This is a genomic window from Tenacibaculum halocynthiae, assembly GCF_964512825.1.
Classification (GTDB): Bacteria; Bacteroidota; Bacteroidia; order Flavobacteriales; family Flavobacteriaceae; genus Polaribacter; species Polaribacter halocynthiae.
In genome coordinates this window covers 115,344-535,988 of sequence record NZ_CAZELG010000028.1, presented here as the reverse complement: position 1 = coordinate 535,988, position 420,645 = coordinate 115,344, and the positions used below count along the sequence as shown (strand labels likewise).

The 420,645-nt window shown below is 27.9% G+C and carries 382 protein-coding genes, 2 tRNA genes and 2 other RNA genes (1 of these 386 cut by a window edge); 216 read left to right on the top strand and 170 right to left on the bottom strand.

The features are described from left to right. Positions 1-330 precede the first annotated feature (330 nt). Together ACKTTQ_RS11700 and ACKTTQ_RS11695 are read left to right on the top strand one after the other, a co-directional pair. Positions 331-651: a hypothetical protein gene (locus ACKTTQ_RS11700; RefSeq protein WP_093870966.1), complete on the top strand. Its 321-nt coding sequence runs from the start codon at positions 331-333 to the stop codon at positions 649-651. A 3-nt stretch (positions 652-654) separates the two neighbouring features. Then, positions 655-1,362, top strand: a complete 708-nt coding sequence (locus tag ACKTTQ_RS11695) for a LytR/AlgR family response regulator transcription factor (protein WP_093872030.1) — start codon at positions 655-657, stop codon at positions 1,360-1,362. 8 nt (positions 1,363-1,370) lie between these two features. Here ACKTTQ_RS11695 and ACKTTQ_RS11690 read toward each other — a convergent pair whose 3' ends face one another. Continuing rightward, positions 1,371-2,855 carry a tetratricopeptide repeat protein gene (locus ACKTTQ_RS11690; RefSeq protein WP_408049294.1) on the bottom strand — a complete coding sequence of 495 codons (1,485 nt, stop codon included), beginning with the start codon at positions 2,853-2,855 and terminating at the stop codon, positions 1,371-1,373. A 142-nt stretch (positions 2,856-2,997) separates the two neighbouring features. Between ACKTTQ_RS11690 and ACKTTQ_RS11685 the strand changes: the two genes are divergently transcribed. Together ACKTTQ_RS11685 and ACKTTQ_RS11680 are read left to right on the top strand one after the other, a co-directional pair. Beyond that, positions 2,998-3,288 carry an STAS domain-containing protein gene (locus tag ACKTTQ_RS11685; RefSeq protein ID WP_113786992.1) on the top strand — a complete coding sequence of 97 codons (291 nt, stop codon included), beginning with the start codon at positions 2,998-3,000 and terminating at the stop codon, positions 3,286-3,288. Between the two features lie 8 nt (positions 3,289-3,296). Then, positions 3,297-4,547, top strand: coding sequence for an oligosaccharide flippase family protein (locus tag ACKTTQ_RS11680; protein ID WP_408049293.1), 1,251 nt, complete (start codon positions 3,297-3,299; stop codon positions 4,545-4,547). On the opposite strand, the gene ACKTTQ_RS11675 is transcribed toward ACKTTQ_RS11680, so the two are convergent. Then, complete coding sequence (locus tag ACKTTQ_RS11675; RefSeq protein WP_113786993.1) at positions 4,534-4,947, bottom strand: VOC family protein; 414 nt, start codon at positions 4,945-4,947, stop codon at positions 4,534-4,536. The genes ACKTTQ_RS11680 and ACKTTQ_RS11675 overlap by 14 nt on opposite strands. 1 nt (position 4,948) lies before the next feature. Beyond that, positions 4,949-5,878, bottom strand: a complete 930-nt coding sequence (locus ACKTTQ_RS11670) for a 2-hydroxyacid dehydrogenase (RefSeq protein WP_408049292.1) — start codon at positions 5,876-5,878, stop codon at positions 4,949-4,951. Positions 5,879-5,994: 116 nt separating this feature from the next. On the opposite strand from ACKTTQ_RS11670, the gene ACKTTQ_RS11665 reads away from it, so the two are divergent. After that, complete coding sequence (locus ACKTTQ_RS11665) at positions 5,995-6,405, top strand: Lrp/AsnC family transcriptional regulator (protein WP_093870971.1); 411 nt, start codon at positions 5,995-5,997, stop codon at positions 6,403-6,405. A gap of 89 nt (positions 6,406-6,494) precedes the next feature. Here the strand turns inward: ACKTTQ_RS11665 and ACKTTQ_RS11660 are convergent, their stop codons facing one another. The 4 genes from ACKTTQ_RS11660 to ACKTTQ_RS11645 all read right to left on the bottom strand — a co-directional run bounded on the left by ACKTTQ_RS11660 (position 6,495) and on the right by ACKTTQ_RS11645 (position 13,330). Further along, positions 6,495-7,688, bottom strand: coding sequence for a glycosyltransferase (locus ACKTTQ_RS11660; RefSeq protein ID WP_408049291.1), 1,194 nt, complete (start codon positions 7,686-7,688; stop codon positions 6,495-6,497). Between the two features lie 107 nt (positions 7,689-7,795). Further along, on the bottom strand, positions 7,796-9,325 hold the full coding sequence (locus ACKTTQ_RS11655) for a glycosyl hydrolase (protein WP_408049290.1): 1,530 nt from the start codon (positions 9,323-9,325) through the stop codon (positions 7,796-7,798). 3 nt (positions 9,326-9,328) lie between these two features. After that, positions 9,329-10,282, bottom strand: coding sequence for a hypothetical protein (locus tag ACKTTQ_RS11650; RefSeq protein ID WP_299133513.1), 954 nt, complete (start codon positions 10,280-10,282; stop codon positions 9,329-9,331). After that, positions 10,283-13,330, bottom strand: coding sequence for a hypothetical protein (locus tag ACKTTQ_RS11645; protein ID WP_408049289.1), 3,048 nt, complete (start codon positions 13,328-13,330; stop codon positions 10,283-10,285). A gap of 165 nt (positions 13,331-13,495) precedes the next feature. Between ACKTTQ_RS11645 and ACKTTQ_RS11640 the strand changes: the two genes are divergently transcribed. Further along, positions 13,496-13,840, top strand: coding sequence for a glycosyltransferase (locus ACKTTQ_RS11640; RefSeq protein ID WP_093870976.1), 345 nt, complete (start codon positions 13,496-13,498; stop codon positions 13,838-13,840). A gap of 271 nt (positions 13,841-14,111) precedes the next feature. Here ACKTTQ_RS11640 and ACKTTQ_RS11635 read toward each other — a convergent pair whose 3' ends face one another. The 5 genes from ACKTTQ_RS11635 to gcvT form a co-directional block, all read right to left on the bottom strand. Beyond that, on the bottom strand, positions 14,112-15,842 hold the full coding sequence (locus ACKTTQ_RS11635) for an ATP-binding protein (protein ID WP_408049288.1): 1,731 nt from the start codon (positions 15,840-15,842) through the stop codon (positions 14,112-14,114). Then, the gene (locus tag ACKTTQ_RS11630) at positions 15,835-16,377 is read right to left on the bottom strand and encodes a heme NO-binding domain-containing protein (protein WP_093870978.1); all 543 of its coding nucleotides are present in this window, start codon (positions 16,375-16,377) and stop codon (positions 15,835-15,837) included. The genes ACKTTQ_RS11635 and ACKTTQ_RS11630 overlap by 8 nt, the downstream gene beginning before the upstream one ends. Positions 16,378-16,437: 60 nt before the next feature. After that, positions 16,438-16,839, bottom strand: coding sequence for a response regulator (locus tag ACKTTQ_RS11625; RefSeq protein ID WP_093870979.1), 402 nt, complete (start codon positions 16,837-16,839; stop codon positions 16,438-16,440). Between the two features lie 427 nt (positions 16,840-17,266). Further along, positions 17,267-19,861 carry a DUF6923 family protein gene (locus tag ACKTTQ_RS11620; protein ID WP_408049287.1) on the bottom strand — a complete coding sequence of 865 codons (2,595 nt, stop codon included), beginning with the start codon at positions 19,859-19,861 and terminating at the stop codon, positions 17,267-17,269. A 312-nt stretch (positions 19,862-20,173) separates the two neighbouring features. Continuing rightward, positions 20,174-21,256, bottom strand: coding sequence for a glycine cleavage system aminomethyltransferase GcvT (gcvT, locus tag ACKTTQ_RS11615; protein ID WP_408049286.1), 1,083 nt, complete (start codon positions 21,254-21,256; stop codon positions 20,174-20,176). A 155-nt stretch (positions 21,257-21,411) separates the two neighbouring features. Here gcvT and ACKTTQ_RS11610 point away from each other — a divergent pair, with 155 nt between their 5' ends. Continuing rightward, complete coding sequence (locus tag ACKTTQ_RS11610) at positions 21,412-21,957, top strand: TlpA family protein disulfide reductase (RefSeq protein WP_408049285.1); 546 nt, start codon at positions 21,412-21,414, stop codon at positions 21,955-21,957. 32 nt (positions 21,958-21,989) lie between these two features. After that, positions 21,990-22,208 carry a VF530 family protein gene (locus tag ACKTTQ_RS11605; protein ID WP_093870983.1) on the top strand — a complete coding sequence of 73 codons (219 nt, stop codon included), beginning with the start codon at positions 21,990-21,992 and terminating at the stop codon, positions 22,206-22,208. A 71-nt stretch (positions 22,209-22,279) separates the two neighbouring features. On the opposite strand, the gene ACKTTQ_RS11600 is transcribed toward ACKTTQ_RS11605, so the two are convergent. Together ACKTTQ_RS11600 and ACKTTQ_RS11595 are read right to left on the bottom strand one after the other, a co-directional pair. Beyond that, positions 22,280-22,624, bottom strand: a complete 345-nt coding sequence (locus tag ACKTTQ_RS11600) for a hypothetical protein (RefSeq protein WP_147239408.1) — start codon at positions 22,622-22,624, stop codon at positions 22,280-22,282. A gap of 154 nt (positions 22,625-22,778) precedes the next feature. Continuing rightward, a complete protein-coding gene (locus ACKTTQ_RS11595) occupies positions 22,779-23,630 on the bottom strand; it encodes an alpha/beta fold hydrolase (protein WP_408049284.1) in 852 nt (283 codons plus the stop codon). Between the two features lie 73 nt (positions 23,631-23,703). Here ACKTTQ_RS11595 and priA point away from each other — a divergent pair, with 73 nt between their 5' ends. Beyond that, positions 23,704-26,145 carry a replication restart helicase PriA gene (gene priA / locus ACKTTQ_RS11590; RefSeq protein WP_456243498.1) on the top strand — a complete coding sequence of 814 codons (2,442 nt, stop codon included), beginning with the start codon at positions 23,704-23,706 and terminating at the stop codon, positions 26,143-26,145. A 263-nt stretch (positions 26,146-26,408) separates the two neighbouring features. After that, positions 26,409-26,564: a hypothetical protein gene (locus tag ACKTTQ_RS11585; protein ID WP_158530841.1), complete on the top strand. Its 156-nt coding sequence runs from the start codon at positions 26,409-26,411 to the stop codon at positions 26,562-26,564. Positions 26,565-26,644: 80 nt separating this feature from the next. On the opposite strand, the gene ACKTTQ_RS11580 is transcribed toward ACKTTQ_RS11585, so the two are convergent. The 8 genes from ACKTTQ_RS11580 to ACKTTQ_RS11545 form a co-directional block, all read right to left on the bottom strand. Next, on the bottom strand, positions 26,645-27,211 hold the full coding sequence (locus ACKTTQ_RS11580; RefSeq protein ID WP_408049283.1) for a type 1 periplasmic binding fold superfamily protein: 567 nt from the start codon (positions 27,209-27,211) through the stop codon (positions 26,645-26,647). A 13-nt stretch (positions 27,212-27,224) separates the two neighbouring features. After that, entirely contained in the window at positions 27,225-29,630 is a 2,406-nt protein-coding gene (locus ACKTTQ_RS11575) for a TonB-dependent receptor (protein WP_408049282.1), read from the bottom strand. Positions 29,631-29,665: 35 nt separating this feature from the next. Continuing rightward, positions 29,666-29,980, bottom strand: a complete 315-nt coding sequence (locus ACKTTQ_RS11570) for a hypothetical protein (protein ID WP_408049281.1) — start codon at positions 29,978-29,980, stop codon at positions 29,666-29,668. Positions 29,981-30,043: 63 nt separating this feature from the next. Then, positions 30,044-30,823, bottom strand: a complete 780-nt coding sequence (locus ACKTTQ_RS11565; RefSeq protein ID WP_408049280.1) for a TerC family protein — start codon at positions 30,821-30,823, stop codon at positions 30,044-30,046. A 4-nt stretch (positions 30,824-30,827) separates the two neighbouring features. Beyond that, entirely contained in the window at positions 30,828-31,247 is a 420-nt protein-coding gene (locus ACKTTQ_RS11560; protein ID WP_093870991.1) for a hypothetical protein, read from the bottom strand. Between the two features lie 13 nt (positions 31,248-31,260). Next, the gene (purB, locus tag ACKTTQ_RS11555; RefSeq protein WP_093870992.1) at positions 31,261-32,604 is read right to left on the bottom strand and encodes an adenylosuccinate lyase; all 1,344 of its coding nucleotides are present in this window, start codon (positions 32,602-32,604) and stop codon (positions 31,261-31,263) included. A 101-nt stretch (positions 32,605-32,705) separates the two neighbouring features. Next, positions 32,706-34,883, bottom strand: coding sequence for a T9SS type A sorting domain-containing protein (locus ACKTTQ_RS11550; protein ID WP_408049279.1), 2,178 nt, complete (start codon positions 34,881-34,883; stop codon positions 32,706-32,708). Between the two features lie 83 nt (positions 34,884-34,966). Next, positions 34,967-35,563 carry a Crp/Fnr family transcriptional regulator gene (locus ACKTTQ_RS11545; protein ID WP_299133552.1) on the bottom strand — a complete coding sequence of 199 codons (597 nt, stop codon included), beginning with the start codon at positions 35,561-35,563 and terminating at the stop codon, positions 34,967-34,969. Between the two features lie 68 nt (positions 35,564-35,631). Between ACKTTQ_RS11545 and ACKTTQ_RS11540 the strand changes: the two genes are divergently transcribed. Then, on the top strand, positions 35,632-36,039 hold the full coding sequence (locus ACKTTQ_RS11540) for a group III truncated hemoglobin (RefSeq protein ID WP_093870995.1): 408 nt from the start codon (positions 35,632-35,634) through the stop codon (positions 36,037-36,039). Here the strand turns inward: ACKTTQ_RS11540 and ACKTTQ_RS11535 are convergent. Further along, a complete protein-coding gene (locus ACKTTQ_RS11535) occupies positions 36,020-36,367 on the bottom strand; it encodes a hypothetical protein (protein WP_093870996.1) in 348 nt (115 codons plus the stop codon). The genes ACKTTQ_RS11540 and ACKTTQ_RS11535 overlap by 20 nt on opposite strands. 143 nt (positions 36,368-36,510) lie before the next feature. Here ACKTTQ_RS11535 and ACKTTQ_RS11530 point away from each other — a divergent pair, with 143 nt between their 5' ends. Continuing rightward, positions 36,511-38,529: a vWA domain-containing protein gene (locus ACKTTQ_RS11530; protein WP_408049278.1), complete on the top strand. Its 2,019-nt coding sequence runs from the start codon at positions 36,511-36,513 to the stop codon at positions 38,527-38,529. Between the two features lie 96 nt (positions 38,530-38,625). On the opposite strand, the gene ACKTTQ_RS11525 is transcribed toward ACKTTQ_RS11530, so the two are convergent. The 6 genes from ACKTTQ_RS11525 to ACKTTQ_RS11500 are packed head-to-tail and all read right to left on the bottom strand — an operon-like array spanning position 38,626 to position 44,245. Next, entirely contained in the window at positions 38,626-38,964 is a 339-nt protein-coding gene (locus ACKTTQ_RS11525; protein ID WP_093870997.1) for a hypothetical protein, read from the bottom strand. A 40-nt stretch (positions 38,965-39,004) separates the two neighbouring features. Further along, positions 39,005-40,339, bottom strand: a complete 1,335-nt coding sequence (locus ACKTTQ_RS11520; protein WP_408049277.1) for a DUF58 domain-containing protein — start codon at positions 40,337-40,339, stop codon at positions 39,005-39,007. A gap of 2 nt (positions 40,340-40,341) precedes the next feature. After that, complete coding sequence (locus ACKTTQ_RS11515) at positions 40,342-41,346, bottom strand: AAA family ATPase (protein ID WP_093870999.1); 1,005 nt, start codon at positions 41,344-41,346, stop codon at positions 40,342-40,344. 2 nt (positions 41,347-41,348) lie between these two features. Continuing rightward, on the bottom strand, positions 41,349-42,554 hold the full coding sequence (locus tag ACKTTQ_RS11510) for a DUF4350 domain-containing protein (RefSeq protein ID WP_113787008.1): 1,206 nt from the start codon (positions 42,552-42,554) through the stop codon (positions 41,349-41,351). Next, on the bottom strand, positions 42,555-43,280 hold the full coding sequence (locus ACKTTQ_RS11505; RefSeq protein WP_093871001.1) for a hypothetical protein: 726 nt from the start codon (positions 43,278-43,280) through the stop codon (positions 42,555-42,557). Continuing rightward, on the bottom strand, positions 43,280-44,245 hold the full coding sequence (locus tag ACKTTQ_RS11500) for a stage II sporulation protein M (protein ID WP_093871002.1): 966 nt from the start codon (positions 44,243-44,245) through the stop codon (positions 43,280-43,282). Before ACKTTQ_RS11500 ends, ACKTTQ_RS11505 begins: the two co-directional genes overlap by 1 nt. Before the next feature lie 21 nt (positions 44,246-44,266). Between ACKTTQ_RS11500 and ACKTTQ_RS11495 the strand changes: the two genes are divergently transcribed. From ACKTTQ_RS11495 to ACKTTQ_RS11470, 6 genes are all read left to right on the top strand, one after another. Beyond that, a complete protein-coding gene (locus ACKTTQ_RS11495; protein ID WP_093871003.1) occupies positions 44,267-45,079 on the top strand; it encodes an RDD family protein in 813 nt (270 codons plus the stop codon). Between the two features lie 98 nt (positions 45,080-45,177). Further along, positions 45,178-45,513 carry a hypothetical protein gene (locus ACKTTQ_RS11490; protein ID WP_143032790.1) on the top strand — a complete coding sequence of 112 codons (336 nt, stop codon included), beginning with the start codon at positions 45,178-45,180 and terminating at the stop codon, positions 45,511-45,513. 113 nt (positions 45,514-45,626) lie between these two features. After that, on the top strand, positions 45,627-49,940 hold the full coding sequence (locus ACKTTQ_RS11485; RefSeq protein ID WP_408049276.1) for a CusA/CzcA family heavy metal efflux RND transporter: 4,314 nt from the start codon (positions 45,627-45,629) through the stop codon (positions 49,938-49,940). Between the two features lie 4 nt (positions 49,941-49,944). Next, positions 49,945-51,138 carry an efflux RND transporter periplasmic adaptor subunit gene (locus ACKTTQ_RS11480; protein ID WP_408049275.1) on the top strand — a complete coding sequence of 398 codons (1,194 nt, stop codon included), beginning with the start codon at positions 49,945-49,947 and terminating at the stop codon, positions 51,136-51,138. 97 nt (positions 51,139-51,235) lie between these two features. Next, positions 51,236-52,123, top strand: coding sequence for a cation diffusion facilitator family transporter (locus ACKTTQ_RS11475; RefSeq protein ID WP_408049274.1), 888 nt, complete (start codon positions 51,236-51,238; stop codon positions 52,121-52,123). An 80-nt stretch (positions 52,124-52,203) separates the two neighbouring features. Further along, positions 52,204-52,992, top strand: coding sequence for a prohibitin family protein (locus tag ACKTTQ_RS11470; protein WP_369813937.1), 789 nt, complete (start codon positions 52,204-52,206; stop codon positions 52,990-52,992). 41 nt (positions 52,993-53,033) lie between these two features. Here the strand turns inward: ACKTTQ_RS11470 and ACKTTQ_RS11465 are convergent, their stop codons facing one another. Next, complete coding sequence (locus ACKTTQ_RS11465; RefSeq protein WP_408049273.1) at positions 53,034-53,924, bottom strand: sterol desaturase family protein; 891 nt, start codon at positions 53,922-53,924, stop codon at positions 53,034-53,036. A 123-nt stretch (positions 53,925-54,047) separates the two neighbouring features. Between ACKTTQ_RS11465 and rpsF the strand changes: the two genes are divergently transcribed. From rpsF to rplI, 3 genes are read left to right on the top strand one after another with little or no spacing between them, the layout of a single operon-like run. Further along, positions 54,048-54,389, top strand: a complete 342-nt coding sequence (rpsF, locus tag ACKTTQ_RS11460) for a 30S ribosomal protein S6 (RefSeq protein WP_093871010.1) — start codon at positions 54,048-54,050, stop codon at positions 54,387-54,389. 3 nt (positions 54,390-54,392) lie between these two features. After that, the gene (rpsR, locus tag ACKTTQ_RS11455; protein ID WP_093871011.1) at positions 54,393-54,689 is read left to right on the top strand and encodes a 30S ribosomal protein S18; all 297 of its coding nucleotides are present in this window, start codon (positions 54,393-54,395) and stop codon (positions 54,687-54,689) included. A 15-nt stretch (positions 54,690-54,704) separates the two neighbouring features. Next, positions 54,705-55,154 (top strand): 50S ribosomal protein L9, encoded by a 450-nt coding sequence (gene rplI / locus ACKTTQ_RS11450; protein ID WP_093871012.1) that lies wholly within the window; start codon positions 54,705-54,707, stop codon positions 55,152-55,154. Positions 55,155-55,379: 225 nt separating this feature from the next. On the opposite strand, the gene lysA is transcribed toward rplI, so the two are convergent. After that, positions 55,380-56,600, bottom strand: coding sequence for a diaminopimelate decarboxylase (lysA, locus tag ACKTTQ_RS11445; protein ID WP_408049296.1), 1,221 nt, complete (start codon positions 56,598-56,600; stop codon positions 55,380-55,382). 323 nt (positions 56,601-56,923) lie between these two features. On the opposite strand from lysA, the gene ACKTTQ_RS11440 reads away from it, so the two are divergent. Further along, positions 56,924-57,328, top strand: coding sequence for a hypothetical protein (locus ACKTTQ_RS11440; RefSeq protein WP_093871014.1), 405 nt, complete (start codon positions 56,924-56,926; stop codon positions 57,326-57,328). A 99-nt stretch (positions 57,329-57,427) separates the two neighbouring features. Here the strand turns inward: ACKTTQ_RS11440 and ACKTTQ_RS11435 are convergent, their stop codons facing one another. From ACKTTQ_RS11435 to ACKTTQ_RS11420, 4 genes are all read right to left on the bottom strand, one after another. Further along, positions 57,428-58,156 carry a head GIN domain-containing protein gene (locus tag ACKTTQ_RS11435; RefSeq protein ID WP_158530843.1) on the bottom strand — a complete coding sequence of 243 codons (729 nt, stop codon included), beginning with the start codon at positions 58,154-58,156 and terminating at the stop codon, positions 57,428-57,430. A 22-nt stretch (positions 58,157-58,178) separates the two neighbouring features. Next, positions 58,179-59,276 (bottom strand): hypothetical protein, encoded by a 1,098-nt coding sequence (locus tag ACKTTQ_RS11430; protein ID WP_408049272.1) that lies wholly within the window; start codon positions 59,274-59,276, stop codon positions 58,179-58,181. After that, positions 59,260-59,793, bottom strand: a complete 534-nt coding sequence (locus ACKTTQ_RS11425; RefSeq protein WP_408049271.1) for a hypothetical protein — start codon at positions 59,791-59,793, stop codon at positions 59,260-59,262. Before ACKTTQ_RS11425 ends, ACKTTQ_RS11430 begins: the two co-directional genes overlap by 17 nt. Positions 59,794-59,942: 149 nt before the next feature. Next, positions 59,943-60,509: an RNA polymerase sigma factor gene (locus tag ACKTTQ_RS11420; protein ID WP_408049270.1), complete on the bottom strand. Its 567-nt coding sequence runs from the start codon at positions 60,507-60,509 to the stop codon at positions 59,943-59,945. 176 nt (positions 60,510-60,685) lie between these two features. Between ACKTTQ_RS11420 and ACKTTQ_RS11415 the strand changes: the two genes are divergently transcribed. From ACKTTQ_RS11415 to ACKTTQ_RS11405, 3 genes are read left to right on the top strand one after another with little or no spacing between them, the layout of a single operon-like run. Beyond that, a complete protein-coding gene (locus ACKTTQ_RS11415; RefSeq protein WP_093871019.1) occupies positions 60,686-61,543 on the top strand; it encodes a hydroxymethylglutaryl-CoA lyase in 858 nt (285 codons plus the stop codon). Between the two features lie 4 nt (positions 61,544-61,547). Continuing rightward, positions 61,548-62,351, top strand: a complete 804-nt coding sequence (locus ACKTTQ_RS11410) for a hypothetical protein (protein WP_093871020.1) — start codon at positions 61,548-61,550, stop codon at positions 62,349-62,351. A 33-nt stretch (positions 62,352-62,384) separates the two neighbouring features. Continuing rightward, positions 62,385-63,947, top strand: coding sequence for a bifunctional metallophosphatase/5'-nucleotidase (locus ACKTTQ_RS11405; RefSeq protein ID WP_408049269.1), 1,563 nt, complete (start codon positions 62,385-62,387; stop codon positions 63,945-63,947). A 36-nt stretch (positions 63,948-63,983) separates the two neighbouring features. Here ACKTTQ_RS11405 and mazG read toward each other — a convergent pair whose 3' ends face one another. From mazG to ruvX, 4 genes are read right to left on the bottom strand one after another with little or no spacing between them, the layout of a single operon-like run. Then, a complete protein-coding gene (mazG, locus tag ACKTTQ_RS11400; protein ID WP_299133598.1) occupies positions 63,984-64,763 on the bottom strand; it encodes a nucleoside triphosphate pyrophosphohydrolase in 780 nt (259 codons plus the stop codon). Between the two features lie 3 nt (positions 64,764-64,766). Beyond that, positions 64,767-65,189: a DUF5606 family protein gene (locus ACKTTQ_RS11395; protein WP_093871023.1), complete on the bottom strand. Its 423-nt coding sequence runs from the start codon at positions 65,187-65,189 to the stop codon at positions 64,767-64,769. Positions 65,190-65,216: 27 nt separating this feature from the next. After that, positions 65,217-65,804, bottom strand: coding sequence for a peptide deformylase (gene def, locus ACKTTQ_RS11390; protein WP_093871024.1), 588 nt, complete (start codon positions 65,802-65,804; stop codon positions 65,217-65,219). Positions 65,805-65,856: 52 nt separating this feature from the next. After that, on the bottom strand, positions 65,857-66,267 hold the full coding sequence (gene ruvX, locus ACKTTQ_RS11385; RefSeq protein ID WP_093871025.1) for a Holliday junction resolvase RuvX: 411 nt from the start codon (positions 66,265-66,267) through the stop codon (positions 65,857-65,859). 117 nt (positions 66,268-66,384) lie between these two features. Here ruvX and ACKTTQ_RS11380 point away from each other — a divergent pair, with 117 nt between their 5' ends. From ACKTTQ_RS11380 to ACKTTQ_RS11350, 7 genes are all read left to right on the top strand, one after another. After that, a complete protein-coding gene (locus tag ACKTTQ_RS11380; protein ID WP_093871026.1) occupies positions 66,385-67,200 on the top strand; it encodes a 2,3,4,5-tetrahydropyridine-2,6-dicarboxylate N-succinyltransferase in 816 nt (271 codons plus the stop codon). Between the two features lie 78 nt (positions 67,201-67,278). Then, positions 67,279-68,019 carry a glycosyltransferase family 2 protein gene (locus tag ACKTTQ_RS11375; protein ID WP_093871027.1) on the top strand — a complete coding sequence of 247 codons (741 nt, stop codon included), beginning with the start codon at positions 67,279-67,281 and terminating at the stop codon, positions 68,017-68,019. Beyond that, positions 68,020-69,129: a glycosyltransferase family 4 protein gene (locus ACKTTQ_RS11370; protein ID WP_408049268.1), complete on the top strand. Its 1,110-nt coding sequence runs from the start codon at positions 68,020-68,022 to the stop codon at positions 69,127-69,129. It begins immediately after the preceding gene. A 43-nt stretch (positions 69,130-69,172) separates the two neighbouring features. Further along, entirely contained in the window at positions 69,173-69,982 is an 810-nt protein-coding gene (locus tag ACKTTQ_RS11365; RefSeq protein ID WP_093871029.1) for a glycosyltransferase family 2 protein, read from the top strand. Between the two features lie 3 nt (positions 69,983-69,985). Next, complete coding sequence (locus ACKTTQ_RS11360) at positions 69,986-70,762, top strand: glycosyltransferase family 2 protein (RefSeq protein WP_093871030.1); 777 nt, start codon at positions 69,986-69,988, stop codon at positions 70,760-70,762. A gap of 8 nt (positions 70,763-70,770) precedes the next feature. Continuing rightward, positions 70,771-71,718 (top strand): hypothetical protein, encoded by a 948-nt coding sequence (locus tag ACKTTQ_RS11355; protein WP_408049267.1) that lies wholly within the window; start codon positions 70,771-70,773, stop codon positions 71,716-71,718. Next, positions 71,703-72,281: an L-threonylcarbamoyladenylate synthase gene (locus ACKTTQ_RS11350; RefSeq protein ID WP_233487157.1), complete on the top strand. Its 579-nt coding sequence runs from the start codon at positions 71,703-71,705 to the stop codon at positions 72,279-72,281. The genes ACKTTQ_RS11355 and ACKTTQ_RS11350 overlap by 16 nt, the downstream gene beginning before the upstream one ends. Here the strand turns inward: ACKTTQ_RS11350 and pseI are convergent. The 7 genes from pseI to pseB are packed head-to-tail and all read right to left on the bottom strand — an operon-like array spanning position 72,278 to position 79,902. Next, positions 72,278-73,303 carry a pseudaminic acid synthase gene (gene pseI / locus ACKTTQ_RS11345; RefSeq protein ID WP_408049266.1) on the bottom strand — a complete coding sequence of 342 codons (1,026 nt, stop codon included), beginning with the start codon at positions 73,301-73,303 and terminating at the stop codon, positions 72,278-72,280. The two genes, ACKTTQ_RS11350 and pseI, sit on opposite strands and share 4 nt — an antisense overlap. Then, entirely contained in the window at positions 73,287-74,765 is a 1,479-nt protein-coding gene (gene pseG, locus ACKTTQ_RS11340) for a UDP-2,4-diacetamido-2,4,6-trideoxy-beta-L-altropyranose hydrolase (RefSeq protein WP_408049265.1), read from the bottom strand. Before pseG ends, pseI begins: the two co-directional genes overlap by 17 nt. 2 nt (positions 74,766-74,767) lie before the next feature. Beyond that, on the bottom strand, positions 74,768-76,075 hold the full coding sequence (locus tag ACKTTQ_RS11335; protein WP_299133614.1) for an aminotransferase class III-fold pyridoxal phosphate-dependent enzyme: 1,308 nt from the start codon (positions 76,073-76,075) through the stop codon (positions 74,768-74,770). 1 nt (position 76,076) lies between these two features. Further along, on the bottom strand, positions 76,077-76,835 hold the full coding sequence (locus tag ACKTTQ_RS11330; protein WP_408049264.1) for a cytidylyltransferase domain-containing protein: 759 nt from the start codon (positions 76,833-76,835) through the stop codon (positions 76,077-76,079). Beyond that, a complete protein-coding gene (locus ACKTTQ_RS11325) occupies positions 76,832-77,710 on the bottom strand; it encodes an aldo/keto reductase (RefSeq protein WP_093871034.1) in 879 nt (292 codons plus the stop codon). The genes ACKTTQ_RS11330 and ACKTTQ_RS11325 overlap by 4 nt, the downstream gene beginning before the upstream one ends. A 12-nt stretch (positions 77,711-77,722) precedes the next feature. After that, entirely contained in the window at positions 77,723-78,868 is a 1,146-nt protein-coding gene (pseC, locus tag ACKTTQ_RS11320) for a UDP-4-amino-4,6-dideoxy-N-acetyl-beta-L-altrosamine transaminase (RefSeq protein WP_299133619.1), read from the bottom strand. A gap of 2 nt (positions 78,869-78,870) precedes the next feature. After that, positions 78,871-79,902 (bottom strand): UDP-N-acetylglucosamine 4,6-dehydratase (inverting), encoded by a 1,032-nt coding sequence (gene pseB, locus ACKTTQ_RS11315; protein WP_408049263.1) that lies wholly within the window; start codon positions 79,900-79,902, stop codon positions 78,871-78,873. Between the two features lie 174 nt (positions 79,903-80,076). On the opposite strand from pseB, the gene ACKTTQ_RS11310 reads away from it, so the two are divergent. Next, a complete protein-coding gene (locus ACKTTQ_RS11310; RefSeq protein WP_408049262.1) occupies positions 80,077-81,498 on the top strand; it encodes a CCA tRNA nucleotidyltransferase in 1,422 nt (473 codons plus the stop codon). 2 nt (positions 81,499-81,500) lie between these two features. On the opposite strand, the gene ACKTTQ_RS11305 is transcribed toward ACKTTQ_RS11310, so the two are convergent. From ACKTTQ_RS11305 to ACKTTQ_RS11280, 6 genes are all read right to left on the bottom strand, one after another. Then, positions 81,501-82,436 carry a glycosyl transferase family 90 gene (locus ACKTTQ_RS11305; RefSeq protein WP_113787031.1) on the bottom strand — a complete coding sequence of 312 codons (936 nt, stop codon included), beginning with the start codon at positions 82,434-82,436 and terminating at the stop codon, positions 81,501-81,503. A gap of 1 nt (position 82,437) precedes the next feature. After that, complete coding sequence (locus ACKTTQ_RS11300; RefSeq protein ID WP_093871038.1) at positions 82,438-84,273, bottom strand: ABC transporter ATP-binding protein; 1,836 nt, start codon at positions 84,271-84,273, stop codon at positions 82,438-82,440. Between the two features lie 14 nt (positions 84,274-84,287). After that, positions 84,288-85,277, bottom strand: a complete 990-nt coding sequence (locus tag ACKTTQ_RS11295) for a glycosyltransferase (RefSeq protein WP_093871039.1) — start codon at positions 85,275-85,277, stop codon at positions 84,288-84,290. Further along, a complete protein-coding gene (locus ACKTTQ_RS11290; RefSeq protein ID WP_408049261.1) occupies positions 85,278-86,987 on the bottom strand; it encodes a phospho-sugar mutase in 1,710 nt (569 codons plus the stop codon). It lies immediately after the preceding gene. Positions 86,988-87,020: 33 nt separating this feature from the next. Then, on the bottom strand, positions 87,021-87,977 hold the full coding sequence (locus tag ACKTTQ_RS11285; RefSeq protein WP_408049260.1) for a glycosyltransferase family 2 protein: 957 nt from the start codon (positions 87,975-87,977) through the stop codon (positions 87,021-87,023). A gap of 100 nt (positions 87,978-88,077) precedes the next feature. Then, on the bottom strand, positions 88,078-88,599 hold the full coding sequence (locus ACKTTQ_RS11280) for a DUF4199 domain-containing protein (protein ID WP_093871042.1): 522 nt from the start codon (positions 88,597-88,599) through the stop codon (positions 88,078-88,080). 176 nt (positions 88,600-88,775) lie between these two features. Here ACKTTQ_RS11280 and ffs point away from each other — a divergent pair. Continuing rightward, positions 88,776-88,873: signal recognition particle sRNA small type (gene ffs / locus ACKTTQ_RS11275), an RNA gene on the top strand. Positions 88,874-88,892: 19 nt separating this feature from the next. On the opposite strand, the gene xerA is transcribed toward ffs, so the two are convergent. Both xerA and ACKTTQ_RS11265 read right to left on the bottom strand, forming a co-directional pair. Continuing rightward, positions 88,893-89,807 (bottom strand): site-specific tyrosine recombinase/integron integrase, encoded by a 915-nt coding sequence (gene xerA / locus ACKTTQ_RS11270; protein ID WP_408049259.1) that lies wholly within the window; start codon positions 89,805-89,807, stop codon positions 88,893-88,895. 170 nt (positions 89,808-89,977) lie between these two features. Further along, complete coding sequence (locus ACKTTQ_RS11265) at positions 89,978-91,600, bottom strand: ABC-F family ATP-binding cassette domain-containing protein (protein ID WP_408049258.1); 1,623 nt, start codon at positions 91,598-91,600, stop codon at positions 89,978-89,980. 182 nt (positions 91,601-91,782) lie between these two features. Between ACKTTQ_RS11265 and ACKTTQ_RS11260 the strand changes: the two genes are divergently transcribed. Both ACKTTQ_RS11260 and ACKTTQ_RS11255 read left to right on the top strand, forming a co-directional pair. Then, positions 91,783-93,135: a hypothetical protein gene (locus tag ACKTTQ_RS11260; protein ID WP_408049257.1), complete on the top strand. Its 1,353-nt coding sequence runs from the start codon at positions 91,783-91,785 to the stop codon at positions 93,133-93,135. Positions 93,136-93,258: 123 nt separating this feature from the next. Further along, complete coding sequence (locus ACKTTQ_RS11255) at positions 93,259-95,064, top strand: DEAD/DEAH box helicase (RefSeq protein ID WP_408049256.1); 1,806 nt, start codon at positions 93,259-93,261, stop codon at positions 95,062-95,064. Positions 95,065-95,134: 70 nt separating this feature from the next. On the opposite strand, the gene ACKTTQ_RS11250 is transcribed toward ACKTTQ_RS11255, so the two are convergent. The 6 genes from ACKTTQ_RS11250 to ACKTTQ_RS11225 form a co-directional block, all read right to left on the bottom strand. Continuing rightward, entirely contained in the window at positions 95,135-97,432 is a 2,298-nt protein-coding gene (locus tag ACKTTQ_RS11250; protein WP_408049255.1) for an FdhF/YdeP family oxidoreductase, read from the bottom strand. A 124-nt stretch (positions 97,433-97,556) separates the two neighbouring features. Continuing rightward, a complete protein-coding gene (locus ACKTTQ_RS11245; protein WP_408049254.1) occupies positions 97,557-98,843 on the bottom strand; it encodes a hypothetical protein in 1,287 nt (428 codons plus the stop codon). Between the two features lie 54 nt (positions 98,844-98,897). Continuing rightward, a complete protein-coding gene (locus tag ACKTTQ_RS11240) occupies positions 98,898-99,557 on the bottom strand; it encodes a pyridoxamine 5'-phosphate oxidase family protein (RefSeq protein WP_299133644.1) in 660 nt (219 codons plus the stop codon). Between the two features lie 13 nt (positions 99,558-99,570). Beyond that, positions 99,571-100,095, bottom strand: coding sequence for a GNAT family N-acetyltransferase (locus ACKTTQ_RS11235; RefSeq protein ID WP_408049253.1), 525 nt, complete (start codon positions 100,093-100,095; stop codon positions 99,571-99,573). Positions 100,096-100,125: 30 nt separating this feature from the next. Next, a complete protein-coding gene (locus ACKTTQ_RS11230; protein WP_408049252.1) occupies positions 100,126-100,416 on the bottom strand; it encodes a DUF1272 domain-containing protein in 291 nt (96 codons plus the stop codon). Beyond that, the gene (locus ACKTTQ_RS11225) at positions 100,416-100,934 is read right to left on the bottom strand and encodes a DinB family protein (RefSeq protein WP_408049251.1); all 519 of its coding nucleotides are present in this window, start codon (positions 100,932-100,934) and stop codon (positions 100,416-100,418) included. Before ACKTTQ_RS11225 ends, ACKTTQ_RS11230 begins: the two co-directional genes overlap by 1 nt. Positions 100,935-101,047: 113 nt before the next feature. Between ACKTTQ_RS11225 and pdxR the strand changes: the two genes are divergently transcribed. Beyond that, complete coding sequence (pdxR, locus tag ACKTTQ_RS11220) at positions 101,048-102,538, top strand: MocR-like pyridoxine biosynthesis transcription factor PdxR (RefSeq protein WP_408049250.1); 1,491 nt, start codon at positions 101,048-101,050, stop codon at positions 102,536-102,538. Here pdxR and prmC read toward each other — a convergent pair. Then, a complete protein-coding gene (prmC, locus tag ACKTTQ_RS11215; protein ID WP_093871054.1) occupies positions 102,522-103,418 on the bottom strand; it encodes a peptide chain release factor N(5)-glutamine methyltransferase in 897 nt (298 codons plus the stop codon). The two genes, pdxR and prmC, sit on opposite strands and share 17 nt — an antisense overlap. Positions 103,419-103,436: 18 nt before the next feature. After that, on the bottom strand, positions 103,437-103,928 hold the full coding sequence (locus tag ACKTTQ_RS11210; RefSeq protein WP_299133656.1) for a GNAT family N-acetyltransferase: 492 nt from the start codon (positions 103,926-103,928) through the stop codon (positions 103,437-103,439). A 51-nt stretch (positions 103,929-103,979) separates the two neighbouring features. On the opposite strand from ACKTTQ_RS11210, the gene ACKTTQ_RS11205 reads away from it, so the two are divergent. The 19 genes from ACKTTQ_RS11205 (at position 103,980) to ACKTTQ_RS11115 (ending at position 121,172) form a co-directional block, all read left to right on the top strand. Then, entirely contained in the window at positions 103,980-104,441 is a 462-nt protein-coding gene (locus ACKTTQ_RS11205) for an LEA type 2 family protein (RefSeq protein WP_233487158.1), read from the top strand. A 24-nt stretch (positions 104,442-104,465) separates the two neighbouring features. Beyond that, the gene (gene ribD, locus ACKTTQ_RS11200; protein WP_408049249.1) at positions 104,466-105,506 is read left to right on the top strand and encodes a bifunctional diaminohydroxyphosphoribosylaminopyrimidine deaminase/5-amino-6-(5-phosphoribosylamino)uracil reductase RibD; all 1,041 of its coding nucleotides are present in this window, start codon (positions 104,466-104,468) and stop codon (positions 105,504-105,506) included. Beyond that, complete coding sequence (locus ACKTTQ_RS11195; RefSeq protein WP_408049248.1) at positions 105,499-106,107, top strand: HAD-IA family hydrolase; 609 nt, start codon at positions 105,499-105,501, stop codon at positions 106,105-106,107. The genes ribD and ACKTTQ_RS11195 overlap by 8 nt, the downstream gene beginning before the upstream one ends. A gap of 1 nt (position 106,108) precedes the next feature. Then, positions 106,109-106,969: an EamA family transporter gene (locus ACKTTQ_RS11190; protein WP_408049247.1), complete on the top strand. Its 861-nt coding sequence runs from the start codon at positions 106,109-106,111 to the stop codon at positions 106,967-106,969. Continuing rightward, complete coding sequence (locus tag ACKTTQ_RS11185; protein WP_113787048.1) at positions 106,969-107,580, top strand: IMPACT family protein; 612 nt, start codon at positions 106,969-106,971, stop codon at positions 107,578-107,580. The genes ACKTTQ_RS11190 and ACKTTQ_RS11185 overlap by 1 nt, the downstream gene beginning before the upstream one ends. A gap of 148 nt (positions 107,581-107,728) precedes the next feature. After that, the gene (locus ACKTTQ_RS11180) at positions 107,729-108,139 is read left to right on the top strand and encodes a hypothetical protein (protein WP_093871060.1); all 411 of its coding nucleotides are present in this window, start codon (positions 107,729-107,731) and stop codon (positions 108,137-108,139) included. A gap of 6 nt (positions 108,140-108,145) precedes the next feature. Then, positions 108,146-108,544, top strand: coding sequence for a pYEATS domain-containing protein (locus ACKTTQ_RS11175; protein WP_093871061.1), 399 nt, complete (start codon positions 108,146-108,148; stop codon positions 108,542-108,544). Between the two features lie 258 nt (positions 108,545-108,802). Further along, positions 108,803-109,036: a thioredoxin family protein gene (locus ACKTTQ_RS11170; protein WP_093871062.1), complete on the top strand. Its 234-nt coding sequence runs from the start codon at positions 108,803-108,805 to the stop codon at positions 109,034-109,036. 177 nt (positions 109,037-109,213) lie between these two features. After that, complete coding sequence (locus ACKTTQ_RS11165; protein ID WP_408049246.1) at positions 109,214-109,945, top strand: AAA family ATPase; 732 nt, start codon at positions 109,214-109,216, stop codon at positions 109,943-109,945. A gap of 1 nt (position 109,946) precedes the next feature. Beyond that, a complete protein-coding gene (locus ACKTTQ_RS11160; RefSeq protein ID WP_408049245.1) occupies positions 109,947-110,522 on the top strand; it encodes a MarR family transcriptional regulator in 576 nt (191 codons plus the stop codon). A 6-nt stretch (positions 110,523-110,528) separates the two neighbouring features. Continuing rightward, complete coding sequence (locus ACKTTQ_RS11155; protein WP_408049244.1) at positions 110,529-111,260, top strand: YggS family pyridoxal phosphate-dependent enzyme; 732 nt, start codon at positions 110,529-110,531, stop codon at positions 111,258-111,260. A gap of 220 nt (positions 111,261-111,480) precedes the next feature. Continuing rightward, entirely contained in the window at positions 111,481-113,253 is a 1,773-nt protein-coding gene (gene rpsA, locus ACKTTQ_RS11150; protein ID WP_093871066.1) for a 30S ribosomal protein S1, read from the top strand. Between the two features lie 344 nt (positions 113,254-113,597). After that, positions 113,598-115,013 (top strand): zinc metalloprotease, encoded by a 1,416-nt coding sequence (locus tag ACKTTQ_RS11145; protein ID WP_408049243.1) that lies wholly within the window; start codon positions 113,598-113,600, stop codon positions 115,011-115,013. A 144-nt stretch (positions 115,014-115,157) separates the two neighbouring features. Next, complete coding sequence (gene glmM / locus ACKTTQ_RS11140; RefSeq protein ID WP_299133680.1) at positions 115,158-116,549, top strand: phosphoglucosamine mutase; 1,392 nt, start codon at positions 115,158-115,160, stop codon at positions 116,547-116,549. A 3-nt stretch (positions 116,550-116,552) separates the two neighbouring features. Then, positions 116,553-117,383: a hypothetical protein gene (locus ACKTTQ_RS11135; protein WP_408049242.1), complete on the top strand. Its 831-nt coding sequence runs from the start codon at positions 116,553-116,555 to the stop codon at positions 117,381-117,383. A gap of 2 nt (positions 117,384-117,385) precedes the next feature. Beyond that, the gene (locus ACKTTQ_RS11130) at positions 117,386-118,852 is read left to right on the top strand and encodes an aminotransferase class V-fold PLP-dependent enzyme (RefSeq protein WP_408049241.1); all 1,467 of its coding nucleotides are present in this window, start codon (positions 117,386-117,388) and stop codon (positions 118,850-118,852) included. Positions 118,853-118,860: 8 nt separating this feature from the next. Continuing rightward, positions 118,861-119,913 (top strand): M14 family zinc carboxypeptidase, encoded by a 1,053-nt coding sequence (locus ACKTTQ_RS11125; protein WP_408049240.1) that lies wholly within the window; start codon positions 118,861-118,863, stop codon positions 119,911-119,913. Between the two features lie 81 nt (positions 119,914-119,994). After that, on the top strand, positions 119,995-120,474 hold the full coding sequence (locus ACKTTQ_RS11120; protein WP_093871072.1) for an Lrp/AsnC family transcriptional regulator: 480 nt from the start codon (positions 119,995-119,997) through the stop codon (positions 120,472-120,474). 155 nt (positions 120,475-120,629) lie between these two features. Then, positions 120,630-121,172, top strand: a complete 543-nt coding sequence (locus ACKTTQ_RS11115; RefSeq protein ID WP_408049239.1) for a PepSY-associated TM helix domain-containing protein — start codon at positions 120,630-120,632, stop codon at positions 121,170-121,172. On the opposite strand, the gene ACKTTQ_RS11110 is transcribed toward ACKTTQ_RS11115, so the two are convergent. Beyond that, positions 121,169-121,864 (bottom strand): pseudouridine synthase, encoded by a 696-nt coding sequence (locus ACKTTQ_RS11110; protein ID WP_408049238.1) that lies wholly within the window; start codon positions 121,862-121,864, stop codon positions 121,169-121,171. The genes ACKTTQ_RS11115 and ACKTTQ_RS11110 overlap by 4 nt on opposite strands. A 32-nt stretch (positions 121,865-121,896) precedes the next feature. Further along, the gene (locus tag ACKTTQ_RS11105; RefSeq protein WP_408049237.1) at positions 121,897-123,096 is read right to left on the bottom strand and encodes a multidrug effflux MFS transporter; all 1,200 of its coding nucleotides are present in this window, start codon (positions 123,094-123,096) and stop codon (positions 121,897-121,899) included. A 193-nt stretch (positions 123,097-123,289) separates the two neighbouring features. On the opposite strand from ACKTTQ_RS11105, the gene ACKTTQ_RS11100 reads away from it, so the two are divergent. From ACKTTQ_RS11100 to ACKTTQ_RS10905, 40 genes are all read left to right on the top strand, one after another. After that, positions 123,290-123,805 carry an RNA polymerase sigma factor gene (locus tag ACKTTQ_RS11100; protein ID WP_113787058.1) on the top strand — a complete coding sequence of 172 codons (516 nt, stop codon included), beginning with the start codon at positions 123,290-123,292 and terminating at the stop codon, positions 123,803-123,805. Between the two features lie 43 nt (positions 123,806-123,848). After that, positions 123,849-124,766 (top strand): FecR family protein, encoded by a 918-nt coding sequence (locus ACKTTQ_RS11095; RefSeq protein ID WP_408049236.1) that lies wholly within the window; start codon positions 123,849-123,851, stop codon positions 124,764-124,766. Further along, entirely contained in the window at positions 124,767-127,343 is a 2,577-nt protein-coding gene (locus tag ACKTTQ_RS11090; protein ID WP_408049235.1) for a TonB-dependent receptor, read from the top strand. It begins immediately after the preceding gene. Positions 127,344-127,396: 53 nt separating this feature from the next. Continuing rightward, positions 127,397-128,290, top strand: coding sequence for a MerR family transcriptional regulator (locus ACKTTQ_RS11085; protein ID WP_408049234.1), 894 nt, complete (start codon positions 127,397-127,399; stop codon positions 128,288-128,290). Positions 128,291-128,388: 98 nt separating this feature from the next. After that, entirely contained in the window at positions 128,389-129,864 is a 1,476-nt protein-coding gene (locus ACKTTQ_RS11080; protein ID WP_408049233.1) for a phytoene desaturase family protein, read from the top strand. Continuing rightward, complete coding sequence (locus ACKTTQ_RS11075; protein ID WP_299133701.1) at positions 129,864-130,706, top strand: phytoene/squalene synthase family protein; 843 nt, start codon at positions 129,864-129,866, stop codon at positions 130,704-130,706. The genes ACKTTQ_RS11080 and ACKTTQ_RS11075 overlap by 1 nt, the downstream gene beginning before the upstream one ends. Next, on the top strand, positions 130,707-131,144 hold the full coding sequence (locus ACKTTQ_RS11070) for a hypothetical protein (protein ID WP_299133704.1): 438 nt from the start codon (positions 130,707-130,709) through the stop codon (positions 131,142-131,144). Further along, entirely contained in the window at positions 131,141-131,590 is a 450-nt protein-coding gene (locus tag ACKTTQ_RS11065) for a sterol desaturase family protein (protein WP_176974406.1), read from the top strand. The genes ACKTTQ_RS11070 and ACKTTQ_RS11065 overlap by 4 nt, the downstream gene beginning before the upstream one ends. A gap of 2 nt (positions 131,591-131,592) precedes the next feature. After that, positions 131,593-132,291, top strand: coding sequence for a lycopene cyclase domain-containing protein (locus ACKTTQ_RS11060; RefSeq protein ID WP_113787063.1), 699 nt, complete (start codon positions 131,593-131,595; stop codon positions 132,289-132,291). After that, positions 132,281-132,754, top strand: a complete 474-nt coding sequence (locus ACKTTQ_RS11055) for a TspO/MBR family protein (RefSeq protein WP_408049232.1) — start codon at positions 132,281-132,283, stop codon at positions 132,752-132,754. The genes ACKTTQ_RS11060 and ACKTTQ_RS11055 overlap by 11 nt, the downstream gene beginning before the upstream one ends. An 11-nt stretch (positions 132,755-132,765) precedes the next feature. Next, positions 132,766-133,425 carry a TetR family transcriptional regulator C-terminal domain-containing protein gene (locus ACKTTQ_RS11050; protein ID WP_408049231.1) on the top strand — a complete coding sequence of 220 codons (660 nt, stop codon included), beginning with the start codon at positions 132,766-132,768 and terminating at the stop codon, positions 133,423-133,425. Beyond that, positions 133,422-134,732 (top strand): ABC1 kinase family protein, encoded by a 1,311-nt coding sequence (locus ACKTTQ_RS11045; RefSeq protein ID WP_408049230.1) that lies wholly within the window; start codon positions 133,422-133,424, stop codon positions 134,730-134,732. The genes ACKTTQ_RS11050 and ACKTTQ_RS11045 overlap by 4 nt, the downstream gene beginning before the upstream one ends. Beyond that, on the top strand, positions 134,733-135,347 hold the full coding sequence (locus ACKTTQ_RS11040) for a flavin reductase family protein (protein WP_408049229.1): 615 nt from the start codon (positions 134,733-134,735) through the stop codon (positions 135,345-135,347). A 32-nt stretch (positions 135,348-135,379) separates the two neighbouring features. Further along, on the top strand, positions 135,380-136,798 hold the full coding sequence (locus ACKTTQ_RS11035) for an SDR family oxidoreductase (protein ID WP_113787067.1): 1,419 nt from the start codon (positions 135,380-135,382) through the stop codon (positions 136,796-136,798). A 2-nt stretch (positions 136,799-136,800) separates the two neighbouring features. Further along, positions 136,801-136,950: a DUF2256 domain-containing protein gene (locus ACKTTQ_RS11030; RefSeq protein ID WP_113787068.1), complete on the top strand. Its 150-nt coding sequence runs from the start codon at positions 136,801-136,803 to the stop codon at positions 136,948-136,950. Beyond that, positions 136,920-138,221, top strand: a complete 1,302-nt coding sequence (locus tag ACKTTQ_RS11025) for a DASH family cryptochrome (RefSeq protein WP_408049228.1) — start codon at positions 136,920-136,922, stop codon at positions 138,219-138,221. The genes ACKTTQ_RS11030 and ACKTTQ_RS11025 overlap by 31 nt, the downstream gene beginning before the upstream one ends. A 10-nt stretch (positions 138,222-138,231) precedes the next feature. Then, positions 138,232-139,761: a cryptochrome/photolyase family protein gene (locus ACKTTQ_RS11020; RefSeq protein ID WP_408049227.1), complete on the top strand. Its 1,530-nt coding sequence runs from the start codon at positions 138,232-138,234 to the stop codon at positions 139,759-139,761. Positions 139,762-139,836: 75 nt separating this feature from the next. Beyond that, on the top strand, positions 139,837-141,303 hold the full coding sequence (locus ACKTTQ_RS11015) for a cryptochrome/deoxyribodipyrimidine photo-lyase family protein (RefSeq protein WP_408049226.1): 1,467 nt from the start codon (positions 139,837-139,839) through the stop codon (positions 141,301-141,303). 2 nt (positions 141,304-141,305) lie between these two features. Beyond that, the gene (locus tag ACKTTQ_RS11010) at positions 141,306-141,731 is read left to right on the top strand and encodes a hypothetical protein (RefSeq protein ID WP_093871088.1); all 426 of its coding nucleotides are present in this window, start codon (positions 141,306-141,308) and stop codon (positions 141,729-141,731) included. Further along, positions 141,718-141,993 carry a TIGR03643 family protein gene (locus tag ACKTTQ_RS11005; RefSeq protein ID WP_113787303.1) on the top strand — a complete coding sequence of 92 codons (276 nt, stop codon included), beginning with the start codon at positions 141,718-141,720 and terminating at the stop codon, positions 141,991-141,993. Before ACKTTQ_RS11010 ends, ACKTTQ_RS11005 begins: the two co-directional genes overlap by 14 nt. Further along, on the top strand, positions 141,994-142,407 hold the full coding sequence (locus tag ACKTTQ_RS11000) for a 6-pyruvoyl trahydropterin synthase family protein (protein ID WP_093871089.1): 414 nt from the start codon (positions 141,994-141,996) through the stop codon (positions 142,405-142,407). It begins immediately after the preceding gene. Then, positions 142,367-143,065 (top strand): GTP cyclohydrolase I FolE, encoded by a 699-nt coding sequence (gene folE / locus ACKTTQ_RS10995; RefSeq protein WP_113787073.1) that lies wholly within the window; start codon positions 142,367-142,369, stop codon positions 143,063-143,065. The genes ACKTTQ_RS11000 and folE overlap by 41 nt, the downstream gene beginning before the upstream one ends. Beyond that, complete coding sequence (locus tag ACKTTQ_RS10990) at positions 143,062-143,286, top strand: hypothetical protein (protein WP_093871091.1); 225 nt, start codon at positions 143,062-143,064, stop codon at positions 143,284-143,286. Before folE ends, ACKTTQ_RS10990 begins: the two co-directional genes overlap by 4 nt. 35 nt (positions 143,287-143,321) lie before the next feature. Then, positions 143,322-143,999 carry an SDR family NAD(P)-dependent oxidoreductase gene (locus ACKTTQ_RS10985; protein WP_408049225.1) on the top strand — a complete coding sequence of 226 codons (678 nt, stop codon included), beginning with the start codon at positions 143,322-143,324 and terminating at the stop codon, positions 143,997-143,999. 3 nt (positions 144,000-144,002) lie between these two features. Further along, positions 144,003-144,533: a CIA30 family protein gene (locus ACKTTQ_RS10980; RefSeq protein WP_408049224.1), complete on the top strand. Its 531-nt coding sequence runs from the start codon at positions 144,003-144,005 to the stop codon at positions 144,531-144,533. 58 nt (positions 144,534-144,591) lie between these two features. Further along, positions 144,592-145,110: a glutathione peroxidase gene (locus tag ACKTTQ_RS10975; protein ID WP_093872041.1), complete on the top strand. Its 519-nt coding sequence runs from the start codon at positions 144,592-144,594 to the stop codon at positions 145,108-145,110. Then, a complete protein-coding gene (locus ACKTTQ_RS10970; RefSeq protein WP_408049223.1) occupies positions 145,110-145,508 on the top strand; it encodes a DUF2452 domain-containing protein in 399 nt (132 codons plus the stop codon). Before ACKTTQ_RS10975 ends, ACKTTQ_RS10970 begins: the two co-directional genes overlap by 1 nt. A 3-nt stretch (positions 145,509-145,511) precedes the next feature. Then, entirely contained in the window at positions 145,512-145,997 is a 486-nt protein-coding gene (locus ACKTTQ_RS10965) for an SRPBCC family protein (protein WP_408049222.1), read from the top strand. Next, the gene (locus tag ACKTTQ_RS10960; protein ID WP_408049221.1) at positions 145,987-147,276 is read left to right on the top strand and encodes a cryptochrome/photolyase family protein; all 1,290 of its coding nucleotides are present in this window, start codon (positions 145,987-145,989) and stop codon (positions 147,274-147,276) included. Before ACKTTQ_RS10965 ends, ACKTTQ_RS10960 begins: the two co-directional genes overlap by 11 nt. 94 nt (positions 147,277-147,370) lie before the next feature. Then, positions 147,371-148,873: a pyridoxal phosphate-dependent decarboxylase family protein gene (locus ACKTTQ_RS10955; RefSeq protein WP_113787077.1), complete on the top strand. Its 1,503-nt coding sequence runs from the start codon at positions 147,371-147,373 to the stop codon at positions 148,871-148,873. A 1-nt stretch (position 148,874) separates the two neighbouring features. Then, positions 148,875-150,203, top strand: coding sequence for a lysine N(6)-hydroxylase/L-ornithine N(5)-oxygenase family protein (locus tag ACKTTQ_RS10950; protein WP_408049220.1), 1,329 nt, complete (start codon positions 148,875-148,877; stop codon positions 150,201-150,203). Further along, complete coding sequence (locus tag ACKTTQ_RS10945) at positions 150,200-151,372, top strand: MFS transporter (RefSeq protein WP_408049219.1); 1,173 nt, start codon at positions 150,200-150,202, stop codon at positions 151,370-151,372. Before ACKTTQ_RS10950 ends, ACKTTQ_RS10945 begins: the two co-directional genes overlap by 4 nt. A gap of 2 nt (positions 151,373-151,374) precedes the next feature. Next, entirely contained in the window at positions 151,375-153,798 is a 2,424-nt protein-coding gene (locus tag ACKTTQ_RS10940; protein ID WP_408049218.1) for a GNAT family N-acetyltransferase, read from the top strand. Further along, complete coding sequence (locus tag ACKTTQ_RS10935) at positions 153,798-154,385, top strand: GNAT family N-acetyltransferase (RefSeq protein WP_113787079.1); 588 nt, start codon at positions 153,798-153,800, stop codon at positions 154,383-154,385. The genes ACKTTQ_RS10940 and ACKTTQ_RS10935 overlap by 1 nt, the downstream gene beginning before the upstream one ends. Beyond that, on the top strand, positions 154,385-156,202 hold the full coding sequence (locus tag ACKTTQ_RS10930) for an IucA/IucC family protein (protein ID WP_299133749.1): 1,818 nt from the start codon (positions 154,385-154,387) through the stop codon (positions 156,200-156,202). Before ACKTTQ_RS10935 ends, ACKTTQ_RS10930 begins: the two co-directional genes overlap by 1 nt. 3 nt (positions 156,203-156,205) lie before the next feature. Continuing rightward, entirely contained in the window at positions 156,206-156,787 is a 582-nt protein-coding gene (locus tag ACKTTQ_RS10925) for a nitroreductase family protein (RefSeq protein ID WP_299133750.1), read from the top strand. Positions 156,788-156,789: 2 nt separating this feature from the next. Further along, entirely contained in the window at positions 156,790-157,905 is a 1,116-nt protein-coding gene (locus tag ACKTTQ_RS10920; protein WP_113787082.1) for a heparan-alpha-glucosaminide N-acetyltransferase domain-containing protein, read from the top strand. Positions 157,906-157,916: 11 nt separating this feature from the next. Continuing rightward, entirely contained in the window at positions 157,917-158,954 is a 1,038-nt protein-coding gene (locus ACKTTQ_RS10915; protein WP_299133753.1) for an alpha/beta hydrolase, read from the top strand. 2 nt (positions 158,955-158,956) lie between these two features. Then, positions 158,957-159,868 (top strand): sterol desaturase family protein, encoded by a 912-nt coding sequence (locus ACKTTQ_RS10910; protein WP_218131774.1) that lies wholly within the window; start codon positions 158,957-158,959, stop codon positions 159,866-159,868. Between the two features lie 12 nt (positions 159,869-159,880). Then, positions 159,881-160,711 (top strand): crotonase/enoyl-CoA hydratase family protein, encoded by an 831-nt coding sequence (locus ACKTTQ_RS10905; protein WP_093871105.1) that lies wholly within the window; start codon positions 159,881-159,883, stop codon positions 160,709-160,711. Between the two features lie 10 nt (positions 160,712-160,721). Here ACKTTQ_RS10905 and ACKTTQ_RS10900 read toward each other — a convergent pair whose 3' ends face one another. Next, on the bottom strand, positions 160,722-161,675 hold the full coding sequence (locus tag ACKTTQ_RS10900; RefSeq protein ID WP_093871106.1) for a helix-turn-helix domain-containing protein: 954 nt from the start codon (positions 161,673-161,675) through the stop codon (positions 160,722-160,724). Between the two features lie 105 nt (positions 161,676-161,780). Between ACKTTQ_RS10900 and ACKTTQ_RS10895 the strand changes: the two genes are divergently transcribed. The 8 genes from ACKTTQ_RS10895 to ACKTTQ_RS10860 all read left to right on the top strand — a co-directional run bounded on the left by ACKTTQ_RS10895 (position 161,781) and on the right by ACKTTQ_RS10860 (position 174,095). After that, on the top strand, positions 161,781-162,671 hold the full coding sequence (locus tag ACKTTQ_RS10895; protein ID WP_408049217.1) for an MBL fold metallo-hydrolase: 891 nt from the start codon (positions 161,781-161,783) through the stop codon (positions 162,669-162,671). Between the two features lie 265 nt (positions 162,672-162,936). Further along, positions 162,937-166,209: a SusC/RagA family TonB-linked outer membrane protein gene (locus ACKTTQ_RS10890; protein WP_408049216.1), complete on the top strand. Its 3,273-nt coding sequence runs from the start codon at positions 162,937-162,939 to the stop codon at positions 166,207-166,209. 18 nt (positions 166,210-166,227) lie between these two features. Next, positions 166,228-167,613 (top strand): SusD/RagB family nutrient-binding outer membrane lipoprotein, encoded by a 1,386-nt coding sequence (locus ACKTTQ_RS10885; RefSeq protein WP_408049215.1) that lies wholly within the window; start codon positions 166,228-166,230, stop codon positions 167,611-167,613. Between the two features lie 45 nt (positions 167,614-167,658). After that, positions 167,659-168,807 (top strand): phosphoglyceromutase, encoded by a 1,149-nt coding sequence (locus ACKTTQ_RS10880; RefSeq protein WP_408049214.1) that lies wholly within the window; start codon positions 167,659-167,661, stop codon positions 168,805-168,807. Positions 168,808-168,873: 66 nt separating this feature from the next. Then, positions 168,874-170,136: a DUF5690 family protein gene (locus ACKTTQ_RS10875; protein ID WP_408049213.1), complete on the top strand. Its 1,263-nt coding sequence runs from the start codon at positions 168,874-168,876 to the stop codon at positions 170,134-170,136. Continuing rightward, on the top strand, positions 170,126-171,280 hold the full coding sequence (locus ACKTTQ_RS10870) for a TIGR03364 family FAD-dependent oxidoreductase (protein WP_408049212.1): 1,155 nt from the start codon (positions 170,126-170,128) through the stop codon (positions 171,278-171,280). The genes ACKTTQ_RS10875 and ACKTTQ_RS10870 overlap by 11 nt, the downstream gene beginning before the upstream one ends. 1 nt (position 171,281) lies before the next feature. Next, positions 171,282-171,962: a phosphonatase-like hydrolase gene (locus ACKTTQ_RS10865; RefSeq protein ID WP_408049211.1), complete on the top strand. Its 681-nt coding sequence runs from the start codon at positions 171,282-171,284 to the stop codon at positions 171,960-171,962. Between the two features lie 312 nt (positions 171,963-172,274). Next, positions 172,275-174,095, top strand: coding sequence for an alkaline phosphatase family protein (locus ACKTTQ_RS10860; RefSeq protein WP_408049210.1), 1,821 nt, complete (start codon positions 172,275-172,277; stop codon positions 174,093-174,095). An 84-nt stretch (positions 174,096-174,179) separates the two neighbouring features. On the opposite strand, the gene ACKTTQ_RS10855 is transcribed toward ACKTTQ_RS10860, so the two are convergent. Together ACKTTQ_RS10855 and ACKTTQ_RS10850 are read right to left on the bottom strand one after the other, a co-directional pair. Then, on the bottom strand, positions 174,180-174,755 hold the full coding sequence (locus tag ACKTTQ_RS10855; protein WP_408049209.1) for a helix-turn-helix domain-containing protein: 576 nt from the start codon (positions 174,753-174,755) through the stop codon (positions 174,180-174,182). A 73-nt stretch (positions 174,756-174,828) separates the two neighbouring features. After that, a complete protein-coding gene (locus tag ACKTTQ_RS10850) occupies positions 174,829-175,608 on the bottom strand; it encodes a hypothetical protein (protein ID WP_408049208.1) in 780 nt (259 codons plus the stop codon). A 384-nt stretch (positions 175,609-175,992) separates the two neighbouring features. Between ACKTTQ_RS10850 and ACKTTQ_RS10845 the strand changes: the two genes are divergently transcribed. The 23 genes from ACKTTQ_RS10845 (at position 175,993) to ACKTTQ_RS10735 (ending at position 197,423) form a co-directional block, all read left to right on the top strand. Next, positions 175,993-176,193 (top strand): hypothetical protein, encoded by a 201-nt coding sequence (locus tag ACKTTQ_RS10845; RefSeq protein ID WP_408049207.1) that lies wholly within the window; start codon positions 175,993-175,995, stop codon positions 176,191-176,193. A gap of 112 nt (positions 176,194-176,305) precedes the next feature. After that, the gene (locus ACKTTQ_RS10840; RefSeq protein WP_408049206.1) at positions 176,306-178,117 is read left to right on the top strand and encodes an ATP-binding protein; all 1,812 of its coding nucleotides are present in this window, start codon (positions 176,306-176,308) and stop codon (positions 178,115-178,117) included. A 2-nt stretch (positions 178,118-178,119) separates the two neighbouring features. Beyond that, positions 178,120-178,785, top strand: a complete 666-nt coding sequence (locus ACKTTQ_RS10835) for a helix-turn-helix domain-containing protein (protein ID WP_299133791.1) — start codon at positions 178,120-178,122, stop codon at positions 178,783-178,785. Positions 178,786-178,889: 104 nt separating this feature from the next. Then, positions 178,890-179,039 carry a hypothetical protein gene (locus ACKTTQ_RS10830; RefSeq protein ID WP_299133794.1) on the top strand — a complete coding sequence of 50 codons (150 nt, stop codon included), beginning with the start codon at positions 178,890-178,892 and terminating at the stop codon, positions 179,037-179,039. Between the two features lie 8 nt (positions 179,040-179,047). Continuing rightward, on the top strand, positions 179,048-179,470 hold the full coding sequence (locus tag ACKTTQ_RS10825) for a GIY-YIG nuclease family protein (protein WP_299133796.1): 423 nt from the start codon (positions 179,048-179,050) through the stop codon (positions 179,468-179,470). Positions 179,471-179,473: 3 nt separating this feature from the next. Further along, a complete protein-coding gene (locus tag ACKTTQ_RS10820) occupies positions 179,474-179,704 on the top strand; it encodes a hypothetical protein (protein ID WP_176974408.1) in 231 nt (76 codons plus the stop codon). Further along, positions 179,704-179,985 (top strand): membrane protein insertion efficiency factor YidD, encoded by a 282-nt coding sequence (gene yidD, locus ACKTTQ_RS10815; protein ID WP_408049205.1) that lies wholly within the window; start codon positions 179,704-179,706, stop codon positions 179,983-179,985. The genes ACKTTQ_RS10820 and yidD overlap by 1 nt, the downstream gene beginning before the upstream one ends. Positions 179,986-180,067: 82 nt before the next feature. Beyond that, the gene (locus ACKTTQ_RS10810) at positions 180,068-180,646 is read left to right on the top strand and encodes an SH3 domain-containing protein (protein ID WP_408049204.1); all 579 of its coding nucleotides are present in this window, start codon (positions 180,068-180,070) and stop codon (positions 180,644-180,646) included. Positions 180,647-180,721: 75 nt separating this feature from the next. Then, on the top strand, positions 180,722-181,168 hold the full coding sequence (locus tag ACKTTQ_RS10805; protein ID WP_299133802.1) for a hypothetical protein: 447 nt from the start codon (positions 180,722-180,724) through the stop codon (positions 181,166-181,168). A 14-nt stretch (positions 181,169-181,182) separates the two neighbouring features. Further along, complete coding sequence (locus tag ACKTTQ_RS10800) at positions 181,183-182,016, top strand: SPFH domain-containing protein (RefSeq protein ID WP_299133804.1); 834 nt, start codon at positions 181,183-181,185, stop codon at positions 182,014-182,016. Between the two features lie 12 nt (positions 182,017-182,028). Further along, complete coding sequence (locus tag ACKTTQ_RS10795; RefSeq protein WP_408049203.1) at positions 182,029-183,099, top strand: type I restriction endonuclease; 1,071 nt, start codon at positions 182,029-182,031, stop codon at positions 183,097-183,099. Continuing rightward, positions 183,068-183,367: an HNH endonuclease gene (locus tag ACKTTQ_RS10790; RefSeq protein WP_408049202.1), complete on the top strand. Its 300-nt coding sequence runs from the start codon at positions 183,068-183,070 to the stop codon at positions 183,365-183,367. The genes ACKTTQ_RS10795 and ACKTTQ_RS10790 overlap by 32 nt, the downstream gene beginning before the upstream one ends. Before the next feature lie 5 nt (positions 183,368-183,372). Next, positions 183,373-183,927: a hypothetical protein gene (locus ACKTTQ_RS10785; RefSeq protein WP_408049201.1), complete on the top strand. Its 555-nt coding sequence runs from the start codon at positions 183,373-183,375 to the stop codon at positions 183,925-183,927. Then, positions 183,920-184,891 (top strand): DUF4407 domain-containing protein, encoded by a 972-nt coding sequence (locus tag ACKTTQ_RS10780; RefSeq protein ID WP_408049200.1) that lies wholly within the window; start codon positions 183,920-183,922, stop codon positions 184,889-184,891. The genes ACKTTQ_RS10785 and ACKTTQ_RS10780 overlap by 8 nt, the downstream gene beginning before the upstream one ends. A 2-nt stretch (positions 184,892-184,893) precedes the next feature. After that, the gene (locus ACKTTQ_RS10775) at positions 184,894-185,367 is read left to right on the top strand and encodes a thermonuclease family protein (protein ID WP_408049199.1); all 474 of its coding nucleotides are present in this window, start codon (positions 184,894-184,896) and stop codon (positions 185,365-185,367) included. A gap of 323 nt (positions 185,368-185,690) precedes the next feature. Continuing rightward, positions 185,691-187,547 carry a DNA topoisomerase IV subunit B gene (locus tag ACKTTQ_RS10770; protein WP_408049198.1) on the top strand — a complete coding sequence of 619 codons (1,857 nt, stop codon included), beginning with the start codon at positions 185,691-185,693 and terminating at the stop codon, positions 187,545-187,547. Positions 187,548-187,652: 105 nt separating this feature from the next. Beyond that, positions 187,653-190,364: a DNA gyrase/topoisomerase IV subunit A gene (locus ACKTTQ_RS10765; protein ID WP_408049197.1), complete on the top strand. Its 2,712-nt coding sequence runs from the start codon at positions 187,653-187,655 to the stop codon at positions 190,362-190,364. A gap of 59 nt (positions 190,365-190,423) precedes the next feature. Further along, positions 190,424-192,163: an RDD family protein gene (locus tag ACKTTQ_RS10760; RefSeq protein WP_299133819.1), complete on the top strand. Its 1,740-nt coding sequence runs from the start codon at positions 190,424-190,426 to the stop codon at positions 192,161-192,163. Positions 192,164-192,203: 40 nt separating this feature from the next. After that, complete coding sequence (locus ACKTTQ_RS10755) at positions 192,204-192,890, top strand: aspartate/glutamate racemase family protein (protein ID WP_093871134.1); 687 nt, start codon at positions 192,204-192,206, stop codon at positions 192,888-192,890. Continuing rightward, complete coding sequence (locus tag ACKTTQ_RS10750) at positions 192,890-193,744, top strand: mechanosensitive ion channel family protein (RefSeq protein ID WP_093871135.1); 855 nt, start codon at positions 192,890-192,892, stop codon at positions 193,742-193,744. Before ACKTTQ_RS10755 ends, ACKTTQ_RS10750 begins: the two co-directional genes overlap by 1 nt. Before the next feature lie 181 nt (positions 193,745-193,925). Continuing rightward, positions 193,926-195,260: a DEAD/DEAH box helicase gene (locus ACKTTQ_RS10745; protein WP_408049196.1), complete on the top strand. Its 1,335-nt coding sequence runs from the start codon at positions 193,926-193,928 to the stop codon at positions 195,258-195,260. A 55-nt stretch (positions 195,261-195,315) separates the two neighbouring features. Beyond that, a complete protein-coding gene (locus ACKTTQ_RS10740) occupies positions 195,316-196,443 on the top strand; it encodes a methionine aminotransferase (protein ID WP_299133828.1) in 1,128 nt (375 codons plus the stop codon). Between the two features lie 137 nt (positions 196,444-196,580). Then, a complete protein-coding gene (locus tag ACKTTQ_RS10735) occupies positions 196,581-197,423 on the top strand; it encodes a YitT family protein (RefSeq protein WP_093871138.1) in 843 nt (280 codons plus the stop codon). Positions 197,424-197,683: 260 nt separating this feature from the next. On the opposite strand, the gene ACKTTQ_RS10730 is transcribed toward ACKTTQ_RS10735, so the two are convergent. Next, positions 197,684-197,848 carry a hypothetical protein gene (locus tag ACKTTQ_RS10730; RefSeq protein ID WP_408049195.1) on the bottom strand — a complete coding sequence of 55 codons (165 nt, stop codon included), beginning with the start codon at positions 197,846-197,848 and terminating at the stop codon, positions 197,684-197,686. A 267-nt stretch (positions 197,849-198,115) separates the two neighbouring features. Between ACKTTQ_RS10730 and ACKTTQ_RS10725 the strand changes: the two genes are divergently transcribed. Then, the gene (locus tag ACKTTQ_RS10725; protein ID WP_113787100.1) at positions 198,116-200,953 is read left to right on the top strand and encodes a M16 family metallopeptidase; all 2,838 of its coding nucleotides are present in this window, start codon (positions 198,116-198,118) and stop codon (positions 200,951-200,953) included. 31 nt (positions 200,954-200,984) lie between these two features. On the opposite strand, the gene ACKTTQ_RS10720 is transcribed toward ACKTTQ_RS10725, so the two are convergent. Together ACKTTQ_RS10720 and ACKTTQ_RS10715 are read right to left on the bottom strand one after the other, a co-directional pair. Continuing rightward, on the bottom strand, positions 200,985-201,686 hold the full coding sequence (locus tag ACKTTQ_RS10720; RefSeq protein WP_408049194.1) for a LytR/AlgR family response regulator transcription factor: 702 nt from the start codon (positions 201,684-201,686) through the stop codon (positions 200,985-200,987). Next, positions 201,679-202,809 carry a sensor histidine kinase gene (locus ACKTTQ_RS10715; protein WP_408049193.1) on the bottom strand — a complete coding sequence of 377 codons (1,131 nt, stop codon included), beginning with the start codon at positions 202,807-202,809 and terminating at the stop codon, positions 201,679-201,681. Before ACKTTQ_RS10715 ends, ACKTTQ_RS10720 begins: the two co-directional genes overlap by 8 nt. 206 nt (positions 202,810-203,015) lie before the next feature. Between ACKTTQ_RS10715 and ACKTTQ_RS10710 the strand changes: the two genes are divergently transcribed. After that, entirely contained in the window at positions 203,016-203,903 is an 888-nt protein-coding gene (locus tag ACKTTQ_RS10710) for an ABC transporter ATP-binding protein (RefSeq protein WP_408049192.1), read from the top strand. A 3-nt stretch (positions 203,904-203,906) separates the two neighbouring features. Then, on the top strand, positions 203,907-207,464 hold the full coding sequence (locus tag ACKTTQ_RS10705; RefSeq protein WP_408049191.1) for an ABC transporter permease/M1 family aminopeptidase: 3,558 nt from the start codon (positions 203,907-203,909) through the stop codon (positions 207,462-207,464). 339 nt (positions 207,465-207,803) lie between these two features. On the opposite strand, the gene ACKTTQ_RS10700 is transcribed toward ACKTTQ_RS10705, so the two are convergent. From ACKTTQ_RS10700 to ACKTTQ_RS10675, 6 genes are all read right to left on the bottom strand, one after another. After that, the gene (locus tag ACKTTQ_RS10700; protein WP_408049190.1) at positions 207,804-209,858 is read right to left on the bottom strand and encodes a tetratricopeptide repeat protein; all 2,055 of its coding nucleotides are present in this window, start codon (positions 209,856-209,858) and stop codon (positions 207,804-207,806) included. Positions 209,859-209,916: 58 nt separating this feature from the next. Next, entirely contained in the window at positions 209,917-210,528 is a 612-nt protein-coding gene (locus ACKTTQ_RS10695; protein WP_408049189.1) for a class I SAM-dependent methyltransferase, read from the bottom strand. A gap of 35 nt (positions 210,529-210,563) precedes the next feature. Further along, complete coding sequence (locus tag ACKTTQ_RS10690; protein WP_408049188.1) at positions 210,564-211,748, bottom strand: glycosyltransferase family 2 protein; 1,185 nt, start codon at positions 211,746-211,748, stop codon at positions 210,564-210,566. Positions 211,749-212,129: 381 nt separating this feature from the next. Beyond that, positions 212,130-212,693: a hypothetical protein gene (locus ACKTTQ_RS10685; RefSeq protein ID WP_408049187.1), complete on the bottom strand. Its 564-nt coding sequence runs from the start codon at positions 212,691-212,693 to the stop codon at positions 212,130-212,132. A 417-nt stretch (positions 212,694-213,110) separates the two neighbouring features. Next, a complete protein-coding gene (locus tag ACKTTQ_RS10680) occupies positions 213,111-213,488 on the bottom strand; it encodes a DUF2200 domain-containing protein (RefSeq protein WP_113787108.1) in 378 nt (125 codons plus the stop codon). 112 nt (positions 213,489-213,600) lie between these two features. After that, positions 213,601-214,077, bottom strand: a complete 477-nt coding sequence (locus ACKTTQ_RS10675; protein WP_093871150.1) for a GNAT family N-acetyltransferase — start codon at positions 214,075-214,077, stop codon at positions 213,601-213,603. A 119-nt stretch (positions 214,078-214,196) separates the two neighbouring features. Here ACKTTQ_RS10675 and ACKTTQ_RS10670 point away from each other — a divergent pair, with 119 nt between their 5' ends. From ACKTTQ_RS10670 to ACKTTQ_RS10650, 5 genes are all read left to right on the top strand, one after another. Continuing rightward, positions 214,197-214,763, top strand: coding sequence for a hypothetical protein (locus ACKTTQ_RS10670; protein ID WP_408049186.1), 567 nt, complete (start codon positions 214,197-214,199; stop codon positions 214,761-214,763). Between the two features lie 48 nt (positions 214,764-214,811). Further along, positions 214,812-216,407, top strand: a complete 1,596-nt coding sequence (locus tag ACKTTQ_RS10665) for a hypothetical protein (protein ID WP_408049185.1) — start codon at positions 214,812-214,814, stop codon at positions 216,405-216,407. Between the two features lie 134 nt (positions 216,408-216,541). Beyond that, the gene (locus ACKTTQ_RS10660; RefSeq protein WP_093871151.1) at positions 216,542-218,014 is read left to right on the top strand and encodes a pyridoxal phosphate-dependent decarboxylase family protein; all 1,473 of its coding nucleotides are present in this window, start codon (positions 216,542-216,544) and stop codon (positions 218,012-218,014) included. Positions 218,015-218,170: 156 nt separating this feature from the next. Continuing rightward, positions 218,171-219,268: a trypsin-like serine peptidase gene (locus tag ACKTTQ_RS10655; RefSeq protein WP_408049184.1), complete on the top strand. Its 1,098-nt coding sequence runs from the start codon at positions 218,171-218,173 to the stop codon at positions 219,266-219,268. 82 nt (positions 219,269-219,350) lie between these two features. Beyond that, a complete protein-coding gene (locus tag ACKTTQ_RS10650) occupies positions 219,351-219,617 on the top strand; it encodes a carboxypeptidase-like regulatory domain-containing protein (RefSeq protein ID WP_093871154.1) in 267 nt (88 codons plus the stop codon). Between the two features lie 41 nt (positions 219,618-219,658). Here ACKTTQ_RS10650 and ACKTTQ_RS10645 read toward each other — a convergent pair whose 3' ends face one another. The 7 genes from ACKTTQ_RS10645 to ACKTTQ_RS10615 form a co-directional block, all read right to left on the bottom strand. Next, a complete protein-coding gene (locus tag ACKTTQ_RS10645; protein ID WP_093871155.1) occupies positions 219,659-219,973 on the bottom strand; it encodes an iron-sulfur cluster assembly protein in 315 nt (104 codons plus the stop codon). Positions 219,974-220,067: 94 nt separating this feature from the next. Continuing rightward, positions 220,068-222,293, bottom strand: a complete 2,226-nt coding sequence (locus ACKTTQ_RS10640) for a nitric-oxide reductase large subunit (RefSeq protein WP_408049183.1) — start codon at positions 222,291-222,293, stop codon at positions 220,068-220,070. An 8-nt stretch (positions 222,294-222,301) separates the two neighbouring features. Then, positions 222,302-223,024 carry an iron-sulfur cluster repair di-iron protein gene (ric, locus tag ACKTTQ_RS10635; RefSeq protein WP_408049182.1) on the bottom strand — a complete coding sequence of 241 codons (723 nt, stop codon included), beginning with the start codon at positions 223,022-223,024 and terminating at the stop codon, positions 222,302-222,304. Between the two features lie 176 nt (positions 223,025-223,200). Next, positions 223,201-223,638, bottom strand: a complete 438-nt coding sequence (locus ACKTTQ_RS10630; RefSeq protein WP_408049181.1) for a hypothetical protein — start codon at positions 223,636-223,638, stop codon at positions 223,201-223,203. Positions 223,639-223,681: 43 nt separating this feature from the next. After that, positions 223,682-224,116, bottom strand: coding sequence for an RrF2 family transcriptional regulator (locus tag ACKTTQ_RS10625; RefSeq protein WP_299133873.1), 435 nt, complete (start codon positions 224,114-224,116; stop codon positions 223,682-223,684). 82 nt (positions 224,117-224,198) lie between these two features. Then, a complete protein-coding gene (locus ACKTTQ_RS10620; RefSeq protein WP_408049180.1) occupies positions 224,199-224,762 on the bottom strand; it encodes a DUF4870 domain-containing protein in 564 nt (187 codons plus the stop codon). After that, a complete protein-coding gene (locus ACKTTQ_RS10615; RefSeq protein ID WP_408049179.1) occupies positions 224,763-226,142 on the bottom strand; it encodes a serine hydrolase domain-containing protein in 1,380 nt (459 codons plus the stop codon). 220 nt (positions 226,143-226,362) lie between these two features. Here ACKTTQ_RS10615 and ACKTTQ_RS10610 point away from each other — a divergent pair, with 220 nt between their 5' ends. After that, entirely contained in the window at positions 226,363-227,634 is a 1,272-nt protein-coding gene (locus tag ACKTTQ_RS10610; protein ID WP_408049178.1) for a DoxX family protein, read from the top strand. A gap of 93 nt (positions 227,635-227,727) precedes the next feature. On the opposite strand, the gene ACKTTQ_RS10605 is transcribed toward ACKTTQ_RS10610, so the two are convergent. From ACKTTQ_RS10605 to ACKTTQ_RS10595, 3 genes are all read right to left on the bottom strand, one after another. After that, positions 227,728-228,612 carry a peptidoglycan DD-metalloendopeptidase family protein gene (locus tag ACKTTQ_RS10605; protein WP_408049177.1) on the bottom strand — a complete coding sequence of 295 codons (885 nt, stop codon included), beginning with the start codon at positions 228,610-228,612 and terminating at the stop codon, positions 227,728-227,730. Between the two features lie 103 nt (positions 228,613-228,715). Further along, entirely contained in the window at positions 228,716-230,041 is a 1,326-nt protein-coding gene (locus ACKTTQ_RS10600) for a M23/M56 family metallopeptidase (protein ID WP_408049176.1), read from the bottom strand. Next, positions 230,034-230,417 (bottom strand): BlaI/MecI/CopY family transcriptional regulator, encoded by a 384-nt coding sequence (locus ACKTTQ_RS10595; protein ID WP_093871163.1) that lies wholly within the window; start codon positions 230,415-230,417, stop codon positions 230,034-230,036. Before ACKTTQ_RS10595 ends, ACKTTQ_RS10600 begins: the two co-directional genes overlap by 8 nt. A 146-nt stretch (positions 230,418-230,563) precedes the next feature. Here ACKTTQ_RS10595 and ACKTTQ_RS10590 point away from each other — a divergent pair, with 146 nt between their 5' ends. Then, entirely contained in the window at positions 230,564-231,010 is a 447-nt protein-coding gene (locus tag ACKTTQ_RS10590) for a histidine triad nucleotide-binding protein (protein ID WP_093871164.1), read from the top strand. Positions 231,011-231,031: 21 nt separating this feature from the next. Here ACKTTQ_RS10590 and ACKTTQ_RS10585 read toward each other — a convergent pair whose 3' ends face one another. After that, positions 231,032-231,589, bottom strand: coding sequence for a Crp/Fnr family transcriptional regulator (locus ACKTTQ_RS10585; protein ID WP_408049175.1), 558 nt, complete (start codon positions 231,587-231,589; stop codon positions 231,032-231,034). An 87-nt stretch (positions 231,590-231,676) separates the two neighbouring features. On the opposite strand from ACKTTQ_RS10585, the gene ACKTTQ_RS10580 reads away from it, so the two are divergent. From ACKTTQ_RS10580 to ACKTTQ_RS10560, 5 genes are all read left to right on the top strand, one after another. Beyond that, the gene (locus ACKTTQ_RS10580; RefSeq protein WP_093871166.1) at positions 231,677-232,255 is read left to right on the top strand and encodes an HD domain-containing protein; all 579 of its coding nucleotides are present in this window, start codon (positions 231,677-231,679) and stop codon (positions 232,253-232,255) included. Positions 232,256-232,310: 55 nt separating this feature from the next. After that, entirely contained in the window at positions 232,311-233,426 is a 1,116-nt protein-coding gene (locus tag ACKTTQ_RS10575; RefSeq protein ID WP_408049174.1) for an MFS transporter, read from the top strand. 100 nt (positions 233,427-233,526) lie between these two features. Beyond that, entirely contained in the window at positions 233,527-235,305 is a 1,779-nt protein-coding gene (locus ACKTTQ_RS10570; RefSeq protein WP_408049173.1) for an ABC transporter ATP-binding protein, read from the top strand. A gap of 100 nt (positions 235,306-235,405) precedes the next feature. Further along, positions 235,406-236,176, top strand: a complete 771-nt coding sequence (locus ACKTTQ_RS10565; protein WP_408049172.1) for an XRE family transcriptional regulator — start codon at positions 235,406-235,408, stop codon at positions 236,174-236,176. Then, entirely contained in the window at positions 236,176-237,555 is a 1,380-nt protein-coding gene (locus ACKTTQ_RS10560; protein WP_408049171.1) for an exonuclease domain-containing protein, read from the top strand. Before ACKTTQ_RS10565 ends, ACKTTQ_RS10560 begins: the two co-directional genes overlap by 1 nt. On the opposite strand, the gene ACKTTQ_RS10555 is transcribed toward ACKTTQ_RS10560, so the two are convergent. Beyond that, positions 237,540-239,117 carry an alkaline phosphatase family protein gene (locus tag ACKTTQ_RS10555; RefSeq protein WP_408049170.1) on the bottom strand — a complete coding sequence of 526 codons (1,578 nt, stop codon included), beginning with the start codon at positions 239,115-239,117 and terminating at the stop codon, positions 237,540-237,542. The two genes, ACKTTQ_RS10560 and ACKTTQ_RS10555, sit on opposite strands and share 16 nt — an antisense overlap. 103 nt (positions 239,118-239,220) lie before the next feature. Beyond that, on the bottom strand, positions 239,221-239,589 hold the full coding sequence (locus tag ACKTTQ_RS10550; RefSeq protein WP_113787127.1) for a winged helix-turn-helix transcriptional regulator: 369 nt from the start codon (positions 239,587-239,589) through the stop codon (positions 239,221-239,223). A gap of 223 nt (positions 239,590-239,812) precedes the next feature. Between ACKTTQ_RS10550 and ACKTTQ_RS10545 the strand changes: the two genes are divergently transcribed. From ACKTTQ_RS10545 to ACKTTQ_RS10535, 3 genes are all read left to right on the top strand, one after another. After that, positions 239,813-240,493, top strand: coding sequence for an NAD(P)H-dependent oxidoreductase (locus ACKTTQ_RS10545; RefSeq protein ID WP_113787128.1), 681 nt, complete (start codon positions 239,813-239,815; stop codon positions 240,491-240,493). Positions 240,494-240,735: 242 nt separating this feature from the next. Then, complete coding sequence (locus ACKTTQ_RS10540; RefSeq protein WP_408049169.1) at positions 240,736-241,362, top strand: TetR/AcrR family transcriptional regulator; 627 nt, start codon at positions 240,736-240,738, stop codon at positions 241,360-241,362. An 8-nt stretch (positions 241,363-241,370) separates the two neighbouring features. Next, positions 241,371-241,856 (top strand): Mpo1 family 2-hydroxy fatty acid dioxygenase, encoded by a 486-nt coding sequence (locus tag ACKTTQ_RS10535; RefSeq protein WP_113787129.1) that lies wholly within the window; start codon positions 241,371-241,373, stop codon positions 241,854-241,856. Positions 241,857-241,871: 15 nt separating this feature from the next. On the opposite strand, the gene ACKTTQ_RS10530 is transcribed toward ACKTTQ_RS10535, so the two are convergent. Continuing rightward, a complete protein-coding gene (locus ACKTTQ_RS10530; RefSeq protein WP_158530846.1) occupies positions 241,872-242,981 on the bottom strand; it encodes an acyltransferase family protein in 1,110 nt (369 codons plus the stop codon). Positions 242,982-243,088: 107 nt separating this feature from the next. Then, entirely contained in the window at positions 243,089-243,964 is an 876-nt protein-coding gene (locus tag ACKTTQ_RS10525; RefSeq protein WP_113787131.1) for a LytR/AlgR family response regulator transcription factor, read from the bottom strand. A gap of 387 nt (positions 243,965-244,351) precedes the next feature. Here ACKTTQ_RS10525 and ACKTTQ_RS10520 point away from each other — a divergent pair, with 387 nt between their 5' ends. The 7 genes from ACKTTQ_RS10520 (at position 244,352) to ACKTTQ_RS10490 (ending at position 249,751) form a co-directional block, all read left to right on the top strand. Next, a complete protein-coding gene (locus tag ACKTTQ_RS10520) occupies positions 244,352-244,633 on the top strand; it encodes a hypothetical protein (protein ID WP_299133914.1) in 282 nt (93 codons plus the stop codon). 245 nt (positions 244,634-244,878) lie between these two features. Beyond that, positions 244,879-245,691 carry an SDR family NAD(P)-dependent oxidoreductase gene (locus ACKTTQ_RS10515; protein WP_113787133.1) on the top strand — a complete coding sequence of 271 codons (813 nt, stop codon included), beginning with the start codon at positions 244,879-244,881 and terminating at the stop codon, positions 245,689-245,691. A 7-nt stretch (positions 245,692-245,698) separates the two neighbouring features. Beyond that, a complete protein-coding gene (locus ACKTTQ_RS10510) occupies positions 245,699-246,541 on the top strand; it encodes a DUF4437 domain-containing protein (RefSeq protein ID WP_113787134.1) in 843 nt (280 codons plus the stop codon). Next, a complete protein-coding gene (locus tag ACKTTQ_RS10505) occupies positions 246,541-247,395 on the top strand; it encodes an AraC family transcriptional regulator (RefSeq protein ID WP_408049168.1) in 855 nt (284 codons plus the stop codon). The genes ACKTTQ_RS10510 and ACKTTQ_RS10505 overlap by 1 nt, the downstream gene beginning before the upstream one ends. A 102-nt stretch (positions 247,396-247,497) precedes the next feature. Beyond that, complete coding sequence (locus ACKTTQ_RS10500) at positions 247,498-247,833, top strand: nuclear transport factor 2 family protein (protein WP_093871179.1); 336 nt, start codon at positions 247,498-247,500, stop codon at positions 247,831-247,833. Between the two features lie 18 nt (positions 247,834-247,851). Continuing rightward, on the top strand, positions 247,852-248,703 hold the full coding sequence (locus tag ACKTTQ_RS10495; RefSeq protein ID WP_093871180.1) for an enoyl-CoA hydratase/isomerase family protein: 852 nt from the start codon (positions 247,852-247,854) through the stop codon (positions 248,701-248,703). Positions 248,704-248,974: 271 nt separating this feature from the next. Beyond that, on the top strand, positions 248,975-249,751 hold the full coding sequence (locus ACKTTQ_RS10490; RefSeq protein ID WP_408049167.1) for a 2OG-Fe(II) oxygenase: 777 nt from the start codon (positions 248,975-248,977) through the stop codon (positions 249,749-249,751). Positions 249,752-250,094: 343 nt separating this feature from the next. On the opposite strand, the gene ACKTTQ_RS10485 is transcribed toward ACKTTQ_RS10490, so the two are convergent. Continuing rightward, positions 250,095-250,709 carry a DEAD/DEAH box helicase gene (locus ACKTTQ_RS10485; RefSeq protein WP_408049166.1) on the bottom strand — a complete coding sequence of 205 codons (615 nt, stop codon included), beginning with the start codon at positions 250,707-250,709 and terminating at the stop codon, positions 250,095-250,097. A 211-nt stretch (positions 250,710-250,920) separates the two neighbouring features. Between ACKTTQ_RS10485 and ACKTTQ_RS10480 the strand changes: the two genes are divergently transcribed. Then, on the top strand, positions 250,921-251,520 hold the full coding sequence (locus tag ACKTTQ_RS10480) for a DUF6642 family protein (protein ID WP_113787140.1): 600 nt from the start codon (positions 250,921-250,923) through the stop codon (positions 251,518-251,520). A gap of 80 nt (positions 251,521-251,600) precedes the next feature. Here ACKTTQ_RS10480 and ACKTTQ_RS10475 read toward each other — a convergent pair whose 3' ends face one another. Both ACKTTQ_RS10475 and ACKTTQ_RS10470 read right to left on the bottom strand, forming a co-directional pair. Beyond that, positions 251,601-252,296, bottom strand: coding sequence for a LytR/AlgR family response regulator transcription factor (locus tag ACKTTQ_RS10475; RefSeq protein WP_408049165.1), 696 nt, complete (start codon positions 252,294-252,296; stop codon positions 251,601-251,603). Beyond that, complete coding sequence (locus ACKTTQ_RS10470) at positions 252,296-253,087, bottom strand: sensor histidine kinase (RefSeq protein ID WP_408049164.1); 792 nt, start codon at positions 253,085-253,087, stop codon at positions 252,296-252,298. The genes ACKTTQ_RS10475 and ACKTTQ_RS10470 overlap by 1 nt, the downstream gene beginning before the upstream one ends. Before the next feature lie 208 nt (positions 253,088-253,295). Here ACKTTQ_RS10470 and ACKTTQ_RS10465 point away from each other — a divergent pair, with 208 nt between their 5' ends. From ACKTTQ_RS10465 to ACKTTQ_RS10400, 14 genes are all read left to right on the top strand, one after another. Further along, positions 253,296-254,183, top strand: coding sequence for an ABC transporter ATP-binding protein (locus tag ACKTTQ_RS10465; RefSeq protein ID WP_408049163.1), 888 nt, complete (start codon positions 253,296-253,298; stop codon positions 254,181-254,183). A 2-nt stretch (positions 254,184-254,185) separates the two neighbouring features. Beyond that, complete coding sequence (locus ACKTTQ_RS10460) at positions 254,186-257,476, top strand: ABC transporter permease/M1 family aminopeptidase (RefSeq protein WP_408049162.1); 3,291 nt, start codon at positions 254,186-254,188, stop codon at positions 257,474-257,476. A gap of 239 nt (positions 257,477-257,715) precedes the next feature. Continuing rightward, entirely contained in the window at positions 257,716-258,837 is a 1,122-nt protein-coding gene (locus ACKTTQ_RS10455) for a vWA domain-containing protein (RefSeq protein ID WP_408049161.1), read from the top strand. A gap of 66 nt (positions 258,838-258,903) precedes the next feature. Further along, positions 258,904-260,367: an AAA family ATPase gene (locus tag ACKTTQ_RS10450; RefSeq protein ID WP_408049160.1), complete on the top strand. Its 1,464-nt coding sequence runs from the start codon at positions 258,904-258,906 to the stop codon at positions 260,365-260,367. Positions 260,368-260,534: 167 nt separating this feature from the next. After that, the gene (locus ACKTTQ_RS10445) at positions 260,535-261,536 is read left to right on the top strand and encodes a metal-dependent hydrolase (RefSeq protein WP_408049159.1); all 1,002 of its coding nucleotides are present in this window, start codon (positions 260,535-260,537) and stop codon (positions 261,534-261,536) included. Between the two features lie 16 nt (positions 261,537-261,552). Beyond that, positions 261,553-261,717 (top strand): Lacal_2735 family protein, encoded by a 165-nt coding sequence (locus ACKTTQ_RS10440; protein WP_408049158.1) that lies wholly within the window; start codon positions 261,553-261,555, stop codon positions 261,715-261,717. Between the two features lie 375 nt (positions 261,718-262,092). Continuing rightward, on the top strand, positions 262,093-262,293 hold the full coding sequence (locus ACKTTQ_RS10435; RefSeq protein WP_408049157.1) for a helix-turn-helix transcriptional regulator: 201 nt from the start codon (positions 262,093-262,095) through the stop codon (positions 262,291-262,293). After that, the gene (locus tag ACKTTQ_RS10430; protein ID WP_408049156.1) at positions 262,290-264,503 is read left to right on the top strand and encodes a restriction endonuclease subunit M; all 2,214 of its coding nucleotides are present in this window, start codon (positions 262,290-262,292) and stop codon (positions 264,501-264,503) included. Before ACKTTQ_RS10435 ends, ACKTTQ_RS10430 begins: the two co-directional genes overlap by 4 nt. Beyond that, the gene (locus ACKTTQ_RS10425) at positions 264,490-265,905 is read left to right on the top strand and encodes a restriction endonuclease subunit S (RefSeq protein ID WP_408049155.1); all 1,416 of its coding nucleotides are present in this window, start codon (positions 264,490-264,492) and stop codon (positions 265,903-265,905) included. The genes ACKTTQ_RS10430 and ACKTTQ_RS10425 overlap by 14 nt, the downstream gene beginning before the upstream one ends. After that, a complete protein-coding gene (locus ACKTTQ_RS10420) occupies positions 265,902-267,491 on the top strand; it encodes a hypothetical protein (RefSeq protein WP_408049154.1) in 1,590 nt (529 codons plus the stop codon). Before ACKTTQ_RS10425 ends, ACKTTQ_RS10420 begins: the two co-directional genes overlap by 4 nt. A gap of 1 nt (position 267,492) precedes the next feature. Further along, on the top strand, positions 267,493-268,224 hold the full coding sequence (locus tag ACKTTQ_RS10415; protein WP_408049153.1) for a winged helix-turn-helix domain-containing protein: 732 nt from the start codon (positions 267,493-267,495) through the stop codon (positions 268,222-268,224). Between the two features lie 948 nt (positions 268,225-269,172). Then, complete coding sequence (locus ACKTTQ_RS10410; RefSeq protein ID WP_408049152.1) at positions 269,173-270,606, top strand: lipase family protein; 1,434 nt, start codon at positions 269,173-269,175, stop codon at positions 270,604-270,606. After that, a complete protein-coding gene (locus tag ACKTTQ_RS10405; protein ID WP_408049151.1) occupies positions 270,606-271,634 on the top strand; it encodes a caspase family protein in 1,029 nt (342 codons plus the stop codon). Before ACKTTQ_RS10410 ends, ACKTTQ_RS10405 begins: the two co-directional genes overlap by 1 nt. A gap of 2 nt (positions 271,635-271,636) precedes the next feature. Then, positions 271,637-273,268 carry a hypothetical protein gene (locus ACKTTQ_RS10400; protein WP_408049150.1) on the top strand — a complete coding sequence of 544 codons (1,632 nt, stop codon included), beginning with the start codon at positions 271,637-271,639 and terminating at the stop codon, positions 273,266-273,268. A gap of 841 nt (positions 273,269-274,109) precedes the next feature. On the opposite strand, the gene ACKTTQ_RS10395 is transcribed toward ACKTTQ_RS10400, so the two are convergent. The 12 genes from ACKTTQ_RS10395 to ACKTTQ_RS10340 form a co-directional block, all read right to left on the bottom strand. Then, entirely contained in the window at positions 274,110-274,412 is a 303-nt protein-coding gene (locus ACKTTQ_RS10395; RefSeq protein WP_093871197.1) for a hypothetical protein, read from the bottom strand. Positions 274,413-274,430: 18 nt separating this feature from the next. Further along, entirely contained in the window at positions 274,431-275,504 is a 1,074-nt protein-coding gene (gene cydB / locus ACKTTQ_RS10390) for a cytochrome d ubiquinol oxidase subunit II (protein WP_408049149.1), read from the bottom strand. Positions 275,505-275,507: 3 nt separating this feature from the next. Further along, positions 275,508-276,839 (bottom strand): cytochrome ubiquinol oxidase subunit I, encoded by a 1,332-nt coding sequence (locus ACKTTQ_RS10385; RefSeq protein WP_408049148.1) that lies wholly within the window; start codon positions 276,837-276,839, stop codon positions 275,508-275,510. 93 nt (positions 276,840-276,932) lie between these two features. Continuing rightward, complete coding sequence (locus ACKTTQ_RS10380; RefSeq protein WP_408049147.1) at positions 276,933-277,514, bottom strand: methyltransferase domain-containing protein; 582 nt, start codon at positions 277,512-277,514, stop codon at positions 276,933-276,935. 623 nt (positions 277,515-278,137) lie between these two features. Continuing rightward, on the bottom strand, positions 278,138-279,358 hold the full coding sequence (gene dsrP, locus ACKTTQ_RS10375; protein ID WP_113787156.1) for a sulfate reduction electron transfer complex DsrMKJOP subunit DsrP: 1,221 nt from the start codon (positions 279,356-279,358) through the stop codon (positions 278,138-278,140). 229 nt (positions 279,359-279,587) lie between these two features. After that, positions 279,588-280,721 (bottom strand): 4Fe-4S dicluster domain-containing protein, encoded by a 1,134-nt coding sequence (locus ACKTTQ_RS10370; RefSeq protein ID WP_093871202.1) that lies wholly within the window; start codon positions 280,719-280,721, stop codon positions 279,588-279,590. Between the two features lie 6 nt (positions 280,722-280,727). Next, positions 280,728-281,357 carry a cytochrome c3 family protein gene (locus ACKTTQ_RS10365; protein ID WP_299133954.1) on the bottom strand — a complete coding sequence of 210 codons (630 nt, stop codon included), beginning with the start codon at positions 281,355-281,357 and terminating at the stop codon, positions 280,728-280,730. Further along, positions 281,350-282,045, bottom strand: a complete 696-nt coding sequence (locus ACKTTQ_RS10360; RefSeq protein ID WP_408049146.1) for a multiheme c-type cytochrome — start codon at positions 282,043-282,045, stop codon at positions 281,350-281,352. The genes ACKTTQ_RS10365 and ACKTTQ_RS10360 overlap by 8 nt, the downstream gene beginning before the upstream one ends. Positions 282,046-282,048: 3 nt before the next feature. Next, complete coding sequence (locus ACKTTQ_RS10355; protein WP_408049145.1) at positions 282,049-284,373, bottom strand: molybdopterin-dependent oxidoreductase; 2,325 nt, start codon at positions 284,371-284,373, stop codon at positions 282,049-282,051. A 3-nt stretch (positions 284,374-284,376) separates the two neighbouring features. After that, positions 284,377-284,616 carry a hypothetical protein gene (locus ACKTTQ_RS10350; protein ID WP_113787161.1) on the bottom strand — a complete coding sequence of 80 codons (240 nt, stop codon included), beginning with the start codon at positions 284,614-284,616 and terminating at the stop codon, positions 284,377-284,379. Positions 284,617-284,941: 325 nt separating this feature from the next. Next, positions 284,942-285,670: an iron-sulfur cluster repair di-iron protein gene (ric, locus tag ACKTTQ_RS10345; protein ID WP_408049144.1), complete on the bottom strand. Its 729-nt coding sequence runs from the start codon at positions 285,668-285,670 to the stop codon at positions 284,942-284,944. 2 nt (positions 285,671-285,672) lie between these two features. Then, entirely contained in the window at positions 285,673-286,911 is a 1,239-nt protein-coding gene (locus ACKTTQ_RS10340) for an alginate export family protein (protein WP_408049143.1), read from the bottom strand. 188 nt (positions 286,912-287,099) lie between these two features. Here ACKTTQ_RS10340 and ACKTTQ_RS10335 point away from each other — a divergent pair, with 188 nt between their 5' ends. Both ACKTTQ_RS10335 and ACKTTQ_RS10330 read left to right on the top strand, forming a co-directional pair. Next, the gene (locus ACKTTQ_RS10335; protein ID WP_093871208.1) at positions 287,100-287,414 is read left to right on the top strand and encodes a DUF6787 family protein; all 315 of its coding nucleotides are present in this window, start codon (positions 287,100-287,102) and stop codon (positions 287,412-287,414) included. Positions 287,415-287,587: 173 nt separating this feature from the next. Next, complete coding sequence (locus ACKTTQ_RS10330; protein WP_113787164.1) at positions 287,588-287,845, top strand: hypothetical protein; 258 nt, start codon at positions 287,588-287,590, stop codon at positions 287,843-287,845. A 94-nt stretch (positions 287,846-287,939) separates the two neighbouring features. Here ACKTTQ_RS10330 and ACKTTQ_RS10325 read toward each other — a convergent pair whose 3' ends face one another. From ACKTTQ_RS10325 to ACKTTQ_RS10310, 4 genes are all read right to left on the bottom strand, one after another. Then, positions 287,940-289,637, bottom strand: coding sequence for a S41 family peptidase (locus tag ACKTTQ_RS10325; protein ID WP_408049142.1), 1,698 nt, complete (start codon positions 289,635-289,637; stop codon positions 287,940-287,942). A gap of 98 nt (positions 289,638-289,735) precedes the next feature. Continuing rightward, positions 289,736-290,776 (bottom strand): helix-turn-helix domain-containing protein, encoded by a 1,041-nt coding sequence (locus ACKTTQ_RS10320; protein ID WP_408049141.1) that lies wholly within the window; start codon positions 290,774-290,776, stop codon positions 289,736-289,738. Positions 290,777-290,918: 142 nt separating this feature from the next. Next, complete coding sequence (locus tag ACKTTQ_RS10315; RefSeq protein ID WP_093871212.1) at positions 290,919-291,377, bottom strand: cold-shock protein; 459 nt, start codon at positions 291,375-291,377, stop codon at positions 290,919-290,921. Between the two features lie 338 nt (positions 291,378-291,715). Further along, on the bottom strand, positions 291,716-292,627 hold the full coding sequence (locus ACKTTQ_RS10310) for an FKBP-type peptidyl-prolyl cis-trans isomerase (protein WP_408049140.1): 912 nt from the start codon (positions 292,625-292,627) through the stop codon (positions 291,716-291,718). Positions 292,628-292,707: 80 nt separating this feature from the next. Here ACKTTQ_RS10310 and ACKTTQ_RS10305 point away from each other — a divergent pair, with 80 nt between their 5' ends. Together ACKTTQ_RS10305 and ACKTTQ_RS10300 are read left to right on the top strand one after the other, a co-directional pair. Then, positions 292,708-293,079, top strand: a complete 372-nt coding sequence (locus ACKTTQ_RS10305) for an RNA-binding S4 domain-containing protein (protein ID WP_408049139.1) — start codon at positions 292,708-292,710, stop codon at positions 293,077-293,079. Between the two features lie 25 nt (positions 293,080-293,104). Further along, positions 293,105-293,608, top strand: coding sequence for a phosphoribosyltransferase domain-containing protein (locus ACKTTQ_RS10300; RefSeq protein ID WP_093871215.1), 504 nt, complete (start codon positions 293,105-293,107; stop codon positions 293,606-293,608). On the opposite strand, the gene ACKTTQ_RS10295 is transcribed toward ACKTTQ_RS10300, so the two are convergent. Then, a complete protein-coding gene (locus ACKTTQ_RS10295; protein ID WP_408049138.1) occupies positions 293,600-294,118 on the bottom strand; it encodes a shikimate kinase in 519 nt (172 codons plus the stop codon). The two genes, ACKTTQ_RS10300 and ACKTTQ_RS10295, sit on opposite strands and share 9 nt — an antisense overlap. Before the next feature lie 109 nt (positions 294,119-294,227). On the opposite strand from ACKTTQ_RS10295, the gene ACKTTQ_RS10290 reads away from it, so the two are divergent. The 5 genes from ACKTTQ_RS10290 (at position 294,228) to ACKTTQ_RS10270 (ending at position 301,120) form a co-directional block, all read left to right on the top strand. Further along, positions 294,228-294,300: transfer RNA gene (locus tag ACKTTQ_RS10290), tRNA-Lys, on the top strand. A gap of 39 nt (positions 294,301-294,339) precedes the next feature. Next, a tRNA-Leu gene (locus ACKTTQ_RS10285) sits at positions 294,340-294,423 on the top strand. Between the two features lie 201 nt (positions 294,424-294,624). Further along, the gene (locus tag ACKTTQ_RS10280) at positions 294,625-295,434 is read left to right on the top strand and encodes a carboxypeptidase-like regulatory domain-containing protein (RefSeq protein ID WP_408049137.1); all 810 of its coding nucleotides are present in this window, start codon (positions 294,625-294,627) and stop codon (positions 295,432-295,434) included. A gap of 86 nt (positions 295,435-295,520) precedes the next feature. Next, positions 295,521-299,198 (top strand): phosphoribosylformylglycinamidine synthase, encoded by a 3,678-nt coding sequence (purL, locus tag ACKTTQ_RS10275; RefSeq protein WP_408049136.1) that lies wholly within the window; start codon positions 295,521-295,523, stop codon positions 299,196-299,198. A 500-nt stretch (positions 299,199-299,698) separates the two neighbouring features. Then, on the top strand, positions 299,699-301,120 hold the full coding sequence (locus ACKTTQ_RS10270) for a cytochrome P450 (RefSeq protein ID WP_408049135.1): 1,422 nt from the start codon (positions 299,699-299,701) through the stop codon (positions 301,118-301,120). Between the two features lie 17 nt (positions 301,121-301,137). Here the strand turns inward: ACKTTQ_RS10270 and ACKTTQ_RS10265 are convergent, their stop codons facing one another. From ACKTTQ_RS10265 to ACKTTQ_RS10235, 7 genes are all read right to left on the bottom strand, one after another. After that, positions 301,138-302,325: a hypothetical protein gene (locus ACKTTQ_RS10265; RefSeq protein ID WP_093871220.1), complete on the bottom strand. Its 1,188-nt coding sequence runs from the start codon at positions 302,323-302,325 to the stop codon at positions 301,138-301,140. Between the two features lie 154 nt (positions 302,326-302,479). Continuing rightward, complete coding sequence (locus ACKTTQ_RS10260; protein WP_408049134.1) at positions 302,480-303,730, bottom strand: Hsp70 family protein; 1,251 nt, start codon at positions 303,728-303,730, stop codon at positions 302,480-302,482. 108 nt (positions 303,731-303,838) lie between these two features. After that, positions 303,839-304,603, bottom strand: a complete 765-nt coding sequence (locus tag ACKTTQ_RS10255; protein ID WP_093871222.1) for a GIN domain-containing protein — start codon at positions 304,601-304,603, stop codon at positions 303,839-303,841. Between the two features lies 1 nt (position 304,604). Beyond that, the gene (locus tag ACKTTQ_RS10250) at positions 304,605-307,025 is read right to left on the bottom strand and encodes an ABC transporter permease (RefSeq protein ID WP_113787174.1); all 2,421 of its coding nucleotides are present in this window, start codon (positions 307,023-307,025) and stop codon (positions 304,605-304,607) included. 4 nt (positions 307,026-307,029) lie between these two features. Then, positions 307,030-308,481 (bottom strand): serine hydrolase, encoded by a 1,452-nt coding sequence (locus tag ACKTTQ_RS10245; RefSeq protein WP_408049133.1) that lies wholly within the window; start codon positions 308,479-308,481, stop codon positions 307,030-307,032. 26 nt (positions 308,482-308,507) lie between these two features. Continuing rightward, positions 308,508-309,209 carry an ABC transporter ATP-binding protein gene (locus ACKTTQ_RS10240; protein WP_408049132.1) on the bottom strand — a complete coding sequence of 234 codons (702 nt, stop codon included), beginning with the start codon at positions 309,207-309,209 and terminating at the stop codon, positions 308,508-308,510. Between the two features lie 60 nt (positions 309,210-309,269). Further along, the gene (locus ACKTTQ_RS10235) at positions 309,270-310,514 is read right to left on the bottom strand and encodes an efflux RND transporter periplasmic adaptor subunit (RefSeq protein ID WP_093871226.1); all 1,245 of its coding nucleotides are present in this window, start codon (positions 310,512-310,514) and stop codon (positions 309,270-309,272) included. 159 nt (positions 310,515-310,673) lie between these two features. Here ACKTTQ_RS10235 and ACKTTQ_RS10230 point away from each other — a divergent pair, with 159 nt between their 5' ends. From ACKTTQ_RS10230 to ACKTTQ_RS10215, 4 genes are all read left to right on the top strand, one after another. Further along, positions 310,674-312,044 (top strand): sigma-54-dependent transcriptional regulator, encoded by a 1,371-nt coding sequence (locus tag ACKTTQ_RS10230; RefSeq protein WP_113787178.1) that lies wholly within the window; start codon positions 310,674-310,676, stop codon positions 312,042-312,044. 4 nt (positions 312,045-312,048) lie between these two features. Next, positions 312,049-313,371 carry a sensor histidine kinase gene (locus ACKTTQ_RS10225; protein ID WP_093871228.1) on the top strand — a complete coding sequence of 441 codons (1,323 nt, stop codon included), beginning with the start codon at positions 312,049-312,051 and terminating at the stop codon, positions 313,369-313,371. 805 nt (positions 313,372-314,176) lie between these two features. Next, positions 314,177-314,593 (top strand): helix-turn-helix transcriptional regulator, encoded by a 417-nt coding sequence (locus ACKTTQ_RS10220; RefSeq protein ID WP_408049131.1) that lies wholly within the window; start codon positions 314,177-314,179, stop codon positions 314,591-314,593. Positions 314,594-314,827: 234 nt separating this feature from the next. Further along, positions 314,828-316,012 (top strand): THUMP-like domain-containing protein, encoded by a 1,185-nt coding sequence (locus ACKTTQ_RS10215; RefSeq protein WP_408049130.1) that lies wholly within the window; start codon positions 314,828-314,830, stop codon positions 316,010-316,012. Positions 316,013-316,125: 113 nt separating this feature from the next. Here ACKTTQ_RS10215 and pepE read toward each other — a convergent pair whose 3' ends face one another. Next, complete coding sequence (gene pepE / locus ACKTTQ_RS10210) at positions 316,126-316,827, bottom strand: dipeptidase PepE (RefSeq protein WP_408049129.1); 702 nt, start codon at positions 316,825-316,827, stop codon at positions 316,126-316,128. 52 nt (positions 316,828-316,879) lie between these two features. Between pepE and ACKTTQ_RS10205 the strand changes: the two genes are divergently transcribed. The 8 genes from ACKTTQ_RS10205 to ACKTTQ_RS10170 all read left to right on the top strand — a co-directional run bounded on the left by ACKTTQ_RS10205 (position 316,880) and on the right by ACKTTQ_RS10170 (position 327,488). After that, positions 316,880-317,404, top strand: a complete 525-nt coding sequence (locus ACKTTQ_RS10205) for a hypothetical protein (protein WP_408049128.1) — start codon at positions 316,880-316,882, stop codon at positions 317,402-317,404. 141 nt (positions 317,405-317,545) lie between these two features. After that, complete coding sequence (locus ACKTTQ_RS10200; RefSeq protein ID WP_408049127.1) at positions 317,546-318,358, top strand: peptidase associated/transthyretin-like domain-containing protein; 813 nt, start codon at positions 317,546-317,548, stop codon at positions 318,356-318,358. 2 nt (positions 318,359-318,360) lie between these two features. Then, the gene (locus ACKTTQ_RS10195; RefSeq protein WP_113787184.1) at positions 318,361-319,143 is read left to right on the top strand and encodes a carboxypeptidase-like regulatory domain-containing protein; all 783 of its coding nucleotides are present in this window, start codon (positions 318,361-318,363) and stop codon (positions 319,141-319,143) included. Position 319,144: 1 nt separating this feature from the next. Further along, positions 319,145-319,945 (top strand): carboxypeptidase-like regulatory domain-containing protein, encoded by an 801-nt coding sequence (locus tag ACKTTQ_RS10190; protein ID WP_113787185.1) that lies wholly within the window; start codon positions 319,145-319,147, stop codon positions 319,943-319,945. A 30-nt stretch (positions 319,946-319,975) separates the two neighbouring features. Then, positions 319,976-320,473: a DUF6702 family protein gene (locus ACKTTQ_RS10185; protein WP_408049126.1), complete on the top strand. Its 498-nt coding sequence runs from the start codon at positions 319,976-319,978 to the stop codon at positions 320,471-320,473. Between the two features lie 66 nt (positions 320,474-320,539). After that, a complete protein-coding gene (locus tag ACKTTQ_RS10180) occupies positions 320,540-322,675 on the top strand; it encodes a M1 family metallopeptidase (RefSeq protein ID WP_408049125.1) in 2,136 nt (711 codons plus the stop codon). Positions 322,676-322,844: 169 nt separating this feature from the next. Further along, positions 322,845-325,076: a M1 family metallopeptidase gene (locus ACKTTQ_RS10175; RefSeq protein ID WP_093871237.1), complete on the top strand. Its 2,232-nt coding sequence runs from the start codon at positions 322,845-322,847 to the stop codon at positions 325,074-325,076. A 99-nt stretch (positions 325,077-325,175) separates the two neighbouring features. Further along, positions 325,176-327,488, top strand: a complete 2,313-nt coding sequence (locus ACKTTQ_RS10170; RefSeq protein WP_093871238.1) for a type IA DNA topoisomerase — start codon at positions 325,176-325,178, stop codon at positions 327,486-327,488. A gap of 39 nt (positions 327,489-327,527) precedes the next feature. Here the strand turns inward: ACKTTQ_RS10170 and ACKTTQ_RS10165 are convergent, their stop codons facing one another. Continuing rightward, positions 327,528-327,689 (bottom strand): hypothetical protein, encoded by a 162-nt coding sequence (locus ACKTTQ_RS10165; RefSeq protein ID WP_408049124.1) that lies wholly within the window; start codon positions 327,687-327,689, stop codon positions 327,528-327,530. Positions 327,690-327,706: 17 nt separating this feature from the next. Further along, on the bottom strand, positions 327,707-334,618 hold the full coding sequence (locus ACKTTQ_RS10160; RefSeq protein ID WP_408049123.1) for a T9SS type A sorting domain-containing protein: 6,912 nt from the start codon (positions 334,616-334,618) through the stop codon (positions 327,707-327,709). Between the two features lie 368 nt (positions 334,619-334,986). On the opposite strand from ACKTTQ_RS10160, the gene ACKTTQ_RS10155 reads away from it, so the two are divergent. Beyond that, positions 334,987-335,142, top strand: coding sequence for a hypothetical protein (locus tag ACKTTQ_RS10155; protein ID WP_299134032.1), 156 nt, complete (start codon positions 334,987-334,989; stop codon positions 335,140-335,142). Positions 335,143-335,191: 49 nt separating this feature from the next. On the opposite strand, the gene ACKTTQ_RS10150 is transcribed toward ACKTTQ_RS10155, so the two are convergent. Both ACKTTQ_RS10150 and ACKTTQ_RS10145 read right to left on the bottom strand, forming a co-directional pair. Then, on the bottom strand, positions 335,192-336,841 hold the full coding sequence (locus tag ACKTTQ_RS10150) for a tetratricopeptide repeat protein (RefSeq protein ID WP_408049122.1): 1,650 nt from the start codon (positions 336,839-336,841) through the stop codon (positions 335,192-335,194). A 54-nt stretch (positions 336,842-336,895) separates the two neighbouring features. Then, positions 336,896-337,321 (bottom strand): cupin domain-containing protein, encoded by a 426-nt coding sequence (locus ACKTTQ_RS10145; RefSeq protein ID WP_408049121.1) that lies wholly within the window; start codon positions 337,319-337,321, stop codon positions 336,896-336,898. A gap of 191 nt (positions 337,322-337,512) precedes the next feature. On the opposite strand from ACKTTQ_RS10145, the gene ACKTTQ_RS10140 reads away from it, so the two are divergent. After that, positions 337,513-340,170, top strand: a complete 2,658-nt coding sequence (locus tag ACKTTQ_RS10140; protein WP_408049120.1) for a T9SS type A sorting domain-containing protein — start codon at positions 337,513-337,515, stop codon at positions 340,168-340,170. Positions 340,171-340,218: 48 nt separating this feature from the next. Here the strand turns inward: ACKTTQ_RS10140 and ACKTTQ_RS10135 are convergent, their stop codons facing one another. After that, positions 340,219-340,896, bottom strand: a complete 678-nt coding sequence (locus ACKTTQ_RS10135) for a TrmH family RNA methyltransferase (protein WP_093871243.1) — start codon at positions 340,894-340,896, stop codon at positions 340,219-340,221. A gap of 47 nt (positions 340,897-340,943) precedes the next feature. On the opposite strand from ACKTTQ_RS10135, the gene ACKTTQ_RS10130 reads away from it, so the two are divergent. Both ACKTTQ_RS10130 and ACKTTQ_RS10125 read left to right on the top strand, forming a co-directional pair. Beyond that, positions 340,944-341,624, top strand: a complete 681-nt coding sequence (locus tag ACKTTQ_RS10130; protein ID WP_408049119.1) for an SIR2 family NAD-dependent protein deacylase — start codon at positions 340,944-340,946, stop codon at positions 341,622-341,624. Positions 341,625-341,645: 21 nt separating this feature from the next. Then, complete coding sequence (locus ACKTTQ_RS10125; RefSeq protein ID WP_408049118.1) at positions 341,646-343,397, top strand: amidohydrolase; 1,752 nt, start codon at positions 341,646-341,648, stop codon at positions 343,395-343,397. Between the two features lie 9 nt (positions 343,398-343,406). Here ACKTTQ_RS10125 and ACKTTQ_RS10120 read toward each other — a convergent pair whose 3' ends face one another. The 8 genes from ACKTTQ_RS10120 to ACKTTQ_RS10085 form a co-directional block, all read right to left on the bottom strand. After that, on the bottom strand, positions 343,407-343,880 hold the full coding sequence (locus tag ACKTTQ_RS10120) for a DUF6495 family protein (protein ID WP_093871246.1): 474 nt from the start codon (positions 343,878-343,880) through the stop codon (positions 343,407-343,409). 69 nt (positions 343,881-343,949) lie between these two features. Continuing rightward, on the bottom strand, positions 343,950-344,834 hold the full coding sequence (locus tag ACKTTQ_RS10115) for a hypothetical protein (RefSeq protein ID WP_408049117.1): 885 nt from the start codon (positions 344,832-344,834) through the stop codon (positions 343,950-343,952). Between the two features lie 73 nt (positions 344,835-344,907). Beyond that, complete coding sequence (locus tag ACKTTQ_RS10110) at positions 344,908-345,579, bottom strand: Crp/Fnr family transcriptional regulator (protein WP_113787311.1); 672 nt, start codon at positions 345,577-345,579, stop codon at positions 344,908-344,910. Positions 345,580-345,687: 108 nt separating this feature from the next. Then, on the bottom strand, positions 345,688-347,955 hold the full coding sequence (locus ACKTTQ_RS10105; protein ID WP_408049116.1) for an aconitate hydratase: 2,268 nt from the start codon (positions 347,953-347,955) through the stop codon (positions 345,688-345,690). 174 nt (positions 347,956-348,129) lie between these two features. Next, positions 348,130-350,907 (bottom strand): bifunctional aconitate hydratase 2/2-methylisocitrate dehydratase, encoded by a 2,778-nt coding sequence (locus ACKTTQ_RS10100; protein WP_408049115.1) that lies wholly within the window; start codon positions 350,905-350,907, stop codon positions 348,130-348,132. A gap of 320 nt (positions 350,908-351,227) precedes the next feature. After that, an RNA gene (gene rnpB, locus ACKTTQ_RS10095) (RNase P RNA component class A) lies at positions 351,228-351,534 on the bottom strand. 164 nt (positions 351,535-351,698) lie between these two features. Continuing rightward, positions 351,699-352,829 (bottom strand): molecular chaperone DnaJ, encoded by a 1,131-nt coding sequence (gene dnaJ, locus ACKTTQ_RS10090; RefSeq protein WP_093871249.1) that lies wholly within the window; start codon positions 352,827-352,829, stop codon positions 351,699-351,701. Positions 352,830-352,896: 67 nt separating this feature from the next. Then, positions 352,897-353,457: a nucleotide exchange factor GrpE gene (locus ACKTTQ_RS10085; protein ID WP_113787194.1), complete on the bottom strand. Its 561-nt coding sequence runs from the start codon at positions 353,455-353,457 to the stop codon at positions 352,897-352,899. Between the two features lie 217 nt (positions 353,458-353,674). Between ACKTTQ_RS10085 and ACKTTQ_RS10080 the strand changes: the two genes are divergently transcribed. Then, a complete protein-coding gene (locus tag ACKTTQ_RS10080) occupies positions 353,675-353,869 on the top strand; it encodes a hypothetical protein (RefSeq protein ID WP_093871251.1) in 195 nt (64 codons plus the stop codon). An 80-nt stretch (positions 353,870-353,949) separates the two neighbouring features. On the opposite strand, the gene murA is transcribed toward ACKTTQ_RS10080, so the two are convergent. From murA to ACKTTQ_RS10065, 3 genes are read right to left on the bottom strand one after another with little or no spacing between them, the layout of a single operon-like run. Further along, on the bottom strand, positions 353,950-355,263 hold the full coding sequence (murA, locus tag ACKTTQ_RS10075; protein ID WP_408049114.1) for a UDP-N-acetylglucosamine 1-carboxyvinyltransferase: 1,314 nt from the start codon (positions 355,261-355,263) through the stop codon (positions 353,950-353,952). Further along, entirely contained in the window at positions 355,264-355,908 is a 645-nt protein-coding gene (locus ACKTTQ_RS10070) for a DUF4290 domain-containing protein (protein WP_093871253.1), read from the bottom strand. A gap of 47 nt (positions 355,909-355,955) precedes the next feature. Continuing rightward, on the bottom strand, positions 355,956-358,286 hold the full coding sequence (locus ACKTTQ_RS10065) for an ATP-dependent helicase (RefSeq protein WP_093871254.1): 2,331 nt from the start codon (positions 358,284-358,286) through the stop codon (positions 355,956-355,958). A 196-nt stretch (positions 358,287-358,482) separates the two neighbouring features. Here ACKTTQ_RS10065 and ACKTTQ_RS10060 point away from each other — a divergent pair, with 196 nt between their 5' ends. Next, positions 358,483-358,995, top strand: coding sequence for a DUF7935 family protein (locus ACKTTQ_RS10060; RefSeq protein ID WP_093871255.1), 513 nt, complete (start codon positions 358,483-358,485; stop codon positions 358,993-358,995). A gap of 3 nt (positions 358,996-358,998) precedes the next feature. On the opposite strand, the gene ACKTTQ_RS10055 is transcribed toward ACKTTQ_RS10060, so the two are convergent. From ACKTTQ_RS10055 to ACKTTQ_RS10030, 6 genes are read right to left on the bottom strand one after another with little or no spacing between them, the layout of a single operon-like run. Then, positions 358,999-360,147: a flavohemoglobin expression-modulating QEGLA motif protein gene (locus ACKTTQ_RS10055; protein WP_093871256.1), complete on the bottom strand. Its 1,149-nt coding sequence runs from the start codon at positions 360,145-360,147 to the stop codon at positions 358,999-359,001. A gap of 41 nt (positions 360,148-360,188) precedes the next feature. Then, positions 360,189-361,016: an N-formylglutamate amidohydrolase gene (locus ACKTTQ_RS10050; protein ID WP_093871257.1), complete on the bottom strand. Its 828-nt coding sequence runs from the start codon at positions 361,014-361,016 to the stop codon at positions 360,189-360,191. Further along, positions 361,016-361,339, bottom strand: a complete 324-nt coding sequence (locus ACKTTQ_RS10045) for a hypothetical protein (protein WP_408049113.1) — start codon at positions 361,337-361,339, stop codon at positions 361,016-361,018. The genes ACKTTQ_RS10050 and ACKTTQ_RS10045 overlap by 1 nt, the downstream gene beginning before the upstream one ends. An 8-nt stretch (positions 361,340-361,347) precedes the next feature. Then, entirely contained in the window at positions 361,348-362,190 is an 843-nt protein-coding gene (locus ACKTTQ_RS10040) for a sulfurtransferase (RefSeq protein ID WP_408049112.1), read from the bottom strand. Further along, on the bottom strand, positions 362,180-363,211 hold the full coding sequence (gene gshB / locus ACKTTQ_RS10035) for a glutathione synthase (RefSeq protein ID WP_093871260.1): 1,032 nt from the start codon (positions 363,209-363,211) through the stop codon (positions 362,180-362,182). Before gshB ends, ACKTTQ_RS10040 begins: the two co-directional genes overlap by 11 nt. Positions 363,212-363,246: 35 nt before the next feature. After that, on the bottom strand, positions 363,247-364,572 hold the full coding sequence (locus ACKTTQ_RS10030) for a dicarboxylate/amino acid:cation symporter (protein ID WP_093871261.1): 1,326 nt from the start codon (positions 364,570-364,572) through the stop codon (positions 363,247-363,249). Positions 364,573-364,704: 132 nt separating this feature from the next. Here ACKTTQ_RS10030 and ACKTTQ_RS10025 point away from each other — a divergent pair, with 132 nt between their 5' ends. Continuing rightward, positions 364,705-365,358: a DUF937 domain-containing protein gene (locus tag ACKTTQ_RS10025; protein ID WP_093871262.1), complete on the top strand. Its 654-nt coding sequence runs from the start codon at positions 364,705-364,707 to the stop codon at positions 365,356-365,358. 83 nt (positions 365,359-365,441) lie between these two features. Here ACKTTQ_RS10025 and ACKTTQ_RS10020 read toward each other — a convergent pair whose 3' ends face one another. From ACKTTQ_RS10020 to ACKTTQ_RS10010, 3 genes are all read right to left on the bottom strand, one after another. Next, positions 365,442-366,068, bottom strand: a complete 627-nt coding sequence (locus ACKTTQ_RS10020; protein WP_408049111.1) for a hypothetical protein — start codon at positions 366,066-366,068, stop codon at positions 365,442-365,444. 9 nt (positions 366,069-366,077) lie between these two features. Beyond that, positions 366,078-366,767: a HupE/UreJ family protein gene (locus ACKTTQ_RS10015; protein ID WP_408049110.1), complete on the bottom strand. Its 690-nt coding sequence runs from the start codon at positions 366,765-366,767 to the stop codon at positions 366,078-366,080. A 300-nt stretch (positions 366,768-367,067) separates the two neighbouring features. Beyond that, entirely contained in the window at positions 367,068-369,455 is a 2,388-nt protein-coding gene (locus tag ACKTTQ_RS10010) for a TonB-dependent receptor domain-containing protein (protein ID WP_408049109.1), read from the bottom strand. 142 nt (positions 369,456-369,597) lie between these two features. Between ACKTTQ_RS10010 and ACKTTQ_RS10005 the strand changes: the two genes are divergently transcribed. Together ACKTTQ_RS10005 and ACKTTQ_RS10000 are read left to right on the top strand one after the other, a co-directional pair. Beyond that, the gene (locus tag ACKTTQ_RS10005) at positions 369,598-371,292 is read left to right on the top strand and encodes a histidine kinase (RefSeq protein ID WP_408049108.1); all 1,695 of its coding nucleotides are present in this window, start codon (positions 369,598-369,600) and stop codon (positions 371,290-371,292) included. After that, the gene (locus tag ACKTTQ_RS10000) at positions 371,289-371,987 is read left to right on the top strand and encodes a LytR/AlgR family response regulator transcription factor (RefSeq protein WP_408049107.1); all 699 of its coding nucleotides are present in this window, start codon (positions 371,289-371,291) and stop codon (positions 371,985-371,987) included. The genes ACKTTQ_RS10005 and ACKTTQ_RS10000 overlap by 4 nt, the downstream gene beginning before the upstream one ends. 74 nt (positions 371,988-372,061) lie before the next feature. On the opposite strand, the gene fabG is transcribed toward ACKTTQ_RS10000, so the two are convergent. From fabG to ACKTTQ_RS09955, 9 genes are all read right to left on the bottom strand, one after another. Next, positions 372,062-372,808: a 3-oxoacyl-[acyl-carrier-protein] reductase gene (fabG, locus tag ACKTTQ_RS09995; protein WP_408049106.1), complete on the bottom strand. Its 747-nt coding sequence runs from the start codon at positions 372,806-372,808 to the stop codon at positions 372,062-372,064. A 161-nt stretch (positions 372,809-372,969) separates the two neighbouring features. Continuing rightward, positions 372,970-375,936 carry a M16 family metallopeptidase gene (locus ACKTTQ_RS09990; RefSeq protein ID WP_456243497.1) on the bottom strand — a complete coding sequence of 989 codons (2,967 nt, stop codon included), beginning with the start codon at positions 375,934-375,936 and terminating at the stop codon, positions 372,970-372,972. A gap of 115 nt (positions 375,937-376,051) precedes the next feature. Beyond that, positions 376,052-376,927 carry a succinate--CoA ligase subunit alpha gene (gene sucD, locus ACKTTQ_RS09985; protein ID WP_093871270.1) on the bottom strand — a complete coding sequence of 292 codons (876 nt, stop codon included), beginning with the start codon at positions 376,925-376,927 and terminating at the stop codon, positions 376,052-376,054. 66 nt (positions 376,928-376,993) lie between these two features. Continuing rightward, positions 376,994-377,920: a UDP-3-O-(3-hydroxymyristoyl)glucosamine N-acyltransferase gene (locus ACKTTQ_RS09980; RefSeq protein WP_113787205.1), complete on the bottom strand. Its 927-nt coding sequence runs from the start codon at positions 377,918-377,920 to the stop codon at positions 376,994-376,996. 36 nt (positions 377,921-377,956) lie between these two features. Beyond that, complete coding sequence (gene efp, locus ACKTTQ_RS09975; protein WP_093871272.1) at positions 377,957-378,523, bottom strand: elongation factor P; 567 nt, start codon at positions 378,521-378,523, stop codon at positions 377,957-377,959. A 52-nt stretch (positions 378,524-378,575) separates the two neighbouring features. Continuing rightward, positions 378,576-379,361 carry an acyl-ACP--UDP-N-acetylglucosamine O-acyltransferase gene (gene lpxA, locus ACKTTQ_RS09970; RefSeq protein WP_093871273.1) on the bottom strand — a complete coding sequence of 262 codons (786 nt, stop codon included), beginning with the start codon at positions 379,359-379,361 and terminating at the stop codon, positions 378,576-378,578. A gap of 3 nt (positions 379,362-379,364) precedes the next feature. After that, positions 379,365-380,756, bottom strand: coding sequence for a bifunctional UDP-3-O-[3-hydroxymyristoyl] N-acetylglucosamine deacetylase/3-hydroxyacyl-ACP dehydratase (locus tag ACKTTQ_RS09965; RefSeq protein ID WP_093871274.1), 1,392 nt, complete (start codon positions 380,754-380,756; stop codon positions 379,365-379,367). Further along, positions 380,749-381,789 carry a UDP-3-O-(3-hydroxymyristoyl)glucosamine N-acyltransferase gene (gene lpxD, locus ACKTTQ_RS09960; RefSeq protein ID WP_113787206.1) on the bottom strand — a complete coding sequence of 347 codons (1,041 nt, stop codon included), beginning with the start codon at positions 381,787-381,789 and terminating at the stop codon, positions 380,749-380,751. Before lpxD ends, ACKTTQ_RS09965 begins: the two co-directional genes overlap by 8 nt. A gap of 54 nt (positions 381,790-381,843) precedes the next feature. After that, positions 381,844-383,100, bottom strand: coding sequence for an HD domain-containing protein (locus ACKTTQ_RS09955; protein WP_255405211.1), 1,257 nt, complete (start codon positions 383,098-383,100; stop codon positions 381,844-381,846). A gap of 133 nt (positions 383,101-383,233) precedes the next feature. Here ACKTTQ_RS09955 and porX point away from each other — a divergent pair, with 133 nt between their 5' ends. From porX to ACKTTQ_RS09935, 4 genes are read left to right on the top strand one after another with little or no spacing between them, the layout of a single operon-like run. Next, positions 383,234-384,781 carry a T9SS response regulator signal transducer PorX gene (gene porX / locus ACKTTQ_RS09950; RefSeq protein WP_093871277.1) on the top strand — a complete coding sequence of 516 codons (1,548 nt, stop codon included), beginning with the start codon at positions 383,234-383,236 and terminating at the stop codon, positions 384,779-384,781. Position 384,782: 1 nt separating this feature from the next. Continuing rightward, a complete protein-coding gene (locus ACKTTQ_RS09945) occupies positions 384,783-385,361 on the top strand; it encodes a DUF1287 domain-containing protein (protein ID WP_408049104.1) in 579 nt (192 codons plus the stop codon). Positions 385,362-385,399: 38 nt separating this feature from the next. Continuing rightward, positions 385,400-385,813, top strand: coding sequence for a tRNA (adenosine(37)-N6)-threonylcarbamoyltransferase complex ATPase subunit type 1 TsaE (gene tsaE, locus ACKTTQ_RS09940; RefSeq protein WP_093871279.1), 414 nt, complete (start codon positions 385,400-385,402; stop codon positions 385,811-385,813). Then, on the top strand, positions 385,813-387,012 hold the full coding sequence (locus tag ACKTTQ_RS09935) for an alanine dehydrogenase (RefSeq protein ID WP_093871280.1): 1,200 nt from the start codon (positions 385,813-385,815) through the stop codon (positions 387,010-387,012). The genes tsaE and ACKTTQ_RS09935 overlap by 1 nt, the downstream gene beginning before the upstream one ends. A 2-nt stretch (positions 387,013-387,014) precedes the next feature. Here the strand turns inward: ACKTTQ_RS09935 and ACKTTQ_RS09930 are convergent, their stop codons facing one another. Both ACKTTQ_RS09930 and ACKTTQ_RS09925 read right to left on the bottom strand, forming a co-directional pair. Continuing rightward, the gene (locus ACKTTQ_RS09930; RefSeq protein WP_093871281.1) at positions 387,015-388,511 is read right to left on the bottom strand and encodes a sensor histidine kinase; all 1,497 of its coding nucleotides are present in this window, start codon (positions 388,509-388,511) and stop codon (positions 387,015-387,017) included. Further along, positions 388,483-389,223 (bottom strand): response regulator transcription factor, encoded by a 741-nt coding sequence (locus tag ACKTTQ_RS09925; RefSeq protein WP_113787212.1) that lies wholly within the window; start codon positions 389,221-389,223, stop codon positions 388,483-388,485. The genes ACKTTQ_RS09930 and ACKTTQ_RS09925 overlap by 29 nt, the downstream gene beginning before the upstream one ends. Positions 389,224-389,396: 173 nt before the next feature. On the opposite strand from ACKTTQ_RS09925, the gene ACKTTQ_RS09920 reads away from it, so the two are divergent. The 5 genes from ACKTTQ_RS09920 (at position 389,397) to ACKTTQ_RS09900 (ending at position 394,390) form a co-directional block, all read left to right on the top strand. Next, positions 389,397-391,031 carry an AMP-binding protein gene (locus tag ACKTTQ_RS09920; RefSeq protein WP_093871283.1) on the top strand — a complete coding sequence of 545 codons (1,635 nt, stop codon included), beginning with the start codon at positions 389,397-389,399 and terminating at the stop codon, positions 391,029-391,031. 3 nt (positions 391,032-391,034) lie between these two features. Continuing rightward, positions 391,035-392,348 (top strand): ferredoxin reductase domain-containing protein, encoded by a 1,314-nt coding sequence (locus ACKTTQ_RS09915; RefSeq protein ID WP_299134103.1) that lies wholly within the window; start codon positions 391,035-391,037, stop codon positions 392,346-392,348. A 23-nt stretch (positions 392,349-392,371) separates the two neighbouring features. Continuing rightward, entirely contained in the window at positions 392,372-393,154 is a 783-nt protein-coding gene (locus ACKTTQ_RS09910) for an enoyl-CoA hydratase-related protein (RefSeq protein WP_408049103.1), read from the top strand. 7 nt (positions 393,155-393,161) lie between these two features. Beyond that, positions 393,162-393,872: a DUF6733 family protein gene (locus ACKTTQ_RS09905; protein ID WP_093871286.1), complete on the top strand. Its 711-nt coding sequence runs from the start codon at positions 393,162-393,164 to the stop codon at positions 393,870-393,872. Between the two features lie 146 nt (positions 393,873-394,018). Beyond that, a complete protein-coding gene (locus ACKTTQ_RS09900) occupies positions 394,019-394,390 on the top strand; it encodes a DUF4258 domain-containing protein (RefSeq protein ID WP_408049102.1) in 372 nt (123 codons plus the stop codon). On the opposite strand, the gene ACKTTQ_RS09895 is transcribed toward ACKTTQ_RS09900, so the two are convergent. The 3 genes from ACKTTQ_RS09895 to ACKTTQ_RS09885 are packed head-to-tail and all read right to left on the bottom strand — an operon-like array spanning position 394,387 to position 397,615. Continuing rightward, positions 394,387-394,974, bottom strand: a complete 588-nt coding sequence (locus tag ACKTTQ_RS09895) for a YdeI/OmpD-associated family protein (protein WP_408049101.1) — start codon at positions 394,972-394,974, stop codon at positions 394,387-394,389. The two genes, ACKTTQ_RS09900 and ACKTTQ_RS09895, sit on opposite strands and share 4 nt — an antisense overlap. 5 nt (positions 394,975-394,979) lie before the next feature. Beyond that, entirely contained in the window at positions 394,980-395,405 is a 426-nt protein-coding gene (locus ACKTTQ_RS09890; protein ID WP_299134118.1) for a VOC family protein, read from the bottom strand. Positions 395,406-395,416: 11 nt separating this feature from the next. Next, a complete protein-coding gene (locus ACKTTQ_RS09885) occupies positions 395,417-397,615 on the bottom strand; it encodes an ATP-dependent DNA helicase RecQ (protein ID WP_113787221.1) in 2,199 nt (732 codons plus the stop codon). A 143-nt stretch (positions 397,616-397,758) separates the two neighbouring features. Between ACKTTQ_RS09885 and ACKTTQ_RS09880 the strand changes: the two genes are divergently transcribed. From ACKTTQ_RS09880 to lptB, 4 genes are all read left to right on the top strand, one after another. After that, positions 397,759-398,730, top strand: a complete 972-nt coding sequence (locus ACKTTQ_RS09880; RefSeq protein ID WP_299134122.1) for a KpsF/GutQ family sugar-phosphate isomerase — start codon at positions 397,759-397,761, stop codon at positions 398,728-398,730. 2 nt (positions 398,731-398,732) lie between these two features. Then, complete coding sequence (gene tatC, locus ACKTTQ_RS09875) at positions 398,733-399,554, top strand: twin-arginine translocase subunit TatC (RefSeq protein ID WP_093871292.1); 822 nt, start codon at positions 398,733-398,735, stop codon at positions 399,552-399,554. Beyond that, a complete protein-coding gene (locus tag ACKTTQ_RS09870; RefSeq protein ID WP_093871293.1) occupies positions 399,529-399,873 on the top strand; it encodes a carboxymuconolactone decarboxylase family protein in 345 nt (114 codons plus the stop codon). Before tatC ends, ACKTTQ_RS09870 begins: the two co-directional genes overlap by 26 nt. Before the next feature lie 84 nt (positions 399,874-399,957). Next, on the top strand, positions 399,958-400,692 hold the full coding sequence (gene lptB / locus ACKTTQ_RS09865; RefSeq protein ID WP_093871294.1) for an LPS export ABC transporter ATP-binding protein: 735 nt from the start codon (positions 399,958-399,960) through the stop codon (positions 400,690-400,692). On the opposite strand, the gene ACKTTQ_RS09860 is transcribed toward lptB, so the two are convergent. From ACKTTQ_RS09860 to ACKTTQ_RS09850, 3 genes are read right to left on the bottom strand one after another with little or no spacing between them, the layout of a single operon-like run. Next, positions 400,689-401,138, bottom strand: coding sequence for a hypothetical protein (locus ACKTTQ_RS09860; protein WP_408049100.1), 450 nt, complete (start codon positions 401,136-401,138; stop codon positions 400,689-400,691). The two genes, lptB and ACKTTQ_RS09860, sit on opposite strands and share 4 nt — an antisense overlap. Then, positions 401,135-401,560: a GNAT family N-acetyltransferase gene (locus ACKTTQ_RS09855; RefSeq protein WP_113787223.1), complete on the bottom strand. Its 426-nt coding sequence runs from the start codon at positions 401,558-401,560 to the stop codon at positions 401,135-401,137. Before ACKTTQ_RS09855 ends, ACKTTQ_RS09860 begins: the two co-directional genes overlap by 4 nt. Positions 401,561-401,570: 10 nt before the next feature. Then, positions 401,571-402,296 (bottom strand): CDP-alcohol phosphatidyltransferase family protein, encoded by a 726-nt coding sequence (locus ACKTTQ_RS09850; protein ID WP_408049099.1) that lies wholly within the window; start codon positions 402,294-402,296, stop codon positions 401,571-401,573. A gap of 103 nt (positions 402,297-402,399) precedes the next feature. Here ACKTTQ_RS09850 and ACKTTQ_RS09845 point away from each other — a divergent pair, with 103 nt between their 5' ends. From ACKTTQ_RS09845 to ACKTTQ_RS09835, 3 genes are all read left to right on the top strand, one after another. Continuing rightward, complete coding sequence (locus ACKTTQ_RS09845; protein ID WP_093871297.1) at positions 402,400-403,374, top strand: YheT family hydrolase; 975 nt, start codon at positions 402,400-402,402, stop codon at positions 403,372-403,374. A gap of 98 nt (positions 403,375-403,472) precedes the next feature. Next, positions 403,473-404,540, top strand: a complete 1,068-nt coding sequence (locus ACKTTQ_RS09840) for a putative type IX sorting system protein PorV2 (protein ID WP_143032799.1) — start codon at positions 403,473-403,475, stop codon at positions 404,538-404,540. Positions 404,541-404,542: 2 nt separating this feature from the next. Continuing rightward, complete coding sequence (locus tag ACKTTQ_RS09835; RefSeq protein ID WP_408049098.1) at positions 404,543-405,727, top strand: lipoprotein N-acyltransferase Lnb domain-containing protein; 1,185 nt, start codon at positions 404,543-404,545, stop codon at positions 405,725-405,727. Here the strand turns inward: ACKTTQ_RS09835 and aroQ are convergent. Then, positions 405,708-406,124, bottom strand: a complete 417-nt coding sequence (gene aroQ / locus ACKTTQ_RS09830; RefSeq protein ID WP_408049097.1) for a type II 3-dehydroquinate dehydratase — start codon at positions 406,122-406,124, stop codon at positions 405,708-405,710. The two genes, ACKTTQ_RS09835 and aroQ, sit on opposite strands and share 20 nt — an antisense overlap. A gap of 119 nt (positions 406,125-406,243) precedes the next feature. After that, positions 406,244-407,719 (bottom strand): IMP dehydrogenase, encoded by a 1,476-nt coding sequence (gene guaB, locus ACKTTQ_RS09825; RefSeq protein ID WP_093871301.1) that lies wholly within the window; start codon positions 407,717-407,719, stop codon positions 406,244-406,246. A 203-nt stretch (positions 407,720-407,922) separates the two neighbouring features. Here guaB and ACKTTQ_RS09820 point away from each other — a divergent pair, with 203 nt between their 5' ends. The 3 genes from ACKTTQ_RS09820 to ACKTTQ_RS09810 all read left to right on the top strand — a co-directional run bounded on the left by ACKTTQ_RS09820 (position 407,923) and on the right by ACKTTQ_RS09810 (position 411,761). Beyond that, on the top strand, positions 407,923-409,146 hold the full coding sequence (locus tag ACKTTQ_RS09820) for an imelysin family protein (RefSeq protein WP_408049096.1): 1,224 nt from the start codon (positions 407,923-407,925) through the stop codon (positions 409,144-409,146). A gap of 97 nt (positions 409,147-409,243) precedes the next feature. Continuing rightward, on the top strand, positions 409,244-410,677 hold the full coding sequence (locus ACKTTQ_RS09815) for a di-heme oxidoreductase family protein (RefSeq protein ID WP_408049095.1): 1,434 nt from the start codon (positions 409,244-409,246) through the stop codon (positions 410,675-410,677). Between the two features lie 10 nt (positions 410,678-410,687). After that, entirely contained in the window at positions 410,688-411,761 is a 1,074-nt protein-coding gene (locus ACKTTQ_RS09810; RefSeq protein WP_408049094.1) for an imelysin family protein, read from the top strand. A 39-nt stretch (positions 411,762-411,800) separates the two neighbouring features. Here the strand turns inward: ACKTTQ_RS09810 and ACKTTQ_RS09805 are convergent, their stop codons facing one another. From ACKTTQ_RS09805 to ACKTTQ_RS09775, 7 genes are all read right to left on the bottom strand, one after another. Further along, the gene (locus ACKTTQ_RS09805) at positions 411,801-412,526 is read right to left on the bottom strand and encodes an ABC transporter ATP-binding protein (RefSeq protein ID WP_408049093.1); all 726 of its coding nucleotides are present in this window, start codon (positions 412,524-412,526) and stop codon (positions 411,801-411,803) included. Further along, entirely contained in the window at positions 412,526-414,142 is a 1,617-nt protein-coding gene (locus ACKTTQ_RS09800) for an ABC transporter permease (protein WP_408049092.1), read from the bottom strand. The genes ACKTTQ_RS09805 and ACKTTQ_RS09800 overlap by 1 nt, the downstream gene beginning before the upstream one ends. Before the next feature lie 34 nt (positions 414,143-414,176). Then, positions 414,177-415,211, bottom strand: coding sequence for a Fe(3+) ABC transporter substrate-binding protein (locus ACKTTQ_RS09795; protein ID WP_408049091.1), 1,035 nt, complete (start codon positions 415,209-415,211; stop codon positions 414,177-414,179). Positions 415,212-415,265: 54 nt separating this feature from the next. Further along, the gene (locus ACKTTQ_RS09790; protein WP_408049090.1) at positions 415,266-417,695 is read right to left on the bottom strand and encodes a TonB-dependent receptor family protein; all 2,430 of its coding nucleotides are present in this window, start codon (positions 417,693-417,695) and stop codon (positions 415,266-415,268) included. Further along, positions 417,670-419,037, bottom strand: coding sequence for an HTTM domain-containing protein (locus ACKTTQ_RS09785; RefSeq protein WP_408049089.1), 1,368 nt, complete (start codon positions 419,035-419,037; stop codon positions 417,670-417,672). Before ACKTTQ_RS09785 ends, ACKTTQ_RS09790 begins: the two co-directional genes overlap by 26 nt. A 68-nt stretch (positions 419,038-419,105) precedes the next feature. Continuing rightward, positions 419,106-420,209 carry an imelysin family protein gene (locus ACKTTQ_RS09780; protein WP_408049088.1) on the bottom strand — a complete coding sequence of 368 codons (1,104 nt, stop codon included), beginning with the start codon at positions 420,207-420,209 and terminating at the stop codon, positions 419,106-419,108. 96 nt (positions 420,210-420,305) lie between these two features. Continuing rightward, positions 420,306-420,645: the 3' end of a DUF4856 domain-containing protein gene (locus ACKTTQ_RS09775; RefSeq protein WP_113787234.1), read on the bottom strand. It continues 848 nt past the right edge of the window; the window shows 340 of its 1,188 coding nt (coding positions 849-1,188); its start codon lies beyond the right edge, outside the window; the stop codon is at positions 420,306-420,308.

Sequence of the window (420,645 nt, the reverse complement as noted above, 5' to 3'; positions counted from 1 at the left end):
CATTAGCGCCGATGGTACTGCCACAGGTGGGAGAGTAGGTCGTTGCCTTTCTTTTAAACCGTTCTTTAGTAAAATAAAGAACGGTTTTTTTTTGTGCCAAACTATACTTCTTTATTAAAACCTAAGTAAACATTAATTCAATACTGTGGGAGTAGATCGTTGGAGAGTTTAAACTCTTAATTATATATATTAATTAGTTTAATTTTTTAATTATTTTGATTAAAATTAAGTTGGTTTTAATTGCTAGTAGAATTTTTATTTAGAATTTTTCAAATTCTTTTTTGAAATATTATATTTTTTAAGTTATATTTATGTTGACTAACTATAATAATGAAAAAATTGCCTAATTTATTTAAGTTTGATGAAATATCTGATGGAGATAATGACTTCAAAGATTTAATGATAGGAATTTTTAAAAAAGAATTTCCTATTGAAAAAAAAGCTTTTTTTGACTCATTTGAATCTGAAAAATATAAAGAAAGTGCTGAAGTTGTTCATAAATTAAAGCATAAAATTAATCTGTTGAGTTTAGAAGAAGGTTACATATTAGCTTCAAATTTTGAAAGCCAATTGATTAATAATTCTTTTGAATTATTTGATGAATTTGTTATTATATTAGAAACAATTGAAAATTTCCTAAAAAAAATATAAATGATTAATTCAATAATAATAGATGATGATGAATTAGCTAGAGTTATTATTTCAAAATATTGCTCTAGATTAGATCATGTATCTGTATTAAAGTCTTTCGATAATGCTTTAGATGCTTTAGATTTTATTAATAAAAATAAAGTTGATTTAGTTTTTTTAGATATACATATGCCAGATTTAACTGGATTTGACTTTATTGATAGCTTAAATAATCCTCCAAATATTATTTTAACTACTTCTGATGTTAATTTTGCTCTAAATGCTTTTGAATATAAGTGTATAGTTGACTATCTAGTAAAGCCAATTAAATTACCAAGATTTATAAAAGCCGTTTCTAAAATTGAAGTAGAAAAAAACACATCGGATGCAGATAAAGAAGTAAAGAGTGAAGATAGTAATAATGAGTTGTATGTTAATATTGATAGAAGGTTAGTTAAAATTCTTATTTCTGATATTTATTTAATTGAAGCTAAAGGTGATTATATAAATATTAAGACTGAATCTAAAAATCATATTGTACATACTACAATGAAAAAGATTGAAGATAAACTTCCTGAAGATCTTTTTTTAAAAATCCATAGATCTTATATCATAAACCTTAAACAAATTATAGATATAGAGGATAATAGTGTTCTAATTAAAAAAGAAGTAATACCAGTTAGTAGGTCAAATAGACCAGAATTGATGAAAAGACTTAACCTTTTAAATTAGATTATAATTTAAAGGTTAATTTTTAATTCAATACCTATATCATTAAACTCGAAACCTGAAGCATTACGAACTGCTTGATTGCTATATTTTCCATATAGTTGAGCTGTTATTTTTTCTGATGGCTTATATCCAAAATATAATTCAGCTCTAAAGCTTTGTTGTTTAGGATCTTCATTAATTAACTGATAACCATAAGCAGCATTTCCTTTTGTAATCCATTTCTTTGAGCTAGGAAATAAACTAAAATCAATAAATGCTTCAAATACATAATATTTTTCAGGGCTAAAATATAAATTAGCTCTTTCTTTATCAAACCCCATAATAACGGAATTTAAACCTACTTTTATGGGAGTTTTTTTATTTATAAGATAATAAAGTGAAGTAAATAACAAATTTCTGCTGTTTTCATCTGATTGTTTAGTATAATAATATTGAGTAAATAATCCTATGTCATATTTTGTTAATATATGATAATTAGCAAAAAGATGATTTTGACTAATTTTTGAATTAATTAATTGTACATTAAAATTATGATACTCTTTTTGATAATAAATATTAAAATTCTGATTATAAGCTAATCTTGTTTTTAAACCAATTTTATAGGTTACATCATTATAATTAGCAGCTCCTTTTACTTTTAAACTACCTATTTCTCCTTCTAATTGTATCTTGTTAGTTAAATTATATGAGGTTTTTAAACCTATTGATGTTTGTTTTGAGGTATCATTGTTTAATAAAAAAGTAGATACTCTGTAGTTATAATACCCTCCAATACTAAGTTTAGTTGATAATGGATAAATAACTTCTGTATTGGAATTGATTGATTGATTATCACCACTATCAGATGTTATACTTACCTTTTGATGAATTTTAGATGTATACTTTTTTCGTATTGTTTTTTTTAAGTTTAATAATTGCGTGTTTGATTTATCTAAAAGTAATGCTTCATCTATGGTTTTTAAAGCTGCCTTATTTTGGTTATTGGCTAAATGTGTATAAGCAAGACCAATATATATACCAAGTATTTTAGGATCTAAATTTATACCTTTATTATAATGATAGATGGCTTTACTAAACTTTTTTAAATTACTATATGTATTTGCAAGACCTAATTGAATTATAGGATTGGATTGATATTTTTTTGATAGATTCAAATATTTTTTGAGAGCTATATCGTATTCTTTATTCCATAATAAACATTCTGCAGCGTTTATGTTAAATTCAAGATTTTCAGGTTCAATAGTTAATAATTCATTAAAAATTAACTTGGCTTTTACAGGGTTCCCATTCAAACCTATAGCTCTACCATAGCATAGTTTTGCTGTTTTATTTGTTGGGTATTCTTTCAAATAAGATTTAAAAAATATCTCTGCGTCTTTAAAGTTACCTTTTTCTAGGTAATTAAAGCCTCTATCCATTGAAGATTGGCCTATTCCTTTATTGTTTATTAAAAAGATAATAAGCAATAGTAATGATTTCAATAATCTTTTCATATCTTATATTTTTATTTATGCCAAGTTAAGACATAAATACCTTTTATTAATCTATAGTAAACTGCATTTTGTCGAAACTAATTGAAATATGGAAGTAAAAACAGGAACTTTGAACATGTTAAATTTTTAAAGTTGATTAAATATGTTACAAATAAACTATATTAAAGGAAAATATGAATTAGAAGGAAACTTAGTTTTAGAAAATTCAAGAAGTTTAAAATCGTATTTAGAAACGTTATTAGACTATAATTCTAAAGTTATTTTAAGTTTGAAAAATATTAAAGCTATCGATAATTCAAGTATAGAAGTTCTTTTTGATTTATGCAAAAAAGCATCACAAAATAATAAAGTACTAAAGGTTTTTGGAAAAGCGAATAAAAAAATAACGAAAACTTTAAATAATTCTAAATTAAAGGAGTTTATAAAAGATTAATAGTGTTAATGGGAATTTCAATACTAAAAAAAGAATTTAAAATTAGTGCGTCACAGTGGTTCATGATAAGTGTGATGATTGTTAACGCTGGTAATTATATATATAATTTAGTATTGGGTAGGTGGTTAGGGCCAAGTGTTTTTGCAGATGTAGCATTACTAATTACATTATTATTAGTATTATCATTTTTAGCAATGACCATTCAGCTGTTATGTGCCAAATTTATTATTGAACTACCTAAAGATAAATTATTAAATTTTAAAAGAGTTATATACAAATACACATTATTTGTAAGTGCTATTATAGGTTTATTATGTGTTTTTTCTTCTGAATTTTTACAAACTATATTTCAATTAAATAATAAATATGTTTTTTATCTATTTGGTTTTGGAGTACCTATTTATTTTTTGATGAGTGTTTCTAGAGGTTTAAATCAAGGGAATCAGGAGTTTGTAGCTTTGTCTAAATCATATTTGTTAGAAATGTTTGGTAGACTACTAGTAACATTCTTTTTAATAGGGTTTGATATTGTTGAACCTACATTAGCTGTTGCACTAGGTATTTTGATCTCATTTATTTTTGGATTGTATCCTAACCAATTTACTTTTTCTAGTTTAAAAGAAAAATCAATTCTATCAAAATTAGAAACAAAATCAATTTATAGTTTTTTATTAATAACAGCTTTATATGAAGGGACTCAAATTATTATTAATAACTCAGATATTTTAATTGTAAAACATTTTTTTAACCATAATGAAGCTGGATTGTACGCTTCATTAGCATTAATTGGTAGAGTAGTGTACTTTGTTATTTGGATGTTAATTATGGTACTTCTGCCAAAGGTTATTCAAGCAAAAAAAGAAGGAGAAAACCCACAGAAAATTTTAAATAGTTATTTAAAGTTTATATTAGTTTTAACAATATCGTTAGTTACAGGTTGTTATTTATTTCCTGAAATAATAATTAAACTTTTATTTGGAGAACAATATATAAGTTTGGGATTTTTATTGTATAAATATGCGTTAGCAACATCATTATTTGCTTTGGCTAATTTATTTGTATATTATTTTTTATCATTATCAGACTATAAACCTGTTATAATGGCAATGGTATTTGGGATAGCTCAAGTAACTTTATTAATTAACTTTCATGAATCATTAGCCCAAGTAGTACATATACAAATTATGTTGATGGCTGTTTTATTAATTTGTATTTTATTTTATAATTTAAAAAAAAGAATGAAGGTTAACTATAAATAGCATCATTGTTTTTAAAACTTTTAAATTCCAAAGGATTATTACTTAAATCTAAAACAAACATAGTTTGTTGCTCTTCATTTTTATTTTTGTAACGTACTTGAGGATCAATAATAAATTTCATATTATATTTTTTAAGTTTTAGTTTAATTTCTGAAAATTCTGAGTTAGATATAATACATCCGAAATGAGGTATTGGCACCTTTATTTTATCTACGATACCACAGTAATCTAATTCTATGATATTATTTGAAACATGGGCAGAAAGCTGATGTCCGAAAAAATCGAAGTCTACCCAGTTTTTAGTTTGCCTACCAATTTTGCATCCTAATATTTTATGATAGAAGTATATAGTACTTTCAATATCTTTTACTTTAAATGCTAAATGAAATTTTGAGTTCATATTAATAACCTTTATTTATTGATACAATGTTTAGTAATTCTCTATTGTTAAGAAAGTTCTTATAATTTTGTATAACTTGATTACTAGCAGTTTTAATATCAGTAAGACTAGCAATATGTGGTGTTATTTTAATTTTTGAATGGTTCCAAAAAGGATGATTAAGAGGTAAAGGTTCTTCTCTAAAAACATCTAAATAGGCTCCTTGTAATTGATTACTATCTAAAAATGATATTAAATCATTTTCAACTAAGTGTTCACCTCTACCTACATTAATTATGATTGCGTCTTTTGGTAGTTTTTCAAATAGATTTTTATTTAAAATGTTTTCTGTTTCTATTGTTAAAGGAAGAATATTTATTAAAAAAGATGTGTTTTTTAGTAATACATCTAAGTATTGTTTACCATAAAAACATTCTACATTTGTTATCTCTTTTTTAGAGGTACTCCAGCCTTTAACCTTAAAACCAATTTTCGAAAAATTTGAGGCAACAGTTTTTCCAATTTTCCCTAAACCTAAAATAGTTATTACAGTATCATTTATTGTTTGATAATTATGTTGTTCCCATTTCTTGTTATTTTTATTTTCTAAATAAGTATCTAAGTTTTTTATTTGATTTAATACAGTTGAAATTAAATATTCCCACATATCATTAGATAATTTAGAGTCAACTATTCTTGAGAGAATAATATTATTATTGATATCCTGTGATGATACTATATGATCAATTGAAGCACCAACTGATTGAATAACTTTTACATTAGGAAATTTTTTTAAGATGTTTTTTTCAGGTTTCCAGCAAATAATAAATTCTACATTAGCAGGGGCTTTAACATTAGGATAAGTTTCTATGGTAGTATTAGGCATTTCTTGCTTGAGTTTTTTAGCCCAAGGCTCTGGGTTTTTATTGTTGAAAATAATAAGAATACTCATTGTTATAATTTTAGTAAAGATAAAATGTGTAAGGCAATTTAAAAAATTGATTAATAGTTGTTATTGTATATTAGCCATTTAAATATGCTTTTTATTCAATAATTAAAGTTTAATCAATGGTAGATAAAATAGATTTAAAAATTATAAATATTTTAAAGGAGAATTCTAGAATATCTTTTGCTGACTTGGGACGTGAAATAAGTTTATCTCCTTCATCAATAAGAGAGCGAGTAAAAAATTTAGAAGACAATGAAGTTATTAAAAAATACAGTATTGATATAAATAATAAAAAACTTGGATATGATTTAGAAGCATTCATTTTATTAAAAGTATTTCCTGGAAAACTAAAGAATATGTTATCAATAATAAGTTCATTTGAAGAAGTAAAAGAAGTACATCGAATAACTGGTAATCAAAATATACATTTAAAAATTGTAGTAAAAGATCAACAGCATTTACAATCATTGTTAGATAATTTAATGGAATATGGAGATACTACAACTTTTTTAATACTATCTAAACTATAATTGTATTTTTTAAATACAAAACTACTTTGAAATTTTATCAAAGTAGTTTTGCTTCTATTTAGGGGAAAAAAGGGGAAAATTGTATTTTATTATGCTAGTACCTGATCTATTGTAGTATTATAACTTTTTTCAAAAAGATCTAAATACATTTCACATATTTTAGACATAGGAAAAGCTGTAGCTGCTTTATAATTAGTTTTTTCTAATTGTATTCTATATAATTGTTTTTCAAGAATTACTTGTATAGCATCTGACAGCGTATCTGAATCATTAGAATTAAAAAACTCACCTTGATATCCTTCGTCTTGTATTAATTCTTTTAAATCACCAATATTAGGTAATACAACAGCCTTACCATAACTTCCTGCTTGATGAAGTACTCCAGAACTTCCAGTTGTTGATGTATAAGGAAATACTACCAAAGTACTTTCGTTAAATATCGTTTCAATATTTTCTTCAGGTACATATCCGGTAAAAGTTAATTGAGCTATATCTTTATATTTATTTTGTACATTTTTTAAATAGCCTGGAGTGTTTGGGTTATCAGTACCAGCTATCACAATTTCTATATCTTCATTTGTACGTTTTCTAATCTTCTCAACAGCTTCAATAATAATTTCAACTTTTTTATAGGTTCCAAACTTACCGAAAGTCATTACTTTTTTTGTTCCTTTTATTAGTTGGTAACTTGGTTGTTTAGCAGTTTCAAAAGTTCCATGAGGTATTACAACAACGTTATCAGCGTTATATTTCTTTTCAAGAATACGTTTATATTTTGGAATAGTTACAGCAACATTATTGGCACTTAATATAAGTTTGGTTAAACAATAACCTATTGCTTTATACACGACTTTTAATAACGGATTTTTTGTAAAACCTGCACTTTCTAAATCTACAGTTTCTAAAATATTATGAATTAAAACTGTTGAATGGATACCTAACAAACGAGTGATTTTTGGTAACATTAAACCTAAAGCTGCAGCAATTTTTTTATGGCCAAATTTCATAAACTGAAAATTAAATAAAACTTGATTTGGTTTGTATTGCTTTATTGCTTTAGTAACGGTAAAAATAGAAGTGTAACTATTAAACTTCCAACATTCAACTATTGTAACTTTTTCTGAGTATGGAAAATCTAGTATTTTATCTTCTTCTGTTGTATCACAAAATAGAATGATTTCTTCTATTTTATCTAAAGAAACGAAGTTTTTAACTAAATGATAGGCATATTCATTTAAGGTTATTTTACTTGGAGGAAATGATGTAACAATACCTAATTTCATGTGATAGCATTTTAAGTTATATTATAAATTTAAAATGAATATCCATGTTTGTGTGTTCTATTTCGATAAAATAACAATTACTAAAGACGAATAGTTGTTGATAAAGATTATTTATAAGTAACAATATACTTAGCAGCTTTTTTTAAATTTCCTTTTTTATCAATAAAGCCAAAGTTTTTTTGTGGGCCTATTTTATGAGGCATTTTACCAAAAATTTTTACATCTATTTTAGGAAAGTCGTAAAGAGTCCAACTAACAAAGTGATTAATATTTAAATCATGAAAATTTTGTTGCATATTTTTATGATATTTAGCTTGTTTCTTTTCGCTATATCTATATAAATTCCATATGCTATTGTATGAGTGCCTTCCAAACTCTTGAACTACTATTGGTTTGTTTACTTTCTTTTTTAAATTTAAGTAAGCATTTTTAAAGTCAATAGTTTTTTTATAATAATGAAATGAAATGAAGTCCATTTTGTTTTTTAATAAATGTCCAACTTCAGGAGTACTCCAACCAATAGTTATTGGAGTTTTTTGATCGTATATACGAATCCTAGAACTAATAAAATCTAACCAATTTAAAACTTTCTCTTTTCCATAATTTTTAAAATCTAAATCAGGTTCATTTTTAATGTCATACTGTAAAATAGCTGGATGCTTTTTAATTTCATTTATAATAGTTTCTAAATGTCTATCACAAAGTGTATAATCTAATACTTGATAATTACTGTAAAAATCAAAAAAGGTAACAATAACCTTAAGGTTATTTTTTTTTGCTAGATCTAATGTGTTTTTTAAATGATTTAAATATATTTCTGAAACATTCTCTTTACCAAAAAGTTTATAGGGAATAAAAATTCTAACCGTATTTAATTTTAATTTCTTTATTATGTTAAAGTCTTTATTAACCGTAATACTATCGTATTTTTTCCAAAAGTCAAACCAAGATGTTTTTTGAGGATAATAATTAATACCTTTTATTTTAAAGTTCTTATTAGTAGTTTTAAAAGTTTCATTTTCTTTTAAGAGAATTTTATCACTAATAATGTGCCTAACCCTCCAAAAACCATCTTCAAGTAGTAGAATAGCTTTATAATTTTTTAAAGTTTTTTCTTGATGTATTAATTTTTTCTTTTTGTAATAGAAAGTTTGTTCTTCAACATTTTTATCATCTAAATAAACAACTTGACCATCTTCCGAAAAGAATTTTATAGTTACATTATGATTAACACTTGTTGATCGTATATTAATAGAGTTTTTACTATTGAATTGAATTATTTTTTTAATTTTTACTTGGGCTGAATCTGTATAAAAATCTTCAATAGCATTATAATCATTATTTTGCAAAGCATATTTTTTTACATACCAAGATTTGAGGTAGTCTTTTTTTATATTTTTTATAATTTCCTCATTAGGATCTCGACCTTCTACATTATCATAATTAACTTTTATTTTAGGTAAATAATATGTGTTGTTTTTTAAGTCAATATGTAATAATTTACTTCTATCCGCACCAGAATTAAACTCATAATAAATTTTAGAAAGTAAACTTATTAGTAATAAATTAACAAGAACAAAAGTTGTAATTATTACAACTTGCTTAAATGTTCTTTTATTTAAGGGTGTTTTTTTCATCAATCAATCTATTTTTTTAGTGTATTTTATATTCAAAGAATTGCTTGAAGCAAATCCTTCAACATAAGCTTTGATATTAAATGATTTAATTTTCTCAGGATGAACGAATTTAGTTACTGCAATTCCATTATTTGTTTTTCCGTAAGCCTTTAAATGCGTATCATCATTAGATATATAAAAACTAACAATAGTACCGTTTTCAATAATATTATTAAATTGATCTTTTATAACAGATGTTTTAAAAGTAGTTAACTCTTTACCATCAGCAAATGAATTATTTCTGTCGAAAGAAATAGAAAAATTTGTAGGATTATTTGAGAGTATAGATAATTCTAATAGTTTAGATTTTAAACTATCAATATAAGTTCTAACAAATATTTTACCTGTTTTAGTTTTGCTATATATGTTTTTATAACTTAATAGTTCGGTTGTATTTATATTAGTGTTTAAAGGTGCATTTCTATATAGCTCATAAGCAGTATAATTAGAACGATTTGGGTTGTCATAAATATCGTTTGGTATTACAACAAGCATGGAATAATCGGTTTTAGATGCTACTATATATGGAGGGCCACAGTAAGTTTCAAGTAAAGTTGTTTTTTTTTGGGGTTTAATAATTAGTTTATCAGTTAAAATCTTTTTCTTATTAATAACTATTGCGTAATTTAAAACACCAGAAACTGAAGAAAAGTGTTTAGGAATTATAAAAGTTAATTGATTATTTTTTACTTGCGGTTGCAAAATAGAACTACCATAATCATTATTGATAAATAATAGTATATCACTATTTATAGTATCAGTTTTAAAGGTGAAATGAATATTTTCACTGGCATATACTGATCTAGGTTTATTAATCCAACTAATTTTTGAGGTTTGATTATTAGGTACAAGTTTGATTTTCTTGTTGTTTTTACAAGAAATTAATAATAAAATAAATATGTATAATATGAACCTCATTTAATTACCAATAAAATTAGCGATTTGAAACTTTATTTGAAATTCATTTTTCTGAATCATAATGTTTTTATTTTTAGATTCATTATAGCCTTCTAATCTATCAAATGTTCCCTTTTCATTTTGAACACCATTAACATAACAATTTTCAGTAGTTTCTGATATTATTTCTATCATATCAGTTACTATTGGTGTATAATTAAAGTATCCTTTTCTATGAGGGCGTATGCTTTCTTTTAAAAATAGATGGTCAACCCATACAAGTTTATCATTTTTATAGTACGAAATTAATGTTTGGGCTATAGTAACTTCTTTATAACCTGTATTAAATAACATTCCTGATATTTTATCATTAGTATAATTAAGAGCATTAACTTGTACAGATTGGTACAAATTTTTAGTAGCTACTGTGGTACCAACATGCAATACAAACTTAACAGGTTTTTGATCAAACTTTTTTAAATGAAATTCATTAGGGTTGAAACTTTTATTTTTTTTATCAGAATCAATCCAAGCAATTTCTTCAAAATCTATTTTAAAAACTGTTTTTTCAAAAGGATTCAAATAGTGTTTGTTTTGAAGCTTGGAACTATAACTAGCTAACTCATTATTTTCAGCATCATATAACACAGCTTTTAAATTAATAGCAGAAGGAAAATAGTCTATATTTTGTAATTCACCAATAATATGATACTGATCATTATTTTGGACCAATTTAGCATTATTAATGTATGCAATAGGTTGTGGTAAAACATCTTCATGATGGGTTTGTTGAGTAGTTATTTTACGTCTACCTTGATTATAAAATATAGTTTCAGGAGAATTAAAAAACTGATTAGAGGGTTTGTAAGGATCAGGTTCTTCAGGTACTATAAACCATTTGTTATTTTTCGAAATAGTTTTTATAATTTCTTTTTTATTAATTATTTCTAAAGGAGTAACCCATTTAGTTTTTGCTTCTATTAATACAGTATCATTTCTTTTGTTAATTATTTTAGTTCCGATATTTTCTAATTTAGCATAAGAACTTAATAATCCATCACTAACTGATATTTCAAGCATGAATTGATCTAGTGTTTTTTTTGAATTTTTATCTAAATAAGAATGAGCTTTTGTAAATCTTTTAAAATCTAAAGCATCATAGTATGCTTTTACTACATTTACTGATGAATTTTGTGTTCCATTTTCGTCATATATAAAATATGCACCTATAATAGCGGCAAATAGTAACATTGTATTCCAAAGTAGTAATGTTTTGGAAAAAGAGAAAGATGCAGAAGGAGAATTCTCATTCTTTAAACTCACTATTTTATTTTTTGAAAATAAAAAGGTTCCTATAAACCAAAAAGTAGCTAATGATAATAATATGACAGGAACAAACGACCATATTATTTTTTGATACCTTGGAATATCAATTTTAGGTAATATGGATGCTAAAGGTTTAATATTTTTCTTTTCCCATACCATTATACCGTTTTCAAGATATGAGAGTTTTTCCCATCCTGTAAAATATAAAATAGGATCATAAAATTTATCGTTAGAAAAAATATATTTTAAATTAAATTTTTCTGAATTCGCTAAAAATTGTTGAAGAGATCCAATTCCTTCAATCCCACGATATTTTGAGTTTTCCAGGCGTTCAACAGCTCTAGTGGTTAATTCAGGAAGTCGCCTAGCAGAATGATAGTTACCATCAACTGACAAGGCTCTAGTTTGTGATGCTAACCATGCCATTTGATCACCAAAACCAAGTGTTAAATAACGCCATTTATAATGCATATCTTGGTTTATGAAGTTTACAATTGGTAACATCTTAATAGCTCTAGGTTGTGAAGGTCTAAATTTTCCTAAATTAATAGTGAAAATTGCAAAAAACAGAATAATGCTACCTATTAAACCAATGCAAAAGGTATAATATGTTTTACCAAATTTTTTACTTAAATATGTTTTATAATCAGATTTTGATAAGCGATAAAATAACTCCCCAGCAATTGGGAAACTCATTATAGAAGCCCAAAAGGTAAAACGATCTAATGTCAGTATAGAAAAGGCATTTTCACCTAAAATCATTCTAGGTAGTGGGGTAGTACCACCAGTACCTAATAAAACAAGCATAGAAAATGAAATACCAAAAAATAATAATCGTTTACTAAAAAATCGATAAAAAAGATATGGGAATAAGGTTAAAAGAATTCCATAAGGAATTAAAAAGAACACGAGACCAGATGATAAAACTTCAAGAAAGTTATCACGAGAACCATGTGGTATTGGTACTTGAGTTATTGGATTGTTTTTAGTATTAATCCAATAAGGTAAAATGCATACTATCATTATTACTAATGATAAAAAGCCAAATGTTAAAATTGGTTTCATTGACTTTAGCAAATGTTTTACAAAAAATAAAAAACGGATATTCTTATAACTACCAGTGAGGTCCTTAATGTTATCCATAATAGCTAAACCTATTAAAGGGAATATAAAAAAGACCATTCCGAATATTGGAGTTACATGATGAGAGCAAACCATTAATCCCATTAACAATAAAGAAGAAATCAAATATTTATATTCTTTTGTACGAATCCAATAGTAAATTTCAGGTATTGAATGCATTAGCAAGGATATTCCTGCTAATGTTGGTAATTGACCAAATACATGTAAAGTTTCGATAAAAACGGAAGAGAATACTGAAAAGATAGCAGCAAAGCCGGCATAGTCTTCGTTTTGAGTAAGTAATAAGCTAAATCGATAAACACCAGTAACAAATAGTATAATAATTATAAAAGAGTAACTAAATAAAGCAAATTTAAAACCGCCAATAAATGATAGTATCGCTAATGATTGATGAACAAGTGGCGGATACCCCATTATACTAAATCCAGTGTACCATTTATAAGACCATGGTTCTTGCCAATTATTAGCATAATGCTCTGCAAAAAATAAATGTATTAAAGCATCATAAGTTTGTTCAATAGTATAAAACACTGCACTACCATGAAATAGTAAGGCAAACCCTAGGGCTAATAATAAATATTTATTTATTGAGTTTTTCATTAATTTAATTATAACATTCTAATATAATAAAGTTAAGTAATATGTTAGGTAAACTAATCTATACATTTTTACGTTTCATCGACACTAAAAACCGTACTAAACGATTAAACTTCATAAACACTTAATCTAGAAGCTATTTTTAAGGAGTATTAAAAACAGATATATATGAAGATTGGCATTATCATTCCATGTTATAATGAAGAGAAGGGGGTAAAAATTAAAGCATTTAAAAAGTGCTTAAAAAAATATAGCGACGTTCACCTCTGTTTTGTAAACGATGGAAGTAAAGATAATACTTTAGATGTTTTATATAAATTAAAAGATGAATTTGAAAAAAAAGTTACTATTATAAATATGAAAAAAAACCAAGGAAAGAGTAGGGCTATAAAAGTTGGTGCTCGTTTTTTTTATAGCTTGTCATCTGTTGCACATGTTGGTTGTTTAGATGCTAACTTTACCATTGGCTATGAAAATTTTGGAAGCTTATTAAAGAATTTAAAGAAAATATGATTAAAAATAAAGTGCTAGTTTACTAGTTGTTTTCCCCAACCTTAAAAACCTCATTATAAATTAAATAATGAGGTTTTTTATAGTAGAAAATTAAGTTTTTTCATTCATCGATAGTTAAAAGCATTTCATCGACAGAAAAAAAAGAGTTGAACGATTTTTAGAAATCTTTACTCTATGAAGTGATTATATTTGAATAAGAAAACATAGAAAAAAATATTTAAATTAGTAGTTTGTTTGTATTCCCCAATTATCAAAACCTTATTAAGTAATATTAATGAGGTTTTTTTAATTCGAAAAAAAAGGAACACCCTTTACCTAATTCGCTTTCTAACCATATTTTACCATTATATAAGTCGATAATCTTTTTTACAATTGAAAGACCTATACCTGTAGAGTCATCATTAGGTTCTTCTAAGGTTTCAAATACTTCAAATATTTTTGAGTGGTATTTTTTATCAATACCAATACCATTATCTTTTATAATAAATAGAAATTTATTATCTAAATCTTCTACTTCAATAGTAATAATACCTTTCTCTTTATCATTATATTTAATAGCATTACTTATTAAATTCTGAAATAACTGTTGTAAACGAAATTTATCACCATAAATAATTGGTAGCGTGTTCTTAATTTGAATATTAATATGTTCAGGAACAAAAATTGTATCAATTATATCTGTAACGGTTTTCTGAAGATCAACTTTTTGGTCAGTTTTATCAATCTTATCAATACTTGAATATTTTAATATTCCATTAATAAGGTGATCCATTTTATCAATTTTTTTTAATAAAGAATTAAAATTAACGGTAGTCTCTTCATCAAAAGTACCTTCATTATCTTCTTGTATCCAAGAAATTAATGCGGACATGCTTCTTAATGGAGATTTTAAATCGTGAGAAACTACATGAGCAAAGTTTTTTAACTCTTCATTGTTTTTTCCTAATTGAACCAGTAAAACATCTTTTTCTTTTTGAGTTTTTTTCTCTTTAATTAGACTAATAGCACTATTAAATTGAGCAGAAGCTAAACTAGCTATGTTATGAAAAACCTCAATGTGGTCATTATTGAAATAATTTTTTTTGCTATGTTCAGAGTCAATAATACCAATTACTTTATTATCAGCTATAATAGGAACCGTTAATTCTGAAAAACGAAAAAAATCATCAACCTCGTACAAATCATTTTTTGAAGTGTCATTTACTAATGAATACACTCCTGTTTCAACTACTTTACCAATTACCCCTTTCCCTATAGGTATATGTAAAGGAGGTTTTTTGGTTATATCAATATCAGGGTTATTTGAATAAGCAGCTATTTCTTTTATGATATTAGATTCATAATCAATAGAAAAAACAAGACAATCTTCTAAATCTAAATGATTAGCAGTGTTTTTTGCTATTTCCCAGGCAATTTCATTTAAATCTCTTTTTCCTAATATAGATACAGAAAGACTGTTTAAAGCATTTAACATTCTTGTTTTTTTATCTATTTCAGAAACATCTTCTATTAAAGCAATATGGTACTTTACATTACCTTCATTATCTCTAACTGCACTTACGTTTGTATTACAAGAAACATAGTTACCATCTTTTTTTCTGTATCTTTTTTTTATTAAAAACTTATCAATTTTACTTTCTTCTAGTAGTTTTAGCTGTTTTTTGGCTTGTGGTAAATCATCAGGGTGTGAGAGTTCGTAAATATTGACATTTAATAATTCATCATCAGTATAGCCTAATAAATTTGCAAAAGCTTTATTAAATTTAATTAAGTTATTTTTTTGAGATAAAACAATACCTAAAGATGAGTTATCAACAATCAATTTTAATTGAGCAGTTTGATCATTTAATAAAGCTTCAGTTTTTTTATTGGAAGCAGTTAGTTTTTGGTTAGCCTCAAATAATTCTAATGATTTTTGTTCAAGAATTTCTTCTGCTTGTTTTCTAGCTTTTCTTTCTCTTTGTAAGGCTCTTTCAAATATTTTTACTTTTTCATCAGACATTTCTTACTAGTGTAAATAAAACTTTAGTTCCATCAGAATTCAGTAATTCTTTTTTTATTGTAACCTCTTCATTATAATGCTCTAATGTACGTTCCATAAGTCCTTGTGCAAAGGAAGACATAGCTCTTTCAGATTGGTATTCGATAATTAATTTGGTATCAGTTTCCTCGTGAGTAATGAAACTAGGAAGTTCAGCATCAGGATAAATTTTTCTTACATGAACATGTATATGCTTTTCTATACCCGAGATAAGGTTAAAACCGGTTTTGTAATGTTTAAAAATATTAGGGTATCCATTTTTTAAAGTGTCAAAAAAATATAACCCATAGGTATATATTAAGGTAGGAACGTCTATTTTAGTTTCCTCGCTAAGATTGGTTATTAAGCTTACCATTTCTCCAAAATCGTATGTACCTACTGAAGTGTATACACCCTCTGATTTTAAATTTGATTTTGTAATAATGGTGTCTGTAGTTTCTAATCCAAATTTTTGTTCAACCATTTCCAAAAATTCGGTAAATACAATTCCTTTCATCTAGTTTTATATTGGGGGATTAAAATTAATTAATACTAAAGATGAAATATACTGAAAAAATTATAAAGAGACTAATTCATTCATAGACCAATAGTCAATTATTTTATCAATTTGATTCACATAATCTTCATAACGCAATGGTTTTACAACATAACCAGCAATACCTATTTTGTATGCATTAATCATGTCATGATGATTATTTGAGGTTGTAAATACCACAGTAGGAACAAATTTTAAGTTTTCGTCAGATTTTAAAATAGATAAAAATTCAAACCCATTCATTTTAGGCATATTTAAATCTAATAGAATTAAATTAGGCAAACTTTCTTTACATTTTTGTAAAGCTTCTTCACCATTACTAGCCTTAGAAACTGAATGATTTAACTTTAACTTTTTTAAAGCTCGGTCAAACTTTAGTTTCTCTATTTCGTCATCTTCAACAAGTAATATATTTAAATTCATAATTATTTTTTGTACGTAGGTTTGTATATAACAAATATATTTTTTTTATAACAATTGTTTCTTTTTAAAAGATAGCAACAATTTATCTGTAGATGAATGGTATATATGTGTAGTTAAACGGTTTTTAAGTGTTATTATTTTTAATTACTAGTAGAGATATATAATTGGTATGCACTTACCATATTTAGCTAAAATTTTTATTTATTTTTAAGTAAAATAAATTCACTCTTTTAAGAGCTTTAAATTGTGTACTTAAAGCAATCATTAACTAGTTTTTAAAATAGCTTTAAAAGTCATAATTCATTGTTTTTTTTAATGAAATATTAGACGTTTAATCACAATGAAATTAATTTTTAAGTTATTATTAAAACAAATAAAGGAGGTAAGTACCTCCTTTATTATAATTTATATTTTAAAATTTGCCAATTTATTTGATAACTAACTTTTTGGTAATATAATTTAAGTTATCACTTTTAATTTTAAAGAAATAAACTCCAGTGGCTAATTTGTTTCTGTATATAGTAACTTCATTTTTACCACTATTTATCTTTAAATCACTTTTTTGAATTATTTGACCTAATTGATTGTAAAGGATTAAACTACCATTTTGATATTGTGAGCTATTAAACTGAACATTTGCTGATTCAATCATAGGGTTAGGTGTTACAGAAATTTGATTAGCTAAAGAATTAGCTTCATCATTAGTTGACAACGCACTAGAATTAACTAATTTTAATTCACTAATATTCATTTCTTTTACTTGTTTTTCACCATTTTTAGAAACCATAGTAAATACTAATGTAACTACATCACTGAAATCTGCTTTTGAGCTTTTGGTAGATGTAAAATCATCGAAAAGGATTGTGTATTCTTGATTAGTTGTACCTAAATTAACAGTAGCATTAAATTGATCTTCCCAAACATTAATACTTTCTTTTATAAAACGAACTTCAAGGGTACCTGTACCATTTCCTTTAAACTTTAAAGCATTGTATGAAGAAATATCAACAGATTTAAATCTAGGATTAAATGCTTTATATACGGAAACGTATTCTTTTGTTGAAGCTTTTAAATTTATATTTCTTTCTATAGACATTTCAGTATCATCAGTTTGATCTTCATTTGGTGTTACAGTGAAATCTGTAACATTAGTGCTAGTAGCTGCATCATCAACACCCCATGAACCATCAGACATGAATAAGTCATCTGGTGTATTGGTTCCATCACCAATTCTAAAGCCTATGTCAAATAGTTTACCAGTATCTAAAATTACATTTGAAATGTAATTTTTATCTAAAACTATTGTTGATGACATATTATCTAAATTACTAGTCTCTGTTTGTTTAAATCCGGCATCAAATTCAACAGTAGTACTTCCATTTACATTAACTATGTCTAAATTTAATACGCCATTTTTGTAGAATCCTTTTTTTACAAATACTGGAGGAGGAGGAGAAATGTTATAAGTATCAATTGTTTTCTTTACATCTAATAAACGAATCACTTCGGTACTAAGTAACATTAAATCGTCAATTGAATTAGACCATATTTGGAAATTAAAATATCCAGTTTCAGATTTATACTTATCTAAATTCCAGTGATTTTCAATTATGAAGTTTTGACCGTCACTTGATTCTCTAGCTGATAAACTTAAAACGAATTCAACACCACCATCTACATTTTTAATAATTGATTTAATAAAATTATGTTCTTCAATTTGGATTGTTGAAACAGATAATAATTCAGCACCTAATAAACGATCACATATATATTTAGTGTGCTCATATACTTTGTCTTCAGTTTTTAAAGCTAAGATAGAAGCTACAGTTTTATTTTTTCTTTGATAATCAACAGATACTATATCTGTAGCATTTGTGATTTTTATTAAATCAGTAGGTGATGATTCAATAGCTTCGTCTTCATTTATAACTTTTAGAGGAATAAAATCATTTAAAGTTAATGCTTTTTTAGCACCTCTTTGGGCGTATGTAGATTTTTTCACTATCCTTTTAGCTGTTTCTTTTCTAAAAGTATAATTAGTTTTTATTCTATTATAGTTACGTTTATTAATTTGTTGAGATAATCTATTGTTACTTTCTAAGCCTCCATTATTACCACTAGTTGTTGGTGCAACTATTGTTGGACAAGCAGATACTCCTGAACAAGAAGGATCATCACAATCTGCTAATCCATCACCATCATCATCAATTCCATTTGTACAGTCTTCCATAGGTACTGGCGCAGTTGGGCAACGTGCTCCATCATTACTAGAACTTGATGGTCCAAAAGCAAAAAGATTAGAGTTAATACTACTACCATTATTTATGTTGGTAACTTCATTTATAATATAAACAGTTCCTGTTTGATTTGCTGATACATAAAAATTCCCCATGTTATCAAAATAGACTGCACCATAAGTATAGTTTAACCCAGCTAATGCTGGTACTACACCTAGATTTTCAACATTACCAGTTGAAGCATTAATTCTATATAATTTATTAGTTCCTTTTTCAACAGTATATAGGTGGTTGTCTAAAGAGTTAAATGCCCAATCATGAACCAAAATACTTTGTGAAAGTGTACCTGTTCCTAATGAGGTTAAATGTGTTGGAGATTCAGGGTCTAAGTCTATAATGTAGTATGTGTCTCCACCAGATTTAGAATAATAAATTCCCTCATGACTGACATCACCTATATATCTGTTTGAGGTTGGTAACGCATCAATAGTGTAGGTTGTTGTGGAAAAATTTTTTCCAATTCTAACGATTGACTTTTGAGGGTATGTTAAAGATCCCCATATATAACCATCTTTAGGATTATATCCAGCTCCGTTAATATTTCCTGTTGTTATATCCGTTGCAACTTCATAAGCGGACCCAGATGCTAAATCTACAGCAAATACGTCATTTTTTTGAAAAAGATATGCATAATAATCACAATTGAAAGGAGTGTTTTGTGAAATTAAAGGTTGAATTGAAATAAAGGTTAAAAGAAGAAGGTTAATAAAGTATTTCTTATTCATGATGTTGATTTTGAGGGATTTGTTTAGTGAAAATACAGCTTTTATATATTTCAAAAAAAAATTATAGATGAATGGTAGCTAAGTATAGATGAATTGAAAAAAAAGTAATTATTAATTAAATAATAGTTTAACTTGCTTTAAAACAGATTATTATTTAACTAATAATTGTTCTTTTAATAGAATTAAAGAAAAGTGAAAGAGATGAAGCTTATATTTACTAAATAAAAGTAGAAGTAATAATTGTATTAACAGATAAAAAAAAGCGATTCATAAATGTATGAATCGCTTTTAATTTTATAATGTACAATTTAATTACCCTTTATAAAAAGGTAGTTTAACTACTTTGGCTGCTATTTGTTTTTTACGAACTTGAATAAACACTTCGCTATCAACTTTTGAATTTTCGATAGTTACATACCCTAAACCAATCCCTTTTCCTAAAGATGGGCTCATAGTACCTGAAGTAACATTACCAATTTTAGTACCTTCAGCATTTATAATATCATATCCTTGACGAGGAATTCCTTTTTCTATAATTTCGAAAGCAACTAACTTACGAGTTACTCCGTCAGTTTTTTGTTGTTTTAAAGCTTCAGCATTTACAAAGTCTTTAGTAAACTTTGTAATCCAACCTAAGCCAGCTTCTAAAGGAGAAGTAGTATCATCAATATCATTTCCATATAGGCAATATCCCATTTCTAAACGTAAAGTATCACGAGCTGCTAATCCTATAGGTTTAATACCCCAATCAGCTCCCGCTTCAAAAACTTTTTTCCAAACAGCTTCAACATCTTTATTTTTTACATAAATTTCAAAACCACCAGATCCTGTATAACCAGTAGCAGAAACTACTACATTTGGTAAACCTGCAAAATCAGTAATTTCAAAAGTGTAAAATTTAATAGCTGATAAATCTACAGACGTTAATGATTGCATAGCTTGGGCTGCTTTAGGACCTTGAATAGCTAATAAAGACCATTCATCAGAACGATCTTCCATTACAACACCTAAATCATTATGTTGTGAAATCCAGTTCCAGTCTTTTTCAATGTTTGAAGCGTTAACAACCAGCATGTACTCATTTTCTTCAATCATATATATGATTAAATCATCTACGATTCCACCATCAGCATTTGGCATACAACTATACTGAGCTTTTCCAGGGACTAATTTAGAGGCATCATTAGATGCTATTTTTTGAATTAAAGCCAAAGCATTTTCTCCTTTTAAAAAGAACTCTCCCATATGGCTAACATCAAATACACCAACACCGCTTCTTACAGTTTCGTGTTCAATGTTCACACCTTCATATTGCACAGGCATATTATACCCAGCAAAAGGAACTAATTTTGCTCCTAAACCTTCATGAATGTGAGTTAATGCAGTATTTTTCATTTTTTATGAATTGTTTGTTTATAATTATGCTAAAGTATGTAAAAAAAGGTAAACAAAAATGGAGAAATTGTTTAATATTTATAGCTATTTTAGGCTATTTAATGTTTTGTAACAGTAATAAATAGTTCTATTTTTGAGGTGTTAATATAGTACAGATGAAAATTACTAAAAAATCAATATACAATCTTCTTTTTTTAATAATTATAGGATTGTTGCTTTATCCGCCAACAAAAACCTATTTTATTCGTTTGATTTCTTTTTCGCCTTCCATTATTAAGAGTGAAAAAAGAGATGTTTTAAATGATTATAATTGGTCATTAAAAGGGTTAAATACAATTGATGTAGATTTTAATAACCTAAAAAACAAAGTTGTTTTTATAAACTTTTGGGCAACATGGTGCCCTCCTTGTGTAGCTGAAATTCCTAGCATCCAAGAATTATATAATGATTATAAAGATGAAGTAGTATTTATATTTGTTAGTAATGAAAAATGGGAAGTTATAAATGCTTTTTATAAAAAACATAATTACGATTTACCTACATATAATTTGGGAAATAGTTTACCAAAAATATTTCAAGTAAACTCGATACCTACTTCATTTGTAATCAATAAGAAAGGAGAAGTAGTTATAAATAAAAGTGGAGCTGCAGATTGGAACAGCTCTAAGTTTAGATCATTGTTAAATGAATTAATTAAATAGAAAATGTATTTTCTAAATCATTGTAAATAAGTATGAGTCAAGAGCAACCAAATAATCCATTACATGGAATAAAGTTAGCAACAATTTTAGAAGAATTATTTTTAGAATATGGATGGGAAGAGTTAGGAGAAATTTTAAACATAAATTGTTTTAAGAATAACCCAACTTATAAATCAAGTTTAAAATTTTTAAGAAAAACTCCTTGGGCAAGGGCAAAAGTAGAAAAGTTATATTTAGAAATGATAAATTAATATTATACTGATATATATCAAAAAAATCGTCTGAAATTAATTTCAGACGATTTTTTTTGTTTTAAAATAACTTATGCTTTATTAACCTTTATAGGTAGCGTATAAATTTCTTTTTGTTTTATTTTAGAAGAATTAATTTTCTTATTATTTAATTTTTCTTTTATAAATAAACTTAAATCTTCATTTTTTGAAGTAACATCTACAACAATAATTTCATTTTTATTATTAACAGTAAAGGAAACATCTACTTTTAAAGTTTCATAAGTGTTAAAAGGTACTTTATCTCCTATTAAAGCAATGATTTGATTGGTTAATGAGTTGTCTTTACCAAAGTCGTTTTTTGGAGTAGCAAAAGTTGACAAAGAAAGGAAAAGGCTAATGCTGAAAATAATTAAAGTTTTTACTAAAGTCTTCATAATATATTAATATTTATTGGGTTTATATTTGCTTATAAGACTACAGAAAAAAAATAATGTTTCAGTTAAACTGGACTTTAATATAAAGTTAACAGGTTTTAACTAAAATTATGAAATTAACACTGTAAATGAGTGTTTTAGTTTAGTTTTTGAATTAATTTAAGATTAAATTACTCCATTCTTTTGGAGACTCAAGCATAGGGAAATGTCCAGAGTTTTTTAACCAGAGTAAATTATTATTGGGAATTTCTTGATGAAGTTGATCAGCAATTGCTTTTACAGCAATAGGATCATGAGTTGGCCATACTATTTTTGTAAATATACTAGTATCTTTTAAGGCACCAATCCATCTATGCCAATAAAAGTAACGTTCGTTAATATAATTACTTAATAAATGAATAACCTTTCGCCCACCGTTGTATTCAAGTAAAAACCACATGTCGTTTAGTTCATTTTTAGAGATTTTAGAACTATCAAAATATATATTTTTAATATTCCTATTAAAAATTGTTTGAGTAGCAATTTTAGCTACCAATTTACCTGTGTATTTATTTTTTAACAACTTTTGAATAGTTCTTAGTTTAGCAAGTTCAATGTGCATACTTCCGTTACAAAGAATTAACTCTTTAATATTAAGAGAAAGTTGATTTTGATTATGGCGAGCAATAATCTCAGTAGCTATGCTTGTACCATAATCATGTGCAAGTACAGTTACTTGAGTTATTTTGAGAAATTTCCATAATTGAATAGCAATATCAGCTTGTTCAATTAAAGAATATGAGTAATTTAATGGCTTTTCAGAGTAACCAAAGCCTAAATGATCATGAATAATAACTCTATACTTTTCAGATAAATAGGGGAGTACTTTGTAATAATCAAATGATGAGGTAGGATATCCATGTAAAATGACTAAAACTTCTTTACTTCCTCTGGTATCAACAACAAAAATAGTTTTACCATTAATCGAGATAAATTCTCCTTTAGATTTCCATTCTTTAGCGTTCATAATTCCTTAAAAATTCTGTTTACAATGTAGTGAAATTTGTGTAGTTTTGATATAACATTAAAAGAGCTTTTCTATTTATTTTATAGACGTCATATTACCCATACCTCTAAAAAAAACTTTTACATACTCGGTAACTGAGGCTGAAGCAAGTTTTTTACAAAAAGGAATGCGTGTTGCAGTTTCTTTTGGGAAATCAAAAATTTATACTGCAATTGTATTTAAAATACATCAAATAGCTCCAGTTTTATATGAAGCTAAAGATATTCATCAAATACTAGATGAATATCCTGTTGTTAATGAACATCAATTAAATCATTGGGAATGGATATCATCATATTATTTGTGTTCATTAGGAGATGTATATAGGGCTGCTTTACCTTCTGCGTTTTTATTGGAGAGTGAGACTATAATTTATAAAAATGACTCTTTTACTGAAGATGTAACTTTAGGAGACGATTCTTTTTTAATTTTTGAAGCTTTACAGCACCATTCTCAGTTAACTATTCATCAAGTAAGTGATATTTTAGGTAAAAAAACAATTTTACCAATAATTAATGAATTACTGGAAAAAAATGCTGTTATTATAAAAGAGGAAATTTATGAAACATATAAACCTAAACTAGTTAAATATGTACGTTTATTACCTAAGTATACAACGAATGAAGGTCTTCAAAATTTATTAGAACAGCTTTCTAGAGCAAAAAAACAACGCGAAGCTGTTTTGCATTATTTTCAGTTATCTAGTTCCAAAAAACCTATAAAAGCTAAAGAATTAGAAGAGAAATCAAACGTATCAACTTCTATTTTAAAAGCATTAGTAGATAAAGAGATATTTGAATTTTATCATATTAAAACTGATAGGATTAGTTTTGATGGAACAACAAACGAAATAAAAGAATTAAATGAGTTTCAAGAACAGGCTTATAAAGAAATTAAAAAATCTTTTGAAAAGCATGAAGTTACTTTATTACATGGAGTTACTGGTTCAGGTAAAACAGAAATATATGTAAAACTCATAAAGGAAGTTTTAGCTTTAGGCAAACAAGTTTTATTCTTATTACCAGAAATAGCCTTAACAACTCAAATAATTGTTAGATTACAAAATTATTTTGGTTCTCAAATTTCTGTATTTCATTCTAAATATTCAATGAATGAACGAGTTGAGGTTTGGAATAATGTTTTAAACAATAAATCAAAAGCACAAATAATTTTAGGAGCTAGGTCGTCAATTTTCTTACCTTTTTCAAATTTAGGGTTAATTATTGTAGATGAAGAACATGAAAGTTCGTATAAACAATTTGAACCTTCACCAAGATATAATGCAAGGGATGCAGCAGTAGTTTTAGCATATCAGCATAAAGCAAAAATTGTATTAGGCTCAGCAACACCTTCTATTGAAAGTTATTTTAATGCAACCCAAAATAAATACGGATTGGTTGCTTTACATAGACGTTTTGGAAATATTCAATTACCCAAAATAGAATTAATTGATATTAAAGAAAAGTTCAAAAAGAAAGTAATGAAAGGGCATTTCTCAGATCGTTTATTAGAAATGATAGAGGAAGCATTAAATGAAAAAGAGCAGGTTATTTTATTTCAAAACAGGAGAGGGTTTTCTCCTGTTGTTGAGTGTACTACTTGTGGAAATTCACCCCAGTGTCCTAATTGCGATGTTAGTTTAACGTTTCATAAATACAGAAAAGAATTAAAGTGTCATTATTGTCATTATCAACGTTCTATGCCAAATAATTGTGGTGCTTGTGGAAGTACAACTCTTGATACAAAAGGTTTTGGTACTGAACAAATAGAGTTAGAGTTAAAAGAATTATTTCCAAACCATACCATTGGTAGAATGGATTTAGACACTACTCGTGGAAAGTATGGATATCAAAAAATTATAGGAGCATTTGAGGCTCAAGAAATAGATATATTAGTAGGAACTCAAATGCTCTCCAAAGGATTAGACTTTGAAAATGTATCACTTGTTGGAATTTTAAATGCAGATTCAATGTTGAATTTTCCAGATTTTAGAGCACATGAGAGAGCTTTTCAATTGATGGTTCAAGTATCGGGTAGGGCAGGGCGTTCAAAAAAACAAGGTAATGTGGCTATTCAAACGTATAATCCATATCATCAAATTTTACAACAAGTTTCTACTACAAATTATACAGAAATGTATAAAGAACAATTGCAAGATCGTTGGCAGTACAATTACCCACCTTATTATAGACTAATTAAAATTACATTAAAACATAAAGATTATACAAAAGTTGATACTGGGATACATTGGCTAGCTAGAGCTTTACAAAATATTTTTAAAGAAAATGTTTTAGGACCTACTGAGCCATCTGTATCGCGTGTTCGAAATCAATACATAAAAAATTTAGTTATTAAAATACCACCAAAACAATCATTAGGTAAAACTAAAGAACAATTACAAAAAATTAAAAACACATTTGAAGCAGTAAAAGATTTCAGACCAATTCGTTTTATTATTGATGTTGATGCGTATTAATATATTTAGATATTTTTTAGATATTTTTTGCTAGTTTTAAAAAAAGTGTTATATTGCACATGTCTTAGGAGACGTCCTTAGACTTTCTTTTTCATAGCAATTTTCCCACTCAATTTATTGAGTGGGTTTTTTTATACAACCATTTTACAGTTTGTCTATAGATATTGTTCATTGAAAGATAGTTGTTTAGGTTTGAACCGACCAAGAGTTATTTCATCAAATTTACTTACTAATTTGCAGTATATAACCGTAAAGATTAAGTCATGAAAACAGAAACAGTTAGAATAAAATTAGTTAATAAAGAAGGTAATCAGACAACAAATCAATTTGCTTTTATTGATATACCGGTTACTACATACGAAATATTGTTTAATCAAATATTTATAGTTGAAGATTTTGGGTGTATTTTTTTAAATTAAATAATATTTTACATAAAAAAACGAACTCTATAAAAAATAGAGCCCGTGTATATTTGTATTAGTAGCTTAATTTATAAGTATTATTGTATAGTTATAGGGAAAACTACTTCAATATCAGTTTCTCCACCTGCATTGGTAATATCACCACCTTTTACACCAGTAGCTGTTTTATTAGGTTCATGTCTTAAAATCACTGTATAATTTCCAGTTCCAGCAGCTCCAGTAGCAACCGTAAACTTAATACCTACAGGATTACCATTAGCATCATTTGTTCCTGCGTACGTAAATGTACTATTTACACCTCCAGAAGTGCTATAAAAAAATTGATGCTCATCAGCTTCTTCTGCAACCTCTTTAGTGATATCTTCTGCAGGACTTTCAGTTTCATTTAATAATGTAATATCAGCATTATATGTTGTATTTGCAGCAAGAGTTCCACCAGTGATAACAGGTGCGTTTGGTCCATCACCATCTAAATCTTTACTTTGAATAGTTACAGCATTTCCTCCTGCACTAGGTGTAAGTATTATAGTCATTGTTGTAATTACTTCTTCTTCATTAACTGGTGTAGGTACTTCATCGTCTGAACAAGATGTTATTGTAAATGCAGAGATAAATAATACAGCTAATAATTTAATATGTTTCATAATGTTTTGTTTTTTAATAATTAATTTTTAATTGAATTTTAAAATTCCTTCCTAAGTCATCAGCAAAATATCGTAACCTATTTAAATAGTTTCTATAAGATTTATTAAGTAAATTATCTACTGAAAAGTTTATGTTTACTTTTGTTTTAGACATTTTAAACTCAAAACCTGAAGAAAAATTTAAAAGATGATATGCAGAGGGAGGTGTACTAACATCAACTAATTCATAACGATTTAACGGAGCTATAAAAGCTTGAAAATTATTGTTAGGAAATTCGTTTTGTTTAGCATTAAACTCACTTTCAAGAGAAGCAAAAAAGTTTTTCCAATTTTCTTTCTTAAAAAGTAAGGTAGTAGTGGTTTTAAAAGGAGGAATATCAATCAAAGGTCTTTTGTTTGTTATATCACGTCCTTTTAAAAATGATAATTTACTTGTTAGTAAAAAATCTTCATTAACCTCATATTGTAAATTTGTATCAACACCAAATAAATGAGCTTTAGTTTGTTTGTATGACCAAACAGGAAAAGCACCTCTTAGTGTAGTTTCAACGCCCGAAGGCTCTATATAAATAAAATCTGAAATAAAATTATAAAATCCTTCAAATGTAATATTGAATTTATCATTATTAAACCTGTAAGAAGTTGATATTCTATTTGATGTTTCTGACTTTAAGCGTAAATCACCTAATTCAATTCTAGCAGCTGAATGGTGTAAGCCATCACTAAATAATTCTGATGCATTTGGAGCTCTATTTGACAGCCCGTAATTTACTATAAAAGAATTTTCCTCATCAATGGTATAGGTTAAACCTAGTGAAGCTGAAATATTATGATATGTAAATACTGGATTTGTTAATAATTGAGATCCTTTTACGTCATTATCAATAATGATATTACTAAAATCGTTTTGATAATTTAAAGATTGCCATCTTGATTTTTGATAAAACTTTTGAGCGTTAATGTGCTCTAGATCATATCTAACCCCTCCAGTTATAATCGCTTTTTCAGACTTAAAACTACTTATAGCATAGATACCTAAATTATATTTATCATAATCAGGAATAAGTCTTCTTACTTCTGTTATTGGATCAGGGAAATTATTTTGAAATCCTCCACTAACACCAAATTTGTGAGTATAACCAGCAGAAGCATCAAGATTTAAATCTGCTCTAACTGTATGCGTTTTTAATGCTAAGTCAACAGCTTGAAGCTCTTTTTTATCACCCCTTCTTTTATCAAATTCAAGTCTATTATTTACTTGATAATCATATTGAAGAGAAAGCTTACCAAATCCTTTGAATCGTTTATAAACTTTAGCTTTTAATAATTGATGCGTAACTTCTTGTTTAGGATTGTTAATATCATAACTAAAATCTTTAATAATCAAAGGAGTGTCACTATTTATAGCATTTACTAAATCAGTTACCCCACCATTATGAGAAGCACTTAAAATTGCAATTCTATTAGATAAACGACTATAAAATAATTCAAACCCTTTTTCAAACCTCTTATATCCAGTACCAATTGTAAAAGCTTTTGAATTTATACCTGTATTTGTTAGGTTATAATTTGAAGCTTCAAAATCACCAGCTCTTTTATAAGAAGCTTGCCCATTGATATACCAACCTGAAGAATAGTTTTTATGTAAACTACTTGTTACGGAAAATAACCTACCATTACTTTGTTGAGAAAATATACTTTTACCATATAAAGTATCTTTTCTACTATTTGTAGCAGGATTAACTATAACAACTCCACCAATAGCATCTCCTCCATATTGAAGAGCGTTAGCTCCTTTTATTACAGAAATTGATTGAGCAGCATTTACATCAATATTTGGAGCATGTTCAATACCCCATTCTTGATCTTGAAGTCTAACATTGTTATAAGAAATTAATATCCTACTACTGTGCAAACCATTAATAACGGGTTTAACAATGGTATTTCCTGTGTTTATTGATGATACACCAGAAACATTTTTTATAGCATCACCTAAACTAGCATCACTAAAATTTTCAAGAGTTTTAGTTTTAATTAAAGTTTCTTGAGCTGTTTTAGTTTTTAAACTTACGTTTCCTTTTATATTAACTTCATTTAATTCTTCAACATGGTGTTCTAAATCAATAACCTTATAAATATCTTTGGTTATATTTAGTTCTAAAATTAGTGGCTCACACGCAACGTGAGAAGTTTGAATAATTATTTTACCTGAACAAACATTTTTAATAGTAAATTTTCCTTCAATATCAGTAGTTGCATACTTGTTTTGGTTTTTTATAAAAACAGTAGCTCCAACTATAGGCGATTTATCATGAAAATCTTCTACCAAACCAGAAAATGTATGTTCGCAATTTTGACTATTTGCTAATGCCGAGCATAATAAAAGCAAAATAATCAAAAGAATACTTTTTGATTTCATTTAAGATTTATTTGTAATTTATATAGTATACTAAATTAAATTACAAAAGGAGGGCCTCTAGGAGTTTTTTTATTAGTGTTGTGTAGTGTTACAGTTAATGGTTGGTTAAACTGCGGATTATAGATTTCTTCTGATATTATTTGATAATCAAAAGGGTAATCATAAGTAGTAACACCAACTTGAAAATGTAATATAGAACAATCTATTTCTTGTTCATGAAAGTGATGTTCATCTATTGACGAACAAATAATATGCTCATGATTTTCGAAAGCATGAATACACTGTATTACTGATGGTAGTAGTAATACAAGTAAACTTAGAAATATAATATGCTTTTTAAATCTAAACATTTGAGCAAAGGTAGTAAAAATAAAAAAACTGATATTTTAATATCAGTTTTTTTAAGTATTATATTATTTAGAGGTTTTTTTCCTTCTCATTCGCATATTAAGCATTTCAACAACTAAAGAGAATGTAATTGCGAAGTATAAATATCCTTTAGGTACTATTCCCATTTCTTCACCAAATAGTTTAGCATGAGATAAATGTGCAGCCTCAGCAATTAACATAAAACCAATTAGTATTAAAAAAGATAAACCTAACATTTGAATTGTAGGGTGTTTGTTTACAAACTTACCAACTGGATTCGCAAACAACATCATAATAATCATAGATAGAATAACAGATACTACCATAATAATCATTGCTCCTTCAACACCATTTGTCATACCTACAGCTGTTAAAATAGAGTCAAATGAAAAAACAATATTAATTAATGTAATTTGAACTATTGCTTGGCTTATTGTGTATTTCTTTCTAGGTTTTTGATCAACACTATGTTCATCAAGCCCTTCAACTTTATGGTGAATTTCTTTAGTACTTTTGTATAATAAGAATAAACCACCAGCAAACAAAATCAAACTTTGTCCTGTTACACCTGCTTTAAACCAAGAAAGATCTACATTAAAAAGAGGAGAATTCATTGCTATTAATAATGAAATTCCGAATAAAAGAACTATACGAAGTACCATGGCTAAAAACAAACCTATATTGGTTGCTTTTTTTTGTTCATTTTCTGGAAGTTTGTTTGCTGCTATTGATATAAATATAATATTATCAATACCAAGTACAATTTCTAAAAAAGTTAAGGTAACTAATGCCCCCCAAGTATCTGCTTGTAAAAATATTTCCATAGTTTTAATTTACTTTATAAACGGTTCCTTTTTGTTTAAATTTTGAATACCCAATTCTAGCTGTAAAGTCATACGAATTATCGGTAACTTTAGTTATTTGTACAAATATAGGATCTTTATCTAAATCTGTTTTTGGGTTCTTCATTTGCAAAGTATATGCAAAATTATTTTTCCATTTAATGAACAACGTATCAGTATGTTTCTCTTCTTTTAGAGTAACTAAACTATCAGATGAAATACTTGTTTTTTTAGTATACTGTTCTATTTGTAAGCTATCTTTTCTAGTAATGATAGTTTTTCCATAAGATTCTCCTGCAGGAATTTCAAAAACTCCTTGTTTAAAACGAGTAGGGTCTCCTTTTTTTTCAGTAGAACATGAAAAAAATATTAAGAGTAAAGAAAATAGTGATAATGTTGTTTTCATTAATTTCATAAAATTATATTCCAGTATAATTTGAAGGTGTTATTACTTTTAATTCTTCTTTTATTTCAGAAGATACTTCTAATGTATCAATGAAATTAGCTATTGATTTTTGCGTAATTTTTTCATTGGTACGTGTTAATCCTTTTAAAGCTTCATAAGGATTTGGGTATGCTTCACGACGTAAAATAGTTTGAATAGCTTCAGCAACAACAGCCCAATTATTTTCTAAATCTTCAGCAAATTTATCAGCATTTAAAAGTAATTTGTTTAATCCTTTTAAAGTAGAAGCAAAACCAATTAAAGTGTGCCCAAATGGAACTCCTACATTACGTAAAACAGTACTATCAGTTAAGTCACGTTGTAAACGAGACACTGGTAATTTTGCTGCTAAGTGTTCGAAAATAGCATTAGCTATTCCTAAATTACCTTCAGAATTTTCAAAATCAATAGGGTTTACTTTATGTGGCATAGCAGAAGAACCTACTTCGCCTTTTTTAATTTTTTGTTTGAAATAATCATTAGAAACATAGGTCCAAATATCACGATCTAAATCAATTAAAATTGTGTTAACACGTTTTAAACCGTCATATAAAGCAGCCATATGATCATAATGCTCTATTTGTGTGGTAGGAAATGAATGGTGTAAGCCAAGAATTTCTTCTACAAAGTTAGTTCCAAAGTTTTTCCAATCTATATTAGGGTAGGCAACTTTGTGAGCATTAAAATTACCAGTTGCACCACCAAATTTAGCAGCATGTGGAGTGTGTTGTATATGTATAACTTGATTATTAACACGCTCAACAAAAACAAAAAACTCTTTTCCTAAACGAGTAGGAGAAGCTGGTTGACCATGCGTACGAGCTAACATAGGAACGTTTTCCCATTCTTCAGATAAATCAGCTAATTTACAAACTAAAGTGTCTAATGAAGGATAATATACTTCTTCCATAGCATCTTTTATAGATAATGGAATAGCAGTATTATTAATATCTTGAGACGTTAATCCAAAATGAATAAATTCTTTGAATTTTTGAAGATCTAAGTTGTCAAATTTTTCTTTAATAAAATACTCAACAGCTTTTACATCATGATTCGTAACACTTTCAATATCTTTTATCTTTTGAGCATCTTCACTAGAAAAATTAGTGTAAATTTCACGTAAATTAGGATACAAATCTTTATTAAAGTCAGCTAATTGAGGTAAAGGAATTTCACATAAAGCAATAAAATACTCAATTTCTACTTTAACTCTGTATTTTATTAAAGCTTCTTCTGAAAAATAATTTGCTAAATCAGCTACTTTGTTACGATATCTACCATCAATAGGAGATATAGCATTTAATTGTGTTAAGTTCATTTTTATCTGTTGTGTTGAAGCAACAAAAGTAAAAATTCTAAAATAGGTATAATAAAAAAAGGGTATCTAATTTAGATACCCTTGTCAAGTTTTTTATAAAATTACTGTTTAATGAATTTTTTTAAAGCAATTTTATTATCTGTGCTTTCAATTTTTATTAAATATAAGCCTTGATTTAATGAAGTTGTATTTATATTTAATTTTGATGTTTGAAGAACCTTTTTACCTAAAGTATTAAAAATACTAATATTTTTAATTATCTGATTGTTCTGAGTTGTAATTTTTAAGCTATTTATTACCGGGTTTGGGTAAATGTTTAATTGATTTGTAAATAGTTTATCAATGCTTGCTGTAGCACCACAATTTTCACTGTATTCAGCCGTTGAATCTTTTTTCCAAAAATTTAGAGTAGGTGCTACATTTTCATCATCAACTTGTATACAGGAAAGGTTTGGGTTTTTGTCTGAGAAGAAAAAAGTTATATTCTTATTATTTGTATTTTGAACATTCAAACTAACAAGCTTATTATTTCTACACGATATTTGTTCTATAGAATAATTTTTAGAAAAATCTAAACTTGTAATTTGATTATTTTCAGAAAAGAAACTAATTAAGTTTTTATTTTGAGATGTGTTTAAAGATTTAATATTATTGTCACCACAATAAACTGTTTTTAAACTTAGATTTTTGTTTAAATCTAAAACATCAATACTATTTTCGCTACAATTTAAATCTGTCAGTTCTGTGTTTTTCGATACGTTTAAAGATTTAAGAAGGTTTTTATTGCAATCTAAGTTTGTTAGTTTAATATTATTGCTAAGACTTAAAGAGGTTATTTTATTCTTTTCACAAGAAAGTTTAACTAAAGCATTAGAATTAGATACGTCTAAACTAGAAATAAGATTATTGTCACAGTCAATATAAGTTAATTTAGTATTATCACCCAAAGTTAAATTACTGATTTTATTGTTATAACATCTTAAATCTGTTAAGTTTATGTTTTTTGTAAGATCTAGATTGTTAATTTGATTTCCTTTACACCATATCCATAATAACTTAGAGTTATTACTGACATCTAATGTAGTAAGTTTGTTAGATTGACATGATAAATTTTCTAAATTTAAATTTTTACTTAAATCTATAGTACTAATTGAGTTTTCACTAAAATATAAACTTTTTAATTTTTCATTTTGAGTTAAATTTAACTCAGTAAGTAGGTTATTTGAACAAGTTAGTCCTTCTAATAGATTATTTTTACTTACATCTATATCAGTGATTTGATTGTAATGACAGCCTAAGTTTTCTAAACTTTTATTTAGAGAAGTATCTATATTTTTTAATTTATTGTTAAAACAGTTTAAACTTAGTAAAGCTAAATTATTAGTAATATCTATACTAGTAAGTTGATTGTATGCACAAGAAAAATATTTCAGATTGATGTTTTTTGAAATATCAATATTAGTAAGTAGGTTGTAATCACAGTAAAAAGATTCAAGTTTTGTGTTTTTACTTATATCAAAAGTTTTGATTAAATTATAATTACAGCTTAATCTAGTTAAGTTAATAAAGGCCTCTATTCCTGTTAAATCAGAAACTTTTTCATTGTCAGGTTTATTTTTCGCATAAAGGTTTATATAGCCTTTAAAGGATTCTGCTTCTGAAAGTTGAATTTCATTGTCCTTGTTGATGTTAATTTCATTATTTGAAATTAAATAGGATTTGAAGTTAATATCAGTAATGTTTACTATTTCAGTAGACTTTTTATCTAAAACAGAAACATTATCAATAAGTATTTTTGAACCTACATTTCCATAAGTTTTGATATATACTTGTATGTTTTCACTAGTTGTTGCAGTAAACTCAAATTCTCCTTTAGTCCATTTATCAGTAGGGAAATTTGTAAACTCTTTTGTAGATAAGTTTTCAGGGAAACTACCTGGTTTGTGCACCAAGTTAAAATTTACTTTATTAAAAGTACCTGAAACTAACTTATAATAAAAGGTACCTATGTACTTAGTATCCTTAACAAATGGAATATTTGGAGAAAAGATAAAATTTTGAGTTTGCCCAGTAGTAACTTCTAGCTCTAAACTAGCAGTTTTATTTTGAGCATCTGAGCTTTTTTTCCATTTCCCGTTACTAAACCTAAACCATTCTGTAGGGTTAGAATCAGAAGTATCCCAACTTTCCATGTTTCCATTGGGAACCAAATTAGTTTGACCTGAAATAGTTAGAAAGGAGAATACGCAAAGCAATAAAAAAAAGTAGTTTTTCTTCATTTTACAATTGTTTTTGAATTATTGAAGGTGCGAAAATACTTTTTTTTAAAACATTATTATTTTAAATTTTAAGTAATAATGTTTTATCGATATACTTTTCTGTTAATTATTTTTAAATATCCTTTTTTTTCCAAGTTTTTGATGGCTCTTATCGTTGTTTCAACTCTAAGCCCTAAAATATCTGCTATTTGTTGTCGTGTGTGAGGAATTTTAAAATTAAATTCACCATGTAACTTATAAACATCATTTTTAAGATAATCAAAAAATCGAAGTACTCTATGTCCTGGTTCTTGACTTGAAATTTCTGAAGCAATAATGGCTTTGTAGTATAATCGTTGTGCTAAACTTTGAGTTATTTTTAAATGAATTTCTGGATGTTTCTCTAATAAAAGTAAAAGTTTGCTTTTTGGAAGGACAATAATGTTTGATTCTGATAAAGTTACTGCATTAGCGGGATATTTTACATCAATAAATAAAGGGGGTTCTCCAAAACTTTGATTTTTGTAAAATATACCTTGAATAAATTCCTTTCCTTCATCATTAAAATTATTCATTTTTACAGCACCAATAACTATTTGATAATAATTACGTGCAATATCGTTTTCTGAAAAAATTAAGCTGTTTTTTTCAAAATGTTTTATTTGAGCTCCAAAATTTAATAAGGTTTCTTGTGGAATCATTATGATTTAAGTCATAAATTGCAAAAGCATAAAGATATACTTTTGATTTAGATTAATTTTATTTTTAAATGAGCAAGAGAGAAATAACTACAAGAGATGATGTTTTTTTATTAGTATCAACATTTTACGATAAGATTAAAAAAGACGATTTTATTGGTCCAATTTTTTTAAAAGTAATACCAGAAAAAATGTGGGATAGTCATTTGGAAAAGCTTACGGATTTCTGGGAAACTAATTTGTTTTTTGTTAGAAAATTTAAAGGTAATCCAATGAAAGTTCATAAAGATGTTGATAAAGAGTTTAGTTATGGTATTTCTCAAGAACATTTTGGTAGGTGGCTTCAATTATGGTTTTCAACAATAGATGATTTATTTATTGGTACTAAAGCAAATGAAGCTAAAGAAAGAGCACGAAACATAGCTTCTATGCTCTTTTTTAAAATGTTCGAAGTAAAACCTAAGCCATCAATTCAATAAGTTGATAGGCTATTAAAAGAATATTTCCTAAAATATTTATTATAAAGGCCCATATAATTGTTTTGAATGATCTTTGACTAATAACAATAGCATTTGCACCCATTGCTGAAATACAAGTAAAAATTAATGGAAACAAAGCTATTTCTTTATGTACAGCTAATGCAGCTGATATGGAAGCAATCATAGTTCCAAGAATTAATAAAATAATAGAAATCCCCATTGCATTCTTTTCTTCAGTAGCTATCCAATCGTTTAACTTAGTAATGCTATGAAAACTTAATTCTTTTTTGTATGTTTTAGTTTGAGTTATTGTGTTTGTAGTGTTCATAATATGAGTTGTTTATAGCAAAATTAATCAGTAATATATTATTAAATTATGACCTTAATCATAAAGAGTATTTTAAATTAAGAGTGTATATACAGTTCGTATTTTAGTAGATATTTTTATATTCACACTTTAAATATAATTTTGTGCAATCAACAACTCTAATTTATATAGTTATAACAGTTTTATGCAGTTTAGTAATTGCTTTTTTTCAATATTTTTTTAAAGAAAAGAAGCAACCAAAAATTGTTATAGCATTATTTATTTTAAAAGCTTTGAGTTTATTTTTAATTGGATTATTATTAATAAATCCTAAAATTGATATTGTTGCTACTCAAAATATCAAACCGAAGTTGTCAGTATTGATAGATAACTCTCTGTCAACTAGGTTTTTTAAAGAAGAAGAAAAAGTAAAAGAGATACTTAATATTATTGTTAATAATGAGGAACTAAATAAAAAATATCAAATATCTAATTTTTCTTTTGGAAACTCTATAAAAGTATTAGATAGCTTATCTTTTTCTGAAACTAGCACCAATATATCTGAAGCTATAAATTCGGTAGATGAATTAGTGAAAAACAATAAAAAAGCTACAATTTTAATTACTGATGGTAATCAAACTTCAGGAAATGATTATGAGTTTTTAATGCCAAAAGATAAAGTATTTCCTATTGTGTTAGGAGATACAACTCAATATCAGGATGTTCAAATAACACAACTTAATGTAAATAAATATAGTTACATAAAAAACAAGTTTCCTGTAGAAGCTTTTTTATTATATGAAGGTAAAGGTGCAGTTAGTTCTGTTTTTACATTATCTCATAATGGAAAAAAGATATATTCAGAAAGAATTAAACTTTCATCTGAAAACCCGTCAAAAACAATAACTGTTAATTTAACATCAAAAGAGAAAGGGCTTCAATATTACCAAGCCTCTATAACAAAACTTAAGAAAGAAAAAAACACTAAAAATAATTATAAAAGTTTTTCGGTAGAAGTTATAGATGAGCAAACTAAAGTATTACTCTTAAGTTCAATAATGCATCCAGATTTAGGAGCTATAAAAAAAGCAATTGAAAGCAATAAACAACGAAAAGTAACCATAGAAGTAATAGGAAACAAGCAGTTGAACTTAAAAGAGTATCAATTTTATGTTTTTTATCAACCAAATTTTTATTTCAGAAGAATTTTTGAAGAAGTGTCTTCTAATTTTTTAGTAATCACAGGAACAAAAACGGATTGGAATTTAATAAACTCATTAAACTTAGGGGTAAAAAAGAATGCAATAAATCAGTTTGAGAATTATGGAGCAATTTATAATGATAGTTTTTTAACTTTTATGCAAGATGATATTGGTTTTGAAGAATTTCCTCCTTTACGTGATAAATTCGGGAAATTAAGATTGTCAAATGAAACACAAATTTTATTATATCAAAAATTAAATGGTATAAATTTAACAGAACCTTTAATAACATCTTTAGAGAAAAATGATGTTAAATATGCTTTTATATTTGGAGAGGGGATTTGGAAATGGAGATCTGCTAGCTATTTAAAAGATAAAACATTTGAAAATTTCGATACTTTTATAAGTAATATAGCACAGTATTTGGCTTCAAATAAAAAAAGAAAACGATTAGAAGTAACCTCTAAAAGCATATATCCAGCTAATGCTATAATACAAATTTCTGCGTTTTATGTTGATCGTAATTATAAATTTGATAATAGAGCTTCTTTACAGTTAAAAATAACAAATTCAAAAACAAAAGAGGTTAAAGTATTACCATTTTCTTTAACTAATAATGCATATCAGGTATCTGTAGAAGGTTTGTTAGCTGGAGATTATATGTACCAAGTTTCTGTTGAAAATCAAAATATTAATAAGTATGGACGATTTAAAATATCAGCCTATCAAATAGAAGAGCAGTTTACAAATGCTAATAGTAATAAATTACAAAAATTAGCAAAAAATTCTAATGGAAAACTGGTTTATTCTAATCAAGTTGAATCATTGATTTCAAATTTACTTGCTGATAAAGATTATTTTACAGTTCAGAAATCAATTACAACCCAAAAGAGTTTAATTGATTGGAAATGGATTTTGGTTTTAATTGCTTCTTTATTATCTATTGAATGGTTTGTAAGAAAGTATTATGGAAAGACTTAATAATTGAATCTAATGTATATAAAAGCCTCAGTAGTTTAAAATTACTGAGGCTTTTTGTTTTAGATAGTTAATTGTTATTAGATTAGTTAATAAAAATTACTCTTCACCAATCATTGAAATATCTGTTCCTGTTTTCTCAAAATCTATAGGTAGCCCTCCAATTTTTTTCAAAACAAAATTAAGTAGCATTGTACCAATTAAACCAAAAATAAACCCAAAAATGAAGTATAGAACAGGAATAAAGATTAAAGCAAGTAATCCACCTCCCATAATTGTAGCAAAAGCTCCCATGTCTCCACTACCAGCACCTATTAATGTGCTAAATAAAGTTGTTATTCCAATAACGATAAAGCCCATTAATGCCATTAATATTCCTGTTATTAAAGCATATTTTACAGGATCAATTCTTTTTAATTTTAATTTTAATTTACTCATAGTTTGATTAAGTTTTTAATTTTTGTAAAAATATTTGAAATTAAAATAAGCCTCTAGATTTTAAATCTAAATACTTATTTATAGTATTTCCAGTTAAGTTTTCTGGTTTAGTTAGTACAGATTGTATTCCGTATTTTTTTAATTCGTTTGCAATTTGTTTTTTCTCATACATAAATTTTTCAGCAATAATTTTATCATATACATCTTCAACTGAACTTGATTTTTGTTCTACAATTGTATTTAATTCAGTGTTTTGAAAGAAAACAACTAATAATAAATGATTTTTAGCAATAGCACGAAGATAGGGGAGCTGCCTTTTAAGTGCATCTAAAGTTTCAAAATTAGTGTATAATATGAGTAAACTTCTACTGGTTATTTTTCGTTTTATAGTAGCATATAATAAACTGTAATCAGCTTCCAAAAAATTTGTTTTGACATTGTATAAAGCTTCAGAAATTAAATTCATTTGCGAATTACGTTGTTCAGCTACAATAATATTTTCTAACTTTTTAGAAAAAGTAAGCATTCCAGCTTTGTCTTGTTTTCGTAAAATAATGTTACTTACAGCCAAAGTTGCATTAATTGCATAATCAAGTAGAGAAAGGTTGTTAAAGTGCATTTGCATTGGTCTACCTTTATCAATTATTGAATATACTGGTTGTGATTTTTCTTCAACATATTGATTGACCATTAATTGGTTTCTTTTAGCTGTAGCTTTCCAATTTAAAGAACGAATATCATCTCCAGAAACATATTCCTTAATTTGTTCAAATTCTAATGAATGTCCAATTCTTCTAATTTTTTTATTACCATAGGTATTTAAGTCGTTAGATACAGCTTTTATATCAAATTCTTTTAGTTTTAAAAAAGAAGGATAGCATTTTAATTTTTTTTCTTCTCCTAAAATATATTTTCGAGTTGCAAGCCTTAAAGGAGAACTAATGTAAATGTTAATATGCCCAAAATCATAAACTCCTCTTTTTTTTGGAGTAAGATTATAATTAATTTTATTTTCTTTGTTTGGTTTTAAAATTTGTTTAAAAGAAAAATTTATTTTTTGAAACTGAAACGGTAATTCTTCAATAATAATAGAATGAATATTGAATTTATAATTACTTTTAAGTAAAATAGATATTTTATTATTATCACCATTTGATAATCGTTCTGGTAAAAAACGTTCAATATGAATTCCTTTTTTTAAGCTGTAGATTAATAATATATCTATAAAAGTTACTACCAGTAAAGAAAATAAAAGAACTTGTCCTAAAGAGAAAAAAAGAGGAATAAAAAAACCAGCAACAAATAATACAGCTATAAAAATTACTCCATAAAATAAGTTGTCGTTTAAAAATAAAGAATTATAAAGTTTCTTCATTATTATCTTGGAATTTCTACAGATTCAATTATTTGTTCAATAATTTGAGTACTAGTTAAACCTTCCATTTCTCTTTCAGGTGTAACTATAACTCTGTGTTGTAGTACAGGAATTGCTGCATTTTTAATATCTTCAGGAGTAATAAAGTCTCTTCCATTAATCCCAGCAAAGGCCTTTGAAGCTTTTAAAATAGCAATTGTAGCTCTTGGAGAAGCTCCTAAAAATAAAAAAGAATTATTTCTTGTGCTTACAACAATGTTAGAGATGTATTTAAGCAGGTGTTCTTCAACTTTTATTTGGGTAATTAACTTTTTATATTGCTCAATTTTTTCACCAGATATAACAGTTTCAATTTTATCAATCTTTGTATTGTTAATTAAAGCTTGCTCTCTTGTTACAATTTCTAATTCTTCTTCAGCAGTAGGGTAGTTTACATTTATTTTAAAAAGAAAACGATCTAATTGTGCTTCAGGCAATCTATATGTACCTTCTTGTTCAATAGGATTTTGTGTAGCTAATACTATAAAAGGAGATCCCATAGAATAGGTGGTTCCATCAATAGTAATTTGTTGTTCTTCCATAACTTCAAATAAAGCTGCTTGAGTTTTAGCTGGTGCTCTATTTATCTCATCAATTAATACCATATTTGAAAAAATAGGACCTTTTTTAAATTCAAATTCAGAATTTTTAACATTAAAAACTGAAGTTCCTAATATATCTGAAGGCATTAAATCAGGTGTAAATTGGATACGGCTAAAATCTATAGTTATAGTACGAGATAGTAATTTGGCAGTTATTGTTTTGGCTACTCCTGGAACACCTTCTATCAATGCATGACCATCAGAAAGTATTGCAACAAGTAATAAATCGATCATTCTTTTTTGACCAACAATAACTTTATTCAATTCTGTTTTTATCTTATAAATACTCTCTTGTAGTTCAGATAAGTTAATTCTGCTTTCGAATTCTAAACTTTCACTAGTAGTATTTGTAGTTGTGTTTTCCATAATTAATTGTTTTCAAAAAAGTTTTCAATTAGCGTATTTAAGCGCATTAATTCATCTTGCGTACAATTTGATTTTTTATTTACTGCTATAATAGTGTTTATCAAATATCGAGTTGTACTTAATTTATTTCCAGATTTAGATGCTAACTTTTCAATAAAAACACTATTTAAGTTATTTGTGTTGATTAAATATTTGGTTCTAACTTTTTCTAAAAAATAAGTTATTTTTTTTGTTACTAAATTTTTATGATTTTCTTCCTTTAAATATAAATTGGCAATAGTATGTGTAAAATCTGAAGTTGAGTTTTTTAATTTTTCAATAGTAGGAACAACTCGTTGTTTTCTTCGAGCATTGAAAAGAATAAAAAGTAATAGCCCCCAAAAAGCAATATATAACGACCATTTTAAAGATGTATGTTTGTTGAAAAATTTAAATACAGACTTTTTATTTTTGTCTGTTGAGTTTTTTCTGGATTTCACTTGTGGGTCCCATAAAATTGTTCTGTCTGGTAAATAAGAAAAGATATTTGAAGCATAAGTACCCTTTTTATTAAGTAAATAATAATTTGTAAAAACGATTGGCTGTGTATGCAAGTATATAGCTCCTTTACCATGGTATACTTTTATAAAGTTAGGTTGTTTTTCATGGTTTATTTTTTGAGTACCTAAAACAATGGTTGTTAAAGAATCGAATTTTGAGAAATAATGACGTCTTATATTACGTTCAAACTTAAAAACGCTATCTTTAAATTGATCATTTTTTAAGTATAAAGATCCTTTTAAATTCTTTAACTCTTGAAGGGCGTATGTGTTCTTATCTAAATTATCAGTACTGATATTTAAAGATTTTTTTAAATTTTCACTAAAATGATTTAAAGAAATAAAAGCATCATTACCAGCAAATACAAATTTAAGCAACTTATTTATTGATCTTTTATCTAGTTTGTTAGCAGATGATTTAATACAGATGTAATTTGCATAACCAGCATCATTATCATAGTATATTTCATTAAAGAAATCGGAGATGTTTTTCTTTAAATATACCTTTTCATTCCCATTATATAAGCTCGTTATTTCATTATGAATTATATAAGTTCCAAATGGAGCTTTTGATTGTTCTCTATAATTTTCTCTCCAATCTGTTTTTTTACATCCAGTAAAAATTAGTGAAATAAATAATAAAAATAATATGTAGTTTTTAGTATTCAATTATAATTTTTTAATGTAAGATTTATAGTTGTTTTCAATAGCATTGAATTTTAATTCATCAATAGGGAATTCTCCATACCAAACATAATCATACAGGTATATTAAGTATGAAAATTGCTTACGACTATTAATACTTTTTAGTTCGAACAAGTATTCTGAATTTGTTTTGTCTTTATCGTATTTGATTATGCCTTTTTGTGACATTATTTTAAGTAATAATAAATAATAGTACCTCGTAGCAAGTCTATAATCATTATTTAGAATTGCTCGTTCTAATAACTTACTATAGTCATTTTTATTAATATCTTCGTCTTCTTCTTCAAATATAAGTGCTTTCTTATGCTGTTTAGTAGATTTGTTAAATTTCCAAAAATCCATTTCAGTAAAAACAAAACTTTTCAATAAAATAAGAATAACAATTAAAGCTAGTAAATAAGGGAAAACAGTACCCAAGAAGCTAATTAAATCTTTAAAAAAGTCTAAAGTATTTTCATTAATTTTCTTTTTTGATTCTTTTTTAGTTTTTTTAGGAGGTGGAGTGCTTTCAGTGTAAATAAAATCTTTGCCTTTATATTTTGATTTCAAGTCATTTCCTAATTTTCTTTTTTTTACATAGTCTACATTTTTATCATACGATATACTATCGTTTTCTAATAACGTATTTATGTCTTGAGAATGCACACAAACACCCAAAAATAAAAAAAGTATTATTATAATATTTCTCATTATCGTAATTGGTGTTTTGAAGCAACTTTATATGGTAAAATCAAATAATAATAAGAAATAGATGCTAAACAAGACAAGATTATGAGTAAGCATATTACAGTAGGCATTTGATTATAATATCTTGTAATATAACCTTCTAAAAAGGCAGCTATAAATGTAAAAGGTATAGTGCTTAAAAAAATAAAGAAAGCTTCTCTTAGTCCTTTTTTAAAAGATTCAATTCTATCTAATGATCCAGGAAATAATATACTAGCTCCTATAATATATCCACAAGCAGCTTCTATAATCATAGCGAAAATTTCATAAGTTCCATGTATCCAGATACCTTTTACACTATCAAAAAAAGTATTATTTTGATAAAAGAAAGCTTGAAAAACAGCAACCATAATACCATTGTATATAATATAGTATCCTGTTCCCAATCCAATAAATAAACCAGATAAAAACATATTTAGTCCTACACGTAAATTATTGTCAAAAATACCGATAAAGCTTCCCCAGTTACTTCCGCCTTTATAAATAGCTAATGCATCACCACTTTCAATATTTTCGAGAGTAACATCAATATATTCATTTCCTAAAATTTCTCTGGCAAAACTATCGTCATTAAATGTAGATAGCAAACCAATAAAAAAACATAAAAAGAAAAAAATAAATGAGATATAAATATATTTACGATGCTTATAAGCAAGTAAAGGAATTTTTTCAAAGAAAAATTGTGCTAGGGTATTTTTATCTTGTTTTTTAGTATGGTAAATTTTCCCATAACTTTTCTTAGCAAGTTTGTTTAAGTATATAACAACCTTACTTTTAGGATAAAACGATTGTGCATACGACAAATCATTCATTATCTTAATGTGCAATTCAGCAATTTCGTCTGGGCTCTTTTTCGTATTATTTGAAATTACTTGTTCAAATTCAAGCCATTTTTCTTTATTTTGCTTAATAAAAGCTACCTCTCTCATTGAGACAAATGTAAATAATGTATGAAAAGACTGCAAGTAAATACCACACAAAATGTTATTATCAATTTTGAATTAGCTAATCTTGGTCAGCGTATACTCGCTTTTTTTATTGATAACATAATAAAATTTGCTTACATATATTTCATCATATACATGTTTAACTTCACTTTAATTAAAGCGGCTGTTGATGGAGATTCTTGGTCTATAAAGGCTATAGATATTTTATTATTTTTACCTATTACGTTTTATTCATTATATACTGAGATGTTGTTAAACGGACAAACTCTAGGTAAAAAAATGTTGAAGTTAAGAGTTATAAATATTGATGGATTTAAACCTTCATTTACAGATTATACGATGCGTTGGTTTTTGCGAGTAGTAGATTTTAATTTATTTATGTTGATTTTTGTATATGTATCTTCTTTAGGAGCAAATGAATATTTAGGTTTGCTATGGTTGATATTTTTAGGTGGTAAAATGGTAGGTTTATTTTCAATAATTATGACTAAAAATAATCAAAGGATAGGTGACATATCCGCTAATACAGTTGTGGTTAATTTAAAAGATGAAGCAAAATTTTCTCAAACTATTCTTGAGGATATTAGTGAAGAGTATGTGCCAACTTATCCAAGTGTTATAAAACTTTCAGATAATGATGCTCGTATTATAAAGGATACTTTTTCAGTTGCTAAAAAAAGTAAAGACTATAAAACTCTTATAAAATTAAGAACAAAAATAGAAGAAGTTACAGAAGTGAAATCAAAAGATAAAACTGACATTATATTTATAGATACTATATTAAAAGATTATAATTTTTATACTCAAAACATGTAAGTTTATTTATCAATTAATATTGGTTTAAAATTAAAAAAAGGTTAAATTTGTTAACCCAGATATAAAATGTTACTTTATTCTGTGTTTATTATAAAATTTTGAAGAACTCTATTGTATACATGTTAATACTATTATTGTTTGCACCTCCAATGCAAGCACATAATGATGTAGTTATATATGATACTATAGAAAACCATTTTGATATTGATGAAGCTCATGAAGATATTCATCATCAAGAAGATTCTAAAGATGAAGAAAATACCGAACATCATCATCATTGTAATGTAGTTTCATTATCATCCGAATTTGTACCAATTTTAGAATATAATTTTCAATTTCTTACTTTTATAACGATAAAGCAAGAAATCAACTTTTATCAAAATACTTACCTTAATTCATTCTTAGAGGAAATTTTCCAACCACCAAGAGTTTAATTTATTATATCATTTATTTAAAATCATGTACGCATCATAAATTTAATATGATGTGAAAAGTAGTTGTATATCAATATATACAATGAAAAAATAATAAATTAAAATCATTGATAATGTTAGATAACATCATAAAATTTTCAATTAAAAATAAATTGATTATTGGTGTATTAGTATTAGCGTTAATAGGTTGGGGTGTATACTCATTTAAACAACTACCTATTGATGCAGTACCAGATATAACAAATAATCAGGTGCAAATAATAACATCAGCACCATCACAATCAGCTCAAGATATTGAACGATTAGTTACATTTCCTATAGAAATGACCATGTCAAGTATTCCTAATATAGAAGAAGTTCGTTCCTTTTCTCGATTTGGACTTAGTGTTGTTACTGTAGTGTTTAAAGATAATATAGATATTTATTGGGCAAGACAGCAGATTAACGAACGTTTAGTTGAAGCTAAAAATCAAATTCCAAGTGGTGTTGGAAATCCAGAAATGGCGCCAGTAACTACAGGATTAGGAGAAATTTATCAATATACTTTAAAAGTAAATAAAAAAAACAAAAAGAAGTATTCAATTATGGAGCTCCGTACTATTCAAGACTGGATGGTTCGTCGCCAATTATTGGGTATTGAAGGTGTTGCGGATGTAAGTAGTTTTGGAGGTAATTTAAAGCAATACGAAGTAGCTTTACACCCTGAAAAATTACAAACGTTAGAAGTTAGCATACAGGAGGTATTTAAAGCATTAGAAAATAATAATCAAAATACGGGAGGAGCTTATATAGATAAAAACCCAAAAGCTTATTTTATAAGAAGTGAAGGATTAATTAAAACTCCAGATGATATTAGAAACATTGTTATCAAGAATACAAAAAATGGCACTCCAATATTAATTAAAAATATAGGAAATGTACAATTAGGTAGTGCAGTTAGATATGGAGCTATGACTAAAAATGGTGAAGGAGAAGTTGTAGGAGGGATAGTTATGATGCTTAAAGGAGCAAATTCATCAAAAGTTATAAAGACAGTTAAAAATCGTATTGCGCAAATAGAAAAAAGTTTACCCAAAGGGGTTGTAATTGAGCCATTTTTAGATAGAACTAAACTAGTTAATAAAGCAATTAATACTGTAACAACAAATTTAATAGAGGGAGCACTAATTGTTATATTTATTTTGGTGTTGTTACTGGGGAATTTAAGAGCTGGATTAATTGTAGCTTCTGTAATTCCAATAGCTATGTTATTTGCTATTAGTTTGATGAATGTATTTGGTGTTTCAGGTAACTTAATGAGCTTAGGTGCTATAGATTTTGGGATAATTGTTGATGGTTCAGTTATTATTGTTGAAGCTACTTTACATTATTTAGGGCTTAAAAAAGCGAATACAGTATTAACTCAAAAGCAAATGGATGAAGAAGTTTATAATTCGGCATCTAAAATTCGTACCAGTGCAGCATTTGGAGAAATAATTATTCTTATTGTTTATTTACCAATTTTAGCGCTGGTGGGTATAGAAGGAAAAATGTTTAGGCCAATGGCTATCACAGTTAGCTTTGCAATTTTAGGGGCATTTATATTATCATTAACCTATGTACCTATGATGAGTGCTTTGTTTTTAAAGAAAAAAATAAGTAATAAATCTACTGTTTCTGATAAAATAATAGAAGGAATACAAAAAGGCTATAATCCTTTGTTAAATTTTGCATTAAAAAATAAATTAAAAGTTGTTATAGGAGCTGTATTAACTTTTATAGCTAGTGTATTTATGTTTACTAAGATGGGAGCTGAGTTTATTCCTTCTTTAGATGAAGGAGATCTTGCTGTACAAGCAGTAGTATCAACAGGGAGTTCATTATCATATTCGGTTGATGCCTCTAATAAATCTTCAAAATTATTATTAAAAGAGTTCCCAAATGAAATAGAACAGATAGTAAGCAGAATAGGTTCTTCAGAAATACCAACAGATCCAATGCCTATTGAGGCTACGGATATAATTATCATTTTAAAAGATAAAAGTCATTGGACGAAAGCTTATACTAAGAATGAGTTGACGTATAAGATGCAAAAATTATTAGAAGATAATATGTTAGGTGTTTCTTTTGGGTTTCAACAGCCAATACAAATGCGTTTTAATGAGTTAATGACAGGGGCAAGGCAAGATGTAGTGTTGAAAATTTATGGAGAAGATTTAGATAAGTTAGTTAAATATGCTAACGAATTAAGCGTAATAATACCAAAAGTAGAAGGAGCTGAAGATTTATATGTTGAAAAAATAACAGGTTTAAAACAAATTGTAATTAACTATAAACGAAACCAATTAGCATATTATGGTTTAAATATATCTGATGTGAATACCGCGATAAATGCAGCTTTTGCAGGTCAAAAAGCAGGCTCTGTTTATGAAGGCGAAAAGTGTTTTGATTTAGTAGTACGATTAGCAAAAAATAAAAGAGAGAGTATAGAAGATATTCGTAAGCTATATATATCTACAGCCACTGGATTACAAATACCACTTGTAAATGTAGCTGATGTTAGTTTTAAAACTGGACCTAATCAAATTCAAAGAGATGATGCTAAGCGAAGAATTACAGTAGGTTTTAATGTAAGAGATCGTGATGTTGAAAGTATTGTTAAAGAATTAAAAAAGAAGGTAAATGAAAATATAAAATTTGATGCTGGATATTATATTACTTATGGAGGGACTTTTAAAAATCTTGAAGAAGCTAGAGAACGCTTATCTGTAGCTGTTCCAGTAGCCTTGTTGTTAATATTTATATTGCTGTATATTACATTTAATTCTATTAAACATAGTGTGTTAATTTTTACAGCAATTCCAATGTCAGCTATTGGAGGAATATTAGCATTATGGTTAAGGGGTATGCCTTTTTCTATTTCTGCCGGTGTTGGATTTATTGCATTGTTTGGCGTTGCAGTATTAAATGGAATTGTATTAATTGCAGAATTTAATAGACTAAAGAAACAGGGGATTACTGATTTATATGAAATAATAAAGAGAGGTACTTCTGTGCGTTTAAGACCTGTAATTATGACAGCAGCTGTTGCTTCTTTAGGTTTTTTACCAATGGCTTTATCATCATCTGCTGGAGCTGAAGTTCAAAAACCATTAGCCACTGTCGTTATTGGTGGTTTAATATCTGCTACATTTTTAACACTGTTGATTTTACCAGTGTTATATATGTTATTTGAAACTATTAAACTAAAAAAAGTTAAACCTTCTGTATTAGGGATTGTTTTACCAATACTATTTTATTGTTCTATATCTAATGCTCAGGAAAGAAATAGAAAAATATCAGAAAATGATGCTATTAAAATAGCATTGAAAAAATCGGTAATTCTTAAAAAATCACAACTTAATATCGAAAAAAGTAAGGCTGGTGTTTCTGGAGCAATAGTATTAAAGCCTATGAATGTAAGATATCAAGATGTTGGTGTTTCTACAGGTATTAATGAAAAAGAATGGTCAATTAACCAGAATTTTGGATCTGTATTGTCGCATTTAAAAAAAAGAGAATTAGCAAAAACAACTGTTGAGTTAATGAATATATCTAATGAGATTTCCGAAAAAGAGTTGATTAAAAAAGTTAAAAGCCTGTATCAAGAATGGAATTATTTATATGGACTTAATGTTTTAATGAATAAACAACAGCAAAATAGTAGTAAAATTAGCACTATAGCAAAAGAATTGCATAAGGCTGGTGAAATAGGTGGTTTAGAAAATGATTTAACAACATTACAGTTTTTGGGTATACAATCTCAAAAAAACAAGATGTATAAGAAGTTACTAGAAGTAGAGAATGAATTAAAAAAGATACTTCAGATAAGCTATGCTATTATTCCGACCAAAGATTTTCCTAAAAAGAAAATAGTATCAAAAAAAGATGGAGTTCTCTCTAGTAGATTTAAAAAGATTTTAAATAAACAGAATGAAAGAGCAAGTAAGCAAGTTTCTTTAGCAAAATCTGCTAATTTTCCTGAGCTTACAGGAGGTTTGTTAAGAAGGAAAACAGGAGTTAATACTAGTTATACTGGGTTTAATGTTGGTGTAAATATACCTATTTCATTTTGGTCTAATAATTCAAAAGTTAAACAACAGAAAATATTTAAAGAAGAGGTTGTATTTGAAAATGAATCAAAGTTTATCGCTATTAATAATAATTTCGAGAGTTTACAAAATCAGATAGTTTATTTAAATAAAGAGTTAAAAGGAATTAATAAAACTGTTCTTGTAGCTGAAAAATTTATAGAAAAGTTACAAATAGCATACAAAGCAGGAGAAATTGATGCGTTTCAATACAGTCAAAGTTTCACAGCATATTTTCAAGTAATGCAAAATTATTTATCACTTATAAATAATTACAATCAAACAGTAATAACGTATGAATTTTATAGTAAAGAATAACACGATGAAAAAATATATAATACCACTACTTTTTATAATAATTACAAGTTGTAATTCTAAAAAAGAAGATCACTCAGGGCATGACCATGCAAAAGAGGATCAAAAAAAACAATCAACAATATCTAAAGAAGAAAATCATGAAGAAAATAAACTTGATTTAACAAAGGAGCAAATACAAAATGCTGACTTAAAAATAGAAGTGCTTAGTAAAAAATTAATAAGAAATAGAATAGCTGTAACTGGAACTATTGAAGCTCCTCCACAAAATAAAGCTACAATTTATGCACCAATGGAAGCATTTGTTTATAGTACTGATGTATTGCCAGGGGATAAAGTAACTAAAGGGCAAACTGTAGCAGTTTTGGAACACCCTAATTTTATAAAACTTCAGTACTCGTACTTAGAGTCAATAAATAATTGTAATGTAGCTAAAGCTGATTATGATAGAAAAAAAATGCTATTAGAAAAAGATATAACTTCTAAAAAATCTTTTCAAGCATCTGAAGGAAGGTATAAGTCGTTGCAAAGTTTGGTAAGTAGTTATGCTTCTCAATTGAAAATGGCAGGTTTAAATCCTGTTACTATAAATAAAAAAGGAATTCAACAATATGTATATGTTAAGTCTCCTATAACAGGCTTTGTAGTTGAAAATAATATAAATAAAGGAAAATTTTTAATGGCTAATTCTGAAATGATTGAAGTGATTGATAATGATCATATTCATGCAGAATTAAATGTTTTTGGTTCTGATATAACTAGAATAAAAAAAGGAAGTGATTTTTCATTTAAACCATCCGGATTAAATCTACAATATGAAGGCTACATTAAGCTAATTAGTCAAAAGGTTGACGATAAAACTAAAACAGTAAATGTTCATGGTCATTTTGAAGACCCAGAAAGAAGGTTGAAGTCAGGTATGTTTATCAATGCTGAAGTTTTATTGGAAGGGAGCAAAGTATATGCTATTTCTGAAAATGCTGTTATAGAGAATGAAGGAAAGAATTTTATTTTCATTGCTATGAATGAAACTGAATTTATACCAGTAGAGGTTAGATTAGGAAATACAGATAAAGGTTTTGTAGAAATTAAAGAGATAGAAGAAGATAATTTTAATGTAAGTGTGGTAATAACTGGAGCGCATTTTTTAAAAGGTAAACTTATGCAAATGTCTGGTGGCATGGATGGACATGCTCATTAAAAAATATAATTATGTGGTTACAAAAATGTAACCACATTTTATTTATAAATCATGCATCTTTTTTGTAAATTAATTGTCTTGTAAATAAAGTAATAAAATGGGACACAATCATTCGCATAATAATTCTTCAGAAAATTTAGCGACAGCTTTCTTTTTAAATTTAACTTTTACTATAATTGAGTTCATAGGAGGGTTTTTTACTAATAGTTTAGCTATAATGTCAGATGCTTTACATGATTTAGGTGATAGCTTAAGTTTGGGATTGGCATGGTATTTTGAGAAAAAGTCAACTAAAAAACCAACTAAGAAGTATACATATGGATTTAAAAGATTGTCTCTTTTAGGAGCTATTATAAATTCAATAATATTAATTATTGGTTCAATTTTTATAATAAAAGAGGCGATACCAAGAACTATGAACCCAGAATATTCTGATGCAAAAGGAATGATGTGGTTGGCTCTTTTAGGGATACTTGTAAATGGAGCCGCTGTTTTTAAATTAAAAAAAGGAACAACCATTAATGAAAAAGTGGTTTATTTACATTTAATAGAAGATGTTCTGGGTTGGGTTGCTGTACTTATTGCAAGTATTATAATGCAGTTTTGGGATTTTCCAATTTTAGATCCAATTTTATCATTATTAATAGCATTATATGTTCTCTTTAATGTTTACAAGAATATGAAAGAAAGCTTAGCTGTAATTCTTCAAGGGATTCCTGAAAATTTATCGATAGAAGATATTAAAAATTATATATTAAAAAATCCTTCAGTTGAAGATGTTCATGATTTTCATCTTTGGACTATGGATGGAGAGTATACTATTCTTACTGTTCATGTTGTTTTAAAAAACAATAGTAATTTAAAAGAGATTACTGTTTTAAAAGGAACTTTGAAAAAAGAATTACATGATAAATACCATTTAGAACACATAACTATTGAATTTGAGTTAAAGACTGAAGAATGCGAATATCAAAATTGTAATTAGTGAATTTAATTGTACATTTGAAATAAAAAACAATGAACAATAACAGGCAATTAGATTTAAAGTTTCCTAAAGGAGGTTTTATGGTAGTTTTATTAGCTGTAATTACAATTATAGCTTTTTCAAAATCAACAGAAACTATAAAGTCAGGTCAAGCTGGAGTTTTGTATAAAACTTTTGGAGGTGGTGTAGTAACAGATGAACCATCATTAGGTGAAGGTTTTCATATTGTGGCTCCATGGAATAAGGTTTTCGTGTATGAAGTACGTCAACAAGAAATTTTTGAAAAAATGCAAGTTTTATCTTCAAATGGATTAGAAATTCAATTAGAAGCTTCTGCATGGTTTCAACCACAATCAGAAAATTTAGGGTTATTACATAAAGAAAAAGGAGAAAATTATATTTCAAGAGTTATTCAACCAGCCATTCGTTCTGCTGCTAGAAGTGTTGTAGGTCGTTATACACCAGAACAATTATACTCTAGTAAAAGAGATGTAATTCAAGAAGAGATATTTGTTGAAACGAAGAAAATATTAGACAAGCAACATATTCAATTAAATGAAGTATTAGTTAGAGATGTTACTTTACCAGCTACTATCAAATCAGCAATTGAACGAAAACTAAAGCAAGAACAAGAGTCATTAGAATATGAGTTTAGGTTAGTAACTGCACAAAAAGAAGCTGAAAAACAGATAATTGAAGCAAAAGGAAAAGCAGATGCAAACAAAATTTTAAGTGCTTCACTTACTGATAAAATTCTACGTGATAAAGGTATTGAAGCAACAATGAAATTATCTGAATCACCAAACAGTAAAGTTGTGATTATAGGTTCAGGTAATAGTGGAATGCCAATTATCCTTGGGAATCAGTAATTTAAAAAGTAAAAAATATAAAAAAGAGATAAATTATTAATTTATCTCTTTTTTTTTGCACTCCATTCTTTTCTTAAATCAGTAGATAATTTACCACTACCATCATGTTTCCATCCTGGTGGTTTAATCAAGTATTTAAGTTTATTTATAATAGATGTTTTAGAAAATAAAAAATCTGATAGCATATTGAACCACTCATGAAAAGCAACTTTAATAGGATTGTATGTGTTAATATTACTAACTAAACCATATATAGGTTTTTCTATTTCTGGTTCAAATGTGCCAAATAATTTATCCCATATAATAAAGATACCAGCATGATTTCTGTCTAAATATTGTGGATTTGTTGCATGATGAACTCTATGGTGACTAGGAGTGTTAAAAATTGCTTCAAACCAATTTGGTAGTTTGTAAATTAATTCAGTATGAATCCAGTATTGATATAAAAGGCTTATACTCATTTGCATTAAAATCATTACAGGATGAAACCCTATAAGGGCTAGGGGAGTCCAGAAAATAAAAGTATAAAAACTACCAGACCAAGTTTGTCGTAAAGCCGTTGATAAATTATATTTTTTTGAGGAATGATGTACCACATGACTAGCCCAAAATAACCTACTTTCATGTGCAATTCTATGATTCCAGTAATACACTAAATCTTCTGCAAACAATAAAATTAACCACGACCACCAAATAAAAGGAACTGTAAAAAAGCGGTATTCATATATAAATAAAAAGAAAGTGAATGTAATTCCTTTAGTAAATAATCCTATAAAAACATTACCTAAGCCCATCGTTATTGAAGTTAAGGAATCTATATATTCATAATTTTCCATTTTTACTTTTACAGTTAAAATTACTTCAATAAGTACTGTAATTATAAAAAAAGGAATAGCAAAATGAATAATATTAGGTAATTCAGGGATTAACATATTTTTGAAATTTTAGAAGGGTTACAAACTTACTCAAAAACAAATAAAAAAATATAGCGTGTAGTTGTTATATATATAGTCTATTTTTTATATATTTGCACCCTTAAAATAAAATTTTTAATTATGAACCATTACGAAACTGTTTTCATTTTGAATCCCGTTTTATCTGAAGGTCAGATAAAGGAAACAGTGCAGAAATTTGAAGATTATTTGACTTCAAAGGGTGCAGAGGTGATTTACAAAGAAAATTGGGGCTTAAAGAAATTAGCTTACCCAATTGAAAAAAAGAAAAGTGGATTTTACCACTTAATCGAGTTTAAAGCATCAGGAGATACTATTACTCCGTTTGAATTAGAATTTAGACGTGATGATAGCATTATGCGTTATTTAACTGTAAGGTTAGATAAACATGCTGCGGCTTGGGCTGAGAAGAGAAAAGAACGTGTTAAATCATCAAAAAAGTAACCTATGTCGTCTATAGATCAACAAGCAAAAGGAAACAAGCAAGGAGAAGTACGTTACTTAACTCCACTTGACATTGAAACTAAAAAAGAAGCAAAATACTGTCGTTTTAAGAAAAATGATATTAAATACATCGATTATAAAGATGCTAGTTTCTTAATGTATTTAGTAAACGAACAAGGTAAAATTTTACCAAGACGTTTAACAGGAACATCATTAAAATATCAACGTAAAGTTGCACAGGCTATTAAAAGAGCTCGTCACTTAGCTTTAATGCCATACGTTGGTGATATGTTAAAATAATAAAGAAGTAGAAACATGGAATTGATATTAAAACAAGACGTAGAAAACTTAGGTTTTAAAGACGATGTTGTAACCGTTAAGAATGGTTATGGACGTAACTGCCTAATACCTCAAGGATATGCAATTTTAGCTACTTCTTCAGCTAAAAAAGTATTAGCAGAAAACTTAAAGCAACGTGCTTTTAAGGAAGCTAAATTAATAGAAGATGCTACTAAATTAGCAGATACTATTAAAGGATATGAACTTAAAATAGCTTCTAAAGTTGGTACAGGAGACAAATTATTTGGATCTGTAAACAATGCTGATGTTGCTGTTGCATTATCAAAAGCAGGAACTGAGATAGATAGAAAATTTATCAAAGTTACTGGAGGTAATGTTAAAAGATTAGGTAAATATAATGCAGCTGTTCGTTTACACAGAGCAGTAGTAGCAGATATTGTATTTGAAGTTGTTGCTGAAAAGTAATAGTTTATTACATATAATATATTAAAAATCCGCTATAAGCGGATTTTTTTATAAATAAAAACAGGGTTTTTCCTGTAATAATTTTATTTTATTTATAGTATGTTTGCAAAACGGATAGATAAATAGGGGAATTTATCTGTAACTTCTAACCAATTCTAATATAATTCGATGAAAGGATTGTATTAAAAAACTCCAATATTTTTTAGAAAATATTGGAGTTTTATTTTAGTTAATAACTACTTGTTCTTGATTTCGTACTATGTCTTCAAAGGTTTCTCTTTTTCTAATTAAATAGTCTTTCCCTTTATAAAGCATAACTTCTGCAGGTCTATACCTTGAGTTGTAGTTTGAAGCCATAGAAAAACAATATGCACCCGCATTATGGAAACATAATATATCATCTTCAGCTATTTCTGAAATTCGTCTATTAGAACCAAAAGTATCGTTTTCACATATATACCCAACTATACTATAAAATCGTTCTCTACCTTTTGGGCTCGATATATTTTCAATATGATGGTATGAATTATAAAACATTGGTCTAATAAGGTGATTTAAACCACTATCAATACCAGCAAAAACAGTAGATGTTGTTTGTTTTATAACATTTACTTTAGCTAGAAAATAACCAGATTCACTTACTAAAAACTTTCCTGGTTCAAACATTAAGGTTACATCTTTACCGTAATTTTTACAGAAATCATTAAACCTTGTTGATAGTTTTTTACCTAATTCATCAATGTTTGTTGAAATATCATCTTTTTTGTAAGGAACTTTAAAACCGCTTCCAAAATCAATAAAATCTATATTTTTAAATTGTTTAGCTACATCAAATAAAATTTCTGTAGCTCTTAAAAAAGTATCAATATCTAAAATATCTGATCCAGTATGCATATGAATACCATTTATATGCATGCCTGTATTTTCAACAACTCTTTTTATATGTGGTACTTGGTGTATTGAAATACCAAACTTAGAATCAATATGACCAACAGATATTTTACTGTTTCCACCAGCCATAACGTGTGGGTTTATTCTTATACAAACAGGTATTTCAGGGTGTTTTTGACCAAAAAGTTCTAATATTGATAAGTTATCAATATTAATTTGCACACCTAATTTAGCTACTTTTTCTATTTCTTGTAAAGAAACTCCATTAGGGGTGTATATAATATCTTTTGGTTCAAAACCAGCCAATAGCCCTAGTTTTACTTCCTGTATTGATACCGTATCTAATCCACTTTTTAAAGAATTAAAAACTTTTAATATGTTAATATTAGATAGTGCTTTTGTTGCATAATTTATCTTTACATTTTTAACTTTAGAAAAAGCGTTTGTAATTTTTTTATATTGATTAATTATTACATCTGTATCATAAACATATAACGGACAACCGTATGTGTCTGCTAGCTTTAGTAATTCTTTTCTGTTCATTTTTAAAAGTATTTTACGGTTCAAATGTAGAAAAGATAGAAAGTCAAGCAAATTAATTTTAAGAAATAAACATATCTATGATTTTTTGTAAAAATTAGATATTAGGATATATTTAATTTTTACTTATTATAAAAAGAAGATTTTATATAAGAAACAAAAAATTACTAGTAAGTTGCTTTATAATTTTTGATAGTTCCATAATACGTTAAGTCAATGAGTAGTTAATTTAAATAATATACAGTTTAGCTTTTTTATTTAGGGTTGCTTTCTAGACGCAACCTTTTTTTTATTTTAAGACTATATAGAAAAGTATATTAATTAAATATAAAACTATTATGAAAAACATTAAATCAGTAATTCTTTTAGTAACAGTGTTATTCTTTTCGTGTAATGAAAATGATTCACCAACAATAAGTTTGAAAGATAATACGTTTGGGCTTTGTTTAGAAAATGAACCTAAATTAACTGACCTTAATTTTACAGGAACAGTTTGTTGTTTTCAAAGAAATTCAACATTGAATATTGGTACTCCAATAGTTTATGAATATGTTACAAATCTATCAGATCCAATTGTAAAATGGGAAATAATTTCAGGAGATATTGAATTTTTGTCAGGGATTGATAATAATAAAGTTACGATACAATTAGGGAATAATTTTAAAAATGGAAAAATTAAGGTGAGAGGTGTTTCATCTGGCGGTTTAACGTGTGATGAAGTTATTATTATTGAAGAAGATTAATTTTTAATTAATAGTATTTTTATAAACTAAAAAGTTATAATCCCATAAAAGGTAATTTTATGGGATTATAACTTTTTTAATATGAAAGAAGTATGAATATTAGTTTCGACTAATAACATTTCCAGAACCAACAGAGTTAGTGTCTACATGTTTTGGTTTTCCTTTATAATAAATATTCCCAGAGCCAACTACGTTAGCCTTTATTTTTTTAGATACAGATGTTTGTATATCTCCTGATCCTGCTATGCTAGCTTTTAAATAAGAAGTTTTTAATTCATATGCTTTAACATCTCCTGAACCAGCGATTGAGCATTTAAAATTATTCGTACTTCCTTTTAATTTAATATTTCCTGAGCCTCCAATAGAAGCTCTTATTGTTTTAGCATTAACCATAGCTTTTATGTTTCCAGACCCAGCTATACTGAAAGAAATATCTTCTTCTTTAATTTTTTTATTTACTACAACGTTTCCAGAGCCTTCTAAAGATACACCATCAATACTTTCAAAAGAAACAGTAACAACAAGTTTTTTAGTAGTTCTTATATTAATATTCTTTTTGAATTTAATTTTTAGTTTGTTGTTTTTTACAATTGTTTCAATGTAAGGAATAATATTTTCTTCACCTTCAATTGATATTTTACCTTCATTACCTTCTACAAGTCTAACATCAAAAGAGCCGCCAACGTTAACTCTATCAAAATCATTCACTTTTCTTGTTTCTGTAGTTACATTACCATTTCCTTTTACTTTTTTTGAACTCCACCAACTTTGAGCTTGTGATGTTAAGCTCATGCTTATTGCTATTAATATTATTATTGATTTTTTCATTTTTAAAGTTTTTATAATTGTTTTAGTCATTTGTTTTTAAAGAAACCCCTCCGTAACTTGACTTTATATTAATTACAGAATTACTATTTGAGTTCCCGAATACTCCTTCATAATATTTTTTTGAGGATTTTTTAATGCTTTTATACATCTCTACTTTATCTTTCGGATAATTGAAACTTGCATATCCTAAACTCATAGTGAATTTGAAATTATTTGTACTGCTTGTTCCTAGCTTTATGCCTGCATAACTACCATCGATACTTATTTTTTCAAAATTATTTGCTATGTTTTGTATTTTAACACTTCCGTAATCTGTATTTATTTCGAGGTTCTTTTTTAAAGTACCAATTTTTACACCTGCATAATCAGAATTACCATATATATTTTCAACATTATTAACAATAAGACTACCATAATCACTATTAAAGTTTATAGTATTAGAGTTTTGAATTTTTACTGCAGAGTAATCAGCATTAATTTTTAGTTTTTCAGAATTATTAATTCTTAATTTAGAATAATCTATAGAGATGTTACCAGATTTTATATAGTTAATTTCCGAAGCACCGCAATAATCTAAATTTATAGTATTGTTAATATTGTTTAGTTTATCTATATCAATATTTCCATAATCACAATTAATGTTTGATTTTCCTTCAAGTACATCAATTTCGATATTTCCATATGCATTATTAAAATCTGCATTATTTGTTACTGGCATTTTAATAAAATAATTAATTTTAAAATTAATATTATTACTTTTCCACCATGATGACCAACTAGATTTTGTTTTTTCTATTCTAGTTCTGGCTTCTACTAAATTTTTAGTAGCTTCAAAATCAACAGTAATAGCATCTAGTTTATTTTCTACTTTATCTAAACTATTTCCCTTTACAGTAATTTTCACATCAATTTGTATACGATTTTCATTCCATGTAGTTACATTAATGTTTCCATATTTGTTTTTAATATATAGTGTAGCATTACTATTTACTGAAAATTGTTTTTTAATGGTCTTACTTTTTTCATGCTTTTTACTACTATTATCATTAATTGTATTTGAGAATAATAGAGCAGGAGTTAAGCCAATAACTAATAAAAGTGTTTTATATAATTTCATCATATTTAATTTCAAATTTTGTTGGGTTTTTTTGATATTCTAATTGAGTAAGTAATTCTCCTAAAATATCTAATCTCTGTTGGTAATTATTTATCATTCTTTGTATGATGTACCTTTTGTTTTCATTTTTAAGTAGCTCTTTAGAGAATGTTTTAAATTTATCTTCAAGGTCTTCAAATTTATCAAGAGCATCTTCAATTAGGGTTTCAGTTTCAATATTTCTATGCTTTTCAACTTCTTTTAATTCTTGCTTAATTGTTGAAACAAAAAAAGTTTCAGCTTCGGCCATTTTAGGAGATATTCCAGCTAAACCATATTGTGTTTTTTTGTTTTGAATATTACCTAGATAAAATCCTAAAACTAATATAACAGAAGCTGCTATGCTCATCCATTTCCATGAAGTAAATGTTCTTTTTTTAGGAGTTTGTAACTTGCGTTGAAATCTAATAAGATGACCAGAATGAGGTTCATGAATATCGAAATCATTATCATGAAAAAAGTTATGTAATTTATCTGCCATAAAATTTCATTTTATAAATTCTTATTAATTTATTTAATACTACATCTTTTTAAAAAAGTAGTAACTTTAATTTTTGTCTAAATCGGTCAAAATGTCCAGAACGTGGTTCATGAATATCAAAGTCATTTTCATAAAAAAAGACAAGTAATTTATCTACCATATATTTTTGTTTTAACATCATTTCCAATTAAAATTTGCTTTAACTTTTTCTTTGCTCTAGAAATAGTTGTTCTAACATTTTCATTGGTGTAATTTAAAATTTGAGCTATTTCTTCGTAATCATACCCTTCAATAAGGTTTAGAGTAAGTGTTAAACGGTAATTATCTTTTAAACTTTGAATTACTTTTAATACTTCTTGTATATCTAAATCGTTGTAATTAATTGTATCACTCTCAACTTCATTATTAGGAATTACATCCATTTTTACTTCATCGTAGCGATTGTTTTTTTTTAATTGTGTTAAACTTTTGTTTATTACAATTCTTTTTAACCAAGCACCAAAAGCTACTTCACCTTTAAAAGTGTGTAATTTTGTAAATGCAGTAAGAAAAGCTTCTTGCATTAGATCTTCAGCTTCAAATTCGTCTTTTAATATGCGAAATGCGGTATTATACATTGCTTTATAATAGCTTTTATATACTTGCATTTGCGCATTATTATCCTTCTTCTTACAGCGTTCGATTAGTTGGTTGATATGTAAATTTTGCGATTCCAATAAATATATTCTAACCTAATGACAATCTAATTTTTAATGTGTGACACTTTTTTATAAAAAAGTTTTATGCTTATAAAAATAAAGAAAGAGATGAGAAATTACTTTTTTTATAAGTATTAAATTATTATATCAAAATTTAAAATAAAAAACTAATGAAAATATGTATATTTGGCGCGATGAATGATAGAGTTAAAATTATTGAATGCCCTAGAGATGCAATGCAAGGAATTAAGAGTCATTTTATTTCTACAGATTCTAAGGCAAAATATATAAACTCTTTACTTAAAGTAGGTTTTGATACTATTGATTTTGGTAGTTTTGTTTCACCTAAGGCAATACCACAAATGCGTGATACTGCTGATGTTTTATCAAAATTAAATCTAGCAGATACAGAAAGTAAATTGTTAGCTATTGTTGCTAATGTTAGAGGAGCTAATGATGCATCATGTTTTGACGAAATTGATTACTTAGGATACCCTTTTTCTATATCTGAAAATTTTCAAATGCGTAATACGCATAAAACAATTGAACAATCTATAGATACATTAAAAGAAGTTTTGTCAATTGCCACAAGAACCAATAAAGAAGTAGTTGCTTATTTATCAATGGGGTTTGGGAATCCTTATGGAGATCCTTGGGATGTTGATATTGTTGGAGAATGGACAGAAAAACTTTGTAATTTAGGAGTGAAAGTGTTATCTTTATCTGACACAATAGGTAGCTCAACCCCACAAGTAATTGAGTATCTGTTTACTAATTTAATTCCTCAATACCCTGAAATAGAATTTGGAGCACATTTACATACAACTCCTGACACTTGGTTTGAAAAAGTTGATAGTGCATACAGGTCTGGTTGTAAACGTTTTGATGGAGCTATAAAAGGTTATGGTGGTTGTCCTATGGCTAAAGATGATTTAACAGGTAATATGCCAACAGAGAAATTGTTGTCTTATTTTACCTCTAATAAAGTTAATACCAATATTAAACCAATGAGTTTTGAAAGTGCATATAACAAGGCACTAGAAGTTTTTTAGAATTATGAAGTTTATAGTTGTTACTTTTTTTATTACTTTTTCTTTTTTTCATTATTCTTCAGATGATGAAAACATAGGGACGTGGAATATAAGGAATGGTAGATTTATTAAAAACTATTCTAAAAATGACAAGTTAGCTGCCCTTCATTGGCAAACTTTTTATGAGATTTTCCCTAAATCAATCACAAAAAAATACATTAAAAAATTAGTGCTTATTTCTGATGGTTTAGATGAAAAAACTGGTGCATTGGGAGCTTTAAGTTCTAAAAATGATAAATGGCAATTAGTTATTGATACTTTAGATGTTAATTTTAAATCAAAAAACAAAAAAAGACTACAAGAATCAGTTTATACTTTAGTTCATGAGTTTGGGCATTTATTAACACTTAACAATACTCAGATAAAACCAACCAACAAAATACTTCAAGATGAGGGAGGTTTATATCTTACTTTAGAAGGTGAAGCGTACAAAAATAGTTATTTAAATAGGTTTGTGTCTTTGTTTTGGAAGGGTAGATTGTTAGAAAAGTGGGATGTTATAAAGGAAAGGCATTGTTTTACAGAAGAAAGTTGTGTAGAAAAATTAAATGGATTGTATTTTGATAATCTTGCAGATTTTGTTACAGATTATGCAGCAGAAAGTCCTGAAGAAGATATAGTTGAAAGTTGGACATATTTTGTTTTAAAGAAAAAAGTAAAAAATCCAAAAACAATCGCACAAAAGAAAATAAATTTCTTCTATCAATTTCCAGAATTAGTCGCTTACAGAAAATTAATACGATATAATACACGTTATTATGTTCATTAATATTGTAATTTTGGCTTTTTAAAATTAGCCTTAATGAAACTTAAAAAGCAATTATTTTTCTTTTTACCATTACTACTACTTTATTTTAGTTGTAGTACACAAAATAAAGCATCTAAAGCTTTACTAAAACAATCAAACTACTCATTTAAAAAAGCACCAAACAAAACTTATTTTTCAATAGTACAACTCAATGACGTATATGAAATAGCTCCAATTCAAAATGGAAAATTTGGAGGTATGGCAAGAGTTGAAACTATTCATCAAGAAGTGCTAAAAGAGAATAAAAATTCAATGTTAGTTCTAGCTGGTGATTTTTTAAATCCTTCTTTACTTGGTACATTAAAAATAAATGGAGAACGTGTCAGAGGTAAGCAAATGGTTGAAGTAATGAATGCTATGAATTTTGATTTAGTAGCTTTTGGTAACCATGAATTTGATTTAAGTTATACTAATTTACAAAAAAGGTTAAACGAAAGTAATTTTGATTGGATTTCTGCAAATGTTCTTCATAAAGAAGTTGAAAGTAAAAAGTATTTTTATAAAATTAAAAATCAAAAAAAACAAATACTTAAAGATTCTTATATAAAAGAATTTAAAAACTCAGATGGATCTATTTTAAGAGTTGGTTTTATTAGTGTTTGTATACCTTCTAACCCTAAAAACTATGTTTTTTATGGTGAGATGTTTGAAGAAATAAAGAGGGCTTATAATGAAATTAAACCCAAAGTTGATATTGTTTTAGGTTTAACACATGTAAAAGTTGAACAGGATAGAATAATTGCAAAATTACTACCTGATTTAGCATTAATAATGGGAGGGCATGAACATACTAATAGTTATGAGAATATAAATAATGTTATAATAGCGAAAGCTGATGCAAATGCGAAAACAGTTTATATTCATAGATTTGAATATGATAGATTAACAAAAAAAGTAAAAGTTAAATCTGAATTAAAAGAAGTCAATAAATCAATTATTCCAAATAAAAAAATAGAAAATATTGTTAGTAAGTGGGAAGGGATTTTAAACACTAAAATTAAAGAAGTAGTAGCAAGCCCTAATGAAGTTATTTATAATACAAAAGAACCTTTAGAAGCTCGTGATACACCTGTACGCAGTATTCAAACTAATATGGGTAATATGATAACTAAAGCTATGAGTTATGCTTATAATGATAAAGTAGACTGCGCTTTGGTTAATGGAGGTTCAATTAGAATTGATGATGTACTTGAAGGGAAAATTACTGCTGTAGATGTTTTTAGAGTGTTGCCATATGGTGGGGCAATATTGAAAGTTGAAATAAAAGGAAGTTTGCTTAAAAAAGTTTTAGATTTTGGATTATCAGCTTCCGGAACAGGTGCATTTTTACAACGTTATAATGTATCAAAGAAATCTGGTTATTGGTATGTAAAGGCTAAAAAAATTGATGAAAGTAAAGTATATAAAGTAGCTTTTTCTGATTACCTTTTAAAAGGGTTTGATATTCCTTTTTTATCAAATAAAAACCCTGAAGTTTTATCTATCTATAAGCCAAAATCCATAGAAAAAGCATTTGATATTAGAAAGGCTATTATTGATTATATGAAAAAACTATAATTTTTTTACTAAAAAAAGAAGATAAAGTAAATTTAGTTATTTAAAATAAGCTTTTGATTTTTCCCAGTAAACATCCATTTCACTTAAAGTCATGTCAGATAATTCTTTGCCTTCTTTTTTTACTGCCTCTTCTAAAAACTGGAATCTATTTATAAATTTTTTATTAGTTTTTTCAAGAGCATTTTCAGGGTTAACACCAATAAAACGAGCGTAATTTATCATTGAAAATAATACATCACCAAACTCTTTTTCAGTTTTTTCTTGGTTCTTATTTTTAATTTCTTCATTAAGTTCAGATATTTCTTCCTGTACCTTTTCCCAAACTTGATGTGGTTCTTCCCAGTCAAAACCAACTCCAGCAACTTTATCCTGAATTCTACTTGCTTTTATTAAGGCAGGTAAACTTTTAGGAACTCCTTCTAACACAGAGTTTTTACCTTCTTTAAGCTTAAGTTTTTCCCAATTTTGCTTTACTTCTTCTTCATTGTTAACCTTAATATCACCATAAATATGAGGATGTCTATTAATTAACTTGTCAGAAATAGAATTTGCTATATCAGCAATATCAAAAGCACCTTTTTCACTTCCTATTTTAGCATAAAAAACGATGTGCAAAAGCACATCGCCTAATTCTTTTTTTATCTCTTCTAAATCATTATCTAAAATAGCATCAGCTAACTCATAGGTTTCTTCAATAGTTAAATGACGTAAACTTTCTAAGGTTTGTTTTTTATCCCATGGACACTTCTCTCGAAGTTCATCCATAATATCTAACAAACGATTAAAAGCTTCTAATTGATTTTTTCGAGTATACATGTTTTATTCTTCTTCTTCAGAAACTACTTCTTTTTCAATTAAAGAACTAAAATCAAATCCAGCTTTAACTAAAGAATTATACCATTGAATTACTTTCTTAATGTTTGAAGCATACACACGTTCTTCATCAAAGTTTGGTAAAACTTCACTAAAATAAGCAACTAGTTTATTAGAACTTTCTTTGTGAGAAATTGTTTCTTTTCCGTCTTCTTTATCGGCTATGTTTTTTATAACTTTAGCTAATGGAACCTCTTCTTCATATGTATAAATAGCAATATTCTCTAATAAACTAACGTTATGAGTAGCTGTAATAGGAAAACGTTTACCGTCAGTAATTGACTTAACAATCACACCAGTTTTTGTTTGTGATAAGATTTCAAATAAACCAGGTTTTCCAGTTACAGATATAATTTTGTTAAACTCCATATATTTATATTATTAATGTCTTGTTTTTTATTTTCTCTTAGCATTAGGAAAACGCATTCTATAATCAGCGTTTACCTTTCCTTTTGAAATGTTTTCTAATTTTTTCTTAATTAATCGTTTTTTTAATGATGATAATTTATCAGTAAATAAAACTCCTTCAATATGATCATATTCATGTTGAAAAACTCTTGCAGCCAACCCACTTAGTACTTCAGTATGCTTTTTGAAGTTTTCATCTTGATATTCTATTGTAATTGTTTCTTGTCTCCACACATCTTCATTTACTGACGGAATACTTAAACAACCTTCATTAAAAGCCCATTCATCTCCTTCTTCTTTTATAATTTTAGCATTGATAAAAACACGATTAAAATTACCTAAAATTTCACGTTCCTCTTCATCAAGTTCTTCATTATCTTTAAAAGGAGATGCATCAATAAGAAACAAACGAATATCTTTTCCAATTTGTGGAGCAGCTAAACCTAAACCATTAGCGTTATACATAGTTTCCTTCATATTAGTAATTAATTTACTTAATTCAGGATAGTCAGCATCAATATCTTTTCCTACTTTACGTAATACAGGATCACCGTATGCAACAATTGGTAAAATCATTTATTTATTTTTTAGTGTCGGCAAAAATACAAAGAAAGGAGTTTGTATAAAATTATTTATTGTATAAATAAGATTGAAGAATGATTGTAGCACTAATTTCATCAACTAAAGCTTTATTTTGGCGTTGCTTCTTCTTAAGTCCGCTATCAATCATTGTTTGAAAAGCCATTTTTGAAGTAAATCGTTCATCAATACGTTTTATAGGAATATTAGGGATTGCTTTCGAAATTTTCTCTAGAAAAGGAGTAATTAAAACTTCACTTTCGCTATCAGTATTATTTAACTGTTTTGGTTTACCAACAAGAAACAAATCAACAGTTTCTTTAGTGATATAATCTTTTAAAAAAGAAATCAGATTATTAGTGTCAATAGTAGTTAAACCAGAAGCTATAATTTGCAGCTCATCTGTTACTGCAATACCAGTTCTTTTCTTTCCAAAATCAATAGCTAAAACACGGCCCATACTTTCTGTTTTAGGCAAAAGTAATGATTTTTAACAAGAGTAAATTATCTGTTTAAAAAATGTATCTTCGTGCTTAATTCATGAACACAAATTATATTTGTAGCAAATTAATTAAAGATGACAGAGTTACAATCTATTATAGAAAAAGCTTGGGATAACCGAGATTTATTAAAGGAAGAAGAAACAATAAGTGCTATTAGAAAAGTAGTTGATTTATTGGATGCAGGTGATTTAAGAGTAGCCGAACCGATAGAAAATGGTTGGCAAGTAAATGAATGGGTAAAAAAGGCTGTAGTATTATATTTCCCTATTCAAAAAATGGAAACATTAGAAGCAGGTATTTTTGAATATCATGATAAAATTCCATTAAAGAGAAATTATAAAGAAAGAGGAATTAGAGTTGTTCCTAATGCAGTAGCTCGTCATGGAGCATATATTTCTTCAGGAACAATCTTAATGCCAAGTTATGTAAATATTGGTGCTTATGTTGATGAAGGAACAATGGTAGATACATGGGCAACTGTTGGTTCATGTGCACAAATAGGTAAAAATGTTCATTTATCAGGAGGAGTTGGTATAGGTGGTGTTTTAGAGCCTTTACAAGCTGCACCAGTAATTATTGAAGATGGTGCTTTTATAGGATCTCGCTGTATTGTAGTTGAAGGTGTAAAAGTAGAAAAAGAAGCTGTTTTAGGAGCCAATGTTGTATTAACAATGAGCACAAAAATTATCGATGTTACAGGAAATGAGCCAATTGAAATGAAAGGTGTAGTTCCTGCTCGTTCTGTTGTAATTCCTGGAAGTTATACTAAAAAGTTTGCAGCTGGTGAATATCAAGTACCTTGTGCATTAATTATAGGTAAACGTAAAGAAAGTACTAATAAAAAAACATCATTAAATGATGCTTTACGTGAGTATGATGTTGCAGTTTAGAAATAAATTTCAGTATTTGGGAAATATATATGCTATATCTAAGTTTTTAAAATAATATATTTGACAAAAAATAGATAATTGACCAAATTAACAGTAATAATACCTACATTAAATGAAGAATCCAACATTCAAAGAGCGTTGGATTCTGTTTTTTTTGCAGATGAAATTATTGTAATTGATTCATATAGTTCAGATAAAACAGTTACCATTGTTAAAAAGAACAATGTAACTTTACTTCAAAGGAAGTTTGATGATTTTTCATCACAAAAAAATTATGCAATACAAAAAGCTTCAAACGATTGGGTTTTGATTGTTGATGCTGATGAGGAAGTTACAGATGAGTTGAGCAAAGAAATTAAAGAGATATTTTCTAAGGAGTTAAACTATGTAGGCTTTTATATAAGAAGAAACAGCTACGTTGAGAATAAAAGACTTCAGTTTGGAGGCTATTCTAGTAAAATAGTTCGTCTTTTTAACAAAAAATATTGTTTTTACGAAGGAATTGTACATGAAACAATAAAAACAACAGGGAAATTAGAAAATTTAGTAGGTAGATTAAATCATTATACGTACAAAGATTATACACACTTTAAGAAAAAAATGAATTATTATGCAAAACTTAGAGCACAGGAGTTATTTGCTAAAGAAAAAAAAGTAACAATATTCCATTTATATATAAAGCCTTTTATTAGATTTTTAATTCATTACATTTTTAAATTAGGCTTTTTAGATGGGAAAGAGGGAATTATATTTTCATACTTAATGGCGTATGGAGTTGCAAAAAGATATAAAGAATTAACACTATTAAATAATAAATAAATGAAGATAGGGTTTGATGCTAAACGTGTTTTTCATAATACTACTGGTTTAGGGAATTATAGCAGAGATTTGATAAGAATTTTAGCAAAATTTTATCCTAAGAGTACTTATTATTTATACAACCCAAAGCCAAAAAAAGTATATAGATTAGAACTAACTCAATCAATGCATGAGGTTTTACCAAATACAAAATTCTGGAAAAAGTATTCTTCTTTATGGCGTCAAACAGCTGTATTAAAACAAATTAAAAGTGATGGAGTAGATGTGTTTCATGGCTTATCTGGGGAAATACCAAGAGGATTAACAAAAAATAAAATTAAATCGGTAGTAACAATTCATGATTTAATATTTATGCGTTATCCTAAATTATATTCATTTTTTGATAGAAAAATTCATTTTAAAAAGTTTAAATATGCTGCGAAAAATGCCAATAAAGTAATTGCGATTAGCGAGCAAACTAAAAAAGATATTATTACTTTTTTTAAAATTGATCCGTCAAAAATTGAAGTTGTCTATCAAGGCTGTAACAACGTTTTTAAAGAGGAAAGAAGTGTTATAGAAAAAAAAGAGTTTCTTGATAAATATAAGATACCTGATACCTTTTTATTAAATGTAGGAACAATTGAAGAAAGAAAAAATGCGTTGAGTATTGTAAAAGCTGTAAAAGAAATTGATATTCCTTTAGTTATTGTAGGAAGAAAAACAAAATATTACACTCAAATTGAAAATTATATTCAGAAAAATAATTTAGAAAACAAAATCTATTTTCTAGAAGGATTAACGTTAAAAGAACTATCTACAGTATATCAATTAGCCGAAGTTTTTATTTATCCAAGTATTTTTGAAGGATTCGGTATTCCTATAATAGAGGCTTTATTTTCAAAAACGCCAGTTATAACATCAAAAGAGGGAGTGTTTCCAGAAGCAGGTGGACCAAACTCTTTATATGTTGATCCTTATAATATAAAGGAAATGATAGAAGCTATAGAATTATTATTAAAATCAAAAAATAAAAAGGAAGAGATGGTGAATAAAGGGTTTGATTTTGTACAACAATTTAATGACGAAATTATAGCAAAGAAAATTAAAGCAATATATAAAGAGCTATAATCTATATATAGTATATTTGTTGGTAATAAGGTTAAATTAATCTATGAAAACAAATTTTAAAACGTCTTTAATAATAGCTACTTATAATTGGCCAGAAGCGTTAACACTTACTTTAAATAGTGTATTATTACAAAAGGAGTTACCTGATGAAATATTAATAGCTGATGATGGTTCAAAAGAAGAAACTAGAGTTTTAATAGAAGAATATAAACGAAGAATTAAAGTCCCTTTTATTCATGTTTGGCATGAAGATAAAGGTTTTCGATTAGCTGAAATTAGAAATAAAGCAATAGCTAAAGCTACAGGAGATTATATAGTACAAATTGATGGAGATGTAATAATGCATCCTTACTTCATTAAAGATCATAATAGGTTTGCAAAAAGAAATACATTCGTAAGAGCAAGTAGAATTTATTTAGATACTGAACTTTCAAAAAAAAAGTTAGATACTAAAGATGCTTCAATAAATATTTTCGCCAAAGGAGTAAGTAATTTTTTTAGTTCATTTAGATTTCCATTGGTTTGGAAATATTTCGAAAAAAACTATAAAGTTAATGGGGATGAAAGATGGGAAATTCATGGATGTAATATGGCATTTTGGAGAGCAGATGCCATTAAAGTTAATGGGTATAATGAATCGTTTTATGGTTGGGGGCCTGAAGACAAGGAATTTGTTGCTCGCCTTTTGAATTCAGGAGTAGAGAAAAGGTTTTTAAAACTTGGTGGTGTTATTTTTCATATAGATCATCCAATTAACGAAAAAGAATTTTTAGGAGAGAATTTAGCAGTATTTGAAAGCACAAAAACTGATGGAGTTAAGTTTTGTGAAAAAGGAATTAATAAGTATTTATAGAAAATGGATATAGCGTTATTGATTTCAACATATAATTGGCCTAAAGCGCTTCATATGGTTTTAAGTACAGTACATAATCAAACAGTACTACCAAATGAAATATTAATAGCGGACGATGGATCTACTGAAGATACCAAAAAAGTAATAGAAGAATGGAAAGAAAAATTAACTATTCCAATTAAGCACCTATGGCATGAGGATAAAGGGTTTCGAAAGACTATAATAATGAACAAAGCTGTAGCTTCCTCTTCTTCTGATTATATTGTTCAAATAGATGGAGATATATTATTAGAAAAACACTTTATACAAGATCATATAAAAAATGCTAAAAAGGGATTCTTTATTAAAGGAAGTCGAGCTTTAATATTAAAAGACAGAACAGAAAACATATTAAATAACCAGATTTTTGTTTTAAAAGAAGAAGTAAAGTATGTAAAAAATACAATTAATGCTACTAGGATGCCACTTTTTGCTCCTATTTTTAGAAAGGATAAATTTAAATCGAATAACGTAAAAGGATGTAATTTTGCTTTTTGGAAAAAAGATTTTATAGCTGTGAATGGTTACGATAATGATATGGATGGGTGGGGACATGAAGATATTGAACTTGCAGCTAGACTAACAAATCTAGGGATAAAACAACGACAACTAAAAATGGTTGCTATTTGCTTTCATTTACACCATAAGTTTAATGACAGAGGTAATGAAAATATTAATTATAGTAAATATTTAGATGTTGTTAAAAATGGGGTTGTAAGATGTAAAAATGGATTTAATTAATAGTTTATATGAAACATGTTTTTTGGATACATAGTCACATAACTTTTTTAGTTTCTGAAATGGTAATAAGTCAATTAAAATTAAAAAAAGAAGACTTAGTTTTTTTGACTTATAGAAATTATAAATTACCTAGACCAATTGAGGGTGTAACTTTATATGAAATACCTACTTATGATCCAATTTTAAAAGAATCAGAAGATGGTATAAAAATAAAGTGGTCAGAAATTTTAAATTTTGATTTTGAATTTTATATTCCTCAATCAAGAGAAAAATTAATACACTTAATCCTTAGTATTGATAATTGTAAATCTTATAATTATATAGAAGAAGGATTGTTAGCGTATAATTATAAAGACAGTAAATTTAAAATAGCATCACATGTCCTTTTAAGAAGAACAGGGTTACGTAAAAGAATGAGAATGCTAGATTATACAAATAAGAAGTTTAAAAAAGCTTTTTGTATTAATGATAAAGCATTCAAAAACTGTAAAGAAAAAAAAGTTTTACAAGCCTCTTATACTAAACCAAATTATGAAGATAAAGACTTGTTTGGTACTTGTATAATATTAGTTTTTGATGCTATTGTTCCTTATAATATGGTTTCTCAAGAGGAAAGCATAAAATTATTAGAAATAATTATTAAACATTTAATAATTACTAATCAAACTAAGGTGTTTTTTAAATTTCATCCTGAGCAATTAAGAATTAAAAATCAAGCAGAAATTTTAGAAATAAAGAATGTATTTTTTAAAAATAGTGATATAGAATTTAAAGAGTTAGGTAGTAATGTAATTTTAGAAGAGTTGTTGTTTTTTAATAAAAACATTACGATATATAATTATGTTTCATCAACAGGTTTATATGCAAATTTACTTGGAAATGAAGTAGTTTCAGTTAGTGATAGAATAGATGTTAAAATAGCAAACTCAATAAAGAAAGATTGGAAACAAATATAGAGTACACATATATTAATAAAGTAAGTGAAATTCTTTTAGAAGGAAAAACTATTTTATATCCAACTGATACTGTTTGGGGGTTAGGTTGTGATGCAACAAATGACAAAGCAGTAAGTGAAATTTATAAAATAAAAAAAAGAAAAGAATCTAAGAGTTTAATAGTACTTGTCAATTCTTTAGAAATGTTAAAAGAGTATGTTTTTGTTCCTGAGGAAGTTATAAAAATTATAAAAAATTCTACAAAACCAACAACTATAATTTATCAGGATTCAAAAGGAATTTCAGAGAAGATAATTAACAAAGAAGATAACTCAGTAGCTATAAGGATTGTAAAAGATGAATTTTGCCATAAATTAATTAGTCAATTTGGTAAACCAATTGTATCTACTTCAGCTAATATTAGTGGAGAAAATACACCTAAAGTTTTCAAAGATATTTCTGAAGAGGTTAAACTAAAAACTGATTTTATAGTTAGCCATTTATATGAGAAACAAAAGGATACCAAACCATCTACTATTTTAAAAATAGGAAAAGATGGTTCGGTAATAACTTTAAGAGCTTAGTTTTTTTCTATATGGTTTAGATCTAAAGGAGTTCCCTTTTCAAGATCGAATAAAAGTTTTTTTCCTAAAATATCATTATAGTATTTTGGATGTAGTCCAAAACCAGGTCGAATAGACCTTACGTTTTCTTCAGAAATAAATTCTCCCTTTTTAACATCTTTACAAATATATAATGAACGAGAAAACTCTCTACCATTTTTCATTTTTTCTGTTAATTGGTAACTTATTCTTCCACTAGCTTTTTCAGCAGCTCTAACAGCACTTACCATTTGAGTAAACTCTGTTTCATCTAAAGAAAATGAAGCATCAGGACCTCCAATTTCTTTGTTTAAAATAAAATGTTTTTCAATAACCGTAGCACCTAAAGTTACAGCAACTACAGGAGTAACAATACCCATTGTATGATCAGAAAGCCCAGATTTTACATTAAAACGTTTTTTTAAATCTTTAATCATTACAAGATTAGCTTCTTCAATAGGAGCTGGATAAGATGATGTACATTTTAATAAGGTAATATCATTATTTCCAACATCTCTACATGTTTTAACAGCTAGTTCAATATCTTCATCTGTTGCTATTCCAGTTGAAATAATGATAGGCTTCATTGTTTTTGCACAATATTCAATTAATGGAATATCAGTAATTTCAAAAGAAGCAATTTTATAAATAGGATTATCTAAAGACTCTAATAAATCAACTGCTGTTTTATCAAAAGGAGACGAAAAGACTATCAAACCTTCTTCTCTAGCAACTTTGTATAGATCTTCAAACCATTCCCATGGAGTATAGGCTTGTTTATATAAATCATGTAAAAACATTCCATCCCAAATGGTTCCTTGTTTTAATTTGAAATCATCTTTCTTAGAATTTAAAGTAATTGTATCTGCAGTATAAGTTTGAAACTTAATAGCATCTGCACCAGTTCTTTTAGCTGCTCTAATAGTTTCTATAGCAATTTCTTTACTACCATTATGGTTTGCTGATAATTCAGCAATTATAAAACATTTATCTGATGTAATCATTTTTTTCTAATTTATATATAAAACTATTTATTCCGTTATATTGTTCTTCTTTATAAGATTTATAACCAGATTTTTCAAAAGATTTAACGGAAGCAATATTTTCTTTTTTTATGTGAGCAAGAATAGGTTTTTTTAATACTTTGAAGTACTCTTTAGCCGATTTTTTTAAAAATAAATGAGCTAGTTTTTTCCCTCTATATTTTTTTGCTATTGTAATTCCTACAACTGTGTATTCTTCTTTAACTTCATATCGAACCATACCAGCAGGAGAGGAGTTGTACTCTATAATATGGAAGATGTTATTCTTATCATTTATTTTAGATTCGAACCATTTTTCATGATTTTCTAAAGTTATGGGATTAGAATTATAAGAGTTTTTTCTTACTAATGGATCATTTGACCAATTATAAACATTTAACATATCATCTTTAGAAGCTTTTCTAGTTGATATTTGAACATAGTTTAATAATTCAAAAAAGCGGTTACTAATTTTACTGTCAAATAATTTTTGTTGAATTTTTAAGGAAGAATTATAATCATTAATTTTAAGAATTTTTTCAATAGCTTTAAAAAAGTTTTCTTCTTCATATTTTGAAAAATCTCCTCCAGGATATACCGCTTTTTTATTAGTAAATGAATTATAAATATTTAATTGATTATCTACAAAATAACCTGATAAAATTGGCATTTGAATAGCACATAATTCATATAAAGTTGTACTTGCTGGAGCAATAGCTAAATTACACTTCTCCATTATTAATATAATTTCTTTTTCTTGTAAGTTTTGGTAAATATGAATATTTGAATGCTTCTTTTGTAAATTAAATATTTGATTATGCTTATAGGCACCACCTAATAAAACATGTATTTCTTTTAATTTATTAAATTTTAATAACGCCTTTGTAGCTTTATAGCTTAAATCATACATATCAGCACCTCCAAAACATACAAAAACGGTATTTATGGTATTAATAATTCTTTTATTTTTTGTTGCTTCTAAAAAAGAAGGTCTTAATATAGCATATTTAGTACCTAAAGCTAATTCAGTATAGTTTTCAGTAATATATTTCTTAGATTCTATGCCTTCAGAGTGATTTATAACTACATCTGCATATTGATGATTTGTAATTAAATCATCAATATATATAATAATATATCCTAATGATTTTAATTTTCTTTGATATTCAGATGTAAATTGATACCCATCTATTATAACTATATATTCTTTAGGAGAGTATTTTGTTGACAAAATATATGGTTCTTCAATTAAATCAATAGTATTAGAAATAGTTTCAATTGAATAGTCTTTAGGAATTACTTTTAAAGTAGAACTCTCTTTAGTTATAAAGATAAAATCATTTTTCTCTTTATAAAGTTCAACTAAGGCAAAAAGTCGATATAAATGACCTAACCCAATTATTGAGTTACCATCAGCTCTAAAAAGAAGTTTTTTTTGATTCATTTTTAATTTAACCTTTTAAAACCACCATGACAAATTGGACTTTCTAATAAGTTGTCAATTTTTAAAGCTCCTTTCTCACATTTTTCAATGGTTTGAAAAACAGTATTTAATTCATCTAAGTATGCATTTATAATAGGTTTAGTATGCGCAGTACAACTGTACAAAACAGTTGAAGCTAAGTATCCTTTTTTTAATAATTCTTGCGTAATAAAAGTTTTATATTTTAAAGCATCTTTAGAAGTAAAAGAAAACCCAGCTAAGGCTGGTATACCAAAAGTATTTATTTCTAAATCATTGTTAGAAGCTATACTATTCCATTGCTCTTTTATATAGTTTCCCATTTCAGTAATATAGTCCCAAGGCTGTTCTTTTTCCATAATCTCTAATGTTTTTAAAGCAGCAGCAGGACCTATTCTTTCTGTCCAAAAAGTAGAACTGATAAACGTATTTTGTGCGGCTTCCATTACTTCTCTTTTACCCACTACAGCAGTTAATGCATATCCATTAGCTATTGTTTTACCAAAGACAGTCATATCAGGTTCAACTCCATATTTTTTGAAAATAGGACCATAAGTTTCTCTAAATCCTGAAGTGCATTCATCAAAAATTAGAACAATATTATGGTCGGTAGCTAGTTTCCGTACCTTTTGAAGGTAACCTTCTTTTGGTGCATGATTACGTTGTACTTCCATTTTAATAACTCCTATATCATGGTTTTTTACCAAGTTTTCAAGCTCTTCGTAGTTATTGTATAAAAAAGGTAAAGTACTTCCTTTTAAATGATTTGGAACACCGGCAGGATCTAATCCAGGTAATAAATGTTGATCTAAACCTTCATCATTTCCTAAATTTGTAGATAAATACCAATCATGCCATCCATGATAACCACATATAGCAACTTTGTCTTTACCACTAGCAGCACGAGCAATTCTAATTGCAATAGCATTAGCTTCTCCTCCAGAACGTGCAAAACGTACCATATCAGCCCAAGGGTTCATTTCAATAAGCTTTTCAGCTAAATAAACTTCTTCAGGACAATTAAAAGTAGACATGTTTCCAGTTTTAACTACATTAGAAACAACTTCATCTATTTCTTTATTACCATACCCTAAAATATTTGTTCCAATACCCATAATTGAAACATCAGTATATTTATTATTATCTAAATCCCATACATGACAACCTTTGGCTTTAGAATAATAAGAAGGCCATTTTTCCGGTAAGAACATTTCTGGCCTTTTAGAAAGTAACATAGTACCCCCAGGGATTAATTTCTTAGCTTTTTTGTATAAATTTTGACCTGTATTCATTTTAATCTTTTTTTAATGATTTTTTATACCCTTCATTTCTATTAATGGTACTGTTTAAATCAGATATGTTAGTATCATTTAAATATAATTCTGCATATTCTTTCCAACCTTTATCAATTCCTAAAGAGTTGATTAAGCTACTAACAACTTCATAGTCTTTAGGTTCATCTACAGTCATTCTAACATTTTTATATTTTAAATGGCTTGAGGAATAATTATAAGCAGTAAATAGTTCTTGATTAAAAAAAGAAGAGTTATTTCTTATATAAGGAGTAACATGTTCTCTTTCGGATATTAATTTAGCATTTTTCCATGCTAGTTCTAATGCTTTATAAGTGAAAACTTCAATATCCTGCCCATCAGGGAAAGTTTCTTCTTGAACATTAGAACAATAATCAACCTTCTTATCTATTGTAGTTTTTATAACTGTATCTATTAATTGAGGGTCGAGTAGAGGACAATCAGAAGTTACACGGACAATATAGTCTGGGTTCAATTTTTTTACAGCTTGATAAAAACGATCTAACACATCGTTTTCAGACCCTCTTGAACAAATTACATTCTTTTTTTTTGACTCTTCTTCAATTAAATTGTCTTCTATTTTATTGGTTGTTGCAACAATAATATGTGTAGCTAATTTACTTTGTAATATTCTTTCTAGATGAATTTCTAACAATGTTTTATTTGCTATTTTTTTTAAAACTTTGTTAGGTAGCCTTGTTGAACCAGTTCTAGCTTGCGTTATAATAACTATTTTCATAATTTCCAATTTGAAGGATTCAGCAATTCATTTTGTTCTACATTAATATTGTTTATTTCTTCAATTCTGTCGCTTGAGATTTCTTTTTTAATTGAAGATAAATTATCTAATAATTGATCAACTGTATCAACACCAATTAAAACTTTGTCAATTTTTTCTTGGCTATGTACATAGTTTAATGCTAAGTCATTCATCTTATAATTATCTGAACAAAGATTATGTAGTTTATCAAAATTTTTGTTTAATGGCTTTAAATTACCACTTAAATCAGTTGTTTTTTTAAAAAACAAACCTTGTAAAAAAACAGATCTTGTATGAATTTCTATTCCTTTTTTTACAGCTTTACTTAAAATTTCGCCTCTTTTTGTTGTGTTATCTAACAAATTAAAGGGTAATTGAATTAAATCTATATCATCAAATTCTAAAACTTTTTCAAACTCTTCATTTGTATATAATGAAACCCCTATTTTTTTTATAATTCCTTCTTTTTTTAGAGAAGATAAATCTTTTTGGAAAGGTTTAAAATAGGAGTCAAAATCTTTAAAAGAATGAAACATATAGCAGTATAAATTGTTTACTTGTAAAGTTGCTATATTTTTTTTAATGCGTTCCGTAATATTAAAAGGTAAGTTTTTAACAGTAGCACTAAACTTAGTGATTATTTCAAATTTATTAGAAGAATTTAGATGGTACTCTCCAATCTTCTCTTGAGAATCACCATAAGCCTCAGCAGTATCTAATAAATATATACCATTATTATAAGCAGTATCTAAAATATTTTTAATATTTTCTGATGATGGTTTTCCTTTGGTGTTGTTTACACCATAATTTAATCCAAATTGAACAGTACCTAATATTAGTTTTTTTTTAGTCAAAAAAAATAGTGTTTAATTTATAAATTCTAAAACCTTATCAATCACAAATTTTTGTTCCTCATTACTTAAGCTTGGATACATAGGTAAACTAATGCATTTTGAATAATAGTTTTCAGCATTTACTAAGTTAGCATTACTATATCCTATATTTTGATAGTATGGTAGTTTATGAACAGGGATATAGTGAATTTGAGCAAAAATATTATGACTTCTTAAAAAGTCGTATAAATCTTTTCTATTTTCTGTTTCTATTACAAATAAATGATGAGCATTATAAGTACCTTTAGGTAAACTTTGGAACTTAATTTTTCCTTGAAAAGCTTTTTTATAATTATTAGAAATTTCGTTTCTTCTTTGAACTCCTTTATTATTTTTTGCTAATTGAGTTATTCCTAATGCAGATTGAAAATCTGTTAATCTATAATTAAAACCTAATTCTTGCATTTCATAATACCATCCACCATGATTTTCAATCATATTTTCTTTTGTGATACCATGGGTTCTTAAGAGGGAAAGTTTTGTGTAAATTTCTTTAGAATTTGTTGTTAACATTCCACCTTCACCACAAGCAATATGCTTCACTGGGTGAAAAGAAAAAACTCCAATGTCAGCATAATTTCCATTTCCACAATTATTTATTGTGTTTTTAGAGTCTGTAAAGTATCCTCCTGGAGCATGGCATGCATCTTCAATAATCCATAAGTTATGCTCATCTGCTAATTCTCTGAAAGCTTCTAAGTTAATAGGTAAACCTGCAAAATCTACAGGAATTATACCTTTAAAAAAACCTTTAGGCTTACTCTCAATTAGTTTGCGAGTACTTTCAATAGATAACAAATATGTATCAGGATCAATATCAGCAAACCAAACTTCACCATTCGCAAAACGAATACAATTTGCAGAAGCAGCGAAAGTAATTGGAGTTGTAATAACCCTTTCACCTTCTTTTAACCCCATTGCTAAAACAGATAAATGTAAGCCAGATGTAGCATTATTTACGGCTAAAGCATAGTTAGCTCCTACATAAGCAGCAAACTTTTCTTCAAACTCTTTAACTTTTGGACCTTGAGTAAGGAAATCAGCTTGTAAAGTTTTTAGAACTGCGTTAATATCATCTTGTTCTATATTTTGACGTCCGTAAGGAATTTTAAAAGCCATAATTATATTTTGAAATTAGGATCTACATGTTTTTTTACTAGAGCTCTTAAGCTTTCAACAGTTTCCCATTCAGTATTATTATGTGAATCATAAGAAAAACCTTGTGGAACTGGAGTTCCACTAAAAGCATTTTGATATTCTTCTTTTGTATAGGTCGAGTATGGAGAATTTTGAGGTAAAATAGCATAGTATTTACCCAAATCTAAGGTGGTAAAAGAATCAGAAGCTGTTATCATTTCTTCGTGTAATTTTTCACCTGGACGAATACCCACTATTTTTTGTTCCAATTCAGGAGCAATAGCTGTGGCAACATCTACTATGTTATAAGATGGGATTTTTGGCACAAAAACTTCTCCTCCCCAAGCTTTTTCAATAGCATAAAATACCATTTCACATCCATCTTCTAAAGATATATTAAAGCGAGTCATATTTGCATCAGTAATAGGTAAAAATGCAGCGCCACTTTTTTTCTTATTCAAGAAAAAAGGCATCACAGAACCATTAGACCCCATTACATTTCCATATCTTACAACTGAAAATTTAATATTTCTTTTTCCTTTTATATTGTTAGCAGCAATAAATAACTTATCTGAAGCTAGCTTTGTAGCTCCATATAAATTAATTGGAGCTGCAGCTTTATCAGTAGATAATGCAACGACGTTTTTTACTCCACATTTTAAAGCAGCATCAATAACATTTTCTGCACCATTAATATTTGTTTTCACACATTCCATAGGATTGTACTCAGCCAAGTGAACATGTTTCATAGCTGCTGCGTGAATAACAATATCTATATCTTCAAAAGCACTTTCTAAACGTTTTACATCTCTTACATCTCCTATGAAATAGCGAATTTGAGGGAATTCTGTTTCAGAAAACTCCTGAGCCATTTGAAAATGTTTTTGTTCGTCTCTAGAAAAAATTACAAGACGTTTTACATTAGGAAATCTAGTTAAAATTAATTTAGTAAACATTTTACCAAATGAGCCTGTACCGCCTGTAATTAAAACAGATTGATTATTTAAGTTTAACATAAAATCTTTGATTCAAAATCTAAATATGATAGCTTGTAAAAATACATATTTTATAATTTTTATAGGTATACTATTTAAGAAATAGCAAAATCAATTTTTGTATAGTATATTTTATGGTAAATTTGCTAACATAAACTTGTTAAATACATCAAGTACAGATAGGAGAGAATGACTATGCAAAAACAATACTATAAAGAGGCAATTTCTGCCGAAATATTTCATTATATATCAAAAGCTGCTAAGGAGTTAGGATTAGAAAGTTATGTAATTGGTGGGTTTGTTCGTGACCATATTTTACAAAGAGGAACAGCTAAAGATATTGATATTGTAGCTATTGGTAGTGGTATTGAATTAGCAGAAAAAGTAGCATCTTTATTGCCTACTAAACCAAAAGTTCAGGTTTTTAAAACCTACGGAACTGCTATGTTACGATTTCAAGATGTAGAAATTGAGTTCGTAGGAGCAAGAAAAGAATCATACACTGAAGAAAGTAGGAATCCAACAATATCGAAAGGTACTTTAGTAGATGATCAAAATAGAAGAGATTTTACAATAAATGCCTTAGCATTAAGTTTAAATGAAGATAGTTTTGGATTGTTATTAGATCCTTTTAATGGGATAGATGATTTAAAAAATAAAGTAATAAAAACCCCCTTAAGCCCTGATATTACGTATTCAGATGATCCATTAAGAATGATGAGGGCGGTTAGGTTTGCAAGTCAATTAGGATTTAAAATAGAAGAAAAGTCGTTAGATGCGATTACAAATAACGCTGACAGAATAGATATTATTACTCGTGAAAGAATTATAGTGGAGTTAAATAAAATTCTAGAATCGTATAAACCATCTATTGGTTTTTTATTATTAGAAAAAACGAAATTACTTAAGCGTATTATTCCTGAATTAATTGATCTTAAAGGGGTTGAGGAAGTGGAAGGACAGAAGCATAAAGATAATTTTTATCACACATTAGAAGTGGTGGACAATATTTCATTAAAAACGAATGATGTTTGGTTGCGTTGGGCAGCTTTATTGCATGATATAGGAAAAGCTCCTACAAAAAAATATCATCCGAGAATAGGTTGGACATTTCATTCTCATGAATTTGTTGGTTCAAAGATGGTGTATAAATTATTTAAGCGCTTGAGAATGCCATTAAACAACAAAATGAAATTTGTGCAAAAAATGGTGTTATTAAGCTCAAGGCCTATAGTACTTGCTTCTGAAGTAACAGATTCAGCTGTTCGTCGTTTAGTTTTTGATTCAGGAGAAGATGTTGATAGTTTAATGACTCTTTGTGAGGCAGATATAACAACGAAAAACCCGAAAAAATTTAAACGTTATCATAAAAATTTTGAAATTGTTCGTAAAAAAATAAAAGAAGTTGAAGAACGAGATAGAGTTCGTAATTTTCAACCTCCAATAACAGGAGAAGAGATTATGAAAGCCTTTAATTTAAAACCGTGTAGAGAGATTGGTCAAATAAAAGAAGCTATAAAAGAAGCTATTTTAGAAGGTGAAATACCTAATGAATATGAAGCTTGTTATGAGTTTATGATCGAAAAAGGTAAAAAACTAGGGCTAGAATTAATCTAATTCTAGCTAGTTTGTTTAAAATAATTATTTAAAACTAATAAAGAAAGTTGTTTTTCTGAAGTAGGGTTTTCAAATTGTTTTACCCAATCATTTGCATTTTTTATAATATTTAAAGCTTCATTTACATTATTAAGATAATAATCTCTTTTTTCTAAGAGATCAGAATAATCATCTTTAATATGTACATAATGATGGTTAGGTATTAATTTACCTTCCATATACCAAGTTTCAAATATGGGAGTAGGCATGAAGCAAAGTGAATTAGAAGACATAATCCACTTTAAGTTTGTAGCAACATCAATACCTTCTATAGATAAAATGAATTTATAATCTAATTGCTGGTTTATACTTAAATACTCTTTTTTCCATGCTAAAGGATAATGTTCATTCTTACTAACTTCTCCAATATTACATAATGAATGATTATGGAATTTCTCAACTAATAACCGTCTGTTTTCTTTATGAATTTCACCTCTCCAAACAACCATATCATTTTTTTCATGAAACTGCTTATTATCAGTAATAAAATGAAAGTGTCTTAAAGAATCCAATTTCATTAAAACAGAATTACCATTATGATTTATAGGACGACTTTTAACAATTGTTGGTTGATCAAAATTCTCAGTAACATCTCCAAACTTGAATTTAATTTTATTTTTTACTGAAAAATACTTTGTAAACTTTACTAAGTCGAAAAAATATAAACTTCCTTTTTTAGGAAGTTTAAAATCTTTTAATGATGTCCATTCGTTTTTATTAGTAGAAGAAGTAACTGAGGGAGATATGTAATATTCTAAACGCTTTTTTAGTTCATCATTTTCAACTTTCAACCATTTATTTAATTGAAATCTAAAAATAAAATTTGGAGTTATGTATCTAAAAATATTTGTTATATAATAATAAAATTTTTGACGCTTAATATTTTTAAGAAATCCCATTTTACTGAAATGATTGCATGGTTATTAATTTAAAGTATTCACCTTTTTTAGCTAGCAATTCCTCATGATTTCCTTGCTCCATTATTTTACCTTTTTTCATCACCACTATTAAATCAGCGTTTTGAATAGTAGATAATCTGTGAGCAACAACAATAGAAGTTCTGTTTTTCATCATATTATCTAGATCATCTTGTACTAACTTTTCTGACTCTGTATCTAAAGCAGAAGTAGCTTCATCTAAAATCATTATTGGAGGGTTTTTCAAAACCGCCCTAGCTATTGATAAACGTTGCTTTTGACCACCAGATAAGTTACCACCTCCATCACCAATATTGGTGTTATATTGCTCGGGTAAATCTTTTATAAACTCGTGAGCGTTGGCAATTTTTGAAGCTTTTTGTATTTCTTCTGGAGTTGCATCTGGGCTACCTAAAGAGATGTTATTTGCAACGCTGTCATTGAATAATATTGAATCTTGAGTAACGATACCTATTAAACTACGTAAAGAATTTTTTGTGACATCTTTAATGTTTAAGCCATCTACAGTAATACTTCCTTTATCAATGTCATAAAAACGAGGAATAATATTTGTTAAAGTAGATTTTCCACTTCCTGATTGTCCAACTAAAGCTACAGTTTTTCCTTTAGGAATAGTTAAAGAAAAATCTTTTAAAACATAATCATTTTTATATTTAAAGGAAATATTGTCAATTTTAATTTCAGAATTGAAATCATCCTTAGTGATTGCATCTTTTTTATCAGTTATTGGATTTTTCTTATTTAATATTTCTAATATTCTATCTATTGAGGCTCCAGCTCTTTTAATGCTGTACATAGCATTTGATATGTTTTTTGCAGGAGTTAAAATATTATAAGCTAAAGCCATGAATCCAATAAAAGTTCCACCTGTCATTGACTTATCTATTAATACCATTTTACCTCCATACCATAAAACTACAACTATAACAGTAATACCCAATACTTCACTAAGTGGAGTCGCCAAATTTTGTCTAAACATTAATTTATTTGAATGTTTAAAAATTTTATCAGAAGTTTTAAAAAACCTATTTTTAAAAATAGATTCAGCAACAAATCCTTTTATTATTTTCAAACCAGATAATGTTTCTTCAACATGTGATAAAAACTGACCGTTTTCTCTTTGCACTTGATCAGAAGAAGCTCTTAGTTTTTTACCAATGAAGGCAATTATTAACCCTGATAAAGGAATGAAAATAAAAATAAATAATGTTAGTTGAGGACTTATCGCAAACATCATTGATAAAGTGAAAATAATAATTAAAGGTTGTTTAACAAGCATTTCTAAAACACTTAAAAATGACCATTGAACTTCTCCTACATCATTTGTTATTCTAGACATCACATCACCTTTTCTTTTTTCAGTAAAAAAAGAAATAGGTAAGCTAATTACTTTTAAATAAACTTCATTTCTCATGTCTTTAATTACACCATTTCTAATAATAGCCATGAAGTATAAAGAAGCATAGTTTGCAATATTTTTTAAAAGAAAAAGAAAAATTATTATTATACACACGTACCCTAAAACAACAATTTCACCATTATTACCATTTTCGATTTGTTGCGTAACAAAATAATTTAAACTGTTTTCTAAATATAATTTAAAATTATTTGTTAATCCTTCATATACAGGTTTAACATAGACTCTTTTATTACTTTTAAATAAAATATCCAACATGGGTATAAAAGCAACAAAACTTAATGTACTAAAAAGAGCATAAAAGACATTGCAGATAATATTTAATATTAGAAGTCTTTTATAAGGGAAAATAAATCGTATGACTTTTTTTAAATCATTCATATATAGTTAACTAATTATTCAAACCAATCTAAAAACTTTTTGGTTTGAATATTTTTTATTTTTGGTTTTTGAGTATGTAAAAGATTACCATTAGCTACTTTATGATATACTTCTATATATGATAAAGCCATTTTTTTGGCATTAAAATTCTCAATAGCATACTCATTACAACTCTTTTGAGAATAATTACCAATATTTTTAATAGCATGAGTTAGTTCTTTACGATTATTAGAAAGGTATCCTACATCCTTATTTATTAACTCATTTAAAGATCCGTAAGGAGTTGCAAAAACTGGGCAACCATAATATAAACTTTCAATAATAGCTAAACCAAAAGGTTCATGCCAAAGAACAGGGAATATTAATCCTTTAGATTTATTAAGTAGTTGATTTTTTTCTTTACCACCTACCATTCCATAAAATGAAGCTTTAGGAGTAAGAGTAAATCGCATTCCCATTTTAAAGTTGAAACGATCACCGCCCAAAACTTTTAAATGTTCATTCTTAGCTTTTTTTACAACGTTTATTGCTCCTTTTACATTTTTTATTCTCCAAGCTGCTTTAGCTAAAAAATGAAAATAATTTTCTTTAGAGAAAGTAGGATTTAGATAATCGTCCCAATCCAATCCATTATAAACATACGTACTTGCACTATATCTTTCAGCATGGTTTTTTGAAACAAAAACTGTATTATTATCAATAAAAGCATCTTTGTTTGCATTACCATGCATAGTAACAACATAAGGATGTTTTGCCCTTTCAATATCTCCTGGTTGATGTTGAAAATGAATAACATCAGTGTTTTCAGGAATTTGAGCCCAAATATTTACACTATGATCAATATTTTTTATTGTAGCAAAATTACATTGAGAACCTTTTTCTACTAAATAGGTTACATTATGCCCTAATAAGCTAAGTTCTTTACCTAGATACCAGATAACCCTTTCAGTACCTCCATAATGAGTTACAGGAATAATATTATAATGTACAATAGTTATATTCATCTATAACTTTAAATCTTTAATAATTCGTTTAATTTTCTCATCTAAAGTAGCTTCTGTGTTTTTCGCATCTTCAATTTTAGATAAACCTATTTTTACACTAATGTAAAATTTAATTTTTGGTTCAGTTCCACTTGGTCTAGCCGCAATTTTTGAACCATCTATGGTTTCATAGATTAAAACATTTGACTTAGGTATCTCAATTTTAGTTTCTTCACCAGTAATTATGTTTTTCTGTATTGAAGTATGATAGTCAAATAAATATTTTACTTGTACTCCATCTATTTCAGTTAATGGATTGTTACGTAAATCAACCATCATTTGTTTGATTTGTTGTGCACCATCCATTCCTTTTTTAACTAAAGAAATTAAATGTTCTTTATAAAAATGATGTTTAGTGTAAAGTTGAAGTAATTCATGGTAAAATGAGCTACCATTATTTTTTGCTTCACTGGCAATTTCACATGCAAGTAGGGCAGAGGTTACTGCATCTTTATCTCTAACAAAATCACCTACCATGTAACCAAAACTTTCTTCACCACCACCAATAAATTCTTGATTAGGGTGATCTTTAATCATTTTTGCAATCCATTTAAAACCAGTTAACCCAACTTTGGTTTCAACACCATAGCTATCAGCAATTTCATTAACTAAATTTGTTGATACAATTGTAGAACCTACAAATTGTTTTCCATTTAATTTGCCTTGTTTTTTCCAATCATTGATTAAAAAATCAGTCATTACACTCATGGTTTGATTACCATTTAGTAATTTCATGTTCCCTTCTAAATCACGAACAGCAATACCAATCCTATCAGAATCAGGATCAGTTCCTAAAACAATATCAGCATCTAAATTGTTTGCTAAATCTACAGCTAACTGTAAAGCTTCTGGCTCTTCTGGGTTAGGTGATTTAACAGTAGGAAAGCTTCCATCTGGTTCAGCTTGTTCTTCAACAATATGAACCTGTGTGTATCCAGCTCTTTTTAAAACTTCAGGGATTAATTTAATAGAAGTACCATGTAAAGAAGTAAAAACTATTTTTAAATCTTTTCTTCCTTTTACATTAAAAGTACCATTTTGTAATGAGGCTTGCCAAAAAGCTTCATCAACTTCTTTTCCTATTGTGGTTATTAAATTTTCTTTCGCATTAAAATTAATATCAGAATAATTTAATGAATTAACGTTGTCAATGATTCCGTGATCTTGAGGAGGCACTATTTGGCCACCATCGGTCCAATATACTTTATAACCATTGTATTCAGGTGGATTATGAGAAGCAGTAAGTACAATTCCTACATCACATCCTAAATGATTTACAGCAAAAGATAATTCTGGAGTAGGGCGTAAGTCTTCAAAAATGAAAACCTGTATATTATTAGCAGATAATACATCAGCAACAATTTTTGCTAACCATTTACTATCATGCCTACAGTCATACCCAATTGCTACCTTTAATTCTTTTTTAGAAGTAGTTTTATGTAAATAATTACTTAACCCTTGGGTAGCTTTACCTAAGGTATATTTATTAATTCTATTTGTGCCGGCACCAACAATTCCTCGCATTCCTCCAGTTCCAAACTCTAAGTTTTTATAAAAACGATCAGATAAATCTTCAGAGTTAGTAGTTATTAATTCTTGAATTTCTTGTCTTGTTTCTGCATCGAAAATCTCAGAAAGCCACATTTTGGCTTTATTTATTATATCTTCCATAGATAAATTTAAAAAGTTTACAAAGCTACAACTTTAAAGATTTAGCTGTTCTTTTATCGTATAATGTTTTTGATGTTCACCACTTTTTATAATAAGTTCACCAAGGAAACCTGCTAAAAATAATAAGGTACCTAAAACCATAGATGTTAAAGCAATATAAAACCAAGGATTACTTGTGACTAAAATTGTTTTTATACCAGCAGAAACTCTATATAATTTCATAGCTCCAATGAAAAAAGCAGATAAAAAACCAAATAAAAACATTAATGTACCCCATAGGCCAAAGAAATGCATAGGTCTTTTTCCAAATTTAGAAAGAAAAGAGATAGTAATCAAATCTAAAAAACCGTTAACAAAACGATCTATTCCAAATTTTGTAACTCCATATTTTCTTGCCTGATGTTGAACTACTTTTTCACCAATATTAGAAAAACCTTCATTTTTTGCTAAAACAGGAATGTATCGATGCATTTCACCACTAACTTTAACCGTTTTTACAACTTCATTTTTGTAAGCTTTTAGTCCACAATTAAAATCATGAAGTTTTAAGCCTGAGGTTTTACGAGCAGCCCAATTAAATAATTTTGAAGGAATGTTTTTGGTTATAACATTATCATAACGTTTCTTTTTCCAACCAGAAACTAAATCATATTTTTCATTGGTAATTAAGTTGTATAGGCCAGGGATCTCATCAGGACTATCTTGTAAGTCAGCGTCCATTGTAATTACAACTTCACCTTGCGCTATATTAAAACCAGCGTCTAATGCTTGTGATTTTCCGTAGTTTCGTTGAAAGCGAATTCCTTTAACAGATTTGTTTTTTAATGATAACTCTTCAATTACTTTCCAAGATGTATCAGTACTTCCATCATCAATAAAAATAATTTCATACAAAAATTGATTGGATTGCATGGTGTTTGCAATCCAATCATGTAATTCTTGTAAAGATTCTTCTTCGTTAAGAAGTGGTATTACTACCGATATATTCATGCTTTTTAAATACAAAGTTTATTAAGTTGTAAAGTTACAAAGTAAGTAGCAATTTATTACTCACAATAACTGTTAATTTGTATTTAAACTTTAACAAGTACTAATATTCGTTTTCTTCTGTTTTTTTCATAATAGCTCCTGCTATTGCAGAAATTATAAATCCAAGGACAGCTGAACCTATTATTCCCATAGCTGCACCAATTAAAGGAGAACTAAGTTTTTGACTCATTTCATTCGCAGCTTCAATTTGTTCCTCAGACATTCCTCCGTCTAACATTTTTTGATTTTGAACTTCCATCATTTGAGTCATAAAATCAGGTTCAATAAAAGAAACAAAAATATAGTTATAAATAACACTTACTAATGCTGCTAATACAGTTATACCAACACCGATCTTTACAGACTGTCCCCATGTAATTAGGTCGTTGTTGATAGCTCTATATTTTTTTATTCCTAAAACAATTAATGTAATGGTTATAAGCATAGAAACTATAGATAGTGACCAGTGTGGATTTAAATGTTTTCCTAAGGCATACATAGTTAAACTTAATAAAACACTAGATGCTCCTAGAATTAAACCATTGTTGATGATAATACTTTTACTGTTTGCTTGATTTTCCATTGTGTGAATTTAGTTAGTTATACAAATATATTATTTTCTTATACACTTTAATACTATGTGTTTTAAAAGTAAAAAAGTATAGTAACAATTCATTAGTATTCAAAACCTTAGAAATGTTACATAAATTTTATGCAAATTTTATTATTTTTTATAAAAAAAAGGATGTAGATTTGCCTCGGCAAGTCCTACACAACTAGCTCCCTTTGAATCCCCCAGGGCGGGAACGCAGCAAGGGTATTAGGTTGAGCAGTGTGATGTAGGTAGCTTGCCTTTTTTTATGCTCTTATTTTTCCTTACTCTTTAGTATTTAAATTACTTCTTGGATGATGTAAGGTAACCACTTCTTTTAGATATTCTCTATCGACATGTACATAAATTTCTGTAGTAGTAATACTTTCATGCCCCAATAGTTGTTGTATAACTCTTAAATCTGCTCCATTTTGTAGTAAATAAGTAGCAAATGAATGGCGTAAGGTGTGTGGGCCTATTTTCTTTTTAAGGTTTATTTTAGTAGCTAAATTTTTTAAAATTATAAATATCATTTGACGAGTTAATCGTTTTCCACGTCTGTTTAAAAAAATGATGTCCTCATCTTCTTTTTTAGGGAGAATGTTTGAGCGTATTTCATTGATGTAAAGTTCTATTCTTTTTATAGTAGTATTATGTATAGGTACAAAACGATATTTATTACCTTTTCCTAAAATTCTAATGTAATTTTCTTCAAAAAATAAATCCGACAATTGTAAATTAATAACTTCGCTAACACGAAGACCACAACTATAAATTGTTTCAATTATAGTTTTATTTCGTTCTCCTTGAGGATGACTTAAATCTATAGCAGAAATTAAAGAATCTACTTCATCTTTTGAAATAGTGTCAGGAAGCTTTCTCCCTATGTTGGGGCTTTCAATTAAATCAGTAGGATTGTCTTTTCTATAATCTTCAAAAACTAAATAATCAAAAAAGCCCCTAAGACTAGAAATTAACCGAGCCTGACTTCTAGCATTTATAGTTTTACTAACATCATAAATAAATTCTTTGATTATGTTAGAAGAAATGTAAATAGGGGAGTAGTGTTCTTTTAATAAGTCAATAAATAAAATAAGTTTTTTTATATCTCTTTGATAACTTTCAATGGAGTTTTTAGCTAAACCACGTTCAATTTTGAGATAATTTATATAGTCTGATAAAGCTTGTTGCCAATTCATTAACTTGTTTTAATTTTAGTGAAAAATAAATATATTACTTAAGTATTGAAAATAAGAAAAAATATTGTTCAGTATGTAATTAGTTTTAAGCTTATAATTAAAAACTCCCTAAAATTAAATTCTAGGGAGTTTTATTTGTATTTCTAAAGAATAAATGTACTTTAAATTTATTAAGAATACATTTTAGCTCTTAATTCTTTTACTTTTGGATCACTTAAATATTCATCAAAAGTAGCGTACTTATCAATTACACCTTTAGGTGTTATTTCTATAATTCTATTAGCTACTGTTTGTGCAAACTCATGATCATGTGTTGTAAACAATATTGTTCCTTTAAAGTTGATTAACGAGTTGTTTAATGATTGTATAGATTCTAAATCGAGGTGATTTGTTGGTTCGTCAACTAGTAAAATATTCGCTCTAGTCATCATCATTCTAGATAACATGCAACGTACTTTTTCACCTCCAGATAGAACATTGCTTTTCTTTAAGGCTTCTTCACCAGAGAAAATCATTTTCCCTAAAAAACCTCTTAAAAAAACTTCTTCTCTTTCTTCTTCAGTTTTTGCATATTGACGTAACCAGTCAACTAAGTTTAATTCACCATTTTGAAAAAATGCAGAGTTATCAGAAGGAAGATATGATTGTGTGGTAGTAACTCCCCAGCTACATTTACCATTATCAGCCTTATCATTATCTGTGATGGCTTGATAGAATGCAGTTGTTGCTTTAGAGTTTTTAGATATTATAGCTACTTTGTCACCTCTATTTAAGTTAATATCTATATTAGAAAATAATAATTCTCCTTCAGCATCAGTTTTAGAAAGTCCTTCTATATTTAAAATTTGATCACCAGCCTCTCTGTCTCTTTCAAAAATAATGGCAGGATATCGACGACTTGAAGGTTTAATATCTTCTACATTTAGTTTTTCAATCATCTTTTTACGAGAAGTAGCTTGCTTAGATTTAGCTACGTTTGCAGAAAAACGACGAATAAACTCCTCTAACTCTTTCTTTTTATCTTCAGCCTTTTTGTTTTGTTGTGCTCTTTGCTTAGCCGCTAATTGACTAGATTCATACCAGAAAGTATAATTACCAGAGAAATGATTAATTTTTGAAAAATCAATATCTGAAATGTGCGTACATACAGCATCTAAAAAGTGACGGTCATGCGACACAACAATAACTGTATTGTCATAATTCGCTAAGAAGTTTTCTAACCAAGAAATAGTTTCAAAATCTAAATCATTGGTAGGCTCATCCATTATCAATACATCAGGACTACCAAATAAAGCTTGTGCTAATAACACACGTACTTTTTGTTTACCATCTAAATCTTTCATTAAAGAATAATGGTATTCTTCTTTAATACCTAAGTTAGATAGCATTGAAGCTGCATCAGAATCTGCATTCCAACCATTCATTTCTTCAAATTTTACTTGAAGTTCACCTATTTTCTCAGCATTTTCATCAGTATAATCGGCATATAATGCATCAATTTCCTTTTTTATGGCAAATAAGTCTTTATTTCCCATAATAACAGCTTCTAAAACTGGTACTTCATCAAAGGCGTAATGGTTTTGAGAAAGAACAGACATTCTTTTTCCTGCTTCTAGATGAACTTGCCCTGAAGTAGGATCTAAATCTCCAGATAAAATCTTCAAAAAAGTAGATTTTCCTGCTCCATTTGCTCCAATAATACCATAACAATTACCTTGAGTAAATTTTGTATTTACCTCATCAAATAAAATTCTTTTACCAAACTGAACTGATAAATTAGAAACTGATAACATTTATAAAATTTTAAATTCCGGTGCAAAAGTATAAAATATAAAGAGTTTAAAAGAATTTGGATAGAAAATTTTAAGATTATAAATTTGGAAAATTTTAAATTCTTTTAACAACGAATTAACAAGGTTATTCTTAATTGATATTTATTTTTGGATGTTGCTTTAATGCATACACATAAAACAGTATGACAAAATATTTAATTCCCTTCTTACTTTTAACAACAATTATTGGTTGTAATACTCCAAATAAAACTAAGTACACTTATTTTGGAGGTAAAATTATAAATCCAAAAGGTTGTTATGTTATTTTATCTGATCACAAAAACTTTAGAGATACCATTATGCTTTCTAAAGACAATACTTTTATGGGTAAGTATGAAAATTTTAAAGAAGGATTATATATTTTTGATCATGGACCTGAATATCAATATGTGTATATTCAACCTTCTGATAGTTTACTTTTTAGATTGAATACATGGGATTTTGATGAGTCTTTAGTTTTTAGTGGTAAAAATGCTGAAAGAAATAATCTTTTAATAGAAACTTTTTTGAAACATGAAGAAGATAAAAGAAGGTTATTTGATAACAAAAAGCTTGAGAAATTCAAATTTATTTCAAAAATTGATTCCTTATTACTAAGTAAACAAAGTATTCTAAAAAAATATAAAAAAGAACATAGGGAAGAACCTTTAGAATTTTTAGATATATTAAATATATCATTAACATATCCTGTTTATTCAAATTTAGAAACATATTCAATAGATAATATTGAAAATGAAGAGCCATTAGATAGTAATTATTTTAGCTATAGAGATAAAATAGAATTAGGTAGAGATTCTTTAATGTTTTATGGCCCTTATTATAGGTATGTAATTAACAAAATTTATAATGAAGCTTATTTAAAAGGCTCAGATGAGAAATCTCAAATCTTTGTAAAAAGTCTATTAAATAATATTAATCAGGAACTAACTGATGAGAAAATAAAAGATAGATTTTTATATAGTACTGTAGTTTATCATTTTAACAAAAGAACTAAAAGTAATTCATATAAAGATGTTTTTCATAGATACTTTGAATTAAGTAGAGATATAGAAAATAAGAAAAAAATTCAACGTCTTATTAATGATATCAAACAGATAAAAATTGATAAAAGAATTCCTGATTTTAAATTAGAGGCTCCAACAGGTAACTGGGTAGATGTTTCAAAAATTATAAGAAATAAAAAAACGGTTATTTTCTTTAAAAGCCAAAAAGTTAATTCACGAGAAAGAATAGCGTCAAGGGTTAATTATTTTATTAAAAAATATCCAGAAATTAATTTTATACTAGTTAATTCTAGAGTTAAAGGTAAATTTACAAAGAATGTACCTATTAGGTATCAATATAAGATACCTGAAAATAGTAAAGCTTTTAATTTCTTAACTAGTGAGTTTTCTCGTTTAGTAATAGTAGATGAAAATGGAATTGTAAAGAATGATTACACAAGTACTTCTGCTTATGATATAGAGCAACAATTTAAAGAATTACAAAAAAAATAACTCTCTGCACCTTATATTAATAAATTAGCGTACTTTTGCGCCGTCCAAAATCTCACTACAGAGATAATTAAAAATAAAAAGAATTCATAGGTGGGCATCTGTGGGTTCGTTTAAATTCACAGTATGTCAACATTTTTAGAATTAGGCTTGAAAGAGCCTATAAGCAAAGCATTAATTGATTTAGGGTATGAAACGCCAACCGTAATTCAACAAAAAGCAATTCCACAAATAATAGGATCTGACCAAGATTTAAAAGCTTTTGCTCAAACAGGAACTGGTAAAACAGCAGCATTTAGCTTACCTATTATTGAGTTAATTAACGAGAAAGATAATAATACTCAAGCTATTATTTTATCTCCAACTAGAGAATTAGCTGTACAAATTGGTAAAAACATTGAAAGTTTTTCAAAATACATTCCGGAATTAAAGGTAGCAACAGTATATGGTGGTGCTAACATAGATCAACAAATAAAGCAACTTAAAAGAGGTGCCCAAATAGTTATTGGAACTCCTGGTAGAACGGTAGATTTAATAAAAAGAAGAGCATTAAAGTTAGGTAATGTTAAGTGGTTAGTTTTAGATGAAGCTGATGAAATGCTTAATATGGGCTTTAAAGATGAGTTAGATAAGGTATTAGAAGCTACCCCTGAAACAAAACAAACATTATTGTTTTCTGCAACTTTTCCAAGAGAAGTTGAAGCAATTGCTAGGAATTATATGAGCAATCCTGCTGAGATTACTTCTGGACAGAAAAATCAAGGGTCAGAAAATGTAAGCCATGAATATTATTTGGTAACGGAAAGAACACGTTATCCTGCACTTAAAAGAGTGGCAGATGTAAACCCTAATATTTATGCGATTGTATTTTGTAGAACACGTAGGGAAACTCAAGAAGTAGCTGACTTTTTAATTAGAGATGGTTATAGTGCTGATGCATTGCATGGTGATTTATCACAAGCACAACGTGATAGCGTTATGGAAAAATTTCGTAAGAAAAATATTCAAATGTTAGTAGCTACTGATGTTGCTGCACGTGGTTTAGATGTTGATAGTCTTACACATGTTATTAACCATAAGTTACCTGACCAAATTGAAAATTACAACCATAGAAGTGGTAGAACAGGTAGAGCAGGAAATAAAGGAATTTCTATTGCTTTAGTAACTAAGAAAGAACGTGGACGTTTAAATCCAATAGAAAGAATTTTAAAGAAAAAATTTGTTCATACACCTGTACCTACTGGGAAAGAGATATGTGAGAAACAATTATTTCATTTAATAGATAAAGTAGAGAATACTGAAGTAAAAGAAAATGAAATAGCAAGTTTTTTACCAAGTATTTATGAAAAATTAGAAAATTTAACTAGAGAAGAATTAATTCAAAAGTTTGTTTCTATAGAGTTTAATAGCTTTTTATCATACTATGAGAAGGCACCAGATTTAAACGATTTATCTTCAAGAGATAATTCTAGAGGAAGATCAGTAAATGAAGATATGACTCGTTTTTTCATTAATTTAGGGAGAAAAGATCGTTTAAATCCAGCAAAGTTAATAGGACTTATTAATGAGCAAAACATATCGGATAAAGTTGAGATAGGAGCTATCGATATTTTAGATACTTTTTCATTTTTTGAAATAGATAAAAACTTTGAAAGCGAAACTCTTGCTTCTTTTGAAAAGAATAGACCAGATTTTGAAGGACGTACTGTAAACATAGAAATCACTAAGAGTGATAGAGGTGGTGGAAGTAGAGGTAGAGGTCGTAGCCGTGGTAATAATAGCGGTGGTGGATTTAGAGGTAAGCGAAGAAGTAATAATGATTCAGGAAGCTCATCTAACAAGAGTTTTGGAAGAAGAAGAAGCAGTGGTGGTGGAGATTCATCTCCTAGAAAATCAAATTCTGGTTTTGGTAGAAAACGAAGAAGAGATTAAATAAAATCATTTACAATAAAAAAACACTATAGTTACTATAGTGTTTTTTTATTACCTAAATATTAAGTTTTTAGCTTACTTTTTGTAATGTTATAATTATCGTTTTTGAAGTAGGTGTGTGACTAATATCAGCTTTACTTTTTATTGGAACTAGAACGTTTGCTTCAGGAAAATAAGTAGCTGTACATTGATTAGGAATACTATATGGAATTACTAAAAAACCTTTCGCATGTCTTTCTTGTCCCTGAAAATGACTTGTTAAATCAACTTTGTCTAATTTTTGTACTCCAATCTTTTTCATGTCATTTGGATTCATGAAAATAACACGACGTTCATTTAATACACCTCTATATCTATCATCTAAACCATATATAGTAGTGTTATATTGATCATGAGTACGTATTGTCATCATAATAAATTGATCATCTTCTAGCTTAATTTCTGATGGTTTATTAGTGGTGAAATTTGCTTTTTTAGTTTTAGTGGGTTTAAAATCATTATCACGTGCATTATTAGGTAAATAAAAACCACCTTTAATACGAACACGTTCATTATAGTTATCAAAACCATTTATAGTAGCTTCAATTTTATCTCTTATGAAATCATAATTAGTAATTAATTCACTCCAGTTTACTTTGGAGTTTTTTAAAGTAGCATTTGCTAGTCCTGCAACAATTGCAGGTTCACTAAGCAGGTGTTTTGATAAAGGATTTAAATGTCCTTGTGATTGATGTACAACTCCCATAGAGTTTTCTACAGTTACAAATTGATCTCCTGATTCTTGATTATCTTTTTCTGAACGACCTAGACAAGGAAGGATAAGTGCTTGCCTTCCATGTATTAAGTGACTCCTATTTAGTTTTGTAGAAACATGAACTGTTAAATTACAATTTTGCAATGCTTTGGCAGTAAATTCAGTATCTGGAGTAGCAGAAATAAAATTACCCCCCATTCCTATAAAAACTTTAGCCTCTTTTTTGTGCATTGCTTCAATAGCAGCTACAACATCATAGCCATGTTTTCTAGGAGCATTAAAAGAAAATTCTTTCTCTAATTTATTTAAAAAATCTTCTTTAGGTTTTTCCCATATTCCCATTGTACGGTCTCCTTGAACATTTGAGTGACCTCTAACAGGGCAAGTACCTGCTCCTTTTTTTCCAATACTTCCTTTTAATAATAAAAGGTTTACAACTTCACGAATATTATCAACAGAGTTTTTATGTTGAGTTAACCCCATAGCCCAGCAAATAATTATTTTGTCATTGTTAATGATTAATTCACTAGCATCTTTAATTTGTTTTAAAGTAAGTCCTGTTTGTGGTAATAAACTCTCTATTGAGTAATTGTCTAAATCCTCTAAAAACTCATCAATACCTGATGTTTTTTCTTTTATAAATTTATGATTGAATACAGAATTAGGTTGCTCTAATTCTTTTTCTTTCATTATTTTTAATATTATTTTTAATAAAGCAACATCACCATTTATCTTAACCTGTAAAAATAAGTCAGTTAAATCCTGACCTTTACCAATCCACTTTAAAGGATTTTGTGGATCTTTATAGTTAAGTAACCCCACTTCTGGTAGTGGATTTACTGTAATTATTTTACCTCCATTTTTTTTAGTCTCGCTAAGTGCGGTTAACATCCTAGGATGATTTGTTCCAGGGTTTTGACCCATTACAATTACTAAATCAGCATGATTAAAATCATCTAAAGTAACTGACCCTTTACCAATACCAAGAGTTTCAGAAAGTGCAGCACCACTACTTTCATGACACATATTTGAGCAATCTGGTAAATTATTTGTTCCGAATTGGCGTACGAAAAGTTGATAAAGAAAAGCAGCTTCGTTACTAGTTCTACCTGAGGTATAAAAAATAGCTTCATCTGGAGATTCTAGGTTGTTCAATTCTTTCCCTACTAAACTAAAAGCATCGTTCCAAGATATTTCTTCATAATAATCAGACCCTTCTTTTAAAATCATAGGGTGAGTTATTCTACCACTTTTACCGATTTCATAATCGGATAACTTAGAAAGTTCTTGAATTGAGTGTGTAGAAAAAAACATTGGAGAAACTCTATTTTTAGTTGCTTCTTCAGCAATTGCTTTCGCACCATTTTCACAATATTCAGCTAAAAAGGCGCGTTTTTCATCCGGATCAGGCCAGGCACAACCCGGACAATCAAATCCATCTTTTTGATTTATTTTAGACAGTAACCCAATTCCTTTTATCAATCCAACTTCTTCATTAACATGGGTTAAAGCTGATGCAATTGCTTTAGCTCCTACCGCAGATGAAGGTATATTAGTTAATTTAATTCCAGTTAATTCTTCAGGAGGTTGAGCATGAATTTTTTTAGTACCCATAGGTTTAAGGTCTGCATTTTTTTTCTTAGTAAGTCAAAGATACTGAAAACATACTGGATATAATTAATTAAAAAATCTCATTAATTTAGTAGTGTAGTATTGAAAACAGTTTACAGGGTAGTGTTTAATTAGTTCCTTTTACGTCTCCCATACTTAAAATTCTATTCTTTCCGAAAGTATGACTTGTTGGGAGTAAAGTTCCACTATTAGTAGTTATCCAGTTGTCCCATGTTGCATCAACTCCGTTCATTTTCATGCTAGGAACATACATTTTATAGCTTTTAGGAACATAATTAGAATCTAAAAACCAAAGATAAGAGTCACCAGGTGTTGTTCCACCAGTTGTGTATTTTACTAATAAAGCATCTTTACTATTTATTTTTTTAATGGTTCTAATAATTCCATCTTCAAATAGTTTATGAGGGGCTATCAACCAAAAACTATCATTATTAAAAAGATCATTCGCTTTTTGAATGATTTTAAAATTAGGGTTTTTCTGTAAAACATCATTATAAGAAACGGTACTTTTATTTAATTTATTTGGATATAAATTTACTTGAATTGTATCCCAACTAACATAAACATTATGTTGTTCTTTATTCCATTTATAATGTCTTTTTCCTGCAAAACTCCACTCTAAAAATTTAGTTTTTTTATAAGCTTCATGTTTTATTGCTTTCAATACCTTCTTAGCTAATATGTTAGCATTGTTATTATAAGCTTTAACTTCTCCCATGTTTAATTCAACGCCAAATAAAGAAAGTTTGTGTTTGGTAGGTAGCTGTATACCAGCTTCAGTTTTTTTCCAATCAGACCAAGTTGCTGAAACACCGCCAATAGGAATAATACTTGTCCACATTTTATAAGATATAGGGTAGTAGTTATCATCTAGTATCCATAAATAAGAATCTCCTGGAGTCGATCCACCGGAAGTGTAAGTAATTAAAAGAGCATCTTTATTATTATGTTCAACGATACTTCTTTTTGTGCCTTTATCAAAAATTTTATAAGGAGCAACTAACCAAAAAGAATCATTATTAAAAAAACTATGTGCTTGTTGAAATATTTTTGAGTCTGGATTTTTTATTTTTACTTTTTCTTTATTAAACAGTATATTTTTTTGTGGTTGATTAGGAAATAAGTGTACGATATAATTATCCCATTCAATAATTACATATCCTTCTCTTTTCATCCACTTATAAAAGTGTTTTCCTCTAAAGCTCCATTCTATTACTTCAGTATTTTCAAAAGCCTCATGATGTAATGAATTAATTACTTTTATTGCTAAAGCATCAGCTTCTTTTCCTTCCTTTCCTTTAGGAAGTGGCTCATTATTTATAAAATAAAAAACACCAATAGCTAAAACAAAAAACAATAAAATAATTCCTATAAACTTAAAAAGCTTCTTCATTTTTATGATAGTTAAAAAATCAGAAGCTAAAATATTAATATTTAAAGAAAGAAGCTATTTGTTCGCTTCATAATAATCTATTATATGTTTAGGTATTTCCATGTTTTCAGGTTTACCTTTATCAGGAATCGGGTATTCAGCAATTTGTTTTATAGGAACAATTCCTGCCCATATAGGTAATTCGTAATCTTCAGGTTCATCTGCAACACCAACATCTCTTACTTTAGCTGAAGCTGTTTCAATAGTCATTTCTACAACTAATGTTCTGTCTAATTCTTTTTGATACATTGGCCTTAAAGAATCCCAATGGTTTGGTACCATTTGATTAACTATCCATTCTAGTATATCAGTTTTATCTGAGTCTTTTTCAATTTTTTTTAAGCTTCCAAAAAGAGTTACAGATCTGTAATTTACTGAATGATGAAGCCCTGAACGGGCTAATACCAAACCGTCTAAATGCACTACTGTTATTGATGTTTCTTCACTTTCTAAAATTGATAAAAGCATTCTGTTGGCTGTAGAACCATGGATGTAAACTTTATCTCCCTTTCTACAATATGCCATTGGGATAGTAATAGGTTTACCATCATATATGTAACCTACATAACATAAAAAACCTGCATCTAAAATAGTATTGATTTTTTCAACATCATAAATAGCTCTATTGGCACCTCTTTTTACCCTGTTTAGTTTTGATTTTGTATATTCATTCATCAGTTTAGTTGTTTTAAATACGCTCTATTTTTTTTGAAAAAACTGTATTTTCATATTCAGTTTCATCTACTTTAAATTGTAAACTTCCAATTTTTTTGAAATTGTTTTTTAGATAAAATTGTATGGCTCTATTGTTTTTTATGTAAACAGAAAGCCAAATACAGTCAAAATTTAAAGAGATAGCTTTGTTTATAAGAATATCATATAATTGCTGACCAATTTTTAATGGTAGAAACTCATTAAGAATATAAATTCGTTCCAGTCGACATGAATTTTCAGGTGTTTCATTATTAAAAGTAGCTCTTAAAACTAGTTTAGCATATCCAACGGGTAAATTGTTTACATAGACTAGGTAGAATAGATTATTAGTGTCACTTAAAGATTCTTTTATTTTTTTTAAGGAAAAAGCCTCATTGTTATAATTTAACAGGTGTTTTTTATTGTCAATGTATTCTCCATGAGATTCAGAATAAGTAATTCTACCTAATAGGGCAAGAATTTCAGCATCAGAGGTAGTTGCTATTCTAATGGTAATCATAATTTTTAAGTTTATTGTTTTAGTAAAAAATCACCTTTTTATCGGTATGATATTTTTGTAAGCTTCTGTATTTTGTTTTGTTAAGTTTTTATTTTTTGGGATAAAAACTCGTTCTTTTGATACGGGATATTTTTTTAAATGAAAAGAGGGTCTAATTGGACGTTGAATAAAATTACCACTACAACTAGGACATACATTCTCAAAAAGTTCTAAAGCACATTCTTTACAATAGGTACATTCAAATGAGCATATCATTGCTTCTTCAGAATTATAGGGTAAATCTTTATTGCAATGTTCACAATTAGGTCTAATCTCTAACATTATAAGTACCTTTCTTTGATTACTTCTATATGCCAAACACTATGGCCTAATAATATAAAAGTACAAGCTCTAGCTGATATAGTTGAATCACTAGCTGTACCTATGTTTTTTAAATTTTCATCAGAAATACTTTCAATTAAGTTTATAGAATAAGAACGAGTACTATTAAATTCATTAATTAACTCTTCTAAAGACTTGTTGTTAGCCATAGAGGGATCAATGTATATATCTTGATCAAAACCAGCTAAAGCCGTTTTGTCATTTCTACTGATTCGAAGAAAGCGGTAAATAAATATTCTTTCAGTATCAATAATATGTTGAAGTAATTCTTTGATTGTCCATTTTTCAGGCTGGTATCGATATTCAAGTTTGTTTTCAGGAACTGATGAGAAAAAGTCAACAACCATTTTTCTATCATCTTCAAAGCCTTTTATTAAGCTAGTGTCTTTTGATACTTTATTTATATATCTTGAATAATATTCATTATATTCTGTTTGTTGTAAATCTTGTACTGTCATATCTTCCTTTTAATGGCTTAGTTAATGTAATGATGTGTTTGTTTTGTATAATCAAAAGTATTACATTTATGGACTATAATATTAGTCCAGAATTAAAATAATTAATAGTCCAGATGTTTCCTTATAAAACTAGCTTTAAATTTGATAAAAGTTGTAACCAACCTATTTATTTACAATTAGCAAATCAATTAATTGCATTTATAAAAAGTGGAGTATTACCAGCAAATACTAAATTATTAGGAACAAGAACTTTAGCGGAATTGTTAAAAGTACATAGAAAGACTATTGTAGCGTGTTATGAAGAACTTGATTTGCAAGGTTGGGTAGAGTCAATTCCTAAAAAAGGAACATTTGTTAAGGCAGATTTACCATTATTACAACTTCGTGTATTTGATAAAACTACGAGTAACAATAAAAACACAGTTAGCGGGTTTTCGTTTTATAAAAATGAGTTGTTAAGTGTTAAAACAAATCAAAAAGAAAAAGAAAAAATATACCTAAATGATGGTGTTTCAGATAGCAGGCTTACACCAACAATTGAGCTAGCTAGAGTTTATAGAAAAATAGCAGGGAAGAAAGATGTTTTTGAACATTTATCGTATGGTTCTACGTATGGAAATGATAGATTAAGAGAAGTTTTAGTTACTTATTTGAATGAAACAAGAGGTTTACAAATAACAAAAAACAATATATTAATAACTAGAGGAAGTCAAATGGGAATATGGCTTAGTACACAGTTATTATTAAAAAAAGAGGATGTAATTGTTGTTGGTGCAACAAATTATTCATCGGCAGATACTACTTTTTTGCAACATGAAGCAACATTAGTTCGTATACGAGTTGATAATGATGGTTTATGTATTACTGAGTTAGAAGATATATGTAAAAAGAAAAAAATTAAGGCTGTGTATGTAACTTCTCATCATCATCATCCTACAACAGTAACTTTATCTGCTGAAAGAAGAATTCATTTATTGAATTTAGCAAAACAACATCAATTTGCAATCATTGAAGATGATTATGATTATGACTTTAATTATAATCATGCACCAATTTTACCATTGGCAAGTCATGACATTCATGGAAACGTAATATACATCGGATCTATTTGTAAAACAGTGGCGCCAGTTTTCAGGATAGGTTACTTGATAGCTTCTAAAGAGTTTGTAGATGAAGCATCTAGTTGTAGAAGGTATATAGATAGGCAAGGAGATGCTTTATTAGAGTTGACTTTTGCGGATTTTATAAAATCGGGAGATTTAGATAGACATATTAGAAAGGTTTTGAAAATATATAAACAGCGTAGAGATTTGTTTTGTAAATTATTAAAAGAAAAACTTTCAGAATTTTTAGAATTTGATATTCCAAAAGGAGGAATGGCTATTTGGGTTGTTTTAAATAAAAAGTACTCTTGGAAGGTAGTTGAAGAGAAGGCTTTGAAGTATAATTTAATAATTGGAGATTGGAAACGATATGATCTTGGAAATAACAATCATAATTCATTGCGAATAGGTTTTGCTAGTTATAACGAAGTAGAAATTTATGACTTAATAAGTTGTTTAGAGAAAGTAATGAAAGAAGTAAAAGCTATAAGTTTGCTTTAATCATTCTATTGTTTCCAAACAAATCTTTACGAAGTTCAATGTTTTTAAATCCTTTTTGATGAAGCATTCCAACAGTTTGGCTTCCTAAATATTGATTTATTTCAAAGAAAAGAAAACCGTCAGAAGAAAGATGTTTTTTTGCTAAATCGGCTATTTTAGTATAAAAAATTAAAGGATTGTCATCTTCAACAAATAAGGCTAAATGAGGTTCATTTTGTAAAACATTATTTTTAATTTCTATTTTTTCTAAGTTCCTTACATATGGGGGATTAGAAACAATAATGTTAAACTTAATGATTTCATCAGATGTTGTTTTTTTCGTAAAAACATTTAAAGAATCTGCTTTTAATATATCTAAATTTAAAAATTGGACAAGAGAATTATTTAAATCTGAATTATGCTTAGCTATTTTTAAAGCTTCTTCAGAAACATCAATAGCACAAATCGTAGAATTATCAATATTAACTTTTAAACTTATAGGGATGCATCCCGAACCTGTACCGATATCTAGGATAGATAAAGATTTTGTTTGATTATTTGTTCTGATTTCTTTTACTTCAGAAATAATCCACTCAACCAGCTCTTCTGTTTCTGGACGAGGAATTAATGTGTGTCTATTTACATGAAAAGGTAATCCATAAAACTCAGTTTTACCTAAAATATATTGTATGGGTTCTTCTTTTTTTAATCGTGCTAAAGCTTTATTTAAAAGAGTTTCATTTTCAGAAGAAATTTCAAAATTAGGCTGTAAAGTAATATCTATACGTTGTAAATTTAAATACTCTTCTATTAAATAAAAGAAAAAGGTATCTATTTCAGTTTGTGGATAAACTGGTGATAGTTGATAAATGAAATTATTTTTAAACTCTTTAATTGTCATTGTATAAAGTCTTCAGTTTTATAATTCTTTAATCATCCATACATTGCAGGAAAAATGCCCAGTATCTCCCATAGGTTTATCTAAGTTAACAAAACCATTTTTTTTATATAAAGCTCTAGCAGCATCCATATAGGGCATAGTTTCTAAATAGCAGTGTTCAAAGCCTTGTTTTTTGGCTTCTTTTAAAGAAAAATCAATAAGCTTACTTCCAAGTCCTTTTCCTCTAGCTATAGGTAAAAAATACATCTTTTGAAACTCACAAACATTACCTTCAAAATTGTCGAGTTTAGAAAAACCAGCACCTCCAACTATTTTATTTTTGTGTTCAATAATATAATAACCAGCATTCTCTTCTTGATAAGTTTCATACATTTCATCAGTAGCACTGTCTTCATAAGCAGTACCAACTTTAGGTACACCAAACTCAATTAAAACATTACGAATAACGGTAGCAATTTGTTTATTATCCTCAGGTTTAATTTCTCTTATAATAAAATCAGATGGTATCATAGGAATGTAGTATTTTTGTACGTACAAAATTACTTAAAATTAAATACAAAAATGATGAAAAGATTCACCTATTTTTCAATACTATTTTTATTTATAACAAGTTGTTCTGTTAAAAAGAAACCAATTTTTTTAAAATTAGATGATATTAAAATTGTGTCTTTTAAAATGGATACCATTCGTTTAAAAGCCATGGCATATTTTAAAAATGAAAATGATATTGGAGGTAAGATTTCTACAGACAAAGTAAAGGTAATTATTAACGGAAGTGAAGTAGCTGAAGTATTTTCTGAACAATTTAAAGTACCAGCAAATAAAGAGTTTTCTATTCCTTTAAAAGTTATAATTCCATCAAAAAAAGTATTTGAAAATAATAAAGGAGGTATTTTAGGTGGAATTCTAAATTCAGTATTAAATAAAAGCTTAGATGTTACTTTTAAAGGAAACATAAAGTATAAAGTACTAGGATTTTCTAGTACGTATCCAATTGATAAAACAGAGAAAATAAAATTTTAGATTATTTTGAATCACGAAAAGTATATGGGCCGCTGTTTACAATTAGCTAAAAAAGGAATTGGAACAGTTAGACCTAACCCTTCAGTAGGAGCAGTTATTGTATTAAATAATAAAATAATAGGAGAGGGGTTTACTTCTCCTTATGGTGGTAATCATGCTGAAGTAAATGCTATTCATTCAGTAAATAATAAAGAGCTATTAAAAAATGCGACAATATATGTAACCTTGGAGCCATGTTCACATTATGGAAAAACGCCACCATGTGCTGATTTAATAATAAAAATGAAAATTTCTAATGTTGTAATTGGTTGTTTAGATACAAATAGTTTAGTTGCGGGAAAAGGTATTGAACGTTTAAAAAAAGAAGGTTGTAGTGTTACGGTAGGGGTGTTAGAAAAAGAATGTTTTGAGCATCATAAACGTTTTTTTACTGTTCAAAATAAAAAACGTCCTTACATTATTTTAAAATGGGCTGAAACACTTGATGGTTTTATAGCACCTTTAACTAAGAGTGAACAAAAACCAATATGGATTTCAAATTCATATTCACAACAGTTAGTGCACAAATGGCGAAGTGAAGAGCATGCTATTTTAGTCGGCACAAATACTGTTATAGCTGATAATCCAAAGTTAAATGTAAGAAGTTGGTCAGGAAATAATCCTGTAAGAATTGTTATTGATAAAAACTTAAGAATTCCATTAGAAACTAATATTTTTGATGAATCTATTAAAACAATAATAATAATTGATTCAAGTACAAATAAAAATGGATCAGTAGATAAAATTAGTGGATTTAAATATCACATAGAGCAAATTGATTTTTCAATAGAAATAGCTCAACAAATTTGTGAAGTATTACATAAACATCAAATACAATCAATTATTGTTGAAGGAGGGAAACAAACTTTACAAACATTTATTGATGCAAATTTATGGGATGAAGCAAAAATCTTTATTGGTGATAATAAATTTCAAGAAGGAGTAAGAAATCCAAATTTTAAAGGAACATTGATTTCCGAAGAAAAATTAAGTAACGATATATTAAGAACCTATATAAATGATTAAAAATATCATTTTTGATTTTGGTGATGTATTCATCAATTTAGATAAGCAGGCAACATACAAGGAATTAGCAAAGTTAGGAGTAACAGAAGTTTCTGAAGAGATGATGCAAGTATATTACAGATATGAAATGGGGTTAATTACTACCAAAGAGTTTATTGATTTTTACCATAAAAAATTTAATATAGCTAAAAAGGATTTGATTAATGCTTGGAATGCCATTTTATTAAATTTTCCATTACACAGGTTAGAGTTTTTAAAAGAGCTTGAAAAATCAAGTAAGTATCGTTTATTTTTATTGAGTAATACTAATGAATTGCATATTTCTTGGATTCAAAATGATTGGGGAAATAACTTATACCAGGAGTTTAAAAATTGTTTTGAGCAATTTTATTTATCGCATGAAATTAATTTACGTAAGCCTAATGAGAATATTTATGAGTTTGTATTAGGAGAAAATAATTTATTAGCCTCAGAAACAATTTTTATTGATGATACAAAAGAAAATACAGATATAGCAAAAAATATGGGAATCCATGTATGGAATATAAATCCAGAAACTGAAGATGTAGTTAATTTATTAAATAGAAAAGAGTTTTTATAGGATGATATATTTAGTGTTAAGCGTTGTGTTTTCAACGTCTTTATTTGTAATATTTAAGTATTTTAATATTTATAAAGTAAATACTTTACAAGCTATTGTTGTAAATTATTTAGTAGCCTTTACTCTAGGTATGTTTTCAGCAAATGCTTTTAGTGAATTAGCAACAATAAATTTGCAACCTTGGTTTTATGGAGCAGTTTCATTAGGCTTGTTGTTTGTTTCAATTTTCTTTGTAATGGCTATGACAGCTCAATATAACGGTGTTTCAGTTGCTTCGATTGCTGGAAAAATGTCAGTAGTTGTGCCTATTGTTTTTGGTATTATTTTATATAATGAAAGCGTAACAGTTTTAAAGGTAATAGGTATATTAGTAGCTTTGATAGCTGTATATTTATCTTCAATTAAAGAAAAAAAATCAACAACAAAAGCAGGTTTGTTATTTCCAGTTTTATTGTTTTTAGGTTCTGGAGTTATAGATACAACTTTAAAATATGTAGAAACTAATTTTGTAACTATTGATGGTGTTGATTTTTTCTCGGGTAGTTTATTTGGTTTTGCTGCTTTTTTTGGAATAGTAATTTTGATAGTAAAGCAATTGATTTCAAGAGAAAAAATAGAAAAGAAAAGTATAATAGCTGGTGTTATATTAGGGATTCCTAATTATTATTCAATTGTTTTTTTAATTAAAGCTTTGCAAAATAAAAACTTTGAAAGCTCAACATTATTTACAGTAAATAATGTAGGAATTGTTATTGCATCTACTTTGGTTGGATTACTGTTATTTAAAGAGAATTTTAGTTTAAAAAATAAAATAGGAGTAGTTTTGGCTATTTTAGGAATTATTCTAGTAACTATAGCTTAATGAGTGAAATAAAAGATACATATAAAACAATAACAAAACCTTCAGAAGAAACCCTGTTTAAAGATAGGAATAGCAAGTTTTTTGGTTATGCATTTCCCGTTTTTAATGAAGATGATGTGAAAAAAGCTTTAGAAGGCTTGAAAAAACAACATCATTCCGCACGTCATTTTTGTTATGCTTGGCAGTTAGGAACCGAAAAAATAAGGTTTAGAGCTAATGATGATGGAGAGCCAAGTAATTCTGCAGGGCAACCTATTTATGGGCAAATTCAGGCTTTTGATGTAACCAATGTTTTAATAGTTTCCGTTCGTTATTTTGGAGGAACTAAATTAGGAGTAGGTGGTTTAATTAATGCGTATAGATCTTCTGCTCAATTAGCTTTAGAAGCTTCAGATATTATTGAGAAAACTATTGATATACATTATAAGTTAACTTTCGGTTACGATATGATGAACAAAGTGCAACGTATTGTAAAAGAACGTAGTATTGAAATTATTAATCAAAAATTAGAGTTAGCATGCGAGTATACAATTTCAGTTCGTAAAAAAGAAGCACAGGTTGTTTTTAATATATTCACTAACTTATTTAAAGTAGAAATTAAAGAATTGTAATTTGAATTTCAATTCATTTTAACTAAATTAGCTATGTGTAAGCTTAATTAATTAAACTAAAAATATAATGGAAAACTTCTTAACTTTTTTAACAGAACATTCCAGTGGCATTATAATACTTATTTTGCTTATGTTTTCTTGTTTAATAATGATAAACTGGCTTGCTAAAATTTTTAATTGGGGTAAGTACAAAAATCCTGAAGTTAATAGTAAAGACTATGGTAATTTAATTTATGTAACAACGCAATTTTTTGCTAATTTAATAAATGATTTTAAGCACTTTTTAGCTTTAGTTATCATAATAATTTTTGCTGGTTTAATAGTGTATTCTATGGCAGCTACTCCAGATTTTAATAATAAAATGAAAGCGTTACAACTTGTAATAGCTTCATTAGGAGGTATAGTTGGTACAGTCATAGGATATTATTTTGGAGAATCTGCTGCAAGAACGAATTCATCTAGAATAACAACAACAAATGAGGTTACTCAATTAGACACTATTGAAAATAATTCAATAGAAGAAGAAATTCAACAAGCTCCTGAAATTGAAGAAAATTAAGAGGTTATGAATAGTAGAGTAAAAACATATGATATAAAAGTACGTGACTCGATTTTTAGCCCGAATAAAAAAGGGGTAAATAAAGAGTTGATTGCTCATTATAAAAAAAATACATCTAGAAGTAGTAAAACACTATATAAAGTATATTTATTTATAGAGGGTAAAGATTTGCCTTTTATTAAAAAAGTTAAATATACACTACATAAAACCTTTAGAAACCCAGTTAAAACCATTGAAAGAAAATCTGATAATACAAATTGTTCATTAGTAATTTGGACATGGGGGCTTTTTAATATAAAAGTTGAATTAGAAGATATTAATGGTGAAATAATACATATGAATCATTACCTAAATTACGGTAGTGAAGTAAAAACTAAAGGAGTAAATTGGATTTCTACTACTTAATATTTTAATCTACAATTAACTTATTTCACTCAATAAATTGGGTTACAATCTTTAACTTAATAGATTTTAATATATCTATTATTAGAGTTTTTCATTTATATTATATTTCTTTAATGTGCTTAATTCTCTGTGTGTCAGTTTTTTTGTTTAAAAACTGGTATTTTATGTTTTGTTAAATTTCTTTAATAATTTTATTTAGTTAGGAATCCTTACTATATTTGTAATAGCAATATTGCTAAAAATTTTAAACACAGAAAAATGAGTAAATCAATTTTTTATCACGCAGGTTGTTCAGTATGTATAAGTGCTGAACATGAAATTGTTAAGTTAATAGGTAAGGACAATATTGAAATTGTAAATATTGGAGAAAACAGGTCTAGAATTGAAGAAGCAGAATTGGTAGGAGTAAAATCTGTACCAGCATTATTAACTCCAACTAATAATGTTTTGCATCTTAATTTTGGTGCTTCTATGGCAGATGTAAAAGGTTAAAATAGTAAAGTTAAGTAGTGAACAACTAATTGTTCACTACTTAACTAATAACAATCTAATCAATTTATTAAATAATTGAATTCAGTGTTAAAATAGGTTATAAGATATAACTAAGAATAAAAACTAGTGATTTTTAATTAGGATTACTAACTTTGTGCTATTAAACATAATAAACTAATGACTATACTACCTAACTTAATTTTAAAGTCAAGAGATACATCTTTAATTGAATTAAGCAATATTCACTTTAGTAAAAGCAATAAGGATATATTAAGTCAATTACTCAAAGAATTTAAGTATATAAATATTCTAGGTGAATATCAATTACCAGTAGATAATAAAATTCTTTTATATGGACACACTGGTTGTGGAAAAACCACTACAGCTAAGGCGATAGCTCATAAATTAGATAAGGAAATATTAATTTTGAATTTAGGAGAAATTATTTCTTCGAAGTTAGGTGAAACAGCTAAAAATATTACAAGTGTATTTAAGAAAGCTTCACGAGAAAATTCAGTTCTTTTTTTAGATGAATTTGATTATATAGGCAAAACTCGTGATTACGATACTAAAGATTCTGGAGAAATGAAGCGATTAGTGAATACTCTTATTCAACAAATTGATCAACTACCCAATACTACTTTATTAATAGCTGCAACAAATCATTCAAGTATTATTGATACAGCATTATTAAGACGTTTTCAATTAAGGTTAAAGTTTGAAAAACCAAATAAAAATGAATTAGATAGGTATTATGATTCATTATTATTAAAATTTCCTAAAGAATTTAGAAGCTTTGAGAGAAGTTATTCTATTTCTTATGCAGAAGCTAGAGATATTACTTTTAGAAATGTTAAAAATAAAATTATAGAGGTAGAAGAAGCTAAAGAATTAACAACTGTTTATTAGTATGGAAGCTGGAGTAGTAAATAGAAAAATAACCCAAGGTTTAGAACGTATTTCTAAAGCATTTAGAGTATTACTTTGGGAAGAAAGTAAGCTGTATAAAATTAGTCCCATTCAAATACAATTGCTGATTTTTTGTGATACACATAAAAAAGAAAACTTAAAGGTAGGTTTTTTGGCTACTGAATTTGATTTAACAAAAGCAACTGTTAGTGATTCAATTAAAGTTTTATTAAAAAAAGAGTTACTCGTTAAAAAGGTAAATCCGAAAGACTCTAGAAGTTTTTTAGTTGAATTAACAGCAAAAGGAAAAAAGATTGTTAAAAAAGCAAGTCTTTTTACAAGCGCTCTAAATGAGTCAATAGATTATTTATCTGAAATAGAAAAGGGAGTTTTCTTAAAGCAATTAATGCAATTAATTTATCAATTAAATCAAAAGAATATAATTTCTACTCAACGCATGTGTTTAACATGTTACCACTATAAAAAAGAAGGGAATAACCATTATTGTAATCTAATTCAAAAAGAATTAAAAAACACTGAATTGGAAATAGATTGTTTAGAGCATAAAGAACTCTAAATTAAAATGAATAATATTTTAAATAATTTAAATGTCATTCACAATAGAATGATAAAAGCATGTAAAAAAGCTAACAGAGCAAAAGAGGAAGTACGTTTATTATTAGCCACAAAAACAGTAGAACCAAACTGTATTAATTTTGCTTTAGAACAAGGAGAAACACTTATTGGAGAGAATAAAGTACAGGAGCTTAAGCAAAAATGTCATTCAGTAAAAGAAAAGAACCCAGAAGTTCATTTTATTGGGCATTTACAAAGTAATAAAATTAAGGAAGTGCTTAAATGGGTAACTTGTATTGAATCTATTGATAGATTATCTGTTGCTGAGAAACTACAAAATAAATTAGCACAAGAAAACAAACAAATAGATATATTCATTCAAGTAAATACTTCTTTTGAAAAAAGTAAGTTTGGGGTTGCCCCAAATGAAACAATTGAGCTAATAAAAAATATAGCTAAATTTAAAAACATTCATATTAAAGGATTAATGACTATAGGTTTGTTAAGTTCAAAATCGAATGAAATAAGAAAGTGTTTTCAACTTTTAAAGAAAATACAAAAGGAGGTTATAGCGCTTAATATACCGAATGTAGAAATGAGTGAATTATCAATGGGTATGAGTAAAGATTTAGAAATTGCAATAGAGGAAGGAGCTACAATTATCCGAGTAGGAACAGCAATTTTTGGAGACAGAATTTATCCCGATAGTTATTATTGGAATGAATCTGATAAAAGTTAATTTGCTTAAAAAAACACTAGAAAAAATGGTGTATGCTCTTTTTTAGGTACTTAAAGTAATATCTATTTAGGTTACTTAAAAAATAATCCGTAAATTTGCACGCCTTTTTACAAGAACAGGATTGAAAAGGTAAGAAAAATATATTTATAAGTTTAATATCTCTTTGCATTAATATTGATAATATCCTGATTAATAAAAAGATACAAAATTATTCTCAGACATGTCTGAAGAAACAAAAACAACAACTGCAGAAGCAGTTAACCCAGCAGAATTTTTAGCAACATTTAATTGGCATAAATACGAAGAAGGTATTGATGAAGTTGATGAGTCTAAATTAAAAGAATTTGAACAAGCTTTAGAAGGAACAGTAGGTTTCGTAAATGAACGTGATGTTATTGAAGGAAAAGTTGTTCGTATTACTGATCGTGATGCAATTATTGATATTAACTCTAAATCTGAAGGAGTTATTTCATTAAATGAATTTCGTTACAATCCTAGTTTAGCTGTTGGAGATACAGTAGAAGTATTAGTTGATAAAAGAGAAGATTCTTCTGGTCAATTAGTATTATCTCATAAAAAAGCACGTGTAATCAAAGCTTGGGATCGTGTTAATAATGCACATGAAACTGGAGAAATCGTTAACGGTTTTGTTAAGTGTAGAACTCGTGGAGGTATGATCGTTGATGTATTTGGTATTGAAGCTTTCTTACCAGGTTCTCAAATTGATGTTAAACCTATCCGTGATTACGATCAATATGTTGAAAAAACTATGGAATTCAAAGTTGTTAAAATCAACCACGAATTTAAGAATGTTGTAGTTTCTCATAAAGCGTTAATCGAAGCTGATTTAGAAGATCAAAAACGTGAAATCATCGGTCAATTAGAAAAAGGACAAGTATTAGAAGGTGTTGTTAAAAACGTTACTTCTTATGGTGTGTTTGTTGACTTAGGTGGTGTTGACGGATTAGTACATATTACTGATTTATCTTGGTCTCGTATCAACCATCCAAATGAGGTTGTTGAGTTAGATCAAAAATTAAACGTTGTAATTTTAGACTTTGATGATAACAAGTCAAGAATTCAATTAGGATTAAAACAATTATCTGCTCACCCATGGGAAGCACTTAACTCTGATTTAAAAGTTGGAGATACTGTAAAAGGTAAAGTAGTTGTTTTAGCTGATTATGGTGCGTTTGTTGAAGTAGAAGATGGTGTTGAAGGTTTAATTCACGTATCTGAAATGTCTTGGTCAACTCACTTACGTTCTGCACAAGATTTCGTAACTGTTGGTGATGAAGTAGAAGCTCAAATCTTAACATTAGACCGCGAAGAGCGTAAAATGTCTTTAGGTATGAAGCAATTACACCCAGATCCTTGGACTGATATTACTACTAAATATCCTGTAGGTTCTAAACATTCAGGTACTGTACGTAACTACACTAACTTTGGTGTGTTTGTAGAGTTAGAAGAAGGTATTGATGGATTAGTTTATATTTCTGATTTATCTTGGACTAAGAAAATTAAGCACCCATCAGATTTCGTAACTGTTGGTGATAAATTAGAAGTTCAAGTGTTAGAATTAGATGTAGAAAACCGTAAATTAAACTTAGGTCATAAACAAACTCAAGATAATCCTTGGGATGGTCATGAAGCTACGTATTCAATCGGATCTACTCATGAAGGAACTATCAAAGATAAAAACGATAAAGGAGCTACTGTAGCTTTTGCTGATGGAGTTGAAGCATTTGCACCTTCTCGTTATTTAGATAAAGAAGATGGTGGTAAATTAGCTAAAGGTGATACTGTTCAATTTCAAGTAATTGAATTCAGTAAAGAATACCGTAGAATAGTTGTTTCTCATACTTCTATCTTTAGAGCTGAAGAGCAAAAGAATGTTAAAGCAGCTGCTAAAAAAGCGCAAGAAACTGAAAAAACTACTTTAGGTGATATCGGTGGATTAGCTGAATTAAAGAAAAAAATGGAAGGAAAATAAATTTCCTAAAACCATAAATTTTTAAAAGCCGTTACATCATGTAACGGCTTTTTTTATTCCTTGTATTTAAAAGTTACTTTTCAAAAGTGTTGTTTTTTTTAAAAAAAAGTGTTAAATTTATAAGGTCCTGTGAATCAATTGATAATTCGATTCATCAATAATTATAGTGAATGTACTAGTGTACTATAATTATTTTTCAAGTAATTCTTATTTGGCATTTTAGCTCCAAACAACTACTACCAAATTACTACTACAAATATTTCTACTACTAGCATTGTCAGATATAGAAAGGTGTTTTTATACCCCCCTTAAAACGAACCTAATTCTAAAAAATGTTATTACTAATGAAAAAAACTAGAAATTTATGTATTGTATTATTATTGTTATTTAGTATTAAAAGTTCAGCACAAAAAGATATGTTGAACAAATTGTATAAAAAAAGTTTAAAATTAAGTGAAGTAGAAAATTATATGGAGCTTAATAATATTTCTCCAGCCCAATGTGTCGATTCTAAACAAGTATTAAATAATGATTTGGATGAAAGTGATAATATTAGGTATAGTAACCGACGACCTTCTTATGAAATAAAGGTTTTTAATGTGTTTTTTCATGTTGTTAATGAAAATAATGGAAACCGTGCTGTGCCAATAAGTGAAAATGATTTAATTGAGGCTGTAGCAATTTTGAATAAAACATTTAATCAGTTTAAAATTTTCTTTAAATATAAAGGGCATGATCAAATTAATAGCACATGGAGGTCTGTATTATATATTGGAGGAAACAGAACATTTAGTCAGTTAGTAGAATACTCAAAAAGTATAGGTAAATATCAAAATAACAGTTTTAATGTATATATCGTTTCTACGATACGTTATAGTCAATACGATTCTAGAAAAATAGCTGGTTTATCAAATAAACCAGGAATAAACAGTGTAATAGATGATGAGTATTTATTAACATCTACTTTACCTCATGAAATTGGTCATAATTTCTCATTAGAACATACATATAGAAACTGGAATAATTCGAATTGTAATTTGGTAGCTCAAAATGATTATATAGACGATACATTACCTTCAATGGCTTATGAGAATTCAGAAATTGACTCAGATTGTTCAACATATATAGGTGATAAAGATAAAAATAAATGCGGAATTGATTTTACTCAAGTTCCAGCAACTAATTTTATGAGTTCAAATGTTTTGCCCTGTAGGTCTTTAGAAAATGCAAGTTTTACTTCTGGTCAAGGCAAGCGAATGATGTTAACAATTCAGAATAAATGGAATACAATATATAAAAAAGTTGAAAATTCAATTGAAAGTTTATATGAGCCTTATCAGGGAAGTTATGTTCAAGGAATATATCAAGATCCAAATAATGTTACTGGAAAAGAGATGAAATTTCAAAAAGGTTTTGACTATCAATTTGTAGACTGTAAGAAAACTACTTTTGTTAAAAAAAGTTATTCTAAAAATGACGTTCCAAAGGAGCATCCATACTTTACAGCAATAAAGATTCTTCAGGTTTCAAGTTCTGAAGCTCGTAAATGCAATATCCCCAGACCATCAGTATATCAAGGAGGAACTGTAATTAGTTTTGGAAATATAATAGATAATAATTATGAGGTTAAAAAATTGGATAGTGAAGAAATTCAAAACCCTAAATTAGTAGAAACATTGCCTTTTGGATATAGTATTATAAATAAAGAATTGAAAAACGGAGATAAATATCAAAAAACTATATATAAAGCAAGAAACTAATTTTTCTTAATTGTTACCGTTAAGTATAGATTTAACGGATCTTTTATATCTGTATAGTGTAACAATTGTTACATTTAAAGATGCCTATATGTAAGCTTTAATTTCTGAAATACCGTTATATTTGTTATCAAATTAAATAACAATATGACTTTAATTAAATCTATTTCAGGTATTAGAGGTACTATAGGGGGAGCTATAGGTGATAATTTAACGCCTATTGATGCAGTAAAATTTGCTGCAGCTTACGGTACATTTATAAAGAAACAGAATCAAGAAAAAGAAAAAATAAAAATAGTAATAGGAAGAGATGCCCGTATTTCTGGTAAGATGATTACTAGTTTAGTTGCAAATACTTTAGTAGGCTTAGGAATAGATGTATTGGATTTAGGTTTATCTACCACGCCAACTGTTGAAATAGCAGTTCCTATTGAAAAAGCAGATGGAGGTATAATTTTAACAGCATCACATAATCCTAAACAATGGAATGCTTTAAAATTATTAAATGAAAAAGGTGAATTTATAGATGGAGCAGATGGAGCAGAAGTTTTAGCTTTAGCTGAAAGCAATAATTTGCAATTTGCTGAAGTAGATGATTTAGGTAACTATAAGAAGAAAAAGAACTATATAAAAAAACATATTAAGGAAGTTTTAAAACTTGACTTAGTTGATAAAAAAGCAATTAAAAAAGCTAAATTTAAAGCTGTAGTTGATGGAGTAAATTCAACAGGAGGTATAGCTATTCCAATGCTTTTAAAAGAACTAGGAGTTAAATGTATAGAACTATATTGTGAGCCTAATGGACATTTTCCTCACAACCCTGAGCCTTTAAAAGAAAACTTAACAGATATATCTAAATTAGTTGTAAAAAAGAAAGCAGATTTAGGAATTGTAGTTGATCCTGATGTTGATCGATTAGCATTAATATCTGAAGATGGTTCAATGTTTGGTGAAGAATATACTTTAGTGGCTTGTGCTGACTATGTATTAGGAAAAAACAAAGGGGGTAATACAGTTTCAAACCTGTCCTCTTCTAGAGCTTTAAGAGATGTCACTGAGAAACACGGAGGAACTTACACCGCTAGTGCAGTAGGTGAGGTAAATGTAGTAAAGAAAATGAAAGAAACTAATACTGTTATTGGTGGAGAAGGGAATGGTGGTATTATTTATCCAGATTCACATTATGGACGTGATTCTTTAGTTGGTGTAGCTTTATTTTTATCTCATTTAGCTAATAAAAAAGTATCGTGTAAAGAGCTAAGAGATAGCTATCCTAGTTATTTTATGAGTAAAAATAAAATACAGTTAACTCCAAAAATTAATGTAGATGATATTTTAACAAAAATGGCTTCTAAATATAAAGATGAAGAGGTTAACATAATAGATGGAGTTAAAATAGATTTTGCAGAGGAATGGGTACACTTAAGAAAATCTAATACAGAACCTATTATTCGTATTTATACAGAAGCTATATCTCAAGCGAAAGCTGATGCATTAGCTGAAAGATTTATTAAAGAAATAGAAGAAATAATAGCGTAAGTTTTGAATATTAAATATTTAGCAATAGCATTGTTCCTTTTTACCTTATCTATGAACGGACAAGATAATAAGGTTAAAAAGGTAACTAATAAAGGAAAGCTTTTTGTTTATTGGGGGTGGAATTGGGCAAGTTATTCTGATTCGGATATACATTTTAAAGGAAATAATTATGATTTTACCTTAAAAAATGTAAAAGCTACAGATAGACCTACAAAATTTTCTTTTAGAGATTATTTTAATCCGGGAAGGGTAACAATACCTCAAACTAATTTTAGAATAGGATATTTTTTTAAAGAAAACTATACTATTTCAATTGGAGTAGATCATATGAAATATGTAATGGTACCAAATCAAGATGTGAAAATTGATGGTACTATTAATGTTGGTAATCCAAAGTATGATGGAGTTTATAATAACTCTGATATAAATTTAGCCAGTGATTTCTTACGATTTGAGCATACAGATGGTTTAAATTACGTAAATGTTCAGTTATATAGATTCGATGATATAAGTAAGTGGTTTGGGTTAGAACTTGAAAATCTTCAAATTAATTTAACAGAAGGTGTTGGTGTTGGTGTTCTTGTTCCTAGAACAAATACAACATTATTAAATAATGAAAGGCATGATGATTTTCATTTTTCTGGATATGGAGCGTCAGTAGGAGGTGGGTTAAATATTACATTTTTAAAACACTTTTTTATACAAGCTGATATCAAAGGAGGATATATTTATATGCCAAATATAAGAACAACTGTAAATGCTTCTGATACAGCATCACAAGGATTTTACTTTTTTCAAAATAATATTTTAATAGGAGGTAAATTTAGAATTTAGTTATGAGTTTAGAACTGTACTTTGAAGAATTTAAGAATAACATAGTTGGTATAAACCAAACATTTAAAACACCTTATGGTGAAAAAAAACTTATTTATACTGATTGGACAGCGAGCGGAAGATTGTATAGGCCAATTGAAGAGAAATTATTAAATGAGTTTGGACCTTTTGTAGCTAATACACATACTGAAACATCTACTTCAGGTGCAGCTATGACCTTGGCTTACACCAAAGCTAGAAATATAATTAAAGATCATGTAAATGCTAATAAAGATGATGTTTTAATAACTGAAGGATCTGGAATGACTGGAGTTGTTAATAAATTTCAACGTATTCTTGGTTTAAAGGTTTCTGAGAATTTAAAAGAACATACTCAAATTCCTGATGAGAAACGTCCAATAGTTTTTGTGAGTCATATGGAACATCATTCTAATCAAACATCTTGGTATGAAACAATAGCGGATGTAGAAGTTGTACCTTGTGATGATGCTGGATTAGTATGTTTAGAAAAGTTTGAAGAAGTAGTAAAAAAATATAACGATAGACCTATAAAAATAGCATCAGTTATTGCTGGATCTAACGTAACAGGGATTAAAACTGATTATCATAAAATTGCAGCATTAATTCATAAATATAATGGATTGTGTTTTGTAGATTTTGCATGTTCTGCACCATATGTAGATATTAATATGCATCCAGATAATGAAAATGAACATTTAGATGCAATTTTCTTTTCCCCACATAAGTTTTTAGGAGGTCCAGGAAGTTCAGGTGTATTGTTGTTTAATAAAAAACTTTATAAAAATACGATTCCTGATAACCCAGGAGGAGGTACGGTAACATATACTAATCCTTGGGGAGAACACGATTATATTGATGATGTTGAAACGAGAGAAGATGGTGGTACACCTGCTTTTTTACAAACAATTCGTATTGCTTTATCAATACAATTAAAGAATAAAATGGGAACTGAGAGCATGAAAAAAAGAGAGGATGAAATAAATCCTGTTATTTTTGATTGCTTAGAAAGTATAGGTGGAGTAAGAATTTTAGCGCCACAACATAAAGATAGATTAAGTATTTTCTCTTTTTATTTTGAAAAATATCATTTTAATTTAGTCGTTAAATTATTAAATGATCATTTTGGAATTCAAACAAGAGGTGGGTGTTCATGTGCTGGTACTTATGGACATTTTTTATTAAATGTAGACCAAAATACTTCTCATAAAATTAAAGATAAAATTTTAGAAGGCTGTAGTACAGATAAACCAGGTTGGGTTCGATTATCAATACATCCAACAATTACTAATGAAGAAGTAAATTATATTTGTGATTCATTAAAGTTATTAGCTAAAAATATTGAGGAATGGTCAAAAGATTATCATTATAGTTTAGCTAAAAATGATTATGTACATAATTCAGTTGAATCAATAGAAAAACAATTAGTTTCTGAATGGTTTGCTATTTAATTTAAGAAATGGAAATATTAGACATTAATTCTTTAGAAAAAGAATATCTCATTATAAAAGAAGATAGACTTAAAGGTAGGTGGATCACTTTTAAAGATATTGAAAGTTTATATTCAAAATTACCTAATTATATTGAATCAAAAATTATAGGTACTTCAGAAAAAGGCACTCCTATTTATAAACTTAAATTAGGAAGAGGAAAGAAAAAAGTTTTCATGTGGAGTCAAATGCACGGAAATGAAAGTACTGGAACAAAAGCGGTTTTTGATTTTTTAAACTTTATAAATGAAAATTCTTCAAAAAGCATAATTAAAACTATTTTAAGTAATATTGAAATTCATATTATTCCAATGCTAAATCCTGATGGAGCTCATGCTTATACAAGAGTTAATGCAAATAATATTGATTTAAATAGAGATGCTGTTGATTTAATAGCTAAAGAAAGCAAGCTTTTAAGGTCTGTTTTAGAAGAAATTAATCCAGAATTCTGTTTTAATTTGCATGATCAAAGAACAATTTTTGGCGTTGAAGGTACTTCAAATCCAGCAACAATTTCGTTTTTAGCCCCTTCAGAAGAAGAATCTAGGCAAATTACTAAGGGTAGAGCAGAAACGATGAATGTGATTATAGCAATGAATAAGTTATTGCAGCAAATCATACCGAATCATGTTGGAAGATATACAGACGAGTTTTATCCAACAGCAACTGGAGATAACTTTCAAAAATTAGGACATAATACTATTTTGATTGAAGCTGGTCATTATCCTGATGATTATGACAGAGAAGAAGTAAGAAAGTTCAATTTTTATGCTTTAATTCAAGGTTTTTTTCATATTTCAACAAATACTGAGTTCAGTAATTATGAAGAATATTTTTCTATTCCTAACAATATCAAGAACTTCTATGATGTTATTTATAGATCAAAAAATAATGAAAAAGATATAGCATATCAGTACGCTGAGAAGATAGAAAGTAATAAATTTGTGCTTACTTTAATTAAGGAGAAAGAAGGAGATTTAAAATCATATTTGTCCCATCAAGAATTTAACATAAATGATTGATCTTTGTTTTTCTTCTAATGAAAGTATATAAAAATTGAAAAAAAATCATATTTTAGCAGTATTACTTGAAATAAAACAAAAATGAAGAAATTTGTATTAGATGAAATAGATCATCAAATCTTAGACATTTTAATAGAAAATGCTAGAACACCTTTTACTGATATAGCTAAGAAGTTATTAGTGTCTGCAGGAACTATTCATGTAAGAGTAAAGAAAATGGAAGATGAAGGTATAATAGAAGGATCTACATTGACATTGAATTATGAAAAAATGGGATATTCTTTTATAGCTCATGTAGGTGTTTTTTTAGAAAAAACATCAATGACACAACATGTTTTAGAAAGCTTAAGATTAATACCTAATGTAACTGTAGCTTACGTTACAGCAGGAAAATATAATATTTTTTGTAAAGTTAGAGCAAAGAGCACAAACGATGCGAAAGATATTATTTATAGAATTGATGACATTCATGGTGTAAATAGAACTGAAACTATGATATCATTAGAAGAAAGTATTAATGATAAAAAGCGTTTAATGCATGCTATTTTTAAAGAAATATAGTTCTTTCTAAAAAAAGTAATAAAAAAACTGCCTTTATTTAAAGGCAGTTTTTTTATTGACTTAATGTAAAGTAATTTCTAGATATAGAAAATATAAAGTATCATAATAGTTCGGGTTAATTCAATATATTTGAAAAATAAATATTATTTAATATAATGAAAATAACAAATAGAAGTTTACATCGTGACTTTGCTTATTTTTATGTAGGTTTAATTATTGCTTTTTCTTTTTCAGGAATTATTTTAAATCACAGAGAAGATTGGTATCCTATGAATTATACTTTCGAAAGTAAAGACGTTCAACTTAATTTGCCTGAAAACTTAGATTTGTTAACGAAAGAATATATTCAAGAAGAAGTAAGGAATATAGATGAAAAATATGATGGCCATAGAGTAAGAAATAATACACTTAGAGTATATTTTAAAGGAAATATAATATTAGATGTTGATACAGCTACAGGAAAAGGAATAATAGAGTACAAGAGAAAAGTACCATTACTAGGACATACCATGTATTTACACAAGTCTACTAATAGTTTTTGGATTTGGTATTCAGATATTTTTGGAGTAGCTATGTTATTAATAGCAATTACTGGAGTTTTAATTCCTGCTGGTAAAAATGGTTTTTCTAAAAGAGGTTGGAAATTAGCCGTTTTAGGGATGTTGTTTCCTATAGTATTCTTAGTACTATTTTCTTAAATTTCCCAATTGAATTTATCGAAGATAACTTTCCAATTCTCAGTGAAATTAGATGTTAATTTTATTTCTTTGTTTAAGAAAGGATGAATAAATTCAAGACTATATGCATGTAAAAATAAGTTGTCACAATCAAAATTTTCAATAAACATCATATTATGGTTTTTATCTCCATATTTTGGATCACCTATTAAGGGGTGACTTATTTTGTTTGTATGTATTCGTAATTGATGTAATCTTCCAGTTTTTGGAGTTAATTTCACTAAACTATATCTTGATGTATCATATGGTTTTACAGGTATATCTAAAATCTTCTGTTTTATAGTTTCAAGTTTAGTTTCTGCCTCTTTGTATACATTTGAATCTCTTCCTTTTACTGGACTATCAATAATGGTACTTTGTGGAGAATGACCTCTTACAATCCCATAATAAGTTTTTTGAATTAAACTTTCTGTAAAAAGGTTTTGAAATTTTGAAACAAACTTGGTTTCTTTAGCAAGTAAAATAATTCCTGAAGTTTTTCTATCTAGTCTATGAATAGGATAATATTTACCCTTAATTTGTTCATCAAGTAATTGTAATAATGATTTTTCGTCAGAAACATTTCTAGAATGATGTGCATGATGTACAACAACATTGTTAGGTTTTGTTACACAAACTATATACTCGTCTTGATAAATAACTTCTAGTTTCAAAATTAAAAATACTTTTAAATGAATGATTTGATTTATAATTGTACCTCTTTCTTAACGTATACTAGCATCGCTAATGAAAGTAATCCACAAGCCAAAAAGCCTATAAAAAGAGGAATAGATGTCGTTGTTATATAACTACCTATAAACATAGCAATAGGAACTGCCATTATTGTAGATATAAAACCATTAAATGCTGCGCCAATACCAGCAATATGACCTATAGGTTGCATTGCTAAAGCTCTTAAGTTTCCAAATAAAAAACCTATCGAAAAAAATTGAAGCGCAAAAAACAATAAAATAATTTCAATACTAGGGTTTTTAGAACCATAAAATAAAGCGATATAAATAATAGGAACTAGAATAAAAACATAAGTAAAAAAATAGACTAGTTTAAACATACCAAACTTCATGACTAAAGTTCCATTTAAAAATGTTGCAAAACCTACAGAAATAGCTAGCCCAGCAAAAATAAAAGGAAATTCTTCATGTAAGCTATATTGTTCTTGAAAAATATATTGTGAAGCACTTAAGTATACCATAAAAGAGCCTGTAATTAGCCCAGAAATTAAAGTAAAAACAAATGCTTGCTTCTGTTTTTTAAATTCTTTATATCCGTTAACAAAAAGCTTATATGAAAAAGTAGTTTTATGCTCTTTTTTTAAAGTTTCTGGCTGTCTTTTCCACAGCCATATCATAATTAATATTCCAAATATTAATTGACTATAAAATATAGATTTCCACCCATAATTATCAAGCATAATTTTACCTAATGAAGGAGCTACTACTGGTACTAAAATGAAAATTACAACTATAAAAGACATTATTTTAGCCATATAGTTACCACTAAAACTATCACGTACCATTGCTATACTAATGGTTCTTGGTGCTGAAAGACCAATTCCTTGTAAAATTCTACCAATTACCATCATTTCAATACTTGAAGCTGTAACACAAATAAAACTAGCTAAAACAAAAATAATAAAGCCAAAATATATTATTGGTTTTCTACCAAAACTATCAGAAATAGGACCTGCAATTAATTGACCAAAACCAAGACCTAAAAATATCATAGTAACAAGAAGTTGATTATCACTTGTGTCTTTTAGATTGATAGAGTATCCTATTTGATCCAAAGCAGGTAGTAAAGCATCAATAGATAAGGCAACTAATGACATTAAAGAAGCCATTAAAGTAATGAATTCTAATTTAGAATTATTTGAAGTTTTATGCATTTTACAAAATTACAACAACTAGTAAGTTAAATAGTGAAAAAAGGAAATTAAAAAGAAAATAAAAAATGGTGCCATTAGCTTTAAGAAGGGTTAAGGTTCACTAATAGCACCCAGTATATAATTAATTTGTTATAAAACAATTAAAAAATAAAATACCCTACCTTTTTTTTAAAAAAATGTTAAGTTTGTTGCAATGAAAACAAAAAAAACAATTTGTCAACCAAAAGTATTTGAAGATGTTTATGATAAACAATCAAAATCTTTACATAATTTTATGTATTACAAATGTGGTGATAAAGATTTAGCAGAAGATTTTGTTCAAGAATCTTTCATTAAGTTATGGGAGAATTGTTCAAAAGTACTTATAGAAAAAGCTAAATCATTTTTATTTACTGTTGCTAACAACATGTTTTTAAATCATGTTGCACATAAAAAAATTGTATTGAAGCATTCTTCTGAAAACAAGAAAGGTTACACAAATGAGACCCCCGAATTTATAATTGAAGAGAAAGAGTTTTTAAGTAAGCTTAAAAATGCTATAGCAGATTTACCTGAAAAACAGCGTGAAGTTTTTTTATTAAATAGAATTGATAAAAAAAAATATAGAGAAATTGCTGAAATGCTTGATATATCTGTTAAAGCAGTAGAAAAAAGAATGTCTTTGGCATTAAAAGCATTAAGAGATAAAATAGGGAGGAATTTAAAGTAGGGTAGCTTATACTTTACTTGTTATACAATAAGAAAGGCAGAAAATGAATAAAAAGATAGATGATGATTTTTTAGCTAAGTGGTTAAATAATCAGCTTACAAAAAATGAATTAGAAGATTTTAAAAAGACTTCTGATTATGCTTTGTATGAAAAAATAATGAATGTATCGTCAGAGTTTGAAGAACCTATATTTGAAAAAGAAAAGGTATTTGAAGGTATAAAAGAAAGTACAAGTGCTTTGTTAAGTACAGAAAAAAGAAAGTCTAAGGTTTATAAACTAAATTGGTTATCAGCAGCAGCGTCAGTTTTAATTATATTTAGTGCTTTATATTTTTTTAATAGTTCTAAAAGCCATGAAACTGGTTATGGTGAACAGTTAGCAATAATATTACCAGATAGTTCTGAAGTGCTTTTAAATTCAAAATCATCAATTAGTTTCAAAAAAAGAGATTGGGAGAGCTCTAGAGAACTATTTTTGAAAGGTGAAGCACATTTTAAAGTGAAAAAAGGAGAAACCTTTAAAGTAGTTACCGATTTAGGGGAGGTTAAAGTACTAGGTACTCAATTCAATGTTCAATCAAACAAGGAATATATTGAAGTTCATTGTTTTGAAGGTAAAGTAAGAGTAAACTCTGGAAAGACTAATAATATTTTAACAAAAGGTAAAGCAGTAAGGAATTTTAATAATGGTCTAGAAGAAAAATGGAATATAGATCAAGAAGAGCCTACATGGAAAAATGGAGAAACTTCATTTAAAAGTATAGCCTTGAAATTTATAGTTTTATCTATTGAAAATCAATATCATATTAAAATAAAAACTTCTGATATAGACCTAACTCAAAAGTTTACTGGAAGTTATACTCATGACAATTTAAAAGTTGCTTTAAAAACTGTTTTTGAACCTATGAAAATAGGAGTTATCTTTACAGATACAAAAATGGTTACATTAGTTAAAAAGTAAATGAATTTTAAATTTCATGTTTTATTAATATTACCTTTTTTTTGGGCAATAAATTCTTTACATGCTCAAAAAAATAAACAAAAGGACTCTATACAATTAAGAGACCTTTTTGTTGTTTTAGAAAAAAAACATGAAATAAAATTCTCCTACAATGATAAACTCATTAAAAATAAGTTTGTAGAAAACTCATTTATTAATCTACCTCTAAACAAAGTTCTTGATAAAATAGCTATTAATTTTAAATTAAGGTTTGAAAAAATAACAGAAAGATACATTACTGTTTCAAAATCAGGAAAATTATATCAAATTAGTGGAAATATTTTTGATAAAAAAGATAAAAAGCCAATTGAAGGAGCTAGTGTTGTTTCGTTACGTAGAAACAAAGGTGTGATATCTAATGAAAATGGCTTTTTTAAACTATCTAATCTTATTGAAGGTGATAAAGTTGAAGTGTCCTTTATAGGTTATGATACTAAAACATTAATAGTCAATGAAGAATTGACTTCTGAACAATTATCATTAATATTGAGTGAATCTACTACTTTATTAGAAGAAGTTTTAGTTTCCGACTACATGGTTGGAGGTATTGATAAAAAAACTGATGGATCTTTAGTAATTTCTCCTAAAAAGTTAGGTACAGTTTCTGGATTAACTGAACCCGATATATTACAAAGTGTACAATTATTACCAGGAATTAACAGCCCTGATGAAACTGCTTCAGGTTTGTTTATAAGAGGAGGTACTCCTGAACAGAATTTAATACTTTTTGATGGTATTAAAATGTATAACTCATCACATTTCTTTGGAATGATATCTGCATTTAATCCTTATATTGTTGATAAGGTTAAAGTTTTTAAAAGTGGAGCTAGTGCTGAATATGGTAATCATACTTCTGGTGTAATTGATATAGAAACAAATAAAGAAATACCTAAAAGTTTTAATGGAGGGTTTGGTGTAAATATGACACATTTTGATGCGTTTATGAATATACCTATTTCAAAAAAAATTGGAATTTCTTTATCAGGAAGAAGATCTTTTACTGACGTTTTCAAAACAAATACGTTTAATAGATTATCAAAAAAAGTTTTTCAAAACTCAATTATATCAAGAAACGAAAGTGTTGGGACAGAATTATATGATAGTAAAAATGATTTTTATTTTTTTGATGTTAATTCCAAACTTACTTATAAACCTTCTTCTAAAGATATTATTACATTTAATTATTTATTAGTTAGGAATAAATTAAACTATGTTTTTAATACTAAAAACTCTAATAGGTATATAACAGAAGATGATTTACAAATAAAGAATACTGGAATTAGAACTATGTGGGAACGTAAACTAGGAAATAATTCTATTTTAAGAACAAATTTTTATTCATCAACTTATGATTTGAATTATGAATACAATGGATCATTTGACTATGGTAGTCCATACACGCAAAAGGCGCTGAAAAGTAATATCATTAAAGATTTAGGATTTAAAAGTGTTTTTGAGAAAAAATTAAATGAAAAATCGTCTTTTCTAACAGGTTATGAATTTTCAAATAATAGTGTAAGTTACAGTATTGAAAGAGGAGTTAAATCTACAATTTCAAGTACAAAATATAAAATAGCTGACTCTGGAAATAATAATTCCCATGCTTGGTTTTTTAATTATGGATTTAATAATTATAAAAAAACAATTGTAAACGTAGGAGTTAGAACAAACTATTTTACACTTTCTGATAAAGTTTATTTTGCACCTAGAATCTATTTTCAACAACAATTATTACCTAATTTATCATTTAAAACTTCTTTTGAGTTCAAACAGCAAAATATAGGAAGGTTGTTAGAAGTTCATACTTCAGATTTTGGTTTAGAAAATGAAGTTTGGTTGCTGATTGATAATGAAGAGTTACCAATTTTAAGAAATAAACAGTATACTTTCGGTGCTATATATAAAGCTAATGGATTAACATTTGACATAGATTATTACAGAAAGTATAGTAAAGGAGTAACTTCAGCTACAAAGGCTACTGAAGGAAATATTAGAGGTTTTTATCAAGGTACAAGTAAGGTTGATGGAGTTGATGTATTGTTAAAAAAATCTATTAACAATTATAATACTTGGGTGAACTTTAGTTACAGTAAATCTAGGTATATTTTTGATGAAGTTAATAATGGGAAATTTTTCTCTACAAATTTTGATACAACCAATAGTTTTTTGTGGGCACATAATTTGAATTTAGGTAACTTTAGTTTTTCATTAGCATGGGTTTGGAAAACAGGAACACCTTATTCACCAGTTGAAAGAATTGAAAATAATGGAAATCTTGTCTTAGGAGATCTTAATTCAAAAAGACTGCCAGCTTACCATAAAATGGATTTATCATCCAGTTATTCTTTTAATTTTGATAAAAATAAAAAGTGGAAAGGAAAAATAGGGATTTCATTATTAAATTTATACGACAGAACAAACTACTTGAGGAGAAGTTATAGTAGTGTTTGGGATGGTACAAAATATAGTATTCAACAAAGTGAGCAGCTATCTTTAGGTATGACTCCAAACCTAGTTTTGAGAATTTTTATCAAATAAATTTTTATTTTAAAAAAACAAAGCTATCTTTGTTTAAAGAAAATAAAAATATATTGAACAATATAAAAACCATATTCACAATTAAAGATCTAGAAAATATTTCTGGGATCAAGGCACATACTATTAGGATATGGGAAAAAAGATATAATTTATTTCAGCCTAAAAGAACGGATACCAATATTCGTTATTATTCTTCAGAAAGCCTTTTAAAGTTATTAAATGTAGCCTTATTAAATAAGCATAAGTATAAGATATCAAAAATTGCAGAAATGTCTGATGAGCAAGTAAAAGTGACTGCTCGTGAATTATCTTTTAATTATGCTGTAGGAGATGAAGCTATAAATTCTTTTAAAATATCAATGTTTCAATTTGATAAAGTATTGTTTAATAATACATATAACAAACTTTTACATAAAAAAACATTTAGGCAAATATTTAAAGATGTATTTGTTCCTTTTCTTGAAAATATTGGTTTATTATGGCAAACAGATACTTTACTTCCAGCTCATGAGCATTTTATATCTAATTTAATAATTCAAAAAATACAACTTAATACTGAAAATTTAGAGTACATAACCACTAAAGAAGATATTACGTATGTTTTATTCCTTCCTGATGGTGAAATACATGAGATAGGGCTTTTGTACTTAAATTATGAACTGGTATTAAGGGGCTACAGAACTATCTATTTAGGACAAAGTTTACCATTGAATAATTTAAGTTACTTTTTTGATAGCGATACCAAAATGTGTTTTGTTTCTTCAATGACTGTAAAGCCTTACGAAGATAAAATAAAAGGTTATTTTAAAGAAATAGATGAAATACTGAGTACAACTAACCATAAATTCATAGGTATTGGTAATAAAGCCATGTTAGTTGAAAATGAACTATTCAATTCGAATATAAAGGTTTATCCTTCGGTTATAAAAGTATTAGAGAAAATATAGTTATTAAGTCTCTAATTTGTTAAGTTGTTATTGTTTTAACAAAAAAATGACACTTTAAATTCTATATATAAATTAATTTTGTTTAACTTTGTGTTAATATGATTAAACAAGAAAATAAAATATCAATAATAGGATCAGGTTTTTCATCATTGTCTGCAGCATGCTATTTAGCTAAGTATGGTTATGAAGTTGTAGTTTATGAGAAAAATAAAACTATTGGTGGTAGAGCAAGACAGTATTTAAATGATGGGTTTACATTTGATATCGGACCAACATGGTACTGGATGCCAGATGTATTTGAAAAGTTTTTTGCTGATTTTGGTAAGAAACCCTCTGATTATTACAAGTTAGAAAAATTATCGCCAGCTTACCAAGTTTATTTTGGTAAAAACGATAGTATTGTTATTCCCGACAATTTTCAAGAAATATGTGATGTTTTCGAAAAAGAAGAAAAAGGCAGTTCTAAACACTTAATTAAATTTATGAAATCTGCTGAAGATAATTATGATATAGCTGTGAAAGATATGGTATATAAGCCAGGGGTTTCACCATTAGAGTTGATTTCATTTAAAACAGCAGTCAGATTAAGCCAGTTTTTTTCTACGATACGAAAGCAAGTTAGAAAGAAAATAAAAAGTGAAAAATTAATTCAGATACTAGAGTTTCCTGTATTGTTTTTAGGTGCAAAACCTAGTAATACACCTGCATTTTATAATTTCATGAATTATGCTGATTTTTCTTTAGGTACATGGCATCCGGTCGGAGGAATGTATAAGGTAATTGAAGGAATGTCTAAATTGGCAAAAGATTTAGGAGTTCAGTTTAAAACTAATGTTACAATAAATTCTATTGAAGTAGATGAAAGTAATAAAGTTTCAGGAATGCAGGTAAATGGGGAAAGAGTTGAAACAAATTTAATTTTAAGTGGTGCTGACTATCACCATACTGAAACACTATTACCAACTAAGTTTAGGCAATATTCAGAAAAGTATTGGTCAAATAAAACATTTGCACCATCATCTTTATTGTTTTATATTGGGTTTGATAAAAAATTAAAAAATGTATGTCATCACACGTTGTTTTTTGATACAGACTTTGATGAACATGCAAAAACAATTTATGACAATCCTAGTTGGCCAGAAAAACCTCTATTTTATGCAAGTTTTCCATCAATAACTGATGATTCATTTGCTCCTGAAAATAAAGAAGCAGGAACAATTTTAATTCCTTTGGCGCCAGGTATAGAAGATACTCCTAAAATAAGGGAAAAGTATTTTAATATTGTTATAGAAAGGCTAGAAAAATTAACAGGTCAAAAAGTAAGAGATTCTATTTTATTTAAAGAAAGTTATTGTGTAAATGATTTTATAAAAGATTACAATTCTTATAAAGGAAACGCTTATGGATTAGCTAATATTCTAACACAAACTGCTTTTTTAAGACCTAAAATCAAAAGTAATAAGGTAAACAACCTATATTTTACAGGACAATTAACGGTTCCAGGACCGGGTGTACCACCGTCTTTAATTTCGGGTAAAGTAGCTTCAGAACTAATCTTAAAAACACGTAAATAATGAAACAATTATTTGATCAAGTATCCTACAATTGCAGTAAATTAGTAACTAAAAAATACAGTACTTCTTTTTCTTTAGCAACAAGAATGTTAGCCCCCGAAATTAGAGCTGCAGTATATAATATTTATGGATTTGTAAGATTTGCAGATGAAATAGTTGATACATTTCATGAATATGACAAAGAAGCATTGATGTATCAGTTTGAAAAAAATTATTATTTAGGCAAGCATCAGGGAATTAGTTTAAATCCTATTTTGAATTCTTTTATACAAACTGTAAATAAATATCATATAGAAGATGAATTAATTCAAGCATTTTTAAAAAGCATGAAAGCAGATTTATTTAAAACGGAATATACTACTCAAGAAGAATATAATGAATATATATATGGTTCTGCTGACGTAGTTGGTTTAATGTGTTTACGAGTTTTTGTTAAAGGTGATAATAAGAAATACGAAGAATTAAAAAAAGCTGCAATGAGATTAGGTTCAGCTTTTCAAAAAGTTAATTTTTTACGTGATTTAAAAGATGATATTGAATTATTGAATAGATCTTATTTCCCAAACATCGATTTAAAACAGTTAGATAAGGATTCAAAAGAACAAATTATAAAAGAAATTGAAGATGATTTTGAGTATGCTTATAAAAACGGAGTTTTAAAATTACCAGTTGAAGCTAAATTTGGAGTTTATATTGCTTATAGATATTATAGAAGATTATTAAAAAAATTAAAGTCCGTCCCTTCTTCTCAAATAATGGATACAAGAATTAGAATTTCAAATAGCTTGAAAATTAGCTTACTTATGAGAGGGTATGCTAGGTATAAATTAAATTTATTATAAATGAAGTGGTTGTTTACCTTTTTATTTTTTAATGTGTTAATTTTTGATAGCATTCCTGATTATGTTCAATCATATCATAAAGCAACAACTAAAAAGCAAGAAGTTGAGTTTATAAATAAATACAAAAACAGTTCTAAAATAAATATTATTGCTTATGTAGTTTCTTTAGAAATGAAGCAAGCTAAATATAAATTTTTCCCTTGGAAAAAATTATCAATTTTTAATAAGGGAAAAAAGAAATTAGAAGGATTAATTAGGGATAACCCTGATAATGTAGATTTAAGGTACATACGATTAGTTATTCAAGAGAATGTTCCTTCGTTACTAAATTATAAATCAAACATAACAGAAGATAAATTGTTCTTAAGTAATATTATGAAAATAAAAGACACTTCAGACTATTTAGATTTTTATATAAAAAAGAATACATCTTTATGATCACATTTGCAGTTGTAACAATAGGAACTTTTATAATTATGGAAGGTGTTACTTGGTGTACACATAAATATGTAATGCATGGATTTGGATGGTTTTTACATGAAGATCATCATCAACCAGGATATCCTCATGTTTTTGAAAAAAATGATGCTTTTTTTGTAGTTTTTGCTGTACCAAGTATTTTACTTTTTTATTTTGGGATTAGGCCTGAATTAAATTCTTTATTTTTTATTGGTTTAGGTATTTTGCTTTATGGCTTAGCTTACTTTTTAATTCATGATGTTCTTATTCATCGTAGATTTAATTGGTTTAAAAACACAAGTAATAGATATTTAAGAGGTTTAAGGAAAGCACATAAAATTCATCACAAACATTTAGGAAAACCAGATGGAGAATGTTTTGGAATGTTGTTTGTTCCTTTTAAATATTTCAAAAAAAGACAGTAGCAATGAACAATTACTTATATCTCATATTAAATTTAGGGAGTTTAAGTATTCCTTTAATGTATAGTTTTTTTGAAAAAGAATTTCACTTTATTCAATATTTTAAAGCAGTTGTATTAAGTATTGTTTTGGTAGCGATACCATTTTTAATATGGGATGGTATTTTTACTTACTATGGAGTTTGGGGATTTAATCCAGATTATCATTTATCAATTGATATTCTAGGAATGCCACTTGAAGAATGTATGTTTTTTTTCTGTATTCCTTATGCTTGCTTATTTACTCATGAAGTTTTAAAATTCTATTTACCAAACTTTAAGTTATCAAAAGGAACAACAATTATAGTTTCAACTTTGCTATTGGTATTAGTGTGTTTTTTATTAATTTTTAATTTTGGTAAATGGTATACTACTGTAAACTTTATATTTTTCATACTATTATTAATTTATAGTATTAAGAATCATTTACATGTTTTAGCTAATTATTTGCCAAGTTTTATAGTAATAATGATTCCATTTTTATTAATAAACGGAATTTTAACAGGAAGTTTTATTGATGAACCAGTAGTATGGTATGATAATACTGAAAATTTAAATTTTAGAATATTTACTATTCCATTTGAGGATGTGTTTTACGCTTTTAATTTACTGTTTTCAATACAATTATTGTTTAATTATTTAAAAAAAAGGGAGCATGAAAAATAAACCTCTTGTACGCTTTGTTGTTTTTTTAATTGTTAATTATTTAGCGTTATATATAGGTGTAATATTAATGGAAAATGGACCTAGAGCTGAATGGTACCTTTCGCTAAATAAAGCTCCGTGGACTCCGCCTGGATGGGTGTTTGGTGCAGCCTGGTCATCAATTATGTTCTTCTTTTCTTTCTACATGACTAAATTGAGCTTTAAGTTTAATTTTTTTAATAAAGAATTGATTGTATTGTATAGTGTTCAGTGGATATTGAATGTAAGTTGGAACTTAGCTTTCTTTAATAATCATCAAACTATATTAGGACTTGTAGTAATAATAATTTTATGGTTATTAATAGGTTATTTTACTTTTAAATACATAAAAACCTTAGGAGTTTATACCTTATTAATAGTACCTTATTTGGTTTGGATGACTATCGCAACTAGTTTAAATGCTTATATAGTTTTAAACAATTAAAATAAATAACAATGGCTCGAAAAAAAAATATAACAGCACATAAAATAATAGAATTATATATGGATGAAGTATTAATGGGAACAAATACTTCAAGTACAATATATGCTTTTTCAAAGAATAATAATTTTGAAGAAAGTGAATTCTATAGACACTTCAATAGTTTTGAAACTCTTGAGAAAAAAGTTTTTGCAATTTTTTGTAGTAAAACGGTTGAATTATTATTAAAAAATGATGATTACAAAATGTATGATTCTAAAAGTAAATTATTAAGTTTTTACTATACATTTTTTGAATTGTTATCAGCTAATAGGTCCTATGTAACTTTAAAGTTGAAACAAAACAAGAATAAATTAGAATCTTTAAAATTATTATCAAAATTAAGATTAGAGTTTCAAGAATATATTTCCGCAGAAATTCACACAGATAAAATTGATTTTAAAAATAAAACAGCAAATAAAATTCATGACAAAGGGTTTTTAGAAGCTTCATGGATGCATTTACTATTTACAATCCAATTTTGGCTAGATGATGAGTCAGAAAATTTTGAAAAAACAGATATTTTTATTGAAAAATCAGTGAAAGCAAGTTTTGATTTAAGAGATATAACACCTGTTCAAAGTGTGTTTGATTTTGCTAAATTTTTGTGGAAAGAAAAAATGCCTACAGTATGAAAAGTATAGATAACATTCCAACATCAAAAATTCAACGTGCTTCTAAATTAATTACTACTGGATTAAAAGTAGGCGTTAATTATGCTAAATACTATGGAGAGAAGATAGTAAAATCAGAAGAGGAGGCTAAGGAAAATTTAAATGAAGCTAATGCAACTGATATTTATGATGGATTAAAAACCTTAAAAGGATCAGCTTTAAAAGTAGCACAAATGTTAAGCATGGAAAAAAACATTTTACCAAGTGCTTATGTAGAAAAATTTTCATTATCGCAATTTTCTGTTCCGCCATTATCGCCTCCTTTAGTTGTGAAAACCTTTAAAAATTATTTTAAAAAATCACCTTTAGAAGTGTTTGATACGTTTACTGCTAAATCAGTGAATGCAGCTAGTATAGGGCAGGTTCATAAAGCAACTAAAGGAAGTAAGAATTTGGCAGTTAAAATTCAATATCCTGGAGTGGCTGAAAGTATTTCTTCTGATTTAGCAATGGTGAAGCCAATAGCTATTAAAATGTTTAACATAAAAGGGGAAGGTTCAGATGAGTATTTTAAAGAGGTTGAAAATAAATTAACCGAAGAGACTAATTATGTATTAGAACTTCAACAAAGCAAAGAAATTGCTGAACAGTGTAAGAATATACCAAATTTGAAATTTCCAAATTACTATTCTGAATATTCCTCAGAGAAAATTTTAACTATGGATTGGATGGAAGGAGTTCATTTATCGGAATTTACTTCAAAAAATAATTCTGTTGAAGTTTTAAATAAAATAGGACAAGCTTTGTGGGATTTTTATATGTATCAAATGCATGTATTAAAAAAAGTACATGCAGATCCACATCCAGGTAATTTTTTGGTTTCAGATAAAAATGAATTGATAGTAATTGATTTTGGGTGTATGAAAGAGGTTCCTGATAGTTTTTATGTACCCTATTTTGAATTAGCTCAAAAAGAGAATATAGAAAACCCTGAGTTTTTTGAAAGTAAGTTATATGAGCTTGAAATTTTAAGAGATGATGATACTGATGAAGAAAAGAAATTTTTTAAATCATTATTTTATGAAATGTTATCTCTTTTTACCCAACCTTTTCATGAAGAGGTATTTGATTTTTCAGATGACGTTTTTTTTAATAGAATAGCTGAGTTAGGTCAGAAATATGCTAAAAGCACTGAATTAAAAAAAATGAATGGTAATAGAGGTTCAAAGCATTTTATATATATAAACAGAACATTTTTTGGATTGTATAATTTAATGCATGATTTAAAAGCGAACCATATTCAAATTAATAACTTTAAAAGTTTATAAATGTATTTAACAAGGGCTTATATTGATAGTTTAGAGCATTTGTATAAAATTAACTTAATTAATAGTGTTTCTGGTTTTAAATCAGCGAATCTAATCGGTACTAAATCAACAAAAAATATAACTAATGTTGCAGTTTTTAGTTCAGTAGTTCATTACGGTTCAGCTCCACCAATACTAGGTTTCGTGGTTAGACCTAGTTCTGTTAGGCGAAATACATATGATAATATTAAAGAAACAGGTTATTTTACAATAAATCATATTCATCATGATATTATTGAAGATGCACATCATACTTCTGCTAAATATTCATCAGAAATATCTGAATTCGATAAAACTAATTTAAAAGAAGAGTATTTGAATGATTTTTATGCTCCTTTTGTTGAAGGCTGTCCAATTAAAATTGGATTAAAATATATAGATGAGTATTATATAAAAGCAAATGGTACAATACTAGTTTTAGGAGAAATTATCGATTTGCATATTAATGATTCGCTAATAAAAGAAGATGGTTTTATCGATTTATTAGAAGGTAATGTTACAGCAATTAATGGATTGGATGCTTATACAGTTCCAAAAATAAAAACAAGGCTAAGTTATCAAAGACCTAAAAACTAAGGTTTTTCTGTAATTGCCTAAAAATAATATATATGAAAATACTTATTACAGGCACTACAGGTTACATAGCAAAACGTTTAATTCCTAGTTTACTAGAAAATAATCACAGTTTAGTTTGTTGTGTTCGCGATTTAACTAGAATTCCAGAGGATTTAAAGAATAAAAAGCAAATAGAATTTCTTAAAATAGATTTTTTAAATGTAGAAGCTGTTAGCGTTCCTATGGATATTGATGTAGCATATTATTTAATACACTCTATGTCTACAAGTAGTGAGAAGTTTGAAGAGTTAGAATATACATGTGCTATAAATTTTAAATCTATAATAGAAAAAACTATTTGTAAGCAAGTAATTTATTTAAGCGGTATTGTTAATGATGAATCATTGTCAAAGCATTTACAGTCTCGTTTTAAGGTAGAACAAACTTTAAAATCTAATAACTATGGACTAACAACATTTAGAGCAGGAATTATTGTAGGTAGTGGTAGTGCTTCATTTGAAATAATACGTGATTTAGTAGAGAAGTTACCGGTTATGGTTGCTCCAAAATGGCTAAAAACTAAAACGCAACCAATTGCAATAAGAGATGTTTTAACATATTTAAATAAAGCTTTGTTAGAGGAGAAGTTATATAATGGTTCTTATGATATTTATGGACCTGAAGTACTCACTTATAAACAGATGCTACTACAGTTCGCTGAAGCTAGAAACTTTAAAAGGTTTATTTTAACCTTACCAGTTTTAACTCCTAAATTATCTTCTTATTGGTTGTATTTCGTTACGTCTACCTCATTTAAATTAGCTAGTTCTTTAGTAGATAGTATGAAAGTAGAGGTAATAGGAAAACCTTCTAATATTAATTCTATAATAAAAATTGAACCTATTTCTTATAAGGAAGCAGTTAATAAAGCCTTTGCTAAAGTAGCCCAAAATTCAGTTATATCTAGCTGGAAAGACGCAATGATAAGTGGGGTTTTTAATAAACAATTAGGGCAATATATTAATGTACCACAGTATGGCTGTTTTAAAGATGTAAGAAGTAAAGAAATAGTAAATGAAAAGCAAACTTTAGATAAAATATGGAGTATTGGAGGAGAAAATGGTTGGTATACATTCAACTTCTTATGGAAAATGAGAGGATATGTAGATAAGTTATTTGGAGGAGTTGGATTAAGAAGAGGTAGAAGACATAAAACAGATTTAGTTGCTGGTGATGCACTAGATTTTTGGAGGGTTCTTTTAGCTGATAAGGAAGAAAAAAGATTACTACTGTTTGCTGAAATGAAACTTCCTGGTGAAGCTTGGTTAGAATTCAAAATAGTAAAAGGAAAGTTGTATCAAAGAGCTGTTTTTAGGCCTCAAGGTATATTAGGAAGGTTGTATTGGTATAGTGTTTTGCCTTTTCATGCTTTTGTTTTTCAGGGTATGTTAAATCATTTAGTGAAAAAATAATAGTGAAAGGCGTAAAGAAACAGCATCTTCCTTTTAAAACATGTTTAGTGTGTAAATTACCTTTTTCATGGAGAAAGAAATGGGAAAAAAGTTGGGATACTGTTAAATACTGTAGTAAAAAATGCAGAAAAAACTCAAAAAATGTACTTTAGTATGGTTTAGAAATGATCTTAGACTTCATGATAATAAAGTTTTAGATGAAGCTATAAAAAAGAAACTTCCAATAATTGGCATATTTCTATTTAATAATGAAAGTTACTTAAACAAAGCATTCGGATATAGAAAGGTTGGCAAATTCCGTTTAAAATTCCTAGCAGAAACAGTATTATGTATTCAAAACAAGTTGAAAAAATATAATATACCATTGTTTATTTATAATAACTCTGTTAAAGAAGTTTTTTTTGAATTAAATAAACATTTTGAAATAGTAAATCTATTTTTTCAAAAAAATTGGACTCAGGAAGAATTAAATGGAGAAGAAAAAGTTATAGTTCATTTATCAAAAAAGACAATTGTTAAGCCAATTTTTAATCAATTTTTATTTGATGTAGATGATGTAATGAATTTGTTTTCTGAACTTCCTAGATCATTTAGTAGCTTTAGAAAGAAAATTGAAAAACATTGCGATGTTCCTAAACTATTGAATTATAAAATACCACTTCAAGATAAAATAGATGTAATGTTAGGGGAGACTTTAGAGTTTTTTCAAGCAACAAATTATGAGCCTAAATATAAAAAACAAACAGCATTCCCCTTTGAAGGTGGAGAGGATGAGGCTATTAAAAGAGTAAATGATTATTTCTTTAAAACTAAAAATTTAACAGTTTATAAAAAAACAAGAAATCAATTATTGGGTATTAATTATAGCTCTAAATTTTCTGCATGGCTGGCTAATGGCTCTCTTTCTCCAAGATTTATTTATTGGAAAATTAAAGAGTTTGAAAATAAAATTATAGCTAACGAATCTACGTATTGGTTGTTTTTTGAGCTTTTATGGAGAGAGTTTTTTAAGTACGTATCTATGAAGCATGGTAATTTAATTTTCAAAAAAGAAGGTATTCAAAATAAAAAAGTTAATACTAAAATAGATAATAAAGTAATAAAGAATTGGGTAGAAGGTAATACATCGGATGATTTTGTTAATTCAAATATGTTAGAATTAAAGCGAACAGGGTGGATGAGTAATAGGGGGAGACAAAATACAGCTTCATTTTTTGTTCATGACTTAAAACAAGATTGGCGAATAGGTGCAGCATATTTTGAAAGCCTACTACTAGATTATGATGTACATAGTAATTATGGGAACTGGATGTATATAGCTGGGGTTGGTAATAATTTAAGAAACAACCCTTTTGATGTAAAAAAACAGGCAATATTTTATGATCCAGAAGGAGAATACAGAAAAAAATGGTTAAAGAGTTAAAATAAGTATTTTGAAAACATTAAGACTAATATTAGGAGATCAACTGAACATAAAACATTCTTGGTTTAAAGAAGTAAATGATAATGTATTGTATTGCATGTTTGAAACAAAGCAAGAAGCTAGTTATGTTAAGCATCACATTCAAAAAATAGTTGGTTTTTTGGGGGCTATGAGAGATTTTTCTGTTAAGTTAAATGAAAAGAGACATAGCTTGATATACTTTAAAATAAATGATGAAAATAACTTTCATGATTTTAAAAATAATATACTACAATTAATAGAAAAGGAAGATATTAAACATTTCGAATACCAATATCCAGATGAGTATAGGTTAAATGAAGAATTAGAAACATTAGCTTCTAGCTTACCTATAAGTACATCTGTACTTTCTTCTGAACATTTTTATACAGAAAGAGAAGAGCTAACTGTTTTTTTTAAAGATAAAAAACAAACTGTTATGGAGTCTTTTTATCAATATATGCGAAAAAAACATCAAGTTTTAATTGAAAATGACAAACCTGTAGGAGGAAAATGGAATTTTGATAAAAGTAACAGAAAAAAGTGGAAAGAAGAAAGCCTTATTCCTATACCATATGATATAAAACACGATGTAACAAAAATTGTAGCAGAAGTTAAAAGAGCTGGAGTCAAAACATTTGGTACTATTAATGAAAGGTGTTTTGATTATCCGTTAAATAGAAATGAGGCCATTGGGCAGCTAAATTATTTTGTTAAAGAGTTGCTACCTTTATTTGGAGATTATCAAGATGCTATGAATGTTAATGAAGTGTATCTTTATCATTCAAAGTTGTCATTTGCTTTAAATATAAAATTAATAACTCCAAAGGAGGTTGTTAAAAAAGTTGAGACATCATATTATAATGATGAAGCTATAAGTATATCACAAGCGGAGGGTTTTATTCGTCAAATTTTAGGATGGAGAGAGTTTATGAGAGGTATGTATTGGAAGTTAATGCCTAATTTTAAAAAGACTAATTTTTTTGAACATAAAAATAAGTTACCTGATTTTTTTTGGACAGGGAATACTAAAATGAATTGTGTTAAAAATTGCTTGAAAAATTCATTAAACAATTCATATGCACATCATATTCAAAGATTAATGGTTTTAGGAAACTTGGCTTTATTATTAGAGGTAGATCCTGAAGAAGTAGATAAATGGTACTTAGGAGTATATATTGATGCTATAGAATGGGTACAATTACCAAACACAAGAGGGATGAGTCAATATGCTGATGGAGGAATCATAGCTACAAAACCTTACATTTCTAGTGCGAATTATATTGATAAAATGAGTAATTATTGTTTAGACTGTAGTTATAATAAAAAAGATAAAACTTCTGTTAACGCATGCCCTTTTAATAGCTTGTATTGGAACTTTTTAGCTTCAAAACAAGAAAAGTTGCAAAAAAATAGAAGAATGTTTATGATGTTTAATCTTTTAAACAAGATGGATTTAAAGCTTCTAGAATCAGTTAAATCAAGGGCTAAGAGTATAATTAATGAACCAGATAACTATTGATTGTTTATTTTGTTTAACTAAACATTGTTTTTGTTAAACAAAAATAGTATCTTTGATTAGGTTAGTATTATAACAATGATCAAAGAAGAAAAAATAGCAGTTGTTTGGTTTAAAAGAGACCTTAGATTACATGATAATGAAGCAGTTTTTAATGCAATTCAGTCAGGTAATAAAGTGTTGCTTTTATATGTATTTGAACCAATTCTTTTAAATGATCCTCATTATTCGGAAAGACACTGGAACTTTATTAAAGAATCTATTTATGATATAAATAAAGAATTAGAAAAGCTAAATACAAAAGTTTTAGTTGTACAATCAGAAATACTTCCAGTTTTTAGTTATTTATCATCACAAAAAAAAATAAAATCTGTTTTCTCTCATCAAGAAACAGGCATCCTAAAAACATATAATAGAGATAAAACTTTTAAGCGATTTTGTAGTAATAATTCAATTGATTGGATAGAGAATATTAATAATGGTGTATTTAGAGGAAGATCTGATAGAACTAAATGGAAAGAGGATTGGGAGTCTTATATGCAATCTAACCAGTTTCTATTTAATCCAAAGTCTCAAAATAATTTTGTTAATCAAGAAGAAATAGAATCTTTAGAAAAGAATTTAGATAAGTTATCATTAGAAACAAATAAAAACACTTCATTTCAATTTGGAGGAAGATCAACAGGGATTAAATATTTAAATTCTTTTTTTAATGAACGTTATGTTAATTATTCTAAACATATATCAAAACCTAATGAAGCAAGAAAAAGTTGTAGTAGACTTTCTCCATACATAGCTTGGGGAAACTTATCAGTTAGAGAAGTTTTTCAATATGCACAAGGGTATAGAATAAAAGCAAAAAATAAAATAGCTATTGATGCATTTACCTCACGACTAAGATGGCAAGCACATTTTATTCAAAAGTTTGAAATGGAATGTATTATGGAAAGTGAAAGTTTAAATAAAGGGTTTCATAAATTAAAAAAAGAAATTTCTGAAAAATACCAAAAAGCTTGGATAAATGGATTAACTGGAGTTCCTTTTATTGATGCATCAATGCGTTGTTTAATAGAAACGGGATATATAAATTTCAGAATGCGAGCAATGCTTGTATCCTTTTTCATTCATAATTTATGGCAACCATGGCAAGATGCTTCTAAATATCTTTCAAAAATATTTTTAGACTTTGAACCTGGAATTCATTTTCCTCAATTACAAATGCAAGCTGGTGAAACAGGAATCAATACTATTAGGATTTATAATCCTATAAAAAATGGTTTAGAACATGATTCAGATGCTAAATTTATTACAAAATGGGTTCCAGAACTTGAACAACTACCTGTAAGGTTTAGGCATGAACCTTATAAATTAACAACCTTAGAGCAAAAGTTATACAATTTTAACCTAGGTGTAAATTATCCTAAACCTATAGTAAATATATCATCTACTAGAAGGAAAGCATCAGATGTTATATGGAATATGAGAAAAGATAAAGATGTAATAGAAGAAAGTATTCGAATATTAAATAAACATATAGTTAAGTAATTATGCTAGTTTTTAATACCACATACACGGATAAAAGTGAAGAAAATGAAATAAACGCATTGGTTGGTTCACCATTTTCTTTAATTAAAAAAATAAAATTAAAAGGAATTGGTAGCAAGAGGATGATAATTTATTCTGTAAGTGAAAATTTTAAAAAGTTAATAAACAATGTTTCAGACATTAATTATGCAAATATTGAATTAAGACCGAAAGGTATTATAGTACATTTTACACAACAACTCAAACGATTTTCGTGGGTAATACCTTATTACAAACTTGTAATTTTTAATGGAGATTATTTTAGTATTCATTCCAATTCAAGTTATATACAGCTAACTAAAGGAAAACGTAAAAATGAAAATAAAAGTATTATTCAGAAAATACTTTTATTAAAAAGTAAAATAAGTGAAGAGTATCAATTTAGATAACGATTTAGATTTAAATAGAATTATAGAGATGGCTTGGGAAGATAGAACCACATTTGATGCTATTAAATTCCAATTCAATTTAAAAGAACAAGATGTAATAGTTTTAATGAGGAAAACCTTAAAGCCTTCAAGCTTTAAATTATGGAGAAAACGAGTACAAGGAAGGAAAACTAAACATGAAGCTAAGCGTACTTATGATTTAGGTCGGTTTAAGTGTTCAAGGCAACGCAGTATTAGTAATAATAAGATATCAAAAAGATAAATGAATAAAATAGCGATAACAAGGAAAGAACACTTTAATGCAGCGCATAGGTTACATAATAAACATTGGAGCAAAGAAAAAAATGAAGAAGTTTTTGGTAAGTGTAATAACCCCAATTATCATGGACATAATTATGATTTAGAAGTTACAGTTATAGGTCATATTAATGTAGATACTGGGTATGTTATTGACACCAAAATATTGTCAAGTATTATTAAGGAGAAAGTATTAGAGCCATTTGATCATAAAAATTTAAACCTAGATGTTCCTTTATTTAAAAATAAAAACCCAACAGTAGAAAATATTGCAGTAGTAATATATGATGAAATAATAAAAGAAATTTCCAATGATTTGGAATTAAAAATTAAACTTTATGAAACACCAAGAAACTTTGTTGAATACCCTTATAAATAAAAATTCATTAAATGATTTTTCAATAGAAGATATAGGAGACGATCATTTATATACAGGAATAGATACACCTTTAAAAAATGATGCATTTTCATTATCTGATAATGAGAAAAAGGAAAAAATAGCTAGTCTTTTTTCTCAAATAATGGATGTTATGGGGTTAGATTTAACTGATGACTCATTAAATGGAACACCTAAGCGAGTAGCTAAAATGTATATAGATGAAATTTTTTCTGGTTTAAACCCTAAAAATAAACCTAAAATAGCCTTGTTTGATAATAAATATAGGTACAATCAGATGTTAATTGAGAAAGACATTCAATTTTATTCTAATTGTGAGCATCATTTTGTACCAATAATAGGTAAAGCTCATGTTGCGTATGTTTCCTCAGGAAAAGTTATTGGGCTATCTAAGTTAAATAGAATAGTGCAATATTATGCAAAACGACCTCAAGTACAAGAACGTTTAACAAATCAAATAGCAACAGATTTGCAGGCTATTTTAAATACTAAAAATGTAGCTGTTATTATTGATGCGAAACATTTATGTGTATCATCTAGAGGTGTAAAAGATGATTCATCCTCAACAATTACCTGTTTTTATGGAGGAGTTTTTAATACAAAAGAAAAAATAGTTGAATTACAAAATTATATAAAATGAGTACACTAAATTTAATGGAAGAAGTTCTAAATTTTGAGAGTAATTATAAAAGTTTTAGAACTAGAAATGAAAAAATATTAGCTTCTAGAAAAGCGAAGGAATTGGTTTTGTCATTAAATAGTATCTATAAAAAAACAAAAGATAAAACCTTAATGGATACAATGAAGCGTATAACAGAAATTAAAAGAAAAATAGAGAAGAGGTTAAGGGGAAGAATGTAAAAAGAGTAATTATAATTTAAAATTATTATTTAAAGATGAAAACAGTTCTTGTAGTTGGAGGAAGTAAAGGTATTGGAAAAGCAATAGTTGATAAATTGAAGAATACTTGTAATATTATAATTATGAGTCGTTCTAAAGTTGATATTAGTGATAATGTGACTCAGTATTCATTAGATGTTTTAGCAGATGACTTACCAGATATTGAAAAAATAGATGGATTAGTATATTGCCCTGGTAGTATAAACTTGAAATCACTTACTCGCCTTAAAATAGAAGATTTTCAAAATGATTTTAATATTAATGTTTTAGGAGCTGTAAAAGTTATAAAAAAATACGAAAAATCATTAATTAATAATCAAGCAAGTGTTGTACTATTTAGTACTGTAGCAACGAAACTTGGAATGCCTTTTCATGCAAGTATTGCTGTTAGCAAGGCAGGAGTTGAAGGTTTGGCTAAATCTTTAGCTGCTGAATATGCTACAAAAATTAGATTTAATGTAATTGCTCCAACTGTTACAGATACACCTTTAGCAGCTCGTTTATTGAGAAATGATAAACAAAAAGAGACAATGAAAGAACGTCATCCTTTAAAGGATTATTTAGATCCTAAAGAAGTAGCTGCTTTGGCTAACTATTTATTGTCTGATGAATCTAAATCTATTTCAGGTCAAGTGTTTCCTATAGATGCTGGTATAATAAGTTTAAAGCTTTAAATTATGAAAAAATTAATTTTATTGTGTGCTTTTATGTTATTTAATAATGAAATTACAATTGTTGATTTTAAAAAATCAATTAAAGTAAATGATTGGTACCAAACTAATGATAGCGTAATGGGAGGGATATCTACTTCTAATATGATTATTAATGATAGTGGTGTAGGTGTTTTTAAGGGAAGTGTTTCTACTGAAAATAATGGAGGTTTTGCAATGACTCGATTATCAGTAGATGTAAATTTAAAGAAGTCTTCTAAAAATGTTATTTTAAGAGTAAAAGGAGATGGGAAAAAATATCAGTTTAGAATAAAATCAAGAAAATACCAAAGATATTGGTACGTTCAATCGTTTCAAACTTCAAACGAAATGGAAGAAATTGTGATTCCTTTAAAGAGCTTTTATGCGTCTTTTAGAGGATATAAATTGAACATTGATAATTTTTCTGAATCAACAATAAAAGAAATAGCTGTATTAATAGGAAATAAGAAAAATGAAGAATTTAAATTAACAATAGAAAAAATTAGTATAAATTAAACGCACTATGAGTAAGCTTCAAATAAAACAACAACTTTTTTTAAAATTATTTATAATTATGTCAATTTTTAGTTCATCAGTAAAAGCACAAACGTTAGAACCAAAAACTTCGGTTTATGATATTAAAATAAACGATATAAATAACAAGCCTATTGATTTAGGTATATACAAAGGAAAGAAAATATTATTTGTAAATGTAGCATCAAAATGTGGATTTACAAATCAATATAAAGGTCTACAAGAGCTATATAATACACATAAAGAGAATTTAATGATTATAGGAATACCTTGTAATCAATTTGGAGGTCAAGAACCTGGAAATTCTTCAGAAATTCAATCCTTTTGTGAACTTAATTATGGAGTAAGTTTTCTCATGACTGAAAAAATAAATGTAAAAGGAGAAAAGCAACATCCTTTATATACTTGGTTAACCAAGAAATCTTTTAATGGTAAATCTAATTCATCTGTAAAATGGAATTTTCAAAAATATTTAATAGATGAGAATGGAAGGTTTATTGATTATTTTTATTCAACAACAAGTCCTACAAGTTCAAAAATAAAAAAACACTTAATATAGTGAGTAAAAAGCCAGATAATATTGTATTCAATGAAGAAACAAATACGTACGATGCGTATTTAAAGCCTTATGCTACAAACCTATCTTCTCCAGTTATTAAAATTACTGATAGTATAAGTTGGAAAAAGCAAAACATTTATAAGGCAAACAATCAATTCAAAGCCGAATATGACGAATTAAAAAAAGCATATCAATCATTGATGAACAAATATCAATACAATGATATTGTATATAATGCAAAATTTAGTTTTGAACCTATTGTAGGAAAAGAGTATCATTTGTATAGAAGGAAAGGAGATGATCTTTTTTTATCAATATTAACTCCAAATGAATGTAATTTTAATTTTGTTGGTAGCTTTAGATTAACTCCAGACAAAATATGGCAAAAAACCACGTAAAAAATGTTAGAATTTAAAGAGCACTCCGGAATATATACATTAGAAACTGAACAAGTTTTAAATGTAAGTTTAAAAGAAGCATGGAATTTTTTTAGTTCTCCAGAAAACTTAGAAAAAATTACACCTTCACATATGGGGTTTCAAATTACTTCATCTGTAGATAAAAAAGCATATGCTGGTCAAATAATTACATATAAAGTAGGAATTTTACCAGGTATAAAACAAAATTGGGTAACTGAAATAACACAAGTAAAAGAACAAGATTTTTTTATTGATGAGCAGCGCTTCGGTCCTTATAAAATGTGGCATCATGAACATTGGTTTAAAGAATTACCTAATGGTAAAACAGTAATGAATGATAAAATATCGTATAAAATACCTTTTGGTTTTTTAGGAGTAATTGCTCAGGAAATATTTATTAAAAAACAATTAACTACTATTTTTGAACATCGTTTTAAAACATTAGAGACATTATTTAATGAACAATAAAATTTCTATTCATTGGTTTCGAAGAGATTTGAGACTCGATGATAATACCTCTTTATATCATGCTTTGAAAGCTGAAAAATTAGTATTGCCTATATTTATTTTTGATGATGAGATTTTAGATAAATTACCTAAAGATGATGCTAGAATAACTTTTATATATAATTCCTTAAAAGAAATTCAGCTAAAATTAAATGCTTTGGGAAGCTCTATTCAAATAAAGAAAGGTGATCCATTTTTAGTTTGGAAAGAATTAATAAAGGAATATGACATTGAAAGCGTTTTTTTTAATAAAGACTATGAACCTTATGCGCTTAAAAGAGATCAAAAAGTAACTGATTTATTAGAGCTAAACAATATTAAAGTTAATAAGTATAAAGATCAAGTTATCTTTGAAGAACATGAAGTTCTTAAAAAAGATAATACTCCTTATACTGTTTATACTCCTTATAAAAATCAATGGTTAAAAAAATTCGACACAAAAAATAATGCTAAATATTTTGATTGCAATGAATATTATAAAAATTATTTATCAATTAAAATTACTTTTCCAAGTATTGAAAGCTTGGGTTTTACTATAAGTAATATCAAAGTAAAACCATACTCTATAGATAACTTATCTAATTATGAAGAAGTAAGAGATTATCCTTTTATACAAGGAACTTCTAATTTATCACCTTATTTGAGATTTGGTCAGATTAGTATTCGTAAAATGGTTATTCATGCTTTAAAAACTAATAGTACTTTTTTAAGTGAATTAATTTGGCGAGAGTTTTTTATGCAAATCTTATATCATTTTCCTAAGGTAGTTACTCAAAATTTTAAATCGAAATATGATGCTATTCCATGGAGGAATAATAAAGAAGAATTTGAAAAATGGTGTAAAGGAGAAACTGGATATCCTATGGTAGATGCAGGTATGAGAGAATTGAATGCCACCGGTTATATGCATAATAGGGTTCGCATGATTACTGCAGGTTTTCTATGTAAGCATTTGTTAATTGATTGGAGATGGGGAGAGGCGTATTTTGCTTCAAAGTTATTAGACTATGAATTAGCATCAAATAATGGTAATTGGCAATGGGCTGCAGGTACTGGTTGCGATGCTGCACCTTATTTTAGAGTTTTCAATCCGGAAACACAATTAAAAAAGTTTGATAAAGAGTTAATTTATATTAATAAGTGGATTATTGATTTCAATGAATTAACGTATCCAAATACTATAGTAGAACATAAATTTGCTAGAGAAAGAGCTATAAGTACGTATAAGAACGCACTATAACTTTTCACGTCATTTTTTATCACACTTTCGTCATTTTTACTATTACTAACGTCATAATTTTGTCTTAACTATTATTAAGACTAAATAAAAATAAATGACACTAGACGAAACCCCCGTACTCGTTGATTCATCACTTTATGAAGGAATATTAAGTGATGAGTCATTTGGGAAAATAGAAGAGTACACTATATCAATAAACAATGTTTTAAAAGAATTTTATAAAAGAAAAACTTTTTACAAAGGGGATAATATAACAGCAATCAAGCAACATAAAATAGATGCTAAGATTGACGATAAAACATATACATTTAAAGAAGCATTAGAATCTCTTAACGAACTTTATATAGATAATGCAATATCATTTCATAGTCCCAATTATGTAGCTCATTTAAACTGCCCTGTAGTTATTCCTTCAATATTAGCAGAAACTATTGCATCAACTATAAATACAGCAGTTGAAACTTGGGACCAAAGTACCTCAGCAACATTTATAGAACAAGAAGTTATTCGTTGGATATGTAATGAGTTTTCAATGCCAATTAACTCTGATGGTATTTTTACCAGTGGAGGAACGCAATCAAATTTTATGGCTTTATTAATGGCAAGAGATAACTATGCTTTTGCAAATTATGGAGTTAACTTAAAACAGCAAGGTTGGTTTAATGAAGTAAGTAAGTTTAGGATTTTTTGCTCAGAAAAATCTCATTTTAGCATTAAAAAGAATGCAGCTTTATTGGGAATGGGATATGATTCAGTTATCGCAATAAAAACTGATAGTGAAATGAAAATGGATGCTAATGAATTAGTATTAGCAATTGAAAAAGTTAAACAAGAAGGTAATATTCCAATTGCTGTAGTTGCTACTTTAGGTACAACAGATTATGGAAGTTTTGACCCGTTAGAAACAATTTCAATTATAGCAGAAGAGCATAATATGTGGTTGCATGCTGATGGTGCTTATGGTGGGTGTTTTGTGTTAACTGATACTCATAAACATTATTTTGAAAATATGAAGTCAGTAGATTCTATAACTATTGATTTTCATAAAACTATGTTTCAACCTGTTTCTTGTAGTGCTTATCTTGTTAAAAACAAAGAACATTTTAAATATGTGTCATATTATGCTGATTATTTAAACCCACTAGAAGATAAAGACCCTGAACGACCAAACCTAATAGAGAAGTCTATTCAAACTACAAGAAGATTTGATGCTTTAAAAGTTTGGTTTACTTTAAAAACATTGGGAGCAAAAACAATAGCTTCATATTTAGAAAAAGTACATTTTTTAGCAGTTACTATTTATCATGAAATAAAGAAAGATATACTATTTGAAACTGTTCATGTACCTGAGTTAAGCACAATTGTATTTAGATATAAAGTATTAAATGAAACTGATAATAAAGTGCATGATGCTACAAACTTATACATCAAAAACACATTATTTAAATCAGGTAGTGCTTCAATAGCAAGTACAAAACTACAGGGGAATATTTATTTAAAGTTTACGCTATTAAACCCTATGAATTCAGTTAAAAATCTCCGTGAAATTTTAAATATGATCAAACAAAAAGGAGAAGAATATTCAATAAATAATTAAAATGAAAGAAATATTAGATTTTATAGCAGTTGGTGTTGGCCCATTTAATTTAGGTTTAGCTTGTTTAACTGATCCAATTGATGGAGTAGAAGGGATTTTTTTAGATAAGCAAGAGAGATTTGATTGGCATCCTGGTATGATGTTACAAAGTACCACGTTACAAATTCCTTTCATGGCAGATTTAGTAACATTAGCAGATCCAACAAGTCCATTTAGTTTTTTGAATTATAGTAAAGAACAAGGAAGAATATACTCATTTTACATTCGTGAAAACTTTTTGCTATTAAGAAATGAGTATAATAAGTATTGTCAATGGGCAATAAATAAATTACCTAATATTTATTTTAATACTGAGGTAAAGAATATTCATTTTAACGAAGAAGAAGAAGTTTATGTAGTTACAAGTCAATGTACTAAAACAGATGAAATTAAAACTTATAAAGCTAAGAAAATTGTTTTAGGAACTGGTACGCAACCATACATTCCTAACTGTGCTAAAAAATTAAAAGATAGAGCTACACATTCATCAAAATATTTGAATCATAAAGATGAATTACAAACTAAAAAATCAATTACAGTAGTAGGAGGTGGACAAAGTGCTGCAGAAATATTTTATGATTTATTACAGGATATAGATACTAAAGGATATGAATTGAACTGGATAACAAGATCTCCAAGATTTTTTCCATTAGAGTATTCTAAACTTACTTTAGAGATGACTTCTCCTGAATATGTTGATTATTTCTACAATTTACCATCAGAGAAAAGAGATGATTTGATTAAAAATCAAAAGCATTTATACAAAGGTATAAATCAAGATTTGATTAATGATATTCATGATTTATTATATACTAAAAGATCGTATTCTGAAAAACCTTTAAAGGTATCACTAAGAACTAATACCGAGCTTAAAAACACAATTGTAAAAGAAAATCAAACTCTTTTAGAGTTACATCAAGTAGAGCAGGATAAATATCTTAAAATTAACACAGAAGGTCTGGTTTTGTCAACAGGGTATTATTACAAGTTACCAGAGTTTATAGAAGGTATTTCAAATAGATTAGAATGGGATAATAAGGGGCGTTATGATGTACATAGAAATTATAGTATAGATAAAAACCATAATGAGATTTTTGTGCAAAATGTTGAGCTATATACACATGGTTTTGTTACTCCAGATTTAGGTATGGCTTGCTATAGAAATTCATATATAATAAAAGAGATAACAGGTAAAGAATATTACCCAGTTGAAACAAGTATCGCTTTTCAACAATTCGGTGTAAATGAAGAAGAAGAAATTGAAAAACCTTTAAATGTAGTAGTCGAATGAAGTTGAAATCATTTTTAATACTAATGACGTTTATAGCGGTAGTAAGTGATTATTTATTACACCCTTTTTATCCTCAGTTTTTTGCTATCCGCTTTGGAATGACCAATCCAGAAAATGTAGGTTTTTATTTTGCAGCAATTTGTTTTATGGTAATGATAGCGTTTCCGTTTTGGGCATATATATCAAAAAAAGTAGCTGAGCTTAAAATATTAATTTACACACAAGCTATAGCTGGTGTTTTAGCACTTTATTGTTATTGGACGAGTTCTTATATAAGTTTTTGGATAGTGTCATTAATAATGGTTTTGTTTAAAGGTAGCTATTTATTAGTATATCCATATATACTTAAAATAATTAAAAAGGAAGAGCATGTATCAACTATTGGTTTATTATCTGTAATTGTTCATTTGGGCGGAATCTTAGGAGCCGTAATTGGAGGTTTTACAGTTGATTATATTGATCCTAGTTCAATATTTTTAATTATGGCACTTGGTGATTTTATTCAAATGTTGATGAGCGCTTATTTATTAAAAAGTAAAAAGTTTAATACTACTGTTATAATTTCAGCTGAGAATAAAAAAGAAAAAAACTCACTATCAAATGGATTAATATTAAAAATTGGGTTGTTAACGTTAATTCTTTATTTCAGTGATTTTATAATTCGCCCATTTTTTTCAATGTACTGGGAAAGTTTTTCTAATTATGATTCAAAATTAATATCAGGTACAATTTATGCCATACCAGGGTTTGTTGCCCTAATAGCATTATGGATTAGTAATAAGCAAAAATCGAATGGATATGAAGGTATTATAATGGCTTTACTTATAGGTTTAGTCGGTTTGTTCTTACAGGGAATACCATTAGATAGTGTAGTTATTGTAGGAAGAATTATTTACGGATGGGCTATTTTTCAAGGAGTAGTAAAATTTGATGTTTTATTATTTGAAATGAGTACTCCCGAATCGTATGCATTAGATTATAGTAAGGTTCATTTTTTTCAAAATTTAGGAGTTTTAATAGCATCATTAAGTGTTGGTCTAGTCGTTGAAAATTTTGGATTACGCTTACCTTTTATAATTGCTTTGTCTGGTTTTATAGTAACAATTGTGTTATATATTTTCATTTTTAAATTAGTTTATGTACCCAAAAACATTGTTAAAGCTTCTTAAACATGAATAAAGAAACACTATTTTCAAAAAGTATTCCTGATTTAGGAATAATTACTATTCGTGCATTTGATATAAAAAAAGATAGCATCATACTTCATAACTGGGTAAATAAAGACTATGCTGTTTTTTGGGGAATGCAAAATACTTCATTAAAAGAAGTAGAAGAGGAGTATGTAAAGTTAATGGAACCTGAACATTATGATGTTTTCGTAGGAGAGTTTAATAATGAAATAGCTTTTGTTTTAGAACGATACAATCCACAAAAAGATAGTATAACGAATTATTATAGTTCTAAAAGTACAGACTGTGGGGTTCATATTATAATAGCTCCTCCAAAACTTCCTAAAATTGATCATTTTACATGGTACATGTTTCAATGTATTATGGATTTTATTTTTTCTAATAAGAATATAGAAAGAATACTGGTTGAACCAGATATACGTAATAAAAAAATGTTTGCCTTATGTCAAAGAATAGGTTTCACTTTAAATAAAATTGTTGAATTACCACATAAAACAGCACAGTTAGCTTTTTTAAATAGACAAACATATAGTAAACACATAAAGTTATTTACACCTTCAAAACGTAGTGCAATGAATACATTAGATAATGTGGTATCACCACAACAAGCTATACAACATATACAACCAAAAGTTTGGCAACAGTCAAATAAATTATTGGTTAAAAAAGCAATTTGTGAATTTTCTCATGAATTACTAATAACACCAACATTAGTTTCATCATTAAAGAATGGATGGAATCAATACCTAATTAAAACAGATAATGAAGCAATAGAGTATAGGTTTGAAGCAAAGCAATTGGCTTTAAATCATTTAATGATAAATGAAGAAACAATTCTTAAAACTGAAAGTGGTGTAGAACTAGAATTAGATGCTATTTTATTTATTAAAGAATTTAAATCTACTTTAGGAATAGATAATGAAAAGATGCCGGTGTATCTTGAAGAAATCATAAGTACATTATATGGAAGTGCTTTTAAAATAGTAAAAGGAAATCCAAGTGTTAAAGAACTTGCAGCAGCCGATTTTCAAACAATTGAGCAATCTATGACCGAAGGACATCCTGGATTTGTAGCTAACAATGGACGTATTGGTTTTGATAGTAGTGATTATAGATCATATGCTCCAGAAGCAGGAAATTCATTTTCACTTTTATGGTTAGCAGGCCATAAAGCAAAAGCAGTATATGCAGCTATTGAAAAACTGCCTTATAAGGAATTAATAGAGCAAGAGTTAGGGATTGATACTATTAATCATTTTAATGAGCTTATTACCGAAAAAGGATATAACTCTGATGATTACTTATTTATACCAATTCATCCTTGGCAGTGGTTTAATAAGTTGGCTACCATATTTGCCCCTGAAATAGCAAAAGGAGATTTATTATGTTTAGGGTATGGTCCTGATCAATATTTAGCACAACAATCAATAAGAACACTTTTTAATATAACTAATCCAAAAAAATTTTATACGAAATCCGCACTCTCCATTTTAAATATGGGCTTTATGAGAGGCTTACCTTTATATTATTTAGGAACGGCTCCTAAAATGGCTGTTTGGTTAGAAAACTTACTTTACAATGATTCATTTATTCAAGAAACAGGATTTAAAATGTTAAGTGAAATAGGTTCTGTAAGTTATGTAAACTCTTATTTTGAAGAATTCGGAGTTCATAACGATTATAATAAGATGTTAGCTTCATTGTGGAGAGAAAGCCCTTATATGGCTATTTCCGAAAACCAAAAGCCAATAACTATGGCTGCTTTACTACATATAGATCAATATGGAAAGGCTTTATTACCAGAAATTATAAAAAGCTCTGGGTTAACAATAGAAAATTGGTTAAAAGATTATTTCAAGGCTTATTTAAGTCCATTAGTGCATTGTTTTTATCAATACGATTTAGTTTTTATGCCTCATGGAGAGAATATAATTTTAGTTTTAGAAAACAATAAACCAGTAAAAATTCTATTAAAAGATATAACAGAAGAAGCAGTTATTTTAAATCCAAATGTTGAGTTACCTGAACACTTAAAGAGAATGTATGCTCCTGTTCCAGAAGATGTTAAATTACTTTCAATTTTCACAGATATTTTTGATGGTTTTTTTAGGTTTTTAACTCCAATACTTGAAGAGCATATTGGTTTTTCAGAGCAAAGTTTTTGGAAACTAGTTGCTGAGAATTTACAAGAATACCAAAATGCGAATCCTCAGTTTAACGACAAGTTTAAAAAATATGATTTATTTGCTGATACATTTAAGTTGTCTTGTTTAAATAGACTACAGTTAAATAATAATAAGCAAATGATAGATTTAGATGACCCCGTTGTATTACTTCAATTTGCTGGGAATTTAATAAATCCAATAGCAGTATTTAAAAAAGAAAATCAATTAGAAGAAGTATAATGACAACGCATATTGAACAGCAACTTTATAGTAGAGATATACTAGATGTAGGTGTTATTTCATTACGTCCAATACATCTTGATAAGGATATTGATACTATATATAAATGGATTACTAATCCTCATGCAAAATATTGGGGTATGTTAACATCTACAAAAGAGGAAGTATATGAGGCTTATTATGAAATAGAAAAGAACCCTCACCATCATACTTATATTGGAATGTTAGATAATGAGCCTATATTTCTAATGGAACGTTATAAAGCTTCAGAAGATATAATTGGAAAACACTACCATGCTCATTTAAATGATTATGGTATGCATATTCTGGTAGCGCCGGTAAAACAAAGAATACCAAAATTTACATGGTATGTATTTTCTACAATCATCAATTATTTTTTCAGCTTGCCTTATGTAGAAAGAGTAGTGGTAGAGCCAGATGTACATAATACCAAAATACATATACTTAATAAGAAAGCTGGTTTTGTATATCAACATGAAATAAAACTGGCAAGTAAAATAGCCGCTTTAGCTTTTTGCACTAGAGAAACTTATAAAAAAGCGTTAATAAAATTAACAGAGAAATAATGGATTCAACAATATCATATATAGAGCCTAAAACTTGGAGTATTGTAAATAAATTATTGGTAAAAAAAGCGATCAGTGAATTTTCTCACGAGCTTATTTTTATCCCTAAAAAACATACTAATAAAGAAATTTTCAATACGTATAGTATTACTTCAGATAATGGTAAACATACCTATTATTTTGATGCCAGAAAATTTGAGCTAGATCATTGGTATATAGAGGTGGAAAGTATTCAAAAGTATATAAATGAACAAGAAGAGACTGTAGATGCTATACGGTTTATTACTGAGTTTCAAAAGAAACTTCAAATACCTAATGGATTTCTAGCTACTTATTTAGAAGAAATTACAAGTACATTAATTAGTTCAGCATATAAATATAAAAAACAAAAATTTTCATCAAAAGAATTAGCCTATAAAAGTTTTCAAGAAATTGAACATGCTATGATTGAAGGACATCCTTGTTTTGTGGCGAATAATGGTAGAATAGGGTTTAATATAAATGATTACGAAAAATATGCACCAGAAACAGATAATCCTTTTAAAATTTACTGGATAGCAGGACATAAAAAATATGCTACTTATACAGCTACTGAAGAGTTTGGGTACAGTAAGTTATTAGGAAGTGAGTTGGGAGAGAATAAGCTTAAATCGTTTAATGAAAAATTAATAAGTCTAGATTTAGATATTGCAGATTATGTATTTATGCCTGTTCACCCATGGCAATGGAACAATAAGTTAATACATGTTTTTGCAGGTGATATTGCTAACCAAAATATAGTTTTCTTAGGTGAGAGTGATGACGAGTTTTCTGCTCAACAATCTATAAGAACTTTATTTAATAAAACTCATCCAAACAAGCTATATACAAAAACTGCTTTATCTATTTTAAACATGGGGTTTGTGAGAGGACTTTCGCCATATTATATGAAAAGTACACCTCATATAACGAAATGGATAAATAACCTGTTAAAAGATGATACGTATTTAACTACAAATGGTTTTACTATGTTAGGTGAGGTAGCTACGGTTGGGTATCATAATCATTACTATGAGGCATTGGGTAAAACAAACCCTCATAATAAAATGTTATCAGCTCTTTGGAGAGAAAGTCCGTACACTAAAATTACTTCAGATCAAGAAGTAGTAACAATGGCAGCATTATTACATGAAGATTATTCTAGGACTTCTTTATTGGTTGAATTTATAAAAGCATCAAAATTGAATGTAAATACATGGATAGAGAAGTACTTAAAAGCATACTTAAGCCCATTGTTACATTGTTTTTATAAATATGAAATGGTGTTTATGCCTCATGGTGAAAATTTAATACTAGTATTAGAAAATCAAGTACCTGTTTATGTATTAATGAAAGACATTACGGAAGAAGTAATTGTTTTCAATGAAGAAATACATTTACCAGAACATGCAGATAGGTTATTTACAAAAACAACAGATAAAATGAAAGTACTGTCCATTTTTACAGATGTATTTGACTGTATTTTCAGGTTTATGGCACAACAGTTAGAAACCTATGGAGGCTTTTTAGAAGATAATTTTTGGGAATTGGTAGCAGATTGTATTTATTACTATCAAAATGAACACCCAGAATTGACCACAAAATTTGAAAAGTACAACCTTTTTGTACCAGAGTTTGATAGATGTTGTTTGAATAGATTACAATTATCTAATACAAAACAAATGCTAAGCTTAGCTGATCCAATTCAAAGTTTAAAATTGGAAGGAGTTTTAAAGAACCCAATAGCTAAGTATGTAAATAAAGATATTAAAAAAGAAGTACTAATAGAGGCTAAGTAGACTATGTTATTTAAAGAGTTAACAAAGGTTATTCAAAAAAGAAGAAGTCATTATGCAACTGATTTTTTAGATAAGAAAATAGCAAAGAGTACCATTGAAGAAATTGTAAACAATGGTATTTGGGCACCAACACATAAACTAACACAACCTTGGAGGTTTGTAGTTTTAGAAGGAAAGCATCATAAGAGTTTAGGAAACTATATGGCAAATTATTACAGAGAGTTATATGATGATGAACAATTTTCTACAGAACGATTTGAAGAAACAAAAACATATCCTAAGAATGCCACATTATTGGTTTTGATATTTCAACCAAGTAGTAGATTTCAATTACCAGAGTGGGAGGAAGTAGCCGCTATTTCGTGTGCAGTACAAAATATGTGGTTAAGCTGTACAAGTCTTAATATTGGTAGTTATTGGGATACTGGAGAAGCAACTATAAATTATGTAAATAACTCAATAAAACTTGAAGAAAATGAAAAGTGCTTAGGAATTTTTTATATGGGATATCTAAAAGAAAATTTACCCAAAGTAAATAGAAAAAGAAAACCAATATCAAAAAAAATAAGCTGGCATAAACAATAATAATGGAAGCAAAAACAAAAAATAATAAAAGAGTAGAAGCAATTGATTTTGTACGTGGAGTAAGTGTATTATTAATGATACCTGTACATGTAATGATTGTGTATTCTACAATGGATACTTGGAATACTAGCATGCTAGGAAAAATAATTCAAGTTGCAGAAAAAGGAACTCCAATGTTTTTAGTAGTAATGGGGTTATCATTTGTTTTCTCAGGAAATCTAAGTATGAAAAAAATACTTATTAGAGGAATACGAATTTTAATGCTAGGATACCTGTTAAATCTTATGCGATTTATAATTCCTATGGTCGTATTTGGAGGTTTTCCAGAAGATTTTATAAAAGCTAATGGATTAACTCCAGGAGATCCTAAAAACTATATTTTTTATACGCTGTTAGGTGACATATTACAATTAGCAGGTATATCTTTAATAATTATGGGGATTATCATTAAAGTAATTAAAAATAAATATGCCGCTTTAATTTTAGCGTTAATCATAATGCTAACATCAAGAGCAGTTAGTGGATTCAGGTTTGATATTATAGGTATCGATTATATATGTGATTTATTATGGGCAAAAACCTATAATGTTTACTTTCCAGTGTTCCCATGGATGTCGTTTATTCTAATAGGTTTATTCTTTGGTATGTGGTACAAAGAACAAAACTATGACTTACGTTTTATGTTTGGTAAAATGTTACCATACGGATTAGGAATGCTCTTATTTGGAGGAGGATTATGCTATATAAACTATGAATATCACTTTGGAGATTACTACCATTTAGGACCTGGAGGAACCATTGTATTAATGGGAATAAATCTTCTATTAATTTGGTTTGGAAATATCATTGTAAAGCATATTAACCCTAAAGTATTTTCAGTTATAAAATATGCTAGCAAAAACGTTACTTCTTTCTATTTTATTCAATGGGTAGTAATTTACTGGGGAATCCTGTTTTTTGGATACTCTCAACAGTCTCATCAATTGAAAATACTAGCAATTATAGTAGTATTTACTTTAATAACATTTACTGTTTTGTGGTTTAAAAATATAATTCAAGAAGCGATTAAACAAAAAAGAGTAGAAGAGTTAAATGAGAAACAAATAGCAATTAAATAAAACTACAAAAAATGAAAATTAAGTTAATCGTTTTATTGCTTGTTTTAAAAAGTGTAAACTCTTTTAGTCAAGTGAATTTAGCTGGTAGTTATGGTTTAGATCCAGTAGTGCAAATTTTTTTAGAAACCATTCATGCATATCAAGGGCCACCTATTCAAGAACTTCCTTTAAATATAGCAAGGCAAGCTATGGAAGATTTACAAAAAGAGGTGTCTGTGAATCAATATGTGTTTATAGAACATAAATCAATTCCATTTTTAGATAGAGAATTAAACATTAAAATAATAAGGCCTAAAAAAAGAAAGCGAAAACGGTTACCGGTAGTTGTTTATTTTCACGGTGGTGGATGGATTTTAAATAGTTTTTCTACTCATAAAAGACTGTTAGCTGATATTGCTTTAAAAGCTGAGGTTGCCGTTGTCTTTGTTGAATATTCTAGAGCACCAGAGGTAAAATATCCAATAGCAAATGAAGAAGGGTACGCTACATTGTTATGGTTGGAAAAGGAAGGAAAAAAGAATAAGTTAGATTCAAGTAATATTATTGTATGCGGAGACAGTGTAGGAGGTAATATGGCTACGGTAGTTGCTATGATGGCAAAAAATAAAAAAAGTCCTAATTTATTAGCACAAATATTATTATACCCAGTTACGAATGCTAATTTTAATACACAATCTTATGAAAAGTTTTCAAAAGGGCATTATTTGTCTAGAGATGCAATGATTTGGTTTTGGAACTCTTATGCTCCTCAAATGGAGCTTAGAAATCTACCTACTGTTTCACCATTAAAAGCTACAAAAGAAGAATTGAAAGGACTTCCAAGAGCATTAATAATCACTGCTGAAAATGATGTACTAAGAGATGAAGGAGAATCGTATGCTAAAAAATTAAGAGAAGCAAATGTACCAGTAATATCTACTCGTTATGGGGGGACTATTCATGATTTTATTGTGTTAAATGCTTTAAAAGAAACTGAAGCTTCAAAAGCCGCTTTAAATCAAATATGTACGTTTTTAAAAAATACTTTTTCAAAAAAAAGAGATAAATAATTATGAATTTATTATCCATTGAAACCATGGTAGGCCAACTACAACATATGAGTTTAATAGTACTTATATTAATGCTAGTTGAATGGGGAATACTTATAATAACAAATTACGTTGAAAGTAAAAAAGAAGGAATTGTAAGTATAATATCATATTTAATTCAAAGTATACCTTATTTTTTACTTTCAAAAGTTATGATTGTTGGTACCATGTTCTGGCTATATGAACATCGTTTTTTTGATCTTAATTTTGAGTGGTATGTGTGGATTGTAGGGTATTTATTATATGATTTTACAGTGTTTTTTATTCATTTTTTAGGCCATAAAGTTCGAGTTTTATGGTGTATACATGGAGTTCATCATACTGCAGAAGATATGAATTTAACAGTGGTTGCTAGAGGCTCTATTTTCGACTTTGTTTTTACTCCTTTTAATTTCATATGGCTTCCTATTCTAGGTTTTCATCCACTAATGATTTTTATTATTGAGCCTATTGCACGTTTGTATGCTACATATTCACATTTAAGTGAAAAATTTATGGGCAAACATTATTGGTTAGAAAAAATATTTATAACCCCTTCTGTACATAGAGTACATCATGCAAAAAACCATATTTATTTAGATAGAAATTACGGAGAAACATTTAGTATTTGGGATCGAATTTTTAGAACATTTCAAACTGAATTAAAAGATGAGCAAATTTTATATGGAATAATGCATGATAAGTTAGATAGCGAAAACATATGGCATGTACAGTTTTTATTGTGGAAAGAATTATGGTCAGATGTAGTTAAAGCACCTAAGTTATTAGATAAAGTTAAATATGTTTTTATGCCTCCTGGTTGGAATCATCTTGATGGAGGTAAAAAAGCAAGAGAATATCGAGATGAAGCATGGTTAAGCAAACAAAAAGCATAAAAAGAATTGATAATGTTAAATGAATATAAAAATATAGAAGTAAATTATTTTCCTGAACATGAATTGGTGTTGTGGAAAATAAAAACAGAAGGAATACCTAATTTTTCATTAGCTATCTTAAAAGAATTTCAAAGATTTTCTAAAGATCTTCAAATAATGTTTTCTGATAAATCGTATCCCTTAAAATATATTGTATCATCATCTAGTCACCAAGAAGTATATAATTTAGGAGGAGATTTACCTTTCTTTTTTAAAAGTATTAAAAATAGAGAAAAGAAAAAATTAGAAGAGTATGCTTATTTGTGTATAGATGCCATTTATAATATTTATACATCATTTAATTTACCTGTTTTAAATATAACTCTTGTTGAAGGAAATGCATATGGTGGAGGATTTGAATGTGTTTTAGCACATGATATAATTTTAGCAAATACAAAAGCTAAGTTTTGTTTACCAGAAAACAAGTTTAACCTTTTTCCAGGAATGGGAGCTTATAGTTTTTTATGCAGGAAATTAAACATTAAAACAGCCACAGAAATATTATATAGTGGTAAAGTGTATACCGCTAAAGATATGGAAGAATATGCATTGCTAGATAGTATTGAAGAAGAGGAGGGAATGCAAACTATTGTGAAGTATATAAAAAAAAACAATAGCAGTTTTAATTTTAAATATTGTCATTATAAAAACATTAAGAAGGTATTTCCATTACAAAAGAAAGAATTATTAGATATAACTGATACTTGGGTTGATGCTTGTTTAAACATGCAACCGGAAGATTTAAGAAGAATGGAATTAATTATTAATGCACAAAAAAGAAAATTAAAACAAGTGGTTAAATAAAAACAATATGTTAAACCTCACAATAAGTGTTTCTGTATTGCTTAGGTGTTAAACTACTATTTTTTTTAAAAGCAGCAGAGAAATGAGTGGGGTTTTTATAACCAACGATATCTGATATTTCATAAATAGGTTTGGTAGTATGTAAAAGCAACTCTTTAGCCTTATTCATTCTCATGGAAGTTGAAAACTCTGAAATAGTACTATTAAAAATACGTTTAAATTCTTTTTTTAATACAGTATCATTTAATAAAACCTTTTTTGATAATTTTTTAATAGAAAATTGTTCATTTAAATTAGAAGAAATTATACTTTTAACTGTGTATAATTTTTTCACTAAGCTTTCAGTACCATTATTTTCCTTCTTTTGTTGTTCAACTTGTAATGATACTAGCTCTAATACTTTGGCTTCTAAAAATAAACGTTTCAAAATACCCACTCTATTATCAGTTAAAAGTTCAGTCAAAATATTTTGAGTTTTATCACAAATAGGAATAATAAAACTATTACAATTATTTTTATTAGTTGACTCTTGTACTGTAGAAAACAAACTGATTAATTGATGCTTCTTTATAAACTCATAAAAAAGTTTAATTTTTACTTCTCTTACTACTACATTTTTATAATATTTTACAAATCCGTTGAGATTTTCAGAAAAAGATAAGAATGTTTCCTGTTCTTCATGTACCAAATCTTCACCAGTATGTTTACAATTAATTATTTTTCCACCTTGAGTTAATATTGATACCTCTAACGTATTAACAAGAGGTTTAGACTCAAAAATATAATTTTCATTAAAATTTCCGTGAAAGTATTCAATAAAAAGTCCGTCAAAAGAATGACTAACTAATGTTCCTTTGCCATATTTTTGACTAATCGAGTAGTGTTTTGAATAAATTCCACAATTATTATATACTTTTTCTTCTTGAAGAATAGTATTAAAAGTAGTTTTAGTTTTTTTTATCATTTGAAGGGTAGTAAAAAACACAAAAATAATATTTATTTAGTCTAAATAACTAAAAAAAGAACTAGTTTTTTAACCATATATTGTAAAGCATAAACTATTAAGGAAATGATTAAAATTAAAAGAATACTTCTTCTACTAATACTACTTATAAGTATAAAGGGAATTTCACAAAAAAAAGAGATTCAAATAATACCCCATAAATTAACAGATAATATTTACATGTTAAAAGGTATGGGAGGAAATATAGGTATATTCATTTCTGATAAAGAAGTGTTTATGATTGATAGTCAGTTTAAACAAGTGTCAAGTAAAATAATAGCAGCAATAAAAAAAATAACTGATAAACCTATTAAGTTTTTGGTAAACACCCATTGGCATGGAGATCATACTGGTGGTAATAGTAGTTTTAAAGATAAAGGGGCATTAATATTTTCACATGAAAATGTACGTAAAAGAATGCAAAAAGTTCAGGTAGTTAGGGGGAGGACAGTACAGCCGTCTGCAGAAAAACAATTACCGATAGTGACATTTTCAAGAGATATGATGTTACACTTAAATGGTGAAGATATTCTTATTTCACATGTTCATAATGCACATACTGATGGTGATGCACATGTTTACTTTATGACCAGTAATATTATACATATGGGAGACACTTATTTTCAAGGAAAATTCCCGTTTATAGATTTAGATAATGGTGGAAGTATTGATGGTTATATAGCATCAGCTAACAAAGTGTTATTATTAGCAGATGATAAAACAAAAATTATTCCTGGACATAGAAGTATAGCTACTAAAAATGAATTAAAGACATATGTTAAAATGCTTACTACCGTAAGAGACAGAATAGCTAAAGCTATAGAAGAAGGAAAAACATTGGAAGATATTTCAAAAGATGAAGCTATAATTAATGACTACAAAAAAGAATATGGCGGTTGGTTTATTTCAGCAAAAGAAATGAGAGAAACAGTATATAAAAGTCTTATCAAACAATAAAAAAGTAAGTCACCAGTAATTTAGTTTTAAATAATGGCTATTCATATTTATATGAGTAGCCATTTTTAGTTTAATCATTTGCTATTAAATATTTAGCCTATTATTTAAGTATAGTCATACTATAAAACTTTACATAGTTAACTTAAAAATTACATAATAGTATCGATTCGTAAAAGTTTTCTTAACATAAAAAATATTTACAAATAATAAAAAAAATGTTGATTTGTGGTGTTATTTTTTAACTATTGTAAACAAAGAAAACAAGATGGCTAACAGAAAATTATTATTAACAATATTTACTTTTATAGTAAGTATAAGCTTTTATGCACAAAATGCCTCCATAAAAGGAGTTGTAAGTGATGGAACTTACCCATTACCAGGAGCAAGTGTTAAGGTTGTAAACACAGCAAAAGGTTCAAACACAGATTTTGATGGAAATTTCAAAATTGACAATGTAAAACCAGGAAATTTAGTTGTAAGTATTTCTTTTATAGGATATGAAACTAAGATAATAAATATTACTATTTCTCCAGGAGAAACTAAAAATATTGAAACAGTTATTTTAAAACAACTGTCTGAGCAGTTAAATGAAATTGTTATAACTGCACTAGGTATTAAGAAAGAAGAAAAATCTTTAGGATATTCGGTATCTACTCTAAAGCCAAAGGAATTAAATGAAGCAAAAGAAACGAATTTAGTAAATGCTTTAAACGGTAAGATTGCTGGTGTACAAATAACTAATGGATCATCAGGGGTTGGATCTTCATCAAGAGTTGTTATTCGTGGGGAAGTGTCTTTAAATTCGAGTAAAAATGGACCTCTATTTGTTGTAGATGGTATTCCTATTAATAATAGAACGTATTTAAGTACTATGCAGAACACAGGAGGGAGTGAAATGCAAGAAGTTGATTACGGAAATGGAGCAGCTGAGATTAATTCAGATGACATTGAAAGCATGAGTGTTTTAAAAGGTGCAAGTGCTACAGCATTATATGGATCTCGTGGTGCTAATGGAGTTATATTAATCAATACAAAATCTGTAAGAAGGAACAAAAAACTACAAGTTTCTGTAAACACAGGTTTAACAATGGAAAGTGTTTTACGTTTGCCTAAATACCAAAATAAATACGGTCAAGGTTGGGCAGGAGATTTTAAATATGTAGATGGTTTAAATAATTCATTAGGTTCTAATGATCAAGAGGATGTTTCATGGGGTCCACTTGCAAATGGACAACTAATAACACAATTTGATAGCCCAACAATTAATGGCTTAAGAGCTGGAGATATTTTTGCTAGAGGTTGGGTTAGAGATGCTGATGGACGAATAATTTCACCAAGTACAGCACCTAATGATATCATTGCAACACCATTTGAAGCAAAACCTAATAATGTTAAAGATTTTTTTAGAACAGGTTATACCTCTACTATAGGAGCATCAGTTGGTTTTGGAGGAGAAAAATCAGATATTCTATTTAGTTTAGGCTTACTAGATAACCAAGGTATAATTCCTAATACAGACTTAACTAGAAAATCATTTAGAGTTAATGGAAGCGTAGATGTAACTGATAAAATGAAACTTTCATTAAAAACTAATTATATTAATTCAAAAAGTAATAACCGTCCAAGCTCTGGGTACGGTTCTGAGTCTGCAATGTACATATTTACATGGTATGGAAGAACTGTAAATACAAATTCATTAAAAGAATACTGGCAAAGAGGTTATGAAGGCTTAGAGCAGTTTAATTATAATTATGCATGGCATGATAACCCATATTTCATGTTAAATGAAAATACAAATTCATTTGACAAGCATAGAATTTTAGGAAATATAAAGTTAGAATACCAATTTACTGATAATTTAAAATTACAAGCAAGAAGTGGTATGGATTATTATGCTGATAAGCGGGAATCAAAAAGAGCTTATAGTACTCAACGCTTTTTAAACGGAGCTTATAAAGATGAAAGAGTAGATTTTAAAGAAGTAAATACTGATGTGTTATTATCATATAAGAAAGACCTTAATGATTCTTTTGGATTGAGTGTTGATTTCGGAGGAAATATAATGCAACAAGAAGCTAATTTTTTATCTAATGTTGCTAATAAATTAGTAATTCCAGAAATTTATAATTTAAAAAATTCAGCACTGCCTTTAGTTACTGATCAATATAAATTAGAAAAAGAAATTAGAAGTATATATGGAGTTGTAGGATTGTCGTTTGATAACAAACTTTTTTTAGATATCACAGCTCGTAATGATTGGTCTTCAACATTGCCAGAAGATAATAACTCCTATTTTTATCCATCAGCATCATTAAGTGCAATTATGAGTGATATTTTTGAATTACCAGAGGCATTTAACTTTTTTAAATTAAGAGCGTCATGGGCAAAAGTAGGTAATGATACAGAACCTTATAATTTAAAAACACCATACCAATATCAACTTCCATATGCAGGGAATAGAACATTAAGTAGAGGAAATGTTTTATTAAATGAGAATTTGAAACCAGAACAAATTACTTCTTATGAAGTAGGAACAGATATACGAATGTTTGGGAATAGATTGAATTTAGATGTAACTTATTATAAATCAATATCAGAAGATCAAATTATTAGTGTTCCAATATCAAATACAGTAGGGTATCAACGACAAGTAATTAATGGAGGTAAAATTCAAAATCAAGGTATTGAAGCATTAGTTACTGTTAAGCCTATTAAAACTGATAACTTCCAGTGGGCATCAAGCATAAACTTCACAAAAAATGTTGGTAAAGTTTTAGAGTTACCTGAGGGTACTGGTGATGTATTAACCACAAATTTTGCTTCTGTGTATTCTGCTGAAGGATCAAAAGTTTTTATTCAAGCAAGAAAAGGGGAAAGGCTAGGTAATATGTATGGAAGAAGATTTAAACGTTATAACGGAAAAATAATATATAAAAATGGTACTCCTATAGTTGAAGATGAATTAAAGTTGCTAGGTAATTATAATCCTGATTTTTCAGTAGGTTTTAATAATTCATTCAATTATAAAGGTTTTTCTTTTTCTTTTTTAGTTGACTGGAAACAAGGTGGAACTTTAATATCAAGAACAAAACAAGTAGGTACTTACGCAGGTAACTTAGAAGGTTCACTTGATAGAAATGACTATAAAGACATTGTTCCTGATGGAGTAAAAGAAATGACAGATGGTTCTTATCAACCTTTAACTAGTGCTGATGCAATAGGGTGGTGGTCATACTATAAACCATTATACAATAGAAAAAGTAATCAAGAAACTGGAATTGTAGATGCAACTTATGTAAAATTAAGAGAAGTGAAATTCGGATATAATGTTCCTAATTCATTTGCTGAAAAATTAGGAATGGAAAGCTTAAGAATTTCATTAGTTGGAAGAAATTTAGCTTTATGGACTCCTTCTTCAAATCCACATTTTGATCCAGAGACATTAGCTTTACAAGGAAGTAATATTGTACCTGGTATAGAGGATGTATCGTACCCATCATCAAGAAGTTACGGAATTAACTTTTTATTTAAATTCTAATTCAAAAAAAATATTAAAATGAAAAAAAGTAATTTATTTAAAAGCATATTATTGGGGATAATTGTAGTTTTTTCCTCTTGTACTGATCTTACGGAATTGAATATCAATCCTAATGAACCAACTAAGCCTGAAGCAAGTTATTTGTTAACAAATGCATTATATACGATAGGAAATCAAACTGCAACTAACGGTTTTACATTTAGTAGTACATTAATGCAGTATCATGGTAAGTTTGATTTTAATGATGTAGATCAATACGAAATAGAAACCAATAGTGCTGTTTGGGTAACTAATTATAAGGTACTTGCTGACATGAATGATGTTATAAATGGAGATAAAACTAGCACATCTACTAAAGCAGTAGCTAAAATATTAAAAGCCGTAATAGGAGCAGAGTTAACAGATTTATATGGTCCTGTTCCATTTTTTGAAGCTGGAGATAAAAATAATTTAACTCCTAAATATGATCAACAAAAAGAAATTTATACAGCTACCAACGGAGTTTTAGATTTACTTTCTAAAGCAGTTTCAACACTTTCTACAGATAATTCAGCAATAGTTGGAGATATAATGTTCTCAGGAGAAAGAGAGCGTTGGATTAAATTAGCTAATGTTTTGCAATTACGTTATTTATTAAGAGTTAGTAGTAATTACCCTGCAGCTGCTACTAAAATTCAGCAAATTGTAGCTTCAGGAAATATTTTTTCATCAAATACAGATAATGCAATATTACCTTTTCAATCTGAACCGAATCATTGGTTTTTATCTAAAGTAAGAGATGGAGACTTTTCTTTATACAGTATAACTACAACAGTTCTAAAAATGTTGAAAGATAAAGATGATCCAAGATTAGCTTTTTACTTTAAACCCAATGATACAGGTAATTATGTAGGAATTGTACCAGGATCTAATGATAGAGCTGGTAACTATACAGGGTTAAGTAGTAATTTAAGAGCAGCAGATGTATTAGATATGGTATTTATAACTTACTATGAGCAAGAATTTATATTGGCAGAGGCTGCTTTAAAAGGATACATAACATCAAATGCTCAACAGCATTATGAAAATGCTATAAAAGCGAATTTTAACTATAAAAAAATAACTCTTCCTTCTGATTATTTATCAAACACTTCTAAAGGTTTATGGAAAGGAACTCTTGAGAACATTATAAATCAAAAATATTTAGCTAATATAATGTCAGGACATGAAGCATGGTTTGATTATAGAAGAACAGGTTTTCCTACGTTAAATCCAGCTTTAAATAATAGTAATAGCGATAAAATTCCTGTTAGATTTAAGTATCCAACAGAAGAAACTTTTACTAATAAAACAAATTACTCTCAAGCTTTAGGTTGGCTAAATAGTGGAAATGACTACAATTCTAAATCATGGTGGGATAAATAAAAAATTTAAACATTGCCCGTTATTTTTATAACGGGCATTTATATTATGAAACTAACAATAATTTATTTAGTTGTTTTTGTATCTATTCTAATAGGATGCAATACTCAAATTATAAAAGATAATAAGGAGATTAAAAAAGACGAAGATAAAAGTCAAAAAGTATTTTTAATTACTTTAGATGGAGTTCGTTGGCAAGAGCTTTTTACAGGAGCAGATTCATTATTAATTAATAATGCTAAATATACCAAAGACTCAGCTTATATAAAATCAAAATACTGGAAAACTTCACCAAATAAAAGAAAACAGTTATTATCACCTTTCTTTTGGAATAAAATAGCTAAAAATGGTCAGTTATATGGTAACAGAAAATATAGTAATAAAGTAAATTTAAAGAATACTCATTGGTTTTCTTATCCAGGATATAGTGAGATTTTATGTGGCTTTGCTGATGATTCAAGAATTAATAGTAACGATAAAGTAAATAATCCTAACAAAACAATTTTAGAATTAGTGAATAATTTACCAGATTATAAAGGTAAAGTAGGTGCTTTTGGAAGTTGGGATGTTTTTCCATATATAATTAATGAAGAAAGAAGTGGAATTTATGTTAATGCAGGATATAGAGAAGCTAAGGGAAAAGATTTAACAAAGAAGGAGAAGTATTTAAATGGGTTACAGAAACAGGCTATACAACCATGGAAAACAGTTAGACAAGATATGTTTACTCATAATTATGCACTCGAGTTTATAAAAAAGAGTAAACCTAAACTAGTATATATATCTTATGGCGAAACTGATGATTTTGCTCATGATGGAGATTACGCTCATTATTTATTAGCTATTGAAAATACAAATAACATGATTAAAGAATTATGGGAATATTGTCAATCTAATACATATTATAAAGGAAAAACCACATTTATAATAACAACAGACCATGGAAGGGGTACTGTACCATTAGAAAGTTGGAAAAGTCATGGTCAAAATTTAAAATATCATGGTCAAAATTTCACAGTAAAAGGTTCAGATGAGACTTGGTTAGCAGTTTCAGGGCCTAATATTGAAGCTAAAGGTGAAATGAAAAGTGAATTACAGTTATATAACAACCAAATAGCAAGTACTATTCAAAAATTGTTAAAAGTAAACGTTATTAGCGCTGAGGTTAATCAAGAAAATTTACCAATAATACAATAACAACACCATTTCTATTAACTTAAATAAGTTCAACGTTTATCGAGCTCGTTTGACTAAAAAAACACTATGAATATACGTTTTATACTACAAGCATCTTTAGCAGCATTTGGTACATATTTTTGTATGTATGCTTTCAGAAAACCTTTTACAGTAGCTACTTTTTCAAATGAAGTATTTTGGGGGATAGATTACAAAATACTATTAATTATTGCCCAAATAATAGGGTATACAATATCTAAATTTCTTGGAATAAAAGTGATTTCTGAAATGAAATCAAAAAAGAGAATACTATATTTAATTGGGTTTATTCTATTTGCTGAATTGGCTTTATTAGGTTTTGCTATTATTCCAGCACCTTATACAATCATATGTTTATTTTTAAATGGATTACCCTTAGGAATGATTTGGGGAATTGTTTTTTCTTATATAGAAGGACGTAAGGCATCTGAATTATTAGGGGTGATTTTATCATCTAGTTTTATAGTATCATCAGGGGTTGTGAAATCTATAGGGAAATGGACAATAGATGCTCTTAATGTTTCTGAAAACTGGATGCCTTTTGTAACTGGATTGTTATTTATAACACCTTTAGTTTTATTTGCTTTTTTATTAGAAAAATTACCACAACCAACAGAAGAGGATCAATTATTAAAAACAATTCGACAACCATTAAATAAGAATCAACGTAGAACTATATTTAAACAATATGCCACACCATTAACTCTTATTGTAATCTTTTTCATAACCTTAACTTCAATAAGAGATTTTAGAGACAATTTTGCACGTGAAATATGGGATGCATTAGGCTATAAAGACGCAACTATTTTTACAATATCTGAAATACCAATAGCCTTAACAGTTCTTTTTATATTAGGTTATATAGGTAGTATTACTACAAACTATAAAGCATTTATGTATTATCATTATGTATTAATTATAGGCTCAATATCAATACTAATTTCAACTTATTTATTTCAATTGGGAGTTATTTCACCTTTTATATGGATGATAATATCTGGGCTAGGTTTATATAGCTCATATGTACCGTTTAATGGAATATTTTTCGATAGAATGATTGCAACTTTTAAAATAAACGGAAATGTTGGTTTTTTAATATACATAGCAGATGCATTTGGATATTTAGGTAGTATTTTAATTTTAATATATAAAAACTTTGGAAAGGCTTCAATTTCCTGGTTATCATTTTTTATAGATTCATTATATATTTTAGGCTTTTTAGGTTTTCTAATAACGATATATAGCATCTACTTTTTTAAGAAAAAACAAAAAAAATCAATTACAATAAAGCAATTAGTTTATGAACAATAAATACGACTTATTAATCGTAGGAGGTGGTGTTTTAGGAACATTTCATGCATACCATGCACTAAAAAAAGGGCTACGAGTTGCAATTTTAGAAAAAAACAGTATCCCACAAGGTGCTACTGTTAGAAATTTTGGTCAAGTAGTGCCTTCTGGGATGAATCAGAAATGGCAAAACTATGGAAGAGAAAGTTTAAATATTTATAAAGAAATCCAAGATCAATTTGATATTTCAATTAGACAGAATGGTACCGTTTATTTAGCTTCTAATGATGATGAAGTACAATTAATAGAAGAATTACATCAAATTAATAAAAACAATAATTATAGTTCACAATTATTAACGAAACAACAATGTTTAGATAAGTATAGTGGACTTAAAAAAGAGTATTGTAAAGCAGGATTGTTTTTTCCAGATGAAGTAACAGTAGAGCCTAGGGTAATGATTAATCGTTTGCATATGTATATGCAAAAAGAGTTAAATGCTACCATTTTATTTAATACCTCAGTTGTTAATGTTGAAGAGTCAAATGGAGAAACAATTGTATATACAGCTGAAGGACAAACATACAAATCGGTTAAAACGATTATATGTAATGGTAATGATTTTAAAATGCTATTCCCTTCAATATACAATAAAAGTGATTTAGTAGTATCAAAATTGCAAATGATGCAAACTAAACCACAAATAAACTATCAATTAAAAGGTTCAATATTAACGGGATTAACAATTCGTAGGTATGAGGCTTTTGAAGAATGTTCGTCATGGAAAGATGTGAAAACGAAAGAAAGCCCGAATAGTTTTGAAAAAAAATATGGGATACATATATTATTTAAACAAGCTATGGATGGATCTGTTATTATTGGTGATTCTCATGAATATGCTTCAGCAAATAATATAGATAGTTTAGGGTTTGATTTAAAAGAAGAAATTGATGCTTTTATGATTAATGAAGCTAAAAAAATCATCGATTTACCTACTTATGAAATTCAACATAGATGGGCAGGTTTTTATAGTCAATGTAAAACAAAAGACCTATTTGAGCACACTATTGGAAGTAATATTCACATAGTAACAGGAATAGGCGGTAAAGGAATGACTGGTAGTGCTGGGTATTCAAAACAAAATATTATAGAATTATATAAATAGAATGATGTTAAAAGAGATTAAAATGGTTGTTTTTGATATGGCCGGAACAACAGTAAATGAGCAAAATGTAGTTTATAAAACATTACATAAAGCTATTATAGAGCATGGTGTAGAGATAAATTTAGGTTTAGTATTAAAAATAGGTGCAGGAAAAGAGAAGCATCAAGCTATAAAAGACATATTAAAGCATATAAAATCGAATAAAATAAATGAATCACTTGTAATATTCAATCGCTTTAAAATTTTATTAAATGAAGCTTATGAGAATTTAAATGTAATACCAATTGAAGGGGTAGAAGATGTATTATTAAAAATAAGAAATAAAAAGATAAAAGTTGTTCTAAATACTGGATACAGTAGAGAAATAGCTACTTTTTTACTTCAAAAACTTAAATGGGAAGAAAACAAACAATATGACTTATTATTAACAGCGACAGATGTTGAAAGAGGACGGCCACACCCAGATATGATATATAAAGCGATGAAAATTTTTAATATTGAAAATTCAAAACTTGTATTAAAAGCAGGAGATTCAGCAATTGATATAGAAGAAGGTAAAAATGCTAATTGTGGAATAACTGTAGGAGTATTATCTGGTGCACAAACGAAAGAACAATTAGAATCAATGAACCCTGATTTTATTGTAAACTCATTAGTTGATATAGATAATGTATCAATATAAATATGATTATTCAATTAAGTAAAAAATATAAAGAGTTATGGGGTATTTGTTTTCTTTTAAATCAATTTTTAAGTAGTTAGTAAGATACTCTTAAAATCACTAAAAAAGAATAAATGAAATTTTGAAAATACGTAAGATAGCTTAATTGAAATATGTCAATTCTTTAAATTAAATTATTGTAAAGTACTTGTTTTTAAATCATTGTTTAAATGTTACCTAAATTAAGTTTCTTTTAAGACTATAAAAAACCGTTGAATATTGTTTACTAATAGTATATTTTTGACGTATAAATTAACTAATGGTAAATAAATTATGAGAAAACCACCCTTCATTCAACAAGTTATTTTAATAACAATATTATTATTTATTGGATGTCAAAATGAGCACGAAATTCATCGTACAAAAGAAACAAAAAAAAGAGTAGTACTAGAAAAAACTTCTAAAAAAAAGAAAGTTTTATTAGTTGGAATTGATGGTTTGCAAATAGAAAAAATTAGTAATACAGCCACACCTAATCTCGATAAGTTATTAATAAAGAAAGGGTTTTCTGGAGGAATCACAGGAACAACTTCTGAACAAAAAACTAAAAGTGGACCAGGTTGGACAACTATTTTAACAGGAGTATGGTTAAATAAACATGGAGTACCAAACAATAGTAGCTCACATAAGTCTAAAGTTAAAAGCGTTTTTCAATTTATAAAAGAACATGATAATAATTTAGAAACAGCAAGTGTTGCTACTTGGTCACCTATTCATGATTTTTTAAGAGATCAATTACAGTTTATAAATTATAAACATCAGGGAGGTAGTGATGATAATGCGGTTAAAAATTCTGTCAATGAGCTTACAAATCACAATCCAGATTTTCTTTTTGTTCATTTAGATGAGGTAGATGGAGTTGGCCATTCAAGTGGATTTGGTTCAAGCTATAATAGTGCTATTTCAAGAGCAGACAAACGATTAGGTACAATAATGAATGCTGTAGAAAATAGAATAAATACAAAAAATGAAGACTGGCTTATTATTGTTACTACTGATCACGGAAGAGAAAATAGTGGGTATGGCCATGGAAATCAAACAACTTCTGAAAAAACAATTTTTGTAGGAATGAATAAACTAGGGAATGCAGAATTTAATAATTACATAGGAACTATACCTAATAAAGATTTTAATGGTATTTATGGAAATATTGCACAAACTTCAATTATTCCAACTGTATTAACACATTTAAATATTCCAATAAAAAAAGAATGGCAATTAACATCAACATCTTTAATAGGTGAGGTAGGAGCTCAAAAAGTAATGATGAAAAATTCGAATACTTTGTATTGGCATGCTTCTTCATCAGGCAACATAGAAATTTATAGAAACAATCAATTTTTAACAAGTGTAAATAGTTTACAAGGATACTATGTAGATACTGCACTTTCTAAAGGAGATACTAATTATACGTTGTTATTAAACGGACAAACTAGTTCCGTAACTATAAACAATACAAATATTATTGCTGGTTTAGACTGGAATGATTTTATAAATAATAAAGCTTACTTTTTTAGAGATGATATAAAGTATGTTCGTTATAATAAAACATTAGATAAAGCTGATAGTGGGTATCCAATACAAACTAATAATTCCTCTTGGCCAGGTCTTGGAAACTATAAAAATTTAATTAGTGCTGCCTTTAAATGGAGTAATCATAAGGGGTTTTTCTTTTTAAACGATGGACGATATATTAGATATGATATGAATACTGACACTGCAGATGCAGGGTATCCAATTACAGTAACAAATCAAAATTGGCCAGGTTTAGAAGCGTATGCTAAAAAAATTGTGGCTGCAATAAATTGGAATAACTCAAAAGCATATTTCTTTTTAAATGACGGAACGTACCTACGTTATAGTATTACAAATGATAAGGTAGATTCAGGATATCCAAAACTGATAAACAACTCTACATGGCCAGGGTTAGGTAATTATGGAGCTAAAATAACAGCAGCAGTAGATTGGAATTTAACCTATTGCTATTTCTTTTTAAATAACAATACTTATATTAAGTATAATAAAACACTAGATAAAGCAGTTTCAGGATACCCAAAACCGATAAACAACTCTACATGGCCAGGTTTAAAATAATAATAATTTAATATTCCCCTTTAATTAAAAAGCTCGTCGTTAGCAAAAGGTAAGATCTCAAACTAATGGCGATGCTTTTATTTTTTAGTTATTATCTGAAAAAAAATATAAAACAAGCATAATACAATCTTCATCACTAGTATTTACAGGAACATGTGGTAAACGACCATTAAAATAAAGAGAATCACCTTCAGAAACGATTACTTCAGTAGTATCTATTAAATAAGTACAAGTTCCTTTTATAATGTATTTAAATTCCCAAGCGTCAGTAATTACTTTTTCTCTTTTTGAATTTGGAGATACAGTTAACATTACAGCTTCAAAGCCAACTGCATGCATGCTTTTACCAAAAATTTGAAAATAAGTAAACCCTTTTGCTTCAACTTCTTTTTCTAAAAGTTGTTGTTCTTCTTTTTTAACATGAATATATTTAGCACCAGTTCTTTTTTCAATACCTTCAAAAAAGGTACTAGCATCAATATCTAAAGCAGAAATGAGCTCTAAAAATACAGGTAAAGAAGGGATGGTTCTTCCGTTTTCAATCCTTGAAATTAATCCATTACTAACACCAGCATTACTAGCTAAATTGCTAATGGTTATGTTTTGTTTTTTACGTATTTCTTTAATACGTTTTCCAATATCTATTAAAAAATCATCCATATACTAAAGTAGACTCTATTTTTTTACTAAAGTACTTAAAAAGGATTCTTTAAAACAAATGAAAAAGTTATTTTTAATAATTAATCAAACCTTCCTGTTCTAAAATATATTCAGTAATTTCATCTAATTCTCTTTTAGTTTCAGGATGAATACCCCTTGCTGTAAAAAACTCACGTTTTCCTTGATTATTGCTACCATACCAGTAATTAGGAACACCTTCAGTAAAAAACTCCATATTTTTAGTAAGAACTACTTTTTTAAAACGAGCAATATCTATATGATACAATGTATCACTAATAGCTCCTTCTGTAGTGCAAGTTGTTCTTTCATAATGATCTTTATTCCATACAATGCAATTGCTAGTTTCGTAATTATAATAAAAGAAGAAAGGAATAGCAAGTATAGGAATTAGGGTAATTATAAATGATTTTTTATACTTAGTAATACAAATAAGGCAAATTTTCTTTTTTTTAGTAGAGTTTAAAAAGTCTTCATAATTTTTATAACTTAAATAATGAGCAATTAAATCTTTCAATTCTACTTTAGGATTACCAGCACCATTATTAATATTTCTTACATATTTATCATAATAATTTGAGAGAGTTTTTTTAGTTACTTGGTATTTGGGGTTAGGAGCATCATTTCCAAGATATTCATTTACAAAGTAAATAAAGCATCTACTTTGGGTTTTATTCTCAACGTTTTTATCTTTTCTTAAAGCCTCTAATAATTCAGTAAACAATTCTTTTAAAGGATTGTTTTTGTCTTTTCTAGTAGAGAAGCATTTAAATATATGTTTAATGCAAAAAAGAAAATCAACTTCATTTAGTATAGTTTTTATATCATTTCCCATGGTAGTCTGTTAGTTTTTCCAAAGGTAAAACGGATGGAAAAAGTATGGAAAAGGAAACCCGTAAAATGGAAAATTCTTTTCTATTTCTTTTCCATTCATTTTCTACAAGAACTTTGAAATCGACTCTATGTTTGTACCAGAATTGATCGAGAAAACAAAAAACAAAAAATCGATTAGTTCTAGTTAACAGATGTATAATCAGTGAATTTACTTAGACAGGAAAGCTATTAAATACTACTGATTTTCATCTTCACTTTCCACAAAAGAGGCTCGAGACTCTTTTAAAATTTTAGGCTTTTCCAAGCACTATATCGAACTGAGCAATCAAGCTCGGAAAAGAAAACTAATGCTCAAAAATTTTAAAAGATTAAAAATTTTAATACGATGAGAAAAATAATTTTTATAGCAGTTTTAGTAATAAGTGGAGTGTTTACATCATGTACAGATTTAACTGAAGATACTATTCAAGAACAACAAGAATTAGAAATTCAAAATACTGGGGGGGAAAATGATCAGGATCCAGATGAAGAAGATGAAGACCCCACTCAAGAAGGTGGTAAATCATCTACAGAAAAAAATAATTAATGAATAAAACATTCAATTAAAAAAGAAGCCTTCTCTAGAAGGTTTCTTTTTTTTGTTTAAAAATAGTGGTTATTAGTTTTATTTTTTTACTAATAAAAATTACTTTAGTATTATGAAAGTAAAGAATAAGAAATTGTATGTAAAGTATTTCCTTGTTTTGGGGATATTTTTTTCTTCATGTTATACATTTAAAAAAAATAAAGAAAAAATTTATCATAAAGAATATCGGAAATTTGATTTATTGACAAAACAATTATCAAAAAAAAAATTATATGATAGTGCTTTATTTTATTCTGATAAACTTTTAAAAATAGCTTTTTTATATAAAGACTCTATTCTTCTTTCAAATGCTTATTACAAAAAAGGGTTATACAATAAAAAAAAACAATCGAATGATAGCGCATATTTTTGGTATATGAAATCTAAAAAAGTTTCAATGGCTATTAAAGACAGTTTTAACATATCAAGAAGGTTACTTGCTTTAGCAAAAATAGAATGCGAAAATGAGTTTTATTTAAAAAGTGATTCTTCAGCTATTGAATGTTTAAGATATACAAAAAATGATTCCAAATTTAATAAAATAAAATGTTCTGCTTATAATTGTTTAGGAATTAGTTCGATAAGTCAAGGTAATTATGATCAAGCTATTAAATATTATAATAAAGCTATAAATATAACAAGTGAAAGTTTTAAAAAAATAAGATATATAGCAAATAAGGCAGTTGTTTATAAGCATGATAAACAATATAATAAAGCTATAAATATATATAAGAGTATTATAAAAAATACTTTTTTTAAAAGTATAGATTTAGAGTTAAAGTTTAAAATTTTAGATAATTACACGTACACAAAATTTTTAGAAGGTAAAGAAATAGATGTTAATGACTTTTTTGAAATTCAACAATTAAAGGATAGTATAAATGATAATGAGGGAGTAATTACTAATTATTCATATTTGTCAGATTATTTCTACAGACAAGATAAAAGAAAATCACTATTATATGCTAATAAAATGTATGAATTAGCAAAAAAAATAAAAAAGCCTAATGATAGAATTGAAGCAATAGATAAGCTAATTAACTTAGATTTAGTTAAAGGAAATGTACTTAGAAAATATGCTAACGAAAGAAATTTTTTAAAAGATAGTATCGTAGATGCTAGAAAAAAATCTAGAAACAAATTAGTTAAAACTATATATAATTTTGATCTTTTAGAAAAGCAAAAATTAAAAGCTCAAATTGATGTTGAAGAACAAAAAACAAAAAAGCAAGGTTGGATATTTATTGGTTTAACTACTATGTTAGGTTTTATAATCTACATCTTTTACAAAAGAGCAAAAACCAAAAAAGAAAAAGTAATTGAAGTTTACAAGACAGAAACACGCTTAGCTAAAAAAATTCATGATGAATTGGCAAATGATACCTATTTAGCAATGAGTAAATTACAAAAGAATGATGTAAAAGATTCTTCCTTATTAAAAGACTTAGAAAAAATATATTTGCAAACGAGAAATATCTCACACGAAAATAGTCCTGTACTTACTGGAAATCAATTTGAAGGTTTTTTAAAACAATTATTTGCTGATTTTTCTGTCGATGGTTGTAAAGTTATGAGTAAAGGACTTTCAGAAATAGCAATTAACGAGCTTTCTAAAGAAAAACAAATAGTTGTTTATAGAGTGCTACAGGAATTACTAGTTAACATGAAAAAATACAGTAAAGCTAATTTGGTAATAGTTTCATTTTTACAAATAAAAGAAACATTACAGGTGAAATATAAAGACAATGGAATTGGAGTAGATACATTAGAAATAAAAAATGGGCTCCAAAATATGGAAACCCGTATAAAATCTATAGGAGGTTCTATTATTTTTGAATCAGAAATGCAAAAAGGATTTCAGGCAAAATATCAATTTAAAAAGTAGTTATGTTTCAAAAAGTATTAATAGCAGAAGATGTCGATTTTATGTCTAGTGGGATTAAAATGGCATTAGAAAGCTTACAAATTCCGGTAATAGAATATGCACAATATTGTGATGAAGCGTTTTTAAAATTAAAAAAAGCGTTTTTAGATAACGAACCATTCGATTTGTTAATTAGTGATTTATCATTTGTTGAAAATCCTAATCCGCAACGGTTAACATCAGGAGAAGATTTAATAAAAGAAGCTAAAAAATTACAAGCTACATTGCAAACTATTGTTTTTTCTGTTGAAGATAAACCCTATAGAGTACAACAATTATGTAATGAGTTAGTAGTGAATGGATATGTATGGAAATCGGTTAACGGACAAAGAGAACTTAAAAATGCAATAAAAAAAGTTTTTGATGGAGAGTTTTTTATATCGCATCAATTAGCACATACATTAAGAAGTAAAGAAACTTTTGAAATTACTGATTACGATGTGTTTTTATTAAAACACTTAGCCGAAGGAAAGGATCAAAAAGAGATTAGTATTGAACTTAAAGAAAGTAATATAAAACCAAATAGTATTAGTTCAGTAGAAAAACGGTTAAAAACTTTAAAAGAAAACTTTAATGCTAATAACCCTACACAGTTAATAGCAATTACTAAAGATTTCGGATTGATTTAAAAGAACTTTACATATTTTAATAGAGCCCTACGGAAACCCGTAGGGTTTTCTGTTTTTAGCGAAGTAATTTTGAGTTAGTATTAACTTAAAAAATATTAGAATTTATGGCAGTAAAACATTCACCTACAAACGAAATTCATAAAGGAAGTAAAGGAGGAACTACTGGTTGTGGTTTTGACACGACAGAGCATCCAGAGCATTGGAAAAGTACAAATGAAAGATTAACTTGTAATAAAAATGGGTGCAAAAACTAATAAAAATTATGGCAGAAAAAATATTCAATCAAGAGTTTAATGGTTATTGGTTAGAAAGTGGAATTTCGAATTTACCAAAAGTTTCAGGTGTTTATATTGTACAATCATGTTTATATAATAAAGAGATGAAAGAAGTAAATCTAAAGAGATTAATCTATATCGGAAAGGCAGATAACATATTAGAAAGAGTAAGTAGTCATGAGAAGTTAGAAGATTGGGAAAAAGAACTAAAAGAAGGGGAACAATTATGTTATAGTTATACTAAAATAAATGCTACTTATAATAACAGAGTTGAAGCAGCATTAATAAATATTAATCAACCTATAGTTAATATAGAATATAAAAAGGCTTTTCCTTTTGATACAACTATAGTAAATTCTAGGAAAACTTATTCACTTTTAAAAGAAAAAATTGAGGTTAAAAGACATTAAATTATGGAATATAAAGTAATACCATTCATTCCTTCTATTAATAGAAATAAAGAGAACTCAACACAGGTTGCTCAACAATTGGAGGATATTATAGCTAATTATACTAATCAAGGCTGGCAATACATTCGTTTAGAAAGCGTACAAACATATATAGTACCAGACCAAGGGTGTTTTGGTTTAGGCGCAAAACCAGGATTTACAGCGTATAGACAAATGCTTGTTTTTGGAAAATAATGAAATATATTTTATTAATAATAATAAAACTGTATTGGTTGTTTAAAGCTAAAAACAAACCTCCTTGTTGTATTTTTAAAAAAAACTGTTCAAGATATGTATATGAAGAAACAAAAAAGAAAGGTTTTTACGTGGGACTTTTAGCTTTAAAATATAGAATACAGAATTGTAAATATGGTTTTGAAATTTATACTAACCCCAATAGTGGTAAATTAGAAATGATATTACCAAAAGGAGATATACTTGAAACAGAAAAGATAGCAGAACGATTATTAAATTAGTTTTAAACCCTACGGATTTCCGTAGGGTTTTGTTTTTTGGGTATTCTAGTTTTGTTTTATTAATACTCATAATCCCCCGAAAATGAAAAATATCTTAAATGAAATCTATCAGTTACTAATCCCTGTTATTCTAATCAGTTTACTTCTAAGTAAAAGTCAGCAGCATACAAGTATTTTAAAAAAAAGAAGCAAAAATATACCCGTACTAGGGTGTTATATTGATATTGGTGGACGATGTACAGGTTCAGCTTATTGTAGGGCATGTAAAAATTGTAGTAGTTGTAAGTATTGTAATAATGGAGGCTCTTGTGGTGTATGCTCAGATGGGTATAAAGCCCCCAGAAGAAAAAAGAGAAAAAGGACTTACCCTAAAAAACAAAAATCAATAAAGAGAAATATATATGATGGTCGAAATAATAGTTTAACAACTACGCAGCAATTAAAAGAGGAGCCTCTGTATTTAAGAATTTTGTTAGTTAATAAAGAAAATCTAAGCCTTAGAAGTGGTCCAAGTATTACCAATTATGAAATTCAACAATTGCATAAAGGAGAAGAGTTAGTAGTATTGGCAATGCATGCTCAATGGATTAAAGTAAAAGTAATGAGAACCCAAACAATCGGTTTTGTGTATTATAAATATGTTGTTTTGGTTAATGATTAATTAATAAACTAATATAAAATTAGGGCTTACGGTTTTCCGTAAGCTTTTGTTTTTTAGTGTAGTTAGTTTTGGAGTATGGAAATATTAGTTACAAATTATTACGAAACATTAGGCCTAATAGCTTTATTATTAATTATCATAGATATCATTCTTTCTTTTGAGTATCCAACTCACATAGCTTATGTTTTGTTAACTCTTTTTTGCATACTAAAAATAAAAGCGCCTCTTATAACTTCAATATTACTATCTGTAATCATATGGTTTGCTTTTATCACATTCCATTATACAGTTTGGAGAAAACAACTTGAAAAACTCCATGATAAGATTATTTCTCCAAGAAAACATGTAGGAGGTATAGAAAGAATTATTGGTATGAATGGGGAGATTAAAAATATAGAAGGAGAATTATTTATAGAGATAGAAAAAGAATTATATCAATTTGAAAGTGTGATTTTAAAAGAGATTAAAGAAGGAGAGTCACACAAAATCATAAATGTAAAATCAAACAAACTAATAATATAAAAACTAAAAAAGAAATGGCAATTATTTACACTATCCCACAAAATCATGTTGTACTGGTTAAAAGGTTTGGAAAACATAGTAGAGTTCAAAAAGACGGACTTCGTTTTAAAATTCCTTTTATTGAAACAATAAAATATGTCAATAACTGGAACAATGTTGCAAATAAGAAGAACTACCAGATAGAGTTGTCCGAACAACAAACTGATACTCCACCAAGGCAATGTCAAACTTTAGATAATGTTACTATTGATGCTGATGCTTCTGTTTATTGGAAAATTATAGATCCTGCAAAAGCGGTTTATGATATAGATATTTTACCTAAATCAATAAAAGATGTGGCTCTAAATGCCTTAAGATCTAATATTGGAAAATTAAAATTAGATCAAGTTTTATCTGAAAGACAAAATTTAAATCAAAAGATCTCAGCTCAATTAATGGATATAGCAGATAAATGGGGTGTTGTATTTACAAGAGTTGAAATTCAGGAGATAAAATATTCAGATGATACAGCAGAAGCTATGATGCAAGAGATGACTGCTGAAAGAAAAAAAAGAGCATTAATAGCTGAAGCAGAAGGAAAAGCACAAGCTGAAGTAACAGAGGCAAAAGCACAAGCTGAAGCAACTTTTATTAAGGCACAAGCACAAGCAGATGTTTTAGGATTATTAGCTGAAGCTGATGCTAATTATTTGTCTACTCTTAAAGATGAATTAAGTTCTGATAAAGCAAGTGAAATAATTATGTTTCAAAAGTATATTGATGGAATGAAAACGATTACTAATAACCCTAGCAATAAAGTTTTTTTACCTACGAATTTTAAAACAGCATTAGAGCTAAATACTCATTAAATATAAATTATCATGGAACTAACCAACAAACTAAAAGAGCTATCAAAAAAAATTAATACGCTAAAAGATCAAATAGAAACAGAAGAAGCTACTAAAACAGCATTTATACTACCATTTATTAATCTTTTAGGTTATGATATTTTCAATCCAACTGAAGTAATTCCTGAATTTACGGCTGATATTGGTTTAAAAAAAGGAGAGAAAGTAGATTATGCCATTATGGAAAATAAAATACCTATTCTAATTATAGAGTGTAAACATTGGAAAGAAAACTTAAGTACACACAACTCACAATTATTTAGGTATTTTCATACTTCTAAATCAAAGTTTGCTCTTTTAACAAATGGTATAGAATACAAGTTTTTCACTGATTTAGATGCAACGAATAAAATGGACGAAAAACCATTTCTAGAGTTTGATATTACTAAGTTAAAAGAATCAATAATAACTGAAATATCAAAATTTCATAAAACAAAATTTGATATTAACCAAATAGTTAATAATGCAAGTTCTCTTAAATACTCAAAAGAGATAAAAAAAATATTTAATGCTCAACTAGTTGAGCCTGAAGTTGATTTTACACGTTTTTTTACATCGAGAATTTATTCGGGGAGACAAACAGAAAAAGTTATTGAACAATTTAAAGAATTGGTTTCAAAATCAATAAATCAATTTATTAGTGAGAAAGTAAATGACAGATTACAAAATGCATTAAATAAGGAAGAAGAAAAATTAGTATTAGAAAACCAGGAACCTGAAGAAGAAAGCAAAATAATAACAACAGAAGAAGAGCTAGAAGCATATAGAATAGTTGTAGCAATTTTAAGGAAGAAAATATCTGTTGATAGAATAGCATATAGAGATACACAATCTTATTTTGGAATTTTGTTAGATGATAATAATCGTAAACCATTATGTAGACTGCATTTTAATGGTAGAACAAAATATTTAGGAGTATTTGATGAGAATAGAAAAGAAATTAAAGAGAAAATTGAGCTAATTGAGGATATCTATAAATTTGATTCAGCGCTTTTAAAAACAGTAGACTGCTATGAAGAATATGAGACAGAAGCAGCTAATTAAAAAAGCGCATGGTAGTTATGGAGGTTTGTTATTTTCTTCTGAATGGAAGGAAAAAAGGAAAACAATAATAACTAGAGATCAAAATAAATGTAGAGTTTGTAAATCGTCAAAAGAATTACAAGTACATCACAGACAATATCGTTATTCACTTGTTTTAAGGAAATTTAAAAAGCCATGGGAATACCCAAATAGGTTATTAGTAACCTTATGTAAAAAATGTCATCAACAAGGGCATAATAAATACAAAGTACCAATAAAATATATTTAAGAAAAATGAGCTTATTCAATTTATTTAAAAGGAAAACATCTAATGATGTTGATGTTTTAGAAGAGAAAAAAGAAACAATTACAACAGAAGTTTCTAAAGAATTATTTATAGAAGAATCAGAACTGGAAAGTGAAGATGGATTTGAATCAAAAAAATACAATTTAGATAAAATATATGCTTTTGCATCAAAAGATTTTGAAGAAAAAGGATATGATGATGCATTGATAAATCCAGATTATTCCTATAGTAATGATAATATAAAATTATTAAAATATGATTTCCAAATATTAATTAAACGTGCCTATAAAACCTATGAAGATTATATAAAAGATATTGAATTTCATATACAATCAAGAAGTAATGCAGGATTAATTGACACGGTAAAATTATTAGAAACTACTTTAATAAAAACAAAAGATTCTATTGAAGAAGTAAAAGTAATAGAGGAAGATTTTTTTAAAGAGACTGGGCTTATAGAAAGAGTGTCTTTATCTTATAAAAGAGGGTTTATGAGAGGATTAGCTGCAATGTCTGACCAAATTTTAGATAAAAATGTTTAAAAAGAAAAATAGATGGCTTCGTTTTGGTTGTTTTCTAACAGGATACAATTATAAATTATTAATGTCTTGTAGCGAAGCCAGTAAAAAATCGGTTAAAAAATATACGGCAGCATTATTAATAATTATGATTATGTGGTTATTAATTGGCTTTTTATTTTCAATAGAATATTTAAGAATACCAATTATTGGTTCTACTATTTCTGGAATAATTTTAATGATAATTATTATTCAAATTGAAAGGCAAATAATATTAGGAACAAAAAATAAATGGACTACAGTATTTCGTATAACTTTAGGCTTAGTAATGGCACTTTTAGGGTCAGTAATAGTAGATCAAATTATATTTAAGGAAGATATTATCAAGGAAAAATTGATGAATATTGATAAAGAAGTTGGTGAAATATTACCTCAGAAGTTAAAGGAAATAAACCTTCAAATTAGAGATATTGATTCAATGACAGTTAGAAAACAAAATGAACGTGATTTATTAATTGATGAAGTAACACAAAAACCATCTATTCGATTACCTAAATACGAAAGTAAAAAAGTACCTGGTAAAACTGTTGAAGGAAGAGATACTATACGTATAACTAAAATTTACACGACAGTTTCAGTTCTTAACCCTAAAGCAAAACTAATAGAAGATACTGATAAACAAATAGCTAATTTCCGAAAAGAAAAATCATTGTTATCCCATCAAATTATTGACATACGAGAAAAAACAGAAAGTGAATTATTAAACAGAAAAGGTTTTTTGGATGAATTAAAAGTAATGTTTAAAATTTTATTGTCTTCACCTGTGTCATTAATTGTATGGGGATTATGGTTATTGTTTTTTCTAATTATTGAGCTTTTTGTGTTAATATCAAAGTTATCAGATTCAGAAAATGATTATGAAAGAATTATAAAACACCAAATGGATGTAAGAATAGATGCTATTAATAAATTAAATAGTTTTCAATAACCATGCATCTAAAAACAATACTCCTATTTCTTTTATTATTTATAGCTAAACAAAAAGTACCCAAAGAATTTTATGCAAAAGTAATAGGTGTAAAAGATGGAGACACTATTGAAGTTTTATATAAAAGGAAACCATTAATTATAAGATTAGCACATATAGACTGTCCAGAAAAGAAACAAGCATTTGGTAATAAAGCAAAACAGTTTGTAGCTACCAAAATATTTGGTAAAAATGTGCGGATAGTTAATAAAGGAAAGTGGCACTGGAATCGATTAATAGCAGAAGTATATTATAATAAAGTGGAAAATATAAATGAAACTTTAGTTGAAAAAGGATTGGCAATGCATTTTAAAAAATACTCAAAAAGTAAAAGATACCATAATTTAGAGCAAGTAGCTAAGAAACAAAAAATAGGAATATGGTCACAACCAAATAGTATCACACCATGGCAATACAGAAAATCAAACTACCCATGAAAAATATTTTATTAGTACTCATAATTTTTTCATTAACAGCATTTCAACAAATTAAAGAGAAGGAAGTATATGTTTGTAAAAGTGTTGCAAGCAAGCGATATCACTTAAAAAAAAATTGTAAAGGACTTTCTTCCTGTAAAACTGAAATAAAAAAAACTACGAAAAAAAAAGCAAAAAGATACGGGCGAACACTCTGTAAATGGGAGAGAAAACTATTTAAAAAAAAATAAATTATAACTCTGTTGAAAACTAATTCAACAGAGCTTTTTATTTTTTAATGTTTAATCTTATTTTAGCGAATACTTCAATATTACAAGATATTTATGGCACAAGAAACACAATATACCGAAGATAATATACGATCGCTCGACTGGAAAGAACACATTAGAATGCGTCCAGGTATGTATATCGGAAAATTAGGAGATGGTTCATCCCCTGATGATGGTATTTATATTCTTGTAAAAGAAGTTTTAGATAACTCTATTGACGAGTTTGTAATGGGAGGAGGAAAAACCATTGAGGTGTCTGTACAAGGAAACAAAGTAATTGTACGAGATTATGGACGTGGGATACCGTTAGGAAAAGTGGTAGATGTAGTATCTAAAATGAATACTGGTGGTAAATATGACTCTAAAGCATTTAAAAAATCAGTAGGGCTAAATGGAGTAGGTACTAAAGCAGTAAATGCATTATCTACGTTTTTTAGAGTAGAATCTACGCGTGACGGTAAATCTGCTACAGCTGAATTCGAAAGAGGTAACTTAACAAATCAAGAGTTATTAGAAGAAACATCACGTAGAAAAGGAACTAAGGTAACTTTTATTGCTGATGAAACTATTTTTAAGAATTATAAATATCGCCCTGAGTATATTATAAAGCTTCTTAAAAATTATGTGTACCTAAATCCAGGATTAACTATTGTTTTTAATGGAGAGAAGTTTTATTCTGAAAACGGGTTAAAAGATTTATTGGAAGATAATAACAATCAGGAAGATATGTTATATCCAATAATTCATTTGCGAGGTGATGATATTGAGGTAGCAATTACACATAGTAAAACTCAATATTCTGAAGAATACCACTCATTTGTAAACGGTCAACATACCACACAGGGAGGAACGCATCAAGCAGCCTTTAGAGAAGCTTTAGTGAAAACTATTCGTGAGTTTTTTGGTAAGAATTTTGAAGCATCTGACATTCGTAAATCAATTATCTCTGCTATTTCCATAAAAGTAATGGAACCAGTTTTTGAAAGTCAAACAAAAACTAAATTAGGATCTACTGAAATGGGAGGGAATCTTCCAACAGTAAGAACTTATATTAACGACTTTCTAAAAAAGAAATTAGATAATTATTTACATAAAAATACAGTCGTTGCTGAGCAACTTCAAAAGAAAATATTACAAGCAGAGAAAGAACGTAAAGAACTTTCAGGAATACGTAAATTAGCGCGTGATAGAGCTAAAAAAGCTAGTTTGCACAATAAAAAATTACGTGATTGTCGTATTCATTTTGGAGATACAAAAAAAGAAAGTTATTTAGATACTACATTGTTTATTACTGAGGGAGATTCGGCAAGTGGATCAATTACTAAATCAAGAAATGTAAATACTCAAGCAGTTTTTAGTTTAAAAGGAAAGCCTTTAAATTCATACGGACTAAGTAAAAAAATTGTGTATGAAAATGAAGAGTTTAACTTGTTACAGGCTGCATTAAATATTGAAGATGGCTTAGAAGGATTACGTTATAATAATGTTGTAATTGCAACGGATGCCGATGTTGATGGTATGCACATTCGATTATTATTGATTACATTTTTTCTACAATTTTTTCCTGAAGTAATAAAAGAAGGACATTTATATATTTTAGAAACTCCTTTATTTAGAGTTCGAAATAAAAAAGAAACTTTTTATTGTTATTCTGAAGAAGAAAAACAGGAAGCTATTAATAAACTAAGAGGTAAACCTGAGATAACTCGATTTAAAGGACTTGGGGAGATTTCACCAAACGAATTTGTTCATTTTATTGGAGATGATATTCGATTAGATCCTGTAATGTTAGATAAAGAAATGTCGATTGAACAAATGCTTGAATTCTACATGGGTAAGAATACACCAGATCGTCAGAAATTTATTATAAATAATCTAAAAGTAGAGTTAGATTTGTTAGAAGATAATTAAAAGTGAAAAAGAAAATAATTTTGATTAAAATGTATGTGAATAATACATTTAAATAGAATCAAAATTAAAAAAATAATAACCCCAAACGTATAAACGTTACTGTAAATGAGTGAAGACAATAACAATTACGAACACGACGAAGAATTAAATCAAGAACCTATTGAAAATGCAGAAACCATTACGAAAGTAACGGGGATGTATAAAGAATGGTTTTTAGATTATGCTTCATATGTAATTCTAGAACGTGCTGTACCTTCTATAGAAGATGGATTTAAGCCTGTGCAACGTCGTATTATGCATTCAATGAAAGACTTAGATGATGGGCGCTACAATAAGGTAGCAAACATCGTAGGTCATACAATGCAGTACCACCCGCACGGTGATGCTTCTATTGGAGATGCAATGGTACAACTAGGGCAAAAAGAGTTGTTAATTGATATGCAGGGTAACTGGGGTAATATATTAACTGGTGATCGTGCTGCTGCCTCTCGTTATATAGAAGCTCGTTTGTCTAAGTTTGCTTTAGATGTTGTTTTTAACCCAAAAACAACAGAATGGAAAATGTCGTATGATGGTAGAAGAAAAGAGCCTGTTGATTTACCAGTTAAGTTTCCGCTTTTATTAGCACAAGGAGCAGAAGGTATTGCTGTAGGTTTGTCTACAAAAATTTTACCACACAACTTTAATGAACTAATTGATGCTTCCATTAAGTATTTAAAAGGTAGAAGCTTCACAATTGTACCTGATTTTTTAACTGGTGGAATCGCTGATTTTACTAATTATAACGATGGTAAAAGAGGAGGAAAGGTTCGTGTAAGAGCAAAAATATCTCAGTTAGATAAAAAAACATTGGTAATTACTGAAATTCCATTCAGTACTACTACATCCTCTTTAATTGATAGTATTTTAAAGGCGAATGATAAGGGGAAAATTAAAATAAAAAAGATTGAAGATAATACAGCAGCAAATGTTGAAATAGTAGTGCATTTGCCACCAAATATTTCTCCAGATAAAACTATAGATGCACTGTATGCTTTTACAAATTGTGAAAACTCAATATCACCATTAGCGTGTACAATTCAAAATAACAAACCTGTTTTTGTGGGGGTTTCGGAAATGTTAAAGCATTCAACCGACTTAACAGTTAAATTATTAAAAAGAGAATTAGAGATTCAATTACATGAGCTAGAAGAACAATGGCATTTTGCTTCTTTAGAACGTATTTTTATTGAAAATAGAATTTATCGTGATATTGAGGAGGTAGAAACATGGGAAGGAGTTATTGAAGCTATTGATAAAGGATTACAACCACATATTAAGCACTTAAAAAGAGAAGTAACCGAAGAAGATATAGTTCGATTAACAGAAATTAGAATTAAGAAAATTTCTAAGTTTGATATTGATAAAGCAAAGCAATTTATTGAAAGTTTAGAAGAAAAAATAGCAGAAGTAAAACACCATTTAGATAATTTAATTGATTTTGCTATTGATTATTTTAAAGTATTAAAAACTAAATACGGAAAAGGAAAAGAACGTAAAACTGAAATTAGAATTTTTGATGATATTGTTGCTACTAAAGTAGTAATGCGTAATTCTAAACTTTATGTAAATAAAGAAGAAGGTTTCGTAGGTACGTCGTTAAAAAAAGATGAATATATTACTGACTGTGCCGACATTGATGATGTTATTATTTTTAGAGATAACGGAACAATGTTAGTTACTAAAGTTGCCTCTAAAACATTTGTAGGTAAAGGTATTATTCACATTGCAATCTTTAAGAAAAAAGATAAACGTACTGTGTATAATATGATTTATAAAGACGGAGCAAAGGGACCTAGTTATATGAAACGTTTCAATGTAACTAGTATCACAAGAGATAAAGAATACGACTTAACTAATGGTAGTAAAGGTTCTAAAATGCTATACTTTACTGCAAATCCGAATGGAGAAGCTGAAGTTATTACTATTTTACTAAGAGCAGTTGGAAGCATTAAAAAATTAAAATGGGATATTGATTTTGCAGATTTAGGTATAAAAAGTAGAAGTGCAAGAGGAAATCAAGTAACTAAATATGCAATTAAGAAAATAGAATTTAAATCTGCCGGAGCATCAACACTAAAACCAAGAAAAGTATGGTTTGATGATACTGTTCAACGTTTAAATGTTGACGGAAGAGGTGAATTACTAGGAGAATTTAAAGCAGAAGATAAAATTTTAATAGCTACTCAAAGTGGTAAAATAAAAGCAGTAACACCAGAGTTAACAATGCATTTTGAAAATGACATGATAGTTTTGGAAAAATGGAATTCTAAAAAACCACTATCTGTAATTTATTTTGATGGTGAAAAAGAACGTTATTATGTAAAAAGGTTCTTGGTAGAAACTGTAGATAAAGAAGAGCATTTTATTTCAGAACATGAAAAATCAAAGCTAGAAATTATAGCTACTGATTATCGACCAATGGCTGAAGTTATTTTTTCTAAACGTAGTTTAGATAAAATTGAAGTAAATTTCGAAGATTTTATTTCAATAAAAGGAATGAAAGCTTTGGGTAATCAATTAACTACAGATAAAATTCGCACCGTTAATTTATTAGAATCATTACCTTATGATGAACCTGAAGAAGAAAAAGTAGAAGAAATAGAGGTAAATGAAGAAGAAGAAATTTCAGAAGAAGTATTACCACTTGAGGTAGAAGAAGTAGTGAAGCCTAAAGAATTTGAAGAAAGTAAAGATTCTAAAGCAAAAAAAGCATTAGAAAGAGCACTTCAAAAAAAGAAAAAGGGCTCGGATGATGATCAAACAGCTTTGTTTTAAGTAAATAATGCATTTATTAATAAAGTTTAATAGTTTATGGCTAAATATATCCGAATAATATGAAAAATATATTGAAAATTGTACAAGAAAAACTAGCTCCATATATTGGTAAAGTTTCTTTTGTAATGGCATTATTAGCGTTATTAATCACTGTTATTACACTCTATACAAAAGGAAGTGAGACATTGTATTATGTTGTAAGTACATTTAGGTATGTAGATTTACAATTTTTAAAATTCGATTTTTTTGAAGTTTCTGGAGGTACTTTTTCAAACTCTAGTAGTTATAATAGACTTAATGGATTAAATATATCTTTTAATATAATTTTATTACTAGGTAGTATCTTTTATATTAAAACAAATAAAAAGGATCAAGGTTTATTACAATTTGCTCACGCTATTATATTATTTAGCTCTATAATCAGTGTTTTGTCTTTTGTAATACATCAGTTTAATAATTTCACTTTATTCAAACCAATTGTTTTCTTCTTTTTTGTTCTAAATATAGCTCAATTACTATTTAGTTATTTCGTATTAATGATAACTGAAGCTAAATATAGTAATGTAAAAAATATAAAGTTTAAAGAATTTAAAGATAATGAGTACCCTTTAGCTATAAAATATAAACGATTTTTACATTTATTGTTAGATAGTTTTTTATTCATGTCATTAACTTTTAACGCTTTTAAGCTATTACCAAGAGGTATTTTATATGATATGACAAAACTAATAGGTGATAGGTTTACTTTAACTATACTATTTGTTATTAGTGCTATTGTATATTATGGTTTTTTTGAAACATTTTTTAGAAGAACACCAGCTAAGTTTTTAACAAATACTTTTGTTTTAGGTACAGTAAAAGAAAAAGTTAAATTCGATAATATTTTGGTACGTTCTGTATCTAGAAAAATTCCATTTAATACTTTTTCATTTTTATGGGGTACAGGATGGCATGATTCTATTTCAGAAACTACGGTAGTTTCTTTAGATGATAATAGAATACCTAAAAAATATTGGTTAATAATACCGTTTTTAATCTTGTTTTTCTTTACAAATTATCAGTTCAATAAGTTTAGAGTTGATTATATAAGATATAAAACTGAAAATGGAAAAATTGAAAGTGAAGCTGAAGTTTTAGATAAGAAAATAAATAATTTACAATTGTATGATTTTATTACTTTAAAAAACACTCATAATAATTGGGGTAGATCATATTTTTATAAAGTAATAGAAGTAAAAGGAGATCAATTAACTTTAGCAGAGATTAAAAAAACATATAATGAAAGGAATATAGAAGAAATTGATTTTTTATATGAATCTAAGCCAGATGAGTTTAAAAAACATAATGTGGATAAAGACTATTTGCGTAATGGAGTTTGCAGAGAGTATAGTTTTTTTAGCGGTTTTAAAGGCCAAGGAGTAACTTATATTGAAGGAGAAGAGCCAATGCGTATTTATGCTATTAATAATACATTTGAACCAATTCTTTTTTTTAAGTCTTATTATAATAGAAGTGACAATGAAGTAGAAATCGAGCTTGAAAATTATGGAATGATTTGTAAGCTTGTTAATGCCCGTGTATTAGAAGGTGATATAAAAATAAGTAAAAGGAATAGTTTTCCTCAAAAGGTTAGCAAGTACAATAATGATTTTGAAGTTTATATTGAGTTTAATAAAGAACGAAGTCCATTCTCAATTGAGTTAACTTTTGAAGATAATATTGATATCTATGAAAAACACCGATATGTATTCAAATCTGATGGAGCATTTAAGCATAGTTTTACTAAAGTAGAAGAGTGATTTAAAAAGTTATATTATAGATATAAAATAATTGTTATAAATGAAAACAATAGGATTAATTGGAGGTATAACTCCACAGTCAACAATCATGTACTATCAAGTTTTAAATAACTTAGCTAGTAAAGAATATGGTGATAAACATTCGGCTAAAGTAATTATTAATTCTGTTGATTTTGGAGAAATATCTAAGCTCCAATCTGAGGGTAAATGGGATGTTTTAGATGGTATAATGGCCAATGCTGCTAAAAGTTTAGAAAATGCTGGAGCTACTAGTATATTAATTTGTGCAAACACCATGCATTTAACTATTGAAGCTATTAGGAAAGTGGTACAAATACCAGTAATTCATATTGCAAAAGCCACAGGTGAACAAATTTTAGAAAAAAAAATATCTAAAGTAGCTTTATTAGGTACAAAATACACCATGGAAAAAACATTTTATATTGATGTATTGAAGAGTATGGGAATAGAGGTTATTATTCCTGAAAAAACAGATAGAGAAATAGTTCATACAATTATTTATGATGAGTTATCTAAAGGAGTATTAAAAGCTACCTCAAAAGAAGCATATATTACAATCATTAATAAGCTAGAAAAAAAAGGAGCTGAAGGAGTTATTTTAGGATGTACTGAAATACCTTTATTAATTCAGCAAGAAGATGTGTCAATCCCTGTTTTTGATACGACAACAATTCATGCAACCAAAGCGTTTAACCTTTCAAAATAATGAAAGATTTATTTACATATCAATTTGATTTAGATTCTTTTATAGGAATCATAGCTTATATTATTCTTGTAGTTTTTATAGCTTGGTTAATATCTAGAGGAATTCGATATATTATTTTACAAATAATAAAATATAGAAAAAGAGATAGGTTTGGTGGAACAAGTATTCAGTTTTTAAGAAACTCAATTAAGTTTATTATTGGTGTTCTAGGGATCATGTATATTATTATGACGGTGCCTCTTTTTAGAAACAAAGCTTCTTTTATTTTTTCAGGGGCAGGAATACTTGCAGCTATTATTGGTTTTGCTGCACAAGCAGCTTTATCTAATTTAATAGCAGGAGCATTCATCGTTATTTTTCGTCCATTTAGAGTAGGAGATTATATTAAACTAGATGAGCAACGAATGGGAATAGTTGAAGATATAACGCTTAGACATACGGTAATTAATAATTTTGAAAATAAAAGATTGATTATTCCTAATTCGGTAATTAGTACCGATTCAGTATTAAACCATACGATTGAAGATTCTAATATTTTAAGTTTCAATAATTTTAAAATAGGATTAAAGGCTGATATTGATTTAGCAAGAAAAATTATTCAAGAAGAAGCTATAAAACAACCGAATGTAATTGATAATAGAACACCTGCACAAGTATTAACTTCTTCTAATCAAGTAGATGTCCGTGTAATTGATGTTCATCCTGATCATATTCATATGAGAGCCTATGTTTGGTTAAATGAACCTTTTTTAGAGTTTAAAACTAAATGTGCTTTAAAGGAATCAGTTCATAAACGTTTTCTTAGTGAAGGAGTTCACTTACCAATTCCGATTAATAAAATTCTTAAACTATAACTACTTAATAGTTTTTTGATGTAAATAGTTTAGATTATAAGAAAACTCAAGAAATTCTATAAAATATAGAACTACTCTCAAAGTAATATTGATTAAAAAGGAGTAGTTTCGCGGTCTAATAATAGTTTAACATTAATTTCTTTTAATTAGAGCACCAATTGTAAAGAATAAAAATAAAATTATGGCCACTACATTTAAAGAATTAGGAGTTAACCCTTTTTTAATAAAAGCATTAAATACTTTAGATATTAAAACTCCTACACTTGTTCAGGAAAAGGTAATCCCTGTAATTTTACATCAAAAAAGAGATGTAGTTGCTTTGTCTAAAACAGGTACAGGTAAAACAATTGCTTTTGGATTGCCATTATTACAATTAATAAAAGAAGAGAAAAGCCATATTCAAGCTGTTATTTTAGCACCAACTAGAGAGTTAAGTCAACAAATTTTCAACAATTTAGAAGCTATTGTTCCAGAGAGCTCTAATATCTCTATAGCTTCTATTAATGGAGGAGTTCCTGTAAAATCTCAAATAGAGCGTTTAAAAGAAGATACTCATATTGTAGTAGCTACTCCTGGTCGTTTAGCAGATTTAATAAAACGTGAAGCTATTAATGTCAAAAATATTTCTTATTTTATTTTAGATGAGGCTGATGAAATGGTAAGTGCTTTAAAAGAAGAGTTAGATAATGTTATAAAAGAAATTCCAAAATTAAGAAGAACATTATTGTTTACAGCAACGATGCCTGGAGCTATAAAACAATTGGTTCAAAATTACATGTCTAAACATGTGCTTCAAATTGAAGCAGATATGGCAACAGTTGGTAATAAAAGTATTGATCATCAATATGTAGTTGTTGAACCTATTGAAAAGTTAGATGTATTACTTCATTTTTTAAACTCGAGGGTTGGAGAACGAGGAATTATATTTTGTAAAACAAAAGCTGCTGTTAATAAATTGGCTAAAAAATTAGCTATAAATAAGTTTTCATCTGGTGCTATTCATGGTAGTTTAACACAAGGAATTCGTGATCGTATCATGGGGCAGTTTAGAGAAGGTTTTATTGATATATTAGTTGCTACGGATTTAGCAGCAAGAGGTATTGATGTAAAAGACGTTTCTTTTGTAGTTAATTACCATTTACCAGATACTTATGATGCCTATGTTCATAGAAGTGGGCGAACAGCTAGAGCTGGAGCAAATGGTTTATCATTAACTATTATTCAAGAAGAAGAAGTAGAAGATATAGCTGATTTTGAAGCTGAGTTAGACATTGTATTTAAGCCCTTTAAAAAGGTAGATGCTAAGAGTATTGAAGAAAACAACGGACTTATTTGGGCTAAGAAAATATTTAAAACTAAACCGAATAGAGAGGTTTCTCAAGATTTTAAAGCTAAAATAAAAACAATATTTCATCATTTAACAAAAGAAGAATTGATAGATAAGTTAGTGGCTAATTATTTAAATGAAACGAAAAGCTCACTAATAAAAGATGAAACTTTAAAAAAGAAAAAATAGTTAATTGGCATATAGTTATTCGAGTTTATTACTTTAGTAAAAAGATTAACTAGAAATGTCTAAACTACCAAATACTCCTACAAGTATATTCTCTATAATGTCGCAATTAGCGAACAAACATGGAGCCATAAATTTATCGCAAGGGTTTCCTAATTTCCCTGTTGATGAGCGTTTATTGAATATAACTAAAAATCTAATAGGCAAAAATGTTCATCAATATACCCCGATGAACGGTTTGCCTTCATTATTAGAGAATATAGCATCCTTAACATTTAAAAATTATAAGCGTAAAGTTAATATAGCTTCAGAAATGTTAATAACAGCAGGTGCTACACAAGGTATTTACACGGTTATTAATTCATTTGTTAAAAACAATGATGAAGTAATTATTTTAGACCCTAGTTACGATAGTTATGAGCCTTCAGTACTTGTAGCTGGGGGTAAACCTGTACGTATTTCTTTGAACGATGATTATTCTCCTAACTTTAATAGAATTGAAGACGCAATTACTAAGAATACAAAATTAATTATAATAAATAACCCTCATAATCCTACGGGTAAAATTTGGAAAGAAAGTGAATTTCAAGCACTAGAAAGTCTTTTAGAAAAGCATGACCGTGTTTTATTACTAAGTGATGAAGTGTATGAATATATTTCATTTTCACACCCTCATATTTCTATAAATACAAGACCCAAATTAAGAGATAAAGCAATTGTAGCATCTTCTTTTGGAAAATCATTACATGTTACTGGATGGAAAGTAGGCTATTTAATAGCTCCAGAAAAGTTAATGTTAGAAATAAAAAAAATACATCAATTTTTAGTTTTTAGCATTAGTAGCTTATCACAACATGCGATTTCTGAATACTTAGACATTGTTGATTTCAATGAAATTGAAAAAATGTATGTTAGTAAAAGAACTTTATTTCAAAATTTATTAAAAAATAGCAAGTTTGAATTACTACCCTGTGAAGGAACATATTTTCAAGTTGTAAATTATAAACAAATTAGTACAAAAGGAGATATGGATTTTGCTAAAGAGTTAATAGTAAAGCATGGAGTTGCAGCTATTCCTATTTCCGTATTTTATAAAGATTCAACTGATAAACAAATGTTGAGATTTTGTTTTGCAAAGACTGACGAAACGTTAATTGCAGCGGCTGAAAAATTAGTTAAAATTTAATTAGTTTTTGTTTCTGAAAACGAGTATTTGTTTAGTTGAATTATTAACAGAATAAGGTAAAATAGTATTATAATCAACCGTTTTATCCGTTGCCAACTAGTAGATTGTTTTAACTTTGCAGCTTATATATTTTTAGAATGAAAAAAGAGTTTTTTAATTATACTTTTATAATTGTAGGTTGTGCTTTAATGGCATTTGGAGTTGTTGGTTTCTTGAGTCCTAATAGTATTGCTATGGGAGGTACAGGAGGTTTAGCTATTATTTTCAATAGCCTTTTTAAAATATCTATTGGTATATTATTTGCAATTATAAATATTCCTTTGTTATTGGTAAGTATAAAGTATTTAGGAAAGTATTTTGCTATAAAAAGTACGATAGCTATTTTATTAATTAGTGCATTTATAGACACACTTTCTCACTTTGTTAGTTTAGAACCATTAAGTAATGAACCTTTATTAGCTACTTTATATGGTGGAGTATTTGTTGGAGCCGGAATTGGTTTTATATTTAAAGGAGGTGGTTCAGCAGGTGGAGGTACGATAATAGCAAGAATAATAACCTCTAAAACATCATTAAAAACAGGAACCGTAATTCTTATTTTAGATTCTATTGTTGTTGTAGCTACAGGATTTGTTTTCAATAATGTTGAATTAGCATTATGGAGTATGATTAGTATTTTTATTACTACAAAAATGGTAGACGTTATTTTAACAGGACGACCTAATGGCCGAATAGTTCATATTTCTTCACCAAACAATTTAGAAGCTATTGGTTTGTTAATAAATGAAAAAATTGGAGTGAATGGGACTTTAATTAAAGGTAATAATTTAAGTTTAACTCAGGAAAAACACATGATATTTGTAACAGTTCCAATAAATAGATTGAGTACTTTAAGGCAATTAATACGTACTGAAGATACTTCTGCTAAAATGATTGTAATGGATGCTTCAGAAATGTTAGGAACCAAGTTTTTAAATTAGGTATTTCAAGTATTTTATAAATATAGTTTTTTAAATTACCATATAAGTTAATGGCTAACGCAATTATTAGTATCCATAGAATGAAAAAAAAAATGGGAAATAACTGAAAAAGTCATAGGTGCATTTCAAATATTTTTTGGAATTTTAATCTTAGTACTAGAAATATGGAGTATTAAACTATCGTTTAATATAGGACTCAAACACTACAATTATTCTTGGGAAAATATATCTATATTTAAAATATTCAAAAATTACCATTATCAAATATTAATTCCATTATTAACCATATTTGCTGGTGTAACATTAATGTTAAAGAAGAGAATAGGTTGGTTATTTGGAGTTGTTACATCAGTTTTACATGTAATGTCAATGATTTTATTTTCAGTAACAAATGCAACTGTAGAAAATAAGTATTTAAATTTCATTTATGTTTTTATTTCAACTTTATTTATCCTAATAACTGTATTGTTAATGAATAAGCATATTCGAAGTAAATATAATCTTACAAAACAAACTTGGGTAATAATTGGTTTACTCCTTATTTTATTGTTCTTAGATAAATTATTCATAAAATAAATTTATTGTAATAAATAGTTTTTTCATATAATGCTTCTAATTTTTTAAAGTTACGTTTTATTTAAAAATACTATCTTTATTCATTCAATTATCTTTTTAACTAAAAACAGAAATGAATGAGACTTTCAACTATTGCAATTATATTATGTAGTTCTTTTTTTCTCTCTTGTAAAACCGAGGGAAATTCAAAATCAAATGCTTCCTCCAAAGCAGACAAAGAGTTTAAAATTGACTATGAAAAATTTACTTTAAGCAATGGCTTAGAGGTTATTTTACATGAAGATCATAGTGACCCTATAGTTGCAGTGGCTACTATGATGCATGTTGGATCTAATAGAGAGAAGCCTGGAAAAACTGGTTTTGCTCATTTCTTTGAGCATATGAGTTTTAATGATTCAGAGAATGTTCCTGTAGGAGCAAATAGAAAGATGATTCCTGAATGGGGAGGAAGTAGAAATGGTGGTACTTGGAGTGATGGAACTGTATATTATGAAGTAGTGCCAAAAGATGCTTTTGAAAAAATTCTTTGGATTGATAGTGATCGTTATGGGTATATGATTAATACGGTTACGAAAGCTGCTTTAGAAAGAGAAAAGCAAGTGGTAAAAAATGAAAAACGTCAGCGTGTTGATAATGCTCCTTATGGTTATACTGATGAAATTATAAGAAAAAATCTTTATCCAGAAGGGCACCCTTATAATTGGACTGTAATTGGTGCATTACCTGATTTACAAGCGGCAACTATTGACGATGTTAAAGAGTTTTATGCAAAATACTATGGAGCAAAAAATGGATCTTTAGTAATTGCAGGGGATATAAACATTGAAGAAACAAAAAAATTAGTAAAAAAATGGTTTGGTGAAATACCGAGTGGACCTGATGTAGAAGAACTGCAACCAATGCCTGTAACATTAACTCAAAATAAATCACTGTATTTTGAAGATAATTTCGCAAAACTTCCAGAGTTACGAATGGTAATTCCAACGATTGAAGAATACAATAAAGATGTATATCCACTTCAAGTTCTTAGCCAATTATTAAGTGGAAGTAAAAAAGCTCCATTATATCAAGTAGTGGTTGAAGAAAAAAAATTAGCCCCTAATATTAGTATTTATCAAAGAAGTAGTGAAATAGCAGGAGAATTTGTTATTAGAGCAAGAGCTAATGCAGGTACAGATTTAGATGATTTAAAATCTGCTATAGATGAAGGGTTGAAACGTTTTGAAAGTAATGGTGTTAGTGAACAAGATTTAAAACGTATCAAAGCAGAATTAGAAACAGGATTATATCAAAGTGTAAGTACTGTTTTAAACAAAGCATTTAAGTTAGTTCAAGATAATGAGTTTAACGGAGATCCTAGCTATATTACAAAAGCTGCTAAATTAATGAATTCAGTAACTGCAGCTGATGTTATGAGAGTTTATAACAATTACATTAAAAACAAAAACTATGTAATGACAAGTGTTGTTCCTAAAGGACAATTAGAATTAGCTATTGCTGATGCTAAAGAAGCCAAAGTTTGGATAGAAGAAGTAAAGCAAAATGTAGCTAATGAAGAGGTAGGGCAAGGTGAAGAAGCTAAATATGAAAAAACTCCAAGTACGTATGATAGGAGTGAACCAGCCTTTGGAGAATTACCTTTATTTAAATCTCCTGAGGTTTGGACTACATCTATAAATAATGGAATAAAAGTTTATGGAATAGAGAATAATGAAGTTCCTTTAGTTCAATTTGATTTGACAATTCCTGGTGGACATTTATTAGATTTTAAAGGTAAAGAAGGTGTAGGAAGTTTATTAAGTGATTTAATGATGGAAGGAACAGCATCTAAAACTCCTGCTGAACTTGAGGAAGCTATAGGTTTATTGGGTGCTAGCATAAGTGTATATAGTGCTAATGAAGATTTTCATATTGTAGGATCTTGTTTAACAAAGAACTTTAAAAGTACAATTGCTCTTGTAAAAGAAATATTGTTAGAACCTCGTTGGGATCAAAAAGAATTTGATAGATTAAAACAAGCATTAGAAACTAGTTTAAAAGGACGTGAAGCAAATCCAAATGTAATTGCTTCTACGATAATGAATAAGTTAATTTTTGGAGATAAACATATGTTTAGTATTCCAGGTTCAGGTACTTTAAATACAATTAAAACAATTACAGTAGATGATTTGAAGTCGTATTATAAAAAATTATCACCTAAAAAAGCGACTTTTCATGTTGCTGGTGCTATAACAGAAGATGAAGCTTCAAAAACAATAAGTACACTAAATGATTTTAACGGTATTGATATTATACTTCCAAAACAAGAGTTACCTAGTGAATCAAAAGCTGGTAATTTATATTTTGTAGATGTACCAGGGTCTAAACAATCTGTAATTATGATTGGTAAATTGGTTTTATCTGCTACTGATGAGAATGCTAATAATTTAGATTTTGCAAATGAAATTCTTGGAGGAGGTTCAAGTGGAAGATTGTTTCAAACTTTACGAATTGAAAAAGGATATACATATGGAGCTTATTCTAGCTTTAGAAATAGTAAAGAAATTTCTCCGTTTTTAGTAAGAACAAGCGTTAGGGCTAATGCTACATTAAAATCTTTAGAAATAATTAAAAACATGATAAGCAATTATTCGAAGGATTTTACTCAATCTGATGTAGAATTAACAAGAAACAAACTTTTAAAAGCTGATACAAGAGCATTTGAAAGTTTAGGGGCAAAACTAAGAATGGTTCGTAATATGAGTAAATATAATAGACCTTCTAATTATACAGAAATGAATCAGAAAGAATTAGTTTCAATGACTTTAGAAGATTATAAAAAAATTATAGATACCTATTTACAAGAAAAGGAAATGATTTATTTAATAGTTGGTGATAAAGCATCACAATTAAAAGAAGTTAAAAAATTAGGTAAGCCAGTAATTGAATTGGATATCTATGGTAATACTATTTAGCAGATTTTAAAAGAAATAACGTTAATAAACTTTATGAATAGAGTTTATTAACGTTATTTTTATAAGTTTGCCCAATAGGTACTTTATGCTCATTAATTAAAATACGATTTCCTTCAATAAATTTTATTTTATTTATTGCAACAATAAATGATTTATGTACTCTTAAGAAATCATTTGCATTTAATATATCTTCATAATATGAGATTTTTTCATGACTTACAATCATCTCATTTGTTAAAAATAATTTAGTGTAATTTCCATAAGCTTCAATATATAGAAGATCATTTAAATTAATTTGATGATGTTTTTTATTGCCTTTAACAAAAAAACGAGAATTTGTTTCAGAAGTAGTATCTACTTCTTTAATCACTGTTTTAATAGTATTTAAATCAGTTATTTTATTAACTGCTTTTACTAAGCGATCAAAACTAAAAGGTTTTAAAATATAATCTACAACATTTAATTCAAACCCTTCTAAAGCATATTCTTTATATGCTGTTGTAATAATAGTCTTTGGAGGTTTTGTTAGTGTTTTTAAAAAGTCAAGCCCTCTAAGTTTCGGCATATTAATATCTAAAAACATAAAATCTACAGTATGTTCATTTAAATATTGCATAGCTTCCATTGCATTATAACAGTTTTTTTTCAATGTTAAATGAGGTAATATGTTACAGAACTCTTCAATAATTTCATGAGCTAAAGGTTCGTCATCAATTATAATATAATTAAGCATTTTTATTTATTTTTAGAGTGGTTTTATAAATAGTATTTGATATATCTATAGTTAATTCGTGCTTATTATTGTACAATAAAGAAAGTCTTTTTTTAAGGTTTTCTAATCCAATACCTTTAGTTTTATTTATTTCATTAGGATCAAAATTATTTTCAATAACAAAAAATATAGCATCATTTGTATCGTATAAATTTATATTGATAAAAGCATTTTCAGAAAGAGTGTCAATACCATGCTTAAAAGAGTTTTCTAAAAGCATTATATATAGTAAAGGTGCTATGGTTAAATGAAGATTAACATCTTTATAATTGAAAGAAATTTCTACTGATTTTTTGTACCTAATTTTATGAAGGTCAATGTAATTATTTAAATATTCAATTTCATCTAAAAGTTTTACAGTTTCTTTTTCTCCTTCATATATAGTGTAACGCATCATATCTGATAGCTTTAAAATAACATCAGGAGCTTGTTTAGAGTTCTTTATAGTTAAAGCGTATAAGTTATTTAATGTATTGAAGAAAAAGTGTGGATTTATTTGTGTTCTAAGTAACGATAATTCAGTTTTTGCTTTTTCATTTTTTAAATTTTGTAACCATTTCCATTGTTCAAAAACCCATACTAAAAAGAATAAAGGAATTGGTATAAAGAAGATGTAAATTGGAAAATTTTCTTTAATCTTTAAATAAGCATCTAAATTTCCTGAAAGTAGCCTTAAATAGAAAAAGTATAAAAGTAATGGGGCGTAAATAAGTGTTATTAGTTTCCAATATTTTGTAAAGAATTTTGGAGCTATAATGTATGCAAAGCCTAACCAAAAGACTAATAAAAGGGTAAAAGTTATTGGGTTATCTGGTACCTTCATATAAGAATCTATTACTAATGCTACAAAGAAAATAGCGATTATAGCAAATACTTTTAACAGAACATTTTTTTTAGTTATTAGATACTTGTAATGATGAATAGGTAACGCAATTACTAACCACCAAAATAGAGTAATAATAAACACTTCAAAAGGTTGATCACGAGGTATGTTTAAATATTTGGTAGTATCTAAAAAGTAAAATATTGGAATAATAATTAAACCAATAAAGAAGGCTTTGTATTTTTTAAAAAACTCAATCATATATCAAAACTACTAATGTTCTTATGTTTTTACAACTATATTGATATACAGTATGAAAATTATGATGAACAAGATCATTTTTATGATGAACCTAGTTTTAATGTAAAAAATACTATATGTATGTAAATAAGTTAATTGTACGTCACTTTAAGTTTTAAAAAGAAGATAAAAAAAACACATTTGTAATGTAATTAAAAAGGATCATTATGAATACACTAAAAATAGAAAACTTAACTAAAACATATTCAAACGGAGTAAAAGCATTAAACGATATTAATATCGAAATTACTAACGGAATGTTTGGCTTATTAGGAGCTAATGGGGCTGGAAAATCATCTTTAATGAGAACTATTGCTTCTTTACAAGAACCTACTTCAGGAACTATTACATTTAATGACTCAAATATAGTAGAAACTCCAGAAAAGATTAGAAATTGCTTAGGGTATTTACCACAAGAATTTGGCGTATATCCAAAAATATCTGCAGAAAAATTATTAAATCATTTAGCCGTTTTAAAGGGGGTTATTAATAAAAAAGAGCGTAAAGAACAAGTAACAGCATTACTACAACAAGTTAATTTATATCAACATAGAAAAAAAGCAGTGCATACATTTTCAGGAGGTATGCGTCAGCGTTTTGGTATTGCCCAAGCATTATTAGGAAATCCTCAAATAATTATTGTAGATGAACCAACAGCTGGTTTGGATCCAGAGGAAAGCAATCGTTTTTTAAATTTATTAAGTGAAATAGGGGAGAACGTTATTGTAATTTTATCAACACATATCGTTGAAGATGTAAAAAATTTATGCCCAAAAATGGCTATTCTCTCAAATGGTCAAATTATATCAGAAGGAAATCCAAAAACATTGGTAGAGAGTATTAAAAACAAAATATGGAGTAAAATTATACGCAAAGAAGATATTGAATCGTATAAAAAAGCTTTTGATCTTATTTCAACAAAATTAGTTTCTGGTGATACACAAGTAAGGGTTTTATCAGAGACTAAACCGGAAATAGGTTTTGAGTTAATTACTCCAAATTTAGAGGATTTCTACTTCACAACACTTTTTAAGAATCAATTAAAAAACGCATAAATTATGTTTAAACAGCTATTAAATTTTGAGGTTTATTATCAATTAAAACAACGTGCATTTCCAATATTTGTTATTTTATTTTTAGCGCTAGGTTATTTTGTGGGTAAGCAAGGATTTGCTCCTAAGGGAGTTCATTTTAATTCAGTATATCAAGTTTATTTTCATACAAGTCTTTTTACATTAGGAAGTGTATTTATTATTATGTTTTTTGCTGTTAGCGCAATGCTTAGAGATAAACAACATAATATGGAGAATTTAATTTATAGTTCTTCAATTAAAAAATCACACTATTTTTGGAGTAGATTTTTAGGTACATTTATTTTTAGTACACTAGCTTTTTCACCTTTTATAGTAGGTTATATAGGTGGGAATTATTTTTCAAGTTTAGACCCAGAACGATTAGGTGATTTTAAACTATTAACATATTTACAGCCTTGGCTATATATTGTTGTTCCTAATATCTTTATTTGTACAACGATTGTTTTTTCTGTAAGTACACTTACAAAAAGTAGTATAGCAACTTATATTAGTGCTGTATTTTTATACATGCTATATTTCGTTTGTTCAATCTTTTTAAATTCTCCACTTCTTGCACAATCTGTTCCTGCATCACCAGAAAGTATGGCTATAGCTGCTGTTGCAGATTTGTTTGGGATTGCAGCATTTTTTGAACAAACACAATATTGGACTCCATTTCAAAAAAACACGCAATTATTATCATTTTCAGGTTACTTTTTTATGAATAGATTAACTTGGCTTCTTGTTTCCTTTGGAGTTTTATTAAGTACTTATAAATTATTTTCTTTTAGGAAAATAACAAAAAAAATAAAGAAAAAAAGGAGATTTAATACAGAAAATACAACTTTAATAGACTATAAACCATTAGAGCAAATACATAATTTTAAAACAAAAATAAAAACATTTATATCTTTAATAAAATTAGAATTAGTAAGTGTTTTTAAGAGTTTACCTTTTATTGCAGTTCTTATAATGTGGTTGTTTATTGTGTTTTCAGAATTATATGCAACAGTAATAGAAGGAGGTGAATATGGAGTTAGTTCGTATCCTTTTACGAATCAATTAATAGCTTTAATAGTTGACCCTCTAACTATTTTTAGTTTACTGTTAATCATATTCTATAGTGCAGAAATTGTATGGAGAGAACGTAGCTTAAATTTTAATTTAATTATAGATGCGGTTCCAACAAAAAATAGCACATTCTTTTTATCTAAATTTTTGGTAGTAGTACTATTACCAATTATTTTAATAACTACAGGTATTTTAATGTGTATTATTTTTCAAGTTAGTTTAAGTTATACAAACTTTGAGTTTAGTTTGTATGCTTCACTGTATTACCATTATGGTTTACAATTAATGATTTTCTCAATGATAGCAATTTTTGTGAATAGTATTGCTAAAAGTAAATATATTGGAATGGGAGTTTCTGGTTTAATTGTAATATTAAGTTTAAAATCTGATTTAATAGGATTAGAGCACCCGTTAACAAGTATTGGTTTTATGCCACGAGTTGCATGTTCAAATATGAATGGTTTTTATGGAGGCTCAAGTTTATTTAACCATTTAGCATTGTATTGGTTAGTTTTTGGTCTTTTTTTAATGACTTTATCATTTAAAATGTGGAATAGAGGAGTAGTATCAGATATTTTATTTAAACTAAAAAAACTACGCTATGAGTTGACTAAAATTCAAAAAGTATCAATCTTATTTTTAGCAGTACTATTTATTAGTTTTGGGTTAATAATATTTTATAATATGAATGTGATTGATACCTATGAAACTTTCAGTAATCAATTAGATTTTAGAGAAAGATATGAGAGAAAGTTTAAAAAGTATGAAAATTTAGAAAGACTTTTTCCAATATCTAGAAAAACAGAAGTAGCTATTTTTCCTTCAGAAAGACGCTATACTGTAAAAGCAAATTATATTTTGAAAAATGGTAGTTCAAAACCAATATCAGAAGTTTTTATAACAGAAAGAGTTCCGTTAAAGTCTATTTCTTTAGAAAAAGGAACACTTATCAAAAAAAATAATGAATTTGGTATATATATATTCAAATTAAACGAGGATATTCAACCAAATGATTCATTATTATTTAATTATGAATTGGCTTATAAAGTTAAAAAATACGAAAACAATAAAACGATTGTTAAAAATGGAACATATATAACGCACAGAACATTTGAACCTATGCTTGGGTATAGTAATAGTATAGAAATAACAAATAGAGTAGAACGAGAAAAAAGAGATTTACCAAAAAGAAAAGAAGTAGAAATATCAGATTCTCATATTGAATTAGATGATTTTAATAATGAAAAAATACATTTTGAAACTATTGTATCAACAAATAAAAATCAAAAAGCTTTAAGCTCGGGTAGTTTAATAAATGAATGGGTTGAAAATGATAGGAATTATTATCATTACAAGTCTAAAAATAAGATTATACCTATGATTGCTTATTTTTCTGGTATGTATAAGACTAAAAAAGTTAATCATAAAGGGGTTTTAATTGAGCAATACTATGATGAAAACCACTCTTTCAATATTGAAGAAATAGAAGAAAGTACAAAACAAACTTTAGATTATTGTCAAGCTAACTTTGGTAAGTATAATTTCGATCACCTAAGAATAGCTGAAATACCTTCACATTGGTCATTTGGAGGTTTTGCACACCCAGGAGTTATAAGTATGGTAGAAGACCGATTGTATTTATCAAATGTAAGTGATTCCTCAATATTCAATTTAGTAGCAAAAAGAACAATTCATGAAGTAGGACATCAATGGTGGGGACATACATTATCAGCAAAACCAGTAGCAGGTGGCTCTATTTTTGTTGAAGGCTTTGCAAAGTATACTGAAGCTGTAGTTATGGAAAAAATGTATGGAAAAAGAGCTTTATACGAATTAAGTGATAACACTAGAAGAAGATATTTTTATGGTAGAGCTTTTGCTGGTGAACAAGAGCCTCCAGTTTATAAAATATTAGGACAAGGATATATTTCTTATGGAAAAGCATTAACCGTTTTATTAGCTGTAAGAGATTTAATAGGTGAGAAAGAATTAAATATGGTATTAAAGAGTTTAACAAAGAAATATAGAAATAGTAAAACTTTAGAAGTAAATTCCATTGAGTTTTTAGAGGCTCTGTATGATGTAACTCCTTTAAAATATCATGAATTAATTGATGATTGGTTTAAAAGAGTAATTACGTATGATTTAGCAATAGATAGAGGAGAGTTTAAACAATTAAAAAATGGGAAGTTTAAAGTAACAGTTACATTAAAAGCAAAACGATTTAATACTTTGGATTCAGGAGAAATTAAAGAAACATCTATTAATGAGCCAATAAAAATAGGAGTATTTAATTCACACCCTTCTAAAGTAAAAAGTAATGATCAAATATTATATTATCAATCATTCATGATTAATAAAGAAACTTCAGAGGTTACAATAATAGTTAATGAAGAACCTAAATATATCAGTATTGACCCATTTGGTACAAGAAATGATGAAAATTTAATAGATAACATTATGAAACTATAGTGTTTTAATAAAAAAAATAACATTTAATTTCTATCAAAACTTATATTGATTTTAATGTTATCAAATATGGAACTGAATTAATTATTAATAAAATTAATTCAGTTTTTTTAATGGAACCATCTCACAGAAATTAAAACAGAAGTAGTAGGTTTGTTATGAAAATGTAGGGTACGCCTCTTTCAATTACAGTAAATGCACTTAATTATGATTTTGATAAACTTGAATAATCAGTAGAAAGTGAGGATAGCAAAAACAAATATGATTAAAAAAATATAATATAAGCAAAAAGCCATTGTTAATTCAATGGCTTTTTACTTATATTATACTTTATTATATTGGTTATGGATTTTTTACAAAAAGGTTGTTTTTAGCCCAATTAAGATTATTTTTTGCAAATTGAAATGTAGAATCAATTTGTAATGATTTGGTTAAAGCTATTATTGCTTCTTCACGATTTTTTAATGCTATATATGCACTACCTATATTATTGTAAGCAAATTTATTTTCAGGATCTAATTCTAATGCTCTCTCAGAAGCAATAATACATTTTTTATATAATTTTTGGTTATAATAAGCTAAACTTAAATTAATATAATTATCCGAAGTAGGTGAATTTTCAGCTAATTCTTCCGCTAATTTTAACTTTAAGTTTATTGTTTTTTTATTATTCAAATAAAAGTTAGATAAAGAATCTTTAGGTATAATTTTCAAAGTTTCTTTAGCCAAGATATCTAATTTTTTATAATTACTTGACTGATTGTATATTTTCATTAATAAATGTCTTGTTTCCATACTAACATTATTTAATGAAAGTGCTATTTTAGCATTAGACAGTGATTCTTGAAAACGGTTTTTCTTAAAAAGAAAATCAGCATAAAAATGATAGGATTCACTATTTTTTGGAGCATATTTAATAGCTTTTTTATAATAAGATTCAGCTTCAACAGGTTTATTCATTGCATTGTTTACTATAGCAATATTTATGTACAAAGTTGAATAATATGGAGAATATGCAAGGGCTTTTGTAAAATAATCTAAAGCTATATCGTATTTTCCAATTTTCATTTGAGTTAAACCATAATTCATAAGCCCTCTTCCGTTTTTAGGACTTTTTATAGTAACATCATACCATAGGCTTTCTTCAGAATGCCATACTTTATTACGCTCTCTTGTACCTGTTGTGTATGCTGAAAGAATGATAATTCCTAGTATAATTATACCATATCTATACAAAGGCTTTGAATTTATAATTGATTGGCGATTAATTATAAGAATACCTATTGACCAAGTAACACTAAGTGTCAATCCTACAAAAGGAAAAAACATACGGTGGTCATTTGTAACTTCAGCAAGAGAAACAAAACTAGATGTTGGCGCTAAAGAAATAAAAAACCAAAGAATACCAAAAGCTATAGGTCTTGTTTCTTCTTTTTTAGATGTTTTGAATGCAATTACAATCATAGTAATAACAAAAGCCAACCCTGCATAAATTCGTTCATCAAACACATTTGTAAATGCTGATAAATCAGTATCAGCAGATAAATTAGTTGGAATAAAAAATGTGAAAATATAATGGAATAATACCCAAGGTTGAGTCATCAAATAATTTAAGGTTGAAACTCCTCCAGGTTCAAAAGAAGGGCTTTGCATTTTTAAAACAAAAACGCCTAATAGGCCACAAACTATAAAAGCTGGTAAAGTTTGAAGGAACGTTTGTTTTATAATAGTTACTCCATTTTTACTAAATATTTCGAATAAAGAGCTGTTAACTTCAAACAACAATACATAGAAAAATAATATAGGAGCAAACATTGTGGCAGTTTCCTTAGTAAGAATACCAATTACTACTGGAATTAAATATAAATAAAATTTTCGTTTCTTAGGATAGGAAATGTATAAAAAAAGTCCAGCAACAACTGATAATGTAGATAAAGAATCACCTCTTTGATAAATGTAATTTATAGTTTCAGCATTTGCAGGATGAATTCCATAAAGTGCTACAGCAAAAAACACTATATAATCTGACCATTTATTTTGAGTTATTTTTGAAATTATTTTTCTTAATAGAAAAAACATAACTATCAATTGAATTAAAAACCAGATAAATGTACTCAAGTGAAAATAAAAAGGATTTAAACCATTCGCAACGTAATAATCAATGGTTAAAGATGTCATTGTTAGTGGCCTGTATGTTTGGTGGTTAGCCAAAGTAGAAGAGGTAGTGGCATCTTTAAAAAAAGAAGGAATGTTATTTATATTTCGCACATAAGAGTTATCCACTATTTGGTTATAGTCATCAAAAGCAAAAGTATTGTTAAAGTGATTAGAGTATGTTAGTGTTACTAAAATTAGTATAATTACCAACATTAATAACTTTTGTGTTTTTTTAGGCATAAAAATTATAAGGTTAAAAGGCTTGTTAACAAATGATAAAAACGTAACATTTTATATTTTATAGCTCTTTTTTTCTAAGCACGGTTATAAAATGTAAATCTCTTCCAAAAATTAAATTAAAAGGAAATGGATAAATAGGTACTTTACAATTAATATTTTCAATTTCCAATCCTAACTCAGAAAAAGTAGTTTTCCAAAAATCTAGATTTTTGAAATTATAAATAACTTTAACACCATGTGGAGCATTTCCAACCCAATCCATAAATTTTAATATACCAAAATCAAGAGCATTATTATAATGATGATCTTTAATGATAATATATTTTTTACTTACTCTTGCTGCTTCAGTAATCAATTCTTTAATATTTGTCGTATGATGTAAAACATCTACAAATAGAGTAGCGTCAAATTCATCATCAGTATGTGGAATAGTTTTACCATCAAACATTTTAAATGGTATGGCACAATTTTCACGAGCAAAAACATCTATGCCTTTTATTGTTATGTTTTTTTTGTTATCTAGAACCATTTTTGAGATGGTACCATCTCCGCAACCAATATCTAATAAATTAATATTATCAGGAATTTGTATAGCTATTTGATTTGAAAGTACATCTATTCTTCGCAAGAATACATATTTATGATGTAATTTTTTAAATAAATTGAGCATGTTTTTTATTAAAATTTATAAGTGGATTAAATTTTTTATTCATCTAAAAACTTAATATTTTGAATTGTTCCAATAATACTTGAAAGAAAACTTAAAAAAATAGTTTGAATACCTACAATTATCATAACTACAGATGGTATCAAAACTCTGAAGGAAACATTTAGGTCATTTATATTCCCGTACCCCTCTTGTCTCCAATCCATGAATAAATTTAAGCTTGATAAAAAACCTAAAATAAATATGAATATACCCGCTAGTAATCCTTTTTCAAGATTAAAAAAATTAAATATATTTAAGAACTTTTTTTCAACAGGAATTAGTCCTTGATTAATTGCATAAATTCGACTTAGAAAAGAAAAGCTTAATATTTGATAACTTAATATTATTCCAGCACCGCAATAGGTTAGAGTATGCAAATCAAAAGTTAGTTCTTTTGCATGAATAGGATTGATACTTATTAGTATAAAAAAAAGTGTTGATAGTAAAAAGAAGAACATTCCTGGATAAAAGAATAACCATTTAGGACTATACATTAATAAGAATTTTAAATGTCTCCATCCATCTCTCCATGTCCTTAAATGTGGAGGTCTACTTCTACCATCTTTTGATAATATTGTAGGTACTTCGGTTATTTTTAACTTAAAAATACTAGACTTAACAACCATTTCAGAAGCGAATTCCATCCCAGTAGTTCTGAGTTCAAGCTTTTTAATACTATCTTTTCTGAACCCTCTTAAACCACAATGAAAATCTCTTATTTTAATTTTGAAAAATAACCTACCAATAAATGAAAGTACAGGATTACCAAGGTATTTGTGTAAAAAAGGCATGGCTCCTTTTTTTATACCTCCTTTAAATCTATTTCCCATAACCAAATCATAACCTTCCCTTAATTTTAAAATGTAAGGCATTAAGTTTGAAAAATCATAACTGTCATCAGCATCTCCCATAATTATAAATTTACCTCTAGATGCTTCTATAGCTCCCATTAAAGCTGCTCCATATCCCTTTTTGTTAATATGTACCAAGCGTGCTCCATTTTTCTCGATTATTTCAATTGAACCATCTTTACTTCCATTATCACCAACTACAATTTCTCCAGATATATTATTCGTTAATAAGAATTTTTTTGCTTTTTTAATGCATATTTCTATCGTTTCCGCTTCATCTAAGCAAGGAATTACTATAGATAATTCTATATTATTTTTTTGATCAATCATAATTATTTTTTCTTAATAGTTAAATTGAATTAGAGGTTTCTTATAATTAAAGTTTTATAACTATAATTTTAGATCCGAATTCTTTTTAAAGCTAAGTATTTTAATTAAATGTGTATTATTAATTTTTTGGTAACATCTCGTCTAAAAAAGTGTTACCAGTGTTTGCGTAAATTTAATAAAAAAAGATGAATATTAGCTAAGTTAAGATATTTTCTCAATTAGAAAATGGAATGATTTTCCTGAAATTATTAACATAAAAACGTAAAAATTTGTTTTTTGATTTTTATCCTTTTTTTGTTAAAATAGAAAAGTAGGTATTATTTATAAAATTAATTTACTTCCTTTATGAGTAAATAAAAAACAGAAATTTTTTATCTAATTTTATAAATAAATAATTAGTGGTAGTTCAGGCCTTAAGTCAAATGACTTTTTTTGAATATTATTATCAAAATATAGCTCCATTAAATGTATATTACTTTTTTTAACTGACAATTTTTCAATTTCGTTTATAGCTTTGATTGTTTTTGTTTTTAAATCTAAATCTGTTGAAGTAATAATAATATTTGTTAATTTTTTTGCCCCATTCGGGTGCTTATAAAACTCCCTAGCAAATGCGTATTCATTTGGATTTTTTTTAAAATCAGACAATGTTTCAAATCTTTCTGATTCTATTTCAGGATATACAACAAAAATAGAAGGTTCTTTAAGGTTTCTTTTTGAATTCTTAGCTGAATAAATATACATGTTTTCCTTCATCCATTTTTGATGGTAGCTTATTTTTTCAAATGGAATTTCTTCTATATCATAATTTTTTATTTTCAAAGCTATACTAAAAGGTGAGGCTCCATTGTTTCTGAAATTTGCTCTTTCTATAAAATCAAGCTCTTTATTTTTTAAATTATTGTTCTCTAATTCTTTTTGATTATAGACAAAAATAAGTCCCAAATAACCATTTAAAAAATGGAAGTATTTTCCTGATGTACCTTGCCCTAAATGAATTAGAGATAGAGAATCGGGAACGGATGTAAACCCAATATCAGTTAATTTTTTTTTGCTTTTTTTGGATTTTCAACCCAAATATTGAAATGGTCGAACTGTAAATTAGATAGTACATTTTTTTTTACTTTTTTAGTATTAGATTCTCTCTCTTCATCCTTACAAGAAAATAAACTAATTAATAAAAATAAAATTATAAAGCTATTACAAAATAGTTCTTTTTGGTTCATTATTATTTTATGGACGTTATACTTAGTGTTTTTATTCTAGAATGATTAAAAAACATTTGTTTTAGCTTTTAGTATATACTTTTAGAATTACTGTTAAGATAGTAATCAAATGCATTGTATTTGTTAACATTGGTTCTTAATTTTTCTCTTTACGGAGTATTTTTTCCATTTTACGGCCTTTTGCTAACTCATCTATAAGTTTTTCCATACGCCTACATTGTTTATACACTTTAAATTTATCATCTATTTCTTCAATTCGATAACCACAAACTACTCCTTTAATCATGTATGCATTTGAATGTATTTCTGCTTTTTCAAAAAATGTTTTAAATGTTGCTTTCTCTTTAATAAGTGCCTGCAATTTATTTTCATCAAAACCAGTAAACCATTCTATTACTTGATGAAATTCTTTTTTTGTTCTACCATTCTTTTCTAATCTGTTCCAATAAAGAGGGTAAATAGAAGCAAAAATCATATTTGCAACTTTTTCATTTTTTTCAGTTGTAACCTTCATTTTTTAAGATTTTAAATTGGTTTTAATAATAAGTAAAAGCACAATGCAAGATAATAGAAAATTATCTGATTTTTGAGGTGGTACTTAACCAAAATCTTGTGTTATAAATAGTTTATAATTCATATTTAAATAAAACTCTATGTTCATTTATTCCATCATAATTTTCAAAATATGAAATCCCATCTATTTCTTTATTTCCTTTTTGAATTGAAAAACCTAAACTTTTATGAAAATTAATAGAGAGTTTGTTTTTAATGGAGGTTACACATTCTATTTCTTTTAATTTTAAACATTTAGCCTCTTTAAAAAAGTGAGCATATAGTTTTTTCCCTAAATTGAGTTTCCTAAATTCTGGATTTACCCCAATAAAATGTACATAACCTAATTTTGGATTATCTTGAGATATAAAACCAATAATGAATCCTAATATTTGATTTTGATCTTTTACAATGAAACTTGTATTAGTAAAATATTTAAAAAATAGCCGAGGCAACATATCTGTCATCTTTCGACCTCCCCACCAATTATTTAATTCATTTATTATAAAATTATAATCTTCAGGACTTATCTTAGATATTTTAGCATTCATAATTTTTTGTGATTTAAATTTTGTCCCTATATATGTTTTAAATATTATCGTATATATTTATTATTGAGCCTATCTTGACTAAATTTAAAATAGTGTACTTTTATCAACCTATAAAAAAGATGATAGTTTTAGTTATGAAAAATTTAAGAATATTTCTATTTATTCTAGTTCTTCCTTTAGTAATTATATCATGTAAAAATGTTTTGTTACCACAATATAAAGGTAATGTACTTATAATTGATACAAAGGGAAATGAATACAAATCAAAAGCGATTATTTCAAAAGATGTAAGAGATTTTGAACTAAAAGCATCTATTAAGTTTGAAAAAACATACCGAAATAACTCTTCTGCTTGGGCAGGTTTTTTTATTAAAGCTGATAATTTAAAAGGTAAACATGGAAAAGACTCTGGGTATTTATGTTTTGTTAGGGAAGATGGTGAAATAGGTATTCATTCAAGTCCTCCTCCAAATAGAGAAGTTATAAAACAAACATATAAGTTTCCTATAAAATTAAATAAAAAAAGAGACATAATAATTATTTGCCAAAATTCTAAAATTTCTTTTTTTGTTGATAATCAACTAATCTATCAAATTAATGACATTGGATTAAATGGTCCATTTATTTCTGCTAATTGTGGAGGTGGAGTTTCGGTTTTTAAGATTGATTATATTAAAAAAATGTAAATTATTATCAACCTAATAACCTTACATTTTAAAAAATTGTTTGTAGAAATGAAAAAAAAAATTTGTTTTATATTGTTTATAATAAGCTTATTAGTTGTTAATTCAGCTATTAGTCAAAATATTAATTTAGAAGTTCAAAAGTTAATAGATTTAAATTTACTAAATTTTTATCAGGGCCAAAAAATCAACAAAAAAATTTCTTTCATTGGTAAAGTTTCAAAAGGACAACTCCTTTATTTTGTATTTCAAGAAGAATTTGAGAAAGTAACAGGCTATAAATATTCTAGCGTTGATACAGTGTTTGACTTTGATGAAAAGTTAAAAAAGAATGAACAAAAAGAAATAAATAAGTTACTATTTAAATACTTAACAAAATTACAAAAAGGCTCATTAATTAATGATAAATTATATCAACTGAATATTAACAAAATAAAAAATAACGAGTACAACAATCTATTTAACCTTTTACTTAATTTAATCAATCAAATAAGTTTTGATGAGTGGATGAGCACCACAAGGCAAAATAATTTTAGAGTTAAACTATTTAAAAATGGAATTATTAGTAAAGAAAAAAATAATCAGTTACGTTTGGATATTAGTGAAAATAAATTAAAATCACCTCTAGAATTTATTAACTACTGTAAAAATGCAAAATTTTTCGATTTATCAAAATATTCAAACGAACCAATTGTTTATTTAAAGGAAATACATAAATTAACCTCTAAAATCTTACCTGAATTAAGTTTTACAAATTTTAAATTTGAAATTAAAATAGATTCATTAGAATCATCAATAGATTATACTTCACATAAGTTAGTAGTTTCAATAAAATCAAATAATAAAACATATAAACAAAAAAGTTTTTTTTTACATAATAATACTGATTTAAACGATAACTTTTTCATTAAAATAGATAAGGAAAAATATTATCAAGTTTTTAATAAAATATTAAATGATTTAAAATCAAATTATCAGTTACATTTAGTTAAATACAAATTTATTAATAAACAAAAATTTGAAAATCAGAATTTTGGTATTATAGCTTTGAGAGAAGATCAGTCAAAAATATTTAGAGATTTAAAGAGCTATTGGAATTTAAGCTATGAAAACTTTGATACCTCTATTACAACAACCAAAATAAATGATGTAATATCTCAGTTTCGAACACTTGGATTATTTAATCATTTAGATAAAAACGAAGTATTAAAAAGTATTGATATTATAAATGAGAAAAAAATAAATGATTTAAATGAAATTCTTTCTTCATTTTCTGAAGTTGTTTTATCTTTTGATACTGAGTTAAGTAATTTAAATAATCCTTATGAAGAATTACTGTATGAATATTCAAAAATTTCACATAAAGAATTTAATCCAATAAAAGTTAGTGATAACTTTAATTTGAATAATGAAAATGTAATTTTAAACTTTATTTTTAATAATAAAAAATATAAAAAAGAATTTAAAATTAATCGTGATTGGATAGATACTGAGTTTTTTAAGTATTTAAATGATATTGCTAAAAAGCATAACTTAAGTGGGAAATTTTACAGACTATTTGGTGATGGAGCTGTAGTAATTTATTTAACTTCTGAGCAATATAATTATATTAGAGAAAATAGACTTTTAATTTTTGCAGATCAATAGATTCGTCAGATAAATAAAAACTAATAATAAATCTTTTCTTGTAAACCATTAAATTAGTTTTCTATAAAAAATGATTTATCAATAACAGCAATTTTCAGATTGTTATAAATTTCACCTCTTATTAAATTAGCCATATGAAATCAAATAATAATTTAGAAGATATTAATGGGTTAGATCCTGAGAATTGGGAAGAAATGAGAGAACTTGGTCATCAAATGATTGATGATATGATTTCTTTTTTAAAGAATATTCATCTTGAACCAAGTTGGAAAGAAATTCCAAAAGATACTAAAGCATATTTTAAAGAAGATTTACCTGTGGAACCTCAGAATTCTAAAAAGGTGTATCAAGATTTTAAACGGTATATATTACCATATCATAAAGGAAATATTCACCCGAGATTCTTTGCTTGGGTTCAAGGTTCAGGAACCCTTATGGGGGCTTATAGTGAGATGTTAGCTGCTGTTATGAATCCAAATGTAACTATTGGTGAGCATGCAGCAATGTATGTTGATGAGCAGGTAGTAAAATGGTGTAAGCAAATGCTTAATTACCCTAATTCTAGTTCTGGAATATTATTAAGTGGAGGATCTATGGCAAACATTACTGGATTAACTGTTGCAAGGAATGCTCATTCAAATTTAATTCGTGAACACGGTATTCAAAAGAATAGCAAAAAATTAGTAGTGTATTGTTCTGAAGAAACACATAGCTGTATTACTAAAGCAGCAGAAATAATAGGAATAGGGAATAAATTTGTTAGGAAGATTAAAACAAATTCAGAGTATGAAATGGATTGCGATAAACTTTTAGAACAGTTACTTTTAGATATAAAAGAAGGGCTACAACCATTTTGTATTGTTGCAACTACAGGTACAGTGAATACGGGTGCAATTGACCCTTTAGAAGATATTTATAACATTTGCAAAAAATATAATTTATGGCTTCATATTGATGGAGCTTATGGAGCCTTAGCTAAATTAGACCCCAATATAGCACCAAAACTTAAATATATCGAATTAGCAGATAGTGTTGCTTTTGATTTACACAAATGGCTTCATGTTCCTTATGAATTAGGATGCTTATTGGTGAAGGATGCTGATACTCATAGAAGCACTTTTGCTATAACACCAAACTATTTATTACAAACTGGAAGAGGATTAGCTGGAGGTTTAGATGCCATTAATAACTATGGTTTCGAATTATCGAGAAGCTTTAAGGCATTAAAAGTTTGGATGAGTTTAAAGGAAACCGGAATTAAAAAACATGCCCAATTAATTTCAAAAAATAATGAACAGGCAAAATATCTTGAAAGCAAAATACTTAAAAGTAATGAATTAGAAATATTAGCTCCTGTAACAATGAGTATTGTTTGTTTCAGATATTTCAATAAAAAATTAAGCATGGAGAAAATCAATAAATTAAATGAAGAAATCATCATTCAATTGCAAGAAAAAGGAATAGCTTCTCCATCCTCTACAATACTTAATGATAAGTATTGTATTAGGGTTTGTATCGTAAATCATAAAACTAAAAAAGAAGATTTAGATTTTTTAATAAGTGGAGTTATTCAACTTGGTTCTGAAATTTTAAAAAATAATTTCTAAGATTATTTTTTGTATAAGTGATTTTCTTTAAAACAAAGGAGGTTTTAGTTGTTGATTATCAGTGTATAGCCTTGTTTTTTAAGTTTTGTTGTTTTATAATTTTGTTGTAACATTTTGCAATTTGTAATACAATTATTAAACTTAAATTATTTAAAAATGAAAACTTTAGAAAAGACAAAAGAAGGAATAATTAATGAAGGGTTATCTGAAGAATCTTTTGAAGGGGTAGAAGTAAATTCAGAAAATGAATTTACAGAATTTGATGAAAACAATAATGAAGAAGCTGCACTAGATGATTACCATGAAGTAAGTAATGAAAATGAAACTATACTTGGTGAGGATACCGATAGTGAAGAACCTTTTTTAGGAGGTAATTCAGAATTGAATGAAAATGTTATTGAAAATACTGAAGACGATACTTTAGAAAAAATAGAGGGCTATGATTATTCTGTTGTAGATTCTAAAGAAAATACACCTCAGAGCATAGAAGGGGAGGGATTAAATGCTTATTATGGTAGTTATGGTGATGCAGATTTAGCTGAGTTAATGAGAACTGAAAGTGGGCAAAAAATGGTTCAAGAAGTTGTTATTGGTAAAGATGATCGTAAAAAAATAAATGGAACTACAAAATACCCGTGGAGAGCTATTTGTTCTTTAAAAATTAAAGCTAAAGATGGAACTAGTTGGATAGGTACTGGTTTTTTAATAGGACCAAGAACTGTAATTACTGCTGGACATGTTGTTTATATGCATAAACATGGTGGATGGGCAAAAAGTATAGAAGTAATACCTGGACGTAATGGAGCAAGTAAACCCTTTGGGTCATGTAAAACAAGTCATTTCCACTCTGTAAAAGGATGGACAAAAAGCAAAAAAAGAAGTAATGACTATGGAGCTATTATTTTACCAAAAAACTGTAAGTTTGGAAACAAAGTTGGTTATTTTGGCTATGCAAATTATAACTTTTTCAGTTTACTTGGTTTAAAAGTAAACTTATCAGGATATCCTGGAGATAAACCAGCAGGAACACAATGGTGGCATTGTAGAAGAATTAAATTAGTTACACCTAGAACTTTAGTGTATAATATTGATTCTGCAGGTGGACAAAGTGGCTCTCCAGTATGGAAATATAAAAATGGTAAAAGATATGTAGTTGGAATTCATACGAATGGATCTTCACTAGGAAATTCGGCTACAAGAATAACTTCAGCTGTTTATAAGAATCTTAAAAATTGGAAAAATAAGTATAAATAAAATAGTATTAAACTAATAAGGAGGCTGTCTAAAAGGGTGTTAATCGAATATAAAAATCTTTTTAGATAGCCTTATTTTTATTATGAATAAAGTTACAGGAACAATTGTAGATAAAATATCAAATAGTCCTATATATGAAGCAGTAATTCTATTAAATAATGTGAAATTTCCATCAAATGATATTGCCCAATTAAGTAATAAAAAGGGAATATTTAAATTGGTAAATTTAGAAGTAGGGGAGTATACTATTCAAGTAATAGCAGAATCATATAAAAGTGAAATTTTAAATTTCAAGTGTGAAATAAACAGTGAAATAAATCTTGAAATACTATTAGAAAGCAAAAAATAATAAATTTATTAGATCTAAATGTTGACATAAGTATTTATATTTTAAAGAATTCCTAAAGTTAATTTAGCTTCTTCACTAATCATTGATCTATTCCAATTTGGTTGCCAAGTTAATTCAACTTCCACTTTATTAATCAATTTTAATTCTTCTATTTTTCTTTTTACTAGTTGTGGTAATGTTTCAGCAACAGGGCAAGATGGTGATGTTAATGTCATTGAAACATGTACACTATTATTTTCATGAATAATAACATCATATATTAATCCTAATTCATAAACATCTACAGGTATTTCAGGATCAAAAACTTCTTTAATTTTTTTTATTATTTCGTTTTGTAATTGTTTATTTATTTCCATATTCTATTATTTAATTTTTCTTTTCAATTTCTAGTTTAAAACCATTACTCAATGCTATTATTCTTAACAAAGAGTAATGGTATTACTTTAAAAATTAGTTTATCTTTTTCCTTTTATAATTATATATAGTTTCTGAGATGGTAAACCAACAGAAGTAATATATACCAATAGAGAAAATAATATCACCTATCATGCGTAACCATTTTAAAGTTTGAACAACAGGAGAGTATAATAATTCAGCATCTCTTGCAAATGAATAACCTTGAGTAATTGATGTATAAGCTTGAATTATACCAATAGGCAGTAAACTAAATAGAACCATAGCAATTAAGCCAATATTTAAAAACCAAAAAGCGCGTTTTAACTTTTTACTTTCCCAAATTCTATTTGAATAAAAACGTAAGCAAATAAGTATGAATCCCATTCCTAACATTCCATAAACACCAAATAAAGCAGTATGTGCATGAACAGCAGTTGTATTTAATCCTTGAATATAATACAATGCAATTGGAGGATTAATTAAAAATCCAAATACACCAGCTCCAATAAAATTCCAAAATGATACAGCAATAAAAAAGAAGATCGGCCATTTATATTTTTGCATCCATGGCTTACTTTTTAAAAGTGTCCAACTTTCTTTTATTTCAAAACCCATTAAAGTTAATGGAACAACTTCTAAAGCACTAAATGTTGCACCCAAAGCTATTGCTTGAACAGGTGTTCCTGAGTAATATAAATGATGTAAGGTTCCTATTATACCTCCGGCTAAAAATATGGTTGCAGAAGCAATAGAAACTCTTCCAGCTGTTCTTGCAGAAATTATTTCCATTTTTGAAAAAATAAAAGCAATAACAACTGTTGCAAAAACTTCGAAAAAACCTTCAACCCATAAATGAACTAGCCACCATCTCCAATAGTTAATAACAGGTAAACTACTATTTTCTCCATACATTAGTCCTGAGAAAAAGAACATCCCAATTGCAACTACTGATATTAATAAAATTGTAAGTAATTGTTTAGAAGCATCATTTTTACGAATAGCATAAACAATATGTCTTCCAACCATAAACACCCATAGTATTAAACCTATGCCTAAAAATAGTTGCCAAAATCTACCTAAGTCCATGTATTCATAACCTTGATGACCAAAGAAAAAATTAGTTGTTAAATCTAAAAATTGATGAACCCCTAACCATTCTCCTAACATAGATCCCAAAACAATAATTAATAGCGCAACAAATAAAAAGTTTATTCCAAAAACCTGATACTTAAATTCTTTGCCAGAAATCATGGGAGCTAAGAATAAACCTGTAGATAGCCAAGTTGCAGCTATCCAAAATACAGCTAATTGGGTATGCCAAGTTCTTGTAATTGAATATGGTAAAAAACTAGCCAAATCAATTCCAAAAAAGGCTTGGCCTTCAACTGTGTAATGAACGGTTATGATACCTAAAACAACTTGCAAGCCTATTAATAGTGAAATAACAATAAAATACTTTAAAATTGCTTTTTGAGAGCGCACTAATTTCATTCCTGTCAAAGGATCAGTATTCGGTTTAGTTATTACATCACCTTTTTCATGATTTCTTAAATAATAAAAAGTTAAGATTCCTATAAAAAGAAGTAACAATACAATTGATAACCCTGACCATATAACTGAATCTTTTGTAATGACATTGTCTATTAAAGGTTCGTGAGGCCAATTAGAGGTATATGTATAATCTTTATTAGGTCTATTAGTACTCGCCGCCCAAGAAGTCCAAAATAGAAAAGCATTTAATTGTTCTAGTTTAACAGAGTCAGTTAAGGCTCCTTTAGGTATAGCATATTCTTCTTTACCATCAGAAAAAATAGATGTATAATGTTTTACATTAGATTTAATTGCAGCAAATCGTTCTTTTGATATTGTAATTGTATTAGTACTAGCATTAAATGTATTGGTTTTAATATCATTGATTAAACGTGCTTTAATAGCTGCTTTTCTTTCTACATTCAAGCTGTCATAAAGTACTTGAAATTCTGTCTTTGACCAATGATTTAGTAAATATATAGCTTCTTTATGTATCCAATCTGCTGTCCAGTCAGGAGCTACATAACTACCATGTCCCCAGATAGAACCAACTTCCATTCCTCCAATAGATTCCCAAACATTTTGCCCTGTTTGAATGTCTTCTTTTGTGTAAATAATTTCTCCAGATTTTTTTATAACAACCTTTTCTGGAATAGGAGGTTGTGTTTGATATACTTCAGTTCCTACCCAAATTAACGCTATAAACGAAAGGGTTACAACACTTATAAATGCGATCCAAGTTTTTCTCATGGTTTCTATTAATTTTGTAGAGTTTCTTCTAATTCTACTCCTTTTTTAAATAATATGTTATTTTCTAAATGAATGTGTTTATGTAAATCTTCTTCAAATTCTTGTAATAATTGATAGGTTACTTTATATGTATTACAGGCATCTAAAGGAGGAGAGTAATCATTACTTAATTCAGCAATTTTTCTAAATCGATGCCCTTCATTATCATGCTCTTTATGCATCATTGCTATCGGACTTTTTATACTGTCAAACTGATTACTAGAAATAGTTGACTTGTTTTTACTAGCATCAACTAATTTTTTGAAATAAGGGAATAGAATTAATTCCTCTTTTTTCATATGCATTGTTAAATCGTTAGCACTTTCAGTAAACAATTTATATATTTCAAATAGTTCAGGATGACATATACCATGAACTTTACATAATTTATCTAGATACAATTTTAATTCTGGTATCGTTTTTTCTATGTATTTATGGTGTTTGTTGTAAATATAATCTGAAAGAAAATCTATATCCCAAGATTGGTAATTGTTGGTATCAACTTCTGTATTGAAACAATTATCTAATTTGTTTATTAGTACATTTTCATTAATATTTTTGGTATTGCAAACAGTTTCTATACTTCTATTACCATTGCAGCAAAAATCTATACCATATGATTTAAAAATAGTAGCTGATTTGTAATTTTCTGCAACAATAGTACTTATTAAAGTGTTTTTATTAATATTCATTACTTTATGTTTTAAATGTAATTAATGATTTTAATGAAGGATATTTTGTTGTAAGTCATTGTTTTTTTGATTTTAAAAAAAGGGTAAGAGTTCCCAATAAGCTCTTTTACTCGTGCTTTTATGATATTTAATAAGATGTGGGTTTATTGTTTATGAATTAAAAAAAGTATTTAATTTCATTCATTTTGTACAGTTAATTTCTTTAATAATTTAATTCCAAATATGAAAAGGCAAACTATTTTTATTACTTCTAATAAAATATATATTAAGTGAGTATTACTTTTACTTATAGAAATACCTTGAATGATTTTCTCCGCGCGTTCATTTAAAATAGGTAGTAACCAAGTTGTTTGTATCAAAATTATTGCAACTACTATTAGAAATGAATAGTGAATTAGTTTACTCTCTTTATTATATATTGATATAATATGTATTGATATACTTAATAGAAATATAATTTCCATAATATTTAAGGCCCTGAAAACTAATTGCCCAATACCTAAACCAAGTTCAGTAGTCATGTTTGGTGCTTGAAATTTTAACCAAGACTCCATAAAACTTATGGCGCCTACAAAACCAATCCATATAAATGTTATAACTATAATTTTTTTCATAAAATATATTCGGATCTTTTTATCCTTTTTGAAATTGTTTTTTTTATCTTTTTAAAAAAAATGTATCAATATTCATATCATTAACTAGCATTAATAATGTGGTATTGTTTAACATTGATTTAAGTTTATTTCTAACTTCAATGAATTGAAAATGTAAGGGGCATGGTGATTTATCATTACACTCTTTTAAACCTAAACCACAACTAGTAAAAATAGAATCTCCATCTAAAATCTTTACAACGTCACTCAACTTTATAGTATTCATTTTAAAATCTTCTATAACGAAACCTCCATATGGGCCTTTAATAGATTTTACTATATCATTTCTAGTAAGCTGCTGTAATACTTTGGCTGTAAATGCTTGTGGAGAATCTATAGCACTCGATATAGTAGATAAACTCACTTTGATATCTTGAGCACTTTGCTGAGCTATAAAAATTATAGCCCTTAATCCATATTCACATGATTTTGAAAACATCTATTTAAATATTATACGGCAAAGTTAGTATATAATTTTATAAGAGACAAATTTATCCTTTATAAAAACATTTAAAACTAGTTTAATTTAAAAATTTGATTTTTAATTTATAACTCGCTTTTTTTCCCTTCATTACTCTAGAAGAGTTAATAATTATTGATATGAAATTAAATAAATACATTATTCCAATAAACAAAGTTATTGGACCAGCCCCAAATAGTAAAAAATTTGTTTTAGAAGAAATAAACATTAATATTAAAATTAGAAAGAATACGATGTTCCATGTTATTTGAAAGTTAACTAAAGCCTTTCCAGTTGTGTTTAAATCTGTTATTTTATCTTTTTTAATAAACCATATTAAAGAAGGTACTAATATTCCTAGCAAAGGAAAGAAAAGAAAAGTTAAGGCAGATAAATTCAAACTTTTTAAATAACCGGGATTTTTAGTAATTTCCCAATCAATTAATTCATCTGGAGTTATGTTTAGTCCTGCTGCTAATTTCTTAATACTATCAGCAGTTGGAACAGATGTTTCTTTTTCAATTCTTTGAATAGTTCTTAAACTCAATCCTGAGTTTTCAGCCAACATTTCTTGTGAAAACCCATTCTTTGTTCTTAACTTTTTGATTTTATCAGCTAAATTCATCTACTTATTTATTTTATATTCAAATCCAATTAACGTTCTATTTCCTGATGACATTTTTACTTTTTTACTTCCATTTTTAGAGATATAAAAATGAAAATTTATCTTTTTGTTTTCAAAAATAAAATCATTTTTCGATGTTGAAATTAATTTGTGTTTTATATTTTTATTTTTTGGATTAAAACCATATAAATATCCATTATTTAGTTCTATTTTTATGTAAGTATTGTTACTTAACTTATAGTTTCCAACCCATTTGTTTAACTCATTTTCTAATAATTTAACTCTATTGATGATTACTTCCTTTTTATTTTTAGTGAATAAACTAGCTATTTTATAAGTGATTTTTTGAATGTTTTTTACTTTTTTGCAATAACAATTTGTTAATGCAATTATGTAAATATCTTTATGTTTTAAATAAATACTATTTGACATAAAACCAGGTGTAGCACCACCATGAACAAAGACTGTAGAATTATTAATTTTTCTATTATACCAACCGTACCCATAGGAAATTACTTGTTTATTATTTAAAACAGATTTACTTGTTGCTTTTTCAAAGCTAGATTTTTTTATTAAAATATTTGACACAAGTGCATTTTGCCATTTTAATAAATCACCCGCAGTTGATAATATTGAACCTCCCGCATATTGAGTTGATAAACTTATATAAGGTGCATTCATATAGTTTTTTCCATAAAATTGATAACCATTAGCTCTATTTTTAACAATTTCGTTATGATAACCATATCGAGTATTAGTCATTCCTAACTTTTTAAAAATATTATTTTCTATAAAATCTTCATAAGAATTCCCTGATACAATTTCAATAATTTTACCTAATAATATATAACCAGAATTACTATAGCTAAACTGCTCTCCAGGTAAAAACTTTAAAGGTTTATTTTTAAAATAATCTATTATTTGATCTACAGTCAAATCTAATCGCTTTAATTTATTACTGCTAATTGGAGTTTTTCCATTTATTCCTGAAGTGTGATTTAATAAATTATGAATAGTTATTTTATTTCCTTTATTAAGGTACTCAGGTATGTATTTAATAATTTCATCGTTTAATTTTAATTTCCCTTGTTCTTCAAGCATTAAAATTGCAATTGCTGTAAATTGCTTTGTTATAGAACCAATTTGAAAAACAGTTTTACTATTTATAGGTAAATTAAGCTCTATATTAGATTTTCCATAATTCTTTTGATAAATAGGGGTACCTTTTTTTGCAATTAAAATAGATATTCCAGGACCATCAGGAGTATAAGTTTTTGAAATTAGTTGATCAATTTTTGATTCAAATTCTTGGCTTTGTATAGCATTTGAAGGAAATACACTTATTAATAAGGATAACTTTATTAGTTTAAATATTCTCATGTTTTAATTTTTGAGTAAAATTAAAAAGTAATAGGTATTATTGATAGCGTCAACTGTATGACAAGTTTGCGACAAGCTTGTTTTTAATGGAATTGAATAGTTTTTATATTAAAAATATAAAAACATATAACTATAATATTTTTATGCTATCTCAGTATTTTAGCAAAAGAAACAAAATATACTATTTATTGTTATAATTTAAAAATTGCTATAATTCAATATGAAAACACTAGAAAATCAGAAATATAATTTTAAAAGAAAATTGTTTTGGAGGTTTATATTTTTATATATAATTCTTTATATTTTTCCTTATGGATTTGAATATATAAATGAGTTAAATCCTGAAAATATTTCCTTTTGGAAAGGAATTACTATTTGGTTTGGACAAACGTTTTTAGGTTGGGAATTTTATATTAATAATTTGCAAAATGGCTTTGATTCAAAATATGATTATTCAAGGTTTCTATTAATCGTATCCATTTCAACAATAGGCTCTGTAATTTGGTTTTTTATAGATTCAAAAATAAAATATTCTTACACACATAAACTAAAAGTTTTATTACAAACTATTCTTAGATATCATATAGGTTTAACTTTAATTCTTTATGGTTTAGCTAAAGTGTTTTTATTGCAATTTGGTTCTTTAGATATTAATGATTTAGAAACTAATCTTGGAAATCAAAGTGGAATGGGTCTTTTATGGAAGTTCATGAGTTATTCTGATTTCTATTCAATAAGTACAGGGTTGATAGAGGTTATAGGTGGTGTTTTAGTATTATTTAGAAGAACAACTTTTATTGGGGCTTTTATTTTATTTATAGCCATGGTAAATGTAGTACTTGTTGATATAGGATATGATGTTAGTGTTAAAATGTTTGCTATTCATTTATTATTAATGACTGTTCTTTTAATTTTTGATAATTTAAAACAGCTAATTAATTTTTTCATCACTAATAAACCAACAATACCATATAATTTTGCTCCCCTTTTTAATTCAAAAAAAATTAGATATGGTTTGAAAGGAATTATTTTAATATATTTTATAATATCATTTAGAAATAGTTTTAAAGAAAGAATAAGGACTGAGAAGAACTCGAATAATATAGAAATGACTGGAATATATGAAATTGATATTTTTATAAAAAATAGAGATACTATAAATAGTTCAAATGGTGATAGAGTAGGATGGAAAACTATGAGGCTAAATTGTAATAAATATTACCCTAAACATGTTGTAATAAAAAATAGTGATGGTCAAACACAATGGTTTAAATTTGAAGAAAATGTACTAGATAAAACAATAACTTTTAAACCTATTGAAAATACTTCAGGAAGTGATTATTTATTTAATTATAAAAAAACAGGTAAAAATAAATTTACTTTTTCTGGAATTTATAAAGGTGATACTTTATCGTTTTCAGCTAAATCAAAAACTTTAAAAGATTATTTACTTACTAAAAATGAAACACAATGGATTAGAGATTTAGAATAAAAATCTACTTAAATAGTATAAAAAACCACCAATAAAAGAGCTACATTTACTAAGATTTTATTGGTGTTTTTTGTTAGAAATTAAAAACTAAATTTATTGAATTAAAACAAGTTTCTGACCAATTTTCAAGGTGCTTGATTTTCTAATTGAATTTGTTTTACAAATTGAAGTTATAGATATTCGATGTTTACTTGAAATTTTTGAAAGAGTATCTCCTTTTTTTATAACATATACTTGTTTTGTCTTTTTACTCTTTTTAATAGCCTCTTCATAGGTGTTACAAATTAAAATAGAACTTTGCCTTTTTGAATTATGTATATATGGAGTTACCCAATTTTTAGTTACCCATATGTTTTGAGATCGTATGTTGTTTTTTTCATTAAAAGAAAATAAATATTCAGGATATATATAAGTTCCTTTAAAACTAACTTCAAGGTGAAGATGGCTACCTCTTGCATTTCCAGTTGTACCTCCTTTACCTATTATTTGCCCTTTAACAACTGTATCATTTACTTTTACTAATTGTTTAGATAAATGAGAATAAGATGTTTCTAATCCATTATAATGCCTTACAACTACAACTTTTCCATGTCCTGAATGGTAATTTACATAACGTACCTTTCCATCAAGCATCACCTTAACATCATCACCAGTTACTAAGTCGATATCAATTCCTTTATGAGCTCTTCTTCTTCGCCATCCATAACGAGAAGTTATAACTTTTTTTCTATCAATAGGAGAAGAATAAATGCTGTCCTTAAAAACTATATTAAAAGGATATTTTTTAATCTTAATTTTATAAGGGTTATAAGTAGATGTATCCCAATTCTCTTCCATAAATGAATTTGATATACTATCTTTTACTATGTTTTTAAAGTTTAATATTGAATCTATATTATATTCAAAAATTTGATGAATTTGTCCATAATTATTTGTGCTTAGAAACAGTATTAAAAAGAATGCAAATAATGATTTCATATATTTTTATTAACGTAGTTATAAGGTTCTATTTATGAATAGAACCAATGGTTTGATTAAAATTTTTATTTAAATACAGGTAATAATTATTTAAATAGAAAAATTATTTAATAAAATTTAATGGGTTTAAACGTTTACCATTTTGTTTTACTTCATAATGTAAGTGTGGACCTAATGAACGTCCTGTGTTTCCTACAAAACCTATAATATCTCCTTTTTTTACTTTTTGATTTTTAATAACATTAAAATCATTTAAGTGTGCATACCATGTTTCGTAACCATTGGCATGTGTAATTATAATTAAGTTCCCCCAAGCATTTTCAAGAGAGGCTTTATTAATAATACCGTCAGCAGTAGCTATAACAGGAGTTCCTATAGAAGCTTTAATATCAATGCCTCCATGAACAACTTTCTTTTTTATAATTGAGTTTTTTCTAAATTTTCCAAATAGACTTGTAATGTCTTTTTTTGAAGCATTTTTAACAGGAAATAGGGAAGGAGAGTTACTTACTAGATTTGATATATTTATTGTTTTTATAAATGAATCATTTGTACTTGATGGTTTGGTAAATGCTAAAGTTAGTATAGTGAATACAGGAAAAAGCACTATATATATAAGTTTAGATAGGTTTTTAGATTTAGGTTTTGTCATCATAGTAATTCTTTTTTTTAGTATTGGTTGATTAAAGTAGTTGTATAAATTATTTGGTTTTTGAATTTCAAGACTTTGTAATAATAACTCCATATATTGTGAAGTTTTAATTCCTTTTTGAAGAACTCCTTTGTCAGCTTGAAATTCATGAATAGATTTGAGTGATTTTCTATAAAAATAGAGTAACGGATTAAACCAAAAAAAGGAGATGTAAAATTCACTTAAAATAACATCCCAAGAATGTTTTAGTTTAATATGTATTTTTTCGTGTTCTACAATTTGTTGATTATATTTTTTAAATTCTTTTTTAGGAATAAATATCCATTTGAAATATGAAAATATTTCTGGAACATCAGCAAATACTAACTTATATCCATCTTCTCTTTGAATTATTGACTTATTTTTTATAATAAATATAGATCTTGTATTAATTAAAATTCTGATTAAATAAACAATAACAATCAAAAAATAAATAACTATCAATATTGAATTGAAATTTAAAAATGAAGAGGCTAATTCTTTTTGATTACTATCAAATACTTGGTGATTTTGAGAATTAACTATATACTCAAATAAGGGAACTTCTATAATTTTTGAAGATAAAACAGGAAACAAGTTACTTAAAATAGGTAGCAAGATAGAAACAGGAAGTAATAATATTAATATTCTTCGATTTATAATATGAAAAGTTAATCTGTTAAAAAACAGTATGTATATAAAGTATAATACAGAAAAAATACTAGTTACTTGTATTAGGTATACTAAAATATTACTCATTTTTTGCTTTTAATTTTTCAATTTTACTTTCTAGCATTCCTTTCATTTTCTCTAACTCTGTAAGATTTAAATCTTCATTATTAGTAAAAAATAATGCAAATTTACTAGCAGATCCGCTAAAAAAATTACCTATCACATCTTTCATGTGTTTTTTGAAATAAGTATCTTTTGATATTCTAGGATAATACTGCCTTACTTTACCAAATGTTTCAAATTTTAAAAATTCTTTTTTAACCAATACTCTTACTACCGTTGATATTGTAGTGTAGGCTGGTTTAGGTTCAGGGAATTCTGCTACTATATCTTTTAAAAATGCTTTTTCAAGTTTCCAAGCATATTTCATTACTTGTTCTTCAGCTTTTGTTAATTCATTCATAAGGCAAATATATAAATATTTTTAAATTACGACTACAAATATAGTTATATTACTATTTTTATAGTCATAAAGTTTTCTTAATAGGATAAATTATAGCGGTGTGTTTTTTAAAAATTATTATTTTTGATGAAAAGAGTTTAATAAATATGTTTCAGAAATATTTAGTAGCAACTATTTTAATAGTTAATGTGTTTTTTAGTTTTGGTCAAAGTAAAGATTACCAGGAAATAAAAGCTGAAAAAATAGAGAAAGGATCCGTTTTCACAAAAATAATTAATAAAGAATTACCTGCTAAAGTTATTTATGAAGATGACGATATAATAGCTTTTTTACCTTTAAGATTACAGGCTAGAGTACATGTTCTGATTATTCCTAAAAAAGAAATTCATACAGTAAATGATATTACAGAAAATGATGCTTTAGTTTTGGGAAAGTTATTTTTGGTAGCAAAAAAGATAGCTAAAGAGCAAGGCATTGCAAAAACAGGATATCGCTTAACAATGAATGTAAATGAAGATGCAGGGCAGTCTGTTTTTCATTTACACTTACATTTATTAGGAGGTGAGAACTTAGGTCCTATGATGAAAAAATAAATGTTTTTTGAACTACAATAATTATTTTAATCCATTTAATGTTCTGTTTAAGCTACGAATAGTAATACCTAAATAATTGGCAATATCATTTTTAGAAAATATTTTATCATAATCCGGATAATTGTGTTTTAGTTTTAAAATATTTTCTTCAATAGAGTAGGATTGTTGAAAAGAATGCCTTGGTGCTTTATAACCTATTTTTAAAGCCATTGACTTTATTACTAATCTATTAAATAAACGATCATTATCTAGCAAATAGTTGTAGTTTTTATATGATATTTTGTAAACAACGACTTTTGATATTGCTTCAATAGAACAATAACTTAAATTCCCACTAAAAACTTCTAATTCACCAAACTCCATTCCTTTACCTAAAAATTCTTGAATAAACTCTTTTCCATTTTCATCAGATAAATAGCACTTAGTTATACCATTTTTAATGATATATAATGATTGATATCTTTTTTGTTGCTTTAATATAACTTCTTTTGGGTTATAATTCTCTATTAAAAAAAAGTTAGGATATTTTTCATTTAATAATTCAATGTATGTTAAAAAATCAACGTTAGTTCTAATCATTTTTGAGTTGGGACAATTGTCCTTTTTTAAAATTTCTAATAGCAAGTAATTTGCATTGTAAAATTATATAATAAATTAGAAATACAAATAAGAATGAATACATTATTACAGCAAATTCAATTTATAAAAGAAATAGATAAATTAAAGTATATACAACGTAAAACAAAGTTGTTTAATAGTGATAAACATGAAAATGATGCAGAGCATAGTTGGCATTTAGCTATGATGGCTTTAATTTTAGTTGAACATAGTAATGAAGAAATTAATCTTTTTAAAGTACTGAAAATGGTATTGATTCATGATATTGTTGAAATTGATTCAGGTGATATTTTTATTTTTGATACAACTAAAAATCATAATAATACTGAGGAAGAATTAAAGGCAGCGAAAAGGATTTTTGGAATGTTACCAGAAATTCAAGCTAAAGAATTTATTGATATATGGTTAGAGTTTGAAAGAGGGGAAACAAATGAAGCAAAATTTGCAAAAGCCATGGATCGGTTTGAACCTATTTTACAAAATGTTTCTAATAAAGGAGGAACTTGGAAAGAATACAATGTGGCTAAAGAAAAAGTTATAGAGAAAACCAAGCCAGTCATTTTGGGATCTAAAGCTATTTGGGATTACTCATTAGAGGAAATAGAAATGTCGTTTGAAAAAATATAATGTTATGATGGTTTCTAGTCAAAAAATTTATACCCCTCAATTTATTTTTATTTGTTTGAGTTCGCTGTTTTTTTCTGCAAGTTATAACATGTTAATTCCAGAGTTACCAAGTTATTTAAGTAATTTGGGTGGTGTTGAATATAAAGGACTCATTATTTCTTTGTTTACATTAACAGCTGGTTTTTCAAGGCCATTTAGTGGGAAATTAACTGATACTATTGGTAGAAAATCAGTGTTGATTATAGGTGCTCTAGTTTGTGTAGTTTCAGGGTTGTTTTATCCAATATTAACCAGTGTTTCTGGTTTTCTTTTTTTACGATTAGTGCATGGATTTTCTACAGGGTTTAGCCCAACAGCAATTGCAGCATATGTATCAGATATTATTCCCAAAAAACGATTAGGTGAAGCAATGGGAATTCAGGGAATGTGTTTTAGTACAGGATTAGCTTTAGGACCTGCTTTAGGGAGTTATATTAAACTATACTCCAATTATAATGTATTGTTTTACAGTTCTTCAATGATGGCTTTATTATCTATTATTTTAATTTTAAGAGTAAAAGAAACATTGGTTAATAAACAGCAATTTACACTACAGACACTTAAAATATCAAAATCAGATATTATTGCAAAAGAAGCTTTACCAGCTGCATATGTCACTTTCAGTACTTACTTAAGTTTTGGAGTTATATTAACTTTAATTCCTGATTGGAGTGATCATTTAGGTATTATTAATAAAGGAACATTTTTTATTGCATTTACAATAGCATCCCTTTTTGTACGATTACTAGCGGGTAAAATTTCTGATGTTTATGGTCGTAAAATAATAATTACTATAGGATTAGTTATTTTAAGTATTGCACTATTGTTACTTGGTAAATTAGAAAGTATTAATGGAATGTTGATAGCTGCTACATTATATGGAATTGCAATGGGAATAATCTCTCCAACGGTAAATGCATGGACAATTGATTTGAGTAATCCATTAACAAAAGGTAAATCTATAGCAACTATGTATATTGCTTTAGAAGCAGGAATAGGACTAGGAGCATTGCTCTCAGGATGGTATTATACTAACATGATAGAAAAAATTCCTCAAATATTTTTTGTTTGTTCTATTATAGCATTTTTTGGATTGATTTATATACTAGTTGAAAATAATCAAAAGTCTTGATAGTGTTTTTGAAATAAGAAACATAAATTAATTGGCAATTTTTTTAAGTAATACATAGTCGTTTAAGCTATCTTTGATAAGATATTTCTAGATAGCAAACATGAAAGAATACCAACATACAACATCAAAAGAAAAAGAGGATAAAAAGAAGCCTAGAATAACTATAGGTAAAGCTTTTAAAACTATTATTTGGCCACGTCGTAAGTTAGTTCTTGTTGGATTGATTTTAATTGTAATCAGCCGTATGGCTAGTTTGGTGTTACCTTGGCAATCTAAAATTTTATTAGATGAAGTTATTCCTAATAAAGATATGACCAAGCTCTATGAAGTTTTATTGTTTGTAGGAATAGCATTATTATTACAAGCAATAACGTCATTTTTACTAACTAGAATATTAAGTGTTCAAGCACAATATGTAATATCAGAATTACGAGCTCAGGTTCAAAAAAAGGTATTATCATTACCAATTAGTTTTTTTGATAACACAAAATCTGGAAACTTAGTTTCTCGTATTATGAGTGATGTAGAAGGTGTACGTAATTTAATAGGAACAGGACTCGTTCAATTGGTTGGAGGTACTATAACAGCTGTAGTTTCTGTTGTATTATTGATTCGTATTAATGCTTGGATGACATTATTTGTATTTCTTCCTGTTGTTATTTTTGGTTTTGTAGCTTTGAAAGCATTTAAATACATTAGACCTATTTTTAGAAATAGAGGAAAAATTAATGCAGAAGTGAAAGGTCGGTTAACAGAAACTCTTGCTGGTGTACGTGTAATCAAAGGTTTTAATGCGGAACAGCAAGAGAATAGAATTTTTGAAAAAGGTGTAGATCTTTTATTTCAAAATGTAAAAAAGAGTTTAACAGCAACTGCAATTATGTCAAGTTCTTCTACTTTTTTACTAGGACTAGCTTCTTTAGGAATTATGGGAATAGGAGGTTATTTTATGATTCAAGGAAAGATGTCTACGGGTGATTTTTTATCTTTTACCTTGTACTTAGGATTAATGATAGCTCCAATTATACAAATGAGTAATATAGGAAGTCAATTTACTGAAGCTTTAGCAGGATTAGATAGAACTGAAGAACTAATGAATATGACTCCAGAAGAAGAGCTAGGAAACCGTACTATAGAACTAGATAATTTTAAAGGGAACTTAACATTTAAAAATGTGTCATTTGCATATGAAGAAGGAAAAAATGTTATACATGATGTAAGTTTTCAAGCAGAAGCTGGTTCAGTAATAGCTCTTGTTGGAAGTTCTGGTTCAGGTAAATCTACGATTGCAGGGTTGAGTGCAACATTTTTAAATCCACAATCTGGAACAATTACAATTGATGGAGAGGATTTAGCTAAACTTAAATTAAGTAGCTTTAGAAAACATTTAGGGGTAGTATTACAAGATGAGTTTTTATTTGAAGGTACCATACGAGATAATATTTTATTTCCAAGACCCGAAGCTAGTGAAGAAGAATTACTACAAGCTGTAAAAGCTGGATATGTAAATGAGTTTACTGATCGTTTTGAAAATGGTTTGGATACGTTAATAGGAGAGAGGGGGGTAAAACTTTCTGGAGGGCAACGACAACGTATTGCTATAGCTAGAGCAATTTTAGCTAATCCTAAAATTATTATTTTAGATGAAGCTACATCAAATCTAGATACAGAAAGTGAGGCACTTATTCAGAAATCACTTGCAACACTTGTAAAAGATAGAACAACCATTGTTATTGCACATCGTTTGAGTACTATTAAAAAAGCTGATCAAATTTTAGTAATAGAATCTGGACGAATTGCAGAACAAGGAACTCATGATGAACTTATTGCTAAAAATGGAAGATATTTTGACTTATATACCTATCAAGCTAAAATATAACAATCAGTATATTAGCGCCTTATAATAGTAAGCTAATTAATTCTATATTTTATTTAGATAAACTACAATATGTAGCAATCCTTGCTTATATTTGTAGCAAATGAAAAATATATCAAAAAACATACGTCATTTAAGGCATTTAAGAGAATTAACTCAAGAGCAATTTGCAGATGAGATACATATAACTCGATCAAGAGTATCTTCATATGAAGAAGGTCGCTCTGAACCTCCTATTGAAACATTAATAGTCATTTCAAATTATTTTAAATTACCAATAGATATTTTAGTAAAAAATGATTTAACTTATTCCAAAGAAACTTCTTTCATTGAAATAGGAAATCAAAGAATATTATTTCCAATAACAGTTGATAGTGAAGATGATAATTTAATAGAAATAATACCTACTGAAGCTTCGGCAGGTTATTTATTAGGGTATAATGATCCTGAGTACATAGAACAATTACAACGAATTAAATTACCTTTTTTACCTGTAGGAAAACATAGAGCTTTTCCAATCAAAGGTGACTCAATGCATCCAATGAAAGATGGCTCTTTTGTTGTAGCCAGTTTTGTTGAGAGTATTGACGATGTAAGAGATGGAGTTTCGTATATTTTAGTTACAAAAAATGATGGAATTACTTATAAGAGAGTCTATAATAAAATTGAAGAAAACAATACTTTGTTGTTAGTTCCAGATAATAAAAATTACGAAACATATAATGTTCCTATTTCTGAAGTAGTTGAATTATGGGAGTTCACTTGCAGTATTAATACTCAAGAATATGATGAAAGAGATTTGAAAATTAGTAGTATAGCAACTATGCTAACTCAATTAGGTGTTGAATTAAGATCTTTAGCCAAATTAGAATAATGAATTATGCTGTAGTTGACATAGAAACCAATGGTGGTACTAAAATTACTGAAATAAGTATTTTTATATATGATGGTGAAAAAATTATAGATGAATTTACTACACTTATAAATCCTTGTACAACAATACCTGTTTTCATTACAACACTTACTGGTATAGATAACTACATGGTAAGAGAGGCTCCAAAATTTGAAGAAGTTGCAAAAAAAATACACGAAATAACTGAAGATTGCATATTTGTAGCGCACAATGTTAATTTTGATTATAGAATAATTTCTAAAGAGTTTACTTCATTAGGTTTCACTTTTAAAAGAAAAAAACTTTGTACAATTAGATTATCTAGAAAACTTATCCCTAATAGAAACTCTTATAGTTTAGGGGAAATTTGTCGATCTCAAAATATTGAAATAAAAGATAGGCATAGAGCTAGAGGAGATGCTGAAGCTACTGTAATTTTATTGGGTATGTTATTAGAAATTGACGAAAAGAGTACTGTTATTAACAGCTTTTTAAAAGCGAATTCTAAAGAAGCTACATTACCGCCATTATTATCTAAAAAAGTTTTTGAAGAATTACCTCAAGTTCATGGGGTGTATTATTTTTGGAATAAAAAGAAGGAAATTATATATGTAGGTAAAGCTAATAATATTAAAAAACGTGTTTTAAGCCATTTTCATGATAAAAAGAAAAAGGAGATGGATATGTGCATGAATATATCTAATGTTACTTATGAAAAAACAGGGAATGAATTAATAGCATTATTATTAGAATCTTCAGAAATAAAAAAGCACTATCCTAAATTCAATAGAGCGCAGAAAAAAAAATCACCTAACTATAGTTTATTTAGTTATACCGATAGAAAAGGAATAGTTCATTTAGCATGGAATAATTCAAAAATGATACAGGATGCTATTTATAAATTTTATTCTTTAAGTGAGGCTAGAAGTTTTTTAGAAAAACTATGTGAAGACTATGAATTGTGTCCTAAATACTGTCATCTACAAACAAATACTCAAAGTTGTTTTCATTATAAAATAAAAGAATGTAGAGGCATTTGTGTAGAAGAAGAAGATGTTAATAATTATAATCAAAGGGTTTTAAAAGCTATTGAATCTTTAAAGTTTAAAAATAATGATTTTATCATCAAATTAGATGGTAGAAACATCAATGAAAAAGCCTTTGTACTAATAGCGAACAATCAATACAAAGGATTTGGATATTATAAAGAACAAGAAGCTAATAGTATTGAAACAGGAGTTTATCTTGATAATTTAATACCTCATAATAATACTAATGAAACTAAAAAAATACTTAATTCATATTTAAAGAATCATACTTCTATTCAAGTATTGGAATCACAGAATTACTCATTTGAATAAGTATAATACCTATTATGTAGTTCATTAATGTATGATGTTGCTTCTTTTTCTGATGCAAAACTTGGAGTTTTTTTATTTTCACCAGTCTCACGATTATGTTTATCTGTTAACGCTGCTGCGTGCATTTGTTGTATTTGAGAGGCGTGATCCTCGATTTTTATTGCTGAGTTTGCTTTAGGAGGAACAATACCTTTCATAGGGTTATCAGTTCTTGGAATTTTTAAGGTAGCTACATCTAAAATATGTGGTGCAGCTTTATCTCGTTCAGTTAATGGAGATAATTCAAACATCTCTTCTAAAGTTGCTAATATTGAGGTATGATCTAATGGAACATCACTTTTAGTTCTATATACAGTTCCTGCTTCAATTTTTGGGGAAATTAATACAGTAGGTACACGAACACCATAACGATCAAATTCAAATCCAAAAGCCTTAGAAACTGCTGGTGGAGAAGTGGCTGTATTTGGAGGAGTTACATGGTCATAACAACCACCGTGCTCATCATAAGTAACAACAAGTAAAGTATCTTCCCAATAAGGAGATGTTTTTAAGGCATTATAAATTTCTAATAAATATTGTTCACCATCGGCAACATTATAGTTAGGATGTTGACTATTTCCTTTATGTCCCCAAATTGGTTCAAGAAACGTATAATCTGGAAGTTCATTATTGGTTAAAGCATTTTCAAAATCTTCAAAAGCTCCAACTTTACAGCCTTTTGGTAATTGACCAATAACTTTTTTCCCTTCTTTATTTGTTGTACTTGGAATATCTTGGCAAAATGCTACAGTATAAGGTTTACCATTGTTGCCAAAAATTCCCCAAGTTTTATCATTATCCATTAAGTGCTTAAAAATACTTTTAGCACTATAAGAATGTATTTCATCATATAAGTATCCTTGAGAAGTTCCCATATGGGTAAAAGCTCTATTTGGTAATGTTTCAGTTGGGGCAGAGCAGTACCAATGATCACAAACAGCATAGTTTTTCGCTAAACTAGATAAAACAGGTAGTGTTTCAGGAGTAAACATTCCCATAATGTCTTTTCCTACAACACTTTTTAAATCTGGTACATGCTTAGAATGTTCTTTAGGTTTTGGAGTATTATACCATTTTTTATAAACATCACTTTTATAGTCGTATTTGCTTTTTACAGTTTTGGTAGATGTTATTTTATCCGTTTTAGGATTCTCCATTTTTTCTAGTGGAGCGTTATCAATGGGATTCTCAAAATCTAACACAAAACCTTGATTAGGAGCAATACCCTTTGGAAAGGGCTTTTTTTCAGCTCCAAATAATTGATAATTTGTATTAGCAAAACCTTCACCAGGATCTTTTTTAGGCATAAAATAGGCATAAGGATCAGTAGGGTCAATTTTAAAAACCTTTACAGCATCTCCATTTCTATCTGGGTTTGTTTCTTTTCCTGTTAAACCTTCAAAAGGTTGTTTTGTTAATGGTGAAATATTATTTTTATAAAGAAATCCCAACATGCTATCAAATGAACGGTTTTCGAACATCATAACTACTACATGTTTAAAAGGTGATTTTGAAAGTGCCATAAATCATATTTTAATGAAGTGAAAATATATGAAAATTATAAAATACTGACAACAAGTATTTTATAACGAGTAATTAGAGTGGGTAAAAGTAGTTAACTAAAATTTATTCAATAATTTCTCCCTTTTCATTAGCAACAATCTTACCCCAATTTGCTATCGAAGTTAATACTGGAGTTAAACTTTTGCCAAAGGATGTTAGGGCATATTCTACTTTTAAAGGTGGCTTCTTTGTATAAACTTTACGAGATATTAATCCATCTTTTTCTAGCTGTTTTAATTGCAAACTTAAAGTACGTTCAGTTATAGTTGAAATTAATTTATAAAGCTCATTATAACGTTTTTTACCATCAATTAAGTAAATTAAAATTACACTTTTCCATTTACCTCCAATTAATTCCATTGCAATACTTGTAGTACATGAAAATAACTTATCATTATACTTTATAAGACATTTTTTATGTTTTATTTCCATAAATTTTGCTTTTACAATTACAAATATATCAAACTATATTTAATATTTTAACTATACAAAGTATAGTAGATTATTTGTGTTTTAATTGATTGTTAATTAGTGTTTTGTGAGTTTTTGTGTATACTATCATTTTTGACCGTTATTGTATAGTTAATGAACTATCTATATTTTTGTCACTATACTTTTGATAGTAAGCTAATAATAATAATAAAATTAAATGATTATGAGTACAATAAAACCTAGTATAGCTAAAGATGACATTTTAAATGCATTTAAATATAGACATGCAACAAAAGAATTTGATAATATAAAAACTGTATCGAAAGAAGATATAGATTTTATTCTTAAAACAGCCAATTTATCACCTAGCTCATTTGGTTTTGAACCTTGGCATTTTGTAGTGGTACAAGATAAAGAGCTACGTGAATTATTGAAACCAGTTGCATGGGGAGCGCCATTAAAGTTGGATACAGCCAGTCATTTTATATTAGGATTAAGCATGAAAACGCCTATGGTAAAACATGATTCAGAGTATATTATGCACATGATGAAAGATATTAAACAGCTTCCTGAAGATGTTATTGAAATGTATTCGAAATTTTATAGAGAATTTCAGGAACGAGATTTTAATTTAGATACCGACAAGAAATTATTTGATTGGTCATCAAAGCAAACTTATATTGCCTTAGCTAATATGATGACTTCTGCAGCATTAGTAGGTATAGATAGTTGTCCTATAGAAGGATTTCACCAAGAAAAAGCAGAGCAACTTTTAAAAGAAAAGTTTGAAATAGATACTGATAAATATGGTTTATCATTTATGGTTGCTTTTGGTTATAGAAAAACTGCTCCAGCACATGATAAGTCTAGAAGAGATCTTAAAGATATTATCACCTGGAAATAAATATCATTAATTAGTGATAAATATGACTAATTAATCTAGAGTTTAAAGTATTATAAAGGTTATTAAATTTATTTTGATAGCCTTTTTTAATTGATCATATATACTAAATCTATATTACTCATTCGTTCCTGTTTCTTAGTGAAGCATAATAATTAAATTGTAAAATTAGTAAGTGTTTACTAATTTTTGTTTTTATTTAGTAAAATGTAGCTATATTTGAATGTGATTTCAATACTATGTTTTTGAAAAATAAAATCAAATTAACTGCTATTGAACTGTTTAACCAACAAGGTGTATCAACAGTTTCAATGAAACAAATAGCTGATTCAATAGGAATTAGTGCGGGGAATCTTAGATATCATTATAAAGATAAAGCGGCTTTACTAGAAGTTATTTATAATGAAATGTACAACGAAACCTTAAACTATATCCTTCCAAAAAATTGTTATATCACTCTTTTTCATTTTGAAGAAATGATGCTGAAATTTGATAATTTACAAGAACGTTACCTATTTTTTTTTAGTGATGTAGTACATATATTGAAAACATATACAACTATTTCAAAAGCATATCAAGTCTCAAATTTAGTGCGCTTTAAAGAGGGACGCAAATTAATCGATTACTATATTGAATCAGGTAGGCTGAAGCCTGAAAATGATAATATTGATTACGATAAAGTTATTTATTCTATATGGATGATCAGCACCTTTTGGCAATCACAAAAACAAGTAATAGCTTCCAAAAAATATAAAGTAAATAAAGGTCATTCGATGCAAATGTTATGGAATATTCTTATGCCTTACCTTACAAATAAGGGTATGAATGAATATTTAGAATTAAAAAAATTTGTACCTCAAAAAAATAATTAGACAAAACCATGAGAAAAATTGAATCATTATTAGAAGAATATGCTGTAAGCCATCAAACTACATTTAATAAGAAAATACATTACGTATGTGTGCCTCTAATTTTTTTTAGCATCATAGGATTACTAGCAAGTATACCAGTTCCTAATAGTATTACCAATTTATTTCCTAAACAGTTAATATCGTATATAAATTTTGGAACACTAATAGTTTTATTCGGACTAATGTATTATTTAAGGTTATCATTTATTCTCTTTTTAGGAATGTTATTCTTTTCAATACTTGTTCTTTTAGGGATTAACCTAATAGTAAAAGCTGATTTATTACCTCTATGGAGTATAATGCTAATTATCTTTGTACTTTCATGGATCGCTCAATTTATTGGGCACAATCACGAAGGTAAAAAACCTTCATTTTTGAAAGATATTCAATTTTTAATGATTGGTCCTGCTTGGACATTGAGTCACCTGTTTGATGCTTTTAAAATTAAATTTTAGTACTAAAATTTTAATCTAACTTTTACTTTTCATCCCAAATACGAATCTTGTTATTTTAAAAGGGTATATAAAAATTCTATAGATTAGTATAGTTAATGGAAAAGATGTAAGAATCAACAAGAATATTTTTGACAAAATACTAAAGTCAAGCGAAATAATATAGTATCCTACTATTATAATTATGGTTTGGTGTAAAATATAAAAAGGATATATAGCTTCATTACACTTATAAAGAAGGATACTTTTTTTGTTAAACAAAACTTGTCCATAACCAAGTAGTGTTGTTACAAAAGTCCAACTTAACATAGTACAAACTAAATACCATAAACTCCACCTGTTACTTATTGATAAATAGGGTGATATATATTCACTTGGCAATAAATAATACCCATAAAATAGTATAAAGCTAATAATAAAAGAGGTTAAATTGAATTTCCGATGTGCTATTAAGTAACTCCAACTTTTTTTTGAAGAAGTAAAAATCATTCCTGAAATAAAAAAATAACCATAATAAAAAGTAGAAGAAAGATTTGTAATATCTTTTGAATCGGATGGATATATTTTTTTTAGTAAAATTGTAATTATAAGTAAAGGTAATCCAGTTACTAAGATTCCATATTTATTAGCTGAAACTTTGTCAAATAAAGAAATTAATTTATCAGATCTAGTTGACTTCAAAAACAAAATCAAAGGAATTAGTATAATAGATAAAATAAATAAATTCTCAATAAACCATAAATGATTTGTTTCAAAATCTCCATTTTTATATACTTCAATATATGAACTATATTTATTTATATATTGAAAATATGTTTGTGGAGGAACAATAAAAAGAGTTCCAAAAATAAGAGGAATTATTAAACGTTTACTTCGTTCTTTAATAAATTCTAACCACGTTCTTTTTGAAAAAGCAAACATAGTTCCTGTACCAGAAATTAAAAACAATAGCGGTAATCTAAACTGTTCAAAAAGCACCATTATATCATCCAGTAATTTGCTAGATTCAGAATTCATAATATGAAAATCATCACCATTAAAAGGCATTCCAACATGATGAAAATATACAGCAAGTATAGCTATTACACGTAACCAATCTAAATCATATCGACGTTTTTTATCAATCAAAATAATAAGTTTTTTGTTTATTGAGCAAACATAAAAACAAATTGAAGGCCTTTAATTGAATTGTGATATATAACAAGCTAAAGTGACGAAATACAAGAGATATTATCTTAAACTTTAGAGTAAGCGGTATTAAATTTAGTAATATTAGAACGTGATACAGGTACTTTTAGAGAGCTGTTTTTTAAAACTAATTCATAACCTTGAGCATTTCCTGAAATTGAATTAATTTTATTTAAATTAACCAAATAAGAGCGATGCGTTTTAAAGATATTATGAGAAACTAATTTTAATTGTTCTTCAAGATCTTTTAGAGTTACACGAATTAATGTTTTATGAATTTTGTTAGTTGAAAATGTATAAACTTCTGTATAATTACTTTCTACTTTTGCAAAGAGAAAATCTTTAATTTTAAGTTCAAAACAGTCTTCAGACATACTGTTTTTTATAGAAATTATTAAATTATGAGAGGTAGAGTCAAAATTAATAGGTGTTATTTCTTTTAAACTTGCCTTATGTTTATTTATTAAACGCTCTAAATTAATTGGCAGTACAACTACTAATAAAAGAATACCTATTAAAAACGTGTTTCTAATTTCTTCCCAAAAATATTTAAAAGACCAATTATCTGGATTGGTATAAATTAAATCACGTATTAAAAAACTAGTAATACCAATAACCAATAGAATCATTGAAAGATGGAATATTTCTTTTCCTAATGTCCATATTTCAGTATCTTTTTTTGAGTTATTTAATAGAATGAAATATAAGTAAGCAATTGGAAAAGGCGTAAATGCATGGATAAGCAATATCCAAAAATAACTTATTTTATGTTCATTGACATTAACAACAAAAGGTTCAAAAAAATATGAAAATAGAAAACTTAAAATAGAAATAAATAACAATAATAAAAGTAACCTATCACTTTTTTCATAATAATAGGGGTAAGGTTCTTTGAGGTAATTTTTAATTTGAGCTAACTTCATTCATCGGCTAAATTAATTTTTTAATTGAATTTATTAGTTTCAAAGTTCATTATATTTTATAAAACTTTAGCAAAAGGTAATACATGTTTTCAAAATTAAAGATATTAACTACTAAATTGTTAAAAAAGATATTTGATATATAGCATTTGATAATTTGAATTAAAGAGACTTTTGAAGCTTTATAATTAGCGTGTTATTAGTATATTTAGTATTTACAAATTAAATATATAATGCAAACTAGAGATTATGATTGCTATATTTATATAGCATCTACAAATAGGTTTTAGGCAGCTAAACGATAATGGAGATACTATATTTATTGATAAAGAGACAGATGGGTATTGTAATATGTATGCTAATAATATAGTTGTAAGTTTTTTACATTCTATGAATAAAAAACAGATAAATGCAATTCACTATTTTGAAAATAATCATCCAAAAATTTTTGAAGTCCTAGTTAATCATCTATCTAATCAATTTAAATTACCGAAAGACGAATTAGGATTTAAATGTATTAATATACTTGATCTATTCATAGATGATTTCAGTATTGTTGAGTATATTTTTATAAAGGCGAATAAAGAAAAAATAAAGGTTAAAATGTTTAAAAGCATAATAGTTAATGAACAAGTAAAAAAAGGTTTTTTAAAGAATCAGTTATCAAATTAAAATCTTTTTTCTTAAAATAGAATAGTAAATATTCTGTATACAGAATATTTTAATCTTTGAATAAGTGTTATTACATTTTATAGTTTAACAAAGGGGGAAACATCTTATTATGATTAATTAAATCCTTGTTTTTTACTGAAACTACATTAATTTTTACTGGAAAATCCATGAGTCATCTAGGTATATTTGTACCTTATAAATAAAAACTAAGACATATTCACTTAAAGTGTTTAATAAGAAATATCATGAATAAAACCATTTTAATTACAGGGAGTACAGATGGAATAGGGAAACTTACTGCTATTCAATTTGCAAAAGATGGTCATACAATATATATTCATGGAAGGAATAAAGAAAAATTACAACGTACAATCCTAGAAATAAAAGAAGTTTCAGGAAATAAAAACATAGGTGGTTTTACTTCTGATTTTTCAAATTTAGATGATGTTAAACACATGGCGAAGCATATTAATAATGAAATTCCTAAATTAGATATCTTAATTAATAATGCGGGTATTTTTAAAACTACAGCAACTAGTAATTTCAAAAATTTTGATATTAGATTAGTTGTTAATTATTTTGCTCCTTATCTTTTAACCAATACTATTCTTCCAATTATAAAAAAATCTGAAGCGCCAAGAATTATTAATCTAAGTTCAGCAGCACAATCACATGTTACTGATGAAGCTTTAGCGGGTATGGACATTCAAAATAGTAGTGAGGCTTATTCTCAAAGTAAACTAGCATTAACTATGTGGAGTTTTTACTTTGCTAAAACAAATTCAAAAATAATGACAATCGCTGTTAATCCAGGTTCTTTATTAAATACTAAAATGGCAAATGAAGCTTATGGACAACATTGGTCCTCAGCAACAAAAGGATCAGATATAATTTATGATTTAGCAGTTTCTGAAGAATACAAAAATAGTACAGGTAAATATTTTGATAATGATAAAGGAAATCCAAAAGGTTTTTTTGCTCCTGCTCATCCAGATGCTTATGATGAAAATTTAATTTTAGCATTAATAACAAAAACTGAAGATATTATAAATAACTAATTGATTTATGAAAAAAACAGTAATATTATTCATGTTGGTATTTACATTAATCATGTGTAAATCAAGAGAAAAGAAAGAAGAACCAATAAGTATTATACCTACAAATAAAGTCCTTTTATCATCTGAAATAGAATGGGAAGTACTAAATCCAGCAAGAGGAGACCAAAGTCCACAAGCTGGTACCATTTGGGGAGATAGAAAAGGAGAAGTATCAACTGGTTTTTTAGCGAAATTTGTTGACGGTTTTTCTTCGCCACCTCATATTCATAATGTCACTTATCGAGCAGTGGTTATCAATGGGTTCATACATAATGATGATAAAAATGCTAAAAATATGTGGATGACACCTGGTAGCTTTTGGACACAACCAGAAGGCGAATCACATATTACTTCAGCCAAAGGAAAAGAAAACATCGCATTAGTAGAAATTGACCATGGTCCATATCTTGTAAAACCAACGAGCGAAGCCTTTGATAATGGCGAAAGACCTGTAAATATAGATACTTCTAACTTAGTTTGGCTGAATAGCGATAAAACAAATTGGGTTGCTTCAAATAGTAAAGCAGAAATTAGTTTTCTTTTAGGGAATAAAGATAATGGCTTAAAGAGTCTTTTTATAAAGCTTCCAAAAAGATATAATGGAACAATAGAAACAAATGGAACGGTTTTACATTCAGTTGTAATTAAAGGCCTGATAAATTATAAGATACCTCAAAGTCAAGAAATAAAAGTTTTGGATGCAGGAAGTTATTTTGGTTCAACAGACAAATCGATACATACAGTTTTGAATAGTACAGAAAGAGAGATTATTATCTATATACGCACCAATGGGGATTTAAAAATTAATTAATGTCAAGAACTATATTTGAAAATATCGTAATTCAAAAATTTGAACAGGCAACATCGTTGGACTTTTGTCAATACACACCTATACGTTTTTTTGAAATTTTACATATAGAAAAGGGTTCAGGAACAATTATAATCAATAATCATAGAGTAAAGTATAACGACAATGAACTATTCATTTTAATTCCTAATGATCAATATAATTTAGAAATTGAAACACGAACTACAGTTTCTGCTATAAAATTTCTAAATAATTTTTTTAGTACTTTTAGTTTAAATGAAAATGAAGTACAACGAAAAGATTGGTTCAGAAGAATAGAAACAATCCTACATAATTCTGACAGAACATCACATTTAAATATACAATTTAAAACAGATAAAAGTAGTTTGAATTTGTTGTTTACTGTGTTGTGTAACGAATACAATGATGAAAAATTGAAGAATGAAGTTGTATTAAAATCTACTTTACATACGATTTTACATATTATTTCTAGAAATGTAAATTTTATTTCTTCAAAAAAATCTAATTCTAAAATTCAAGATATTATTAATTATATAAATTATAATATTCACAACCCAGAAAAACTTACAAAAAAGGAATTAGCAAATCAATTTCATTTTTCAGAAAATTATATTAGTCAATATTTTAAAAGTAAAATGAATGTTGGTCTAAAAAAATACATTCTTAATTACAAATTAAAACTAGCTGAAACACGCTTAAAACATACCGATTTAACAATTACCGAAATTGCCCAAGAATTAGGTTTTACTGATAGTAGTCATCTTGATAAAACATTTATAACTTATAAAGGAATCACTGCTAAAACTTATAAAAAAAGCTTGAAAATTATCGATTAATTTTAGGTTCCTCTTTTTTTACTAAATCCTCATTTTTTCTTACTAAACCTTAACACTATACTCAAAGTAAATTTGCATTATAATTTTTAAACAATAGTTATAATGAAAAATTCACAAGAAGTTTTTGAAGCACATATGATGGCTGTAAATATGTTATATCCTTCAAAGGTAATGGAGGATTATTCGCATGATGCGATTTTTATTACGCCAGAAAATACCTATAAAGGAAAAGAAGAAATTTTCAGTTTTTATAAAGAATTCTTACCAAATTTTGAAGGTTTTCAATTTAATACTATCAAACAAGAAACCAATGATAATGTAGTTTATTTCGTTTGGAATGGAAAAAATCAACATTTAGATATACAACTAGCAACCGATACTTATATCATTGAAAAAGGTAAAATAAAACAACACACATTTGCAGCAATTAATAATTAATTTTTAACTATAAATACAATGGATTACAAAAATTTTCAAACATTTAATACAGAACAAAAAGGAGGAATATTAACTGTAGATATTAATTTTGGGCCTGTTAATGTGCAAGGTCAAGAAATGTTAGCAGACTTAAGCAGTTTATGTCTTCGATTAGAACGAGATAGAAGTGTTAAAGTAGTTGTATTTCAATCATCAAATCCTGGTTATTGGGTTTGTCATTATGATACCAACTTGTTAAGAGATATGTCAGAAGAAGCAGTGCCAAGAAATGAAGTTAAACTACTTGATTTACAATCTGTACTAGAACGATTAAGTAATGTACCACAAGCAACTATAGCAAAAATTGAAGGTTTTGCTCGTGGTGGTGGGCATGAAATGGCTTTAGCTTTAGATATGCGTTTTGCAGCTCGTGGTAAAGCAAAATTCATGCAAATGGAAGTAGGTATGGGTATTTTACCTTGTGGTGGTGGAGCATCACGTATGGCAAGACAAACTGGTTTAGGAAAAGCTCTCGAAATTATTTTAGGAGCAAGAGATTGGGATGCTGATGAGGCAGAAAAATTTGGTACTATTAACAAAGCATTAGATGCTAATGAAATTGGTGTATATGTAGATGCATTAGCAGAACGAATCTCTAAATTTCCAGCAGCATCTATCGAAGCTTGTAAACGTGCAGTTTATGCTTCTATCGATTTGCCAATTTCTGAAGCTTTAAAAGAAGAGGCCTATCAATTATTTCAAGCTACTAGTAAAACACCTGCAATCAAACGTTTTACAATCGCTGATGAAAATGGAGCACAATTTGATCACAATAATCAGAAAAACTGGGAAAACATGTTAATTGATTTACAAGAAATTCAAAGAGAATAACTATTGGCAACTAAGATTAATTAATAGTAAAAACGGATGTTTTTATAGTAAGTAAAAGCATTCGTTTTTAATAAAAACATTTAAATAAAGAAAAATGACACATAATAATGCACTCGCACAAGCTCGTGCGCTTACTTTACCTTCTCGTGAAGCTTCACTACAACGAAAGTCGTCTGTATCTTATTTTTGGAATAGTAATCGGAAGTTATTAGAAAATGCATGGGCAGAATGGGAAATCGAAAATAAAGAAAATTTACTAATTCCTGATGAAATGCTACTTGACTCAAACTTGCGACAAGTTATTAATGAAGCATGGAAAAACCCAGAAAAAGAAAATGCTGTAGCTGATTTATGGAAAGAAATTATTCCTGGGGTTTATTCTACACAGTTTTTTGACGTTGAACGCTTAACAGAATTCCGAAATTATTTAGAAGCTATAGTATCTTCGAAAATTCCTGTTCGACCACCATATGGTATTCAATTAAATCGTTATGGTATTATGCTTGACCCACGCTCGGATGGGTACTTAGCTGCACCTAATTTCCAAGTTTTTTATAATGATATAATGAACCGCTATATGCGTCCGATTGCTCGTTTACTACTTGGTACTTACGGTTATGATAACCAAACATTTGGTTTTTCAATTCAGTACAACCCTGAGAAAGATAAAGATTTGCATGCACACACTGACGCTTCAGCAGCTACTTTGAATATAAATATTAATTTACCTGATGAAAAATTTAAAGGCTCACAAGTTGATTTCTATGATAAGATTTCAAGAAAAACTGTACAAACTGTTTTTGAACCAGGTAAAGCAATAATTCATAGTGGTAACATCGCACACGCAACACATCCAATCATCAGTGGTCAGCGAAGTAACTTGGTCGTGTGGCTATATGGAAACCGTATGCAAATTCCCCGTGGAGGAGTAAGTAGCTACGGTAGTGTTGATAACTCAGTATTTACAGAAATTAAAAAAGAAAAAATTAGTTCTCACCAACGTTGGAGCTTACCAGACAGTCCTAAAGATACTTTTGCTCCATTTTAAAACTTGAAGTTTATAATCTAAATTTGTTTATGATGTTTTTTGAGAGTCTAATTAAGTTAGTAGTAAATGTAGAAGCGGTCCTTGTAAGTATAAAGTAAGGTATTATTTAGAAAAATCGTAAAATATTTATACAAAAAAGAATTACTAAATAAGTAGCATCCTGTATTTGAGAAGAAGTGGTATTCGATTACTTGTTTATACTAACTTCTATTGCCCCTATAATGTTTATATGAACTCTTTAAATTTAATTAGTTTAACTTACTACGATATATGAAAATTTACAACTTTATTTTGTGTTTACGTACTATTAAAAAAAGTATGTAATTTCTAAGCTTTATAATAATTACTTTACAGAAATATTTGCAGGGTAAAGCATAAAATAATTGTCTAAATTTTGTATCGTGGTATTCATTTTTTCTAAATAAATAACATATTGACATTTATGAATACTTTGAGTAATAGATAATACATCAGAAATTACAGACTTGTTAGCTAAATATTCAGCATCATCAAAACTAACTATTTTTAATTGTGTAGTATTTACTCCCTCTAATAACAATAGTTTGTTCATAGTTTTAGGAGTAGTAATTAAAATATCTACTCCTTCAAATATTTCTGATTTAAGTAAATCTATATGCTCTCTTTCATCACAAACATAAACACGTAATGAAGTACTTTTTGTAAACTTTAAAAAAGCATTGTATAATTCTAATGCTTTTTCATTATTCTCCACAAGGGTAACAGCTCTAGGTGCAACACCTACTTCTTTACATTTTAATTTTTGCATTGTTGTAAGAATCAACGCTGTTGTTTTACCACTATTTTTAGGAGCAACACAAAATAAATTTTTACCACTTTTTATTACTGGAATACTTTTAATTTGAAAAGGAGTAGGGGTATCAAAATCTAATTCTGATAATTTCTCTTTTATATTAACATCAAGTTTTTTAAAAGGCATAATTAGGTAAATAATGTATTTGATTATAAAAATGAGTATTATAAATACTACTCCAGTGTTTAAAGTAAACAGTTACAAATTTAAGTATAAATCTAATTAAAAGTACACATGATTTGTTAGAATGTTTCCTGAATTTTACACAAAATACTAAAAAAAATAAAAGAGTTATATTATTTTTGTGCTTTAAAATAGTTTGAATAAATCCTGAAATTTGTTAGAGAAAACACCACAATTATACCAAGAACAATTTACTAATACAGACTATTTTATATTCTGTTTAGAAGCGGTTGATGATATAGAAATGGAGACGTTTACCGAAACACAAAAAAAGTTAGAACAATTAACCATGCAATATGGAGTAGCAAGTATTTACAAAACTTGCGACACTATTGAAGGGCTAGAAGTTAGCTTAAATACATTGGTTTTGGATGATCATAATTTTAAAGACTATGAAATAATATACTTAGTTATAACAGGTGAAGCAAACAGTATTTGTTTAAATGACTACTATTATAGTTTACAGGAGATTGCAGAAATTTTTGAAGGTAGGTTAAATGGAAAGATTTTGCATTTTTCAAATGCCAAAGTATTAGATTTAGACGAAGAAGAAGCTCAGTATTTTTTAGATATCACTGGAGCTAAAGGAATTTCTGGCTACGGAAATGAATTTAATGGAATTACTAGCTCAGATCTTGATAAAGTATTCTTTAACTTGTTTAAAAAAGACGAGAATATGTTAGCTATTGTAGAAGAATTATATCAAAGACATTATAAACTTTGTAAGTTACTTGATTTTAGATTGTATTATTAAAAAACAACATTTAAAGAAGCTATTCTAATTTATCTGAAAATTAAGTTTTTTTTGATAAAAAAAGTATAATATTTAGATCTCTAATTTAAAATTTTAATAAGATTGACTTTGTATAATTTCCCAATAGGAATTGTATGTTCTCGAATGTGTATTCTATTCCCATCAATTTTATTAATATATTTTATAGCTATCGCAAATGATTTGTGCACTTGTAAAAAATTGTCTGAAGGTAATGTTTCTAAGACATCAGATATTTTTTCTCTTATGGTAATGATTTCATTTATTAAAACAATTTTAGTATAATTTCCTGAAGCTTCTATAAATAAAATAGTGTCTATTTCTATTTGTATATACGACTTATTCTGACGCAAAAAAATACGCTTTATTTCTGAGGTATTTTCATCAATACTAGTGCTTTTTGAAACAGTATTTGAGTCATTTATTTTGTTTACAGCTTTTAAAAAACGTTCAAAACTAAATGGTTTTAAAAGATAATCTATAACATTAAGTTCATAGCCTTCTATTGCAAACTCACTATAAGCTGTAGTAACTATAACCTTAGGTGGGGCTGTAAGCGTTTTTAAAAAATCAAATCCTTTTAACTTTGGCATATTTATATCTAAAAAAATTAAATCAACTTGATGAGTGTTTAAATATTTCAAAGCTTCTAAAGCACTATAACAGTTTTTTTGCAGCTTCATATGCGGTAACATTTCACAATATTCCATTATAATCTTATGGGCTATATGTTCATCATCAATAATTAAGTATCTCATTATTTTATCTTTAAAGATAGTGTAACTTTATAAGTATTAGTATTTTCACTTAAAACAAGTGTATGCTTTTTGGGATATATCAATTCTAATCTTCTTTGTAAATTTTTTAAACCAATTCCTTGATGATTAGGTTTCTGATGTAATTCAAAATTATTTTCAATGTCAAAACTTACTTTATTATTATTTTCGGTTAAATAAATATGGATATAAGCATCTTTTTCTAAATTTTCTAATCCATGCTTAAAAGCATTCTCTACTAAAATAATAAACAACAAAGGCATAATTTTAGCTTGAGGATTTCCAATTTCAGAATTAAATTGAATATCAGACTTTTTATGGTAACGAATTTCTTGAAGTTCAATATAGTTTTTTAAATAATCTATTTCTTGTTTGAGGGTTACCCAATCTTTTCCTCCCTCATAAATACTATATCGCATCATATCAGATAATTTGAGTACCATATCCCTTTCTTTAGAACCTTTTTTCATTAATCCATATAAATTATTGAGGGTATTAAAGAAAAAATGTGGATTAACCTGACTTTTTAAATGTAGTAATTCTGTTTTTTCTTTTTCATTCTTTAATTTAATAATGGATTTAATTTGTTTAAAAATCCAATGTGCAATTGTGATAAATAAAATAATGAAGTATAAAGCAATAAACTCTACAAATCCTTCAATTTTACCAAAAGTGTCATTAAAAATTACAAGGATAAAACCTACAATTACAAGTGTAATTTTATAAAATCGGTTTAGAATTTTCCTTTTTCTATCAGATATTTTCAACTTCATATGTCAATATTAAATAAATAAACCTCCTCCTACAAATTAGTTGATAAATAATGGTTAGAAAGGGGTAAATACTTATTTAGTAGTGATGAAATACGTTTATACTTTCCAAAAGTGTTTGCGTCACACTTAACAAGAGGTGTGTCCCATTTCCTTTTTCGTATTAGGAATAGCTTATAGGTTTGCGTTAAATAATTAATCAAAAAACAGTATGGAACTTATTATTGATAATTTATCAAAAACCTATTCTAATGGAATTAAAGCATTACAAAACATTTCATTAAACATACCTAAAGGCATGTTTGGCTTGTTAGGTCCAAATGGAGCTGGAAAATCTACTTTAATGAGAACTATTGCTGCATTACAAGAAGCAGATACTGGAACTATTACTCTTGGTGATATTGATGTATTAAAACAAAAAAATGAATTACGACAAGTGTTAGGCTATTTGCCACAACAATTTGGTTTATATCCTAAAATATCTGCAGAAGTATTGCTTAATCATTTTGCTGTATTAAAAGGAATTACAAATAAAAGTGAACGTAATGAACTAGTAAAAGCACTTTTGTATAAAACTAATCTATACGATGTAAGAAAACAAAACCTTAAAGGCTATTCTGGAGGTATGAAGCAACGTTTTGGTATTGCACAAGCGTTACTTAATAACCCGAAGTTACTCATTGTAGATGAACCTACAGCAGGATTAGATCCTTTAGAACGAAATCGATTTTACAATGTTTTGAGTGAGTTAGGTGAACATACTGTAGTTATCTTATCTACACATATAGTTGATGATGTTAAAGAGCTCTGTACAAACATGGCAATTATTAATCAAGGTAAAGTTTGTTTAAAGGGGCAGCCACTTGAAATACTAGAGAGTTTAAAAGATAAAGTTTATAAGAAAACAATTGAAAAAGAAGAATTAAAAATTTACAAAGAAAATTATAAGGTAATTAGTGAAAAGCTATTTCTAGGAAAGCCAACTATTCATATATTAAGCGATAAGAATCCGGGAGGTGGATTTTCTCTAACCAATGCAGAACTAGAAGATGTATACTTTTCTAAAATATTTAGTAATACTAACTCTAATTCTAACTAATTATGTGGTACAATATTTTTAAGTTCGAAATACAATATCGAATTAAACGTCCAGATACCTATGTGTTTTTCTTATTTCTATTTCTATTTTCAATTGTTGGTGTAGATTTTATTTTCCAAGGTTCAGAAATGGGATTAATGAAGAAAAACTCACCCATAGTTATAGCAAAAACTATGGGTGCTATTACTGGAATATTTATGATTCTTGCCTCAATGATTATGGGCGTATCTGTATTAAGAGATTTTGAGTATAATATAGAGTCTTTACTGTTTTCTACTCCTATCAATAAAAAAGATTATTTAGTAGGTCGATTTTTAGGATCTTTTACTGTTTTACTATTTGTGTTTTCAGGTGTTTTATTCGGAATGATAATAGGTGAATTTATGCCATGGCATAGCCCAGATAGCCTGTTAAAATTTAATGTAATTGTATATTTAAAGACATTTTTAATAATAACCTTGCCAACCTTATTTTTTGGAGCATCTTTATTTTTTGTTACTGGTGCTTTAAGTAGGAACTTAATTGTTGTTTACACACAAGGTATCATTTTGTTTGTAGTATTTATGCTAACCAAAGCAATTACTAATCCGTTTTGGCAAGCCATTTTAGATCCATTTTCATTAACTACTACCACTTTTATTACACAATCATGGTCTACTTTAGAAAAGAGTACACAATACCTTCCATTTTGGGGAGCACTTATGTATAATAAATTGTTTTGGCTATTTCTAGGCTTCATAGCGTTGACATATGGTTATAAAAAGTTTAATTTTCATGTAGTTAAAGAAAAGAAATCAAGAAAAAAACAAGTAAAAACATTAGCCGTTAAAGGAAGTAATGAAAATGTAGACATTGTAATACCTAATGCTAAAAAAGAATATGGTTTATTAGCAAAATGTATACAATTAAAACAATTTTCCTGGTTTTATTTTATAAGTATTTGCAAACAATCATCATTTTGGGGAATTGTTATTTGTGGTATGATTATAATTCTTATAAACTCAGTAAATCTTGGAACCGTATATGGAGTAGATAGTTATCCTGTAACTTATTTTATTGTTGATGAACTTAAAGAAACATCCATTTATTTCTTCATTATTCTTTTAGTATTTTATTCGGGAGAATTGATTTGGAAAGAAAGAAGTGCTAAACTACATATAATTTATGATGCCACACCAATGTCTAGCTTTATTAACTTATTGGGCAAGTATGTTGGATTAAATTTAGTTTACGTGGTATTAATGATAGCCTTAATAAGTTCAGGGATTATATTTCAAACAATAAGTGGATATTATAAGTACGAGTTTCAAGTTTATTTTTATGGTTTTTTTCTAGAAATTTTACCTTTTTTAGCGTTATACACATGTGTAGCATTTTTTATTCAATCGGTAATAAATAATAAATTTGTTGGTATTTTATTTGTAATTATATTCTTCATTTCCAATATTGCTTTTGGGTTATTTGGTTTTGATCACGATTTGTATTTCTTTGGAGGTAGTTCATTAAAAACATATTCAGCTATGAATGGATATGGTCATTTTTTAAAACCATACCTCATTATTAAATCTTATTGGTTGCTATTCGGACTACTACTACTAATCATTGCTTCTTCAGTACATGTTAGAGGTACAGAAACCAACTTTATAAAACGAATAAAAGCTAGTAAATACAGAGTAAGCAAACCATTTTTCAAATTCGCATGCTTAGTTTTTTTAGCATTTATAACTATTGGAAGCTTTGTATTTTACAATACAAATATTTTAAATAAACACTGGAGTGATTCTGAAACCACCGCATATAGAGTAGCTTATGAAAAAGAACTAAAGCAGTTTGAATATATACCACAGCCAAAAATTGTAGATGTAAACCTTCAATTAGAACTTTATCCTTCAATGCGAAATTACCTAGTAGAAGGCTCATATATATTGAAAAACACAAATACTGTAGATATTACATCAATTCACATTCAAAAACTCATAGAAGAAAACGTTACGTTGCATAGTATTTCTTTTGAAGGCGGATTCACTATTAATCATCAATACGAAAAATTTGACTATTTAATTTTCAACCTTACAAAAACATTAAAACCAGGTGATTCTGTAAAAATGTATTTCAAGCAACGTTTTACTACAAAAGGATTTGAATTAGGAAACTCTAATGTAAACATCAACAACAACGGAACATTTTTTAACAATTCTGATCTACCTACAATTGGATATAATAGAAAATATGAATTAAGAAATGCTGATGAACGTGAAGAAAATAAACTACCATTAAGAAATAATAAATCTGATAGAGATAATACTAATGAATTAGTAAATGCTAGGTCAGGTAGTGACTCTGATGGAATTAATTTTGAAATGATTATTGGTACTTCAAAAAATCAAACAGCATTAGTACCTGGGAATTTATTAAAAAAATGGACAAAAAATCATCGCAACTACTTTCATTATAAAATGGAAATTCCCATAATCAATTTTTTCTCCATTGTTTCGGCAGTATATGAAATTGAAAAAGACACATGGATTTCTAGTAAAGATTCTATGAATAATAAGCCAGTTGATCTTGAAATTTATTATCATAAAGAGCATAGCTATAACATTGAACGTATGATGACTTCAATGAAAGTTTCTTTAGAGTATTATACCAAAAATTTCAGTCCTTATCAATATAAGCAACTACGTATTATGGAGTTTCCAAATTATGCTCAATTTGCGCAATCATTTCCAGGAACCATTCCATTTTCAGAATCTATAGGCTTTGTTTTAAATATTGATGATAAAAAAGATGTGGATATGGCATTTTACGTAACAGCACATGAAATTGCCCACCAATGGTTTGGTATGCAGGTTGAAGCAGCAAATGTAAAAGGCAGAAACTTTATTTTAGAAACATTATCACAATATGCTGCTATGATGGTTTTAAAACAGAAGTATTCAGAAGAAAAACTACTTCAGTTTTTAGAAACTCAAAAAGAGATTTATAAAAAAGGAAAAGATAGAGAAGCAGTCGAAGAACCTTCATTGGCATTGGTAGAAAATCAAGAGTATGTATATTATGCTAAAGGAACAATCAATATGTATCAATTTCAAAAAATAGTAGGAGAGGAGCAAGTAAATAAAGCGCTGAAGAGCTTTTTGAATGATTGGAATACCATCAATGGTAAATTGAAAATAACTACAAAAAGATATGCAACTACTCATGATTTAATAGGATATTTTAGAAAGGTTACACCAGATTCTCTTCAACATATAGTGACTGATTTGTTTGAGAAAACAACGTTCAAAGAATAGTAATTTATTATTTTCTAAACATAAAATATTTAAAAGGAAGAGAACTTATGTAAATACGATAGCGGATTTAAAAAATAAATTCCAAATATTTCTATATGTAAAATAGGATTGTTTGGAATTTATTACTCCTTTTACTCTAAAATATATATCCATAGGTTATTTGTATTTATAAACGTTACAAATAACAGTAATCTATGATATAATTGGCATAAAAATACAAATATCCGTATTTTTATGGTATGGCTAAACAGTTTAACAAAGGGTTACGTTTTAAAAAATTCAAGGAAAAAGAAATCCCACTTTTCGATAAACTCTTTGATATTTTCAAAGAATTATTAACCTATACTTCAGGAGATTTTGATGAGGCTTTTGAATGGCTAAAACAATTGGATGTAGAATATAGTTTAACTACTCCTGAATATACACTTGATGACTTTTTAGAAGATCTAAAAAATAAAGGCTACATAAAAGAAGAATTGGAAGATGGTACTGGAAGTTCAAAAAATAAAATTACTTCTAAAACAGAACAAGCACTGCGTCAAAATGCCTTAAATCAAATTTTTGGAAAATTAAAAAAACGGGGTGCTGGAAATCATAAAACCAAAGCTATTGGTAGTGGAGATGAGCATACAGGTGAATTTCGAAATTTTCATTTTGGAGATTCTTTAGATCGAATTTCGATGACTGAAAGCATAAAAAATGCGCAGATTAACAATGGTATTGGTAATTTTTCCTTAACGGAACAGGATTTAATTGTACAAGAGACGAATTTTAACGCGCAAATGAGTACCGTTTTAATGATTGATATTAGCCATAGCATGATATTGTATGGAGAAGACAGAATTACTCCTGCTAAAAAGGTAGCAATGGCGTTAACAGAACTTATTAGAACCCGTTATCCTAAAGACACTATGGATATTTTGGTTTTTGGTAACGATGCTTGGATGATTTCCGTTAAGGACTTACCATACTTAAAAGTAGGGCCTTACCATACGAATACTGTTGCAGGGCTTCAACTTGCCTTGGATATTTTGCGAAGAAAACGAAATACTAATAAGCAAATTTTTATGATTACGGATGGTAAACCTAGCTGTTTACGTATGGCTGATGGTACGTATTATAAAAATAGTAATGGCTTAGACAAGCATATTGTAGAGAAATGCTACAATATGGCTGCACAAGCTAGAAAATTGCATATCCCAATAACTACCTTTATGATTGCAAGTGATCCCTACTTAATGCAATTTATCGAGCATTTTACAAAAGCAAATCAAGGAAAGGCCTTTTATACTGGTTTAAAAGGTTTAGGGGAAATGATTTTTGAAGATTATGAACAAAATAGAAAAAGAAGAATACGATAAATTTAATATTATACATTATTAACAAAGAAATATCCTTAAAAAGGATACTATACTAGAATATACAATATGAATCATCAAGATATAAATACATTAGGTGAATTAAAAGCTACAGGATATCAATCTATTTCCATAAAAAACGAGTTAAGAAACAATCTAATAAATAAATTAAAGCAGCAAGAAACAGTTTTTACAAACATATGGGGCTATGAAGATTCCGTAATCCCTGAATTAGAAACTGCTATTTTATCGAAACACAACATTAATCTTCTAGGATTACGAGGTCAAGCAAAAACAAGGTTAGCACGTTTAATGATAACTTTGCTAGATGAGTATATTCCTATTGTAAAAGGTTCTGAAGTAAATGATGATCCATTACGTCCTTTATCAAGATATGCCAAAGAACTAATAGCTGAACATAAAGACGATACACCAATATCTTGGATACACAGAGAGGAACGATTTTTTGAAAAATTAGCAACTCCCGATGTAACTGTAGCCGACTTAATTGGCGATGTAGATCCTATAAAAGCCATGAATTTAAAACTGAATTATGCAGATGATCGTGTAATTCACTTTGGGATGATTCCAAGAGCTAATCGTTGTATTTTTGTAATTAACGAAATTCCCGATTTGCAAGCCAGAATTCAAGTATCCTTATTCAATATACTACAAGAGGGCGATATCCAAATTAGAGGGTTTAAATTACGTTTACCTTTAGATGTTCAGTTTGTATTTACAGCAAATCCTGAAGATTACACTAATAGAGGGAGTATTGTAACGCCATTAAAAGATCGTATAGGTTCACAAATTTTAACGCACTACCCAAAATCTATAGAAATAGCTAAAAAAATTACTGCACAAGAAGCAACCTATCTTCAAGAGCAAAAAAACAAGATACATGTACCAGAACTTGCAAGAGATATAATTGAACAACTAGTTTTTGAAGCGAGAAAAAGTGAATATGTAGATTTAAAAAGTGGTGTAAGTGCCCGAATGAGTATCTCAATCTTTGAAAATCTTTTAAGTACTGCTGAAAGAAGATCTTTGTTAAACGAAGAAACGAATACCTCGGTTCGTGTATTAGATTTTTTAGGAACTATCTCTGCAATTACTGGAAAGATAGAGTTAGTTTATGAAGGAGAACAGGAGGGAGCAGATATGGTTGCACAAATACTACTCAATAATGCGATTAAAACTATTTTCAATACCTTATTTCCAGAAATAAAGAAATTGAAAAAGGAAGGAGAAGCATCACCATATGACGCTATATCATCATGGTTTTCTTCTAAATATGCTGTAGAATTATTAGATGATATGGATGAAAATTATTTTAGAGAACAGTTAGATTCGATAGCACCTTTAAATCTTTTAATTAAAAAATATCAACCTGAAGTTTCTGAAAAAGATATACCTTTTATGCAAGAATTTATACTTTGGGCATTGTCCGAATATAAGATTTTAAATAAGGAACGCTTTAACACTGGTTTTCAGTTTAATGATCCATTAGCCAATTACATTAAAAAAATTTAGTACTTCTTTAAATAGCTATGAGCATTCAAAATTCAAGGTGATAGGTTATATTTATCAGGATAAAAAGGGAAATTATAATATAGCTTTTCAAAAAATAGTTGATAATGTAAGGGAATTAGATTCTGTTGAATAGAAATGCTAACAAAAATTAAAACAAGTAGATACAATTGGATTCACTTACTCAGGTCGTATTAGGAGCAGCAGTCGGCGAGGCTGTTTTAGGCAAGAAAATAGGTAATAAAGCTTTACTTTATGGAGCAATTGGTGGAACTATTCCTGATCTTGATGTATTTCTAGGATTATTTACAGATACAATTACTGCGATAGAATTACATAGAGGATTTAGTCATTCTATCTTATTTTCTGTAATTATGGCACCTCTATTGGGGTGGTTAGTTAATAAAATAGAACGGAGTAAGAATCTTGGTTGGCAACCTTGGGCTAAGCTATTCTTTTGGAGTTTGATTACACATCCTATGTTGGATGCTTTCACTACATGGGGCACTCAATTGTTTTGGCCTTTTAATATAAAAATGGCTTTCAATTCTATTTTCGTTATTGACCCTTTATATACCTTACCTTTTCTTTTCTGTTGTATTACGGTTCTTTTTTGTAAACGTACTTCAAAACTCAGAAGGCGATTTAATACATTCGGGTTGATTATATCAACAAGCTATCTTTTTTGTACACTTATTTTAAAATCATTAGCGTATAAAAAAATTGAAAGTGAATTAAAAAATCAAGGCATAGAATATACTACCATTAGTACGCGTCCTTCACCTTTGAATACTATTTTATGGAATGCTAATATTGATACAAAAGAGAATTATCTGATTACTGATTATTCCTTTTTTGATACGCAACCCTTAAAATTTAAAAAGTACCCCAAACATCGTGAAAAATCAGAGGCATTAATTAAATATTTAAATGTACAACGACTTATCAATATTTCTGAAGGATGGTATATTATAGAACAAAAAGAGGATCAATGGTATTTTAACGATCTGCGATTTGGATTAATTCCAAGAGAAGATGGTAGTTCATTTTTTACTTTCTCCTATTACTTAAAAGAAAAGGAAGGGGGAATTCAGGCAACTGAAGTTCCTAAAACCAAGCGAGAAGCAAAGTTTTTGATGCAACGACTTTGGCATAGAATAAAAGGAAATTAATCTAAAAAATATAAATATGTTCGGAATATTCAAAAAGAAATCACAGAAAGAAAAATTACAAGCTAAGTATGAAAAACTCTTGAAAGAAGCTTATACGTTATCTACCACCAACAGAAAAATGAGTGACCAGAAAGCTTTTGAAGCAGAGGAAGTTATGAAACAACTAGAAAAGCTTAATTAATATTATCAATAAATAGATATAGTCTATTAATTATGAACTGAAGTTCTTATAAGCCTACATAAATAGAAAACAACGCTAAAGCAATTTTACATAATGACTGATTATGATTATATTTTAAATGTATCATAATGTTCTGCGTTATGTAACTTGAGCTTTGGCTAAAAGCGAAAGTTGTTACTACAGTTTCTTGAAAAAATTTATTCTCAAAAGTTTCTTCTACGATGTTAATGGAATACGCTTTGCCCGAAGCGACGATAGGAGCGAAGTGGGAATGTGTATGAAATGGCTATTCTATCTAACGATTTAATTTTATCTCAAAATATGATATATAATTAAATAATTATTCTATTTTTATTCTTCAAATCCCTAAGTATAATGAATCGCATTAAAGAGGTACTTGAAGAGAAAGGAATTAAACAGGTTTGGTTAGCTGAAAAGTTAAGCAAAAGCTACAATATGGTTAATTCCTATGTGCAAAATAGAAGGCAACCTAGTTTAGATGATCTCTATAAGATTGCAGATATTTTAGATACAGATATAAAAGAATTATTAGTCTCAAATAAACTTGAAGAATGAGTTTAATAGAAAAAGGAATAAAAGAAAAGTTAATTACTTTAACTAAAGATGGTAAGCAAATAAAATATTTGCATCAAAATAAGCCAAGAAATTACACTAACCCAGAAGAGCAAGTACAAGCAATAACATTTCTAAAACTTGTTTTAGAATATGGTTATAATCCTAAAAGGATAAAACAATTTGTAAGTGTAACTATGGGTTCTGAAAAGAAAGAGGCAGACATTGTTGTTTATAACGATGATGACTGCAAAGAACCACATATTCTTGTAGAATGTAAAAGGAGGGAAGTTAACGAACAAGAATTTCAACAAGCAATAGAACAAGCTTACAGTTATGCCTATGCTTTACCAAATGAAGTAAAATATGTTTGGGTTACATCAGGGATTAAAGACGAATATTTTAGTGTAGATAAGTCCAAAGATACAAGAGAGGAAGAACCAGATATACCACAATTTGGTGTAGAAAAACTTGCTCCTTATAAATATGTTTATGAAGCTGATGATATGCAGTTTAAAGTGGGAGAACAAAAGTTTTCTGACCTAAAAGTTATTAATCAAGAAAACCTTACTGAAGTTTTTAAACAAGCACATAAATCTCTTTGGGGTGGAGGACAGTTAAATCCTTCAGAAGCTTTTGATGAGCTCGATAAATTGATTTTTTGTAAAATTTGGGACGAACGAAAGGATCGAGAAATTGGAGACCCATATGATTTTCAAATCTTTAAAGAAAAAAATGAGGATAAAACTAATATAGAATTATCAAAACGAATTAAAGCACTTTATGAAGAGGGCAGAAAGTTTGACGAAGAAGTTTTTAAAGATGATATACGTCTTACTCCAGAAAAATTAAGAACTGTTGTTGGCTACTTAGAATCAATAAATTTATCCGATACTGATTTAGATAGTAAAGGAAGAGCTTTTGAAACATTTATGGGAAGCTTTTTCAGAGGTAATTTTGGACAATATTTTACACCAAGACCAATTGTAGATTTTGTTGTTAATGTTTTACCAATAACAAATAAATCTTACGTTTTAGATACTTCATGTGGTAGTGGTGGTTTTTTATTACATGCCTTAGATAAAGTTAGAAGACATGCAGATAAAATTTATCCAAAACATAAAACTGATGTTAAGCAGCATAGTAAACATCATAAGCATTGGCATGATTTCGCTGAGAATTATTTATTTGGTATAGAAATAAATGAACAAATAGCACGTACAGCTAAGATGAATATGATTATTCACGATGATGGTCATACAAATGTAGTTGCAACTGATGGTTTAACACCTCCAAGAATATTACCAGCAACTCCAGACGAAACTGAAGAACAAAAAAAACTAAGAGAAAGGCTTAATAAAACGTCTATTGAAGCAGTTACAAAAAATCAAGGTTTCAATTACGATCATTTTAATTTTATAATAACGAATCCTCCTTTTGGTTCTTTGATCAAACAAACTGAAAAAGCTTATATGCATCAATATAATTTAAGCTTTAAAGAAAAAGACTGGTTAGATTTAAAAGGAAAAAATAAAAGTAGAAGACCACAACAAAGTACAGAGATTCTATTTATAGAAAAGTGTCATAAATATTTAGCTGAAGATGGCTATTTAGCTGTTGTTATTCCTGATGGAATTTTAACAAATAGTAGTTTACAGTATGTTAGAGATAATATAGAAACATGGTTTAGGATTATTGCTGTAGTTTCTATGCCACAAACAGCTTTTAGTGCAACTGGTGCTGGTGTAAAAAGTTCTGTTTTAATACTTAAAAAATGGTCAAAAAAGGAAACTTTAAAATTAAAAGATAAGGTAGCTAGTTTACAATTAGAAGTTATTAATACTTATAATTATGAAGAAAAAGTAAATAAATGGAATAGTGAAAAGAGAAAGACACTTAAAGAGTATAAAGGTTACAAAGGCGTTACCGAAAATTTAACTAAAAAAGAAATTGAAAGCTCTGATGAATTTAAAGTTTGGAAAACTGAAATTAATGAGTTCTACAAGGAGAAAATTGAAAGTTTAAAAGATGAATTAAACGAAAAGTTAATATCTGAGAAACAAAATAAATTAATTGATTATCCAATTTTTATGGCAATAGCCGAAGATATTGGATATGATGCAACTGGAAATCCAACCAAGGTTAATGAACTTGAAGTTATTGGAAAAGAATTAACAAACTTCATAAATTCAGTAGAAGATGGCACAATTTAAATTTTCTGCTGAAATAGGAAAAACTAATTTGTTTTTAATTGATAAAAGTAAATTAGAAGGTAGATTAGATCCTATATTTTATGCATCTGACTTAACAAAGTTTAATTCTGGTAAATTTAAGAGTTTATCAATTGGTAAAGTTGCTTATTCTTTTAAGTCAGGATTTGGTGCAGGAAAGAAAGATCAAACAGGTATAGAAAATGGAATAATACATGTTAGACCAACTAATCTTGGTAAAGATGGTTTATTAAACTTTAATAAAAATGTGTTTGTTCCAATAAATGATAAAGCAGATTTACTTGAAATAGGAGATGTATTATTTAATAACACTAATAGTCAGGATCTTGTAGGTAAGACTTCTATAGTAAGAGATGAAAAAGAGCTCTATTATTCTAATCATATTACTCGAATTAGAGTAGATGTAAGTTTAATTTTACCAGAATACTTATGGATAATTTTGAATATTTATCAGGAACATAAAGTGTTTTATTCTATTTGTACAAATTGGAATAATCAGTCAGGAATAGGAATAGAATTATTAAAACAGTTAAAGATTCCTGTCCCAGACATAGGGCTTCAGCAAAAGATTGTTGATATACATACTAACGCTTTAACTAACAAAAAAAATAAAGAGAAGGAAGCAAAAAAAATAATAAATAGTATTGACTCATTCTTGTTAGAAAAGTTAGGTGTCGAACTTCCAGAAATATCAGATTCATTTAAAAACAGAATCTTTAATTCTTCATTTAGAAAAATATCAGGAGGTCGATTAGATCCAAATTTCATTAGAAAAATAAAACAGATTAATTCAATTTCAGGTAAATTTCCTAAACAAAAACTTAAAGATTTATTATTAGTAAACCCTCAATATGGAGCTAATGAAGCAGCTGTGAATCGTAGCGAAAAAAATCAGTATAGATATATTAGAATTACAGATATCGATGATAATGGAAGTTTAAGAAACAATAAGTGGAAAACTGCTAAAAATATAAATCAAATATATAAACTTGATTTAGGAGATATTCTTATCGCTAGAACTGGAGCAACTGTAGGTAAAACATACCTTCATTCTGATAATTCGCTAAAAGCAATTTTTGCTGGGTATTTGATTCGTTTTGTTTTTGACAAAGAAAAAATACTGCCTGAATATGTATTCTATTATTTGAATTCTTCTATTTTCAAATTATGGATATCTGCGTTTCAACGCCCTTCAGGACAGCCTAATATAAATTCTGAAGAATATAAATCATTTGAAATTTTTGTACCTCCAATTAGCAAACAAAGAGATATTTCAGAACATATATATGCTTTAAGAGAAAAGGCTAATAATCTAAAATTAGAGGCAACAAAAGAATTGATAAAAGCAAACATAAAAATCGAACAAATAATATTAGAAAAATGATTTTAAGAGGAATATTAGATAGATCATTAAGTAATCAATTATGCATTAGGGGTTTTGCTCCATTAGGAGAGTTGGCTAGATTATCAAAAGCCGATTATACTTATCAAAGAGATTTAATTTCTAAACAAGAAACTACTATAAAACAATTCTTAAAGCATAGTCCACATTTATTCTTTCCAGAAGTCATTTTAGGACATCATGTAGAGTACGATTATTCACTACCAAAAGCTCAAAAAGGGTTACAACCAATTAATATTATTGAAAGTGGTTCAAAGTTTGAATCTAATATCCAAAAGATTAAATTTTCTTCTAAAAAATTAAGCTACAAAGATAAGTATGATTCACGTAATAAAGCAGAAGTACAAGTTGTAGAGATCGAAATTGATGAAGACTATTTGTTGGAGTGTATTGAAAAGAAAGCTCAACCATTTAGTAGAATTGATGGGAATCATAGATTAAGTGCTGTAAGTGATAAAAAAGGCGATGAAGAAATTAAAAAGAGAGATACACCATTTTGTATAGTCCTTTTTCAATCTACTTTATCAGAAATAACAGATCGTGATGGAAACAAAAAAAAGGTTGTAGATAATAATGGAGAAAAATTCGAAAAAGTAGTCTTTCATAATATAAATACTAAAAGTGTTCCATTAACATCAGAAGAAAATTTAAGAGTAATCGTTGAAGACGAAAAAAACTTTAAAAATGAAGCTTTAAAAAAAGAATTTGGGTGGAAATATGTTGCAATAAGATCATTAAATAAATTACTTCCTTCAGAGCATTTGGAGGATATCTTTCCAAATCTACATAATGCTTTTCTTAGCTTCAAAGACAACACTCCTTATAAGCTGTCAGTAATATCTAAGATTATTGATTTTCTTTTAAAAGAAAATGGTCTTTCTCAAACAAACGAATCTATAAAGCAAATTAAGGCTTCGCTTAAAAAAGTAAATCAAGAGTTTGGTAATCATGATTTACTTAAAAAATCAAAAAATAGTTCATTTTTAATAGCTGCTTTAAGTATAGAATTAAATACTAAAAAACAATTAAAGCATTTCGTTCAATGGGTATCTAAACATGAACTAGCAGAATTAAATGAAGTATCTGCGAAATCGTTACTTGATATTTATTTGAAAATTTACACAAAAAGTATAGACGTATTTGTAGCCATGAAATATTATGGTGTTGATGAAGTTGCGAGCTATAATAGTATTTATAGTAGGGCAGTAGCACGTATTAAAAAAGAGAATCCAGATATCAATATCAAGCTTTTAAAAATTATGACACATAATGGAGCAACTAAGAATATAATTTCTAAAATGATAAAAGAAATTGAAAATTGCTCAATATTTATAGCTGATGTTACTGAAAGGAATCCAAATGTTGCATATGAATTAGGTTATGCTAGAAGTATGAATAAACCAACAATAATTGTGCAAAAACATGATGATCCTACTGAAATACCATTTGATTATGCACAAGATTTTAGGAAAACGTATAACATTGGAGCACCAGATTCTTTAGAGAATCTAGCATATGATGATATAAAGGCTATATTAGAAACTAACTATGGATTTAAATTGAATTAGAATGAATAAGTTTAAAAATGCCGCAATAAAAGTATTAACTGAATCTAAAAAACCTTTGCATTATAAAGAGATAACAAGATTAGCTATTGAAAAAGGCATTTTAGTTACCCAAGGTAAAACACCAGATGCATCAATGAATGCTCAGATCATAACAGATATTAATTCTAAAAAATCTAAGTCTACATTTTTAAAAACATCTCCTGCAACTTATGATCTTAATCCTAATAGAGTAGTGGAAGAACCTTTAAAATTAAATAAAGAAAAGGCATTAAAAAAAGAGAAAATCGGTAGTGGATTTATAGGAAAAGCTGGTGAACATTTTGTTACTTCTGAATTGTTATTTAGAGGATATAATGCTAGTATAATGAGTGTTGATGTTGGAATGGATATTATTGCCACTAAAAACAATAAATTATTCTCATTACAAGTCAAAACATCGAATTTACATAACACAAATTCTTATGTTTTTGATATGAGAAAAGTGTCATTAGAAAGGGATTATGCTGGAAATGTTTTTTATGTATTTGTAATGATTCATCCCAAAGGAGATAAGTCAGCATTAATTTTAACATCAAATAAAATTGATGAGTTAGTACATTCAAATGCTATTAAAGATATTAAAGTTAATGATAGGTTTAGAGTTGTTCTTAAGATTAGAAAAGATCAAATTTATATAGGAACATTAGATAATCCAATAGATTATTACTGGAATAACTGGAATATGATTAAATAACATTATGTAAAATAGAATCTCGATGTTTAACTCGGCCTCATAAAATTTTGGCTAAAACAATAGGAGAATTGAGCGTCCATATTTTAGGGGTTTAGTAATAAATTTTCTTAAGAGTTACATTTATACAAGGGATTTCAAAGCTATCTTGGTCAGTTACAATGTTTCCTAAAATATAGCGAATGAGCCGTTAATTGTTTCCAAAATTATATGCAGCCTTGAATTTTTGTTTCTTTTGTTTCAAGACAAAAGATAAAGAATGAAAAAAAGATTAATTGAAGTTCTACATATAACAAGTGCATAGAATTTTATTTTTCTTAAAATTTAAGCTCTTATGGCAAGTTGACGAGAATCGTGTAGAAAAAAATATGATGCACAATTATTCAAATACGCTAAAATTTCAATAATAGTAAAAAGGTTAGCTTTTATTTTGGCGTTGGCAAGCGATGGAATATTGTGTGTACAAGAAAATGCATTGAGCATTTTGTTTTACAAAACAATCTAGTGGTTGGCAGCGGCTATTTTACATAGCGTCTAATTTATAGATACAAATGTTTTATAAACGCTGCGAAGCAAACCGCTTATTAGTTTAATGACCCAAGTACTACAGTTTATTGTATGTACAAGACTTCCTGGGATATTTTACATAATATTACATTATAGCTATCAAATGGATAAACCACTCTTATTAACTAAACAATACATTTGTACTATAATGTTCTGTGTTATGTAACTTTGCTTTGGTAAAAAGCATTAGCAGAATATGTAATTTCTTAATTTTTTTCTTTCTAAAAACTTCTTTGCAACTATAATGGAATACGCTTTGCCCGAAATGACGATAGGAGTGGAGTGGGAATGTGTATGGAATGGGAGTTTACAATTATATATTAAATTATTTTTTGAGAACTTTTAATATTCTTATTTTTAAGAAATATAACCAAAAATTAAGTTATGAATAAACTCAATTACATAAACATTGGAGATAATGGAACATTTAAGGATAGTGGAGAAATTAGCTCTTCACCAAATGATGTAGATTTAATTTTCGAACACTTAAAAGAAAATAATATAGAAAATATTTCTATTCATATTCATGGAGGTTTAGTTAAAGAAGAAGCGGGTATGGCTGTAGCAAAAATGATGACTCCCGTATATAATGAAGTAAATAGTCATCCAGTAACTTTTGTATGGGAGACAGGTTTGTTTGAAACCATTGAAAGTAGAATTTTAACCATCCATAAAACCAAAATTTTTAAATGGATTCTAAAGAAAAGTGCTAAAATAGTAGCAAAAAAATATGGCTTTCCTATTGATGGAAAAGGAGGTAATGATATAAGAGATATCGACATAGAAAAAGAGCTTCAAAAAGAAGAACCTTTTGCTTTTTTAGATTCAATACAAGAAGATATAAGAGGTGGTTTAATTTATAAATCGGTTGAAGAGCTTAATGCTGATAAGCAGGTATTTCATAACGAAATCAGAAAAGAAGCACAAAATGATCCAGAATTTGAGGAATTAGTTTCTTCTGATTATGAAGGTATTTTATTATTTAAAGAAAGTATAAAACAAGACATAAAAGATGAAAATTCAAGAGGTTGGGGTACTTTCTTAAAAACCTTAGCAGAAGTAATTTGGAGAATAGTAAAACGATTTCTTCAAAAAAGAGACCATGGTGGTATGGCTACTATTTTTGAAGAAATTTTACGAGAACTTTATTTAGATGATTTAGGAGCATGGGTTTGGGATGGTATGAAAATTAAAGCCCAACAAATGTGGAATTCTAATATTGGTTTAAGTAATAATAATTTACATGCAGGGCGTTATTTTTTTGATCGGTTAGATGAATATATTAATGATAATCCTAACACAAAAGTAAATTTAATAGGTCATAGTGCTGGCTCAATAGTAATTTGTTATTTCTTAAAATTGGTAGTTTCAGAGAACTGTAATTGGTCATTTGAAACAATTACATTTTTAGCCCCTGCTTGTAAAATAGAATTGTTTAATACATGTATAGTTGATCATTCTTCCAAATTCAAAAAGTTTAGAATTTTTACCATGAGTGATGACTATGAAACTCAAGATCATTTATTAGGGAAAATATATCCACGCTCGTTATTATACTTAATATCAGGTTTTTTAGAAAATGGGTTTGATGAATATATACTCGGATTAGAAAGACATACTACAGCTATGAGCCCATACAATGTTCCTAAAATTGTAAAAGCACATGATTTTATTTATTCTTCATCAGAAAAACGTATTGTTTTTTCTGTTACAGATGATAATGCTCCACTAGGAGAAAGAAGTACAGCTAAGAAACATGGTGATTTTGATAATGACCATCATACTCAAAAAAGTTTACAAGAAATAATTCAAATATAATGGCTATTCAAAAAAATGATTATGCGTTTTTAATTGGTATTTGGGATTATCCTGATTTTAGATCCTTGAAAGGACCTAAAAAAGATATTAAAGATTTCAGCAATTGGTTAATTGACAAAGAAAAAGGTGGAGGTTTACCTGAAGCTAATATTGAAACTATTACTTCAACAGCTATTCCTGCAGCTCCTATTCATTCTCAAATAGATGTAGCTCTTCAAAATTTATATCGTAAAGTAAGTAGTTCCGATGAAGATGGAAGAAGACTCTATTTTTATTTTAGTGGACATGGTTTTGGTATTAAGGATATGGATGTGGCCTTAGCTTTAGCTAATTGGAAATTATTTGGTCTAAGAAATTCAGCATTAAAATCAAAAGCTTATTTAGATGAATTTGTTAATTGGGGGAAATTTAAAGAAGTTATTTTCTTTCTAGATTGTTGTCGTTCACCATTGCAAATATCTGCGTTGCCACCAACAGTAGGTTATGGCGTTAGTGAAGATGCACCTAATGTAGGTAAATTCATAGCTCATTCTACTAGGCATTATAACGCAGCTTATGAAGCTTTATTTTCTAGTGATAATATTGATATAGAAGAGGAGTATGAAGAAGAATATAATGGGATATTTACTAAAGTCCTTTTGGATGGTTTGTGGGGAGGGGCTTCAAGTGGTATTGGGGTTAAGGCTTCTGAGTTGAAAAATTATTTAGATAGACATGTAAAACTTGTTTCAAATAACAAACTAAAACCCCAAAAGGCGGAGGTATGGAATTTATTAAATGATGATATAGTATTTGGACTCAGTGAACAAGTCGCAAAAGTTAACATTACGTTTAATTCAGAACGAATAAATTTAATCCAATTATTATCTCCAGGTCTTGATGTTATTATAGAAGAACATGTGAATTCATATATGTGGAATGAATTAGAGCTTACCCGAGGAGCTTATACTTTAATTGATTTAGATACTCAAGAAGAAAAGACATACAGAATACGTCCTTCTAACACAATACAAACTATAAATTTCTAATTATGATATTCAACCTAAGAATAAATTGTTCTAATAATGAAGTTCATTACTCTTTGTATGATGGATATGATCAACTTAAATTAGAAAATAAAAATGAAAGTACTACTATTGATTTACACAAAGGAATTTATTTTCTTGAAGCTGAATTAAGTGGTATTGTCAAACAAGTCAAAATTCATTTAGATAGTCATCAATCAGTTGATGTTCCATTTCCTGTATATTCATCTACACCTTTTCATAATGCCTTAACTACGGATGAGGATAAACTTTCTAACGGTTTACAATACAGTAATAATTTCACTGATAGAGAATCAGAAAATGACAGTTTCCATAATGGTAATACAGGATTATTTATTTTCCTAAGAAGTAGTGATTTTAAAGAACAAAAGATAGAATATGGAACTTTTAAAGTTCTTATTTTAAATAAATCTTTAAAAGTTATTAAGATTTTAGATGAATCAAATTCTAAACTTGATGAAAAAGGTTATTGGATGGCATATTCAAATGAATTTGAAGTAGGACAATATTTCGTTCAAATAGAATCTGAGTACGGTGATATTATAAATCCTATAAATGAGGCTTGGGTTTTTCCTATTTATATTTATCCAAGAATAAAAGCCAATGTATTTTTAACAGTAAAGAAAGTACCCCTATACCGTTCGTTAAAAATATTTTACAACAATAGTTATGAGGATTTTAGAACAGAAAACAAATACCTAATATCAACAGATATCGCTTTAAATAGTCTAACTAATTATCAATTCGATAATTTACCAAATGAAACAATGAATGAACTTCTTTATGGTAAGTTTGATCAACCCATGTTTGGTTTCTTAGCCTTATATTTTCTTCTTTTAAGAAAGAAAAAAGATAATTTAGAATTAGTAAAAACGATAGTAAGGAATATGGAACATAGAATTTTAAATACGAGTCAATCACCTGAACTTGATGCTTTAAAGTTTATGGCCAATGCAAAATATGATTTAAATTTTGAAATAAATAAACAAGAAAATGTTAATGTTCCAATGTTTAATTTTGGTCTCGATATTATAGTGAATAATTGGAATAAAGATAAATCATTATTCGATAAAGATAGTCCAATCAATGATGCTACCGAAAAACTTTTATTGGGAACTCCATTTACAATTTGGAGGACTTTTCCAAAAAAAGAAAATATGAGTTTCAGTAAAACAACTGTCGGAGATTATAAAATACAACTGTTAACTAATAATAAATCATCACTATTTGGATACTTAGAAAATGAAAAATTAAATGATTCACATTTAATTAGGAATATAAAAAGTAATAACGAAAAAGAAATAGATAAGTTTTACAATAATGTAAGAGAAAATGTAAGTATAAGTAAAAATAATTTCTATTTATTAATGGAGTATCTTTATTTAGGAGGTAGAGACAATAACTTAAAGTTTGATTTAATTATTAAAAAAATTAGAATTTCACCACACAAATTAAATTTCATTTTTTACTTATTAAACCATTTAATTTCTTTACCAAAAGCTTTAGTTGAAAATTTCAATAACCAATTAGGGAAAATTAAAAGTAAGGAAGAAATTTTTAGAATAGAAGAGAATATTAAAAGCTTTATTGGTAGGGAAGGAGTTTTTTTAAATTAATTTATAAAAATTATTTATTCTAAAAAATGTTAATGAACTAAGTTACTTTATCACATTATGTTAAATAAAAATTAGAATTAAAAAGAAGGGACTCAGAATGTTTTCTAAAATATAGCGAATGAGCCGTGATTGTTTCCAAAAGTATCTGAAGCCTTGAATTTTTGTTTAGCTCATTAATTCTTATTGTTTTTTAAAGGAATTCGTGAATCTCCTAAAGTCGATTTCTTTTGTTTCAAGACAAAAGATAACGCAAGAATTAAAAAAGATTAATTGAAACTAAAATGTTGGCAAGTGTATAGAAATTATCTCGCAGAGTAATTTTATACTCTTGCGGAAACGCTTTACGAGAATGCCGTAGAAAAAAATATTACAGAATTATTATCGAATACGAGAATTTTGAATGAATCTAAAAGGTTAGCTTTTATTTTGGCGTTGGCAAGCGTTGGGTAATTGTGTTTAAAAAATTACTGCGACAGCATAATTATTTTTAAAAAGCAATCCGAGCGATTTTGGCAAGAGGCAATTTTACATAATGTCCAATTATAGCTACAAATGTATAGTTACAATGTTTCTTGAGAACCGCATATTTAAAAAAAGATGAACCATTGTACAGAATATCAAATTCTTACGATAGTTTAAAACGAATGCCAAATGACCCAAGTAATACAGTTTATATAGAAATGAGAATATTCTGGGATATTTTACATAATATTGAATTATAGCTATCTAATGGATGAAATACATTTGTACTATAATTAATATTATGTTAAATAGATTTTTTATAGAAAGTAAGGAACTCCTTGAAATACTTCCTTACTATAGAATATTTGGATACAATAGTTTACTCCTTTTTAGATAACACAGTTTTAAAAAAATTGATGGCAACTAATCCTAAGATACCTCCTAAAAAAGAAACAACACAATTAATACTAAATAGAAAAATGTTAATCGTTCCATGATTCATAATTGAATATGGATCAAAAACTAATCTACCAAAGGTTTTAATAAAAAAGATACTTCCAAAAACACCAGCAATTGTATTTCCTAGTATCCCAAATGAAATTTTTTTATAAATAGATCCCAAGAAAATAGCACCTATAATACCTAAAAAAATACTTACTAATGAAATTAATGTCCCTGTCATACAATAATCTAATACCAATTAATGACCATAATCCATTTTATCAATCTTACCTCCTAACAATCTTTTTTGTATAATCATGTATACAAAAAGTAATATAAAACCTATTATTCCCCATGTCATAGCTACTGACAACCCATATTCAGAGGTAGCTGTATTATAGATGGTTAAAGGTTCATTTATATCATTCACAGAGGGTAATATCACTGGGAATAATGATGCTAATGATGATGTAATTCCACCAAGTATTAATAACGTAGATAATAGAAAAGCATGACTATCTTTTTTAATTTTTTTAATAAAAAATAAACCTACTAACCCTGTAAGATAAATAATAGGAAATACTAGTAAATAAGGTTTATCAATAAAATTATTTAAAGATTTTGGATTCACTAGTTGCCATACAATTAAAGAAAATATAGTAAGTACTGCTAGTACAATGTTTAACTTAAAAATAATGCCTTTAAGCTTTGTGTTTATGGATGAATTAGTTTTTAAAATCACCCAATTGGCACCATGAATAGCTAAAGTAACAACTGAAATAAAACCAATAATAATGGTAAACCAATCAATAACTCCAGGAGTATCACTTAAAGGACTAAAACTACTATCCCAAAGTGGTAAGAAAAAATAATGTCCTTCGTATACCGATACGCCATTTTCAACGCTTCCTAAATTTACACCTCTAACAATATTACCTAAAGCAATACCAAAAAATAAGGCTAATAATAAACTAGAAATCCCAAAAGATTTGTCCCAAATATCTTTCCACATTTGAAACTGAAATTGCCCTCTAAATTCTAAACCAATAGCCCTAAAAATAATTAACCATAATACAAGAATTAAGGGTAAATAAAAGCCACTAAAAACAGATGCGTAAAAAGTTGGAAAAGCCATAAAGAGCATCCCTCCTGCTGCTACTAGCCATACTTCATTAGAATCCCAAAACAATCCTGCCGATTTAGCAATGACTTCTTTATCTTCTTCTTTTTTTGCAAAAAATAAATGAATTATTCCTGCTCCAAAATCATATCCATCTAAAATAAAAAATACAACTAAAACAATCGCTATTATTATATACCAAAATATTTCCATAATCTAATGTGTTTGAGGTTTTGGACCTTCATTTATTGTTTTTCCTACTAAAACTAAAAACAAGAGGCCTAGCAGCATGTATAAAGCAACAAAACCAAGTAAAGTAAATAATGTATTACCAGATGAAACTGTTGGTGAAATACCATCACTTGTTTTTAATAAACCATATACTAAATACGGTTGTCTACCTAATTCTGCTGTATACCAACCTGTGATGTTTGCTATATAAGGAAACGGAACTAAAAACATGATAGTCCATAATAAGCGTTTTGAGGTGTATAATTTTTTTCGCCATAAAAAGAAAAATGCTAATGCCATTATACCAATAAATAAAGTACCTAAACCAACCATTATATGATACGAATAATACAATGCAGGAATATTATCGGGTAATTCTTCTTCTTTAAATTGATCCATTCCAGGAATTTGTTTATCCCATTCTTGATAGGTTAGAAAACTTAGGATGTTCGGAACAGCTATTTTGTTGTCTAACTTCTTTTCAACCATATTTGGTTGACCAATCAATACAATCTCTGCTCCTGCTTCTTCAGTTTTAAAAATACCTTCCATTGCAGCAAAAGTTGCTGGTTGATATCTTGCTACATTTTTTGCGTTCCAATCTCCTGTAGGAAATGCCAAGAGAACACTAGAAATCAATCCAAAAACAACACCAGTTTTTAAAAACAATTTTCCGTATTCTAGTTGTTTTTTTCTTAATAGGTAAAAAGCACCTATACTTGCTACTACAAACGATGATGTTACTACAGAGGCTAATTGGTTATGCAAAAAAGCAGGTAACAACCAAGGGTTAGTAAATAACGCTGAGAAGTTTTCCAATACAAATTTTCCGTTTTCTAATACTTCATAGCCTACAGGATGTTGCATCCATGCGTTGGTTGATAAAATAAACCAACCACTTGCCCATGAGCCTAAAAAAACTAAAAAACCAGTTAAAAAGTGTAGTTTTTGGCCCATTAATTTTTCTCCAAAAATAAATAATGCTAAAAATGAGGATTCTAAAAAGAAAGAGAACATTCCTTCCATTGCTAATGTTTGTCCAATAATACCACCTGTTAGTTCAGAAAACTTAGCCCAGTTAGTACCAAATTGAAATTCCATCGGAATTCCGGTTACGACTCCCATGGTAAAATTTACAGCAAAAATTTTCATAAAAAACTTAGCAGCGTTGTTATATTTTTCAATGTTATTTCTTAAATATTTACCTTTAAAATAGACTATCAATAACGATAGTCCCATGGTTAATTGCGGAAAAATATAGTGGAAAGTGATAGTAAATGCAAACTGCAATCTATCATAAAAGAGCATGTCATCCATAATCTAATTTTTAGACTATAAAAATACGAATCGATTCGTGAATTCTAGACAACTTTGGCTATAAAAAAGCGGCAAAAACGAACTTTTAACAGCTTATTTTTTCTTGAATTTTATAAATAACTCCATCCCTTGTCTATTAGAATATGAATTGTAACATTTAGTAAAAGTTTCGAAAGAAAAAAACGGTTTAAAATAAGTTAAATACTCCTTTTTTGTTCCTCCAAATGGCGGATGATCATCATTTAGTTTTGCATCAAACAATAACCCTACTAACTTTCCTTCATCTTTTAAAATATCTTTCATTTTAATAGCATATTTAGCTCTCAATGTTGGATTAATAGCGCAAAAAAAAGTTTGTTCAATAATCAAGTCAAACTGCATTTCAAGGTCAAAAAAATCACCTAAAATTAATTGACCTTCAGGAAAATTTGGAATTCTGTTTTTTATGTTATCAATAGCTGTTTCCGACAAGTCAATTACATACACATTTTTAAAACCTTTATTAAAAAGGTATTCTGCTTCATAGGAGTTTCCACCTCCAGGAATTAAAATTTTTAGTTCTTTATTATCTAGTTGATCAAAATAGGCTTTTAAAGGAGGAGATATTTCACCTAAATCCCAACCAATTTTATTGTTTTTGTATTTATTATTCCAAAAATCTGCTGCTAAATCCATCTAACAAAATTATACAATTTAAGTTTATTTTTTTCATAGAAATACAACAAAATAAGCTGTCCAATTAACAGATTACTTCAGTCGTTACCTTCCTTTGTAATGACAAAAAAACGTCACTGCGAACAAAATGCAATGAAGTGAAGTAGTCTGTTTATTATGGATTGAAATTTTAATAGGCAACTAATATTAGAGAGATTACTTCAGTCGTTCCTCCTTCGTAATGACAAAAAAACGTCACTGCGAACAAAATGCAATGAAGTAAAGCAGTCTGTTTATGCTATGTTGAAAATTTAATTGGAAACTATCATTGGAGAGATTACTTCTTTCGTTCCTCTTTCGTAATGACCAAGAAAAACGTCACTGCGAACGTAATATAATGAAGTGAAGCAATCTATTTATGCTGAATAAAAACTCAATTGGAAACTATTATTGGAGAGATTGCTTCAGTCGTTACCTTCCTTCGTAATGACAAAAAAACGTCACTACGAACAAAATGCAATGAAGTGAAGCAGTCTGTTTATGCTGTGTTAAAAATTTAATTGACAGCTATTATTAGAGAGATTGCTTCTTTCGTTCCTCATTCGCAATGACATATCTTTAATTTATAAATATAATTATAGGTATTACTTCTTTTTATAACGCATTTTACCAATTTCTATGCTGATAGCTGTACGTGCTAACATGGTAAAAATAAGTGCTCCCATAGCCCAAATACCTAATGTAACACCAATTTCAATACCAGTTGGAGTATATTCTGCAATCTTACCATAAGGACCAGGTATAAAACCAGGAACAATTAAACCAAACCCTTTTTCAATCCAAATAGCTATAAATAATATACTACAAGCAAAGAATAATACTTTAAAATTGTTTCTAAGTTTATGAAACGTAAGTAATACCGTTGCTATAACATTTAGTGTAATAGCTGTCCATATCCACGGTAATAATGCCGTTTTACCATCTAAACCAAAAAATAAATAATAAGCACTTTCACTATGGTGAGTTGGTGCATAAAACTCTTTAAATAATTCAGAAATTAACATAATTAAGTTAATTTGTGCAGCAACTGTAACTACCAAAGCTAATTTTTTAATCGTTTTATCTTCTATTTTAAATTCGGTATACGTTCTAATAATAGCCAACACTAAAATAATTAGAGCCGGACCAGCAGCAAAAGCAGATGCTAAAAAACGAGGTCCTAATAAAGCTGTATTCCAAAAAGGTTTTGCCTGTAAACCTTGGTATAGAAAGGCAGTAACTAAGTGAATACCAACCGCCCAAAAAACTGAAATTATTGCACCTGGTAAATACACTTTCTTCTTAGATTCCTTTCCTTGATAATGCCTAAATAAGATATAAAAAGGAATACTTAAATTGATAAATAAATACCCGTTAAGTGCAATAACATCCCAGGTTAACATTGAATTAGGAAAGTTAAATACACCAACAACAGGAAGCATATGCCATAAAACTGATGGTCCTCCCATATCAGCTACCACAAATGCTAAACACATAATAAGTGCAGCTACAGCAAGCCCCTCTCCTATTAAAACTGCTTGTTTAAAATCTACATCCTTTAATACATACGTCGGCATTACTAACATAACAGCAGCTGCTGCTACTCCTACTAAAAATGTAAAATTTGAAATATATAAACCCCAACTTACTCTATCCGTCATACCAGTAACACTTAAACCGTGTTCTAATTGAATCGAATAACAGTACATTCCTATTAACATGATTAATGTTAAAAATGCCATCCATAAGTGGTATTTTTTAGAACCACTAGTAATAACATCTAGACTGTCTTTAACTAAACTTCCAAAAACTTTAAGTCTTCTCATTTTATTTTCTATTATAACTCTTAGTATATATATTATTTTGGGCGTTTCCCAAAAGGGCCGGGCTTTACGTTAAATCTTTTTAAAACCTTGTATTAACCAAGTAACTTTTTATTTGCTCGGGTACTCTTTTCTTTTAAAGAGATTACTTCGTCATACCTTCCTCGTAATGACGCTTTTTTTATGTATTATTTTAAAAAGGATACCACTTCAATCCCTAACGCAACAGAAATTAATCCATAAAATACCAGAACTTAGGTTCTGTACCTAAATCTTCTTTTAATCTGAATACTTTTTTATTTTCTAATACCCAACGAATGGTACTATTAGGGTCGAGTAAATTACCAAATACACGAGCTCCTGTAGGACATGCTTCTACACATGCTGGGTTTTTTCCTGCTCTAGAGCGTTGTACACAAAAAGTACATTTTTCCATCACTCCTTTTTTACGCATTCTATTTCCTAAATAGTGTTGGTTTTTGTTTACTTCCTCTTCTGGCACTTCAGGTTTACTCCAGTTAAAACGTCGTCCATCATAAGGGCAAGCTGCCATACAATACCTACAACCAACACACCAATCATAATCTACAACTACCAATCCGTCTTTTTCACGCCAAGTTGCTTGTACAGGACACACTTCTACACACGGAGGGTTATCACAATGAAAACACTGTGTACCCATGTAAAAATGGCCTTCCGCAGGAACTTCATGGTAATAATTATCATCAGCTTCATTAAAATTAAAGCCTTTTCCGTCTTTCATTTCATGAATACGGATGTATTCCATTTGTGAGTTTCTATCTTGATTATTTTCTTCAACACAAGCACTTACGCAATCCATATACCCCTGACATTTAGAGATATTAAAAGCGTAACCAAATAAAACATCATCTTCTGCATTTTTTGAAGACATACTAATTGTTTTTCCAGTACGTAATTGATACGAACGAACTAATCTATCAACAGTAGCCTTTTTTTCATCATCCTTCATCAATTTATAGTTTCCTTTAAATTGCTCTTCCCAGTCTATTTGTGCTTTTTCTTTAGATTCATCACTAGAAACTACACTTGTACAAGAAGATACTGCTCCTGCTCCAATTAATAAACTAGCGGTTAGTTTTTTAAAGGCACTACGGCGATCCATTTTAACATCAAAAACTTGCTCAAAACCATCTCTATGCTTTTCTTCTCCTATAGAAGCATTTATAGCAGCATCAAAAAACTCTACTTCATTTAATTCTTCTTTTGAAGTGTTAGAATTACACCCTCCAGAAGTTTTACCACAGCCACAAGAACTTGAGTTCGTTGTTTGTTTATGTTTACTATTTAGGTTTAGAGAAAACCATTTTTTATTGTTATTGCTCATGCCTAATTATTTACGTTCTTTTGTCTTTTCAGTATTAAATCTTGCTGGCCACTTAGTATCAAACCCAGGTGAATGTGGATTATGACAATTTACACAAGTCATAGAAACTCTTGGAGGTGCCCAACCACCAATACGCTTACCATGCGCGCCACCTGTCCAATCTTTATATTCTTTTTGGTGGCATTGGCTACATAATTTAAAACTCTTATTAAAATCAATAGTATGCCCTGTTAAACTTTTTAAATTGTTCATATCTTTTCCGTTATGGCAAGTGGTACAATTCATTGTTTCTTGATTGGCATGATTCAATTTTATATTCCAGTGTGCTTTTTTTATGTCAGCACTTTGCATCTCTTTTAATGGTTTGGTGTGACATTCGGTACATGCATATGATTTAATTTTTCCTTTTCTATCAGGAATCAAAAATTTAAGTCCATCTGCTGATATTTCAATTGTTTTTATATGATCCGTATATTTTTCTGACGTAATTGAGGTTCCTTTATAGTGTTTGCTTTTCGCTTTAATTTTATCAGTAATACTATGATATTCATCTTCTTTATGATGCTTACATGAAGAAATTAATAAAACAATTAATAAAGAAAAGCTTATTAAATATGTAGTTTGATACTTATTCATTTGTTTTAATATTTCTTATAAATGTTCCTATTTCTTCAGTTACTTTGTCATTTGGTACATGACATTGACGACAATTTACACGTTCAGGATGTGTAACTCTAATTTCTTTCGGAGCACTTGGTCCTGCATGACAAGCCAAACAATTTTCTCTTAATTGTATTTGATGTGGAATAGTTGGCGGACTTGTAAGTAATACATTGTTTACCCCTACTTTAGGCGCATTAACATTTGCATAATTTCCAGCTTTAAATAGAGTTTGCTTTTTTTGTTCTACATGACATTGTTTACAGTTCACCAATTCAGGATGTGGTGTTACAGGTGTATAGGCTTTAAATTTCTCAACAAAGCCTCCATTTTCATGACATTTTAAACAACTACCATCTCCTATATTCTGCTTTTCATCAATAGGATGAGGAATACTTGGTGGTGCGCCATGATACGCTCTATTATCATAATAGTTTTTTAAACTTCTTTGATGGGTCTCATCTACTGGCATGTTAACATAGTCTATAGCATGTTTAGACCGCTTAAAAACTCCTGCTTCTGAAGGAATTGTTACTATTTCTTTTTTATCCCTTACAGGAATGTATGCTTCTTCCTTACCAGTTTGATAACTATAATTCCATATAACAATAAATGATATAAATAGAATTATAAATAATGATATAATACCTAATCGCTTTCTCATACCTTATGCTTTTTCTACTTTAACAGCACATTTTTTATAATCTGGCTCTTTTGATATAGGGCAAAATGCATCTAAGGTTACATCATTGATTAACATGTTTTCATCAAAGAAAGGCACAAATACTTGTCCTTTTGTAGGTAAACCTCTCTCATTAATTGAAGCAGGTAAAATACATGAACCTCTTCGTGAGCTAACTTTTATTTTTTCACCTTTTCTTATGTTTAATCGTTTAGCATCGTCAGGATGAAACTCTACATAAGCATTTGGCATAGCTTTATGTAAAACAGGTATTCTTCTAGTCATAGAGCCTGTATGCCAATGCTCAATAACACGACCAGTGTTTAACCAAAACGGATATTCATTATCAGGAACTTCTGGTGCTGGTTCATATGGTCGTTGCCAAATAACCGCTTTTCCATCTGGTTTTCCATAAAAATGAAAATCTTCCCCATTAGAACAAGCTGGATCATACTTTGCATTAAAACGCCATTGTGTAGATTTTCCATCTACATAAGGCCAAATAGCTCCAGATTCTTTTTTTAACACTTCTAAAGGTGCCATATTGTGCTTTTTACCAGCATGAAACTGACGATATTCATTATAAATTTCTTCTACATGGTTTTCTTTAGAATATGGAAACAAATCTCCATAGCCCATACGCTTTGCAACTTCAATAAACATCCATGCATCAGGTGTTGTTTCACCAGGTCCTTCCACCATTTTGTTCCAGTGTTGGGTTCTTCTTTCAGAATTACCGTATAATCCAGATTTTTCTATATGCCAAGATGCTGGTAAAATGACATCAGCAACATCTGAGGTTGGTGTTGGAAATACATCAGAAACTACCACAAAGCACGATTCTTTTTCCATTCCTGGACGAAATCTACTTGTTCTTGGTAATGATACTAACGGATTTACAGCTTGAGTCCAAATAAACTTAATATCTCCCCTATCAACAGCTCTAAACATTTCAGTAGCATGATACGTTGGTTTCGAAGGAATTCTTTCAACTGGAACTTTCCAAATTTTAGCTGCTTTTGCCCTATGTTTAGGGTTCATTACAACCCCTTTAGGTAGTTTATGAGTAAATGTTCCTACCTCACGAGCTGTTCCACATGCAGAAGGCTGCCCTGTTAATGAGAAAGGACTATTACCAGGTTGTGAAATTTTTCCTGTTAATAAGTGAATGTTATAAATGATATTATTCATCCATGTACCTCTGGTATGTTGATTTACACCCATGCACCAAAGTGACATTACTTTTTTGTTTGGGTCACCATATATAGCTGCTAAATATTTAATGTCTTTAACAGAAACCTTTGTAAGTTTTGATACTTTTTCAGGGGAATAGTCTTCTAAAAAGGCTTTATACTCTTCAAAATTAATTTTTGTAGGCTTATCTTTAAATTTATATTTATCCTCTAAACCATAGCCCATTTTAGTAAGTCCTTTACTAAAACTACAGTACTTTTCAATAAATGAATTATTAACCCAACCATTATTAATTATTTCATAACAAATTGCATTACCAATGGCTAAGTCTGTTTGAGGTTCAAATAAAATAGATTTATTTGCTGCCATACTAGATCGAGTTGTTCTAGTGGCAAAATCTATAATTTTTGCTCCTCTTCTATTTTTTTCTTCTAACATTCTAGAAAATAAAACAGGATGCATTTCAGCCATATTATTTCCCCAAGTAATATAGTAATCGGCATGATCAAAATCTTCATAGCATCCCATTGGTTCATCAGCTCCAAATGTTGTTAAAAAACCTGCTACAGCACTAGCCATACACAAACGAGCATTGCAATCTAAATTATTAGTACCAATGGCACCCTTCATAAATTTAGAAGCTACATACCCTTCAGGAATCGTCGATTGCCCTGATGTATACATAGCTACCGCATCTTTTCCATGTTCTTTAATAGTCGCTTTCATTTTATTAGCTACTATGTCTAATGCTTCATTTATTGGTGTTTTTACGTACTTTCCATTCTTTTTAACCAAAGCATGTGTTAACCTATCTTTTGATTGTATACACATGGTTTGATGGTACCCTTTTACACAAAGTAATCCTTTATTTACTGAAGAATTTGGATCACCTTTAACTGCAATTGCTTTACCATTTTCAACTCCTACTAAAATACCACAGCCAACACCACAAAATCTACATGGTCCTTTTTTCCAATCAAAATTACCTTCAGGAATTCCAGCTTCTTGATCTTTTGCAAATAATATACCTGGAAACATAGTTGCTGCCGCTGTCATTGCAGATAGCATTGCCATTTTTTTAATAAAGCTTCTTCTGTTTGTTGTTGATGTATCCATATATTAATTCTTTATTGGTGTATTAAATCCAGAAACCATTGCTAACAATTTTAAACTAGCAATAGCATCCAATTTTTCTTTTAAAATTGTTTCTTGTATTTCATCTTCTGTTTCTGTAACCAAAACTAAAAGATCTTTATTTTCTGCTGGAAAAATTTCACATTCTGTTATTGATGAAATAGCTGTAATAAGCTCTTTCTTTTTTCCTGTATAAGGATGTACTAAATAGCTTTTAATTGGCATAAGAGACTAGTTTTAAATTAAACTGTACACAAATTTGTCTTTTTAATTGAAGTTTAAACATGATAAATATCATGTGATAAAAAAGCAAAAATCTAGAATCAATTAAATATGTAGTAAAACACTGATAAACAATACATTGGGTTTGTTTTTTTGTTGTCATACATGAGTAGTTTAGTTTTATTATAAATAACTTAAGAGTTGATTATCAATTAATTTAGCTCATTTTTAGATTGCTTAATGCAAAAACAACAAACCCTACCTTAAAAGATCATTTTGTTCTTTTAAGATAGGGTACTATTAAATTTTATAATAATTGTTTAAATAATTATACTTGTCTATTAATTTCTTGTTCTAGTTTGAGTGCTTTTGAATGCAAAATATTGTTTTCTAAGTGTATATGTTTATGCAAATCTTGTTCAAATTCGTCCAATTTAGCATATAAAGCCTTAAATGTATTACAAACTCCTTCTGGTGGCATGTAATTATTTGTAAGCTTTGCTATTTGTTTAAAAACATTTCCCGCATTTTCATGCTCATGCTCCATCATTTGTATTGGATTATTTACAGTTCCAAATGGTGGAGTAACTGTATTACTTCCTTCTTTTTTAGCAATAACTAATTGCTTTATAAACGGAAATAATATTTGTTCCTCTTTTTGTAAATGCCCTATTAATTCATTTGCTACTTCATGAAAAAGCATATTTACTTCTGTTACTTCTATGTAATGATGTCCATGAACTTTAGCTACCTTATTTGCATACTGTGATATCAATGGCAAATTTTCTTTTATATAAGTGTGATGTACATTTTCAATATAAATCATTAAAAAATCTAATTCCCATTTATCATAATCTTCTATAATATCTTTTACTATATCTACTTCAGAAAGTTCTTTTTTTAAAATTAATTGATTTACATTATTCTTCAAGCAGGCTTTTTCAACTGAAATATTTCCTCCACAACAAAAATCAATTCCATGTTTTTTAAAAATATGAGCCGTTTTTATATTTTCAGTAACATATTCAGCAACAGTTTTTTCTTTTAATGTTGCCATTTTTATTTTTTTGATGAAAATAATGTTGGTTTAATGGTTACCATAACCCAACCCCAATTATTAGTATTATTGTCATTATTTCCTTTTAATATTTCCATCCCTTTAGTAGGAAACATATGTGAATACCCTGCTTTGATACCTATCTCTTTAGTAAACTTATATCCATATACTATATCTAACTCTGTACCTAATTGCTTAGAAACTGTAGTATTAATATCTGCTGCAGCAGAAAAATTATGAATAAACGTTGTTAAACTAGATTTTGGGTTTAATTTATAGTTTACTTTCATATATACATCTAATAACCCTACATTGTTAGCATGATTACCAACATAGAAATAATCCATAAGTCCATTAAACTTATGATTAGTACCATAAAAAGGAGTGAATGCGTAGTTCTTACTACCAGGAGTATTATAATCATTACCACTTAATAATTCCATACCTAAACCTAGTTTGATCTTGTCTGTTGCTTTATAATTAGCTTCTAACCCTAATAAATAAGCGCTTAAGTCTCTATTCAATATATCATTACCAAATTGGTAATATAAATTAGAAACAATATCTAATCCATAAACTTTAGTTTTTATATGTGTTCCTATAGTTTGGCTATACTTAAGACCTGCAGATGATTGCAAACCATTGTTTAAAAATAAAAAGCTTCCTGAAAAATTGTTCCATTCTTTATGAAACCAAGCAAATTGCATTGCTTTATATGTTTTAGGAGTTGTTAAATTAGTACCTACTAAACCTTCTTTTGACTGATTAAAAGCTAAACCAACGTCTATTCTGAAATCATTTTTTTTATATTTTAACAATGCCATATCATGACTACGTGCTTGTTGAGCCCAATTTACATTACCAAATATTCTACTATCATCATAAACTACTTCTTGACGTCCTAACTTTAAAGAAAAATTTCGATCTAACAATATTTCTGCCCAAGCTTGTTGTAAACTTAAACCATTGGCATCTGCTATGTTTAATTGAGGAACGTCACCCCAAACTCTTACATCCTGAAAACTAATGTAAAAATTTAGTTTATCCATAGAAAAAGAGGTATTCAATCTTGTTCTTTGCGACACAAACATGGCTGCATTTGCATCATTAGGAAATAATGTTTTAAAGCCATGTCTGTATTCTGCACGAGGTCGTAACTCTGCATCTATTTTTAGTTGTGAGTATGATAGTGTTGTTATAAATAGTAATAATATGTTACTTAAATATTTATTTATTTTCATGATGTTCATTTTTACATTTCTTTAACAAATTTCAATATAAAAACTCCTGTAAAACATGATAAAAATCATACCTCTCTTTTTTTAATTAAAAACCTTCTTTTTAGTATAAATAGTTACTGATACAAAATATTAATAAGTTTAAAGATGAACATTTGTTTGCCTTTTGAGTTTTATATATTTTTGCCCTCATGGAAAAATTAAAACAACGCTGGGGTATTAGTAGTAATTGGGATGTAATTGCTATTTTTATTGTTTTCGCTATTAATGGTTCATTTGCTGCTTGGGTTGCTAAACCTATTACCGCTTATTTAGGTTTGTCACCTGAAACTATATCTCCTTGGATATATTGGCCTTTACGTATTTTACTAATTTTTCCGATATACCAAACTACTTTACCTATTGTTGGATGGTTGTTTGGACAATTCAAGTTTTTCTGGGAGTTTGAAAAGAAGTTTTTAGGACGTTTAGGGTTAGGGTTTCTTTTTAAAAGCGAAGAAAATTAGAAAAAATAACTTTGAGTTAATACTCTACCATTTACTGATACTTCTAAGGGATTACCCTATACTTTAAATAGGGATTCTAGGTATTTTTATTAAAAAAAACATCTAATACTTTTGTTATAAACCCATATATCAGGTGATTAACATTGTTTTTTAATATAATACCATGCAGTAGAATGACATTGAATAATATTTTTAAAATTAAAGAACTAGACAATATTGTAAATTCATTAGAAGTTAAAGTTCAAGATTATTTAGCAGAAAAAAATTACTATATAAAGGACAGGAAATTAAAAAGGTTAATTGAATGGAACCATACTGTAATTAATCAGAAAATAGTTAAGGTTGTTTACCCAAACGAAGATTGCCCAAATGATATAAAAAAAATAGTAAAAGAATTTATTGTCAATGAGTTTAATACTTCCTCATTATAAGAACATCCTAATACACTTTTAAATAACAATTTTGTTTTAATAAACCACCAGCAAATTATTTTGTTGGTGGTTTTTAATTTAAAAAGAACTAATATTATTTATCCTTCTTTTGTAGTAAGCTTAATGTATATCCCATTACAGTATCTATATCATTTACGTAATCATCTATAGATTGAGTAATTTCATGATCAGGCATAATACCTCTATCTATAGGAAAAGATGTAGCCGTAGTTATATAAGTATTTCTTGCAACACTATAAATAATCCCTGTATTAGGTAAACGCAGCCTCTTTTGACCACCAGTGCAAAACTGATTAGAGCCTAGCTCCTCTCCTATTAATGTAGCTAACTTAAGATGTTTTACTAATGACATAAAATGCCCAGTTGTAGACCCTCCGTTTCCATCCATAGTAATGTAAGTAGTGCCCTTAAAGTTATTACTAAAGGGTTGAATTTCATTTAAACTTTCAGAGAATTGGGAACTAGAGAAATATGTAAAAGGAGTTTGAGATAAATATTTTAATAAATAAATTCCTGCATCAGAAGGACCTCCTCCATTACCTCTTATATCAATTACTAAATTCTGAATATTCATTTTGGCCATGGAATCAAAGCTATTGTCTATAAATGCTTTAAACTTTTTAAACCGTTTTCCATAATAGGCAAAACTTCTAATTGTTATGAAGGCAGTTTTTTTATCTTTTGAATAGTTAAAACATAAAGTTTCTTGACATAAATAATTAGGCAGTTTTTGAAAATTATTTTGATATTTTTTTAAAGGAGATAGTTTTATTGAATTTGAAGCTCCTTTTAATAAAATGTTATAGGACTTAGGGAAACCTAATGCATAAGGTATTATTGATGTTGAATGTGCATTTAAAAAGTTTTTTTTATACGTTTCAATATTTCCTTGCGATGAAATATGCTTGAAAATTTCTAGCTTAATAACTTCAATCGACTTACCATTAATAGCAACAATTTCATCTTTTAAGTTTACTTTTTCTTTATTAATTAGTGAATTTGAAACATATAATTTATTATTAATCATTTTAACTTCAAGTGGAAATCGTAATTCAATAGGAATTAATTTTCTTTCTTGATTAAAGTATCCCATAGAAGTATGACTACAATTAATATTAGCTATTATTTCACTACAATACCAAAGAAAATCACTAAAAGTAGTACTTTCAGTTATCAGTTCTTTTTTCGATTCAATAGCACTCCAAAAATCTTTTTTACTGATGAATTTATAAACATTCGGATTAACTTCTGATAATCTGCGACCAAGTTCGTCTAAATCATCTTTATACTCTTTAATTTTATATTTTTTACCAAAACGAGTAGCATCGTATTTACTATATTTTAGTTTATTAATAATATCTTCAGCATTAATGTTTTTTGAATTTAACGCTAAAGATTTTTCATAATTTTTTATAGCTAATTCATTATTACCAGCAGTTTTGTATGCCTCACCTAAACTATCATAAGGATTAGAAGATTTAGGGAACTCACTAACTAATAATTTAAATATTTCGATAGCCTCACTTACTTTTCCATTACTTAAATATTGATAACCAAGTGTATTTAACTCATTTTCTTTTTCAAAATTATATTTAGTTGGATATTCTTCTTTGAGCTTATAATAATATGCTATTGTTTCTTTAATTGTAGCATTAGGTAAAACTGAAATTGCTTCTGCTATAGATTTCTTTTGTTCAGTTTTAGAATTACAACTAATTATAAAAACTGTTATTAATAACAATTTTGTAAGTACTCTAATAGGCTTTTTCATTTGTAATATTGTTTAAATTCAAAAACAAAAAAACATAAGTTTTGAAAATAATTAAATAAGAATACTCATCGTATTTGTTCAAAATTATAAATATGAACTTATAATTGTTCTCTATATTTTGATGGTGTAACTCCAACTACTCGTTTGAAATAAGTATAAAATGTTGATTTGGAATTGAATCCTGATTCTTTTCCTATTGCATCTAAAGTATACTTAGTATTAGAGCTAATTATTTGTTTTGCTTCTTCGACTCTGTATTCATTCACAAAATTTGAAAAACTTTTCCCTATACTATCATTCAAAAGCTGTGATAATTGATGTGTAGAAATAGAAAGTTCATTTGCGATATCAGAAGATTTTAAATTAGGATTTTTAAAAGGTTTTTTAGCATCCATGAATTCCTTAAGTTGAACTATCAATGGATTAGTTATTAAGCTATCCATTTTTTTATTCAAGTATTTCTTTTCAATGTAAAAAACCTGTTCCCTTTCTTTCTTTTTAAACAAAAAGAAAATAAAAAAAGAGTAAAAAATAGCTGAAAAAACAATTGAACCTACCACAAAATAGGTGAAACTAATCCAAAAATAAATACACCATAAAAGAAGTATTGAGGTTAATAATAAAGATAACCACCAATTTTTAACAGTGATTTTTTCTTTTTCAAATTCACTATTTTTTATAGTTAAATAAACTACTTTAATTGAGAGTAATAAATAAATTAACCATTGAATATTTATTCCCTTTAAAATATATTTTTTATAAAAAATTGGATCCGTTCTAAATGGATATACAATATGCATTATAATAGCAACAGCAACCCAAAATAAAATATGGTGCTTCCAAAATGAAAGTATCTTATTTTCTCTATTGGTAATTGATAGAACATATAAGAATAAAAAAGGACCAATAAAAAGAAAAGAAACGGGCCCAAATTTAGAATATGCATTTGGAGTTATATCACTAAAAAAATAAATTAATGAACGAAAAGCCCGTTCACTTAAGAAAAAAAGAAAAAATCCAAATAACTTATTAGATAATCTCTTTGATTTTTTATAGAAAATAAAATATAAGCTAACAAAAAAGCTGTTAAAAACACCTATAGCTCCAAAAAAGAATAAAAAAAGTGATGAAAAAGCCATTATTATAATTGTTAGTATCAAATATATAAACTTGATATTACTAATTTATCACTTATTTTTTTACATATTAACAATTATAAACAACAAAACTTTTACAAAAAATATTGTAAAAGTGTAATGTTGTTTTGTATAATTTTAGAGCTTATATTTTTTTAACGCGAACAGCATTCATTCCTTTCATACCTTTTTCTAATTCGAAAGAAACTTTATCATTTTCAGTTATTTCATCAATTAAACCACTAACGTGCGTAAAATATTTTTGCTGATCTAATGAATCTATAATAAATCCAAAACCTTTAGATGAATCAAAAAATGATACTTTTCCTTTTCTAACAGGATCAATATCTTCTTTATCAATATCTAATGTTTTAGGTATGCTAATTTGTATGCTTTCTGCATCAACTTGAACCCTTTGTGCAGGATCTGGTGGTGTATCTGTAAGATTACCATAAATATCTACATAGGCAAATTCAATTCCTTTTTTGTCACTCTCCTTAGCTTCAGCTTTTCGAGCTTCCATCTTCTTTCTCTTATCTTCTCGTTTTTTTAAACGTTTCTTTTCTTTTTCAGCTTTGTTAAATGTCTGTTGCGATTTTGCCATTTATTATTTTTAAATTAAATTTCTGTACTACTTATTTGTTTAAACAACATTAAAAACAGACTATAAGTAGTACTTTTTTAAAGTTATTTATTTTGTTTTGACAAGCTATAAATGCTTAGTTTAGAGTTCTTTTGTAGTTGATATTGATAAAAAGATATATTAACTTTTTAATACTAAAGAATGTTGTTTTCTTGGGTAAACTACGAATCTGCTTTTGCAAATATACGAATAAATGTACTTTTATGTTTATTTTTTCTGTATCACTACTTAATATACTTATTAAAATTATAAATTTTCATAAAAAAAAACTCATCTGAATCAGATGAGTTTTTTATTTTTTATTCTTTAGAGTATCGTATACTTCTATTTAAATAATCTGGTATTGTAGGATTATTTGGATCACTAAAATCATTTCTAGGATCACCATCCTTATTTTTATCTTCATATTTAGTTAAAATACCATCACCATCATCATCTACATCTAAATAATTAGCTATTCCATCCTTATCTGTATCATCATTTTTTGGATTTCCATCTCCATCTGGATCTTCAAAAATAGAAGCAACAGTGTCATTATCTTGATCAGTATTTTCTACAGTATCCCATAATTCAATATAAAATAATAAAACTGAATTTGCTGAAATTCCTGATCGACTAACATTCTTATATGCTAGTCCTGAAGGAATAAACAAGATACCTTTTCCTCCTCTACCATATTTAATAGGTCCATTGGTAACGGTTATATTTTCACCTCCTTTAAAATGAATAAAACTATGAGTCCATGCTGGTATTACTCCTGCTAAAGTAAACCACGATGATGCACTTTCAAAAGTAATCCCTAGGCTTTTACTATTTAAAATTCTTTTCCCTGTGTATCTAGAGTAAACTGAGTCCATGATTGTTGGAAACCCTTTTTTTCTAAGTAAATTTCCAGCACCGTTATAAACAGGAGTACCATCTCCAACAGTAATTACATAATAATATAATTTATAATTTATATCATTCTCTTTAATTTCTTTTGTAACTAACTTAGAATCATCAAAAAGTGCTGTTTCTCCAGATTTTAAAGGTTCTACAGCATCAGTAGTTACATTATAATAATTGTTTTTCAAAAACTTTACTATTGTGTCATTATCCATCTTCTCCTGTGCTGCATGATCAAAGACTTCAACACTAGAACCACTATCTCCACATGAATATAATACAATACTAGCTACAAGTATGTAAAAAAAATATTTAATTTTTATCATTTAATCTTAAGAATTTTGATGCGCAATTTACCATTTTTATACCTTTGTAAAAAATGAATTAATAATTTTTAACTTTTTATATGAGAATTGATAAATATTTGTGGTGTATTAGATTTTTTAAAACACGTAGTATAGCCACAGATGCTTGTAAAAAAGGGCATATAAAAATAGATGGCACTAATTTAAAACCATCTAAAGAAATATTTGGAAATGAAGAAATAGTGGTAAGAAAAAATCAAATTAACTATAAAATTAAGGTTTTAGACATTCCTCCAAGTAGAGTTGGTGCTAAATTAGTTGATTTATACCGTAAAGATTTAACTCCAAAAGAAGAATTTGAAAAAACTGAACTCTTGAAATACGCTAAAGATTATTATAGAAAAAAAGGCACTGGTCGACCAACAAAAAAAGATCGAAGAGATATTGACGATTATAACGATGGTAATGAATAATAGTAGTTTTTATAAAAAATAAAAAATGGAAACAAAAAATAATATTATACTTAATAATGTTCAAATTGAACAAAAAATAAAAAGAATTGCTTATCAAATATATGAGAGTAATAGTAATGAAAAAGAAATAGTTATTGCCGGAATTACACTAAACGGATTTCTTTTTGCTAAAAAACTAGCTACTGCCTTATCAAAAATTTCGTCTATTGAAGTCTTATTATGTGAAGTTTCTATTAATAAAAAGAAACCTATTAATTCAGTTACTACTTCTTTAACATCTAATGAATATAAAAATAAAGCATTAGTATTAGTTGATGATGTTTTAAACTCTGGTACTACTTTAATTTATGGTGTAAATCATTTTTTACAAGTTCCACTTAAAAGATTTAAAACTGCAGTTTTGGTTAATAGAAATCATAAAAAATACCCAGTTAAAGCAGATTTTAAAGGAATATCATTATCAACTTCAATAAAAGAACATGTTGTTGTTGAATTTAAGGACAATGAAACTATAGCTTATTTAAGTTAATAAGCTATAGATTTCGTTACATATTTCATCTATTTCTTTAGTATCAATAGCTATAGTGTGTTTTGCTTGGTTATAAAAATAACTACGTTCAAATAAATGTTTTGCTACAAACTCATTAAGATCATCATTTTTAAGGTTTGCAACTAAGGGTCTTTGCTCTTTCTCACTTTTCAGCCTGTTAATAATAGTACTTATACTAGCTCTTAAGTAAAAAGAAATAGTGTTTTTTGATTTTGTAATTAAGTCCATGTTATTTCCATAGCAAGGAGTGCCCCCACCTAATGACAACACAAAGTTATCTTCTGCTTCTACTAATTCTTTGAGGTATTCATTTTCTTTTTTTCTAAAATAAATTTCTCCCTTACTTTGAAATATTTCTGAAACCGTTTTATTTTCTTTTTTTTCTATGTAATCATCTAAGTCAATAAAGGGTAAATTGTACTTTTTTGCCACTATTTTACCTATGGTAGACTTTCCACTAGCCATATAGCCTAAAAAAAATATTCTCATGATTATTGAAAATTAATATGTTACAAATATCTGTAAAAAAAACTTAAAAAAAGGTTTTGCGATTTAAAAAACCATTGTATATTTGCAACCGCTTTCAGAAGCAAACAATGACCTGGTAGCTCAGTTGGTAGAGCATCTCCCTTTTAAGGAGAGGGTCCTGGGTTCGAGCCCCAGCCCGGTCACAAAAAAGTTAAGCAATTTGCTTAACTTTTTTAGTTTAAGCACGTATGGCGGAATTGGTAGACGCGCAGGCTTGAGGGGCTTGTGTTCGTAAGAACGTGCAAGTTCGACTCTTGTTACGTGCACAATAAAAAAGACATCAAAATTTATTTGGTGTCTTTTTATATTAAAATCAATGCTTTTTTAAATTTAATTTTCTTAAATTAAACAGTTACTTTTTAGATTTATTTTTGTCCCTTGACGTTTTTCAATTAAAAAAACAGCTACTCGTCTCAATTTCACAGATTATTAACGTTATAAACTCCATTTATTCTTATTTTCGCAATATGCAAAAAAGACATTTTATTACATTATTCTTATTGTTTTTATCCTTTATAGCAATAGCTCAAAATACTCCTAACGATAAACTAAAAGGGCAAATTATAGATAGTGAGTCGAAAAAATCATTAAGTGCCGCACATATTTTAAATCTTAATACAGTAATTGGTACAATTACAAATGAAAAAGGTTTATTTGAACTTACGGCTAAAGCAAATGACACTGTTTTAGTTTCATTTTTAGGGTACTCATCTATAAAGCTAAAAGTTACTAATGACTTATTAAAAGGGAATGAAGTGATTATTTCATTAACTGAAAAAGCTGAGGAAGTAAAAGAAATAGTTATAAAATCTACTAAACTAATTGGAGTTTTAGAAGTAGATGTTAAACAAGTTCCGAAAGATAAATTTACAAGAATACACATTAATGGAATATCACAAACCTATGAAGTTGGTCGTCCTAAAAAAATAAGCTCTCCGTTAGCAAAATTATTAAACCCAGTAGATCTAGTTTATAATTTATTTGGAAAAAAACCTAAACAATTAAAAAAGCTTCAAAAACTTAAAAAAGAAGATGGCTTACGTAAAATGTTAGCTGGGAAATTTGATAGAGAAGTAATGATGGAATACTTAGAGATGGATCGATCAGAGTTAAATAAATTACTTTCTGACTGTGATTATTCTGAGTATTTTATAAAAAAAGCAAGTGATTTACAATTAATTGAAGCTGTTTTAAATTGTTACGAAAATTATAAAGCCCTTAAAAAAGGTAAGATAGAAAGAAATAGAATACCTGAAAAAACAGATTTAAAGCAGTAAAATTTTACTGCTTTTTTTATGTGCTTAATTCAGTTAAAAAAAGTAAATTTACGCCCTTTAAACACACACACAAATACAACTAGATAATGATTCATTTCTTTGGAAACGTAAACGGTAAAATATTTGCTGTTCAAACAACAGAAGAATTAACTACAGAAACAACTTCAAAACTTACTTGGTTATTTGGCAACCAATCTAAAATAAACACGGCGTCTCTTGACGCCTTTTTTGTTGGTCCAAGAGCAGCTATGATTACTCCTTGGAGTACTAATGCTGTTGAAATCACTCAAAATATGGGGATAACTGGGATATTAAGAATAGAAGAATTTGAAGCTGTTTCTCCTGATTTTTCAGATTTTGACCCTATGATTTCTCAAAAGTTTAATGGTTTACATCAAGAAACCTTTACTATTGATATTCAACCAGAACCAATAATAGAAATCGAAGATATTAATGCCTATAATAAACAAGAAGGTTTAGCTTTAAGTTCTGAAGAAGTTGAGTACTTAGAAGGTGTTGCTGTTAAAATAGGAAGGAAATTAACTGATTCTGAGGTTTTCGGATTTTCGCAAGTAAATTCAGAACACTGTCGTCATAAAATATTCAATGGTACTTTTGTTATTGATGGAGAAGAGATGCCTACTTCTTTATTTAAGTTAATTAAAGAAACATCAAAGCAACATCCTAATGACATTGTTTCAGCATATAAAGATAATGTAGCATTTGTAAAAGGGCCTAAAGTTGAACAATTCGCTCCTAAAAGTGCTGACAAACCAGATTTTTATGAAACATCAGAATTCGATTCTGTAATTTCATTAAAAGCTGAAACTCATAACTTCCCTACTACTGTTGAGCCATTTAACGGCGCTGCAACCGGAGCTGGTGGTGAAATTAGAGATAGATTAGCCGGAGGAAAAGGATCTTTACCTTTAGCAGGAACTGCTGTTTATATGACTTCTTATTCTCGTTTAGAAGAAAATCGTCCATGGGAGCAAGCAATGGATGAGCGTAAATGGTTATATCAAACTCCAATGGATATTTTAATCAAAGCATCTAATGGTGCTTCTGACTTTGGAAATAAATTTGGACAACCATTAATTTGTGGTTCAGTATTAACTTTCGAACATGAAGAAGAAGCTCGAAAATTAGGGTTTGATAAAGTTATTATGCAAGCTGGAGGTATTGGATATGGAAAAAATGAGCAAGCATTAAAAGACACTCCTAAAGAAGGTGATAAAATAGTTATTCTTGGTGGTGAAAATTACCGTATAGGTATGGGAGGAGCAGCTGTTTCTTCTGCTGATACTGGTGAATTTGCTTCAGGAATAGAATTAAACGCCGTACAACGTTCTAATCCTGAAATGCAAAAACGTGCAGCAAATGCTGTTCGTGGAATGGTTGAGAGTGATGAGAACTTTATTGTATCAATTCACGATCATGGTGCTGGTGGGCATTTAAATTGTTTATCTGAATTAGTGGAAGATACTGGAGGTAAGATAGATTTAGATAAACTTCCTGTTGGTGACCCTACCTTATCAAATAAAGAAATTATTGGTAATGAGTCTCAAGAACGTATGGGATTAGTTATTTCTGAAAAACATATAGAGACATTAAATAAAATAGCCGATCGCGAACGTTCTCCAATGTATACAGTTGGTGATGTTACTGGTAATGATCGTTTTACTTTTGAATCTAAAACTAATGGTAATAAACCAATGGATTTAGCTTTAGAAGACATGTTTGGTAGTTCTCCTAAAACAATTATGAATGATAAAACCATTATTCGTAATTATGAAGAATTAAATTATTCAAAAGAAAATTTCCAATCTTATTTAACTCAAGTTTTACAATTAGAAGCTGTAGCCTGTAAAGATTGGTTAACTAACAAAGTAGACCGTTGTGTTGGTGGTAAAGTAGCTAAGCAACAATGTGTTGGTTCTTTGCAAATCCCTTTAAACAATGTTGGTGTAATGGCCTTAGATTATAAAGGTAAAGAAGGAGTAGCAACTTCTATAGGTCATTCTCCTATTTCTGGGCTAATAAATCCAGAAGCTGGAAGTAAAAATTCAATAGCTGAAGCTTTAACAAATATAGTTTGGGCTCCACTTAAAGACGGCTTACAATCTGTTTCATTATCTGCAAACTGGATGTGGCCTTGTAAAAATGAAGGTGAAGATGCTCGTTTATATAAAGCTGTAAAAGCAATTTCTGAATTTTCTATTGATTTAGGTATTAATGTTCCTACTGGGAAAGATTCTTTATCAATGAAACAGAAATACCCTAATGAAGAAGTAATTTCTCCAGGTACAGTTGTAATTTCTGCAGGTGCAAATTGTAATGATATTAGTAAAGTAGTTGAACCTGTTTTAAAACCAAACAAAGGAAATATTTACTATATTAACTTATCTCAAGACTCTTTTAAATTAGGGGGTAGTTCATTTGCTCAAGTTGTTAATAAAATAGGGAACTCCACTCCTACTATTACTAATAATGAATTCTTTAAATCTTCATTTAATGTTATTCAAAATTTAATTAAAGAAGGCAAAATTGTTGCAGGTCATGATGTAGCATCTGGTGGTTTAATAACTACATTGTTAGAATTGTGTTTTGCAAATGTTAATATTGGAGCTAATTTAGATGTATCATCTTTAAACGAAACTGATAGTATTAAACTTTTATTTTCTGAAAATTCAGGTATCGTATTTCAATCTATTGACTCTTCTGTAGAAAAAGTATTAGCTGAAAATAATATAGAGTTCTTTAATATTGGTTCAGTAACTGAGTCTGATAGATTAAATATTAAAAATGGAACTGATGTTTTTGCTCTATCTATTTCTGAATTAAGAGATACTTGGTATAAAACATCATATTTATTAGATAATAAGCAAACTGCTAATGGCTTAGCTAAAAACCGTTTTGACAACTATAAAAATCAACCATTACAATACACTTTCCCTAAACATTTTACAGGCAAACTTGAAGATGTTGTTGATTTAAAAAATAGTACAACAAGAAAACCTATAGCTGCTATTATACGTGAAAAAGGATCTAACTCTGAACGTGAAATGGCAAATGCTATGTATTTAGCAGGTTTTGATGTTAAAGATATTCATATGACCGATTTAATTTCTGGTCGTGAAAACCTTGAAGGTATTCAATTTATAGGTGCAGTTGGTGGTTTCTCAAATTCAGATGTTTTAGGTTCTGCTAAAGGATGGGCTGGAGCATTTTTATATAATGAAAAAGCAAATACAGCTTTAAAGAACTTCTTTAGTAGAAAAGATACTTTATCTGTTGGTATTTGTAATGGAGCTCAATTATGGATGGAGTTAGATTTAATTAACCCTGATCATAAAGTACATGGTAAATTGATTCATAATGATTCAAAAAAACACGAAAGTTCATTTACTTCTGTAAAAATTCAAGAAAATAATTCTGTGATGCTATCTTCTTTAGTAGGGTCAGAACTTGGTGTATGGATTTCTCATGGTGAAGGTAAATTCAATTTACCTGAAGCTGAAGAAAACTATCATATTGTAGCAAAATACGGATATGAAGGATATCCTAATAATCCTAATGGTTCCGACTATAATACAGCAATGATGTGTGATAAAACTGGACGACACTTGGTAACAATGCCTCATATTGAACGCTCTACATTCCAATGGAATTGGGCTAATTATCCTGATAATAGGCAAGATGAAGTATCTCCATGGCTAGAAGCATTTGTAAATGCTAGAAAATGGATTGAAAACCAAAAATAATATATCTCTAAAATAAAAGCCTTTTGAAATTTCAAAAGGCTTTTATTTTACTTACACTTTCCGCTCACTGTATTATACTATTCAATTAGTAAAAACAATTCTATTTTCTTAAATAAGAATATTTTAGTTTTTAAAAAAAAAAAGCAATTCGTTAAAGAAAACATAAATAATTGTTAATTATCGTACTTATGTAACAAATGTTACATAGTCTAAGACTAAATCGTAATACTTTTGTTTATTAATAGATATTAATCTTTTAGAAGGGTTAGATTAATGGTATTAAAAAGATTGAAAAGGGTACATTTATATGTGCCTTTTTTTAGTTTAAAAAAAATACTTTCTCATCTTTTCTTTTTAATCACTATCTACAGCTATTAAAATATAATACCTATTTACATTTTTAATTTCATAACGAATTTAATGATTTATTCTATTTAAATTTAAAAAATTGTATTCATCCTCTTCTTTATAGTATATTGTACTAGTTTTTAATATAAATTATGGCAACAACTAACAAGTCAATTACTACTTTGAATGATTTAAAAACGCCTAAAGGGAGTTTTTTATTAGGTAACTTAAAAGACTTTAAGAAAAAAAATAAGCACAGAATTTTAGAAAAATGGGCAAAAGATTTTGGTAATCTTTACACTATAAAATTAGGTCCCCTAAAAGTTCTTGTCTCTGCTGATTTAGAAGTTAATAATACCGTTTTAAAACAGAGACCTGAAAACTTCAGACGTCTTTCTAAAATTGATGAAGTTTTTGTTGAAATGGGGTTTCATACAGTTTTTAATGCTGAAGGTGAGCATTGGAAAAAACAACGTAAGCCAGTTACAGAAGCCTTAAATGTAAAAAAAGTTAAAGGCTACTACCCTATTATTCAAGAAAAAACACAGAATTTACTTTCTAAAATAAATACATACACAACATCAAATCAATCCATTGAAATTTTAAATGATTTCATAGCTTTTACTATTGATGTTACTACTGAAATAGCTTTTGGATATAAATTAAATACAATTAATAATAAGAAAGATAGTTTTCAAAATCATTTAGAACTTATTTTTCCAATGATAAATGATAGAATAACAGCTCCTTTTCCTATATGGCGATTTTTCCCTTCTAAAAAAGATAAACAACTTAAAAGTTCACTTAAATCAATTGAAAAAATTATTTACGACTTTATTAAGGATGCAAAGAATAGATTAAAAAACAATCAAGAATTACGTGATAATCCATCAAATTTTTTAGAAGCCTTATTAATTGAAAGTGAAAAAGAAGATACCGTTTTTGATGAAAAAACATTGTATGGTAATGTAATAGCATTGCTTTTAGCTGGAGAAGATACTACTTCTAATACCTTAGCATGGACTTTGTTCTATTTAGGTCAACACCCTGAATTTGTTCAAAAAATTAGAGATGAAGCTAATAGCGTATATAATTCTTCAACACCTGAAAATTATGATCAAATTGCTTCACTAAAATATACAAATGCAGTAATTCAAGAAGCTATAAGGTTAAAACCAACAACTCCTATATTATTTTTCCAAGCAAATAAAGATGTTATTATAAACAATTTGTCCATTGCTAAAGACACTAGCATCATTCTACAAAATAGTTTTACTTCAATGCAAGAAGAGAATTTTACTAATCCTGAAAGTTTTTCACCTAACAGATGGATTAAATCTGAATGTCCTTATCAAAATCATACACCAAAAACTGTTAAAGCTTTTGGTGGTGGTTCAAGACTTTGCCCTGGAATGCATTTATCTTTAATAGAAATGACTACTGCTATTTCTAGTATTTGTAAACAATTTGATATTAACTTAGAAGGAAAGCCTACTGATATACAAGAAAACTTTGCTTTTACAGTTCATCCTGAAAACTTAAAAGTAAAATTTAAAAGCGCAAATACTAATTAGTATTTGCGCTTTTAAATTTATTTCCTAAACTTATTTCTAGTAATTATATATTTTAGTTTCTCTTTTACGTCTCTTCCTACATCATAAACCATCTGTTCATTACTTGGAAAATTAACAGCTCTCAATGACAATAAATCTAAATAACTTCTACCTAAAGCTCTTTTATCTCCTCTGTATGTTGCATATCTATGTTCAAAAATAAATTCACTTTCTAAAGGAAAATTTTGAATTCGTTGTTTTGAATAATTATCAAAATATTGAACCATACCAACTACTTGTGCCGATTTTGACTGAGTAAACTGATAAAAGTGACAATTAGCTTTTATAAATTTATCTACTTTTATTTTATTCCCTAAACTATCTTTTACTTGGTTTCCACTCGAATCTAACAAGTATTTAAATCCGTCTTTAATTCTTTTTTCTTTAATTATTTCCTTTTCATGTACTTGCTCAGGAGATATCCTTATATCTCTAAAAACAAGTTTCAAAGTAAAATCATAATTAACTCTGTTACTTTCTTTACTATGGTAAATAGTCCAAAAATCATTTAAACCATAAGTGTCAAAATTTAGTAAATCTTCTTCTAGTCTTTTAGGAATAACTTTATCTGTTTTATTTTCTAATGATACCAAAACAAAATCAGTTCCAATATTATGAGCTTCTTCTTGAAGCTGTCTAACATCTTTATAGTTAGGGCTAATTTTATCTAAATACTCAAGATCTTCATATACTCTTCTATAATCTTGTTTGTTTTTTGATGAGAATACTGCTTTAGATTTACTATATAAATATTCCGAAAGATCGTTTTTTGCGTTTATTATATCATTATTATAATCATTAAGACTAAAAATAGCGTTTCTACCTTTTGATAAATTTTTTAAAGGCAATAAAGGCTTTATTCTTTCTTGTCTATTATTTAAAGAAAGATATAAATTATAAATTCTTTCTAAATTTTCAGGGTTTTCTTCTTTTCTTAAAAAATCTATTTTAGACAATTCTCTTTCAGAAACTTTTTTAAATGCTTCTTGTAGCATAAAAACATAAGGTTGATATTTTTCTTTGTTTTTATTACTTGTTAACTTTTTTAAAGATAAATTAATTGCTTTATCATAATTACCTTTATTTATTGCTTCTTGAGTAGATTTAACACTACTACATGCTATCATAATTGAGCAAAAAAGTAATAATAGTATCGTTTTTTTCATAAAAGTATAGTTTAGATGACTTCTATAAGCAATTAAAATGCCAAAGAAAACCTAAAACAAAATTATACTTTTTTAACCTAAGAATTTACTCAAAATTTAAAATACTTTACTAATTCTTTTTACAAAAAGTAATGTTAAAAGAATTACTAATAAATTAAATTATATCTAAGTCTTTTTTTGCTTTTTCTAACAAGCCCAAAGCAACTGAATCCATCGAATTTTTTTCTATTAATTGAGCATTAAAAAAAGTTTCTTTGAATAACTTTTTTATTAAAGGCATTTTACTAGTTCCTCCAGTTAAAATAAGATAATCAATGGCTACTTTTTTTACTCCAGCCTTAACACAACAATGATTAGATGTATTTAGAATTTTACTAACAATATTTTCAATTGAATTTTCTAATATATTTTTAGTTATGGTTAAATTCATCGAATTAGGCATGAATTTACTATTAAAAGCTATACTAGATTTTTCTGATAATTTTATTTTTGTAGCTTCTATCTGATCAAGTAACGAGTGTGCATTTTTATCATTTATTAATTTTTGAAGCTGAATTATTTTTTCTTTGTACTTAGCATTATTTACCATTTTTTTTACTAAAAGCTCCGTTTTTAATGTATATAATGATGTTGTTATTTTATTCCAATCAGATGCATACCTAAAAGGTGTATCTGGTAATATTAAACCTTTAAACTTATCAGGGCTTTTATAACCAAGTTCAGGAAAGAATGCTTTTAAAGCAAAATGACTATCAATATCTGTTCCACCTAAAGATACTCCTGATGTAGATAAAATATTTAAATCCTTTTTTTTGCCATTAACTTCAACCACCGTAAAATCACACGTTCCTCCTCCCAAATCTGCTACGATAGCTAGTGAATTATCTTTCAATCTTTTTTTATGATAATATGCAGCAGCTATTGGTTCTTCTAGAAAAGAATAATTTTTATAACCTACATGTTTTAAAATTGATTCTAATTGAGATATTCCTGAATTGGACTCATTATTTTCTTCAGATAAACGAACAGGTTTTCCTACAACTACATAATCAGTTTCTCTACCTGTAAATTCTTCTGTTTTATTTTTAATATACTTTAGATAGTCAACAATAATATCGTGAAAAAAAATATTAGTTCCAGGTTTTAAGTTTGTTCCTTTTTCAAAAAATGACGTACCTAATATTCTCTTAAAACTTTTCATATACCTACCATAACCATTATTCACATATGTATCGGTAGCTAAATTTCCATAAATAGGTTTTTCGATTTCTTCAAAAGGAAAAAACACACAGCTTGGTAAGGATTTATTAATTCCTTCAAAAGGAACCATAATAGTTCTATTATCTTTATAAACTGTACTAATAGTATTAGATGTACCAAAATCTAAACCGCATATATTTTTCATAGTTGTTAAATTAAAAAAGGCGTACAATTTACAACTTTTTTTAATTTTAATTTTAAAATAAAATAGAGGCTATTTTTAAATAGCCTCTATTGGTTAAATAATTATTTATTAATTTATATTTTCTATTGTTGATTCACCTATTATTATACCTTTTTTAAGCTTTGCTTTTCCTTTGTATGTTATAGTAGCTTCTCCATAAGAAGTCACTTTTATTTTTTCAGAAGCACTAAGTTGATAAGTACCATCTCCATAAGCAGTTATTTTTACTTCATTGGACTTAATTTCATTAGCAACAACTTTACTGGCTCCATAAGCAGTTATTTTTTGTTTTTTTACAATTCCTTTTTTAATATTTATAAAACTTTCTCCGTATATGGCCAATTTTAATCTTTCCAGTTCAACTGAATTAATAATAACCTCTGATTCTCCTTTTATGTTAAAATTACATTCTTTTTGAATTAAATCACTTTTAAAAATAAATCTCTGTTCTCCCCTAAAAGAAAAATCGGAAACTTTTTTGTAGGTTATAACAGCTTTTACAATTGTACCTTTATATATAGGTACTTTTTGAAAATATCCATTTACCTTCATTTTTTTTGTTGGTGAAGAAATTTTTGCGCCTTCTAAATATAAATGAAGTTTTTTGTTTTTAACTTTTATATTTAATATTCCTTTACGTTCTTTATTTTCTTGAATATATATTGATTCTTTCTTTCCTTCTTTAAAAGTAACTTGAATATGAGGACTAATAAGTACTTTATCAAATTCTTCTACTGTAATCACTTTATCTTGAGCATTAATTTTAGTGTTGTAACCTAATAATACCACTAACGTTAGTATAGTAAATATTGATTTTAAATACATTTTTTTCATTTTACTCGAATTTTAAATATTTTATTAAATCTACTTTTGTAGCGTTGTATGCTTTTAAACCTACAACTATAAAAACTAAAGTTACTAATATAATAGGTGTAATTAAATAAGGTAATAAAGGCATATCTATCTTGTAAGCAAAATTACCTAACCAATTTTGCATAAAATAATATGCAAAAGGAATAAGAAATAAAGAAGCTACAACTGTTATTTTAAGGAAGTTTTTTATTAGCTGAAACATAATTTCTTTTACTGATGCTCCTAAGGTTTTACGTATTGCTACTTCTTTTAAGCGTTGTTGTATTGTTAGTGTTGCTAAAGCAAAAAGACCTAATAGAGCTATAATTACTACGATAATTGATAATATTAAAAACATGGTTTGCTGTTTTTTATATTTTTCGTACGTTTTAGCAAATTTCTGATCTAAAAATTCATAATTAAACGGATACTTTGTATCAACGTTTGCTCGCCAAAACGACTCTATTTCTGCAATTGTTTTATCAATATTATCAGTTCTAACTTTAAACTGAATTGATGGTAACCAATTTCTGGTAAACTCAAAGGTTTGCCAAGAAACCATAAACATTGGTGATATTTCTGTGTCAAAACCATCAAAATGATAATCTTGTATCATACCAATTACCTCTAAATCTGCTCGATCATCATTCATCCAACCTATTCTTACTTTTTTACCTATTGGATCATTATAAACTCCCATTCTTTTTGCCACAGTTTCATTAATAACAATTCCTGTAATAGTATCTGAAGCAAATTTTTCAGAAAACCCTCTTCCTTTTAATACTTTAATTTTTGCAAAGTCTATATAATTTAAATCTACCAAATTAGAAGCACTATTAAAGCTAATATTTTTTTCTGTATATCTAAAATCTGTTCCGTTTACAAATCCTTCACCAGGAATAAACATACTAGTACTTATATCAATAATGTTTTCATTTTTAGAAAGTACATCTTTAGCTAATTTATATTTCTTGAACTGACCGTCACCTATATTATAAACATCTACGGATAAAGTAGATTCTTTAGAAAAACCTAAATCTTTATTTATCATAAACTGTATTTGGTAATTGATTACAAAAATACTGATGATAAAAAAACCAGAAATTAAAAACTGTATTCCTAACATTATATTACGTGCTAAATTTCCTCTTTTGGTTTTAGACACATTTCCTTTTAATACTTCTACAGCTTTAAAATTGGCAATGTAAATTGCTGGAATAATTCCAACTAACAAAGACACTAAAAACATAACTAAAAACAGCATACCTATAGTAGACATTTGAAGTATTGAAATATCTTTTCCAACAAACTCATTAAAGTATGGTAATACTAGTTCTACAAGAATTAATGATAAAATATATGATATTATACCTTGGAAAATAATTTCTAAAACATATTGAAGCATCAATTGTTTTTTTGAAGAACCTAATGTTTTCTTTACACCTATTTCTTTTGATCTTTGTGTTGCTGTTGCAATAGATAAGTTAATAAAATTCACACAAGAAATAATAATTAGTAAAATAGATAAGCCTAATAAAATTACCAATAATTGATAGTTTCCTGTTCCACTTGGACCAGCACGTTTAGCTGTATTGTGTAAATAAATAGTATCTAATTGATCTAATACAACCTCTCTAAAGCCAAAACGTTCTTCATAAACTTCTAAAGAAACACCTCCTTCTTCTGCTTCTTTTGTGTATGCTTTTTCTATTAAAATAGTATCCATTTTTTCTTTCAAGGCTACCAAATCCGTATTTTCCTTTATTTTACAAAAAACTTCATTGTTATGATTTCCCCAATTTACTTCATAAGGTTCTTCAAAAGGAACAATCATATCTGGTTCTACATGTGAATTACCTTGTACTTTAAAAATTGTAGTTATTGTATAATCAATCTCTCCAATTTTAACAATTTTTCCAATTGCACTACCTTCTTTAAAAAGACGTTTTGCAAAAGCTTCTGAAAGTGCTAAATGTCTTCTGCTTTCTTCAAATTTTTGTGTGCTTCCTTTCAATATATCAAAAGGAAAAAAACTAAAGAACTGAGGTTCTGTATATACAACCTTTTTTGTGAATTCATTTAAATTTTCGTGAATAACAACTCTACTTCTATAATCATTATCAATCATTAATGTTTCTTCTACTTCAGGAATATCACTTTTATACAAGTGATATTGTCCTGCAGTTGCAACATGCCAAGTTCCGTTTGCTCTATGCTTTACATTTACTCTGTAAATGTTGTTTTTATTTGGGTTCCATTGATTGTAACTATTTTCTTCATTTAAGTATAACAAAATAATTAATAACCCTGCTAAACCTAATGTTAGTCCAGATACATTTATTAAAATGTTTAACCAGTTTTTTTGTTGATTTCTAAAGAATATTTTAAACCACGTTTGTAACATAATTTTAGTTTTTAGCAGTTAATTTTTCTATTTTTTCTAACATCATTTTAGCATTTTCATTCTTTGGATCTAATACTAATGACTTCTTGTAATTTTCTTTAGATAGCTTGTACATTTCAGAAACAAAATACGCTTCTCCTAAACTATCAAATACATTTCCAGATGTTGGATATTCTTGGGTATTTAATTTAAAAACTGTAATTGCTTTTTCTAAACTATTGCTTCTTAAAAAAACATATCCAATACGATTTAAAGCACTTTCTAAATTTGTATTTGGATTTGCTGTTTTAATCTTTTTAAACTCAAGTATTGCCTTTTCTGTAGTTTCTTTTAAAAATGTATTAGATAGTTTTTCATTAATCAAAGAACCTTTATCCAATAAATTCTCATCTACCATTCCTGCTATATGATCAATTATAATATTATGAGTTGGATAATATTTAAATCCGTTAGATAAGAATATAATTGTCATATCATTTTTAATAAATTTTCTAAAACCAGTTTTAAGTCCACCTGTAAATCCATAAGAATCAGTATTATTTAAATTATAAAGTCCCCAACCATGTAAAAACTCATCTTCAGGATTATTATATTTAAAAGGCTGCCACATTTTTTCTTTTGTAGTAGGGGCTATGATAGAGTTCTTGTCAAAATTTTGATTCCATAAAATAAAATCATCTAAACTAATATTTAATCCGCCAGCTGCATCTCCCCTTTTTCCTTTAAACAAAACTTCATCAGCCTCTTGTTGATTCGTTTCATTATTATACATATACTCCAGTACACGATTGTTCACACGATTTTTAAAATCCATTGAAAAGAAAACAGGATTTTTTGCATTTTCAAATTGAGTGTTTAACACATAAGAATCAAAAGGAACACTGGTAACTTTATGTATTATTTTTGCTAAAAACCAATAATTCGTTTGAGTATATTTCCATTCATTTCCTTGAGTAAATAGTAATTCTTTTTGTTTTATCAATGAAAACATGTCGTTATCAGTAAGTTCTTTATTATTAGAAAAGAAATCAGGTAAACCAGAAGAATGAGTTAATAAGTTTGCTATAGTAACACTTTGCCATGTTAAAGGTAAATCGTCTATATACTGTCCTATAGTATCTTCTAAAGTCAATTTCCCTTCTTCTATTAATTTAAAAATGGTTGTTGCTGCAATTAACTTAGTAACAGAAAACACAGGGAAAATTGTTGATGCATCAACTTTTTTATTCGTTTCTATATTTTCAACTCCAAAGTATCCTTTGTAAATTGTTTTATTATTTTTTATAACTGCTAGTGCAAAACCAGGAATTTCATGGATTTTTTTTTGATCTTTTAAATAACTCTCTATTGCAGTATTTAAAAAATTTTGCTCAGTATTTTGAGTTGATTCTTGTTCTTTTTTACAAGAAGTAAAAAGAACAATTATTATTAATATAAGTATGTTTATTTTTTTCATTTTAAATTGATTTTCAAAAGGTTAAACTACTGTACTAAAACATCTACTTTATGCTCATTTACTTTTTGAGAAATAATCTCACCATCTTTCAAAGTGATTATTCTTGTTGAAAATTGTGCATCATAAGAAGAATGTGTTACCATAATTATAGTAGCTCCTGAAGCATGTAATTCAGTTAATAATTCCATTACATCATTTCCGCTTTTACTATCTAAATTACCCGTTGGTTCATCAGCTAAAATTAATTTTGGGTTTGTTACTAAAGCTCTAGCAACTGCTACTCTTTGTTGTTGCCCTCCTGATAGTTGTAATGGAAAGTGTTTTGTTCTATGGGCAATACCAATTCTTTCTAAAATTTCATTGACACGTTTTTTTCTTTCTGATGCTTTTACTTTATTATAAATCAATGGCAATTCTACATTTTCATATACTGTTAATTCATCTATTAAATTAAAATTCTGAAAAATGAAACCAATATTTGCTTTTCGTAACCCAGCTCTTTCTCTTTCATTAAAATTAGCTACCTCAGTAGTATCAAATACATAGCTCCCATCATCAGGTGCATCTAATAGTCCAATTATATTTAATAAAGTAGATTTTCCACAACCTGAAGCTCCCATTATAGAAACAAATTCTCCTTCTTTAACCTCTAAACTTAATTTATTTAAAGCAGTTGTTTCTACTTCTTCAGTTCTGTATACTTTTACTAAATCTGTTATTTTAATCATAATATATTTTTTAATTTTTTATTGTCTTTTTAACTAACTATCAATACCTAATAATAAGTACTACTGAATATTAACCTCTTCTACATCTTTAAAAGCATCATAACTAGATGTAATTATTCTATCTCCTTCTTTTAAACCTCCTAAAACTTCATAATAAAAAGGATTTTCTCTTCCTATTGTAATTTTTCTTTTTACAGCTTTATTATCTGAACTCAAAACAAAAGCCCATTTACCGTTTGTGTTTTGATAAAATTGACCTTTAGATATTAATAAAGCTTTACTATTATTTGAAAGGAATAATTTACTTTTTAAAGACATTCCTCTTTTTAAATCATTGGTTAACGAGTCTTTTTCAAATTTTAATTCAACAGTAAATCTTCCATTAACTACTTCAGAATAAATTTTTGCTAATTTAATAGCATACGTTACTTTATTAACACTAACATTTCCTTTAACTCCTTCATTAAGTTTTGATATATAATATTCATCTACTTTAGCTACTAATTTATAACCATTTAGTACATCTACCTTTCCAACAAACTGTCCTTGTGTATAACTCTCTCCTAAAATAGGGTTAAATGAAGATAAGAAGCCATCAACTGGAGCTTTAACAATAAAATTTTCTTTATTTTTTCTAAGTAAATTTAAACTTTTTTGCATGTTAGCAATTGAAGAATTGATTCTTGCCAATTGAATGCCTCTATTTTTTTTCTCTTCTCCTACACTCTTCTTTATTACTCCACTTCGTTCTTTTTGAAAAGTATATTCTTGAACCGACTTTTGGTATTCATTTTTTGCTACTACTCCTTTTTTATATAATGTGGTATCTAAACTATATTGTCGTTTCGCATTTTTAAAATCATTATTAATTCTCAATAATTGCTGATCTAAATTTAATTGCTGATTGGTTATATTAACTCTAATGTTTCTCAAATTATTAATTTGTTCAACGATTGCTGTCTCTTGGGTCAAATAGTTTAATTCAGCATTTGGATTATACACTTTTAAAAGAGGTGTTCCTTTTTTAATCATTTGTCCGCTTTCAACAAAAATTTCAGAAACTGAACCTCCTTGAATTACATTAATTAAAACAGACGTTTTAGGTTCAATTGTACTATTAAATAAAAGTACATCTTCAAAATCTCCTTTAGTAACTTTTCTTATACTTAATGAATCTCTTTTTAAGTTGACTTGATTTTTACGGGTTACATTCATAAATGTAATTCCTGCTAATAATACTAATGGTAATCCCCAAAGTAACATTTTTTTTGTTTTTTTATTTTTCGTTTGTATTTGCTTATCCATAATTTAAGTCGTTTGATATAGATTATGCCAGAAATATGCCAGTAGAAAACAACTTTATAATTAATTATAAATCAAGAACTTATATTTACATTTGAAAATAACATGTTCATAATCGAACATTTATTTGTTCATAATCATTCAAATACGTAATTATGTAACATGAGAAAAAAAGATGCAACTATACTAATTGTTGACGATGATGATGATATTTTATTTTCAGCAAGAATTAGTTTAAAAAAATATTTTTCTGAAATTATAAAAGAGAACAATCCTAAAAAAATAAGTAATCATTTAACGACTTCTACTGTGGATGTTGTTTTATTAGATATGAATTACAGAATAGGTTTTGAAGATGGTAAAGAAGGGCTGTATTGGTTGCAACACATTAAAGAGTTAAGTCCTGAAACAACAGTTATTTTAATGACAGCTTTTGGTAGTGTAAACTTAGCTGTGGATGCTATTAAAAAAGGTGCTACTGATTTTATTTTAAAACCTTGGAATACTGAAAAACTATATGGTGTTGTAAATGCAGGTGTTGAATTAGCTCGCTCAAAGAGGAAAACAACACAATTACAAACAGTTCAAAAACAAAACGATAAAGATTTTCATAAACAAACAGAACATATTATAGGAAATTCTCCTGCAATGCAATCTGCTATAAAGCTAGTTCAAAAAGTAGCTCCTACTGATGCCAATATTTTAATATTAGGAGAAAATGGAACAGGAAAATATGTGTTTGCTAAAGAAATACATCTTCAATCTACTCGTAAAAATCATCCTTTTATCCATGTAGATTTAGGATCTTTAAATGAAAACTTATTTGAAAGTGAGTTATTTGGTTATGTAAAGGGTGCATTTACTGATGCTAATAAAGACTCTATTGGTCGTTTTGAATTGGCAAAAGGAGGTACTATCTTTTTAGATGAGATTGGTAATTTACCAATGCATTTACAGTCAAAATTACTAACTGTTGTTCAAAACAGAAAAATAACTCGTTTAGGCGAAGGAAAAGAACGTGCTATTGATGTACGAATTATTTGCGCTACAAATGCTCCAGTACATGAAATGGTTGATAAACAAACTTTTAGACAAGACTTATTATTTAGAATAAATACAATAGAATTAAACTTACCGCCACTTAGGGATAGAAAAGAAGATGTAGAGTTATTAACCACTCACTTTTTACAAAAATTAAATCAAAAATATCGAAAGAAAATTCAAGGTTTTTCTAAAGAAGCACTAAATGCACTTAACCAATATCATTGGCCAGGTAATATTAGAGAGATTGAGCATATCATTGAAAGAGCTATTATTATTACTGATAACACTAAAATTCAGTTAGAAGATTTACATTTTTCAACAAAAAAGGCAACAAATTCTTTAACTGATAACTTAAATTTAGAAGAAACAGAAAAGCTCTTAATACAACAGGCCTTACAAAAACATCAAGGAAATATTTCAAGAGCAGCCAAAGAATTAGGACTAACAAGAGCTGCTTTATATAGGCGTTTAGAAAAACATCAATTATAAAACAATGGGAAGACCTCAATATTATCAAATTAGTATAAGGATTGCTTTATTAATTTTTAATGGCGTTATTATTTTTAGCAGTTATACAAAAGGATACATCATTAATACCATAGGTTTTACTTTGTTGCTATTTTTTCAGTTTTTTTTATTTCTTAATTATCTGAATAAAATATTTTCAGATGTTGAAAAATCTATAGATTGTTTATTATATGATGATTATTCAAATTCTATATCTAAAGAGAAAAGAAAAAATTCATTGTACAATAAAACTGCATTATTATTAGAAAAACATAGAAAACAGAATATTCAAAAAACTTCAGAGCAACTTATACTTACTAATATAATTGAAAGTTTAAATATTGGTATACTTATTTTAAGAAAAGATAAACATGATTCTATTGAAGTCTTTCAGTTAAATACTACCTTTAGTAAATTTCTAAGAATCCCCAAATTTTATAAATGGAGTTTATTAAAAAGTAAATTAGGAAAACTTCTAACTCATATTTCAGACTGGAAACAACATAGACATACAGTAGTTTTAACTATTAACGAAGAAAAAGAAACTTTTTTCTTAAAAACATCAGTTACTCAAACAAATGAATATGAATATTTAATTGTTTCTTTAGAAACTATTCAACAATTAATTGACAAAAAAGAAAAAGAAGCTTGGTATAAATTAATGAACGTAATGTCTCATGAAATTATTAATACGATTACTCCTATTAGTAGTTTAGCAGAAAATTTAGGATCTCTATTGCAAGAAGACTCTCCTGATGCAGATACTATTGATGAACTATCTCAAGGATTAGAAATTATAAATAGACGTTCAAAGCATTTAACATCTTTTGTTGATACTTACAGAAAATTAGCAGAATTACCTTTACCTCAAAAAGAAAAATTTAATTTAACTGAACTTGTTAAAAACACTATACAACTTTTTAATCAAGAGTTTATATTAAAGAATATTGAAGTTGAATTCTCAATTAAATCTGAGTTTATAATTAATGCAGATAAAAAACAAATAGAACAGGTTATTGTTAATTTACTATCAAACTGTTTATATGCTTTTGAGAATATTAAACTTCCTAAAATAACTATTTCAATTTTTGGTGATAATATGCGTACACATTTGTCAATAGTTGATAATGGTATTGGTATTTCTTCAGAAATTAAAGATAATATATTTGTTCCATATTTTACAACACGCAAAGATGGATCTGGTATTGGACTTACTTTAAGTAAAAGTATTATAGAGTCTCACAACGGAATTATTCAATTTTCATCAGCTGTGGGTAAAACAACTTTTACGTTAACCTTTATCAAGTAATTTACAATTGTAAATTGATTATTTGTTTATACAACGTAATAAACGAAGTCACTAAATAATAAAAGTAATTATATTGTGTAGAATAAGTAATGATATAGTGTTTATAGATAAAATATCAGTTTATAAACGGGTTTTCCACTAGGCTTAAGTCATAAACTTATTTTTGCATTCGTATTTAAGTAAGTTATTAAAAATAAGTAGTATTTTAATTAATTGTCATACTTTTTTACTTAATTACATTTGTAAACTACTGATAAGAATTAAATTTCTTGGCTATTTTAATTGGACATAATTCATCATATAAGATTAAATACTTGTTGATATATTACTAATTATTAAACTAGTCTTTTCTATAATTCCATTGATTACACGTATTATTGTCTTCTTTATTTATTTTACCTACCAAAATAGCGTTAAATACATAGCTTAAAGCTCTTAAATAAGATTAATTAGCCCTTGCACTCTATTGATAAGTATAATTACTTTGTTTTTTAGTATATACTAATTAAATATAATCTTTGTATGATACATCATACTCTGTATTAATTACAAATGTTAATTATAATTTCCTGCATCTTTCTTTTTTACAATTATAAACTTACCCATCCCTTAAAAGAAAACATTTTTTAAGTAAAAGTATAGTTTTTTTTTATGCCGAAAGATTAAATACTTGTTTTAGAGGTGTTTATGTGTATCTACCTGATTGTTTAGTTTAATTATTTTGTGGTTGTTATACTTTATTCTATTAATTGTGTATTAAAATACAATTGTTTACATTTGTATATATTATTAATAATTGACAATTGTGAATTCAGAAGCTTTTATAACTCGTTTAAAAATAATTTTAGAATACTATAATTTAACATCATCAACTTTTGCTGATACTATTGAGGTACAAAGATCAAGTATGTCACATTTAATGTCAGGAAGAAATAAACCTAGTCTCGACTTTGTTTTAAAAATCGTAGATAAGTTTCCAGATGTAGATTTATATTGGCTTTTGAATGGAGAAGGAAATTTCCCTAAAAAAAATGTTAACATTACTATTGAGCAAAAAAAAGAAGTCTTAGAAAAAACTAAAAACACGACTCCTTCTCTATTTACTCATAGCGAACCAATTTCTAAAGAGATTCCAAATACTCAATTCTCAGAGAGTGCCAAAAAATTAATAAAAGTTGTCTTATTATATAATGACGGAACATTTGAAGAGTTTAAGCAATAATTTTATGTAAAAACCTATTCTTATATATTTACATATACTGAATTAGTATATAATAATTTTAAAATACTCAATTCTCAGAGAGTCAAAAATTCAATAAAAACTTTCTTTTAATAATAGTACTCTTACTTTGCGTACTATTAGATTTATAATTTATTTACATCAATCAAACTCTTGATTCAAAATATCAGTATTTTTGTATTATTTACTTAACTCTATTTTATTTTTACCTTTTTAATGAATAAATATATTTTAAATAATGATGTTCAATCATTTATAAATAATAATTTAAAATCAAATATTGATAAATTACTTTTCAAAGGCAGTCCTTTTAAACAGGTTACTATTCAAGAATTAGCCAATCAAATTATAGCTAAACAAAAGTCAGAAAAAAAATTACCAACTTGGTTTAATACTAGTACAATATATTACCCTGCTAAATTAAGTATAGAACAAACATCATCTGAAATAACCGCCGAATATAAAAGTTCTATAGTTAAAGGTAAGACTATAATTGACATAACAGGAGGTTTTGGTGTTGATACCTATTATTTTTCTAAAATATTTGAAAATGTAATTCATTGTGAAATTAATGAAGAATTATCAAAAATTGTTAACTATAACTATCTCCAACTTGGAGTAGAAAATGTGCATACAATTCCTAAAAATGGTATTGAGTATTTAAAAGAAACATCAGAAAAAATTGATTGTATTTATATTGATCCTTCACGAAGAAATGATGCAAAAGGAAAAGTGTTTTTATTAAAAGATTGTCTACCTAATGTTCCAGATAACCTTGATTTTTTATTCTCTAAATCTGATATAATCATTATTAAAAACTCTCCTATATTAGATATTTCTGCTACAATTAATGAACTAAAATATGTTAAAGAAATCCATATTATCGCAGTAAAAAACGAAGTAAAAGAACTTCTCTTTTTATTAGAAAAAAACCACAACAAAAATACAGAAATAAAAACACATAACTTCCTGATAAGCAAAAAGAAACAAGTATTTAACTTTAGCTTTAATTCAATTAGTAAAGCTGTCTTTAATTTACCTTTAAATTTTCTATATGAGCCTAATTCAGCTGTCTTAAAATCTGGAGGATTTAATCAAATTTCAAGTTATTATAAATTAGATAAATTACATCAACATTCTCACCTTTATACTTCTGAATTTTTAAAAGAAAATTTTCCAGGACGAACATTCTTAATTGAGAAGTTTTTTAAATACAATAAAAAAAGAATTAGAAAAGAAATTTTAGACGAACAAGCAAATATTACTATTCGAAATTTCCCAAAAACAGTAGCTCAATTACGAAAAGAAACTAAGCTAAAAGACGGAGGTAATATTTATTTATTTTTCACTACAAATTTTAACAATGAGCCTATTGTTATTAAATGCAAAAAAATAAAATAATAATAACTTTTCCACGTTCTTATAATGATAAGTGTCTATATCGGACGTGTTTTTTTATTAGGGGAAAATAAAACATGTCAGAAAGCCTTGATTTTTTAATCAAGGCTTTTCTTTTATATAATTATTTCCTTATTAGTATCTAATTCTATTGGGTGTTTATCTTTTTGAAAAAATCGAGCAGTTAAACTTCCTTTTAAAGTAATCTCTTTTCCTTTTACCTCTAACCAACTACCTTCTCGTAATCCTAAAACACTAGTAGCATTAAACACATGATATTCTTTTATTCGTGTTTCTCTTGTTTCTCCCATATGCTTTGAGTTTGGATTTGGATCAAGATAATGTGCATTAATATTAAAAGGAATTAAGCCTAAAGTTTTAAAACTTGGTGGATATACAATAGGCATATCATTAGTATTCATCATTGTTTCTCCGCAAATATTACTTCCAGCACTTGTTCCTAAATACGGAGTTCCTTTATCTAAAACTTCTTTCAAAGTTTCTAACACATCGTTTTTATATAATTGATTTACTAATTCAAACGTATTTCCTCCTCCAGTAAAAATTCCAGTGGCATTAAGTATTGCTTGCTTCGGATTTTTAAATTCATGAATTCCTTTTACATCCCTACCTATTTTTTTAAAAGCTTTTCTAGCAATTTCAGTATAGTCATCATAACTTATTCCTCCAGGTCTAGCATATGGAATAAATAAAATAGTAGTTGCTTTTTCAAAATGAATTGAAAGTGCTGATAATATATACTCTAAATACCCACTACCATGAACTGTTGATGTACTTGCTACAATTAGTTTTTTCATAAAAAATATTTTTATAACTTTGGTAAAACTAATTATTTAAAAAAAATATACAATGAAAAAGTTACTTTTCTTGTTTTCTTTAATTCTTACTCTTGTTTCTTGCTCAAAAAATGATTCAAACATCCCAACAGTTACTAATAATGATGTTGTAGGCACATGGAATCTAACTGATTTTAAAATTGAAGGAACTACTAAAGGAACATACAAAGGGCAAAATTTTAGTGGTAATGTAAAATCACATGGTGAAAACTATAACTTTGCTTTTACTTTTAATCAAGATAATTCCCTTTCTTTAAAAGGTCTTTTTACTATAGTAACAACATCAACAATTTTAGGAGTTTCACAAACTAATAAAAGTAATGCAAAAGTTATTGATGGTTTTGATAATAATGCTAAATGGAATATTGAAAATAATATTCTAAAACTAACTACTAGCGGTGGGGAATCTTTTGAAATTCCAATTGATGATTTTCAAAAAGATAAAATAGTTTTAAAATATGTTGTTAATGAGAAAAAAACAATAAATGGTATTGATTTACAAATAAATGGTATACAGTACATAGTTTTAGAAAAATAGTATAAAATAGAATACACTGTTAAATATAAACGCCTTACTAGATAATAGTAAGGCGTTTATATTTAACAAAAATTTACAAAGACATTAAAACATTTTTAAGAAGGGGACTTTGTTTCTTTGTTTAGTACAAACAAAAATTATATGCAAAAACAATTACTCTTCTTAATTATAACTACCACTACTCTTTGTTTTTCTCAAAAAAAGAAAACTGTCTTAAAAGGAATTTTAAAAGACAAACTTGGAGTAATAAAAAATGCTAACATTTTAAATTTAAATACAAAAGAAGGTACATTCTCTAATGATTCCGGGAATTTCTCTATTACCATTTCAGTAGATGATGTACTACAAATTTCTACTATTCAACACCATACCAAAAAAATAACTATTTCAAAAAATATTTTTCAACAAAAAAACATAACAATAAAAATGCATACTAAAAGTCATGTTTTAAATGAAGTAGAAATAAAAAGACATAATTTATCTGGTAATTTATTAATTGACATAAAAAAAACTCCAAAGGATACTATATCTGAGCTTGTTTATAAAATGATGGATGGTATTAAAAGTATGAAATTAGATGAAATAATGAACATGCCTACTGGTAGTGATGAAATTCATTTGTCAAAATCAGCAGCACCAGGAATTCCAAATGTATTTACTGACGGTATAAAACTTTACAGTGGCAGCATTGGTGGTGGTTACGAAAAAAAAAGAAGAGAAGAAAGAAAAAGACTAGAACAAAAAGAACAATTTCCTGACAAACTACTTCGTGACTTTGGAAAACATTTTTTTTACAGTGAATTAAAAATACCTAAAGAAAAATATTATCATTTTATAGAGTACTGTAGTCATACTAATGTTGAAGTTCTTTTTCATAATAAGAAGTTATTTGAAGTTATTGAATTATTAAAAAAAGAAAGTATGAGTTATCTTCAAATAATTAATAAAAAATAGAAATGCATAAAATATTTTTATCCTTATTAGTTATTATTTCTTTAAACATCCATTCACAAAATGAACGAAAGTATATGCATGGTAAAATTTATAATAAACTAGGAAACCTAGCTAACGTTCATGTTATAAACTTAAACACTAAACATGGTACTTACACTAATGATAGTGGGAACTTTAAAATTCCTGTTAATTTAAACGATAGTTTAAGATTCTCTTTTGTAGGATATGAAACTAAACTTTTAAAAGTAACTGAAAAACACCTTGGAATTCAAAATAATAACTTCGTTTTAAAAAAAATTACTTACACCTTAGATGAAGTTAATTTAAAAAAAAATAATCTCTTAGGTTTCTTGTCGGCTGATTCAAAATTAATAAAAAAAGAAAAAGTAATAAATGCTGAAACTTTAAAGCTTCCATTTGCAGGATCAAGAATCCTTACACCTGCTGAAAGAAGGTTACAAACTGCTCAAGGAGGTAGTACACCATATATGTTAGGTTTATTAGGTGGTTCTGTATCTTTAGATTTAATAATAAACAGTATTTCTGGAAGAATAAAAAAGTTAAAAAAACTAAAAGTAATTGAAGAAAGAGAGAAAAAGATTAGTTTTATTAAAGATATTCATGAAAGGTACATTATTAATGATTTAGGAATTGGAAAAGATAATTTGTATCGCTTTATTTATTTTTGTGAAAATGATTCTAAATTTAATCGTATCTTAAACCAAGGCGAAATATCAATGATTATTTTTTTAAAACAAAAGTCTAAAGAATTTAAAAACCTATAGTATGAAAAACATCTCCCTTCTTATTCTTTTATTAATTTCCATAAATCTATGTTCTCAAAATGAACGTAGATATATTCATGGTAAAATTTTAGACAAAATAGGAATATTACCTAATGTTCATATTATAAATTTAAATACGAAACACGGCACATACACGAATAGTAATGGTGATTTCAAAATCCCTGCAAAAGTTAATGACAGTTTACGTTTTTCATATGTTGGTTATGAAACCAAAGTAATAAATGTTTTAGATAAATTTTTTGGAATGCATGATAATACTTTTTTCATAAAAAAAATTGCTTACACTTTAAATGAAGTGGAAATTAAAAAACACAATTTACAAGGAAGTATAACTTCAGATATTAGAAAAACACCTGAAGATAAAAGAGAAGAAGCATTAAGAAAAACGATGGATTTTTCAAAAGTAGATATGAGTGTTGTTGAGCCTAATGACCATATTGATGAAAGGGTTCGTCCACACATTGTAAATACTGATCCTACTGCCAATTTTGCAGGTGTGGGTGCTACTGCAATTATTCCGTTCGGATATTCTAAACGTTTATGGGCACTTAGAAAGGAACTAGCTTTAAAAAAAGGTATGCCAGCTAAATTATTAGCTGAATTAGGAGAAAAATACTTTTTTGAGGAATTACAGATACCGCCCGAAAGATATTATCACTTTTTAGAATATTGTAACCCTTTAGGAATAGAACAATTACATAAAGAAGGAGAAACGTTAAAAATTATTAAAATTCTAACAACTGAACATATTAAGTATTTAGAAATAATAAAAAAGCAGTAATTTGGCTTAATAATTGACAGTAATTTTAATATGAAAAAAATATTTTTTATAACAGTAGTCACTTTTAGTTTATTCTCATTTACTACTCTTCATAAATATTACCTTGCTTTAACTGAAATCGAATACAAAGAAAATTCTCAATCTGTACAGATGATTATGAATGTGTTTATAGATGATATTGAAGATGCTATAAACAAAGACTACAATACTGACTTGCAACTATCTACAAAAAAAGAAGATAAAAACACCGATAGTTTCATTAAAAAATATCTAAATAAACATTTTAAAGTTTCAATAAATAATAACGTAAAAACCTACAATTTTATAGGTAAAGAATACGATGGAGATATTGTATATTTTTACCTTGAAATTGAAAAAATTTCATCTATCACATCTATTGAAATTAAAAATGATGTTTTAATAGAGCATTTTCCTGAACAGAAAAATTTAATAAAAGCCACTATTAAAAAAGAACGTAAAAGTTTATTTCTTGATAAAAAAAATGATAAAGGTTTGTTAAATTTTTAACAAACTTTAACCATACCTCTTCCTTATTTATTACTTTTAGAACCTACTTAAACAACTAATTAGATAATGAAGAAAAATATTGTATTAATTTTTTCTGTTTTTTTTGTGGTTACTTCCGTTTTTTCTCAAACCAAGAGAGAAACACAAAAAGGGCATACAAATCAAAATAAATTTAAACAACTTAAAGATGAATTAGCAACACCAGATAGGCGGCATACTGCTTCTGGAGCTCCTGGTAAAAAATATACACAACAGAAAGTTGACTATTCAATGGATATTGTTTTGGATGACGATAAACAAAGAATTACAGGTAACGAAACTATTACGTATCATAATAATTCAGAAGATGAATTAACCTATTTATGGTTACAATTAGATCAAAATATGCGTGCATCTGATTCTAAGACACCAGATATTCAACCTACTAGTGCGCCTAAAAGAGGGGTTCCAAAAAGAGTATATGACAGGTATTTCCCTGAAAAACCATTTGATGGTGGTTTTAAAATTACTAGTGTAACTAATACTAATGGGAGTAATTTATCGCATACTATTAATCAAACTATGATGCGAATAAACTTACCTAAGCCTTTAGCTTCAGGAGAAACTTTTTCTTTTAAAATTTCATGGTGGTATAACATAAATAATCATAGAACTCAAGGTGGTAGATCTGGATTTGAACATTTCCCTGCTGATGGAAATAACAATTATGTAATTGCTCAGTTCTATCCAAGGTTATGTGTTTATGACAACGTTGAGGGATGGCAAAATGATCAATTTTGGGGAAGAAGTGAATTTGCTTTAGAATTTGGTGATTTTAATGTAAATATTACAACTCCTGCTGATCATATGCTAGGAGCAACTGGAGTTTTAATGAATGAAAGTGAAGTTTTAACTAAAAAGCAACAAAAAAAATTAGCTTTAGCTAAAAAGACTTTTGATAAGCCGGTATTAATAGTTTCTCAAAAAGAAGCTGAAGAAATTGAAAAAGGAAAATCGAAAAAAACTAAAACATGGAAATTTGTTGCTAAAAATGTACGTGATTATGCTTTTGCTTCTTCAAGGAAATTTATTTGGGACGGTATGGCTGTAGATATTAACGGTAAAACTGTAATGGCATATTCATATTATTCAAAAGAAGCTAACCCTTTATATGGAGATCATTCAACAAGAGCTGTAGCACAAACACTTAAAACGTATTCTAGATATACATTTGATTACCCATATCATAAAGCAATTTCTGTAGATGGTCAAATGGGAATGGAATATCCTCAAATTTGTTTTAATCCTGGTAGACCAAACCCTGATGGAACCTATTCTGATAGAGTAAAGTATAGAATGATTAAAGTAACTATCCATGAAGTTGGACATAACTTTTTTCCTATGATTGTAAACTCTGACGAACGTCAATGGACATGGATGGATGAAGGTTTAAATTCTTACATGGAAATGTTAGCTGAATTAGACTATGACCCTAATTTTCCTATAACAAGAGGATATCCTAAAAATATTGTAAAATATATGGGTGGAGATCAATCTAGTATTGCACCTATTATGACTAAAGGAGATAATGTATATCAATTTGGTAATAACGCATATGGAAAACCAGCAACTGCTTTATGGATTTTAAGAGAAACTATTATGGGTAAAGAATTATTTGACCATGCTTTTAAAACTTATGCAAAACGTTGGAAATTTAAACACCCTACCCCTGCTGATTTCTTTAGGTCTATGGAAGATGCATCAGCTATGGATTTAGATTGGTTTTGGAGAGGTTGGTTTTATACAACTGATGTTACTGATATTGGTGTTAAAGATGTTAAAAAATATTACACAACTGAAGGTCCTAATAATTCTGTAAATTTTGTTCAAGACAAAACAGAAGGTTTAAGCTTTGATTCAAAGAAAAACCCTAAATCAAAATATCATTATGAAATTACTTATAATAAGCCAGGTGGTTTAGTTATGCCTATAATTGCTGAGTTTACTTATAAAGACGGAACTAAAGAAAGAAAAACGTATCCTGCTCAAATTTGGAGACTTAATGACAATCAAGTAACTAAAATATTTTCTTCAGATAAAGAAATTACTAATATTACAATTGATCCAGATTTAGAAACAGCAGATGTAGATACTTCTAATAATAGTTGGCCTAAGAAAACTACTAATAAGTTTGATAAATTTAAAAAGAAAATTAAAAGTTAAAAACATAACATAGTAAAATAAAAAAGCGGTATAAAATATTTTATATCGCTTTTTTCATATCTGTTTTTTAACCAAATAGATAAAAATTTGTTAAAGTTTTAACATATACTCTTTTTGACTAAGATTAATTCACTAATTTTCCAATTATTTAAAAACCAATAAGCACAAAATGAGAAAATATACTACACTATTATTTTCAGCTCTTTTTGTATCAGCATCTTTATTTGCACAAGAAACAACTAAGAAAGAGCCCCAAAAAGGTCATATAGACCAAAATAAATTTCGTCAATTAAAAGATGTTTTAGCGACACCAAATGATCAACGTACAGCTTCTGGGGCTCCTGGACATGCATATACTCAGCAAAAAGTAGATTATGTTATGGATCTGCGTTTAGATGAAACTTCAAATAAATTATATGGAGATGAATCTATTACTTATCATAATAATTCTAAAGATCATTTAGAATATTTATGGGTGCAATTAGATCAAAACATGCGTGCTCCTGATTCGAAATCTCCTTTAGTTGAATCAAAAGGTGCTAGTGGTTTTCAAACTCCTAAGAAGTTTGTTGAAAATAACATGTCAAAACCTAAAGCTTTTGGTTACAATATCGAAGCTGTTAAAAAAGCAGATGGTAGAGATTTATCATACACTATAAATAGAACAATGATGCGAATAAATTTACCAAAGCCTTTAGCTCCTGGTAATACATTCTCTTTCAAAATTAAGTGGAATTACACAATAAACAATGTAGTAACTGATGGTGGACGTTCTGGAGTTGAAGAGTTCGCTGATGGTAATAAAGCTTTTATAATTGCTCAGTTTTTTCCTAGATTATGTGTTTATAATAACGTAGAAGGATGGCAAAACATGCAATTCTGGGGACGTAGTGAATTTGCGCTAGAGTTTGGAGATTATGATGTAAAACTTACTGTACCTGCAGATCATATTGTTGAAGCTACTGGAGAATTACAAAATGAAAAAGATGTTTTAACTAGAGAACAACGTAAACGTTGGGAAAAAGCTAGAAAATCATATAAAAACCCTGTTCTTATCGTTACTCAAGAAGAAGCTGAAGTAAACGAAAAGAAAAGATCTACAAAAACAAAAACATGGCATTTTAAAGCTAAAAATGTACGTGATTACGCTTTTGCTTCTTCAAGAAAGTATATTTGGGACGCTATGGCTGTTAACATTAATGGTAAGAATGTTATGGCAGTTTCTTTATATCCTAAAGAAGGAAACCCTTTATGGGAAGAGCATTCAACAAGAACTGTTGCTAATACTTTAGAAGAGTATTCTAAATTAACCTTTGACTACCCATATCCTAAAGCAATTTCTGTTAATGCCAATGATGGTATGGGAATGGAGTATCCTATGATTTGTTTCAATTTTGGACGCCCAAATCCTGACGGAACATATTCAGATCGTTTGAAAAAAGGAATGATTGGAGTAATTATTCACGAAGTAGGACATAACTTCTTTCCTATGATTGTGAATTCTGACGAAAGACAATGGACTTGGATGGATGAAGGTTTAAATTCATTTGTTCAAATACTAGCTGAATTTGATTACGATGCTAAATTATTCGCTCAAAATCCTACTAAAAATATTACGCGTTACATGAGTTTTGATCAAAAGCGTTTATCTCCTATTATGTCTCAAGGAGATTATGTATATAACTTTGGACCAAATGCATATACTAAACCAGCTGCTGGATTATACATGCTTCGTCAAACTATAATGGGGCCTGAATTATTTGATTACGCATTTAGAACTTATTCTAAACGTTGGATGTTTAAACACCCAACACCAGCTGATTTCTTTAGAACTATGGAAGATGCTTCCGGTATGGATTTAGATTGGTTTTGGAGAGGTTGGTTTTATACAACTGACTTTACTGACATAGGTATTAAAGAGGTTAAACCTTTATTTTTAACTGATAAGCCTAATGAAAGAACTAAAAAATTACAAGAGCAATATCCTACATATTTTGCTCGTTTAGGAAAATTAGTTTTCTTAACTACTAAAAAAGAAGAAGCTAACTCAAAAGAGGTAGAAGCGCATATTAATGGGTTACCAGCTGCTGAAAAGGCTAAACTTAAAGAAATGCCTAAATATATGTATCAAGTTGAATTTGAAAAGCCAGGTGGTTTAATGATGCCTATCATTGTTGAGTTAACTTATGCTGATGGTACTAAAAAGCGTGAAACTTTCCCTGCTCAAATTTGGAGAATGAATGAAAATAAAGTGTATCGTGTATTCTCTTCTAGCCAAGAGATTAAAAGCATTGTAGTAGATCCTGATTTTGAAACAGCTGATATTGATACATCAAATAATAGTTGGCCTAAGAAAACAACTAATAAGTTTGATAAATTCAAAAATAAAGTTAAGCAATAACTTACTTTTTATATTGTTAAAAAAACGTGGCGAATGCCACGTTTTTTGTTTGCATACATACTACAAAAAATAGTACTTTCGAGTTTTAAATAGGATAGAATGAAAGTTTGTATTGCAGAAAAACCAAGTGTTGCTCGTGAAATAGCTAATATTTTAGGAGCCAATACAAAACATGATGGATATTTTGAAGGTAATGGATATGCTGTAACCTATACTTTTGGGCATTTATGTACACTTTTAGAGCCTAAAGATTATAAACCCTATTGGAAAAGCTGGGATTTAAACAATTTACCTATGCTTCCAGAAAAATTTGGCACAAAAGTTACAGGAGACTCTGGAATACAAAAACAATTTCGAATAGTAAAATCATTATTTGATAAAGCTGATGTTATTATAAATTGCGGGGATGCTGGTCAAGAAGGAGAACTTATTCAGCGTTGGGTTATTAATCAAGCTGATTATAAAGGTGAAATACAACGGTTGTGGATTTCATCATTAACAGAGGAAGCCATAAAAGAAGGGTTTGAAAATTTAAAACCATCAGAAGGATACGACAACTTATATTATGCTGGATATTCTAGAGCCATTGGAGATTGGCTTTTAGGTTTAAACGCTACGCGTTTGTATACTGTTAAGTTTGGTGGTTATAAACAAGTTTTATCTATCGGTAGAGTGCAAACTCCTACCCTAGCTATGTTAGTTAATCGTTATAAAGAAATTTTAAATTTTAAACCAGTACCTTATTGGGAATTACAAACTTTATATAGAAATACATTATTTAGTTGTGAAGAAGGTCGTTTTTTAAAAAAGGAAGAAGGACAAACTTTTGCTAATAAAGTAAAAGAAAGTGATTTTGAAATTGTATCTGTAACCAAAAAGAAAGGTAAAGAATATGCTCCTAAACTATTCGATTTAACAGGATTACAAGTATATTGTAATAATAAGTTTGGTTTTTCTGCAGATGAAACCCTGAAAATAGTTCAAAAACTCTACGAAATGAAAGTAGTTACTTATCCTAGAGTAGATACTACGTTTTTACCTAATGATGTTTACCCCAAAGTGCCTTCTATACTTCAACGACTTACAAATTATAGTACGTTAACAAAACCTTTATCAGGAAAAAAAATAAGAAAATCTACTAAAGTATTTAACGATAAAAAAGTAACTGATCACCATGCTATTATTCCTACAGGAATTCAAGTTAACTTACAATACAATCAGCAACAAGTATATGATATTATAACTAAACGTTTTATTGCTGTTTTTTACCCTGATAGTGATATTTCAAACACCGCTGTTATTGGTAAAGCAGGAGATGTTTCTTTTAAAACTACTGGAAAAGAAATATTAACCAAAGGATGGCGCGTAGTATTTGAATATGGTAAAGAAGTTAAAAAAAGTGATGATTCAGGTATGCTTCCTACATTTACTAAAGGAGAAAAAGGTCCTCATGAACCTTCTTTTTTAGAAAAAGAAACAAAACCTCCACGTAATTATACTGAAGCTAGCTTATTACGTGCTATGGAGACTGCTGGAAAGCAAGTTGATGATGACGAAATGCGTGAGTTAATGAAAGAAAACGGTATTGGTCGTCCATCAACACGTGCAAGTATCATTGAAACGTTATTTAGAAGAAAATATATTGAGCGTCAGAAAAAATTAGTAGTTCCAACTCAAACAGGAATTGATTTAATTGATTTAATTGACAATGAATTATTGAAATCTGCTGAATTAACTGGGCTTTGGGAAAAACGTTTAAAAGAAATTGAACGAGGTGAATACCATGCTTCTACTTTTATTAAACAGATGAAAAAAATGGTAGATGACCTTGTTTACGAAGTGAGATCAAGTACCAAAACTAAAAGAATTTCATATGAAACCCAACAAGTTGAAACGACTTCTAAAAAAGTAAGTTCAAAAAAGAAAACAGTTGTAGGAAAAGAATGTCCAAAATGTAATAAAGGTCAACTCTTAAAAGGAAAATCTGCTTATGGTTGTTCAGCATTCAAAACTGGTTGTAAATTTACATTACCTTTTGAGTATATGAAAAAGAAAATATCTGAAAATCAATTTATTCGATTGTTAGATAAAGGTTGTACAACCAACTTAAAAGGATGGCAGTCTGAAAATGGTAAAATTGAAGGATTAATACGTTTTGATGAAAATTTTTCTCTTAAATTAGAAGTTAAACAATCTTCAAGTTCCTCAGCTACTAAAATTTCTGAGCCAACAAATACTTTAGCATGCCCTAAATGTAAAAAAGGACAACTTTTAAAAGGAAAAACTGCCTACGGATGTTCTGAATATAAAAATGGATGTGATTTTGTTTTTACTTTTGAGAACATTAAGAAAGAGGCTAAAGGTCAAAAACTAACTAAAGAATTAGTATTTAATATAATTTCAAAAAAATAGCTCTACAAAATTATTGTAGAGCATATTTTAATTTAAGGTTTAAAAACCTTCTCCGGGGGGAGGGGGACTTTGCGCTTGCGCCTTTTGTGGTGTTAACAACAAATAGGTTCCTATAGCAGTTAAGGCCGAATACTTTCCATAATTCCCTATTTTTTTTAAAGCCTCTTTTCTTGTAATCTCTTTATTATTTGCTTTTTTCATTTACTAGAGAATTATAATTAATCTATTATTATTTTTTTAGTTGTAATTTTTGTTTCATCGACTATTTTAACAATATATACACCTTTAGATAAATTAGTTAAGTCTATTTCATTTTCGTCTAAACCTTTATATTCATCTTTTAAAACACCTACTCCTAACGCATTAAAAATAGTTATTGTAAATTGTTCTCCTTGAATGCCTTTAATTATTAATTTATTTGGAATTGTATAAACATATACATCATTTTTTTCTATTTCTGTTGTACTTAATAAAGCTTCTTTAGTATGAATAAAGAAACGTCCTACTCCATTTACATTTTCTTCAAATACAACTTTATACTTTGTTTGTGTATCTTCAATTTTTGTATATTTATTTAACTTTTTATCTTCTATATACACTTCTATTCCTTTAGGTAAATTATTATACTTTAAAGTAATACTTACCTCTTCATCTGCTTTCGATTTAATTCCTAAAGGAATTACCATATTTTCGTATCCTGAATTAGGTAATGATTGAATTGTAAAGTCATTTCCTTTTGACTCTTCCAATAAATGAGTAAATACATCAAAACTTGAACTTCCAAAATTACCAATATCATATCCTGGATCTAGTCCTTTTGTTGCTGTCTGATAATATTTAATGTGGGTATTAACAGTAATTCCTTTACTCTCTGCAAATATCTGAATACTTGGCACTGATGATTTACTTCTTGAAAATATATCAACATCAGTACCTTCATGTTGCCTTTGATTTTCTTTAAAGTTTATCGTGTTAATCCCATTTCCTGTTTTTACAAAAAAGCCTTGCCCTAATGTTAACGAAGTTGACGAACTAACCAATGACTTTGCAACATATTTATTCTGCGAATTATCCCATACATAAACTCCAATATTTTCTGGATGAAATTTGCTTATATTCTCTTGAATAAAGTTTTCATTTGAATTATTATTAATTGGTAAAAATGCTGTATAAGGGTTTCCTATGGCATTCCATTTATCTTCATTTACTGAAATTGAGACATCAGTGGTAGTCAATGTTCCAGTAAATTTGACACTTCCATTAGTAGCTCTTGAAACTATATACCCCTTCCCTTTTTCAAAAGTTAAAGTATTAGTTTGAATATCATCTGCTGTATAATAAGTCCATTTATTTCCATCAGTTTTAGTATCATCATAATAAGCTACTGCATATCTATTTGGAGTAACAGTTGTATTTACACGAATATCATTCTCAGAAGATTCTATAAAATCTTTAATACTTTGACCAGAAACTGGAGCAGTAATTATACTCCATTTATTAGCTAATAATCCACTTCTTTCATAAGTTACATTACCATTTGCTGTTCCTCTTACAATTAGAGTTCCACTTGTATTAGCTGAGGAACCAATACTAATCGTTCCTGTATTATTTAAATTACCATTTATAATGGTAATACCATTATTTTCTATAGTAAATGATGATAATTCTTGAATTTCTAAATCATTAATTTCTGCTGTAACTCCTGACTCAATAATTGGAGATGTTACCAATACTGGAATAATTACGTTTTGTGTTGTTAAAGCAACTGCGTTTAAAATCCAGTTTCCATTATCTGTCCAATCTGTACCATTAATTCCTGTCCAAATTGAATTATTACAATCTTCTGTAAAATTAGCTGTTACATCTTTCTCCCAAGTTGATAAATAAGATGCAGATGCATAATCAACTTCAATACACGTTAGATAATCATTAAACTTAGCATTAAAATTAGTAATTAAATTATTGTTCCCGTTTCTAACATCGAGTGATACTAACAATGTTTGTGTAAGAGAAAGCTCCTCTAATTCCGGACAATTGGTTACATCTAAAGTTGTATATTGGTTTTTACTAGCTCTAAGTATCTTAAGTTTTGGATTGTCTAAAATTAAGCTGTTAATTTTGTTAGATCTTAATTCAACTTCCTCTAAACTTGGAATAACTGATAAATCTATTTCTGTTAAGTCATTCTCAGCAACATCTAAGATTCTTAGATTTGAATTACTCGATAAATCTAACGTAGTTAAATCATTATATTCTAAGTTTAATATTTCTAAAGCAGCAAAAGCTTCAATGCCAGTTAAGTTAGTAATATCTAAACGATTTAAATCTAAGTTTATAACAGTTTTAATCTTCTCAGTATACACTGCATTATCATTAGTGATTCCGTTTCCTAAACTTGTAGCATCTCCTAGAGCAACTACATTTCCATCAGCATCATGAGTTTCTAAATAATTTTCGAAATTAGTATCAGCAATATATGTTACATCACAGTATAATGCGAAACTTGCTGTTGCATCTTTTACCCAAATATCAGGAAATAACTGAACTACTTTATCGGCTTTAATACATGTTAAACCAGAATTTCCTTGTCCATCAAACCAAGTGAAATTATCATTATTTCCGTTAGCTACGTTTAATGAAGTTAATTGATTATTAGCTATACGTAATTGTACAATACTTGGATACATTGAAATATCTAATTCTGTAAAATTATTATCATTAAGATTTAATATTCTCATTAATGGATTGTTAGAAATATCTATAGAATTAATACCAGTATCAGAAACACTAAGTGTATTTAAATTACTCAACATGGAAATTTCAACATTACCTAAGTTAAAATTTCCATCTAAATATATTTTTTCCAGAATTAAGTTATTATTTAAATCTAAGCTTGCTAGGTTATTGTTCGCTAATGTAACGTTGGTAAGCTTTGTGTTTTTACTTAAATCAATACTCGTTAAATTAGCATTATTACGACATCCTAAAAACCACATATTTTTAAAATCTTCAATACCTGTCATATCTTCTACTAATCCATTATGTAAATTAAACCCTTCAGAAATTTCAACTAAAGCTGTATATACATAATCGTCTATAACTCCATTTCCATAACCGTTATTTTCTAAGAACGTTTCAAATGCATCATCTGGAACATAAGTCATTCTACAATACTCAGCATAGTTTGTTGTGTTATCTTTAAACCAAGAAACTAATTCTGAAGCAGTTGAATCATCAACTTCAACACAAGTTAAGCTTGCGTTACCAGTAATATCAACACTCGCAATACTAGTATTATTTCCATTTCTTAAGTTTAATAGTGTTAATTGGTTATTAGAAGCATTGAACGAATCTAATCTTGTAAGGTTAGCTAAGTTTAACTCAGTAATCGCATTATTATGTACTTTTAAAGTAAACATGTTTGCGTTATTACTTAAGTCTAGTTCAGTTATTGCTGTATCATTACAAACCAAATTACTAATATTAGTATTGTTACTTAAATTAAGCTCAGAAACATTGGTGTTGTTAATTAGTAAGTTTAATAATGCTGGCTGATTTGAAACATCAATACTATTCAATGGATTATCGAATATTTCAACAGTTTCAATTAATGCATTGTTTTGAATGTTTATGGTTGATATAGAATTTCCAGAACAACTTAATGTAACCAATTTTAAGTTTTGACTGAGAGCAAGAGTTGAAATATTATTATTATTAATAAGTAAAGTTCTTATCTCTGTATTATTAGTAATATCTAGAGTTGAAATATTGTTATTATCTAAATCAACATACTCAACATTACTATTGGTTGAAATATCAATATTATTAATGTCATTATCGTTTATATCTAACTGCAATAGATTAGTTAATCCTGATACATTAATACTTGTTAATCCCATGTTTGCACAATACACTTGGGTTAAATTCACATTCGCCGTTAGGTCTAAATCTCCGTTTACAGAGTTTCCGTAAGCTCTAAATCGTTCCAATCCTTTGAATTCCTGTAAACCTGTAAAATCAGATATATTCTCATTATCGATAAATAGAATTTGTAAATTCTCAATCTTTTCTGTAGGAACATAATTATCTAATACTCCATTTCCTAAACTATTATCATTTCCTAAGGTAGTTCCTCCTGTATTTTCTTTATGAGTTTCTAGATAGTTTTCAAAATTAGCGTCAGGAATATATGTTAATCTACAATATTTTGAATAGTTTGCTGTCCCATCTTTTACCCAATTAGATTGTGATAAGTAATCTGCCGTTGGATCATCCACTTCAATACAGGTTAAATTCGGGCAACCATATACTCTAAATTCAGTAAAACTACTATTGTTCCCGTTTCTTACATTTACCCCTTCTAATTCATTAATATTTCTTGCATTAAATTTTACTAAATTCATATTCTTACTAATATCAATAGATGTAATATTGGTTTCATCTAGATTTAACTCCTTCAAATTAGTTAAATGACTTACATCATAAGAAATTAATGGGTTTCCTAATAAATTTAAGGTTTCGAGTAACGTATTATTTTGGGTATTTAATGAGGTAAATTGATTTAAAGAAGCTACAATTCTTGTTAAATTTACATTTTTGCTTAGATCAATATTGCTTAATGTTGTTTCGTGAATTTGTAAATCTTCTAACAACAGATTGTTACTTACATCTAATTTTGTTAAATTGTTAGAAGAAATCATAAACTCTTTCAATGAAGTATTTGTAGATAAATCAACACTAGTAAGACTATTTCTAGAGATATCCATTCTTTCTAAAGCGGTTAATCCTGTAATATCAATACTAGTTAACCCCATATCACTAGCATCAATTCTTTTTAGATTTGTGTTACTCGTAAAGTCTAAACTTGTATTTATTACATTACCAAAACACACTACAAACTCTAAAGAAGCAAAAGCCTCAATTCCTGTAAAATCAGTAATTCCTTGAAAATTTAAAAATAGGTTAATTACATTTTCAATATTAGTTGTTTTTACATAATCATCATTTGCAATTCCATTCCCCATACTAGTTGGATCTCCAACAGAAACAAAACCTCCGTTAGCATCATGTGTTTCTAAATACACTTCAAAGTTATCATCTGGAATATATGTCCAATTACAATCATCACTAAAACTTACTGTTGCATCTTTCTCCCACCTGGACAAGTAACTGTCTGTAGGATTGTCAACTTGAATACAAAATAAGTTTGGATTTCCAGTAGCATATAACTCAATACTACTACTATTGTTATCGTTTTTAATATTCAACGATGTTAACTGTGAATTTTTACATTCTACATATTCTAAATCTGGACTAGCACTAAAATCAAGTTCAGTAATAACAGTGTTATTCGCGTATACTTCAATTAACTTCGTAAGACTACTTAAATCTAAAGCTGATAAACCTGTACCATTAACTCCAATATCTTCAAGATTTATATTACTCGAAACATCTAAAGAAGTTAGTGATGGCATATCTTCAAGAAATAAATCAGTTAGGTTATTTAATCCGTTTACATTAATGGTTCCTAATTGATTTTTTCCTGCGCTTATAGTTTCTAATAAAGTATTATTTGAAACATCTAGAATTGATAAAGAGTTTCCTCCTACATATAATCTTTTTAGGTTACTATTATTAGAAATATCTATTGAGTTTAATACAGCATTATCTCTAATTCTTAAATCTGATAATAAAATATTGCCGCTTATATTAATAGTTGTAAAATTATTTCCATCGACATTAAAATAATTTAAGTTTGAGTTCAAACTTATATCGATATTAGATAAATTATTGTTTCTTAATTCTACTCTTTCCAAAACAGATAATCCAGAAATATCGATAGTATTTAATCCCATATCAGAACAAACAATCTCTATTAGGTTTGTATTTGTTGTTAAATCTAAATTTCCTGATGTAATTGTATTGTCGAATGCTCTTAACTCTTCTAAACTTGTAAAATCTTCCAAACCTGCTAAATCCGTAATTCCTTGGTTAGAAATATTTAAATACGTGATATTTTGAATTCTTTCTGTTGCTACTTTATTATCGTTTGCAATTCCGTTCCCCATACTTGTTGGATCACCAACTGAAACAACTCCACCTGTTGCGTTATGCGTTTCTAAATAGGCTTCAAAATTATTATCAGGTACATTTGTTTCTGTACAGAACAATTTATACTCTGTTTGATTATCTTTTCGAGTAAATTGGGTTTCAGCATAAGTTACATTATCAACAGTTACACAAGTTAAATCTGGGTTATTACGAATATCAAAATCTCGAGGATCTAAACTTGAGTTGTTTCCATTTTTAATGTTTAAATACGTTAATTGATTATAAGCAATTGATAAATCTACTAAGTTGATATTTCTTGACACATCTAAACTTGTAATGTTATTACTTTCTGCATATAATTCGACTAACTTTAGGTTATTACTAACATCTAAATTTGTTAAGTTGTTTTCATATACTTGTAATTCCATTAGTTCCAAGTTTTTACTAACATCTAAAACTGTAAGTTGTGTATCTACACAATCTAAATCTTCTAGTAATAGATTTTGTGTTACATCTAAACTACCTAAGGGATTAGTATAGCAATACAAGTTCTTTAATGCTACATTATTGCTAATATCAAGACTACTAAGTTGATTATTACTACAACCTAAGGTTTCTAAAAGTATATTTTGAGAAATATTTATACTTACTATTTGGTTTTGACTACAACTTAATGAAGTTAATAGAGGGTTGCCCGAAAGATTTAAACTTGTTAAATTATTCTTACCTATATTTATAGTATGCAAAGCTAAGTTTTGAGAAAAATCTATACTAGATAAAGAATTTTCAAAACAGTTAAAGTTTTGTAAAGCTGTAAAGTCTTCTAGTCCAGCTGCATTGGCTATAGTTAACCTAGAAATATCTAAAGATGTAACTGCCGAAATATTTGAAGTGTAAACTTTATTATCATTTGCAATTCCGTTACCCATGCTTGTTGCATCTCCAACTGAAACAACACCTCCATTTGCATTATGTGTTTCTAAATAGTTTTCAAAATTATCATCGGGAATATTTGTTTCTTGGGCGAAAAGTAAATTACTTAAAAGTAAAAATAAAATTACTAAGAATTTTAATTTCATAAACTTATAGGGTTATCTGTTTAATGAGCAAAAGTATTTTTAAACTTTCATTGCGAATAATTTTAGAAGTGGCAAAAAGTGGCAATCTATAAAAAGAACTAAATATCAACTATTTAAAAAAATATTAATCAGCTATATAGATTCAATGTCTATAATATTAATTTGATGAAACTGTTTTATTTTTTCACATTTAATACTTCAAACGTATCAGATTATGTTAAAAAAGAGAAAAATAAAAAATTTACACTCATACTTTTTTATATCATTTCATCTTTATTTATATTTTTTATTTCAGATAATTGTTTACATTTTAACCATTAGTTTAATTTAGCATTACTATTTTAGTAACTAAATAATAACTAATAATTATGAGAAAAAAAGAAAAACTTAAAGCTGTGAATTTTAATGTTTTTGAAATAAACAGATTGAAAAAAAATCAATTACATAATGTATATGGTGGTACTACTATTCAAGGAGCCCGTGGATCTAATAATAGGTTAGATGATGGAACTTTTCCTAATTAATTAGAATAAAAAATAAGAGGCTAAAATTTTAACCTCTTATTTTTTACTCTTAAATTGCTTGAATATAACTTTCTAACTCTTGTTTAGAAGCTAACTTCAATTTTTTTCTTATTCTGTATCTAGTTGACTTTACAGCATCTAAGGATGAATTTCTTACTACCATTATTTCTTTAATTGATAAATTCAATCTTAATAAAGTACATATCTCTCTTTCAGTTTTTGTTAAACTTGGATATAGCTCAATAAGTTTTGCTTCAAAACCTTTATTTACTTCAATGATTCTATTTTGTAAATCAGAAAGTTTACCTTCAGTTTTAATTTGCATTTGTATTTCAGAAGTTAATGTATTTACTTTTTGTTTTATTTCTTCTGGTACAACAGGTAATATTTCTTTTTTTAAACGATTTAACAGCTCTTGTTTAAACTCCATTCTCATGGTATTATCAGCTATTAACCGTTTTGTTTCATCTTCATTAACTTTAATTTTTTGATCTAACAGTTCTTTTTGTATTTGCTCTTTTTCTAATTTAATCTGTAACCTGCGTTCTTTTCCTTTATAATTTCTAAAAAGTAATATCCCTATTATAAGAGTACTCACTATTGTAAGTATGAATAAAATAAAATATAACCATTTTTTTGATGCTTCTTCTTTGGCTAATAATTCTACTTCTCTTTTTTCTTGATTAAAACGATAGCTTAATTCTAATTCTTGAACTTTTTTTATGTTTTCTATATTAAATATAGAATCAGAATGACGATTAAAAATTCTATATTGATTATATGCTTCCTTATAATTTTCCATTTTGGATTGTAAAAAACTTTTACGTAAGTAAGCCTTTGCTGTTAGTTCTCTAAATCTTTCTTTCAAAGCTATTTGTAAAGATGAATCAATATAAATTAAAGCTTTACTATATTCTTTAGTTTTTTTGTATGTATTAGAGGCGTTTCTATAAGCTATACATAATGAATATTTCTTTTTATATTTTTTTGCATACTTTATATTTTCTTTAACCAACAATAAGGCTTTTTCATACTTTTTTTGACGTAAGTTTACAGCAACCATGTTATTATTTACTCGTTGAATATCATCTAAACTATTAATAGATCTAAACATTTTTTTTGCCTTTTGATAACAAATTATAGCAGAATCAATACGTTTCGTTTGCCTGTATGATACTCCCATCATATTATATCCTGCAGCAATACCATGAATATCTTTTAAGGAACCTTTAATCTTAATTGATTGTTTGTAATGTTGAATTGCTTTTTTATGTTTTTTTTGATACCTATACACCATTCCCATATTATGCAAAACATCAGATATGTGCTCTAAATCATTAAATTTTTCATAAATACTTTTTGCTTTTAAATAGTACCCTATAGCTATAGGATATTCTGCTTTCCTTCTGTAAACAACACCTTTTACTATATAAGCTTTTGCTAATTGTTGTAAACTAACGCTATCAGCCTTATTTCCTATTAGCTTTAGTGCTTCTTCTATAATTTCGTTTGAAGCACTAAAATTTCTATCATATTGAAATTCTGCTAAATCAAGTAAAGTTTTTATTTTTTCTTCTTCAGACTTAGCCTCTGTTACTTCCTTAAGTAAATCTTCTAATGATATTGAACTATCTGCTTCTTGAGCAATAACACTAAAAAAATTTATTAAAAAAAGAAAAAAAATAAGATGTTTTATCATAAAACAAATGTAATTAGAAATTAGTCTTCCTATATTTTAATATCTCTTTAATATTTAATCCTCCTCCTTTATTATTGTGATTGGAGTTCCTTTTATTCCTGCATAAAAAACAATGATCTCAGCAGGTATATCAGCTTCATTCTTTCCATAATGCCATAAATTTACAAGTTCAACAATTGGATCACCTGCCTTAAGGTATAAAGTATCCTTAGTCTCGCTAATCACTGTTAATTCTCCTTTATGTAAAACTCCTGCATTAATTTCTGGATGCATATGTTTTTTTAATTCTGTTTTTGGTGGAATCGTAATTTTTAATATTGTTACTTTAGGTGTTCCGTCAGGGTATTTTGGTAAAGATGCCCCATTCCAACTTTTACTTGTTTCAATTAATTTTATAACTTTTATTTTTTTGTTCTCTTTTGATTTACAAGAAATAATAAAAGCCAAAAACATATAAAACGCAATACTATATTTTTTCATTTATTTAGATTCTTAATTAAAAATAATTCAAGCCGAATTTAGGCTTATATCCATCTAGAAAAAACATTTTTAGATGTTTTTTTATTATAAAAAAACATTAAAAACAACATAAACACCTAACTATTAAACCTATAAGTTGATTAATTACAAAAAAAATAGTATATTTAGATAAACCTTATAGTCCCCCCGACATGAATAAACTAATTATCTATGCATTAGCAGTGGTAATCCTACTCTCTTGCGAAAAAGAAAAAAAAAATTCAGTAAACATTCCTAAAAAGCATAAGAAGGAAAAGAAAGAGGAAAACCCAGACAAGTATGCTATTTGGACAGAAAAACAAGCTGCTAGACATCAAAAAATACTTCAAAAGTTGTCATCGAAAGCTAAAAAAACCAATTATAAAAAAGGCCGTTCCTATTCTTATGATGAAAGTCATTTAAGAGGTACTTGGAAAAACAGAGGTCCTAAAAACATGCCCGGAGCATTTAAATTTACTGAAATGCTTGATGATACAGATGTTATATATGGAGTAAGCCATAATCATTATGCTAGTGAATTTAATTCAAAGGCTTTGATTTTTAAAGGAACCGTTTACAACCCAAAAACGGGTAAAGGTGGAGATGACTTTAAAGTACTTACTGCAAATTGGCCAAACAGATATCAAAATTTATTTGCTTTTAAAATCGACTCAATCACAAGGTTAGTTGCCCATATTGAAAATGGTCCACTATATTACTCTGATGATGATGGAACTACATGGTCTCAATCAAATGGATTACCAGATGCTAATACTAGTTCTATTATAAATAGGCAAGATGATCATACTATATATGTAACTAATGGTCAATTGGTATTTTTTTCTACTGATAAAGGAGCTAACTTCTTTTTACTTAAAGAATTTAATACTAAAGAAAATAGTTTTTTATATACTCCCAGATACGATCTACAAGCAAATTCAGAAGCTATCTATTTAGCTCATGGAGGTACCTTTTATAAATTAAATGATAAAAAAACTGATTTTTCAAAATTAGGAACCTATACCACTAACCACGGAAGTAGGTTATTTAGTATTGGTGGAGATAGTAGAGTTCTTTATATTACGGAAGATAAAAACTATTGGGTGTCTAACGATGAAGGAAAAACCTGGGTTAACAAACACCCTAAAGGAAATTATTATGGTAATAGAACAGTAAAAATGTCACCTGGTAAATTCTTTGCAGCACATCCAGAAAATCCTAGCATTTCAATTGCTGGATACTCACAACCTATAATTTCTTTAGATAAATTAAACACAAACCATTCAACAACTACAGGTTGGGGTAGATATCAAAATGGTACGAGTTTAAATACTGAAGACTATTATAATAGAATTCGATTTAATTACCATCCAGATTTTCAATCTTCTCAATTTTTTTATAATAGTACAGGAGATTTATTTTCTGTAAGGTGCAGTGACGGCGGGATTTTTATATCCTACAAAGAATGGGAAGATTTCCCTAATGAAGGAACTGCATTTAACAATACTGGATATAAGGATGCTCATTATATTAACTTAAATGTTATCAATACCATAAACCCATTAATATATAGAAATAATTTATTTACTGGATATAGTAACCCTAATCATATTTATTACAGTACTCAAGATCAAGGAAGTGGAAGTATTATAAATGATGATAGTAAAAGAGAAGATAATAAAGAGGTATTAGATTTTTATCAAAGTATTGGTGGTGATGGACCTCCAATTAACAGTCATGATGGAAAATATGCTTGGAAATGGCAAAGACAAGGTACGAAAGTATATGCTCCTGTTAAAATATATAGTAACACTGGAGCTTTTCAATCAATAAGTAAAATAAATCGTCAGTTTAAAGATGAATACTCAGTTAGCTTTACAAAAAAAACTGCAATGGCCTACGTTCAAACATATATAGATCGTACAGATTCAGATAAAAATATGTGGGTATTATCAAAAGATTTAAATAGAGTAACATGGGATGGTACTTCAATTACCTCTCATACCGTTGATAAAGGTACTAATCATGTAGCAGCTTTAGCTCAGGCAACACTTAATCCAGATAAATTGTATATGCTTCAAGATGGTAAAGTATTTATTTCAGAAGATAGAGGAACTACTTTTGACACAGAAATAACTACACCTTTTTCTAAAACTAATGAAGTTATTGGAAGAGGTGATATAGGTAGCGGAGTTGTATTACCTAATGATGACAATTGGATTTTATTTTGTGGACCTAGTACAAATAATGTAGGCTCAATTTTATCAAAAGATGGAGGACAAACTTGGATTGACATTACAGGAGATTTCCCTAGTGGAATTGATGCACAAACTAGTGGAATGGTTGTTACTTCTGGTGGTGAATTTGTATTTGCAGGAACTGATATTGGTCCTTATGTTTTTGATGTAGCTAAAGAAAAATGGTACTCAATTGCAGAAGGAATTGGTTTTTTTAATGCAACAGATGTAGACTATATTCCGTCAATAAACACAGTTCGCTTTGCTTCTTGGGGTTCAGGGATATTAGATTTCAAAATAGATACTCGCTCGTTATCTATTGATGATAACGATGTTGCATTTAAAACTAATTTTAACGTATACCCTACTCCTGCAAATGAATTTATAACTTTACAATTAAAAAATTCTATAAGCTCAAAACTTAATATCGATTTTTATAACATTTTAGGTAAAAAAGTACTGACAAAAAATGATGTTACACTTATAAATAATGAAGTTACAATTAATACTTCACAACTTACTCCTGGTATATATATAGCTAATATTTTGGGAGATAAAAATCAAAAAATGAGTAAAAAGATAATAATTCAATAGTTATTATTTTTACTTATTAAAAACGTATTATACTATTCAACTTGAAAATTATAATACGTTTTTCTTTTCATAATAATGATCAATAATCTTATCTGGGTTTTTAATAGTATTTTTTATCCAATTAAAATATAAAACTTGCTTTTCATCATCATTTAATTGCCAATCAATAGTAGTTTTACGAATACGAGATGTTATATCTTGTAAAGTAATTGCAGCGGCTACCGATATATTTAAACTTTCAGTGAAACCAACCATAGGTATTTTTAAAAAACCATCCGCTTCTTCTTTTATATAATCTGATATACCATCTTTCTCAGCTCCAAATACAAAAGCAGATTTTTTGGTAACATCAAAATCAGACAACACACAGGAGTCTGTATGTGGAGTCGTTCCAATTATTTGATATCCTTTGGTACGTAATTCCTCTAAGCATACTTTTGTATTATCTCCATCTTCTTTAAAACGGTTAATATTTAACCACTTCTGACTACCTTTAGCTACATGCCTTGATACTTTATTGGTAAATTTATTTTCTATAGCATACACATCTTGAATACCAAAAATATCACAACTCCTTACTACTGCACTTGCATTATGTGGTTGAAAAATATCTTCTAAAACTACTGTAAAATGGCGAGTTCTATTACTTAATACTTTATGAAAAGTATTTTTACGTTTTTCTGTAATATATCCTTCTAAATAAGCTAATAATCCTTCATCAATCATGTAGCAAACATACTAAATTTTCATATTTTAGAGGTTTAATTTTTGATATGAAAAATTTAGTTATTTTATCTGGTGCTGGTATTAGTGCTGAGAGTGGTATTAATACCTTTAGAGATGCAAATGGTTTATGGGAAGGTCATGATATTTATGAAGTTGCTTCTCCTCAAGGTTTTGCTGCAAATCCTAAACTTGTTTTAAATTTTTATAATGAACGTAGGAAACAACTTAGTACTGTAGCTCCTAATAAAGCGCATTATAATTTAACTGAATTAGAAAAATATTTTAATGTCAATATTATTACTCAAAATGTAGATGATTTACATGAAAGATCTGGTAGTTCTAATATATTACATTTACATGGTGAATTGCTAAAAGCTAGAAGTACTAAAAATGAACATGCAATTTATAACTGGAGTGATGACATAAATTTAGGTGATTTGTGTGAATATAATTCTCAATTACGCCCACACATTGTATGGTTTGGTGAAGATGTTCCTATGCTTGAAAAGGCTATTGAAATTACTAAAAAAGCTGATATTTTAGTTATTATTGGTACTTCTATGCAAGTTTATCCTGCAGCTAGTTTGATTAGTTACATTTCAATAAACACTCCTATTTATTTTATTGATCCGAAACCAGCTGTTAGTAAGAATGATTTTAACAACTTAACTATTATTAATGAAGTAGCTAGTACTGGTACTGAAAAGTTATTACGCTTTTTACTATAATAAAATCTAACAATTCAAACAATGAAAAAGATAAAACTACTCATTTCATTTTTTTTGATATCAATTATTGTTTTTATATTTTCAAAAAATGACTTTAAAAAAGCCCCACCTACTCTATATTTTAATGCTAATATAATTACTATTAATAATGAACAACCAAATGCTAATGCTATGTTGGTTGAAGATGGAATTATAAAAGAAATTGGAGATCTTAAGTTATTTAAAAACTCAACTGTAAAAAAAATAAATCTCAAAGGAGCAACGGTTATGCCTGGTTTTATAGATGTTCATACACATTTTACTTTATCCATGTTTTTTGAAAAAATGTATGATTTATCAGGTTTTAAGCATGAGAGTAATTCTGATGTTTGGAGTTATTTTGAAAGCTGTGTAAAAAATGTTACTAAAAATGAATGGTTAGTTTTTAAAGGGTTAGATCCTGTTTTAGTTCCCGATTTAAAAACTCCTACTTTAAAATATTTAGATCAAATTGCACCTAATAATCCAGTAGTTATTTTTAGCCAAAGTTTACATAGTTATTGGGTTAATACAAAAGCTTTTGAAAGTGTTGGGATCAATAATACTGTTAAAAACCATTCGAAAAAAAGTTATTATGAAAAAGATTCTTTAGGTAATTTAACAGGTTTAATTATAGAACAAGAAGCTTTTAAACCGTTCATTGAGAAATTAAAAACTGAAGTGCTTACTCCTAAATTATTGAGTAATTCTTCTAAAAAAGTAATGAAAGAATATGCTAAAAATGGAAATACAACTATAGTTTCAACTGGATTAACAATTAATGATTCTAAACCATTAATTTTAATGAAACATCTATCTGATAAAAAACCTAGTTTGTTAGGTAATTTTCTAACCTTGATTAAACAACTTCCTGAAAGAATTCCAACTCCTCGACATTTTATATATGTACGCCATGATATGGCACATATTTTACCTAAAACAAAGGGAGAAATAAATGATTTTTATGATATCATTGGTATTAAACACTGGTATGATGGATCTCCATACACGGGTTCAATGTACATGAATGATCCTTATCTTATTTCAAACTTAACTACTAAAAAATTACATATCCCACCTAATACAAAGGGAAAAGCTCTTATAAATAAAGAAAAATTAAAACAGTTTATTAAAACATACCATAATAAAGGATGGCAAATAGCTATTCATACACAAGGTAATGCTGCCATTACTGAAACAGTTAATGCTTTTGAAGAACTGAAAAGTGAGCTAGATTATAGTAATTCTAGACATCGTTTAGAACACTGTTTAATGTTACCTAATTCAGAGATCTTAAGAATTAAAAATTTACAGTTACTCCCTAGCTTTCATATAAATCACTTATTGTATTATGGAGAAGCGTTGAATAATGATATTTTAGGAAAAAAACAAACAAGTAAAATATTAGCTATAAAATCTACACTTAATGAAAATATAAAAAGTACATTACATGCAGATCAACCAATGTTTGAAAGTAATCCTTTTAGATTGATCCAAACTGCAATTGAAAGAAAAACTAAAGAAGGTAATATAATTGGTATAAACGAGCGAATAAATTTATTAGAAGCAATTAAAACTTTAACTATAAATGCTGCTTTTCAAATACATAAAGAAGATAAAATTGGTTCTTTAGAAAAAGGAAAATACGCTGATTTTATTATTGTAAATAAAAACCCTTATACTTTAAAAACAAATGAAATTGGTGAAATTAAATGTATCAAAACTTTTATTAATGGTAATGAAGTTGTTTATTAATATTCTTTACTAACTCGTTATTAATTTATTAAAATACTCAAACAGCTCTCCTTTAGAAATAGAACTCCCTTTCTGTATTAAATCAAATAGTTCAGTATTTCTTTCTTCATTATAACCTTTGGTTCCTTCTAAAATTTCTACCTCTTTACTCTGTGTGTTTTTTAGTAACCATTCATACCCTTCTTGTTCTAATAAATTTATTTCTTTATTAGTTATTTGCACAACAATTCTATGAATATTTTCTTTTTCACATTTAAAAAGGTTTAAAACTCTTGGAGAAAAATGTTCTAAGTATTCAGTTTTACTAAGTACATCATCCCAAACAACATCACTAAAAACATTCATTTCATCTTCAGCAACTTTTGGTTTTTCCTTCTTAATTTGATTCCATTCGTTCACATCTATACTTTGCGTTGCTAAAAATCTAGCAAACTCATTATGCAAACTTTCAAACTGTTCTTTTGTTAATTGACTATACTTCATTCTAAAAAAAATAAGAGCAATCAAAGATACTTGATTACTCTTAAATTTTAAAGACTTATAAACAAAAAACTATCGTGTTACTGTACCAGTAATTGCAGATACTGGTCCATTACCCATTGCATAAGCTTTGTGATCTACTGCATCTGCAGGCACATCATGAGCTAACGGTTTTAAAACAAATGGTTTAGTACTATTATCAGGATCTGGTTCTACAGATATAACTATTTTTTTACCTCTTAAATCAGTTGGAAATGTTAATCCTGTTGGTGCATTTTGTATATAATCTTCACCTGGATATCCTGGACCATTCCCCATACCTCCTTTAAAAGTAGAAGTTGCTGCATTATCATCAGCTTTTGCAGGATCTGTAAAAGTACCTGTACTTACTGGAGTTCCATTCATTACTACCCATCCTTCGTACTTCCATCCTGCTGATAATGTTGGTAATATTAATCCTGTTGTAGCACTACCACTTGAATTATCTAAAAACCAAACACCACTACGCTCATTATTTGCCATCCCATCTGTTGGTGTTGCTAATATGTATTTTCCTGCTGATTTTGAAAAATCCCCTACTATACCTGATGAAGAAATACTTGCTGTATTACTAGTAAAATCTCCAGCTAAAATTTTAGTATCGGCTGGTTTAGGATCAGTATCATTTGCTGGTTCTATTGATAAAACAAATTTTGTAGCTACAGCAAGTTGTGCTGAACTAACCACAAATGATGTTTTTGATAATTTACCAGAATCATCAACTGTAAAAACTCCTGTTGTAACTGGTGCTCCATTTACAATAATCCAACCTTCATATTTAAAGTTGGCTCCCAAATTTTCTAAACCATTAATATTTACATTTAATACTGATGTACTTGGTGCAGTAGTATCATCATCACTACAAGAAGTAAAAGCTAAAGCAGTTACAGCTAAAACACCTAAAAATATTTTTCTCATTGTTTTTTGTTTTTAAGATTACTCCTACAAAGATATTTTAGATGATTATATTAAAATGTTAGCTAGCTAACACTTAAGCTACTTTTTTCAATAATCTTAACTCTTTTCCTTTAAAATCTATGATTTCTTCACTTTTTAACTCATTCATCAATGTATTTAATGTTGGTCTTGAAGTGCCAATTAAAGTTGCTATGTCTTTTTGAGTATAAGGGTGTTTTATTATATGGTCTCCCGTTTCATCACATTCATACCCATAATCGTCACATAATTCATTAAAAAACTCAATTAAACGTGTTCTGGTATCTTTATATAATAATAATTGTAACCTTCTTTCAAGTTTTTTCATTCGTAAGCCAATAAACTTGTAAATTTTAAAACTCACAGAAACATTATCTCTCATCAATTCATACATAGTATCTTTTGAAACTGGACAAATAGAAGTAGTATTATCAATAGATTGTGCAAATTCATTTCTCTTATCCTCCCCCAAAATTGCCTTCTCTCCAAAAATTTCACCTTTTGTAAGAATTGACTTTATAACTTCATCACCTTCTTCTGTATAGTACCCTATTTTAACTTTACCTTTATCAATAAGATAAATTTTATTGGCAGTATCTTCTTCAAAATAGATATAATCGCTTTTCTTATAAGAGTTTACCTTGTGATTTTCTTTATATGCAGGATATTTATGTGGGCATAATATCTTAAATAAGTTAATATCTTCAAAATACCAAATTGCACTCATAACATGTAGTTTTAAGGTTCTGATATTTTGTCTAAAAAAAAGTACATACATTACAAAAAAGCTCTGGTAAATACCAGAGCTCTTTTGTAATTATATAGAATATTAATGCTAAGCGTTTTGCTTTTTTATTAAGTTTAAAGCTGAACCTTCTTTAAACCACTCTATTTGACCTTCATTATATGTATGATTTGCCATAACAATATCTTTAGCCCCATCAGAATGAACCACTTCAATTGTTAGTGGTTTTCCTGGACTAAATTTATTTAAATCTAGAAAATTAAATGTGTCATCTTCTTGAATTAAATCGTAATCAGTTTCATTTGAAAACGTTAAACCTAACATTCCTTGTTTTTTTAAGTTTGTTTCATGAATACGAGCAAATGATTTTACCAATACTGCAGCCACCCCTAAATGACGAGGTTCCATAGCGGCATGCTCTCTAGACGATCCTTCTCCATAATTATGATCACCAACAACAATTGTTTTTACATTCGCCGCCTTATAAGCTCTTGCTGTTTTTGGTACAGCATCATAATCACCATTTAACTGATTTTTTACAAAATTAGTTTTCATATTATAAGCATTTACTGCTCCAATTAAACAATTATTAGATATATTATCTAAATGTCCACGATAACGTAACCATGGTCCAGCCATAGAAATATGATCTGTTGTACATTTTCCATGAGCTTTAATTAATAATTTAGCCCCGTTAATTTCAGTTCCTAATGGAATAAATGGTGTTAATAATTCTAATCGTTCAGAATCAGGATTAACTTTTATTTCTACACCACTTCCATCTTCTTCAGGAGCTAAATACCCATCATCTTTTACCTCAAAACCTTTAGGAGGCAGTTCCCATCCTGTTGGTTCATCTAACATTACCTCTTCTCCATTTTCATTAATTAACTTATCTGTCATTGGATTAAAGTCTAAACGTCCAGCAATAGTAATTGCTGCCACTAATTCAGGGGATGCCACAAAGGCATGTGTATTTGGATTTCCATCAGCCCGTTTTGCAAAATTTCTATTGAATGAATGGATTATAGAGTTTTTAGGTGCATTTTTAGGATCTTCATAACGTGCCCATTGACCAATACACGGTCCACATGCGTTGGTAAAAATCGTTGCATCTAAATTTTCAAAAACTTCTAAAATACCATCTCTATCAGCCGTATATCTTACTTTTTCTGAACCTGGATTAATACCAAATTCTGCTTTTGTTTTTAATCCTTTATCAATAGCTTGTTGAGCAATTGATGCTGCTCTAGACAAATCTTCATAAGACGAATTTGTACAAGAACCTATTAACCCCCATTCAACTTGTAATGGCCAATCATTATCATTAGCTTTAGTTGTCATTTCCTCACCAGCCTTGGTAGATAAATCTGGAGTAAATGGCCCGTTTAATAAAGGACTTAATTCTGATAAATTAATTTCAATAACCTGATCAAAATACTGTTCAGGGTTTTCATATACATCAGCATCACCAGTTAAATAATCTTTAACTTTATTAGCAGCATCTGCAACATCACTTCTATCAGTAGCACGTAAGTAACGTTCCATTGATTCATCATAGCCAAAAGTAGAAGTAGTTGCTCCTATTTCTGCACCCATATTACAAATTGTACCTTTCCCTGTACAAGACATTGCTTTAGCTCCTTCACCAAAATATTCTACAATAGCACCAGTTCCACCTTTAGCTGAAACAATACCAGCTACTTTTAAAATAACATCTTTTGGTGCAGTCCAACCAGATAATTTGCCTGTTAACTTAACTCCTATCAATTTAGGGAATTTTAGTTCCCAAGGCATTCCTGCCATCACATCTACTGCATCTGCTCCTCCAACTCCAATGGCTACCATACCTAACCCTCCTGCATTTACAGTATGAGAATCTGTACCAATCATCATTCCACCAGGGAATGCATAATTTTCAAGTACAACTTGATGTATAATACCTGCTCCAGGCTTCCAAAAACCAATTCCGTATTTGTTAGATACTGATTCTAAAAAATTAAATACTTCATTACTATTATTTAAAGCAGCTTGCAAATCTTTGTCTGCTCCTACTTTTGCTTGAATTAAATGATCACAATGAACAGTTGTTGGTACTGCTACATTTTTTTTCCCAGCTTGCATAAATTGCAATAATGCCATTTGAGCAGTAGCATCTTGACAAGCAATTCTATCTGGTGCAAAATCTACATAGTCTTTTCCTCTTCTAAATGCTGTATTTGGGGCTCCATCCCATAAGTGAGTATATAATATTTTCTCTGCTAGTGTTAAAGGTTTACCAGTAATTTTACGAGCAGCATCCACCCTTTCAACTACCTTTTGGTACACCTCTTTTATCATTTCAATATCGAAAGCCATATATTTTTGTTTAGTTTTTGTTTCAAGTCTCAATTTAACAAAAAATCATGTAAACTACTTGATTCCTTTATAATTAATACCAATACAAACATCTAATTAATTGATTAATATATGTCATAAAAAAAATCTGAGTTAAAAACTCAGATTTTTATATATTAAAAAAACAATATAATATTACATTACTAATTGCTTTTGAGATGGTTTAAATTTAGTTAATACAATACCCTCTACAGCAGCTTCATATTCCTCCATAGTAGGTGTTCTTCCTAATATACAAGACAAAACAACTACAGGTGTTGAAGATAATAAAGATTCACCTTTTTTAGCATCAGTATCTCTTACTACCCTTCCTTGGAATAAACGAGTTGAAGTAGCCATTACAGTATCTCCTGGTTCTGCTTTTTCTTGGTTACCCATACATAAGCTACATCCTGGACGTTCTAAATATAATTTATTTTCGTACTTAGTTCTTGCAACTGCTTTTGGAGCACTATCGTCAAATACAAATCCGGCATATTTTTCTAGAACTTCCCAATCACCTTCTGCTTTTAATTCATCTACAATATTATATGTAGGTGGTGCAACAACTAAAGGTGCTTTGAACTCTACTTCTCCTTTTTGAGCCTCAACGTTTTTAAGCATTTGTGCCAATATTTGCATGTCTCCTTTATGTACCATACACGAACCAACAAAACCTAAATCTACTTTTTTAATTCCTCCATAAAAAGATAATGGTTGAATATTATCATGTGTATAACGCTTAGATACATCCTCATTATTCACATCAGGATCAGCAATCATCGGTTCAACTATCTTATCTAAATCGATAACAACTTCAGCATAGTATTTAGCATCTGCGTCTGGCTTTAATGCCGATTTAGTTCCTGTTTTAATTTCTTGAATACGATTATTTGCTTTATCTACTAATCCTTTAAGATCTTGCTTAGGATTATCCATCCCCTTATCAATCATAATTTGAATACGATCTCTAGAGATTTCTAATGATTCTATTAACGTATCATCTTCAGAAATACAAATAGATGCTTTTGCTTTCATTTCAGCAGTCCAATCTGTAAATGTAAATGCTTGATCAGAAGTTAATGTACCAATATGTACTTCTATAATTTTTCCTTGAAAAACATTCTCCCCTTCAAACTGATTTAACATCTGTTCTTGAGTAGCGTGAACCACATCACGGAAATCCATGTAGGATTTCATCTCTCCTTTAAAAGTAACCTTTACAGACTCTGGAATTGGCATAGTAGCCTCACCGGTAGCTAATGCTAAAGCAACTGTTCCTGAATCCGCTCCAAAAGCAACACCTTTAGCCATACGTGTATGTGAATCTCCACCTATGATTACATCCCAATCATCAACTGCAATATCATTTAATACTTTATGAATAACATCCGTCATTGCATGATATTTCCCTTCTGGGTGACGTGCAGTAACTAACCCGAAATCATTCATAAACTTCATTAATCTTGGTATATTAGCCCTAGACTTATCATCCCAAACTGAAGCTGTATGACACCCTGATTGATAACCTGTATCAACGATAGGTGAAATTACTGTTGCAGCCATCATCTCCAATTCTTGAGAAGTCATTAAACCTGTAGTGTCTTGAGATCCTACAATATTTACTTCAACTCTTACATTAGAACCAGCGTGTAATGTTTTACCTGGTGTAGTTCCAACAGCGTTTTTATTAAATATTTTTTCAACAGCAGTTAACCCTTGTCCTTCAATAGAAACTTCTTTTGACACTGCATAAACTTGTGGTACATCTATACCTAAAACTTTACAAGCAAAACTTTGTAATTTCTTACCAAAAACAACAGCATAAGAACCTCCTGCTTTAATGAACTCCTTTTTTGGTGGTGTTAAAGCTGTAGAAATATCTTTTACTACTTTATCACCTTTAAACAATTGTTTTGTTTTTGTATTTATAGTAAATACAGTACCTGTAGCAACAGAATACTCTTCTTTTAAAATTGCTTCTCCTTCTTCATCAACAATCGTATTTCCATCAGCATCTTTTTGCTTTACCCAGTTTTTTAAATCGATACCAATACCACCAGTTACCCCAACTGTTGTTAAAAAAATTGGTGCAATACCATTAGTTCCTGCAATTACAGGAGCAATATTAATAAATGGCACATATGGGCTTGAAGAAATACCTGTCCATAAAGCAACGTTATTTACACCAGACATCCTAGAAGATCCAACTCCCATAGTTCCTTTGTCGGCAATTAACATCACGCGCTTATTAGGATGCTTTTCTTTTAATGCTAATAATTCCTTTTGCATTTCTTTATTATGCTCAAACATACTCTGACCATGTAATTCACGATCTGATCTTGAATGTGCATCTGCTCCTGGAGATAATAAATCTGTTGAGATATCACCAATACCAGCAACAAAAGTTACAATTTCTATTTCTTCCTCAATTTCTGGTAACTTTGTAAAGAATTCTGCTTGAGCATAACTCTCTATTAATTCTTTAGCTATAGTATTTCCTGCTTTATATGCTTTCTCTAATTGTTCTGTATCTGCTTCGTATAAAAAAACTTGAGTTTTTAATACTTTAGCAGCTTCATTAGCTATAGAAATATCATTTCCTAAAGCTAAATCAAGAAGTACTTCTACAGAAGGTCCTCCCTTCATATGACCTAATTGTTCAAAAGCAAAAGAAGGTGAAATTTCTTTTAAAACAAACTCCCCAAGAATAATCTCCTTTAAAAATTTAGCTTTAACACCAGCTGCACTTGTTGTACCTGGTAAAACGTTATAAATAAAAAAGTTAAGAGAATCTTCTCTATACTCATTATCAATATCTTTTATTTGCTTAATAATTTCACTTATTAGTGAACTACCATCAATTGGTTTAGGATGAAGACCTTGAACTTTTCTTTCCTCAATTTCTTTTATATAATCTTTATAAATACTCATTATATAAGTTTTTTTATTGTTAAAAGTGCTATTACAATCCCCTTATTGTATTATTTCAACTATTAGAGCTAAATACAAGCACCTTTAATCATGTTAGTACCTATAGACATGTAGTCTATTTTTGTTAATTTTTGCTATGCAAAAGTAGTATTTTAAGTCGAAATTAAAAAATAATCACTTAACTAGGCTTATTAGTAAACAAAACGTATCAAAACCATAAAAAAACACCAAAATCAATAAATTATACATTGTTATTTGTTAATTTTTTATCAAATTAACATTCAAGAAGAATTGTAAGAATGTGAAGTTTATATAAAAATAAAAAAAGCAGACCAATAAGCTGGATTCTGTTCCTTAAAAAGGCTCTTATCATTTATCTAGTTTTACAATTACTCGTAAAATCAATCTGCCTACCCCTTAGAATCGCGCGAGTAGCGCTCAAGCTCTAATGTACATGACATTGCACCGCATAGAGTTTACCTGGTTTCACTACAGCATTACCTGTACATTCTTTCTGTTGCACTTGTCCTCGGTTTACACCGGACGGTTGTTATCCGCTATGCTACTCTTTGGTGTCCAGACTTTCCTACTTATACTAAATATAAGTCGATAAGATAGGTCTGCTTAATTATCTTTATATATTTTCGACTTTTTTCATAAAAAACCCACTCAAAGATTGAGTGGGAAAATTGCTATGAAAAAGAAAAAGTGTCTAGAACGTCTTCTAGACACTTACAAATATATAACTTTTATAAAATATTATCTAATAAAAAAGTAGTTTATTTTCTTTATTAAGAAAACATGTCTTTTACTTTTTCAAAGAAAGATTTATCATTTTTCTGTGGGTTAGGGCTAAAGTTCTCATCTGTTTGCATTTGCTCAAAAAACTTACGCTGATCTTTTGTCAACTCTTGAGGAGTCCAAACATTTATATGAATTAAAAAATCACCATTACCATAACGTTCAATACTTGGTAATCCTTTACCTTTTAACCTTAAAATCTTACCAGATTGAGTACCTGGGTCAATTTTAATTTTAACTTTACCTGTAACGGTATCTATTTCTTTTGAGACACCTAATACAGCTTCAGAGAAATTAACATATAAATCGTAATGAATATTACTTCCTTCTCTTTTTAATGTATCATGTTGAACTTCTTCAATTAACACTAATAAATCTCCAGATATAGAATTCTTTCCTGGAGCTTCATTACCTTTTCCTCCAACTTTTAACTGAACACCTTCAGTTACACCTTCAGGAATATTAATAGATACAGTTTCTTCTTTTACAACCATTCCTTGCGCATCAGCTCCAGAAGGTTTCTTATTTAGCATTTCTCCAGCTCCATGACAAGTACCACAAGTAGTTGCTGTTTGCATTCTACCTAATATAGTATTTGTAACACGCATTTGTTGTCCACTACCATTACATGTTGTACAAGTTTTATATGTAACTCCGTCTGCTTGAACTTTTCTACGTACTTTAACTTTTTTCTCTACTCCATTAGCTATCTCTTCTAAAGTAAGTTTTACTCGTATACGAAGGTTACTTCCTTTAACTCTAGCTTGACGTTGACCTCCGCCTCCGCCGAAGCCTCCAAATCCACCACCAAATGCACCTCCGAAAATATCTCCAAATTGGCTAAATATGTCGTCCATATTCATTCCTCCTCCACCTCCGAAGCCACCTTGACCTCCTTCAAAAGCAGCATGACCATATTGATCATAACGAGCTTTTTTATTATCATCGCTAAGAACCTCATAGGCTTCAGCACAAAGCTTGAACTTTTCTTCAGCTTCAGTATTTCCAGGATTTTTATCTGGATGATACTTTATAGCCATTTTTCGATATGCCTTTTTAATTTCAGACTGAGAAGCTGATTTTGATATACCTAATATTTCGTAATAATCTTGTTTTGCCATATTATTTCAATTGACCATTAACAATTAACAATAGCAGTTGGTAATTATTAATTGAATTATTAATTGTTTATGCTTGACCCATAACCACTTTCGGGTGACGGATAATTTTATCTCCTAATTTATACCCCTTTTCTACACAGTCTATGATTTTACCTTTTAAATCTTCTGTTGGAGCTGGTATTTGTGTAATAGCATCATGGATTTCAGAATCAAAATCATCTCCTGCTTTTACCTCTATAGCTGTTAACCCTTTTTGAGTTAAAGTGTTTTTTAACTTATTACTAATAAGTTCAATCCCTGTAAACAATTCAGAATCTTCACTTTTTTTAATCTCTACCAATCCTCTATCAAAATCATCCATAATTGGCAGTAAAGCTGTCATTACTTCTTGATTTGCTGTTTTAAACAACTCTATACGTTCTTTGGAAGTTCTTTTTTTATAATTCTCAAACTCTGCAAATAAACGTAAATATTTATCTTTTTCTATTTGAATTAATTGCTCAGCTGAAGGCTCTTCTTTTGCCTCAACTTCAACATTTCCCTTAGCTTCTTCTTGATTTCCTTCTAGCTCAGAATTATCAATAGCATCTTTTAATTCATCTTCTTTGGTATATTGATCTTTACTCATTGTAAATCTTTTCTTTTATATTCTTAATTTACTTAAACAAGAATACTGCCAATAAAAAAATAATGTCATAATGACACCATGTGTTTTATTTAACTAAAAGTAATTTTTATAATTTTAACACATCAAATATGAATTTACCTTTTTTTTAACATATTTAATCTATACTTTTATAGCAGTTTAAAATAAAAATTATAAACATTTAAGTCCCTCATTAATTATGAAGAAAAATTTATTAAGTATTACTGGAGTTTCAATTTTAACTAAGAAAGAACAAAAAAACTTTACAGGAGGTATCTCGCTTGAAGATCCTAAAAAATGTGGTTGCGATTGCGCTGGAAGAGTTACTGGTCCTTTCTATTGTCATAATATTATTGCTTGTCCACAGGTATATACTTGTAACGAAGAAATGTAATTATTAAAGATTACACAAAAAAAGAAAACCAGCTACTATATGTAGCTGGTTTTTTATTTAAAAAAATAATTGTTTATTAATTAATCTTCTATTCTTTCGATTTTTGCACCTATTGCTCTTAATCGTTCTTCTATATTTTCATACCCCCTATCAATTTGTTCAATATTATGAATAATACTGGTTCCTTTAGCTGATAAAGCTGCTATTAGCAATGATATTCCAGCTCTAATATCTGGTGAAGTCATTTTAGTTGCTTTTAACTGGCTTTGAAAATTATGACCAATAACAGTTGCTCTATGAGGATCACATAAAATAACTTTAGCGCCCATATCAATCAACTTATCAACAAAAAACAATCGACTCTCAAACATTTTCTGATGAATTAATACAGTTCCTTTAGCTTGAGTAGCAACAACCAATACGATACTCAATAAATCTGGAGTAAATCCAGGCCATGGAGCATCTGCTACAGTTAAAACAGAACCATCTATATAATTTTGAATTTCATAATTCTCTTGTTCAGGAATATAAATATCATCTCCTTTTTTCTCAAGAGTAATTCCTAGTTTTCTAAATACATTTGGTATTTGACCTAAATTAGCCCAACTCACGTTCTTTATAGTAAGTTCAGATCTAGTCATTACTGCCATACCAATCCAACTTCCTATTTCAATCATATCAGGTAAAATAGTATGTTCACAACCATTTAACTCTTTAACACCATCAATAATTAATAAATTAGATCCAACTCCTGAAATTTTTGCTCCCATGCTATTCAACATTTTTGATAACTGTTGAATATATGGCTCACAAGCTGCATTATAAATAGTAGATCTTCCTTTAGCTAAAACTGCAGCCATAATAATGTTTGCAGTTCCTGTTACTGAGGCTTCATCTAGTAACATATCAGTACCTTCTAAACCTGTATCTGTTTCTACACCGTAAAAATACTCTTCTCTGTTATAACGAAATTTAGCCCCTAAATTAATAAACCCTTCAAAGTGAGTATCTAAACGACGACGCCCTATTTTATCACCTCCTGGTCTTGGTATATATCCTTTTCCAAAACGAGCTAATAATGGCCCAACAATCATAATTGATCCTCTTAAAGAACTTCCATCTCTTTTGAATTCTGCACTTTCTAGGTATTCTAAATTAATGGCATCTGCTTGAAAACTATATGAATTTGCCGATAATTTTTCTACTTTTACTCCTAATTCACCTAAAATAAAAATAAGCTTATTTACATCAAGAATATCAGGAATATTATTAATTATTACTTTTTCTGAAGTTAATAAAACAGCACAAATAACTTGTAAAGCTTCATTTTTTGCTCCTTGAGGCGTAATTGTTCCGTTTAATTTTTGACCTCCTTCAATTTTAAATGATGCCATTTATTTTTTTCTGTATTTGTTGTTGTTATTAGATTTTGTTTTTGTGTTATTTTTATGGTGACCTTGATTATTTCTTTTACGAAGTAAGTTTTTACTTTCAGATAAGCTCTCTTCAGTATTTCTTATATCTAGTTTACCATCAGATAAATCATATAAATGATCCAATATTACTCCATCCTCAACAGTATCTTTATTCCAGTTTAAATAACATTTTTTCATATGATTAGCTATGGTAAAAATTAAAGCTTCTTTCATATCTCCATCTTCCCAAGTTAAAGCTACATCTATCATTGTTTGGATATTATTTCCATAAAAACGATATTTTGATGCCGATTTTGGGTAATCTAGTTTTGTTGGCTTTTCAGTTAACTCTTCTTTTGATGGGGTTTCATAAGGAGAATCTACATCCAATTTAAAATCAGCCATAATATGTAACTGATCCCATAATTTATGTTTAAAATCAGGAACATCACGTAAATGAGGTTGTAAATTTCCCATTACATGTATAATGGCCTTCGCCATTTTATTTCTTTCTTCTTTTTCTTCAAGTTCAATACAATGATTGACTAATTTTTGTATATGTCTTCCATATTCTGGAATAATTAAAGTAGTTCTCCCTGAATTATATTCTAAATCAAACGTCATTTCTCTATTTTTATATGTATGCAAAATAAGTAATTATTATGAATAACTTATCCTATTACTTTTAATTTTGCGAATTGTAATAATAATTTCTTTTTACCTACAGTTCCAAACTCAATCTCGGCTTTTTTATTGGGTCCTTTACCGTCTAATGCCAGTACTTTACCAGTTCCAAAACGGTTATGTTCAACAATATTTCCAACTACAATTTCACCATCAAACAAATTAGTTTTTGAAGTAGCTTCTGACACCTTTTTCATTTTACTTTTCGGAGGTACCATTGTTGCTTTTTCCTTCTTAGCTAAAAATTCTTTTCTCTTCTTTTGAATTGGTTTTTGAAATCTAATTTTTTTAGATGAATCTTCATCTCCAAATAAACTTGCATCTATAAATCTATTCGCTGAAGGTTCAGGTACTTTTGGTGCCAGATATTCAACATACTTTTCATCAATTTCTTCTAAAAAACGACTTGGTTCACCATCAGTAAGTTTACCCCATCTATAACGTGTTTGTGCATAAGTTAAATAAGCTACTTTTTCAGCTCTTGTAAGTGCTACATAAAACAAGCGTCTTTCTTCTTCTAATTCATTTCGTGTATTCATACTCATGGCTGAAGGAAATAAACTTTCTTCTAAACCAACTATATAAACATAAGGGTACTCTAAACCTTTAGATAAATGTATAGTCATTAATGAGACTCTAGGTGTATCATCTTTTTCACTATCAAAATCAGTTGCTAAAGCTACATCTTCTAAAAATGAAGTAAGTGATGCATCTTCTCCGGTTTCAATTTTATCTGTTATAAAATCCTTAATACCATTTAATAATTCTTGAACATTTTCAACTTTATTAACACCTTCAGGTGTACCGTCTTTTTGTAAATCTTTAACTAATTGCGTTTGTTTCACTACTAAATCTGCCATTTCAAATGCATTTTTAGTTTGTGCTTCAATTTGCAATCGTTGCATCATATTTATAAAATTTTGCAACTTTGTTTTTGTTCCAGAATTTATTTTAATATCTATTTTGTCAATATGCTTAATAATGTCAAAAATTGACTTTTTATAATGATTAGCAGCTATTGCTAATTTATCAAGAGTTGTAGCACCAATACCACGTGCAGGGTAATTAATAATTCTTTTTAAAGCTTCTTCATCATTTGGATTTATTAGTATGCGTAAATAAGATAATAAATCTTTAATTTCTTTACGTTGATAAAATGAAATACCTCCATAAATTTTATACTTAATATCTTTCTTTCTTAAAGCATCTTCCATTGCTCTTGACTGAGCATTGGTTCTATATAAAATTGCAAAATCATTGTTTGTTAATTGATGATTCATTTGATTTTCCCAGATAGATTGAGCTACAAATCTTCCTTCCTCTCCATCAGAAATAGTTCGCATGATTTTAATACTTTCTCCGGGATCATTTGCTGTCCATACCTCTTTATCTAGCTTCGTTTTATTTTTATCAATAACACTATTTGCAGCTTCTACAATATTATTTGTAGACCGATAATTTTGTTCTAATTTAAACGTTTTAACATCTGGATAATCTTTTTGAAAATTCAAAATGTTATTGATGTTAGCACCACGGAAACTATAAATACTTTGTGAATCATCACCAACAACACATATATTTTGAAAACGGTCTGCTAATGCTCTTACTATTAAATATTGCGAATGATTGGTATCTTGATACTCATCAACCATAATATATCTAAAACGATCTTGATATTTAGCTAACACTTCTGGAAAACGCGCTAATAACTCATTCGTTCTTAATAGTAAATCATCAAAGTCCATTGCTCCAGACTTAAAACACCTATCAACGTATTCTTTATATATCTCCCCTACTTTTGGTCTGCTTGCCTGTAAGTCTGCTTCTTGTAAATCTGAATTATTAAAATAAGCTCTAACAGTAATCAAACTATTTTTAAATGATGATATTCTACCTAATATTTGCTTTGGCTTGTATCGGTCTTTATCCAAGTTCATTTCTTTAATAATTGCAGTTATTAAACGTACTGAATCTTGAGAATCGTAAATTGTAAAATTTGAAGGGTATCCAAGTTTATCAGACTCAGACCTTAAAATACGCGCAAAAACAGAGTGAAATGTTCCCATCCATAAGTTTTTCGCTTCACTGTATCCTACAACACTACCAATACGCTCTTTCATTTCACGAGCTGCCTTATTTGTAAATGTTAGTGATAAAATGTTAAAAGAATCGACACCTCCTTGCATTAAATGTGCAATCCGAAAGGTTAACACACGTGTTTTACCAGACCCTGCTCCTGCAATAATTATCATTGGGCCATCTTTTTGTAAAACGGCTGCTCTTTGTGGTTCGTTAAGTTGCTCTAAATAAGTGTTCAAAGAAATATAAATTGAAAGAATTTAAAAACGGAAAATTAACCATTCTTTTAGGTTTTATAAAATATGTTGGCATTTTTTTATTCACAGTCTATTATTTACTTTTTTAGATGTTTTTTCTGATCCTATTTTTATATTTTTATATTTGGTTTTTAAAGAAGACTTGTATATTAGCGTTTCATAGAATCTATATTTTAAGATGGAAGATAAAATTATTGAAGGACTGGCATATGCTTTGCCTGCATTAGTAACAGGAGGAGTTGCTTATTTTATTTTAAGTGCTTTTATTAAGCAAGATAATAACGAGAAGAAATTTAATGCTTTAATTCAAAAGAAAAAAGAAAGCTTACCTATAAAATTACAAGCTTACGAAAGAATGTTATTGTTTTGTGAGCGTATAAATCCTACAAAATTATTAGTTCGTGTTAATCCTATTGGGAATAAAACCGAAGATTATTTACAATTGCTCATAGCAAGTATTGAACAGGAGTTTGAACACAATTTAGTTCAACAACTTTATATTTCAGATAATAGTTGGAAAGCTGTGTTAACTTCTAAATTAGCAATCATAGCTAAATTAAGAAAAGTTGCAGAAAGCTCAGAAACCTCAAAAGATTTACGTGAAAATGTTTTAATTGATTATAGCAAGGAAGAAAACCCTACAGAAATGGTGGTTACTTTTTTAAAACAGGATGTTAAAAAGTTATTATAATTATTATTTTAAGTTTTCAAGAATAAAATCTAGAGTTTTATTTGTATTTAAGTTTTCTGCGTAAGCATCTGTTATATGTATAGGAGGCACTGCATATTTGTTTTTTATTAAATATTTAATATCTTCTAAATACTCTAAAGAAACTTTCCCTGTTATTAACAAATTTAGGTCTTTTCCTGACTTATAATAATCGTATATTTTTTTTAATCCAGTTAAATATAAATAATCTTTTGTCAATCCTCCTCCTCGATGCACTCTTGTTGTAATATAAAAAGCTTGTTCTTTTCCCAAATCATATGTATTATGTAACATTCTAAATGTTCTTGAAAAAGAATACCCTTTAGCTAAACTATCTACAGCTATAACTCTATAAGCTAGTTCTTTTAATCGTTTTATGGTTAAATTACCAGACATGTATTCACTAAATACTGCTAAACCTTCTTGAGTTTCTTCATTATTAGGAAAGCCATGTGAAAATATTTTTAATTTGTGTAATAAACCATTCATAGTTGTAACCATATGTACACCTATTTCATGATTGGTTAGAATTCCCATTTCATTTTTTGAGAATCTATGATTACTATTTAACACTAAAGTTTGAATATTATTTAAAACCATAGCTATTGCTCCCATGGCTGAAGATTCTTTTATATTGAATGAGAAATCATATCGGTTAGCATATTCTTTAAAAATAGATGTAGCTTCTTCTGATGTATACTTTGGTTTAAATATTTTATCTTTTTTGTTTTCTTCTTCAAAATGTAATATAAATTTTGCATTTTCAACATCTTGCTCTGTAGGTGTTCCAAAAGAATGTAAACTATTATAATAAAACCTTTTACCTTTTCCTACAGTTTCAATACATCTTACTATACCTGAATAGAAATAAATAATATCTTCATATAAATCTCTAATCTGCTCATTTTCTATAGATTCTAAAGGCTGTGTGAAAAATTTTTGATGAATTTTAAATTTATCAAAATCTCTTTTTGGATATTTAAAAACTGGGTCAGTTAAATATTTAGATTTAAAAAAACGTTTTTTCTCTTCTTCTATATTTATTGGATTTACATAATTTAAAAGTTCTATTTTCTTAACAAGTTTATCTATTTTCTTATCTATTTTAAAAAGTGCTGTACTTGCTACTTGCATATGATTAATTGTAAGGCTCCTTTAAAAGGTTTTGTATTTTATTATTTGTATTTTAGATAAAAAGCTTCTGCATGTTTTTTTAAGCCTACTTCTAAATATTTTTCTACAGCTAAAACTACTTCTGGATACATTATTTGCTCTAACTCGTCACAATAAATTTTAGCTATCTCGGTAGCTAAAACCAATGTGTTTTTGAAATTTTGAGTAATATATTTTAAAAAATATCCATTACCCTGAAATGTATCATTTATTTTAGCTGTTGATTTTATACCATTTGGCAACGGCATTTTCTCTAAAATAGTTCTCCATGATTCTATTTCATCAATAAACTTTTTATTATTAATATTTAAAGTCCCTAAATTCCATGTAGGTACTTCTCTATCCCATCTTTTCCAGTTATATGAATGCATATCATAAACTATACAAGTTCCAAATTTATTTTCAATTTTTGAAATTAAAACACCTACTATTTTATAAAAGTTCATGTGTTTTATTAAACTTTTAACTTTCAATTCTTCTTGTAATGGTTCTTTCCATAATTCTTTTCCCCAAGCATCTGAATAAATAGCTGTTTCTGGAGTTCTATTTAAGTCGTATTCAAACCGTGAGTCTAATCCTGCAATTACAATAGGATGTGATTGAATCATTTGCTTTGTTGCTGGATCTTCTTCATACCAACGTTCATATTCGGTATGCAAACAATTATTCCATAATTCTTTTCTGAATTGATGACCATCATGAACAGCACCACAAACATAAGGAACATATTTATCTATTTTTAGTGTAAAAGAATAATCACTACAAACCGCTTCAAAAACATCTTCAGATTCAATTTTTAAAACTATTTGTTCAATGGTTAACTTTTCCATCAATTTAAAATTTTCTTTAAAAAAGCATATGCCTTCTTTTCTAATACATCAACAGTTCCATCTGCAAAAATTACTTTCTTAATATCTTCAAGTAGTAATTTTTTATCATTTTCAGAGTAACTATTATCTTCTAAATATTCACGTACCTTCAGCAATTTGACTTCTTCATCAGCATCCATTACTATTTCAGTATGAATTTTATTATATAAATCCTCATTAATAGTTGAAATTATATATTCGCTTTCTTCTTTTGTTTCTATATAGTTACAATGGGCTACAAACAATAGCACATAGGTTCTAAACTCTTCTTTAGTCCAACTCATAATCATTATTATTTTTCAATAGGTAACTCTAATCTACTAGCCCATTCCGTCCATGAACCATCATATATAGTATAATTTTTAATTTCTGCTATATCTGCAGCCAAAGCTAATATACAAGCAGTTATTCCTGAACCACAAGTAAAAATTATTGGAAAATCATTATTATTTTTTTTAGCAAAAAGAACTTTAAGTTCATCTTTACTTTTCATTTTACCATTCTTTTGTACCTCTGTATATGGTAAACTATATGATGTTGGTATATGTCCCCCTCTTAAATCTGCTCTAGGTTCAGGTTCATTAGCTTCAAATCTACCTTTCGAACGAGCATCTAAAATAAATTTTTTATTATTTACTGAGGCTTCTAAAACTTCTTCAGTATAACTAACTTTATCTGGTTGAAAATTGGCTTGAAAATCTCCAATAAAAAATTCTCTTTCTTTAGGTTTTTCTGTTATTAAACCAGCTTTTTTCCAAGCTGGTAAACCACCATTTAAAACAGTTATATTGTTAAAACCAAAAGTTTTAAACAGCCACCAAACTCTAGGAGATGAATACATTCCTATATCGTCATAAACCACAATACAACTATTATTATTTATCCCAAGTTTACGAACCTCTTTTTCAAAATTTTCTTCAGAAGGTAAGGTATTAGGGTATTTAGCTTCTTTTTTTAAGAATACATTTTTAAGATCAAAAAAAACAGCATTTACAATCTGTTTTTTTTGATCTATCATCTTATTTTTAGTTGTAACTTTTTTAATTGTTGCGTCTAAAATTATTAAATTTTCAGCGGTAAAATTATTTTGTAACCATTCAACCTCTACTATAGGCTGATTAATTTTAAGCTTCATCTACTCTACGCTTTAAATCTGTCATTCTTCTGAATGATGCATTTTTTTCTAACACTTTACTTTCTAAAAAGTCAATTACTTTTTCTTGAATTTTTACTTTTGACACTTTATTTATGTAGGTAATACCTCCTGGGCTCATTACATTAACCTCTACAAGTTTACCTCCAATTACATCAATACCTACAAAATACAATCCGTCTTTTACCAGTTTTGGACCTATTTTATTACATAAAACTTTTTCTGCTGCCGTAAGTTTATGTTTTTCTACCCTTCCACCTGCTGTAATATTAGAACGATGATCTTTATCACCAGGAATCCGTTTCATTGAACCTATAGGTTTTCCATTAAGTAATAATATTCTTACATCCCCTTTATCAGCTCCTTCAATATAATCTTGAAGTATTACATAATCAGAAGATCCATCACTTTTGTATATATAAAAATCAAGTAACGAATTAATATTACTCATTGCCGATTTTTCTATTAAAATAACTCCAGAACCACCATAACCATTTAAAGGTTTTAAAATCATTTTATCGCAAGGTGATTCTTCAATCATTTTAATTAAATAATCTTTGTTTTTAGATACATGAGTAACAGGTATTATTTCATTATTTGGATCTTCAAAAACTGCAGTATACAACTTATTATTAGCTTCCCGCATTCCTTCTACAGAATTAATTATAAAGACATCATCTTTAACAGAATCAAGAAAATTTAGCATTAAAGGATCTAAAGGTGGATTTCCTCTCATGAAAATAGCATCAAAGCCAGCTAAGGGAAGCATTTCCTCTCTAAGTGTAACTTTTTTATAAAATGACTTTATACTTGATGGTACTTTTTCTAGTCTATTAATAATTGAACAAAATGCATTTGTAACACTATTACGTATAGTTAAATTTGAGGGTGTACAAATTGCTACTCCATGCCCTCTTTTCACACATTCATGTATTAGTGTTAAAGTTGAGTCTTTCTCAGGATCTATTTCTTCCCAAGAATACATTAAAAAGCATATATTCATTTTGATTAACTTGTAATGTTATATATTAATTATAATTACTTAACTTGTTCATAATGATCATCCCAATTTTTTGGTTTCGGATCACCTAACTTTCCAACAGATTTAGCTACAATCATAGAAACTGTTGCATCACCAGTTACGTTTATTGTTGTACGTAACATATCTAAAGGCCTGTCAACTGCAAAAATCAATGCTAAAGCTACTGGATATAAATCTTTTGGAAATCCTATAGATTCTAATACTATAACTAGCATTACCATACCTGCACCTGGAACTGCAGCACTTCCTATTGAGGCTAATAAAGCTGTTAATACAATAGACATTTGATTTGCAAATCCTAATCCTTCTGGCCACAATACTTGCATAACAAATACAGCTGCAACAGCTTGATATAAACTTGTTCCATCCATATTAATAGTTGCCCCAACTGGTAATACAAAACTAGATACCTCTTTATCTACTCCTATATGTTCTTCAACACGTTCCATAGTAACTGGTAATGTTGCTGCACTTGAACTTGTTGAAAAAGCTAATAATTGAGCAGGACTCAATTGTTTTAAAAACCACAATGGGCTTTTCTTCGTATACACACTAACTAAAACACAGTAGAAAACAATCATTATTAATAATCCAAATACTACTACACCTGCATATTTTAATAATGCTAATAATATATCTGGGTCACCTGAAGTAACTACTACATTTGCTAATAACGCAAAAACAGCAAATGGTGATATTAACATAATTAAATCTACCATTTTAAGAATCGCATCATTTAAACTATCAAAAAAATCTTTTAATGGTTTTGCTTTCTTCTCTCCTATCAATAACATAGATATACCTAAAAAGATAGTAAAAAAGATAACTTGAAGCATTGCTTTATTATTACCCATAGCTTTCATAGCATTATCAGGCACCATATCTACAACAAATTGTAATGGACCACTATTCTTTTGCTTTCCTGCTTCAGTTATTTTTGCAGTAATACTTGAGCTTTTAGCATATGTATTTGTTAATTTATCAACTGTTTCTTGTGAGATACCATCACCAGGCTCAATTACATTAACTAAAACTAAACCTATAGTAATTGCTGCTACAGTTGTACCTATATAAATTATAATTGTTCTAACTCCTATATTTTTAAACTTAGAAATATCTTTTAAATCAGATATACCTTTAATAAGAGATGCTACTATTAATGGAACAGCTATTAATTTTAATAGTTTTACAAAAATAGTTCCGAGAGGCTTTATCCAATCAGACACAAAATTGTTCCATCCTAATTGTAATGCTAAAAATCCGAAAAGAATTCCTAAAAGCATACCTATTAAGATTTGCCAATGTAGCGCTAATTTTTTCATATAAGTTTAAGTTATTTATTCTAGATGCTAAAAGTATAAATAATTATTTAAAAAAAGTGTGACTTTAAATTTGTATCTTGTGTCTCAGTATATAGAAACAATTTTTAACATTTTAAATAAATCAAACAAGAAATGGCAGGTATTTTAGACTTATTAGGCAGTGACTTAGGTAAAACAATTATATCAGGTGTTGCTGGATCTACAGGACAAGACACTAATAAAACTAGTAGTGTTTTAACTATGGCATTACCAGTTTTAATGAAAGCAATGCAACGAAATGCGTCAACTCCTGAAGGAGCTGAAGGTTTAATGGGTGCCATTACGAAAAAACATGATGGAAGTATTTTAGATAATCTTGGTGATTTATTTAATGGTGGTGTTGATAAAAATGTAGTTCAAGATGGTGGTAATATACTAGGTCATATCTTAGGGAATAAACAACAAGGTGTTGAACAAGTTATTGGCCAAAAAGCAGGAATAGATTCTGGATCTGTTGCTAATATTTTAAAAGTAGCTGCCCCTATTTTAATGGGTGTTTTAGGTAAACAATCTCGCCAAAATGGAGTTAGTAACTCTGGTGATTTAGGAGGTTTACTTGGTGGTTTATTAGGAGGAAACTCAACTCAAAAAGAACAAAGCTTCCTAGAAAAAATATTAGATGCTGATGGTGATGGTAGTGTAATTGATGATGTTGCTGGAATGGTATTAGGTGGTGGTAATCAACAAAAATCTTCTGGTGGAGGACTGTTAGGTGGTTTACTAGGTGGCTTATTTGGAAAAAAATAGAAACTAATTTTATATTTACTGAAAAGAGAGCTCAATTGAGCTCTCTTTTTTATGTATTTAACCTTATTCTCTATAAGTTTTTATTAATTGAACAATTTATATTCTCCTTTCAATTTAACAACAACAACAACATCATTGTCAATAAGGTTTTTAAAATACCAACCGTGTTTTCCTTCAAAAGGAGCTGTTAAAGTACCTCCCATATTGTTAGAGTATGCTATTGTATAACTTTCATAAAAGACATCTTTTGGGGGATTATCTTGTTTTACTTCTCCATGAAAATCAGTAAAAACAATTTGATCAGTTGTTGACCATTCATATTTCATACTTCCATATTTTAGCATTTTAACTTTGTACTCTATACCTTTCTTTGCTGGAACTATAACTTTAATAACATCTTCTCTTTTTGGCAATTGCTTTTCAGGAGGAGCATTATTTGCTTCGATAGGTTTTATTATATCAGAACTAGAACCTACATCATCAAGTGTTATCTTATTAAAATTTAAACTTGAAGAAGAAGTAGTATTCATTTCAACTTCTTTTTTGTGTAACTTACTAAAGCCAAATAGTTTTCCTGTTCCTAAAGGGTCAATGCCATACTCAGCTGGTAAAACAGCTACTAAGAGTACTATACTCGCAATAAAGAAAGCTAGAATTAGTGATTTTAATATCTTTTTTTTACTGTTTAAAGATTGATTGTTTGTTGTCATACTTGTATTTTAAGAAGTTAAATATCCTGTTAATTGATACCCTAATAATAAAAATCCAGCTGCCATTAAAAGTACATTAGTAGTTTTAGAAAATTTTAGATAACTATCATATTGTCTCCAAAAAGAAATACACAATAAAACAAAACCTAAAGCTAAAAATTGACCTACTTCTACTCCTAGATTAAACCCTAATAAGTTTACAAAAAGGCCATCTTTATCAAACTCAAACTCTTGTAATTTAGAAGCTAATCCAAAACCATGAAATAAACCAAAAATTAATACTGCTTTTTTAGTATTAGGTTGTTTTCCTATAAAGGTTTTAAAACCTCCTAGGTTATCAAATCCCTTATAAATTATTGACAATGCAATAATTGCATCTATCAAAAATATATTGATATTAATGCTAGCTAAAACCCCTGTAAGAAGTGTTATACTATGTCCTATAGTAAAAAAAGTAATGTAAGTTATAATTTCTTTTGTTTTGTACAAAAAAAATATCACTCCAATTAAAAAAAGTAAATGGTCATAACCTGTAACCATATGTTTAGCTCCTATATAGAGAAAAGGACCAAATGCTATTCCTTTATTATTTAATAAAAATATCTGTGTTTTATCATCTACACCATGAGCAAAACTTATTAAAGGAATAAAAATTAAAATAATTAATAACAGGGTTGTTCGTTTACTTTTAAAATTCATTTTTATTTTTTTAATGTATGTATCATATGATAACATCTGCTTGTTTTAAGAACTCTCATTTTTTTAAATGGAGTAGATTTAACATCGATTTCTACTACAAATATAAAATTTTCACTGTCATTTTTATAATTACTTCTTCTTATAAAACAACGTTTTTTTTATCTTATAAGATAATATACTCATAAACAAATATTTCTAATTTCTGAAATATTTGTAATTTATAGTTATGTTCTTTTAGCATCAAAAAAAGTCCACAAAAATTAATTTTATGGACTCAATAATATAGAAATTAATATTATTTTAATTCCTATTGCTTCTATTAGCACTTCTATTTTTGTCTGAAGGTTTTTGATTAAATTTATAAACAAAACTTAGACTAAATCTCTGAGCATTTCTATTTCTTATTTGATTTATTTTATAATTACTTCCTACAATATTTTCTCTAACCTTACTACTATTAAATGGATTTGAAATATTTAATATAAGATTACCATTATTTTTAAATAAACTTTTACTAACTGCAAAGTTCATATAAGTTATTGGTAATGTAGTAGTTTGTACATTTACTCTTTTTCCAATATGATACATTCTTGTTTGTAGCCTTACCCCTTTTGGTATTTGTATACTTGTTGAAAGATTTACAAACCAAGTTTTATCAGAAATAGTTGCATCTGAAGAATTTATAATTCCTGTTTGTTTATAATTATAAGCATTAAAATCTCCCGAAAAGCGTAACCACTTTAATGGATTATATGACCCAGAAAGCTCAAAACCATAGCGTTTTTCATTTTCTAAATTAATTGGAGATTGAACAAATACACCTTGAGAATCTTCAACAGTTTCATACTGAAAAACATCTTTTGTATCAGAATAATAAAGAGATGGACTCAATCTAAATTTCTTTTTTCTATAGTTAAAAGATAGCTCAAATGAATCTGTATAACTTGGTTGTAACAAAGGATTACCAGTAAAGCGTGCTGTAAAATCTTTTAACTCCAAAAAGGGATTTAATTGCCACAAAGAAGGTCTTCTAATTCTTTTACTATAACTAAGTTGCCCTGATAAGTTATTTTTAAACTCATACCCAATAGTTGCTGAAGGAAATAAATTCGTATAATTATTTTTTAAATTTAATTGTTTAATTTCACTACCTATAGATACTTTTGTTGCTTCTAAACGCAAACCGAATTGAAAATTAAATTTATTAATTTTAGTATTATATTGAGTGTAAGCTGCAATTATCTTCTCTTTATAATTTAATTTATTATTGATCCCATTAATAATTTCAAAACTTCCATTTTTTAATTCTTCAGCTAAAAATTCATTTACAATTTTTCTGTTTTCATACTTTCCTCCAAACTCTAAATGCCCTTTTTTTCCAGTAGTAGTTGTGTAATCAGTTTGAATGGTAATATCATCAGTATTTGTTATACCACTAGTTTGAATTGTTGCTATTGGAGCTTTTATTGGATAGGTTTGTTCAGTTTCCAAATTCCAAATTTTATTACTGTTCCAAAAGTCGTATTGAAAATCTATAGTGAATTTAGTGTTACTCGAATCGAATTCTTTAGTGTAATTGGCTTCTAATTGATTATAATCTCTTTTTTCTTTTGAATTTCCAAGGGTGAAAATTGAGTTTTTAATATTCATAGATGTTGAAATATCATAATCTAATGATGTTGTATCAGTATCTTCAGTTTCATTCCTGTAATAAGCTAGAGTTATGGTGTTCTGTGCATTTAAATAATAATCGGTTCCAAAATAAAATAACTTCCCATCATCATGTCTATTTTCATCTTCATTTTGAGTTAAATATGTTGTAACTCCATTTTTTATTGTTTCCTGCTTTTTTGAATAATCTCCTTCATAATTTGTATAACGAATTCCTAAGTTTGTAAAAAAATTAAACTTTTTAGTTTTAAAATTCACATTTCCTAAAGCTCTATAATCATCTGGAATTCCTGCTACCAACCGTACCTGACCATTTAAACCTGATTTTCTATTTTTCTTTAGAATTATATTAATAATACCAGCTCCTCCTGAAGCATCATACTTTGCTGAAGGATTTGTTATTACCTCTATTTTTTCTATAACATCTGCAGATAACTGCTCTAATGCTTGCGCCTGAGTTAAACCTGATCTTCTTCCATTAATTAAAATTTGAACATTTGAATTTCCTCGTAAACTTATAGTACCATTAGGGCTTACATTAACGGAAGGCACATTATTAAGAACATCTGTTGCAACTCCTCCTTGTGTAGTAATGTCTTTACCTACCCTAAATACTTTTTTACCCAATTTTAAAGAAACTTCAGACGCTTCTCCTTTTACAATAACCTCTTCTAATGTCTTAGAGTCTTCTTTCAGTGCAATACTACCTAGATCAATGCTTTTTTTATTATCAAAAATTTTTATTGATTTTTCTATAGAAATGAAACCTATATATTGAATTTCTAAAAAATACTCACCTTTATTTAATTTAGTAAAAACAAAATTTCCTCTTTCTTCAGTTACAGTTCCTTCAATAATTTCTTTTTTAATATTTTTTAATACAACTGTAGCATAGGGTAAAGGTTCATTTATACTGTCTGTTATTATACCTGATATTTGTCCTATGCCGGTATTTTTTTGAGCATAAATTGAAAAACTAATAAACAAAAAACTTAAAGACGTAATAAGTAACTTCATAACTTGAATATTTTAATTTTCTTCAAAATTCAATACTTTACCTACTTCTTTTTTATATTCTTATGTAAACTGCTCTATTGTTTTGTCAACTACTCTAAAAACACCTTTATTTACTATATTTTTACAGTAAGAAATATGTCAGATGAAAAAAGCACTTTACATAATTATCTTTCTTCTTTTTAGCTCATGCTATCATACAAAAAATGATAGTAGATATATTATGACAGATGTCTCAGAAACTTTATTTAAAATTGGAGACAATAGTTTATGGGCTAAAAAAAATTATGATGACAGCGAATGGAGTACACAAAAGATAATTCCAAAAAAGGATAAAATATTTTGGGCTAGAAAAGAAATTAATATCACAAAATCTCCAGATTCTCTTCAGGTAATTGGTTTAGGTATTCATTCTTTTGGTGCCTACGAAGTTTATTGGGATGGAATTTTTATTGGTAGAAATGGGGTGCCTGGAAGTGAACTTAAAAGAGAAAAAATAGGGACAACCAATGAAAGTTTTATTATACCCAATAGCTTACTTAATAAAGGTAATCATTCTATAGCCTTAAGAATGTCTCAACTTTATGAAAAAAAAGATACACGAAATGTTTATACGTATATATTAGAATATGATTACCTAATAACATATAAATTAAAAGATACTATTTATATAAACATTTTAGCAGGAGCATTTTTGCTTACTTGTATTTACTATCTTTTTTTATTCATTAATGATAAAAAACAATATACAATGTTGCTATTCAGTTTATCTAGTCTTTTGTTTTTTCTCCTAATTATTATGGAATATATTAAGTTTTACATACCTATACATTATTCAAGTTTCATACTTCGTTTAAAAGTAATTGGTGTCTTAACCTTATTAATTTCTTTTTTGGTTCCTTATTATTTTTCTATTCAGTTTCCTTTCAAACATTTTAAAAAACTTATAGTAGTGTATGCTATTTTCTTATTGTTAATCTATAGGTTTTATTCTCATTCATTTGATTTAACAGCTCTTTTTCTATCACAGATGATGTGGCTATCTTCAACTATGATAATTTCTTATGCTATCTATAAAAAGCAAAAAAGTGCTATTATTATTTTAATAGGTTTGATATTAAGTTTTATCATTTATAAAATTTCAATTTATGATGTTAGTTTATTTGTTAGTTTTAGTATCATTTCTTTATGTATGTTTTATTTATTGTCTGTAAAACTAAAAGATCAAAGAGTAGCCTTTGAGTATTCAATAGCTGAGTCTACACGATTGAAATATGAATTACTTAAAAAGAATATTCAACCTCACTTTTTAATGAATACATTAACATCTTTAATAGATTGGGTAGAAGAATCTCCTGAAAAAGGTGTGGAATTTATTGAAGCACTAGCAGAAGAATTTGATGTATTAAATCAAGTTGAAAATGAAAAATTAATTCCTATATCACAAGAAATAAAGCTATGTAAAAGTCATTTAAATATTATGAAATATAGAAAAGAAGTCGATTATATTTGGGAAGATGAAGGCGTATTAAATGATAAAAACCAAACCATTCCTCCTGCAGTTATTCACACACTTCTTGAGAATGGAATTACACACTGCTCTCCTTTAAATAACAATACTATGAAATTTAAATTAAGTGTAAAATCAACTAATGAAAATTTAATATATACATTTATAACCTATGGAGAAGTACGAAATAAAATTAAAAATAAGACTGGAGGTACAGGGTTTAAATATGTAAAAGCAAGATTAACTGAAAGCTATGGTCAATCATGGGAGTTTACCTCTAACTCTATAAATAATGGTTGGGAAAATGTAATTAAAATAAACAACATATGAGAATTTTAATTATTGAAGATGAGTCAAGAATTGCAAAAAGAATTGAACGTATGACCAAAGAATTCTTTTTAAATGCTTTAGAAAATATAACTTGTTTGTACTCATTACCTGAAGGACTAGACTATATCAAAAAAAACAAACTTGATTTAGTTTTACTTGATTTGAATTTAAACGGTGAAAGTGGATTTAACATCTTAAAAAATAGTGTATCAGAAGATTTTCATACAATTATTATTTCTGCAAATAAACATGAAGCTTTAACTGCTTTTGAATACGGAGTATTAGATTTTATACCTAAACCGTTCAATAAATCTAGGTTAGATCAAGCTTTTAATAGAATTATTAAAAAAGAAGGGGTTACTACTGAAAATTTACAGTTTTTAGCAATAAAAAAAAGAAATGGGATTCAGTTAATTAATATTAATGAAGTAATCTACATAAAGGGAGCAGGTGTATACACTGAGGTTTACCTAACAAATGGAGAAAAAGAGCTACATGATAAATCTTTAGAAAAACTTTCTCAACTATTACCTCAAACCTTTTACCGCATTCATAAATCTTATTTGGTTAAAATTATAGAGATTAAGGAAATAATAATACAGTCAGGAAGCAAATACTCTATTGAGTTAAAAAACAATGATATCCTACCTGTAGGTAGAACAAGGTATAAAACATTAAAGGAATCATTATTATAAAAAAACCTATTTCAAAACTGAAATAGGTTTTTTTATAAAATTTTATTACAAATTGATAATTTGCAAATTTTATACTATGTAAGCATTCCTCCATCAACTGATAATGTTTGCCCTGTAATATACTCACTCATATCAGATGCTAAAAACACGCAAGCATTTGCTATATCTTTAGGACTTCCTCCTCTTTTTAAAGGAATTTCATTACGCCAGCCTTCAACTACTTTCTCGTCTAACTTAGCAGTCATTTCAGTTTCAATAAAACCAGGAGCAACTACATTACTTCTTATATTTCTAGAACCTAACTCTAATGCTACAGATTTAGAAAAACCTAAAATACCAGCTTTAGAAGCAGCATAATTTGCCTGCCCTGCATTTCCTTTTAAACCTACAACAGAACTCATATTAATAATTGAGCCTGCACGTTGTTTCATCATTGGACGAATTACAGCTTTTGTTAAATTAAAAACAGACTTTAAATTTACTTGTATAACCTTGTCAAAATCATCTTCAGAAATACGCATTAATAAATTATCTTTAGTAATACCTGCATTATTTACCAAAATATCTATTGTTCCAAATTCCTTTAAAACATCTTTAGCTAATTCTTGAGCTGCATCAAATTCAGCTGCATTAGATTGGTATCCTATAGCTTTTACACCTAAATCTGTTAATTCTTTTTCTAATGCTTTAGCAGCATCTACAGATGAACTGTACGTGAAAGCAACATTAGCTCCTTGTGCTGCAAATTCTAAGGCAATTCCTCTACCAATACCTCTGGTTGCTCCAGTTATAATTGCTGTTTTATTTTCTAAAAGTTTCATTTATTAGTTGTTTTAACTATAGCAAATATACTATAATACTCTTTAATCTATAATTTTCAAGTTTAAAAATATCACTTTGTAATTTCTCTTTTAGCTATAAAAAAAACCATAGATTTTATATAATAAATCTATGGTTTTGAATAGTTTTAAGAAAGGTTAACTTATTGCTTCACCTCTTTTTTATCTACGTAATTAAATAATTTATCTACATCTAACTCAGTAATTTTACCTAATTTCTGTAACGATTTAACATCTAAATCTTTCTTATTTCCTATTACCATTACGTTATATGATTCCCCTTTAACATTTTTATCAAAGAACGATTTTAAATCAGTTATAGTCATATTTTTAATCGTGTTATACATTTCTTCACGATTATCATTATCAATACCTAAATTCTTTAATCTTTCATAAGACCAAAAGATACTAGATTTTGTAATTCTTTGAGCTGCAATTTTCTTTAATGTAGCTTCTTTTGCTGCATTAAATTGCTTTTCAGCTTCTGGCATATTATTCATTAAATCCATCATAGCATCAACTGCTTGTGATAATTTATTTGCTTGAGTACCTACATACGCCATTACATAATTTGAATCATCTTTTTTACTTGCATTACTATAAGATGCGAATGCAGAATAAGCTAAAGACTTACTTTCTCTAATCTCTTGGAATACAATTGATGATAATCCGCTACCAAAATAAGTGTTGAACAATGTTGATGCTGCTAAGTTTTTAGGATCAAACGGAGCACCTTTTGCTAAAAATAATAGCTCACTTTGAACCATATCATAGTTAGTAAAAAATACATTACCTCCTGTTTCAGTTTCTTTATATACTTTTTTCTCAGGGTAATCTTTTAATTCTCCATATAATTTATGGTGAGTATTTAAAGCAGAAACAGCAGCATCAACATCTTTTCCGTAATAAAAAATACGTTGCTTATAGTTTTTCATATCTTTTACAATATTCACTAATTCTTCTGGATTGATTGCTTTTAACTCGTCTATTTGCATAATATCACGTAAACGAGAGTTTTCACCATATTTACCATAGTTCATTAATCCACCCCATAGAATATTCCCTTTTTGAGTTTTACCATCTTGACGTCCTTTGTAAATTTTTTCTACATACTTAGCATATGCTTCTGGATCAGCTTTGGCATTATCCCATAAATGTTCAAGTAATTCAAGTCCTTTTGACAGGTTCTCTTTCAATCCTCTTAAACCTACATACGTTTTATCATTTTGAGCACTTACATAATAGTTAATACCTAATTTATAAAACTCTTTTTTAATTTCTTCAGCTGAATACTTATCAGTACCAATGTATTCTAGATAACCAGCAGCTAAGCTTAATTTCTTATTATGATCTCCCCCCATATCAAAAATGATATTTAAATCAAATAAGTCATTCTTTTGATTAGTTATAAAAGAAACATTTATATCGTTTGCTGTTTTAGTTTCCTTGATTGCAGTTTTATAATCTATAAATTTAGGTTCTAAAGTAGCAGATTCAACTTTATTAAAAGCTTGAATAAACTCAGAACTTTTACCTCTATTTAAATTTACAGGAGTTATTCCAGGGTTTTCAACTTTTACGATATTCTTATCTTCCCCTTTTCTTTTATAAGTAACTACATAATTATTTTGGTAGAACTTATTAGCAAAGTCTACTAATTCTTTTTTAGTTACTTTCTTTAAGTCGTTTAAAAACTTAACTTTATTTTCCCATTTTTCATGGTGAATAAATGCATTATAATATGCACTTGCTAATGCAGTATTATTTTCATATTGTCGTGTTTGACTTAATTTTAAATCATTTACAACGGCTTCAATCATCCACTCGTCAAACTCTCCTTTTTTCAATTTTTCGATTTGCTCAAGTAATAAATCTTTAACTTCTTCTAAAGTTTGCCCTGATTTAGGATTACCAGTAAAATTATGGTATCCATAATCATTTAAAAATGTAGGAGAACAACCAGCTCTTTGAACAACCTGCTTTTGATTTAAGTTTAAATCTAATAAACCTGCATTTCCATTAGCCATAATCATATCACATAAAGTAACTAACTTCTCTTCTTCAGAATTTACTCCTTTAGAACGATACGCTATAGAAACACTTTCTGATGTTGGACCAAAAACCTCGTTTATAACCGGTTGAGTTATTGCATCCTCTTTTGGTAACACTGGATGTGTTAATTCTTTTTTCTCGAATTTACCAAAATTATCGTTTACCTTTTTAATTGTAGCATCAAAATCAAGATCTCCAACTAACACTACTGCCATATTATTAGGTACATAATATTTGTCAAAATAATTATTGATATCAACTAAAGAAGGATTTTTTAAATGTTCAGCTGTACCAATAGTTTTTTGTTGTCCGTAAGGGTGCTTAGGAAATAACCCTTCTAACATTGCAGCATAACGTTTTCTAAAGTCATTATCTTGTCCTCTATTAAACTCTTCAAATACAGCTTCTAATTCTGTATGAAATAAACGTAGAACTAACGTACTAAAACGCTCAGACTCTAAGCTTAACCACTTATCTAATTCATTTGCAGGAATTTTATTTTTATATACAGTTTCTTCAAACCATGTATGTGCATTAGTACCTGTTGCACCTAATGAACTAGTCATTTTATCATATTCATTAGCGATAGAAAAATTAGATGCTTCTAAAGAAACTTTATCAATTTCTTTATAAATAGCTTTCTTTTTTTCAAGGTCTTCTTCTGTTCTGTGCTGCTCATATAAGTCAGAAATTTTTTTCAAATATTCTTTTTCTTTTTCCCAATCTAAAGTTCCTATTTTATGAGTTCCTTTAAATACCATATGCTCTAAATAGTGAGCTAAACCAGTAGATTCTTTTGGATCATAATTTGATCCTGCACGAACTGCAATATAAGTTTGAATTTTAGGCTCATCAGTATTTTTACTTAAATATACTTTTAAACCATTCTTTAGTGTGTACAAACGAAGTCCTGTAGGATCATTTGCAACAGTTTCATATGCAAAACCATTTGCATCTGTTTTTTGTTCTGTTTTTACTTCATTATTTGTAGTAGTTGATTGTTTACAACTCGACACAAATACAAGTAACATGCTAACTAATAGCAACTTAAATTTCATCATGATAATTAATAGTGTTTGATTAAAATAAAAAATCCGTTGAATTTACAAATTCAACGGATTTTATTTAGTTAAATTATGTTAATTCAACATTTTTTTTTGATTTATGGTTAAATTAAGCTAAAACCTTAGCTACCATTTCACCTATTTTAGCTGGAGATTCAACAACGTGAACTCCGTTTTCAGCTAATATTTTCATTTTTGCTTGAGCAGTATCATCATCACCACCTACAATAGCTCCTGCATGTCCCATTGTTCTTCCAGCTGGTGCAGTTTGTCCTGCTATAAAACCTACAACAGGTTTTCTATTACCATCAGCTTTAATCCAACGAGCAGCTTCAGCTTCTAAGTTACCACCTATTTCACCAATCATTACGATTGCTTCAGTTTCTTCGTCATTCATTAATAGCTCAACAGCTTCCTTTGTTGTAGTTCCAATAATAGGATCTCCTCCAATACCAATAGCTGTAGTTATTCCAAAACCTTGTTTTACAACTTGATCAGCTGCTTCATATGTTAATGTTCCTGATTTAGAAACAATACCAACTTTTCCTTTTTTGAAAATAAACCCTGGCATAATTCCTACTTTAGCTTCATCAGGAGTAATAACTCCAGGACAGTTAGGTCCTACCAAAGTACAATCTTCCTTAGCGTCGATATAAGCTTTTACTTTTACCATATCAGCGGTAGGAATACCTTCAGTAATACAAATAATTACTTTAATTCCTGCTTCAGCTGATTCCATAATAGCGTCAGCAGCAAATGCTGGTGGCACAAAAATAATAGAAGTATCAGCTCCTGCTTTTTGTACAGCTTCATCTACTGTATTAAAAACTGGTTTACCTAAATGCTCTTGACCTCCTTTACCTGGTGTAACACCTCCAACAATGTTGGTTCCATAATCTATCATTTGACCAGCATGAAAAGTTCCTTCACTACCAGTAAATCCTTGTACTATAATTTTTGAATCCTTATTTACTAAAACACTCATTGGTTTGTTTTTATTTTTAAATTTGCTATGACAAAAATAGTTTTTTAGAACTTATTTTTGAAACTTTTATTTCTTTTTTTGTTCTTTTAAGAAACGTTTAATTTCTGCGATCTCTTTTAACTTTTCTCTAGACTCTGAAATTGGGGTTCCAAAATACGATTTACCACCTTTAATAGATTTAGTTACTCCTGTTTGTCCTAGAATAACAGCTCCTTTACCAATGGTAATTCCGCTATTTGTACCAACTTGCCCCCAAATAGTTACTTCATCTTCTATTATTACGCAACCTGCAATCCCAGTTTGTGAGGCTATTAAACATTTTTTTCCAACAACAGTATCATGACCAATATGAACTTGGTTGTCAATTTTTGTACCTTCTTTAATAGTAGTATTACCTGTTACTCCTCTATCTATAGTACATGATGCTCCTAAATCTACATTATTTTCAAGAATAACAGTTCCTCCTGAAATTAACTTATCAAATCCTTCTGGCCTGTTTTTATAATAAAAAGCATCTGCTCCTATAACAGTATTAGCATGGATCGTTACATTATCACCTATACTACAATTGCTATAAATTGTTACATTAGGGTGAATTATACAATTTTTACCTATAGAAACATTTTCTCCGATAAAAACATTTGGTTGAATTATTGTCCCCTCTCCTATTATTGAAGTTTCTGAAACAATTGTTTTTGAAGCTATAAAAGGGTTAAAATACTTTGTTATTTTATTAAAATCACGAAAAGGATCATCAGAAATCAATAACGATTTTCCTTCAGGACATTCTACCTTTTTATTAATTAAAACAGTAGTTGCTTTTGACTTTAAAGCTTTATCATAGTACTTAGGATGATCAACGAAAACAATATCACCTTTTTCTACAACATGAATTTCATTGATTCCTGTTATAGTAAAGTTTTTTTCGCCAACATATTCAATATTTAATAATGTAGCTATTTGCTCTAAAGTTTGTGCTTTTTTAAATTTCATTTTAAAAAGAAATTCCCGCCTTAGCGGGAATATTAATTATTCTTTTATACGCTCTTGGTATGTACCTTTAGTCGTTTCAATCTTTATTTTATCTCCTTCATTTATAAATAAAGGAACATTTACTCTTGCACCAGTTTCAACTGTAGCTGGCTTAGTTGCATTCGTTGCTGTGTTTCCTTTAACACCTGGTTCAGTATGTGTTACTTCTAAGATAACACTTGCTGGCATATCTACTGATAAAGGCATATCATCTTCTGAATTAATAATAATAGTTACAACTTCTCCTTCTTTCATTAAATCTGGAGCATCTAAAGTGCTTTTTTCTAATGTAATTTGAGAATAGTCAACTTGATTCATAAAATGAAATGTTTCACCTTCACTATACAAATATTGGAATTTGTGAGTTTCAACTCTAACATCATCAATCTTTCTTCCTGAAGGGAAAGTGTTATCTATTACTTTACCACTAGTAACACTTTTTAATTTTGTTCTAACAAATGCAGGTCCTTTTCCTGGCTTAACATGCAAAAATTCAACAACTTTATAAATGTCATTGTTATATCTCATGCATAATCCGTTTTTAATATCTGATGTTGTTGCCATTTTATATTCTTATGTTTTTATTAGTTCTTAAATTATTAACAATTCTATATTGTTAACTCGCTTTAAAATATCCTTTCATGATACCTCTATGAGAATCTTTTACAAATTGTAAAATTTCATCTCTTTCAGAAGTTGCTTGCATTTCAGCTTCAATGATCTCAACTCCTTGAGTATTATTATAATTTTTCTGATACAAAATTCTATAAATATCCTGTATCTCTCTTATTTTTTCTGTTGAAAAACCTCTTCTTCTTAAACCTACTGAATTAATTCCTACATATGACAAAGGTTCACGTGCAGCCTTAACAAAAGGTGGTACATCCTTTCTAACTAATGACCCTCCTGTTACAAAAGCATGCTTTCCTACAGAAGCAAATTGATGAACTGCTACCATTCCTGCTAATACAACATTATCTCCTACTGTTACATGCCCAGCTAATGTAGTATTATTAGAAAAAATACAATTATCACCAACAATACAGTCATGTGCAATATGGCAATATGCCATTATTAAACAATTATTACCTATAACTGTTTTCATTCTATCAGAAGTTCCTCTGTTTATGGTTACACACTCTCTTATAGTAACATTATCACCTATAATAACAGTTGTTTCTTCATCATCAAACTTTAAATCTTGGGGTATTGCAGAAACTACAGACCCAGGGAAAATACGACAATTTTTACCTATACGTGCTCCTTCCATTATAGTAACATTTGATCCTATCCAAGTTCCTGATCCAATTTCTACATTTGCATGTATTGTTGTAAAAGGTTCAATAACTACATTTCTTGCAATTTTTGCTTGAGGGTGTACGTATGCTAGAGGTTGATTCATAATTTATTTCACTTTAGAAATTTGAGCCATTAATTCGGCTTCACATACTAATTTACCATTAGCATATGCATAAGATTGCATATGACAAATACCTCTACGTATTGGTCCTATCAATTCTGCTTTAAATGTTAAAGTATCACCTGGTAATACTTTCTGTTTAAACTTAACATTATCCATTTTCATAAAATAAGTTAAGTAGTTTTCTGGATCAGGAACCGTATTTAAAACTAATACTCCTCCACATTGAGCCATTGCCTCAACTTGTAAAACTCCAGGCATTACCGGTGCACCAGGAAAATGTCCAACAAAGAAATTTTCATTCATTGTTACATTTTTCATCCCAACAACATGAGTGTCTGATAATTCAATAATTCTATCTATCAATAAAAATGGTGGACGATGCGGTAAAATATCCATTATTTGGTGGATATCCATTAAAGGAGGTTGATCTAAATCATATTTAGGAACATTGTTTCGCTTTTCTAACTTTATGATTTTAGCTAACTTCTTTGCAAAAAGAGTATTCACTAAATGCCCAGGCTTATTAGCTATTACTTTTCCTTTAATACGAGTTCCAACAAGTGCTAAATCACCAATAACATCTAATAACTTATGCCTAGCTGCTTCATTTGCCCAATGCAAATTCAAATTATCTAAAATACCATTTGACTTAACTGCTATATTATCCTTTTTAAAAGCCTTTTTTAACTTTTCCATTGTTGTATCTGATAACTCTTTATCTACATAAACAATAGCATTGTTAAGATCTCCACCTTTAATTAAGTTGTTTTCTAATAACATTTCAATTTCATGTAAAAAACTAAATGTTCTAGCTGCTGAAATCTCTTCTTTAAAATCAGAAATTTTAGTTAATGTAGCATTTTGGGTACCTAATATCTTAGTTCCGAAATCTACCATAGTAGTTACTTGGTATTCATCAGCTGGCATTAATATTATTTCACTACCAGATTCTTCATCTTTAAAAGATATTATATCTTTAACTACATATTCTTGTATTTCAGCATCTTGCTCAACTAATCCTGCAGTTTCTAGAGCTTCTACAAAAAATTTAGATGATCCATCCATTATTGGTGGTTCAGAAGCATTAATTTCAATAATTAAATTATCTATATCTAAACCTACTGCAGCTGCTAAAACATGTTCAGAAGTTTGAATTTGCACTCCTTTCTTCTCAAGATTAGTCCCTCTTTGAGTATTTGTAACATACTCAGCTTTTGCTTCAATTGTTGGCTTTCCTTCTAAATCAACACGAACGAATGAATATCCGTTATTTACTGGCGCTGGTTTAAAAGTCATTGTTACCTCATTACCAGTATGTAACCCTACACCCGATAATGTTATTTCATTCTTTATTGTTGTTTGTTTTTTACTCATTTTTGTTTTGTCGAGTATTCAACTCTTTTTCAATTTTATGAATAGTAGTTGCTATGTTTGGTAAATTTTTAAAATGTACGTAAGATTTATTATAATCTGAATAATTAAAAGCTGGGGTACCTTGAACTACGTCTCCATCTTTTAAACTTTTTCCAATACCAGATTGTGCTTGTATTCTAACCTTATTGCCTATTGTTATATGTCCAACAATTCCAACTTGTCCTCCAATCATACAATACTCTCCAATTTTAGTAGAACCAGCTACACCAGTTTGAGAAGCAATAACCGTATGTTTACCTATTTCAACATTATGTGCTATTTGAATTTGATTATCCAATTTAACACCTTTTCTTATAATTGTAGAACCTAAAGTAGCTCTATCAATTGTTGAATTAGAACCAATATCAACATTATCTTCAATAATAACATTTCCTATTTGAGGAACAGCTTTATATTCACCGTTTTCATCTGGTACAAAACCAAATCCATCAGAACCAATTACACAACCTGAATGAATTTTACAATTATTTCCTATTTGGGTTTCAGAATATACTTTTACACCCGAAAATAATGTACAATTATCTCCTATAGTAACGTTATCTCCTATATAAGAATTAGGGTAGATTTTTACATTTTCTCCTATGCTTACATTTTCTCCTATATAACTATAAGCTCCAATATACTCTTTAGCACCTATTTTTGCTGAATCAGCTATTGAATGAGGGTTCTCTCTTCCTTCTTTATTATTTTTTACTTCATTATAAAATTCTAATAATTTAGAGAAAGCTTTATAAGCATCTTCAACCTTAATTAGAGTTGTGCTAATTTCTTTTTCAGGCTCAAAACTTTTATTTACAATCGCTATACTAGCTTCAGTAGTATATAAATATGAATTATATTTAGGATTTGATAAAAAGGTTAATGAACCTGATTCACCTTCTTCAATTTTAGATAACTTCGATACTTCGGCTTCTGGATTACCTACAATCTCTCCTTCTAAAATTTCGGCTATTTGTTTTGCTTTGAATTTCATTAATCGCAAAAGTAATTATTTTTGTTTAATTACATCTTTTAATAACAAGATCATTTAACTTTGAACAAGTATTTTAGGGTAACAAAGGTAATATTTCACCACTGGTTTGGTTAAAGCTAAAACATTTAATTGATCTGATGCTTTAGCAATATCTTTCAATTTCCCTTTTTTTGTGTATATTTTTATAGGTTTTTCGGTGTTGTATGCTTGATTTGAAATTTTATTAGAAAACACAAAGTAATTAAGTGCTTCTTTATTTAAGTTAAGCCTATCATTTACTATGGTTATTGTTTCTTTTATCGACTTATCAGTAAATGGAGTTTCTTGAATTTTAATCTTGAGTAACTCTCTATTAACAATCATTTTAGATAAATTTGATAAAATAAAATCGTCATGATTTATCCATTCTTTAATAGCTGATAAAATATCATAATCATCTAATCTAGAAAATATTTTTAAAGTTTCTTTAGTAAAATTATTACTTGATATTGTATTATAAAGAAAATGTTTTAACGCTTTACTTCCAAACAATTCTACTCCATTAGATGCTAACTCTTTTGCTCTTTTTAATACATTGACTAAAATACTTTCAGCAACGATTCCTGTTTTATGTAAATATACTTGCCAATACATTAAGCGTCTGGCAATAATAAACTTTTCAACAGAATAAATCCCTTTTTCTTCTATCACTAGCTCATCATCAATTACATTCATCATAGCTATTAACCTATCAGACGAAATATTTCCTTCAGTAACACCTGTGTAAAAACTATCTCTTTTTAAATAATCTAACCTGTCAATATCTAACTGACTTGATATTAATTGGTATAAAAACTTTCTATGATATCTCCCTTCAAAAACTTCAATAGCCAAACTTAATTTCCCATTAAACTCTTCGTTTAATTCTCTCATAAATTTTAATGAAATTTCTTCATGAGATATTCCATTAACAATACTGTGCTCTAATGCATGAGAAAATGCTCCATGACCAATATCATGTAGCAAAATTGCTATACATAAGGCATTCTCTTCTGCTTCAGAAATTTCAACATTTTTTGTTCTTAATACAAGAACTGCTTTTTGCATTAAATGCATGCATCCTATTGCATGATGAAAACGAGTATGATTTGCTCCTGGGTATACCAAATTTGATAATCCCATTTGAGTAATTCTCCTTAATCGTTGAAAAAAAGGATGCTCAATAATGTCAAAAATTAACGTGTTAGGTATAGATATAAATCCATAAATTGGATCATTTAATATTTTTAATTTATTTGTTTGTGGCTTATTCAAAATAGATAATTGCTTCAATTTTAAGCAAAAGAATTATAATTTATTAACAAAACCAAATAACCGATAGCTTTATTAACGTATTTTTAGCTTTTACAAATACAACAAAACTTATATTTAGCGTTAAATATAAGCTAACACGATAAAAAAACATATGCGAAATATAGATATACTTTGGGTTGATGATGAAATAGATTTACTAAAACCACACATTTTATTTTTAGAAAAGAAAAATTATAAAGTAACATCGTGTACTAACGGTACAGATGCTATAGACTTAGTAAACGAAGAAAATTTTGACATTGTTTTTTTAGATGAAAATATGCCAGGAATTACTGGTTTAGAAACTTTAGCTGCTATTAAACAAATAAACGCAAATCTTCCAGTAGTTATGATTACTAAAAGTGAAGAAGAGTATATTATGGAAGAAGCTATAGGTTCAAAAATTGCTGATTATCTAATTAAACCCGTGAACCCTAATCAAATACTATTAAGCTTAAAAAAGAATTTAGATCATTCTCGATTAGTATCAGAAAAAACTACTTCTAGTTACCAACAAGAATTTAGGAAAATCTCTATGGATTTAGCTATGGTTAATACATATGATGACTGGACTGATTTATACAAAAAACTTGTACATTGGGAACTTGAACTTGAAAACATTAACGATACTGGAATGCTTGAAATTTTAGAATCGCAAAAAACAGAAGCTAATACTCAGTTTTTCAAATTTATTAAGAAGAACTATCAGGATTGGTTAACTAATGATGATAAACCCACATTTTCTCACACACTTTTTAAAGATTACATTATACCTAATTTAAGTGAAGACCAAGGTGTTTTATGGGTTGTAATTGATAATCTTCGTTATGATCAATATCGAGTGTTAGAACCATTTATCAACAACTATTATAAAAAAGAAGAAGAACATTCATACTATAGTATTTTACCAACTGCTACTCAATATGCAAGAAATGCAATATTTTCAGGTTTAATGCCTTCTGAGATGGAAAAATTACATCCTGAATTTTGGAAAAATGATACTGATGAAGGTGGTAAAAACCTATATGAATCTGACTTTTTAACATCACAAATTCAACGTTTAAACTTATCATTACAGCACGAATACTACAAAATTGTTTCTTTAAAAAGTGGTAAAGATTTAGCTGATAATTATAATGGAACTAAACAAAATGATTTGACTGTGATAGTTTATAATTTTGTAGACATGCTTTCACATGCAAAAACAGAAATGGAAGTTATAAAAGAACTTGCAGGTGACGATAAAGCTTATAGATCATTAACTGTAAGTTGGTTCAAAAATTCACCTTTATATGAAATCATTCAAAAAGCACAAAAATTAGGACAAAAGTTAATTATTACTACTGATCATGGTACTATTAACTCTAAAACTCCTACCAAAGTAATTGGAGATAAAAATATTAGTTCTAACTTACGTTATAAAACAGGAAGAAGCTTAAGCTATGAAGATAAAGATGTTTTTGCTGTAAAAAATCCAAAAGATATTTTTTTACCATCTGTAGCTATAAACAGTCCTTTTATTTTCGCTAAAGAGGATTTATTTTTTGCTTATCCTAATAACTATAATCACTTTGTTAAATATTATAAAAATACGTATCAACATGGTGGTATCTCATTAGAAGAAATAATTATACCTTGTGGTGTTTACAATCCTAAATAAAATGAGAAAAACATTTTTTTTTATTTTATTATTTACTTTATGTTTAAACATTTTTTCTCAAAACCAATACGACAAACTCAGTAAAGCTGCCATGAAGTTAACTGAAAAAAAAGTAACTTATGATCCTAGCTATTTTTCAATATCTTATCCCAATGGGGATATTCCTAAAGATAAAGGTGTTTGTACTGACGTAGTTATTCGTGCCTATAGAATTCTTGGTATTGATTTACAAAAAGAAATTCATCTAGATATGAAATCTAATTTTAATCTATACCCAAAAATCTGGGGATTAAGAAAAACTGACACCAACATTGACCATAGAAGGGTTCCAAATTTAATGACATTTTTTAAACGAAAGGGCACTATAAAAACAAATTCTACAAATGCTAAAGATTATCTTCCTGGAGATATTGTTTGTTGGAATTTACATGGAGGAGTTACTCATATTGGGATAGTTGTTAATAAAAAATCAAATAATAAAAAACGTTTTATGATTGTTCATAACATAGGTGCTGGCCAAATACTTGAAGATTGCTTATTTAATTTTAAAATTATTGGTCATTATAGATATAAAAACTAAATTTCTATACTCTCATAAAGTTCTTTATTTTTGTTTTTATGGATAAAAATTATTCTTTAAAAGAAATACCTTTAATAGCTGAAGAAGTTATTAAAAATTTACAAAACAAAATAGTTTTATTTCAAGGTGAAATGGGCGTTGGTAAAACTACTTTAATCAAAGAAATTTGTAAGGTCTTAGGAGTTGAAGATGTGGCTCACTCCCCTACTTTTTCATTAGTAAATGAATATCATACTAATAATAATGGAATTGTATATCATTTTGATTTTTATAGAATTGAAACAGAAGAGGAGGCATACGATATGGGAATAGAAGATTATTTATACAGTAATCAATTGTGTTTAATTGAATGGCCTGAAAATGTTAAAAATTTGCTACCTTTAGAAGCTACTACTATTCAACTTTCATTATTGGAAAGTGGTGAACGTAATATTCAACTAAAAACTAACTAATGAGCTCTATTTCTTCGCCTTTTACTAAAGAACAATTAATGCCACAGCCTGAAATGCTTGAAATAAAAAAGCAAAAAGGAGAACTTTTTATAGGCCTACCTAAAGAAACTCATTTTGAAGAAAAGCGAATTAGCTTAACCCCTGATGCTGTTTCTGCATTGGTTGCTCATGGGCACAGAATTGTTGTTGAAACTGGAGCTGGAGATGGTGCTAATTATTGTGATAAAGAATATTCAGATGCTGGAGCTAAAATTTCTTATGATATTAAAGAAGTTTTTGCTTGTAATATAGTTTTAAAAGTTGAGCCACCTTCTCTTGATGAAATTAAAATGCTTAATCCTCAAGCTGTTCTTATTTCAGCTTTGCAATTAAAAACTCAAGATAAAAAATACTTTGAAGCATTAGCTAAAAAAAGAATTACTGCCATTGCTTTTGACTATATAAAAGATGATCATGGTGTATACCCTATTGTAAAATCACTTAGTGAAATCGCAGGAATTGCCTCTATGCATATAGCTGCAGAACTAATGACTACAGCTAATGGTGGAAATGGTTTATTATTAGGTAATATTGGTGGCGTTCCTCCAAGTGACGTAGTAATTATTGGTGCTGGTACTGTTGGTGAATTTGCTGCTAAATCTGCTATTGGATTGGGGGCTAGAGTTAAAGTTTTTGACAATTCTATAACTAAATTAAGAAAACTACAAAATTGCATTAATACTCCAATTTATACCTCTACTATTCAACCTAAAACATTAGCTAAAGCATTAATGCGATGTGATGTTGCTATAGGTGCTTTAAGAGGTAAAAATAGAGCGCCAGTAGTTGTTACTGAAACTATGATTGAACAAATGAAAAAAGGTGCTGTTATTGTTGATGTAAGTATAGACAGAGGTGGTTGTTTTGAAACTTCTAAAATTACTACACATAGTAAACCTACTTTTACAGATAGTGGTGTGATACATTATTGTGTTCCTAATATACCTTCAAGGTATTCTAGAACTGCTTCTTTTTCTATAAGTAACATTTTTACTCCTTATTTATTAGAAATTGCTGAAGAAGGTGGCTTTGAACATGCTGCTCGATTTGATAAAAGCTTACGAAATGGAATGTATTTTTACCACGGTATTTTAACAAACAAAACAGTTGCTGATTGGTTTGATTTACCATATAGAGATATTAACTTATTGTTTCTATAAATCTAATTATTAATATTATAACTTGGTAAATTAAATTCAAAAACACTTCCTTTATTTACATAACTATTAACAGTTATTTCTGTTTTGTGAAGTTCCATTATTTTTTTAACGATAGCTAAACCTAAACCAATACCTTGTTCCTTATTGGTTAATGTAGCCTTCATGTGTCGATCAAAAATTAATTCTTGATCATGCTCATAAATACCTGGTCCATTATCTTTAATTTTAACTGAAACATAACCTTGCTTATTAGATAGGTATATTGTTATTTTACCATTAATTGGTGTAAACTTTATCGCATTATCCAATATATTCTGTATTGCTCTTTCAATTAATTTGACATCTGCCATTACCGGTGGTAATGATGTTTTAACAATCATAGATATTTTTATATTCTTGTTTTTTGCTAATATCTCATATCGTTGTTTAATATCTAACATTAAATTAGTCAGGTAAAATGGCTCTAAATTTATTTCAATTTGTTTTATTTCAAGTTTAGAATACTCAAATAGTTGATTTACTAAGTTGGATAAATAACAAGCACTCTTTTCTATTATATCCATAAACTCTTTTCTATCATTAATAGCAATACTCCCTTCTTTTATTTTTAAAGTTTCTATATACCCTCTAATAGCTGTTAAAGGAGTTCTTAAATCATGTGAAACATTAGCTATTAGTTCTTTTCTAAAACTATTTATAGACTCTTTTTCTTTAATATTATGCGATATCGTTTGAGCCATGTTATTATATGTAACAGCTAAAACAGATAAATCAGAATTATATGGGTTGGGTATTCTACTACACAAATCTCCCTCCTTAAACTTATTTACATGATGAATGATTGTACGTAAACTTTTAGTTAAAAACCAAATACTTAACCAACCTATGAAAACAGCAAAAATCATAGTTAATAAAGTTGTTCTAGTACATAACTTAAAAAAATAGTCGGTAAATAGTGAATCACAAATCTGTTGAAATTTTTGACTTGCCAATATTATATATATATAACCTTCCTTATTATTTTTTACAAAATGAGCTGCTGAAAATATTTTTTGTTTCCCAGCTTCTCTAGGGTCATCCCCCAATATATACTGCTCTTTATTTTGTATAAACTTTTTTACAGGTAATAAACTAATCTTCTTTAATGGCTTATTCGGATTCGTATGATCTAATACTACTGAATACAAAATTTCTCCAGATTCATTTAGTAAATACACTTCTATAGCTCTATTAACAGCCATCATATCATGCATTATATCGCCAAATAAACTTTTATTTACAGAGCCATCATCTAAAAAAGGAGAATTCTTTTTGAACTTCTCTTCTATTAAATGATTAGCAATATTAGCATTAAGTCTTTGAGTAGTTTCGCTATAAAACTTTTTAACTGAGAAAAATGTTAAAGAAATATACACTATTCCTACAATAAAAATTAGTGTTAAAAACGTAAATCCTAATTTTAAGATTAATTTATTCGATACTGCTTTGTGATTTTTCATGGGAGGGTATCTTTAACTCATCGTTAAACTTATACCCTACCCCCCAAGTAGTTAATATAAATTTAGGGGTTACCATATTTTCTTCTATTTTACCTCTCAATCTATTTATGTGTGAATTTACTGTATGCCTATAACCATCAAAGTCATATCCCCATACTAATTCTAATAATTTCTCTCTACTATAAACTTTACCTGCATTTGACGCCATTAAAACAAGTAAGTCAAACTCTATTGGTGATAAGTTTATTTCTTTATTTTTTAAAAGAACCTTGCGCTTATCTATATTTATAGATAACTCTTTAAATATTAATTCATTGTTAGATTCAATTATTTTTTTGGTTCCCGAAGTATTTTCAAACCTCCTAGTTACAGCTTTCACTCTAGCAATAAACTCTCTTATACTAAAAGGTTTTGTTATATAATCATCTGCTCCTAACTCCAAACTTAATACTTTATCTAGTTCCTCAGTTTTTGCAGTAAGCATTATTATTGGAGTTTGCTTTACTAACCTAATTTGTTTGCAAACCTCTATTCCATCAATATTAGGTAACGTAATATCTAATATTATTAATGTAAAATCATCATTTAAAGCTTTCTCTAAACCTACATCTCCTTTAAAAGCCTTAATAATAGTATAATTAAGGTCTATTAAATGAAATTCTAACAATTTAGAAATTGCAACATCATCTTCAATAATAAGTACTTTTTTCATTTACAAGTATAATAGCATAAAAAAACTGGGGAAAGGCTAACATATAAAATTTAGTCGTGATATAAAAATGATTTTTCTGTGATACTTCCGTGATACTTATAAAAGTTCTTTACCTCATTAAAATTAGCTGCAGCTTTTTTATACATCATAAATACTAACTTAAAAACTATTTTATGAAAAAATCAGCTTTATCACATAGTTCTAATTCTTTAGAATTATATAAACAAAGCAAAGAGGTAAACCAAATAAATAGAGAGTTTAACTTTAATGCTATTAGTAATTTGTCCCCTGAAAATCAAAACCTATTTATAGAATATGGTATTGCAAAAAAAACAACATCTACATTTAAAAGCGTTCTCAATGCTTTTGAATATTGGTTAGGAAAAACTCCTAATAATGTAGCTGCTTCATTTTTAAATGATACAATAACCTATAAAGAATTAGATAATGAAGCTACCATTTTAGCTCTTATTTTAAAACAAAAAGGAATTAAATCTGGAGACACTATTGGTCTGTACACACATCGGTCTATTCATTTTCTAATTGGTATTGTTGCCGCACTTAAATTAGGGGCAATATATGTGCCTCAAGACCCACGGATTGTACCTCCAAAAATGTTGAAAAACATTAGTGAATTAAGTAATCAAAAAATGATACTAACCTTTTCAAATTACAAAGAAAGTGTATCTTTTTTTTCTACTAAACAAACTATTTTAATTGATAAAGAATTAAAAAAGAAGATTTACAGAAATTTATATGGCAACATAAAACTTATTAATTATAAGAATGATAATATTAATAAAATTTGCTTCATTTTATTTACATCTGGTACAACAGGGCTACCTAATGGAGTTCAAGTAACTCATAAAAACTTATGTAATATTCTTTTTAACTCTCCTGGTAACTTAGGGATAAAACCAGGTACAAAAGTAGCACAATTGCTAAATATTTCCTTTGATATGGCTGCTTGGGAAGTTTTAGGTTGCCTAGGTAATGGAGGCACTTTATTAATAAGAGATAAAGATATTAACGAAACTGCTCAAAAAGCTAATGTAATTATCGCTACACCAACTGTTTTAACTACAATTAACTATAAAAAATGTAAAAATATAGAAACTGTGGCTGTTGCTGGAGAACCTTGTCCAGTTATACTTGCAAACACTTGGTCAAGAATTTGTAATTTTTACAACTCTTGTGGCCCAACAGAAACTACTATTGTGAATACAATGAAAAAGTGTATTCCAGGAACAAGTGAATTATCAATTGGCAAACCAACTCCTAATAACACTGTTTATATTTTAAATGAAGATATGAAACCAACAAAAATTGGTGAGGTTGGTATTATGTGGGCTGGTGGAGATTGCGTTACAAAAGGCTATTTAAATAACGATATTTTAAATGCTAAAAAATATTTAGATGACCCTTTTTTGTCCAAAAAAAGTAAAATGTTTAATACTGGTGATTTAGGAAAATGGAATGAGGCTGGAGAATTAATTCATTATGGAAGAGTTGATGATCAAGTAAAAATCAAAGGCTTTAGAGTAGAACTAGATGCTATTTCAAAAATAATTGAAGGTTTTAAAGAAGTTAAAAGAGCAGTAACATTAAAACATCAAAACTTTCTAGTTTCATTTATTGGATTACAAGCAAAAACTAAAACTAATCTTACTGAGCTTATAAAAAAAGCAATAGAGAAAGAACTACCATATTACTATGTACCCAATGAATTTATCTTTTTAAATGAACTTCCTAAAACTTCTAGGGGGAAAATTGATAAAAGGGAGTTAAAAAAATCTTTAAATAAATAAATCATGGAAAATATCATATTACCTCCAAAAAAAAGTTTTCTATATAGATTAGGAAAACATCCTTGGTTAATACCATATCATCGTTTATTTATACTTATTTCATTAATAAATATTGGTATTTTTATAAAGGCATATACCACTTGGAATTGGTTTAAAGCAGAAGGAATTGAAATTGATAAAATAGCCCAGATAATTTTATTCAATTTTGCCTTAGGAATTTTAATTAGACAACAATATGTTATTAATTTATTATTTAAGATCGCAACTAGTCCACCTAAAAATTGGCCTTTATTTATAAGGAGAATTTGTGCTAAAGTATACCACTTTGGTGGCATACATAGTTCTTCCACATCAATGGGAACTCTTTGGTATTTAATTTTTGTAGGTTCATTATACTACCATTATTTAAATTATTTGCCAGGTGTTAATATTGAAATTATCATCATAACCACTATAATCTTGGCTCTATTAATTGTAATCATACTTATGGCTTTACCTCAAATTAGAGCAAAATACCATAATCAATTTGAATTAACCCATAGATTAGGTGGATGGACAGTACTGATTTTATTTTGGGTACAAATGTTTTTGTTTATTAATATTCAAAATACTCACAATACACTTTTTTACAGTTCTAATTTCTGGATATTAATCACTCTAACAATAAGCGTTATTTTACCTTGGTTACGACTTAAAAAAGTAGATATCGAAATAGTGAAACCTTCTAACCATGTAGCACTTACATCTTTTAACTATGGGGTTACTCCCTTTGCAGGTTCATCTACTGCTTTAAGTAAAAACCCTTTATTAGAATGGCATTCTTTTGCTAATGTTCCTGCTCCTGACAAAGATGGATTTAGATTAACCATATCTAGAGCTGGAGATTGGACTGGTAACTTCATTTCTGATAAACCTGAAAAAATTTGGGTTAAAGGTATACCAACTGCTGGAGTTGGTAACGTAGATAAACTATTTAAAAAAATTATTTGGGTTGCTACAGGAAGTGGAATAGGTCCTTGTATTCCACATTTACTATTAAATGAAACTCCATCCGTTCTTATTTGGGCTACAAGAAATCCAGAAAAAACATATGGTGAAAAATTAGTAAATGAAATTAAAGCAGTTCAACCTAATGCTATTATATGGGATACAGATGCTAATGGAAAACCCGATCTAGTTAAGCTTGCTTATAAAGCTTATAGTGACTTTAAAGCTGAAGCTGTAATATGCATATCTAACCAAAAACTTACTCAAAAAGTTGTTCATAATATGGAATCTAGAGGAATTCCTGCTTATGGAGCTATTTGGGATTCTTAAAAATTAATATAAACATAATAAAAATGAACGTACTATTTGAACAAATAGGAAGGGTTGTTGTTGCCAAGCTAAATCGACCTAGCGCATTAAATGCGTTAAATACTGAAACCATGTATGAGCTAATTTCTAAGCTAGAAAAATTTGACAAATCACCTTCAGTTGGCTGTATAATTATCACTGGAAGCGAAAATATTTTTTGTGCTGGTGCAGACATTAAAGAAATGGCTTCTAAAAATTTTTCTCAAATGTTTGAAGAAGATTATTTTGGATATTGGGAAGTATTTTCCAAAATAAAAACCCCTATAATAGCTGCTGTTTCAGGCTACGCTCTTGGTGGAGGCTGCGAATTAGCAATGATGTGTGATACAATTCTTGCTTCAGAAAATGCAGTATTTGGTCAACCAGAAATAAAATTAGGAGTTATACCTGGTATTGGTGGTACTCAAAGGCTTACTTCCTTGGTAGGTAAATCTAAAGCTATGGACATTATCCTTTCAGGAAGAAATATTGAAGCTAAAGAAGCAGAGAACATTGGATTAGCTTCCAAAATTATTTCACAAAATAACTTCTTAAACAATGTCATAAAATACGCCCAAAACATTGCTAATTATTCTAAAACTGCATTAATAGCTTCGAAAGAAGCTATTAATCAATCATTAGAATGCAGTTTAAAAGATGGAATTGTATTTGAACGAAGAGTATTTCATTCTCTATTCAATACTCAAGATCAAAAAGAAGGAATGGATGCTTTTTTAGAAAAGCGAATAGCAAATTTTAACTCAATTTATCAACCAATTAAAAAATAACTTTACCATGAAAAATTTAATAATATCATTTGTAGTACTTACTATATCTGTACTTAACATTTACAGTCAAGAAGAAAAAGAAAATAAAACAAGTTTTGCAATTATGCCTATACATAATAGTGGCGCAGGATTTAATAATGTTTTCTTAGGATCACATCAAATAAAACCAAAAACAAATTTAACTTTTTATAGTGTTTTTTGGGTAAATCCATCTTTTGGTAATCAAGGTAAAGATTTATTTTTAGAAACTGGTATTGGTTTAGGCTACTCTTTAGCTAATAATAAGCTTTATTTAAACCCTAGCTTAGGTTTTGGTCATGGAAAGTTACTATCAGGTGCTGCTGAAACTAAAATTGCTGAAAGTATAATACCTAGTTTGTTTATGATTTATAATTCTGGTAGATTTGAATTTGAAGCATATACCGCTTATTATAAAAGTTTAAGAGGTGAAGGTAACTCACAAGACTTAATGCTTAATTGGGTTATACCAGGGTTTAAAATTAATAAGAGTTTATCTATTGGAGGGTTTTATGAACATCTAGGTCAAACAAGAGCAGATAGTGGAAATACAATTACCTTATACCAATACTTAGGCGCTTATATTAAAACTACTCTTAATAATGGTGTTTGGTTTAGATTCGCAGCTGGACCAAATATTTCTGGCGATCGTGTAAACTCAAAAGAATTTTATAAAATACAAGCTTTTATACCTATTTAAAATTAACTTTTACTGATTTATAACTTGGAAAACCAAAGAGAATAATCTCTTTGGTTTTCTTTTTAATAAAAATCACAAGAATCTAATATTATTTTATAACTCTAACCTTAATTATCTCTACTTTTGCATTCAGAAAAAATTTAATTATGCAGTTATTAAAACGTTTTGGATATTACCTTATAGGATTAGCATTAGGCTCAGTTGCTGTATTGTTTTTTTGGAAAAACAAAAATGTCTCTTTTGATTATGGTATGGATGCAAGAACTTTAAAATCTATAAGAATTAAAAAACGTCTATTTTCTAACGATGTTAAACGAATACTAGCTACAAAAAAAATTGATACTTCATATATTTCTCAAATTTTAAAAAATGGAGATGTTGATTTTGGTAAAAGTAAAGCAAGACAAAAACCTTGTGCTGAATATTATATTACTGGTAAAGACAGTTTAAAAAACATGAGTTTATACGTAACACGTTGTGATTCTACTTCAACTATTGATAAAATATTTATCAATTAACGATATTTATCATGTAAACCTATACCTTTTAATATCATAGGTATTATTTTTTCTAAACGCTTTTGTTTTGTAGTTTCACGTTTAGCTTCTATTAAATAATTTACATATTCTCGTTGTTTACTTAAACTGAAAGAATCAAATTTTTCTAGAAGTAATGAATTACTATCCAATTCATTTTGTAATTGTTGAGGAATTATAATAGGTGTTTTATTTTTTTGTGGTTTTATTGCTTTTCCTTTTTCAGCATTATCAATAGCTTCTAGAGCATAACTTTTTACTAGTTCAACATCAATATCTTTTAATGAATTAAATCTCCACTGTCTCATTGCTTTTGTTTTTCCCTCTTGTGCGTTTATAAGTAATTTGTTTTCATCTTTCAAAAATATTCCTTGATGAAACCATAAACCACAATAATTTTTAAAAGCCGACATCCCTATTATGTTTTTCCCTTTATATAAATAAGCTGGAATTCCCCATTTTATATCTTCCTCTAATGGTAATTCTTGTAAAGCAGAACGCAAGAGTTTTAACTCTTGCGTCCATTTATTTTTGTCTAGTATATATTCTGTTACTTTTAAATTCATTTTTTTTAAATAGAGTTATCACCTAAGGACATCATCCAACTAACACCATATTTATCTTTTAGCATTCCAAATTTACCTCCCCAAAAAGCTTCCGAAAAAGGCATTAAAATAGTACCTTCTTCAGCTAATCCATTAAAAACAGTTAACGCTTCATTTTCATCTTCTGCATTTAAACTAATTGCAAAATTATTTCCAGCTTTAAAATCCTCCTTTTCATTTAAGAAGTCAGAAGCTAAAATAGCCATATTTCCAACCTCCAAAGTACAGTGCATAATAAGTTCTTTTGCAAAGTCAGGAATCATATTGCATATTTCTTCAGGTGCTTCTTTAAATTGCATTAGCATTGTTATTTCACCACCTAAAACATCTGCATAATACTTCATTGCCTCTTCACAATTACCGTTAAAATGTAAATACGTACTAGTTTTCATACTCTTTTAAATTAGTTTGCTACTTCACTCATAAACCTAATTCTCATCAATCGTAATTCATCTTCATCATAATCTCCATCAAACTCATCAAGTGCATCTTGTATTTTATCCGTTTCAGCCTCCATGAAATATTCACTTATCTCTTCTTGCTGATCTTCATCTAATAAATCTTCTATTGCATAATCAATATTAAGTTTAGTTCCAGAAAATACAATAGCTTCCATTTCCTTAATTAATTCAGGCATTTCTAACCCTTTTGATTTTGCTATGTCATCTAATGGTAATTTCCTGTCAGTATTTTGAATAATGTATAACTTTAATCCAGAGTTTACTCCAGTACTTTTTACTATTAAGTCATCAGGGCGCATTACATCGTTTTCTTCAACATAATTCGCTATCAATTTTACAAAATCTTTACCATATTTTTTAGCTTTACCTTCTCCAACACCGTGAACCTTCGATAACTCTTCTAAGTTTATTGGATACTTTAAGGCCATATCATCAATTGAAGGATCTTGAAAAACAGCAAATGGAGGTACTCCTAATTTCTTCCCAACATTTTTCCTTAAGTCTTTAAGCATTGCTACTAACTTATTATCTACACCAGCACCATTAGATTTAGTATTAGTGATAATAGTACCATCGTCATCAGTAGCATATACATGATTCTCTGTCATCATAAATGATGTTGGACTTCCTATAAAATCTTTTCCTTTTTTGGTTAATTTTAAAACACCGTATTGTTCAATTTCTTTTTTAATTAAATCTACTACTAATACTTGACGTATTAAAGCCATCCAATAATGATTGTCTTTATCTTTTCCTATTCCAAAAAATGGTTGTTGTGTGGTTTTATGAGATTTTAATAATGCGTTTTCCTTACCTATTATAGTATTTACCACTTCTTTAGGTTTGTACATTTCATTAGTATCTCTAATTACTGAAAGTAGCTTTACTACTTCATTTTCTGCTTCATGTTTCTTTTTAGGGTTACGCATGTTATCATCCAAATCTGCACCTTCTCCATTTACAGCGTCAAACTCTTCTCCAAAATAATGCAATAAATATTTACGCCTATTCATTGATGTTTCTGCATAACCTACAACTTCTTGTAATAGAGCATGCCCTACTTCTTGTTCAGCTACAGGTTTATTTGCCATAAACTTCTCTAACTTTTCAATATCTTTATATGAATAGAAAGTTAAACAGTAACCCTCTCCTCCATCTCTACCTGCTCTACCAGTTTCTTGATAATAACTCTCTAAACTTTTTGGTATATCGTGATGGATAACAAAACGAACATCTGGTTTATCTATTCCCATTCCGAAGGCAATGGTAGCAACAACAACATCACAATCTTCCATCAAAAACATATCTTGATGTTTAACCCTTGTTTTTGCATCTAATCCAGCATGATAAGGCACCGCATTTATACCATTAACCTGTAATACTTGTGCTATTTCTTCTACTTTCTTACGGCTAAGGCAATAAATAATTCCTGATTTACCTATTCTAGTTTTGATAAATCTAATTATATCTTTTTCTATTTCCTTTGTTTTTGGACGTACTTCATAAAATAAATTTGCCCTGTTAAAGGAAGCTTTAAAAACATTGGCATCACTCATACCAAGCGTTTTTAATATATCTTCTTGTACTTTTTCTGTAGCTGTAGCTGTTAAACCTATTATTGGAACATTATCAATTTGTTTAATAATCGCTCTAAGGTTTCTATACTCAGGTCTGAAATCATGCCCCCACTCTGAAATACAATGGGCTTCATCAATTGCCACAAAAGAAATTTTTTGTTGCCTTAAAAAGGTTACATATTCCTCCTTAATAAGTGATTCAGGAGCAACGTATAACAACTTTGTTATTCCGCTTTCTATATCAGATTTTACTTGGCTTATTTCTGTTTTATTCAAAGATGAATTTAAAACATGTGCTATTCCTTTATTTTCTGAAATCCCCCTTATAGCATCAACTTGGTTTTTCATCAAAGCAATTAATGGAGAAACAACAATAGCTGTTCCTTCTTTCATTAGTGCTGGTAATTGATAACATAATGATTTACCTCCCCCCGTAGGCATGATCACAAACGTGTTCTCATTATTTAAAATGCTATTTACTACATTTTCTTGTAAACCTTTAAACTTATTAAATCCAAAGATTTTCTTTAATGCTTCATATAAATCCGACTGCTCTATACTCATTTCTTTTAATATAAAATTAAAAACAGAAATCTAATTTATAAAAAAACTATTAATAAAAGATATAAACTTTCTTTTTATTAAAAGATTTTGTACCTAAAATATTTCTATTTTTACACTTTTAAATTATACTTAAACTATTAAACTTGAAAAACTCAAGCGATATCCTTTCAATTGCTAAAGAAACATTACTTTCTCAAAGTAATGCTATTGCTAATTTAGCAAATTTATTAAATAACTCGTTTATAAATGCTGTAAACTTTATACTAAATTCTAAAGGACGTGTAATTGTTACTGGTATTGGTAAAAGTGCTAACATAGCTTCTAAAATTGTTGCCACCTTAAATTCAACTGGAACTCCTGCTGTTTTTATGCATGCAGCTGATGCTATACATGGTGATTTAGGAAATGTTCAACAAAATGATACAGTTATTTGTATTTCTAAAAGCGGAAATACTCCTGAAATAAAAGTGTTAGTACCTTTAATAAAAAATTCTAATAATAAAATAATAGCAATAACAGGAAATCCAGACTCTTTTCTAGGAAAAAGTGCAGACTTTTTGTTAAATTCTTATGTTGAAAAAGAAGTGTGTCCTAATAATTTAGCTCCAACCTCTAGTACTACCGCCCAATTGGTGTTGGGAGATGCTTTAGCTGTTTGTTTGCTTGAGTTAAGAGGATTTACTAGTAGTGATTTTGCTAAATATCACCCAGGCGGTGCTTTAGGTAAACGCTTATACTTACGTGTTTCTGACCTTGTTAAAAATAACGAATTACCTAAAGTGAATATTTCTGACCCTTTAACAAGGGTTATTATTGAAATATCAGAAAAAAGATTAGGTGTAACAGCAGTAGTTGATAAAAATGGTTCTATCGTTGGAATTATTACTGATGGAGATATTAGGCGTATGCTTGCTAAGACTACTAAAATTAATGAGCTAATTGCTAATGATATAATGAGTAAAAACCCAAAAACAATACACATAGATGCTATGGCTATTGATGCATTAGATGCACTTGAAAACAATAGTATTACACAAATATTAGCTATTGATGATTCAAATAAGTATGTTGGTGTTGTACATTTACATGATTTAATAAAAGAAGGAATATTTTAACAATGGCTACCAAAGAAATGTCTTTTTTAGACCATCTTGAAGAATTAAGATGGCATTTAGTTAGAAGTTTTGCTGCAATATTTATTTTAGCAATCGTAATATTTGTTAATATTAATTTCATTTTTAATGAATTCTTATTAGCCCATTTAAAACCTGATTTTACAACATATCAATTTTTTTGTAAAATTTTTTCTGCTATTGGAATAGATAGTAGTTTTTGTAACATAGAGTTTGCTCAAGAACTACAAGTACTTAATCCAACTGAAGAATTAATGACAGGTATATGGTCTTCATTAATTCTAGGTTTTGTTATTGCTTTTCCTTATGTTTTGTGGGAGTTTTGGCGTTTTATAGCACCTGGTTTACACAGTACAGAAAGAAAAAAGTCTCGAGGGTTTATTTTTACTTCTTCACTATTATTCTTTTTAGGTGTACTATTTAGTTATTATGTAATTTTACCTATGTCAGTTTTTTTCTTTTATAACTTTTCCATTGGAGATTCTATTGTTAAGAATTTTAAATTAGGAGCCTATATTAGTTTAATTACAAATACGTTACTGGGGGTAGCTGTATTTTTCGAATTACCGGTTGTAATTTTTTTCTTATCAAAAATAGGACTTATAACGCCTCAATTTTTACGTAAATACCGTAAACATGCATTAGTAGTAGTATTAATTTTATCAGCTATTATTACACCTCCTGATGTTGCTAGTCAAGTGATAGTATCAGTGCCAATTATGATTCTATACGAAGTAAGTATTTATGTTTCAAAATATGTAATAAAAAAACAACAAAAAAATGTCTCAAAAAGTCCAAGAGTTTAATGAATACCGTTCTAAAATGAACGAAAAAATATTATCCAATGATAATAAAATAATTAAACGTATTTTTAATTTAGATACTAACGCTTTTAAAGAAGGTCATTTACCTGTAAAAACTAAAGAATTACTTGGTTTAGTTGCTTCTGCAGTTTTACGTTGTGATGATTGTATAGCTTACCACTTAGAAACAGCACATAAAAGTGGTGTTACTAAAGAAGAAGTAATGGAAACATTAAGTATTGCTACTTTAGTTGGAGGTACCATTGTTATTCCACATTTACGTAAAGCATACGAGTACTGGGAAGTATTAGAAAGTAATTAAACAATTTAACAATGTTTTAATGATGCTAGTAATATCTTTTATATACTTTTAAGAAATTAAAACATTGAACTTTTAAACTCACAAATGAAATTAAAAGCAGATAACATACAAAAGCTTTACGGTAGTAGAAAAGTTGTAAAAGGAATTTCTTTAGAAGTAGAACAAGGGGAAATTATAGGATTATTAGGTCCAAATGGAGCTGGGAAAACTACTTCTTTCTATATGATTGTTGGAATGATAAAGCCTAATGGTGGAGCTATTTTCTTAGATGATGAAGAAATTACCGAAGATGCTATGTATAAGCGCTCTCAAAAAGGAATTGGTTATTTAGCACAAGAAGCTTCAGTTTTTAGAAAACTTTCTGTAGAAGATAATATTATGTCTGTTTTAGAATTTACAGATAGAAATAAAGAGCAAAGAAAAGCACGTTTAGAAGAACTAATCGAGGAATTTAGTTTAGGTCATGTTCGCAAAAATAGAGGAGATTTACTTTCAGGAGGTGAACGCAGGAGAACCGAAATTGCTCGTTGTTTAGCTTCTGACCCTAAATTCATACTATTAGACGAGCCTTTTGCTGGTGTTGATCCTATTGCTGTAGAGGATATCCAAGGAATTGTAGCTCAATTAAAAAATAAAAATATCGGTATTTTAATTACTGATCATGATGTTCAAGCTACTTTAGCTATCACAGATAGAACATACTTAATGTTTAATGGAGGTATACTTAAAGAAGGAACACCTGAAGAATTAGCAGAAGATGAAACTGTTCGTAGAGTATATTTAGGTAAAGATTTTGAATTAAAGAAAAAGAAGTTTTAAATCACTAAAACCCTATTTACAAACACAATAGACAAAACAAAACTACTTATTACGAGTAATGAAAAAAATGTTTTTTCTAAGTTTTTGATTACTTCTTTATTCATTCTATTTACCATTCCAAAAGGGATACGAATAAGAAGCATATAAAATAACACATAAAGTATAACTCTAAAATATACTGATAAATTTAAAATTAATAATTTTAATAAATTCCCAGTAACTAAACCTAAAGTTCCCAATACAATAATTCCCGAAAAAAGAAAAAAAGAGTAACTTAGTTTATTAATTATAATTGATTCTCTATTACTTATCTTTTCATTTTCTCCTTCATTAATTTCGTTATTGGTTAATAAGCTCACTTTTTTAAAAACTACTATCTTTTTATATAAAAACATTGCTAAGAATGAAAAAAAGAAAATCAAAAACATTCTTGTAATAAAAATCATAAAGCTTTTTTTAAAAATAGAAAGTTCTGACCTTTTTTAGGGAAATTTTCAATTTTACCGAAATTTTCGTAGCCTTGTTTTAAATAAAACCCTTCTGCTTGAAATGAAAATGTTTCTAATATCGCTAGCTTTGCCCCTTTCTCTATAGCAATTTCTTCAGCTTGTTTTAAAAGTTTTCCTCCTAAACCTTTTTTCCGTTCACTTTCATCAACCCAAAGTATTTTTATCATAAAACCAGCATAATAACCAACCCCACCTATAACACCTCCAACAATTTCTCTTTTATTATTTTTTGCTATTAACTCAATAGGAATCCAAACATCAGGTAATACACGTTCAGTTTGACTATCATTATAATGATTTATTTCAGAAATAATTTTTTCTATTTCATCCTTATTTTGACATTCTTCTATTGTGTTCATTACTTATTTATTAAGGAAGTAATGAAACTACGATGTATAATAAAATAATTATAGGAATAGCTACAAATTTCAAAGCAACAAGTAGTATTAGTGAGGCTATTAAAAATAAATACTTAACTATATTCTCTTTAAAAGAAAAAGTTTTAAACTTTAAAGAAAACAAAGGTAATTCAGTATTCATAACAAAAGTTAGTAATACTGTTATAACTATTAAAAAATATTTATTTTGAACAATATTATTAAAAAATGAATATCCTGAATATTCAAGTATAAGTGGTAATGAAATAACGAATAAACTCATTGCTGGAGTTGGTAAACCTATAAAACTATCGGATTGACGTTCATCAATATTAAATTTAGCTAAACGATATCCAGCACCTAATGTTAATAATAAACCTAAATAAGGTAAATTACTTCCAGACCTTCCATATTCATCAATACCAAAATACCCAACTGCATCAATATCTATTGCATTTACTAATAACTGTAACATTACTATACCTGGTACTACTCCACTTGTTACCATATCTGCCAAGGAATCTAACTGCTTCCCCAACTCTCCTTGTACTTTTAATAACCTAGCAGCAAATCCATCAAAAAAATCTAACCCAATACCAATAATTACTAAAACTGCTGTACCTACAAAATCTCCTTTAACTGCAAAAATTGTAGCAATTGTTCCACATAATAAATTTCCTAAAGTAATTAAATTAGGTATCTGTTTTTTAATATTCATAGTATATAGAATTTAAAGGCGAAAATAAGAAATCATTTTATCAGTTTTACTTTTTCATTGTTTTTTGTCATATTTGTTAAAAATAGCTAATCAATAAAATCAAATGCCAAAAATCACAACTAACTTTACACCAAATTTACCTTTTAGAAATCCTCATTTTAATACAATTTATCGTCCATTATTCATGAGAGATACTATTAGTTATGAAAGAAAAAGGGTTATAACATGGGATAATGACTTTATAGATTTAGATTTTTCATGTATTGGTTCAGATACTCTTGTTTTATTAATTCATGGTTTAGAAGGCAGCTCCAATTCAAACTATATGATCACTACTTCTAAACAACTTAATAAAAATGGATATGATACTGTTTGCATGAATTTAAGAGGATGTAGTGGTGAAGATAACTTATTATTAGGAACTTACCATAGTGGTAAAACTGATGATGTAGATTTTATTATAAATTATTTATGCCAAGAATATCAATACAAAAATATTCTTATTATTGGATTTAGTTTAGGCGGAAATTTAGCTTTAAAATATTTAGGTGAATATGATGCTATACCTGAACAAATAAAAGGAGGAATTGCTATTTCAGTTCCTATTGATTTAACAGCTTCTCAAGCTGAACTTGCTAAATTTAAAAATAAAATATATTTAACAGAGTTTTTGAGAACTATGAAATTAAAACTCCTTAAAAAATCTGAAAAATTTCCTGATTTTAAGCTTGATAAAAAATTATTATTCAAAGCAACTCGTTTTAGACATATTGAGAAGCAATATACAGTTCCTGTTTTTGGATTTGAAAGTTCAGAAGATTATTGGAAAAAAGCAAGCTCTAAACCTTATATACCTAACATAAAACACACCACACTATTAATAAACTCATTAGATGATAGTTTTTTAACAAAAGAGTGTTACCCTTATAGTGAAGCTGAAAATTCTACTAATTTTTATTTATTAACTCCAAACTATGGAGGTCATGTTGGTTTTTTATCTTCTTTTTCTAATTCACATAATTATTGGTTAGAACAAAAAATTATTGATTTTATCAATGAAAAAGTTATTTTAACTTAGGTTTTAAGTAAGTTAAATATGTTAAAAACAATATCTATTAAAAATGATAGTTATGTTCTTAGTATTTTAGATATTTGTATATCATTCAACCTTAAATATTGAAAACACGTTTTTTATTTTTTATTGTACTATTTACAAGTACATTACAAGCTCAATTCAGAAATTATTCAAATGAATTTTTAAGTATTGGTGTAGATGCTGGCGCTTTAGGTATGAGTAAATCTGTAGTAGCATCTACTAATGATGTCAATTCTATTTATTGGAATCCAGCTGGATTAGTAGCTGTTGAAGATTATCAAGGCTCCTTAATGCATGCTTCCTATTTTGCTGGAATTGCAAATTATAACTTTGCTGGTTTTGCAATGCCTATAGATCAAAGGAGTGCTTTAGGTATAGCTATAATTCGTTTTGGTGTAGATGACATTTTAAACACAACAGAATTAATTGATAATCAAGGAAATATTGATTATAATAGAATAAGTCTTTTTTCTGCTGCTGATTATGCTTTTAATATTGGTTATGCGAGAAAAATGATATTAGATGGTTTTCAACTTGGTATAAATGCTAAAATTGTACGTAGGGTTATTGGTGATTTTGCAACTTCTTGGGGGTTTGGTTTTGATGCAGGAGTTCAATTTGAAAGAAATAATTGGAAATTTGGTTTAATGGTTCGAGATATTACCACAACTTTTAACACTTGGGCTATTAATAAAACAGAATTTGAAAAAATTAAAAATGCTATTCCAGGAAAAAACCAAGAATTACCAGAAACTACAGAAATAACAAAACCAAAAGCTCAATTAGGTATTGCTAAAAGTTTTTCTATTAATCGTTTTTTTAGCTTACTTGCTGAAATTGATTTAAACATGAGGTTTACTAAAACAAATGATATCATTGCTTCTGATTTTGTTAGTATAGACCCTTCTTTGGGATTACAATTAGATTATGAAAAAATGGTGTTCTTACGTTTAGGTATTGGAAACATTCAAAATACTACTGAATTTGACGGAAGTAAATCCACAGCAATTCAGCCTAATTTGGGTGTTGGTTTTAATTACAAAGGCATTCAAATTGATTATGCTTTAACAAATATTGGTAGTATTGGTAATGCTTTATATTCTAATATTTTTTCTATTAAGTTTGATTACAGTTTTTTTAGACAATAACTATGCTTAAAAAATACCTTATTCTATTTTTTGTTTTATTTGTTTTTAATTTTTCAAATGCTCAACAAGGCATTAAACTTTCTGCTTACGCTGAAGTAAGTGTGCTAACTTATGGTCCAGGTTATGCCCTGTATGAAAAATTTGGTCATACTGCTATTAGAGTACAAGATCCTGTTTTACAATTAGATTTAATTTATAATTACGGTTTTTTTGATTTAACTGAAAGTAATTTTTATGTAAACTTTACAAAAGGCTACATGAAATATAAATTAGTTCGCTATTCCTTCCCTCCTTCTTTAAGAGGCTATAATGAAGATCAAAGATGGGCAAAAGAGCAAATTTTAAACCTTACTAATAAACAAAAAAATAGTTTTTTTAGCTATTTAGAAAATAATGCTCTTCCAAGCAATGCTAGTTATTTTTATGATCCTTTTTTTAATAATTGTTCAACAAAACCAGCAGATATTATTAAAAATGTGTTAGGAGATAATGTAATTTTTAAAGATGATTTTGTTATTGAAAATTCCTCTATTAGACAACTCATGAATAATGAAATACATACAAATACATGGGGAAGTTTGGGTATTAATATTGCCTTAGGCAGTAAACTAGATAAAATAGCTACTTCAAAAGAATATTTATACTTACCTGACTACGTTTTTAAATCTTTAGCCTGCTCAAAAGTTATTAAAAACGGAAAAGAGGAAGACCTTGTTATTACCACTAAAAACCTTTTAAATTACCCTGAGAAAAAGTTAAAATCAGATGCTATTAGCCCTTTTATAATCTTTTTTATACTGTTCCTTATTGGTTTAATTATAACCATTAAAGATTTTAAAAATAACTCACGATCAAAATGGTTAGACTTTTTAATTTTTTTTACAACTGGCATTTTTGGAATCTTAATTATTTTCTTGTGGTTTTTCACTAATCATTCAACAGCTCCTAATAATTTTAATATTCTTTGGGCTTTTGCTCCTAACATTATAATTTCTTTTCTTATAAATAGAAAAAATCCACCAAGGTGGATTTCTAAATACATTTTACTATTACTAATTTTACTCGTATTAATTCCAATTATATGGATATTTAGAATTCAACTTTTTCCTATTGAATTACTAAGCTTTTTTATTCTACTTCTAATTAGATATACTTATTTATTAAAGTTTACAAAAAACTTTGAATAGCTAACTCATAACTTTGTAAACCAAAACCTGTAATTATTCCTTTAACATTAGGAGCTAAATAACTTTTATGTCTATACTCTTCCCTTGAATAAACATTAGAAATATGCACTTCAATTACTGGAGTATTTATTGCTTTAATAGCATCAGCTATTGCTACAGATGTATGAGTATAAGCAGCAGCATTTAAAATTACTCCATCATAATCAAAACCTACTTCATGTAACTTATTGATAAGTTCACCTTCAATATTTGATTGGTAATAGCTCAAATTTAAAGATGTAAATTTTTTTTGTAAACTTTGGTAAAACTCGTCAAAAGAGTTATCTCCATAAATAGTAGGTTCTCTCTTTCCCAATAAATTTAAATTGGGTCCATTTATAATAAGTACTTTTTTCATTTCTTTCTTTAAATAAAAAGTAAAGTTAGCAATAGTTATTTACATTTACCTTTAACTAAACAAAAAACCGTTGAATATTTAAAATACTCAACGGTTTAGTAATTTTTATATAGATTTTATTATCTTCTACTATAATTAGGAGCCTCTTTAGTAATAGCTACATCATGTGGATGGCTTTCATTAATTCCAGATGCAGTAATTCTAACAAACTTACCCGTGTTTTTAAGTGTTTCAATATCCTTAGAACCACAATAACCCATTCCTGCACGTAAACCTCCTATAAATTGATGAATACTTTCAAATAACTCACCTTTGTATGGTACACGCCCAACAATACCTTCAGGTACTAATTTTTTAATATCATCTTCAACATCTTGAAAGTAACGATCTTTCGAACCTTTTTTCATTGCTTCTACTGATCCCATTCCTCTATAAGACTTAAATTTACGTCCTTCATATATAATTGTCTCTCCTGGTGATTCCTTAGTTCCTGCTAATAAAGATCCTAACATTACACAATCTGCACCAGCAGCAATTGCCTTTGGAATATCACCTGTATAACGAATACCACCATCAGCAATTACTGGTATTCCAGAACCTTTTATAGCCGCAGCAACTTCTAATACTGCTGAAAACTGTGGAAAACCAACACCTGCAACTACACGTGTTGTACAAATAGAACCTGGTCCTATACCAACTTTAACAGCATCTGCACCAGCATCAACCAAATATTTTGCTGCTTCAGCAGTAGCTACATTACCTACTACTACATCTAATTCTGGAAACTTTTCTTTAACCGATTTTAATGCAGCTACAACAGTTTTTGTATGTCCGTGGGCTGTATCTATAATAACAGCATCAACACCTGCTTTAACTAAAGCTTCTGCTCTATCTACAACATCAGCTGTAACTCCTAATGCAGCTGCTACACGTAAACGTCCAAAAGTATCTTTGTTAGCTATTGGCTTTTGAGTTACTTTAGTTATATCTCTAAAAGTAATTAAACCAGTAAGCTTATAATTTTCATCTACAATTAATAATTTTTCAATCTTATTTTGTTGGAGAATTTTCTCAGCATCTTTTAACGATGTACCAACATTAGCAGTAACTAAATTTTCAAAAGTCATTACTTCTACAATTGGCCTATTATTTTTATGTTCGAAACGTAAATCTCTATTGGTTACGATTCCTTTAAGAGTGCCATTATTATCTATTACTGGTATACCTCCTATCCTATGCTCTTTCATTAATCTTTTAGCATCTGATACTGTAGCTTCTAGAGATAAAGTTACAGGGTCAATAATCATCCCACTCTCAGCTCTTTTTACTTTTCTTACCTCCTGAGCTTGTTGCTCAATAGTCATATTCTTATGTAATACTCCAATACCACCCTCTCTTGCAATTGCTATTGCCATTGCAGACTCAGTTACTGTATCCATTGCAGCAGATACAATAGGAACGTTTATTGTTATATTTTTAGTAAATTTTGTTTGAATTGAAACTTCTCTTGGAAGAATTTCTGAATATGCAGGAACTAATAAAACATCATCATATGTTAAACCTTCTCCTACAATTTTTGACTGGTGAGCATCCATAAATGTAATCAATTTTACTCTTTAAAAAGAGCGTTTAGTTGTTAAAAATTAATTACGTGCAAATATACTATAATTATTCTTAAACTATAATTTAAGTTTATGTTAAGTTTCTTTGATAATTATTTAAATTAAATCTAAATAAACTTTGTAAAGTTTAAAAAAGTTTATTCCTTTGTTGCTTAATTATATTAAATCTAAATAAAATGAAGGTTATATTAAAAGCATCTCTACTAATATTAGCAGCTATAGCTCTAAAATCATGTTCCTCAGAAAACGACGAACTTCCACAAAATAAAGTAACAGTAAAAGAAGTGATTGCAAATTATGCAAAACTAGTTCACCAAAATTACTTAGACAGTTATAATGCTGCCGTTAAAATGCAAAGTACAATTAATGCATTTACAAGTAATCCTTCACAAGCTGGTTTTGATAATTCAAAAAAAGAATGGTTAGAAGCTAGAGATATTTATGGTCAAACTGAAGTGTTTAGAGGATCAAATGGACCTGTTGATTCTGAAGGTAGCGAAACATGGGTAATAAATAATGAAGGTCAAATGAATGCTTGGCCTTTGGATGAAGGGTATATTGATTATGTAACTGCTAGTTCTGATGCATATGCTGGATACACAGCTTATAGTGGTGGTGTTATTGCAGGAACTGATGCTATTACAGAAGCTTTTTTAATTGGTAAAAATGAAAAAGAAAATGATAAATCAATTTCTACAGGATGGCACGCTATCGAATTTCTTTTATGGGGACAAGATGAAACAAACCCTAAAGACCTAAAAGCAGGACAAAGATCTGTAACAGATTACACTACTGATTCTAAAAAAGAGAGAAGAAAAACATACTTAAATGTAGTTACTTCAATTTTAGTTAAGGATTTAAAAAAATTAGTTGATACATGGGCAACAGGAGGTGAATACTACAAAGTATTTATGGCTTTATCTGAAAAAGATGCATTAAAAAATATTATTTCTGGCCCTTTCTTTTTAGCAAATGAAGAATTATCAGAAGAGAGAATGCTAAAACCTGTTGATTTAACAGACGGAATAGATCAATCTGGACAAGAAGATGAACATTCTTGTTTTTCTGACAATACACATAGAGATGTAGTTACAAATGCCCAAGGGATTATTAATGTTCTTTTTGGAAAATACGGAACTATTTCAGGTGCATCTGTTTATGATTTAATTAATCAACAAGATAACACAATCGCAAAAAAGTTTAAAGATGCTACAGATCAAATGATGTCAAAAATTAATGATATTGATACGAAAGCTAACAATAAAAAACCTTTTGATTTATTGCTATTAGAAGAATCTACTTCTAATCCAGGAACTATTGTTGCTGCAGGTCAATCTTTAAAAGATCTTGGAGGAAATATTAGTGAAGTAGCTGTTAAAATAGGAGCTCCAGTTCAATAAACATCTTTTTAATAATCAAAAAGAAAAAGGTCTATTAACTTAGGTCTTTTTCTTCTTTATTTTAATTCATATTAAATTATAAAGTCATATTTAAAAAATGAAATACATAAGAGTAAAGAAGAATATAAGAATCAAATTGCTTTGCATTTTCTGTATAGGATTCTTCTTTTCATCATGTTCTAAAGATAATTTATCTAATGAATATCTACCAGTAAATCAATATGAACAAGGAGAAGAAAATTTAACTGATAACTTAAGTGTTGCTACAACAAATAATAATTCTTTTGGAAAAGAAATACCCGGATTAAATAGAACTGATAAAATTCGTTTTGCTTCTGGTAATTCATTATTTAATCAATCATGGGTTTCTGCACCAGCGTCAACAACTGGTTTAGACGGTTTAGGTCCAACTTTTAACTCCAGAGCATGTGCTAGTTGTCACTTTAAAGATGGTAGAGGGAAACCGTTTGAGCCCTCTAATATAGGATCAAAAGGTTTTTTAATTCGTTTAAGTATCCCTGGAAGAAATCCTCATGGAGGACCTTTAGCTGTTCCTAATTATGGAGATCAATTACAAAATCATGCAAATTTAAATATTAAAAAAGAGGCTGATATTAATGTTACATATACTTATATCGAAGAAACATATCCCGATGGAACTAAATATCAATTACGAAAACCGAGCTATTCAATTATAAATGAAAATTTTGGATCATTAACCGGTGTATTAATTTCCCCTAGAATTGGCCAACAAACAATTGGGTTAGGATTAATAGATGCACTGCCTGATAATGAAATATTAAAAAATGAAGATGAATTTGATACTAACAAAGATGGTATTTCCGGTAAGGCAAATTATGTTTGGAATGCCATTGAAAATAAAACATCATTAGGAAAATTTGGGTGGAAAGCAAATCAACCTTCTTTAAAACAACAAATTGCTGGAGCTTTTTTTGGTGATCTAGGTTTAACAACTTCTATTTTTAACAATAACCCTTGTCCATCCCCTCAAAAAGATTGTTACGATGCTCCAAATGGTGGAAATCCTGAAGTTACAGAAAAACAAATGGATAGAGTTTTATTATATCAAACTTCTTTAGCTGTTCCTAAAAGGCGAAATTATAAAGAACAAAATGTATTAAACGGAAAAGCTACATTTAATAACTTAAAATGTATTAGTTGTCATTCTACTAACTTTAAAACTGATAGCTATAGTTTTAACCCTTTATTAGAAAATAAAAATATTAAACCATATTCTGATTTTTTATTACATGATATGGGAGAAGGATTGGCTGATAATAGGCCTGATTTTTTAGCAAATGGAAAAGAATGGAGAACACAGCCATTATGGGGTATTGGACTTATAAATACCGTAAATAAACACACATTTTTATTACATGATGGAAGAGCTAGGAATATTGAAGAAGCTATTTTGTGGCATGGTGGTGAAGCTGAAAAATCAAAAAATGAATTTAAAAAATTATCAAAACAACAAAGAGAAGAACTCTTAAACTTTGTTGAATCTCTTTAATATTATATTTATGAAAAAAGCAATTTTATTACTTGCAATTATATCATTTTTTTATGTATCGTGCTCAAATGACAACACAGTAACACCTGATTATAAACATGAAATTGTTACTTCAGTCACTGATCAAATTATTTTACCTAATTTAAATACAATACTTGAAAAATCTATAGCTTTAAAAAATTCTGTAGAGCAATTCTCAAAAGATCAAACTACAAATAACTTATTAAATGTTAGAAGTAAACTAACAAATATTACTGAGTTTTATGCTAAAATGTATGTTTTTAACATTGGACAAGCAAAAAGTAATTTTATGAATCGTAAAATTAATTTTTGGCCTGTTTATAATATTTCAATCGAAAAGAATATTAGTGAAGGTACTTTTACAAAGTCTTCTATTTTAAATTTAGGAAGCGCTGCTAAAAACTTACCTGGTTTAAATTATTTAGTATTTAAAAAACAGAATACTACTGATTTATTAAAGGAATATAGCGCAAACATAAATAGAGTTAGATATTTAAAACTCATTACAAATGAGTTTCATAACAATATAATACAAGTATCTTCTATTTGGTCTTCTACTGGGAATAATTATGCTGAAAGCTTTAAAAGTAATAATGAAAAAGGATTATTAAGCTCTTTTAATTTACTATATAATGGTATGTACAATGTTATAGATAACTGTAAAGTTACTAAAGTTGGTAAACCTGGTGGGCTTGAAAAATCTTTACATACAAACCCTGAGATAGTAGAAAACTTTTACACTGGAAATTCTTTAAATTTAATATACAACAATATAACTTCAGTAGAAGAAATACTATTTTCTGATAAAATAACTTCAGTGTCTACTTATATTAAATCGATTACAAAAAATGATGATTTAAACAATCAAATTAAAAATAAAATTAAGACTATAAAAGAAACTATAAAATCAATAAAAAAACCATTAAAAGAAGCTGTAAATACAGATAAAACTAATATTAAAAAGCTTCACGTTAGTTTGAAAGAATTACTTGTACTATTTCACACTGATGTGCGTAGTATACTATCTATTATTATTACAGGAACTGATAATGATGGAGATTAAAAACAAAAAGCGGATATATTAAATATCCGCTTTTTGTTTTTATATTGAATCTAGTAGTAACCTTACATATTCATTTGTTGACTCTTTAAAAACATCTTTTGTATTCCCCTGCTCTAGTACTTTTCCTTTTTGTAGTACAATAATTTCATCAGAAATAGCTATTGCATCTTTTATATCATGAGTTACAAAGATTGCTGTACAATTCGTCTTTTTTAATATTTGATGTAAATCTTTTCTTAATTGATTTCTTAATACCACATCTAAATTACTAAAAGGCTCGTCTAAAATTAACAATTCTGGTTTCGGTGCTAATGCTCTTGCTAAAGCAACTCTCTGTTGCTGCCCTCCCGAAAGTTCATGAGGGTACCTAGTATTCATACCTTCTAAACCTACCAACGATAAAACTTCAGAAACTATTTCTTTTTTATCTGATTTCTTTGATATTCCATACACAACATTTTGAAAAACTGTTAAATGAGGAAAAAGAGCATAATCTTGAAATACCATTCCTACATTACGTTTCTCAGGTTCAATAAATATTGATTTAGATGAAACTACTTTTTGATTTAGCTTTATCTCTCCGTTATTTAAAACTTCAAGTCCCGATATTAATCGTATTAATGTTGTTTTTCCACTTCCACTCTCTCCTACTATAGATACTATCTTTCCTTTTTCTAAAGAGTATGTAATGTTATTTAAAGCTATAACTTTACCATTGTTAAATGATTTACTTAATTTATTTATTTCTAAAATTTTAGTATTCATTATTTTGCTTTAGATATTAATCTGTTTAAAAATATAATTGGTAATACACCTGTTAATACAATAAATAATGAAGGTAATGAAGCTTCGGCTACTAACTCATCACTTGCATATTCATATGCTTTTACGGCTAGTGTATTAATTTGATAAGGCTTTAGTATTAAGGTTAAGGGTAATTCTTTCATTACATCAACAAAAACTAAGATAAATCCACTTAAAATGGCTGGTTTCAATAAAGGTAATTCAATTTTGATAAAAGTTCTTAAATTACTTTTTCCTAACATTTTTGAAGCTTCAGATATAGATTTACCCATTTTAAGTGAAGTAGCTTCAATTGGGTTATATGCTACGGCTATGTATCTTACCACATACGCATATACTAATGCTATAATTGTTCCATTTATTATGAATCCTATTTTTAAATCAAAACTATTTTTAAAAAAAGTTATTAACCATTTATCTAATGACAAAGTAGGAATTAAAACGCCTACAGCAATTACAGCTCCTGGTATTGCATAACCAAGTGTTCCTATTTTAGTTATAGCGTTAATTATAGATAACTTATTCCATTTAGCCATAAAAATTAAAGCTAAAGCAAAAATAATTGCAAAAAAAGCTGACACTAAAGAAAGAGTAAAACTTTGAAAGGCTACATGCAAAAAATCGGTTGTAAATACTTCTTTATATGTTAAAATAGCCCAGTAAATTAATTGTGAAACAGGAAAAATAAAACCACATAAAACTGGAATTAATACAATTGTAAAAAACAATGTTTTAATTCGTTTATTAATAGGATGCTTTTTTAAATTTTGATGATTTTTAGAAGAATTAAAGTACCCTATTCGTTTACGTTGTCTTTTTTCTATAACAATTAAAATAAATATAATAGCAACTAAAATAGCAGACAAATAAATAGCCGTTTCTGGCTCTTCTAAAGAAAACCAAGCTCGAAAAATACCTGTTGTAAATGTGTTTACTCCATAATATTTAGCCGCACCATAATCATTTAACACTTCCATTAATACTAAAATTAATCCGCCTACAAATGCTGGACGAGCTAATGGTAAAATAAGTTTAAAGAATGTTCTTCTTTCACTACCTCCTAAAATTTTAGAGGCTTCAATTATATTGTTTGATTGGTTTATAAAGAATGCTCTTGATGCTACATAAACATAAGGATATAATGATGCGCTTAAAACAAATATTAGTCCAAATTGATTCATTATATCAAACTTCACTGGTAATAACTTATCAATAACACCTCCATAATCAAAAATCCCAGCATATGCATATGCTGTTATATATGAAGGTATAGCTAAAGGTAAAATTAACAACCACTCTAGCTGTTTTTTTAATGGTATTTCATATCTAGAAACTATCCAAGCTGATGATATCCCAAATACTAAGGTTAAAATACTGGTACCAATAATAAGAACTAAAGAATTACCAATATAATTTGGTAAAAGAGTTACTACTAAATGATTCCAAGTATCACCTGGCCCATAAAATAAATTAAAAAAGATTGTACCAATGGGAATTGCCACAAACAAAACAATGGTCAATAATAATATTGACCATTTATTTGTATCTCTCTTTATGTTTTGAAATCTAATTTTCACTTACTATTTGTATAAAAACTACAAATATATTTCTTTATTTCCAGCCAGCCCTATCAAAAGTTAAAACAGCTTTCTTATTATTTTTTCCTAACTGAGTTAATGATAAACCATCTTCTTTAAACGTACCCCAAGAAGCTAATAAATCAGACGGTGCAATTTTTGTATTTACAGGATACTCATAATTAGTCTTAGCAAAAACTTTTTGTGCTTTTTCACTTGCCAAAAACTCAATAAACTTTATTGCGTTTTCTTTATTAGGAGCATATTTAGCTACACCAGCACCACTTACATTAATATGAGTTCCTCTTCCTTCTTGATTTGGAAAAAATATTTTAATTCCTTTCCCAGCTTTTACTTCCTCTGGATCTTTTGAATTTAATAATTTCCCTATATAATAAGTATTAACAATTGCTACATCACCTTCACCTGCAACAACAGCCTTTACCTGATCACGATCATTTCCTTTTGGTGAACGTGCCATGTTAGCTACAATGCCCTTTGCCCATGTTTCAGCTTTTTCTTCTCCTAAATTAGCTATAATTGAAGCTAATAATGATTGATTATATATATTTCCTGAAGAACGTATTAATACTCTTTTATTCCATTTTTCATTAGTTAAATCTTCATAAGAAGATAACTCATTTTCTTTTACTTTTTCAGGATTATATACCATAACTCTAGCTCTTTTTGTTAATGCAAACCAATTGTTATCAACATCTTTTAAATGTGAAGGTATTGTATTGTTCAAAAATTCAGAAGTAGCTGATTGTAACAATCCTTTATCTTTAGCTCTTACTAAACGACCAGCATCAACAGTTATTAAAACATCAGCTGGAGATTGCTCTCCTTCAATTGTCATTTTTTGAATTAATTCATCTGCTTTTGCATTGACAACATTTACTTTTATACCTGATTCTTTTTCAAATTGAGCAAATAATTCTTGATCTGCCTTATAATGACGGTGTGTATATACATTTACTTCTTGTTGCTTTTTCTCTTCTTTTTTAGCTTCTTTTTTGCAACTTAACACTAGTAACGCTATAACAAAAACACTTATTATTTTTTTCATTCTATTTCGGGTATTAATCTCTTAAAAAGAGTATTTATTTAACTTTAAATAATATTATATTTTAATTTCTAAGGTAACATAATAACTTCTAGGGGCTGATGGTATAATACCAGGACCAGGATAACCAGTAGATCTTCTAGTAAAATATTTTTCATCAAGCATATTATTAACTCCTGCTTCTAGCTTAAACATTTTATATTTATAAGAAGTTGAAAAATCCAGTACATTGTAACTTGGTATAATTCCATTAACACCACTTAAACTTGGGGTTACAGAGTTAGAAGCATCAGTAAATTGCTTAGATAAATAGGTATATTGAATATTTGACGAAAAATTTTGATAACCAAATTTAAGTCCCGTCTTTAAATTTAAATCTGGAACAAATTCTACTTGATTATTTATGACACCTGGAACTTCAGATCTTGTATACTTTGATTTTATAAATGAAGCATTAATAAAATAACTAAAACTATAATCATTTTGTATTTTTAAAATTCTTCTTAAATCAAAATCAAATAAACTTTCAACACCTAATATTCTAGCATCCCCTACGTTTCCTCTTTCTTGAATAACTCTTCCATCTGCTAAACCTTTAGATACTAAACCTATTCTGTCGTTATAAAACAGCCCAAAAGCACCGAAATCATAAGAAATATACTTATTTATATTTCCTCTAACCCCAATATCAGTAGTGTAACCTTTTTCATCATCTAAATTACCAATTCTAAATGATGGATTAACAATATTTAAATCTGAAAAAGTAACCGAACGATAATTTTGTGATATATTTCCGTAAAGTTCAAAACTTTTTGATGCTTTATAACTTAATCCAAGTCCTAATAATAAAAATGACCTTGTATTATTATTATTACTAGTAATAGTTTCATTCAATATTACATTACCAGCTCCATCTGTATTTATTTTTTTAAAATACCCTTCACTTTCTGTTTTGATATACTCAAATCGTATACCAGGTGTAACAGAAATTTTATCATTGATATAAAATATGTTTTCACCAAAAACAGCTATATTTAAATTAGGATTAAGGTAATTAGATTGATTGCCATAATTTGGATATTGGCCCAAAGCTGAACTAAAGTTTGCATCGGTACCTTTCGTACCTGGACCTTGAATAGAAGTATTATTAGCCTTATAAAACTTAGTTCCTACTAAAAAAGTAGCTTCTCTATTAAAAATATTGTAGCTACTTAACAATCTTGCTTCAAAACCAAAATTTTTAAAGTCGCCTTCTATTAAATCTCTTTCATCTCCAGGATCTACTTGATTTACCCTATTGGTTCTAAACCCTAAAGCTTTTCTTGTAGCATCTAAACCAAAGAAATTAAAAGTAAAAGTAGTTTTTTCAGAAAATTCATGAGACAATTTAAAATTGTACAAAAACCAATCAATTTTAAACCAGTTTCTAGCTCTATTGCTTTGATAAGGATTTTCATTAAACATAATATCTGTTAACCCTCCTGCTTGCTGTGCTAAATAATTAAGATATGTTACCTCAAACTCTAAATTTGTTTTATCATTTACTTCATAACCTAGGTGAAAAAACGCATTTTTAGAATCGAACTTTGAATTTGGTCTAAAACCATCACCTTGCTTGTAATTATAATAGGCTAAATAACTCCATTTATTTTTTGTTCCATTTATGCTTGTAAAATTTGTAAAAAGGCTATTACTTCCAATAGTATTCCTAGTTAAAATTTCTAATGATTTATTCGCGTTTGGCTTTTTTAGTACAAAATTCACCAATCCTCCAAACTGCGTTCCGTATTGTAATGAAGCTGCTCCCCTTACTATTTGAATTTGTTCAATTGCTTCTGCTGGCGGAGAATAATAACTTTCAGGATATCCTAGTACATCTGCACTAATATCATATCCATTTTGTCGTGTATTAAAGTTAGATGTTCTATTCGGGTCTAAACCTCTTCCCCCAATATTTAATTGTAACCCTGCATCATCATTTTCAAAAATATTTAATCCAGCTACTTGACTATATATCTGTCTTGCATTATTTGACGCTAAGTTTACTGTAGACTGATTTAATAATACAACTTCTGTTTTTTTTCCTGCATAAATAGCTGTTTTAACAACATCTTTTAATCTAGATAACTCAAAAACTTTTCTTTTTTGTGCCTGAATTACTATCTCAGATAATTCTTCAGTAAAAGAATTTAAAGTAATGTTAAGTATAGTTTCTTTTTGAGAAAAAGAAACTGTTTTTTCTAATAATTGATAATTATCTACATAAAATACAATATTCAATTGGCTTTTATCAGTTTCAAAAGAATAACTTCCATCAATTCCCGATTTTGCTAATACTCCTCCATTACTATTAAATATTTCAACCTTATTTAAAGGTTTATTCTCTTCAGAAGTAACAATTCCTGTTACTTTAAATTGAGAAAAAACAGATGAAGAAATCATCAATAACAATACTAATAATCTATAATCCTTTAATTTTAATTTCATGATTAAAAGGTATAATCCACTTTTTATGTTTAAAACTCTCTTTTTGTTTCATTAGATCTGTCTTTGGATCTATGTATAATTGACTCATTCTTCCATTTAAAGCTACATAACTGTCTACATATACTTCTACATTTTTATGCCCCTGACTTTTAAAATGATTTCCTAAATAATGTGCATATTCTAAAATAAAATCTGGCTGAAAACTCATTTGTTTTTCCTGAAAAGAAGTTAAAAAATCATCATTTTCAACATAAAAAAACTTTCCTGATTCTCCATCTACTATTTTAAAAACTGAGTAACCAGCTTTTTCAATTAACATTACTCTCCATGAAAATCGAAACCCCTCTTCTGTCCAAAATAACTCACCTGGATATAATAAATATCTCCATGGCAATATTATTTGAAAAGTTAAAAATAATCCTACTCCAACTAATAATAAACTCTTCTTAATTTTTGAATAATTATAATTTGTTATTGAAGTAATGGAAATAGTTTTTTTATTATTTAATAGTTTTTTTAATTTATTTATAATTTTTTGATGAAAACTATCATCAAAAAAGATTAATGTACCTACTATCATTATAAAAGGAAACATCCCAATAGGAAATAAAATCCTAGTAAATACATGAAAGAAAACTACTAAAACAAATGCATATGTTCTTGTTTTCTTAGCTAATAATAAAAAAGGTATTGTTAAGTCATATATTGCTCCTGACCAACTCATACTGTAATGAAACCATTCCTGTTGCATCAAATTATTACCTATAATTGGCAAATCATATTTTGATGGCAGCCATATTTTTAAAGGCATGGCCCTTAATAACCAGTCAGAATTTAATTTTGCTAACCCCGCATAAAAATAAACTATTCCTAACAAAAGCTTAATACTATCTACAGTCCATTTAGGTATATTTACATACCTTGTTTTCTTTAGATAACTATCTAATGAAAAAGATTTATTAGCAGGTAAAAAACATAATAAAAAGCTCATTAAACTGATAAAATAATAATGATTAAGATATGTTGTCTTATCCATTAATTCAATAAAAGTAAAGCTTAGAAAAAAAGTAATAATAGAAATTCGGTATTTAAATCCGATTGCAATAAACAAAGCAGATAAACCGCAAATAAAAAAAATAACATAAGTAAAATTACCTACAGGTTTTACCCACTCAAAACCGTAATACGAAAAATGAAATGTTGGTTCTAAATACAATTTTTCAATCCAACCATTTAACCAAAACCTAATTATACTCAATAACATCATTACTCCAAAAAATAGTCTAAATACTATTAATGGAGCAATGTTTGTTTGTTTTGATAAATATTTTTTTAAAAGCATTTGTTGACAAAAAACTGTCTATATCTTATCTGGTGCTATTCTTTTTTAACAATTATGATTAATAATTATTAATCACCATCAGCATCAACATAGTCAACATTTACATTAAAAGCTTGTAACATATCAACTTTTAATAATACAACAGCTTTTTGAAGTTCATCATAAGCTTTTGTCATTTTTGTATTATCGTCTGCTATTTGTTGATTAAAATTTGAGTTTAATGTATTAATCTGAGCTTTAGCGGCATCAAATTGAGCGTTAATTTTAGTAGCCAAATCATTTTTATTTAGTGCATTTAAATACGCTTTAAAGCTACTACCTTCAGTACTTGATTTAAAGTAAGTACCATTAAATAAAGCTTTCACAGCAAACAATGATTCTAAAGCTAACTCTTTAGATATTGTTTTTTTATAAAAAGCTTCAACTTTTTCAGGTAATACAGTTGAAGAAAAATTTCCAGCTGGAATACCTATTTTAACTGCTCGTAATCTTTTTTCGTAGTAAAAGATATAATCATTTACAAATTTGTTTAAAGAACTAGTTGCTGTGTTCCCTGTACTTGTAACAAATTTTTCTCTATAAGTTCCTTCCCAATCATTTACTACTGCAACTGCAGTTTCATTAATTTTTTGAACTACATCCGTTACATATTTTTTATAATTAGCAGCTTTAGAATTTGTTGTATATTTTTCTAAAATTTCAGTATCATTAACTCCTGTTCCATGTAATAAAAAATCTAATGCAGGAAAGCCTTGTGCATCATGATTGTTTGGATGTGTAAAATCATATCCTCCATTAGTAATATTACTTTCTATATCAGCTTTAGAAACAGGATATATATTAATAAAATTAACAAACTCTAATTCTTCTGCTTTACCAATATTAAACATAGCTACATACTGCCATGATTTATAGGCATTGTACCAAGATGTTCTCAAATTATCAAGAGTTGACTGAGTAGGACTGTTTATAAAAGCAGAAGATTTAGTTTTTAAATCAACAACTTTATTTTTAAATTCTTTAAACGAAGGTATAATAATGTTATCAGCTACATTCGTTAAAATTTTGCTTCTATCAAAAGTATCATCTGTTTTATTATCTGGATTGTCAGAACTTGAACTACATGCTACCCCCAACATTGTAAGCACTAGTATAAATAAACCTTTCTTCATTATAATTATTTCTATTTATTCTAAATAAGTGCAAATATATAAAAAAAGTAGCTGAGTAAACAGCTACTTTTAATATCATTTAACGAGACTTAAATATTATTTTGCTTGATCTACAGTAAAACCATAAACAGCAGCTATTCTAGTAGACATATCATCTAACGTTTTAGTTGTTAGTGTCCAAAAACCATTGCCCGCTTGTAACGCTGTTAAGAAGCCTTCTATTTCTGCTACTGGTAAATGAGCTTTTCCAGATGTATCTTGAGTGAAACGTAAAGAGTGAACAAACCCGTAACCTTCAGATAAATCATGAAATGCTGAAGCTTTATCTGTTGCTAAAGTAGCTTTACCTGCTTGTAAATAATGTACAGCTCTAACTGCAATTACTTTAGAGACAGCTTTCTTAATAATAACTATTTGTTGATCTCTTAATGTATAA

What these genes read in the sequence shown, in the direction of transcription:
- ACKTTQ_RS11700 (WP_093870966.1), top strand. Translation starts at nt 331, where the DNA reads ATGAAAAAATTGCCTAATTTATTTAAGTTTGATGAAATATCTGATGGA.
- ACKTTQ_RS11690 (WP_408049294.1), bottom strand. Translation starts at nt 2,855, where the DNA reads ATGAAAAGATTATTGAAATCATTACTATTGCTTATTATCTTTTTAATA.
- ACKTTQ_RS11685 (WP_113786992.1), top strand. Translation starts at nt 2,998, where the DNA reads ATGTTACAAATAAACTATATTAAAGGAAAATATGAATTAGAAGGAAAC.
- ACKTTQ_RS11680 (WP_408049293.1), top strand. Translation starts at nt 3,297, where the DNA reads ATGGGAATTTCAATACTAAAAAAAGAATTTAAAATTAGTGCGTCACAG.
- ACKTTQ_RS11675 (WP_113786993.1), bottom strand. Translation starts at nt 4,947, where the DNA reads ATGAACTCAAAATTTCATTTAGCATTTAAAGTAAAAGATATTGAAAGT.
- ACKTTQ_RS11670 (WP_408049292.1), bottom strand. Translation starts at nt 5,878, where the DNA reads ATGAGTATTCTTATTATTTTCAACAATAAAAACCCAGAGCCTTGGGCT.
- ACKTTQ_RS11665 (WP_093870971.1), top strand. Translation starts at nt 5,995, where the DNA reads ATGGTAGATAAAATAGATTTAAAAATTATAAATATTTTAAAGGAGAAT.
- ACKTTQ_RS11660 (WP_408049291.1), bottom strand. Translation starts at nt 7,688, where the DNA reads ATGAAATTAGGTATTGTTACATCATTTCCTCCAAGTAAAATAACCTTA.
- ACKTTQ_RS11655 (WP_408049290.1), bottom strand. Translation starts at nt 9,325, where the DNA reads ATGAAAAAAACACCCTTAAATAAAAGAACATTTAAGCAAGTTGTAATA.
- ACKTTQ_RS11650 (WP_299133513.1), bottom strand. Translation starts at nt 10,282, where the DNA reads ATGAGGTTCATATTATACATATTTATTTTATTATTAATTTCTTGTAAA.
- ACKTTQ_RS11645 (WP_408049289.1), bottom strand. Translation starts at nt 13,330, where the DNA reads ATGAAAAACTCAATAAATAAATATTTATTATTAGCCCTAGGGTTTGCC.
- ACKTTQ_RS11640 (WP_093870976.1), top strand. Translation starts at nt 13,496, where the DNA reads ATGAAGATTGGCATTATCATTCCATGTTATAATGAAGAGAAGGGGGTA.
- ACKTTQ_RS11635 (WP_408049288.1), bottom strand. Translation starts at nt 15,842, where the DNA reads ATGTCTGATGAAAAAGTAAAAATATTTGAAAGAGCCTTACAAAGAGAA.
- ACKTTQ_RS11630 (WP_093870978.1), bottom strand. Translation starts at nt 16,377, where the DNA reads ATGAAAGGAATTGTATTTACCGAATTTTTGGAAATGGTTGAACAAAAA.
- ACKTTQ_RS11625 (WP_093870979.1), bottom strand. Translation starts at nt 16,839, where the DNA reads ATGAATTTAAATATATTACTTGTTGAAGATGACGAAATAGAGAAACTA.
- ACKTTQ_RS11620 (WP_408049287.1), bottom strand. Translation starts at nt 19,861, where the DNA reads ATGAATAAGAAATACTTTATTAACCTTCTTCTTTTAACCTTTATTTCA.
- gcvT (WP_408049286.1), bottom strand. Translation starts at nt 21,256, where the DNA reads ATGAAAAATACTGCATTAACTCACATTCATGAAGGTTTAGGAGCAAAA.
- ACKTTQ_RS11610 (WP_408049285.1), top strand. Translation starts at nt 21,412, where the DNA reads ATGAAAATTACTAAAAAATCAATATACAATCTTCTTTTTTTAATAATT.
- ACKTTQ_RS11605 (WP_093870983.1), top strand. Translation starts at nt 21,990, where the DNA reads ATGAGTCAAGAGCAACCAAATAATCCATTACATGGAATAAAGTTAGCA.
- ACKTTQ_RS11600 (WP_147239408.1), bottom strand. Translation starts at nt 22,624, where the DNA reads ATGAAGACTTTAGTAAAAACTTTAATTATTTTCAGCATTAGCCTTTTC.
- ACKTTQ_RS11595 (WP_408049284.1), bottom strand. Translation starts at nt 23,630, where the DNA reads ATGAACGCTAAAGAATGGAAATCTAAAGGAGAATTTATCTCGATTAAT.
- ACKTTQ_RS11585 (WP_158530841.1), top strand. Translation starts at nt 26,409, where the DNA reads ATGAAAACAGAAACAGTTAGAATAAAATTAGTTAATAAAGAAGGTAAT.
- ACKTTQ_RS11580 (WP_408049283.1), bottom strand. Translation starts at nt 27,211, where the DNA reads ATGAAACATATTAAATTATTAGCTGTATTATTTATCTCTGCATTTACA.
- ACKTTQ_RS11575 (WP_408049282.1), bottom strand. Translation starts at nt 29,630, where the DNA reads ATGAAATCAAAAAGTATTCTTTTGATTATTTTGCTTTTATTATGCTCG.
- ACKTTQ_RS11570 (WP_408049281.1), bottom strand. Translation starts at nt 29,980, where the DNA reads ATGTTTAGATTTAAAAAGCATATTATATTTCTAAGTTTACTTGTATTA.
- ACKTTQ_RS11565 (WP_408049280.1), bottom strand. Translation starts at nt 30,823, where the DNA reads ATGGAAATATTTTTACAAGCAGATACTTGGGGGGCATTAGTTACCTTA.
- ACKTTQ_RS11560 (WP_093870991.1), bottom strand. Translation starts at nt 31,247, where the DNA reads ATGAAAACAACATTATCACTATTTTCTTTACTCTTAATATTTTTTTCA.
- purB (WP_093870992.1), bottom strand. Translation starts at nt 32,604, where the DNA reads ATGAACTTAACACAATTAAATGCTATATCTCCTATTGATGGTAGATAT.
- ACKTTQ_RS11550 (WP_408049279.1), bottom strand. Translation starts at nt 34,883, where the DNA reads ATGAAGAAAAACTACTTTTTTTTATTGCTTTGCGTATTCTCCTTTCTA.
- ACKTTQ_RS11545 (WP_299133552.1), bottom strand. Translation starts at nt 35,563, where the DNA reads ATGATTCCACAAGAAACCTTATTAAATTTTGGAGCTCAAATAAAACAT.
- ACKTTQ_RS11540 (WP_093870995.1), top strand. Translation starts at nt 35,632, where the DNA reads ATGAGCAAGAGAGAAATAACTACAAGAGATGATGTTTTTTTATTAGTA.
- ACKTTQ_RS11535 (WP_093870996.1), bottom strand. Translation starts at nt 36,367, where the DNA reads ATGAACACTACAAACACAATAACTCAAACTAAAACATACAAAAAAGAA.
- ACKTTQ_RS11525 (WP_093870997.1), bottom strand. Translation starts at nt 38,964, where the DNA reads ATGAGTAAATTAAAATTAAAATTAAAAAGAATTGATCCTGTAAAATAT.
- ACKTTQ_RS11520 (WP_408049277.1), bottom strand. Translation starts at nt 40,339, where the DNA reads ATGAAGAAACTTTATAATTCTTTATTTTTAAACGACAACTTATTTTAT.
- ACKTTQ_RS11515 (WP_093870999.1), bottom strand. Translation starts at nt 41,346, where the DNA reads ATGGAAAACACAACTACAAATACTACTAGTGAAAGTTTAGAATTCGAA.
- ACKTTQ_RS11505 (WP_093871001.1), bottom strand. Translation starts at nt 43,280, where the DNA reads ATGAGAAATATTATAATAATACTTTTTTTATTTTTGGGTGTTTGTGTG.
- ACKTTQ_RS11500 (WP_093871002.1), bottom strand. Translation starts at nt 44,245, where the DNA reads ATGAGAGAGGTAGCTTTTATTAAGCAAAATAAAGAAAAATGGCTTGAA.
- ACKTTQ_RS11495 (WP_093871003.1), top strand. Translation starts at nt 44,267, where the DNA reads ATGAAAAGACTGCAAGTAAATACCACACAAAATGTTATTATCAATTTT.
- ACKTTQ_RS11485 (WP_408049276.1), top strand. Translation starts at nt 45,627, where the DNA reads ATGTTAGATAACATCATAAAATTTTCAATTAAAAATAAATTGATTATT.
- ACKTTQ_RS11480 (WP_408049275.1), top strand. Translation starts at nt 49,945, where the DNA reads ATGAAAAAATATATAATACCACTACTTTTTATAATAATTACAAGTTGT.
- ACKTTQ_RS11475 (WP_408049274.1), top strand. Translation starts at nt 51,236, where the DNA reads ATGGGACACAATCATTCGCATAATAATTCTTCAGAAAATTTAGCGACA.
- ACKTTQ_RS11470 (WP_369813937.1), top strand. Translation starts at nt 52,204, where the DNA reads ATGGTAGTTTTATTAGCTGTAATTACAATTATAGCTTTTTCAAAATCA.
- ACKTTQ_RS11465 (WP_408049273.1), bottom strand. Translation starts at nt 53,924, where the DNA reads ATGTTAATCCCTGAATTACCTAATATTATTCATTTTGCTATTCCTTTT.
- rpsF (WP_093871010.1), top strand. Translation starts at nt 54,048, where the DNA reads ATGAACCATTACGAAACTGTTTTCATTTTGAATCCCGTTTTATCTGAA.
- rpsR (WP_093871011.1), top strand. Translation starts at nt 54,393, where the DNA reads ATGTCGTCTATAGATCAACAAGCAAAAGGAAACAAGCAAGGAGAAGTA.
- rplI (WP_093871012.1), top strand. Translation starts at nt 54,705, where the DNA reads ATGGAATTGATATTAAAACAAGACGTAGAAAACTTAGGTTTTAAAGAC.
- ACKTTQ_RS11440 (WP_093871014.1), top strand. Translation starts at nt 56,924, where the DNA reads ATGAAAAACATTAAATCAGTAATTCTTTTAGTAACAGTGTTATTCTTT.
- ACKTTQ_RS11435 (WP_158530843.1), bottom strand. Translation starts at nt 58,156, where the DNA reads ATGAAAAAATCAATAATAATATTAATAGCAATAAGCATGAGCTTAACA.
- ACKTTQ_RS11430 (WP_408049272.1), bottom strand. Translation starts at nt 59,276, where the DNA reads ATGATGAAATTATATAAAACACTTTTATTAGTTATTGGCTTAACTCCT.
- ACKTTQ_RS11425 (WP_408049271.1), bottom strand. Translation starts at nt 59,793, where the DNA reads ATGGCAGATAAATTACATAACTTTTTTCATGATAATGATTTCGATATT.
- ACKTTQ_RS11415 (WP_093871019.1), top strand. Translation starts at nt 60,686, where the DNA reads ATGAATGATAGAGTTAAAATTATTGAATGCCCTAGAGATGCAATGCAA.
- ACKTTQ_RS11410 (WP_093871020.1), top strand. Translation starts at nt 61,548, where the DNA reads ATGAAGTTTATAGTTGTTACTTTTTTTATTACTTTTTCTTTTTTTCAT.
- ACKTTQ_RS11405 (WP_408049269.1), top strand. Translation starts at nt 62,385, where the DNA reads ATGAAACTTAAAAAGCAATTATTTTTCTTTTTACCATTACTACTACTT.
- mazG (WP_299133598.1), bottom strand. Translation starts at nt 64,763, where the DNA reads ATGTATACTCGAAAAAATCAATTAGAAGCTTTTAATCGTTTGTTAGAT.
- ACKTTQ_RS11395 (WP_093871023.1), bottom strand. Translation starts at nt 65,189, where the DNA reads ATGGAGTTTAACAAAATTATATCTGTAACTGGAAAACCTGGTTTATTT.
- def (WP_093871024.1), bottom strand. Translation starts at nt 65,804, where the DNA reads ATGATTTTACCAATTGTTGCATACGGTGATCCTGTATTACGTAAAGTA.
- ruvX (WP_093871025.1), bottom strand. Translation starts at nt 66,267, where the DNA reads ATGGGCCGTGTTTTAGCTATTGATTTTGGAAAGAAAAGAACTGGTATT.
- ACKTTQ_RS11380 (WP_093871026.1), top strand. Translation starts at nt 66,385, where the DNA reads ATGACAGAGTTACAATCTATTATAGAAAAAGCTTGGGATAACCGAGAT.
- ACKTTQ_RS11370 (WP_408049268.1), top strand. Translation starts at nt 68,020, where the DNA reads ATGAAGATAGGGTTTGATGCTAAACGTGTTTTTCATAATACTACTGGT.
- ACKTTQ_RS11365 (WP_093871029.1), top strand. Translation starts at nt 69,173, where the DNA reads ATGAAAACAAATTTTAAAACGTCTTTAATAATAGCTACTTATAATTGG.
- ACKTTQ_RS11360 (WP_093871030.1), top strand. Translation starts at nt 69,986, where the DNA reads ATGGATATAGCGTTATTGATTTCAACATATAATTGGCCTAAAGCGCTT.
- ACKTTQ_RS11355 (WP_408049267.1), top strand. Translation starts at nt 70,771, where the DNA reads ATGAAACATGTTTTTTGGATACATAGTCACATAACTTTTTTAGTTTCT.
- pseI (WP_408049266.1), bottom strand. Translation starts at nt 73,303, where the DNA reads ATGATTACATCAGATAAATGTTTTATAATTGCTGAATTATCAGCAAAC.
- pseG (WP_408049265.1), bottom strand. Translation starts at nt 74,765, where the DNA reads ATGAATCAAAAAAAACTTCTTTTTAGAGCTGATGGTAACTCAATAATT.
- ACKTTQ_RS11335 (WP_299133614.1), bottom strand. Translation starts at nt 76,075, where the DNA reads ATGAATACAGGTCAAAATTTATACAAAAAAGCTAAGAAATTAATCCCT.
- ACKTTQ_RS11330 (WP_408049264.1), bottom strand. Translation starts at nt 76,835, where the DNA reads ATGAAAATAGTTATTATAACGCAAGCTAGAACTGGTTCAACAAGGCTA.
- pseC (WP_299133619.1), bottom strand. Translation starts at nt 78,868, where the DNA reads ATGGCTTTTAAAATTCCTTACGGACGTCAAAATATAGAACAAGATGAT.
- pseB (WP_408049263.1), bottom strand. Translation starts at nt 79,902, where the DNA reads ATGTTAAACTTAAATAATCAATCTGTTTTAATTACAGGCGGTACAGGC.
- ACKTTQ_RS11310 (WP_408049262.1), top strand. Translation starts at nt 80,077, where the DNA reads ATGCAAAAACAATACTATAAAGAGGCAATTTCTGCCGAAATATTTCAT.
- ACKTTQ_RS11305 (WP_113787031.1), bottom strand. Translation starts at nt 82,436, where the DNA reads ATGGGATTTCTTAAAAATATTAAGCGTCAAAAATTTTATTATTATATA.
- ACKTTQ_RS11300 (WP_093871038.1), bottom strand. Translation starts at nt 84,273, where the DNA reads ATGAATGATTTAAAAAAAGTCATACGATTTATTTTCCCTTATAAAAGA.
- ACKTTQ_RS11295 (WP_093871039.1), bottom strand. Translation starts at nt 85,277, where the DNA reads ATGAATATAACTATTGTACATTATAATATTATTCCTGTAACTCATTAT.
- ACKTTQ_RS11290 (WP_408049261.1), bottom strand. Translation starts at nt 86,987, where the DNA reads ATGGAAGATATAATAAATAAAGCCAAAATGTGGCTTTCTGAGATTTTC.
- ACKTTQ_RS11285 (WP_408049260.1), bottom strand. Translation starts at nt 87,977, where the DNA reads ATGAATATATCGGTAGTAATACCACTTCTTAACGAAGAAGAATCTTTA.
- ACKTTQ_RS11280 (WP_093871042.1), bottom strand. Translation starts at nt 88,599, where the DNA reads ATGGAAAATCAAGCAAACAGTAAAAGTATTATCATCAACAATGGTTTA.
- xerA (WP_408049259.1), bottom strand. Translation starts at nt 89,807, where the DNA reads ATGAATTGGCAACAAGCTTTATCAGACTATATAAATTATCTCAAAATT.
- ACKTTQ_RS11265 (WP_408049258.1), bottom strand. Translation starts at nt 91,600, where the DNA reads ATGTTATCAGTTTCTAATTTATCAGTTCAGTTTGGTAAAAGAATTTTA.
- ACKTTQ_RS11260 (WP_408049257.1), top strand. Translation starts at nt 91,783, where the DNA reads ATGACAAAATATTTAATTCCCTTCTTACTTTTAACAACAATTATTGGT.
- ACKTTQ_RS11255 (WP_408049256.1), top strand. Translation starts at nt 93,259, where the DNA reads ATGTCAACATTTTTAGAATTAGGCTTGAAAGAGCCTATAAGCAAAGCA.
- ACKTTQ_RS11250 (WP_408049255.1), bottom strand. Translation starts at nt 97,432, where the DNA reads ATGGGTACTAAAAAAATTCATGCTCAACCTCCTGAAGAATTAACTGGA.
- ACKTTQ_RS11245 (WP_408049254.1), bottom strand. Translation starts at nt 98,843, where the DNA reads ATGAAGAAGCTTTTTAAGTTTATAGGAATTATTTTATTGTTTTTTGTT.
- ACKTTQ_RS11240 (WP_299133644.1), bottom strand. Translation starts at nt 99,557, where the DNA reads ATGAATGAATATACAAAATCAAAACTAAACAGGGTAAAAAGAGGTGCC.
- ACKTTQ_RS11235 (WP_408049253.1), bottom strand. Translation starts at nt 100,095, where the DNA reads ATGATTACCATTAGAATAGCAACTACCTCTGATGCTGAAATTCTTGCC.
- ACKTTQ_RS11230 (WP_408049252.1), bottom strand. Translation starts at nt 100,416, where the DNA reads ATGTTAGAGATTAGACCTAATTGTGAACATTGCAATAAAGATTTACCC.
- ACKTTQ_RS11225 (WP_408049251.1), bottom strand. Translation starts at nt 100,934, where the DNA reads ATGACAGTACAAGATTTACAACAAACAGAATATAATGAATATTATTCA.
- pdxR (WP_408049250.1), top strand. Translation starts at nt 101,048, where the DNA reads ATGTTTCCTTATAAAACTAGCTTTAAATTTGATAAAAGTTGTAACCAA.
- prmC (WP_093871054.1), bottom strand. Translation starts at nt 103,418, where the DNA reads ATGACAATTAAAGAGTTTAAAAATAATTTCATTTATCAACTATCACCA.
- ACKTTQ_RS11210 (WP_299133656.1), bottom strand. Translation starts at nt 103,928, where the DNA reads ATGATACCATCTGATTTTATTATAAGAGAAATTAAACCTGAGGATAAT.
- ACKTTQ_RS11205 (WP_233487158.1), top strand. Translation starts at nt 103,980, where the DNA reads ATGATGAAAAGATTCACCTATTTTTCAATACTATTTTTATTTATAACA.
- ribD (WP_408049249.1), top strand. Translation starts at nt 104,466, where the DNA reads ATGGGCCGCTGTTTACAATTAGCTAAAAAAGGAATTGGAACAGTTAGA.
- ACKTTQ_RS11195 (WP_408049248.1), top strand. Translation starts at nt 105,499, where the DNA reads ATGATTAAAAATATCATTTTTGATTTTGGTGATGTATTCATCAATTTA.
- ACKTTQ_RS11190 (WP_408049247.1), top strand. Translation starts at nt 106,109, where the DNA reads ATGATATATTTAGTGTTAAGCGTTGTGTTTTCAACGTCTTTATTTGTA.
- ACKTTQ_RS11185 (WP_113787048.1), top strand. Translation starts at nt 106,969, where the DNA reads ATGAGTGAAATAAAAGATACATATAAAACAATAACAAAACCTTCAGAA.
- ACKTTQ_RS11180 (WP_093871060.1), top strand. Translation starts at nt 107,729, where the DNA reads ATGATAAACTGGCTTGCTAAAATTTTTAATTGGGGTAAGTACAAAAAT.
- ACKTTQ_RS11175 (WP_093871061.1), top strand. Translation starts at nt 108,146, where the DNA reads ATGAATAGTAGAGTAAAAACATATGATATAAAAGTACGTGACTCGATT.
- ACKTTQ_RS11170 (WP_093871062.1), top strand. Translation starts at nt 108,803, where the DNA reads ATGAGTAAATCAATTTTTTATCACGCAGGTTGTTCAGTATGTATAAGT.
- ACKTTQ_RS11165 (WP_408049246.1), top strand. Translation starts at nt 109,214, where the DNA reads ATGACTATACTACCTAACTTAATTTTAAAGTCAAGAGATACATCTTTA.
- ACKTTQ_RS11160 (WP_408049245.1), top strand. Translation starts at nt 109,947, where the DNA reads ATGGAAGCTGGAGTAGTAAATAGAAAAATAACCCAAGGTTTAGAACGT.
- ACKTTQ_RS11155 (WP_408049244.1), top strand. Translation starts at nt 110,529, where the DNA reads ATGAATAATATTTTAAATAATTTAAATGTCATTCACAATAGAATGATA.
- rpsA (WP_093871066.1), top strand. Translation starts at nt 111,481, where the DNA reads ATGTCTGAAGAAACAAAAACAACAACTGCAGAAGCAGTTAACCCAGCA.
- ACKTTQ_RS11145 (WP_408049243.1), top strand. Translation starts at nt 113,598, where the DNA reads ATGAAAAAAACTAGAAATTTATGTATTGTATTATTATTGTTATTTAGT.
- glmM (WP_299133680.1), top strand. Translation starts at nt 115,158, where the DNA reads ATGACTTTAATTAAATCTATTTCAGGTATTAGAGGTACTATAGGGGGA.
- ACKTTQ_RS11130 (WP_408049241.1), top strand. Translation starts at nt 117,386, where the DNA reads ATGAGTTTAGAACTGTACTTTGAAGAATTTAAGAATAACATAGTTGGT.
- ACKTTQ_RS11125 (WP_408049240.1), top strand. Translation starts at nt 118,861, where the DNA reads ATGGAAATATTAGACATTAATTCTTTAGAAAAAGAATATCTCATTATA.
- ACKTTQ_RS11120 (WP_093871072.1), top strand. Translation starts at nt 119,995, where the DNA reads ATGAAGAAATTTGTATTAGATGAAATAGATCATCAAATCTTAGACATT.
- ACKTTQ_RS11115 (WP_408049239.1), top strand. Translation starts at nt 120,630, where the DNA reads ATGAAAATAACAAATAGAAGTTTACATCGTGACTTTGCTTATTTTTAT.
- ACKTTQ_RS11105 (WP_408049237.1), bottom strand. Translation starts at nt 123,096, where the DNA reads ATGCATAAAACTTCAAATAATTCTAAATTAGAATTCATTACTTTAATG.
- ACKTTQ_RS11100 (WP_113787058.1), top strand. Translation starts at nt 123,290, where the DNA reads ATGAAAACAAAAAAAACAATTTGTCAACCAAAAGTATTTGAAGATGTT.
- ACKTTQ_RS11095 (WP_408049236.1), top strand. Translation starts at nt 123,849, where the DNA reads ATGAATAAAAAGATAGATGATGATTTTTTAGCTAAGTGGTTAAATAAT.
- ACKTTQ_RS11090 (WP_408049235.1), top strand. Translation starts at nt 124,767, where the DNA reads ATGAATTTTAAATTTCATGTTTTATTAATATTACCTTTTTTTTGGGCA.
- ACKTTQ_RS11080 (WP_408049233.1), top strand. Translation starts at nt 128,389, where the DNA reads ATGATTAAACAAGAAAATAAAATATCAATAATAGGATCAGGTTTTTCA.
- ACKTTQ_RS11075 (WP_299133701.1), top strand. Translation starts at nt 129,864, where the DNA reads ATGAAACAATTATTTGATCAAGTATCCTACAATTGCAGTAAATTAGTA.
- ACKTTQ_RS11070 (WP_299133704.1), top strand. Translation starts at nt 130,707, where the DNA reads ATGAAGTGGTTGTTTACCTTTTTATTTTTTAATGTGTTAATTTTTGAT.
- ACKTTQ_RS11065 (WP_176974406.1), top strand. Translation starts at nt 131,141, where the DNA reads ATGATCACATTTGCAGTTGTAACAATAGGAACTTTTATAATTATGGAA.
- ACKTTQ_RS11060 (WP_113787063.1), top strand. Translation starts at nt 131,593, where the DNA reads ATGAACAATTACTTATATCTCATATTAAATTTAGGGAGTTTAAGTATT.
- ACKTTQ_RS11055 (WP_408049232.1), top strand. Translation starts at nt 132,281, where the DNA reads ATGAAAAATAAACCTCTTGTACGCTTTGTTGTTTTTTTAATTGTTAAT.
- ACKTTQ_RS11050 (WP_408049231.1), top strand. Translation starts at nt 132,766, where the DNA reads ATGGCTCGAAAAAAAAATATAACAGCACATAAAATAATAGAATTATAT.
- ACKTTQ_RS11045 (WP_408049230.1), top strand. Translation starts at nt 133,422, where the DNA reads ATGAAAAGTATAGATAACATTCCAACATCAAAAATTCAACGTGCTTCT.
- ACKTTQ_RS11040 (WP_408049229.1), top strand. Translation starts at nt 134,733, where the DNA reads ATGTATTTAACAAGGGCTTATATTGATAGTTTAGAGCATTTGTATAAA.
- ACKTTQ_RS11035 (WP_113787067.1), top strand. Translation starts at nt 135,380, where the DNA reads ATGAAAATACTTATTACAGGCACTACAGGTTACATAGCAAAACGTTTA.
- ACKTTQ_RS11025 (WP_408049228.1), top strand. Translation starts at nt 136,920, where the DNA reads ATGCAGAAAAAACTCAAAAAATGTACTTTAGTATGGTTTAGAAATGAT.
- ACKTTQ_RS11015 (WP_408049226.1), top strand. Translation starts at nt 139,837, where the DNA reads ATGATCAAAGAAGAAAAAATAGCAGTTGTTTGGTTTAAAAGAGACCTT.
- ACKTTQ_RS11010 (WP_093871088.1), top strand. Translation starts at nt 141,306, where the DNA reads ATGCTAGTTTTTAATACCACATACACGGATAAAAGTGAAGAAAATGAA.
- ACKTTQ_RS11000 (WP_093871089.1), top strand. Translation starts at nt 141,994, where the DNA reads ATGAATAAAATAGCGATAACAAGGAAAGAACACTTTAATGCAGCGCAT.
- folE (WP_113787073.1), top strand. Translation starts at nt 142,367, where the DNA reads ATGAAACACCAAGAAACTTTGTTGAATACCCTTATAAATAAAAATTCA.
- ACKTTQ_RS10990 (WP_093871091.1), top strand. Translation starts at nt 143,062, where the DNA reads ATGAGTACACTAAATTTAATGGAAGAAGTTCTAAATTTTGAGAGTAAT.
- ACKTTQ_RS10985 (WP_408049225.1), top strand. Translation starts at nt 143,322, where the DNA reads ATGAAAACAGTTCTTGTAGTTGGAGGAAGTAAAGGTATTGGAAAAGCA.
- ACKTTQ_RS10980 (WP_408049224.1), top strand. Translation starts at nt 144,003, where the DNA reads ATGAAAAAATTAATTTTATTGTGTGCTTTTATGTTATTTAATAATGAA.
- ACKTTQ_RS10975 (WP_093872041.1), top strand. Translation starts at nt 144,592, where the DNA reads ATGTCAATTTTTAGTTCATCAGTAAAAGCACAAACGTTAGAACCAAAA.
- ACKTTQ_RS10965 (WP_408049222.1), top strand. Translation starts at nt 145,512, where the DNA reads ATGTTAGAATTTAAAGAGCACTCCGGAATATATACATTAGAAACTGAA.
- ACKTTQ_RS10960 (WP_408049221.1), top strand. Translation starts at nt 145,987, where the DNA reads ATGAACAATAAAATTTCTATTCATTGGTTTCGAAGAGATTTGAGACTC.
- ACKTTQ_RS10955 (WP_113787077.1), top strand. Translation starts at nt 147,371, where the DNA reads ATGACACTAGACGAAACCCCCGTACTCGTTGATTCATCACTTTATGAA.
- ACKTTQ_RS10950 (WP_408049220.1), top strand. Translation starts at nt 148,875, where the DNA reads ATGAAAGAAATATTAGATTTTATAGCAGTTGGTGTTGGCCCATTTAAT.
- ACKTTQ_RS10945 (WP_408049219.1), top strand. Translation starts at nt 150,200, where the DNA reads ATGAAGTTGAAATCATTTTTAATACTAATGACGTTTATAGCGGTAGTA.
- ACKTTQ_RS10940 (WP_408049218.1), top strand. Translation starts at nt 151,375, where the DNA reads ATGAATAAAGAAACACTATTTTCAAAAAGTATTCCTGATTTAGGAATA.
- ACKTTQ_RS10935 (WP_113787079.1), top strand. Translation starts at nt 153,798, where the DNA reads ATGACAACGCATATTGAACAGCAACTTTATAGTAGAGATATACTAGAT.
- ACKTTQ_RS10930 (WP_299133749.1), top strand. Translation starts at nt 154,385, where the DNA reads ATGGATTCAACAATATCATATATAGAGCCTAAAACTTGGAGTATTGTA.
- ACKTTQ_RS10925 (WP_299133750.1), top strand. Translation starts at nt 156,206, where the DNA reads ATGTTATTTAAAGAGTTAACAAAGGTTATTCAAAAAAGAAGAAGTCAT.
- ACKTTQ_RS10920 (WP_113787082.1), top strand. Translation starts at nt 156,790, where the DNA reads ATGGAAGCAAAAACAAAAAATAATAAAAGAGTAGAAGCAATTGATTTT.
- ACKTTQ_RS10915 (WP_299133753.1), top strand. Translation starts at nt 157,917, where the DNA reads ATGAAAATTAAGTTAATCGTTTTATTGCTTGTTTTAAAAAGTGTAAAC.
- ACKTTQ_RS10910 (WP_218131774.1), top strand. Translation starts at nt 158,957, where the DNA reads ATGAATTTATTATCCATTGAAACCATGGTAGGCCAACTACAACATATG.
- ACKTTQ_RS10905 (WP_093871105.1), top strand. Translation starts at nt 159,881, where the DNA reads ATGTTAAATGAATATAAAAATATAGAAGTAAATTATTTTCCTGAACAT.
- ACKTTQ_RS10900 (WP_093871106.1), bottom strand. Translation starts at nt 161,675, where the DNA reads ATGATAAAAAAAACTAAAACTACTTTTAATACTATTCTTCAAGAAGAA.
- ACKTTQ_RS10895 (WP_408049217.1), top strand. Translation starts at nt 161,781, where the DNA reads ATGATTAAAATTAAAAGAATACTTCTTCTACTAATACTACTTATAAGT.
- ACKTTQ_RS10890 (WP_408049216.1), top strand. Translation starts at nt 162,937, where the DNA reads ATGGCTAACAGAAAATTATTATTAACAATATTTACTTTTATAGTAAGT.
- ACKTTQ_RS10885 (WP_408049215.1), top strand. Translation starts at nt 166,228, where the DNA reads ATGAAAAAAAGTAATTTATTTAAAAGCATATTATTGGGGATAATTGTA.
- ACKTTQ_RS10880 (WP_408049214.1), top strand. Translation starts at nt 167,659, where the DNA reads ATGAAACTAACAATAATTTATTTAGTTGTTTTTGTATCTATTCTAATA.
- ACKTTQ_RS10875 (WP_408049213.1), top strand. Translation starts at nt 168,874, where the DNA reads ATGAATATACGTTTTATACTACAAGCATCTTTAGCAGCATTTGGTACA.
- ACKTTQ_RS10870 (WP_408049212.1), top strand. Translation starts at nt 170,126, where the DNA reads ATGAACAATAAATACGACTTATTAATCGTAGGAGGTGGTGTTTTAGGA.
- ACKTTQ_RS10865 (WP_408049211.1), top strand. Translation starts at nt 171,282, where the DNA reads ATGATGTTAAAAGAGATTAAAATGGTTGTTTTTGATATGGCCGGAACA.
- ACKTTQ_RS10860 (WP_408049210.1), top strand. Translation starts at nt 172,275, where the DNA reads ATGAGAAAACCACCCTTCATTCAACAAGTTATTTTAATAACAATATTA.
- ACKTTQ_RS10855 (WP_408049209.1), bottom strand. Translation starts at nt 174,755, where the DNA reads ATGGATGATTTTTTAATAGATATTGGAAAACGTATTAAAGAAATACGT.
- ACKTTQ_RS10850 (WP_408049208.1), bottom strand. Translation starts at nt 175,608, where the DNA reads ATGGGAAATGATATAAAAACTATACTAAATGAAGTTGATTTTCTTTTT.
- ACKTTQ_RS10845 (WP_408049207.1), top strand. Translation starts at nt 175,993, where the DNA reads ATGAGAAAAATAATTTTTATAGCAGTTTTAGTAATAAGTGGAGTGTTT.
- ACKTTQ_RS10840 (WP_408049206.1), top strand. Translation starts at nt 176,306, where the DNA reads ATGAAAGTAAAGAATAAGAAATTGTATGTAAAGTATTTCCTTGTTTTG.
- ACKTTQ_RS10835 (WP_299133791.1), top strand. Translation starts at nt 178,120, where the DNA reads ATGTTTCAAAAAGTATTAATAGCAGAAGATGTCGATTTTATGTCTAGT.
- ACKTTQ_RS10830 (WP_299133794.1), top strand. Translation starts at nt 178,890, where the DNA reads ATGGCAGTAAAACATTCACCTACAAACGAAATTCATAAAGGAAGTAAA.
- ACKTTQ_RS10825 (WP_299133796.1), top strand. Translation starts at nt 179,048, where the DNA reads ATGGCAGAAAAAATATTCAATCAAGAGTTTAATGGTTATTGGTTAGAA.
- ACKTTQ_RS10820 (WP_176974408.1), top strand. Translation starts at nt 179,474, where the DNA reads ATGGAATATAAAGTAATACCATTCATTCCTTCTATTAATAGAAATAAA.
- yidD (WP_408049205.1), top strand. Translation starts at nt 179,704, where the DNA reads ATGAAATATATTTTATTAATAATAATAAAACTGTATTGGTTGTTTAAA.
- ACKTTQ_RS10810 (WP_408049204.1), top strand. Translation starts at nt 180,068, where the DNA reads ATGAAAAATATCTTAAATGAAATCTATCAGTTACTAATCCCTGTTATT.
- ACKTTQ_RS10805 (WP_299133802.1), top strand. Translation starts at nt 180,722, where the DNA reads ATGGAAATATTAGTTACAAATTATTACGAAACATTAGGCCTAATAGCT.
- ACKTTQ_RS10800 (WP_299133804.1), top strand. Translation starts at nt 181,183, where the DNA reads ATGGCAATTATTTACACTATCCCACAAAATCATGTTGTACTGGTTAAA.
- ACKTTQ_RS10795 (WP_408049203.1), top strand. Translation starts at nt 182,029, where the DNA reads ATGGAACTAACCAACAAACTAAAAGAGCTATCAAAAAAAATTAATACG.
- ACKTTQ_RS10790 (WP_408049202.1), top strand. Translation starts at nt 183,068, where the DNA reads ATGAAGAATATGAGACAGAAGCAGCTAATTAAAAAAGCGCATGGTAGT.
- ACKTTQ_RS10785 (WP_408049201.1), top strand. Translation starts at nt 183,373, where the DNA reads ATGAGCTTATTCAATTTATTTAAAAGGAAAACATCTAATGATGTTGAT.
- ACKTTQ_RS10780 (WP_408049200.1), top strand. Translation starts at nt 183,920, where the DNA reads ATGTTTAAAAAGAAAAATAGATGGCTTCGTTTTGGTTGTTTTCTAACA.
- ACKTTQ_RS10775 (WP_408049199.1), top strand. Translation starts at nt 184,894, where the DNA reads ATGCATCTAAAAACAATACTCCTATTTCTTTTATTATTTATAGCTAAA.
- ACKTTQ_RS10770 (WP_408049198.1), top strand. Translation starts at nt 185,691, where the DNA reads ATGGCACAAGAAACACAATATACCGAAGATAATATACGATCGCTCGAC.
- ACKTTQ_RS10765 (WP_408049197.1), top strand. Translation starts at nt 187,653, where the DNA reads ATGAGTGAAGACAATAACAATTACGAACACGACGAAGAATTAAATCAA.
- ACKTTQ_RS10760 (WP_299133819.1), top strand. Translation starts at nt 190,424, where the DNA reads ATGAAAAATATATTGAAAATTGTACAAGAAAAACTAGCTCCATATATT.
- ACKTTQ_RS10755 (WP_093871134.1), top strand. Translation starts at nt 192,204, where the DNA reads ATGAAAACAATAGGATTAATTGGAGGTATAACTCCACAGTCAACAATC.
- ACKTTQ_RS10750 (WP_093871135.1), top strand. Translation starts at nt 192,890, where the DNA reads ATGAAAGATTTATTTACATATCAATTTGATTTAGATTCTTTTATAGGA.
- ACKTTQ_RS10745 (WP_408049196.1), top strand. Translation starts at nt 193,926, where the DNA reads ATGGCCACTACATTTAAAGAATTAGGAGTTAACCCTTTTTTAATAAAA.
- ACKTTQ_RS10740 (WP_299133828.1), top strand. Translation starts at nt 195,316, where the DNA reads ATGTCTAAACTACCAAATACTCCTACAAGTATATTCTCTATAATGTCG.
- ACKTTQ_RS10735 (WP_093871138.1), top strand. Translation starts at nt 196,581, where the DNA reads ATGAAAAAAGAGTTTTTTAATTATACTTTTATAATTGTAGGTTGTGCT.
- ACKTTQ_RS10730 (WP_408049195.1), bottom strand. Translation starts at nt 197,848, where the DNA reads ATGAAATTTAAATACTTATTTTCTACAGTTGCATTTGTTACTGAAAAT.
- ACKTTQ_RS10725 (WP_113787100.1), top strand. Translation starts at nt 198,116, where the DNA reads ATGAGACTTTCAACTATTGCAATTATATTATGTAGTTCTTTTTTTCTC.
- ACKTTQ_RS10720 (WP_408049194.1), bottom strand. Translation starts at nt 201,686, where the DNA reads ATGCTTAATTATATTATAATTGATGACGAACCTTTAGCTCATGAAATT.
- ACKTTQ_RS10715 (WP_408049193.1), bottom strand. Translation starts at nt 202,809, where the DNA reads ATGATTGAGTTTTTTAAAAAATACAAAGCCTTCTTTATTGGTTTAATT.
- ACKTTQ_RS10710 (WP_408049192.1), top strand. Translation starts at nt 203,016, where the DNA reads ATGAATACACTAAAAATAGAAAACTTAACTAAAACATATTCAAACGGA.
- ACKTTQ_RS10705 (WP_408049191.1), top strand. Translation starts at nt 203,907, where the DNA reads ATGTTTAAACAGCTATTAAATTTTGAGGTTTATTATCAATTAAAACAA.
- ACKTTQ_RS10700 (WP_408049190.1), bottom strand. Translation starts at nt 209,858, where the DNA reads ATGCCTAAAAAAACACAAAAGTTATTAATGTTGGTAATTATACTAATT.
- ACKTTQ_RS10695 (WP_408049189.1), bottom strand. Translation starts at nt 210,528, where the DNA reads ATGCTCAATTTATTTAAAAAATTACATCATAAATATGTATTCTTGCGA.
- ACKTTQ_RS10690 (WP_408049188.1), bottom strand. Translation starts at nt 211,748, where the DNA reads ATGATTGATCAAAAAAATAATATAGAATTATCTATAGTAATTCCTTGC.
- ACKTTQ_RS10680 (WP_113787108.1), bottom strand. Translation starts at nt 213,488, where the DNA reads ATGAAGGTTACAACTGAAAAAAATGAAAAAGTTGCAAATATGATTTTT.
- ACKTTQ_RS10675 (WP_093871150.1), bottom strand. Translation starts at nt 214,077, where the DNA reads ATGAATGCTAAAATATCTAAGATAAGTCCTGAAGATTATAATTTTATA.
- ACKTTQ_RS10670 (WP_408049186.1), top strand. Translation starts at nt 214,197, where the DNA reads ATGATAGTTTTAGTTATGAAAAATTTAAGAATATTTCTATTTATTCTA.
- ACKTTQ_RS10665 (WP_408049185.1), top strand. Translation starts at nt 214,812, where the DNA reads ATGAAAAAAAAAATTTGTTTTATATTGTTTATAATAAGCTTATTAGTT.
- ACKTTQ_RS10660 (WP_093871151.1), top strand. Translation starts at nt 216,542, where the DNA reads ATGAAATCAAATAATAATTTAGAAGATATTAATGGGTTAGATCCTGAG.
- ACKTTQ_RS10655 (WP_408049184.1), top strand. Translation starts at nt 218,171, where the DNA reads ATGAAAACTTTAGAAAAGACAAAAGAAGGAATAATTAATGAAGGGTTA.
- ACKTTQ_RS10650 (WP_093871154.1), top strand. Translation starts at nt 219,351, where the DNA reads ATGAATAAAGTTACAGGAACAATTGTAGATAAAATATCAAATAGTCCT.
- ACKTTQ_RS10645 (WP_093871155.1), bottom strand. Translation starts at nt 219,973, where the DNA reads ATGGAAATAAATAAACAATTACAAAACGAAATAATAAAAAAAATTAAA.
- ACKTTQ_RS10640 (WP_408049183.1), bottom strand. Translation starts at nt 222,293, where the DNA reads ATGAGAAAAACTTGGATCGCATTTATAAGTGTTGTAACCCTTTCGTTT.
- ric (WP_408049182.1), bottom strand. Translation starts at nt 223,024, where the DNA reads ATGAATATTAATAAAAACACTTTAATAAGTACTATTGTTGCAGAAAAT.
- ACKTTQ_RS10630 (WP_408049181.1), bottom strand. Translation starts at nt 223,638, where the DNA reads ATGAAAAAAATTATAGTTATAACATTTATATGGATTGGTTTTGTAGGC.
- ACKTTQ_RS10625 (WP_299133873.1), bottom strand. Translation starts at nt 224,116, where the DNA reads ATGTTTTCAAAATCATGTGAATATGGATTAAGGGCTATAATTTTTATA.
- ACKTTQ_RS10620 (WP_408049180.1), bottom strand. Translation starts at nt 224,762, where the DNA reads ATGAATTTAGCTGATAAAATCAAAAAGTTAAGAACAAAGAATGGGTTT.
- ACKTTQ_RS10615 (WP_408049179.1), bottom strand. Translation starts at nt 226,142, where the DNA reads ATGAGAATATTTAAACTAATAAAGTTATCCTTATTAATAAGTGTATTT.
- ACKTTQ_RS10610 (WP_408049178.1), top strand. Translation starts at nt 226,363, where the DNA reads ATGAAAACACTAGAAAATCAGAAATATAATTTTAAAAGAAAATTGTTT.
- ACKTTQ_RS10605 (WP_408049177.1), bottom strand. Translation starts at nt 228,612, where the DNA reads ATGAAATCATTATTTGCATTCTTTTTAATACTGTTTCTAAGCACAAAT.
- ACKTTQ_RS10600 (WP_408049176.1), bottom strand. Translation starts at nt 230,041, where the DNA reads ATGAGTAATATTTTAGTATACCTAATACAAGTAACTAGTATTTTTTCT.
- ACKTTQ_RS10595 (WP_093871163.1), bottom strand. Translation starts at nt 230,417, where the DNA reads ATGAATGAATTAACAAAAGCTGAAGAACAAGTAATGAAATATGCTTGG.
- ACKTTQ_RS10590 (WP_093871164.1), top strand. Translation starts at nt 230,564, where the DNA reads ATGTTTCAGAAATATTTAGTAGCAACTATTTTAATAGTTAATGTGTTT.
- ACKTTQ_RS10585 (WP_408049175.1), bottom strand. Translation starts at nt 231,589, where the DNA reads ATGATTAGAACTAACGTTGATTTTTTAACATACATTGAATTATTAAAT.
- ACKTTQ_RS10570 (WP_408049173.1), top strand. Translation starts at nt 233,527, where the DNA reads ATGAAAGAATACCAACATACAACATCAAAAGAAAAAGAGGATAAAAAG.
- ACKTTQ_RS10565 (WP_408049172.1), top strand. Translation starts at nt 235,406, where the DNA reads ATGAAAAATATATCAAAAAACATACGTCATTTAAGGCATTTAAGAGAA.
- ACKTTQ_RS10560 (WP_408049171.1), top strand. Translation starts at nt 236,176, where the DNA reads ATGAATTATGCTGTAGTTGACATAGAAACCAATGGTGGTACTAAAATT.
- ACKTTQ_RS10555 (WP_408049170.1), bottom strand. Translation starts at nt 239,117, where the DNA reads ATGGCACTTTCAAAATCACCTTTTAAACATGTAGTAGTTATGATGTTC.
- ACKTTQ_RS10550 (WP_113787127.1), bottom strand. Translation starts at nt 239,589, where the DNA reads ATGGAAATAAAACATAAAAAATGTCTTATAAAGTATAATGATAAGTTA.
- ACKTTQ_RS10545 (WP_113787128.1), top strand. Translation starts at nt 239,813, where the DNA reads ATGAGTACAATAAAACCTAGTATAGCTAAAGATGACATTTTAAATGCA.
- ACKTTQ_RS10535 (WP_113787129.1), top strand. Translation starts at nt 241,371, where the DNA reads ATGAGAAAAATTGAATCATTATTAGAAGAATATGCTGTAAGCCATCAA.
- ACKTTQ_RS10525 (WP_113787131.1), bottom strand. Translation starts at nt 243,964, where the DNA reads ATGAAGTTAGCTCAAATTAAAAATTACCTCAAAGAACCTTACCCCTAT.
- ACKTTQ_RS10520 (WP_299133914.1), top strand. Translation starts at nt 244,352, where the DNA reads ATGAATAAAAAACAGATAAATGCAATTCACTATTTTGAAAATAATCAT.
- ACKTTQ_RS10515 (WP_113787133.1), top strand. Translation starts at nt 244,879, where the DNA reads ATGAATAAAACCATTTTAATTACAGGGAGTACAGATGGAATAGGGAAA.
- ACKTTQ_RS10510 (WP_113787134.1), top strand. Translation starts at nt 245,699, where the DNA reads ATGAAAAAAACAGTAATATTATTCATGTTGGTATTTACATTAATCATG.
- ACKTTQ_RS10505 (WP_408049168.1), top strand. Translation starts at nt 246,541, where the DNA reads ATGTCAAGAACTATATTTGAAAATATCGTAATTCAAAAATTTGAACAG.
- ACKTTQ_RS10500 (WP_093871179.1), top strand. Translation starts at nt 247,498, where the DNA reads ATGAAAAATTCACAAGAAGTTTTTGAAGCACATATGATGGCTGTAAAT.
- ACKTTQ_RS10495 (WP_093871180.1), top strand. Translation starts at nt 247,852, where the DNA reads ATGGATTACAAAAATTTTCAAACATTTAATACAGAACAAAAAGGAGGA.
- ACKTTQ_RS10490 (WP_408049167.1), top strand. Translation starts at nt 248,975, where the DNA reads ATGCTACTTGACTCAAACTTGCGACAAGTTATTAATGAAGCATGGAAA.
- ACKTTQ_RS10485 (WP_408049166.1), bottom strand. Translation starts at nt 250,709, where the DNA reads ATGCCTTTTAAAAAACTTGATGTTAATATAAAAGAGAAATTATCAGAA.
- ACKTTQ_RS10475 (WP_408049165.1), bottom strand. Translation starts at nt 252,296, where the DNA reads ATGAGATACTTAATTATTGATGATGAACATATAGCCCATAAGATTATA.
- ACKTTQ_RS10470 (WP_408049164.1), bottom strand. Translation starts at nt 253,087, where the DNA reads ATGAAGTTGAAAATATCTGATAGAAAAAGGAAAATTCTAAACCGATTT.
- ACKTTQ_RS10465 (WP_408049163.1), top strand. Translation starts at nt 253,296, where the DNA reads ATGGAACTTATTATTGATAATTTATCAAAAACCTATTCTAATGGAATT.
- ACKTTQ_RS10460 (WP_408049162.1), top strand. Translation starts at nt 254,186, where the DNA reads ATGTGGTACAATATTTTTAAGTTCGAAATACAATATCGAATTAAACGT.
- ACKTTQ_RS10455 (WP_408049161.1), top strand. Translation starts at nt 257,716, where the DNA reads ATGGCTAAACAGTTTAACAAAGGGTTACGTTTTAAAAAATTCAAGGAA.
- ACKTTQ_RS10450 (WP_408049160.1), top strand. Translation starts at nt 258,904, where the DNA reads ATGAATCATCAAGATATAAATACATTAGGTGAATTAAAAGCTACAGGA.
- ACKTTQ_RS10440 (WP_408049158.1), top strand. Translation starts at nt 261,553, where the DNA reads ATGTTCGGAATATTCAAAAAGAAATCACAGAAAGAAAAATTACAAGCT.
- ACKTTQ_RS10435 (WP_408049157.1), top strand. Translation starts at nt 262,093, where the DNA reads ATGAATCGCATTAAAGAGGTACTTGAAGAGAAAGGAATTAAACAGGTT.
- ACKTTQ_RS10430 (WP_408049156.1), top strand. Translation starts at nt 262,290, where the DNA reads ATGAGTTTAATAGAAAAAGGAATAAAAGAAAAGTTAATTACTTTAACT.
- ACKTTQ_RS10425 (WP_408049155.1), top strand. Translation starts at nt 264,490, where the DNA reads ATGGCACAATTTAAATTTTCTGCTGAAATAGGAAAAACTAATTTGTTT.
- ACKTTQ_RS10420 (WP_408049154.1), top strand. Translation starts at nt 265,902, where the DNA reads ATGATTTTAAGAGGAATATTAGATAGATCATTAAGTAATCAATTATGC.
- ACKTTQ_RS10415 (WP_408049153.1), top strand. Translation starts at nt 267,493, where the DNA reads ATGAATAAGTTTAAAAATGCCGCAATAAAAGTATTAACTGAATCTAAA.
- ACKTTQ_RS10410 (WP_408049152.1), top strand. Translation starts at nt 269,173, where the DNA reads ATGAATAAACTCAATTACATAAACATTGGAGATAATGGAACATTTAAG.
- ACKTTQ_RS10405 (WP_408049151.1), top strand. Translation starts at nt 270,606, where the DNA reads ATGGCTATTCAAAAAAATGATTATGCGTTTTTAATTGGTATTTGGGAT.
- ACKTTQ_RS10400 (WP_408049150.1), top strand. Translation starts at nt 271,637, where the DNA reads ATGATATTCAACCTAAGAATAAATTGTTCTAATAATGAAGTTCATTAC.
- ACKTTQ_RS10395 (WP_093871197.1), bottom strand. Translation starts at nt 274,412, where the DNA reads ATGACAGGGACATTAATTTCATTAGTAAGTATTTTTTTAGGTATTATA.
- cydB (WP_408049149.1), bottom strand. Translation starts at nt 275,504, where the DNA reads ATGGAAATATTTTGGTATATAATAATAGCGATTGTTTTAGTTGTATTT.
- ACKTTQ_RS10385 (WP_408049148.1), bottom strand. Translation starts at nt 276,839, where the DNA reads ATGGATGACATGCTCTTTTATGATAGATTGCAGTTTGCATTTACTATC.
- ACKTTQ_RS10380 (WP_408049147.1), bottom strand. Translation starts at nt 277,514, where the DNA reads ATGGATTTAGCAGCAGATTTTTGGAATAATAAATACAAAAACAATAAA.
- dsrP (WP_113787156.1), bottom strand. Translation starts at nt 279,358, where the DNA reads ATGAGAAGACTTAAAGTTTTTGGAAGTTTAGTTAAAGACAGTCTAGAT.
- ACKTTQ_RS10370 (WP_093871202.1), bottom strand. Translation starts at nt 280,721, where the DNA reads ATGAGCAATAACAATAAAAAATGGTTTTCTCTAAACCTAAATAGTAAA.
- ACKTTQ_RS10365 (WP_299133954.1), bottom strand. Translation starts at nt 281,357, where the DNA reads ATGAATAAGTATCAAACTACATATTTAATAAGCTTTTCTTTATTAATT.
- ACKTTQ_RS10360 (WP_408049146.1), bottom strand. Translation starts at nt 282,045, where the DNA reads ATGAGAAAGCGATTAGGTATTATATCATTATTTATAATTCTATTTATA.
- ACKTTQ_RS10355 (WP_408049145.1), bottom strand. Translation starts at nt 284,373, where the DNA reads ATGGATACATCAACAACAAACAGAAGAAGCTTTATTAAAAAAATGGCA.
- ACKTTQ_RS10350 (WP_113787161.1), bottom strand. Translation starts at nt 284,616, where the DNA reads ATGCCAATTAAAAGCTATTTAGTACATCCTTATACAGGAAAAAAGAAA.
- ric (WP_408049144.1), bottom strand. Translation starts at nt 285,670, where the DNA reads ATGGCAACATTAAAAGAAAAAACTGTTGCTGAATATGTTACTGAAAAT.
- ACKTTQ_RS10340 (WP_408049143.1), bottom strand. Translation starts at nt 286,911, where the DNA reads ATGAAAATAAATAAATATTTAAGTAACATATTATTACTATTTATAACA.
- ACKTTQ_RS10335 (WP_093871208.1), top strand. Translation starts at nt 287,100, where the DNA reads ATGGAAAAATTAAAACAACGCTGGGGTATTAGTAGTAATTGGGATGTA.
- ACKTTQ_RS10330 (WP_113787164.1), top strand. Translation starts at nt 287,588, where the DNA reads ATGACATTGAATAATATTTTTAAAATTAAAGAACTAGACAATATTGTA.
- ACKTTQ_RS10325 (WP_408049142.1), bottom strand. Translation starts at nt 289,637, where the DNA reads ATGAAAAAGCCTATTAGAGTACTTACAAAATTGTTATTAATAACAGTT.
- ACKTTQ_RS10320 (WP_408049141.1), bottom strand. Translation starts at nt 290,776, where the DNA reads ATGGCTTTTTCATCACTTTTTTTATTCTTTTTTGGAGCTATAGGTGTT.
- ACKTTQ_RS10315 (WP_093871212.1), bottom strand. Translation starts at nt 291,377, where the DNA reads ATGGCAAAATCGCAACAGACATTTAACAAAGCTGAAAAAGAAAAGAAA.
- ACKTTQ_RS10310 (WP_408049140.1), bottom strand. Translation starts at nt 292,627, where the DNA reads ATGATAAAAATTAAATATTTTTTTTACATACTTGTAGCTAGTATTGTA.
- ACKTTQ_RS10305 (WP_408049139.1), top strand. Translation starts at nt 292,708, where the DNA reads ATGAGAATTGATAAATATTTGTGGTGTATTAGATTTTTTAAAACACGT.
- ACKTTQ_RS10300 (WP_093871215.1), top strand. Translation starts at nt 293,105, where the DNA reads ATGGAAACAAAAAATAATATTATACTTAATAATGTTCAAATTGAACAA.
- ACKTTQ_RS10295 (WP_408049138.1), bottom strand. Translation starts at nt 294,118, where the DNA reads ATGAGAATATTTTTTTTAGGCTATATGGCTAGTGGAAAGTCTACCATA.
- ACKTTQ_RS10280 (WP_408049137.1), top strand. Translation starts at nt 294,625, where the DNA reads ATGCAAAAAAGACATTTTATTACATTATTCTTATTGTTTTTATCCTTT.
- purL (WP_408049136.1), top strand. Translation starts at nt 295,521, where the DNA reads ATGATTCATTTCTTTGGAAACGTAAACGGTAAAATATTTGCTGTTCAA.
- ACKTTQ_RS10270 (WP_408049135.1), top strand. Translation starts at nt 299,699, where the DNA reads ATGGCAACAACTAACAAGTCAATTACTACTTTGAATGATTTAAAAACG.
- ACKTTQ_RS10265 (WP_093871220.1), bottom strand. Translation starts at nt 302,325, where the DNA reads ATGAAAAAAACGATACTATTATTACTTTTTTGCTCAATTATGATAGCA.
- ACKTTQ_RS10260 (WP_408049134.1), bottom strand. Translation starts at nt 303,730, where the DNA reads ATGAAAAATATATGCGGTTTAGATTTTGGTACATCTAATACTATTAGT.
- ACKTTQ_RS10255 (WP_093871222.1), bottom strand. Translation starts at nt 304,603, where the DNA reads ATGAAAAAAATGTATTTAAAATCAATATTTACTATACTAACGTTAGTG.
- ACKTTQ_RS10250 (WP_113787174.1), bottom strand. Translation starts at nt 307,025, where the DNA reads ATGTTACAAACGTGGTTTAAAATATTCTTTAGAAATCAACAAAAAAAC.
- ACKTTQ_RS10245 (WP_408049133.1), bottom strand. Translation starts at nt 308,481, where the DNA reads ATGAAAAAAATAAACATACTTATATTAATAATAATTGTTCTTTTTACT.
- ACKTTQ_RS10240 (WP_408049132.1), bottom strand. Translation starts at nt 309,209, where the DNA reads ATGATTAAAATAACAGATTTAGTAAAAGTATACAGAACTGAAGAAGTA.
- ACKTTQ_RS10235 (WP_093871226.1), bottom strand. Translation starts at nt 310,514, where the DNA reads ATGGATAAGCAAATACAAACGAAAAATAAAAAAACAAAAAAAATGTTA.
- ACKTTQ_RS10230 (WP_113787178.1), top strand. Translation starts at nt 310,674, where the DNA reads ATGAGAAAAAAAGATGCAACTATACTAATTGTTGACGATGATGATGAT.
- ACKTTQ_RS10225 (WP_093871228.1), top strand. Translation starts at nt 312,049, where the DNA reads ATGGGAAGACCTCAATATTATCAAATTAGTATAAGGATTGCTTTATTA.
- ACKTTQ_RS10215 (WP_408049130.1), top strand. Translation starts at nt 314,828, where the DNA reads ATGAATAAATATATTTTAAATAATGATGTTCAATCATTTATAAATAAT.
- pepE (WP_408049129.1), bottom strand. Translation starts at nt 316,827, where the DNA reads ATGAAAAAACTAATTGTAGCAAGTACATCAACAGTTCATGGTAGTGGG.
- ACKTTQ_RS10205 (WP_408049128.1), top strand. Translation starts at nt 316,880, where the DNA reads ATGAAAAAGTTACTTTTCTTGTTTTCTTTAATTCTTACTCTTGTTTCT.
- ACKTTQ_RS10200 (WP_408049127.1), top strand. Translation starts at nt 317,546, where the DNA reads ATGCAAAAACAATTACTCTTCTTAATTATAACTACCACTACTCTTTGT.
- ACKTTQ_RS10195 (WP_113787184.1), top strand. Translation starts at nt 318,361, where the DNA reads ATGCATAAAATATTTTTATCCTTATTAGTTATTATTTCTTTAAACATC.
- ACKTTQ_RS10190 (WP_113787185.1), top strand. Translation starts at nt 319,145, where the DNA reads ATGAAAAACATCTCCCTTCTTATTCTTTTATTAATTTCCATAAATCTA.
- ACKTTQ_RS10185 (WP_408049126.1), top strand. Translation starts at nt 319,976, where the DNA reads ATGAAAAAAATATTTTTTATAACAGTAGTCACTTTTAGTTTATTCTCA.
- ACKTTQ_RS10180 (WP_408049125.1), top strand. Translation starts at nt 320,540, where the DNA reads ATGAAGAAAAATATTGTATTAATTTTTTCTGTTTTTTTTGTGGTTACT.
- ACKTTQ_RS10175 (WP_093871237.1), top strand. Translation starts at nt 322,845, where the DNA reads ATGAGAAAATATACTACACTATTATTTTCAGCTCTTTTTGTATCAGCA.
- ACKTTQ_RS10170 (WP_093871238.1), top strand. Translation starts at nt 325,176, where the DNA reads ATGAAAGTTTGTATTGCAGAAAAACCAAGTGTTGCTCGTGAAATAGCT.
- ACKTTQ_RS10165 (WP_408049124.1), bottom strand. Translation starts at nt 327,689, where the DNA reads ATGAAAAAAGCAAATAATAAAGAGATTACAAGAAAAGAGGCTTTAAAA.
- ACKTTQ_RS10160 (WP_408049123.1), bottom strand. Translation starts at nt 334,618, where the DNA reads ATGAAATTAAAATTCTTAGTAATTTTATTTTTACTTTTAAGTAATTTA.
- ACKTTQ_RS10155 (WP_299134032.1), top strand. Translation starts at nt 334,987, where the DNA reads ATGAGAAAAAAAGAAAAACTTAAAGCTGTGAATTTTAATGTTTTTGAA.
- ACKTTQ_RS10150 (WP_408049122.1), bottom strand. Translation starts at nt 336,841, where the DNA reads ATGATAAAACATCTTATTTTTTTTCTTTTTTTAATAAATTTTTTTAGT.
- ACKTTQ_RS10145 (WP_408049121.1), bottom strand. Translation starts at nt 337,321, where the DNA reads ATGAAAAAATATAGTATTGCGTTTTATATGTTTTTGGCTTTTATTATT.
- ACKTTQ_RS10140 (WP_408049120.1), top strand. Translation starts at nt 337,513, where the DNA reads ATGAATAAACTAATTATCTATGCATTAGCAGTGGTAATCCTACTCTCT.
- ACKTTQ_RS10135 (WP_093871243.1), bottom strand. Translation starts at nt 340,896, where the DNA reads ATGATTGATGAAGGATTATTAGCTTATTTAGAAGGATATATTACAGAA.
- ACKTTQ_RS10130 (WP_408049119.1), top strand. Translation starts at nt 340,944, where the DNA reads ATGAAAAATTTAGTTATTTTATCTGGTGCTGGTATTAGTGCTGAGAGT.
- ACKTTQ_RS10125 (WP_408049118.1), top strand. Translation starts at nt 341,646, where the DNA reads ATGAAAAAGATAAAACTACTCATTTCATTTTTTTTGATATCAATTATT.
- ACKTTQ_RS10120 (WP_093871246.1), bottom strand. Translation starts at nt 343,880, where the DNA reads ATGAAGTATAGTCAATTAACAAAAGAACAGTTTGAAAGTTTGCATAAT.
- ACKTTQ_RS10115 (WP_408049117.1), bottom strand. Translation starts at nt 344,834, where the DNA reads ATGAGAAAAATATTTTTAGGTGTTTTAGCTGTAACTGCTTTAGCTTTT.
- ACKTTQ_RS10110 (WP_113787311.1), bottom strand. Translation starts at nt 345,579, where the DNA reads ATGAGTGCAATTTGGTATTTTGAAGATATTAACTTATTTAAGATATTA.
- ACKTTQ_RS10105 (WP_408049116.1), bottom strand. Translation starts at nt 347,955, where the DNA reads ATGGCTTTCGATATTGAAATGATAAAAGAGGTGTACCAAAAGGTAGTT.
- ACKTTQ_RS10100 (WP_408049115.1), bottom strand. Translation starts at nt 350,907, where the DNA reads ATGAGTATTTATAAAGATTATATAAAAGAAATTGAGGAAAGAAAAGTT.
- dnaJ (WP_093871249.1), bottom strand. Translation starts at nt 352,829, where the DNA reads ATGGCAAAACAAGATTATTACGAAATATTAGGTATATCAAAATCAGCT.
- ACKTTQ_RS10085 (WP_113787194.1), bottom strand. Translation starts at nt 353,457, where the DNA reads ATGAGTAAAGATCAATATACCAAAGAAGATGAATTAAAAGATGCTATT.
- ACKTTQ_RS10080 (WP_093871251.1), top strand. Translation starts at nt 353,675, where the DNA reads ATGAAGAAAAATTTATTAAGTATTACTGGAGTTTCAATTTTAACTAAG.
- murA (WP_408049114.1), bottom strand. Translation starts at nt 355,263, where the DNA reads ATGGCATCATTTAAAATTGAAGGAGGTCAAAAATTAAACGGAACAATT.
- ACKTTQ_RS10070 (WP_093871253.1), bottom strand. Translation starts at nt 355,908, where the DNA reads ATGACGTTTGATTTAGAATATAATTCAGGGAGAACTACTTTAATTATT.
- ACKTTQ_RS10060 (WP_093871255.1), top strand. Translation starts at nt 358,483, where the DNA reads ATGGAAGATAAAATTATTGAAGGACTGGCATATGCTTTGCCTGCATTA.
- ACKTTQ_RS10055 (WP_093871256.1), bottom strand. Translation starts at nt 360,147, where the DNA reads ATGCAAGTAGCAAGTACAGCACTTTTTAAAATAGATAAGAAAATAGAT.
- ACKTTQ_RS10050 (WP_093871257.1), bottom strand. Translation starts at nt 361,016, where the DNA reads ATGGAAAAGTTAACCATTGAACAAATAGTTTTAAAAATTGAATCTGAA.
- ACKTTQ_RS10045 (WP_408049113.1), bottom strand. Translation starts at nt 361,339, where the DNA reads ATGAGTTGGACTAAAGAAGAGTTTAGAACCTATGTGCTATTGTTTGTA.
- ACKTTQ_RS10040 (WP_408049112.1), bottom strand. Translation starts at nt 362,190, where the DNA reads ATGAAGCTTAAAATTAATCAGCCTATAGTAGAGGTTGAATGGTTACAA.
- gshB (WP_093871260.1), bottom strand. Translation starts at nt 363,211, where the DNA reads ATGAATATATGCTTTTTAATGTATTCTTGGGAAGAAATAGATCCTGAG.
- ACKTTQ_RS10030 (WP_093871261.1), bottom strand. Translation starts at nt 364,572, where the DNA reads ATGAAAAAATTAGCGCTACATTGGCAAATCTTAATAGGTATGCTTTTA.
- ACKTTQ_RS10025 (WP_093871262.1), top strand. Translation starts at nt 364,705, where the DNA reads ATGGCAGGTATTTTAGACTTATTAGGCAGTGACTTAGGTAAAACAATT.
- ACKTTQ_RS10020 (WP_408049111.1), bottom strand. Translation starts at nt 366,068, where the DNA reads ATGACAACAAACAATCAATCTTTAAACAGTAAAAAAAAGATATTAAAA.
- ACKTTQ_RS10015 (WP_408049110.1), bottom strand. Translation starts at nt 366,767, where the DNA reads ATGAATTTTAAAAGTAAACGAACAACCCTGTTATTAATTATTTTAATT.
- ACKTTQ_RS10010 (WP_408049109.1), bottom strand. Translation starts at nt 369,455, where the DNA reads ATGAAGTTACTTATTACGTCTTTAAGTTTTTTGTTTATTAGTTTTTCA.
- ACKTTQ_RS10005 (WP_408049108.1), top strand. Translation starts at nt 369,598, where the DNA reads ATGAAAAAAGCACTTTACATAATTATCTTTCTTCTTTTTAGCTCATGC.
- ACKTTQ_RS10000 (WP_408049107.1), top strand. Translation starts at nt 371,289, where the DNA reads ATGAGAATTTTAATTATTGAAGATGAGTCAAGAATTGCAAAAAGAATT.
- fabG (WP_408049106.1), bottom strand. Translation starts at nt 372,808, where the DNA reads ATGAAACTTTTAGAAAATAAAACAGCAATTATAACTGGAGCAACCAGA.
- ACKTTQ_RS09990 (WP_456243497.1), bottom strand. Translation starts at nt 375,936, where the DNA reads ATGAAATTTAAGTTGCTATTAGTTAGCATGTTACTTGTATTTGTGTCG.
- sucD (WP_093871270.1), bottom strand. Translation starts at nt 376,927, where the DNA reads ATGAGTGTTTTAGTAAATAAGGATTCAAAAATTATAGTACAAGGATTT.
- ACKTTQ_RS09980 (WP_113787205.1), bottom strand. Translation starts at nt 377,920, where the DNA reads ATGAAATTTAAAAAAGCACAAACTTTAGAGCAAATAGCTACATTATTA.
- efp (WP_093871272.1), bottom strand. Translation starts at nt 378,523, where the DNA reads ATGGCAACAACATCAGATATTAAAAACGGATTATGCATGAGATATAAC.
- lpxA (WP_093871273.1), bottom strand. Translation starts at nt 379,361, where the DNA reads ATGAATCAACCTCTAGCATACGTACACCCTCAAGCAAAAATTGCAAGA.
- ACKTTQ_RS09965 (WP_093871274.1), bottom strand. Translation starts at nt 380,756, where the DNA reads ATGAGTAAAAAACAAACAACAATAAAGAATGAAATAACATTATCGGGT.
- lpxD (WP_113787206.1), bottom strand. Translation starts at nt 381,789, where the DNA reads ATGAAATTCAAAGCAAAACAAATAGCCGAAATTTTAGAAGGAGAGATT.
- porX (WP_093871277.1), top strand. Translation starts at nt 383,234, where the DNA reads ATGCGAAATATAGATATACTTTGGGTTGATGATGAAATAGATTTACTA.
- ACKTTQ_RS09945 (WP_408049104.1), top strand. Translation starts at nt 384,783, where the DNA reads ATGAGAAAAACATTTTTTTTTATTTTATTATTTACTTTATGTTTAAAC.
- tsaE (WP_093871279.1), top strand. Translation starts at nt 385,400, where the DNA reads ATGGATAAAAATTATTCTTTAAAAGAAATACCTTTAATAGCTGAAGAA.
- ACKTTQ_RS09935 (WP_093871280.1), top strand. Translation starts at nt 385,813, where the DNA reads ATGAGCTCTATTTCTTCGCCTTTTACTAAAGAACAATTAATGCCACAG.
- ACKTTQ_RS09930 (WP_093871281.1), bottom strand. Translation starts at nt 388,511, where the DNA reads ATGAAAAATCACAAAGCAGTATCGAATAAATTAATCTTAAAATTAGGA.
- ACKTTQ_RS09925 (WP_113787212.1), bottom strand. Translation starts at nt 389,223, where the DNA reads ATGAAAAAAGTACTTATTATTGAAGATGATGTTGCAATTTCTAAATTG.
- ACKTTQ_RS09920 (WP_093871283.1), top strand. Translation starts at nt 389,397, where the DNA reads ATGAAAAAATCAGCTTTATCACATAGTTCTAATTCTTTAGAATTATAT.
- ACKTTQ_RS09915 (WP_299134103.1), top strand. Translation starts at nt 391,035, where the DNA reads ATGGAAAATATCATATTACCTCCAAAAAAAAGTTTTCTATATAGATTA.
- ACKTTQ_RS09910 (WP_408049103.1), top strand. Translation starts at nt 392,372, where the DNA reads ATGAACGTACTATTTGAACAAATAGGAAGGGTTGTTGTTGCCAAGCTA.
- ACKTTQ_RS09905 (WP_093871286.1), top strand. Translation starts at nt 393,162, where the DNA reads ATGAAAAATTTAATAATATCATTTGTAGTACTTACTATATCTGTACTT.
- ACKTTQ_RS09900 (WP_408049102.1), top strand. Translation starts at nt 394,019, where the DNA reads ATGCAGTTATTAAAACGTTTTGGATATTACCTTATAGGATTAGCATTA.
- ACKTTQ_RS09895 (WP_408049101.1), bottom strand. Translation starts at nt 394,974, where the DNA reads ATGAATTTAAAAGTAACAGAATATATACTAGACAAAAATAAATGGACG.
- ACKTTQ_RS09890 (WP_299134118.1), bottom strand. Translation starts at nt 395,405, where the DNA reads ATGAAAACTAGTACGTATTTACATTTTAACGGTAATTGTGAAGAGGCA.
- ACKTTQ_RS09885 (WP_113787221.1), bottom strand. Translation starts at nt 397,615, where the DNA reads ATGAGTATAGAGCAGTCGGATTTATATGAAGCATTAAAGAAAATCTTT.
- tatC (WP_093871292.1), top strand. Translation starts at nt 398,733, where the DNA reads ATGGCTACCAAAGAAATGTCTTTTTTAGACCATCTTGAAGAATTAAGA.
- ACKTTQ_RS09870 (WP_093871293.1), top strand. Translation starts at nt 399,529, where the DNA reads ATGTCTCAAAAAGTCCAAGAGTTTAATGAATACCGTTCTAAAATGAAC.
- lptB (WP_093871294.1), top strand. Translation starts at nt 399,958, where the DNA reads ATGAAATTAAAAGCAGATAACATACAAAAGCTTTACGGTAGTAGAAAA.
- ACKTTQ_RS09860 (WP_408049100.1), bottom strand. Translation starts at nt 401,138, where the DNA reads ATGATTTTTATTACAAGAATGTTTTTGATTTTCTTTTTTTCATTCTTA.
- ACKTTQ_RS09855 (WP_113787223.1), bottom strand. Translation starts at nt 401,560, where the DNA reads ATGAACACAATAGAAGAATGTCAAAATAAGGATGAAATAGAAAAAATT.
- ACKTTQ_RS09850 (WP_408049099.1), bottom strand. Translation starts at nt 402,296, where the DNA reads ATGAATATTAAAAAACAGATACCTAATTTAATTACTTTAGGAAATTTA.
- ACKTTQ_RS09845 (WP_093871297.1), top strand. Translation starts at nt 402,400, where the DNA reads ATGCCAAAAATCACAACTAACTTTACACCAAATTTACCTTTTAGAAAT.
- ACKTTQ_RS09835 (WP_408049098.1), top strand. Translation starts at nt 404,543, where the DNA reads ATGCTTAAAAAATACCTTATTCTATTTTTTGTTTTATTTGTTTTTAAT.
- aroQ (WP_408049097.1), bottom strand. Translation starts at nt 406,124, where the DNA reads ATGAAAAAAGTACTTATTATAAATGGACCCAATTTAAATTTATTGGGA.
- guaB (WP_093871301.1), bottom strand. Translation starts at nt 407,719, where the DNA reads ATGGATGCTCACCAGTCAAAAATTGTAGGAGAAGGTTTAACATATGAT.
- ACKTTQ_RS09820 (WP_408049096.1), top strand. Translation starts at nt 407,923, where the DNA reads ATGAAGGTTATATTAAAAGCATCTCTACTAATATTAGCAGCTATAGCT.
- ACKTTQ_RS09815 (WP_408049095.1), top strand. Translation starts at nt 409,244, where the DNA reads ATGAAATACATAAGAGTAAAGAAGAATATAAGAATCAAATTGCTTTGC.
- ACKTTQ_RS09810 (WP_408049094.1), top strand. Translation starts at nt 410,688, where the DNA reads ATGAAAAAAGCAATTTTATTACTTGCAATTATATCATTTTTTTATGTA.
- ACKTTQ_RS09805 (WP_408049093.1), bottom strand. Translation starts at nt 412,526, where the DNA reads ATGAATACTAAAATTTTAGAAATAAATAAATTAAGTAAATCATTTAAC.
- ACKTTQ_RS09795 (WP_408049091.1), bottom strand. Translation starts at nt 415,211, where the DNA reads ATGAAAAAAATAATAAGTGTTTTTGTTATAGCGTTACTAGTGTTAAGT.
- ACKTTQ_RS09790 (WP_408049090.1), bottom strand. Translation starts at nt 417,695, where the DNA reads ATGAAATTAAAATTAAAGGATTATAGATTATTAGTATTGTTATTGATG.
- ACKTTQ_RS09785 (WP_408049089.1), bottom strand. Translation starts at nt 419,037, where the DNA reads ATGCTTTTAAAAAAATATTTATCAAAACAAACAAACATTGCTCCATTA.
- ACKTTQ_RS09780 (WP_408049088.1), bottom strand. Translation starts at nt 420,209, where the DNA reads ATGAAGAAAGGTTTATTTATACTAGTGCTTACAATGTTGGGGGTAGCA.